The sequence below is a fragment of the Halopseudomonas maritima genome (assembly GCF_021545785.1).
GTDB classification, from domain to species: domain Bacteria; phylum Pseudomonadota; class Gammaproteobacteria; order Pseudomonadales; family Pseudomonadaceae; genus Halopseudomonas; species Halopseudomonas maritima.
Map to the genome: position 1 here is coordinate 1,545,216 of NZ_CP079801.1, position 461,373 is coordinate 2,006,588.

Annotated in this window: 416 protein-coding genes, 6 tRNA genes, 3 rRNA genes and 1 pseudogene (2 of these 426 running past the window's edge); 202 read left to right on the plus strand and 224 right to left on the minus strand. The window is 62.4% G+C overall.

What is annotated here, in order from left to right; genetic code table 11:
* The 20 genes from fusA to HV822_RS07160 all read right to left on the minus strand — a co-directional run.
* Positions 1-469, minus strand: partial view of an elongation factor G gene (fusA, locus tag HV822_RS07065; protein WP_238873024.1) — the 5' end (the start) only. It extends 1,634 nt beyond the left edge of the window; the window shows 469 of its 2,103 coding nt (coding positions 1-469); it begins with the start codon at positions 467-469; its stop codon lies beyond the left edge, outside the window.
* A gap of 18 nt (positions 470-487) precedes the next feature.
* Positions 488-961, minus strand: a complete 474-nt coding sequence (gene rpsG, locus HV822_RS07070; protein ID WP_096006473.1) for a 30S ribosomal protein S7 — start codon at positions 959-961, stop codon at positions 488-490.
* Positions 962-1,058: 97 nt separating this feature from the next.
* Complete coding sequence (rpsL, locus tag HV822_RS07075) at positions 1,059-1,430, minus strand: 30S ribosomal protein S12 (protein ID WP_080048726.1); 372 nt, start codon at positions 1,428-1,430, stop codon at positions 1,059-1,061.
* A gap of 144 nt (positions 1,431-1,574) precedes the next feature.
* Positions 1,575-5,774, minus strand: a complete 4,200-nt coding sequence (gene rpoC, locus HV822_RS07080; protein ID WP_238873026.1) for a DNA-directed RNA polymerase subunit beta' — start codon at positions 5,772-5,774, stop codon at positions 1,575-1,577.
* Positions 5,775-5,838: 64 nt separating this feature from the next.
* Positions 5,839-9,909, minus strand: a complete 4,071-nt coding sequence (gene rpoB, locus HV822_RS07085; RefSeq protein WP_238873028.1) for a DNA-directed RNA polymerase subunit beta — start codon at positions 9,907-9,909, stop codon at positions 5,839-5,841.
* 216 nt (positions 9,910-10,125) lie between these two features.
* Entirely contained in the window at positions 10,126-10,497 is a 372-nt protein-coding gene (gene rplL, locus HV822_RS07090; RefSeq protein ID WP_238873030.1) for a 50S ribosomal protein L7/L12, read from the minus strand.
* A gap of 76 nt (positions 10,498-10,573) precedes the next feature.
* Positions 10,574-11,074 (minus strand): 50S ribosomal protein L10, encoded by a 501-nt coding sequence (rplJ, locus tag HV822_RS07095; RefSeq protein ID WP_238873031.1) that lies wholly within the window; start codon positions 11,072-11,074, stop codon positions 10,574-10,576.
* Between the two features lie 212 nt (positions 11,075-11,286).
* Positions 11,287-11,982: a 50S ribosomal protein L1 gene (gene rplA, locus HV822_RS07100; protein WP_083729006.1), complete on the minus strand. Its 696-nt coding sequence runs from the start codon at positions 11,980-11,982 to the stop codon at positions 11,287-11,289.
* Positions 11,982-12,413 carry a 50S ribosomal protein L11 gene (gene rplK / locus HV822_RS07105; RefSeq protein ID WP_238873033.1) on the minus strand — a complete coding sequence of 144 codons (432 nt, stop codon included), beginning with the start codon at positions 12,411-12,413 and terminating at the stop codon, positions 11,982-11,984. Before rplK ends, rplA begins: the two co-directional genes overlap by 1 nt.
* 115 nt (positions 12,414-12,528) lie before the next feature.
* Entirely contained in the window at positions 12,529-13,062 is a 534-nt protein-coding gene (gene nusG / locus HV822_RS07110; RefSeq protein WP_238873034.1) for a transcription termination/antitermination protein NusG, read from the minus strand.
* A gap of 9 nt (positions 13,063-13,071) precedes the next feature.
* A complete protein-coding gene (secE, locus tag HV822_RS07115; RefSeq protein ID WP_096006480.1) occupies positions 13,072-13,440 on the minus strand; it encodes a preprotein translocase subunit SecE in 369 nt (122 codons plus the stop codon).
* Between the two features lie 38 nt (positions 13,441-13,478).
* Positions 13,479-13,554 (minus strand) — tRNA-Trp (locus HV822_RS07120).
* A 54-nt stretch (positions 13,555-13,608) separates the two neighbouring features.
* Positions 13,609-14,802 carry an elongation factor Tu gene (tuf, locus tag HV822_RS07125; protein ID WP_238873023.1) on the minus strand — a complete coding sequence of 398 codons (1,194 nt, stop codon included), beginning with the start codon at positions 14,800-14,802 and terminating at the stop codon, positions 13,609-13,611.
* An 85-nt stretch (positions 14,803-14,887) separates the two neighbouring features.
* A tRNA-Thr gene (locus tag HV822_RS07130) sits at positions 14,888-14,963 on the minus strand.
* A 24-nt stretch (positions 14,964-14,987) separates the two neighbouring features.
* Positions 14,988-15,061: transfer RNA gene (locus tag HV822_RS07135), tRNA-Gly, on the minus strand.
* Positions 15,062-15,085: 24 nt separating this feature from the next.
* Positions 15,086-15,170 (minus strand) — tRNA-Tyr (locus HV822_RS07140).
* A 134-nt stretch (positions 15,171-15,304) separates the two neighbouring features.
* Positions 15,305-15,988, minus strand: a complete 684-nt coding sequence (locus HV822_RS07145; protein ID WP_238873036.1) for an SPOR domain-containing protein — start codon at positions 15,986-15,988, stop codon at positions 15,305-15,307.
* Positions 15,988-16,737 (minus strand): type III pantothenate kinase, encoded by a 750-nt coding sequence (locus tag HV822_RS07150; RefSeq protein WP_238873038.1) that lies wholly within the window; start codon positions 16,735-16,737, stop codon positions 15,988-15,990. Before HV822_RS07150 ends, HV822_RS07145 begins: the two co-directional genes overlap by 1 nt.
* Positions 16,727-17,698: a bifunctional biotin--[acetyl-CoA-carboxylase] ligase/biotin operon repressor BirA gene (birA, locus tag HV822_RS07155; protein WP_238873040.1), complete on the minus strand. Its 972-nt coding sequence runs from the start codon at positions 17,696-17,698 to the stop codon at positions 16,727-16,729. The genes HV822_RS07150 and birA overlap by 11 nt, the downstream gene beginning before the upstream one ends.
* Before the next feature lie 57 nt (positions 17,699-17,755).
* Positions 17,756-17,929 (minus strand): DUF1127 domain-containing protein, encoded by a 174-nt coding sequence (locus HV822_RS07160; RefSeq protein ID WP_238873041.1) that lies wholly within the window; start codon positions 17,927-17,929, stop codon positions 17,756-17,758.
* A gap of 103 nt (positions 17,930-18,032) precedes the next feature.
* Between HV822_RS07160 and HV822_RS07165 the strand changes: the two genes are divergently transcribed.
* Positions 18,033-18,887, plus strand: a complete 855-nt coding sequence (locus tag HV822_RS07165; protein ID WP_238873043.1) for a LysR substrate-binding domain-containing protein — start codon at positions 18,033-18,035, stop codon at positions 18,885-18,887.
* A 12-nt stretch (positions 18,888-18,899) separates the two neighbouring features.
* Here the strand turns inward: HV822_RS07165 and HV822_RS07170 are convergent, their stop codons facing one another.
* The 12 genes from HV822_RS07170 to rpmE form a co-directional block, all read right to left on the minus strand.
* The gene (locus HV822_RS07170; protein ID WP_238873045.1) at positions 18,900-19,994 is read right to left on the minus strand and encodes a sulfate/molybdate ABC transporter ATP-binding protein; all 1,095 of its coding nucleotides are present in this window, start codon (positions 19,992-19,994) and stop codon (positions 18,900-18,902) included.
* Positions 19,991-20,857 carry a sulfate/thiosulfate ABC transporter permease CysW gene (gene cysW, locus HV822_RS07175; RefSeq protein ID WP_238873047.1) on the minus strand — a complete coding sequence of 289 codons (867 nt, stop codon included), beginning with the start codon at positions 20,855-20,857 and terminating at the stop codon, positions 19,991-19,993. The genes HV822_RS07170 and cysW overlap by 4 nt, the downstream gene beginning before the upstream one ends.
* Positions 20,858-20,866: 9 nt before the next feature.
* Positions 20,867-21,733, minus strand: a complete 867-nt coding sequence (gene cysT, locus HV822_RS07180) for a sulfate/thiosulfate ABC transporter permease CysT (RefSeq protein ID WP_238873049.1) — start codon at positions 21,731-21,733, stop codon at positions 20,867-20,869.
* Between the two features lie 10 nt (positions 21,734-21,743).
* Positions 21,744-22,763 carry a thiosulfate ABC transporter substrate-binding protein CysP gene (gene cysP / locus HV822_RS07185; protein WP_238873051.1) on the minus strand — a complete coding sequence of 340 codons (1,020 nt, stop codon included), beginning with the start codon at positions 22,761-22,763 and terminating at the stop codon, positions 21,744-21,746.
* Positions 22,764-22,995: 232 nt separating this feature from the next.
* Positions 22,996-23,111, minus strand: a 5S ribosomal RNA gene (gene rrf, locus HV822_RS07190).
* Between the two features lie 137 nt (positions 23,112-23,248).
* A 23S ribosomal RNA gene (locus HV822_RS07195) occupies positions 23,249-26,137 on the minus strand.
* Positions 26,138-26,414: 277 nt separating this feature from the next.
* Positions 26,415-26,490 (minus strand) — tRNA-Ala (locus HV822_RS07200).
* A gap of 24 nt (positions 26,491-26,514) precedes the next feature.
* Positions 26,515-26,591, minus strand: a tRNA-Ile gene (locus HV822_RS07205).
* A 66-nt stretch (positions 26,592-26,657) separates the two neighbouring features.
* Positions 26,658-28,196 (minus strand): 16S ribosomal RNA (locus tag HV822_RS07210).
* The 16S, 23S and 5S rRNA genes sit together here with 2 tRNA genes alongside, the layout of an rRNA operon.
* A 907-nt stretch (positions 28,197-29,103) precedes the next feature.
* Complete coding sequence (locus tag HV822_RS07215; protein WP_238873052.1) at positions 29,104-30,366, minus strand: malic enzyme-like NAD(P)-binding protein; 1,263 nt, start codon at positions 30,364-30,366, stop codon at positions 29,104-29,106.
* Positions 30,367-30,496: 130 nt separating this feature from the next.
* Positions 30,497-31,324, minus strand: a complete 828-nt coding sequence (locus HV822_RS07220; RefSeq protein ID WP_238873054.1) for a thermonuclease family protein — start codon at positions 31,322-31,324, stop codon at positions 30,497-30,499.
* Between the two features lie 18 nt (positions 31,325-31,342).
* Complete coding sequence (gene rpmE, locus HV822_RS07225; protein ID WP_083724859.1) at positions 31,343-31,555, minus strand: 50S ribosomal protein L31; 213 nt, start codon at positions 31,553-31,555, stop codon at positions 31,343-31,345.
* A 220-nt stretch (positions 31,556-31,775) separates the two neighbouring features.
* Between rpmE and HV822_RS07230 the strand changes: the two genes are divergently transcribed.
* The 11 genes from HV822_RS07230 to HV822_RS07280 all read left to right on the plus strand — a co-directional run bounded on the left by HV822_RS07230 (position 31,776) and on the right by HV822_RS07280 (position 46,089).
* Positions 31,776-33,992 carry a primosomal protein N' gene (locus HV822_RS07230; protein WP_238873056.1) on the plus strand — a complete coding sequence of 739 codons (2,217 nt, stop codon included), beginning with the start codon at positions 31,776-31,778 and terminating at the stop codon, positions 33,990-33,992.
* 457 nt (positions 33,993-34,449) lie between these two features.
* Positions 34,450-36,195, plus strand: a complete 1,746-nt coding sequence (gene argS / locus HV822_RS07235) for an arginine--tRNA ligase (RefSeq protein WP_238873058.1) — start codon at positions 34,450-34,452, stop codon at positions 36,193-36,195.
* A gap of 4 nt (positions 36,196-36,199) precedes the next feature.
* Positions 36,200-36,763 carry an SPOR domain-containing protein gene (locus tag HV822_RS07240; RefSeq protein ID WP_238873060.1) on the plus strand — a complete coding sequence of 188 codons (564 nt, stop codon included), beginning with the start codon at positions 36,200-36,202 and terminating at the stop codon, positions 36,761-36,763.
* 129 nt (positions 36,764-36,892) lie between these two features.
* A complete protein-coding gene (gene hslV, locus HV822_RS07245; protein WP_083724867.1) occupies positions 36,893-37,423 on the plus strand; it encodes an ATP-dependent protease subunit HslV in 531 nt (176 codons plus the stop codon).
* A gap of 17 nt (positions 37,424-37,440) precedes the next feature.
* The gene (gene hslU / locus HV822_RS07250) at positions 37,441-38,781 is read left to right on the plus strand and encodes an ATP-dependent protease ATPase subunit HslU (protein WP_238873062.1); all 1,341 of its coding nucleotides are present in this window, start codon (positions 37,441-37,443) and stop codon (positions 38,779-38,781) included.
* Positions 38,782-38,921: 140 nt separating this feature from the next.
* Entirely contained in the window at positions 38,922-40,508 is a 1,587-nt protein-coding gene (locus HV822_RS07255) for an arylsulfatase (RefSeq protein ID WP_238873064.1), read from the plus strand.
* A gap of 79 nt (positions 40,509-40,587) precedes the next feature.
* Positions 40,588-40,968, plus strand: a complete 381-nt coding sequence (locus HV822_RS07260) for a gamma-butyrobetaine hydroxylase-like domain-containing protein (protein WP_238873066.1) — start codon at positions 40,588-40,590, stop codon at positions 40,966-40,968.
* Positions 40,969-41,151: 183 nt separating this feature from the next.
* Positions 41,152-42,834: a class II poly(R)-hydroxyalkanoic acid synthase gene (gene phaC / locus HV822_RS07265; RefSeq protein ID WP_238873068.1), complete on the plus strand. Its 1,683-nt coding sequence runs from the start codon at positions 41,152-41,154 to the stop codon at positions 42,832-42,834.
* 24 nt (positions 42,835-42,858) lie between these two features.
* Positions 42,859-43,719, plus strand: coding sequence for a poly(3-hydroxyalkanoate) depolymerase (gene phaZ / locus HV822_RS07270; RefSeq protein ID WP_238873069.1), 861 nt, complete (start codon positions 42,859-42,861; stop codon positions 43,717-43,719).
* Between the two features lie 121 nt (positions 43,720-43,840).
* Complete coding sequence (locus HV822_RS07275) at positions 43,841-45,466, plus strand: PHA/PHB synthase family protein (protein ID WP_238873071.1); 1,626 nt, start codon at positions 43,841-43,843, stop codon at positions 45,464-45,466.
* An 8-nt stretch (positions 45,467-45,474) separates the two neighbouring features.
* Complete coding sequence (locus HV822_RS07280) at positions 45,475-46,089, plus strand: TetR/AcrR family transcriptional regulator (RefSeq protein ID WP_238873072.1); 615 nt, start codon at positions 45,475-45,477, stop codon at positions 46,087-46,089.
* Positions 46,090-46,177: 88 nt separating this feature from the next.
* Here the strand turns inward: HV822_RS07280 and HV822_RS07285 are convergent, their stop codons facing one another.
* The 3 genes from HV822_RS07285 to HV822_RS07295 form a co-directional block, all read right to left on the minus strand.
* Positions 46,178-46,939: a phasin family protein gene (locus HV822_RS07285; protein WP_238873074.1), complete on the minus strand. Its 762-nt coding sequence runs from the start codon at positions 46,937-46,939 to the stop codon at positions 46,178-46,180.
* A 20-nt stretch (positions 46,940-46,959) separates the two neighbouring features.
* The gene (locus tag HV822_RS07290; protein WP_238873076.1) at positions 46,960-47,370 is read right to left on the minus strand and encodes a phasin family protein; all 411 of its coding nucleotides are present in this window, start codon (positions 47,368-47,370) and stop codon (positions 46,960-46,962) included.
* A gap of 138 nt (positions 47,371-47,508) precedes the next feature.
* Positions 47,509-47,784: a polyhydroxyalkanoic acid system family protein gene (locus HV822_RS07295; RefSeq protein WP_238873077.1), complete on the minus strand. Its 276-nt coding sequence runs from the start codon at positions 47,782-47,784 to the stop codon at positions 47,509-47,511.
* A gap of 159 nt (positions 47,785-47,943) precedes the next feature.
* On the opposite strand from HV822_RS07295, the gene ubiE reads away from it, so the two are divergent.
* The 11 genes from ubiE to HV822_RS07350 are packed head-to-tail and all read left to right on the plus strand — an operon-like array spanning position 47,944 to position 56,457.
* The gene (gene ubiE, locus HV822_RS07300) at positions 47,944-48,705 is read left to right on the plus strand and encodes a bifunctional demethylmenaquinone methyltransferase/2-methoxy-6-polyprenyl-1,4-benzoquinol methylase UbiE (RefSeq protein ID WP_238873079.1); all 762 of its coding nucleotides are present in this window, start codon (positions 47,944-47,946) and stop codon (positions 48,703-48,705) included.
* Complete coding sequence (locus tag HV822_RS07305) at positions 48,705-49,328, plus strand: ubiquinone biosynthesis accessory factor UbiJ (RefSeq protein ID WP_238873081.1); 624 nt, start codon at positions 48,705-48,707, stop codon at positions 49,326-49,328. Before ubiE ends, HV822_RS07305 begins: the two co-directional genes overlap by 1 nt.
* Positions 49,325-50,923 carry a ubiquinone biosynthesis regulatory protein kinase UbiB gene (ubiB, locus tag HV822_RS07310; RefSeq protein WP_238873082.1) on the plus strand — a complete coding sequence of 533 codons (1,599 nt, stop codon included), beginning with the start codon at positions 49,325-49,327 and terminating at the stop codon, positions 50,921-50,923. The genes HV822_RS07305 and ubiB overlap by 4 nt, the downstream gene beginning before the upstream one ends.
* 54 nt (positions 50,924-50,977) lie before the next feature.
* The gene (gene hisI, locus HV822_RS07315) at positions 50,978-51,394 is read left to right on the plus strand and encodes a phosphoribosyl-AMP cyclohydrolase (protein WP_096005768.1); all 417 of its coding nucleotides are present in this window, start codon (positions 50,978-50,980) and stop codon (positions 51,392-51,394) included.
* The gene (locus HV822_RS07320; protein WP_238873084.1) at positions 51,387-51,716 is read left to right on the plus strand and encodes a phosphoribosyl-ATP diphosphatase; all 330 of its coding nucleotides are present in this window, start codon (positions 51,387-51,389) and stop codon (positions 51,714-51,716) included. The genes hisI and HV822_RS07320 overlap by 8 nt, the downstream gene beginning before the upstream one ends.
* A 27-nt stretch (positions 51,717-51,743) precedes the next feature.
* On the plus strand, positions 51,744-51,974 hold the full coding sequence (gene tatA, locus HV822_RS07325; RefSeq protein WP_083724898.1) for a Sec-independent protein translocase subunit TatA: 231 nt from the start codon (positions 51,744-51,746) through the stop codon (positions 51,972-51,974).
* 18 nt (positions 51,975-51,992) lie between these two features.
* Entirely contained in the window at positions 51,993-52,370 is a 378-nt protein-coding gene (tatB, locus tag HV822_RS07330) for a Sec-independent protein translocase protein TatB (RefSeq protein ID WP_238873086.1), read from the plus strand.
* The gene (gene tatC, locus HV822_RS07335) at positions 52,357-53,133 is read left to right on the plus strand and encodes a twin-arginine translocase subunit TatC (RefSeq protein WP_396265149.1); all 777 of its coding nucleotides are present in this window, start codon (positions 52,357-52,359) and stop codon (positions 53,131-53,133) included. The genes tatB and tatC overlap by 14 nt, the downstream gene beginning before the upstream one ends.
* On the plus strand, positions 53,130-53,837 hold the full coding sequence (locus tag HV822_RS07340) for a 16S rRNA (uracil(1498)-N(3))-methyltransferase (RefSeq protein ID WP_238873089.1): 708 nt from the start codon (positions 53,130-53,132) through the stop codon (positions 53,835-53,837). Before tatC ends, HV822_RS07340 begins: the two co-directional genes overlap by 4 nt.
* A 54-nt stretch (positions 53,838-53,891) precedes the next feature.
* Positions 53,892-54,479, plus strand: a complete 588-nt coding sequence (locus tag HV822_RS07345) for a DUF502 domain-containing protein (protein WP_238873091.1) — start codon at positions 53,892-53,894, stop codon at positions 54,477-54,479.
* A gap of 31 nt (positions 54,480-54,510) precedes the next feature.
* Complete coding sequence (locus HV822_RS07350; RefSeq protein WP_238873093.1) at positions 54,511-56,457, plus strand: alkaline phosphatase D family protein; 1,947 nt, start codon at positions 54,511-54,513, stop codon at positions 56,455-56,457.
* A gap of 58 nt (positions 56,458-56,515) precedes the next feature.
* Here HV822_RS07350 and HV822_RS07355 read toward each other — a convergent pair whose 3' ends face one another.
* A complete protein-coding gene (locus HV822_RS07355) occupies positions 56,516-57,529 on the minus strand; it encodes an AraC family transcriptional regulator (protein ID WP_238873094.1) in 1,014 nt (337 codons plus the stop codon).
* Positions 57,530-57,621: 92 nt separating this feature from the next.
* Between HV822_RS07355 and HV822_RS07360 the strand changes: the two genes are divergently transcribed.
* Both HV822_RS07360 and HV822_RS07365 read left to right on the plus strand, forming a co-directional pair.
* The gene (locus HV822_RS07360) at positions 57,622-59,325 is read left to right on the plus strand and encodes an alkyl sulfatase dimerization domain-containing protein (protein WP_238873096.1); all 1,704 of its coding nucleotides are present in this window, start codon (positions 57,622-57,624) and stop codon (positions 59,323-59,325) included.
* A 246-nt stretch (positions 59,326-59,571) separates the two neighbouring features.
* Complete coding sequence (locus HV822_RS07365) at positions 59,572-59,769, plus strand: hypothetical protein (RefSeq protein ID WP_238873097.1); 198 nt, start codon at positions 59,572-59,574, stop codon at positions 59,767-59,769.
* A 507-nt stretch (positions 59,770-60,276) separates the two neighbouring features.
* Here the strand turns inward: HV822_RS07365 and HV822_RS07370 are convergent.
* The 3 genes from HV822_RS07370 to HV822_RS07380 form a co-directional block, all read right to left on the minus strand.
* Positions 60,277-63,420, minus strand: a complete 3,144-nt coding sequence (locus tag HV822_RS07370) for a CusA/CzcA family heavy metal efflux RND transporter (protein ID WP_238873099.1) — start codon at positions 63,418-63,420, stop codon at positions 60,277-60,279.
* Positions 63,421-63,445: 25 nt separating this feature from the next.
* Complete coding sequence (locus tag HV822_RS07375) at positions 63,446-64,747, minus strand: efflux RND transporter periplasmic adaptor subunit (RefSeq protein ID WP_238873101.1); 1,302 nt, start codon at positions 64,745-64,747, stop codon at positions 63,446-63,448.
* Between the two features lie 79 nt (positions 64,748-64,826).
* The gene (locus HV822_RS07380) at positions 64,827-66,035 is read right to left on the minus strand and encodes a TolC family protein (protein WP_238873103.1); all 1,209 of its coding nucleotides are present in this window, start codon (positions 66,033-66,035) and stop codon (positions 64,827-64,829) included.
* Between the two features lie 280 nt (positions 66,036-66,315).
* Between HV822_RS07380 and HV822_RS07385 the strand changes: the two genes are divergently transcribed.
* The 5 genes from HV822_RS07385 to HV822_RS07405 all read left to right on the plus strand — a co-directional run bounded on the left by HV822_RS07385 (position 66,316) and on the right by HV822_RS07405 (position 70,562).
* A complete protein-coding gene (locus HV822_RS07385; protein WP_238873104.1) occupies positions 66,316-66,990 on the plus strand; it encodes a heavy metal response regulator transcription factor in 675 nt (224 codons plus the stop codon).
* Positions 66,987-68,396, plus strand: a complete 1,410-nt coding sequence (locus HV822_RS07390; RefSeq protein ID WP_238873106.1) for a heavy metal sensor histidine kinase — start codon at positions 66,987-66,989, stop codon at positions 68,394-68,396. Before HV822_RS07385 ends, HV822_RS07390 begins: the two co-directional genes overlap by 4 nt.
* Before the next feature lie 156 nt (positions 68,397-68,552).
* Complete coding sequence (locus HV822_RS07395) at positions 68,553-69,266, plus strand: hypothetical protein (RefSeq protein WP_238873107.1); 714 nt, start codon at positions 68,553-68,555, stop codon at positions 69,264-69,266.
* 141 nt (positions 69,267-69,407) lie between these two features.
* The gene (locus tag HV822_RS07400; protein WP_238873109.1) at positions 69,408-70,262 is read left to right on the plus strand and encodes an SDR family NAD(P)-dependent oxidoreductase; all 855 of its coding nucleotides are present in this window, start codon (positions 69,408-69,410) and stop codon (positions 70,260-70,262) included.
* Between the two features lie 90 nt (positions 70,263-70,352).
* Positions 70,353-70,562 carry a YgdI/YgdR family lipoprotein gene (locus HV822_RS07405; RefSeq protein WP_238873111.1) on the plus strand — a complete coding sequence of 70 codons (210 nt, stop codon included), beginning with the start codon at positions 70,353-70,355 and terminating at the stop codon, positions 70,560-70,562.
* Positions 70,563-70,605: 43 nt separating this feature from the next.
* On the opposite strand, the gene HV822_RS07410 is transcribed toward HV822_RS07405, so the two are convergent.
* The 6 genes from HV822_RS07410 to HV822_RS07435 all read right to left on the minus strand — a co-directional run bounded on the left by HV822_RS07410 (position 70,606) and on the right by HV822_RS07435 (position 77,815).
* A complete protein-coding gene (locus HV822_RS07410) occupies positions 70,606-71,022 on the minus strand; it encodes a hypothetical protein (RefSeq protein WP_238873113.1) in 417 nt (138 codons plus the stop codon).
* A 28-nt stretch (positions 71,023-71,050) separates the two neighbouring features.
* A complete protein-coding gene (locus HV822_RS07415; RefSeq protein WP_238873114.1) occupies positions 71,051-72,547 on the minus strand; it encodes a PepSY domain-containing protein in 1,497 nt (498 codons plus the stop codon).
* A 43-nt stretch (positions 72,548-72,590) separates the two neighbouring features.
* Entirely contained in the window at positions 72,591-74,765 is a 2,175-nt protein-coding gene (locus HV822_RS07420) for a TonB-dependent receptor (protein WP_238873116.1), read from the minus strand.
* 87 nt (positions 74,766-74,852) lie between these two features.
* Positions 74,853-75,224, minus strand: coding sequence for a DUF2946 family protein (locus HV822_RS07425; protein WP_238873118.1), 372 nt, complete (start codon positions 75,222-75,224; stop codon positions 74,853-74,855).
* A 102-nt stretch (positions 75,225-75,326) separates the two neighbouring features.
* Positions 75,327-75,482 carry a hypothetical protein gene (locus tag HV822_RS07430; protein WP_238873120.1) on the minus strand — a complete coding sequence of 52 codons (156 nt, stop codon included), beginning with the start codon at positions 75,480-75,482 and terminating at the stop codon, positions 75,327-75,329.
* A 164-nt stretch (positions 75,483-75,646) separates the two neighbouring features.
* On the minus strand, positions 75,647-77,815 hold the full coding sequence (locus tag HV822_RS07435; protein ID WP_238873122.1) for a heavy metal translocating P-type ATPase: 2,169 nt from the start codon (positions 77,813-77,815) through the stop codon (positions 75,647-75,649).
* A gap of 75 nt (positions 77,816-77,890) precedes the next feature.
* Between HV822_RS07435 and cadR the strand changes: the two genes are divergently transcribed.
* Positions 77,891-78,331, plus strand: a complete 441-nt coding sequence (gene cadR, locus HV822_RS07440) for a Cd(II)/Pb(II)-responsive transcriptional regulator (RefSeq protein ID WP_238873124.1) — start codon at positions 77,891-77,893, stop codon at positions 78,329-78,331.
* Here cadR and HV822_RS07445 read toward each other — a convergent pair whose 3' ends face one another.
* Positions 78,332-79,024, minus strand: a complete 693-nt coding sequence (locus HV822_RS07445) for a tellurite resistance TerB family protein (protein WP_238873125.1) — start codon at positions 79,022-79,024, stop codon at positions 78,332-78,334. It abuts the gene before it with no gap.
* A 204-nt stretch (positions 79,025-79,228) separates the two neighbouring features.
* On the opposite strand from HV822_RS07445, the gene HV822_RS07450 reads away from it, so the two are divergent.
* The 3 genes from HV822_RS07450 to HV822_RS07460 all read left to right on the plus strand — a co-directional run bounded on the left by HV822_RS07450 (position 79,229) and on the right by HV822_RS07460 (position 82,363).
* On the plus strand, positions 79,229-79,900 hold the full coding sequence (locus HV822_RS07450; protein ID WP_238873127.1) for an NAD(P)H-binding protein: 672 nt from the start codon (positions 79,229-79,231) through the stop codon (positions 79,898-79,900).
* Between the two features lie 169 nt (positions 79,901-80,069).
* Complete coding sequence (locus HV822_RS07455; RefSeq protein ID WP_238873129.1) at positions 80,070-81,674, plus strand: response regulator; 1,605 nt, start codon at positions 80,070-80,072, stop codon at positions 81,672-81,674.
* Positions 81,671-82,363, plus strand: coding sequence for a sensor histidine kinase (locus HV822_RS07460; protein ID WP_238873131.1), 693 nt, complete (start codon positions 81,671-81,673; stop codon positions 82,361-82,363). Before HV822_RS07455 ends, HV822_RS07460 begins: the two co-directional genes overlap by 4 nt.
* Positions 82,364-82,374: 11 nt before the next feature.
* On the opposite strand, the gene HV822_RS07465 is transcribed toward HV822_RS07460, so the two are convergent.
* Positions 82,375-83,538: an NnrS family protein gene (locus HV822_RS07465; RefSeq protein ID WP_238873133.1), complete on the minus strand. Its 1,164-nt coding sequence runs from the start codon at positions 83,536-83,538 to the stop codon at positions 82,375-82,377.
* 13 nt (positions 83,539-83,551) lie between these two features.
* On the minus strand, positions 83,552-84,235 hold the full coding sequence (gene ytfE, locus HV822_RS07470) for an iron-sulfur cluster repair protein YtfE (protein WP_238873135.1): 684 nt from the start codon (positions 84,233-84,235) through the stop codon (positions 83,552-83,554).
* A 152-nt stretch (positions 84,236-84,387) separates the two neighbouring features.
* Here ytfE and norR (HV822_RS07475) point away from each other — a divergent pair, with 152 nt between their 5' ends.
* The 4 genes from norR (HV822_RS07475) to HV822_RS07490 all read left to right on the plus strand — a co-directional run bounded on the left by norR (HV822_RS07475) (position 84,388) and on the right by HV822_RS07490 (position 89,178).
* Entirely contained in the window at positions 84,388-85,923 is a 1,536-nt protein-coding gene (gene norR, locus HV822_RS07475; protein ID WP_238873137.1) for a nitric oxide reductase transcriptional regulator NorR, read from the plus strand.
* Positions 85,924-85,964: 41 nt separating this feature from the next.
* Positions 85,965-86,702 carry a Crp/Fnr family transcriptional regulator gene (locus HV822_RS07480; protein ID WP_238873138.1) on the plus strand — a complete coding sequence of 246 codons (738 nt, stop codon included), beginning with the start codon at positions 85,965-85,967 and terminating at the stop codon, positions 86,700-86,702.
* The gene (locus HV822_RS07485) at positions 86,702-87,070 is read left to right on the plus strand and encodes a YbaN family protein (RefSeq protein ID WP_096005274.1); all 369 of its coding nucleotides are present in this window, start codon (positions 86,702-86,704) and stop codon (positions 87,068-87,070) included. The genes HV822_RS07480 and HV822_RS07485 overlap by 1 nt, the downstream gene beginning before the upstream one ends.
* 62 nt (positions 87,071-87,132) lie before the next feature.
* Positions 87,133-89,178: a TonB-dependent receptor gene (locus HV822_RS07490; RefSeq protein WP_238873140.1), complete on the plus strand. Its 2,046-nt coding sequence runs from the start codon at positions 87,133-87,135 to the stop codon at positions 89,176-89,178.
* A gap of 39 nt (positions 89,179-89,217) precedes the next feature.
* Here the strand turns inward: HV822_RS07490 and HV822_RS07495 are convergent, their stop codons facing one another.
* The 10 genes from HV822_RS07495 to HV822_RS07540 form a co-directional block, all read right to left on the minus strand.
* A complete protein-coding gene (locus HV822_RS07495) occupies positions 89,218-89,451 on the minus strand; it encodes a cytochrome C oxidase subunit IV family protein (protein ID WP_096005272.1) in 234 nt (77 codons plus the stop codon).
* Between the two features lie 9 nt (positions 89,452-89,460).
* Positions 89,461-90,054 (minus strand): cytochrome c oxidase subunit 3, encoded by a 594-nt coding sequence (locus HV822_RS07500; RefSeq protein ID WP_238873142.1) that lies wholly within the window; start codon positions 90,052-90,054, stop codon positions 89,461-89,463.
* Positions 90,051-91,889: a nitric oxide reductase activation protein NorD gene (locus tag HV822_RS07505; protein WP_238873144.1), complete on the minus strand. Its 1,839-nt coding sequence runs from the start codon at positions 91,887-91,889 to the stop codon at positions 90,051-90,053. The genes HV822_RS07500 and HV822_RS07505 overlap by 4 nt, the downstream gene beginning before the upstream one ends.
* 4 nt (positions 91,890-91,893) lie before the next feature.
* Positions 91,894-93,297, minus strand: a complete 1,404-nt coding sequence (locus HV822_RS07510) for a cbb3-type cytochrome c oxidase subunit I (protein ID WP_238873145.1) — start codon at positions 93,295-93,297, stop codon at positions 91,894-91,896.
* 39 nt (positions 93,298-93,336) lie between these two features.
* Positions 93,337-93,783, minus strand: coding sequence for a c-type cytochrome (locus HV822_RS07515; RefSeq protein ID WP_238873147.1), 447 nt, complete (start codon positions 93,781-93,783; stop codon positions 93,337-93,339).
* Between the two features lie 61 nt (positions 93,784-93,844).
* Positions 93,845-94,666, minus strand: coding sequence for a CbbQ/NirQ/NorQ/GpvN family protein (locus tag HV822_RS07520; protein ID WP_238873149.1), 822 nt, complete (start codon positions 94,664-94,666; stop codon positions 93,845-93,847).
* Positions 94,667-94,814: 148 nt separating this feature from the next.
* Positions 94,815-98,204, minus strand: a complete 3,390-nt coding sequence (gene amt, locus HV822_RS07525) for an ammonium transporter (protein WP_238873151.1) — start codon at positions 98,202-98,204, stop codon at positions 94,815-94,817.
* Positions 98,205-98,468: 264 nt separating this feature from the next.
* Positions 98,469-99,491 carry an NADP-dependent oxidoreductase gene (locus HV822_RS07530; protein ID WP_238873153.1) on the minus strand — a complete coding sequence of 341 codons (1,023 nt, stop codon included), beginning with the start codon at positions 99,489-99,491 and terminating at the stop codon, positions 98,469-98,471.
* 144 nt (positions 99,492-99,635) lie between these two features.
* Positions 99,636-100,709, minus strand: a complete 1,074-nt coding sequence (locus tag HV822_RS07535) for a GGDEF domain-containing protein (protein WP_238873155.1) — start codon at positions 100,707-100,709, stop codon at positions 99,636-99,638.
* 80 nt (positions 100,710-100,789) lie between these two features.
* The gene (locus tag HV822_RS07540; RefSeq protein WP_238873157.1) at positions 100,790-101,332 is read right to left on the minus strand and encodes a gamma carbonic anhydrase family protein; all 543 of its coding nucleotides are present in this window, start codon (positions 101,330-101,332) and stop codon (positions 100,790-100,792) included.
* 128 nt (positions 101,333-101,460) lie between these two features.
* Between HV822_RS07540 and prlC the strand changes: the two genes are divergently transcribed.
* Positions 101,461-103,503, plus strand: a complete 2,043-nt coding sequence (gene prlC, locus HV822_RS07545) for an oligopeptidase A (RefSeq protein ID WP_238873159.1) — start codon at positions 101,461-101,463, stop codon at positions 103,501-103,503.
* A complete protein-coding gene (locus HV822_RS07550; RefSeq protein WP_238873161.1) occupies positions 103,500-103,763 on the plus strand; it encodes a YheV family putative zinc ribbon protein in 264 nt (87 codons plus the stop codon). The genes prlC and HV822_RS07550 overlap by 4 nt, the downstream gene beginning before the upstream one ends.
* Before the next feature lie 21 nt (positions 103,764-103,784).
* Here HV822_RS07550 and HV822_RS07555 read toward each other — a convergent pair whose 3' ends face one another.
* Positions 103,785-104,429 (minus strand): hypothetical protein, encoded by a 645-nt coding sequence (locus HV822_RS07555; protein ID WP_238873163.1) that lies wholly within the window; start codon positions 104,427-104,429, stop codon positions 103,785-103,787.
* 372 nt (positions 104,430-104,801) lie between these two features.
* Here HV822_RS07555 and coxB point away from each other — a divergent pair, with 372 nt between their 5' ends.
* From coxB to HV822_RS07575, 4 genes are read left to right on the plus strand one after another with little or no spacing between them, the layout of a single operon-like run.
* Positions 104,802-105,926: a cytochrome c oxidase subunit II gene (gene coxB, locus HV822_RS07560; RefSeq protein WP_238873164.1), complete on the plus strand. Its 1,125-nt coding sequence runs from the start codon at positions 104,802-104,804 to the stop codon at positions 105,924-105,926.
* A 10-nt stretch (positions 105,927-105,936) separates the two neighbouring features.
* Positions 105,937-107,520, plus strand: coding sequence for a cytochrome c oxidase subunit I (ctaD, locus tag HV822_RS07565; protein ID WP_238873166.1), 1,584 nt, complete (start codon positions 105,937-105,939; stop codon positions 107,518-107,520).
* A 15-nt stretch (positions 107,521-107,535) separates the two neighbouring features.
* The gene (locus HV822_RS07570) at positions 107,536-108,102 is read left to right on the plus strand and encodes a cytochrome c oxidase assembly protein (RefSeq protein ID WP_238873168.1); all 567 of its coding nucleotides are present in this window, start codon (positions 107,536-107,538) and stop codon (positions 108,100-108,102) included.
* Between the two features lie 29 nt (positions 108,103-108,131).
* Entirely contained in the window at positions 108,132-109,019 is an 888-nt protein-coding gene (locus tag HV822_RS07575) for a cytochrome c oxidase subunit 3 (RefSeq protein ID WP_238873170.1), read from the plus strand.
* A 24-nt stretch (positions 109,020-109,043) separates the two neighbouring features.
* Here the strand turns inward: HV822_RS07575 and HV822_RS07580 are convergent, their stop codons facing one another.
* The gene (locus tag HV822_RS07580) at positions 109,044-109,256 is read right to left on the minus strand and encodes a twin transmembrane helix small protein (RefSeq protein WP_238873171.1); all 213 of its coding nucleotides are present in this window, start codon (positions 109,254-109,256) and stop codon (positions 109,044-109,046) included.
* Positions 109,257-109,308: 52 nt separating this feature from the next.
* Here HV822_RS07580 and HV822_RS07585 point away from each other — a divergent pair, with 52 nt between their 5' ends.
* From HV822_RS07585 to HV822_RS07605, 5 genes are read left to right on the plus strand one after another with little or no spacing between them, the layout of a single operon-like run.
* Positions 109,309-110,034, plus strand: a complete 726-nt coding sequence (locus HV822_RS07585; RefSeq protein ID WP_238873173.1) for an SURF1 family protein — start codon at positions 109,309-109,311, stop codon at positions 110,032-110,034.
* A gap of 27 nt (positions 110,035-110,061) precedes the next feature.
* Positions 110,062-110,661 (plus strand): hypothetical protein, encoded by a 600-nt coding sequence (locus HV822_RS07590; protein ID WP_238873175.1) that lies wholly within the window; start codon positions 110,062-110,064, stop codon positions 110,659-110,661.
* Between the two features lie 3 nt (positions 110,662-110,664).
* On the plus strand, positions 110,665-111,750 hold the full coding sequence (locus HV822_RS07595) for a COX15/CtaA family protein (protein ID WP_238873177.1): 1,086 nt from the start codon (positions 110,665-110,667) through the stop codon (positions 111,748-111,750).
* Positions 111,751-111,773: 23 nt separating this feature from the next.
* Positions 111,774-112,679, plus strand: coding sequence for a heme o synthase (cyoE, locus tag HV822_RS07600; protein ID WP_238873179.1), 906 nt, complete (start codon positions 111,774-111,776; stop codon positions 112,677-112,679).
* Positions 112,670-113,305, plus strand: coding sequence for an SCO family protein (locus HV822_RS07605; RefSeq protein WP_238873181.1), 636 nt, complete (start codon positions 112,670-112,672; stop codon positions 113,303-113,305). Before cyoE ends, HV822_RS07605 begins: the two co-directional genes overlap by 10 nt.
* Here the strand turns inward: HV822_RS07605 and znuB are convergent, their stop codons facing one another.
* Genes znuB through HV822_RS07620 form a run of 3 tightly spaced genes read right to left on the minus strand, consistent with a single transcriptional unit; the run spans position 113,306 to position 115,345 of the window.
* Positions 113,306-114,091: a zinc ABC transporter permease subunit ZnuB gene (gene znuB / locus HV822_RS07610; RefSeq protein ID WP_238873183.1), complete on the minus strand. Its 786-nt coding sequence runs from the start codon at positions 114,089-114,091 to the stop codon at positions 113,306-113,308.
* A complete protein-coding gene (gene znuC / locus HV822_RS07615; RefSeq protein ID WP_238873185.1) occupies positions 114,084-114,854 on the minus strand; it encodes a zinc ABC transporter ATP-binding protein ZnuC in 771 nt (256 codons plus the stop codon). Before znuC ends, znuB begins: the two co-directional genes overlap by 8 nt.
* Positions 114,851-115,345, minus strand: a complete 495-nt coding sequence (locus HV822_RS07620) for a Fur family transcriptional regulator (RefSeq protein WP_238873186.1) — start codon at positions 115,343-115,345, stop codon at positions 114,851-114,853. Before HV822_RS07620 ends, znuC begins: the two co-directional genes overlap by 4 nt.
* A gap of 104 nt (positions 115,346-115,449) precedes the next feature.
* Here HV822_RS07620 and HV822_RS07625 point away from each other — a divergent pair, with 104 nt between their 5' ends.
* Entirely contained in the window at positions 115,450-116,355 is a 906-nt protein-coding gene (locus tag HV822_RS07625; RefSeq protein WP_238873187.1) for a zinc ABC transporter substrate-binding protein, read from the plus strand.
* A gap of 36 nt (positions 116,356-116,391) precedes the next feature.
* On the opposite strand, the gene HV822_RS07630 is transcribed toward HV822_RS07625, so the two are convergent.
* Entirely contained in the window at positions 116,392-116,907 is a 516-nt protein-coding gene (locus tag HV822_RS07630; RefSeq protein ID WP_238873190.1) for a metal-dependent hydrolase, read from the minus strand.
* A gap of 93 nt (positions 116,908-117,000) precedes the next feature.
* Positions 117,001-117,537, minus strand: coding sequence for a zf-TFIIB domain-containing protein (locus tag HV822_RS07635; protein ID WP_238873192.1), 537 nt, complete (start codon positions 117,535-117,537; stop codon positions 117,001-117,003).
* 324 nt (positions 117,538-117,861) lie between these two features.
* Between HV822_RS07635 and HV822_RS07640 the strand changes: the two genes are divergently transcribed.
* On the plus strand, positions 117,862-119,307 hold the full coding sequence (locus tag HV822_RS07640) for an NCS1 family nucleobase:cation symporter-1 (protein WP_238873193.1): 1,446 nt from the start codon (positions 117,862-117,864) through the stop codon (positions 119,305-119,307).
* A gap of 185 nt (positions 119,308-119,492) precedes the next feature.
* On the opposite strand, the gene HV822_RS07645 is transcribed toward HV822_RS07640, so the two are convergent.
* The 3 genes from HV822_RS07645 to HV822_RS07655 form a co-directional block, all read right to left on the minus strand.
* A complete protein-coding gene (locus tag HV822_RS07645; protein WP_238873195.1) occupies positions 119,493-120,284 on the minus strand; it encodes a peptidoglycan-binding protein in 792 nt (263 codons plus the stop codon).
* An 87-nt stretch (positions 120,285-120,371) separates the two neighbouring features.
* On the minus strand, positions 120,372-121,325 hold the full coding sequence (locus HV822_RS07650; RefSeq protein ID WP_238873197.1) for a homoserine kinase: 954 nt from the start codon (positions 121,323-121,325) through the stop codon (positions 120,372-120,374).
* Between the two features lie 8 nt (positions 121,326-121,333).
* Positions 121,334-121,558 (minus strand): DUF2782 domain-containing protein, encoded by a 225-nt coding sequence (locus HV822_RS07655; RefSeq protein WP_238873563.1) that lies wholly within the window; start codon positions 121,556-121,558, stop codon positions 121,334-121,336.
* Positions 121,559-121,690: 132 nt separating this feature from the next.
* On the opposite strand from HV822_RS07655, the gene polA reads away from it, so the two are divergent.
* Positions 121,691-124,435 carry a DNA polymerase I gene (gene polA, locus HV822_RS07660; protein WP_238873199.1) on the plus strand — a complete coding sequence of 915 codons (2,745 nt, stop codon included), beginning with the start codon at positions 121,691-121,693 and terminating at the stop codon, positions 124,433-124,435.
* A gap of 499 nt (positions 124,436-124,934) precedes the next feature.
* Here the strand turns inward: polA and yihA are convergent, their stop codons facing one another.
* Complete coding sequence (gene yihA, locus HV822_RS07665; RefSeq protein WP_238873200.1) at positions 124,935-125,582, minus strand: ribosome biogenesis GTP-binding protein YihA/YsxC; 648 nt, start codon at positions 125,580-125,582, stop codon at positions 124,935-124,937.
* A gap of 306 nt (positions 125,583-125,888) precedes the next feature.
* Between yihA and HV822_RS07670 the strand changes: the two genes are divergently transcribed.
* The 7 genes from HV822_RS07670 to HV822_RS07700 all read left to right on the plus strand — a co-directional run bounded on the left by HV822_RS07670 (position 125,889) and on the right by HV822_RS07700 (position 133,643).
* Entirely contained in the window at positions 125,889-126,497 is a 609-nt protein-coding gene (locus HV822_RS07670) for a c-type cytochrome (protein ID WP_238873202.1), read from the plus strand.
* Between the two features lie 137 nt (positions 126,498-126,634).
* Positions 126,635-127,273 carry a thiol:disulfide interchange protein DsbA/DsbL gene (locus HV822_RS07675; protein WP_238873204.1) on the plus strand — a complete coding sequence of 213 codons (639 nt, stop codon included), beginning with the start codon at positions 126,635-126,637 and terminating at the stop codon, positions 127,271-127,273.
* Positions 127,274-127,276: 3 nt separating this feature from the next.
* A complete protein-coding gene (locus HV822_RS07680; RefSeq protein ID WP_238873206.1) occupies positions 127,277-128,164 on the plus strand; it encodes an endonuclease/exonuclease/phosphatase family protein in 888 nt (295 codons plus the stop codon).
* A 114-nt stretch (positions 128,165-128,278) separates the two neighbouring features.
* Entirely contained in the window at positions 128,279-129,958 is a 1,680-nt protein-coding gene (locus HV822_RS07685; RefSeq protein WP_238873208.1) for a sensor domain-containing diguanylate cyclase, read from the plus strand.
* 2 nt (positions 129,959-129,960) lie between these two features.
* Positions 129,961-130,842 (plus strand): N-acetylmuramoyl-L-alanine amidase, encoded by an 882-nt coding sequence (locus tag HV822_RS07690; RefSeq protein ID WP_275419428.1) that lies wholly within the window; start codon positions 129,961-129,963, stop codon positions 130,840-130,842.
* 6 nt (positions 130,843-130,848) lie between these two features.
* Positions 130,849-132,078: a nucleoside recognition domain-containing protein gene (locus tag HV822_RS07695; RefSeq protein WP_238873210.1), complete on the plus strand. Its 1,230-nt coding sequence runs from the start codon at positions 130,849-130,851 to the stop codon at positions 132,076-132,078.
* A 236-nt stretch (positions 132,079-132,314) separates the two neighbouring features.
* On the plus strand, positions 132,315-133,643 hold the full coding sequence (locus tag HV822_RS07700; RefSeq protein WP_238873212.1) for a ribonuclease J: 1,329 nt from the start codon (positions 132,315-132,317) through the stop codon (positions 133,641-133,643).
* 188 nt (positions 133,644-133,831) lie between these two features.
* Here HV822_RS07700 and HV822_RS07705 read toward each other — a convergent pair whose 3' ends face one another.
* Positions 133,832-135,136, minus strand: coding sequence for an NAD(P)/FAD-dependent oxidoreductase (locus tag HV822_RS07705; protein ID WP_238873213.1), 1,305 nt, complete (start codon positions 135,134-135,136; stop codon positions 133,832-133,834).
* Between the two features lie 99 nt (positions 135,137-135,235).
* Positions 135,236-135,730: an Lrp/AsnC ligand binding domain-containing protein gene (locus HV822_RS07710; protein ID WP_083725688.1), complete on the minus strand. Its 495-nt coding sequence runs from the start codon at positions 135,728-135,730 to the stop codon at positions 135,236-135,238.
* Between the two features lie 142 nt (positions 135,731-135,872).
* On the opposite strand from HV822_RS07710, the gene HV822_RS07715 reads away from it, so the two are divergent.
* The 4 genes from HV822_RS07715 (at position 135,873) to HV822_RS07730 (ending at position 139,343) form a co-directional block, all read left to right on the plus strand.
* Positions 135,873-137,174 carry a D-amino acid dehydrogenase gene (locus HV822_RS07715; RefSeq protein ID WP_238873215.1) on the plus strand — a complete coding sequence of 434 codons (1,302 nt, stop codon included), beginning with the start codon at positions 135,873-135,875 and terminating at the stop codon, positions 137,172-137,174.
* A complete protein-coding gene (locus HV822_RS07720; protein WP_238873217.1) occupies positions 137,149-137,508 on the plus strand; it encodes a RidA family protein in 360 nt (119 codons plus the stop codon). The genes HV822_RS07715 and HV822_RS07720 overlap by 26 nt, the downstream gene beginning before the upstream one ends.
* Before the next feature lie 111 nt (positions 137,509-137,619).
* On the plus strand, positions 137,620-138,690 hold the full coding sequence (alr, locus tag HV822_RS07725; protein ID WP_238873218.1) for an alanine racemase: 1,071 nt from the start codon (positions 137,620-137,622) through the stop codon (positions 138,688-138,690).
* A gap of 104 nt (positions 138,691-138,794) precedes the next feature.
* Entirely contained in the window at positions 138,795-139,343 is a 549-nt protein-coding gene (locus HV822_RS07730; RefSeq protein WP_238873219.1) for a cupin domain-containing protein, read from the plus strand.
* Between the two features lie 114 nt (positions 139,344-139,457).
* Here HV822_RS07730 and HV822_RS07735 read toward each other — a convergent pair whose 3' ends face one another.
* From HV822_RS07735 to HV822_RS07745, 3 genes are all read right to left on the minus strand, one after another.
* Positions 139,458-140,858 (minus strand): efflux transporter outer membrane subunit, encoded by a 1,401-nt coding sequence (locus HV822_RS07735; RefSeq protein WP_238873220.1) that lies wholly within the window; start codon positions 140,856-140,858, stop codon positions 139,458-139,460.
* Positions 140,851-144,024 carry an efflux RND transporter permease subunit gene (locus HV822_RS07740; protein ID WP_238873221.1) on the minus strand — a complete coding sequence of 1,058 codons (3,174 nt, stop codon included), beginning with the start codon at positions 144,022-144,024 and terminating at the stop codon, positions 140,851-140,853. Before HV822_RS07740 ends, HV822_RS07735 begins: the two co-directional genes overlap by 8 nt.
* Positions 144,025-144,098: 74 nt before the next feature.
* A complete protein-coding gene (locus HV822_RS07745; protein ID WP_238873223.1) occupies positions 144,099-145,268 on the minus strand; it encodes an efflux RND transporter periplasmic adaptor subunit in 1,170 nt (389 codons plus the stop codon).
* Positions 145,269-145,645: 377 nt separating this feature from the next.
* Between HV822_RS07745 and HV822_RS07750 the strand changes: the two genes are divergently transcribed.
* The 3 genes from HV822_RS07750 to HV822_RS07760 all read left to right on the plus strand — a co-directional run bounded on the left by HV822_RS07750 (position 145,646) and on the right by HV822_RS07760 (position 151,265).
* A complete protein-coding gene (locus HV822_RS07750; protein ID WP_238873225.1) occupies positions 145,646-146,602 on the plus strand; it encodes an AraC family transcriptional regulator in 957 nt (318 codons plus the stop codon).
* A gap of 102 nt (positions 146,603-146,704) precedes the next feature.
* Positions 146,705-149,329: a LuxR C-terminal-related transcriptional regulator gene (locus HV822_RS07755; RefSeq protein ID WP_238873227.1), complete on the plus strand. Its 2,625-nt coding sequence runs from the start codon at positions 146,705-146,707 to the stop codon at positions 149,327-149,329.
* Between the two features lie 133 nt (positions 149,330-149,462).
* Entirely contained in the window at positions 149,463-151,265 is a 1,803-nt protein-coding gene (locus HV822_RS07760; protein WP_238873229.1) for an acyl-CoA dehydrogenase, read from the plus strand.
* 92 nt (positions 151,266-151,357) lie between these two features.
* Here HV822_RS07760 and HV822_RS07765 read toward each other — a convergent pair whose 3' ends face one another.
* Entirely contained in the window at positions 151,358-151,915 is a 558-nt protein-coding gene (locus HV822_RS07765) for a DUF4136 domain-containing protein (RefSeq protein ID WP_238873232.1), read from the minus strand.
* Positions 151,916-152,235: 320 nt separating this feature from the next.
* Here HV822_RS07765 and HV822_RS07770 point away from each other — a divergent pair, with 320 nt between their 5' ends.
* The 4 genes from HV822_RS07770 (at position 152,236) to HV822_RS07785 (ending at position 154,535) form a co-directional block, all read left to right on the plus strand.
* Entirely contained in the window at positions 152,236-153,066 is an 831-nt protein-coding gene (locus HV822_RS07770) for a BON domain-containing protein (RefSeq protein ID WP_238873234.1), read from the plus strand.
* 106 nt (positions 153,067-153,172) lie between these two features.
* Positions 153,173-153,604 (plus strand): ferritin-like domain-containing protein, encoded by a 432-nt coding sequence (locus HV822_RS07775; RefSeq protein ID WP_238873236.1) that lies wholly within the window; start codon positions 153,173-153,175, stop codon positions 153,602-153,604.
* Between the two features lie 96 nt (positions 153,605-153,700).
* Positions 153,701-153,865 (plus strand): DUF1328 domain-containing protein, encoded by a 165-nt coding sequence (locus tag HV822_RS07780; RefSeq protein WP_083728890.1) that lies wholly within the window; start codon positions 153,701-153,703, stop codon positions 153,863-153,865.
* A 292-nt stretch (positions 153,866-154,157) separates the two neighbouring features.
* The gene (locus HV822_RS07785; RefSeq protein ID WP_238873237.1) at positions 154,158-154,535 is read left to right on the plus strand and encodes a carboxymuconolactone decarboxylase family protein; all 378 of its coding nucleotides are present in this window, start codon (positions 154,158-154,160) and stop codon (positions 154,533-154,535) included.
* A 4-nt stretch (positions 154,536-154,539) separates the two neighbouring features.
* Here the strand turns inward: HV822_RS07785 and hmpA are convergent, their stop codons facing one another.
* Positions 154,540-155,718 carry an NO-inducible flavohemoprotein gene (hmpA, locus tag HV822_RS07790; protein ID WP_238873239.1) on the minus strand — a complete coding sequence of 393 codons (1,179 nt, stop codon included), beginning with the start codon at positions 155,716-155,718 and terminating at the stop codon, positions 154,540-154,542.
* A gap of 142 nt (positions 155,719-155,860) precedes the next feature.
* Here hmpA and norR (HV822_RS07795) point away from each other — a divergent pair, with 142 nt between their 5' ends.
* The gene (norR, locus tag HV822_RS07795; RefSeq protein ID WP_238873241.1) at positions 155,861-157,423 is read left to right on the plus strand and encodes a nitric oxide reductase transcriptional regulator NorR; all 1,563 of its coding nucleotides are present in this window, start codon (positions 155,861-155,863) and stop codon (positions 157,421-157,423) included.
* Here norR (HV822_RS07795) and HV822_RS07800 read toward each other — a convergent pair.
* Positions 157,396-157,764: a glutaredoxin family protein gene (locus HV822_RS07800; RefSeq protein WP_238873243.1), complete on the minus strand. Its 369-nt coding sequence runs from the start codon at positions 157,762-157,764 to the stop codon at positions 157,396-157,398. The two genes, norR (HV822_RS07795) and HV822_RS07800, sit on opposite strands and share 28 nt — an antisense overlap.
* Positions 157,765-157,859: 95 nt before the next feature.
* On the opposite strand from HV822_RS07800, the gene HV822_RS07805 reads away from it, so the two are divergent.
* The 5 genes from HV822_RS07805 (at position 157,860) to HV822_RS07830 (ending at position 161,875) form a co-directional block, all read left to right on the plus strand.
* Complete coding sequence (locus tag HV822_RS07805; RefSeq protein ID WP_238873245.1) at positions 157,860-158,084, plus strand: DUF3820 family protein; 225 nt, start codon at positions 157,860-157,862, stop codon at positions 158,082-158,084.
* Positions 158,085-158,266: 182 nt separating this feature from the next.
* Complete coding sequence (locus HV822_RS18165; protein WP_275419420.1) at positions 158,267-159,568, plus strand: methyl-accepting chemotaxis protein; 1,302 nt, start codon at positions 158,267-158,269, stop codon at positions 159,566-159,568.
* A gap of 73 nt (positions 159,569-159,641) precedes the next feature.
* Positions 159,642-160,241: an NAD(P)H:quinone oxidoreductase gene (wrbA, locus tag HV822_RS07820; protein WP_238873247.1), complete on the plus strand. Its 600-nt coding sequence runs from the start codon at positions 159,642-159,644 to the stop codon at positions 160,239-160,241.
* A gap of 144 nt (positions 160,242-160,385) precedes the next feature.
* The gene (wrbA, locus tag HV822_RS07825) at positions 160,386-160,985 is read left to right on the plus strand and encodes an NAD(P)H:quinone oxidoreductase (RefSeq protein WP_238873249.1); all 600 of its coding nucleotides are present in this window, start codon (positions 160,386-160,388) and stop codon (positions 160,983-160,985) included.
* Between the two features lie 125 nt (positions 160,986-161,110).
* Entirely contained in the window at positions 161,111-161,875 is a 765-nt protein-coding gene (locus HV822_RS07830) for an SDR family NAD(P)-dependent oxidoreductase (RefSeq protein WP_238873565.1), read from the plus strand.
* A gap of 17 nt (positions 161,876-161,892) precedes the next feature.
* Here the strand turns inward: HV822_RS07830 and HV822_RS07835 are convergent, their stop codons facing one another.
* The 5 genes from HV822_RS07835 to HV822_RS07855 form a co-directional block, all read right to left on the minus strand.
* Positions 161,893-162,456, minus strand: coding sequence for a TetR/AcrR family transcriptional regulator (locus HV822_RS07835; protein WP_238873251.1), 564 nt, complete (start codon positions 162,454-162,456; stop codon positions 161,893-161,895).
* 28 nt (positions 162,457-162,484) lie between these two features.
* Entirely contained in the window at positions 162,485-165,568 is a 3,084-nt protein-coding gene (locus tag HV822_RS07840; RefSeq protein ID WP_238873253.1) for an efflux RND transporter permease subunit, read from the minus strand.
* A gap of 1 nt (position 165,569) precedes the next feature.
* Positions 165,570-166,676, minus strand: coding sequence for an efflux RND transporter periplasmic adaptor subunit (locus HV822_RS07845; RefSeq protein ID WP_238873255.1), 1,107 nt, complete (start codon positions 166,674-166,676; stop codon positions 165,570-165,572).
* Between the two features lie 45 nt (positions 166,677-166,721).
* Positions 166,722-167,864 carry a thiolase family protein gene (locus HV822_RS07850; RefSeq protein ID WP_238873257.1) on the minus strand — a complete coding sequence of 381 codons (1,143 nt, stop codon included), beginning with the start codon at positions 167,862-167,864 and terminating at the stop codon, positions 166,722-166,724.
* A 220-nt stretch (positions 167,865-168,084) separates the two neighbouring features.
* On the minus strand, positions 168,085-168,693 hold the full coding sequence (locus HV822_RS07855) for a TetR/AcrR family transcriptional regulator (RefSeq protein ID WP_238873259.1): 609 nt from the start codon (positions 168,691-168,693) through the stop codon (positions 168,085-168,087).
* A 125-nt stretch (positions 168,694-168,818) separates the two neighbouring features.
* Here HV822_RS07855 and HV822_RS07860 point away from each other — a divergent pair, with 125 nt between their 5' ends.
* The 7 genes from HV822_RS07860 (at position 168,819) to HV822_RS07890 (ending at position 174,127) form a co-directional block, all read left to right on the plus strand.
* Entirely contained in the window at positions 168,819-169,376 is a 558-nt protein-coding gene (locus HV822_RS07860; RefSeq protein ID WP_238873261.1) for a carboxymuconolactone decarboxylase family protein, read from the plus strand.
* A gap of 290 nt (positions 169,377-169,666) precedes the next feature.
* Positions 169,667-170,260 (plus strand): TetR/AcrR family transcriptional regulator, encoded by a 594-nt coding sequence (locus HV822_RS07865; protein ID WP_238873262.1) that lies wholly within the window; start codon positions 169,667-169,669, stop codon positions 170,258-170,260.
* Positions 170,250-171,152: an alpha/beta hydrolase family protein gene (locus tag HV822_RS07870; protein ID WP_238873264.1), complete on the plus strand. Its 903-nt coding sequence runs from the start codon at positions 170,250-170,252 to the stop codon at positions 171,150-171,152. Before HV822_RS07865 ends, HV822_RS07870 begins: the two co-directional genes overlap by 11 nt.
* Positions 171,149-171,580, plus strand: a complete 432-nt coding sequence (locus HV822_RS07875) for a PaaI family thioesterase (RefSeq protein ID WP_238873266.1) — start codon at positions 171,149-171,151, stop codon at positions 171,578-171,580. Before HV822_RS07870 ends, HV822_RS07875 begins: the two co-directional genes overlap by 4 nt.
* 170 nt (positions 171,581-171,750) lie before the next feature.
* Positions 171,751-172,494 carry a 5-oxoprolinase subunit PxpA gene (locus HV822_RS07880; protein WP_238873267.1) on the plus strand — a complete coding sequence of 248 codons (744 nt, stop codon included), beginning with the start codon at positions 171,751-171,753 and terminating at the stop codon, positions 172,492-172,494.
* Positions 172,491-173,189, plus strand: coding sequence for a 5-oxoprolinase subunit PxpB (gene pxpB / locus HV822_RS07885; RefSeq protein WP_238873269.1), 699 nt, complete (start codon positions 172,491-172,493; stop codon positions 173,187-173,189). Before HV822_RS07880 ends, pxpB begins: the two co-directional genes overlap by 4 nt.
* On the plus strand, positions 173,186-174,127 hold the full coding sequence (locus tag HV822_RS07890; protein WP_238873271.1) for a 5-oxoprolinase subunit C family protein: 942 nt from the start codon (positions 173,186-173,188) through the stop codon (positions 174,125-174,127). Before pxpB ends, HV822_RS07890 begins: the two co-directional genes overlap by 4 nt.
* Positions 174,128-174,192: 65 nt before the next feature.
* Here HV822_RS07890 and HV822_RS07895 read toward each other — a convergent pair whose 3' ends face one another.
* On the minus strand, positions 174,193-174,417 hold the full coding sequence (locus tag HV822_RS07895; RefSeq protein ID WP_238873272.1) for a DUF2798 domain-containing protein: 225 nt from the start codon (positions 174,415-174,417) through the stop codon (positions 174,193-174,195).
* Position 174,418: 1 nt separating this feature from the next.
* Entirely contained in the window at positions 174,419-174,910 is a 492-nt protein-coding gene (locus HV822_RS07900) for a DUF2938 domain-containing protein (protein ID WP_238873274.1), read from the minus strand.
* Positions 174,911-174,992: 82 nt separating this feature from the next.
* On the opposite strand from HV822_RS07900, the gene HV822_RS07905 reads away from it, so the two are divergent.
* From HV822_RS07905 to HV822_RS07920, 4 genes are all read left to right on the plus strand, one after another.
* A complete protein-coding gene (locus HV822_RS07905; RefSeq protein ID WP_238873276.1) occupies positions 174,993-175,427 on the plus strand; it encodes a helix-turn-helix domain-containing protein in 435 nt (144 codons plus the stop codon).
* A gap of 892 nt (positions 175,428-176,319) precedes the next feature.
* On the plus strand, positions 176,320-177,522 hold the full coding sequence (locus HV822_RS07910) for a hypothetical protein (protein ID WP_238873278.1): 1,203 nt from the start codon (positions 176,320-176,322) through the stop codon (positions 177,520-177,522).
* Positions 177,519-177,962 carry a three component ABC system middle component gene (locus HV822_RS07915; RefSeq protein ID WP_238873280.1) on the plus strand — a complete coding sequence of 148 codons (444 nt, stop codon included), beginning with the start codon at positions 177,519-177,521 and terminating at the stop codon, positions 177,960-177,962. The genes HV822_RS07910 and HV822_RS07915 overlap by 4 nt, the downstream gene beginning before the upstream one ends.
* Complete coding sequence (locus tag HV822_RS07920; RefSeq protein WP_238873282.1) at positions 177,959-179,779, plus strand: DUF3732 domain-containing protein; 1,821 nt, start codon at positions 177,959-177,961, stop codon at positions 179,777-179,779. Before HV822_RS07915 ends, HV822_RS07920 begins: the two co-directional genes overlap by 4 nt.
* A 49-nt stretch (positions 179,780-179,828) precedes the next feature.
* Here HV822_RS07920 and HV822_RS07925 read toward each other — a convergent pair whose 3' ends face one another.
* Positions 179,829-180,869: an IS481 family transposase gene (locus HV822_RS07925; protein WP_238870298.1), complete on the minus strand. Its 1,041-nt coding sequence runs from the start codon at positions 180,867-180,869 to the stop codon at positions 179,829-179,831.
* A gap of 551 nt (positions 180,870-181,420) precedes the next feature.
* Here HV822_RS07925 and HV822_RS07930 point away from each other — a divergent pair.
* Positions 181,421-182,368: an IS481 family transposase gene (locus tag HV822_RS07930; RefSeq protein ID WP_238870637.1), complete on the plus strand. Its 948-nt coding sequence runs from the start codon at positions 181,421-181,423 to the stop codon at positions 182,366-182,368.
* A gap of 193 nt (positions 182,369-182,561) precedes the next feature.
* Here HV822_RS07930 and HV822_RS07935 read toward each other — a convergent pair whose 3' ends face one another.
* Complete coding sequence (locus HV822_RS07935; RefSeq protein ID WP_238873284.1) at positions 182,562-183,446, minus strand: pirin family protein; 885 nt, start codon at positions 183,444-183,446, stop codon at positions 182,562-182,564.
* 180 nt (positions 183,447-183,626) lie between these two features.
* On the opposite strand from HV822_RS07935, the gene surE reads away from it, so the two are divergent.
* The 3 genes from surE to HV822_RS07950 all read left to right on the plus strand — a co-directional run bounded on the left by surE (position 183,627) and on the right by HV822_RS07950 (position 186,051).
* Entirely contained in the window at positions 183,627-184,595 is a 969-nt protein-coding gene (gene surE / locus HV822_RS07940) for a 5'/3'-nucleotidase SurE (protein ID WP_238873285.1), read from the plus strand.
* An 11-nt stretch (positions 184,596-184,606) separates the two neighbouring features.
* Positions 184,607-185,347 (plus strand): hypothetical protein, encoded by a 741-nt coding sequence (locus HV822_RS07945; protein ID WP_238873286.1) that lies wholly within the window; start codon positions 184,607-184,609, stop codon positions 185,345-185,347.
* 86 nt (positions 185,348-185,433) lie between these two features.
* Positions 185,434-186,051, plus strand: a complete 618-nt coding sequence (locus HV822_RS07950; protein ID WP_238873287.1) for a QsdR family transcriptional regulator — start codon at positions 185,434-185,436, stop codon at positions 186,049-186,051.
* Here the strand turns inward: HV822_RS07950 and HV822_RS07955 are convergent.
* Both HV822_RS07955 and HV822_RS07960 read right to left on the minus strand, forming a co-directional pair.
* The gene (locus HV822_RS07955; RefSeq protein ID WP_238873288.1) at positions 186,048-189,116 is read right to left on the minus strand and encodes an efflux RND transporter permease subunit; all 3,069 of its coding nucleotides are present in this window, start codon (positions 189,114-189,116) and stop codon (positions 186,048-186,050) included. The two genes, HV822_RS07950 and HV822_RS07955, sit on opposite strands and share 4 nt — an antisense overlap.
* The gene (locus tag HV822_RS07960; protein WP_238873290.1) at positions 189,116-190,222 is read right to left on the minus strand and encodes an efflux RND transporter periplasmic adaptor subunit; all 1,107 of its coding nucleotides are present in this window, start codon (positions 190,220-190,222) and stop codon (positions 189,116-189,118) included. The genes HV822_RS07955 and HV822_RS07960 overlap by 1 nt, the downstream gene beginning before the upstream one ends.
* A 173-nt stretch (positions 190,223-190,395) precedes the next feature.
* Between HV822_RS07960 and HV822_RS07965 the strand changes: the two genes are divergently transcribed.
* Together HV822_RS07965 and HV822_RS07970 are read left to right on the plus strand one after the other, a co-directional pair.
* On the plus strand, positions 190,396-190,695 hold the full coding sequence (locus tag HV822_RS07965) for a hypothetical protein (RefSeq protein WP_238873292.1): 300 nt from the start codon (positions 190,396-190,398) through the stop codon (positions 190,693-190,695).
* Positions 190,696-190,713: 18 nt separating this feature from the next.
* A complete protein-coding gene (locus HV822_RS07970; RefSeq protein WP_238873293.1) occupies positions 190,714-191,784 on the plus strand; it encodes a BMP family ABC transporter substrate-binding protein in 1,071 nt (356 codons plus the stop codon).
* Between the two features lie 98 nt (positions 191,785-191,882).
* On the opposite strand, the gene HV822_RS07975 is transcribed toward HV822_RS07970, so the two are convergent.
* The 5 genes from HV822_RS07975 to HV822_RS07995 form a co-directional block, all read right to left on the minus strand.
* The gene (locus HV822_RS07975; RefSeq protein ID WP_238873295.1) at positions 191,883-192,638 is read right to left on the minus strand and encodes a sulfite exporter TauE/SafE family protein; all 756 of its coding nucleotides are present in this window, start codon (positions 192,636-192,638) and stop codon (positions 191,883-191,885) included.
* A gap of 14 nt (positions 192,639-192,652) precedes the next feature.
* Positions 192,653-193,438 carry an SDR family oxidoreductase gene (locus HV822_RS07980; RefSeq protein ID WP_238873297.1) on the minus strand — a complete coding sequence of 262 codons (786 nt, stop codon included), beginning with the start codon at positions 193,436-193,438 and terminating at the stop codon, positions 192,653-192,655.
* Positions 193,439-193,619: 181 nt separating this feature from the next.
* A complete protein-coding gene (locus HV822_RS07985; RefSeq protein ID WP_238873299.1) occupies positions 193,620-194,555 on the minus strand; it encodes an SDR family oxidoreductase in 936 nt (311 codons plus the stop codon).
* A gap of 2 nt (positions 194,556-194,557) precedes the next feature.
* A complete protein-coding gene (locus HV822_RS07990; RefSeq protein WP_238873301.1) occupies positions 194,558-195,505 on the minus strand; it encodes a bile acid:sodium symporter family protein in 948 nt (315 codons plus the stop codon).
* A complete protein-coding gene (locus HV822_RS07995; RefSeq protein ID WP_238873303.1) occupies positions 195,502-196,836 on the minus strand; it encodes a flavin-containing monooxygenase in 1,335 nt (444 codons plus the stop codon). The genes HV822_RS07990 and HV822_RS07995 overlap by 4 nt, the downstream gene beginning before the upstream one ends.
* A gap of 149 nt (positions 196,837-196,985) precedes the next feature.
* On the opposite strand from HV822_RS07995, the gene HV822_RS08000 reads away from it, so the two are divergent.
* Positions 196,986-197,972 (plus strand): AraC family transcriptional regulator, encoded by a 987-nt coding sequence (locus HV822_RS08000; RefSeq protein WP_238873305.1) that lies wholly within the window; start codon positions 196,986-196,988, stop codon positions 197,970-197,972.
* Here HV822_RS08000 and HV822_RS08005 read toward each other — a convergent pair.
* The 3 genes from HV822_RS08005 to HV822_RS08015 all read right to left on the minus strand — a co-directional run bounded on the left by HV822_RS08005 (position 197,960) and on the right by HV822_RS08015 (position 204,342).
* Positions 197,960-200,884, minus strand: a complete 2,925-nt coding sequence (locus HV822_RS08005) for a bifunctional diguanylate cyclase/phosphodiesterase (RefSeq protein WP_238873307.1) — start codon at positions 200,882-200,884, stop codon at positions 197,960-197,962. The genes HV822_RS08000 and HV822_RS08005 overlap by 13 nt on opposite strands.
* 199 nt (positions 200,885-201,083) lie before the next feature.
* Entirely contained in the window at positions 201,084-202,610 is a 1,527-nt protein-coding gene (locus HV822_RS08010) for a WS/DGAT/MGAT family O-acyltransferase (RefSeq protein ID WP_238873309.1), read from the minus strand.
* A gap of 64 nt (positions 202,611-202,674) precedes the next feature.
* Positions 202,675-204,342, minus strand: a complete 1,668-nt coding sequence (locus HV822_RS08015; protein ID WP_238873311.1) for a long-chain-fatty-acid--CoA ligase — start codon at positions 204,340-204,342, stop codon at positions 202,675-202,677.
* Positions 204,343-204,845: 503 nt separating this feature from the next.
* Here HV822_RS08015 and HV822_RS08020 point away from each other — a divergent pair.
* The 3 genes from HV822_RS08020 (at position 204,846) to HV822_RS08030 (ending at position 208,557) form a co-directional block, all read left to right on the plus strand.
* A complete protein-coding gene (locus HV822_RS08020; protein WP_238873313.1) occupies positions 204,846-205,601 on the plus strand; it encodes an esterase/lipase family protein in 756 nt (251 codons plus the stop codon).
* Between the two features lie 152 nt (positions 205,602-205,753).
* Positions 205,754-206,794, plus strand: a complete 1,041-nt coding sequence (locus HV822_RS08025) for an AraC family transcriptional regulator (protein WP_238873315.1) — start codon at positions 205,754-205,756, stop codon at positions 206,792-206,794.
* A gap of 206 nt (positions 206,795-207,000) precedes the next feature.
* Complete coding sequence (locus HV822_RS08030) at positions 207,001-208,557, plus strand: arylsulfatase (protein WP_238873317.1); 1,557 nt, start codon at positions 207,001-207,003, stop codon at positions 208,555-208,557.
* A 53-nt stretch (positions 208,558-208,610) separates the two neighbouring features.
* Here the strand turns inward: HV822_RS08030 and HV822_RS08035 are convergent, their stop codons facing one another.
* From HV822_RS08035 to wrbA (HV822_RS08105), 15 genes are all read right to left on the minus strand, one after another.
* On the minus strand, positions 208,611-209,786 hold the full coding sequence (locus tag HV822_RS08035) for a hypothetical protein (protein ID WP_238873318.1): 1,176 nt from the start codon (positions 209,784-209,786) through the stop codon (positions 208,611-208,613).
* Positions 209,783-211,234 carry a VWA domain-containing protein gene (locus HV822_RS08040; RefSeq protein ID WP_238873320.1) on the minus strand — a complete coding sequence of 484 codons (1,452 nt, stop codon included), beginning with the start codon at positions 211,232-211,234 and terminating at the stop codon, positions 209,783-209,785. The genes HV822_RS08035 and HV822_RS08040 overlap by 4 nt, the downstream gene beginning before the upstream one ends.
* A complete protein-coding gene (locus tag HV822_RS08045) occupies positions 211,231-212,196 on the minus strand; it encodes a VWA domain-containing protein (RefSeq protein WP_238873322.1) in 966 nt (321 codons plus the stop codon). The genes HV822_RS08040 and HV822_RS08045 overlap by 4 nt, the downstream gene beginning before the upstream one ends.
* The gene (locus tag HV822_RS08050; RefSeq protein ID WP_238873323.1) at positions 212,183-212,653 is read right to left on the minus strand and encodes a DUF4381 domain-containing protein; all 471 of its coding nucleotides are present in this window, start codon (positions 212,651-212,653) and stop codon (positions 212,183-212,185) included. Before HV822_RS08050 ends, HV822_RS08045 begins: the two co-directional genes overlap by 14 nt.
* Positions 212,646-213,569, minus strand: coding sequence for a DUF58 domain-containing protein (locus HV822_RS08055; RefSeq protein ID WP_238873325.1), 924 nt, complete (start codon positions 213,567-213,569; stop codon positions 212,646-212,648). The genes HV822_RS08050 and HV822_RS08055 overlap by 8 nt, the downstream gene beginning before the upstream one ends.
* Positions 213,570-213,571: 2 nt before the next feature.
* Positions 213,572-214,537: an AAA family ATPase gene (locus HV822_RS08060; RefSeq protein ID WP_238873326.1), complete on the minus strand. Its 966-nt coding sequence runs from the start codon at positions 214,535-214,537 to the stop codon at positions 213,572-213,574.
* Between the two features lie 373 nt (positions 214,538-214,910).
* Positions 214,911-215,393: a nucleoside deaminase gene (locus tag HV822_RS08065; protein WP_238873328.1), complete on the minus strand. Its 483-nt coding sequence runs from the start codon at positions 215,391-215,393 to the stop codon at positions 214,911-214,913.
* A 56-nt stretch (positions 215,394-215,449) separates the two neighbouring features.
* On the minus strand, positions 215,450-216,244 hold the full coding sequence (locus HV822_RS08070) for an ABC transporter permease (protein ID WP_238873330.1): 795 nt from the start codon (positions 216,242-216,244) through the stop codon (positions 215,450-215,452).
* Positions 216,225-217,010: an ABC transporter ATP-binding protein gene (locus HV822_RS08075; RefSeq protein ID WP_238873332.1), complete on the minus strand. Its 786-nt coding sequence runs from the start codon at positions 217,008-217,010 to the stop codon at positions 216,225-216,227. The genes HV822_RS08070 and HV822_RS08075 overlap by 20 nt, the downstream gene beginning before the upstream one ends.
* 2 nt (positions 217,011-217,012) lie before the next feature.
* A complete protein-coding gene (locus HV822_RS08080) occupies positions 217,013-218,008 on the minus strand; it encodes an ABC transporter substrate-binding protein (protein WP_238873334.1) in 996 nt (331 codons plus the stop codon).
* Positions 218,009-218,235: 227 nt separating this feature from the next.
* Positions 218,236-219,207 (minus strand): DMT family transporter, encoded by a 972-nt coding sequence (locus HV822_RS08085; protein WP_238873335.1) that lies wholly within the window; start codon positions 219,205-219,207, stop codon positions 218,236-218,238.
* Between the two features lies 1 nt (position 219,208).
* Entirely contained in the window at positions 219,209-220,012 is an 804-nt protein-coding gene (locus tag HV822_RS08090) for an ABC transporter permease (protein WP_238873337.1), read from the minus strand.
* Positions 220,009-220,887: an ABC transporter ATP-binding protein gene (locus tag HV822_RS08095; RefSeq protein ID WP_238873338.1), complete on the minus strand. Its 879-nt coding sequence runs from the start codon at positions 220,885-220,887 to the stop codon at positions 220,009-220,011. Before HV822_RS08095 ends, HV822_RS08090 begins: the two co-directional genes overlap by 4 nt.
* A gap of 48 nt (positions 220,888-220,935) precedes the next feature.
* A complete protein-coding gene (locus tag HV822_RS08100) occupies positions 220,936-221,946 on the minus strand; it encodes an ABC transporter substrate-binding protein (RefSeq protein ID WP_238873340.1) in 1,011 nt (336 codons plus the stop codon).
* A gap of 183 nt (positions 221,947-222,129) precedes the next feature.
* Positions 222,130-222,783 carry an NAD(P)H:quinone oxidoreductase gene (wrbA, locus tag HV822_RS08105; RefSeq protein ID WP_238873342.1) on the minus strand — a complete coding sequence of 218 codons (654 nt, stop codon included), beginning with the start codon at positions 222,781-222,783 and terminating at the stop codon, positions 222,130-222,132.
* Between the two features lie 107 nt (positions 222,784-222,890).
* Between wrbA (HV822_RS08105) and HV822_RS08110 the strand changes: the two genes are divergently transcribed.
* Together HV822_RS08110 and HV822_RS08115 are read left to right on the plus strand one after the other, a co-directional pair.
* Positions 222,891-223,859 (plus strand): isopenicillin N synthase family dioxygenase, encoded by a 969-nt coding sequence (locus tag HV822_RS08110; RefSeq protein ID WP_238873344.1) that lies wholly within the window; start codon positions 222,891-222,893, stop codon positions 223,857-223,859.
* Positions 223,852-224,619, plus strand: a complete 768-nt coding sequence (locus HV822_RS08115) for an alpha/beta fold hydrolase (RefSeq protein WP_238873346.1) — start codon at positions 223,852-223,854, stop codon at positions 224,617-224,619. Before HV822_RS08110 ends, HV822_RS08115 begins: the two co-directional genes overlap by 8 nt.
* A gap of 33 nt (positions 224,620-224,652) precedes the next feature.
* On the opposite strand, the gene HV822_RS08120 is transcribed toward HV822_RS08115, so the two are convergent.
* Genes HV822_RS08120 through HV822_RS08135 form a run of 4 tightly spaced genes read right to left on the minus strand, consistent with a single transcriptional unit; the run spans position 224,653 to position 227,544 of the window.
* Positions 224,653-226,377: a SulP family inorganic anion transporter gene (locus tag HV822_RS08120; RefSeq protein ID WP_238873347.1), complete on the minus strand. Its 1,725-nt coding sequence runs from the start codon at positions 226,375-226,377 to the stop codon at positions 224,653-224,655.
* The gene (locus tag HV822_RS08125) at positions 226,374-226,793 is read right to left on the minus strand and encodes a DUF6691 family protein (RefSeq protein WP_238873348.1); all 420 of its coding nucleotides are present in this window, start codon (positions 226,791-226,793) and stop codon (positions 226,374-226,376) included. Before HV822_RS08125 ends, HV822_RS08120 begins: the two co-directional genes overlap by 4 nt.
* Before the next feature lie 3 nt (positions 226,794-226,796).
* Entirely contained in the window at positions 226,797-227,228 is a 432-nt protein-coding gene (locus HV822_RS08130) for a YeeE/YedE family protein (protein WP_238873350.1), read from the minus strand.
* Positions 227,218-227,544 (minus strand): ArsR/SmtB family transcription factor, encoded by a 327-nt coding sequence (locus HV822_RS08135; RefSeq protein WP_238873352.1) that lies wholly within the window; start codon positions 227,542-227,544, stop codon positions 227,218-227,220. Before HV822_RS08135 ends, HV822_RS08130 begins: the two co-directional genes overlap by 11 nt.
* 241 nt (positions 227,545-227,785) lie before the next feature.
* On the opposite strand from HV822_RS08135, the gene HV822_RS08140 reads away from it, so the two are divergent.
* The 6 genes from HV822_RS08140 to HV822_RS08165 all read left to right on the plus strand — a co-directional run bounded on the left by HV822_RS08140 (position 227,786) and on the right by HV822_RS08165 (position 237,841).
* Complete coding sequence (locus HV822_RS08140; protein WP_238873354.1) at positions 227,786-228,559, plus strand: SDR family NAD(P)-dependent oxidoreductase; 774 nt, start codon at positions 227,786-227,788, stop codon at positions 228,557-228,559.
* Between the two features lie 97 nt (positions 228,560-228,656).
* A complete protein-coding gene (locus HV822_RS08145) occupies positions 228,657-233,018 on the plus strand; it encodes a PAS domain-containing protein (protein WP_238873356.1) in 4,362 nt (1,453 codons plus the stop codon).
* Positions 233,019-233,036: 18 nt separating this feature from the next.
* Positions 233,037-234,647: an ATP-binding protein gene (locus HV822_RS08150; protein ID WP_238873357.1), complete on the plus strand. Its 1,611-nt coding sequence runs from the start codon at positions 233,037-233,039 to the stop codon at positions 234,645-234,647.
* A gap of 59 nt (positions 234,648-234,706) precedes the next feature.
* The gene (locus HV822_RS08155) at positions 234,707-235,093 is read left to right on the plus strand and encodes a response regulator (protein WP_238873359.1); all 387 of its coding nucleotides are present in this window, start codon (positions 234,707-234,709) and stop codon (positions 235,091-235,093) included.
* Positions 235,086-236,720, plus strand: coding sequence for a diguanylate cyclase (locus HV822_RS08160; protein WP_238873361.1), 1,635 nt, complete (start codon positions 235,086-235,088; stop codon positions 236,718-236,720). Before HV822_RS08155 ends, HV822_RS08160 begins: the two co-directional genes overlap by 8 nt.
* Positions 236,717-237,841, plus strand: coding sequence for a response regulator (locus HV822_RS08165; protein ID WP_238873363.1), 1,125 nt, complete (start codon positions 236,717-236,719; stop codon positions 237,839-237,841). The genes HV822_RS08160 and HV822_RS08165 overlap by 4 nt, the downstream gene beginning before the upstream one ends.
* Here the strand turns inward: HV822_RS08165 and HV822_RS08170 are convergent.
* The 3 genes from HV822_RS08170 to HV822_RS08180 all read right to left on the minus strand — a co-directional run bounded on the left by HV822_RS08170 (position 237,830) and on the right by HV822_RS08180 (position 240,354).
* The gene (locus tag HV822_RS08170; protein WP_238873365.1) at positions 237,830-238,876 is read right to left on the minus strand and encodes an NAD(P)H-dependent flavin oxidoreductase; all 1,047 of its coding nucleotides are present in this window, start codon (positions 238,874-238,876) and stop codon (positions 237,830-237,832) included. The two genes, HV822_RS08165 and HV822_RS08170, sit on opposite strands and share 12 nt — an antisense overlap.
* A gap of 85 nt (positions 238,877-238,961) precedes the next feature.
* Positions 238,962-239,714: an amidohydrolase family protein gene (locus HV822_RS08175; RefSeq protein ID WP_238873367.1), complete on the minus strand. Its 753-nt coding sequence runs from the start codon at positions 239,712-239,714 to the stop codon at positions 238,962-238,964.
* Between the two features lie 43 nt (positions 239,715-239,757).
* Positions 239,758-240,354, minus strand: a complete 597-nt coding sequence (locus HV822_RS08180; protein ID WP_238873368.1) for a TetR/AcrR family transcriptional regulator — start codon at positions 240,352-240,354, stop codon at positions 239,758-239,760.
* Positions 240,355-240,507: 153 nt separating this feature from the next.
* Between HV822_RS08180 and dkgB the strand changes: the two genes are divergently transcribed.
* Positions 240,508-241,329: a 2,5-didehydrogluconate reductase DkgB gene (dkgB, locus tag HV822_RS08185; RefSeq protein ID WP_238873369.1), complete on the plus strand. Its 822-nt coding sequence runs from the start codon at positions 240,508-240,510 to the stop codon at positions 241,327-241,329.
* Positions 241,330-241,353: 24 nt separating this feature from the next.
* On the opposite strand, the gene HV822_RS08190 is transcribed toward dkgB, so the two are convergent.
* The 15 genes from HV822_RS08190 to HV822_RS08260 all read right to left on the minus strand — a co-directional run bounded on the left by HV822_RS08190 (position 241,354) and on the right by HV822_RS08260 (position 258,720).
* Positions 241,354-243,309 (minus strand): acetoacetate--CoA ligase, encoded by a 1,956-nt coding sequence (locus HV822_RS08190; RefSeq protein ID WP_238873370.1) that lies wholly within the window; start codon positions 243,307-243,309, stop codon positions 241,354-241,356.
* Entirely contained in the window at positions 243,306-244,214 is a 909-nt protein-coding gene (locus HV822_RS08195) for a hydroxymethylglutaryl-CoA lyase (protein ID WP_238873371.1), read from the minus strand. The genes HV822_RS08190 and HV822_RS08195 overlap by 4 nt, the downstream gene beginning before the upstream one ends.
* Entirely contained in the window at positions 244,211-246,148 is a 1,938-nt protein-coding gene (locus HV822_RS08200; RefSeq protein WP_238873372.1) for an acetyl-CoA carboxylase biotin carboxylase subunit, read from the minus strand. Before HV822_RS08200 ends, HV822_RS08195 begins: the two co-directional genes overlap by 4 nt.
* Complete coding sequence (locus tag HV822_RS08205; RefSeq protein WP_238873373.1) at positions 246,141-246,941, minus strand: gamma-carboxygeranoyl-CoA hydratase; 801 nt, start codon at positions 246,939-246,941, stop codon at positions 246,141-246,143. Before HV822_RS08205 ends, HV822_RS08200 begins: the two co-directional genes overlap by 8 nt.
* Before the next feature lie 278 nt (positions 246,942-247,219).
* Positions 247,220-248,827, minus strand: coding sequence for a carboxyl transferase domain-containing protein (locus HV822_RS08210; RefSeq protein WP_238873375.1), 1,608 nt, complete (start codon positions 248,825-248,827; stop codon positions 247,220-247,222).
* 180 nt (positions 248,828-249,007) lie between these two features.
* A complete protein-coding gene (locus HV822_RS08215) occupies positions 249,008-250,171 on the minus strand; it encodes an isovaleryl-CoA dehydrogenase (protein ID WP_238873377.1) in 1,164 nt (387 codons plus the stop codon).
* Between the two features lie 69 nt (positions 250,172-250,240).
* A complete protein-coding gene (locus HV822_RS08220; RefSeq protein ID WP_238873378.1) occupies positions 250,241-250,681 on the minus strand; it encodes an acetyltransferase in 441 nt (146 codons plus the stop codon).
* Positions 250,682-250,712: 31 nt separating this feature from the next.
* Complete coding sequence (locus tag HV822_RS08225) at positions 250,713-251,090, minus strand: MerR family transcriptional regulator (protein ID WP_233048600.1); 378 nt, start codon at positions 251,088-251,090, stop codon at positions 250,713-250,715.
* Between the two features lie 434 nt (positions 251,091-251,524).
* Positions 251,525-252,448, minus strand: coding sequence for a hypothetical protein (locus HV822_RS08230; RefSeq protein WP_238873380.1), 924 nt, complete (start codon positions 252,446-252,448; stop codon positions 251,525-251,527).
* 49 nt (positions 252,449-252,497) lie between these two features.
* Positions 252,498-252,851, minus strand: coding sequence for a hypothetical protein (locus HV822_RS08235; protein WP_238873381.1), 354 nt, complete (start codon positions 252,849-252,851; stop codon positions 252,498-252,500).
* Between the two features lie 89 nt (positions 252,852-252,940).
* The gene (locus HV822_RS08240) at positions 252,941-253,423 is read right to left on the minus strand and encodes a hypothetical protein (RefSeq protein ID WP_238873383.1); all 483 of its coding nucleotides are present in this window, start codon (positions 253,421-253,423) and stop codon (positions 252,941-252,943) included.
* 72 nt (positions 253,424-253,495) lie between these two features.
* Positions 253,496-254,794, minus strand: a complete 1,299-nt coding sequence (locus HV822_RS08245; RefSeq protein WP_238873384.1) for a hypothetical protein — start codon at positions 254,792-254,794, stop codon at positions 253,496-253,498.
* A 1,073-nt stretch (positions 254,795-255,867) separates the two neighbouring features.
* Complete coding sequence (locus HV822_RS08250) at positions 255,868-256,725, minus strand: DMT family transporter (protein WP_238873385.1); 858 nt, start codon at positions 256,723-256,725, stop codon at positions 255,868-255,870.
* Between the two features lie 81 nt (positions 256,726-256,806).
* Positions 256,807-256,956 (minus strand): hypothetical protein, encoded by a 150-nt coding sequence (locus tag HV822_RS08255; RefSeq protein WP_160003172.1) that lies wholly within the window; start codon positions 256,954-256,956, stop codon positions 256,807-256,809.
* A 411-nt stretch (positions 256,957-257,367) separates the two neighbouring features.
* Complete coding sequence (locus HV822_RS08260; RefSeq protein ID WP_238873386.1) at positions 257,368-258,720, minus strand: amidohydrolase family protein; 1,353 nt, start codon at positions 258,718-258,720, stop codon at positions 257,368-257,370.
* Positions 258,721-259,825: 1,105 nt separating this feature from the next.
* Between HV822_RS08260 and HV822_RS08265 the strand changes: the two genes are divergently transcribed.
* Complete coding sequence (locus HV822_RS08265; protein ID WP_238873387.1) at positions 259,826-260,839, plus strand: isopenicillin N synthase family dioxygenase; 1,014 nt, start codon at positions 259,826-259,828, stop codon at positions 260,837-260,839.
* A 43-nt stretch (positions 260,840-260,882) separates the two neighbouring features.
* Here HV822_RS08265 and HV822_RS08270 read toward each other — a convergent pair whose 3' ends face one another.
* The 9 genes from HV822_RS08270 to xdhA all read right to left on the minus strand — a co-directional run bounded on the left by HV822_RS08270 (position 260,883) and on the right by xdhA (position 270,416).
* Complete coding sequence (locus HV822_RS08270) at positions 260,883-261,521, minus strand: HD domain-containing protein (protein ID WP_238873388.1); 639 nt, start codon at positions 261,519-261,521, stop codon at positions 260,883-260,885.
* 24 nt (positions 261,522-261,545) lie between these two features.
* Positions 261,546-262,193, minus strand: a complete 648-nt coding sequence (locus HV822_RS08275; protein WP_238873389.1) for a glycine-rich domain-containing protein — start codon at positions 262,191-262,193, stop codon at positions 261,546-261,548.
* A 117-nt stretch (positions 262,194-262,310) separates the two neighbouring features.
* Positions 262,311-263,546: a urate hydroxylase PuuD gene (locus HV822_RS08280; protein WP_238873390.1), complete on the minus strand. Its 1,236-nt coding sequence runs from the start codon at positions 263,544-263,546 to the stop codon at positions 262,311-262,313.
* Positions 263,527-264,888 carry a guanine deaminase gene (guaD, locus tag HV822_RS08285; protein ID WP_238873391.1) on the minus strand — a complete coding sequence of 454 codons (1,362 nt, stop codon included), beginning with the start codon at positions 264,886-264,888 and terminating at the stop codon, positions 263,527-263,529. Before guaD ends, HV822_RS08280 begins: the two co-directional genes overlap by 20 nt.
* A 1-nt stretch (position 264,889) precedes the next feature.
* A complete protein-coding gene (gene uraH, locus HV822_RS08290) occupies positions 264,890-265,231 on the minus strand; it encodes a hydroxyisourate hydrolase (protein WP_238873392.1) in 342 nt (113 codons plus the stop codon).
* On the minus strand, positions 265,228-265,728 hold the full coding sequence (uraD, locus tag HV822_RS08295) for a 2-oxo-4-hydroxy-4-carboxy-5-ureidoimidazoline decarboxylase (protein ID WP_238873393.1): 501 nt from the start codon (positions 265,726-265,728) through the stop codon (positions 265,228-265,230). Before uraD ends, uraH begins: the two co-directional genes overlap by 4 nt.
* The gene (gene xdhC / locus HV822_RS08300) at positions 265,725-266,603 is read right to left on the minus strand and encodes a xanthine dehydrogenase accessory protein XdhC (protein ID WP_238873394.1); all 879 of its coding nucleotides are present in this window, start codon (positions 266,601-266,603) and stop codon (positions 265,725-265,727) included. The genes uraD and xdhC overlap by 4 nt, the downstream gene beginning before the upstream one ends.
* Entirely contained in the window at positions 266,603-268,957 is a 2,355-nt protein-coding gene (gene xdhB / locus HV822_RS08305) for a xanthine dehydrogenase molybdopterin binding subunit (RefSeq protein ID WP_238873395.1), read from the minus strand. Before xdhB ends, xdhC begins: the two co-directional genes overlap by 1 nt.
* Positions 268,950-270,416 carry a xanthine dehydrogenase small subunit gene (xdhA, locus tag HV822_RS08310; RefSeq protein ID WP_396265111.1) on the minus strand — a complete coding sequence of 489 codons (1,467 nt, stop codon included), beginning with the start codon at positions 270,414-270,416 and terminating at the stop codon, positions 268,950-268,952. The genes xdhB and xdhA overlap by 8 nt, the downstream gene beginning before the upstream one ends.
* 260 nt (positions 270,417-270,676) lie before the next feature.
* Between xdhA and HV822_RS08315 the strand changes: the two genes are divergently transcribed.
* From HV822_RS08315 to HV822_RS08365, 11 genes are all read left to right on the plus strand, one after another.
* Positions 270,677-272,221 carry an ABC transporter ATP-binding protein gene (locus tag HV822_RS08315; RefSeq protein ID WP_238873396.1) on the plus strand — a complete coding sequence of 515 codons (1,545 nt, stop codon included), beginning with the start codon at positions 270,677-270,679 and terminating at the stop codon, positions 272,219-272,221.
* Positions 272,208-273,290 carry an ABC transporter permease gene (locus tag HV822_RS08320; protein ID WP_238873397.1) on the plus strand — a complete coding sequence of 361 codons (1,083 nt, stop codon included), beginning with the start codon at positions 272,208-272,210 and terminating at the stop codon, positions 273,288-273,290. Before HV822_RS08315 ends, HV822_RS08320 begins: the two co-directional genes overlap by 14 nt.
* A gap of 1 nt (position 273,291) precedes the next feature.
* Positions 273,292-274,218: an ABC transporter permease gene (locus tag HV822_RS08325; RefSeq protein WP_238873398.1), complete on the plus strand. Its 927-nt coding sequence runs from the start codon at positions 273,292-273,294 to the stop codon at positions 274,216-274,218.
* A gap of 57 nt (positions 274,219-274,275) precedes the next feature.
* Positions 274,276-275,031 (plus strand): hypothetical protein, encoded by a 756-nt coding sequence (locus HV822_RS08330; RefSeq protein WP_238873399.1) that lies wholly within the window; start codon positions 274,276-274,278, stop codon positions 275,029-275,031.
* 58 nt (positions 275,032-275,089) lie between these two features.
* Positions 275,090-275,764, plus strand: a complete 675-nt coding sequence (locus tag HV822_RS08335; RefSeq protein WP_238873400.1) for a TetR/AcrR family transcriptional regulator — start codon at positions 275,090-275,092, stop codon at positions 275,762-275,764.
* A gap of 195 nt (positions 275,765-275,959) precedes the next feature.
* Complete coding sequence (locus HV822_RS08340; protein WP_238873401.1) at positions 275,960-277,306, plus strand: amidohydrolase family protein; 1,347 nt, start codon at positions 275,960-275,962, stop codon at positions 277,304-277,306.
* Between the two features lie 32 nt (positions 277,307-277,338).
* Positions 277,339-278,286 carry an isopenicillin N synthase family dioxygenase gene (locus tag HV822_RS08345; RefSeq protein WP_238873402.1) on the plus strand — a complete coding sequence of 316 codons (948 nt, stop codon included), beginning with the start codon at positions 277,339-277,341 and terminating at the stop codon, positions 278,284-278,286.
* A gap of 98 nt (positions 278,287-278,384) precedes the next feature.
* Complete coding sequence (locus HV822_RS08350; protein WP_238873403.1) at positions 278,385-278,591, plus strand: ParD-like family protein; 207 nt, start codon at positions 278,385-278,387, stop codon at positions 278,589-278,591.
* Positions 278,584-279,363 carry a type I methionyl aminopeptidase gene (gene map, locus HV822_RS08355; RefSeq protein WP_238873404.1) on the plus strand — a complete coding sequence of 260 codons (780 nt, stop codon included), beginning with the start codon at positions 278,584-278,586 and terminating at the stop codon, positions 279,361-279,363. The genes HV822_RS08350 and map overlap by 8 nt, the downstream gene beginning before the upstream one ends.
* Positions 279,364-279,526: 163 nt before the next feature.
* The gene (locus HV822_RS08360; protein ID WP_238873405.1) at positions 279,527-280,309 is read left to right on the plus strand and encodes an SDR family oxidoreductase; all 783 of its coding nucleotides are present in this window, start codon (positions 279,527-279,529) and stop codon (positions 280,307-280,309) included.
* An 88-nt stretch (positions 280,310-280,397) separates the two neighbouring features.
* Positions 280,398-281,069 (plus strand): cytochrome b/b6 domain-containing protein, encoded by a 672-nt coding sequence (locus tag HV822_RS08365; RefSeq protein ID WP_238873406.1) that lies wholly within the window; start codon positions 280,398-280,400, stop codon positions 281,067-281,069.
* Between the two features lie 22 nt (positions 281,070-281,091).
* Here HV822_RS08365 and HV822_RS08370 read toward each other — a convergent pair whose 3' ends face one another.
* Both HV822_RS08370 and HV822_RS08375 read right to left on the minus strand, forming a co-directional pair.
* Positions 281,092-282,081 (minus strand): ABC transporter substrate-binding protein, encoded by a 990-nt coding sequence (locus tag HV822_RS08370; RefSeq protein ID WP_238873407.1) that lies wholly within the window; start codon positions 282,079-282,081, stop codon positions 281,092-281,094.
* A gap of 25 nt (positions 282,082-282,106) precedes the next feature.
* Positions 282,107-283,030, minus strand: coding sequence for an isopenicillin N synthase family dioxygenase (locus HV822_RS08375; protein ID WP_238873408.1), 924 nt, complete (start codon positions 283,028-283,030; stop codon positions 282,107-282,109).
* A gap of 339 nt (positions 283,031-283,369) precedes the next feature.
* Here HV822_RS08375 and HV822_RS08380 point away from each other — a divergent pair, with 339 nt between their 5' ends.
* Positions 283,370-284,737: an 8-oxoguanine deaminase gene (locus HV822_RS08380; protein ID WP_238873409.1), complete on the plus strand. Its 1,368-nt coding sequence runs from the start codon at positions 283,370-283,372 to the stop codon at positions 284,735-284,737.
* A 173-nt stretch (positions 284,738-284,910) separates the two neighbouring features.
* Here the strand turns inward: HV822_RS08380 and HV822_RS08385 are convergent, their stop codons facing one another.
* On the minus strand, positions 284,911-285,240 hold the full coding sequence (locus tag HV822_RS08385; protein ID WP_238873410.1) for a winged helix-turn-helix transcriptional regulator: 330 nt from the start codon (positions 285,238-285,240) through the stop codon (positions 284,911-284,913).
* A gap of 127 nt (positions 285,241-285,367) precedes the next feature.
* Here HV822_RS08385 and HV822_RS08390 point away from each other — a divergent pair, with 127 nt between their 5' ends.
* Complete coding sequence (locus HV822_RS08390; protein WP_238873411.1) at positions 285,368-285,604, plus strand: thioredoxin family protein; 237 nt, start codon at positions 285,368-285,370, stop codon at positions 285,602-285,604.
* Positions 285,605-285,795: 191 nt separating this feature from the next.
* Here HV822_RS08390 and HV822_RS08395 read toward each other — a convergent pair whose 3' ends face one another.
* The 5 genes from HV822_RS08395 to HV822_RS08415 form a co-directional block, all read right to left on the minus strand.
* Entirely contained in the window at positions 285,796-286,149 is a 354-nt protein-coding gene (locus tag HV822_RS08395) for a DUF1428 domain-containing protein (protein WP_238873412.1), read from the minus strand.
* A 43-nt stretch (positions 286,150-286,192) separates the two neighbouring features.
* Positions 286,193-286,432 (minus strand): ATP-binding protein, encoded by a 240-nt coding sequence (locus HV822_RS08400; protein WP_238873413.1) that lies wholly within the window; start codon positions 286,430-286,432, stop codon positions 286,193-286,195.
* 85 nt (positions 286,433-286,517) lie between these two features.
* Positions 286,518-287,507 (minus strand): DUF4365 domain-containing protein, encoded by a 990-nt coding sequence (locus HV822_RS08405; RefSeq protein ID WP_238873414.1) that lies wholly within the window; start codon positions 287,505-287,507, stop codon positions 286,518-286,520.
* A gap of 435 nt (positions 287,508-287,942) precedes the next feature.
* Positions 287,943-288,320, minus strand: coding sequence for a DUF6864 domain-containing function (locus tag HV822_RS08410; RefSeq protein ID WP_238873415.1), 378 nt, complete (start codon positions 288,318-288,320; stop codon positions 287,943-287,945).
* A 698-nt stretch (positions 288,321-289,018) separates the two neighbouring features.
* Positions 289,019-290,029 carry a zinc-binding alcohol dehydrogenase family protein gene (locus tag HV822_RS08415; protein WP_238873416.1) on the minus strand — a complete coding sequence of 337 codons (1,011 nt, stop codon included), beginning with the start codon at positions 290,027-290,029 and terminating at the stop codon, positions 289,019-289,021.
* 98 nt (positions 290,030-290,127) lie between these two features.
* Here HV822_RS08415 and HV822_RS08420 point away from each other — a divergent pair, with 98 nt between their 5' ends.
* Positions 290,128-291,024 (plus strand): LysR family transcriptional regulator, encoded by an 897-nt coding sequence (locus HV822_RS08420; RefSeq protein WP_238873417.1) that lies wholly within the window; start codon positions 290,128-290,130, stop codon positions 291,022-291,024.
* A 109-nt stretch (positions 291,025-291,133) separates the two neighbouring features.
* Here the strand turns inward: HV822_RS08420 and HV822_RS08425 are convergent, their stop codons facing one another.
* On the minus strand, positions 291,134-292,174 hold the full coding sequence (locus tag HV822_RS08425) for an aminopeptidase (protein WP_238873418.1): 1,041 nt from the start codon (positions 292,172-292,174) through the stop codon (positions 291,134-291,136).
* Positions 292,171-293,067, minus strand: coding sequence for a LysR family transcriptional regulator (locus tag HV822_RS08430; protein WP_238873419.1), 897 nt, complete (start codon positions 293,065-293,067; stop codon positions 292,171-292,173). Before HV822_RS08430 ends, HV822_RS08425 begins: the two co-directional genes overlap by 4 nt.
* A gap of 97 nt (positions 293,068-293,164) precedes the next feature.
* Here HV822_RS08430 and trpB point away from each other — a divergent pair, with 97 nt between their 5' ends.
* Together trpB and trpA are read left to right on the plus strand one after the other, a co-directional pair.
* Positions 293,165-294,364, plus strand: a complete 1,200-nt coding sequence (gene trpB / locus HV822_RS08435; RefSeq protein WP_238873420.1) for a tryptophan synthase subunit beta — start codon at positions 293,165-293,167, stop codon at positions 294,362-294,364.
* Positions 294,365-294,515: 151 nt separating this feature from the next.
* A complete protein-coding gene (gene trpA / locus HV822_RS08440) occupies positions 294,516-295,307 on the plus strand; it encodes a tryptophan synthase subunit alpha (RefSeq protein ID WP_238873421.1) in 792 nt (263 codons plus the stop codon).
* Here the strand turns inward: trpA and aroE are convergent.
* From aroE to HV822_RS08465, 5 genes are all read right to left on the minus strand, one after another.
* Positions 295,298-296,110, minus strand: a complete 813-nt coding sequence (gene aroE, locus HV822_RS08445) for a shikimate dehydrogenase (protein ID WP_238873422.1) — start codon at positions 296,108-296,110, stop codon at positions 295,298-295,300. The two genes, trpA and aroE, sit on opposite strands and share 10 nt — an antisense overlap.
* A complete protein-coding gene (gene hemF, locus HV822_RS08450; protein WP_238873567.1) occupies positions 296,110-296,991 on the minus strand; it encodes an oxygen-dependent coproporphyrinogen oxidase in 882 nt (293 codons plus the stop codon). The genes aroE and hemF overlap by 1 nt, the downstream gene beginning before the upstream one ends.
* A gap of 78 nt (positions 296,992-297,069) precedes the next feature.
* The gene (locus tag HV822_RS08455) at positions 297,070-297,627 is read right to left on the minus strand and encodes an L-threonylcarbamoyladenylate synthase (RefSeq protein WP_238873423.1); all 558 of its coding nucleotides are present in this window, start codon (positions 297,625-297,627) and stop codon (positions 297,070-297,072) included.
* A 54-nt stretch (positions 297,628-297,681) separates the two neighbouring features.
* Positions 297,682-298,794: a DNA-processing protein DprA gene (gene dprA / locus HV822_RS08460; RefSeq protein ID WP_238873424.1), complete on the minus strand. Its 1,113-nt coding sequence runs from the start codon at positions 298,792-298,794 to the stop codon at positions 297,682-297,684.
* Positions 298,795-298,874: 80 nt separating this feature from the next.
* Entirely contained in the window at positions 298,875-299,900 is a 1,026-nt protein-coding gene (locus HV822_RS08465) for a LysM peptidoglycan-binding domain-containing protein (RefSeq protein ID WP_238873425.1), read from the minus strand.
* 140 nt (positions 299,901-300,040) lie between these two features.
* Here HV822_RS08465 and def point away from each other — a divergent pair, with 140 nt between their 5' ends.
* The 5 genes from def to HV822_RS08490 are packed head-to-tail and all read left to right on the plus strand — an operon-like array spanning position 300,041 to position 305,721.
* Positions 300,041-300,553, plus strand: a complete 513-nt coding sequence (gene def, locus HV822_RS08470) for a peptide deformylase (protein WP_238873426.1) — start codon at positions 300,041-300,043, stop codon at positions 300,551-300,553.
* A 53-nt stretch (positions 300,554-300,606) separates the two neighbouring features.
* Positions 300,607-301,560 (plus strand): methionyl-tRNA formyltransferase, encoded by a 954-nt coding sequence (gene fmt, locus HV822_RS08475; RefSeq protein WP_238873427.1) that lies wholly within the window; start codon positions 300,607-300,609, stop codon positions 301,558-301,560.
* Positions 301,557-302,891, plus strand: a complete 1,335-nt coding sequence (gene rsmB, locus HV822_RS08480) for a 16S rRNA (cytosine(967)-C(5))-methyltransferase RsmB (protein WP_238873428.1) — start codon at positions 301,557-301,559, stop codon at positions 302,889-302,891. Before fmt ends, rsmB begins: the two co-directional genes overlap by 4 nt.
* Complete coding sequence (trkA, locus tag HV822_RS08485; RefSeq protein WP_238873429.1) at positions 302,888-304,261, plus strand: Trk system potassium transporter TrkA; 1,374 nt, start codon at positions 302,888-302,890, stop codon at positions 304,259-304,261. Before rsmB ends, trkA begins: the two co-directional genes overlap by 4 nt.
* 11 nt (positions 304,262-304,272) lie before the next feature.
* On the plus strand, positions 304,273-305,721 hold the full coding sequence (locus HV822_RS08490) for a TrkH family potassium uptake protein (protein WP_238873430.1): 1,449 nt from the start codon (positions 304,273-304,275) through the stop codon (positions 305,719-305,721).
* A gap of 25 nt (positions 305,722-305,746) precedes the next feature.
* Here HV822_RS08490 and HV822_RS08495 read toward each other — a convergent pair whose 3' ends face one another.
* From HV822_RS08495 to HV822_RS08505, 3 genes are all read right to left on the minus strand, one after another.
* Positions 305,747-306,016: a PilZ domain-containing protein gene (locus HV822_RS08495; RefSeq protein ID WP_238873431.1), complete on the minus strand. Its 270-nt coding sequence runs from the start codon at positions 306,014-306,016 to the stop codon at positions 305,747-305,749.
* Between the two features lie 225 nt (positions 306,017-306,241).
* Positions 306,242-307,129 (minus strand): lysophospholipid acyltransferase, encoded by an 888-nt coding sequence (locus HV822_RS08500; protein WP_238873432.1) that lies wholly within the window; start codon positions 307,127-307,129, stop codon positions 306,242-306,244.
* A 68-nt stretch (positions 307,130-307,197) separates the two neighbouring features.
* Complete coding sequence (locus HV822_RS08505) at positions 307,198-307,776, minus strand: DNA-3-methyladenine glycosylase I (RefSeq protein WP_238873433.1); 579 nt, start codon at positions 307,774-307,776, stop codon at positions 307,198-307,200.
* Positions 307,777-307,841: 65 nt separating this feature from the next.
* On the opposite strand from HV822_RS08505, the gene HV822_RS08510 reads away from it, so the two are divergent.
* The 7 genes from HV822_RS08510 to HV822_RS08540 all read left to right on the plus strand — a co-directional run bounded on the left by HV822_RS08510 (position 307,842) and on the right by HV822_RS08540 (position 315,208).
* A complete protein-coding gene (locus HV822_RS08510) occupies positions 307,842-308,183 on the plus strand; it encodes an FKBP-type peptidyl-prolyl cis-trans isomerase (RefSeq protein WP_238873434.1) in 342 nt (113 codons plus the stop codon).
* A 177-nt stretch (positions 308,184-308,360) separates the two neighbouring features.
* Positions 308,361-309,404: a threonine ammonia-lyase, biosynthetic gene (gene ilvA / locus HV822_RS08515; RefSeq protein ID WP_238873435.1), complete on the plus strand. Its 1,044-nt coding sequence runs from the start codon at positions 308,361-308,363 to the stop codon at positions 309,402-309,404.
* A gap of 136 nt (positions 309,405-309,540) precedes the next feature.
* On the plus strand, positions 309,541-310,488 hold the full coding sequence (gene glyQ / locus HV822_RS08520; protein ID WP_238873436.1) for a glycine--tRNA ligase subunit alpha: 948 nt from the start codon (positions 309,541-309,543) through the stop codon (positions 310,486-310,488).
* Positions 310,488-312,542: a glycine--tRNA ligase subunit beta gene (gene glyS, locus HV822_RS08525; RefSeq protein ID WP_238873437.1), complete on the plus strand. Its 2,055-nt coding sequence runs from the start codon at positions 310,488-310,490 to the stop codon at positions 312,540-312,542. Before glyQ ends, glyS begins: the two co-directional genes overlap by 1 nt.
* A gap of 149 nt (positions 312,543-312,691) precedes the next feature.
* Entirely contained in the window at positions 312,692-313,225 is a 534-nt protein-coding gene (gene gmhB, locus HV822_RS08530; protein WP_238873438.1) for a D-glycero-beta-D-manno-heptose 1,7-bisphosphate 7-phosphatase, read from the plus strand.
* A 3-nt stretch (positions 313,226-313,228) separates the two neighbouring features.
* Positions 313,229-313,963 carry a lysophospholipid acyltransferase family protein gene (locus HV822_RS08535; protein ID WP_238873439.1) on the plus strand — a complete coding sequence of 245 codons (735 nt, stop codon included), beginning with the start codon at positions 313,229-313,231 and terminating at the stop codon, positions 313,961-313,963.
* Between the two features lie 60 nt (positions 313,964-314,023).
* On the plus strand, positions 314,024-315,208 hold the full coding sequence (locus HV822_RS08540) for a PilT/PilU family type 4a pilus ATPase (RefSeq protein WP_238873440.1): 1,185 nt from the start codon (positions 314,024-314,026) through the stop codon (positions 315,206-315,208).
* Between the two features lie 146 nt (positions 315,209-315,354).
* On the opposite strand, the gene gyrB is transcribed toward HV822_RS08540, so the two are convergent.
* Genes gyrB through dnaA form a run of 4 tightly spaced genes read right to left on the minus strand, consistent with a single transcriptional unit; the run spans position 315,355 to position 321,548 of the window.
* A complete protein-coding gene (gyrB, locus tag HV822_RS08545; RefSeq protein ID WP_238873441.1) occupies positions 315,355-317,769 on the minus strand; it encodes a DNA topoisomerase (ATP-hydrolyzing) subunit B in 2,415 nt (804 codons plus the stop codon).
* An 18-nt stretch (positions 317,770-317,787) separates the two neighbouring features.
* Entirely contained in the window at positions 317,788-318,882 is a 1,095-nt protein-coding gene (gene recF, locus HV822_RS08550; protein ID WP_238873442.1) for a DNA replication/repair protein RecF, read from the minus strand.
* A 6-nt stretch (positions 318,883-318,888) separates the two neighbouring features.
* Complete coding sequence (dnaN, locus tag HV822_RS08555; protein ID WP_238873443.1) at positions 318,889-319,992, minus strand: DNA polymerase III subunit beta; 1,104 nt, start codon at positions 319,990-319,992, stop codon at positions 318,889-318,891.
* Between the two features lie 47 nt (positions 319,993-320,039).
* Positions 320,040-321,548: a chromosomal replication initiator protein DnaA gene (dnaA, locus tag HV822_RS08560; RefSeq protein WP_396265124.1), complete on the minus strand. Its 1,509-nt coding sequence runs from the start codon at positions 321,546-321,548 to the stop codon at positions 320,040-320,042.
* Between the two features lie 670 nt (positions 321,549-322,218).
* On the opposite strand from dnaA, the gene rpmH reads away from it, so the two are divergent.
* From rpmH to mnmE, 5 genes are all read left to right on the plus strand, one after another.
* Positions 322,219-322,353, plus strand: coding sequence for a 50S ribosomal protein L34 (rpmH, locus tag HV822_RS08565; protein ID WP_083728495.1), 135 nt, complete (start codon positions 322,219-322,221; stop codon positions 322,351-322,353).
* Positions 322,354-322,364: 11 nt separating this feature from the next.
* Positions 322,365-322,763: a ribonuclease P protein component gene (gene rnpA, locus HV822_RS08570; protein ID WP_396265150.1), complete on the plus strand. Its 399-nt coding sequence runs from the start codon at positions 322,365-322,367 to the stop codon at positions 322,761-322,763.
* Positions 322,756-323,007 carry a membrane protein insertion efficiency factor YidD gene (gene yidD / locus HV822_RS08575; RefSeq protein ID WP_238873446.1) on the plus strand — a complete coding sequence of 84 codons (252 nt, stop codon included), beginning with the start codon at positions 322,756-322,758 and terminating at the stop codon, positions 323,005-323,007. The genes rnpA and yidD overlap by 8 nt, the downstream gene beginning before the upstream one ends.
* Positions 323,004-324,692 carry a membrane protein insertase YidC gene (gene yidC / locus HV822_RS08580; RefSeq protein WP_238873447.1) on the plus strand — a complete coding sequence of 563 codons (1,689 nt, stop codon included), beginning with the start codon at positions 323,004-323,006 and terminating at the stop codon, positions 324,690-324,692. Before yidD ends, yidC begins: the two co-directional genes overlap by 4 nt.
* A 71-nt stretch (positions 324,693-324,763) precedes the next feature.
* Complete coding sequence (mnmE, locus tag HV822_RS08585) at positions 324,764-326,134, plus strand: tRNA uridine-5-carboxymethylaminomethyl(34) synthesis GTPase MnmE (RefSeq protein WP_238873448.1); 1,371 nt, start codon at positions 324,764-324,766, stop codon at positions 326,132-326,134.
* Here the strand turns inward: mnmE and HV822_RS08590 are convergent, their stop codons facing one another.
* From HV822_RS08590 to codB, 4 genes are all read right to left on the minus strand, one after another.
* Positions 326,135-327,469 carry an MFS transporter gene (locus HV822_RS08590; RefSeq protein ID WP_238873449.1) on the minus strand — a complete coding sequence of 445 codons (1,335 nt, stop codon included), beginning with the start codon at positions 327,467-327,469 and terminating at the stop codon, positions 326,135-326,137.
* An 85-nt stretch (positions 327,470-327,554) separates the two neighbouring features.
* Complete coding sequence (gene codA, locus HV822_RS08595) at positions 327,555-328,811, minus strand: cytosine deaminase (protein WP_238873450.1); 1,257 nt, start codon at positions 328,809-328,811, stop codon at positions 327,555-327,557.
* Positions 328,808-329,551 carry a PucR family transcriptional regulator gene (locus HV822_RS08600; protein ID WP_238873451.1) on the minus strand — a complete coding sequence of 248 codons (744 nt, stop codon included), beginning with the start codon at positions 329,549-329,551 and terminating at the stop codon, positions 328,808-328,810. Before HV822_RS08600 ends, codA begins: the two co-directional genes overlap by 4 nt.
* On the minus strand, positions 329,548-330,831 hold the full coding sequence (codB, locus tag HV822_RS08605) for a cytosine permease (protein WP_238873452.1): 1,284 nt from the start codon (positions 330,829-330,831) through the stop codon (positions 329,548-329,550). Before codB ends, HV822_RS08600 begins: the two co-directional genes overlap by 4 nt.
* 605 nt (positions 330,832-331,436) lie before the next feature.
* Here codB and mnmG point away from each other — a divergent pair.
* The 17 genes from mnmG (at position 331,437) to HV822_RS08690 (ending at position 347,460) form a co-directional block, all read left to right on the plus strand.
* Entirely contained in the window at positions 331,437-333,335 is a 1,899-nt protein-coding gene (gene mnmG / locus HV822_RS08610; RefSeq protein WP_238873453.1) for a tRNA uridine-5-carboxymethylaminomethyl(34) synthesis enzyme MnmG, read from the plus strand.
* Positions 333,336-333,340: 5 nt separating this feature from the next.
* Positions 333,341-333,976, plus strand: a complete 636-nt coding sequence (gene rsmG, locus HV822_RS08615) for a 16S rRNA (guanine(527)-N(7))-methyltransferase RsmG (RefSeq protein WP_396265129.1) — start codon at positions 333,341-333,343, stop codon at positions 333,974-333,976.
* A 17-nt stretch (positions 333,977-333,993) separates the two neighbouring features.
* The gene (locus HV822_RS08620) at positions 333,994-334,797 is read left to right on the plus strand and encodes a ParA family protein (protein ID WP_238873455.1); all 804 of its coding nucleotides are present in this window, start codon (positions 333,994-333,996) and stop codon (positions 334,795-334,797) included.
* 17 nt (positions 334,798-334,814) lie between these two features.
* Positions 334,815-335,675 carry a ParB/RepB/Spo0J family partition protein gene (locus tag HV822_RS08625; protein ID WP_238873456.1) on the plus strand — a complete coding sequence of 287 codons (861 nt, stop codon included), beginning with the start codon at positions 334,815-334,817 and terminating at the stop codon, positions 335,673-335,675.
* A 353-nt stretch (positions 335,676-336,028) separates the two neighbouring features.
* Positions 336,029-336,427: a F0F1 ATP synthase subunit I gene (locus HV822_RS08630; RefSeq protein ID WP_238873457.1), complete on the plus strand. Its 399-nt coding sequence runs from the start codon at positions 336,029-336,031 to the stop codon at positions 336,425-336,427.
* 17 nt (positions 336,428-336,444) lie between these two features.
* Complete coding sequence (gene atpB, locus HV822_RS08635) at positions 336,445-337,320, plus strand: F0F1 ATP synthase subunit A (RefSeq protein WP_238873458.1); 876 nt, start codon at positions 336,445-336,447, stop codon at positions 337,318-337,320.
* 70 nt (positions 337,321-337,390) lie between these two features.
* Positions 337,391-337,645: a F0F1 ATP synthase subunit C gene (gene atpE / locus HV822_RS08640; RefSeq protein ID WP_083728481.1), complete on the plus strand. Its 255-nt coding sequence runs from the start codon at positions 337,391-337,393 to the stop codon at positions 337,643-337,645.
* A 63-nt stretch (positions 337,646-337,708) separates the two neighbouring features.
* Positions 337,709-338,179, plus strand: a complete 471-nt coding sequence (locus HV822_RS08645) for a F0F1 ATP synthase subunit B (RefSeq protein ID WP_083728480.1) — start codon at positions 337,709-337,711, stop codon at positions 338,177-338,179.
* An 11-nt stretch (positions 338,180-338,190) separates the two neighbouring features.
* The gene (locus HV822_RS08650) at positions 338,191-338,727 is read left to right on the plus strand and encodes a F0F1 ATP synthase subunit delta (protein ID WP_083728479.1); all 537 of its coding nucleotides are present in this window, start codon (positions 338,191-338,193) and stop codon (positions 338,725-338,727) included.
* 29 nt (positions 338,728-338,756) lie between these two features.
* Positions 338,757-340,301 (plus strand): F0F1 ATP synthase subunit alpha, encoded by a 1,545-nt coding sequence (gene atpA / locus HV822_RS08655; protein WP_083728478.1) that lies wholly within the window; start codon positions 338,757-338,759, stop codon positions 340,299-340,301.
* A 76-nt stretch (positions 340,302-340,377) separates the two neighbouring features.
* Positions 340,378-341,241 carry a F0F1 ATP synthase subunit gamma gene (atpG, locus tag HV822_RS08660; RefSeq protein WP_083728477.1) on the plus strand — a complete coding sequence of 288 codons (864 nt, stop codon included), beginning with the start codon at positions 340,378-340,380 and terminating at the stop codon, positions 341,239-341,241.
* Between the two features lie 50 nt (positions 341,242-341,291).
* The gene (gene atpD, locus HV822_RS08665) at positions 341,292-342,668 is read left to right on the plus strand and encodes a F0F1 ATP synthase subunit beta (protein WP_238873459.1); all 1,377 of its coding nucleotides are present in this window, start codon (positions 341,292-341,294) and stop codon (positions 342,666-342,668) included.
* Positions 342,669-342,710: 42 nt separating this feature from the next.
* Entirely contained in the window at positions 342,711-343,154 is a 444-nt protein-coding gene (locus tag HV822_RS08670) for a F0F1 ATP synthase subunit epsilon (RefSeq protein ID WP_238873460.1), read from the plus strand.
* 277 nt (positions 343,155-343,431) lie between these two features.
* Positions 343,432-344,793, plus strand: a complete 1,362-nt coding sequence (gene glmU / locus HV822_RS08675; protein ID WP_238873461.1) for a bifunctional UDP-N-acetylglucosamine diphosphorylase/glucosamine-1-phosphate N-acetyltransferase GlmU — start codon at positions 343,432-343,434, stop codon at positions 344,791-344,793.
* Between the two features lie 115 nt (positions 344,794-344,908).
* Entirely contained in the window at positions 344,909-346,093 is a 1,185-nt protein-coding gene (cfaB, locus tag HV822_RS08680) for a C17 cyclopropane fatty acid synthase CfaB (RefSeq protein ID WP_238873462.1), read from the plus strand.
* An 81-nt stretch (positions 346,094-346,174) separates the two neighbouring features.
* Positions 346,175-347,017, plus strand: a complete 843-nt coding sequence (locus HV822_RS08685; RefSeq protein WP_238873463.1) for a flagellar brake protein — start codon at positions 346,175-346,177, stop codon at positions 347,015-347,017.
* Complete coding sequence (locus tag HV822_RS08690) at positions 347,014-347,460, plus strand: DUF192 domain-containing protein (protein ID WP_238873464.1); 447 nt, start codon at positions 347,014-347,016, stop codon at positions 347,458-347,460. The genes HV822_RS08685 and HV822_RS08690 overlap by 4 nt, the downstream gene beginning before the upstream one ends.
* Positions 347,461-347,463: 3 nt before the next feature.
* On the opposite strand, the gene HV822_RS08695 is transcribed toward HV822_RS08690, so the two are convergent.
* From HV822_RS08695 to HV822_RS08740, 10 genes are all read right to left on the minus strand, one after another.
* Positions 347,464-347,817, minus strand: a complete 354-nt coding sequence (locus tag HV822_RS08695) for an NADH:ubiquinone oxidoreductase (RefSeq protein ID WP_238873465.1) — start codon at positions 347,815-347,817, stop codon at positions 347,464-347,466.
* Positions 347,818-347,841: 24 nt separating this feature from the next.
* Positions 347,842-348,798 (minus strand): CobW family GTP-binding protein, encoded by a 957-nt coding sequence (locus HV822_RS08700; protein WP_238873466.1) that lies wholly within the window; start codon positions 348,796-348,798, stop codon positions 347,842-347,844.
* A 58-nt stretch (positions 348,799-348,856) separates the two neighbouring features.
* Positions 348,857-349,234, minus strand: coding sequence for a DUF3301 domain-containing protein (locus HV822_RS08705; RefSeq protein WP_238873467.1), 378 nt, complete (start codon positions 349,232-349,234; stop codon positions 348,857-348,859).
* 27 nt (positions 349,235-349,261) lie between these two features.
* Positions 349,262-350,467 (minus strand): GGDEF domain-containing protein, encoded by a 1,206-nt coding sequence (locus HV822_RS08710; RefSeq protein WP_238873468.1) that lies wholly within the window; start codon positions 350,465-350,467, stop codon positions 349,262-349,264.
* A gap of 73 nt (positions 350,468-350,540) precedes the next feature.
* Positions 350,541-351,233 carry a tRNA (N6-threonylcarbamoyladenosine(37)-N6)-methyltransferase TrmO gene (gene tsaA, locus HV822_RS08715; RefSeq protein WP_238873469.1) on the minus strand — a complete coding sequence of 231 codons (693 nt, stop codon included), beginning with the start codon at positions 351,231-351,233 and terminating at the stop codon, positions 350,541-350,543.
* Between the two features lies 1 nt (position 351,234).
* Complete coding sequence (locus HV822_RS08720) at positions 351,235-352,167, minus strand: alpha/beta fold hydrolase (protein ID WP_238873470.1); 933 nt, start codon at positions 352,165-352,167, stop codon at positions 351,235-351,237.
* 102 nt (positions 352,168-352,269) lie between these two features.
* Entirely contained in the window at positions 352,270-352,800 is a 531-nt protein-coding gene (locus tag HV822_RS08725; RefSeq protein WP_238873471.1) for a DUF3299 domain-containing protein, read from the minus strand.
* A gap of 98 nt (positions 352,801-352,898) precedes the next feature.
* Positions 352,899-353,888 (minus strand): HD-GYP domain-containing protein, encoded by a 990-nt coding sequence (locus HV822_RS08730; RefSeq protein ID WP_238873472.1) that lies wholly within the window; start codon positions 353,886-353,888, stop codon positions 352,899-352,901.
* 5 nt (positions 353,889-353,893) lie between these two features.
* A complete protein-coding gene (locus HV822_RS08735) occupies positions 353,894-357,553 on the minus strand; it encodes a PAS domain S-box protein (protein WP_238873473.1) in 3,660 nt (1,219 codons plus the stop codon).
* Positions 357,554-357,669: 116 nt separating this feature from the next.
* Positions 357,670-358,323 carry a TetR/AcrR family transcriptional regulator gene (locus tag HV822_RS08740; RefSeq protein ID WP_238873474.1) on the minus strand — a complete coding sequence of 218 codons (654 nt, stop codon included), beginning with the start codon at positions 358,321-358,323 and terminating at the stop codon, positions 357,670-357,672.
* A 159-nt stretch (positions 358,324-358,482) separates the two neighbouring features.
* On the opposite strand from HV822_RS08740, the gene HV822_RS08745 reads away from it, so the two are divergent.
* From HV822_RS08745 to HV822_RS08755, 3 genes are all read left to right on the plus strand, one after another.
* A complete protein-coding gene (locus HV822_RS08745; protein ID WP_238873475.1) occupies positions 358,483-359,703 on the plus strand; it encodes an acyl-CoA dehydrogenase family protein in 1,221 nt (406 codons plus the stop codon).
* Positions 359,704-359,802: 99 nt separating this feature from the next.
* On the plus strand, positions 359,803-360,771 hold the full coding sequence (locus HV822_RS08750; RefSeq protein ID WP_238873476.1) for an alpha/beta hydrolase: 969 nt from the start codon (positions 359,803-359,805) through the stop codon (positions 360,769-360,771).
* An 88-nt stretch (positions 360,772-360,859) separates the two neighbouring features.
* A complete protein-coding gene (locus HV822_RS08755) occupies positions 360,860-361,261 on the plus strand; it encodes a hypothetical protein (RefSeq protein WP_238873477.1) in 402 nt (133 codons plus the stop codon).
* 75 nt (positions 361,262-361,336) lie between these two features.
* On the opposite strand, the gene HV822_RS08760 is transcribed toward HV822_RS08755, so the two are convergent.
* The 5 genes from HV822_RS08760 to HV822_RS08780 all read right to left on the minus strand — a co-directional run bounded on the left by HV822_RS08760 (position 361,337) and on the right by HV822_RS08780 (position 367,253).
* Complete coding sequence (locus HV822_RS08760; protein ID WP_238873478.1) at positions 361,337-362,419, minus strand: 5-(carboxyamino)imidazole ribonucleotide synthase; 1,083 nt, start codon at positions 362,417-362,419, stop codon at positions 361,337-361,339.
* 10 nt (positions 362,420-362,429) lie between these two features.
* Positions 362,430-362,921 carry a 5-(carboxyamino)imidazole ribonucleotide mutase gene (purE, locus tag HV822_RS08765; RefSeq protein WP_238873568.1) on the minus strand — a complete coding sequence of 164 codons (492 nt, stop codon included), beginning with the start codon at positions 362,919-362,921 and terminating at the stop codon, positions 362,430-362,432.
* Between the two features lie 165 nt (positions 362,922-363,086).
* Positions 363,087-363,794 (minus strand): carbonic anhydrase, encoded by a 708-nt coding sequence (locus HV822_RS08770; protein WP_238873479.1) that lies wholly within the window; start codon positions 363,792-363,794, stop codon positions 363,087-363,089.
* Between the two features lie 126 nt (positions 363,795-363,920).
* Positions 363,921-365,732, minus strand: coding sequence for a sodium-extruding oxaloacetate decarboxylase subunit alpha (gene oadA / locus HV822_RS08775; RefSeq protein WP_238873480.1), 1,812 nt, complete (start codon positions 365,730-365,732; stop codon positions 363,921-363,923).
* Between the two features lie 105 nt (positions 365,733-365,837).
* Positions 365,838-367,253 (minus strand): acetyl-CoA carboxylase biotin carboxylase subunit, encoded by a 1,416-nt coding sequence (locus tag HV822_RS08780; protein WP_238873481.1) that lies wholly within the window; start codon positions 367,251-367,253, stop codon positions 365,838-365,840.
* 218 nt (positions 367,254-367,471) lie between these two features.
* Between HV822_RS08780 and HV822_RS08785 the strand changes: the two genes are divergently transcribed.
* Positions 367,472-368,410: a LysR family transcriptional regulator gene (locus tag HV822_RS08785; protein ID WP_275419426.1), complete on the plus strand. Its 939-nt coding sequence runs from the start codon at positions 367,472-367,474 to the stop codon at positions 368,408-368,410.
* On the opposite strand, the gene HV822_RS08790 is transcribed toward HV822_RS08785, so the two are convergent.
* On the minus strand, positions 368,404-368,607 hold the full coding sequence (locus HV822_RS08790; protein ID WP_238873482.1) for a PA3496 family putative envelope integrity protein: 204 nt from the start codon (positions 368,605-368,607) through the stop codon (positions 368,404-368,406). The two genes, HV822_RS08785 and HV822_RS08790, sit on opposite strands and share 7 nt — an antisense overlap.
* A gap of 89 nt (positions 368,608-368,696) precedes the next feature.
* On the opposite strand from HV822_RS08790, the gene HV822_RS08795 reads away from it, so the two are divergent.
* From HV822_RS08795 to HV822_RS08805, 3 genes are all read left to right on the plus strand, one after another.
* Positions 368,697-369,803 carry a sugar diacid recognition domain-containing protein gene (locus tag HV822_RS08795; RefSeq protein ID WP_238873483.1) on the plus strand — a complete coding sequence of 369 codons (1,107 nt, stop codon included), beginning with the start codon at positions 368,697-368,699 and terminating at the stop codon, positions 369,801-369,803.
* A gap of 1,006 nt (positions 369,804-370,809) precedes the next feature.
* Positions 370,810-372,168, plus strand: coding sequence for a GntP family permease (locus HV822_RS08800; RefSeq protein ID WP_238873484.1), 1,359 nt, complete (start codon positions 370,810-370,812; stop codon positions 372,166-372,168).
* Positions 372,168-373,319 carry a glycerate kinase gene (locus tag HV822_RS08805; protein WP_238873485.1) on the plus strand — a complete coding sequence of 384 codons (1,152 nt, stop codon included), beginning with the start codon at positions 372,168-372,170 and terminating at the stop codon, positions 373,317-373,319. Before HV822_RS08800 ends, HV822_RS08805 begins: the two co-directional genes overlap by 1 nt.
* Positions 373,320-373,353: 34 nt before the next feature.
* Here the strand turns inward: HV822_RS08805 and HV822_RS08810 are convergent, their stop codons facing one another.
* Positions 373,354-374,586, minus strand: coding sequence for an NADH:flavin oxidoreductase/NADH oxidase family protein (locus HV822_RS08810; protein WP_238873486.1), 1,233 nt, complete (start codon positions 374,584-374,586; stop codon positions 373,354-373,356).
* A 208-nt stretch (positions 374,587-374,794) separates the two neighbouring features.
* On the opposite strand from HV822_RS08810, the gene HV822_RS08815 reads away from it, so the two are divergent.
* Positions 374,795-376,990 carry a TonB-dependent siderophore receptor gene (locus HV822_RS08815; protein ID WP_238873487.1) on the plus strand — a complete coding sequence of 732 codons (2,196 nt, stop codon included), beginning with the start codon at positions 374,795-374,797 and terminating at the stop codon, positions 376,988-376,990.
* 39 nt (positions 376,991-377,029) lie between these two features.
* Here the strand turns inward: HV822_RS08815 and HV822_RS08820 are convergent, their stop codons facing one another.
* Genes HV822_RS08820 through HV822_RS08835 form a run of 4 tightly spaced genes read right to left on the minus strand, consistent with a single transcriptional unit; the run spans position 377,030 to position 383,655 of the window.
* Positions 377,030-377,332, minus strand: a complete 303-nt coding sequence (locus tag HV822_RS08820) for a DUF2149 domain-containing protein (protein ID WP_238873488.1) — start codon at positions 377,330-377,332, stop codon at positions 377,030-377,032.
* On the minus strand, positions 377,332-377,835 hold the full coding sequence (locus HV822_RS08825) for a MotA/TolQ/ExbB proton channel family protein (RefSeq protein WP_238873489.1): 504 nt from the start codon (positions 377,833-377,835) through the stop codon (positions 377,332-377,334). The genes HV822_RS08820 and HV822_RS08825 overlap by 1 nt, the downstream gene beginning before the upstream one ends.
* A complete protein-coding gene (gene cobN, locus HV822_RS08830; protein ID WP_238873490.1) occupies positions 377,813-381,715 on the minus strand; it encodes a cobaltochelatase subunit CobN in 3,903 nt (1,300 codons plus the stop codon). The genes HV822_RS08825 and cobN overlap by 23 nt, the downstream gene beginning before the upstream one ends.
* A complete protein-coding gene (locus HV822_RS08835) occupies positions 381,715-383,655 on the minus strand; it encodes a TonB-dependent receptor domain-containing protein (protein ID WP_238873491.1) in 1,941 nt (646 codons plus the stop codon). The genes cobN and HV822_RS08835 overlap by 1 nt, the downstream gene beginning before the upstream one ends.
* A gap of 186 nt (positions 383,656-383,841) precedes the next feature.
* Here HV822_RS08835 and HV822_RS08840 point away from each other — a divergent pair, with 186 nt between their 5' ends.
* Positions 383,842-384,552 carry a DUF1294 domain-containing protein gene (locus HV822_RS08840; RefSeq protein ID WP_238873492.1) on the plus strand — a complete coding sequence of 237 codons (711 nt, stop codon included), beginning with the start codon at positions 383,842-383,844 and terminating at the stop codon, positions 384,550-384,552.
* A gap of 17 nt (positions 384,553-384,569) precedes the next feature.
* Here HV822_RS08840 and HV822_RS08845 read toward each other — a convergent pair whose 3' ends face one another.
* Together HV822_RS08845 and HV822_RS08850 are read right to left on the minus strand one after the other, a co-directional pair.
* A complete protein-coding gene (locus HV822_RS08845) occupies positions 384,570-386,780 on the minus strand; it encodes a TonB-dependent receptor domain-containing protein (protein ID WP_238873493.1) in 2,211 nt (736 codons plus the stop codon).
* Between the two features lie 193 nt (positions 386,781-386,973).
* Complete coding sequence (locus tag HV822_RS08850; protein WP_238873494.1) at positions 386,974-388,563, minus strand: ABC-F family ATPase; 1,590 nt, start codon at positions 388,561-388,563, stop codon at positions 386,974-386,976.
* A 144-nt stretch (positions 388,564-388,707) separates the two neighbouring features.
* On the opposite strand from HV822_RS08850, the gene HV822_RS08855 reads away from it, so the two are divergent.
* The 7 genes and pseudogenes from HV822_RS08855 (at position 388,708) to HV822_RS08885 (ending at position 397,725) form a co-directional block, all read left to right on the plus strand.
* On the plus strand, positions 388,708-389,424 hold the full coding sequence (locus tag HV822_RS08855; RefSeq protein WP_238873570.1) for a response regulator transcription factor: 717 nt from the start codon (positions 388,708-388,710) through the stop codon (positions 389,422-389,424).
* Entirely contained in the window at positions 389,424-390,755 is a 1,332-nt protein-coding gene (locus tag HV822_RS08860) for a HAMP domain-containing sensor histidine kinase (protein WP_238873495.1), read from the plus strand. The genes HV822_RS08855 and HV822_RS08860 overlap by 1 nt, the downstream gene beginning before the upstream one ends.
* 131 nt (positions 390,756-390,886) lie before the next feature.
* Positions 390,887-392,953 carry a TonB-dependent receptor domain-containing protein gene (locus HV822_RS08865; RefSeq protein WP_238873496.1) on the plus strand — a complete coding sequence of 689 codons (2,067 nt, stop codon included), beginning with the start codon at positions 390,887-390,889 and terminating at the stop codon, positions 392,951-392,953.
* Between the two features lie 95 nt (positions 392,954-393,048).
* Entirely contained in the window at positions 393,049-393,348 is a 300-nt protein-coding gene (locus HV822_RS08870; protein WP_238873497.1) for an iron transporter, read from the plus strand.
* Positions 393,348-394,970: pseudogene (locus HV822_RS08875) on the plus strand (PepSY-associated TM helix domain-containing protein); the annotation flags it as partial. The gene HV822_RS08870 and the pseudogene HV822_RS08875, both read left to right, overlap by 1 nt.
* Before the next feature lie 118 nt (positions 394,971-395,088).
* The gene (locus tag HV822_RS08880; protein WP_318035918.1) at positions 395,089-395,355 is read left to right on the plus strand and encodes a DUF3325 family protein; all 267 of its coding nucleotides are present in this window, start codon (positions 395,089-395,091) and stop codon (positions 395,353-395,355) included.
* Positions 395,356-395,580: 225 nt separating this feature from the next.
* Positions 395,581-397,725 (plus strand): TonB-dependent receptor, encoded by a 2,145-nt coding sequence (locus HV822_RS08885; protein WP_238873498.1) that lies wholly within the window; start codon positions 395,581-395,583, stop codon positions 397,723-397,725.
* 19 nt (positions 397,726-397,744) lie between these two features.
* On the opposite strand, the gene HV822_RS08890 is transcribed toward HV822_RS08885, so the two are convergent.
* Together HV822_RS08890 and HV822_RS08895 are read right to left on the minus strand one after the other, a co-directional pair.
* The gene (locus HV822_RS08890; protein ID WP_238873499.1) at positions 397,745-398,365 is read right to left on the minus strand and encodes a flavin reductase family protein; all 621 of its coding nucleotides are present in this window, start codon (positions 398,363-398,365) and stop codon (positions 397,745-397,747) included.
* A 75-nt stretch (positions 398,366-398,440) separates the two neighbouring features.
* Complete coding sequence (locus tag HV822_RS08895; RefSeq protein WP_238873500.1) at positions 398,441-399,529, minus strand: NADH:flavin oxidoreductase/NADH oxidase; 1,089 nt, start codon at positions 399,527-399,529, stop codon at positions 398,441-398,443.
* Positions 399,530-399,621: 92 nt separating this feature from the next.
* Here HV822_RS08895 and HV822_RS08900 point away from each other — a divergent pair, with 92 nt between their 5' ends.
* Positions 399,622-399,924 carry an ArsR/SmtB family transcription factor gene (locus tag HV822_RS08900; RefSeq protein ID WP_238873501.1) on the plus strand — a complete coding sequence of 101 codons (303 nt, stop codon included), beginning with the start codon at positions 399,622-399,624 and terminating at the stop codon, positions 399,922-399,924.
* Here HV822_RS08900 and modC read toward each other — a convergent pair whose 3' ends face one another.
* The 3 genes from modC to modA are packed head-to-tail and all read right to left on the minus strand — an operon-like array spanning position 399,925 to position 402,445.
* Entirely contained in the window at positions 399,925-401,001 is a 1,077-nt protein-coding gene (gene modC / locus HV822_RS08905) for a molybdenum ABC transporter ATP-binding protein (protein WP_238873502.1), read from the minus strand.
* A complete protein-coding gene (modB, locus tag HV822_RS08910; protein WP_238873503.1) occupies positions 400,998-401,693 on the minus strand; it encodes a molybdate ABC transporter permease subunit in 696 nt (231 codons plus the stop codon). Before modB ends, modC begins: the two co-directional genes overlap by 4 nt.
* 2 nt (positions 401,694-401,695) lie before the next feature.
* Entirely contained in the window at positions 401,696-402,445 is a 750-nt protein-coding gene (gene modA, locus HV822_RS08915) for a molybdate ABC transporter substrate-binding protein (protein WP_238873504.1), read from the minus strand.
* A gap of 87 nt (positions 402,446-402,532) precedes the next feature.
* Between modA and HV822_RS08920 the strand changes: the two genes are divergently transcribed.
* Positions 402,533-403,294, plus strand: coding sequence for a TOBE domain-containing protein (locus tag HV822_RS08920; RefSeq protein ID WP_238873505.1), 762 nt, complete (start codon positions 402,533-402,535; stop codon positions 403,292-403,294).
* A 43-nt stretch (positions 403,295-403,337) separates the two neighbouring features.
* On the opposite strand, the gene HV822_RS08925 is transcribed toward HV822_RS08920, so the two are convergent.
* On the minus strand, positions 403,338-404,492 hold the full coding sequence (locus HV822_RS08925; RefSeq protein ID WP_238873506.1) for a benzoate/H(+) symporter BenE family transporter: 1,155 nt from the start codon (positions 404,490-404,492) through the stop codon (positions 403,338-403,340).
* 123 nt (positions 404,493-404,615) lie between these two features.
* On the opposite strand from HV822_RS08925, the gene HV822_RS08930 reads away from it, so the two are divergent.
* Entirely contained in the window at positions 404,616-405,197 is a 582-nt protein-coding gene (locus HV822_RS08930; RefSeq protein ID WP_238873507.1) for a helix-turn-helix domain-containing protein, read from the plus strand.
* On the opposite strand, the gene HV822_RS08935 is transcribed toward HV822_RS08930, so the two are convergent.
* Positions 405,185-405,463: a peptidylprolyl isomerase gene (locus HV822_RS08935; RefSeq protein ID WP_083723822.1), complete on the minus strand. Its 279-nt coding sequence runs from the start codon at positions 405,461-405,463 to the stop codon at positions 405,185-405,187. The two genes, HV822_RS08930 and HV822_RS08935, sit on opposite strands and share 13 nt — an antisense overlap.
* Positions 405,464-405,468: 5 nt before the next feature.
* Positions 405,469-406,338 carry a transcriptional regulator HexR gene (hexR, locus tag HV822_RS08940; RefSeq protein WP_238873508.1) on the minus strand — a complete coding sequence of 290 codons (870 nt, stop codon included), beginning with the start codon at positions 406,336-406,338 and terminating at the stop codon, positions 405,469-405,471.
* Positions 406,339-406,493: 155 nt separating this feature from the next.
* Between hexR and zwf the strand changes: the two genes are divergently transcribed.
* Positions 406,494-407,933, plus strand: a complete 1,440-nt coding sequence (gene zwf, locus HV822_RS08945; RefSeq protein WP_238873572.1) for a glucose-6-phosphate dehydrogenase — start codon at positions 406,494-406,496, stop codon at positions 407,931-407,933.
* Here the strand turns inward: zwf and HV822_RS08950 are convergent, their stop codons facing one another.
* The gene (locus HV822_RS08950; RefSeq protein WP_238873509.1) at positions 407,934-410,792 is read right to left on the minus strand and encodes a putative bifunctional diguanylate cyclase/phosphodiesterase; all 2,859 of its coding nucleotides are present in this window, start codon (positions 410,790-410,792) and stop codon (positions 407,934-407,936) included.
* A gap of 456 nt (positions 410,793-411,248) precedes the next feature.
* Between HV822_RS08950 and uvrD the strand changes: the two genes are divergently transcribed.
* The 5 genes from uvrD (at position 411,249) to HV822_RS08975 (ending at position 416,841) form a co-directional block, all read left to right on the plus strand.
* Entirely contained in the window at positions 411,249-413,423 is a 2,175-nt protein-coding gene (gene uvrD / locus HV822_RS08955) for a DNA helicase II (protein ID WP_238873510.1), read from the plus strand.
* 159 nt (positions 413,424-413,582) lie between these two features.
* Positions 413,583-414,683, plus strand: a complete 1,101-nt coding sequence (locus HV822_RS08960; RefSeq protein WP_238873511.1) for a TRAP transporter substrate-binding protein — start codon at positions 413,583-413,585, stop codon at positions 414,681-414,683.
* 152 nt (positions 414,684-414,835) lie between these two features.
* Positions 414,836-415,366, plus strand: a complete 531-nt coding sequence (locus tag HV822_RS08965) for a cytochrome b (protein ID WP_238873512.1) — start codon at positions 414,836-414,838, stop codon at positions 415,364-415,366.
* Positions 415,367-415,645: 279 nt separating this feature from the next.
* Positions 415,646-416,359 carry a lipopolysaccharide kinase InaA family protein gene (locus HV822_RS08970; RefSeq protein ID WP_238873513.1) on the plus strand — a complete coding sequence of 238 codons (714 nt, stop codon included), beginning with the start codon at positions 415,646-415,648 and terminating at the stop codon, positions 416,357-416,359.
* Positions 416,360-416,373: 14 nt separating this feature from the next.
* The gene (locus HV822_RS08975; RefSeq protein WP_238873514.1) at positions 416,374-416,841 is read left to right on the plus strand and encodes a GNAT family N-acetyltransferase; all 468 of its coding nucleotides are present in this window, start codon (positions 416,374-416,376) and stop codon (positions 416,839-416,841) included.
* Positions 416,842-416,891: 50 nt separating this feature from the next.
* On the opposite strand, the gene HV822_RS08980 is transcribed toward HV822_RS08975, so the two are convergent.
* A complete protein-coding gene (locus tag HV822_RS08980) occupies positions 416,892-418,559 on the minus strand; it encodes a 2-isopropylmalate synthase (protein WP_238873515.1) in 1,668 nt (555 codons plus the stop codon).
* A gap of 275 nt (positions 418,560-418,834) precedes the next feature.
* On the opposite strand from HV822_RS08980, the gene HV822_RS08985 reads away from it, so the two are divergent.
* The 7 genes from HV822_RS08985 to HV822_RS09015 all read left to right on the plus strand — a co-directional run bounded on the left by HV822_RS08985 (position 418,835) and on the right by HV822_RS09015 (position 424,643).
* The gene (locus HV822_RS08985; RefSeq protein WP_238873516.1) at positions 418,835-419,620 is read left to right on the plus strand and encodes an AraC family transcriptional regulator; all 786 of its coding nucleotides are present in this window, start codon (positions 418,835-418,837) and stop codon (positions 419,618-419,620) included.
* Between the two features lie 101 nt (positions 419,621-419,721).
* Positions 419,722-420,174 carry an RDD family protein gene (locus HV822_RS08990; RefSeq protein WP_238873517.1) on the plus strand — a complete coding sequence of 151 codons (453 nt, stop codon included), beginning with the start codon at positions 419,722-419,724 and terminating at the stop codon, positions 420,172-420,174.
* An 11-nt stretch (positions 420,175-420,185) separates the two neighbouring features.
* The gene (locus HV822_RS08995) at positions 420,186-420,596 is read left to right on the plus strand and encodes a thiol-disulfide oxidoreductase DCC family protein (protein ID WP_238873518.1); all 411 of its coding nucleotides are present in this window, start codon (positions 420,186-420,188) and stop codon (positions 420,594-420,596) included.
* A gap of 110 nt (positions 420,597-420,706) precedes the next feature.
* Positions 420,707-421,543 (plus strand): signal peptidase I, encoded by an 837-nt coding sequence (gene lepB, locus HV822_RS09000; protein ID WP_238873519.1) that lies wholly within the window; start codon positions 420,707-420,709, stop codon positions 421,541-421,543.
* A 353-nt stretch (positions 421,544-421,896) separates the two neighbouring features.
* Positions 421,897-422,574, plus strand: a complete 678-nt coding sequence (locus tag HV822_RS09005; RefSeq protein ID WP_238873520.1) for a response regulator transcription factor — start codon at positions 421,897-421,899, stop codon at positions 422,572-422,574.
* The gene (locus tag HV822_RS09010; RefSeq protein WP_238873521.1) at positions 422,571-423,833 is read left to right on the plus strand and encodes a sensor histidine kinase; all 1,263 of its coding nucleotides are present in this window, start codon (positions 422,571-422,573) and stop codon (positions 423,831-423,833) included. The genes HV822_RS09005 and HV822_RS09010 overlap by 4 nt, the downstream gene beginning before the upstream one ends.
* A 117-nt stretch (positions 423,834-423,950) precedes the next feature.
* Positions 423,951-424,643, plus strand: a complete 693-nt coding sequence (locus HV822_RS09015) for a class I SAM-dependent methyltransferase (RefSeq protein WP_238869623.1) — start codon at positions 423,951-423,953, stop codon at positions 424,641-424,643.
* A 15-nt stretch (positions 424,644-424,658) separates the two neighbouring features.
* Here HV822_RS09015 and HV822_RS09020 read toward each other — a convergent pair whose 3' ends face one another.
* The 3 genes from HV822_RS09020 to HV822_RS09030 are packed head-to-tail and all read right to left on the minus strand — an operon-like array spanning position 424,659 to position 427,027.
* Positions 424,659-426,035, minus strand: coding sequence for a TRAP transporter large permease (locus tag HV822_RS09020; RefSeq protein ID WP_238869624.1), 1,377 nt, complete (start codon positions 426,033-426,035; stop codon positions 424,659-424,661).
* Entirely contained in the window at positions 426,035-426,595 is a 561-nt protein-coding gene (locus HV822_RS09025; RefSeq protein WP_238869626.1) for a TRAP transporter small permease subunit, read from the minus strand. Before HV822_RS09025 ends, HV822_RS09020 begins: the two co-directional genes overlap by 1 nt.
* A gap of 39 nt (positions 426,596-426,634) precedes the next feature.
* Positions 426,635-427,027, minus strand: coding sequence for an acyl-CoA thioesterase (locus HV822_RS09030; RefSeq protein WP_083723866.1), 393 nt, complete (start codon positions 427,025-427,027; stop codon positions 426,635-426,637).
* Positions 427,028-427,261: 234 nt separating this feature from the next.
* Between HV822_RS09030 and HV822_RS09035 the strand changes: the two genes are divergently transcribed.
* The 6 genes from HV822_RS09035 to HV822_RS09060 all read left to right on the plus strand — a co-directional run bounded on the left by HV822_RS09035 (position 427,262) and on the right by HV822_RS09060 (position 435,376).
* Positions 427,262-428,230, plus strand: coding sequence for a PstS family phosphate ABC transporter substrate-binding protein (locus HV822_RS09035; protein ID WP_238869628.1), 969 nt, complete (start codon positions 427,262-427,264; stop codon positions 428,228-428,230).
* A gap of 114 nt (positions 428,231-428,344) precedes the next feature.
* Positions 428,345-430,621 (plus strand): ABC transporter permease subunit, encoded by a 2,277-nt coding sequence (locus HV822_RS09040; protein ID WP_238869629.1) that lies wholly within the window; start codon positions 428,345-428,347, stop codon positions 430,619-430,621.
* Positions 430,622-430,692: 71 nt separating this feature from the next.
* Positions 430,693-432,309, plus strand: a complete 1,617-nt coding sequence (gene pstA / locus HV822_RS09045) for a phosphate ABC transporter permease PstA (RefSeq protein WP_238873573.1) — start codon at positions 430,693-430,695, stop codon at positions 432,307-432,309.
* Positions 432,310-432,336: 27 nt separating this feature from the next.
* Positions 432,337-433,170, plus strand: a complete 834-nt coding sequence (pstB, locus tag HV822_RS09050; RefSeq protein ID WP_238869631.1) for a phosphate ABC transporter ATP-binding protein PstB — start codon at positions 432,337-432,339, stop codon at positions 433,168-433,170.
* Between the two features lie 17 nt (positions 433,171-433,187).
* The gene (gene phoU / locus HV822_RS09055) at positions 433,188-433,925 is read left to right on the plus strand and encodes a phosphate signaling complex protein PhoU (protein WP_238869633.1); all 738 of its coding nucleotides are present in this window, start codon (positions 433,188-433,190) and stop codon (positions 433,923-433,925) included.
* A gap of 119 nt (positions 433,926-434,044) precedes the next feature.
* Positions 434,045-435,376 (plus strand): IS4 family transposase, encoded by a 1,332-nt coding sequence (locus HV822_RS09060; protein WP_396264818.1) that lies wholly within the window; start codon positions 434,045-434,047, stop codon positions 435,374-435,376.
* 44 nt (positions 435,377-435,420) lie between these two features.
* Here the strand turns inward: HV822_RS09060 and HV822_RS09065 are convergent, their stop codons facing one another.
* Complete coding sequence (locus HV822_RS09065; protein WP_275419429.1) at positions 435,421-435,720, minus strand: c-type cytochrome; 300 nt, start codon at positions 435,718-435,720, stop codon at positions 435,421-435,423.
* 280 nt (positions 435,721-436,000) lie between these two features.
* Here HV822_RS09065 and HV822_RS09070 point away from each other — a divergent pair, with 280 nt between their 5' ends.
* Positions 436,001-437,155 (plus strand): iron-containing alcohol dehydrogenase, encoded by a 1,155-nt coding sequence (locus tag HV822_RS09070; protein WP_238869636.1) that lies wholly within the window; start codon positions 436,001-436,003, stop codon positions 437,153-437,155.
* A gap of 165 nt (positions 437,156-437,320) precedes the next feature.
* On the opposite strand, the gene HV822_RS09075 is transcribed toward HV822_RS09070, so the two are convergent.
* Genes HV822_RS09075 through HV822_RS09120 form a run of 10 tightly spaced genes read right to left on the minus strand, consistent with a single transcriptional unit; the run spans position 437,321 to position 446,024 of the window.
* Positions 437,321-437,980: a PASTA domain-containing protein gene (locus HV822_RS09075; RefSeq protein ID WP_238869638.1), complete on the minus strand. Its 660-nt coding sequence runs from the start codon at positions 437,978-437,980 to the stop codon at positions 437,321-437,323.
* Between the two features lie 12 nt (positions 437,981-437,992).
* Complete coding sequence (locus HV822_RS09080; RefSeq protein ID WP_238869640.1) at positions 437,993-439,342, minus strand: PASTA domain-containing protein; 1,350 nt, start codon at positions 439,340-439,342, stop codon at positions 437,993-437,995.
* Positions 439,343-439,352: 10 nt separating this feature from the next.
* The gene (locus tag HV822_RS09085; RefSeq protein ID WP_238869642.1) at positions 439,353-440,075 is read right to left on the minus strand and encodes a hypothetical protein; all 723 of its coding nucleotides are present in this window, start codon (positions 440,073-440,075) and stop codon (positions 439,353-439,355) included.
* A gap of 15 nt (positions 440,076-440,090) precedes the next feature.
* A complete protein-coding gene (locus HV822_RS09090) occupies positions 440,091-440,843 on the minus strand; it encodes a hypothetical protein (protein ID WP_238869643.1) in 753 nt (250 codons plus the stop codon).
* Positions 440,840-441,370, minus strand: coding sequence for a hypothetical protein (locus tag HV822_RS09095; protein ID WP_238869645.1), 531 nt, complete (start codon positions 441,368-441,370; stop codon positions 440,840-440,842). Before HV822_RS09095 ends, HV822_RS09090 begins: the two co-directional genes overlap by 4 nt.
* An 11-nt stretch (positions 441,371-441,381) precedes the next feature.
* Positions 441,382-442,089 (minus strand): hypothetical protein, encoded by a 708-nt coding sequence (locus tag HV822_RS09100; protein WP_238869647.1) that lies wholly within the window; start codon positions 442,087-442,089, stop codon positions 441,382-441,384.
* Positions 442,090-442,119: 30 nt separating this feature from the next.
* Positions 442,120-442,599, minus strand: a complete 480-nt coding sequence (locus tag HV822_RS09105) for a hypothetical protein (RefSeq protein ID WP_083723893.1) — start codon at positions 442,597-442,599, stop codon at positions 442,120-442,122.
* Between the two features lie 3 nt (positions 442,600-442,602).
* Positions 442,603-444,327 carry an OmpA family protein gene (locus HV822_RS09110; protein WP_238869649.1) on the minus strand — a complete coding sequence of 575 codons (1,725 nt, stop codon included), beginning with the start codon at positions 444,325-444,327 and terminating at the stop codon, positions 442,603-442,605.
* 16 nt (positions 444,328-444,343) lie between these two features.
* Positions 444,344-444,922, minus strand: a complete 579-nt coding sequence (locus tag HV822_RS09115; protein ID WP_238869651.1) for a hypothetical protein — start codon at positions 444,920-444,922, stop codon at positions 444,344-444,346.
* Positions 444,909-446,024, minus strand: a complete 1,116-nt coding sequence (locus HV822_RS09120) for a hypothetical protein (protein WP_238869653.1) — start codon at positions 446,022-446,024, stop codon at positions 444,909-444,911. The genes HV822_RS09115 and HV822_RS09120 overlap by 14 nt, the downstream gene beginning before the upstream one ends.
* A gap of 329 nt (positions 446,025-446,353) precedes the next feature.
* On the opposite strand from HV822_RS09120, the gene HV822_RS09125 reads away from it, so the two are divergent.
* Positions 446,354-447,286, plus strand: a complete 933-nt coding sequence (locus HV822_RS09125; protein WP_238869655.1) for a response regulator — start codon at positions 446,354-446,356, stop codon at positions 447,284-447,286.
* A 5-nt stretch (positions 447,287-447,291) separates the two neighbouring features.
* Here HV822_RS09125 and phoR read toward each other — a convergent pair whose 3' ends face one another.
* The 4 genes from phoR to HV822_RS09145 all read right to left on the minus strand — a co-directional run bounded on the left by phoR (position 447,292) and on the right by HV822_RS09145 (position 450,943).
* Complete coding sequence (phoR, locus tag HV822_RS09130) at positions 447,292-448,584, minus strand: phosphate regulon sensor histidine kinase PhoR (RefSeq protein ID WP_238869657.1); 1,293 nt, start codon at positions 448,582-448,584, stop codon at positions 447,292-447,294.
* A 120-nt stretch (positions 448,585-448,704) separates the two neighbouring features.
* On the minus strand, positions 448,705-449,394 hold the full coding sequence (gene phoB / locus HV822_RS09135; protein WP_238869659.1) for a phosphate regulon transcriptional regulator PhoB: 690 nt from the start codon (positions 449,392-449,394) through the stop codon (positions 448,705-448,707).
* Positions 449,395-449,502: 108 nt separating this feature from the next.
* Positions 449,503-450,393: a 4-hydroxybenzoate octaprenyltransferase gene (gene ubiA / locus HV822_RS09140; protein ID WP_238869661.1), complete on the minus strand. Its 891-nt coding sequence runs from the start codon at positions 450,391-450,393 to the stop codon at positions 449,503-449,505.
* 28 nt (positions 450,394-450,421) lie between these two features.
* Positions 450,422-450,943, minus strand: a complete 522-nt coding sequence (locus HV822_RS09145; RefSeq protein ID WP_238869663.1) for a chorismate--pyruvate lyase family protein — start codon at positions 450,941-450,943, stop codon at positions 450,422-450,424.
* 163 nt (positions 450,944-451,106) lie between these two features.
* Here HV822_RS09145 and rubA point away from each other — a divergent pair, with 163 nt between their 5' ends.
* From rubA to HV822_RS09160, 3 genes are all read left to right on the plus strand, one after another.
* Positions 451,107-451,274 carry a rubredoxin RubA gene (rubA, locus tag HV822_RS09150; RefSeq protein ID WP_083723909.1) on the plus strand — a complete coding sequence of 56 codons (168 nt, stop codon included), beginning with the start codon at positions 451,107-451,109 and terminating at the stop codon, positions 451,272-451,274.
* A gap of 32 nt (positions 451,275-451,306) precedes the next feature.
* Entirely contained in the window at positions 451,307-452,461 is a 1,155-nt protein-coding gene (locus tag HV822_RS09155; RefSeq protein ID WP_238869665.1) for an NAD(P)/FAD-dependent oxidoreductase, read from the plus strand.
* Positions 452,462-452,648: 187 nt separating this feature from the next.
* A complete protein-coding gene (locus HV822_RS09160) occupies positions 452,649-452,921 on the plus strand; it encodes an HU family DNA-binding protein (RefSeq protein ID WP_083723913.1) in 273 nt (90 codons plus the stop codon).
* Positions 452,922-453,030: 109 nt separating this feature from the next.
* Here HV822_RS09160 and HV822_RS09165 read toward each other — a convergent pair whose 3' ends face one another.
* The 3 genes from HV822_RS09165 to HV822_RS09175 all read right to left on the minus strand — a co-directional run bounded on the left by HV822_RS09165 (position 453,031) and on the right by HV822_RS09175 (position 457,514).
* Entirely contained in the window at positions 453,031-454,437 is a 1,407-nt protein-coding gene (locus tag HV822_RS09165) for an aminoacyl-tRNA deacylase and HDOD domain-containing protein (RefSeq protein ID WP_238869667.1), read from the minus strand.
* 90 nt (positions 454,438-454,527) lie between these two features.
* Positions 454,528-456,603 carry an ATP-dependent DNA helicase RecG gene (gene recG / locus HV822_RS09170; protein WP_238869669.1) on the minus strand — a complete coding sequence of 692 codons (2,076 nt, stop codon included), beginning with the start codon at positions 456,601-456,603 and terminating at the stop codon, positions 454,528-454,530.
* Positions 456,600-457,514 carry a hydrogen peroxide-inducible genes activator gene (locus tag HV822_RS09175; RefSeq protein ID WP_238869671.1) on the minus strand — a complete coding sequence of 305 codons (915 nt, stop codon included), beginning with the start codon at positions 457,512-457,514 and terminating at the stop codon, positions 456,600-456,602. The genes recG and HV822_RS09175 overlap by 4 nt, the downstream gene beginning before the upstream one ends.
* Before the next feature lie 215 nt (positions 457,515-457,729).
* Here HV822_RS09175 and HV822_RS09180 point away from each other — a divergent pair, with 215 nt between their 5' ends.
* Together HV822_RS09180 and HV822_RS18210 are read left to right on the plus strand one after the other, a co-directional pair.
* A complete protein-coding gene (locus HV822_RS09180) occupies positions 457,730-458,569 on the plus strand; it encodes an SDR family oxidoreductase (RefSeq protein WP_238869672.1) in 840 nt (279 codons plus the stop codon).
* A gap of 89 nt (positions 458,570-458,658) precedes the next feature.
* Positions 458,659-458,856 (plus strand): hypothetical protein, encoded by a 198-nt coding sequence (locus tag HV822_RS18210; RefSeq protein WP_396264822.1) that lies wholly within the window; start codon positions 458,659-458,661, stop codon positions 458,854-458,856.
* A gap of 73 nt (positions 458,857-458,929) precedes the next feature.
* Here the strand turns inward: HV822_RS18210 and HV822_RS09190 are convergent, their stop codons facing one another.
* Together HV822_RS09190 and spoT are read right to left on the minus strand one after the other, a co-directional pair.
* Complete coding sequence (locus HV822_RS09190; RefSeq protein ID WP_083723923.1) at positions 458,930-459,310, minus strand: RidA family protein; 381 nt, start codon at positions 459,308-459,310, stop codon at positions 458,930-458,932.
* Positions 459,311-459,327: 17 nt separating this feature from the next.
* Positions 459,328-461,373 carry the 3' portion of a bifunctional GTP diphosphokinase/guanosine-3',5'-bis pyrophosphate 3'-pyrophosphohydrolase gene (gene spoT / locus HV822_RS09195; protein ID WP_238869674.1) on the minus strand. Its footprint extends 99 nt past the window's final position, so only the last 2,046 of its 2,145 coding nucleotides appear in the window; its start codon lies off the right edge, out of view; it ends in the stop codon at positions 459,328-459,330.

Sequence of the window (461,373 nt, forward strand, 5' to 3'; positions counted from 1 at the left end):
GCTCGACCACGCGCAGGAAGTTGGCGCCCTGGCGATCCATCTTATTCACATAGACGATGCGCGGGACGCCATACTTGTTGGCCTGACGCCAAACGGTCTCGGATTGCGGCTCGACGCCCGACGTACCACAGAACACCACGACGGCACCATCAAGCACCCGCAGCGAACGCTCAACCTCAATAGTGAAGTCGACGTGGCCGGGGGTATCGATGATATTGACGCGATGCTTGTCGTACTGCTTCTCGGAACCCTGCCAGAAGGCGGTGGTAGCAGCAGAAGTAATGGTAATACCACGCTCCTGCTCCTGAGCCATCCAGTCCATGGTGGCAGCGCCATCATGGACTTCGCCCATCTTGTGGTTCACGCCTGTATAAAACAGGATCCGCTCCGTCGTCGTAGTCTTGCCCGCATCGACGTGCGCGCAAATACCAATATTACGGTACAGATTGATCGGGGTTGTACGAGCCACAATAGTCTCCTGAGCCGTTTAGAAGCGGTAGTGAGAGAACGCCTTGTTGGCTTCAGCCATACGGTGGACGTCTTCACGCTTCTTAACAGCGGCACCCTTGCCGTCAGCGGCATCAGCCAGCTCACCGGCCAGGCGCAGAGCCATGGACTTCTCGCCACGCTTACGGGCAGCATCAACCAGCCAGCGCATCGCCAGAGCGTTGCGACGGGAGGGACGCACTTCAACCGGAACCTGGTAGGTGGCACCACCTACACGGCGAGACTTAACTTCCACGAGCGGAGCGATCGCATCCAGAGCCTTTTCGAACAGCTCAACCGGATCTTCGGCCTTGGTGCGCTCTTTCAGCTTGTCCAGCGCGCCGTAAACAATGCGCTCAGCGGTGGACTTCTTGCCGCTTTCCATTACGTGGTTCATGAATTTCGCGAGAATCTGGCTACCGTATTTCGGTTCTGGCAGGATCTCACGTTTTGCCGCTACACGACGTCTTGGCATGATAAGCCCTCAAACGGTCTTCAGGTTAGCCCGGGACTGTAACGATCTGGTTACGCCCGACCTTACTCTTATCGACACAGGTAAATTGAATTCGGTATTACTTCGGACGCTTGGCGCCGTACTTGGAACGACCCTGCTTACGATCTTTAACACCGGAGGTGTCCAGAGAACCGCGAACAGTGTGGTAACGCACACCCGGCAAGTCTTTTACACGGCCGCCGCGAATCAGAACGACGCTGTGCTCTTGCAGGTTGTGGCCTTCACCACCGATGTAGGAAGAAACTTCGTAGCCGTTGGTCAGACGAACACGGCAGACTTTACGCAGAGCCGAGTTCGGCTTCTTCGGCGTAGTGGTATACACGCGAGTGCACACACCACGACGCTGCGGGCAGTTCTGCAGGGCCGGCACGTCGCTTTTTTCAGCAACGCGCTTGCGCGGCTTGCGAACCAGCTGGTTGATTGTTGCCATCTAGCAAACTCCACTGATGTCGGAATGACATACGTTAATAAAAAATGGCAGGACGAAGTGCCCCGCCAATTTTAGGGGTACGAGATCATATAGAGCCCGCACCCTGTCGTCAAGGCGCCCGGCCCTTGCGGGCCGGACCACCTATCAGCCTTCGCTTGAGTTCAGAGCATCAGACAGAGCCTGTTCAACTTCACTCGCGCTGACTTTGACCGGCTTGTCGGCTTGACGCTGACGCTTGCGCTCGGCGTGGTAAGCCAGACCAGTACCGGCCGGGATCAGACGACCGACGACCACGTTCTCCTTCAGACCACGCAACTGATCGCGCTTGCCGGTAACGGCAGCTTCGGTCAGCACGCGGGTGGTCTCCTGGAAGGAGGCCGCAGAAATGAAGGACTCGGTCGACAGCGACGCCTTGGTAATACCCAGCAGCACGCGATCGTACTTGGCCGGGAACTTGTCCTGGCCACCCAGCTCGGCGTTTTCTTCCAGCACCTGGGTCAGCTCTACCTGATCGCCCTTGATGAAGCTGGAGTCGCCGGACTCGGTGATCTCGACCTTGCGCAGCATCTGGCGAATGGTCACCTCGATGTGCTTGTCGTTGATCTTCACGCCCTGCAGACGGTAAACGTCCTGAATCTCGTTGACGATGTACTTGGCCAGCGCGCTGACACCCAGCAGACGCAGGATGTCGTGCGGGTTGCTCGGGCCGTCGGAGATAACTTCACCCTTGGTAACCTGTTCACCTTCGAACACGTTCAGGTGACGCCACTTCGGAATCAGCTCCTCGTACGGATCGCTACCATCGGTCGGGGTGATGACCAGACGACGCTTGCCCTTGGTTTCCTTACCGAAGGAGATGGTGCCGCTGATTTCCGCCAGAATGGACGGCTCTTTCGGGCGACGCGCTTCGAACAGGTCGGCAACGCGCGGCAGACCACCGGTGATGTCGCGGGTTTTCGAGGTTTCCTGCGGGATACGTGCAACAACGTCACCCACGTTCACCTTGGCGCCGTCGGACAGGTTGACCAGCGCGTTAGCGGGCAGGAAGTACTGGGCCGGTACGTCAGTACCCGGCAGCAGCAGCTCTTTGCCGTTCTCATCAACCAGCTTCACCGCCGGACGAATGTCCTTACCAGCCGCCGGACGATCCTTCGGATCCATGACCTCAATGTTAGTCAGACCGGTCAGTTCGTCAGCGGTGCGCTTGATGGTGATACCTTCGTCCATACCGAAGAAGGCAACGGTACCGGAAATTTCGGTCACAATCGGGTGGGTGTGCGGATCCCACTTGGCGACAACCGCGCCAGCGTCCACATTGTCACCTTCCTTGACGGAGATAACGGCACCGTAGGGTAGCTTGTAGCGCTCACGCTCACGACCGAACTCGTCGGCAATCGCCAGCTCACCGGAACGCGATACGGCAACCAGTGCACCGTCGGCACGCTCAACGTGCTTTAGGTTATGCAGGCGGATGGTGCCGCCGTTCTTGACCTGAACGCTGTCAGCGGCAGAAGTACGGCTCGCCGCACCACCAATGTGGAACGTACGCATGGTCAGCTGAGTACCGGGCTCACCAATCGACTGGGCTGCGATAACACCTACCGCCTCACCAATGTTGATCAGGTGACCGCGGGCCAGGTCACGACCGTAGCAGGTCGCACACACACCGTAGTGGGTGTCACAGGTAATCGGCGAGCGCACGATGACTTCATCGACGCTGTTCTTTTCCAGGAACTCGACCCACTTCTCGTCGATCAGGGTGCCGGCCGGAACGATGGTTTCCTCACCACCCGGCTTGAGTACGTCGCGGGCAACAACACGGCCCAGCACGCGCTCACCCAGCGGTTCAACGATGTCACCACCTTCAATGTGCGGCGACATCAGCAGGCCGTTGTCGGTACCGCAATCGGTTTCGGTGATCACCAGATCCTGCGCGACGTCAACCAGACGACGGGTCAGGTAACCGGAGTTGGCGGTCTTCAGTGCGGTATCAGCCAGACCCTTACGAGCACCGTGGGTCGAGATGAAGTACTGCAGTACGTTCAGACCTTCACGGAAGTTCGCGGTGATCGGCGTTTCGATGATGGAGCCGTCCGGCTTGGCCATCAGACCACGCATACCAGCCAGCTGACGAATCTGGGCAGCGGAACCCCGCGCACCGGAGTCAGCCATCATGTACATGGAGTTGAAGGACTCCTGATCAACCTCTTTGCCTTCGCGATCAAGTACGCGTGTGCTCTTGAGGTTGTCCATCATGGCCTTGGAGATTTCATCGTTGGCCTTGGACCACAAGTCGATGACCTTGTTGTACTTCTCGCCCTGGGTTACCAGACCGGAGGCGTACTGATCTTCGATTTCCTTCACTTCCTCGGTGGCTTCATCAATGATGCGTGCCTTCTCATCCGGGATGACGAAGTCGTTCACACCAATGGACGCACCAGAGATGGTGGAGTACGCGAAACCGGTGTACATCAGCTGGTCAGCGAAGATCACGGTTTCTTTCAGACCTACCACGCGGTAGCACTGGTTGATCAGCTTGGAGATCGCTTTCTTCTTCAGCGGCTGGTCGACCATTTCATAGGGCAGACCTTTGGGCAGCACCTGGAACAGCAGCGCACGGCCGACAGTGGTGTCGACGATACGGGTTTCGGTGGTCCAGCTGTCGTCCTTGTGCTTGACGGTTTCGGTGATACGCACCTTGACCATCGCGTGCAGCTCAACCTGACCGCTGCGGTACGCCATCTCGACTTCATTGACGTTGGAGAAGGCCATGCCTTCGCCGCGGGCGTTGATGCGAGTGCGGGTCATGTAGTACAGACCCAGTACCACGTCCTGGGACGGCACGATGATCGGCTCGCCAGACGCCGGCGACAGGATGTTGTTGGTGGACATCATCAGCGCACGCGCTTCCAGCTGGGCCTCAAGGGTCAGCGGAACGTGGACGGCCATTTGGTCACCGTCAAAGTCGGCGTTGTAAGCGGCACAGACCAGCGGGTGCAGCTGAATCGCCTTACCCTCAATCAGCACCGGCTCGAACGCCTGGATACCCAGACGGTGCAGGGTCGGCGCACGGTTCAGCAGTACCGGATGTTCGCGGATGACTTCAGCCAGGATGTCCCAAACCTCAGGCAGCTCGCGCTCAACCATCTTCTTGGCAGCCTTGATGGTGGTCGCCAGACCACGATGCTCCAGCTTGCCGAAGATGAAGGGCTTGAACAGCTCCAGTGCCATTTTCTTGGGCAGACCGCACTGGTGCAGACGCAGGGTCGGACCTACCACGATCACCGAACGACCGGAGTAGTCAACGCGCTTACCGAGCAGGTTCTGACGGAAGCGACCCTGCTTACCCTTGATCATGTCGGCCAGGGACTTCAGCGGGCGCTTGTTGGTGCCGGTGATGGCACGGCCACGGCGGCCGTTATCCAGCAGCGCGTCAACCGACTCCTGCAGCATACGCTTTTCGTTGCGCACGATGATGTCAGGCGCAGACAGGTCAAGCAGGCGCTTCAGACGGTTGTTACGGTTGATCACGCGGCGGTACAGATCGTTCAGATCGGAGGTCGCAAAGCGGCCGCCATCCAGCGGTACCAGCGGACGCAGGTCCGGCGGCAGGACGGGCAGCACGGTCATGACCATCCACTCCGGCTTGTTGCCGGAGCCGTCAAAGGCTTCCATCAGCTTCAGGCGCTTGGACAGCTTTTTGATCTTGGTTTCCGAGGTGGTCTGCGGGATTTCTTCGCGCAGCTTGCCAATCTCGTGAGACAGATCCATAGCAGTCAGCAGCTCGAAGACGGCCTCGGCACCCATACGGGCATCGAAGTCGTCGCCGAACTCTTCCAGTGCTTCAAAGTACTGCTCGTCGTTCAGCAGCTGGCCCTTTTCCAGGGTAGTCATGCCCGGCTCGATAACGACGTAGCTCTCGAAATAGAGCACGCGCTCGATATCACGCAGGGTCATGTCCAGCAGCAGGCCGATACGGGACGGCAGGGACTTCAGGAACCAGATGTGGGCAACCGGCGAAGCCAGTTCGATGTGGCCCATGCGCTCACGACGGACCTTGGCCAGTGCAACTTCAACGCCACACTTTTCACAGATCACACCGCGGTGCTTGAGGCGCTTGTACTTGCCGCACAGGCACTCGTAGTCCTTCACCGGGCCAAAGATCTTGGCACAGAACAGGCCGTCACGCTCCGGCTTGAAGGTACGGTAGTTGATGGTTTCCGGCTTTTTAACTTCGCCGTAGGACCAGGACCGGATCATCTCCGGGGATGCCAAGCCGATTCGAATGGAATCGAACTCTTCAATCTGTCCCTGGGACTTGAGCAGGTTCAATAAGTCTTTCAAGGCCTATACTCCTCGCAGTGTCTCAAGGGCGGCGCTCGCCGCCCGAGACGTGGGCAGTTGGTGTTTATTCGGATTCCAGTTCGATATCGATACCGAGCGAACGGATTTCCTTGACCAGTACGTTGAAGGACTCGGGCATGCCGGCCTCCATGCGGTGGTCTCCGTCCACGATGTTCTTGTACATCTTGGTACGGCCGTTCACGTCGTCCGACTTCACTGTCAGCATTTCCTGCAGGGTGTAGGCGGCGCCGTAAGCTTCCAGAGCCCAGACCTCCATCTCCCCGAAACGCTGACCACCAAACTGCGCCTTACCACCCAGCGGCTGCTGGGTAACCAGGCTGTAAGAACCGGTAGAACGCGCGTGCATCTTGTCGTCGACCAGGTGGTTCAGCTTGAGCATGTACATGTAGCCCACGGTCACCGGACGATCAAAGGTGTTACCGGTACGACCGTCGTACAGCTTCATCTGACCGCTATCGGGCAGATCAGCCAGACGCAGCATGTGCTTGATCTCGGTTTCCGCAGCACCATCAAATACCGCAGTTGCCATCGGCACACCGCCACGCAGGTTCTTGGCCAGCTCGATGATTTCAGCATCGCTCAGATCGTCCAGGCTTTCCTGACGACCGCCTACCTTGTTGTAGACCTCGTCCAGGAACTTGCGCAGTTCACCGATCTTGCGCTGCTCTTCCATCATGCGATTGATCTTCTCGCCCAGACCTTTGGCCGCGAGGCCCAGGTGGGTTTCAAGGATCTGACCGACGTTCATACGCGAGGGTACGCCCAGCGGGTTCAGCACGATATCAACCGGCGTGCCGTTCTCGTCGTGCGGCATGTCCTCAATCGGCATGATCACGGAGATAACACCCTTGTTACCGTGACGACCGGCCATCTTGTCACCCGGCTGGATGCGACGCTTGATTGCCAGGTAGACCTTGACGATCTTCAGTACGCCCGGTGCCAGGTCATCGCCCTGCTGCAGCTTGCGCTTCTTGTCTTCAAACTTCTCGTCGAGCAGCTTGCGGCGGTCAACCAGGTACGCCTGGGCGCGCTCCAGCTGTTCGTTCAGCGCGTCATCAGTCATACGCAGCTTGAACCACTGGCCACGCTCAATACCGGCCAGAATGTCGGCCGACAGCGCAGTGCCTTTCTTCAGGCCGGCACCACCTTCGACGGCCTGACCGTCCAGGGCAGAGGCCAGACGCTCAAAGGTCGCGGTTTCAACGATGCGGAACTCTTCCTGCAGATCCTTGCGGATCTCGTCGAGCTGCTCTTTCTCGATGGCCAGGGCGCGCGTGTCACGCTCTACACCGTCACGAGTGAAGACCTGCACGTCGATGACAGTACCCTTGGTGCCAGTGGGCACGCGCAGGGAAGTGTCTTTCACGTCGGAGGCTTTCTCACCAAAGATGGCACGCAGCAGCTTCTCTTCCGGCGTCAGCTGGGTTTCGCCCTTGGGCGTTACCTTACCAACCAGAATGTCGCCCGGGCCTACTTCGGCACCCACGTAGACGATACCGGCCTCATCCAGCTTGCCCAGCGCAGCCTCGCCCACGTTCGGGATGTCAGAGGTGATTTCCTCTGGCCCAAGCTTGGTGTCACGAGACACACAGGTCAGTTCCTGAATGTGAATAGTGGTGAAGCGATCTTCCTGAACAACACGCTCGGACACCAGGATGGAGTCCTCGAAGTTGTAGCCGTTCCAGGGCATGAACGCGACGCGCATGTTCTGACCCAGAGCCAGCTCACCCATGTCAACGGAAGAACCGTCAGCCAGAATGTCCTTGCGCGACACCACGTCACCTTTTTTCACCAGCGGGCGCTGGTTGATGCAGGTGTTCTGGTTGGAGCGGGTGTACTTGATCAGGGTGTAGATATCGACACCCGCTTCACCGGCTTCCACTTCGTCGTCGTTGACACGAACAACGATACGGCTGGCGTCGACGGAGTCGATCACGCCGCCACGGCGAGCAGTCACACACACACCGGAGTCGCGAGCTACGTTGCGCTCCATGCCGGTACCTACCAGCGGCTTCTCGGCACGCAGGGTCGGAACCGCCTGACGCTGCATGTTCGAGCCCATGAGTGCACGGTTAGCATCATCGTGCTCAAGGAACGGAATCAGCGAGGCCGCCACCGACACAACCTGACGCGGCGATACGTCCATCAGGGTGACGTCTTCCGGCGCCTTAACGGTGAATTCGTTCATGTGACGCACGGCCACCAGATCGTCCACCAGCTTGCCGCCTTCAACCTTGGCGCTAGCCTGGGCGATGACGTGATCAGCCTCTTCGATGGCCGACAGGAATACGATCTCGTCGGTCACCTCGGCGTCTTTAACACGGCGGTACGGGCTTTCCAGGAAGCCGTACTGGTTGGTACGCGCGTAGGTCGCCAGGGAGTTGATCAGACCGATGTTCGGACCTTCAGGGGTCTCGATCGGACATACGCGACCGTAGTGGGTCGGGTGTACGTCACGCACTTCGAAACCGGCACGCTCGCGGGTCAGACCGCCCGGGCCAAGGGCCGATACGCGGCGCTTGTGGGTAATCTCGGACAGCGGGTTGTTCTGGTCCATGAACTGGGACAGCTGGCTGGAACCGAAGAACTCCTTGACCGCAGCAGCCACCGGCTTGGCGTTGATCAGGTCCTGCGGCATCAGGCCTTCGCTTTCGGCCATGGACAGACGCTCTTTGACCGCACGCTCAACGCGCACCAGACCTACACGGAACTGGTTTTCGGCCATTTCGCCAACGGAACGGATACGACGGTTACCTAGGTGGTCGATATCGTCCACCACGCCCTTGCCGTTACGAATGTCGACCAGGGTCTTGAGTACTTCGACGATGTCTTCCTTGCTCAGCACGCCGGCGCCTTCGATCTCTTCGCGACCGATACGGCGGTTGAACTTCATGCGGCCAACGGCGGACAGGTCGTAACGCTCGCTGCTGAAGAACAGGTTGGCGAACAGGGTTTCGGCAGCGTCCTTGGTCGGCGGCTCGCCCGGGCGCATCATGCGGTAGATTTCTACCAGCGCTTCGAGCTGAGTGGTGGTGTTGTCGATACGCAGGGTATCGGACACGAACGGACCACAGTCGATCTCGTTGGTGTACAGGGTTTCCAGACGGGTGATCTGCGCCTTGGCCAGCTTGATGACCAGGTCGGCGGTGACTTCGGTGTTGCAGTCAACCAGGATCTCGCCAGTCGCCGGATGCACGATCGGCTTGGCGACGGTACGGCCAATCAGGTAGTCGAACGGCACTTCCAGGCTGGTGATGCCGGCCTTTTCCAGCTGGTTGATGTGGCGCGCAGTGATACGGCGGCCTTTCTCGACAATGACCTTGCCCTTGCCATCTTTGATGTCAAAGGTTGCGATCTCACCACGCAGGCGCTGCGGCACCAGCTCGAGCATCAGGCTTTCGCCCTGCACCTCGAATACGTTGGTGTCGTAGAACATGTCGAGGATTTCTTCGGTCTGGTAACCGAGGGCACGCAGCAGTACGCTGGCCGGCAGCTTGCGGCGACGGTCGATACGGACGAAGACACAATCCTTGGGGTCGAACTCGAAGTCCAGCCAGGAGCCGCGGTAAGGAATCACGCGAGCGGAGTACAGCAGCTTGCCGGAGCTGTGGGTCTTGCCACGGTCGTGGTCGAAGAACACACCCGGGCTGCGGTGCAGCTGGGAAACGATGACACGCTCGGTACCGTTGATGACGAAGGTACCGTTTTCGGTCATCAGGGGGATTTCCCCCATGTAGACTTCCTGCTCCTTGATGTCTTTGATCGCCTTGTTGGACGACTCACGATCAAAGATGATCAGGCGCACTTTTACACGCAGCGGCACGGCGAACGTCACGCCCCGCAGTACGCATTCCTTGACGTCGAAAGCCGGGTCGCCAAGGCGGTAACCGACGTATTCCAGAGCCGCATTACCCGAATAGCTGATAATGGGGAAAACAGATTTGAAGGCCGCGTGCAGACCGATATCACGGACAGCGCCCTGGGCAGATTCAGCCTGGAGGAATTCCCGGTAGGAATCCAGCTGAATGGCCAGAAGGTAAGGCACATCCATCACATGCGGCAGTTTGCCAAAGTCCTTGCGGATACGTTTTTTCTCAGTATATGAGTAAGCCATCAGCGTTCCCCAGCTTGGTCACCTGCTTGATTGGCCTTCCCGCGGCGCGGGAAAGCCTGAAAATGCGTGCAAGACACCAGTCTTGCTCACTCCCCGGGAGTGCTTCGCTGCATGCGCCAATCAGCGCGATACAACGGAAAAAGGCCGGTGGCACACAGGCCACCAGCCATCAATCTGACCGGTAAAATCAGATTGTCGACGCAAGGTCGGGCGAGCTTACTTGAGCTCGACCTTGGCGCCAGCTTCTTCCAGAGTCTTCTTGGCAGCTTCGGCCTCTTCCTTGGAAGCGCCTTCCTTGATGGTGCCCGGAGCGCCGTCAACCAGTGCCTTGGCTTCTTTCAGGCCCAGACCGGTCAGCTCGCGAACTGCCTTGATGACGTTAACTTTCTTGTCGCCAGCTTCGGTCAGAACGATGTCGAACTCGGTCTGCTCTTCAGCGGCAGCGGCGCCACCAGCAGCCGGGCCAGCAGCAACAGCAGCGGCAGCGGATACACCGAACTTCTCTTCCATAGCGGAGATCAGTTCGACAACCTGCATGACGGACATTTCGGATACGGCGTTGATGATATCTTCGTTGGTCAGAGCCATGACTCTAAATTCCTGTATTGGGGGACGGCCTGGGCCGTCAAAACATTAAAAGCGTAAAAAGCAAGCGAGGCGCCTATCAGGCGGCTTCGGCTTCCTTCTGATCGCGGACTGCAGCCAGAGTACGAACGAACTTGCTGGTAGCGCCTTGGATAACGCTCATCAGCTGTGCAATTGCTTCGTCGTAAGTCGGCAGGGAAGCCAGCTTGTCGATTTCAGTTGCTGCAAGGAAGTTGCCTTCGAACGCAGCTGCTTTGATCTCGAACTTGTCCTGACCCTTGGCAAATTCCTTGAACAGACGAGCAGCAGCGCCCGGGTGTTCGTTGGAAAACGCGATCAGAGTCGGACCCACAAAGGTTTCGTTCAGGCATTCGTAATCGGTGCCTTCGATCGCACGACGCAGCAGGGTGTTACGTACAACGCGTACGTAAACGCCAGCTTCGCGTGCATCCTTGCGGAGACCAGTCATAGCAGCAACGGTCACGCCGCGGGCATCAGCCACAACGGCAGACAGCGCACCTTTGGCAGCTTCGTTGACTTCAGCGACGATGGCTTTTTTGTCTTCGAGCTTGATTGCCACGGGTTTTACTCCTGGATTTACCATTGACCGCCCTTGCGAGCGGCAGTTTTGGTGTCTGATCCAGCCTGTACTGAATCGGGAGCACCATCTGCGTAGGCCTGAGGGATCTCTCCCGGGGTTTAAGGCTTGCGCCGCCTACGGTCTTGGATAGCCCCCACAGTGCAGGGACCCCAATAAGAAAGGCGCACCGCGCGAGCGATGCGCCTAATACATCAGATGTTCAGGGAAGCCTGATCGATCTGTACGCCCGGACCCATGGTCGTACTCAGGGTCACGCGCTTCAGGTAAACACCCTTCGAGGTGGACGGCTTGGCCTTTTTCAGGTCAGCCAGCAGCGCCTCAACGTTCTCCTTCAGCTTGGTGGCGTCAAAGCCAACCTTGCCGACGGAGCAATGGATGATGCCGTTCTTGTCGGTGCGGTAGCGAACCTGACCAGCCTTGGCATTTTTAACGGCAGTCGCAACGTCAGCGGCAACAGTACCGACCTTGGGGTTCGGCATCAGGCCACGCGGACCCAGCACCTGACCCAGCTGGCCAACAACGCGCATGGCGTCCGGGGAAGCGATAACAACGTCGTAGTTCAGATCGCCAGCCTTCATTTCGGCAGCCAGATCATCCATACCAACCTTGTCAGCACCCGCCGCCAGAGCAGCCTCAGCATTGGCGCCCTGAGTAAAGACAGCAACGCGGACAGTCTTGCCAGTACCGTTGGGCAGCAGAGTAGCGCCACGAACGACCTGATCAGACTTACGCGGGTCAACGCCCAGGTTCACAGCAACGTCAAAGGACTCAACGAACTTGACGTTGGACACTTCAGCCAGAACGGCTGCAGCTTCTTCGAAGGTGTAAGCCTTGTTAGCCTGTACCTTTTCGGCGATTGCCTTTTGACGCTTGGTCAGCTTAGCCATTACACACCCTCCACATTCAGGCCCATGCTGCGTGCAGAACCAGCGATGGTACGCACAGCAGCTTCCAGATCCGCAGCAGTCAGATCAGCCTCTTTGGCCTTGACGATCTCTTCCAGCTGGGCGCGGGTAACGGTACCCACTTTCTGGCTATTCGGACGCGGGGAGCCGCTCTTCAGGCCAGCGGCCTTCTTCAGCAGAACGGCAGCGGGCGTGCTCTTGGTTTCAAAGGTAAAGCTGCGGTCGCTGTATACAGTGATGATCACAGGAGTCGGCAGACCCGGCTCAACGCCTTGAGTCTTGGCGTTGAACGCCTTGCAGAATTCCATGATGTTGACACCGTGCTGACCCAGAGCCGGACCTACCGGCGGACTCGGGTTGGCCTGGCCGGCCTTGACTTGCAGCTTGATATAAGCCTGAATCTTCTTTGCCATTGTCTTTCTCCGAAGGGTAATAGCGCCTTGCGGCTTCCCGTTTAAAAACATTCCCCGACTGACAACAAAACCCCGCAATGCCTAAGCACTGCAGGGTTCAGGGAATCAGATGAGATCAGCCCTTTTCGACCTGGCCGAACTCGAGCTCCACCGGAGTGGGGCGACCAAAAATGAGAACCGCCACCTGAACTCGGCTTTTCTCATAGTTAACCTCTTCGACAACCCCGTTGAAGTCAGCAAAGGGACCATCGGTAACACGAACCACTTCACCCGGCTCGAACAGCGTTTTTGGCTTAGGCTTGTCGGTGCCATCGGCAACACGACGCAGAATAGCCTCTGCCTCACGATCAGTAATCGGCGCAGGCTTGTCAGCGGTACCGCCAATAAAGCCAAGCACGCGAGTAGTATCTTTCACCAAGTGCCAGGTACCCTCGTTCATCTCCATCTGAACCAGGACGTAGCCAGGAAAGAACTTGCGCTCGCTCTTGCGCTTTTGACCGTTGCGCATTTCCACCACTTCTTCAGTGGGGACCAGAATCTCGCCGAATTGGTCTTCCATTCCGGCCAGCTTGACACGCTCCTGCAGAGAGCGCATTACATGCTTTTCGAAGCCCGAATAGGCATGCACGACGTACCAACGCTTAGCCACGGAGCACCTTTAACCAATGAACTGAGAAACGATCCAGCCCAGCAGGCTATCCAGACCCCAGAGAATCAGGGCCATAACCAGAACCACAGCAACCACGATCATCGTGGTTTGTGCAGTTTCCTGCCGAGTAGGCCATACGACCTTGCGTATTTCGATACGCGCTTCTTTCAGCAGCGACCAGAACGCCTTGCCCTTGGAGGTCTGCAGCGCGACAAAGCCGGCAACCAGACCCAGAACAACTAGCGCGATCGCGCGATACAAAACAGGCTCGGCAGAGAAGTAGGAATCCCCGAACACACCAACGGAGACAATTAAAGCCACAACAACCCACTTAATGACATCGAAGCGGTTATCGTTAAGCTCTGCCTTAGCGCTCATGAATCTTAAAGTCCTGTTTTGGAAGCCAGATATAAATCTGGCAGGCCAGGAGGGAATCGAACCCCCAACCTGCGGTTTTGGAGACCGCCGCTCTGCCAATTGAGCTACTGGCCTGTAATCGCAGTCGAGCCGGCAATACTACCGGCCCGACAGTTCAAGATCAATCGATTATTCGATGATCTTGGCTACTACGCCGGCACCAACAGTACGACCGCCTTCGCGGATCGCAAAGCGCAGACCGTCTTCCATCGCAATCGGAGCGATCAGAGTGACGTCCAGCTTGACGTTGTCGCCCGGCATAACCATTTCCACGCCTTCCGGCAGTTCGCAGGAACCGGTTACGTCAGTAGTACGGAAGTAGAACTGCGGACGATAGCCCTTGAAGAACGGAGTGTGACGGCCGCCTTCGTCCTTGCCCAGCACGTACACTTCAGCTTCGAAGCGAGTGTGCGGGGTGATGGTGCCCGGCTTGGCCAGAACCTGACCACGCTCAACGTCTTCACGCTTGGTACCACGCAGCAGTACACCAACGTTCTCACCAGCACGGCCTTCGTCCAGCAGCTTGCGGAACATTTCAACGCCAGTACAGGTAGTCTTGGTGGTCGCCTTGATACCAACGATCTCGACTTCTTCACCCACCTTGACGATACCGCGCTCTACACGACCGGTTACTACAGTACCGCGACCGGAGATGGAGAATACGTCTTCGATCGGCATCAGGAACGGCTTGTCGATAGCACGCTCAGGCTCAGGGATGTAGGCATCCAGAGTTTCAACCAGCTTACGAACGGCAGTGGTGCCGATTTCGTTGTCGTCCTTGCCTTCCAGCGCCATCAGCGCGGAACCGATGATGATCGGAGTGTCATCGCCCGGGAAGTCGTAGGTGCTCAGCAGGTCGCGAACTTCCATCTCGACCAGCTCCAGCAGCTCTTCGTCATCAACCATGTCGGCCTTGTTCAGGAACACGACGATGTAAGGAACGCCAACCTGACGGGACAGCAGGATGTGCTCGCGGGTCTGCGGCATCGGGCCGTCAGCAGCGGAGCAAACCAGAATAGCGCCGTCCATCTGGGCCGCACCGGTGATCATGTTTTTCACATAGTCGGCGTGACCAGGGCAGTCAACGTGCGCGTAGTGACGAGTCGGAGAATCGTACTCTACGTGCGAGGTGTTGATGGTGATACCACGAGCCTTTTCTTCCGGCGCGTTGTCGATCTGGTCGAAAGCGCGGGCAGCACCGCCGTAAACTTCTGCGCATACACGGGTCAGTGCAGCAGTCAGAGTGGTTTTACCATGGTCAACGTGACCGATGGTGCCTACGTTCAGGTGCGGTTTGCTGCGTTCGAACTTCTCTTTAGCCATCGAGAGATCCCCTATTCGTGAGAGCAATGCGCGTGTCACGCGACCATTAAATAAAAGGCAGATATTTGCATATCTGCCTTGATACTGGAGCTCATGAGCGGATTTGAACCGCTGACCTCACCCTTACCAAGGGTGTGCTCTACCAACTGAGCTACATGAGCTTACACACCATTGCATGGTCAGACTGGAGCGGGTAGCGGGAATCGAACCCGCACCATCAGCTTGGAAGGCTGAGGTTCTACCATTGAACTATACCCGCCAAGTAGCCTGACTACGCGAAATCTGGTGGAGGGGGAAGGATTCGAACCTTCGAAGGCTAAGCCGTCAGATTTACAGTCTGATCCCTTTGACCGCTCGGGAACCCCTCCGTAAAAGAGGCGCCATTTTCATCACTTGGCGACCCTCTGTCAACACTTTTGTTAGCAAAAACACTTACTTGAAAAGGCTTTTGCCAACATCAACCTGGTCGTTGGACCGAGGTCGTCGTGAAGCGGGCGCAATTCTAGGGCAAGTTGCCTGACTTGGCAACGGGGGAACAGGCCTGATATTGATGTTGCAGCTGCGGAAAGTCGGCGCGCAGCCTGCCAAGCAGCGACTGATCCACCAGCCGCCGGGCAGCTGGCTGCACTTGAACCAGATACTGGCTGCGCAACTTATCGACCGACTCGACCCGCACGTCATTACCGTCGGCCAGCAACTGCGCCTGGCGCGCTTCGGCATAATCCAGTCGCGAGAAGACGCCCAGCGAGATGTTGCCCGCCAGCGGGCCGCGCGTAATAACAAAGCTATCGATGCCCTGCTCCTGCAGCAGCGACAAGCGCGCAAGCGCATCAACACTGCCACCCGAGACTGGCATCACAAGCCAGTAGTCGGTACTGCCGACCACCTCGTCTTCGACCAGCGCCGCCTGCACATCCAAAGCCAGCAGGCGCTGCAACAGCTGCTCAGCCTGACGACGCCCATCGAACACCCCCAGCTGAATACACAACGCAGCAGGCGCAGCCTCACTCACGGACGCCACCTCAGCGGGCGAAGCTGAAACAACGTCCTGGGGCGGCGATGATACGCTGTCGCTAACCGCAGGCTCGCCCGCCAGCAAGCTGTCGGGCCGCACGCCGCCAGACTGCAACTGCCACAGCGCGTACAGAATGTTAAGCAGCAGCAGAAACAGAAACAGCGAGCGCATCAATCAATCTCCATCGGACAGGCCAGCGCCAGGCCGTCAAACACCAAGTCATTGATGATATGACAGCTCTGCGGTAGCGCCTCGGCCATGCGCTCGGCGTCACCGCCAGTCAGGATGACCACCATCTCATCACCGAGGGCTTGCCGCGCCACCCGCAATTGCTCGCGCACAAACCCCACCAGCATCAGATCACAGCCAAACTCCACAGCCTCAGCCGTACTGTCGCCGGGACGCGGCGTTGCCAGATCACCACGCAAGGACTGCTCGTAACGAATCAGCCGGGTATGACGCTTCAGACTGCCACGCAGCAGTTTGCTGCCCGGCGCAATATACCCACCCAGGTGCTGGCCGCCGGCATTCACGAAGTCCACGGTGACCGCGGTGCCGAGATCGATAACCACGCAGGCACGACGACATAGATTGTAGCCAGCCACCAGAGCCAGCCAACGATCCATCCCCAACTTGCCGTACTCAGCGTAACCGTTACGCACGCCCGCCAGCTCCGGGGCGCTGCGCGCCAACACGGGGTGCAGCTTGAGCCAGCTGGTCAGCTGATCCAGCACCACCTGGTTTTCTTCTGCCGATCGCACAGATACCAGGCGGCAGCCATGGATCTCGCGCTCCTGTCCGCCGAGCAGGCGCTGAAGTTCGACCAGATCCGGCGCCATGTCCCGATCACGGACACGCCCCTCCCGGTCAAGCAGGCGCCACTTTATCAGGGTGTTTCCACAGTCCAGCTCAAGTAGCATTATTCAACCTCAGACTGACCTCACCACCACTGATCTCCTGCACACCTTGCTCCTGCTGCAACAGCAACGCGCCTCGGGTAGTCACACCTGCCGCCAACCCCAGCTGCTCGTGCGCTCCCGACACCACTCGCACCTGCTGACCCGCCCAGGCGTCGCGCTGCTGCCATGCATCACGGAAGGGTGCAAACCCTTCAGCCCGAAAGATCTCCATGGCCGGCGCCAGACGCTGCAAAAAGGCAGCCACCAACTGATTGCGGTCAAGGGTGGCCGACTGCCCGGTGCGATAGAGTGACGTCCAGGCCTGATCGACACTGTCGGCAGCATCCATCAGCACGTTGACGCCCACACCAATAACTACCAGCGCCTCGCCCGTCAGGTCACCACTGATTTCCAGCAGCACGCCGGCCAGCTTGGCACCGTTCAACAGCACGTCATTGGGCCACTTCAGCTGGCATCCCCGGTAGCCGACATCCTCCAGTGACTGCACCAGGCACAGACCCACCAGCAGGCTCAGCCCTTCCAGACCATGCGCGCCACCTGAGACCGGCTCAACAACCGACAGATAGATATTCTGGCCATAAGGACTGCTCCAGGGGCGACCGCGACGCCCGCGCCCCGCCATCTGCTGCTCGGCGAGGACCACCAAAGGGTGCGGCGCGCCCGGCAGCAGGCTGCGCTGGGCCTCGGCATTGGTCGAGTCGATCTGCTGATGCAGATGCCACTCCCAACGCGCAGACAGGGCCGACGGCAACTGCGCGCGAATCACCGCCGGGTCCAGCAGACAGGCACCCCGCGGCACCCGGTAGCCCTTACCACGCACCCGCTGCAGCGGGTAGCCCTGCTCCTCCAGCCGCTTGAGCGTTTTCCAGATCGCCGCGCGACTGACGCCCAGCGCCTCGCCCAGCGCTTCGCCGGAATGAAAACGCCCGTCTGCCAGCCGTGTGAGTATCGCGCCGAGCATCTATGCTGTTACCTTTTGAAATGAACGGCACATGATAACGCCGGGGCGCGCGAGCGGCTATCCTCGCGTGTTGCGACGCCACCAGGGCCTCGCCAGCTCCTCCAGCGCATCGGCCCGCGTTATCCCGATATCCTGCAATTGCGCCGCATCCATGCCCGCCAGTAGCTCAAGCTCGTAGCGCCGCCGACGCCAGGCACGCCACGTCCTCACCAACCACGCCAACCCATTCATCAGCAAATCTCCACCCATCAACAGACCATGGCCAAAGCATGGCGGGCGGATTAACATCAATCCAACGAATGTTTCTTATGCAACTCATCCGGAGAATTGATCATTGGCCCACTTCCCGACGATCGACAGCGAGCTGCTGCGCACCTTTACCGTGATTGCCGACCAGGGCGGCTTTACCCGCGCCGCTGATCAGCTCAACCGCACCCAGTCCGCCGTTAGTATGCAGATGAAGCGACTGGAAGAGGATGTCATCCAGCGCCCGCTATTTAGCCGCGAAGGCCGGCATGTTCAGCTGACCGCAGAGGGGGAAATGCTATTGGGGTACGCGCGGCGCATCCTGCGCTTGCAGGGCGAAGCCCTGAACAGCTTGCGCACACCAGACATGGTTGGCCTGGTGCGCATTGGCACGCCAGATGACTACGTTGCGCGCTTTCTGCCGGGCGTGCTGGCCCGCTTCGCCCACAGCTTTCCGCTGGTACAGGTGGAGATGCACTGCGAACCCTCGGCGCAACTGCTGCAACGGCACGACCTGGATTTGACCATTGTTACCCGCGAGCCGGGCAAGGAGATCGGCGAGCTGCTACGCCAGGAGCAGCTGGTGTGGGCCCAGGCGAGCGGCGCCGAACTGCAGCACCGGGAGCAGCTACCGCTGGCGATGTTCAATGGTGACTGCTTTTGTCGGCACTGGGCCTGCAACGCCCTCGAGGCGCAACAACGTAACTACCGCGTGGCCTATACCAGCCCGAGCCTGTCAGCCATCTTTGCCGTGGTGGGCGCCGGCCTTGCGATCACCGCCCAACCGCGCAGCCTGATCCCCGACAGCATGCAGGTGCTGGGGCCTGAGCACGGCTTGCCGGAAATGCCCCAGGCCAGCATCGTGCTGCTGCGCGATACGCGCCGCAGCTCGGCCGCCAGCGAGTCACTGGCGGCGCATGTCATAGAAGGCTTTCGCCACTAAGCCCAGCCGGCTTTACCCCCAATACAGGGTTTGCGGCTGCGCCTGGTCGGTGATGAAGAGGTGCCCGACATCGGGCACCGCAAAGCAGCGATCGCCGCGACGCGGTTGCCAGCTGTGATACTCGGCGTGGGTGATGCCGATTTCCCACAGCGTGTCGCACTGCCAGCCGCAGGGGCGCAGCTCCAGCCGCACCTCGGCACCAATCAAATTGATGGCCTCGACCTGCAACGGCAAATGGGCGTGATCCACCGCGCTCAGCTGCAGACGCACCTCATGTGGACGCAAGTACAGCTGCGCCTCACCCGCCGTGGCCGCCGCCTCGGGCAACCGCACCCAGGCATCGCCGCTGGCCAGCCGATCACCAGCCAACTCGCCGTGCAGCACGTTGACGTGTCCAAGAAAGTCGAACACAAAACGCGAATCCGGCTTGGCATACAGCGCCTCAGGCGTATCCACCTGCTCGATGCGCCCGGCACTCATAACCACCACCCGATCCGACAGCTCAAGCGCCTCTTCCTGGTCATGGGTGACAAACACACTGGTGAAGTTGAGCTCATCGTGCAGGCTGCGCAGCCAGCGACGCAGATCCTTGCGCACGCGCGCATCCAGTGCACCAAAGGGCTCATCCAGCAGCAGAACCTGAGGCTGCATGGCCAGCGCACGGGCCAGCGCGATTCGCTGCTTCTGGCCACCGGACAGCTGAGCCGGAAAGCGGTCGGCCAAGTGCGACAGCTGCACCATCTCCAGCAGGTTGCCGACTCGCTGGCGAATCTCGGCGGCCGAGGGGCGCTGCTTGCGCGGCAGCACATCAAGACCGAAGGCGATGTTCTGCGCCACGGTCATATGCCGGAACAGGGCGTAGTGCTGAAATACGAAGCCCACGCGGCGCTCACGCACATGGCGCCGGGTCACGTCCTCACCGTGGAACAGAATGCGACCGCCGTCGGCACTTTCAAGCCCGGCAATAATCCGCAGCAAGGTCGTCTTGCCCGAGCCAGATGGGCCCAGCAGACCGATCAACTCCCCGTCAGGGATATCCAGCTCGATGCCATGCAACGCCTGAAATGCGCCGAAGGACTTGTCGATGTGTTCTAGGGTAATGCTCATGTCGTTCGATCCGATTGAGTGCTTGCCGCCTGCATCTGACGGGCTTGCCGCCATTCCACTGCGCTCTTGATCAACAGGGTAAGCAGGGCAATGCCGGCCAGCAGCGACGCGCTGGCGAAAGCGCCAACCGCGTTGTAGTCCTGATACAGCAGCTCCACATGCAGCGGCAGGGTATTGGTCTGGCCACGGATGTTGCCCGAGACAACAGACACCGCACCAAACTCACCGACCGCACGGGCGTTGGTCAGCACCACCCCGTACAGCAGTGCCCACTGAATGTTCGGCAGCGTGATCTTACGAAACAGCTGCCAGCCGGAGGCGCCCAGCACAACACCGGCTTCCTCTTCTTCTCGCCCCTGTTGCTGCATGAGCGGAATCAGCTCACGGGCAACAAAGGGGCAGGTAACAAACACCGTCACCATGACGATGCCCGGCCAGGAGAACATCAACTGCACATCCCGATCCATCAACCAGCCACCCAGCCACCCATTGCTGCCGTACAACAAGAGATAAAGCAGGCCTGCCACCACAGGGGATACAGCAAAGGGAATGTCGATCAGGGTGATCAGCGCCTTGCGCCCGGGAAACTCGAAACGCGTCACCAGCCAAGCCAGAAACACGCCAAACACCAGGTTAATCGGCACCGTCAGCGCAGCGACAAACAGCGTCAGCCCGATAGCGTGCAGCGTGTACTCGTCAGTCAGGTTGTCCCAAAAGGTGGCGGCACCGGAGGAGAGCGCCTGACTGAAGATCATCACCAGCGGCACAACCAGCAGCAACGCTACCAGCAGCAATGCCAAACCGATCAACGACCATTTGATCCACGGCTGATCACCAATACGCAAGCGGCCTTGAGATTTCATGCAAACTCCTCAGCGGCCGTGCAGGCGGCGCAGGTAACGCGCCTGCCAGAGATTAATCGCCAGCAGCAAGACCAGCGACGCAATCAACACCACAGAAGCGATGGCACTGGCTGCGCCATAATCGAACTCCTGCAGGCGGATAAAGATCATCAGGCTGGTGATCTCGCTGACATAAGGCATGTTGCCGGCAATAAAGATCACCGCCCCAAACTCGCCCAGGCTCCGCGTGAACGACAGCGCGATACCGGTCATCAACGCCGGCCACAGGCTCGGGAACAAAATGCGGCGAAATACCGTGAGGTCGGACGCCCCCATACTGACGGCCGCCTCCTCGTCCTCTACTGGCAAGTCTTCCAATACCGGCTGCACAGTACGTACAACGAAGGGCAGACTGGTAAAGGACATAGCCACAACAATGCCCAGCGGGGTGAAGGCAACTTTGATACCCAGCTCAGTCAGCAACTGGCCATACCAGCCATTTTGGGCAAACAGCGCCGCCAGGGTGATGCCGGCAACCGCGGTGGGCAGGGCAAAGGGCAGGTCAATCAAGGCGTCAATCAGGCGTTTACCCGGAAACTCGTAGCGCACCAGCACCCAGGCCAACAGCAGTCCGGCGATACCGTTGAACAGCGAGGCGATTGCCGCGGCCCATAGTGTCACCTTATAGGAAGCAACCACGCGCTCGTCAGTAATGACGCCCCAGTATTGCTCCCAACTCATGCCTGCAGTCTGCACGATCAGACCGGTCACCGGCAGCAGCAGGATCAGACTGATAAACAGCAGCGATACACCCATACTCAACGCAAATCCCGGCAACACGCGTTTGCCGGGATTGCGTTGAAACGGCGACCAGCGGCCGCCTGACAACTCACTCATGCCGATCCTCTCAGCGACGCTGCAGCTGATCCAGCTTGCCGCCACTGCCGAAGTGTTCGCTCATAGCGGTTTTCCAGTCACCAGTGATGGCCTCAATCGGCAGCAACTCCAGCTCAGGGAAGCGATCGGCAAACTCGGCTTTGACCGCATCGTTATGTACCCGATAGTTGAACCCCGCGATCAGGCGTTGGGCGTCTTCGCTATACAGGTACTCCAGATAGGCCTTGGCCAGATCGGCTGTTTCGTTGCGCTCGACGCTGCGATCAATCCAGGTCACCGGAAACTCAGCCAGGAAGCTGACTTTGGGTACCACAACCTGATACTCGCCGTCGTACTGGGCCGCGATATTGTTGACCTCGGACTCAAAGGTCAGCAGTACGTCACCAATGCCACGCTCAACGAAGGTGGTGGTGGCACCACGCCCGCCGGTGTCAAACACCGCAACGTTGCCGAGGAACTCACGCAGGTAGTTGTCGATGGCTTCCTGGTCATCACCAAAGGTCTTCTGCGCATAGCCCAGCGCAGCCAGGTAGGTATAACGGCCGTTGCCCGAGGTTTTCGGGTTCGGCAGCACAGAACTCACGTCATCACGAACCAGGTCGTCCCAGTTCTGGATATTCTTCGGATTACCCTCACGCACCAGGAACGCCATAGTGGAGTAGTACGGAGAGCTGGCGTTAGGCAGACGCTCGCGCCAGTCGGCCGGGATCAGGTTGCCGCGCTCATGCAGAATGTCTACGTCGGTCACCTGGTTGTAGGTCACCACGTCCGCCCGCAACCCTTGAATGATCGCCTGGGCCTGCTTGGAGGAGCCACCGTGTGACTGGTTGATCTCAACGGTCTTGCCCGTTTCTTGCTGCCAGTGCTCGGCAAACAATTCGTTGTACGAGGCAAAGAGTTCACGGGCAATATCGTAGGAGGAATTCAACAGCTCCTGGTCTGCAGCTTGCGCCGGAACAACGCCAAGACTGCCGCTGACTGTCAGGGCCACAACCAGCTGTTTGATCAGTTTACGCGGGGATTGCAACATGTCTGTCTCCAACTGCACAGGGCCGCTAGGGCGAACACCTTTCTCAATGGGCGCCCAGATTACCGCCCACCATCAGTTAGAACAACAAGCAGGTTAGACGGATTTGCTTATTACTTCTAACGCTAAAGCATAAGCCCGCCAATATCGCCCGCAGCCAAACTGGTTCAGGATACTTTTTCGCGCACAAAGAAAAACACCCTGACCATTGCTGATCAGGGTGTTTGGTATAGGTGCTTGACGATGACCTACTCTCACATGGGGAAGCCCCACACTACCATCGGCGATGCATCGTTTCACTTCTGAGTTCGGGATGGGATCAGGTGGTTCCAATGCTCTATAGTCGTCAAGCAATTTGTTGCTGCCCGCAGTGCGTGCAGCGTAAAAAGCTTGGATGTGTGACAGAAGTTAAGGTATTTGCAATCTCGCAAGTTCGCGAAGTTGTTTGATTCTGTTGGCTCGATAACACCAGATTGCTTGGGTGTTATATGGTCAAGCCACACGGGCAATTAGTATTGGTTAGCTCAACGCCTCACAGCGCTTACACACCCAACCTATCAACGTCGTAGTCTTCGACGGCCCTTTAGGGGAGTCAAGCTCCCGGTGAGATCTCATCTTGAGGCAAGTTTCCCGCTTAGATGCTTTCAGCGGTTATCTTTTCCGAACGTAGCTACCCGGCAATGCGTCTGGCGACACAACCGGAACACCAGAGGTTCGTCCAACCCGGTCCTCTCGTACTAAGGTCAGCCCCTCTCAAATCTCAAACGTCCACGGCAGATAGGGACCGAACTGTCTCACGACGTTCTAAACCCAGCTCGCGTACCACTTTAAATGGCGAACAGCCATACCCTTGGGACCGGCTTCAGCCCCAGGATGTGATGAGCCGACATCGAGGTGCCAAACACCGCCGTCGATATGAACTCTTGGGCGGTATCAGCCTGTTATCCCCGGAGTACCTTTTATCCGTTGAGCGATGGCCCTTCCATACAGAACCACCGGATCACTAAGACCTACTTTCGTACCTGCTCGACGTGTTGGTCTCGCAGTCAAGCGCGCTTTTGCCTTTATACTCTACGCACGATTTCCGACCGTGCTGAGCGCACCTTCGTACTCCTCCGTTACTCTTTGGGAGGAGACCGCCCCAGTCAAACTACCCACCATACACTGTCCTCGATCCGGATAACGGACCAGAGTTAGAACCTCAAAGTTGCCAGGGTGGTATTTCAAGGTTGGCTCCACGCAGACTGGCGTCCACGCTTCAAAGCCTCCCACCTATCCTACACAAACAAATTCAAAGTCCAGTGCAAAGCTATAGTAAAGGTTCACGGGGTCTTTCCGTCTAGCCGCGGATACACTGCATCTTCACAGCGATTTCAATTTCACTGAGTCTCGGGTGGAGACAGCGCCGCCATCATTACGCCATTCGTGCAGGTCGGAACTTACCCGACAAGGAATTTCGCTACCTTAGGACCGTTATAGTTACGGCCGCCGTTTACCGGGGCTTCGATCAAGAGCTTCGCCGAAGCTAACCCCATCAATTAACCTTCCGGCACCGGGCAGGCGTCACACCCTATACGTCCACTTTCGTGTTTGCAGAGTGCTATGTTTTTAATAAACAGTTGCAGCGGCCTGGTATCTTCGACCGACATGGGCTTACGCAGTAAATGCTTCACCCTCATCGGCGCACCTTCTCCCGAAGTTACGGTGCCATTTTGCCTAGTTCCTTCACCCGAGTTCTCTCAAGCGCCTTGGTATTCTCTACCTGACCACCTGTGTCGGTTTGGGGTACGATTTCTAGTTACCTGAAGCTTAGAAGCTTTTCCTGGAAGCATGGCATCAACCACTTCGCGTTCAAAAGAACACTCGTCATCAGCTCTCGGCCTTAAGCGCCCGGATTTACCTAAGCACTCAGCCTACAACCTTAAACACGGACAACCAACGCCGTGCTGGCCTAGCCTTCTCCGTCCCTCCATCGCAGTAACTAGAAGTACGGGAATATTAACCCGTTTCCCATCGACTACGCCTTTCGGCCTCGCCTTAGGGGTCGACTCACCCTGCGTCGATTAACGTTGCGCAGGAACCCTTGGTCTTCCGGCGAGGGAGTTTTTCACTCCCTTTGTCGTTACTCATGTCAGCATTCGCACTTCTGATACCTCCAGCCAACTTCTCAATTGACCTTCACAGGCTTACAGAACGCTCCTCTACCGCTCATCATAAGATGAACCCGTAGCTTCGGTGTATGGTTTGAGCCCCGTTACATCTTCCGCGCAGGCCGACTCGACTAGTGAGCTATTACGCTTTCTTTAAAGGATGGCTGCTTCTAAGCCAACCTCCTAGCTGTCTAAGCCTTCCCACATCGTTTCCCACTTAACCATAACTTTGGGACCTTAGCTGACGGTCTGGGTTGTTTCCCTTTTCACGACGGACGTTAGCACCCGCCGTGTGTCTCCCGTGCTGACACTCACTGGTATTCGGAGTTTGCATCGGTTTGGTAAGTCGGGATGACCCCCTAGCCGAAACAGTGCTCTACCCCCAGTGGTGATACACGAGGCGCTACCTAAATAGCTTTCGAGGAGAACCAGCTATCTCCGAGCTTGATTAGCCTTTCACTCCTATCCACAAGTCATCCGCTAACTTTTCAACGGTAGTCGGTTCGGTCCTCCAGTGCCTGTTACGGCACCTTCAACCTGCCCATGGATAGATCGCCCGGTTTCGGGTCTATACCCAGCGACTAAACGCCCTATTAAGACTCGGTTTCCCTACGCCTCCCCTAGACGGTTAAGCTCGCCACTGAATATAAGTCGCTGACCCATTATACAAAAGGTACGCAGTCACAGAACAAGTCTGCTCCCACTGCTTGTACGCATACGGTTTCAGGTTCTATTTCACTCCCCTCACAGGGGTTCTTTTCGCCTTTCCCTCACGGTACTGGTTCACTATCGGTCAGTCAGGAGTATTTAGCCTTGGAGGATGGTCCCCCCATGTTCAGTCAACGTTTCACGTGCGCCGACCTACTCGATTTCACAGCTAAGAGCCTTTCGTATACGGGGCTATCACCCACTATGGCCGCACTTTCCAGAGCGTTCTACTAAACTCAAAACTGCTTAAGGGCTGGTCCCCGTTCGCTCGCCACTACTTGGGGAATCTCGGTTGATTTCTTTTCCTCAGGGTACTTAGATGTTTCAGTTCCCCTGGTTCGCCTCACACACCTATGTATTCAGTGTGTGATACCCAGCTTATGCTGGGTGGGTTTCCCCATTCAGAGATCTCCGGATCAAAGGTCATTTGCCACCTCCCCGAAGCTTATCGCAGGCTATCACGTCTTTCATCGCCTCTGACTGCCAAGGCATCCACCGTATGCGCTTATTCACTTGACCATATAACCCCAAACAATCTTACGTTAATTGCTTAACTCAGATTATTCAGTGATATCGGTTTAAAACAGAATTAACGACAATTCCGGAACTTGCACTTGAGATTACAAGTTTACCTTAGCCACATTGCATGCAGTGAAACATGCCATGTGTCTGTACTTCTATCACATATCCAAATTTTTAAAGAGCGTCTGGTTCAGAGACCAGATATCAACAATCAGTGCCTGATTGTTCATATATGAACTCTGAGTTCCATTCTTGGCGTTGTGCTGCGTCGACCTGGTGGAGCCAAGCGGGATCGAACCGCTGACCTCCTGCGTGCAAGGCAGGCGCTCTCCCAGCTGAGCTATGGCCCCGTTCAGACCTGACACCTCGACAATTGGTGGGTCTGGGCAGATTCGAACTGCCGACCTCACCCTTATCAGGGGTGCGCTCTAACCAACTGAGCTACAGACCCAATCGCCTTTCTCTATGAATCAAGTAATTCGTGTGAGTGCTTGAAGAAGCGCTGAGATCTGTCGATTAAGGAGGTGATCCAGCCGCAGGTTCCCCTACGGCTACCTTGTTACGACTTCACCCCAGTCATGAATCACACCGTGGTAACCGTCCTCCCGAAGGTTAGACTAGCTACTTCTGGTGCAACCCACTCCCATGGTGTGACGGGCGGTGTGTACAAGGCCCGGGAACGTATTCACCGTGGCATTCTGATCCACGATTACTAGCGATTCCGACTTCATGGAGTCGAGTTGCAGACTCCAATCCGGACTACGATCGGTTTTATGGGATTAGCTCCACCTCGCGGCTTGGCAACCCTCTGTACCGACCATTGTAGCACGTGTGTAGCCCTGGCCGTAAGGGCCATGATGACTTGACGTCATCCCCACCTTCCTCCGGTTTGTCACCGGCAGTCTCCTTAGAGTGCCCACCATAACGTGCTGGTAACTAAGGACAAGGGTTGCGCTCGTTACGGGACTTAACCCAACATCTCACGACACGAGCTGACGACAGCCATGCAGCACCTGTGTCAGAGTTCCCGAAGGCACCAATCCATCTCTGGAAAGTTCTCTGCATGTCAAGGCCAGGTAAGGTTCTTCGCGTTGCTTCGAATTAAACCACATGCTCCACCGCTTGTGCGGGCCCCCGTCAATTCATTTGAGTTTTAATCTTGCGACCGTACTCCCCAGGCGGTCAACTTAGTGCGTTAGCTGCGCCACTAAAATCTCAAGGATTCCAACGGCTAGTTGACATCGTTTACGGCGTGGACTACCAGGGTATCTAATCCTGTTTGCTCCCCACGCTTTCGCACCTCAGCGTCAGTATCAGTCCAGGTGGTCGCCTTCGCCACTGGTGTTCCTTCCTATATCTACGCATTTCACCGCTACACAGGAAATTCCACCACCCTCTACTGTACTCTAGCCAGACAGTTATGGATGCAGTTCCCAGGTTAAGCCCGGGGATTTCACACCCATCTTATCAAGCCGCCTACGCGCGCTTTACGCCCAGTAATTCCGATTAACGCTTGCACCCTCTGTATTACCGCGGCTGCTGGCACAGAGTTAGCCGGTGCTTATTCTGTTGGTAACGTCAAAGTTGCAGCGTATTAAGCTACAACCCTTCCTCCCAACTTAAAGTGCTTTACAATCCGAAGACCTTCTTCACACACGCGGCATGGCTGGATCAGGCTTTCGCCCATTGTCCAATATTCCCCACTGCTGCCTCCCGTAGGAGTCTGGACCGTGTCTCAGTTCCAGTGTGACTGATCATCCTCTCAGACCAGTTACGGATCGTTGCCTAGGTGAGCCATTACCTCACCTACAAGCTAATCCGACCTAGGCTCATCTGATAGCGTGAGGTCCGAAGATCCCCCACTTTCTCCCGTAGGACGTATGCGGTATTAGCGTTCCTTTCGAAACGTTGTCCCCCACTACCAGGCAGATTCCTAGGCTTTACTCACCCGTCCGCCGCTCTCAAGAAGAAGCAAGCTCCTTCTCTACCGCTCGACTTGCATGTGTTAGGCCTGCCGCCAGCGTTCAATCTGAGCCATGATCAAACTCTTCAGTTAAATACTGATTGGGTTTTGAGAAAACCCTAAACTTGGCTCAGCTTTTGCAAAAAACTCGTGAATTCACAGAGTAACTTGCTAGGCTGATAATCTTTCTGATCATCGAGCACATTCAGCAAGCACCCACACGAATTACTTGATTCAAATTGTTAAAGAGCGATTCGGTCAGCGTTTCCGCTCAACCAAGGCCGCGCATTTTACGCTAACCTTCTGTTCTGTCAAGCATTTTTTTGAAGTTTTTTAGAAGCTTCAAAACCTGCTTGAGCGACCTGAAACGCTGTTTCCGTTCCGGGTCAGGGAGGCGAATTCTACAGGATCAAACCCCGCTGTCAACACCTTCCAAACAACCTGATGAGAACTTCTCATCTCACTCGATTCGGACTCTTTCGAAGCGCCGTTCCGAGGTGGCGCATTCTACGCCGTCTCGCTGGGCTGTCAAGCTTTATTTTCAAGCTAACTTATTGATTAATAAGCGCTTTCGAATGAGCGTCCTGCCCTGCGAGAGCGCGAATTATAGAGACCTCAGCGGGCGCGTCAAGCCTTTATTTTCAATCCACCCCAAAAAGCCCATAAGAGCGGTGCAATCAGCACAGCCGATAGCGACTTATATACCCCTTGCCGAGCTGCCCACCCAGAATCCCGGCAGCAACCTTGCCCTAGACGATCACCAGCGCCCGGCCAACCACCGCCCGGGCAAATCTCAACACCGGCTCCGAGACAACGATACCGCTCTTGCGTAGCCGCCTGATCTCAATCGGGCCGACCGCCAGCAGCAGGGGCGTTCGGTCCGCCGCCAGCGCGCAATCAATCGCCAGGGGCTGCTACTGCCCGCCCACTGCAGACTTCGCTGAACTCAAGACAACAAAAAACCCGCCGAAGCGGGTTTTCTGGTTCAGCGCAGCGCCGTTCAGATGCAGTCTTCGACCGACTTGAGCGGGTAGTGCGCCGGGTACGGCAGGGTCGCCACACCAGAGTCGATGGCAGCCTGGGCTACGGCAGCCGGCACCTTCTCGATCAGGCGAACGTCCATCGGCTTGGGAATGATGTACTCACGACCAAACTCCAGCTTGATGCCGCCGTACGCCTGGGAGATGTACTCCGGCACCGGCTCCTTGGCCAGCTCGCGGATAGCGTGTACAGCTGCAATCTTCATTTCTTCATTGATGGCGGTTGCACGAACGTCCAGCGCGCCACGGAAGATGAAGGGGAAGCCCAGAACGTTGTTGACCTGGTTCGGGTAGTCGGAACGGCCGGTCGCCATGATCACGTCCGGACGGGACGCCTTGGCGGCTTCGGGCTTGATTTCCGGATCCGGGTTGGAGCAGGCGAACACGATCGGGTTTTCGGCCATCAGCTTCAGGTCAGCCGGCGGCAGCAGATCCGGACCAGACAGACCAACGAACACGTCAGCACCTTTCAGGGCGTCAGTCAGGGTGCGCTTGTCAGTCTCGGTGGCAAAGATCGCCTTGTATTCGTTCAGATCATCACGACCGGCGTGGATAACACCCTTGCGGTCGAGCATGTAGATGTTTTCAGCCTTGGCACCCATGCTGACCAGCAGCTTCATGCAGGCAATGGCGGCAGCGCCGGCACCCAAGCAGACGATCTTGGCGTCTTCGATGACCTTGTCGGCCAGCTCCAGCGCGTTGATCATGGCGGCAGCGGTCACAATCGCAGTACCGTGCTGGTCGTCGTGGAATACCGGAATGTCGCACTGCTCGATCAGCGCGCGCTCAATCTCAAAGCACTCGGGCGCCTTGATGTCTTCCAGGTTGATACCACCGAAGGTGCAGGAAATACGCTTGACGGTGTCGATGAAGGCTTGCGGGCTTTCGGACTCGACTTCGATGTCGAATACGTCGATGCCGGCAAAACGCTTGAACAGCACGCCTTTGCCTTCCATTACCGGCTTGCTTGCCAGCGGGCCCAGGTTACCCAGACCGAGGATGGCCGTGCCGTCGGAGATAACGGCAACCAGGTTGCCCTTACCGGTGTATTTGTAGGCGTTTTCCAGATCCTTGGCGATTTCACGCACCGGTTCTGCTACACCCGGGCTGTAAGCCAGCGCCAGGTCACGCGCGGTCGCGGTCGGCTTGGTCAGTTCAACGCTCAGCTTGCCGGGGCGCGGGTTGGCGTGATAGTCGAGTGCATCAGTTCTCAAATCAGACATGGTCAATAACTTCCGGTCAGGTTGCTCATGCGGACGACGGAGAGTACTTAAAAACACCCACCCCCGCAAGGTCATTCACGAGATCAATGTCAAGGACAAAAACTTACAACATTGTGCCATTCGGCCAACTTCAACGCCCCGCCACCGGCTGAATCTGCTGGGGGTGACGCAGGCTCAGCTGGTAACGACGATAGCCCGGCCGCAACCCGGATTGCGCGGCCCGATCCACCACCCAGCCCCGGACCTCGACCGTGCGACCGACCCAGCTGCTGTCGGGAACCGTTTCGAACTGGTGCAGATCATGCTGTCCCAGGCGTAGCGTCAACGGGCCTTCCATATCAATCCACAGGCTACTGCCACCGCGGCTGACCGCCGCGATGCGACCACGCAGCAGATGAAAGCCGGAGGCGTCCAGCTGACCCACCTCGGCAACCTGCGGATCCTGCCAGAGCCCGCGGCGCGCCGCCCGGGCTGCCTGTTCAGCCGCCTGGTGACACTCCGCGAGCGCGTCATTAGGCGGGATAACAACGGCATAACCCAGCCCCTGACTGAGCAGCCGCGCCTCGATACTGCGGCCTTGGGCATCAAACAGGTAACCGAGCGTACGTCCGTAGTGGTCGCGGTGGTCGGCGCCCAGTGCCAGCTGCAGCGGCTGCCGCTCGACCAGCCCCTGCAGCGCGCGCCGAGCCGCCTGCGCATAGGGCTCCGAAGGCGTACCGTCGCGACCAATCTCCGGCGTGTTGATACCGACCAGCCGCAGGCGTCGACCGTCGCTCAACCGCAAGGTGTCGCCGTCGGTGACACTGCGACTGCGCACCGGCTGCGCATCGGCGGGCATGCTGCAGGCGGCCGGCAGGGCAGCCTCCGGCTCGCCGCCAGCCGGACCACAACCAAGCAACGCGCAGGCAACAAAAAAGGCGCCCCACAGGGACGCCTTCTTGTGTTTCGCCAGAGCCATGAGGCCCAAAGAAACCGATTACTTGCTGCTGACTGCGCCGAAACGCGCCTTGAAGCGCTCGATACGTCCGCCGGTGTCCAGAACCTTCTGCTTACCGGTGTAGAACGGGTGGCAGGAGGAGCAAACGTCCAGGTGGATCGGGGCGCACAGGGTGGAACGGGTAGTGATTACCGCGCCGCAGCTGCAGGTCGCTTCGATAGTTTCGTAGTTCGGATGCACATCAGCTTTCATGGGAAAGTCCTCGGTTGGTTTGTGCCGCCACCGGATCAACCTGATCGGGCACCGCACTCAGTAGCTGTCCACCGGACCGTAGCTGGATGACGCAACAGGCGCAAACAGACTGACCGGAAAATAGGCCGGCGATAATAACAGAATCCGCCCATGACGCAAGCACCGCTGTTTTCCGCTCGTCGGTGTTACCATCGGCGCCACGCCCTCTGGAGTGTTTTGTGTGACCGGACCCATTCTGCAAGTAGCCCTGCCCTCTCCGCTGCGCCGGCTGTTCGACTACCGCGCGCCGCAGGGCGTGAGCGCCGGCGACCTGCATATTGGACAGCGGGTCCGGGTGCCGTTTGGCAAGCGCGCCATGGTCGGTTTGATTGCCGCTATCAGCGACCACTCCGAGGTGCCGGACAACCGTCTGAAGCCGGCCGAAGCCCTGCTCGACGCAACCCCTGTGCTGCCCGATAGCCTCTGGCGCCTGTGCCAGTGGACTGCGCGCTACTACCAGCACGGCCTCGGCGACACCCTGAGCGTGGCGCTGCCGGTGCTGCTGCGTCAGGGCGAGCCGGCACTCGCCCGCCAGGATCAACTCTGGCAACTGCTGCCCGGCGCCTACCCGGAGCACCCGGCCATCGCCCGCGCGCCGAAACAGAAGCAGGCGGTACAGGTGCTGGCACAGCACCCACACGGGTTGTCCCATGCCTTGATCAGTCAATGGGGCCTGAGCCGCGACACCCTGAGCACGCTGGAAAGCAAAGGCCTGGTGCAGCGTATTGAACAGTCCCCCCACCACATTGCCGAACCGCTGCCTTTATTAAGGGAGGCGCACCTCACCGCCAATGCCGAGCAGCGGGCAGCGCTGGATGCCATTTTGAATGCCGAGGGCTTTCACACCTGGCTGCTTGAGGGCGTAACCGGCAGCGGCAAGACCGAGGTTTACCTGCAAGCCATCGAGCGCTGCCTGCTGAGCGGGCACCAGGCTCTGGTACTGATCCCCGAGATTGGCCTGACACCCCAGACCCTCAACCGCTTCCAGCAGCGTTTCAGCGCGCCGGTAGTGATTTTGCACTCCGGTCTGAACGACCGCGAGCGGCTGGACGCCTGGATAGCCGCCCGCGATGGCGAGGCGGCGATCATCATCGGCACGCGCTCGGCCATTTTTACGCCGCTGGCGCGCCCCGGCCTGATCATCGTCGATGAAGAACACGACCTCTCCTATAAACAGCAGGATGGCCTGCGCTACAACGCACGCGATCTGGCGGTGTACCGCGGACATCTTGAGCAGGTACCGGTGATTCTGGGCTCGGCCACACCCTCGCTGGAGAGCCTGCACAATGTGCAGCAGGGCCGCTACCGGCACCTGCGCCTGACCATTCGCGCCGGCAACGCCAAGGCGCCCTCGTTTCAGTGCCTGGATATCCGCAGCCGGCCGCTGGAAGGCGGGCTGTCGCGCCCACTAACCGATCTGATTGGGCAACACCTCGGGCGCGGTAATCAGGTACTGGTATTTATCAACCGGCGCGGCTTTGCGCCCACCCTGATGTGCCACGACTGCGGCTGGATTGCCGAGTGCCGCCGCTGCGACGCGCGCATGACCGTGCACCAGTCACCGCCCCACCTGCACTGCCACCACTGCACCAGCCAGCGGCCGCTGGATCGCTGCTGTCCAAAATGCCAAAGCGAAGACCTGCGCCCACTCGGAGCAGGTACCGAGCGCACCGAAGAGTTTCTCAAAGAGCGCTTTGCCGATACCACGGTGCTGCGTATCGACCGCGAAAGCATGAGCCGCAAGCGCGCCATGCAGGAGATGATGGACGTTATCCATAGTGCCCAGCCGTGCATCCTGGTCGGCACACAGATGCTCGCCAAGGGCCATCACTTTCCCAACGTGACACTGGTGGCGATTCTGGATGCCGACGGCGGCCTGTTCTCCGCCGACTTTCGTGGCCCCGAGCGCATGGCGCAAATGATTACCCAGGTCGCCGGGCGCGCCGGGCGCGCCGAGAAGCCGGGACAAGTGATTATCCAAACGCATATGGCCGAGCACCCGCTGCTGATCGAGCTGACCGAGCGCGGCTACCCGGCCATTGCCGAGCGCGAACTGGCCGAACGCTCAATTGCCCAACTGCCCCCGTACCGCTTTATGGCGCTACTGCGCGCCGAGGCCAACCACGCGCGCGCCGCCGAAGACTTTCTGGAAGCTGCGCTGGAGCAGGCTGAGGTGCTGGTCGCGCAGCATCAGCTGGCAGATATCGACCTGCTCGGCCCCGTGCCCTCCCCGATGGAACGCCGCGCCGGCCGCCACCGCGCCCAACTATTGCTGCAAGCCGCCCAGCGCTCAGCACTCCATCAACTCGTGCACATGCTGCTGCCGGCGCTGGAGCAACACCCGCTGGCGCGCAAGGTGCGCTGGTCGATAGATATTGATCCGTTGGATATGTTTTAGCAGTGACGTGTGCCTCCCAGACTCTGACAGACCGAACGCAGAGCGTGGGAACGATCAGAGCTGTTGCACTGCGTGAAGACTGCACGGACCCACTCCCCGTTTACGCGGGCGAGTAGCGCAGGGCTGGCGGGAAATAGGACGGCAGCATGTCTGAGGAGCGTAGCGACGAGTTCTGCCGGCCCCCGTTAGCCCGAGCAACGCAGCGAACCCGAAGGGCCGCGTAGTCGGGTGCCCCGGGGGATCGCTAAGGGGGGCTGGGCAAGCAGCCCCCCTTGGCTCGCCGTAAAAGGCGAAAGGCTGACCGAGCAACGGCACGAAGGCGGCCCACCAGCGCAGCGCTAGATAAAGCCCGCGCAAACCACCACAACTCCCCCAACCGACCACAGGGTTTGGCAAGCCGCCCCATAAAACGGATAATGTCGGGTTTTCACTGGGCACCTGCCGGATACTCCTTTAAATGAAGAACCTGATCAGCCAACTGCTTGCCGACGCCGTAGACCGCCTCAAGGCCGACGGCGTATTGCCGACCGATATCGCGCCCTCTATTCAGGTCGAGAACGCGCGCGACAAGGCGCATGGCGACTTTGCCAGCAACCTGGCCATGATGCTGGCCAAGCCGGCCGGCATGAAGCCCCGCGATCTGGCTGAAAAGCTGATTGCCGCGCTGCCTGCCCACCAGGCGGTTGCCTCGGTCAACATCGCCGGCCCCGGCTTTATCAACTTTTTTCAGGATGCCGGCTGGCTGGCAACCCAGCTGGAGGCCGCGCTGGCCGATCCGCAGTTGAACGTGCGCGCCGACGTAGCCGCCCAGCGTGTAGTGGTCGACTACTCCTCGCCCAACCTCGCCAAGGAAATGCACGTAGGCCACCTGCGTTCTTCCATCATCGGCGACGCCGTGGCGCGGGTACTCGAAGCCCTCGGCCACACCGTAATTCGCCAAAACCACGTGGGCGACTGGGGCACCCAGTTCGGCATGCTGCTGGCCTATATGGAAGAGCACAGCGTCGACGCCGAAGCCGAGCTGGGCGATCTGGAGAACTTCTACCGCCAGGCCAAAAAACGCTTTGACGAGAGCGAAGACTTCGCCAATCGCGCACGTCAGCGCGTGGTTGACCTGCAGGCAGGCGAGCCGAGCTGTCTTGCTCTGTGGGAACGCTTCAACAGCATCTCGCTGGGCCACTGTCAGGCCGTCTACGACCGTCTGGGCGTCAGCCTGAGTCCGGCCGATGTGCGCGGCGAAAGCGCCTACAACGCCGACCTGCCCGGCATCGTTGCCGACCTGCACAACGCCGGCCTGCTGACCGAAAGCGAAGGCGCACAGTGTGTGTTCCTTGAGCAGTTCAAGAATGCCGAAGGCAACCCGCTGCCGGTCATCGTCCAGAAGGCTGGCGGCGGCTACCTGTACGCCACCACCGACCTGGCTGCCATGCGCTACCGCCATGCCCAGTTGCATGCCGACCGCGTGCTCTACTTTGTCGACCAGCGTCAGGCGTTGCACTTCCAGCAGGTGTTCGCGGTCGCCCGCAAGGCCGGTTTTGTCTCTGCTGACATGCAGCTGGAGCACATGGGCTTTGGCACCATGAACGGTGCCGACGGCAAGCCCTTCAAGACCCGTGACGGCGGCACCGTCAAGCTGGCCGATCTGCTGGACGAGGCCGAGCAGCGCGCCCTGCGCCTGGTCGAAGAGAAGAACCCGGAGCTGCCGGCCGACGAACTGCGCAGCATCGGTTCGGCCGTCGGTATCGGCGCGGTCAAGTACGCAGACCTCAGCAAGCACCGCAGCAGCGATTACAGCTTCAACTTTGACCTGATGCTGAGCTTCGAGGGCAACACCGCGCCCTACATGATGTACGCCTACACCCGCGTCGCCAGCGTATTCCGTAAGCTGGAACGCAGCATGACCCAGCTGGACGACCTGGCCCCGCTGGCGCTGGTCGAGCCGGCCGAGACCGAACTGGGCGCGCACCTGGCGCAGTTCAGCGCCACACTGAATTACGTTGCTCGCGAAGGCACCCCGCACGTACTCTGCACCTATCTGTACGAGCTGGCCGGTCGCTTCTCCAGTTTCTACGAGCAGTGCCCGATTCTGGCTGCCGACAGCGCGGCTCAACGCGATAGCCGTCTGCGTCTGGCAGCGCTGACCGGCCGCACCCTCAAGCAGGGCCTGAACCTGCTGGGCATCAACACATTGGAGCGTATGTAAGGGCATGGCAAAAGGACGCAAAGCCCCCCGTCGCGGCGCCAGCCGCGCCCAGGCAGCACCCAAGCGCAAAGGCATTCCCGGCTGGCTGTGGCTGGTCAGCGGCCTGATCATTGGGCTGTTTGTTGCCTTTTTGCTGCACCTGGAGCCGGGCCGCGACAGCGTCCGCCGCAGCCCCGAGCCGCCCAAGCCCGCGACTACACCAGCTCAGCCGCCAGCCGACCCAAAACCGCGCTACGACTTCTACACCCTGCTGCCCGAATCTGAAGTGGTGGTACCGCAGCAGGCCGAGCCGCAAGCACCGGCCGCCGCCAAGCCCGAAAGCAAACCGGCGACCAGCGTGAACTACTACCTGCAGGCCGGCTCCTTCCGTCAGCGCAGCGATGCCGACCAGGTGCGCGCACAGATTCTGCTGTTGGGCATGGATGTGAAGCTGGAGAACGCCACCATCAACGGCAACCAGTGGTACCGCGTGCAGGTTGGCCCCTTCGACAGTCGCGACAGCCTCAATCAGGCGCAGCGCACCCTCTCCGGCAACGGTTTCAACAACCTGCTGCCGCAGCAGCGCTGAGCACGCCCCGCACAGCGGGCGCTTGACGCCCGCCCTCCCCGCGCCTTGAATTTCTGATTCACGCCCCCAGATCAGAAACTCGGCAGCGATCCTGCCGCCTTTTTTCCCACAGCCAACCAGGAGTTGCGCGTGACTACAATCGTATCCGTACGCCGGCACGGCAAGGTCGTGATCGGTGGCGACGGCCAGGTTTCCCTCGGCAACACCGTGATGAAGGGCAACGCCCGCAAGGTACGCCGCCTCTACAAGGATCAGGTGATTGCCGGTTTCGCCGGCGGCACCGCCGACGCCTTTACCCTGTTTGAACGCTTTGAGGCCCAACTGGAAAAACACCAGGGCAACCTCGTGCGCGCCGCCGTCGAGCTGGCCAAGGACTGGCGCACCGACCGCGCCCTGCGCAAACTTGAAGCCCTGCTGGCGGTTGCCAATAAGGATGCCTCGCTGATCATCACCGGTAACGGTGACGTTATCGAACCCGAAGAGGGCCTGATCGCCATTGGTTCCGGCGGCCCTTACGCGCAATCCGCCGCGCGTGCCCTGCTGATGCACACCGAGCTGTCGGCTCGCGAGATCGTCGATACCAGCCTGAACATCGCTGGCGACATCTGCATCTACACCAATCGCAACCTGACCATTGAGGAGCTGGACGCCAATACCTGAGGCGTTCAGAGATACCCATGTCCATGACACCCCGCGAAATCGTGCACGAACTGGACCGCCACATTATCGGCCAGCAGGATGCCAAGCGCGCCGTCGCCATCGCTCTGCGCAACCGCTGGCGCCGCCAGCAGCTGCCCGAGGCACTGCGCAATGAAGTAACGCCCAAGAACATCTTGATGATCGGCCCGACCGGCGTCGGCAAGACCGAAATCGCCCGCCGCTTGGCCAAGCTGGCGCAGGCGCCCTTCATCAAGGTTGAAGCGACCAAGTTCACCGAAGTCGGCTATGTTGGCCGCGATGTCGAGTCCATCGTGCGCGATCTGGTAGACGCCGCCATCAAGCTGCTGCGTGAGCAGGAAATGACCAAGGTGCGCTACCGCGCCGAAGACGCCGCTGAGGAACGCATCCTCGACGCCCTGCTGCCCGGCGCCCGCCCGGCCACCGGCGACCAGCCCGAGCGCACCGACAGCAGCACCCGACAGCTGTTCCGCAAGCGCTTGCGCGAAGGCGAGCTGGACGACAAGGACATCGAGATTGAGGTGGCCGACGCCCCGGCCGGCATTGAAATCATGACCCCACCGGGCATGGAAGAGATGACCAGCCAGCTGCAGAACATGTTCTCCAATCTGGGCAAGGGCAAGAAGAAAACCCGCACGCTCAAGGTACGCGACGCGCTCAAGCTGGTACGTGACGAAGAGGCTGCCCGTCTGGTCAACGAAGACGATCTGAAAACCCGCGCCATCGCCGCGGTTGAGCAGAACGGTATCGTCTTCCTTGATGAGATCGACAAGGTCAGCAAGCGTGCAGACAGTGGCGGCGGTGCCGACGTATCCCGCGAGGGTGTACAGCGCGATCTGCTGCCGCTGATCGAAGGCTGCACGGTCAACACCAAGTTTGGCATGGTCAAGACCGACCACATCCTGTTCATCGCCTCCGGCGCCTTTCACCTGACCAAGCCCTCGGACCTGATCCCGGAGCTGCAGGGCCGTTTGCCGATTCGCGTTGAGCTGCAGTCGCTGACCCCGAGCGATTTCGAGCGCATCCTGACCGAGCCCGATGCGTCACTGAGCGAGCAGTACCGCGCCCTGATGGCGACCGAGGAGCTGAACATCGAGTTTGCCCCCGACGCCATCAGCCGCCTGGCCGAAATCGCCTGGCAAGTGAACGAGAAGACCGAAAACATCGGCGCCCGTCGCCTGCACACGGTGCTCGAACGCCTGCTGGAAGAAATCTCCTTCAGCGCCGGCGATCTGGCCGCCAAACACGAGACCCAGCCACTGGTAATCGACGCCGCCTACGTCAACAGCCACCTGGGTGAGCTGGCGGTCAACGAAGACCTGTCGCGCTACATCCTCTGACATGCCCTCATCGGATAGCGGCTGCTCAACACGCAGCCGTCTATCTCTGCTATTTCACTGCACTCCTGACAAACTTGGACTAGACTTTACCGGGCGCGGGATAGTATGGACCGGGTACCATCACTTGACGGGAGTTCGAGATGGAAGGATACGTAAGAACCAAGCGGCTGCTCGCAGCAGCGCTACTCATTTGCTCGAGCGGGGTACAGGCAGCTACCGAGCAACCCAACATTCTGGTCATCTGGGGCGATGACATCGGCTGGCAAAACGTCAGCGCCTATGGCATGGGCACCATGGGCTATACCACCCCCAATATCGACAGTATCGGCATGCAAGGTGTGCGCTTCACCGACCACTACGCACAACCTTCCTGTACCGCCGGACGCGCTGCGTTCATTACGGGCCAGTTTCCAATTCGTTCCGGCATGACCACGGTCGGCCAACCAGGCGACGAGCTTGGCTGGAGTGACAAGTCGCCCAGTCTCGCAGAGGTCCTGAAAGAAGAAGGTTACGCAACCGCCCTGTTTGGCAAAAGCCATATGGGCGACCGCAACAACCACCTGCCCACAGCCCACGGCTTCGACGAATTTTTCGGCATTCTCTACCACCTGAACGTGATGGAGGAAGAAGAACAGCGCGACTACCAGAACTTTGCCAACGCCTACCCTGGCGGCGCCGAGGAGTACCGCAAGAAGTTTGGCGCCCGTGGCGTGATTCATTCCTTCGCATCAGACCGTAACGACACCACCGAAGACCCGCGCTTCGGGGTCGTCGGCCGCCAGACGATCGAAGACACCGGACCGCTCACCCAAGAGCGCATGAAGGACTTCGACGGTGGCGAGGTGACGCCGCTAGCCATCGACTTCATGAAACGCGCCCAGGCGGACAACAAGCCCTTTTTTGTCTGGCTCAACTCCACCCGCATGCACGTATACACGCGTCTCAACGACGAGTGGCGCTATGCCGCCGAGAACTTCACCAGCGAGGCCGACCTGCATGGCTCGGGGATGCTGCAGCATGACCACGACATTGGCGTGGTACTGCAGTTCCTCAAGGATTCCGGGCTAGAAGACAACACCATCGTCTGGTACTCCACCGACAATGGGCCGGAACACAGCTCCTGGCCGCATGGGGCAACCACCCCATTCCACGGAGAGAAAATGACCACCTACGAGGGAGGGGTGCGCGTCATCTCGATGCTCAAGTGGCCAGGTGAGATTCAGCCGGGCGGCATTCTCAACGGCATTCAGGATCACCAGGACATGTTTACCAGCCTGGCAGCGGCCGCTGGCGTAGAGGACGTCGCGGCTCAAGTCATGCGCGACAAGAAGCAGTACATCGACGGCATCAACAACGTGCCGTACTGGACCGGAGAAGCTGACAGCTCCGCGCGCAACACCGAGATCTACTACTACGAGTCCAACCTCACGGCCGTTCGTATGGGCGCCTGGAAGTGGCATTTCTCGCTGAAAGAAGACTATTACGACAACGTGATCGGCCGCACCGTGCCCAAAGTCTTCAACCTGCGTATGGACCCGTTCGAAAGCTACGAGAGCGCAGACGCCTACGGCCACCTGCTGCAGAAGGTGTCCTGGCAAATGGCGCCGATGGGCGAACTGCTTTCTGCACATCTGAAAACCCTGGCCGACTACCCGCCGGTACAGGCCGCCAAGAGCTTCAACATGTCAGAGCTGGTGCCCGCGTTTCTGGAAAAAGGGCAGCAGTAACAGCCTGAGGGCGCCCGGGCACTTGCCCGGGCGTCGCCAGACTTGTAGCGTGTAGCGGCTTACCGCTCAGGACTCCGCTATGCCCGCACCAATCCCCACCACCATCAAACTGCATAAGGCATCTCGCTTACTGGAGCTGGGCTACGCCGACGGCAGCCACTACCAGTTGCCCGCCGAATACCTGCGCGTCTTGTCACCCTCGGCCGAGGTCCGTGGCCACGGCAAGCCGGTGTTGCAGACCGGCAAGCTGCACGTTGGGCTCAGTGGGGTTGAGACGGCGGGCCGATACGCCATCAAGCTGGTTTTCGACGACGGCCACGACAGCGGCCTGTACACCTGGGACTACCTGTACCAACTGGCAACCGAACAGACACAACGCTGGAACAGCTATCTGGAAAAGTTGCACCAAGCCGGTGCATCACGAGACCCGGACATCAGCGCCATTCGCTTCACACCCTGACGTTCTCGCCCCCTACACCGCTTTGCCATAAACATCTGATTTAGTACCAGCTGATTAAAAAGGCGTTAACAGCGCCGAACCTGCGTGCTAACTTGTCTCGAGAATGCGACACCCGGAAGCTGGTTTGAAACTTGCTGGAGTGCATTCAGAGCGGCTTCCCTGCCTCAGATTGGAGCGTTGAAAATGGGTAATAAATCCAATAACGAAGACTTGGGCCACAAGGCCAGCGAACACATTCTGGGTCCCAACCCGGTAGTTGGCGTGCCTGCGCGCGACCTCATCACCACTGCTCGCATGGTAATGCGCCAGACCATCAAGCAACCCGTTCACAGCATGCGCCATATCAGCCGTCTTGGCATGGCCGTCACCCAAGTCATGCTAGGCCGTTCCGAGCTGGGCCCAAGCGCTGACGACAAGCGCTTTGTCGACCCGACCTGGAGCCAAAACCCGCTCTACCGTCGCTACATGCAGACCTACCTGGCCTGGCGCAAAGAGCTCAACAGCTGGATCTCCAGCTCCGACTTGTCCCCTCAGGACGTCAGTCGCGCCCAATTTGTCATCGCGCTGATGACCGAAGCCATGTCGCCGACCAACACCGCCCTCAACCCGGCCGCCCTCAAGCGCTTCTTCGAGACGGGCGGCAAGAGCCTGATGGACGGTCTGACCCACCTGGCCAAAGACATTGCCCACAACGGCGGCATGCCCAGCCAGGTCAACATGAATGCCTTTGAAGTGGGCGGTAACCTGGCGACCACCAAGGGCTCGGTGATTTTCCGTAACGAAATACTGGAGCTGATCCAGTACAAGCCGCTGACCGAAGAAGTATTCGAGCGTCCGGTGCTGGTAGTACCGCCGCAGATCAACAAGTTCTATGTCTTCGACCTGTCGCCGGAGAAGAGCCTGGCCCGCTATCTGGTCAACAACAACATGCAGACCTTTGTGGTCAGCTGGCGCAACCCGACCAAGAGCCACCGCGAATGGGGCCTGAGCACCTACATCGAAGCACTCAAGGAAGCCATCGACGTGGTGCTGGAAGTGACCGGCAGCAAGGACCTGAGCATGCTCGGCGCCTGCTCCGGCGGCATCACCACCGTCTCGCTACTGGGCCACTATGCCGCGCTGAAAGAGAAGAAAGTACACTCCTTCACCCTGCTGGTCAGCGTGCTGGACACCGCGCTGAAAACCCAGGTTGCGCTGTTTGCCGACGAGCGCTCGATTGAGGCAGCGCGGCGCATGTCCTACCAGAGCGGTGTACTGGAAGGGCGCGACATGGCGCGCATCTTCGCCTGGATGCGGCCCAACGACCTGATCTGGAACTACTGGGTGAACAATTACCTGCTCGGCAACGAGCCGCCGGTATTCGACATTCTGTTCTGGAACAACGACACTACCCGCCTGCCGGCGGCCCTGCATGGGGAGTTTCTGGAGCTGTTCAAGAACAACCCGCTGACCCGCCCCGGCGCACTGGAAGTCTGCGGCACGCCGATCGACCTCAAGCAGGTCAAGACCGACTGCTTTATTATCGCCGGCCTGACCGACCACATTACCCCCTGGGATGCCTGCTACAGCTCGGCGCAGCTGCTCGGCGGCAAGTGCGAGTTTGTGTTGTCCTCCAGCGGCCACATTCAGAGCATTCTCAACCCGCCGGGCAATCCCAAAGCACGCTTCTTTACTGGCGGCGAGATGACCGGCGACGCCAAGCACTGGCTGGAAACCGCCACCAAGCAGTCCGACTCCTGGTGGCAGTACTGGCGCGACTGGCTGCATACCCGTGGCGGCAAGCGCAAGGCCGCGCCAGCCGTGCTGGGCAACGACAATCATCCGGCGCTCGAACCGGCGCCGGGCACCTACGTACACGAGCGCTGAACAGCGCCCAACTGAGAGCCGCCCATGCCGCAGCCTTATATCTTTCGCACCATCGAGCTGGACGGTCAGTATCTGCGTACAGCTGTCCGTCCGGGCAGCAGTACGCTACCGCCGCTGCTGGTCTTCAATGGCATCGGCGCCAACCTGGAGCTGGTGTTTCCCTTTGTCGAGGCACTGGATCCAGACTTGGAGGTCATTGCCTTCGACGTTCCCGGCGTGGGCGGCTCGTCTACGCCGGCCACGCCGTTCCGCTTTCCAGGGCTGGCCAAGCTGGCGGCACGCATGCTGGATTATCTGGACTACTCCCAGGTCAACGTGATCGGCGTGTCCTGGGGCGGTGCTCTGGCGCAGCAATTTGCCTACAGCCACCCTGAGCGCTGCAAGAAGCTGATTCTGGCAGCCACCTCCGCCGGCGCGGTGATGGTGCCTGGGCGGCCTTCGGTACTGCTGAAGATGGCCAGCCCGCGACGCTATATCCAGCCCTCGCACGGGGTGAACATCGCGCCGGACATCTACGGCGGCGCCTTCCGCCGTGACCCGCAGCTGGCCAAGAGGCACGCCGCCAAGGTGCGCTCCTCCGGCAAGCTCGGTTACTACTGGCAGCTGTTTGCCGGTCTGGGCTGGACCAGCGTGCACTGGCTGCACAAGATCCGTCAGCCAACGCTGATTCTGGCCGGCGATGATGACCCGATCATCCCGCTGATCAACATGAAGATGCTGGCCTGGCGTATTCCCAACTCCGAGCTGCACGTCATCGACGATGGCCACCTGTTTCTGGTGACCCGCGCACAAAGCGTGGCGCCGATGATCATGGCCTTCCTGTCGGAGGAAAAACAGCCGGCGGTTATCCGCCACGGGGCCGCCCTGAGGGCGCCCAGAGCATGACGCTCATACAGCTAACAGACCGAGCGAGACCTCGGCCACAGTGCCCGTGCGGCAGCCATTGCCGCTCGCCGCATTTGCGTTAGACTGCCAGCGACTTCCTCCCACGGATCAGGACAGCTGGATGCCCGACCACCCCCAAGGACGACTGCACACAACCGCTATCCGAGGGGATATATCCGCCACCTTGCTTGCTCTGCTACGCAGCCTGGCAACCCAACCCTGTCACCACGCCGACTACCTGCGCAGCACCCTTGAACACCTGCTACTCGCCGTGCAGAACAGGCTGGACCTGAGCCCGCTGGACGACGACCCACGCTTTGCTCACCCCGGCTGGCAACGGCCCGCCGGCCAGTTGCTGCTGCAACTCTGGCAGGCCTGGCAGCAGCCGCTGTCGGACTGGCTGCAGGGCCTGCAACTGGCCGACCATGAGCGCGCCCAATTGCACTGGCTGCTCGACCAGCTGGCCGCCGCCACTGCCCCCAGCAACAGCCTGCTCAACCCCGCGATTCTGGCCGAGGCCCGCGCCAGCAACGGGCACAGCCTGTGCCGCGGCGCGCATCACCTGTGGCAGGACCTGGCCAGCGGGCGCCCCTTCGCACAACCCAACCTCGACACCCAGTACCGTCTCGGCACAGATCTGGCCTGTACGCCCGGGCAGGTGATCGCACGGCACGCCGAGTTCGAGCTGATCTGCTACAGCCCTCGGCAACCGCAGGTGCATGAGCGTCCGCTGCTGCTGGTGCCGCCACCAATCAACCGCTTCTACCTGCTCGACCTCAACCCCGGCAACAGCCTGGTCGAGCACGCGCTGGAGCAAGGCCTGCAGGTCTACCTGATCAGTTGGCGCAACCCCAACCCCAGCCACTGCAACTGGGGGCTGGGGCGCTATGTCAGTGCCTGCCAGCGGGCCCTGAACGAGACTCGCCTGCACAGCGGCAGTACCCAGGCAACCCTGACCGGCATCTGCAGCGGGGGCCTGATCGCGGCACTGTTGTGCGCCTGGCAGCAAGCCGCCGGCTACGCGCAGCAGCTCAGTGCCCTGAGCCTGCTGGTTACCCCGCTCGACACCCGGCTGAACACCGATCTGCTGCGCCTGAACGGCCCGGCCGCGCGCCAACGCCTGCGCCGCCAGGCCTGGCAACAAGGTTATCTGGATGAACGCAGCAGTGGCGCCGCCTTTGGCTGGATGCGTCCGGACCAGCTGGTCTGGGCCCCCGCCATCACGCGCTACGGGCTTGGCCGCGAGCTGCCGTGCAGCCCGGTGGTGTACTGGGGGCACGATCACACTCGGCTGCCGGCGCAGCTGGTAGACGACCTACTGGATCTGTTTGACCGCGACCCGCTGGGCCAACCCGGCAGCCTGCAACTCAATAGCGAGGCGATCGACCTCACCAGCATCACCCTGCCAAGCTGGCACCTGGCCGCCCGGCGCGATCATATCGTGCCCTGGCACAACGCCTATCCCGGCATCCGAATGGGCGGCGCAAAGCACTTTACCCTGTGTCACAGCGGGCACATCCAAGGGTTGCTGTGCCCGCCGGGTCACCCCCGCGCCCACTATCACAGTGGCCCAGCCAACAGCAGCAACGCCGACAGCTGGCTGGCCTCGGCCGAGACGCAACAGGGCAGTTGGTGGCCCGCCTGGAGCAACTGGTTAAAAGACCACAGTGGTCCTCTGGTCAACGCCCCCGTCCAGGGCGATGGCGGTCTTGGCCCGGCACCGGGCCGCTACGTTCAACAGCATTAAGGAGCATGATGAAAACCCGCGACCGAATCCTGCTGTGCACCCTTGAGCTGTTCAACGAGCATGGCGAATCCAACGTCACCACGCTGGATATCGCCAATGAGCTGGAGATCAGCCCAGGCAACCTCTACTACCACTTCAAGGGCAAGGAGGTGCTGCTCGACGCGCTGGTCGATGACTTTCTACTCAGCACGCGCAGCCTGCTGCTGACCGACGACAGCCCGAACGACGTTGAACCGGAGGACCTCTGGTTGCTCCTGCACCTGCTGTTCGAGGCCATCGCCACGCACCGCTTTCTGTTCCAGGATCTGTCCAGCCTAATGAGCCGTTACCCAGCCCTGCGCCGGCAAATGCAACCCTGGGTCGCGGCCCTGCGTCTGCGCCTGGAGCAGGTACTGCACGCCCTGCATGCCAGCGGACACCTGCACGCCGACAGCGGCGAACGCAACCGCCTGCTGGATGCCCTATGTCAGACCTGCCTGTTCTGGCTGGACTACCAGCGCGTCTGCCACCCCGATGAGCTTGACCCGGCCAGCGGCGTGCAGCAGATGCTCGGCCTGCTGCAGCCTTGGCTGGATGCAGAAGGACAGGACTGGGTGCAGGCGCTGATTGCCCGGTACGGCTAGCAGGGCGTTTCCTGATGGCTCCCACGCGGAGCCGCAAAAAAACCCCGCGCTGCCGAAGCAGGGCGGGGTTCTGGTGCTGCGAGGTAACTCAGGACTCGGCAGGCTTGTCCGCCGCCGGCGCACTGGCCGGAGCCGGTGAGGAGGCGGTGGAGGTTGCTGCCGGCGCCTTCACAGCCGGTGTCGCCTTGGGCTTGGCCGGCGCTTTCGGCTTGGCGGCCGCACGCGGCTTGGCCGGAGCCTTGGGCTTGGCTGCAGCCGTGCTGGCCTTGGCCGCTGCCGGTTTACTGGCAGTAGTCTTGGCCGCAGGCTTAGCTGCCGGTTTGGCCGCAGCGCTGGCTGCCGGCTTGCGCGTAGCGCGCGGCTTGGCAGCCGGCTTGCTCGCCGCCGGGCTAGCCTTGGCCGCCGCCTTGGGTGCAGCGGTCTTGCCGCTGGCCAGGCCTTCAATCAGCTTGGTCAGCTCATCAACCTTGGCGTTCAACGCCTTAACTTCAGCCTGCGAGGGCACTCCAAGGCGGGAGACAGCACTGTTGAGACGCTTGTCGAACGCATCTTCCAGCTCGTTCCACTTGCCGGTCAGCTTGCCCTTGGCCTTGTCGGCTTCGGTCTTCGCTTTTTCCAGCGGGTTCTTACTGGACTTGGCCTTACCCTTGAGGGTTTCGACCTGCTTGTCGATCTCGGCCCTGGCTTTCTTCTCGGCCGCCTCACCATCTTTGATCAGGTTTTCGAAGAGCTTGACGCCCTCCTTCCCGACCTTGGCGTAGGCGCCCAGACCTGCCAGCCAGATCTGACGCGAATAGTTTTCGATATCAGCGACCCAACCCGGATCCTTGTCCTTCTTCTTACCCGCCATGGAGCAACTCCTCTGTGACCTTACTTGCTTTGCAGTGACTTGAGTGCAGCACTCAGATCATCCAGCTTAGCAGACAGCTGATCAATATCCTTCTTGCTCGGGATGCCCATGCGGCCCAAGGTAGAGGCAACGCGCTCGTCAAACACTTCTTCTACCTTGCTGAAGCGACCACCGGTCTTCTCGTGCACTTTTTCCTTGAAGGATTCGATGCGGCTGTTGGCAGCTTCGACCTGGCTGGCAACCAGCTCCTTGCCCTGCTTCTCGATTTCTTCACCTTCGTTGACCAGCGACTTGAAGTAGTCGGCGCCTTCCTTGCCAGCCTTGGCGTAGGCACCCAGGCCTGCCAGCCAGATCTGGTGGGCGTACTTCTTCACGTCACTGGCAAAGCCGGCAGCGTTGTCTTCGATTTTCTTTGCGGTGTTCTTGGCCATGTTGGTAACTCCAGTAATCAGTAAATTGAGGAACTGCAATGGACCGATTGGCGATCCTTGCAACCAAAGCTACGCGGCAAAATTAGAAAACACATACTAATCAGCAAAAAATATCGCAACGCGGCCTGCCCACCGACCTCAGGTCAGGTATTTGTCCAGCGCCTTCTGCACTTCGCTTTTCACCATGCCGGCCATGGGCGTGAGCATCATGCCCAGCTTGACCTGCACGCGCACATCCGACTCCGACACAATGATGCAGCCGTCAGCACCGCTGCGTTTGAAGTTCAATTGATCCCCTTCCCAACTGCATTTGGCGTCCAGCTTTTGTGCCAGCTTGTCGGCCAGCTGTTGGGCACGCTCTCTGGCCTGTTCCTTGCCAAGGCTGTGTTCACGGGTGATATCTACGGTCGCCATCGGCTCATCCTCACGGTGGTGTCAAAGCTCGCCAGCATGCCGCAAATGGGCCGGCGCGTCATCACCCTCGTCCCGCCGACGACTGCGGCATCACGGAAGCGCTTCTGTCGGCAAAAAATGGTTAGAATGGGGGCGAATTTGCCAGCGCAGAGCCAATCCATGAGCGATCAGCACGAGCACGAAAAAACCACCCACTTTGGCTACCAGACCGTCGCCGAGTCCGAAAAGGCCCAGCGCGTCGCCGAGGTCTTCCACTCGGTCGCCGCCAAGTACGACATCATGAACGACCTGATGTCCGGCGGCATCCACCGCCTCTGGAAGCGCTTCACCATCGAGCTGTCCGGCGTGCGCACCGGTAACCGGGTGCTCGATATCGCCGGCGGCACTGGCGACCTGACGCGCCGTTTTGCCAAGCGCGTGGGGCCGACGGGCGAAGTCGTACTGGCCGACATCAACGCCTCCATGCTCAAGGTTGGCCGTGACCGCCTGCTGGATCTGGGTGTGGCCGGCAACGTGCGTTTTGTCCAGGCCGATGCCGAGGCGCTGCCCTTCCCCGACAATTATTTCGACTGCATCACCATTGCCTTCGGCCTGCGTAACGTGACCCACAAGGACGCTGCCATCGCCTCGATGCTGCGTGTGCTCAAGCCAGGCGGCCGCCTGCTGGTGCTGGAGTTCTCCAAGCCCAAGAGCGAGCTGCTGTCCAAGGTCTACGACCAATACAGCTTCAAGTTCCTGCCGCTGATGGGCAAGCTGGTGGCCGACGACGCCGATAGCTACCGCTACCTGGCCGAGTCCATTCGCATGCACCCGGACCAGGAAACCCTCAAGGCCATGATGGAAGAAGTCGGCTTTGCCCGGGTGACTTACCACAACATGACCGGCGGCATCGTCGCCCTGCACCGGGGCGTAAAACCCTGATGCTGCCTGGCGCGCTGCTCCGCGCAGCCGAGCGCAGCATTGCTGCGGCGCTGGCTCGCGACCCGGTCACTGCCAGGCGCATCGGCGCGCTGGCCGGCAAGCGCATTCTGATCAACAGCCGTCAGCCTGACTGGCAGCTGTGGCTGGCGCCCGCACCCGGCAGCATTGGCCTGAATACCCGCAGCGACGCGCCAGCCGATGTTGAACTGCATGCCCCGGCCAGCCTGCTCGCTCGGCTGCTGGCCAGCAGCGACCGCAAGGCCGTGCTGCAGGAGCCAGAGGTGGAGCTACAGGGCGACAGCCAGGTGCTGATCGCGCTGCAGAATGCACTGGCCGACCTGCAGCTCGATGGCGAGGCCGAGCTGGCGCGCTGGCTCGGCCCGGTAGCCGGCCACGCCATCGGCAGTGCCCTGCGCCGCAGCCACCAGTGGGGCCGTGACAGCCGCGCCAGCTTGCGCCAGACGCTGGCGGAATACCTGACCGAAGAAAGCCGCCAACTGGTCGGCCAGGCTGAAGCCCGCGCCCGCGCCGAGCAACTGCATGACCTGCGCCTGCAGCTCGACCGCCTGGAAGCGCGCGTCGCCCTGCTCTCTCCCACCGACCCGGACTCGCCCGACGCATGAGACTGACCGCCTTGGTGCGCCTGCTGCGCATCCTGCATATCTTTACCCGCTACCGTCTGGACCAGATTCTGCTGGATCTGCCATTACCGGTACTGGGCCGTCTGTTGTTACAACTGGGCCCCTGGCGTCTGCGCCCGGCGCCGCGTGACCTGAGCCGCGGTGCGCGCCTGCGCAAGGCCTGCGAAGACCTCGGCCCGGTGTTTATCAAGTTTGGTCAGATTCTCTCCACCCGCCGTGACCTGATGCCCGACGACATCGCACAGGAACTGGCCCACCTGCAGGACAAGGTGCCGCCGTTCCCCGGCCCGCAGGCCCGCGCCCGCATCGAGGAGCAGCTCGGCGAGCGCATCGAGGATGTGTTCGCCAGCTTCAGTGACGAGCCACTGGCCTCCGCCTCGGTTGCTCAAGTGCACGCGGCACGCCTGAAGGACGGCAGCGAGGTGGTGGTCAAGGTGGTGCGCCCCGGCATCGGCGAGACCATCGACCAGGACATCCAGTGGCTGTTCGTCGCCGCCCGCCTGCTGGAGCGCGTCTCGACCGAGGGCCGGCGCCTGCGTCCGGTCGAGGTGGTCGAGGACTACGAAAGCACCATCTTCGACGAATTGGATCTGTACCGCGAAGCCGCCAACGCCTCCCAGCTGCGCCGCAACTTTGAAGGCTCGGAGCTGATCTACATTCCCAAGATCTACTGGGACTGGTGCCGTCACAAGGTATTGGTGATGGAGCGCATCGAGGGCATCCCGGTGACCGATCTGCCGGCGCTGGCCGACCAGCGTACCGACATGAAGAAGCTCGCCGAACGCGGCGTGGAAATCTTCTTTACCCAGGTGTTCCGTGACAGCTTCTTCCACGCCGACATGCACCCGGGCAACATCTTCATCTCGCGCAAGCACCCCTGGGAGCCGCAGTACATCGCCATCGACTTTGGCATCGTCGGCAGCCTGACGCCGGAAGACCAAAGCTACCTGGCACGCAACCTGATGGCCTTCTTCAAGCGCGACTACCGCCGCGTCGCCCAACTGCACATCGACTCGGGCTGGGTGCCGGCCGACACCCGCGTGAATGAATTTGAAGCGGCGATTCGCAGCGTCTGCGAGCCGATCTTCGAGCGCCCGCTGAAAGACATTTCCTTCGGCCAGCTGCTGCTGCGCCTGTTCCAGACCGCCCGCCGCTTCAATATGGAAGTCCAGCCGCAGCTGGTACTGCTGCAAAAGACCTTGCTGAACATCGAGGGGCTGGGCCGCCAGCTGTACCCGGATCTGGATCTGTGGAGCACCGGCCAGCCCTACCTGGAGCGCTGGATGCGCGAGCGCATGCTGCCGCAGAATCAGGTCAAGCACTGGCAGCAGCATCTGGAGCGCGTGCCCGCACTGATCGACAGCGCCCACCGCGCCCTCGACAACCTGGCCGACGCACCACTGCGCGAGCAGCCGCCGCAGCGCCCACGCTGGCCACTGCAACTGGCCGGTATCGCGCTGGTGATCTTCGGCGCCAGCGCGCTGGGCGGCGACGACCCGCAGCTCTGGCTGCACGCCGCGCCCACCCAGTGGGCGCTGATCGCCCTGGGCGGCTGGCTGATTCTGCGCCGCAGATAGTCAGCCGGGCGCATAACTGGCACACTTGCACCACTGAACGAATGACGACCCGCCATGACTGATTCAACCGCCGCCAACGACTGGCTCGACAGCATCCACTGGGATGCCGACGGCCTGGTTCCTGCCATCGCCCAGGATGTACACACCCAGCGCATTCTGATGATGGCCTGGATGAACCGCGAAGCCCTGCAACTGACCGTACAGGAAGGCCGCGGCATCTACTGGTCACGCTCGCGCCAGCGCCTGTGGCGCAAGGGCGAGGAGTCGGGCAACGTGCAACAGCTGCACGAGCTGCGGCTGGACTGCGACGCCGACGTCGTCATCCTGCAGGTCGAACAGATCGGTGGCATTGCCTGCCACACCGGCCGGCAAAGCTGTTTCTATCGGGTTCTGAAAGATGGCCAGTGGCAGACCGTCGACGCCGTCATCAAGGACCCCAAAGAGTTATACGAGCACCCAAAACATGTCTGACACCCTGAGCCAACTGGCCGCCGTGCTGGAGCAACGCAAGCAGGCGTCTGCCGACTCCTCCTACGTTGCCAGCCTGCACGCCAAGGGCCTGAACAAGATTCTCGAAAAGGTTGGTGAAGAGTGCACAGAGACACTGCTAGCCGCCAAGGACTGTCAGCACAGCGAGGACAAATCGGACCTGGTCTACGAGACCGCTGACCTGTGGTTCCACTCACTGGTCATGCTGAGCCATCTTGGCCTTGGCCCCGATGACATCCTGAACGAATTGGCACGCCGCTTCGACCTGTCCGGTCTTGAAGAAAAGGCGTCCCGCAGCAAATAAACTGGGCAATAGGCCCCGGAGGCAAAAATGGGTTTTGGTGGCATTAGTCTGTGGCAACTGCTGATCGTGCTGGTCATCGTGGTACTGCTGTTCGGCACCAAGCGGTTGAAGAACATCGGCGGCGATCTGGGCGGCGCAATCAAGGGCTTTCGCAAGGCAATGAACGACGAGGAAAAACCCTCGGTCGAGAACAAGCCCGGCGAGACGCTGGATGCCAAGGCCGAAGAGCACAAGCAGGACAGCCAGTCCAAGCCGTAATCTGCCAGGTTCCGCCCCATGTTCGACATCGGCTTTATGGAAATGCTGGTGGTGGCGATCATCGCCCTGCTGGTTCTTGGCCCGGAGCGTTTGCCCGGCGCCATCCGCACTGTCAGCCTGACCATTGGCCGCATCAAGCGCGGCTTCTCGGACGTGCGCTCGCAGGTTGAGCGCGAACTGGGTGCCGACGAGATCCGCCAGCAGCTGAACAACGAGCGCATCCTCGCCGAACTGGAAAAGCAGGGCCTGCACGCCGGCAGCCCGAGCAACCAGACCAGCGCCCGACCGGGCGGTAATCAGAGCGTCACACAGCCGACGCACACTGGCGCGACCGCAGAGCAACCCCGCGCCGAGTCCGCCAATGAGCAGCAAGACACCCGCCATGAGCAACCCTGATCTGCCGCCCGTCAAGAGCGGCGGCGACATGCCGCTGGTCGCGCACCTGACCGAGCTGCGCTCGCGCCTGCTGCGCATTGTGCTGATCTGGCTGGTGATCTTTGCCGGCCTGTTCTACTTTGCCAACGACATCTACGCCTTTATCTCCGAGCCGCTGCGCGCGCTGCTGCCCGAAGGCACCAGCATGATCGCCACCGATGTCGCCTCGCCGTTCCTGACCCCCTTCAAGCTGACGCTGATCAGCGCGCTGTTTATCGCCATGCCCTTTGTGCTGCATCAGGTCTGGGGTTTTATAGCACCCGGGCTGTACAAGCACGAGAAGCGTCTGGCGGTGCCGCTGCTGGCCTCTAGCATTCTGCTGTTCTACGGCGGCATGGCCTTTGCCTACTTTGTGGTCTTTCCGCTGGTGTTCGGCTTTTTCACCAGCGCGGCGCCGGATGGCGTGGCGGTGATGACCGATATCAACAGCTATCTGGATTTTGTCCTGACGCTGTTCATGGCCTTTGGCCTGTCCTTCGAGATCCCGGTGGCCACTGTCCTGCTGGTCGCCGTCGGCATTGTCGACGTAAAAAGCCTGAGCAAGGCGCGCCCCTACGTGGTGGTTGGCTGCTTTACCATCGGCATGGTGCTGACACCGCCGGATGTCATCTCCCAAACCCTGCTCGCGCTGCCCATGTGGCTGCTGTATGAAGTGGGCATCCTCTTCAGCCGTCTGGTACGGCCGCGCAGCCGCGAAGAATCGCAGGACAGCCCGCAGGCATGAACCTGCTGCTGCTAGAAGACAACGACTTCACCGACCCGCAGCACGTCCGCCTGACTGGCCGCCGCTTGGCGCATATGCAGGACATCCAGCAGGTCGGCAGCGGCGACACCCTGCGCGTTGGCCGCATCAACGGCCTGATGGGCCAGGGCCAGATACTGGAGCTGGGCCGCGACCACGCCCTGCTCGCCGTTGAGCTGAACGAGACACCGCCAGCCAAACTGCCGCTGACCCTGCTGCTGGCCATGCCCCGGCCGAAAATGTTCCGCCGCATCCTGCAGCACTGCGCCACCCTGGGCGTGCCCGAGATCATCCTGCTCAACAGCTACCGGGTGGAAAAGAGCTTCTGGCAGACACCCTTTCTACAGCCCGAGGTGATCCGCGAGAACCTGCTGCTCGGCCTGGAGCAGGCGCGCGACACCGTGCTGCCGACCCTGCGCATAGAAAAGCGCTTCAAACCCTTTGTCGAAGACCAGCTGCCGGCCATCATCAACCACCAACTGGCACTGGTTGCCCACCCCGGCGACTACCCCGCCTGCCCACGTGGTATCGAGCAGCCGCTGACCCTGGCCATCGGCCCGGAGGGTGGCTGGATTCCCTATGAGGTCGACAAATTGGTAGAGGCCGGCATGCAGCCGGTGCAGCTGGGCGAGCGCATCCTGCGCGTGGAAACCGCTGTCACTGCGCTGCTGGCCCGGTTGTTCTGACGTTCACGCACCCACAGTCTATGCTGTGCTCACGTATTGTCGACGGGGGCTCTCATGCGGGTAATCAAGACCACCTTGATCGGCGGCGCGGTATTTCTGGTGCCGGTGATCGTTATTCTCTTTGTGCTGGGCAAAGCGATCGCGGTGATGCGTCATGTCACCCGCCCCATCAGCGAGCTGCTGCCATTCGACAGCATAGCCGGCCTGGCCGTGGCCAACCTGCTGGCCCTGCTGGGCGTGGCGCTGGTCTGCTTTGGTGCCGGCATGCTGGCACGCGGCCCAAGGGCTCGTCGGTTGTACCAGCAGCTCGACGACGGCCTGCTGATGCTGCCAGGCTATGGCTTGATCAAATCCCTGTCCGACCAGTTCAAGGAGAAGCGGCCCGCCAACTCTCCGCTCAAGCCGGTACTGGTGCGCTTTGATGACTTTGAACAGCTGTGCTTTGAGGTCGAACGCCTAGCCGATGGCCGTGTGGTGACCTTTATACCGGGCTCGCCCGATCCCTGGTCCGGCAGCCTGGTGTATCTGGCACCTGAGCGTGTGCAGGGCTGCGAGCTGAGCGTCATGCAAGCCGTGAGTCACCTGCGTCGTGGTGGCCGTGGCGCGGACGCCTTGAACATCCCCCACGCATCGGTCAGCTGAACTGCGCAGCGCCTGGCCGGTCTGAGCAAACATGCATACCACCTCAGACCTTCCCGATCTGCTGGCCGGCCCGCTGGTCCGCCGCGTAGAGCCCGAGCGCATCCTACTTTGGCTGGTCGCCAGCCGCCCGCTGACATTAAGCGCAACCCTGCAGCCAAGCGACGCGGCAGCGCAGCAGCTCGAACCGGGTGACACGCGGATCATTCCCATTGGTCGGCACGCCTATGTTCACCTGCTGACCATCACCCCCGCCAGCCCGCTGCCACAGGATCAGATCATTCACTACGACCTGCGGTGGGACGGCGAGCAAGGCCGCGGGCTGCGCAGCGCCGCCGCGCACCTGTGCCATGGTGACGAGCTACCCTCGCTGATGATCGCCAGCGACAACCGCCGCCTGCTGCATGGCTCCTGCCGCAAGCCGCACTTTGCCGGCGAGGATGCGCTGGTGCGCACCGACAGCTGGCTCGCCGAACGCCGTGACCAGCCAGGGGAGCGCCCAGCCTGGCTGCTGATGACCGGTGACCAGGTTTACGTCGATGATGTCAGCGGCCCGCTGCTGGTCGCCATTCACCAGCTGGCTGCCCGTCTGGGACTGTCTGACGAGGCGCTCGAAGGCGCCACGGTGGCAGACAGCCGGGCCTTGTATCAGGCTGCCGAAACCTACTATCGGCGCGAGCAGCTGCTGCCTGATGTGCCCTCCAACATGGCGGTGCGCGACCGCTTCTTTGGCGGCGTACGCAAGCCGGTATTCACCTCGGCCAACGCCCACAACCACCTGATCAGCCTGGCCGAGATGCTGGCCATGTATCTGTTGGTGTGGTCACCGACGCCCTGGCGGCTGATCCAGCCAAACGAACCACCTAGCCTCAGCGACGAAGAGCGCCAACGCTATCAAGCCGAGCAGCAGCAAATCGCCGCCTTTGTTGACGGCCTGCCGCAGGTCGCCCGCCTGCTTGCCCATCAGCCTAGCCTGATGATCTTTGACGACCACGACGTCACCGACGACTGGAACCTCACCGCAGACTGGGAGCGCACCGCCTACGGCCACCCCTTCTCACGCCAGATCATCGGCAACGCGGTGCTGGCGTATCTGCTGTGCCAGGCCTGGGGCAACGACCCGGACGCCGTAGCAGAGCCGCTCGACGCCCTGGCTGATCTGCTCTCAGGTGCCGGTCAAAGCGGCAGCCTGGACGTCAGCCAGCAGGACGCCTGCATCGACACCGTGCTGCGCTTTCACGGCTGGGAGTACCAGATTGGCGGCACCCCCAGCCTGGTGGTGCTGGATACCCGCACCCGGCGCTGGCGCAGTGAGCGCAGCCCGTTCCGCCCGTCCGGTCTGATGGACTGGGAAGCGCTGACCGAGCTACAGCAGCGCCTGCTGGACCAGACCGCCGTGGTCATCGTTTCCCCCGCGCCGATGTTTGGCGTCAAGCTGATCGAAGGTATCCAGAAGCTGTTCTCCCTTGCCGGCCACCCGCTGGTCGTGGACGCCGAGAACTGGATGGCCCACCGCGGCGCCGCCAAGGTGCTGCTCAATATCTTTCGTCATGGCCGCACACCGGGTAACTACGTCATCCTCTCAGGTGACGTGCACTATTCCTTCGTCTACGACATCGCCATCCGTCACCGCGAACACGGCCCGCAGCTTTGGCAAATCACCAGCAGCGGTCTGAAAAACGCGTTCCCGCCGCGCCTGCTGGACTGGTTCGACCGCCTCAACCGCTGGCTCTACGCCCCGGCCTCCCCGCTCAACTGGCTGACCAAGCGCCGCCGCATGCGCGTCAGCCCCCGCGACCCCGATCGCGCCAGCGCCGGCGAGCGCCTGTGGAACGGCAGCGGCATCGGCCTGGTCGAGCTGGATGAGCAGGGCCGCCCAGAGAACGTGAAGCAATTGGACGCGCGCGGGTTTGATATCGGCTTTCCACCCCTGGAGGCAGAAGCGCTAATCCCCCAGCCAAGCAAACCCGATAGTGAGTGATGGAGCTGGGGCCAGCTCCGCTATCGGCGGCGACATCGTGCCGGGTGAAGCGCTCAGCTCAGCCGGTTGGCTGCTGCCGGTAGCTCTCAGGACTCACGCCGTACCAGCGCCGGAAGGCCTTGCCAAAGCTGTTGGCGTCAGCGAAGCCCAGTTGGTCAGCCACCTCCGCGCTGCGCAGACCTGCACGCAGCAGGTGCGCCGACCGCTCGGCCCGCCACAGGTCAGCCAGCTGGCGATAGCCGCTGCCCAGTGCCGCTAGACGACGACGCAGCGTGCGCTCGCTCAGGGCCAGCGCCGCCGCCAGTTCGGCCTGGGTTGGCAGTGTGTCGCCATAGGTACGCAGCAGGCCCAGGATGTCCTGAACCAGAGCCGGTACAGCGTCCAGCGCGGCCAGCTCACGCACGGCCAACTGTTCGTGCTCGCGCCAGAGCCTGGCATCGCCAAGCGCCAGCGGGGCAGCCAGGGCGGAGCGCTGATGCCAGACCACGTTCGCCGGCTGGGCAAAGCGCACTGTACAACCAAACACCTGTTGCCAATGCTGCGCCGAGCTCGGCGGCGCGCGCTTGAGATCCACCTGCTGCACCACCTGGCCGGCCAGCCGGCGCAGGTTGCTGACGTGGGCGGCGATGAAGGCGTCAATGGACGCGGGATGCAACACCACATCGTGCAATTCGCAAATCTGCACCCCCACCCGGTCCGGTTGATGAACCAGCCGCAGGGTCACCCCGGTGGTAATCAGCCGTTGAAAGCGCTCGGTGGCCTCCAGAATATGGCCAATGGTCGGCGCGGTCTGGATCAGCAGCCCCATGACCCGCATATGCATCGGCATGGCCGCACGGCCCACCCAAAGCCCCATCGCCGGGTCGGCACTGCGCTGGGTCGCCAGCGACCACAACCGCGTCATCAGCTCGGTTGGCACCCGACCACCGGGGTTGGCGCGCAGCGCCTCCAGATCAATGCCGGCGTCATGCAGCAGCGCGGCGCCATCAAAACCGCGACTGTCGAAGGTGTGCATCACCGCCAGCGGCCAGGCGGCCACCGTGCTCGCCCTGCTTGCCGGTTCACTGGCCATATTGAACCCGAGGATGGCCAGTGCCGACCTTGTTGAGGTCTCGCGCGCTCTTTAGCGTGAGCAGGCCATTCATAACAACAATAGAGAAAACCATGCGCTACCTGCTTATTCTATGCTTCGCCCTGCTCGCCGGCTGCGACCAGGACCCACCGGCCCAAAGCTCCATTCAACTGGCCCCCGAGGCTCTGGTCAAACAGAGCGATCTGTTCCGCAAGGGTGTGGAGCAGGTAACCGACGGCGTCTATGTCGCAATCGGCTACGGCTTGGCCAACTCGATCATGCTGGAAGGCGATGACGGCATCATAATCGTCGACACCATGGAGACGGAAGCAGAAGCCCGAGCGGTACTGGCCGAGTTCCGCAAGATCACCGACAAGCCGATCAAGACCATCATCTATACCCACAACCACACCGACCATGTGTTCGGCGCCAACGCTTTCGCCGAAAGCGCCGGCATTCCGGTCTACGCACACGACAGCACGGCGTACTACATCAACCGGGTAGTCAATCAGATCCGGCCAATCATCAGCACCCGCTCCATGCGCATGTTTGGCAATCATCTGCCACAAGGCGAACTGATCAATGACGGGATCGGTCCGCACCTGGGCGTCACCCCGGACAGCTCGCTGTTTGCTCTGCCGCCGACCCACACCTTCAGCGATCAGCTGTCGCTCAACATCGCGGGTATCGAGCTGGAGCTGGTGCACGCACCGGGGGAAACCGAGGACCAGATTTTTGTCTGGCTGCCGCAAAAGCAGACCGTGCTGACCGGCGACAACATTTATCAAGCCTTTCCCAACCTGTATACCATTCGTGGCACCTACTACCGCGACGTGAAGCAATGGGCAAACACCCTCGACCGCGTGCGCGCCCTGGGCGCCGAGCATCTGGTGCCCAGCCATACCCGCCCGGTACACGGCAAGGCGCAAATCGCCAGCCTGCTGACCGATTACAGCGACGCCATCAACTTCGTTCATGACCAAACCCTGCGCCATATGAACAAGGGCCTGACGCCGGACCAGATCGTCGAGGCAGTCACCCTGCCGCCGCACCTGGCCAGCAACCCCTGGTTGCAGGAGTTCTACGGCAAGGTGAGCTGGTCGACCCGTTCGGTGTTTGATGGCTATCTGGGCTGGTTCAGCGGCAACCCAAGCGAGCTGCAACCGGCGCCGCAACAGCAGCAGGCCGAGGACATGGCCGCCCTGGCCGGCGGCACCGACAACCTGCTCAACAAGGCCAAGGACGCCCTGGCGCAGGGCAACGCCCAGTGGGCACTGGTTCTGAGCGACCATCTGATGGTACTGCTGCCCGAGCACGAAGACGTCCGTGCGCTGCGTGCCAGCGCCCTGCGGACCCTGGCGGCCGCCGAGGCCAACCCCAACGCGCGCAACTACTACTTCACGGTTGCCCGCGAAGTGCAGGACGGGCTCAATCCGCGCTTCCGCTTGCACATGGACCCCGACTTTCTCGCCAGCCTGCCTATTGAGAACTTCCTGACCGCCATGCCGGCGCTGCTCAAGGCAGAAGAGACCTATGAGGTCGACAGCGCGCTGGGCTTTGACTTCCGCGACAGCAGCAAGCAGTTCACCCTGCGCATCCGACGCGGCGTCGCCAAGGTGAGCGACGGGCTGGACAGCGACGTCGTCGCCACCGTGCAAACCACCGAGGCCACCTGGAAAGCCATTGCAGCCGGCATCCAGAACCCGGCCACCGCACTGGCCGGTGAAGACCTGGACATCGACGGCAGCACCCTGTCTGCGCTGAAGATTCTGGGTTATTTTGAAAAGATCGACTGAGTGAGTCAGGCCCTGGCCGGCCAATGCTGGCCGGGGCCTGTCGCCGCAACCAGGCCGTCGATTAGGGCCGCTCCACAGCAGCGCGGCTGCGTCCGCTATCACACCCCGCAAGACAGCCTGGCCCGCGCCAGTCCACGCTGCAACATGACAGCATTGTCATGCGCGCATAACCCTCCTGTCAGTTGCCCAGACGTAGGATGAACCCGAGTCTGAACGAACTCATATTTTTTTGACAGGAGAGTGCTGATGAAACAGATGCTGATTGCTGCGGCTGTTGCCGCTGTTCTACTCCCGATGAACGCCATGGCTGAAGACGGTCTCGACCGCAGCCGCGCGGCGCACGAAAAGTTTCGTGCCCTGGTTGCCGAGCAAAAGGCCGACTCAGCCAAAACCGAGCGCGCTGAACTCCACGCCCAGCGCAATGAGGACACGTCCACTTTGTAAACCTGTGGTGCTCCCTTTGCCTCGGTTGCCCTGCCCTGTGCAGGGTTTTTTTTGCCTCGTCCCCGCATAACCCCCGCCGCTTCGCCGGCTTTCCCGTTCTGCCCCCGCACGACAACAGCCTTACCAGCCTCGCCTGCGCGCCACGCGCGCCGGTCCCCACGAAGCCCATGACTGGCCCTGCGCGTTCTGCTGCCGGGAGGTATTACCGATTACCGCACTGGGCAGTGGTCCAAATGATCCCGGACACGCCAACGCAAGGTGGCGCGGCAAGCAAGGCGGGCCATAGGCTCGGCCAGTCTTGTCACCCCAGCGCCAGGCCGTATGGCACTCGCCAGCAAGTCAGTCGGGTAGCGTGTAAGCAGCGGCAGAACCGGGAGAGATGAGCATCGGCTGGAGCCTGTGTGTACAGAGCGGCTCAGCAACCACCTGGCGGCGGGTCGGTGGCACCGCCAGGTAAACGGGTGCCAGACTGCGCTGTGCAGCCGGCACCCAGGGCGTGGCATACGCTTACTCGCGCACCTCTTCACGTCGATGCGCCCAGCGGTACAGCACAGGCAGCACCAGCAGGGTCAGCGTCGTGGAGGACAGAATCCCGCCAATCACCACTGTAGCCAGTGGGCGCTGCACCTCGGCACCGGTGCCCGTCGCCAGGGCCATGGGTACAAAGCCCAGCGAGGCCACCAGGGCGGTCATCAGTACCGGTCGCAGACGGGTCAACGCCCCCTCGATGATGGCCTGTTCGAGCCCCAGCCCTTCCTCACGCAGATTGCGAATGAACGACAGCATCACCAGACCATTGAGCACCGCCACCCCGGACAGGGCGATAAACCCAACCCCTGCGGAGATAGACAGCGGTATATCGCGCAACCACAGCGCTACCACACCCCCGGTCAGGGCAAAGGGGATACCGCTGAACACCAGCAACCCATCGCGCACGTTGTTGAACATCATAAACAGCAGGGTGAAGACCAGCAGCAGCGCGACCGGGACCACGATCTGCAACCGCTGCGCCGCCGATTGCAGCTGCTCAAACTGGCCACCCCAGGTGAGCCAGTAACCGGACGGCAGACGCACCTGCTGGTCCAGACGTGCGCTGGCATCGGCCACAAAGGAGCCGATATCCCGGCCACGCACGTTGGCGCTCACCACCACCAGGCGCTTACCGTTTTCACGGCTGACCTGATTGGGCCCCAACACCAGGTCAAGACTGGCCACCTCCGTCAGCGGAATAAAAGCCACGCGGTCATCCGAGGCACCGGCCGGCGCCGGCACCGGAATCAGCAACCGCGCCAGACCATCGATGTCGGTGCGCTGCTCGTCGCTGAGGCGTACCACCATGTCAAAACGCCGATCACCCTTATACAGCGTGCCGGCACGCTGCCCGCCCACGGCCACCGCAACGGTGTCCTGCACATCGCCGATATTCAGGCCATAACGGGCGGCCTTGTCACGGTCAATGTTGACTGTCAGTACCGGCAAGCCGGTGGTTTGCTCCACCTTCACCTCAGAGGCGCCGTCAACCTGCTCCAGCGCCTCGGCAATCTCGGCGGCCGTGGCATTCAGCACGTCCATGTCATCGCCAAACACCTTGACCGCCACGTCGCTGCGCACGCCGGAAATCAACTCATTGAAGCGTAGTTGGATGGGCTGCGACAGCTCGTAGTTGCTGCCAGGCACCGTTGCCGCTGTCGCCTGCAACCGCTCTATCAGCTCAGCGCGGGACAGCTCGGGGTTGGGCCACTGATCACGTGGCTTAAGCATGACATAGGCATCGGAAATGTTCGGCGGCATCGGGTCTGAGGCAATCTCGGCGGTACCGGTACGGCCAAATACTCGCTCCACTTCGGGCATGGCGCTGATGATCGCCTCTTCCAGACGCATCTGCATATCGACCGACTGGGTAAGGCTGGTACCGGGCACGCGCAGGGCCTGCAGGGCAAAGTCACCCTCACTCAGACTGGGAATAAACTCGCTGCCCATACGCGAGGCCAGGACACCACTGAACAACACCAGACAGGTCGCCGCCACCACCACCGGCACCCGGTGTCCCAGCACCCAGTGCAGAACCGGGTGGTAAGCGCGACGGGCGCCACGCATCAGGCGGTTTTCCTCTTCCTTGACCTGCCCGGTGACAAAGAGCGCAATCGCCGCAGGCACAAAGGTTACCGAGAGGATCATCGCCCCCAGCAGGGCCATCACCACGGTGAACGCCATGGGGTGGAACATCTTGCCTTCCACACCGGTCAGCGCAAAGATCGGCAGGTACACCACCATGATGATCAACTGCCCGTAGATCAGGGCTCGCCGCGCCTCGCGCGACGCCGCAAAGACTTCATGCAGGCGCTCGTTGCGGGTCAGCATGCGCCCATGTCGCTGCTGGGCATGGGCAAGCCGGCGAATGGCGTTTTCGACGATCACCACCGCACCATCGACAATGATGCCAAAGTCCAGCGCCCCCAGGCTCATCAGGTTGGCGCTAACGCGGTTGCTAAACATGCCGGTGAAGGTAAACAGCATGGACAGAGGTATCACCATGGCGGTGATCAGCGCCGCGCGGATATTGCCCAAAAACAGAAAGAGCACCGCCACCACCAGTAGCGCGCCCTCAATCAGGTTGGTGCGCACCGTGGCAATCGCCTTGTCCACCAGCGTCGTACGGTCATACACAGGGACTGCCACCACCCCCTCGGGGAGTGTGCGGTTGATCGCCTGCAGGCGGGTGGCCACTGCCTGGGACACCGCCCGGCTGTTCTCGCCAATCAACATGAAGACGGTGCCCAGCACCACCTCGCGCCCGTTCTCGGTCGCCGCCCCGGAGCGCAAGTCATGGCCCAGCTGCACCCGTGCGACCTGACTGACCCGTACCGGTGTGCCATCGTGGTTGGCCACCACGATATTGGCAATGTCATCCAGGTTGGCGACCTGACCCGGCGCCCGGATCAGCAGTTGCTCACCACTGCGTTCGATAAAGCCGGCACCCACGTTGGCGTTGTTACGCTCCAGCGCGGTGAGCAGGTCGCTGAGGGTCAAACGGTAGGCGGCCAGGCGCTTGAGATCCGGCGCAACCTGATAGACCTTGTCATAGCCGCCAATACTGTTGATTTCAGCGACGCCCGGCACGTTACGCAGCTGGGGTTTGACTACCCAGTCCTGAATCTCGCGCAAATCCGCTGGGGTGTAAGGGCTGCCATCCGGCTTGCGGGCTCCCTCCTCGGCCTCGACCGTCCACAGGAAGATCTCCCCCAACCCTGTAGAGATCGGCCCCATCGCCGTCTCCGTGCCGGGTGGCAACTGCTCGCGCACCGATTGCAGGCGCTCGTTGACCAGCTGGCGGGCAAAGTAGATGTCGGTGCCATCAGCAAAGATAACGGTCACCTGAGACAACCCCGAGCGCGACAGCGAGCGGGTCTGCTCCAGGTCAGGCAGGCCGGCCATCGCCGTTTCGATCGGGAAGGTAACCCGCTGCTCGGTCTCCAGCGGCGAAAACCCCGGCGCTGCGGTATTCACCTGAACCTGGACGTTGGTGATGTCCGGCACCGCATCAATCGGTAGCTTCTGATAGCTGGCTACACCCAGCCCGGCCATCGCCAGCACCGCCAGCATGACCAGCGCGCGCTGCTCGATGGCGAACTGAATAACACGCTCAAACATGACTCTTCCTCAGGGCTAGCTGCGCTTAATGTGAGTGTTCCGCCGAGCCTTTGCCCAGCTCTGACTTGAGGATGAAGCTGCCGTCTACGACCACCTCGGCACCCGCGTCCAGGCCCTCTACAATCTCCACACGGCCACGACCCTTAGCGCCCTGACGCACAGGCTGGGCAACAAAGCCGTCCGCGCGGCGCACAAATACACTGTCCTGGCCCTCCAGCGACTGAATCGCCCCCTCGGGCACGGTCACCGCGGCCTCGCGGCCGGCATGCAACACCTCAACATTGACAAAGAGCCCCGGACGCCACGCCCCATCCGGGTTTTCCAATGTGACGCGGGCCGTCGCCGTACGGGTCTGCTCGCCCAACAGGCTGCCCACGTAGGCCACCCTGCCCTGGACGCTCGTGTTCAGGTCAGGCGAGCGCACCGTGGCCATCTGGCCCACCAGTACCTGGCTCAAGTCACCCGGCGACACACTGAAGTTGGCCCACACCCGGCTCAGGTCGGACAGCACAAAAGCCACATCAGCGTCGGTGACGGTTTCGCCCACGACCAGGTGCTTTTCAACGATGACGCTGTCAAAGGGGGCGGTCAGCGTGTAGCGACTGCCGGTTTCAGACTCGTTGCTGCCAATCAGCGCGTTGAGCTTCTGGCGCGCATTGGTAACGGCAATGTCAGCCTCCTGCAGCGCCTGACGCGCAGCCAGAAAGTCCTGCTGCGCGGAAATGCCTTCCTGCCACAGCTTCTGCTCGCGCTCAAACACGGTGCGCGCCAACGCCAGGCGACGTTGACCGGCTGCCAACTCGCTGCGCTGTTCGGAGATTTGCTGACTGGACAGCACTGCCAGCACCTGACCACGGCTGACCTGGTCACCCAGGCTCACCAGCACCTGCTCCACCACCCCGGAACTGCGCGGCTGGACGTGCGCAGTGCGATCCTGATCAAAGCCGATTTCGCCCGGCAGGCGCAGCGTCCGGCCGACACTGGCGGCCGCGGCCGGCTGCAACACAATGCCTGCACGGGCAATCTGCTCCGGCGTCAGGCTGACTGCCGCCGGGCCATGACCCTGTTCCTCGTCATGCTCCCCTTCCGCGTGGCCCTCTTCGCCGCCCTCCTCGTGGTCGGCCTCTTCATCGTGCCCTTGCTCATCATCGTGTTCGGCTTCTTCCTCGTGGCCGTGCCCATCGTCTTCACCATGGGCACCCGGCCCCGCGTTCGCCGCTGCGCGGCCGTCAACCGCCTGGGTGCGCCCCTCGCCCAGCAGCACATAACTTCCGCCGGCCAGTACCAGCACCGACAGCATCACCAACCAACGTGTTTTACCTTTCATACAAACTCCCGCACAGGTAGATATGCGCAGCTGCCAGGCTGCGCAAAAGCAATCGCATGGACTCTGGCAATCGACCGGCTCACGGCAGGTCACCGAGCATCGCCGTTGCCTCGGCCCGGGCTTGTACGGCGGTGTCCAGCGCGTCCAGATAGCGGCTGCGGACATCAATCAGGGTGCGTTGCGCATCCAGTACATCCAGCAGGTCGAGCTTGCCCATCTCCAGACCGCGCGCAGCCTTGTCTACCGCTGACTCAGCGGCAGGAAGTATCTCGCGCTGATACAGCTGGGCCTCCTCATCGGCGGCCTGCCAGCTGCCCAACAACTGTTCCAGCGACGCCTCGGCTCGGCGCTGCTGTTCGCGCCGCAGGTCGCGCGCCTGCTCGGCCCGCTCGGCCGCCGCCAACATGCGTCCTTGCTGGCGATCAAACAGCGGCAACGGCAAGGAGAAGCCGACCACATTCACACGGTCGCGGGTCTCTTCGCTGTACTGGCTACCCAGGCTTACCGTCAGGTCAGGAATACGATCGGCCTTCACCACGCCCATGGCCGCCTCAGCGCGACTGACATCCTGCTCCGCAAGTTGGATTTGCAAGGAACTGGGCAGCCGCGCACGCAGACTCTCGGCCGGCGGTGGCGGCAACAGCGGCACGTCTTCCGGCACCGAGACACGGCGGCCCACCAGACTGGACAGGGCGATATCTGCGGCACGTTGCGCTTGCTCAGCCCGCCGCGCCAGCGCACGGGCACTGGCCAGCTCCACCTCAGCACGAGTCTGGGCGATCTGCGCCAGCTTGCCGGTGCTCACCTGGCGCTCTGCCGCCTGCGCTGTTCGGCGCGCCAGCGTCTCGGCCTGCTCTGCCAGCGATACCCGGCGCTGGGCGTGAGCCAGCGCGTAATAGGCTCGAATCACCTCAGCGCGCAGCTGGTTACGCTGTTGCGTGCTGGCCAGCTCGGCCATGCCAATCTCGCTGTCAGCCAGGTCAATACGTGCCGCACGCTTGCCACCCAGCTCGAGCGACTGGCTCAGCTGAATGGTGGTGGTGCTGGTGCGCTTGCGGGTGTCTTCCATCTCCCAGGAGAGTTCGGGATTGGGCAACAAGGCAGCCTGGCGACGCTCGCCTGCGGCGATGCCAGCATTTCGGTTGACGGCTTGCAGCGCCGGGTTTTGCTCAAGAGCCAGCGCCATGGCCTGCTCAAGGGTGAGGGATTCTGCGGCGCCAGCAACCGGGGCCAGAATGACAAGCAGCAGCGCGCTGGCACGCCGCCTCAGCTTAACAACAGCGGACATCAGTATACCTGCAGCGATCAGGACGCCCTGAACCACGGCGTCCAGAGAGTGAGCTTCAGCGCCCTGCACAGGGTACGGGCACCATCTGGCAGCGACTCTAGCCAGCCCCCCCTGTCGTCAGGGTGACTGCAAAATGACAAATATGTCAGCAAACGCACGGGCTCTTCGGCTTGTAATACCATGCCCTCACTCTCCTGTTGACCCTGTAGGGGCTTCAGGCTTGAAGATGTGCCAACACCTCCATCCACCCGGCGACACAACCGCCACTACGACGACTGCTATGCGTATATTGATCATTGAGGATGAACCGAAAACTGCGGCCTATCTCCATCAAGGGCTGAGTGAAAACGGCTATGTAGTCGATACCAGCGACAACGGCATCGATGGCCATCATCTGGCCACGCAACAGCACTACGACCTGATCATTCTGGATATAAACCTGCCCGGCCTCAGCGGCTGGGACGTGCTCAAGCGCCTGAAGCAAACACTGGACTGCCGGGTGCTGCTGCTGTCGGCCAAGAGCCGGCTCGACGACAAGGTCAGGGGGCTGGAAATGGGTGCCGACGACTATCTGGTCAAGCCATTCGAGTTTCCGGAGCTGCTGGCGCGGGTACGCACCCTGTTGCGCCGCACAGAGCAAAGGGCCGCAAACGACATCCTGCATGTCGCCGACCTGGAACTGGACCCGTCTCGCCATCGCGCCTACCGGGGCAAGCAACGCATCGATCTGACCAGCAAGGAGTTCTCCCTGCTGCACCTGCTGATGAGACGCGCAGGTGAGGTACAGTCGCGCACCCAGATCATCTCGCTGGTGTGGGACATGAACTTTGACTGCGATACCAACGTGGTCGATGTGTCTATTCGCCGCCTGCGCGCCAAAATCGACGACGCCTATGAACCCAAGCTGATTCACACCCTGCGCGGTGTCGGCTACGTGCTGGAGGTACGCGATTGAAACCTGCCACCTTGTCCGCCCGTCTGGGCCTGGGCTTCGCCGCCATGACCGGTGCGCTGGTGCTCGGCCTGGCAGCCCTGGCCTACTTCTCGCTAAGCCACCAGCTGACCGCACGCGCCCTGGACAAGCTCGATGGCAAGTTGCGCCAGATCGACCATCTTCTCAGCGAAAACAACGTCACCCTGTCTCAGCTCAAGAGCGATCCGCACAGCGTGCAGGACGTGCTGATCGGTCACGAAGAACTACACCTGACACTGCTGGATGCCAGCGAACCCGGCACGCCGCTGACAGGCAGCGACACCCTGCTCTCGCCCCCCATCTCCCCGCGCCAGGCAGGCAACAACCAGGTGCGCTATTGGCACTGGGAGAACGCCCAGGGGCAACGCATCCTCACCGGCTCACAACAAGTGCGCCTGCCCGATGGCAGCTCACTCTGGGTGCAACTGAGCTACGCCCGCGACAACGACACCCAGCTGCTCGCCGAGTACCTGCGCGCGATGTTGCTGGCCTTGCCACTACTGGTCATTGGCATCAGCGCCGGTGCCTGGTGGCTGGCCCAACGCGGCCTGGCGCCACTGCGCCAGTTCCGGGCAGTGACCGCACGCGTCTCGACCCAATACCTGTCGCACCGCATTCCGGCCGAGCGACTACCCCGCGAACTGGCCGAAGTCGCTGATAGCATCAACCATATGCTCGAGCGCCTGGATGAGGGGGTGGGGCAGCTCGCGCAGTTTTCCGACGACCTGGCGCACGAGCTGCGTACCCCTATCAGCAACCTGTTGGGCAAGGCCCAGGTGACGCTGACACGGGAGCGCAGCCAACCCGAGTACCGTGAAGTGCTGGAAAGCTGCGTTGAGGAGCTGGAGCGTCTGGGACGCATCGTGACCGACATGCTCTTCCTCGCCCAGGCTGAGGCTCAGACAGCACCGCCGCAAGCCACCGAGGTCAAACTGCAGCATGAGGCGCAGCGCGTGATGGCGCTGCTGCAGGTGCTCGCCGACGAGCGCGGGGTGAGCCTGCAGCTACTGGGTGCAGCCGAGGTGACAGGGAACCAGCTCATGATCCAGCGCGCCCTTTCGAACCTGCTGCACAACGCCATCAATCACTGCGCCGAGGGCAGCCAGATCACACTGACCGTGGAGTCAGCCCCCAACGAGAAACGCATCAGCGTCACCAACACCGGCCCTGGCATCCAGGCCGACCAGTTGCCGCATCTGTTCGACCGTTTCTACCGGGTAGACTACGGCCGCGCCCGCAGCGCCGGCGGCACAGGGCTGGGTCTGGCCATCGTGCGATCGATCATGCACCTGCACCACGGCGAGGTGGATGTCAGCAGTCAGCCACATGGCCCGACCACCTTCACCCTGCGCTTCCCCAATCCTCAGCGGCCGACGGAAACCCCCTGAATCAGGGTGCGCCACTGATGGCGTTTTGCTGTAAAGTCGCCACGCCCGTCAGAACAGACGCTGCCGAGCAGCTCTGCGTCAGCCATCAGCGCCGCAGAGCTGGCAGCGAACCGGGCGCTTCACAGTGAGCGTGACCCCCTTTCAGGAGCAATGGACATGAACAGCAAACGCATCCAAGCAGGCCTTATCGGTCTGATCGCCACCGGCCTGCTGGCCACCGGCCAAGCCCAGGCATTTGGCCTGGACACTCTCAAGTCGGTCGCTGGCGCGGCACTGAACACCGCGACCCAAGGCGATAGCAGCACCGATACCGCAGCGCTGGACCAGCAGCACAGCGACCTGATGCTGCGCTTCAATGCCAGCATGAACAACATGCTGATTGCCCAGGCCAAAACCCTGCAGGCCACCGGCAACACCGATGCAGCAACCCAGACGCTGAATGCTGCCCAGCAGTACGCCGTTGGCGGCGTCAGCGACTCCGACGCTATCTTGCGTGACACCCAGCTGACCAGCACCAACCAGCAACTGATTCAGAATGCCCTGAGCCAGGCCGCCGCCATGAGCGGTGAGAACCGCGCCGCCCTGATCGAGGCGATCCCGTACTACACTGCCGGCATCCAGGAGGGGAGCAAGCTGAGTGGCGCCTTCACCCAGTGGATCAACAACGCTCAAGGTGCCGCCGGCTCGCTGCTGTCCAACCCCATGGCCGCTGCGCAGTTGACCAGCAGCCTGGGCGACGCCACGACCATCGCCCGCAACCTGCCGGCGCTGCTGTCTGCCTGGTCTGGCACCTCGCGATCGTTCATGTCCTACGCCAGCGCCAACCAGCTGGATGTCAGCACCTTGCAAACCGCGCTGACCAGCAACTGAGCTGATTGCAGGCGCAGTGCCAGCCACTGGCCTGCGCCCTCGGCCAACTGTCACCCGCGTGACAGTCTCCGTGACAGGGCTGGGCATAAGGTGGGCCTCCCCGGGCCGCTGCCGCCCGCTCAACAACGGAGAACAACAATCATGAGCTTTGCTTCCCGCGTAGTCTGGATTACCGGCGCCTCGTCGGGCATCGGTGAGGCCCTGTCCCGAGCGCTGCTGGCCGACGGCGCCGCCGTCATTCTGTCCGGTCGCCGGGTCGAGGCGCTGCAGCAGCTCGCCGCGCTGGCACCTGAACGCACGTTGGTGCTGCCCTTCGAGACCACCGACTACGACCGCCTGCCGGCACTGGTGGAGCAAGCCTGGGCCTGGCAAGGCCGCATCGACCTGCTGATCAACAACGCCGGCATCAGCCAGCGCAGCCTGGCGCTGGACACCCGCTTCGACGTCTACCGCCAACTGATCGAGATCGACTATCTGGCCCCTGTGGCCCTGACCCAGCTGCTGTTGCCGCGTCTGGTGGAGCAGGGCAGCGGCCAGCTGGCGGTGGTCAGTTCGGTGGCCGGTAAGGTCGGCGCCCCCCTGCGCACCGGCTATTGCGGCGCCAAGCACGCCGTGGTCGGCTACTTCGAAGCGCTGCGAGCCGAAGTCGAGCAGGCCTACGGCATTGGCGTCAGCGTGATCCTGCCGGGCTCAGTGCGCACCGCCATCGCCAGCAACGCACTAGAGGGCAGCGGCACCGCGCGCGGGCGCTCGGACACCAATATCGACAATGGCATCGACCCGGATGACGCCGCTCGCACCATCCTTGACGGTCTGCAGCAGCGTCAACACGACATCATCGTCGCCCAAGGCATGGAGCTGGCCGCGCTGCAGATGCGTGCCGCTGATCCGGAACGCACCTTTGCCTTTACCGCCGCCGAGGGTGCCAAACTGGCGCAGCAACGCGACGAACTCGGCGCTGGCGCTTCCATCGACCCCAATGCTGTGAACCAGTAGGCGTGGCGGGTTGCAAAAAGCAGGTCTAAGGTGAATCAAGCAGCGCATCACGGGGTGTGATGCGCGCTGTATGCACAAGGAGTGTTATCCATGAAACACCTGCTATTGGCGTTGGTCTGTGCAACCGCTCTGGCTGGTTGCTCCAGTGAGTACATCATCAGTACCAACGATGGCCAGATGATCGCTACCGACAACAAACCCAAACTGGATCCGGATTCGGGCATGTACATCTTCAAGGATGCCGAAGGCCGCGAGCAGGCTATCCCCTCTTCCAGCGTCAAGCAGGTAATGGAACGCTGAGAGAGCTGCGCCCTGCAAAGCAGGGCGCAATGCCTGAATCCGCTCAGCGCGACTCCAGCGCACCCTGCACCTGCTGTCGATAAGCCTGCCACTCAAACCAGAACGGTCCCAGTCCGCGATAATCACGCTGCGGCCAGCCGCCAATGCGCCAGAGCACCCAGTCACCACACAGCTGCGTGTCGGCATACAACTGCGAGCAATCCACATCACCGCAGCGACAACCCAGCAGTATCAGCCGCGCCGCCTGACCTTGGGCGCTGCGTTGCCAACTGGTCAGCGAATACCAATCCACATCAGCGGCGAGCAGAAAGTCCTCAGCAAACGGATGGTAATCGCAGGCCAGCTCATAGTCGCGCACCCAGGCGGTCAAGGGCTGGTCGTCGACCAGCACCTGCAAGCGTCGGCCAGACGCCTCAGCGTCCTGTCCGCCGGCTTGCCAGCAGAGCGTTAAGCTGTTCACCGCCTCCCCCTTTTTGCCGACGTTAAGGCTAGCCAGTATAAACCCGCTGCCCCGCGGCACGGCCCGACCTCGCCAACCGCCCGCGCCGTCGGTCCCGCCTGCGCAAACGACGCCACCCCAGCACGGCACCGCTGATGCTGATCAGCAAGCCGCCCAGACTGAAGCCAACCATCCAGATATCCCACAACGGACGACGCTGCAGCAGCGGCAGCCAATCCCAACTGTGCAGCAATGCAAACAACACCCTCGAAACCCGCCGCGCCGGCGTGCTCTGGCTCAGCAACGCACCGGTGGCAGGGTCCACTTCCACCCAGCGGCCATCATCAAAGCGTGCCCGCAGCACCGGCAGCGGCTTGGGCAAATGCCCCAGCATGCTGTGTTCGGCTCGCGGGTAATAGTAGAAGTCGTACTCGCTCAGCCAGTCGAACTGCACCTGGCGGGCCGGGGCCATGGCCGCGATAGCACCATGCAACAGCTCAACGGGCAGCTGCGCCACCGGTTGGCCGTTGTGCGCATCAAGCACCCGCTGCTCGCCGTCGGCACTGCGCGCGGTGACCCAGTAGCGACCGGCCACCTGCCGCCACTGCAGCTCAACCGGTCGCCAGCCGTTGGCCTGAAACTGGCGCAACAGCGACTGGGTGCCCGTCTGCGGCGCCGCCGGTGCGCCACTGAAAGCCGCCACGTCCAGCGCTGCGCGCTGGCTGAAGATGCCCCAGGGGTTCATCGACATCAGCCCACTGAAAATCCAGCCCACCAGCAGCGCCCCGGCCACCAGCCCGGTCACATGGTGCCAACGCGCCCAGCCGCTGTACGGCGAGTGACTGCCATTGCGATAGGGCCGGCGACGCCAGCGCAACACACCCAGCACCATGCCCAGCAGCGCCATCAGGGTGGCGATCAGCGACAGCCAGATTACGGTATCGCTCCAGATCGGCTGCAGCGCATTGCCGCGCAGCGGATAGAGCCAGTGAATCCAGGTGCCGACCCAGTTCCACACCCGCTCGGTGCCGCTGGCATCGCGCACCACCGCGCCGGTCTGGCTGGAGACATAGATCAGCCGACGCTCTGCGTCGTGCAGGGCGATGCGATAGAGCGGTCGATGGGCATCCAGCCCGCGCGAATGCGTCCAGGCGTCCTCATCGATCAGCGCCTGCAGTTCAGCCGACGCCGCCGGCGCAAACTGCGCAGCAGCGGCCAGCGCCTGCCTTGCATCCACCGGGCCTAGAGGCTGCGCCGAGCGGGCATCCAGCACCACCGGCGCCTGGTCCGGGCGTGGCAGCAGATAGACCGGCTGGCCAGCGATGCTGCTCAGCGTCAGCCCATCGGGCCAGCTTGCCCCGGCTTGCAGGGGCGCTGCGCAACAATCGGTCAGCGGCAAGGCAGGCAGGTGCGCCAGGTGTTCACGCGGCGTCAGCTTGGGATAGCCAACGTAGAGCATCACCATGCCGGAGAAGAACCACATGGCCATGAACAGGCACACAGCGATCCCCAGCCAGCGATGCCACAGATACAGATAGCGTTTCATCAGGGTCTCCTGGCCGCCGACCGCAAGGCCGGCGGCGTTTGCGTCAGAAGCGCGTCTGCAAACTTAGCTCGACGCTGCGCGGCGCACCCAGATAGAGCATGCTGCTGCCGGCCTGACGGGCGTATATCTCGTCGGTCAGGTTGCGCCCGCGCAGGGTCAGCTCGGTCTCAGCGCTGAGCTGGTAGCGCACATGCGCCCCAAACAGCGTGTAGGACGGCACCCACCGGGTGTTGGCCGAGTCGGCATAAACCGAGGACACATAACGGGTATCCAGCCCCAGCTCCCAGTCGCTGCGCGGCGCCCAGCTCAGCCAGAGGTTGGCGACCCGTTTGGGTACGTTGCTCGGCCGATTGCCCGCGTAGGACACCGCGCTGCCGCCGACGTTGGCGTTGAACTCGTCGTACTCGGCATCGACCCAGGCCATGTTGCCCTCGGCGCGCACGCTGTCGGTGACCTGCAGCGCCGCTGCCAGCTCGATACCCCGGGCCGACTGCTTGCCGACCGGCAGGGTCTGACCGGGGTTGTTCGGGTCCGCGGTGGCGAGGTCTTCACGCTCCAACCGATACAGCGACACGGTGGCCGAGCCGCGACCGTTCAACAGGTCCAGCTTGCTGCCGATCTCCCATTGCTCGCCGGTGGTCAGGTCAAAGTCCTGCACCTGGCTGAAGCTGGCGGTGGTGAGAATGCCGGAGGGCGGGTCCGCCGCAGTGCTGTACTGCACGTAGACGTTGGCTACCGGCGTGAGCTGGTAGACCAGGCCCAGACGGCCAGTGGTCGGCTCGTAGTTCTGGCTGAAGAACGCCGGGTTGCTCGCTGAGGGCGCCTGGTGGTTGGTCACCTCCAGGTCAATCCAGTCGTGGCGCAGGGCGCTGATCAGCGCCAGCCGGTCGGTCAGCTCGGTGCGGTTTTCCAGATACAGCGCCCAGGTATCCAGCTCGTTGGTGCGCTGCGGATTATGGCCGGGCGTCATGCCGGGAATGTCGTAGAACTGGCCCGGAGCAAAGTTATCCGGGTCTACCACGTCAAACACCGCCGAGATTGAACGCGGGTAACGGGTCTGCACGTTGTGACTGTAATCCAGCCCCAGCGACCAGTCGCTGCGCCGGGACCAGAGCATGCCTTCATGCAGCAGATCGACACGGTTACCGTTGAGTTCCTGATCATGGCGTTGCAGCAAGGCGGCGGAGCGGCTGATCTGGCTGTTGTCGGCGGTATAGGTGTAACGCTCCAGATTGCGATAATCACGCTGGGTGTTGTAGTGGTAGAAGGTGTTGCGCAGCCGAGTGTGGTCGCTCAGCTGATACTCGGTGATCGAGCGTAGCCAGCGCACCCGCTGCTCGTAACGCCCGTCCTCGACGTTGTAGTTCTCGAAGCGGCGGCTATCGTCGATCTTCATCTCGCCACCCAATGGCTGCAGCGCTGGCGTGCCCCAGTAGGGGCTATCCACCTGCTCGTTCTGATATTCCAGCGCCAGCGTGTGCGACAGCCGTTCGTTGAAGTCAGTGCGCAGCGACAGCGCGCCGGTAAAGGCGCTGCGTTCTTCCCGGTCAGCCCAGCCGTTGCTGTCGGTCTGGCTGATATCCAGCCGCAGGGTGTTGCGCACCGGCCCCTCGCTCAGCACCTGATTGATGCCCAGTGCCAGCTCGCTGCTATCAAAGCTGCCATAGCGGATGCGCGCCTCGCGGAAGGACTCGGCAGGGTCCGGCAACTTGGTGATGTAGTTGATCGAACCGCCAACCCCGCCCGCGCCGTTGAGAAAGCTGGAGGCGCCACCAATGGCCTCAACCCGGTCAAAGATCCAGCTGTCGACCGGGCGCGCGGCAATGCTGTCGTACTGCACGGTGATGCCATTGAACATCTGCGTCACCTGCGAGCCGGTAAAGCCACGCCAGGAGACAAAGCCGGCCTGACCGGGCGGCGAGGCAGCAGTGACCCCGGGCACACCGGAAAGCATGTCCTGGGTATCCAGCGCATCACGCTGTTCAATCTGCTCACGGCCGACGACGCTGACCGAGGCAGGGGTGTCGCGCACGCTGAGCCCCAGACGCGAGCCTGACTCGGCGGGGGTATCCAATTGCAAGGCGTTATCCTGGCCTTGCTGACCGGTGATCAGCAGCGCAGGCAGTTCGGTAGTTCGCTCAGTGGTCTGCTCGGCGGCAGCCAGGGTAAAGGGCGCACACAGCAGCGCGCCAACGTACAACGGGTAAGTCGATTTCATGCAGGGCATTCCTGACAGGTACACGGGCTCGCGCGCGCTCAGCTTCTGCTGCGGACAGCGCGACACGAATGCAAAAGGGGGTACAGGTCAGAACGCCGGCGAGGCGCGGGGATTGGCTGAGGGCCAGAGATAACGAGGGTGGGGAAGATAACTGCCCAAAGGTGGGCGCAGACGCTGGGGGCGGCGCAGCAGGCCCAACCAGGCCAGGGCAAACAGCAGCCCCATGCCCAGCACCACGGCGCACACCGGGCACTTGACCGCCAGCATGCCAGCGCCGGAGGCGTCGCCGTCATTCAGGTTGATCATGCCGCTGCCCAAGGAGCAAAACACGATACCCGCGCCGCTCAGATCAAGCCCCAACATCTGTCCGTGCGCCAGACCACAGGTCGGCACATTCAGCAGCAGGCTGGCATAGAGCAGCCAGGCAGTAAGGGATCGGCGGGCGGGGCTCAGCGTCATGGCGGCAGTGTAGCAGCAGCACAGCCGGGCCGGCAGTGCTGCGACGAAAGATCGCAGCGACCTACTGAGACCAGGCAATAAACCAGGGCAGGGAGCGCGACGTCAGAAACGACTGAAGATATCGGCGAAGGGGGCGACCGGAATACCGGCGATGGTTTGCGCCGCCAACTCGGACTGGGCCGATGCCAGCAGGCTGGCAACACAGAGCCCCATGGCGACCACGCCGGGCAGCAGCCAGGCAGAATAGCGAGGATTCATGATGTGCTCCTTGCATGCCATTCAGTGCGGCACGCGTATCTTGTTTTTATTTGGAGAAGCGCTGACTCAGCTGACAGCCATGATCGGCATGGTCAACATCCACTGAGAACAGTCTGTTGCAGAAAACAGCCTTAGTCCAGTGAAAATTCAATTTCGTCTTCGGGTCAGCCTTCTCGCAGCACCCGTAGCCCGTTTGCCACCACCAGCAGGCTCACGCCCAAGTCCGCAAACACCGCCATCCACAGGGTTGCGGCCCCCATCAGGGTCAACCCCAGAAAAACCGCCTTGCAGCCGATTGCCAACCAGATGTTCTGCCGCAGCACCCGCACGGTCTGCCGTGACAGGCGGACAAATGCGGGCAACTTGCGCAAATCATCGTCCATCAGGGCGACATCGGCCGTTTCAATCGCGGTGTCAGTGCCCGCCGCCGCCATGGCAAAACCCATGTCCGCAGCCGCCAGCGCAGGGGTGTCGTTAATACCGTCACCGACCATCGCGACGCAGCGCCCGCGCGCGCGCTCGCCACGTACGGCCTCCAGCTTGTCCGCTGGCAACAGGTTGCCAAACGCCTGGTCAATGCCCACCTGGGTGGCCATGGCCTGCACAGTCGGCGCGTTGTCACCGCTTAGCATCAGCGTATCGATGCCCAGCGCGTGCAACTCTCGCACCGCATCGCGGCTACCGGCCTTGAGCGTATCGGCAACCGCAAACAGGGCGAGCACCTGGTCGTCGGTGCACAACAGCACCACGGATTTGCCCTCACGCTGCAGCAGTTGCACCTGCCAGCCCAAAGCGTCTTCGCGCAGGCCCAGTTGCGTCAGCAGCCGGCTGTTGCCCAGATGGTAGCGCTGCCCCGCAATCAAGCCGCTGACACCCTGCCCCGGCTGGGCTGCAAAGTCCGCCACCTCCAACCGAGGCAGCTCACAGGCGCTGGCCAGAGCGCGTGATACCGGATGCTCGGAGCGCGCCGCCAGGCTGGCGGCCAACTGCTGCACCTGCTCGGCCGAGTCCCCGGCCAGCAGTGCAAAGTCGGTCTGCTTGGGACGGCCCTCGGTCAGGGTCCCGGTCTTGTCCAGCGCGACCAGGTTCAGCTTGCCGCCCAACTCAAGATAAGCACCGCCCTTGATCAGCATACCGCGGCGAGCCCCGGCGGCCAGCGCACTGACGATGGTCACCGGGGTCGAGATAACCAGCGCACAAGGGCAAGCGACCACCAGCAGCACCAGCGCGCGATACACCCAATCCAGCCACTGGCCATCCAGCAACAGCGGCGGCAGCACGGCAACCAGCAGGGCCAGCAGACAGACCGCCGGGGTGTAACGGGCCGCAAAACGGTCAACCAGCCGCTGGGTCGGCGCGCGTTGGGCCTGGGCCTGCTCCACCGCCTCGATGATGCGTGCCAGGGTGGTGCCGCCGGCCAGCGCCGTGCTGCGGTAGACCAGGCTGCCGTACTGGTTGATGGTGCCGGCGTAGACTATCGCCCCCGGCTGCTTGTCGACCGGCAGGCTCTCACCGGTGATGGGCGCCTGGTCGACGCTGGAGCGCCCTTCCAGCACCTCGCCGTCCAGCGCGATGCGCTCGCCGGGGCCTATCCGTATCTGCGCCCCTAGCGGCACCTCGGCAACCGGCTGCAGCGCCCAGCTACCATCGGCCTGCCGCACATTGGCCTGCTCCGGCGCCAGCGCCAGCAAACCGCCAATCGCATCACGGGCGCGCGCCAACGACCGTGCCTCGATCAGCTCAGCCAGGCTGAACAGCACCATCACCATGGCCGCCTCGGGCCACTGCCCAATGAGCACCGCGCCGGTCACCGCGATGCTCATCAGCGCATTGATGTTCAGGCTGCGGTGGCGCACAGCGACCCAGCCCTTGCGGTAGGTGTCCAGCCCGCCCAGCGCAATGGCTGCCAGCGCCAGCAAGGCGCTGATCCAGCCGGGCTGGTCCAGCCAGTGACTGACCTCCGCGCCCAGCGCCAGCACGCCCGCGACGGCCAACGGCCACCAGGGTCGCGTGGGTGCAGCAGGCGCAGGTTCATCACCGAGCAGCTGCGGGGTAAAGCCCAGGCTGTCGATGGCCGCCAGGACAGCGTCCAAGCCTTGCGGCCAATGGCGGACAGTCATAACCCGCTGCAACAGGTTGAAGTGCAGCTCAAGCACCTCCGGCTGCCCTTCCAGCACCTCGCGCAGCAGACGCTCCTCGGTCGGGCAGTCCATCTGCACAATGCGGATACGGCTGAGCACGCTACCCTGTTGCGGCTGCAGCTTGGCGGTTGACGCTGCGCTGGCGCGAGCGCAGCAAGTGGATTCAACGTGACAGGATCGTTCGGCAGACATGGCAACACTCTCTGGGGTCTGTTGCCAAGTAGACTCCCTGTAGCCACTATAGAGTCAAGCAACCGGAGGACACAGATGAAAATCGGTGAGCTGGCCAACCGCACCGACTGTGCGGTGGAAACCATTCGTTACTATGAACGCGAGGGCCTGCTGCCTGAACCGAGACGCAGCGCAGGCAACTACCGACAGTACAGCGAGGTCCACCTGGAACGGCTGGTGTTTATCCGCAACTGTCGCGTGCTGGATATGACGCTACAGGAAATCCGTCAACTGCTGACCCTGCGCGAACAACCCGAAGCCACCTGTGGCGGCGTCAACGGGCTGATCGACGAGCACATCACGCATGTGGGCCAGCGCATTACCGCGCTGACCCAGTTGCAACAGCAGTTGATTGAATTACGCCGCCGCTGCCAGGCCCCGCACCCGGTCGATGCCTGCGGCATCATCCAGCAGCTGGGCACCAGTGGCAGCGTGCAGGCGCCGGAGGAGGACTCACACGTGGGTCATAGCCATTAGTTACGCCTGCTGCACCTGCTTGTCCAGCTCGGCCATCAGCTGCGGATCAAGCTTGAGCTGGCTGGACAGCTCCTGCAGATAGGCTTTCTCCATAAAGCTCTGCTCATCCACCACCAGCAGACTGGCCAGGTACATCTCGGCCGCCATCTCCGGGGTCTGCGCGGCGCGGGCCACCTCGGCCGGATCCAGCGGCTTGCGCAGCTCTGCATCAAACCATTGCAGGGTCTGCGGGTCGTTGGTCAGCTTGGCCACCTCGGCGTCGATCAGCTCACGCTCGCGGTCATCAATGTGGCCATCGGCCTTGGCTGCGCCAATCAGCGCCCGCAAAATGGCGTGACTGTGCGGCTCCTGTTGTGACGCCGGCAGCCGGTCGACCGTTTGCGGCTGGCCCTGCGGCGCATTGGCATTATTCTGCTGCCACTGCTGCCACGCCTTGAAGGCGACCACACCCAGCGCCGCCATGCCGCCGTATTTGGCCGCCTTACCGCCCATCTTGCGGGCCTTCTTGTTGCCCAGCAGCAGGCCCACGGCGCCCGCCGCCAAGGCGCCGCCTCCGGCGCCAGACAGCAGACTGCCAAGCTGGCTGGCACCGCCAGCACCCTGTGAGCCCTGGCGCGTGTTGGTGCTGCTGTTACCAGAGAGCGCGCCACTGGCAGACTTCAACAACTGATCAAGCAACCCTTGGGTATTCATTCAAGACTCCTTATTCAGACAGAATGCAGATCCAGCCACTCCTGCATAGTGCCTGCTTGGACCAGCATTTGCGGCGATCACTCCGTGGCAAGCTGTTGCGATATTTTTCAGTCGCTCGCCAAGGGCGCGCCAGAGCGCTTAACTGAGAGAAGAACGAGGTACCGCGAAACCCTGGGCCGACGCCCCCCGGATCGGAGTGACAACATGCACAACAGCGACACAGGCAAGACCCTGCTGGTACTCGGCGGCAGCGGATTGGTAGGCCTGGAAGTACTGCGCCAGGCGCTGGCCGATCCGCAGATCAGCCGGGTGGTTGCCCCCACACGCCGTCCGCTGCCGGCAGCGGTCAATCACTACGCCCACCTAGATAACCCCCAGATCGACTTTGACAGCCTGCCCGAAGACGCCGACTGGTGGCACTGCGACGCAGTCATCTGTGCGCTGGGCACTACCCGCAAGCGCGCCGGCTCGCGCGAGGCCTTTCGCGCGGTCGACCGGGGTTATGTCAGCAACTGCGCCCGACTGGCCCGCCGTGCCGGTACACGCACCTTTGTGCTCAACTCATCCCTTGGTGCCAGTCCACGTTCGGGCTCGTTTTACTTGCGCGTAAAGGGCGAGGTAGAGCAGGAGCTCGGCGCCATGGGCTTTCCCTCCCTCAGCCTGGTACGCCCGTCCCTGCTGGACGGCGACCGATCCGAAAACCGGCCTGGCGAACTGGTCGGCCTGCTGGTATCACGCGCCTTCAAGCCGGTCATGCCCAAGCGCTTGCAGGCAGTCAAGGCCAGCGACGTGGCCGCCACCCTGCTGCAGGCGGCGATCACGGCACTAACCGGCCGCCACGTGATCGAGTCCAACGCCATCGTTCGTCACCGCTGAAACAGGCCTGTGAACGGCGGTAAAACGCCGTTCTGCCGACCGCATCAATAATGGCCTTTTGATTTCACTGTATACTGTATTCGCTCCCGCCACCGTCTCGGCAGCGGGAACGGCCAGGCGTCCCAAACCGTCTAGAATGCACACAGATCCAGCGGAAAATAGAACAATCATGATCGTCTACAGCAACATGCGCTTTCTGGTAGTGGATGACTTCAGCGACTTCCGCTCATCGGTCAAGGGCATGCTCGGGCAGATGGCCGCCCAGCAGATCGACGTCGCCGCCAACGGCGAGGAAGCACTCAACCTCTGCCGCAAGACCCGGTACGACGTCATCCTGCACGACTACAACCTGGGCGAAGGCAAGAATGGCCAGCAGGTGCTCGAAGAGCTGCACCATGAAAAGCTGATCAGCCCCCACTGCATCTTCGTCATGGTCACGGCCGAGAGTAGCCAGGCGATGGTCATGGCCGCGCTGGAGTTTGAACCCGACGCCTATCTGACCAAGCCCTTCAACCGCGCCAGCCTGCAGCAGCGCCTGGATAAACTGGTCGAACGCAAACGCCTGCTTGCCCCGGTACTGGATGCCTTGGCCCGCGAAGACCAGGCCGCCGTGGTCAATGCCTGCAACGCCTTGCTGCAACGCGACCCGCGCCTGGCGCCGCTGTGTCAGCGCTACAAAGCCAACGCCCTGGCCGTGCTGCAACGCCACGACGAGCTTGAGCAGCTCCTGCAAGGCATTCTGTCCCAGCGCCCGCTGCCCTGGGCGCTGATGAAACTGGCCGACCACCTGTTGCAACGCGGCCAGCTGGACCAGGCCGAGGCGCTCTACGAGCAGAGTATCGAGCAGTTTCCGATGCTGCCGGCGGCCTTTGACGGACTGGCCCGGGTAAAGCTGGCACGCGGCGAGACCCTCAAGGCGCAGGTGTTTCTTGAGCAGGCGGTTAAGATCTCCCCCAACAACCCGCAACGACAGGCCGAGCTGGGCCGCGTCGCGCGCACCAACGAAGACCCGGAGCGCGCCGTGCGCGCCTACCGTCAGGCGGTAACCCTGGGCCGTCACTCGGCCTTTCGCAACCCTGAACACCACCTCAGTCTGGCCGACAGCCTCAAGGTGCAGGCCGGCGATACCGCGCCCAACCCGCGTGTTCAGCTGGAAATTCGCCAAACCCTGGAAGACCTGACCCGTAGCTGGAAGGACGATCAGGGACTGGGTGCCCGCGCCGACCTGCTGCAGGCTGATGTGCTGCGCCGCAGCGGCAAGCAGGCCGACGCCGAACAGCTGCTGCGCAATGCCGGCGACAAGCTGGCCAACCTGGAGACCTTTTTCAGCGCCGATACCGCCCTCGCCGTTGCCGAGCAACTGCGCGAACTGGGTCGCGGTGAGCAGGCCGATCAACTGCTGGGCACCTGTGCCGAGATGTACGGCGACGACCCGGCGGTGATGGCCGGCATTGCTGCCCAAACCAGCAACCCCAGCATTCTGCACGGCGGCGAGGAAGCCGCAGCGCGCAACCGAGAGGGCATGCGCAACTATCAGCAGCAACAGTATCCTGCAGCGCTTGAGGCGTTTCGCGACGCGCTGGCACGCCAGCCACGCAACATCAGTTATGCCCTCAACACCGCCCAGTCGCTGCTGCGTCTGCTGCTGTCCGCCCCGGACGACGCGCTGCTGACCGAATGCCGAGCCTGTCTGGCGCAAGTGCGCAGCCTGCCCACCAGCGACCCGCGGCACGCTCGCTACCGCAAGCTGTTGGAGAAGGTCGATTCGCTGTGAGCAACGACGACGAGCAACTCGACTTCTCGACGGTCATCGCCTCCACCGTGCATGACATGAAGAACTCCCTCGGCCTGCTGATGCAGTCCTACGGGCAGTTGCTCGCCCAGCTGCCACCAGCGGCGGCCGATGCGGACCAGCGCGGCGTGATTGAATACGAGTCCATGCGCCTGAACGGCATGCTGGTGCAAATGCTTGGGCTGTACAAACTGGAGGTCAATCAGCTGCCGCTGCGCCCCAGCTATCTGGAGCTGGACGACTTTCTGCAGGCCCAGCTGGCGCGCCACGACGATATCCTGCGCGCTCGCCGGATTCAGGGCAGCTTCGAGGTGGCCGAAGACGGATTGATGGGTTTTTTCGACAGCGAGCTGGTCGGCTCAGTGGTCGGCAATGTGATCAACAACGCCATCCGCTACACCCACTCGGCCATCCACCTGAGCGCACGCATGGACGGCGAGCAACTGCTGATCAGCATCAGCGACGACGGCGCTGGTTATCCGCAAGCCATGCTCGACAACCAGTCCGACTACGCCTTGGGCATTAACATGAGCACCGGCAGCACCGGCCTCGGGCTGTACTTTGGCGAACGCATTGCCCGCCTGCATCGGCGCAACGGCGTGGCCGGGCACATCGAACTGAGCAACCAGGGCGCACTGGGAGGCGGCGAGTTTCGTATCTGGCTGCCCTGACGCAGCGACACTCAGCCCGGCTTTCCGTCAACTCGCGGGCTCAGAAGCATCGGCCCGTAACAGCCGACAAACAGCAAAAACGCCAGTGCCCAGAGTGCCGCACTCAGCCAATAACCTGCCTGCGGTGACCAGGTGCTCAGCCAGACACGGGCCGGCACCGCCAGATTCAGCGCGGCAAACGCCACACTGATCAGCGCCGGAGGCTGCAGGGCGCGGCCGGTATGACCCAGGGTCACCCGGGCAATCATCGCCAGAATCATGCCGGCCACACCACCAATGACCAGAATGTGCACCGCCTGGCTAAACCCCACCTCCCAGCCAGCGTGCCAGCCCGCCATCGTCAGGCAAGCCAGCGCCATCCACAGATACGACAGCTGCAATGACCATAGCAGGGGCACGCGCCAGATGGCCGGTTTATACCAGCGCGCCAGGCGCAGCAAATGACCAGCAGCCAGGGCGGCAAACAGCAGCGCCTGAAACGGATGCGGCCTCAGGCCCACACCAGAGAGCACCAGCAGCGCTGCTGCAATGCTGCCCACCAGCAGGGCGTTGTCCAGCCAGGCCAGCGGCTCTGGCGCAGAGGTCAGCCCCAAGCCATTGCGAGTGAAGAACGGAATCACTCGCCCACCAATCAGCGTCATCAGGCTGGCGATCAGCCAGATAGCACCCAGCACGCCCTGCCGCTGCAGGCTGTGATCGCCTTGCAACAACCCCGCTAACGCCACCAGATTGCACAGGCTGAGCAGCAGCAAGACCAGCACAGTCGGGTAATTACGCCGCTGTTTGACCTTGACCAGACGGCGCCCAAGCGCCAGCGCCGCAACCGGCAGAAACGCCAGATCCAGCGGCAACAGCAGCCAGCCCGGGAGCCCCAGTAACCAGCCCATCCGGGCCGCCAGCCAAAGCGCTGCCAGCCCCGCCAGAGGCCAGCCGGACAGGCCGGCAATACCGGTCCAGTTCTGCACCGCCGTCAACAGAAACCCCACGACCACCGCTGCGGCAAAACCAAACACCATTTCATGCCGGTGCCAGGCCAGCCAGCCACCGGCCGGTTGCCATTCCAGTCCACCAAACCAGGCTGCCACCCACAGCGGAATTGCCAACACGGCAAACACGCCAGCGGCGAGAAAGAACGGTCGAAAGCCCAGGCGAAAGAGCGCCACCGGGTGGGACATGTATAACTCCTTGTCAGACGGGATTAGCCGGCCGGTTGGCGCCAGCAAACAAAATAGTGTTCTCGAGGTGGATATGCTGGTTCAGATCCAGCATCAACTGCTCCAGACCACGATACAGCGCCGTCCAGGTATTGCATGCGTTTGGCGGCAGCTGCAGGTCCTGCGTCAGACGTGCGATCTCGTCCAGCGCTTCACCGTGCTGCTCATGCTCAAAGCGCATGACCGCAATCGGCCCACCCGCCATTGCAGTTTGCCCCCGCCGCAACAGCGGAAACAGGATTTGTTCCTCCTTGAGCATATGACTTTCCAGCTCCTGCAGCAGCTCGCCCAACAGATCCGCCAAGCCGAGCGGGCAATGTTCATGTGTGCCATGCACCTGCTCAACCCGCCGCGCCAGCCGCATCAGCTCCGGCAACTGCTCCCGGTGGCGGGCGTGGTAACGCTGCAAAATATGTTCAATCAGCTCTGAGGCCGTCACCTCTCGCCAGTCTCGCCGGCCCGGACTGCCCTCGGCGTCCAGACGCTCCAGGACTGCAGCGAGGGGAGCTGGATCGAGCCCCTTGAGCTCACAGGCCGCCAAAAGGCTGCGCTGGCCATGGCAGCAGAAGTCCAGGCGGGCTTGATGAAACAGGGCGGTGGCACCCGGAACGTCCCGTGCCAACTCCCCCATGCTGCGCTGAAGGTAATCGCTGTGCATCACTGTCTCCTGCGTTGATGTGCTGTCCCCTCCTCCAAAGCAACCGCCATGCCATCACACAAATTATTGATATATAGCTAAAATTATTTTTTATGGTCAAAGAGACCCAGCCGGAGTACGGTTAATAAAACCAGTACAGGGTTCCATTGACCATGATTGCGCAAATGCTCCTGCCAGACCTGATCGCCAACCTCCCAGCGGCCGTGCGTCTGCAGCGCCTGGTGCACGTTCTGCGCGAGGCCTTCGCCTGCGGCGCTGTTGTGCTGCTGCAGCGAGAGGGCGAATGCCTGCGCCCACTGGCCGCCACCGGTCTGGTTCAGGAAGCCTTGGGCCGCCGTTTCGAGATTGCCCGCCACCCGCGCCTTGCGGCCCTGTTGTCCCGTCGCGAACCAACCTGGTTCGAGCCGGACAGCCCGCTGCCCGACCCCTATGACGGCCTGCTCGACGGCGCACCTGATGACCCGCTGCCGGTTCACGACTGCATGGGCGTAAGCCTCTACATGGAAGGCGAACTGTGGGGCGCATTGACGTTCGACGCCTTGCAGGCAGGAACCTTTGACGAACGGGCACGCCAGCGCCTGCAGCAGCTACTGCCCCTGATTGAAACCACCCTGCGCATCACCCGGCTGGAACAGGACAATCGCGCTCTGCGCCTGCATCGCGGCCAGGAGGTGCAAGCACAGCCAAGCCAGCAGAGCCACAACATCATTGGCGCCAGCCCAGCGATCAGTCGTTTGCTGGATGAGCTTCGCGTGGTTGCAGACTCGGATCTGCCGGTGCTGCTCAGCGGCGAAACCGGTGTAGGCAAGGAACTGTTCGCCCACTGGCTGCACCGCCATTCCGCTCGCGCCAACCAACCGCTGGTGCAGGTGAACTGCGCAGCGCTGCCGGAAACCCTGGCCGAGAGCGAGCTTTTTGGCCATGTACGCGGAGCCTTCTCCGGCGCCACCAGTGACCGCGGTGGCCGCTTCGACGCTGCCGACGGCGGAACCCTGTTCCTCGACGAGATCGGCGAGCTACCGCTGGGGCTGCAGGCCAAACTGCTGCGCGCGCTGCAAAATGGCGAGATCCAGCGCCTGGGCGCCGACCAGCCTCTGCGCGTCGATGTACGGATCATCGCCGCCAGCAATCGCAACCTGGCCGACTCAGTGGCCAAGGGCGATTTTCGCGCCGACCTGTACCATCGCCTGTCAGTCTACCCCGTCCCCATCCCACCCCTGCGCGAGCGTGGCAACGACGTGCTGCTGCTGGCCGGCCACTTTCTTGAACAGAATCGCACGCGGCTGGGGCTGCGCGGCTTGCATCTGACCGCCGATGCCGAGCAGGCGCTGCTAGGCTACCACTGGCCCGGCAACGTGCGAGAGCTTGAGCACGTCATCAGTCGCGCGGCCATCAAGGCACTGGGCCGCGAGGGCTCGCGCCAGGCACTGATTGGCCTGGACGCACCGCTGCTGGACATTCCCAGCGTGGCAGCACCCGCCGGTGCCGACCCGGCAGAGAGCGAGCAGCAGCAACAGGTCCAGCCCATGCGCCAAGCGGTCGAGGCCTTGCAGCGCCAGCAGATCCGTCTGGCTCTGCAACAGAGCGACCAGAACTGGAGCGCCGCCGCTCGCGCATTGGGGCTGGACGCCAGCAACCTGCACAAGCTAGCAGCCCGACTGGGCATCAAGGCTGGCAACGGCCACTGAACGACTGTGCATTCACACCTACCGACCACTGGAACGCAGCCATGCAACTGACTCCCGAGCAACGCCAACAGGTTCTGCGTCACCCCTTGCTGGGCCACTTCAGCGAGGACAATCAGCAGCGGCTGCTGAACGAGGCACACCTGCGCGAGTACCCCGCGCAAAGCCTGATCCTGCGTCAGGGCGATGAAGCGAAACGCTTCTTCATGGTTATGCGCGGCAAGGTAAAGCTGTTTCGCATTTCGGCCGACGGCAAGGAGAAGGTGGTCGAGATCATCAGCGCTGGCCAGACCTTTGCCGAAGCGGTGATGTTTATGCGCCATTCGGTCTATCCGGTATGCGTGGAAAGCCTGGAAAGCGTGCAGTTGCTCAGCCTGCCCAACCGCCTGATGCTGCAGTTGCTGGAGACCAACCCACAAACGTGCCTGCACTTGCTGGGCCATCTGAGCATTCGCCTGCACCAGCGACTCGACGAACTGGAAAACCTCACCCTGCAAAACGCCACCCAACGGCTGGCGCTGTACCTGGTCGGCCAGGTGCGCGACCAGCAAGGCGACAGCGCCGAACTGGACCTGGCTCTGCCCAAGGGTCTGATCGCTGCACGCCTGTCGATCAAGCCGGAAACCCTGTCCCGCGCGATCGGCACGCTGCGCGAGCAGGGGCTGATCCAGACGCGCGCCCGGCACATTCGTATTCCCAGCCTGAGCCGCCTGCTGGAGGCCTTTGCCCAGGAGCAGGCCAGCCCCCTGCGCGGCAACCTGATTGCCAGCAGCAGCGACTGATGGTTTGGCTATGGCGGGTTCTGGCTGCTACCTGCATCGGTCTGGGGGCCGTGGGCATCATCTTGCCCGGGTTGCCAACCACCCCGTTTCTGCTGGTCGCCGCCTGGGCTGGGGCCCGCGGCTGGCCAGCGCTGGAAGCGCGACTGTTGCAACACCCGCACTACGGGCCGTTGATACTCGACTGGCGCCAGCGCCGCGCAGTACCACGACGCGCCAAGTGGGCCGCCAGCGCATTGATGCTGCTCAGCGCAACGATGATCTGGCTGCTGCCGGCACCCCACTGGCTGCGCATCGGCCTGCCGCTGTTTCTGCTCGGCGTGGCAGCTTGGCTATGGACACGGGCTGAGCCGTCGCGCAAAGTTGACTAAAATCAAATAATAACGATTCTCAATATCGAACAATAAGTTACTTGTTCATGAGGATCGTACCAATGCCCAGAATTACGCCCCTGTTTCATCTCAGCCTGCTCGCCCTGGCAGTCAGTCCGGCGTTCGCCGGTGACGCCCTGGAACTGCCCGAAGTTACCGTCACCGCCAAGGGTTATCAGGCTAGCAAGCTGGAAACGGCAGGCGCCTCCGTGGTACTGGAACCGACTCAGCGCCTTCCCGGCGACAACGTCGGCGCGTTGATGCGCGGCCAGCCCGGCCTGGCGGTGCAAAGCGACGGCGCCTGGGGCCAGAACCCGGTGCTGCGCGGCCAGCGCCTGGAAAGCATCGTGTTGCAAGTGGACGGCAACCGCCTCAACTCTGCTCAGCCACAGGGCGCTATCGCCTCTTTGGCTGACCTCGGCCTGCTGGAGCGGGTGGAAGTCATCAAGGGGCCCAGCTCCGTACTGCACGGCAGTGGTGCTCTGGGTGGCGTGGTCAACATGCTGACCCCGGAGCCCACCTTCGATCACGCTGGCGAGCTCAACGGCCGGGTTGGCCTGGGCCTGTCCAGCGTTGACGAGGGCCTACAGGGCGCAGCCCTGCTCGAAACCGGCAACCAGCGCCATGGGCTGGTGCTGGGCGGTGCCGCCAAGCGCGTACACGACTACGAGGGCGCCGACGGCGAGGTGGACAATACCGGCTACGAGAGCCGCTCCATGCTGTTCAAGTACGCCTACTCACTGGGTGACTACGGCCGCCTGCACCTCAACCTGCAACAGCACAAAGACCAGGATGTCTGGTTTCCCGGTTCGACCAAGCCGGCGCCGGCTGCGGTGCTGGGCAATCTGACCATCCACTCGCCAAACACCGAGCGCACCCTGTACGCCGCCGGTTACGAAGGCGAGGTTGGCTCCGGCACCCTCAGCGTCGACCTCTACCAGCAGGAGGTGTATCGCGAGATTCGCGCCTACAGCAGCGGCCTGGATCGCAACCAGGTGTGGAACGACGTCACCTTCACCACCCGGGGCGTGCGCAGCACCTACCGTCTGCCCCTGGGTGAAGCGCACCTGCTCAGCGTTGGCGTGGACCAGTGGCGCATGACCGGCGACCCGGCCCGCTACCAGTTCGCCGGCCCGTCGCAGAACATTCAGCGCAACGACCCTTTCAGTGATGGCCAGATCGACTCGGCAGGCGTGTTTATCCAGGATGACATGCAGTTTGGCCGCCTCAACGTCCAGGCCGGCGCCCGCTGGGATCGGGTCAAGGGTGACGCCGACAGCAAGGGTAGCGGTGCATCACGTACCACCAAAGGGCTGAGCAACAGCGACTCCAACCTGTCCTGGTCCCTCGGTGCGATCTACAATCTGCAGCCGCTGCTCAACCCCTACCTCAGCCTTGGCCGCGCCTATCGCGCACCAGACATGCGCGAGCGCTTTGAAGACGCCACCCGTGGCGACGGCTATTTCCACCAGGGCAACCCGCAACTCAAACCCGAACAGGCAACCAGTCTGGAACTGGGTCTCAAGGGCGATGACGGCCGCAGCAGCTACCAACTCGCCGCGTACTATAGCCGCATCGATGACTACATCGCCGGCCGGGTAACCGGACAAACGAACGCTCAGGGTCTACCGATCAAGCGTACCGAGAACCTTGACAAGGTTATCATCCAGGGCACCGAAGGCCAGTTTGCCCATCCCGTTGGCGTCGTCACCCTGGACGGTAGCTTCACCTGGCTTGAGGGCGACAATCGCCAGGACGACGAGCCGCTGTATCGCATGCCGCCGCCAGAACTGACACTGGGTATCGGCCAGCCACGGGCGCTCGGTTTCAGCTGGCATTCGCAAGTACGTGCAGTCAAGAATCAGGACCGTGTAGCAACCCGCTTCTCCAATGGCACCGAGAACGACACTGCTGGCTTTGTTACCGTAGATGCGTCACTGGGGTGGGGCTTCAGCGCAATCGCTGGCATGCAGAACCTGGATCTCGGCCTGACGTTGCGTAACCTGCTGGATAAGGGTTATCACGAGCACCTGACCGAAGGCATCAGCGGCTGGGAGATCCAGTCCCCCGGACGCAATGTTGCGCTGACCCTGCGCGGCGAATTTTGACCTGCGTCGCCGCGCTGACCCGGCAGCGCGGCATCCCCCTCACAACAGCGCCAGGGCCGAGAGTACCAGCAACAGCCAGCCAGACACCGTCGCTCGCAACCAGAGCGGGCCGGTAGCCAGCCCCATAAAACGATCAATCAGCCAGTGGCCCTTGAGCAAGGTCAGCAGCACGACCGCAGCCATCAGCCAGTCTGGCTGACGCTGCGACAGCGCCACGCCCAACAGCGTCAGTGCCAGCAGCGCCAGCCAGAAGAATCGCAGGGACAGTCGCATGGGCCAACCTCAGGGCAACAGATAAAGCAGTGGGAACAACGCCAGCCAGACCAGATCAACCATGTGCCAGTAGCTGCCGGCCGAGTCGCCAGCCATTTTCTGGCGCGCCGCATCCGGGTAATAACCAGCACGGGTACGCACAGCCACCACCGCCAGAATGACCATGCCGAGCATCACATGCATGGCATGAAAGAAGGTGGTGAAGAAATAGAAAAAGTAGAACGTGTTGGTGCGCAGGTTGTACCCCTCGCCAATCAGCACGGCGTACTCGCCAAACTTGATCAGCAGGTAACCCAGCCCGCAGAGCAGCCCGAGCGCAAAACCGCGCACCAGCGCGCGCCGTGTGCCGCACTCCAGACCGCGCGCCACCAGATAGCTGGCCGTCAGCAGCAGCAGGGTATTGCTCACCCCGGCCAGCGGATGCAAGGTTGCCACGCCGGCGCTGAACTCCAGCGGCCAACGACTGCGTGCGTAGGCAAGGGCAATCAGCAGCAACGCAAAGACCAGCAGCTCTGCAAGAATGAAACACCACATCGCCAGATCGCCGGGCAACGCCCTGGGCTCTGTGCCTGGCACCTCGGCCAGGCCCTCGACGGCCCTCATCTCCCGGCGCCTCCGGTCAACAGCAGATACAGACGCGGCAACAATTCGGGCAGCTCGGCGGCACGCCGAATGACCCGATAATGCCCCTGCCCGAACAGGTACGGCAGATAGTCGGCGGCCTGCTGGTCAATGGTCACGCAGAAGGGCTGTACGCCCGCCTGACGCGCCTCCTGCAAGGCATGACGGGTATCTTCCATGCCGTAGCGCCCTTCGTAGATATCCAGATCATTCGGCTTGCCGTCGGTAAGCAGCAACAGCAGCCGCTGCTCGGCCGGGCGCTCCCGCAAAATGTCGGTAGCCTGCCGGATGGCCGCGCCCATGCGCGTGTAATACCCAGGCTTGAGCGCCTGAATGCGACCGTGAATGGCCTCGCCCCAGGCCTCATCAAAGTTCTTGATCAAGCTGAAACGCACATGGTTGCGCCGGCGCGAGGAGAAGCCGTACATGGCAAAGCTATCCTGCCCGGCGTGCAAGGCTTCGCCAAACAGATGGAGACTGTCACGAATCACATCAATTACCTGATAGCGGTCATCGGCCCAGGCCTCGGTCGACAGCGACAGGTCAGCCAGCATCAGACAGGCAAGGTCTCGCTGGCGACCAACCTGACTGCGCCACAACAGCGGCTGACTGTCCGCGTTGCCGCGCTGACGCTCGCAGGTATAGGCCAGGCAAGCCTGCAGGTCGAGCTGACTGCCCGCCGCCTGCCGGCCCAGCCAGGCGCGCTGCGGGCGCAGCCCCTCAAAGCGTCGCCGCAACCCGCTGGCCAGACTGGCCAAACGCGGCGGCAGTGGCGCCGCTACTGCGCCCCGCGGCAACAGCGGCACCACAGAACAGTGATCAGCCAACAGCTGGCGCTTGCGCCAGTCCCATTCGGGGTAACGACAGCCCTCACCCAAGGGCAGGTCGTCCTCCGCCGCACTCGGCAGATCCAGGTCCAGCTTGATGCGCGAAGCCGATGTGCTGCGGCTGCGAGCCAGACTGAGAAAGTCCAGATCCGCCGCCGTGGAGTCGGCGTCCGGGTCGTCACGGTCATCCTGACAGCGGTCAACCGGCACAAATTCAGACCAGCTGAACAGGCTTTCCAGACGAAAGATCATCAGGCCATTTTCACGACGGGGATCATCCACATAACGCGCCTGCTTGCGACCCTTGCCTTGCCGTATTTGCCCCCCCGCAGGCGGCGACTCCGCCGGCGCCTGCGCAGCAGGCGGCACGGTGCCAGCGCTGCCATCCGCGGCGTACAACCACAGCGGCACCGGCAAGGGGTCGCCAGGGGCAGGCGGCAACTGCGATTGACTACCCGGCTGCAGCAGCTCCGCCTGCATGCAGGCCTCCCGCTCGCGCTGGCTCCGCGGCAAGCTCGCCGGGTCACCACGCTCAACGATCAACGCCTGCGCCAACCGGGAATACAGCGCCCTCAGGCCGGGAAAGCGAGCCAGCGCCGCCAGTACCCGAGCCTGACTCGCCCGCCAGGCATCCTCGGCGGCTGGCAAGGGCTCGCTGGCCAGCACAGTCAACCACAAATACAGTTCGCGGTTCAGCCGGGCTTCGGCAAACACCTGTAACTGCGCTGGCAGATGCAGGCTGTCAGACTCGCGCCAGGCCAGGGCATGCCGCCGGCCAGTCCCGGCCAGCCGCTGCAATAGTGGGCGGCGCAGCATCAGACTGCGCTCGCTGCTGGCTTTGATGGTCAGACCGGCGTCGCCGCCGAGGGCGCGCAGGATCAGCGCCAGACGCGGCCCCTCGGCCTCCAGCGTGACGCGGGCGGCGGGATAGCCCCGACTGGCCAGGCGCGTGACCAGTCGGTGCCAGCGGATGCCAACGGCCTCTTCCATGCCGTCAGGCCCGGCTGTCGAGGGCGGGCACCTGCTCACGGGTGCGGCGCGCCAGCCAGAAGCTGGCCAGATACATCAGCAGCCCCAGACCAAACAGGACGCCGAACACCAAGCGCGCCCAGTAAACGCCCTCGATGGCTGCCTGGGTTGCCATGAAGGACAGCGCTTGATCGGCCTCCGGCAGACGTTGCAGCTTGACCTGTACGACCCCTGCAGCCGTCAGCAGGAAGGTGATCATCAACATGCTGATGCACATCGTCCAGCAAGACGCGATCTCCAAACGCTGGGCAACCGGGCTGTTGCACTCCTTGCCGTGCAGTAGCGGCCACGCATAGGAAATGATTGCCAGCACAATCATCACGTAGGCGCCAAAGAACGCCAGATGACCATGCGCAGCGGTCAGCTGCGACCCGTGGGTGTAATAGTTGACCGGCGCCAGGGTATGCAGAAAGCCCCACACACCGGCCCCCAGAAACGCCATGATGGTGCAGCCGGTAGCCCAGGTGATCGCGGCCTTGTTCGGATGCACACGGCGACGCTGACGCAGCATACTCAGGGCAAATACCACCATCATGAAGAAGGGCAAAGGCTCTACCGCCGAAAATATCGAGCCAATCCACAACCAGTAGGACGGCGCACCGATAAAGAAGTAGTGGTGCCCGGTGCCGAGAATGCCGCTGATCAGAGCCATGGCGATGATCAGGTACAGCCACTTTTCCACTACCTCACGGTCTACGCCGGTGGTCTTGATGAAAATGAAGGCCAAGATCGAACCCAGGATCAGCTCCCACACACCTTCAACCCAGAGGTGCACAACCCACCACCAGAAGTACTTGTCCAGTACCAGCGAAACCGGGTTGTAGAACGCAAACAGGAAGAACAGTGCCAGACCGATCAGACCGGTAATCAAGACCATGTTGATCACCGTCTTGCGGCCACGCAGGATGGTCATACCGACGTTGAAGATAAAACCCAGACAAACAATCACGATACCGATCTTGGTGATGGTCGGCTGCTCCAGAAACTCGCGCCCCATGGTGGGCAGCAGCTCATTGCCGGTCAGCTCGGCCAGCCGCGCATAGGGCACCAGCAGGTAGCCGAGAATGGTCAGCACTCCGGCGACAGCGAACAGCCAGAACAGCACCCAGGCCAGCTTTGGGCTGTACAACTCGGTCTGGCATTCCTCTGGAACCAGGTAATAGGTGGCGCCCATGAAACCGAACAGCAACCAGACAATCAGCAGGTTGGTGTGCACCATACGGGCAACGTTGAAGGGAATTTCCGGAAACAGGAAATCACCAATGATGTATTGAGTACCCAGCACCAGACCAAACACGATCTGGCCGAGAAACAGCAGCATGGCAAAGACGAAGTAGGGCTTGGCCACCGCCTGTGACGCGTATTTCATGTACGAACTCCTTGAATCAATGGGGGAACAGCGTCGGCCTTAGCCTTCCTTGTTCGGTGGCCAGTCGTTGGTGTCGATGCGGGAGGTCCAGATGAGAAACTGGGCCAGATCGTTGAGCTCTTCGTCAGACAGATTGAATTGCGGCATCTGCCGACGTCCGGGTGCGCCGGTCGGCATGGCTTTCATCCAGGCGTTGAAGTACAGCTTGAATACCTCTTCGTTTCCCATACCGCGGCGTTCAAAGACGTTTCCCAGTTCCGGGGCAAAATAGGCCCCTTCCCCCAGCAGCGAATGGCAGCCGATACAATTGTTTTCCTCCCACAGTGCCTTGCCATGCGCCACTGCCGGGGTTAACTGGTCACGGTTCTCACGCTCCGGTACCGCCGTCACGGTGTCGAAGGTGAGACCAACAAACAGCAGCATGAAAAACATGCCGCCTCCGTAGTAGATATTGCGGGCCATGCCCTTGGTAAAGCGCTCCGACATCGTTATCTCCTCAGGTAGTGTTGGCTGGCCGGCGTCCAGGAGCGGCGCAGGCACGTTGTTTTCAGGGGGTGATTGCCAGATGCAACGCCGCAATATCGTGCAGCGCCTGCAGTGCCACGGCGTCATCGGTCAACGCCTCGCAAATACCCACTCGACAGGCGTCCAAGGGCGCTAGCCCGGCCTGCATCAGACGAGCGGCATGGATCAGCAGGCGGGTCGAGGGGGCTTCTTCCAGGTCGTGCTCACCAAGCTGACGCAGCGCCTGCGCCAAGCGCACCAGTTGCTCTGCCTGCGGCTGGGCCAGGCCCGACTCTCGGCAGACAATGCGCGTTTCCAGCTCGGCGTGCGGATAATCAAAGGACAGCGCCACAAAACGCTGACGCGTGCTGGGCTTGAGGCCTTTGAGCAGGTTGCGATAACCAGGGTTATAGGACACCACCAACATGAAGCCGGGAGCGGCCTGCAATAGCTCACCGGTGGCATCAAGCGGTAGCAGACGCCGATCATCGGCCAGCGGGTGCACAACGACGGTAATATCCTTGCGCGCCTCAATGATCTCATCGAGGTAGCAGATGGCGCCCTCGCGCACGGCGCGGGTCAGCGGTCCATCTTGCCAGTAGGTGCCCTGGGCACCGATCAGGTGGCGACCGACCAGGTCGGCGCTGGTCAGGTCGTCGTGGCAGGCCACGGTGTAGAGCTTGCGGCCCAGGCGCTCGGCCATGTGCTGCACAAACCGGGTCTTGCCGCAGCCGGTCGGGCCTTTGATCAATAGCGGCAAACCAAACTGATCCGCGCGCTCAAACAGCTCGACTTCGTTGCCAGCGGCCTGATAGAAAACCACATCGTCCGGCGCAGAACGCAAGTGGGTTGTAACTGAGGGCATGACGCGCTCCTTTTGGCCTAGTAGACCAAAACAGAGCAGCCATCATGCCAACAAATAAGCCATTGAAAAACAAAGACTATTTTGCATTAATGGTACTTATCACCAAGCCCAGACAGGGTATTTAAAACCCTATAAAGGTTAAAAGAACCTAGCGCGGCATCATCCGCACCCCGTCCAGTTCGCTCAGCGGTTGCGGGTGACCAAGGTGAAAGCCCTGCGCGTAGTCCACACCCAGCTCACGCAGCTGCTGCAGAATGCTGTCGCTCTCGACAAACTCCGCCACGGTCTGCAGACCCATTTCGTGGCCAATGGTATTGATCGAGGCGACCATTGCGCGGGCGATCGGATCGCTGGCAATGTCCTTGACGAAGACGCCATCAATCTTCAGGTAATCCACCGGCAGTGACTTGAGGTAGGCAAAGGACGACAACCCCGAGCCAAAATCATCCAGGGCAAACTGGCAGCCGATGTCCTTGAGCCGGCGCATAAATTCGATTGCCTTGCCCAGATTGGCGATGGCGCTGGTTTCGGTAATCTCAAAGCAGATATGGCCAGGCGGCACCCGATGGCGCTCCAGCGTGTCCAGCACAAAGGCCAGAAAACTCTCTTCCCCCATGGAGGCCGCCGACAGGTTGATCGAGTAATTGCCCAGCGGCCCGCTGCGGCGGCGGTTGTAGTCGCCCAGCCAGGCGAGGAAGTTGCCGACCACCCAGCGGTCAATGGCGGATGCCAGGTCATAGCGCTCGGCCGCCGGCATAAAGGCACCAGGCGGAATCACCCGCTCATCCTCACCCAGCATGCGTACCAGCACCTCAAACCCGGGCTGGCGGTCCAGCTCGCTGATCGGGTAGATCGGCTGTACATACAGCCGCAACAGGTCGGCATCCAGCGCCTGACGCAAGCGGTTGACCCATTGCATTTCGCCGCGCCGCTCCTGCATCTGTGCATCATCGACCTGGTACAGATGAATGCGGTTGCGGCCGGCGTCCTTGGCCGCGTAACAGGCACTGTCAGCTGCGCTGAGCAGCACATCGAGACTGGCCAACTGCTCCTCGATCTGCACCAGGCCGATGCTCACGCCGACAGCAAAAGTCTTGCCCTGCCAACTGAAACGAAACTCCTCCACCAGCGCGCGCAAGCCCTCGACAACCGACAGGGCCTCGTCCAGCGTACAGCCACACAACAGCAGGCCAAACTCGTCGCCACCCAGGCGGGCCAGCACGTCCGAGCTGCGAATATGGCCCTGGAACAGCTTGGCCAACTGGCGCAGCAACTCGTCACCGGCTGCGTGTCCACAGGTATCGTTGACGACCTTGAACTGGTCCAGATCCATGTAGCAGAGCACCTGATCGCCACCGCTGGCCAGCTGACGCTGCAGAGCCAACCTCACCCGGCGTTCAAACTCCTTGCGATTGGCCAGGCCGGTCAGGGTATCGTGCGCGGCCTGGTGCGACAGCTCACGGGCCAGCCGCCGGTTGGCACTGACGTCGCGGAACGTCAGCACCGCACCGATAATGTGTCCGTCGGCATCACGAATCGGCGCTACCGCATCCTGTACCGTCACCTCGCTGCCGTCACGCCGTCGCAATTGCGACATGCTGCCGGGCTGCCGGCTGAGCGCCTGACGATAGCGCCGCAGCAAGGCACTGACCGGGTTGAGCAGGCTGTCGCCGGTGACCTCGTCGAACAGGCAGTAGATCTCATCCAGCGGGCGGTCGTGGGCTTCGCTCTCACACCAACCGGTCAACTGCTCGGCGACCGGGTTGAGGTAGCGCACACGGGCATCCGGCCCGGTGGTGATCACCCCGTCACCAATGGATGCCAGGGTCACCTGCGCCAGCATCTTCTCCTGAAACAATTGCTGCTCAATGCGCCGACGCTCGGTGATATCACGGATCAGACAGGTGTAGTGGTCATCCGCCAGCGCGCCCTGACTGACCGTCAGCTCGGCTACAAACTGATCGTGCTCGCTACGGCTGAACAGCACCTCCTGCTTGGTCTCGCTGCCGGTCTCGGGCAACGGCAGCCCGGTCCAATTGCGTTCGGCTACCAAGCGCGCCATGGGCTGTCCGATCAACAACCCGGCGGGCAGGCCGAACAGGCGCTCGGCGCCGGGGTTACAGGTAGCCAGTACGCCCTCGCGGTTGCAGGTCACCACGCCATCGCGAATGTCGCGGATGATGCTCTGGGTGACGCCCACCGCGCGCCGCAGGGCGTGAATCACCTGGTTGTACTGGGCGGCGATCTGGCCGACCTCGGTAAAAGGTTCGACCGGCACATCGCGCTCAAAGCGCCCCTCACGCTGGTGCGCCGCCATCGCTTCCAGTAGTTCGATCAGCTCGGTGCGTGCACCGTGCTCTGAGACATTCAGACCCGCCAGCTCATCCTCCGGCGTGACGCGCATCGGCCAGAAGCGGTTGATCACCCGCAGCAGCAACCAGGTCAGGCCAAAGGCCCAGACCCCAGCCACCAGCAAGCCTTCGAGCTGCACCACCAACTGCTGCAAACGACTCAGGCCCGTGCCCAGACGCAGCGGGTCAGCAAACAGCGCCACCGCCAACGTGCCCCAGACACCGCTGGCCAGGTGCACCGGTACCGCACCAACGGCGTCGTCTACCCGCAGGCGCGTTAGCAGCCGATCGGCCAGATACATCACCACCGCACCAATCAGGCCGATGAAGAACGCGGCGTGCGCATCCACCGCGTGGGCGCCGGCGGTTACCGCCACCATGCCGGCAATTAGGCCGTTCAGCGGATACACCGGATCAATCAGTCGCCAGCGCCACCAGGACATCAACATGCCACCCAAGGTACCGGCGATGGCTGCCAGCACGGTGTTGGCAATAATACCGGGCACCCGGCCATCAAAGCTCAGGGTACTGCCGCCGTTAAAGCCAAACCAGCCGAACATCAGCATCAATGCGCCAAGCATCGCCAGCGGCAGGTTGGAGCCTGGCAGGCTACGACCGTCACGGTCCTGCTCATAGCGGCCCTGGCGCGGCCCCAACAGCAGAATCACCGCCAGCGCCACCCAGCCGCCAACGCTGTGCACCACGGTCGAGCCGGCAAAGTCGACAAAGCCACGCGCCGCCAGCCAGCCGCTACCCTCGGCAAATACCCCGCCCCAGGCCCAGTGCCCAAACAGCGGATAAATTAAGCCGGCGATCAACAGGGTAACCAGCAGGTAGGCGCTGAAGCGCATGCGCTCGGCGGCTGCGCCAGACACGATGGTGGCGGCGGTAGTGCAGAACATCGCTTGAAACAGGAAGAAGGCCGCAGGCCAGGTGGCCGTGAACGAAGGCATCGCAAAGCCCTCGCCAAACCAGCCACTGGCGCTGGCACCAAACATCAGACCGAAACCGAACAACCAGTAGCAGAAGACCGCGACGCTGAGATCGGCCATATTCTTGACCGCCACGTTGATCGCATTCTTGCTGCGCGTGAGGCCCGACTCCAAACAGAGAAAGCCGATCTGCATGTTGAACACCAGACCGGCACACAGAACCAGCCACAGAACATCAATCATCGAGATGGGCATGGGTGCACCTGTTCTAATTGGAAACTGGCACTTTGATAGCGCAGCCAAATCGGTCGTGCACCGCACTGGTGCGCGGATTCAGAAGGGAGAGGCTATCCGGCTCAGGATAGTGCAGAGCAATGCAGGTTCTGTACCAAAATTCGTCGATTTGGCCAGAAACGTGTCGCCAGAAAGGCGTGAACGCATGCGCCAGGACGGCGCAGGAAAGGCGTGTAGACGCGCAACGCCCGGCGGAAGCGTCAGCCTCCGCCGGGGCCGGTGTCATCAGTCAGCGATGTGCACCAGTTGCTTGCCGAAGTTCTTGCCGTTCAGCATGCCTTTGAACGCCTCAACGGCGTTGTCCAGGCCTTCGGCCACGGTTTCGCTGTATTTCAGCTTGCCGGAGGCTACCTGCCCAGCCAGCAGCGCGGTGGTTTCCTGATGCTTGTCCTGCCACTCGGTGACCAGGAAGAAGCGATGCTCAGGCTTGGGATCCAGCGCACCAAAGATATGGAACGGGGTTTCAACCTTGCTCTGATCTTCCGCGTTGTAGGCCGATACGTAACCACAGATCGGCACGCGGGCACCCGGGTTGATCAGCTTGGCAACGGCCTTGGCAACAGCGCCACCCACGTTTTCGAAGTACACGTCGATACCGTTCGGGCAGGCGGCCGCCAGATCAGCGTCCAGGTTGCCCGCCTTGTAATCGATGCAGGCGTCAAAACCCAGCTCCTCGACCACGTAACGGCACTTCTCCGGGCCACCGGCGATGCCGACCACGCGGCAGCCTTCCTGCTTGGCAGTCTGGCCCACCACAGTACCAACCGGGCCGGAAGCGGCAGCGACCACAACGGTTTCGCCCGACTTGGGCTTGCCGACATACATCAGGCCGCAGTAACCGGTGCGGCCCGGCATGCCGGCCACGCCCAGGTATGTCTGCAGCGGCACGCCCTGATCCTTGATCTTGTAGACCATCTCGGCGTTACCCGGAATGATGCAGTACTCTTGCCAGCCGGAGTACACGGTGACCACATCACCGACCTGATAGTTGTCTGACTTGGACTCGACCACACGGCCAACGCTCTCACCGACAATCGGCGCACCGATTTCAATCGGGTCCATATAGCCCTTGCTGTCGTTCATGCGCGGGCGCATGTAAGGGTCCAGCGACAGCCACAGGGTCTTGATCAGGACTTCGCCGTCCTTCAGAGCACGAACCGGCTCTTCCTTCAAAACCAGATCGCCGTCCTGGATTTCACCCTGCGGGCGCTTGTTCAGCACAATCTTGCGGTTGGTATGGGCAGACATGAATGCCTCCTCGCTAACGATGAATGAGCGACCAGCCACTGGCCGCGAACTCCCGGATCATAAACCAGTGACGGGGCCTGTCAGCCTTTGGCCCCCTACTATTCATGCACTTGATTGAACGCCAATCCGCAGGCCGAAACGCTCTCAGCCAAGCTCGCTGAACTGCAGCGCACCACCTTCACTGATCACCCGGTTACGACCGTAGGCCTTGCCACGGTAAAGGCGCTGGTCGGCCCGGCGATAGAGGTCCGCGGCATCCAGCGCGTCGGTGGGCCAATGCGCCACGCCAAAGGTCGCCGTCAGCAACAGCTCCTGCTGGTCACCCCAGCGCAGCGGCGTCTGCTGCAGTTGGCTGCAGAACATGCGGGCCAATTGTTCGGCCGCCTGGGCATCGGTGCTGCGCAACAGCAGACCAAACTCCTCACCGCCGAGTCGGCCGATCACATCGGTCTTGCGCAGGCGCCGCTGCAGCACGGTACACAGATGACGCAAGGCACGATCACCCACCTCGTGGCCCCAGCCATCGTTAACCTGCTTGAAGTGATCGACATCCAGCAACACCAGGGCAAACCCGTCACCGCTGCGCTGGCCCTGCTCGATGCACTGCTCAAACAGCTGCTGAAACCGGCCCCGGTTATACACCCCGGTGAGTGCATCGGTTTCTGCCAGGCGCTCGAGGGTGTGCTGGGCATTGGCGCGGCGTACTTCGTAAAAATGCACAAACAACAGAATCATCAAACCGCAGATCACCGCGTTGCCGAGGTCGATCAGCCCGGGCGCCGACTGCAAATCGGCGTAGCGACTCCCATACAGCACCACCGCCAGCAGCATGAAAGGCAGCGACAGCAGCAGCCCGGCTTTGCGCCCCAACAGCAGATACGCCAGCATCGGCACCATGTAGATCCAGACGAAGGCCGTGGTAGACGCGTCTGGCATCAGCATGATGTAGATTTGAAAGCAGAAGGTGGGCAGCAGGTAGGCGTAGATCCAGGGGGTCAGCGAGCGAACTCGGCGAATACGCCAGGCAGACACGAGCAGCACCCCGCCCACGGTAATCTCCAGGCAGGCCAGCAAGCTGTTGTTGTTATCGAATTGCAGCGAGGCGAAGCCCCACAGCAGAACGCCGGTAGCTACAAAGATCAGCTGCAGCAACGAGCGGCGCGCCTGCTCGCCCAAGCCATTACCGGCCGCCTCGTCCATTGGGGACTTTCCGCTCACGTTGACCGCCCCTCCTTGCTCACGCCCGCTACCGGCGGAGTATAGCCCAGCGCAGGCCACCGCTCAGAACAGTCCGTCAGCTAGTCCGCGTAACTCTCCAGCAGGTGCTGATCCTTCAGGCGCACATAGTTGGCCGCCGAGTAGGTGAAAAACTCGCGCTCCTTCTCGGTCAGTACACGCACCTGCTTGGCCGGGCTGCCCATGTACAGATACCCGCTTGCCAGCGTTCGGTTGGCCGGCACCAGCGAGCCTGCGCCGATGATCACCTCGTCCTCGACCACCGCACCGTCCATGACGATACTGCCCATGCCCACCAGCACCCGATCACCGATGCTGCAGCCGTGCAGTAGCACCTTGTGGCCGATGGTGACGTCACTGCCGATGGTCAGCGGGTAGCCATCAGGGTTGAAGGGGCCGGCATGGGTAATATGCAGCACGCTGCCATCCTGCACGCTGGTACGGTCGCCGATGCGGATACGGTGCATGTCGCCGCGAATGATCGCACCCGGCCACACCGAGCAGTCGTCACCCAGCTGCACATCGCCCAGTACCACGGCTGAGGGATCAACAAATACCCGGTCGCCCAGCGCCGGCTGCCAGTCCCTGAATCCACGTACGTTCATCGCTTCACCCTTGAATTTTGCGGCTATCGCCGTCATTGAGAAGCTCTAACGAAGTCTCGATGCCAAGCGCGCCCGAGTTGATTACCATGGGCGCATTGTAAGTCATCGATCGAATCAGGATACCCGTCATGCCCAATCCGCTGCTGCAACCCTACGATCTGCCGCCCTTCGCCGACATTCGCGCCGAGCACGTCAAACCGGCCATCGAGCAGATTCTGGCCGACAACCGCGCACAGCTTGATGCGCTGCTGGCCAACCCGCCGGCACAGTGGACCTGGGCCAACCTGATCGAGCCGCAGGACGACATGGGCGAACGCCTCGGCCGTGCCTGGTCACCGGTCAGCCACCTCAACGCGGTAATGAACAGCCCCGAGCTGCGCGAAGCGTATGAGAGCTGCCTGCCGCTGCTAAGCCAGTACTACACCGAGATGGGGCAGAATCAGGCGCTGTTTGCGGCCTACCAGCAGCTCGCCGCCAGCGACGAGTTCACCACACTGGATAAGGCCCAGCAGACCATCCTTGAACACGCCCTGCGCGACTTCAAGCTGTCCGGTATTGCCCTGCCGCCCGAACAGCAAAAACGCTACGGCGAGCTGCAGATGCGCCTGTCCGAGCTGCAGAGCACCTTCTCCAATCAGGTGCTGGACGCGACCCAGGCCTGGACCAAGCACATCACCGATGCGGCCCAGCTGGACGGCCTGCCAGACTCCGCACTGGCGCAGGCCAAGCAGGCCGCCGAAGCCCGTGAGCTGGACGGCTGGTTGATCACGCTGGAATTCCCCAGCTACTTCCCGGTGATGACCTACGCCACCGACCGCGCCCTGCGTCAGGAGGTGTACACCGCCTTCTGCACCCGCGCTTCCGATCAAGGCCCCAATGCCGGGCAGTTCGACAACGGTCCGGTGATCGACGAGATTCTGGTATTGCGTCAGGAGCTGGCCGAACTGCTGGGCTTTACCAACTACGCCGAGCTGTCGCTGGCGACCAAGATGGCCGAGAGCACCGATCAGGTACTGGGCTTCCTGCGCGATCTGGGCGAGCGCAGCAAACCCTTCGCCCAGCACGATCTGGCCGCCCTGAAAGCCTTCGCCGCCGAACAGGGCTGCGACGACCTGCAGCCCTGGGACGTCGGCTTCTACAGCGAGCAACTGCGCCAGCAGCGCTACGCCATCTCGCAGGAAATGCTGCGCCCCTACTTCCCGGTCGATACCGTGATCAACGGCATGTTCGGCATCGTGCAAAAACTGTACGGCATCGAGCTGCGCGAGGTCGCCGAGTTCGAGCGCTGGCACAAGGACGCGCGCCTGTTTGAAGTCATTGAGCAGGGCGAAGTCATTGGCCGTTTCTTCCTCGATCTGTACGCCCGCGCCAACAAGCGCGGCGGCGCCTGGATGGATGGCTGCCGCGACCGCCGCCTGCTGCCCGACGGCGCCCTGCAGCGCCCGATTGCCTATCTGGTCTGCAACTTCACCCCGGCGGTCGGCGGCAAGCCGGCGCTGCTGACCCACGACGAGGTCACCACCCTGTTCCACGAATTTGGCCACGGTCTGCACCACCTGCTGACCCGGGTGAACTACGCCTCCGCCAGCGGTATCAATGGCGTCGCCTGGGATGCGGTCGAGCTGCCGAGCCAGTTCATGGAAAACTGGTGCTGGGAGCCGGACGGCCTGGCGCTGATTTCCAGCCATTATGAAACCGGCGAACCGCTACCGCAGGATCTGCTCGACAAGATGCTGGCCGCCAAGAACTTCCAGTCGGGCCTGGGCATGCTGCGCCAGATCGAGTTCTCGCTGTTCGACTTTGAGCTGCACGTACGCAAGCAGCCGGAACTGAGCGCACAGCAGGTGCTGGATCAGGTGCGCGAGGAAATTGCGGTGGTCAAGGTGCCGTCCTTCAATCGCTTCCAGAACGGCTTCAGCCATATCTTTGCCGGTGGCTACGCAGCGGGCTACTACAGCTACAAGTGGGCAGAAGTGCTGTCGGCCGATGCTTTCTCGCGCTTTGAGGAAGAAGGCGTGCTGAACGCCGATACCGGCCGCGCCTTCCGCGACAGCATCCTTGCCCGCGGCGGCAGTGAGGCGCCAATGGCGTTGTTCGTCGCCTTCCGTGGTCGTGAGCCGTCGATTGACCCGCTGCTGCGTCACAGCGGCCTGAGCGGGCAGGCAGCATGAGCGGCCCGGTAAAGCGCTTCATTGCCGGCGCGGTCTGCCCGGCGTGCAGCACCATGGATACCATCAAGATGTACGAGGTAGACGGCGTGCCGCACCGCGAGTGCGTGCAATGCGGCTATACCGACACACTGGATGCGCGTGGCAACTCGGTGCCCAAGGAACTGGGTACCCGGGTCAATGAGGTGCGCAAGGCGCCGAAAAAGCCGACCAGCCAGACAGTGCAGTTCTTCCCCAATCCGCGCCTGAAAAAGAAAGACTGAGACTCAGGCGGCGCCGTCTGATCAGATTGCGCCGCGCAGCTCGATATCCACACCCAGTTGCTGCGACATGCACGGCCACTGCGCCCACAGACGCTGCACACTGGCAGAGTCCAATTGCGCACGGTAGGCCTGAAACTCGGCTGACTGAAACAGGTCTTCGGGCAGCAGCCCGGCCACCGCTTCCTCGACCGCGGCATCCAGCCGATTGGCGAAGGGCTCGCCCAACAGGTGATGCACAATCAAATTGGCGCGCGTGGTGTCCATGGGAATCAAGGATTCACCACCGTGAGACACATAGCGGTCATTCACCTCTTCCACCAGCCGATGCGCCAGATAGGCTTCGTCCAGCAGGGTGACCAGTCCACGGTGCTCGGCCGGCAGATCTGGCGGCTGCAGGAAGAAGGCTTCAGCCACCTTCAGCACCGGTAGCATGCGCGGCTTTAGACTGGCCGACTCGGCCACCGCCGCGGCCGCTTCCAACACATCCGGAACCTGCTCGATATAGGCAGTAGCAAAGCGCTGCAGGTGACCAACCGGGTCCGCCTGCAAACGTATGGCAGGGTGCAGATCTGCGATACGGGTCTGCAGCCAGGCTTGCATCCCCTCCTGCGAATCACTCTGTGCCGTTGCTTCGGCAATACGGCGTTTCAGCCCAGCGATGTTCATACTCAGCTCCACAACGGCAACCGGAAGCTGCCCAAGAGCAGCATCACTTTGACATTAGTTTGAAAGCGGAAAACCTAGCAGAGCCGGTCGACATCGTCAAAGTGACTCACGCCGAGTCATCAGATCAAATTGCAATAAGAAGTCGAAAAGACACAGCGCATGACAACATTGCGCAGTCCGGCCCCCTGTCTATACTCCAAATGTCTGGTGGCCTGTGGGGGAAGTCCTGGACGCGGGGTCAAGGGTAACGCCACTGTGCGCTACCCCCTGCGGTTCGCAGCCTGTCAGGGTATCTGTGCGGCCTGTTAGCAGCCTGATACCCCCTCCGTTCCGTGCACCGGTAGCGATAAAAACAATAAAGGGGGACCGGGAATGTTGCGAGCAGCAATCACCTGGCCGGTTGGACTGTCCCTGTCTGTACTCGGCGCCCAAGCGAGTGCCGAGTGGGGCGTCAACATGCGCCGGGGCGTCACCGAAGTCAGTCAGTCCGTGTTCGATCTGCACATGACCATCTTCTGGATCTGTGTAGTCATCGGCGTTGTGGTGTTTGGCGTCATGTTCTGGTCGATGCTGATGCATCGCAAGTCCGAGGACAGCAAGCCCGCCACCTTCCACGAGCACCTGGGCGTGGAAATTCTATGGACCGTGGTCCCGCTGGCGATCCTTATCGTCATGGCGATTCCGGCCACCAAAACCCTGATCGACATCTATGACGCCGACGAGGCGGACATCGACATTCTGATCACCGGCTACCAGTGGCGCTGGCAATATCAGTACGTGGGCGAAGGCGTGACCTTTTTCAGCAGCATGTCGACCCCGCGTGATGAAATCGGCAACGTCAGCGACAAGAACCCCAACTACCTGCTTGAAGTGGACAACCCGCTGGTCATTCCGGTGGGCAAGAAAGTCCGCTTCTTGGTGACCGCTGCCGACGTAATCCACTCCTGGTGGGTACCGGATTTTGCGGTCAAGAAGGACGCTATCCCCGGCTTTATCAATGAGGCCTGGACCCGCGTGGAAGAGCCCGGCATCTACCGCGGCCAGTGCACCGAACTGTGCGGCAAGGACCACGGCTTCATGCCCGTGGTGGTCGAAGTGCTGCCGCAGGATGAGTACGACGCCTGGCTGGCCGAGCAGAAAGAGGCCGCCGCCAAGGAGGCCGAGCTGCGCGAGAAGGACTGGACGCTTGATGAGCTGGTTGAGCGCGGCGAGAAGGTCTACGCCTCCGCCTGCGCCTCCTGCCACCAGCCCAACGGCGAAGGTCTGCCGCCGATGTTCCCGGCGCTCAAGGGCAGCGCCATCGTCACCGAGGATATGGCCCAGCATCTGGATATCGTGCTCAACGGCGTACCGGGCACAGCCATGGCTGCGTTCGGCAAGCAATTGTCCGAAGTGGACGTTGCCGCGGTCATCACCTTCGAGCGCAACGCCTGGGGCAACGACACCGGCGAAATGCTTGCGCCCGTCGACGTGCTGAACGCTAAAGAAGCCCAATAGGAGACCTGTCATGAGTGCTGTGATCGATACCCATCACCACGACCATGCCCACGGTCCGGCCAAGGGCCTGATGCGCTGGGTGCTCACCACCAACCACAAGGACATCGGCTCGATGTACCTGTGGTTCAGCTTTGCCATGTTCCTGCTCGGCGGCTCGATGGCCATGGTCATCCGCGCCGAGCTGTTCCAGCCCGGCCTGCAACTGGTGCAGCCCGAGTTCTTCAACCAGATGACCACCACCCACGGCCTGATCATGGTGTTCGGGGCGGTCATGCCGGCCTTTGTCGGCCTGGCCAACTGGATGATTCCGCTGATGGTCGGCGCACCGGACATGGCCCTGCCGCGCATGAACAACTTCAGCTTCTGGCTGCTGCCAATGGCCTTCGGGCTGCTGGTGTCGACGCTGTTCATGGAAGGCGGCGGGCCCAACTTCGGCTGGACCTTCTACGCGCCGCTGTCGACCACCTACGCACCACCCAGCGTCACCTTCTTCATCTTTGCCATTCACCTGGCCGGCATCAGCTCGATCATGGGCGCGATCAACATCATCGCTACCATTCTCAACCTGCGCGCGCCGGGTATGACGCTGATGAAGATGCCGCTGTTCGTCTGGACCTGGCTGATCACAGCCTTCCTGCTGATTGCGGTCATGCCGGTACTGGCCGGGGTAGTGACCATGATGCTGATGGATATTCACTTCGGCACCAGCTTCTTCAACGCTGCCGGTGGCGGTGACCCGGTGATGTTCCAGCATATCTTCTGGTTCTTCGGTCACCCCGAGGTGTACATCATGATCCTGCCGGCCTTTGGCGCGGTCAGCCAGATCATCCCGACCTTCAGCCGCAAGCCGCTGTTTGGCTACACCTCCATGGTCTACGCCACCGCGGCCATCGCCTTCCTGTCGTTCATCGTCTGGGCGCACCACATGTTTACCGTCGGCATCCCGATCACCGGTGAGCTGTTCTTCATGTACGCCACCATGCTGATTGCCGTACCCACCGGGGTGAAGGTGTTCAACTGGGTCAGCACCATGTTTCGCGGTGCACTGACCTTCGAGGCGCCCATGCTGTTCGCCGTGGCCTTTGTGATTCTGTTCACCATCGGCGGCTTTTCCGGCCTAATGCTGGCGATTGCCCCGGCAGACTTCCAGTACCACGACACCTACTTTGTGGTCGCCCACTTCCACTACGTGCTGGTGCCCGGCGCCATCTTCGGCATCTTTGCCTCGGCCTACTACTGGCTGCCCAAGTGGACCGGCCACATGTATGACGAGACCCTGGCCAAGACCCACTTCTGGATGAGCTTCATCGGCATGAACCTGGCGTTCTTCCCGATGCACTTTGTCGGGCTGGCCGGGATGCCGCGGCGGATTCCAGACTACAACGTGATGTTCGCCAACTTCAACATGGTCTCCTCGGTCGGCGCCTTCATGTTCGGCGTTACCCAGCTGCTGTTCCTGTTCATCGTCATCAAGTGCATCCGGGGCGGCAAGAAGGCTGCGGCCAATCCCTGGGAGGGCGCGGAAGGGCTGGAATGGTCGGTGCCATCACCCGCGCCATACCACACCTTCTCGACACCCCCCGAGGTGAAGTGAGCGGAGGCCGCCGCGATGAGCGAGACACAGACCAATCGCCGCCTGGTCGGCAAACTGCTGCTGACGGTAGTAGGCATGTTTTGCTTCGGTTTCCTGATGGTGCCGCTGTATGACGTGATGTGCGAGGCGCTGGGCATCAACGGCAAAACCAGCGGCACTGCCTACCAGCAGGAAGTCGAGCATATCGACCGCAGCCGCACCCTGCGGGTGCAGTTTGTCGCCACTCTCGCCGAAGGCATGAGCTGGGACTTTGGCCCCGAAGCCGAACAGCTCAGCCTGCACCCGGGCGAAACCCGCGAGATGCTGTTTCTGGCGCATAACCCGACTGACCGGCCGATGGTGGCCCAGGCCATTCCCAGCGTGTCGCCGTCCATTGCGGCGGCCTACTTCCACAAGACCGAGTGTTTCTGCTTTACCCAGCAGGTGCTGCAGCCGGGGGAAAGCGTCGAGATGCCGGTGCGTTTCATTGTTGATCCGGCGGTGCCGGCACAGGTCAAGCACCTGACCCTGGCCTACACCCTGTTTGATGTATCGGAGCGAATGCCTGACAAGCTGGCCGCCGCCCAGGCGCAGGCCCACTGAGCACGATTGCCGTATAAGGAGAACAACAGATGGCCAATCATCAGACCTACTATGTGCCGGCCCAGAGCAAGTGGCCGATCATTGCCTCGATAGCCCTGCTACTGCTGGTGTTTGGCGGCGGTAGCATGATCAACGGCGACAGCGCCGGTGCTGGCAGCGGCCTGGGCCGCTGGCTGTTCTTTGCCGGCGCCCTGATGACCGCCTGGATGATGTTCGGCTGGTTCAGCAATGTGGTAAAGGAAAGCCACGAAGGCCTCTACAGCCCGCAAATGGATCGTTCCTTCCGCATGGGCATGGGCTGGTTCATCTTCTCGGAGGTGATGTTCTTCGCGGCCTTCTTCGGTGCGCTGTTTTACGTGCGCACCTTTGCCGGCCCCTGGCTGGGTGGCGAGGGCGACAAGGGCCTGGCCAACATGCTCTGGCCAGACTTCACCTATCAGTGGCCACTGATGGTCAACCCGGACCCCAAAACCTTCCCAGGGCCAAGCGAGGTCATCAGCGCCTGGCAACTGCCGCTGATCAACACCCTGCTGCTGATCTCCTCCAGCGTCACCGTCACCTTTGCCCATCACGCTCTGCGCAAGGACAAGCGCGGCGCCACCAAAGCCTGGCTGGGCCTGACTGTCGCGCTGGGTACTGTCTTTCTGGTGCTGCAGGCATTCGAGTATCAGCACGCCTACCACGACCTCGGGCTGACCCTGAATTCCGGCATCTACGGCGCCACCTTCTTTATGCTCACCGGTTTCCACGGCGCCCACGTGACCATGGGCACGCTGATTCTGGCGATCATGCTGATCCGCATCGCCAAGGGCCATTTCAGCTCCCAGCAGCACTTCGGCTTTGAAGCCGCCAGCTGGTACTGGCACTTCGTGGACGTGGTCTGGGTTGGGCTGTTTATCTTCGTCTACATATTCTGAGCTGCGGCCATGATGTGTGCCGAGTCACTGCAACCAGGGCGCGTGCCAGGCCAGCTGGCCCGCCCAGAAGCCCCAGGCAATCAGCGCCATCAGCAGCACTGTGAGGCCGATGCGCACACTCAACGCCGTTACCAGACGGCCGCGGCCGCCGGTGTCTTTCATCAAAAAGAACAAGCCGCTGAACAGGCTGATCAGTATCAGCGCCAGCAAGATCACGATGACCAGCTTGAGCCACATGGCCGCCCCCTGATTGTTGTTATGGTCGGCCTGAGTATAGCCGGAGCAGCCCATGCTGCTGTCTGAGACCGTGGAGCGGCGCCGTCGCTTTGCGCCCGGCTGGCTACTCTGGGTGTTTACCCTGAGTCTGCTGCCGCTGCTGCTGGGTCTCGGCACCTGGCAACTGCAACGCGCCGAGCAAAAGCAGCAGTTGCAAGCCGACATCGATGCCTTGGCGCAAGCACCGGCCAAAACCCTGACGCAACTCGGCACACAGACGCCTGCCGACTGGCAGCCACTCAGTCTGCAGGGTCGGCTCGACCCACAACATATCTGGTTACTGGACAACCGCACCCGCAACGGGCAGGCCGGCGTGGAGGTACTGCAGGCCTTTCAGTCAGACCGTGGGGACTGGCTGCTGCTCAATCGCGGCTGGCTACCCTGGCCGGACCGGCGCCAGCCGCCATCCGTCAGCACACCACCGGGCAGGCTGCAGCTGCAGGCAGAAAAGTTGCCGGCCAGCAGCGCCGGCTGGCGGCCGGGCAGGCGCGCCTGCGAGGCGGATCAGCCTGGCTGCGTGGTTGCTCAGCTGGATCTCGGCGCCCTGCGCGCGCAGTCAGCGTTGCCGCTGCTGGACTGGAGCGCCCGCCTGACCAATGCAGGCAGCGCCGCACTGACGCTGGACTGGCCGGCGCTACCCATGAGCGCCAGCCGCCATACCGGCTACGCAGTACAGTGGTTCAGCCTGGCGGCGGCACTGCTCGCCCTGTTTCTCTGGGCCGGTTTTCGGCCTCAATAGCACGTCGATCTCGGGGGAATAATAATGATGAGCCTGACCGAATCTGAACAACGCCCGTCGCGCCCAAGGGGCCAGCTCAAGTTGCTGGCCATCATCGCCGTCGTGGTGGGGCCTATTGCACTGGCAGCGCTGATGGCGCAGCTGAATCTCGGCATGCCGGAAGGTCACGCCAACAAGTCCGCGTTGGTGGAGCCCGCCATCCAGATCAGTGACTGGCAGCTCGCTGTGGAGCCGGTTGGCTACGGCGCGCCCTGGCGCCTGCTGGTCACCCATACCGGCACCTGCGAGCGCCAATGCATGGCGCTGGTTCACGAGGCGCGGCAGATCAACGTGGCGGTCGGACGCGAGGCCGGGCGCGTGACCCACGTGCTGGCGTCACCAGTGGCGCTGCGCGCCGACGAAGTGGCCGCGCTGGAGGCACAGTTTCCGCGGCTGGAGCGCACCACCTTCGACAGCAACGCTTACCTGAAAAGCCTGCAAACCCAGCCCGACAGCTGGTTAATCGGCCCACAGCTGTGGCTGGTCGACCCGCTAGGCCGCGTGGTGCTGCATCACAGTGCCAGCCAACCTGGCAAAGACCTGCTGGATGACCTCAAGCGTCTGCTGAAACTCTCCAAGGTGGGCTGAGCCATGCGCAAACCCGGCTACGCACTCGCTCTGGCAGCGCTGCTGCTGTGTTTTGTAGTGGTCATTCTTGGCGCCTACACCCGCCTGGTCCACGCCGGACTGGGTTGCCCGGACTGGCCCGGCTGCTATGGCTTTCTCAGCGTGCCGCAAAGTGAGCACGCCCTGCAGACGGCACAGATACGCTTCCCCGACGACCCGGTCGAAGCCTTCAAGGCCTGGGCCGAGATGATTCACCGCTACGCCGCAGGCACCCTCGGATTGCTGATTCTCGCGCTGGCAGTTATCGGCCTGCGTCAACGCCGCAACCCCGACTACCCCACCGGCCTCGGCCTCGGCCTGCTGACGCTGGTGGTGTGTCAGGCCCTGTTCGGCATGTGGACCGTGACGCTCAAGCTCTGGCCGCAGGTGGTGACGGCGCACCTGCTGGGCGGCTTCGCGACCCTGAGCCTGCTACTGCTACTGGTGCTGCGGTTGTCCGGGCGCCTGCCCGCCCTGACACCCTCCCGCGCACTGGCCCGTCTGCGCACCCTGGCCAAGGTGACGCTGGCGGTGGTGATTGTGCAGATCATGCTCGGCGGCTGGACCAGCACCAATTACGCGGCGGTAGCCTGCATCGACTTGCCCACCTGCCACGGTGAATGGTGGCCGGAGATGGACTTTCACACCGGCTTTAACCTGCTGCATCAGGAGATAGGGCCGAACTACCTCGGCGGCATGCTCGAGGGGCCTGGTCGCACCGCGATCCACGTCACCCACCGTCTGGGCGCACTGGTCACCACCTTGGTGGTACTACTGCTTGGCTGGCAGCTCTGGCGGGCGCGCCTGCGCGGCCTGGCGGCGCTGCTGAGTCTGGCGCTGGCCGCCCAGGTCAGTCTGGGCATCACCAACGTGCTGGCCGCCCTGCCGCTGGCCATTGCCGTCGCGCACAACGGCATGGCGGCCTTGTTGCTGCTGTGCACAGTGTCAGTCGCCTACCGATTGCGCGCGCCTGCGCCGGCACGGGTTCGACTGGCCGCCAAACCACGAGGCAAACTGGCAGGCCCGCTACTTGGCAACCATACTGCGAGAACAACAACACAGGTGCGCTAAACGCGCCGACAGGGGGACGGACCATGGCTAGCATTACCCATGCAGTAGCTGCGCAGGCCGGCTGGCGTGACTATCTGGAACTGACCAAACCCAAGGTGGTTGCGCTGATGATTATCACCTCGGCCATCGGCATGCTGCTGGCCAGTGACAGCGCGGTCCCGTGGAGCACCCTGCTGCTCGGCAACCTCGGCATCGCCCTGTGCGCAGGCTCAGCAGCGGCCATCAACCATGTGGTAGACCGACGCATCGACGTGCAGATGGCCCGCACCCAGCGGCGCCCCCTAGCCCAAGGCCGCGTCGAGCCGCTGAATGCCGTGCTCTTTGCCATGCTGCTGGGCAGTGCCGGGCTGGCCGTGCTGCTGTCCTGGACCAATACCCTGACTGCGGTGCTGACCCTGGGCTCGCTGCTGGGCTACGCCCTGGTCTATACCGCCTTCCTCAAGCGCGCCACGCCGCAGAATATTGTCATTGGCGGGCTGGCCGGTGCCGCGCCGCCGCTGCTGGGCTGGACGGCCGTAAGCGGGCAGATCGACGCCGGCGGCCTGCTGCTGGTGCTGATCATTTTCGCCTGGACGCCGCCGCACTTCTGGGCTCTGGCCATTCACCGCAAGGCCGAGTACGCCAAGGTCAATATCCCTATGCTGCCGGTCACCCACGGCGAGCACTACACCAAGCTGCATATTCTGCTGTATACCTTTATGCTCTTGGCAGTGAGCCTGCTGCCCTTTGTGATCCACATGAGCGGCCCGCTCTATCTGGTGGCCGCCGTGGTGCTGGGCCTGCGCTTTATCGACTGGGCCATTGCCCTGCTGCGCAACAGCCGCCCGCATGCGGCCATCAAGACCTTCAAATATTCCCTGTGGTACCTGCTGTGGCTGTTTGTGGCGCTGCTGCTGGACCACTACGTCGAGGTGGCTGAATGGCTTTAACTGGGGTACAGAAAACCGTTCTGGTATGTGTGGCAAGCATCGCGCTGGTGGTTGGCGCCGTGGTCAACAAGGTAACCCGTCCGGCACCGCTGGACCGCAACGCGCTGCAGCAAGCCGGGGTGTATCTGTTCGACAGCCCGCGCGCCTTGCCCGAGGTCAGCCTGCGCTCGGCTGCCGATCAACCCTGGGGGCTGCACGACCTGAACGGCCAGTGGGATTTGCTGTTCTTTGGCTACACCTTTTGCCCTGACATCTGCCCAACCACCCTGGCCGAGCTGCGCCAGCTGATGCAGAAGCTGCCCGAAGAAACCCAGAACCAGTTGCAGGTGACGCTGGTCAGCGTGGACCCCAACCGCGACACCCCTGAACAACTGGCCAGCTACCTGGAGTTCTTCAACGCGGGCTTCGCCGGCGCCACCGGCGCCAGCGACCAGCTCGCCAATCTGGCCAAGGCACTGTCGGTTGCCTATATCGAGCCCGATACCAGCATCGAAAACTATCTGGTCGACCACAGTGGCCAGGTGGTGATCGTCGACCCGCACGGGCGCTACGTGGGCTTTATCCGCCCGCCGCTCAATACCGATCAGCTGGCCCAGTGGCTGCCGCGCATCATGGCACAGGAGTAATCAGGCGCGGCGCGGAATCGCCAGCGCCAGCATGAACATCGCCGCCGCGCACACCACCACCGACGGACCGGCCGGCGTATCCAGCTCCCAGGACAACGCCAACCCGCCAAGCACGGCCAGCATACCCAGCACGCTGGCGCCCAGCGCCATCTGCTCGGGCGTGCGCGCATGACGCTGGGCCGCCGCGGGCGGGATAATCAGCAATGAAGTGATCAGCAGCACCCCCACCACCTTCATCGCCACAGCAATAACAATGGCAATCAGCAGCATCAGCGCCAGCCTGATCGCCGTGACCGGCAGCCCCTCAACCCGGGCCAGCTCTTCATGCACGGTGATCGACATCAGGCTGCGCCACAGCAAACTCATCAGTACCAGCACGATCAGCAGGCCACCCAGCATCCAGGCCAGTTCATTCGAGGTGATCGCCAGCAGGTCACCAAACAGGTACGCCATCAGATCGACGCGCATGTTTTCCGCCAGCGCCAGCACCACCAGGCCCAGCGACAACGTACTGTGCGCAAGGATCCCCAGCAGGGTGTCGCTGGCCAGCCACTCCTTGTGTTGCAGCGCCACCAGCAGCACCGCAATCAACACGCAGCCCACGGTTACCGCCACCGTCAGATTGATATCCAGCAACATGCCCAGGGCCACCCCAAGCAGCGCCGAGTGCGACAGGGTGTCGCCAAAATAGGCCATGCGGCGCCAGACCACAAAGGAGCCAAGCGGCCCGGCCACCAGGGCCAGCGCCAAACCGGCCAGCAGGGCGTAGAGAAGAAAGTCAGGCATGCTTGCAGTCGGGTCCGTGGCTGTGTTCGTGGGGTACTACCTCACCATGCAGGTCATGCCCGTGATCATGGTGGTGGTTGTATACGGCCAGGGCGCTGGCCTGTTCGCCGAACATGGCAACAAAGGCCGGATCGGTGCTGACCTGCTCCGGGTGCCCGGAACAGCAGACGTGGCGGTTGATACACACCACGGTGTTGGTGGTGGCCATCACCAGATGCAGGTCATGGGAGACCATCAGCACGCCGCAGCCGTAACGGTCGCGCAAGCGGGTAATCAGCTGATAGAGCTCGATCTGACCGTTCACATCGACGCCCTGCACCGGCTCATCCAGCACCAGCAAATCCGGCTCGCGCAGCAACGCGCGCGCCAGCAGAATGCGCTGCAGTTCGCCCCCCGACACCTGCTGCAAGGGGCGCTCCAGCAAGTGCTCGGCCCCCACTTCGAGCAGCGCCGCCTCAACCGCCGGCCGCCGCACCCCCGGCACCAGCAGCAGAAAGCGCAGCACGGTCAACGGCAGTGAGGGGTCAACCTGCAGTTTCTGCGGCATATAGCCGATGCGCAGCCGCGCACGCCGCCGAACCTCGCCGCTGCTTGCCTTGAGCAGCCCAAGTACCACCCGCACCAGGCTGGTCTTGCCTGCGCCATTGGGGCCAATCAGCGTGACAATCTCGCCAGGCTTGACGCTGAGATTGACGTTTTCCAGCACGTCGGTCTCGTTCAGCCGCAGGCTGACCTGCCGCAGTGACAGCAGTGCGTCGCTCATGCCGCCGCCTGGCACTGACCGCACAACCCGCTGACCTCGACCGTTTCACTGTGCACGGTAAAGCCGTTGGCGGTGGCGGCACCGGCAATCGCATCACTGATGCCCGACTCCTCCAGCTCAATCGCCAGGTGGCAGTTGAGGCAGATCAGAAAATGTCCGTGATGGCGATGCTCCGGGCTGGAGCAACCAATAAAGGCGTTGAGCGAGGCGATACGGTGCACCAGTCCCTGCTCTTGCAGAAAGTCCAGAGCGCGGTAAACCGTCGGCGGCGCCGCGCGGCGACCGTCTTCGCGGGACAGGGTCTCCAGAATATCGTAGGCACCCAGCGGCTTGTGGCTTTGCCAGACCAGCTCAAGCACACGCTTGCGCAGCGCCGTAAAGCGCACACCGTCGCGGGCGCACACCTGCTCGGCGGCGCTCAGCGCATGGCTGACACAGTGCGCGTGGTTGTGCGGTTTTTGCGGATCAGGAAGGGACGACGTCTCACTCATCGGGCTACCTCGCGGGCTACGCCCCGCCGGCCATTGCGGCGGGGTCTGTTCAGAGGTGAATGACCTGTTATCATATAACGCTTTTACACCTCGAGGAATTCCCCATGTTACTACGCTTGCTGCCGGCACTGGCCGCAGGTTTGTTGCTGTCCTGCTCCACGTTCGCCGACAGCCGGGTGCTGACCACCATCAAGCCGATACAATTGATCAGCAGCGCTTTGCTTGATGGCATCGATGAGCCCGCAGTTCTGCTGCCACCGGGCGCCTCGCCACACGCCTTCGCGCTGCGCCCGTCAGACCGCCGCGCCCTCGCCGAAGCCGAGCGCATCTACTGGGTCGGCCCCGGCCTGGAGCTGTTCCTTGAGGGCGTATTGCACGACAGTCCCAACGCGCGCGAACTGATGGACGTGCCCGGCCTGACGCTGCGCGAATACGCCGAAGCGCACAGCGAACACGGCCATGAACACCACGATCATGAGCACGACGCCGGCAACCTGGACGCACACATCTGGTTGTCACCGGACAACGCGCTGACCCTGGCGCGCTGGATGAAAGCGGATCTGGCACCGCTTTACCCGGAGCAGCAGAGCCGACTGGACGCCAACCTCGCCCGCTTTGAACAGCAGCTGGAGGCGCTCGACGCGGCCCTGCACAGGCGCTTTGCCCCGCTCAAGGACAAACCCTACTTCGTCTTCCATGATGGCTATGCCTATCTGGAGGAATACCTGGGCATCGAACACCGCGGTGTCTTCAGCCTCTCGCATGAAGTGCAGCCCGGCGCGCGTCACGTCAATGCCCTGCGCGAGCAGCTGCAGCGCGCAGGCCATGCCTGCGTCTTCAGCGAGCCTCAGTTTACCCCGCGACTGGTCCAGAGCCTGACCGCCGGCTTGCCGCTCGACAGCGCACAGCTCGACCCCCTGGGCGCCGCCACCCCGGCCAGCGCCGACGGCTACCTACAGATGCTGAGCAGCCTGACCGACAGCCTAGCGGGTTGCCTGGAAGGTATCTGAGCCAGTGAACAACCGGTGCTCCGTCGCGGGCACCGGTTAGCCTTCCTCGCCGCGCAACCAGCGCTTACGCACTCGCCAACGCCACAGCGCCCATCCGCAGATAGCCAGCTCGACCACAAAAACCCAATGCACGATGAAGTTCAGCCACCAGGGCGTATAACGCGCGGTCACCGTTACCAGCGCGTAGCGCTGATCGACAAAGGGCGCAAACCACCAGATATCACCGGCCAGACTGTCCAACAGCACGTGCAGCATGCCGCCCAGGCTGAACACCAGCAGTAACCAGGGCGCAGTCATACGTCGACACAGCGCCAACCAGCCCAGTGCGCCCGACAGCAGACACAACCAGAGCAGCGGCCAATGGGTTGCATAGCGGTGGTGGTGGACCATGCCGTGGTCAACGAAGTAGAAGTACAGCATGTCAAAATCCGGCGCGATGCCGCCCAGGCAGCCAGCTAGCAACAGCCAGATTGGGCGCACCGGTGCACGGCGCAGCGGCGCCAACAGGTAGCTAGAGAGAATAAAACCGGACGGCAGATGGGCAATCAGCATAGGCCTGCGTCTGTTCAGCAGTGAGGAGGGCAAGCCTGCTGGCAGCCCGGACTGCACTCAGACCACACCGGCACCCGGCGGTTCTATCTGCCCTCAATCCGAGGCAAGAAACTGCAGCAAGGTTGCGCGCTGCGCGTGACCTGCGAGCCACCCCTTGATCTCTGCAGCCCTGGCCGCATCGGCAGCGCCCACCTGCTGCTCCAGGCGCTCGCGCTTGAGCTGAGCCATCTTCTCGTCGCGCACCCGCCGCTGCCATTGCTCGGTGAACACCGCCGGCAGCTTGTGCGCCAGCTCCAGCGACTTCAGCAGGTGCCACTCCCCGCCGTCCAGCCACGCCTCGTCACAGCGGCCACACAGATCGATTCGACTGGACACCGCCCCGGACACCGAGAACTTGGTCATCAGGCCGCTGCACTTGGGGCAGGCCAGGGCCACCTTGGCGTCGGCATCCTCAACCACCTCGGAGGCAAGCTCGCCATCTGCCAGCGGCAGCTCGTTACGTTCTACCCAGTCGCGATAGTAAAGCAGCGACAGCAACGACCCTGCACACGCGGGGCAGCCCATAGCGGGCAAGCCATCCTCAACCTTGCTCGCTTGCAGGCGGGTATGTCGACATTTGGGACACTGCATGGGGTTACCTTTCAGTCCGTGAACCACGCGGCGGTTCGCCGCTTCCTCGAGGCAGCAGCTTAGCCCTTGAACTGCGCGCACAACAAGTCTTTGCGGCCGCAGCGAAGCACCTACTGACCCCACAGGACGACACCTTTAAGGTCCGCTTTTGTAGCGTTTTTTTCCACGCACTACATTTTTGAATACAAAAATAAGACTCTTTTGTACACAATGTGCATCCCCTCCTGCGCAGATAGTCATGGCGGACCGGTATCGGCAGCCCTGCAAAGGCGGAATAAAACATGCAAGCGACCGGTACCTACAACAAGACGCAAGGAAAGGCCCATGGCTAACGATAACTTTCAGATCAAGCACATCGACCCCACTCTGCACAATGAAGACCTTGCCCCGCTGCCACCGGGCAAGCGCCACTGGGGCTGGTTCGAGATATTCAACGTGTGGTCCAACGATATCCAGAGCCTGTTCGGCTACACGCTGGCGGCGACCCTGTTCATCTCCTACGGGTTAAGCGGCTGGGCGGTGCTGGCCGGGATTGTACTGGCCGGCTTTATTGTCATGGGCCTGGTGCAACTGACCGGCAAGCCAAGCGTGAAGTACGGCGTACCTTTCCCGGTCATGGCCCGCTCCAGCATGGGGGTACGTGGCGCAAACTTTCCGGCGGTGGTGCGTGGGATTGTCGCGATCTTCTGGTACGGCGTGCAGACCTACTTCGCCTCAACCGCGCTGGCACTGCTGCTCAACGCCCTGATCGAACCGGCCGCCGACGCGCCAACCCTGCTGGGCATCACCGCCATCGGCTGGCTCTCCTACTGTCTGGTCTGCGCCTTTCAGGTGCTGCTGTTCGTGCGCGGCATGGCGTGGATCACCCGTTTTCTGAACTGGGCCGGGCCACTGGTGTATGTGGTGATGATCGCGCTGATGCTGATCATCTGGTGCCAGGCCGGCCCCAGCCTGCTGACCGAGCTGGGCACTATCTTCAGTGGCAGCGGTGAGTACGAGGCCGGTCCGGTCGCCGCCTTCTTTGCAGTGGTTGGCACCATGGTGGCGTACTTCGCGGCGGTGGTGATCAATTACGGCGACTTTGCCCGCTTTGTCAAAAGCGAGAAGCAGATGACCGTCGGTAACTTCCTGGGGCTGCCGGTGAGCCTGGCGATTTTCTCGGTCATCGCGCTGGTGATCACCGCCGGCACCGTGGTGGTATTTGGCGAGACGCTGACCAACCCGACCGATATTGTCGCCCGCGTCGACAGCCTCACGCTGACCATTATCGCCGCACTGACCTTCTTTGCCGCCACAGTCGGCATCAACCTGGTAGCCAACTTTATTCCGCCGGCCTACGACATCGCCAACCTGGCGCCCGCACGCATCAGCGCCCGCACCGGCGGCTTTATCACCGCAGCCATTGCGTTCTTTATTGGTGCACTGTGGGTGGCCTTTATCAGCCAGGTGGGCATCGCTGCCTTCGTCGACACCCTGGGCGCCATTTTGGCACCGCTGTACGGCATCATCGTCGCGGACTACTACCTGGTGCGCAAACAGCAGCTGAACCTGCAGGATCTGTTCAGCGCCGAGCCGGGTAGCAGCTACTACTTCAACGGCGGCTGGAACCGCAAGGCAATGATCGCTTTTGCGGTGGCCTCTGTGTTCTCCGTTGCCTCGGTATGGGTGCCCGTGCTGAGCCAGTTGCATGGTTACGCCTGGCTGCTGGGCGCACTGCTGGGCGCCGTGCTGCACTATCTGCTGATGCGCAACACGCCCACAAAGCAGTAAGCCTGTTACCCCAGGTGCTGCAAGGCCGGGTCAATGGACTGACCGGCCTTGCGCAGCTGCACCTTGGTGCGCTGGCACGCCAGCATGCACAATTGCGCGTCATCTGCGCCCTTGAGATTGATCACGGACCAGAGCAGGGTTTTCAGCCCCCCGATGCGACCGAAGGCTGAAACGCAGCACAGGATCTAGCGACTACGCAGCGCAGCCCAGGTCTTCTGGCCGACAATGCCGTCGACCAGCAAACCGGCGGTCTGCTGAAACTGCATTACCGCCAGCTCGGTTGCCGGGCCAAAGTCACGATCGATTGACAGCGGATAGCCTCGGGCGGCCAGCAGTTCTTGCAGCTCCTGCACCGCATCACCAAAGGAGCCGCGCCGCAGGGCTACCGTGGCACCGCCTTGCGCCTGCGACACCCGCAAGCCCTCCAGCGCTGCCAGCGCGGTCTTGGCTTTCTGCAGATACTGGCGCCGATCTTCCAACCCGTTTAGTCCGCCGTTGACCAGTCGAGTAGCGCGAATCAGGTCATCACGGTCAGCCGCCTCGTTGATCTGGCGGGTGTGCCAGTACTCACAGGCGATTTTCAGCGATGTGAGTGGCTCGGCCGCCAGCTCTGGCTCGGCCTCCAGCGGCAGGCCCAGACGCTCGCTCATTTGCCGGTAGTTGGCTCGCCCGGTCAGCTGGATCAGCCCGCGCCCCTTGTAACGCCGGCCGTCGCCGCGCTCGGTGTTGCCCAGATCCCGCCGCCCTTCGTAGGCAGCACCGCTGGCAAACTCCTCGGTGGTACGAAACCCGGCACATTCGTGGGTCACCTGCGCCATGAAGTGCGCAATACGCAGACGACTGTCGATGCGGTAATGGGCGAGGGTGGGGGCGAAGGCGGCAGAGATATCACCGACGATGCGCCGCTGGGCATCAGCGCGAGCGCCGGAAAAGCGCGGGGAAACGGCGAGAATGAAGGCTCCGTCGACAGGAATCATGGGCAGCTCCGTGGATTGCTTTCATAGCAAACGGCACTGCCCAACGACGCCGCTGATCTGTTCTTTATTCAGCTTAGCCGCTATCGACTAGAGCGCCAGCGGCAGACCTACCGGCACCACCCGATGCTGCAGCAGCAGACGGGCAAAATGCTGCGGGTCCTTCACCAGCACGCCGGCCTGCCCGGCAAATTCCTCTGCCGCAATCTGCCGCGACAGCCAAAAACGCAGCGCCGCCAGCCGCAGCATGGCGGGCCAGCACTGGGCCTCAGCGGCAGTGAAAGGGCGCCGCGCTGCGTACCCTGCCAACAGCGCACGCGCACGGCGGGGCTGCAGCGCGCCGTCGTCACCCAGACACCAGTCGTTCACGGCAATCGCCACGTCGTACAGCATCCAGCCACTGGCCGCGTTGTAAAAGTCGATCACACCGCTCAGGTGGTGGCCGTCAAACAGCACGTTGTCACGGAACAGGTCAGCGTGCAGCACGGCGCGCGGCAGGCCCGGATCCTGCCGGCGCCAATGCACCAGCTGGGTCAGCAAGGTCTCCAGCACCTCGGCCAGTTCACCGCTGTGCTGCGAGAGCTGGCGACGCGCCTGATCCTGCATCCAGTCAACGCCACGTTCATCCGCCCGGGCCAACGCGTTGTCACGGGTAGCCAGGTGCAACTGCGCCAACCAGCCGCCAACCGCCTCGCAGTGACTGGCATCCGGCTGCTCGATGTGCCGCCCGGCCAGGCGCGGTTGCAACAACGCGGGGCGCTCCTTGAGCTGGTGGATGCAGTGGCCGCTGCGATCGGCAACCGCGTAGGGCACGGCCAGGCCAGCGCCCTGCAGGCAGGCCAGCAGCTCGACCAGAAACGGCAGAACCGCCGGGTCACCGCGCTCAACCAGGGTGAGAACAAAGTCGCCCTGCTCGCAACTGACAAAAAAATTGCTGTTCTCGCTGCCGCCTTCAATGCCCTGAAAGCCAATCAGGCGCCCCAGGTCAAAGCCGGCGACAAAGGTTTCCAGCTCGGCCTGCGCCAGCGGAGTAAATACCGACACGGCTCAACTCACCACTCAAAGATCTTCCAGGAAGGGATACGCAGCCCGTCAGGCTGGTCGGAGCGCACGTAGTTGCCGTCTTCATCCACGGCCACCAGATAGTAGGGCGCGCCGCTGCTGGGGATGACCTTGATGGCATAGAGGAAGCCGTTGACGCGGTACTCCTCAACCGTCCGATCACCTTCCTGACGGATGGTTACTTCCGGGTCACCCGGGACCGCGTCTTGCGCCATGACCGATGCACTGCCCAGCAACAGCGCGGCGGCCAATCCAAAGCCAACTTTGCGAATCATGGTAGTCTTGTCCTTTGCCTGAATGATGCTTTCATTCTAGCCCCATTGGCTCCCGAATTGTTGACCTGACGCATGACAGACACCACACCCCTGATCCTGGTGGACGGCTCGTCCTATCTTTACCGCGCCTTCCACGCCCTGCCCCCGCTGACCACCAGCAAAGGCCTGCCCACCGGCGCCGTCAAGGGCGTGCTGAACATGCTGAAAAGCCTGCTCAAGCAGTATCCCCAAAGCCCGATTGCCGTGGTATTTGACGCCAAGGGACCGACCTTCCGCGACGAGATGTTTGAGCAGTACAAGTCGCACCGCCCGCCCATGCCTGACGACCTGCGCGCCCAGATCGAGCCGCTGCACGCAGCCGTTCGCGCACTCGGCCTGCCACTACTGTGTGTCGACGGCGTTGAGGCCGACGACGTGATCGGCACCCTGGCGCGGCAGAGCGCCGACGCCGGCCGTGCCGTGGTGATCTCCACCGGCGACAAGGATATGGCGCAGCTGGTCGACGAGCACATCACCCTGGTCAACACCATGACCAACACCGTGATGGACATTCAGGGCGTGCGCGACAAGTTTGGTATCGGGCCGGAACTGATCATCGACTACCTGGCGCTGATGGGCGACAAGGTCGATAACATCCCGGGCGTCCCCGGTGTCGGTGAGAAAACCGCACTGGGCCTGCTGACCGGCGTGGGCGGCGGCCTGGACGTGATCTACAACAGCCTGGACAAGGTGCCGGAACTACCGATTCGCGGCGCCAAGAAGCTGCCCGAGAAGCTCGAAGAACACAAGGAGATGGCCTACCTGTCCTACCAGCTGGCCACCATCAAGCTGGATGTACCGCTGGAGGTGCAAGTCGACGCGCTGCAACCCAGCGCCGCCAACCGCGAAGCACTGATCGAGCTGTACCGCGAGATGGAGTTCAAAAGCTGGCTGGACGATCTGCTGCGCGAAGCCAAGGCCGAAGGCCAGGCCAGTGACAGCGGCGATGCCGCCGAACAAGCGCAAGAAAACCAGTACGAGATCATCACCGAGCAGGCCGACTTTGAACGCTGGCTCGGCAAGCTCGAGGCCGCCGAGCTGTTCGCCTTCGACACCGAAACCACCAGCATCGACGCCCAGCGCGCCGAACTGGTTGGCGTGTCGCTGGCGGTGCAGCCCCACGAGGCAGCCTACATTCCGGTTGCCCACAGCTATATGGGCGTACCCGAGCAACTCGATCGCGATAAGGTACTCGCCGCGCTCAAGCCCTATCTGGAAGACCCGGCCAAGGCCAAGGTCGCGCAGCACGCCAAGTACGACATCAACGTGCTGGCCCACTACGACATCCGCGTGCAGGGCGTGGCCTTTGACACCATGCTCGAATCCTACGTGCTGGACGCCACCGCCACCCGTCACGACATGGACAGCCTGTCGCTCAAGTATCTGGGCCAAGGCACCATCAAGTTCGAAGAGATCGCCGGCAAGGGCAGCAAGCAGCTGACCTTTGATCAGATTGCACTGGAGCAGGCCGGCCCCTACGCCGCCGAAGACGCCGACGTGACCCTGCGCCTGCACCAGACCCTGTGGGCCAAGCTGCAGCCACAGCCGTCGCTGGCGCGTGTGCTGCAGGAGATTGAAATGCCGCTGATGCCGGTGCTGGCACGCATCGAGCGCAACGGCGCACTGGTCGACGCCAAGCTACTGGGCCAGCAGAGCATTGAGCTGGGCGAAACGATGGTCGCGCTGGAACGCCAGGCATTCGAGCTGGCGGGCGAGGAGTTCAACCTCGGCTCACCCAAGCAGCTGGGCGCCATCCTGTATGAGAAGCAAGGCCTGCCGGTGCTGTCGAAAACCGCCAAGGGTCAGCCCTCCACCGCCGAGGCGGTGCTGGCCGAACTGGCAGAGCAGGGCTTTGAGCTGCCGCAGGTGATCATGCAGTACCGCAGCGTCAGCAAGCTCAAGAGCACCTACACCGACCGCCTGCCGGAGCAGATTAACCCGCGCACCGGGCGTATCCACACCTCCTACCATCAGGCCGTGGCCGCCACCGGGCGCCTGTCGTCCTCCGACCCAAACCTGCAGAACATCCCGATTCGCACCAGCGAGGGCCGACGCATCCGCCAGGCCTTTGTCGCGCCCAAGGGCTACAAGCTGCTGGCCGCCGACTACTCGCAGATCGAGCTACGCATCATGGCGCACCTGGCCCAGGACACCGGCCTGCTGGATGCCTTCAAACACGACCTGGACGTACACCGCGCCACCGCCGCCGAGGTGTTCGGCGTTACCCTCGACGAGGTGACCACCGATCAGCGCCGCAGTGCCAAGGCGATCAACTTCGGCCTGATCTACGGCATGAGCGCCTTCGGTCTGGCCAAGCAGATTGGCGTCGACCGCAAGCAGGCCCAGGCCTACATCGACCGCTACTTTGCCCGCTACCCGGGCGTGCTCAGCTACATGGAGCGCACCCGCGAGCAGGCCAGCGAGCAGGGCTATGTCGAAACCCTGTTCGGCCGCCGGCTGTACCTGCCGGAGATTCACGCCAAGAATCAGGCCATGCGCAAGGCCGCCGAGCGCACCGCCATCAACGCGCCGATGCAAGGCACCGCCGCCGACATCATCAAGCGCGCGATGATCAAGGTCGAGTCCTGGCTGAACGACAGCAGCCTGGATGCCCGCGTCATCATGCAGGTACACGACGAATTGGTTCTGGAAGTACGTGAAGACCAGATCGATGCCGTCACCCAGGGCCTCAAGGAGCACATGGCCCAGGCCGCCGAACTCGATGTACCGCTGGTAGTCGAGGTAGGGGTGGGGGATAACTGGGACGAGGCGCACTAGCGGCGGCCCTTTGGGCCGAGCTGCAAGCTGCAAGCTGCAAGCTGCAAGCTGCAAGCTGCAAGCTGCAAGCTGCAAGCTGCAAGCTGCAAGCTGCAAGCTGCAAGCTGCAAGCTGCAAGCTGCAAGCTTAATCAGGGTGCGCGCGATGGCGAGGCGGTCAAGTATTTTCTACTGGCTTTACCGCTACACATGGTCGCAAGAAATCCGCGCGGCTCGCCCCCGCACCGGCCCAGCTTGCGGCTTGCCGCTTGAAGCTTGCCGCTGAAAACAGCCGCGCCTAAGCGCGACTGTTTTCATAACCCTTCCGTCTAAATCTTTTTTTGAACTTATCCCGAACCCGCCCGGTCAGAGCTTATGAACGGCTTGAGAGCCATTCATGCTCCTTAGATGTGATTTAGTGTTGGCAGAAAAACCGGGCACTCCCTTTCCTAGCACAGCCCGGTTAGTTGAACCCCGAGCCTCCCTCCCCATAGAAGCTCGGGGTTTTTTTTGCCTGACATTCAGCTCTCACCCGCTTCCAGCTCATCTGGCTCAGTCGGGAACAACCACTGCGCCAGCCGTGCGTGGGCCTCATCAATGCCCATGCGCTTGGGCGAAGAGAACAGCTGCACACTGGCATTGGAGCGCAGCTCCTTGCGCATACGCGTCTGCACCTTGAGCAGTGCATTCTTGGCCGCGCCAAAGGCCATCTTGTCGGCCTTGCTGAGCAGCACGTGGGCCGGAATATCACTCTTGCGTGCCCATTCCAGCATCATGCAGTCAAAGTCCGACAGCGGATGACGCAGGTCCATCACCAGCACCAGCCCCACCAGGCTCTGGCGACCGGTCAGGTAGGCATCCAGATGTTGTTGCCAGTGCGCCTTCAGCTCCAGTGGCACCTTGGCGTAGCCGTAACCGGGCAGATCCACCAGGCGGCGCTCGTCATCCAGCCGGAAAAAATTGATCAGCTGGGTGCGCCCCGGTGTCTTCGAGGTACGCGCCAGTCGCGCGTGCGTCAGGGTGTTCAGGGCGCTCGACTTGCCCGCATTGGAGCGCCCGGCAAAGGCCACTTCGAGTCCAAGATCGGGCGGGCACTGGGATACCAGGCTGGCGCTCTTGATAAAGGTGGCCTGCTGACACAGGGAGACGAGGGGGGTGCTGGAAGACATGGAATTCCCGTTGGGGCCGGCCCTGCCGACCCAAGACTGATGACATTCACGTTTGAGGCCCGCTTAGTATATAATGCCGCGGTTATGGGAAGCACTGACCAATTGCCCCGGCCCGTGTCAGCCCCCTTAGACTCCTGCCAGCCAAGACTGCAGCTTCGGGTGCGGCATTTAAGCCATTGCGCCAGGGCCAGTGCGCCGCTAGCATGAGCACAAAATCAAGGCAGCCTGCGCTGGATAACGCGGTCAACAAGGCCGGACAGCAGGCAAGGCCAACACGTTTTCTTTTAGCCGTTATTGGATTAGCCGATGAATAAATTACTCGTTAGTCTGCTGCTGACCCTGGGTGTCGCCACGAGCGCGCATGCTCTGGAAGGCAACGCAGAAGCAGGTCAAGGCAAGATCGCTGTCTGTGGCGCCTGCCACGGCGCGGACGGCAATAGCCCGGCCCCCAACTTCCCGAAGCTGGCTGGTCAGGGCGAACAGTATCTGCTCAAGCAGCTGACTGACATCAAGGAAGGCCGCCGTACCGTTGTTGAAATGACCGGCATGCTGGCTGGACTGAACGAGCAGGACATGGCTGATATCGCCGCCTACTTCGCCTCCCAAAGCATGACCCTGGGCGCTGCCGACCCGGCCCTGGCCGCACGCGGCGAAGCCATCTTCCGCGGCGGCAACCTGGAAACGGGCCTGCCGGCCTGCACCGGCTGCCACTCCCCGACCGGCAAGGGTAACCCGCCCGCCTCCTATCCGCGCCTGGCCGGCCAGCATGCCACCTATACCGCCAAGCAGCTGACCGACTTCCGCGAGGGCAACCGCACCAACGACGGTGAAGCCGCGATCATGCAGACCGTGTCCAGCCGCCTGAGCAACAAGGATATCGAAGCGGTTTCCGCCTATATCCAGGGCCTGCGTTAAGCGTAAGGGCTTGTAACAAAAAAAGGGCGGCCATTGGCCGCCCTTTTTTGTGCTCGCAGGTTTGTGTCTGGTAATCGCGGAATCTTTGTTCTACTGTCGGGTCTCATATCTGTCATATCCCCGTTTTGGAGTCTTACATGCGTGCGTTGTTCAGCGTTGCCCTGATCTGGCTGCTCGGCAGCTTTGCCCTGGCCCAAGCCCAGCAGGCCCAATACCAGGCTGGAGTACACTACGTCGTGCTGCCGACGCCGGCCGCGACCGCCGACCCTGACAAAATCGAGGTAGCAGAGCTGTTCTGGTACGGCTGCCCGCACTGCTACACCCTGAACCCGCTCGTTACCGAGTGGAGCAAGACCCTTGCTGACGACGTCAACTTCCGCCCGGTGCCGGCGATGTTTGGCGGCAACTGGAACACCCATGGCCAGCTGTTCTACACCCTGGACAGCCTGGGCAAGCTGGAAGAAACCCACGACGCGGTATTCAACGCTATTCACAAGCAGGGCAACCGCCTGGAAAGTGAAGACGCCATGATCGACTTCCTGGAAGACTACGGCATCACCGAAGAGGAGTTCCGCAAGGCCTGGAGTTCTTTCGGCGTAAAAAGCCGCATCGACCAGGCCAGCCGCCTGGCCCGTTCGTACCGCGCCACCGGGGTGCCCTGCCTGATTATCAACGGCAAGTACCGCATCGAAGGTCAGATGGCCGGCAGCTACGAAAACATGATGAAGATTGCCGAATACCTGATCGAGCAGGAACGCCAGGCAGCACAGCGCTGATCCATGCTGTCGGTTGGCAACATCAACAGTCGCCGCACTACCCGGGGCCACATGGCGCCGGGTGAGCTGCGTACCAATGACCTGTGCGCCACCGACCGACAGCCACTACCCGATGTGCTGCGCCTGCTGAGTTTCAATATCCAGGTCGGTATCAATACCCAACGCTATCACCACTACCTGACCCGCAGCTGGCAGCACCTGCTACCGCACGCCGGGCGCCAGCGGCAGTTGGGGCGGGTAGCACAGCTGCTGGGCGAGTTTGACCTGGTCGCGCTGCAGGAGGTCGACGGCGGCAGCCTGCGTTCCGGCTTCGTCAACCAGGTTGAGCACCTCGCCCGCGAAAGCGGCTTTCCCTACTGGTACCAGCAACTCAACCGCAACCTCGGGCGCTTCGCTCAGCATTCCAATGGTTTACTCAGTCGCTTTGCCCCGGACCTGCTCGAAGATCACAAGCTGCCAGGCATACTGCCTGGACGCGGCGCCATCCTGACACAGTTCGGACAGGGCGAAGACTCGCTGCTGGTGGTCATGATGCATCTGGCGCTGAGTCCCAAAGGACGGGCAAACCAGTTGGCCTACGTACGCGAGCGCATTGCCGACCATCGCCATGTGGTGCTGATGGGTGACATGAACACCCACGCCGAAGACCTGCTAGAGTGTTCTCCGCTCAAAGGCGCCAACCTGCAGGCGCCCGACCTGCCTGGCACCTATCCCAGCTGGCGCCCGGCGCGCGTGCTGGACCATATTCTGATCAGCCCCAGCCTGGAAATCGCCCGGGTTGACGTACTACCGCAAGCCATTTCCGATCACCTGCCGGTGGCCATGCATATCAAGCTGCCGAGCAGCCTGTGTCAGGACCCGACGCCCTCCGACCTGTCCCCCTCATCCTAGGCCCGGGAAGCAGAGCAGCACCGCTTGATTGGCTGAGCTGCAACAAGCACTGCGCAGACTAGCCAGCCTGCCCGCATTCCCTATAATCTCTGGTAATTAACCCCCGGAGCCCCCATGTCGGATACCCAGTTAAGCGCCAACGGCTCGCACCACGATATCGAGCCTGACGAGCAGACCGAGCTGCTCAAGCGTGGCCTGGTTCGCGTCAGCATTGCCGCCGCCGGCATCGATCCCTTGCTGGATAAACGACTAAACGAGCTACGTCGCGCCTTGCGCGCAGAAGCCCCTGTTCACCTGCTGGGCGAGCTGCTACCGGACCTGGAACGCGCCGTGCTCGCCGCCGACCAGACCCGCCAGCAACGCGCCATCGAAACCATCAAGGCACTGCAGGAGCTGATTGAGCAGTTGCACGAATGCGACCCACCGAAAGAGGTGGCCCGCAGCCTGCGCGAGCTTGATCGTCAGCTCGATGAGCAGGCCGATCTGCCGCGCCTGCTACCGGCCTGGCTGGCCGAGCTGCAGCACCTGCAACGCCAAACGTTGCAGCAGGAACAGCCTGCCGCCGCTGGTGGCTTGTGGTCACGACTGCTGGGCCGCAAGGAGCGAGCCGGCCAAGCGGCCGCTGCCGACAAGCAAATCGATACTGCCGACGACACCCCGCTTGCCAGCGCCCCGGCGCCGGAACCCCCGGCCAGCGTTGAAGCGGTGCCCAGCGGCAATATCAGTGGCGAAGAGCAGCATTTTTCGCAGCTGGCCGCCCATATCGAATCGATTTTATTGCGCCTGCTGAGCGAGCTACAGGTGCTGGAACGCCAGCAGAACGCCCGTGACCAGCTACGCGACCAGGTCAGCAAAGGCCTTAACTGGTACGAGCTGACCGCCGTACTGGACTCGCTCTGCGAGCTGGTACTGGGCGCTCAGCAAAGCCGACAGGCGGATTTCGAGCGCTATCTGCAGCAGCTCAACCAGCGTCTTAGCCAGTTCCAGGGCAACCTGGAAGACGCCCAGAGCAGTTACAGCGGCTCGCTGGATGCCGAGCGCGAGCTGGCCGGCGCCATTCGTGGACAGGTGGAGCTGATCAACGACAACGTGCGCGCTGCCGACGACCTGAACACCCTGAAGGCCAACGTCGAAACCCGCCTCAACAGCCTGCTGGATAACATTGATGAAGCCCGCGCCCTGCGCGAGCAGCGCGACAACGAAGTCGCCGAGCGCCTGTCCACCATGGTCGAGCGCATCCAGGTGATGGAGCTGGAAGCGCAAACCTTCCGCCGACACCTGGAGGAACAGCGCCAGCAGGCGATGGTCGACACCCTCACCGGGCTCGCCAATCGCAGCGGCTTGCAACAGCGCATGGACGAGGAGTTTGAACGCTGGCAGCGCTACGGCGGCCGACTGCTGCTGGTGGTGCTGGATGTAGACAACTTCAAGTCGATCAATGACCGTTTCGGACACCTGGCCGGCGACAAGGTGCTGCGGCTGATTGCCCAGCAGCTGTCACGCCGCCTGCGCAAGACCGACTTTATCGGCCGCTTCGGTGGCGAAGAGTTTGTTATTTTGATGCCCGGCATTAGCCCCGAACAAGGCGTTGTGGCGCTGGAAGAGCTGCGCGAAGGCATCGCCGGCACACCCTTTCACTTCAAGAACGAGCCAGTGCCGGTCACCATCTCCATTGGCGCCACTGAGTTCCTGCCCAACGACTCCCTGGACAGCACCTTCGATCGCGCCGACAAGGCGATGTACCAGGCCAAGGAGCAGGGCCGCAACAGGGTGGTGCACGCGGCGAATCCATGAGTATGCTGATCCGATACCGCCTGGTTCTGGCCGCCCTGTCAGCCTTGCTGCTCGCCGGCTGTAGCACGTCTCCCAGCATCAACACCCGCTACCAGGCCAAAAGCCAGGACAGCCGCGTGCAGTACGTGGTACTGCATTACACCTCGTCCGGTTTCGAACGCTCACTCTTCACCCTGACCCAGCGCGATGTCAGCAGTCATTACCTGATCAGCGACGGTGAGCCGGTGATCTATCAGCTGGTGGATGAAAACCGCCGCGCCTGGCACGCCGGCGACAGCAGCTGGCAGGGCCGCACCTGGCTGAACGCCAACTCGATTGGCATCGAGCTGGTACAGCCCGGCTACACCGACACCGCAACCTGCCGCCAGTGGCACCCCTGGCAGCAGCCGCAGATCGACGCGTTAATCGATCTGCTCAAGGACATCCAGCAACGCCACCAGCTACCACCGGACGCCTTCATCGGCCACAGCGACGTCGCGCCACAGCGCAAGGTCGACCCCGGCCCGCTGTTTCCGTGGGCGCAACTGGAAGCGGCGGGCCTAGCCGCCCGCGCTGATCCGCAGCGCACCGACGTGATGCGCCACTGGCTGATGGGCCGCACACCCTCGGTGGCCTGGTTCCAGCAAGGACTGCAGCGCTGGGGCTACGCCGTACCGAGCCACGGCAGCCTGGATGAGGCCACCCGCAACGTGATCGCCGCTTTCCAGATGCGCTTTCGCCCAGCGCGCTTTGACGGGCTACCCGACAGCGAGACAGCCGCGCTGCTGGCCGCGCTGGTACCAGAGCAGGGCCGCGCACTGCTCAACGATCCCACGCCCCAGTGGTATCAGCCGGATCAGGCTCAGCTCAGCCCGCGCCTGCCACCCTGCACCGCCGCGGACTGATCAGGCATGCTGAACTGGATCTGGCTCGGCTTTTTCATCAGCGCTTTTGCTGCCGCACTCTGGCAATGGCTAGGGCTGGGCGACGCCGAGGTGTTCAGCCGTCTGGTCACCGCGCTGTTCGATATGGCACGGCTTAGTGTGGACATCATTCTGGTGCTGGTCGGCACCATGACCCTGTGGCTCGGCTTTCTCAACATTGCCGAGAAGGCGGGGCTGATCAATCAGTTGGCCCGCCTGCTCACACCGCTGTTTCGCCGCCTGATGCCGGAGGTGCCAGCAGGGCACCCGGCGCTGGGGCACATCACCATGAACTTCGCCGCCAATGTGCTTGGTCTGGACAACGCCGCCACACCCATCGGCATCAAGGCCATGCACTCGCTACAGAGCCTCAACCCGAGCAAGGACACCGCCAGCAACGCGCAGATCCTGTTCATGGTGCTCAACACCTCGTCGCTGACGTTGCTGCCGATCACCATCTTCATGTACCGCGCGCAGCAGGGCGCCAGCGACCCGACCGAAGTGTTCCTGCCGATCCTGCTGGCTACCAGTGCCTCCAGTCTGGTTGGCCTGCTGAGCGTCGCGCTGATTCAGCGCCTGCGGCTCTGGGACCCGGTGGTGCTGGCGTATCTGGCGGGCGGCGCCGTCGCCCTCGGGCTGTTGCTGACCACCCTGGCTGGCCTGTCGGCCGAGGCGCTGGCAGCCACTTCTACACTGGTCGGCAACCTCACTCTGTTCGGCATTGTCATCGCCTTTTTGCTGATCGCCGCGCTGCGCAAGGTGAACGTCTACGACAGCTTTATCGAAGGGGCCAAACAGGGCTTTGAGGTCACCATCTCGCTGCTGCCGTTTCTGGTCGCCATGCTGGTGGCCGTCGGCGTGCTGCGCGCCAGCGGCGTGCTGGATGCACTGCTCGACGGCATCCGCTGGCTGGTCGAAGGGCTGGGTTGGGACACCCGCTTTATCGACGCCCTGCCAACCGCCTTCATCAAACCCCTGTCGGGCAGCGGCTCGCGCGCCATGATGATCGAAACCATGAACACCTTTGGCGTCGACAGCTTCCCGGCCCAGCTGGCCGCCACCTTCCAGGGCAGCACCGAAACCACCTTCTACGTGCTTGCCGTCTACTTCGGCGCCATCGGCATCAGCCGCGTGCGCCACGCGCTCGGCTGCGCGCTGCTGGCTGATCTGGCCGGTATGCTCACCGCCATTGGCGTCTGCTATTGGTTTTTTGGATAACAGCGGCTGAAGGCTGAAGGCTGAAGGCTGAAGGCTGAAGGCTGAAGGCTGAAGGCTGAAGGCTGAAGGCTGAAGGCTGAAGGCAAATCAGTCTTGCTGGTTGGCCAGACCGCGTCAAGCACCCTATTATGAGCACAATCGTTGGTAGCCACTCGCTCTGCTTTAAGCCTCCAGCCTCCAGCCTCGAGCTTCCAGCCGCGCAGTACACCGCTTCACACCCAACATAAGGTTTCCCCATGCGCGCCCGCTTCGACCAACTCCACCGCCAGCCAGGCCCCTGGTTTGTGGCCTTGGGCGGCGCGGGTATGTTCGGCGCCAACTTCTATCTGTATGGTTCGGCCGGCGAGTGGATTGCGGTAGATTGCGGCTTTGCCCTGAACCCGACACCCAGCGGTCGCAACGCCGTCTCGGTGCCCAGTCTGGCCGCGCTGGAACGCTATGACATCACGCTGTCGGCGATTCTCATCACCCACGGTCACGAAGACCACATCGGCGCTATTCCACACCTCTGGCGCGCGCTGGAGTGCCCGATCTACGCCAGCCCCTTTGCCGCCAGGCTGATTCGCGCCAAGCTAGACCCGGGCCTGACCTGGCCGCGTTTGCAGGAGATTCGTCCGCTTGAGCCCATCGGCATCGGCGCGTTTCAGGCCGAATGGATTCCGGTCACCCACTCGATCCCCGAGTCCCATGCCATCGTGCTGGAGGTCGCCGGCAAACGCCTGTACCACAGCGGCGACTGGAAGCTGGACAACCATCCGGTGGTTGGCGAGCTGACCGCGCAGGCACGCCTGCAGCAGCTGGGACGTGACGGCATTGACGTTGTCGTTGGCGACTCGACCAACGCCCCGGTGTCCGGCGCCAGCCGGTCTGAGGCCACCGTGCAAAACGGTCTGCAGGATGCTATCCGGCCCTGTCGCCAGCGCGTTATCGTCACCTGTTTTGCCAGCAATCTGGCGCGCCTGCACAGCCTGGCGGATATCGCCTTCGACTGCGGGCGCTATGCTGCGCTGCTGGGCCGCAGCCTCACCCACATGCACAGCATCGGGCGCGCTCAGGGCTACCTCCGCGCGCGACCCGGCTATATCGGCCCATGGGAACTGGGCCATCTGCCGCGCGAGCAGCAGCTGTGGGTGTGCACCGGCAGTCAGGGCGAACCGGGCGCGGCGCTGGGCCGGTTGGCCGCTGGCAGCCATCCGCACCTGAGCCTGGAGCCGGGCGATACCGTCATCTTCTCCTCGCGCCTGATCCCCGGCAACGAGGCGGCGCTGGAGCGCATCAAGCAGGGTCTGAAAGAGCAGGGCGTCGAGCTGATCGACGACGACCTGCAGCCCCAGGTGCACGCCTCCGGCCATCCCCCGCAGGACGACCTGCGCCAGCTGTACGGCTGGCTCAAGGCCCGCTACCTGCTGCCGGTCCACGGCGAGCTTTATCACCAGCAGGCGCATATGGCGCTGGGCCGCGAACTGGGACTGGGCGGCCTGATCCCCGGCAACGGCGACCTGATCGACCTCAGCGCACAGCCGGCCAAGGTGGCAGAGCTGCCGTGGGGGCTGGTAGAGGTTTAGGCCAGCTGGAGGCTGGAGGCTGGAGGCTGGAGGCTGGAGGCTGGACAGGGTGCACGCCATTCAAAAACGTGCTCAAGCAACCTTGCCTGATAGCGGCCAAGATCCAGTCACTGCAACAGCTCAGGCTGCTTCTAACTTCCAGCCTTCAGCTTCAAGCCTTCAGCCGCCGGTGCCCCAGCGCCGGCCCGCTAAAACAGTTCCTTGGTCCGCTCCCACAGCATCCCCATCGCCAGCAGCGGCGCGCGCAAGCGCTGGCCGCCCGGGAAGGCCAGGTGCGGTACCTTGGCGAACACATCAAACCCGCTACTGGCCTGGGTGGCGATGGCTTCGGCGAGCAGGCGGGCTGCCAGGTGGGTGGCGTTGACGCCGTGGCCGGAGTAGGCCTGGGCGTAGAATACATTGGGCTGCTCATCGAGCCGGCCGATCTGCGGCAAGCGGTTGGCGCCGATGCCGATCATGCCGCCCCACTGGAACTCGACCTTCACATCGGCCAGCTGCGGGAACACCTTGAGCATCTTCGGCCGCATGTAGGCGGCAATGTCCGCCGGGTCACGGCCGGAGTAGTGACAGGCGCCGCCAAACAGCAGGCGATGGTCCGCCGAGAGGCGGTAGTAATCCAGCGCCACCCGCTGGTCACACAGCGCCATGTTCTGCGGAATCAGGCTGCGCGCGCGCTCCTCGCCCAGCGGCTCGGTGGCAATCACATAACTGCCGGCCGGAATCACCGTGCCGCCAAGCTTGGGGTTGAGCTGCCCCATATAGGCATTGCAGCCCAGCACCAGCTGCTTGGCCCGCACCCGGCCGGTGGCCGTGTGTACGGTCAGGGTGTCGCCATACTCAATGCGGCTGACGGGCGAATGTTCAAACAGCCGAGCGCCGAGCTGACGAGCAGCGGCGGCTTCGCCCAGCACCAGATTAAGCGGGTGCAGGTGGCCGGAACCCATATCGGTCATGCCGCCGATATACTGATCGGAGCCGACCACGCTGTGCAGCTGCTCGCGCTCGATCAGCGTCATCTCGTGGCGATAACCCAGTGATTGCAGCTCTTCACGATCAGCCAAAAAGCCTTCCATGTGCGCTGGCTTGTTGGCCAGATCGCAGTAGCCCATGGTCAGATCACAGTCGATATTGAAGCGCGCAATGCGCTCGGTGACGATCTCGACCGCCTCGATACCCATCAGCTTCAGGCTACGCACACCCTCGGCGCCAATCTGCTTTTCGAAACGGTCAACGTCATGGCCAACGCCGCGAATCAGTTGACCGCCATTACGGCCGCTGGCGCCCCAGCCGATCTGATGCGCTTCCAGCAGCACCACCGACAGCCCGCGCTCGGCCAGCTCCAGCGCCGTGTTAACGCCGGTAAAACCGCCGCCAACGATGCAGACATCCGCCTGCTCCTCCCCCTGCAGAACCGGCAGCCCGAGCTGCTGGTTGGCGGTGGCGGCGTAATAAGAAGGGGCGTGCTCGTGGGTATGGGTTGCGCTGCGCAGCATGGGATTATCCGTTTGCGATCATGGCGTTTGAAATCGTGAAACACCGTAAATAAAATTTGACGCCAGCATAACCAGATACCAGCGCCCCTACAATCCCACTCAGTCTGACTCCGGAATCGGCAGTGCCAGCGTCTCTTTCAGCTCTTCCATCACGATATAGCTTTTCGACTCCCGTACGCCGGGCAGGCGCAGCAGAATATCGCCCAGCAGCTTGCGGTAGGACGCCATCTCGGAAATCCGCGCCTTGATCAGATAATCGAAGTCGCCCGAGACCAGATGACATTCGAGCACGTGCGGCAGCTTGGTCGCAGCACGGCGAAAGTCATCAAAGATATCGGCCGACTTGGAATACAGGCTGATCTCGACAAACACCAGCAGGTTGGCCTGCAGCTTCTGCGGGTTGAGCCGCGCGCCGTAACCGAGGATGAACTTCTCCCGTTCCAGCCGCTTTACGCGCTCCATACAGGGCGTGGTAGACAGCCCCACACGCTCGCCCAGCTCCACATAGGACATCCGCCCCTCTTCCTGCAGCAATTGCAGGATATGGCGGTCGATGCGATCCAGCTCGCGACTGGAGGCCTTTCTGGTTTTCATGAAATACCCCTGAAAAACAACTTTTGAAAAGAACCTTACTCTGCAATACGCAAAATAAACGAAAAATCAGGCCAGATCACTTGCCATAGAATAGCGATATCACCCAACAACAAATTCATCAGCACATTTGCGGGAGCACAGCATGCAGGTTCTCATCCTCGGTAGTGGCGTCATCGGCGTTACCAGCGCCTGGTATCTGGCCCGCGCCGGCCATCAGGTCACCGTGGTTGATCGCCAGCCTGGCGCCGGCCTGGAAACCAGCTTCGGCAACGCCGGCATGATTTCCCCCGGCTACTCTGCCCCGTGGGCCGCGCCGGGCGTGCCGTTCAAGGCGGTCAAGTGGATGCTGGCCAAGCACCCGCCGCTGTCCATCCGCCCGACCAGCGACCCGCACCAGTACCGCTGGATGGTACAGATGCTCGCTAACTGCACTGCAGCGCGCTACGCGGTCAACAAGGAACGCATGATGCGCCTGGCCGAATACAGCCGCGACTGCCTGATGGATCTGCGCAGCGACAGCGGCGTCGATTACGAACACCGTGAGCAGGGCACTCTGCAAGTATTCCGCACCCAGAAACAGATGGATGCCGCCGCCAAGGACATCGCCGTGCTGGAACGCTGCGGCGTGCCTTACGAAGTCCTCGACCGTGACGGCTGCGTGCGCGCCGAACCCGGCCTGGCCGCCAGTGCCGGCAAGATCATCGGCGGCCTGCGCCTGCCCAACGACGAAACCGGTGATTGCCACCTGTTCACCACCCGCCTGGCGGCCAAGGCTGCCGAGCTGGGCGTCGAATTCCGCTACAACTGTGCCATTGCAGAACTGCTCAGCGATGGCGCGCAGATCAACGGCGTGCGCCTGGAAAGCGGCGAACTGCTGACCGCCGACCGCTACGTGCTGGCCCTTGGCAGCTTCTCACCGAAACTGGCCCGCCCGCTCGGCTTCGACCTGCCGATCTACCCGGTCAAGGGTTACTCGCTGACCCTCCCGGTGGCCAACGATGCGATGGCGCCGGTTTCCACCATCATGGATGAAACCTACAAGGTCGCCGTTACCCGCTTTGCCGACCGCATCCGCGTGGGCGGCATGGCCGAGCTGACCGGCTTTGACGACAGCCTGAAAGAGAAGCGCCGCGCCACACTGGAAATGGTCGTCTCCGACCTGTTCCCGCAGGGCGGCAAGGTGGCCGAAGCCACCTTCTGGACCGGCTTTCGCCCGATGACCCCGGACGGCACGCCGATCATCGGCGCCAGCAGCCTGCGCAACCTGTATTTCAACACCGGGCACGGCACCCTCGGCTGGACCATGTCCTGCGGCTCCAGCAAACTGCTGGCCGACCTGCTGTCCGGTGAAAAGCCCGCACTGAACGCCGGCGATTACAGCTTTGACCGTTACTCCAACCACAAGGAACACCAGCACCATGGCCATCCAGCGTCTGCACACTAACCACCGCATGAGTCAGATCGTGATTCACCAGAACACGGTCTATCTTGCCGGTCAGGTTGCCGCCGATGACGACCTCACCAAAGGCGCCGCCGAGCAGACCCGCAGCACCCTCGCAGAGATCGAGAAGCTGCTGGCCGAAGCCGGTACCGACAAGACCAGGATCCTGTCGGTGACCATCTACCTGAAAGACATCGACGCCGACTTTGAAGCCATGAACGGTGTTTGGGATCAGTGGCTGCCGGCTGGCACCGCACCGGCCCGCGCCACCGTTGAAGCCAAGCTGTGCGAGCCGGAGATTCTGGTCGAGATGTCGGTCGTCGCTGCACTGCCCTGAGGTTGCGGCAACACTTGTTCACCCTCTCAGTCACCGCTCCCACGCGTTCAGTGGTGTCTGATATTCTGGCGGGGCACGTTGCCCCGTCTTTTTTATTCAAGATGCCTTGTCATGCGCCCAGCCCACGCCCTGATCGACCTGTCTGCCCTGCGCCACAACTACCAACTGGCCAAATCCCTATCCGGTTGCCGCGCCTTTGCGGTGATCAAGGCCAATGCCTACGGGCACGGCGCCGTGCGCTGCGCCGAGGCCTTGCAGGGTAGCGCCGACGCCTTTGCCGTGGCCTGCATAGAGGAGGCACTGGAGCTGCGGGCCGCCGGCATCCGCCAGCCGATCCTGCTGCTGGAGGGCTGGTTCGAGGCCGAGGAGCTGCCACTGCTGGCCGAGCACGACCTCTGGGCCGTGCTGCACCATGAAGAGCAACTGCTGCAGCTGCAGGAGGCCACCCTTAGCCGCCCACTGCACATCTGGTTGAAACTCGACAGCGGCATGCACCGCGTCGGCTTCAGCCCCGATGAATACGCCAGCGTCTGGCAGCGTCTGGCCACCCTGCCGCAGGTGGCCAGCTTGAGCAAGATCACCCACTTCTCCCGCGCCGACGAGCCCGAAACCGGGCGGACCGAACAACAACTGGCCACCTTTGCCGCCGCCACCGCCGGCCTTGAGGGCGCAGCCAGTCTGTGCAACTCACCCGGCATCCTGGCCTGGCCGCAAGCCCATCACGACTGGCTGCGCCCTGGCATCATGCTGTATGGCGCCACGCCGTTTGAGTTCGCGCAGGAGAACGCCGCCAAGCTGCGCCCGGTGATGCAGCTGACCTCACGCATCATCGCCGTGCGCGAGCTGCCGGCCGGAGAGCCCATCGGCTACGGCTCGCGCTTTATCACCCCCCGGTCGACCCGGGTTGGCGTGGTTGCCATGGGTTACGCCGATGGCTACCCGCGCCACGCCAAAGACGGCACGCCAGTGCTGGTCGACGGCCAGCGCACGCGGCTGATTGGTCGAGTGTCGATGGACATGCTGACGGTTGACCTGACCGACCTGCCCGCCAGCGGCCTGGGTAGCGCAGTTACCCTCTGGGGCGACGGCCTGAACGCCAGCGAAGTCGCCCGCTGGGCCGACAGCATTCCCTATCAGCTGTTCTGCAACCTGAACCGCGTACCCCGTCACTATCGAGACTGATGGAACTGCACGGCCGTTGAAAATTCTGAACAGCCGTGCAATTATCCTCCCGGTGGAACGCCGTCCGTGCGTTCACTCCCATGATTTGCCGGAGGAAGCAGCCATTGGACGTTGGTGCCCGTCTCAAAACCATTCGTAAACTCAAGGGTTTGTCCCAGCGTGAACTGGCCAAGCGCGCCGGCGTCACCAACAGCACCATCTCCATGATCGAGAAGAACAGCGTCAGCCCCTCGGTCAGCTCCCTGAAAAAAGTGCTCTCCGGTATCCCCATGTCGCTGGTCGACTTTTTCTCGCTGGAGCTGGAGCAAGACAGCCAACGCAAGGTGATTTACCGCGCCGACGAGCTGCTCGACATCGGCAGCAATGAAGTGACCATGAAACTGGTTGGCAAGGGCCACCCAAACCGCGCCTTCGCCTTCCTCAACGAGACCTACCCGCCGGGTTCTGACACCGGCCCGGACATGCTCAACCACGAAGGCGAAGAAGCCGGCACCGTGGTCAGCGGCCAGCTGGAAGTGACCGTAGGCAGCGAGGTCTATGTGCTGGAGACCGGCGACAGCTACTACTTCGACAGCAACCAGCCGCATCGCTTCCGCAATCCGTTTGATGCGCCCTGCGTGCTGATCAGCGCGACCACACCGGCGAACTTCTAACCCCCCGCCGGTGGATCGTAGGGTGGAGAACGCCGCAGGCTTCTCCACCAAGCAACCTCGACAATCTCGCCCAGCGCCGTCTTCAAGGCCGCCCGGTCACGGCATGCCGTGACCCTATGCCTCGGGTTCCGGCGGGGCGCCGGCCAGTGAGCGGTAGACGCTGACCATGGCGGTTGCCGTATCGATACGGCTCTGCACCAGATCACTGCGCACACCGGTCAGCTGCTGCTCGGCATCCAGCACTTCGAAGTAGTCGATATAGCCCTGCTCGTAGCGCAGGCGCGCCTGGTCGACCGCCGCCTGCGCCGCTTCGCTGGAGGCCTGCAGCCAACGGCTGCGCTCTTGCGCGTGGCGGTAGCGCACCAGCCCGTTCTCGGTTTCTTCCAACGCCAGCAACACGGCCTGCTGGTATTGCGCCAGCCGCTCGGCACCGGTGGCATCGGCAGCGGCAATACGCGCACGCACGCCTTCCACATCAAGAAAAGTCCAGTCGATACCCAGCGTTACGCTGCGTGACTCGGCGCCCGCAGTGAACAGGTCACCGTCGCGGCCCACCACCGAGCCCAGCAGTGCGCCAAGGGTAAAACGCGGGAACAGATCGGCAGTCGCCACGCCGATACGCGCCGTCGCTGCGGCCAGATGCCGCTCTGCCGCCTGGATATCCGGACGGCGGCGCAGCACGTCAGCCGGCGTACCCACCGCAATACGCGCACTGATCGCCGGCAACGGCCGGGGCGCAGACAAGGGTTCATTCAACGCCGCCGGCGGCTGCCCGGTGAGCACCGCCAGCCGGTGCAGACTCAACTGCACCGCCGCCTGGCGCTGCGGCACCAGTGCGCGCAGGGCGTCCAGTTCGGCCTGCGCCCGCACCCGATCAAACTCGGTGGCGCTACCGGCGTCTACCCGGGCGCTGACGATATCCAGCGAGGCCTGCTGCAGCTCGACGTTCTCTTCGGCCACCGCCAGCAGTTGCTGCTGACCGCGCAGGGCGAAGTAACTGCTTGCCAGCTGCCCGGCAACCGCCACCTGCATGGCCGCCAGATCGGCGGCGCTCGCCTGCAGGTCCGCCTCACCGGCCTCAACCGCCCGTTGCAAACGACCGTAGAAATCCAGCTCCCAGCTGGCAACTGCGCCCAGATTGTACTGCTCCACCCGCTCACGCGCAGGATCGCTGCGTTGCACCTCGGCCAGATGCTGCTCGGCCGCTGAACCTGCCAGTGTCACGCTCGGCCAGCGGTCGCGACGCGCCCCGCGCAACAGGGCCTCGGCACCCTGATAACGTGCCAGCAGGGTACGCAGGTCCAGGTTATCGGCCAGCGCGTGGTCAATCAGGCTGGCCAGCTGAGGGTCCTCAAAACCCGACCAGAAGCGCACTTCGGCTGCCTGCTGGTCGGTTGCCAGCGCACGGGCCTGACTGTATCCGTCCAGCGGCACCGGCGCCGGCGCCTGGTAATCCGGGCCCACCGCGCAGGCCGTCAGCATCACACTCAGAGCCAAGGGTAATAGCTTATACATTGGCTGTTTCCTCCTGCTGCGCAGCGGGGCGTTCGACGGCCAGCGAGGTGCCAGCCAGCTTGCGCAGCGCGACATAGAACACCGGGGTCAGCAGCAACCCGAACAGGGTCACGCCCAGCATGCCGGTAAACACGGTAATGCCCATGGCGTTGCGCACTTCGCTGCCAGCGCCCGAGGCGAGTACCAGCGGCACCACACCGGCGATAAAGGCGACCGAGGTCATGATGATCGGGCGCAGGCGCAGGCGACTGGCTTCCAGCGCCGCCTTGACGGTCTCCACGCCGTCCATTTCCTGCTCGCGGGCAAACTCGACAATCAGAATGGCGTTCTTGCACGCCAGCCCCATCAGCACCACCAGACCCACCTGAACAAAGATGTTGGCGTCACCACCGGTCCACCAGACGCCGAGCATGGCGGCCAGCAGACACATGGGCACGATCAGGATCACCGCCAGCGGCATCACCCAGCTCTCATACAGCGCCGCCAGCACCAGGAACACCAGCAGCAAGGCAACCGGGAACACCACCAGCGCGGCGCTGCCCTGATTGACCTGCTGGAAGCTCAGATCGGTCCACTGGATATCCATGCCCGGTGGCAGCGACTTGGCCGCCACGGACTCAACCATGGCCAGGGTTTCGGTGGACGACAGCATCGACGGATCGGACTGACCGATCAGGTCCGCCGCCGGATAACCGTTGTAACGGATCACCGGGTCCGGGCCGAAGCTCGGCGTCAGGCTGACCATGGTGTTGAGCGGCACCATCTCGCCCGCGCCATTGCGCACGTACAGGCTGTCGATGTCACTTGGCTCGTCACGGAAGGGCGCATCAGCCTGCGCGCGCACCTGATAGGTCCGGCCAAACAGGTTGAAGTCGTTGATGTACTGCGCACCAAAGTACAGCTGCAGGGTGCCGAACAGTTCATCCAGCCGCACGCCCTGGGCCTTGGCCTGCAGACGGTCCACCTCGGCATCCAGTTGCGGCACATTGGCCTGATAGGAGGTGATCGGGAAACTCAGGCCCGGCGTCTGGCTCAGTTGCATCGCCAGCCCGTCGGTCGCCTGCTGCAGGGCGCCGTAGCCGTTGCCGCGGCGATCCTGAATGTACAGCGAATAACCCGATCCCGCGCCCAGACCAAATACCGGCGGCGGCATGAAGGAAATGGCAAAGCCTTCTTTCAACTGGCCCAGCTTGCCGTTAATCTCGGCGGCAATCTCATCAGCCGTACGCTCGCGGATGTCGAAGTCGTCGAACAGGATAAACACGGTACCGACGTTTGGCGTATTGGTGCCCTGCAGCGCGTTAAAGCCGACAAAAGCCGCCGCGTTGGCGACACCCTCGGTGTCCAGCGCCAGGTCGCTGACCTGACGCGCCAGCGCCTCGGTACGGTCCAGGGTCGCGCCTTCGGGCAGACGGATGCTGCCGATCAGATAGGTCTTGTCCTGCACCGGAATAAAGCCGCCCGGCACCTGACGGAACATCACCACGGTCACGCCCAGCAGCAGCAGATAGGCCACAAACACCATGCCGCGACGACCCAGACTGCGGCCGACCAGCCCTTCATAGCGTTCGGCGTTACGCTGGAAGAAGCGGTTGAACGGGCGGAACAGCCAACCGAAGCTGCGGTTGATCATGCGGGTCGGCAGATCCGGCGCAGCGCCGTGGGGCTTGAGCAGGGTGGCAGCCAGCGCCGGCGACAGGGTCAGCGAGTTGATCGCCGAGATCACCGTGGTAATCGCGATGGTGACCGCAAACTGGCGGTAGAACTGCCCGGTAATGCCATCCAGAAACGCCATCGGCACAAACACCGCGCAGAGCACCAGACTGATCGCCACAATCGGGCCACTGACCTCGCGCATCGCCTGGTGCGCCGCCGCCAGCGGGGCCAGACCCTGCTCGATATTGCGCTCGACGTTTTCCACCACCACGATGGCGTCGTCCACCACAATGCCGATCGCCAGCACCATGGCAAACAGCGTCAGGGTGTTGATCGAGAAGCCCAGCATCAGCAATACCGCGAAGCTGCCGACAATCGACACCGGCACCGCCAGCAGCGGAATCAGCGAGGCGCGCCAGGTCTGCAGGAACAGGATCACCACCAGCACCACCAGCGCGACCGCCTCCAGCAGGGTAGTGATCACCGAACTGATAGAGGTGCTGACAAACACCGTCGGGTCGTAGGCTACTTCCCAGCTCAGGCCGGCCGGGAAGTCTTCGGCCAGCTCGGCCATCTTGCCGCGCACCGCCGCAGACACATCCAGCGCGTTGGAGCCCGGCGACTGGAAGATCGGCAGCGCCACCGCCTGACGGCCGTTGAGCAGCGCGCGCAGCGAATCCTCCTGGGCCGCCAGCTCGATCCGCGCCACGTCACGCAGGCGGGTTATCTCGCCGTCTGCACCCGTCTTCAGAACGATGTCACCAAAGGCTTCGGTGCTGTCGAGCCGGCCCTTGGCGTTAATCGAAATCAGCAGATCCGAGCCCTGCGGCATCGGTGGCGCACCAAGCTGTCCGGCCGACACCTGCACGTTCTGCTCGCGCACGGCAGCATCGATATCGCTGGCGGTCACGCCCAGCGAGGCAGCGCGCTGAGGGTCCACCCACAGGCGCATGGCGTAGTCACCGGCGCCAAACAGACCCGCCTGACCAACACCGGGGATACGCGCCAGCTCGTCGCGAATATGCAGCACCGCGTAGTTGCGAATGTAGGTCGCATCCAGGCTGTCATCCGGCGAGATCAGATGCACCGCCATCATCAGGTTGGGCGACTGCTTCTGGGTAGTCACCCCCAGCTGTCGCACGTCCTCGGGCAGGCGCGGCAAGGCCTGAGACACCCGGTTCTGCACCTGCACCTGGGCCTGATCCGGGTCGGTGCCCAGGGCAAAGGTCACAGTCAGTGCCAGGCTGCCGTCACTGCCGGCCACCGACTTCATGTAGATCATGTCTTCCACACCGTTGATGGCTTCTTCCAGCGGCGTGGCGACGGTCTCCGAGATGGTTTTGGGGTTGGCGCCCGGGTAGCTCGCGCTGACCAGCACGCTGGGCGGCACAACCTCCGGGTACTCGCTGACCGGCAGCATCGGGATGCTGATCAGGCCAACCACAAAGATGATGATCGACAGCACCGAGGCAAAGATCGGTCGGTCGACAAAGAAACGTGAAATATTCACGGCAATAGGCTCCCTTGGCGTGCTCCAGAGAGCACGCCCCAGCAATATCGTAAAAAGGGGAAGTCAGCTCAGGATCAGAACGCGGTCTGCAGCGCGACCTCGGTACTGACCGGCTGGCTGCGGTCCATCGCCACCAGCTGGGGCGCGACTTCGATACCCGGATAGAGAATTTTCTGCAGGCCATTGACCACCACCCGGTCGCCCGCCTGCAGCCCGCCGCTGATCACCAGCAGGCCGTCCACCCGGCGGCCCGTCTCGACAAAGCGCCGAGTCGCACGATCCCGCTCATCGAGCACATAGACATAGCGACGATCCTGATCGGTCAGCACGGCTTTCTGGTCAATCAGGATTGCCTTGCTGGCCGCCGCCACCGGCATCTGCACCCGGGCAAACTGGCCGGGGCGGAACCGGCCCTGCGGATTGGCAATCACCGCCCGATACTGCAGGGTGCCGGTGCCCGGGTTGAACTGGTTGTCGACAAAGTCCAGCTCACCGCTGAACGGAAAGTCATCGCCGCTGCCCAGGCCCAGGCGCACCGGCACCGCTACCGCCTCAGCATGCGGGTTGGCCTCGACGGTTTGCTGATCGCTCTCGAAGTACACGTACAACGGGTCGACCGAGACCAGTGTCGCCAGCAGTGTGGCGTCGGCTGTCGCCAGGTTGCCCCTGGTAATCTCCGCACGGCCCATGCGGCCGGACACCGGCGCCTTGACCTCGGTATAGGCCAGATCCAGCTCGGCGTTATCCTGCGCGGCTGCAGCCGAGGCCAGCGCGGCCTGCGCCATGCTGTGCGCGGCGCTGCGCTGCTCCATCTCCTCGCGAGAAATAGCGCGACGCTCCCACAACTGCTCGGCGCGCCGCGCTTCACGTGCGGCCAGCGTCACCTGGCTGCGGGCCCGGGCCACATCGGCGCGGGCCATTTGCAACCGCGCCTGATAAGGACGCTGATCGATAACAAAAAGCACCTCGCCTTGCTGCACCAGCTCACCCTCCTCAAAGGCCACCTGATCGATGTAACCGCTGACTCGCGGACGCAGCGCCACGGTTTCCGGGGCCGCCAGGCGGCCGGTAAAGCTGTCCCAGAGTGTCACATCACGCGGCTGGGCCACGGCAACATCCACTTCCGGCGCTGGCATAGCCTGATGGGCGACCTGATCGCCGCTGGCCTCGCAGCCGGCCAGCAGCAGCAAAAGCATCGACGCGGCGCTGACCCGCGTAAAGGCATTCAAAGCAGGCGTGTTCATGATTCCATCGCTCCCTGTGAGTTGGGCAAGTTGGCAGGCAAAAAGGAGGGTCTGTCCCCGTACTCCGTTTGGCGCACTGGCAGGTGGAAGGGGATCAGGTATGGCGCAAAGAGTAAGCTCGGGGAGCGGATCGCAGGTAGCGGGGTTCTGCGCAAAAATTGCCTATTTCTACTTTCATAGAGAATTTGGCAATCCACTGGCCTGGCGCCAAAAAAGGCATGGCCGCGCCAGAAGCAGGACAAAGCGAACCTTACAGCACAAGGCTTTGCGCGATCCTGCAAGCTTATTGCCTGATCCTGCAATTGCCAATACGCTGTCATAAAGCGGTCTATTACGCTGCGTATACTGTCGCGAAACTCCAGAGGAGCACGTTTCAGATGAGCGATATAAACACCTGTCAGCCGCGGCTTGATCTGCCCATGTGCCGCCAATTGGCCGACCTGGCTGGTGAGCGTGCGCCGCTTGAAGGCATCAATGACACGGCCATTCCCGGCCTGCAGGTGTATCGAGCCGACCACCCCACCAGCTTCAACTCGGCCGTCTACGAGCCCGCGCTGTGCGTCATAGCCCAGGGCAGCAAAACCGTGCAACTCGGCGACAAGGAGATTATCTACGGCCCGTTGAGCTACATGATCTCGGCGGTCGAACTGCCGGTGGTGGGCTGCGTAGTGGACGCCACCCCAAGCCAGCCCTATCTGGCCGTCAAGCTGTCGCTCGACCAGCAGGAAGTGGCCGACCTGATTCTGGAGCTGGGCGACGCCCTGCCACCGCTGGATCAGCAGCGCGAATGCCCTGCCGCCTCCTGCGGCCTGTGCGTGGCGCCACTGGACAGCAATATTCTGCAAGCCATGACCCGGCTGGTCTCGCTGCTATCCTCCCCTACCGACTGCCGCATTCTGGCCCCTCTGGTGCGGCGCGAGCTGATTTATCGGGCATTGGTCGGCGAAATGGGCTGGCGCCTGCGCGACTTTGCCGCCACCGACACCCAGGCTCACCGCATTTCCAAGGTGATCGCAGTTCTCAAGGACCGTTTTGCCGAACCGCTGCGGGTACGCGAGCTGGCCGAAGACGTGAACATGAGCGAATCCAGCCTGTTCCACAGCTTCAAGCAGGTTACGCGCATGTCGCCGGTACAGTTTCAGAAGAAGTTGCGCCTGCACGAAGCCCGACGACTAATGCTGACCGAAGGACTGGAGGCCGCCACCGCCAGCTACCGCGTCGGCTACGAAAGCCCATCGCACTTTAGCCGCGAGTATCGCCGCATGTTCGGCGCGCCGCCGCGCGCCGACGTCAGCAAACTGCGCGGCGAGCAGGGAATGGCGACCGCGCTGTAACCAGAAGGCTGTTGGCGCCTGCCGACGGCGACTTTTTTCGGCCAGGCTAGGCCAACAGAGTGGGTATACTGCGCAGCAGATCCACCAGCCGCAGGCGTAGCGATGAGTCAGCACAGGCAGCACAGCGAGTACCGGGCCGCACCACCGCCCGAGCAGGCGCGCCTGCGCCCGCCGCCGCTGCCTGCGGAACCACTGGCGCGCATCGAGCTGCTCGACAGGCTCACGCAACACCTGGCCCGAGGGCGGCGCCTGGCGCTGCTTACCAGCCCGCCGGGCTACGGCAAAACCACGCTGATGCACACCTGTGCCCTGCAACTGCAGCAGGACTGGCTCTGGCTGCGCTGCAGCAGCGCCGACAACCAGCCAGGGCAACTGCACAGCCAGCTGACCGCGCTGCTGGACGTAGCACCAGCCGCTGACCCAGCCCACCTGGAAACGCTGCTGTTCAACCAGCTGGAAACACGCCAGGCACCACTGGTGCTGTTTCTGGACGACCTGCACCTGCTGCGCAGCACCCGGGCACGCCAGTTGATCAACCGCCTGCTGACACTGGCGACGCCGCGACTGCAGCTTGTTGCTGCCAGCCAGGGCCAGCCGCAACTTGCCATTACCCACCTGCACCGCGACCAACAGTTACTGGAGATCGATAGCGCAGAGCTGGCCCTGGACAGCCAACAGATCGCCGCACTGGCCCGCGCCCGGCACATCGAGCTGGACAATGACAGCCTCTATCAGCTGCGTACCAGCACCGAAGGCTGGATCAGCGGCGTACTGCTGGCCCTGTCTGCCCGCGCCCGGCAGGCAAACACCGACGACGACACTGCGCGTTACCTGAATGAGTCGGTGCTGGACAGCCTGACCCCGCGTCTGCGCCATTTTCTGCAGCAAACCGCGGTGGTCAGCGCCTTTAGCCCGGCGCTGGCAGCGCACTTGAGTGGCGATGCGCAGAGCGAGAGCACCCTGGCCCAGCTAGGCCGGGCCGGCCTGTTTATCGAGCACAACCCGGACCCGCTGCTACCGCTGCGCTACCACCCTGCGCTGCGCCACGCCTGCCAGCAGCAACTGCTGCAGCGCGCGCCGGACCGCCTGCGGCAGCTGCACCTGCGCGCTGCGGACTGGCTGCTGCAACACGGCTGCTACGGCGAAGCGGTCTATCAACTAGGCCGTGGCGGCGATTACAACCGCTTGCTGGCCGAAGTCGAGCAGCACAGCTTTGATCTGCTGCGCGAAGGCAAGGTGGACTCCATCGTCGACTTTCTGATGGACCTGCCCAACCGCGACACCGACCATCTAACGCTGGCCATCACCGAGGCCAGCACCGTGATCGCCACCAATGACATCGAGCGCGCCCGCCTGTGCCTGGCCCGCCTGCAACGCTTGATACGCGAGCTGCCGCCGCCAATTCCCCGACCCGAACGGGTGTTCCAGAGCATGGCCTTTGTACGCAGCCGACTGGCGGTACTGGCTGGCAACTACCGCCACGGGCTGCGCCTGACCGGCGACAGCCTGCGCCGCTGGCCACAGCAAACCGCCGCCAGCGCGGTGTTGCTGTACAACCGCGCCAGCTGCCTGCACGCATTGGGTGAACTGCACGCCGCCCGCCAGGTAGCGCAGGATGCACTGACCCGGCTCAGTCAGTTTGCCTTTCGCGGCTACACCCACAACCTGCAGCTGCTGCTGGCCCAGATTGACCTCAGCCAGGGCGACAGCGCCGGCGCCGCCCGCCGCCTGGGCGCCCTGACCGACCAAGCCGATAGCCGCTCGAACACCTTTTACGAGCTGTTTCTCAACATTGGGCAGGCGCAGGTTCTGCAGCAACAGGGCACCTTTGAGGCGGCACGACAGCAACTGGCCCAGGCCGAAGCAACCGCACTGGAAGTCAGTCACAGCGCCGCCTTACCCTGGGTACTGCACTACCAGGCCTGCCTGCACGACGCCTGGGATCAAAGCGCCACCGCCGCACGCCTGTGGGATGAAAGCCTGCGCCTGAGCCGGCAATTTCGCCTCTGCGGACTCTATCGGCTCGCCGCTGCCTGGCGCGTAAGGCTCGCCGTGCGGCAGCAGGACGAGGCCAGCATCCAGCACTGGCTAGGGGAGTGGCGCTGGTGCCAGCAGCAGGGCGAGGCCGGCGCCCACCGCGAAGAGCTGCTGGCCTATGCCTGGGTGCTGCAGCAACAGGGCCAGCACAACGAGGCCAGTCAGCGCGCCGCAGACCTGCTCAGCCAGGCCCAGCAACAGGGCAACCACTGGCTGGCCCTGCAATCACACCTGCTCAGCGCCCAGCTGGCACGCGACCTCGGCCAGCAAGACAAGCTGATCAACCATCTGGAAGCGGCGCTGCAGCTCAGCCTGCAACACGGCTTTGCACAATTGCTGCAACACGAAGGCCGCAACCTGAACGACGCGCTCAGGCCACTGCTGTCCGCCCGCTTTCGTCAACAGCAGGGGCTCGCCCCACTGCCCGCCGACAACCCGCTACTGCATCCGCTGCAGCAGCTGGTGACCGACCGCCAGACCCAGCAGCTGCTGATAGAACCGCTGACCCGCCGCGAACAACAGGTGCTGCAGCGCATCGCCCGGGGGCAGAACAACCAGCAGCTGGCCGAGGCACTCTCGGTCAGCACCAGCACCATCAAAACCCATATCAACAACCTGTTCCGCAAACTGGGCGCCAGCGAGCGGCAGCAAGCCATCCAGATTGCTCGCAGCCTCAAACTGCTGCCCTGAAGCCTCGCGAGCCAGATCAACGGCCCACCTTCTCCACCCATCTCCACCCAAAAAATCCACCCTTGGTTGGACGCGCCAGCCCTGGCACTTTGCTAAAAAGCACAACGTGTTTCACCCCGCCCACGAGGTCACCATGACTGACAAGCTGCTCAACGAACGCGAGCTGAACTTCCAGCTCTACGAAATGCTCGACACCGAAGCGCTGCTGGAGCGTCCGCGCTACGCCGAGCACGACCGTGCCGTCTTCGATGCCACGCTGGAAACCGCCCGCGGCATCGCTGCCGAGTTTCTCGCCCCGCACAACCAGAAGGGCGACGCCAACGAGCCGACCTTCGACGGCGAAAAGGTCACCCTGATTCCGGAAACCAAGGCTGCCTGGAACGCGCTGGCCGAAGCCGGTTTTCACGCTGCCCACCACGATATGGAAGACGGCGGCCTGCAGCTGCCCGAAGTCATCCTGCGCAGCTGCGTGGCCTACTTCAGCGCTGCCAACATCTCCACCTCCGGCTACTCCTTCCTGACCATCGGCTCTGCCAACCTGGTCAAGAGCTTTGCCAATGATGAGCTGCGCGAGCGCTTCCTGCCGCCGATGCTGGACGGCCGCTACAGCGGCACCATGGCGCTGACCGAACCGGGCCAGGGCTCTGCACTGGGCGATATTCGTACCACCGCCCGCCCGGCAGAAGACGGCAGCTACCGGGTGTTCGGCCAGAAGATGTTTATCTCCGGCGGCGACCACGAGCTGACCGACAACATCGTGCACATGGTGCTGGCGCGCATTGAAGGCGCACCGGCAGGTGTTAAGGGTATTTCCCTGTTCCTGGTACCCAAGGTGCTGGTCAACGAAGACGGCAGCCTGGGTGCGCGCAACGACGTTGCCCTGGCCGGTCTGCTGCACAAGATGGGCTACCGCAACACCACCTCCACCGTACTGAGCTTCGGTGAGAAAGACGGCGCGGTCGGCTATTTGGTCGGTGAGGCCAACAAGGGTCTGTCGTACATGTTCCAGATGATGAACGAGGCGCGCATTGGCGTTGCCCTCGGTGCCTCGGTGCTGGCCTATCAGAGCTACATCCACGCACTGGACTACGCCCGCGAGCGCCCGCAGGGCCGCCTGCCGGGCAGCAAAGACCCGCTGTCGGCGCAGGTACGCATCGTCGAGCACGCCGACGTGCGCCGCATGCTGCTACAGCAAAAGGTTTACGCCGAAGGCAGCCTGAGCCTGTGCCTGTACGCCAGCAGCCTGTTCGAAGACTCGCACACCGCGCCAACCGAGGCCGAGCGCGCGGACGCCGCCGAGCTGCTCGACCTGCTGATCCCGATGGTCAAGTCCTACCCGTCCAAGTACGGCGTGATCGCGTCCGATCTGGGCATCCAGATCCTCGGCGGCTCCGGCTATATCCGCGAATACCCGCTGGAGCAGTACTACCGCGACAACCGCCTGAACCCGATCCACGAAGGCACCGAGGGCATCCACGGCCTCGACCTGCTGGGCCGCAAGCTGGGCCAGCGCGGCGGCAAGGGCTATCGTCTGTTCCTCGACGCCGCACGCGCCAGCATCAATGAGGCCGCTGGCACCCAGCAGTGCGCCGGCCTGGCTGCCGCGCTGAACGACGCACTGGGCATTCTCGAGCAGCTCAGCCCGGAACTGCAGGCGCAGGTTGCTGCAGATGTGGACCTGGGGCTGGCCAACGCTACCGCGTATCTGGATCTGTTTGGCCGCGTTGTCGTGGGCTGGATCTGGCTGCGTCAGGCACTGGTGGCCGAACGCGCACTGGAGGCCGGCGCAGCTGACAGCGAAGCTGACTTCTATCAGGGCAAGCTGCACGCCGCGCGCTACTTCATGGACTGGGAGCTGGCCGGTCTGGCCAGCCAGGCACAGCTGCTGCGCGCCGGCAATCGCCTGACCTACGACATGCAGGACGCCTGGTTCTGACTTCAGGAGTGGCCGGCGGAGGGTTGTCGGCCTGATAGAAGGGAAAACGCGAATGGCGCCACGCATGCCATTCGCGTTTTTTATGCCCGGGCTCAGTAGGGCGGAAAGGCTTCCAGTACGCGGGTGGTCATGCGCCGGGCCTGCTCATCGCGCTTGGCCGGGGTCTGCGGCGAGGAGCTCAGGCGCTCGCTTTCGCTGCCGCGCCACAGCAGTCGACCACTGGCCGGATCCAGCAGGTCGATCTGCAGGGTGACTTCCTTGTACTCAGACGGGTAAGTCTGGATCGACGGGCCGCCCCAGAAACCACCACCCCAGCCCCAGTAACCGCCAAAGCTGGTGCTTACGTTTTCCTCGCGATTCTCCACCACGACATAGGCCTTGACCGACAGATCGGCGCTTTGCCCCTCCCGCACAGGGCGCAGGCCACGAGCGTCCAGCCCGTCGGTCACGGCCTGTTTAACTCGTTCAGCGGTCAGATCGCTGCTTAAACGCGGATCATCAGCGGGGGTAAAGGTGACCTTGGGCTCGGCCCATTGCCAGGTCTGGCTGGTGGAGAAGTCATAGCTGGTGTCGTAGTCCGGCTTGATGGTGGTCTGGCACGCCGCCAGGGCAAAAATACAAGGCAACAGAAGCAAATAATGAAAACGCATGTGATGTACTCCGATGATGATAATGCCGTTACGCCCGACGGCTCCCAGTGTAGCGCGGCAGCAGGCCAACTGCTTCCCGACCGCGCCCCGAATAGAGCCATTGGTCGCGCTTCCCTAAGACACCGAAAAAGCGTGCAAATTGCACGGCCAAATTTTGCGGGTCGTGCAATGCGCACAGGTCAAAAAGCCATCAAAAATACATAGATGATTGATTTACAAGGACTTAATAGAAAATAAAAAGCTGGCACGGGCTCTGCAATATTCCTGTCAACGGTCACCGATAGGCCGGATACGGACAACGCGAGACAGGAGAAACACCTATGAACAAGTTGAAAACCATTGCCATTGCAACCGCTACCGCCAGCGTACTGAGCATGAGCCCGCTGGCCGCGCACGCCGATGACGGTGACCTGACCGAGGCCCGCCAGGAAGGCTCTATCTGGACCGCCATCACCCTCAACCGTCACCTCAACCCCTTCAGCATTGATGTGGACGTCGAGAACGGTGTCGCCACGCTGACCGGTGACGTGGAAAGTGACGTCGACCGCGACCTGGCAGAACAGGTAGCCAAGGACATTGAAGGCATCCAGCGCGTCGACAACCAGCTGACCGTCAACCCGGACGCTGAGCGCAAGGAGAGCGCCGAAGGCAATACCCCGCTGTCAACCAGCTTCAGCAACGCCACCACTACGGCAACCATCAAGTCCAAACTGCTGTGGAACAGCAACACCGAAGGCCTGGACATTGATGTCACCACCAACAACGGCGTGGTTACCCTGAGCGGCACCGCCCAGAGCGACGCCGCCAAGGACCTGGCTGGCATGCTGGCCAAGGACACCGACGGCGTACACCGCGTGGACAACGAAATCCGCGTTAACGCCGATGCCACTGCCGCCGCCAAGGCACAGAACGCAGCCGACGACGCCGGTGAGGCCATCAGCGACGCCTGGATTACCAGCAAGATCAAATCCAGCTACCTGCTGAGCAGCAACCTGAGTGGCCTGGATATCTCGGTGGACACTAAAAACGGCGTCGTTACCCTGAGCGGCACCGTGATGTCCAGCGCAGAGAAGGATCTGGCTATCCAGACCGCTGAAAACATCAAGGGCGTGAAGGAAGTGACCGCAGAGAACCTGCGCACTGCCAGCTAAACACCAGGCCGGCCACACCTCGCCGGCCGCACCTCGCCGGCCACACCTTTCCGACGCTTGAAGCAGAACCGTTTTTTGTTAGGCAACCAACAGAAGGATACGGATCATGAGCACCAAGACTGACGAACTGAACGACCTGATTGAAGTCACCCGTGACGGCAAGCGCTTTTACGAGCACGCCCGTGACGAGGTTAAAGAACCCCAGCTCAAGGCCCTGTTCACCGACATGGCCCAGGCCAAAACCGACGTAATCACCGCCCTGCAGGGCAAGGTTGCTGCCAACGCCGACACCCCGGCCACCGGCGGCACCCTGACCGGCAAGCTGCGCGAAGTCTATGCCGACACCCGCGCCAAGCTGTCCAGCGACGAGGGCGCCACCTATATCGCCCAGCTGGAAGAGGCCGAGGACCGCATTCTGCACGCTTTTGAAGATGCCATGGATGCACAGGAACCCGACCTGCGCGCCGACGTGGCGCCGCTGCTGCCCAAGGTACGCGCCTGCCATGACCGCATGCGCGATCTGAAGAAAGCACAGTAAACAACACCCGGTCGCCGTCAGCCTTCCCGCTGGCGGCAACCAGAGAGATCAGGCCGGAGCGATCACGCCGCAGGCTTGCTGAAAAGGAGAAACACCATGCTTAGTTGGGCTATTACTTTCCTGATTATCGCCATCATCGCCGCGGTTCTGGGCTTCGGTGGCATCGCCGGCACCGCAACAGGGATCGCCAAAATCCTGTTCCTGGTCTTTCTGGTGCTGTTCATTGTCTCGTTCATCATCGGGCGCCGACCCAAGTTATAGCGGCCCACGCTGAATGACCCCGCACCCGCCATCATGGCGGGTGCTGTGGTATCCGCCCGGCAACTACACCGATAACAGGTGACAGCAACTCAGCCCCATGGCGCTGTCTGCCGGCGCCGACAGCATAGCCCCGCGCAAACATCTGCGGTGTTGGCGCGGGCCACACCGGCCCACCGCTCCAGCGCCACACCGAGCTATTGCCTACCAGCGGGGAAGTCATGGCAGCGCGAGCGTGCTACCCGACGGCGGGCGGCAGCCTGTTAAACTGCGCCCACTCACCAAGGAGCCCGCTATGAGCACGCAAAAACCCGAAGGCGTCCAGGTACGCCGTGAAGTCATGGGCGACGCCTTTGTCGACCGCGCCTTGAACAACGCCACCGAGTTCAGCCAGCCGCTGCAGGAGTTCGTCAACGAGCACGCCTGGGGCGGGGTGTGGAATCGTGAAGGGCTGGACCGCAAGACCCGCAGCCTGATCACGCTGGCCGCGCTGACTGCACTGAAGTGCCCGCAGGAGCTGAAAGGCCACGTGCGCGGCGCGCTGAACAACGGCTGCACGGTCGAGGAAATCCGCGAAGCGCTGCTGCACTGCGCGGTTTATGCCGGCGTACCGGCAGCCATCGATGCCTTCCGTGCGGCGCAGGAAGTCATCGACAGCTATCAGCAGGGTTAGGCCATCAGCCTTCGATGGACTCCAGCGGGCCGAAGAACTCGTAACGGATGTTGCCCGCCGCCACGCCCAGCGCCCGCAGACTGGCGTAACAGCTCTGCATGAAGGCCTTGGGGCCGAGCAGGTACACGTCAACCTCGCGCTCGGCGGGCAACAGCGCCGCCAGTCGCTGCTGATCGAACAAGCCCTGTGCCTTGTCCGCGTCTTCGGCCAGCGGCGCGCTGTAGACCACCTCGACCTGCAGCGCCGGGTAGTCCTGCTGCAGGGCGGTTACAGCACTCCCAAACGCCTGCTGCCGACTGTTCAGTGCACCATGCAAAAAGTGCACGGCGCGGCCGCGTTCCAACGCCGGACGCAGCATGCTCAGGGTCGGGGTGATACCCACGCCACCACTGAGTAGCACCAGCGGCCGCTCAGCGTCATTGAGCACGAAGCTACCAGCCGGCGCACTCAGCAGCAGCTCGTCACCAACCTGCACCTGGTCATGCAAGAAACCGGACACCTGACCGCCGGGCTCGCGCTTGACGCTGATGCGGTAGTAATCCAAGCCGGGGCGGCAGGACAGCGAATAATTGCGGCGCACGGTCTGGCCGTCGATCTCCAGCACCAGGCCGACATACTGACCCGGCTTGAAGGGGGCGAGCGCGCCGCCATCGGCCGGCTGCAGGTAGAACGACTCGATTACCTCGCTCTCGCGCTCGCGGCGCACCACGCGAAATGCCCGCTCACCACGCCAGCCACCTGAGCGCGCGGCGTTACCCGCGTATTCGGCCTCCTCGGCGGCAATCAGCAGCTCCGCCAGCTGACCGTAGGCTTCGCCCCAGGCGCCCAGCACCTCGTCGGTGGCGGCGGCACCCAGCACCTCGCGGATGGCCGCCAGCAGACACTCGCCAACAATCGGGTAGTGCTCCGGCTGAATACCCAGCGAAACGTGCTTCTGCACGATCAGCGACACCGCATCGCCCAGCGCCTCCAGCCGATCCAGATTAGCCGCGTAGGCCACCACCGCATTGGCCAGCGCCTGACGCTGGGTGCCTTTCGCCTGATGGCTCTGATTGAAGTACGCCTTGACGGCAGGGTAGCGTTCAAACATCAGCGGGTAGAAAACCCCGGTAATATCCGTTGCCCGGGCTTTGACTGCCGGCAGGGTAGCAGCAATGATGTCTTTACTGGCTGGAGATAGCATGATGAATCCTTATTGATGAGTATCCATCTCTCCATTGCAGTCTTCGTGCCAGAAAAATAGCATTTAAATTCAATACGTTATTTTCTATGTTGTGAAAATAACAACAAGCGGCGCGTGGTCATATCAACCACATGAAGTCATTATGACCAACACTGATATTCTGCTGACACTGAGCGCGGAGCTGTCCCGCGACACCCCGGCGCGCGCGCGCTTTGCGCGTCTGCTGCAGGGGCTGCGCCAGCTGATCCCCTGTGACGCAACCGCGCTGCTGCAGTTGCACGGCAACACCCTCATCCCACTGGCCGCGGACGGCCTCAGCCCCGACACCCTGGGGCGCCGCTTCGTGGTCGACGAGCACCCGCGCTTTGCACGCATCCTGCTCAGCCGCGAGCCAGTGCGCTTTGCCGCCGACTCACCGCTGCCCGACCCCTACGACGGCCTGATCAATGCGCCGCCCGAGCAACTGCATGTGCACGATTGCCTGGGCGTCGCCCTGTATCTGGATGAGGCACCCTGGGGTGTGTTGACCCTGGACGCCCTCGAGCCGGACAGCTTCGAGCGCATCGAGCCACAATTGTTACGCCGCTTTATCAGACTCACCGAGGCCAACATCAAGCTGGCGGACCTGCTGGCACGCCTGCAGCAACGCGCCGACCAGAACCGTCAGGTTGCGCAGGCGCTGAGCGACGAACTGGGACAACAGACACTGATCGGTCAAAGCAAGGCCATGCAGGCGCTGCAACTGGACATCGAGATGGTGGCGCACTCCGACCTGCCCGTGCTGATTACCGGCGAAACCGGCGTTGGCAAGGAGCTGGTTGCCCGCCAGTTGCACGCCGGCTCGATGCGCGCCGACGCGCCGCTGGTGTACGTCAACTGCGCCGCACTGCCGGAGAGCCTGGTAGAGAGCGAGCTGTTCGGCCATACCCGTGGCGCCTTTTCCGGCGCAGCACAGGCCCGCGCCGGACGCTTTGAGCTGGCCGATGGCGGCACCCTGTTTCTGGACGAGGTCGGTGAACTGCCCCTGCAGGTACAACCCAAGCTATTGCGCGCGCTACAAAATGGCGAGATTCAACGGGTCGGCAGCGACCATCAGCGCCAGGTTGATGTACGCATCATCGCAGCCACCAATCGTGACCTGCAGCAGGAGGTAGCGCGTGGCCAGTTTCGCGCGGATCTGTATCACCGCCTCAGCGTGTACCCGATCAAGGTGCCCAGTCTGCGCGAGCGCGGCCGCGACGTGCTATTACTCGCCGGTCACTTTCTTGAGCTGAATCGCCGCCGCCTCGGCCTGCGCGGCCTACGCCTGGAGCCCGCCACCCGCGACCTGTTACTGCGCTACGACTGGCCAGGCAACGTACGTGAACTAGAACACCTGATCAGCCGCGCGGCGCTCAAGGCGCAGGCCACGACAGAGCCGCGTCGCCTGTCGAGCATCGGCCCTGCTCAGCTGGATATCCACCTCGACGGCGAGGCACCCGCCGCCGCACCGGCACCCAGCATCCCGCTAGCGACGCCGGGCAGCACCCTGCGTGAGGCCACCGACGCCTTTCAGCGCCGGATGATTGAAGAGGCGCTGCTCCGTCACCACGGCAACCAGGCCGCTGTCGCCCGCGAGCTCGGGGTGGACCGAAGCAACTTCAGCCGCCTGCTGCAACGCCTGGGTATTGCCTCGGCTCACGCCGCAAAACGCTCCTCCAGGTAGGCGTTGATCGCGCTGGACTCATACAGCCAGCGAGTCTGGCCAGCCTCGTCAATGCGCAGGCAGGGTACCTGGATCTTGCCGCCTTCGGTTGCCAGCGTTTGCCGATGCTCGGCGTTGTTGGCCGCATCGCGCAGCTCGACCGGCAGGTTCAGGCGGCGCAGGGTGCGACGGGTCTTCACGCAGAACGGGCAGCCGCGAAACTGGTACAACGCCAGGTCGGCAGCGGCGCGATCAACCTCGGCCTGTGCCTCGGGTGTGCGCTGCATCGGCCGCGGGCGCGTGATAAAGCTGATAAAGATAACAAGCTGGCCGGCCAGCACCCGTAGCGCCTTGACGAACATGGCAATCCCCTGAGTTGAAATGTGCCGCGCAGGATACCCTGTCTCCCCTTGTCACCCAACATGACCTGACCAACGCAACGGGGCATAATCTCGCCATGAAGCCCGAAGACCTCCTCCTGCTGGTTACCCGCGAAATGCCGTACGGCAAGTACAAGGGTCGCCTGATTGCCGACCTGCCCGGTCACTATCTCAACTGGTTTGCCCGCGAAGGCTTTCCAAAAGGCGAGATAGGCCGCCTGCTGCAGCTGATGCAGGAGATCGACCACAACGGCCTGGCACCCCTGCTTGAGCCCCTGCGAACCCGCCCCCGCAGCACCTAGGGAAGCACCGATAATTCCACCGGGCGAGGGCATGAAGAATTGATTTGCGCCTCTATGGCATTCAATTGACGCCATAAATCTGTCTTTTCCGGTCAAAACGCGCTAACCACTGGACTTATTGGCCATGAGCCACTATTGATGGCTGGACAGGCCATTTGTGGTCGCATCAGGGAAGTGCTCTCATGTTTCGCAAACTGTTCGCCAAGGATACGGCGCGCCAGCAGACGCATTCTGCTCATCAACAGGCCTTTATAGACGCCATCCGGCACAACAACGCGGTCATCGAGTTTGCGCCAGATGGCACCATCATCGATGCCAATGACACCTTCTTACAGCTGGTTGGCTACCACCTGCATGAGATTCAGGGCCACCACCACGCCCTCTTCTGCCCGCCCGATTACGCCGCCAGCGAAGCTTACCGGCAGTTCTGGCAACAGTTGCGCGAGGGCCGCGCGCAGAGCGGCGAGTTTGCCCGTCTGGGCCAGGGCGGCCGGCGGGTCTGGTTGCAGGCCAACTACTTCCCGGTTATCCGTGAGGGTGTCACCGTGCGCGTGGTCAAGCTGGCCAGCGACGTTACCGCCAAGGCCAATCAGCGCCGCGAAACCCAGGCGGTGATCGAGGCGCTGGATCGCTCCCAGGCGGTCATCGAATTCACCCCCGCAGGAGACATCCTGCACGCCAACGACAACTTCCTGCAGGCCATGGGTTATCAACTGGAGCAGATCGTCGGCCAACACCACCGACTGTTCTGCGACCCTGACTTTTACAGCAAAAACCCGGACTTCTGGGATGAACTGGCGGCCGGGCGCTTTCGCTCCGGGCAGTTTCATCGTCTGCGCCGCGATGGCAGCGACATCTGGCTGGAAGCCACCTACAACCCGGTGTTTGACGCCAGCGGGCGCGTCGTCAAGGTGGTCAAGTTCGCCAGCGACATCAGCCAGCAGATCAATCAGACCAACTCCCTGCGCGACATTACCGGCGCCGTGCACGCTGCGGTGCACACCACCCTGCGTCACGCCGACGACGGCACCAGCGTACTCAGCAACGCGGTTGCTGCGGCCGAACGCATCAGCGGTGCGGTGGACAAGTCGGCGGGCTACGCAGCCGAGTTGGTGACCCAGTCCGGCCGCATCAGCGACATCGTCGGCACCATCAGCAGCATCGCCGAACAAACCAACCTGTTGGCCCTCAACGCCGCTATCGAGGCCGCCCGCGCCGGCGAGCAGGGCCGTGGCTTTGCGGTGGTTGCCGATGAGGTACGGCAACTGGCCAACCGGGCGCAGCGCTCCACCGTAGAGATTCGCGAGCTGGTCGAAACCAACCGCTCGCTGGCCAACCGCATGGGCGAGCAGATGCAGACTGCCAGCCACTGCGCAGGTGAGGGCGCGGACCTGGTGCAGCAGGCAGCCAGCGTGTTTGCCGCCGTGCGTGCCGACGCTAGCAGTCTGACCGAGCTGATCGAACCACGCGGCAACGCAGCCTGAAACGCCCGCACCATGGGCTATGCTGAACGCACGGGCGCACATCCGGCGCACCGGGCTGACAGAGGAGCCGCTCATGGCCAAGATGCTGGTGTTGTACCACTCGATGTACGGGCACATTGAAACCCTGGCGCAGGTTGTCGCCGAAGGTGCGCGACAGGTACCGGGGCTGCAGGTGACCATCAAGCGGGTACCGGAAACCATGCCTGAAGAGGCCTTCAAGGCCGCCGGCGGCAAAACCGATCAGGCTGCCGAGGTGGCCAGCCCCGGCGAGGTGGCCGAGTACGACGCCATCGTGCTGGGCACCCCGACACGCTTTGGCAACATGTCCGGGCAAATGCGCACCTTCCTCGATCAGACAGGCGGCCTGTGGGCCAAAGGCGCGCTGCACGGCAAGATCGCCAGCGTATTTACCTCCACCGGCACCGGCGGCGGGCAGGAAATGACCATTACCTCCACCTGGACCACACTGGCGCACCACGGCATGATTCTGCTGCCAATCGGCTACGGCACCAAGGAGCTGGCCGATATTGAGCACGGCAAGGGCGGCACGCCCTACGGCGCCTCCACCATCGCCGGTGGCGACGGCTCACGCCAGCCGGATGCACGCGAACGTGCCATTGCGCGCTACCAAGGCAAATACGTCGCCGGCATTACGCAAAAACTGTTTGGTTGAGCTACCTGCGGCAGCGGTCTGGGGTCAGGTCGCTGGGTGAAAAGGCACATTGAATTATGGTTATAATCTTATTAAGATTGCGACCATCATTTATTAGAGCAGCCGCTCAACGCCGCCTTTTCACCCACAGCAGGAGCAAAACCCATGGCCAGAATGCTGGTGCTTTACCATTCCATGTACGGACACATTGAAACCCTGGCGCAGGTGGTTGCCGAAGGCGCGCGCCAGGTCGCCGGCGTTGAGGTGACCATCAAGCGCGTACCGGAAACCATGCCGGATGACGCCTTCAAAGCCGCCGGCGGCAGAACCGATCAGGCCGCTGAGATCGCCAGCCCCGGCGAGCTGGCCGACTACGACGCCATCGTATTGGGCACGCCAACGCGCTTTGGCAACATGTCTGGCCAGATGCGCACCTTCCTCGACCAGACTGGCGGGCTGTGGGCCAAGGGTGCACTGCACGGCAAGGTCGCCAGCGTGTTTACCGCCACTGGCTCCGGCGGCGGCCAGGAAATGACCATCACGTCCACCTGGACCACCCTAGCTCACCACGGCATGATCCTGCTGCCGATTGGCTACGGCGCCAAGGAGCTGGCCGATACCGAGCACGGCAAGGGCGGCACGCCCTACGGCGCCTCTACCATCGCCGGCGGTGACGGCTCGCGCCAACCGGATGCGCGTGAACGGGTCATTGCCCGTTATCAAGGCAAGTATGTCGCCGAAGTGACGCAGCAGCTGTTTGGCTGACCGGGTTACAAGGTGCATAACGGTGTCGGCTGCGCCTGCAGGCGCAACGACCATCGCCCCTACCACCATGCTGCCGCGAGGCATGCCGGAGAGCGCTGGTGACCACCACAGACCCCCAAACTGCAATGATCACCGGCGCCTCCAGCGGCATTGGCGCCACCTACGCGCAGCGCCTGGCGGCGCGCGGCTACAACCTGCTGCTGATCGCCCGCAATGAAGCGCGCCTGCAGCAACTGGCCGCTGAACTCGCCGCCTGCCACGGCGTACAGGCGGATCTGCTGTGTGTCGACCTGGAGCAGCACAGCGGCATTGAGAAAGCGGCTGAGCGGCTGCGCAGCGACGCGCAAATCAGCCTGCTGGTCAACTGCGCCGGGGTCGCCCTCAACGGCGGCCTGGGCGAGGCGGATCTGGACAGCACCCACAGCCTGCTGCAACTCAACCTGCTGGCCCTGACCATGCTGTCCAGCGCCGCAGCGGTGCGGTTCAGCCTGGCCGGGCGCGGCGCCATCATCAATATCGGCGCGCTGGTTGCGCTGTCGCCGGAGCGCGGTAACGCTATCTATAGCGCCAGCAAAGCCTACGTGCTGAACCTCAGCCAAAGCCTGTGCAGCGAGCTGAGTGGCAGCGGGGTACAGGTGCAGGTAGTGCTGCCCGGTATCACCCGCACGGAACTGCTGGAACGCGCCGGCAGCTCACTGGCGCACATCCCGCCAAGCATGGTGATGGAAGTAGAAGACCTGGTGGACGCTGCCTTGCGCGGCTTTGATCAGGGCGAGCTGGTGACTATTCCTTCGCTGCAGGACAGCAGCGAGTGGCAGGCGCTGACCCAGGCCAGGCTGCAGCTGGCCCCCAACCTGTCACATAACCAGCCGGCAGCGCGCTACAGCTGAGGGCCACGGCCTGCCGTTCAGGCCGACTCGGTGAGCGCTTTCAACTGCTCGCGGGTGGTGCTCAGCAACTCGGTCGCCAGCGCTTCGTCCTTGACGCTACGCGACAGCAACAGTGAACCGACCATCGCCGAGAGCACCAGCATGGCCTGTGCGCGACTATCGTCACCGTGCAGCTTACTGGCGATGTTGTTCAGCCGGTCTTCCACCACCTCATCGGTAATCTCGCTCTGCTGACCACGCTGACCCAGCTCGGCGGACACCGTGGGTAGCGGACAGCCCACCCCCGGGTTGTGCCTGTGGCTGTCCGACAGGTAGGTGTCGATCAGCGCACCGAGCGGCACATCCGGGCCGGTGTGCATGGCGAGCGAGGTCTTCAACCCGTCTACCGCGTGGCGCAGAGCCTTTTCGACCAGTTCATCCTTGGATTTGAAATGCGCATAGAAGCCACCGTGGGTCAGGCCCAGCGCCTTCATCAAAGGCTGCAGGCCAGTGGCGCCCACCCCGTCGGCGCGAAAGCGACGGGCCGCCTCATCAAGGATCAGCTGATGGGTTTTGGCCTTGTGGTCTTCTGAATAGCGCATGACGCCTCCGGTTATTGAATGCCGACCGTCATCTTACGCCTATTGCCGGCTCGCTGGCACTACCCGCTGACGAACGCGACAGCACCAACATGCACAGCGCCGGCAGGAACAGCAGGGTCAGCAGGGTGCCCATCACCACACCGCCAATCAGCACGCAGGCCAGCGAGGCCCAGAACACCGAAAAGGTCAGCGGGATAAAGGCCAGTGCAGCCGCCAGCGCGGTAAGAATGACCGGCCGGGCGCGGCGCACCGTGGCCTCGATCACCGCTTCGCGCACGGCCATGCCGGCGCGCTGGTTCTGCTCTATTTGATCGGTAAAGATCAGCGTGTTGCGCATCAGAATGCCGCCAATGCCGATCAGCGCCAGAATCGCGTTAAAGCCGAACGGCTGGTTGAACAGCAGCATGGCCGGCACCGCGCCAATCAGCCCCAGCGGCGCGGTGGCAAACACCATGAACATCTGCCCGAACGAGCGCACCTGCAACATGATTACCACCAGCATCAGCAGAATCATGATCGGGAACAACGCCGACAACGCCTTGTTGGCAATCGCGCTCTCTTCCACCGGCCCGCCGATGGTAATGCTGTAGCCCGCCGGCAGCCCGGCGACGATGTCCTCCAGGTCGCGGTAGGCGGCCATGGCTGCATCCGGCGGCTGGGTACCGGCAACGATATCGGCGCGCACCTCAAAGGTTGGCTCGCGATCTCGGCGGCGCAGGACCGGGTCTTCCATCACCGGCTCAAAGTGCCCCACTTGGCGCAGGGCGATGGACTGGCCGGCGTCGTTGCTGAGGGTCAGATCCTCGATGGCGCCCAGATTCTGCCGCTGCGCATCCACCGCCCGCACCATAACGCTGACCGTGCGCGTGCCTTCGCGCACTTCGGTAATCGGGTTACCGGACAGCAGCGCATTGATCTGCGATTTGACCTGCGCCGGAGTAAAGCCGAGCAGCCGCAGGCGGTCCTGATCCAGCACCAGGCGGTAGCTGGCGGCGCGCTCGCCCCAGTCGATAAAGGTATCGCGGGTCAATGCGTTGGCGTCCACCCGCTCGCGCACCTGCTCGGCCAGCGCGCGCAGGGTGTCGAGGTCCGGGCCACTGACGCGGAACACCACCGGGAAGGGCACCGGCGGGCCAAACACCAACTGGGTAACGCGCACCCGTGCACCGGGAAAGGCGCCGTCGGCAATACGCTGACGCAGGCTGCTCATCAGCGCATCGCGGGTGTCGGCATCCGGGGTCTGCACAATCAGCTTGGCGAAGGCAGCGTCCGGCAGCTCGGGGTTGAGCGACAGGAAGAAACGTGGCGCGCCCCCCCCTACGTAGGAGTCCACCATCAGGGTTTGCGGCTCGGCCATGATCACCTGCTCGACCCGCCCCACCATCGCCTCGGTGTTCTTGAAGGCGGTGCCCGGCGGCATGTAGACCTCAACAATCACCTCAGAGCGATCGGAGTTGGGGAAGAACTGCTTGTTCACCACCTTCATGCCCATCACGCTGAGTACAAAGGCAACCAGCACCAGGGCGCTGACCAGCCAGCGCTGGCGCACGCAAAACTGCACCATGGCTCGCAGGCGCTGGTAATTGGGGCCGTCGTACAGCGCCTCGTGGCCGCCAGCCTTGCCCTCGATCTTCGGCAGCATCTTCACCCCCAGATAGGGCGTGAACACCACCGCCACCACCCAGGAGGCGATCAGCGCAAAACCGACAATCCAGAAGATGTTGCCGGCGTACTCCCCGGCGCCGGAGCGGGCAAAGCCAACCGGCAGAAAGCCGATGATGGTCACCAGGGTGCCGGTCAGCATCGGCGCCGCGGTAGATGACCAGGCGTAGGTCGCAGCCGCCAGCCGGTCCATGCCTTCCTCCAGCTTCACCACCATCATCTCGATGGCGATGATGGCGTCATCCACCAGCAGGCCTAACGACAGAATCAGCGCGCCCAGGGTAATGCGATCAAACTCGCGGCCGGTCATCATCATCACCACAAAGACGATGGCCAGGGTCAGCGGCACCGCCGCCACCACCACCAGCCCAACGCGAAAGCCCAGCGCCAGCAGGCTGACCAGCATCACCACACCCAGGGCCACGAAGAACTTGAGCATGAACTCGTCAACCGCGTTGCGAATCTTGCTGGCCTGGTCCGAAACCTTTTCAAAATGGATGCCCAGCGGCAGGCTGTCATGCACCCGCTGCTCCTCGGCCTGCAGCGAGGTGTCCAGATCCAGGCCGTTGAAGTGCGGCTCCATGATCACCCCGAGCATCAGCGCCGGCTTGCCCTGGTGGCGAATGCGGTAGCTGGCCGGGTCTTCATAGCCCTGACGCACTTCGGCCACGTCGGCGATGCGCAGCACCCGCCCGTTAGCGACCACCGGTACATTCTCGATCTGCTCAAGCGAACTGAAAGCGCCATCCACACGGATATACGCGCGCGGGCCGGCGGTTTCTACCGAGCCGGCCGGCGCTACCGCGTTTTGCCGCGCCAGCGCGGTAAAGATCTGCTCCGGGGTCAGCCCCAGGGTCGCCAGACGCTGGTAGGAAAATTCAACATAAATGCGCTGCGCCTGCTCACCCAGAATGTTGACCTTCTTCACCCCCGGCAGCTGCAGAAAGTTCTGCCGCAGCTGCTCGGCCAGCTGCACCAGTTGCCGGTGTGGCAACTGGCCGGCTTCCAGCGCGTAGAGCGCAAAGTAAACGTCGTTGTATTCGTCGTTGAAGAAGGGACCGGCTACGCCGGAGGGCAGTTTGCTGGCCTCATCACCCAGCTTCTTGCGGGTCTGGTAGAACAGCTCGGGGATCAGCTCGGGCGGCGCAGCATTGGAAAAGATCACCTTCATCGAGACAAAGCCCGGCTGTGCGGTGGTTTCCACCCGGTCGTAGTAATCCAGCTCCTGCAGCCGCTTCTCCAGCCGATCTGCCACCTGCTCCTGCATCTCGCGGGCGGTGGCACCAGGCCAGGCGGCGGTTACGGTCATCACCTTGACGGTGAAGGAGGGGTCTTCGGCGCGGCCCAGCTGCATAAACGCAAAGGTGCCCGAGAGCATGACCGCAATGATCAGAAACAGCGTCACGGCGGGGTTGCGCACCGCCAGCGCCGAGAGATTGAAGGTTGCCATCTCAGTGCTCCTGCGTGCCGGCGCTGCCACTCAGCTGGTCCGGCGGCAGCAGCCGCACAGCGTCCCCCTCGTGCAGCAGGTGCGCCCCCAGGGCAACCACCTGCTGGCCCGCCTGCACCCCGGACTTGAGCAGCGCACGCTCCTGCCCGAGCGCAGCCACCTCAACCGGGGCAAACTGCACGGCGCCCTGCTCGATGCGCCAGACACCCGTGCCCTGTCCGTTATCGAGCAGCGCACCAATCGGCACCTGCAGCAGCGTCTGCTGCTCATCACCCTGCAGGCGAATGCTGATGGTCGAGCCGATCACCAGCGGCAGCGGACTGTCGCCCAGCACGTAGCGCGCGCGATAGGTGCGGGTAACCGGGTCCGCCACCGCCGACAACTCGCGCAAGGTCGCGGCAAAGGGCTGCTCCGGGTGGCCGAACAGATAGGCCTGAGCCTGCCCCTGGGCCAGCGCCCGGCGTGTTTCCGGAATATTGATCACTGCCTCGCGGGCGCCATCATGCGCCAGCCGGGCGACCACCTGACCGGCCGCCACCACCTGCCCCTGGTCGGCCAGCACGTCAGTCACAATGCCATCGGCGTCGGCGGTCAGCGTGGAGTAGCCGCGGCGGTTTTCAACCTGTGCGGCATCGGCACGGGCCGACGCCAGATTGGCCTCGGCCACCCGCAGCTCGGTTACCAGCTGGTCATGGGCCTGACGAGAAATGGCGCCGTTGTCAGCCAGCTGCCGGTAGCGCTGCTCGTCGCTCCGCAGCTGCCGTACCGAGGCCTCACCCGAGCGCACCCGCTGGCGGGCAGCGCGCAGCGCCAGCTCGAAGTCGTCGACATCCAGCACCAGCAGCACATCACCGGCGGCGACCCTATCACCCGGGTCTACCCGCCGCTCGATCACCTCGCCGCCAACCCGAAAACCCAGCTCGCTTTGGATACGCGCGGCAATCACGCCAGTAAACAGGGCTTCGTTGGCGCCCACCTGCTGCACCTCGGCCGCCAGCACCAGCCGGCCCTCCGGCGACGTCGGCGCGGTAGCGACCGCCTCCTTGTCTCCGCACCCGGCCACACCCGCGACAAGCCCCACCAACAGCATGATTCTGGCAGCTGACATCCTTAACTCCACTCCGTTGTGCCGCCCTGGCAGGGCGCTTTTTTATCAATGTCCGATGGCTTCCAGCAGGGTGGCCACGCCCTGACCGCCGGCGATGCACTGGGTCGCGACCGCGTAGCGACCACCGGTGCGCTTGAGCAGCGCAGCGGCCTTGCCGGTAATGCGCGCGCCGGTGGCGCCCAGCGGGTGCCCCAACGCCAGTGCGCCGCCGTCCAGGTTGACCCGCTCCAGCGGCATGTCCAGCTCACGCAGACAAGCCAGCGACTGGCTGGAGAATGCCTCGTTGATTTCCATCAAGTCGACATCATTGATTGTCAGACCGCCGCGGGCAAGTACTTTGCGCGTTGCTTCCACCGGCCCCATGCCCATGATCTCCGGTGCGCAGCCGCCAACGGCAGTGGCCTTGATGCGCGCCAGCATCGGCAGATTGTGGCGCCGGGCAAAGTCTTCGGTGCACACCAGCACCGCCGCGCTGCCGTCGGTCAACGGCGACGAGGTGCCCGCCGTCACTACACCGCCAAAGGCCGGTTTCAGGCCCGCCAGCGCCTGCATATTGGTGCCGGGGCGGATGCAGCCGTCTTCGCTGACCAGACCATCGGGCGTGGTGATCGGCACAATCTCATCGGCCAGCAAGCCCGCCGCCCGTGCCTCGGCAGCCTTGGCGTGCGATAGCACCGCCAGCGCATCCTGATCCTCGCGGCTGACGCCATAGCGACGCGCCACTTCTTCTGCCGTGTGCCCCATGGCCATGTACACCTCGGGAAACGCCTGCAGCAGCGTCGGGTTGGGTGAGGGGGTAAAGCCGCCCATCGGCACGCGAGTCATCGACTCAACCCCGGCGGCGATATAAGCCTCACCGGCGCCCAGCAGCAGTTGGCCGGCAGCGAAGTGAATGGCCGTCATCGAAGAGCCGCAGAAGCGGTTCACGGTCACGCCACCCAGGGTTTCCGGAAAACCGGCACGAAAACTGGCGATACGGGCGACGTTGGTGCCTTGCTCACCCTCCGGGTAGGCACAGCCCATGATCACGTCTTCCAGCAGGGCGGGGTTGAGGTCAAGGCGCTCAACCAGCCCACGCAACACCTGGGCAGCGAGGTCATCCGGGCGCAGATTGATCAGCCCACCCTTGCGGGCAAACTGGAAAGGGGACCGCAGATAACCGGCGATTACGATGGAGGTCATGGTCATGCTCCTGTTGGTGAACGCATCCAGCTTTGAATGATGACCATAATTCAATTTAAGCACTTTAAATGTCAAGCATAATTTAAAGGCGTTACGCGACGGAAACACGGAGTAATTCCACACACCCTCTGCGAGCCCTCAAGCGTGCAGAGGCAGGGCGCGATATGCAGCCAACAGTGGTTCTACTGGCAAGCGGCGCAACGCAGCCAGAGGTATGCGGACCGAATCAGTGCTGCCCTTGCAGATAAGGGTCCAGCAGGGCAGCCATGTCGTCAGCCAGGGCGCTCAGGTGCGCCGGCGAGATGTCGCGCTGGGCAAAGCTGCGCAGACCGATGATCTGCCCCTGCAGCAGCCGCGCCAATCGGGCGGGGTCTGTTTCCGGGCGCAGTTCACCCGCCTCCCGCGCCTGGGCCAGGCACTGGGTCAGGCGCTGCTCCATCTGGTCCAGCACGCGGTTGACCTGCTCGCTCAGCGCCGGCTCCTCGGCATTTACCTCCAACAGCGTCTTGATCAGCATGCAGGCCCGCGGCGGCGTGCCAGGGCGCACCAGGCAGGGGCCAGCCAGGCTGCGCAGGTAATGCCGCAGCCCCTCAACCATGCCCTCGCGCTGGCTCAGGCACAGCGCCAGCTCCTCGGCCATTTGCGCGGCGTAACGATCCAGCACCTCACTGAACAACCCGCGCTTGCTGCCGAAGGTGGCGTAGAGGCTGCCAGGGCGCATGTCCAGCGCCTGCTCGATGTGCTTCATCGAGGTGGCGTGGTAGCCGCGCTCCCAGAACAGCTCAACAGCTTGATCCAGGGCGACCTGACGATCGTGACGGGCGGGACGAGGCATAGCGTGGTCCTGACGGGGTGATTGAGCAGACGTTCAATAATGACTTGAATGATCGCTCAAAAACAGTCAGGATGCCAATTGTTGAATGATCACTCAAAAAAACACTGCAATCTCCAGGAGGCTCCATGTCCCGTTTTACCCTGCACGACAAGAACAGCGCCCCCGAGGCGGCCCTGCCGCTGATCGAGAAGTCAGAGAAGGGCTTTGGCCGCCTGCCCGGCCTGCACGCTGTGATGGCCGAGGCTCCGGCTCTGCTTGATGGCTATCAGGTACTGCACGGCCTGTTTCAGCAAACCAGCTTCAACGCCGATGAGCTGACCGTGGTCTGGCAGACCATCAACGTCGAACACGCATGCCACTACTGCGTACCGGCCCACACCGGCATCGCCAAAATGATGAACGTATCGGACGAGATCATCGACGCGCTGCGCAACGAAACCCCGTTGCCAGACAGCAAGCTGGAAGCCCTGCGTACCTTCACTCTGGCTATGGTGCGCGAGCGCGGTAACGTCAGCGAGGCCGACCTGGACGCCTTCTTCGCCGCCGGCTACGGCCAGCGTCAGGTACTGGAAGTGATTCTGGGGCTGGCCCAGAAAGTGATGAGCAACTACACCAACCACGTTGCCCAAACCCCGGTAGACAGCGTGTTCGAGCAGTATCGCTGGGAGCGCGCCGAGGGCTGATGAGCCCACTGCGCTTGGCCTGAGGCAGCGCGGGGGCTGAACGGCGTTGGCGTCACGCCATTCAGCCCCGTTTACGCGGGCGAGTCGCGCAGCGTTATGGGGCGGAAGCGCCACCGCCAGCTGAGACGCGCCGCGTAGTCGGGAGCCCCCGGGGCTCAGCAAAGCCACAGGCAAACCCGCCACCCGCACCGCAGTAAATAGGATATCGGTAACGCCATTAACGGCGTCGATTAGCTCATCGCGCTATCCAAGGCTTTACTCCGTAGACCGATCGGTCTATAACTATCCCCATGAGCAAAGAAGATAGCCGTCACATTCTCGTCAAAACCATGCAAAGCGCCTTGCAGAGCAAGGGGCTGCATGGTGTTGGCCTGAGCGAGATTCTGAAGACCGCCGGGCTGCCGAAAGGCAGCCTGTATTACCACTTCCCTGGCGGCAAAGAAGAGCTGGCACTGGCGGCCATTGCCCAGGCCGAGGCTGAGATGACGGCGTTTTTGGAGCAGGTGTTTACCCGCTTTGATGACCCGCTGGACGCGCTCGCCGCCTGGATCGACAGCGCCCTGCAACGCATCGCCGCCAGCCGCTTCAAGCTTGGCTGCCCGCTGGCCGCCGCAGCACTTGATTGCTCACCCGACGACACTGACCTGCTGCTGGCCCTGAACCGCGCCTTTGACACCCTGCGCAACCAGCTCAGCGCGCACATCAGCCGCGCCGGCTTCGCCAGCGAAGCGGCCGCCGACCTCGCCGCCCTGGTGCTGACCAGCTACGAGGGCGGCCTGATGATGGCTCGCGCTGCCGGCAGCACCGACCCTATCGAACGCGCCTTCCGAGCGCTGCTCAGCCACGTTCGCCTGCAACAGAAGGAACTCACCCATGGCCACTGACCCACTCGCTCCGCGCGCCCTCAAGCTGACCGCCGCCGACGGCTATCCGCTGGCCGCCACCCTGTATCCGGCCAACCAGCCGGTCGGCCAGATCTTGGTCGGCAGCGCCACAGGAGTGCCGCAGGGTTTTTACCGCCGCTTTGCCGAGTACGCTGCCAGCCACGGCTACACCACCCTGACGCTGGACTATCGCGGCATCGGCGCCTCGGCCCCGGCCAGCCTCAAGGGCTTTGAGATGGATTATCTGGACTGGGCCGATAAAGACCTGGCCGCCGGCGTGGACTACCTCAGCCAGTCAGATCTGCCGCTGTATCTGGTGGGCCATTCCTTCGGTGGCCACGCCTTTGGCCTGCTGCCCAACCGCGACGCCATCACCGCCGTGCACACCTTCGGCACCGGCGCCGGCTGGCACGGCTGGATGCCCAAGGGCGAGAGCCGCAAGGTGCAGGTCATGTGGAATCTGGTGCTGCCGCTGATTGTGCGCATCAAGGGTTATCAGGCCTGGAACTGGCTAGGCATGGGTGAAGACCTGCCCAAAGGCGTCTACCGCGACTGGAAACACTGGTGCCGCTACCCGCGCTACTTCTTCGAAGACCCGAACATGGCCTGGCTGACCGACCACTTTGCCGCCGTGCGCACTCCCATCAAGGCGGCCGTTTCGCTGGATGATCTGTGGGCAGGCCCGGCCTCACGCGATGCCTTTATGAGCGCCTTTACCGGTGCCGATTATCAGGCGCAAGACATTGACCCCAAAGCCCTCGGCCTCAAGCCGCTGGGCCACATGGGTTACTTCCGCGCCTACGCCGAACCCCTCTGGCGCGATGCGCTGGACTGGTTCGCTCACTATCCGACCGCTGCCCAGGCAGCGTCACGCCACAAGGAAACAGCATGAACCCGAAAGACATGACCGGCCTGCAGATCATGCAGGCTGCCGCCGCCGGCCATATGCCGATTGCGCCGATTGCCAAAACCATTCCGATGCAGGTGAAGCTGGCCGAAGAGGGCCGCGTGGTATTTGAAGCCACCGCCGACGAAAGCCACACCAATCCGCTGGGCGGTGTGCACGGCGGCTTTGCTGCCACCGTGATGGACTCGGTCACCGGCTGCTCGGCCCACACTACCCTGGGCGCGGGCGAAGGCTACGGCACCATCGAGCTGAACGTGAAGATGTGCAAGCCGGTGCCGTTCAACAAAACCCTGATCGCCGAAGGCAAGGTCATCAACAAGACCCGCCGCCTGATCATCAGCGAAGGCTATCTGCGCGACGAGAACGGCTCGCTGTATGCCTACGCTACGGCGACCAATATGATTCTCAGCTAGGAGCCTCAAGCCTCAAGCCTCAAGCCTCAAGCCTCAAGCCTCAAGAATGGTGCTCACCGGCAAGGCCGAGTTCCGGCTCGGCCACGGCGAACCTTGTCCTCTGCGGTAAGAACCCCGAGAATCGGCGCAGTGCCCTTTGGCAGTAAAACCGGGCCGCAGAGGACAACCGCATGCATCACATCCAACTCAACTGCGACATGGGCGAAAGCTTCGGTGCCTGGACCATGGGCATGGACGAGGCCGTCATGCCGCACGTGCACAGCGCCAACATCGCCTGCGGCTTTCACGCCTCCGACCCGTCCACCATGCGCCGCACCGTCGCGCTGGCCATGCAGCACGGTGTGCGCATCGGCGCGCATCCGGCCTACCCGGATCTGGTCGGCTTTGGCCGCCGCTCGATGGCCTGCTCCGCGCAGGAAGTGGAAGACCTGCTGCTCTACCAGCTCGGCGCACTGGACGGCATCTGCCGCGCCGAAGGCGCCAGCCTCAGTTACGTCAAACCCCACGGCGCGCTCTACAACGACATGATGAAGCAGCCCGCACTGCTCAAAACGGTGCTGCGCGCCGTTGCCCGCTTCAACCCGCAGTTGCCGCTGATGCTGCTGGCCCGCCGCGACAACCGCGAAGCCGAGCAGCTGGCCGCCGAGCAAGGCATCGGCCTGCTGTTTGAAGCCTTTGCCGACCGTGGCTACGACCCCGACGGCTACCTGCTGCCACGCAACCAGCCGGGCGCCGTGCACCACGACCCGGAGCGCATCCTGGCCCAGGCGCTGAGCTTCGCCCGCAGCGAGCCGATCACCGCCAGCGACGGCAGCCAACTGACCCTGCGCGCCGACAGCCTGTGCGTACACGGCGACAACGCCGAATCGGTCGCCGTGGTCGCGCGTATCCGCGCCGCACTGGACGCGCTGTGAATCTACGCATCGAGAGCGCAGCCATCGACAGCCTGATGGTGCGCCTGTTCGATGAGATAGACGAAGCCAACATGCCCTGGCTGATCGCCGCCGCAGAACAACTGCGCCAAGCCTTCGGCGCGCAGTTGATTGATCTGGTGCCGTCGTACACCACCTTGCTGCTGCACTACGACCTGCACGCCCTGAGCGAAGCTGACGCCATAACGCTGATCCGCAGCAGCCTGCACAACCTGCAACCGCTGGCCGCCGACACCGGCACCCTGCACGCCATCCCGGTCTGGTATCACCAGAGCGTCGGCCCCGAGCTGCCCGCCATCGCCCAACGCGCCGGGCTCAGCCCGGAGCAGGTGATCGCGCAGCACTGCAGCCGTGACTACCCGGTGTTCACCCTCGGCTTTGCGCCCGGGTTTGCCTATATGGGGTTGGTGGATGAGGCGCTCGCCTCGGCCCGCCTCGGCACCCCGCGTCAGCGGGTGCCCAGGGGCAGCGTTGGCATCGCCGAACGGCAAACCGCCATCTACCCTCTGACCTCACCCGGCGGCTGGAACCTGATTGGTCGCTGCCCGCTGACCCTGTTCAGCGCCGAGCGCGGCAGCCTGCTGCAACCCGGCGACCGGGTGCGCTTTGTGTCTATCGACCACGCCGAATTTATCCGCCTGGGCGGCGACGACACGGCCATGGAGGCCAGCGCATGATCGAGCTGCTGGTTGAACACAGCCTCGGCTTTGCCCAACTGCAAGACGGCGGCCGCTTTGGCGTGCGCCATTTGGGCATCACCCAGGGCGGCGCGCTGGACTGGGTCGCCATGCAGCAGGCCAACTGGCTGCTCGGCAACGCCGCCGATGCCGCCGTGATCGAAATCCCCCTTGGCGGCCTGCAACTGCGCGCGCACGCCGAAGGCTGGCTGGCACTGAGCGGTGCCGATCTGGATGCAAAACGCGATGATCAGCCACTGGCACCCGGTCAGGCATTCCAGCTGCGCCACGGCCAGACGTTGCAGTTCAACCGCCCCAAACGCGGCGTGCGCGCCTACCTCGCCACCCCCGGCGGCTTTGCCGCAGACCCGGTGCTGGGCGCCATCGCTACCGTTATGCGCGAACAGCTCGGCGGCCTGCACGGCAATGGTCGCGGCCTGCACAACGGCGACCGCCTGCAGGGCAAGGCCAGCAACGCCGAACCCAGAACCCTGCCGGCAGATGCACTCTGGTATCCGGGCCATGAGGTCGTGCTCGACCTGATCCCCGGCGCGCAAATCGCCGGCTTTGCCGGTGCCAGCCTGTTCGCCGCCTTCAACCAGATCTGGACCCTCGACCAACGCGCCGACCGCATGGGCATGCGCCTCGCCGGCCCCGCCCTGCGCTACCAGGGCCAGGCGCTGATCTCCGAAGGCATCCCCCTCGGCGCCGTGCAGGTGCCGCCAGACGGCCAGCCGATCATCCTGATGAACGACCGCCAAACCATCGGCGGCTACCCGCGCCTCGGCGCGGTCACGCCGCTGTCGCTGGCGCGGCTGGCGCAGTGTGCGCCGGGGCAGAAGGTGAGGTTGCGGGTGGTGAGTCAGGAAAGCGCGAGACGAGAGATGCTGAACGTTATCAGCGCACTACAAACACAGGGCGCATCTTTCGGATCGTAGGGTGGACAAAAGCGCAGCGCTGTCCACCAAACGCCACCCGACGCAACGCTGAGGCGCACCACCACTCACACCGTCAACCACCCCACCAGCCGCCGCACCCAGGGCGCAACCAAGGTCACCGTCGGAAACGCCACCGGCCAGGTCAGCGCGCAGCTTCTGAGCCACGCCGCAATAAAGTGCTCATCAAAGCCCTGGGTGACCGCAATCACAAAGGCCGACACCAAGGTCACCATGATCGCCGACAGCAACGCGCCGAAAACAAGCGGAGCAAAACGCGCAGGAATAGCCATATCAGACTCCTTCAAGAAGATTGAGAACCAGCGCTGAGCCATACAGGCCCAGACCAAAAACGCTATGGGTGATCAGACTCTGCAAGCGGGCGGCATTGGGGCGCGGCGTACGACTCGCCGCAACACCGGCGCCCATACCGGGCTGCATCAGCAGAAAGGGCGCCGCCACCGTCACAACGCCCCACGCCAAGGCGGGCAATAGCGTTGGCTGACGAAGCCACTCGGCGCCGCACATCGCCACCAGCAGCAGCGCAAACACCACCCCGATCAGGTAATGCGCGCCCCAGCCAAGCAACGCCTCCGCCGGGATCGGCCGGGCAGCGGCAATGCGTTCATGCCGAAAGCGCCCATGCGCCATATGCCCCAACCAACGCCCCACCAACGCATAGTCCGCCGGCGGAATGCCCAGCAGCTGTTTGCGCACCAGCCCCCAGCCGTCCATCACCAGCGTTGCGCCTACGCCAACAGCAACCGCGCTCCACACATCATTCATTTTCTGCCTCCTGTGAGTTGCCCTGAACGGGCAGAAAATGCACGATGCCACTTAAAGTCGACTTTAAGTCAAGGACGCGAACATGGACATCAACGAGGTCTCGAAAGCATCCGGCCTGCCAGCCTCCACACTGCGGTATTACGAAGAAAAGGGGCTGATCAAATCGATTGGCAGGCGCGGCCTGCGCCGGGCATTCAACCCGCGCGTGGTGCAGCAGCTGGCACTGATTGCGCTGGGCCGCGCGGCGGGGTTTTCACTGGATGAGATTGCGCAGATGTTCTCGCCAGACGGCCGCCCCGAGATTGATCGCGAGCAGCTATCCAACCGCGCCGACGCGCTGGACCGCAAAATCCGTCAGCTCTCAAACCTGCGCGACGGCCTGCGCCACGCCGCCGCTTGTTCCGCGCCCAATCACCTGGAGTGCCCGAAGTTTTGTCGGTTGATGGATGCGGCGGCGATGGCTGCTAAAAGTAAGAAGACCCGTAAGAGCAAGGTGAGTCCGCCGGCGGCAGAGTGAGCGCAGCTCCAGCGTCATCCTCGGCAACTCAAGTCAGTCGGTACTCGCACCAACCGCACCATTGATCGTTCCCACGCTCCGCGAGGGAATGCATGCAAGGACGCTCCGCGTCCGACCCCTCAAGCACCATCTCGTTCGTAGGGCCACGGCATGCCGTGGCCGTGCTGCCTCCATCATCGCGACTTTGCTCGACATTTGCGGCGCCGTCCTGCTCGCCTTTCGCCTTCTCCGGCGAGCCAAGGGGGGCCGCTTGCCCGGCCCCCCTTAGCAATCCCCCCGGGCACCCGACTACGCGGCCCTTCGGGTTCGCTGCGTTGCTCGGGCTGACGGGGAGTCATAAAACTCGGCTCTTCGAGCCTCAGACATCCTATGACTCTCTTTCCCGCCAGCCCTGCGCTACTCGCCCGCGTAAACGGGACTGGGGTCCGTGCATTCGCGACGTTCCCAGCTGCCCAGCAATACCTTGGCAGGTGATCTAGCCTTTAGCCATATTCAGGGTTGGCAAACGCGGCGTCTAGTAGCACTATCGAATCACCGCACTACTCGCGGCCCCGTCAGGAGGCATGGATGCTACATAGACTCGACTCGTTTCACCTCGAATACCCGATAGCACCCTCACCCGCGCGCAAGCCTTCGTCGTCGTCCAGTGGGGCGTTACGCCTCACGCGATTTAACATTCCGCACTCACGCAAAAATACCTCTAATCTATTGACATATAAGGAAATATTAGGCCGCGGCGTGCAGCGCTACGCCACGTAAGAAAGTTAGCGCGATCTAATTATTCGCTGCGCTCACTCGGACGGCTAAAGCCCGAACCCTAACCAAACTATAAGGATCCTCTACAAGCACATCCCCGCCGTGCTGCCTTACAGAGAATGATATTGAGGTTTTTATGTCTAAGGGATTTTTTGAAAACGTTGCAGCCGACAAAAGCCAACTAGGGTTTGATTACCAAGATCTTGTTTGCCTAGAGTATCTAATCGATATGAAACCAGGTGAAACGGTTGGGCTGGAAATATTTGACGATGTGCATCATGAAAGGATTTGTGGAAGTAACTCCCTTATTCAAGTAAAGCACTCAATTAATGACAACAGCACTCTGACAAATAGAGACATTGATCTTTGGAAAACTCTTTATAACTGGAGCAAAGCATTAGACCAGCTCAGCTCAAGTGACATTGAATTTATATTTTTCACCAACAAGAAGAAGACAAGCCAGAGCGGCATCATTCAATTATTAGATACTGAAAAGCCGAACACCCCTGATTTAATTAAATTAATTTCCGAAACCAAGGAAGACATTGGTGCCAAGGAAAAAGAAAAGGATGCTGGCGCTGCAGCAAACCCTATAAAGAAATATATTGACTACATAGATAGCTTGGATTATGCGAAAAAATACAAACTACTAAGCAAAATAAAATTCATATTCTCACTCGAAGACATCTTTTCTCGACTGACCAAGAAGATAGAATTTTTCTCTATCAGTGAAGGTCAGTCTTTAGATGTTGTATACCAACTAATAGGTGCATTTAGAGAACAAAAATACAAACTGATAAGTGGCAAGAAAAAAATGTCAATAGATTACACCACATTTAGAAAAACATTCCAATTTGACCGCATAATACAGATATCGCAGGACAGAAAGATAGACTTTAGCCGGTATCATCAATTTAAAAATATAAACACCATCGATCCAAAAAACGGGATATTTGCAAAACAGCTTGCCGATATTGATATCCCACCAGAAGATATAACTGAATACGCAATTGAATATGCTGCAACCAATATGTTTATACAAAAACTGATTATTTCTGGCGATTTTAGTAAATCTGAAAACGAGTCCATTAATGAAGAGGTCTTTTATGGATGGAAATCTCTACATGAAAGGCTGTATGACCGAGATGGGATAGATACTAATAACGAGCATAATCGTGTCGCGCGAAATTGCTTTCGTGGTATTGGTGACATACCTGTAGCTGTTGCAAACTCATCATTATCTCGTGCGATGGTGACAGGAAAAGGCGAGGAGCTGTCCGATATATGTCGTATCGGATGGAGGAAAGACTGGAAAGATTTATATGGAAATAATAAATGATTGGAATTCTAAACAATGAAGCTCTGTGCTTGATTGCCATACAGTCTATCTTGGCATTAAAACCACGCCTCAACATTGCCAACTCCTACCTAATTGCCCCGCTTGTATTTGACAAAAAAATACTTGGACACCTCAAGCGAAAAACTACAGACATTCTATCTGCCCAAGAAATGGTCACAGAAAACAGCTCCCGCTTTATAGGATTTAATGAAAAGTTCAATGACTCATTAATAGTTAGCACAAACGCCATTGCGATGGGTTTGGAGCTCGGTTTATTTGATCTAAAGGGCGGAGAGCTAGTTTTGGCAACATCGGATTCTTTTTATACAGAGAATTTAGGTCATAAATTTGATGACTTTATCAGAGCCTCTGAGAATGTAGCCAAAATATTAGCCGAGCCCCCATCATCACTGTATGCCTTATTGAGGATAGAAGTATGACTGTGCAGATTAAAAACATATTGATTTGGCAGAAAAGTGGTGGCGTTCGAAACTTGGAGCTAAAACGTAACGCTGTAAATGTCATCACTGGTGAATCAGGGAAGGGCAAGTCCTCCGTTCTTCATATCATTGATTACTGTCTGCTATCGTCTAAAGCAGATGGTATATCAAAGGCAAACATTGATGACAAATCCAGCTGGTACGGACTACGACTTTATACAAGTCGGGGCCTAGTTACTATTGCTCGGGCTGCGCATCATGTCGGAGAGACGAGCACCGTTTACTTTTCTGATACTGGTGAAATTCCTGACACCCCCATACACAACATTAAGATCACGAGCTTAAAAAAGGCTTTAGATAAGGAGTTTGGCTTAGATAGTGACCTTAAGATCCCATATGGCGGTAAAACCATAAAAGCGGGCTCAAAAGTTTCTTTCAGACATTTCTTAAGCCACTGCTACCAAGATCAAAACACCATTGTCGCTCCAGACTATTTATATAACAAGCCAAATGATATAAAAGTTACTGAGAGAATTGAGCGTACGTTTAGGATGGCCTTAGGCATCGTTGACGCTAAAGGAGCGATTGTAAGTGAAAGGCTGGATAAGTTGAGATCAGATCGCCTAAGCATCGAGCGTCGCTCAGAGCTTATGGGGAAAAAACGACTAGAGTTCCAGGAGGATGTGGTTTCTCTTGAAGAAGAAGCAATCTCTTTGGGACTTATAGAAAAAGCCAGCGACGACATCCAGTCAGCTTTAGACGTTTTAGAAGAAATTGCTAACTCGCCTATAGAGCGGTTTAGCGATACAGGTGAGAAGGTTCAGGAGTTGGAATTAAGGGAGCTTGAACTTAATAGGAAGTTAAGAAAATTCAAGAGCTTCTACCAGGGCTATAGAGAATACCAGTCTATAATCAAGGAAAGTGACGATTCGATTCGTCCTGTATCATACCTAATCGATAGGTATAGAGAGATTCTACCAGGGACCAAAACCAACGAAATCTTACAGTCATTAGAAAACGAATTAAAATCAGCCAAACAGATCTGGAAGAAGCGCAACGATTCTTTGTTGCATGTCGATATTTCTGACCAGACTAAGACCTTAGAAGCAGAGCTGAAGGATCTTCGCATTAAAATACAAGAGCTCAAGGGTTTATCTGAGCGCCTGTCTTCCCCTAAGGAAATATATCGCTACCAAGGTAAGCTAGGAGTAAAAGTTGAGCTTTACTCGGATAAGGCTACCCCACTAGATTATTCCGAAAGGCTTTCTGAAATCGATGCCAAAATCTCTCATTTAGACGATATCACTCAAGACATTGATTCCAAACGAGAGTTTGTGATGGGAAAACTCAATGAGAAAATCAATGAGCATTTAAGCCGACTGAAGCTAAAAGGTTACGAAACAAGCCGGGCAATTTTTTTGGAACGTGAAAAAGCTATAAACCTGATTATCGACGAAGGGCGCTCAGTAGAGAAGATGGTTGATATAGGCAGCGCGTCTAACTACTTATATATTCATCTATCTTACTTCATGGCGTTGCATGAAGTGGCACGCGGTAACAATGTACCTTGGATGCCTCATTTTTTGGTTTTTGACCAAGTAAGCACACCTTATGCAGTTGAAAACTCTGATGATATAACCAGCCTTGACTTAGCCCTCAAAGAGTTAAATAGTTTTGTAGATAGCATGAAAGACAAAGGAGGCATACAGGTCATTCTCATGGAGCACATACCAGAGTCTCATTGGACAAACCTCAAGCTAGACAACTTCAAACTAGTAGATAAAGAACTAATTGATGGGTACGGGCTTATTAATTAGCTGTACAGATCAAGTATTCACCTGACACCGGCCCCGTTCCGGGGCTGAGTTAAACAGCGTCCTCCGTGGCCGGTTCTGGCTGCTCAACAATACCTTCGATGAACGCTTGGCTTGGCGTTCTCCCGTTCATCATCCGACCCTGGTGGGGCCGCTCGTAGTTGTAGTGGTGCAGGTACTTATCGAAGTCCTCCTGCATCTGTTCAACGCTCTCATACCACGTCGTACGCCCTGCCACGCGGAAGTGCTCATCCAGCAGCGTGCGGTGTAGTCGCTCCACAAATCCATTGCTCTGCGGACGTCGAACACGCGTGGTTCGGTGCTCGATCCCTTCGAGCTGAAGGAACAGTTCGAAGGGATGGTTATCCGGCCTGCCGCAGTATTCGCGGCCGTTATCCGACAGCACGGTTTCTACCCTCACGGCGTGCTGCTCGAAAAACGGCAGCACATCGTTATTCAAGACATGAACCGCAGTGACCGGCATCTTGCTCGTGTACAGCCTGCCAAAAGCAAAACGGCTGAAGCAGTCGATAACAGTTTGCAGATACACCTTGCCGACGCCTTTGAGCGTGCCGACAAAGAACGTGTCTATCGCAACCAGTTCGCCGGTGTGATGCACCTCAATCTGCCGCTCCCGGAACTCAGGGCTAAAGCGTTCCAGCAGGCGAATCTGCTCATCGCTGAGCTCCAGGGCACGATCCTTCTGCTCTCGTTCCAGTCGCAACAAACGGTCATGCTTGGACAGCAAGTCATGCCTGCTCCAGACGCCTCGAACGCCGCCTGAGCTAACTGTGATGCCGCGCAGGGCCAGTTCTTGTGATACCCGCAGTGGGCCATGGGTAGGGCGTTGTAAGCTGTAGTCCAGAATGGCTTGCTCAATCTCGGGCGACACCCGGTTAGGATGCGCACCTTTGCAGCCCGGCAGCTTATCCAGCAGGCCAGATGACCCGTAGGTCTGGTAATTCCTGCGGATCTCGTAGAACTGCTGGCGGCTGTATCCCATCACCTTGCAGGCCTTGCTGACGTTGCGTAGCTCTTGCGCCAAGTCCAGCAGGCTGAGCTTACGTCGTGCTATTTTCTCCTCGGTGGTCATGCGTGCTTCTCCAGGTTATGGACAGGTAGGGGTACCCGTTTCATAACCCGGTTCGAGGCCGTATGACCACCACCCCTGACAGTGGTCAACTGTCAGGTGAATACCGTATCAGCACAAATTAGCCATTGGCTAGAGTTGAATTTAGCCTTAACAAATTCATGTTGCCGGACTGGTTTTTCACTGCGCTACAAACCAGCCGCAAATGCGAGCGTTATACAAGATCTAAACTGCATTTTTAAATCATCTCAATCGTTGTTCTCGACCACAAGAACCGCGAAGCATCGACCCAGAGTAAGACCTCGACCCAGTGCACGGCCCCACCGGGTCCCCGTTTACGCGGGCGAGTAGCGCAGGGCTGGCGGGAAAAAGAGCCGTAGGATGTCTGAGGGGCGTAGCCCCGAGTTTTACGGCTCCCCGTCAGACCGAGCAACGCAGCGAACCCGAAGGGCCGCGTAGTCGGGGTGGCCTAGGTGTGATCTTTCAGTAGGTTGTTCATTCGGGACATACCCGGCAGATTGGAGGTGCGAAACAACAAGCCCCCGGAGTCCCGAATGAACAATCACAAAAATGCCCGATTAACTGTCCATGGTCGAGCCCTTTTGATCACTCGTATCCTTGAAGATGGTCTGCGCCCCTGCGAAGCTGCACAAGCGATGGGGGTCAGCCTGCGTACCGCTTACAAGTGGCTCGCGCGCTACAAAAACGAAGGCCACGACGGGCTGCACAATCGTTCTTCCCGACCTCGCTATTGCCCGCATGAAACGCCACCTGATCAGCAACAGCAGATCATTGAACAGCGCCGCGAGCGCCGAGTTTATAGGCATATCAGCGCCCAGGTAGGCGTGAGCGTCGCCACTATCGGCCGAGTTTTACGACGAGCTGGCCTGAACCGGCTGAGTGCGCTTGAGCCTGCGCGGCCGACCAATCGATATGAGCACGACAACCCTGGCGACCTGTTGCACTTGGATATCAAGAAGCTGGCACGCTTCCGGCGCCCCGGTCACCGTGTCACAGGTGAGTTCAAAGGGAAGTCGCACGGCGCAGGCTGGGAGTACATCCACATAGCCATTGACGACCATAGCCGTGTTGCGTGGGCAACGACTCATCCTGACGAGACGGCTGCCAGTGCATGGCGTGCGCTGACTAGCGCCATTCGCTACTACCGGTCACTCGGGATACGTATTCAGCGCTTGCTGACGGACAACGGTAGCTGCTATCGCTCCGCGCTGTTTGCACGCGCTTGCCGACGACTGGGGCTCAAGCATGGCCGCACGCAGCCCTATACGCCACGAACCAACGGCAAGGCCGAGCGCTGGATACAAACGGCATTACGGGAGTGGGCTTATGCTCGTTCTTACGACGACTCTGAGCAAAGAGCAGATCATCTAAATGCATGGCTACATCAGTACAACTGGCATCGCCCACACTCAGCTATCGGTGATCTGCCACCTATCAGCAGGCTGCCGAAGATGAACAACCTACTGGCTTTACACACCTAGGGGGTGCAGGGGGAAATGGCCATGCATTTCCCCCTGCTCGCCGTAAGGGCGAAACCGTGACGTGAAGAATCATTGCAGATAGGCAGCAGCGAGCACGCACGCCAGCACGGGCACGGCATGCCGTGCCCGCCCACGCAGGTGATTGCGGATACCCCGTGTGGGGGTGATCCATTGGGGCGACGTTCACGCGCGATTATGCACTCCGCCACGGCAACGCCGGTGCCGCCAACCGCTCCCCATCAAACCCCGCGACCTTGCCGAAACGCGCAGACTCCGCCTGCCACTCCCGCGTAGCTTCGATGATGTATTCGCGGCTGTAGCCGACAAAATTCCAGAACATCAACACCTTCTCGGCCGGTTCTCCGCCGATGAGGATCAGCCGGCTGCCGGGGGTTAGGGTCAGGTGCAGGGTGGTGGGGCTGGGGTCGAGGGCGGCTAGTTCGTTTTCGGCGAAGCGTTCGCCGTCCAGTTCCAGTTCGCCTTCCATCACCAGCAGGCCGTGTTCAAAGGCGGGGTTGAGGGTCAGTTCGCAGGTGCCGCCGTTGGGGCTGTGGATATCCAGGCCGAGCAGCGGGCTGTAGACCTCGACCGGGGAGCTGCGGCCGGCGAAGTCGCCGACCAGCAGGGTGAAGTCGATGCCGTTTTGCTGCCAAGTGGGCAGGCTTGGGTAGTGGGTGAAGGCGGGGGCGGCGTTGGCCATGTGTGGCGGCAGGGCGATCCACAGTTGGGCGGCGTGCAGGCGGTTGGTGGCGTCGGTGGAGTCTTCGGTGTGGCTGACGCCGCGGCCGGCGGTCATCAGGTTCACCTCGCCGGGGCGGATCACTTGCTGGTTACCGAGGCTGTCGCGGTGCAGCACCTCGCCTTCGATCATCCAGGTGAAGGTTTGCAGGCAGGTGTGCGGGTGCGCGCCTACGTGCATGCCGTCGCCCGTTTCAAAGCGGGCAGGGCCGGCGTGATCGAGAAAGCACCAGGCGCCAATCTGGCGGCGCTGGCGGGTAGGCAGCACCCGGTTGACCGGCAGGGTGCCGCCAATTTCGGCGCTGCGGGCGGTGATGCGCTGTGGGTTGGCTGTGGTCATCGCGGCGTTCTGCTCCCGAGCGTTTCTGCCAGCATAGGGGGCAACAGTGGCTCCAGCAAATGTACCGACATAACAACATTAAATAATAACGACACTTAATGCGTCGTTATTGACTATCGTTGCATTCAGACTATTATCGAGCTTCCCGTGACCCACAACAAAAACAAGGAAGGACACTGCATGCACACACGTTCGTTTCTCCCCTGCGCCATCAGCGCAGTCCTGGCCCTGGCGGCCGCTCCGGCCCTGGCGTTGGACATCATGCTGGTCAACGATGACGGCTGTAACTCAGACGGTATTCAGGCTCTGGCCAGCGTTCTGCAAGAACGCGGGCACACGGTCAGCATGTACGCCCCTTCGGGCGAGCAAAGCGGCCAAGGCTCGCGCCTGACCCTGCCCAAGGGCAGCTGCACCGTGCGCTTTGAGCTGTCTGATACCGACCTCAGCGGCGCTCCGGTTGGCGACAGCCGCTTTTATTGCATCAAGGCAACCGCCGTGCCGGCCAGTGACAGCTGTACCGCCGAGAGCCATTTGCCGCTGCCGTTTCTGGAGCTTGGTCAGACTGTCAGCGCCAGCCCCGGCGACAGTGCATTTATCGGCCTGACGGCCTTTGGCGAGCAAAAGCCCGATCTGGTGATCTCCGGCATCAATGCCGGCGACAACATCGGCTTGACGGCCAACTACTCCGGCACCGTCGCCGCCGCCATGACATCCCTGCGCAACGGCGTGCCCGCCATTGCCACCAGCCTGTCGGTGCGTTCAAGAGACTTTCAGCCTGCTGCCAATTTTGTGGCTGATCTGGTGGCCGAGCTGGAGCGCGTGGCTGATGGCGGCCCCTTGCTGCCAGCCAAGACCGGTTTGAACGTGAACATTCCCGCTGGTACGGCCAAGGGCGTGCTATTCACCCAGGTCGGCACCGACTCCACCATTGGGGTGGCGGATCAACTGCAAACTGACGGCACCTATATCCGTGCCTACGACCTCAAGCTGGCCCCAGAAGGTGTACCCGTGGAGCAGATTACCGATGAGGCCACTGCCCTGCGCGAAGGCTATATCAGCATCAGCACCATCGACGGTGACTATAACGCGACCAGCGCCCCTCAGGCCTTCACCCGCCTCAAGCTGGACAGCCTGGCAGAGCAGCCATGAAGGAGGCGCCAATGAAAGTACTGCAACTCGGCGTCGTGGCGCTCAGCTGTCTTAGCCTGTCCGCATGCCTTGGCAGCAGCAACAGCGATGACGCTCCGGCCGCCGAAACACCAAGCTTCTCGTCCAGCGGGGTCTATCAAGGGCTGCTGCTGACCGACGCGGGGGAGCCGCTGTGGGCAACCGCGCTGGTGACCGAGCAGGGCCCGGTTCTCGGTCTGGTGCGCACTGCGGACGATCAGTTGCTGGGGCTGTTTCAGGCTCAGCCCAGTGCCCAGGGGCCGGCGCAGGGTTCCTGGCTGGCGCAGGGCGAGTTGCCCGAGGATCTGTCTCTGGCGGTGCAAGACCTGAACGCCGACAGCTGGCAAGGCAGCTTCAGCACCCAGGCGCTGCAGGGCGACTGGCAACTGCAGCAATATACGTCCGCCCAGCCGTTGACGGCGGAAGGACGCTATACGCTGATGTTCGCTGACACGGCCAGCGTGCTGACGCTGGCCGCCGACCAGCGCTTTAGTCTGGAGAACCCGGACTGCCAGCTGCAGGGGCAATGGCAGCAGCACGCCACCGAGGGTACGCCGATCCTGAGTTTGCAAGTGGAACAGCAGCAGGGCTGTACGCTGCTGGGCGAGCTGCAACAGCTGCAGGCCTACACGCAGGATGACGCGCTGGTTGACCAGCCGTTGCTGCAGCTGCTGTGGCGCAGCGAACAACAGGCCGGTGCCAGCTACCTGTTCCGCTCGCAAAACCCGGAGTAGGGCACAATCGAGCGCGCTTTGCTCTGGGGGGGAACGCCCAGTTGCGGTATGGTGTGGCGGCCAGAATCGACGCGAGCCTGCCCACCATGAAAAAGCACACCCCCCTGAGCAAGGCGGTCCTGGGCGCAGCAACGCCCCGCCGCGTTACCCCGCTGGACGCCCTGAGCGCCGCCAGGGCTCAGTGGCTCAAGGGGCAACGCATCAATATCAACACGCTGGCCGAGACGCTGGGCGTCAACCGCGCAACATTGTTTCGCTGGGTGGGCAACCGCGACCAGCTGTACGCCGAGGTGATCTGGTCACTGGCCCTGCCTGGGTATGAACAGGCGGTCTCTCAGGCGCCGGGCACCGGCGCGGATTACGTCTGCAACCTGTTTACCGAAATTTTTGCCTTGTTTTCCTCAGCCACGCCGCTGCACACCTTTCTGCAGAACGACACCGAGTACGCGCTGCACATCCTGATCGGCAAAGACAGCCTGATCCAGCAGCGCACCACCGAGATCGTTCAGCAGGCGCTGGAGCAGCAAGTCGCCGGGGGGCACTTGCAACCAGCCATCGCCCTGCCGACCCTGGCTTATCTGCTGGTCAGGCTGGCCGAGAGCTTTTTGTACTGCGACGTGCTCAGCGGCCGCCAGCCGGACCGCGAGGCGGCTCTGCTGGCGGTGCGGCTACTGGTCTCCAACCCGGCCGCAGCTGGCGATTAAACCCGCCGCCCCTCGACCGGGATCTTGTAAAACAGGCTGTAGATTACCGGCAGCACCACCAGCGTGAGCACGGTGGCAAAGCCCAGACCAAACATGATCACCACGGCCATGCTCTGGAAGAAGGCGTCGGTCAGCAGCGGCGCCATGCCGAGGATGGTGGTCAGCGCGGCCATGGAGACCGGGCGCACCCGGCTGATGGCCGAGTCCACCAGCGCGCTGTAGGCCTCTTTGCCGGAGTCGATCTGTAGCCGAATCTCGTCCACCAGCACGATGCCGTTCTTCACCAGCATGCCGCTCAGGCTGAGGAAGCCCAGCAGCGCCATAAAGCCGAACGGGATGCCGGTGAGCAAGAAGCCCAGCGTTACGCCGATGATTGCCAGCGGTACAGTCAGCCAGATGATGGTGGCGCGTTTGAGCGAGTCAAACAGCAGCACGGTGATCAGGAACATGGCCAGGTAGCCAAGCGGCAGGCTGCCAAACACGGCGGCCTGGGCATCATGCGAGCTTTCGTACTCGCCGCCCCACTCCAGCTGGTAGCCACGCGGCAGGTCGATGGCTTCGATCTGCGGGCGGATGCGGGCAAACAGCTCGGCGGCGGTCTGGCCGCTGATGATGCTCGGGTCGGCCTGCACGGTCAGCGTGCGCTTGCGGTCTTCGCGCAGAATCAGCGGGTCTTCCCAGTCGGTGACAAAGCCGCTGACCACCTGGCTGATGGGGATGTAGGCATTGCGAACCGTGCTCCAGACCAGCAGGTCGTTCAGGGTGCTGGCGTCCAGCCGTTCGTTTTCCGGGGTGCGCGCCACGATCGGCAGCATGCGCGTGCCGTCGCGGTACAGGCCAACGTTAACGCCGCTGAAGTTCATCTTCAGCAGGGTATCCAGATCGCCCTTGTCCACGCCCAGCTCACGGGCCTGTGCCTCGGCAAACTGCGGGCGTACCAGCTTGGTGCGCTCACGCCAGTTGTGCAGCACGGCATCGGCCACCGGGTCGGCCTGGAGGATGGCAACCGCCTGCGCGCCCAGGGCACGCAGCACTTCTGGATCGGGGCCGGTAAAGCGCGCCTCGATCTTGCTGTCGCTGCCCGGCCCAAGCATCAGTTGCTTGAGCTTGACCTTGGCGGTGGGGTGCCGGGTTTTGAAGTACTCATCCAGCTCGGCAATCAGCGGCACAATCTGCTCGCGCTGCTCGGTACGTACCAGCAGCTGGGCGTAGTTGGCGTGGATGCGCTCCGGGAAGTAGGTGAGGATGAAACGCAGCGCGCCCTGGCCGATGGTGGTAGTCACCTCGGTAACGCCCTCCTGCGCCAGCACGTACTGATCCATCTCGGCCACCACCTGCTGGGTGTAGCGGATGTCGCTGCCCTTGGGCAGCCAGACGTCGACAAAGAACATCGGCGTGTTGGACGGCGGGAAGAACGCCTGGCGCACCTGACTGAAGCCCACCACCGAGGCCACCAGCAGCGCGCCCAGCATCGCCAGTGTCAGCACGCGGTGGTGCAGGGCGGAGGCCAGCAGCTTGCGGTACACCACAAACACGATGCCGCGGTACGGGTCTTCCGGCTCGCTCTGCTCGTCTGTTGCGGGCTGATCGCGGAAAAACAGGCTGGCAAAGAAGGGGGTCAGGGTGATCGCCGTGACCCAGCTGAGGGTCAGGGAAATCAGCAGCACCTGAAATAGCGACAGACAGAACTCGCCGGTGGAGTCATCCGACAGGCCAATGGGGGCAAAGGCGATGATGGCGATAGCGGTGGCGCCCAGCAGCGGCAGGTTGGTCTGGCGCACGATGTCGCCGGCTGACTGCAGCGTGCTCTGGCCGCGCTGGCGACCGACCAGAATGCCTTCGACGATGACAATGGCGTTGTCTACCAGCATCCCCAGCGCAATCACCAGCGCGCCCAGCGAGATACGCTGCAGCTCAATGCCGATCATCTGCATGAAGATAAAGCTGCCCAGCACCGTCAGCGCCAGCACCAGGCCAATCAGCAGGCCGCTGCGCAGGCCCATGAAGATCAGCAGCACAATAACGACGATGGCAACCGAGGCAAGGAAGTTCCAGACAAAGCCGCTCACCGAGGTCTCTACCTCGGCAGACTGGTTGTAGAACATGGTCACCTGCATGCCGGCCGGACGGTCCTGCTCCAGCTCGGCCAGCCGCGCGGCCACTGCGTTGCCCACGTCCACCACGTTGACGTGCGCGGCGTAGGACACGCCCAGCCCCAGCGCCGGATTACCCTGTGCGCGGTAGAGGCTGGTGGGGGTTTCGGTAAAGCCGCGGGTTACGTGCGCAACATCACCCAGGTAGACCTGCTTGGAGCTGCCGGGCGGGCTGATGATCAGCCGCTCCAGCTCGCTGACATCCTGAAACTCACCGGTGGGGTGCAGGCGAATAGACTCGCTGCCGACCAGCATGCGGCCGGCGTCCGATACCACGTTCTGGCTGCTCAGCAGGTCATAGATGGCCTGCGGCGCAATGCCCAGCGAGGTCATGCGCGCACGGGAGATTTCCAGATGCACTTCTTCCTGCGGCACACCCGCCAGGTTGACCTTGCCCACCCCCTCTACCAGCACCAGTTCGCGGCGCAGGTAGTCGGCATAATCACGCAGCTCACGGTAGTCGTAGCCGTCACCGCTGATCATGAAGAAGGTGCCGAACACGTCGCCAAAATCATCCATGATCTGCGGCTCGCTCACGCCCGGCGGCAGGTTGGGGCGCAGGTCGTTGATGCGGCGGCGCATCTCGTCCCAGATCTGCGGCAGCTGCTCGGCGCGATACTGGTCCTGTACTTCCACCATGATCTGCGACAGACCGGCGCTGCTGGTCGAGGTGACGGTGTCCACGTACGGCAGCTGCTGGATGGCGTTCTCCAGCGGGTAGGTCAGCTCCTCTTCCACCTGCTGCGGCGAGGCGCCTGGGTAGGGCGTGACCACCATGGCCATCTTCAGGGTAAAGGCCGGGTCTTCCAGCCGCCCAAGGTCGACAAAGGCAATGACCCCGCCAATGCCAAGCAGCAGTGCGACCAGCCAGCTGGTCACCCGTCGCTGGATAAAGTACGCAGCAATATTCATTACAGCCCCCGCTCGCGGATCCAGGGACGTACCGGCTGACCTTCGCTCAGCTCGTTGCCACCGGCGGCGACGATCTGCTCGCCGGCTTCCAGCCCGCTGAGTACCTCGATGCCGTCATTGGTCAGCTGGCCAACAATAACGCTGCGGGCGCTGACGCGCAGGCCACCATCCTGCTCGTTGATAACCCACACCTGTCGCGCATCGCTGCCCTGGCTGTCGGGGCTGAACACCGCTTCAACCGGCACCACCATCGGCACGCGGGTATTGCGGGTGATACGGGCAAAATCGATGATTACCGTGGCACTCATGCCCGGCAGCAGCACCATGCCTTCGGGAATCGGCATGCTCAGGGTCACGTCATAGGCCAGCGTGGAGGGGTCCGGCTGGCTGGCGTACTCCTTGTACACCGCGTCAATCAGCGTGTTTTGCAGGTTTTCCAGCCGCACCCGCGCGACCAGATCCTTGGGCTGCAGGTCACGGCGCAGGTTGCTGAACAGGTTTTCCGGCACCTGAAACACCACGTCAATGCTGTCGCCGCTATACAAGGTGGCAATCGGCTGATTGGGCTGCACTACCTGAAACTGCTCCACATGGGTACGCGCCACCACACCGTCAAAGGGCGCATTGATGCGGGTGTAGGCCAGCTCCTGACGGGCCAGGTTGAGCGCGGCTTCGGCGGAGTTGAACTGCGCCTTGCGCTGGTCGTACTCGGCCTGCGAGACCATCTGCCGTTCAACCAGTTGCTCCATGCGGGTCAGCTGGCTGCGGGTCAGGTCATAGCTGGCCTGACGGTCACTCAGCTTGAGGCGGTAGTCGGTGTCATCCAGCAAGGCGATCAGCTCGCCGCGCTTGACCTCCTGGCCTTCGTGCACCTTGAGCGATTGCAACTCACCGCCCAGACGGAACGACAGCTGCGCCTCCTCTGGCGCCTTCAGCCGCGCAGGAAACTCGCGAATACGCTCGGCACCGGGGTCGGTCAGGGTAAACAGCTTGACCGGACGGGGCTTGTCCGCCAGCGGTGCGGCCGGCTCGGAGCAGCCGGTAAGAAAAGCGGTGAAGGCAATGGCCGAGAGACCTGTGGCAATCCAGCGTGCAACGCAATCCATGGGTAACCTGCGAAGTAGTTGGCAAAAGGTAGGGAAAACAGCTGTCGGCATTATAGAGCTACAAAAATTTACATGCGGGAAAATCCTGACCAGATTTCGCCATATTGTCGCCTTTTTCCGCCATGCGACTCCGCACGCAGCATCCGTGCTGGCCGCCTGGCGTCACCCAATCTATGTTTTTATATATTGTATTGGCCTTAATCGTGCTGCCGTGGGGGCCGTGCTGTTTCGCCAGCGGTGAGGCGCTGCTGATCGACTCGGTGCATATCCAGCGCGGCCGCACCATTGTCGTGCAGGCCTCGCTGCGGGCTCAGCAGCTGATTGCCCCCCAACCTCCGCTAAAAACATCGCACTGGCAGCAAACGCGCCCGGAAGCTAAAATTTTTCGCAATTTCCTGAACAAATGGCCAGTTTTTTGCTGCAGGGAAAGATCGGCCCCGTCCAACGGACGTGGAACGGTCGCCAATAACTAGATCCCAGGAGAAGCATTCATGAGTTTCAAACGCACGCTTGCCCTTGCTGCAGCACTGACCCTGCCCCTGCAGGCAGTTGCTGCCGACGACCCGCTGAAGGTCGGTTTTGTCTACGTTGGCCCCATCGGGGACCACGGCTGGAGCTACCAGCACGACCAGGGCCGCAAGGAGCTGGAAGCCCACTTTGGTGACAAGGTGCAGACCACCTACGTGGAAAACGTCAACGAAGGCGCCGACGCCGAGCGCACCATCCGCCGTCTGGCCCAGGCCGGCAACGACGTGATCTTCACCACCTCTTTCGGCTTCATGAACGCCACCGAGCGCGTTGCCGCCGACTACCCGGACAAGACCTTCCTGCACGCCACCGGCTACAAGCAGGCCGAGAACCTGGGCACCTACCTGTCGGTGACCTACGAAGGTCGCTACGTCACCGGCACTGCGGCCGGTCTGGTCACCGAGAGCAACGTGCTGGGCTATATCGCCTCGTTCCCGATTCCGGAAGTGATCCGCGACATCAACGCCACCTATCTGGGCGCCAAGGCCGTCAACCCGGATATCGAGCTGAAAGTCGTGTGGGTCAACACCTGGTTTGACCCGGCCAAGGAAGCTGACGCCGCCAACACCCTGATGGATCAGGGCGCCGACGTGATCATCCAGCACACCGACAGCCCGGCGCCGCTGCTGGCAGCGCAAAAGCGTGGCGCCTGGGGTGTAGGTCAAGCGTCTGACATGAGCCACTTTGCCCCTGAAGCGCACCTGCTGTCAGTGGTCAACCACTGGGGTCCGTACTACATCAATACCGTTCAGGCGGTGATGGACGGCAACTGGGAGTCGACTGACTACTGGGGCGGCATCAGCGACGACGTTATCCAGATCAAGGAAATCAACGCCAAGCTGACCGACGAGCAGCGCGCCAAGGTTGAGGGCGTTATCGCGGCCATCAACAGCGGCGAGTTCCACCCCTTCACTGGCCCGATCAACGACCAGAGCGGCGCAGAGCGCGTGGCCGCAGGCGCCAGCATGACCCGCGAAGAGCTGGCCACCATGGACTGGTACGTCGAAGGCATGACCGCCACCATCCCCAAGTAACGACCAGCCGTAGACCTGCCCATCACAGGTCAGCGGCCCGCTACAAAAACGCCCCCGTCAGCAACGCTGGCGGGGGCGTTTTTTGTGGGCAGAGCCGATCAGAGCAGCGCTTTGCCCAGCAACAGCACCCCGGTCACCGCCAACAGGCTGTACACCACCTGACGAAAGCGCTGCTCGTTCAGGCGGTGATGCAGCACCTCGCCCAGCACCACACCAATCACCAGCAGCGGTAGGTAGCTGGCGATGCGTGGCAGGTTGGGTAGCAGGCTGCCGTCGAGCAGAAACAGCACCGTCATGCTGCTGTTGAGGGCAAACCAGACGCTGATCAGCGTGGCGCGCAGCTGGCTCTTGTCCAACCGGGTGCCGGCCAGCGCATACACCAGCAACGGGCCGCCGGAGGCAAACAGGCCGTGGGTCAGGCCGGCGCCCAAGGTCAGGCTGCGGCTCAGCCAGCTCGGGTGCGGCGGGCTGATATGGCCGCGCACCATGCGCAGCAGCTCGCGCCCGGCAAACCACAGCACCAGCAGGCCAAACAGCGCCTTGAGCAGCTCGCCGCTGAGCCACGGCCGCAGACCATAGCCCAGCAGCATACCGACCAGCATCAACGGCAGGATCAGCCGGAGCAACGTGGGCCAGTGAATGTGCTGTCGGTTGCGCCAGGCCAGGTAGCCGCTCATGCAGATGTTGAGCGGCACCAGTACCGGCAGCATGGCGGGAATGGGCAATAGCAGCGCACCGAGCGACAGGGCGATGACGATACTGCCGAAGCCGGTGATGGCTTCGATGGTGTAGGCCAGCAGGATAAACAGCCCCAGCCAGAGCCAGGGGTTGAGCAACAGGGTGTCGAGGGACATTGGGTCTTCTTGTGTTAGCCGAGTTCACCAGCAAAGCGCTTGCGCACCTGCCGCAGGTAGAGCGCCGGGGCAAAGCGCCAGAGCAGACTGCCAAAGCGCGAGACCGGCTCTGGCAGCAGCCAACGGTGCCGTTTTGTCAGCGCCTGGTCAATCAGGCCGACCATCCACTCCGGGGTGCGCATGCCGCCGACCATCGAGCGTGCATGGCTCGCCGGCTTGCCGTCCTTGCCAAGGGCGTTGTGCTCAATCGGGGTATCGAGAAAGCTGGGGTAGACCATCAGCACGTGAATGTTGTCGCGTTCCAGCTCCAGCCGCAGCACCTCGAAGAACTGGGTCAGCGCACCTTTGGCCGCGCAGTAGGCGGCGCGCCCCGGCACCGGCATCCAGCCCGCCATGGAGCCGATGCACAGAATCTCGCCCTGGCTGGCGCGCAGCAGCGGCAGCGCCGCCATGGTCAACTCCACCGGCCCCTGCCAGTCCACGGCCATGACCTTGCGAAACACCGCCGGGTCAGTCTGATGCGCCGGTGAGCGGTGGGTGATGCCAGCATTGTTGACCAACCGATCCAAACGGCCGAAATGCGCCAGCGTCGCCGCCAGCAAGCGTTGAATGTCGTCGGCGCTGGTGATATCGGCGGTGATCGCCAGCACCCGGTCGGGCGCGTTCAGCTCCTGCTCGCGCTGCTGAAGCAGTGCCTGGTTGACGTCGGCCAGCACCAGACTGTGGCCGGCGCTAAACCAGCGCTGAGCCATGGCCCAGCCAAGGCCCGAGGCGGCGCCGGTGATTAAAATAACCTTCATTTGAGCGTCCTGTGGGTTGTTCATTTTTGTGCCTGTAGGCAGGAGGCCTGAAGCTGGAGGCTGGAAGCTTGAAGCAGCCCGAGCCGTTTAAGAGATTGGAGTCTGGCGCAGCGTCGGATTGGCAAAACGGCCCGATCAGCGCTCGTACTACTTCCAGCTTCCAGCTTCAAACGTCCAGCCTTCAGCCTCTAGCCTTCAGCCCTCTCGCTTCTACAAAAAACTCAAACGTCTGCGCCGACGTCTTCTGCAACTGATAGCCAAACTCCTCCTTCAACCGCCGGTTGCTGAGTACCGGGCGGTAGCGCAGGAAGTTGATTTGCTCGGGGCCGGTGGGTTTGCCGAGCCATTTGGCGATTTGCAGCGCGCTTTTCAGCAGCCAGGGTGAAACGGTCAGCAGTGGCTTGTTCAGCCGCTGGGCGATCTCGGGCATGGTCAGCGCGCCGTCGCCGGCCATGTTGAAGATGCCCTGTTTGTCTTCGCGGATACCCATTTCCATCGCGGCCAGTACGTCTTGATCCCAGATGAAGACAAAGGGCGAGTCGCTGCCCTTGATCGCCAGCACCCGTTTGGACTCGAACAGGTTGGTGATCTGGTTGCGGGTCTCGACGCCGAGCACGGTGCCCGGACGGAAGATCAGCTGCGCCAGCGCCGGGTGCTCGCGGCGATAGCGCGCCAGCAGCTCCTCGATCTGGCGTTTGTGATCGGAGTAGGCAAACTCGCGGTTGCCGCGGATGGCGTCCTGCTCGTCGATCCAGGCCGGGTTGTCGGCGTAGTAGCCGTAGGCGGCGCCGGAGCTGGTCACGGTCAGCTGCTGCACGCCCGCCGCAACGCAGGCCTTGAGCACGTTGTGGGTGCCGTTGACGTCGATATCGAAGTCGCGCTGGCGGTCCTTGGAGGCCTGCAGAATGGACGCCAGGTGCACCACGTGGGTGATCTGCTCACGCTTGAGCAGCTCGGCCAGCCCGGCGTCACGGATGTCCATGACCTGCAGCGGAAAGTCGACATCGTCGCGGCTGCGGATGTCGGTACCAATGACGTAAAAATCCTTGGCCAGACGGTTGCCCAGCTGGTGGCCGATATAGCCGGCGGCGCCGGTGATCAGAATGCGTTTGCTCATGGTTACAGGCTCTGCGATACGCCGCGGCGAGCGGCTTGTTGTTGTGCGTGGCGGTCGGCCCGACGGCTCTGGCGCGCCCACAGCTGCGACAGGGTCAGCCCGGACACCAGATGCCAGACGCCCCAGAAAGCGGTAATCAGCATCATGCCGCCGGCGTCGGGGAAGAAGGTGAAGAGAATCACCAGCCCCAGACCGGAGTTTTGAATGCCCACCTCCATGGTCACCGCGCGGCGGTCGGCTACCGGCAGACGCAACAGCCGGGCCATGCCGTAACCCAGGCTCAGCGCCAGCAGGTTGTGGGCAACCACCAGCCAGAAGAAACTGTGGAAGCGCTCGATAAACAGGTCAAAGTTCTTGCTGAAGGCAATGGCGACAAAGCCGAGGAACACCAGTAGCGAGATCACCCGTAGCGGCTTTTCACTGCGGGTTACCAGCTTGGGCCAGCGCTTGCCGCTGAGCATGCCCAGCACCAACGGCAGCGCCAGCACCAGCAGCACGATGACCAGGATGCCGGTCGGGTCGAGACTGATCTGCGTCAGATACTCGCGGGTGTGCGGGTTGAGCCAGCCATACAGGGCGAAGTTGAACGGCGTCAGCACCGTGGCGGCAAGACTGGAAACCGCCGTCATGCTGACCGAAACGGCGACATTGCCGCGGCCCAGCCAGGTCATGACGTTGGAAAAACTGCCACCCGGGCAAGACGCGACCAGGATCATGCCCAGCGCCAGCTCGGGGTCGATATTCAGCAGCCAGGTGAACAGGCAAGTAGCCGCCGGCAGCAGCAGAAACTGCGCCAGCAGACCGGCCACCGGCGCCACCGGTGCCTTGATGATGCGTTTGAAGTCATCCAGCGTCAGGCTCAGCGCCACGCCAAACATCATGGCCGCCATGATCAGGTTGAGGGTGATCAGGCTGGCCGGATCAAACTGCATCGGCAGCGCGCCGCTCATGTTGCCGGCACCGTCTGCGGTGCGGCCTGGTCAAGGCCGGCTTCCAGCTCGGCGATGTGCTGGTGCAGCGCTTGCAGATAGGCGTCCTTGTTGACGTAGTAGGCCATGCGCGCCAGCTTGATGTAGTCGTAACCGCCATCGAGGTTGCTGCTCGCCTGCTGGCGTTTGGTCGCGGCAAAGCTGGCCGCCTGCGCACTGCCCTGGCGGTGCTGCTGGATATACAGCGCCGTCAGCCTGGCCTGCAGGTTGCGGCCTTCCCAGCCAAGGCCGGCCGCCTCGATCATGCCCATCATGAACAGGTTGTCGTACTCGGGGTGGAACACGTTCAGATACAGCTGCGGGGCATCCACACCCGTGGGCCAGTTCAGGTGCTCGCGCTGGATGAACGGGTAGTCCAGCTGGTATCCGGTGGCCAGCAGGATCAGGTCGTACTCGGCGCTCTGGCCGTCGACAAAATCGACCCGCGTTCCGTCCATGCCTCGAATGTCACGGCGCGCCTGGATGTCGCCGTGGCCCAGGTGGTGCAGGATCAGCGAGTTAACCACCGGGTGCGACTCGTACATGCGGTAGTCCGGGTCAGGGAGCCCGTAGTCCGACGGCTTGCCCATGATGAAGCGGATCAGCGCGGCATCCACCTTCTGCTTGAGCGGCCTTGGCAGCTTGAGCTTGCGGGCCGCGCCCAGGGTATCGGTGGGCTTGCCCTTGATGAATTTGGGCAGAAAGTAATAGCCACGACGCAGGCTCATGTCGACCGATTTGGCGTAGTGCACCGCGTCTACCGCGATGTCCGCGCCGGAGTTGCCGCAGCCGACCACCAACACCCGCTTTCCCTTGAATACCTCCGGGCTGCGGTACTCGGACGAATGCATGATCTGGCCATCAAAGCGGCCCGGCAGGCTCGGCCGGTTGGGCGTGTGCAAGGTGCCGTTAGCAATCAGCAGCCCGTCAAAGCGGCGGTTTTGCTGTTGCCCGTCGCGCTCGGTCACTATGGCCCAGCCCGCGTCCTCTTGCGTCACACTGAGCACCCGGGTATTGAACTCGTAGTGCTGGTACAGGCCGAACTGGCGCGCATAGTTCTGAAAATAGCGGCGCATTTCACTGTGATGCGGATAAGGCGCCACCGCGTCGTCCATCGGAAACTCGGCAAACTCGGTCATGCGCTTGGAGGAGATCAGGTGCGCGCTGTCGTACATGGTGCTGTGCGGGTTATCGATGTCCCACAGCCCACCGACGTCGCTGTGCAGCTCAAGGCCGATAAAGGGGATGTCCAGCTTCTGCAGGTTGCGTGCAGTGGCCAGGCCCATAGGGCCGGCGCCGATGACAGCGTACATGGGGTTACCTCGTCTTGTTCTTGTCATTGTTATGCGCCCGGCTCGTCATGCGTTACAGAAGCACGACGGCAAGGTTATGATCACGAGTCTAGCCAAACGCCCCCCGGCGGTATCGAACAAAACGGGACAGGAAACCGGCAATTCAAGCCATGTCGAGCGTCGATCACAGTGTTACTCCGCTCTATGCCCAGGCGCTGCTGCAGTCCGCGCAGCGTCTGGGTATTGCCCTGCCCGCCGAGCTGGTAACGCGGCTGCAGGGCAGCGAGCGGATTCCGCTGGCGCTGCAGGACGAGCTGTGGGACAGCTATTGTCGCCTCAGCGGTGACCCGCTGGCCGGCCTGCGGCTGGGGCTTGAGGTGCAGGTGGGCCACCTGGACAGCGCCGGCATGCTGCTGGTCACCTGCGACACCCTGGGCGAAGCCCTGGCAGAACAGGTGGAATACGCGCCGGTGATTGGCGGCGGCGGTGACTTTGAGCTGCTGCATCAGGGTGATGAGGTGGCGCTGGACTATCGCCCGCAGCTCAACGTGCGGCAGGCCGAGCGAGTGGAAGCAGTGCTCTCAGGCCAGCTGAATCTGACCCGCTGGGCCACCGGTGGCCAATTCCGCGCCAGCGGCGTCTGGCTGGCGCATCCTCCGCTGGCACCGCTGGCCGAGTACCAGGCGCTGATCGACTGCCCGTTGCATTTCGAGGCGGGCTGCAACCGCATCACCTTCAGCGCCGATCAGCTGGCGCTGCCACAGATTCAGGCCAACAGCGCGCTGCGCGATCATTTGCGTCAGCTGGCCGATCAGACCCTGGCCAGCCTCGGTCAGCACAGCCTGGCCGCCGAGGTGCAGGCGCAGGTGCGCAACCAGCCGCGCTGGGGCAAGGAGCGCATTGCCGAACAACTGAACCTCAGCGGTCGCCACCTCAATCGCAAACTGAGCGAGGAAGGACTGTCGTTCAAGATCCTGCGCGAAGCCGTGCTGCAGGATATGGCCTGTCAGGCGCTGCAGCAGGGTCGCCTGAGCGTGGCGCACATTGCCGAGCAGCTCGGCTTCTCTGACGAGAATGCCTTTAACCGCGCTTTTCGCCGCTGGCAGGGCGAAACCCCAGCGCGCCACCGGGCGCGCTATCGGGCTCAGACCATGTAGCGCTCGCTCAGCGCGTCGGGGGAGACTGGCTCGCAGATCAGGAAGCCCTGAAAGCGTGTGCACCCCTCGGCGACCAGAAAGTGCAATTGGTCAGCGGTTTCTACCCCTTCGGCAATGACGTCCAGGTTCAGGCTGCGGGCCAGTGACAGAATGGCCCGCGCCACGGACGCATCGCGCTCGTCGTGCATCACGTCCCGCACAAACGAGCGGTCTATCTTCAACTGGTTGATTGGCAGTTGTTTGAGATAGGACAACGAGGAAAAGCCGGTACCAAAGTCGTCCAGCGAGAAGCCAACGCCGGCGTTCTGCAGATGCCTCATCTTCTCGATGGTGTTCTCCAGGTCCGCATGCAGCAGGCTTTCGGTAAGCTCCAGCCGCAGGGCACCGGGCCGCAGGCGAAACCGGAAGAGCGTAGTCAGCACGTCGTGTACAAAGTGATCGCTGCTCATCTGCTCGGCGCTGACGTTGACGGCCATCACCCAGTCCGCGCGTTTGGGGTCTTTGGCCCACAGCGATGCCTGGGCACAGGCCCGGTTCAGCGCGTGAAAGCCCAGTTGCTCGATCAGGCCGCCGCGTTCGGCCAGCGGAACAAACTCGGCAGGCGCCAGGACACCCAGCTCGGGGTGGCGCCAACGCAGCAGGGCTTCGGCGCCACAGACCCGGCCGTGCGGGTCGGTAATGGGTTGGTAGACCAGAAACAGCTGATTGTCGTTGAGCCCCGCGCGCAGGTCATTGACCAGTCGCGTGTAGGAGTTGGCGGCCTCCTGCAACGCGGGTGCAAACACCTGACTTCGGTTGCGTCCTTGTGCCTTGGCGTCGTACAGCGCCAGGTCCGCTTGCTTGAGCAGTTCTTCAGGGTCGTAGTTGTCACTGCCATAGAAGGTCAGGCCGATGCTGGAGGTGACCACCACATTCTGATTGCTGATCAGGAAGCTGCCGGCGATCGCCTGGCAGATCCGGTTTGCCACCTGGGTGGCGATGCGTTCGGCCACCTCGATGCTGTCCCATTCAGTACCCAGCAGCACGGTAAACTCGTCGCCGCCCAGGCGCGCCACCGTATCGGAGGCGCTGACGCAGCGTAACAACACCGCAGACAGCTGGCGCAGCAGGGCGTCTCCCTGGGAGTGACCAAGGGTGTCGTTGATGGTCTTGAAGTGGTCGATGTCCAGCAGCATCAGCGCACCCCATCGGCGCTTGTCGCGCGCGCAAGCCACCGCCTGCAGCAGACGGTCGGTCAACAGCCGGCGATTGGGCAGCCCGGTCAGGTCGTCGTGCAGTGCCAGCCGCTGGGCTTCTGCTTCAGCTTGCTTGCGCTCGGTGATGTCACCCTGGATGGCAACGTAGCTGCGGGGGCTGCCGTCCTCACCGAGTTGCGGCACGATGGTGGTGTAGACCCAGTAGCGTTCGCCGTTTTTGCGCCGGTTACAGAGCTCACCCTGCCACACATGGCCGCGGGAGATGGTGTGCCACAGCGCGGAAAAGAAGGTGTTGTCGTGTACGCCCGCACTCAGCAGCCGGAAGCTGTTGCCGACCAACTCGGCCTGGCGGTACTGGGATATCTGGCAGAACTTTTCGTTTACCGAGGTAATGACGCCACGGCTGTCGGTATTGGCGACGATGGCATGGGCATCGAGTGAGACGCGCAATTCGCGCATTTCACTGGCTACGCTGTCCAGCTGGCTGCGCTTGAGCGCCAGCTCGGTGATGTCGAACGCCATCAGAATGAAGCCGCTCAGGCGCGCGCGCCGGCCGTGTCCGTTAACCGGCGAGATAACCACCTTGCGATGCCAGCTGCCCTGCGCGTTCTCCCCGTTCAGATACAGGTACTGGGCGCCGCTGCGCTGGCTGGCAACCTGCTGCGCGGCGCTGCTGATGCGCGCACGTACCTCGGGGCGCAGTGCCGCTTGCAGGGGCTGGCCAGGCCGCAGGCGCTCGCTGCACAGGGTGTCGTGCTCGGCATTGGCGTTACGGTAGCCGACGCTCAGGTCCGGGCGCAGAAAGATCACGCTGGCAGGAATCGATTCCAGAATTGAGCCCAGGCTGGCCGAGGTGGTGGCCAACTTTTCCTCCGAGGCGCGCAAGCGCTGACGGGGCGCATCGATGATGGCAAGAAACACCAGATAGCAAATGATGATATAGGCCAGAGCCTGCAGCATCTGGCCAAGCAGGAACAGGGTCGGGGCGGCGTTCTGGCTGCTGAGTCCAAGCAGGCTGCTGCCGACCCCGTGGGTGAGGCAAGCCAGACCGATCCAGCTGGTCCAGCGCTGATAGAAGCGCGCCGCGTGGGCGAACAGCAGCAGACCGGATACCAGGCCGGCGAACCCGCTGAGCATGTGAACGTAAGCTTGCAGGTTCAGTGGGAGCAGGATGCCCAGCGCGCCATTGAGGGCGCTCCAGCCCCAACCCAGAGCGAGACCCAGCGCCAGGAAGGCGCCGGCTTGCCAGAGCCAGGATGGCCCAGGGGTTGGGATGCGCAGCACCAGTATCAGTACGACCAGCAGTTCGATGCCGCGCGCCAGTAGCCAGGCGGCCAGCGGCAGGGACTGGTTGGCGCCCAGGTCCAGCGCCAGCAGGCCGGGCTGCAGCAAAGCGTGAATGATGTCGCAGGCGGCAATAAAGGTGAATCCGCCAATCAGCAGATTGGTGCTATAGCCGGGAGCGGTATTGTCCGATGTCCAGGCCGCAAACACGATCAGCAGGGCGACGAAGGGCGGAACGAGTTCCAGCAGCAGATTCAGCAGGATGCCCGTGGCTTCGTTGAGTGCGAAGGGACTCAGCTTCCCGGCCTGCCCGCTTAACACGATGCTCAGCAATAAACCGAGCAGTAGCATCAGGGTCACGCGGCTGGACGCCTGATAACGCAAGGGGTCAATGTCTATGGCAGGTTTGTCAGGAGGGGCGGAGGTATTCATGACGACGGCGGCGCCTATTGCAGGGTTAAGCGGGTTGGGTTAATCGGAGTGCGCGCGCTATGCCTGGCGGCAGGGGGGTTACGATTGTGTGCGAGGGCGCTGGGCGGTGCGCGCTCCGCTCGCAAGGCGTTGTCACCACCCGTGGCCAGGGCCGGGCGAGCGACGCGAGGCGACCCTTTGGCCACCTCGCGGCAGACACTCAGCTACTCGCGTCGAGCGTTCGGGTAGCCGCGACCTTCCGGGGACGCGCCTTGGGCTTGCGCGGTGCCTGCTTCGCCGCCGGGCTGGCAGGTTCGTCGGTCGCTTCACTCTGCTCGGGTTGCAGTTTTTCGATTTCCTCCAGTGCCTCTCGCAGATACCCGACCATCTCCTGAACCTCTGGCTGCGATACCACGCGGCGGCAGGCGGTCAGGCCGAACTCCAGGTTGCCGGCGTAGCTCTGCACGGTGATGTTCAGGGCGCAGCCGTGGTAGGGAATGGACACCGGGTAGAAGTTCGTGATGCGCAGGCCGGCGATGTACAACGCCTGCTGAGGCCCAGGCACGTTGGAGATCGCCACGTTGATGATCGGCGGCATTCGCCGGGCGGCGCGCGAACGGCCGTACATGGATGCCAGACTGGTCATCAGCCAGGGCGAGCCAAATACCGGAATGTCCAACCCCATCACCGGGCGCAGTTCGCGGACTACCGCCTTGGCTGCTTCTGAGGAGTCATGAATGGCCCGGAAGCGTTTGGCGAAATCCTGGGTATCGGTCGCCAGATCGACCCGCACCATGGACACCTGGTTGTTCATGCTCTTGTCATTCGGGTCGCGGATGCTGACCGGGACTCCGGCAATCAGAGAGTCTGCCGGCAGTTGATCGCGCGCCTGGAGGTAGCGCCTGAGCGCGTCGCTGCACATGGCCATGACGACAGTGTTGACGGTGCCCCCGACCTGCTTGCCGAGACGCTTGATATCCTCGAACGGCAGATGCATGGCCGCATAGGAACGCTGGTTGGTGACCGAATCGTTGAAGACCGAGCGCGGTGCCAGCCCCAGGCTCAACGAGCGCGCGCCCTTGAGTTTGCGCTGACTGAGCACGGTCTTGCCGGCCGAGCCGATGGCCTTGGTAGCGGTTGGCAGCAAGGTGGCGAGGGTGCGGTACTTGCGTGCCGAGTTGAGCACAGCGGCTTGCAGTAGCTCGGCCATGCCAAGCTGGTAACCGTTGTCGCGGCGCTGGCGCACGGGCGGCGAAATGACCCGGCCTTCGGGGGCAAGGTCGTAGAGCAGGCGCGCCAGCTCGGCACCGGCCTGACCATCAATGCGGCTGTGATGGGCCTTGGTATAGAACGCGATCTGCCCCGACTGCAGGCCTTCGATCACGTACATTTCCCACAGCGGGCGACTGCGGTCGAGCAGGCTCGAATGCAGCCGTGCCACCAGTTGTTCCAGTTGCTCATGCGAGCCGGGCTTGCGCAGCCGCAGGCTGCGGATGTGGTAGTCCAGGTCGATATCGTTGTCGGTGATCCAAACCGGTTCGGCCAGCTCGAAGGGCATGGGCGCCAGCTTGCGCGTAAGCACCGCCGAGAGGTGCATGCGCTCTGCGATCATGCGTTTGACCGCTTCGTAGTAGTCGTCGTCGTAATCAGTGGGTACGTCGAGTAGCATCAGGCTGCCAACGTGCATCGGGGTTTCCGGCGTTTCCATATGAAGGAAAGCGGCATCGGTATTGCTGAGGTGTTCCATAGACAGCCCTCTTGTTGCTTGGCGCTTTACAGCTGCGGGTGTGGGTAGAGCAACCAGTCTTAGTTCAACCGGGCTCCGAACTTTTTTGCTCCTGTTGTTGCAGGGTGATTTTTGAAAGTTTGCCAACCGGAGTTTTCGGTAGGTCGTCAAGTATGCTTAGCGCGCCAATGTTTTCATGTTTACCAACCCGGGTTTTCAGAAACGTTTGAAGTTCTGAAAGTGTGAGGGGTTTGGCGCCTGTTTTTAGTGAAATAAACGCTTTGGGCGTTTGTCCGCGATAGGCGTCGGTAATACCGATCACACACACTTCCCTGACATCGGGGTGTTCCTGAATCGCTTCTTCGATAATGCGCGGATAAACGTTGTAGCCTCCGCACAAGAGCATGTCTTTTGAGCGGTCGATAATGAACACAAAGCCGTCTTCGTCCATGTAGCCAACATCGCCAGTGCGAAAGTAGCCGTCGGGCAAGAAGGCCTCGCGAGTGGCCTCAGGATTGTTCCAGTAACCCTTCATCACATTGGGGCCGCGAATACACAACTCGCCAATCTCGCCGAAGGGAACAAAGCCCTTCTCGTCGAGAAAGCGAATGTCGATACCAGGCAGTGGCCGCCCGCACGAACCCGCCCGGCGCGGCCCATAGACGGGCGTAAAGGTGCCGGTCGGCGAGGTCTCGGTCATGCCCCAGCCTTCGGAGATGGCGCAGCCGGTGAGCTCCTGGAAGCGCTGGGCTACCTCCAGCGGCAGCGGCGCACCGCCGGAGCCGCAATACCTGAGCGAGCGCAGGCTGCGTTGCGCTATGTCCGGGTGCCCCGCCAGCGCGGTAAACATGGTGGGCACGCCGGAGAACACGGACACCTGCTCCTGCTCAATGGCGTCGAGCACCTCGGCAGGATCAAAGCGCTGCAAAAGACGCATGTGGGCGCGCAGCGCAATCGGCAACAACATGCTGGCGGTCAGCGCGTAAATATGAAATAGCGGCAGGGTCACCAGCACCCGCTCCCGCTGGTACTGCAGCACGGCAGGCTCACTGTGCACCAGCACGCTGAGCAGTTGAGTACAGGCTGAGACCAGATTCCGGTGTGTCAGTACTGCGCCCTTGGGCGTGCCGGTGGTGCCGCCGGTGTACTGGATGACCGCCGGGCTGTCAGCCCCCTCGGGCCAGGCCGGCTGGCGGTACTGTCCGTCATTGTGCAGCAGGGCATGCCAGCTCAGTTCCGGGCTGGGACGTGGATTCTGCTCGTCTGCCAGCTGGCCGTGACGATCTGACACCGCTCCTACCACCAGGTGCCGCACGCCACTGTTGTCCAGCGCGGTGCGTCCGCGCGCATAGAGCTGGGGGTCGTCCAGGGTAATCAGGATGTCGGTCTTGCTGTCATTCGCCTTATGGCAAATAACCCGTTCGGCATCCAGTGGCGAATAGTTGACCACGGTACCGCCGATTTTCAGGATGCCGAAAAAGGCAATCATGTAGTGCGGCGAATTCGACAGCAGCAGACCAATGTGGCTTCCGGGGCCCGCACCCAGTTGCTGCAAACCGCAGGCGGCGCGGTTGGCCAACTGCTCCAGTTCGCTATAGCTGACCTGCCAGTCGCCAAACGACAAGGCGCACTGTTGTCCTGCCTGCCGGGCTGCGGCTTCCAGCACGTGGTGGGTAAGGTGCACCTCGGCTGGCAGGTGGGTGGTGGCGCCGTTGAGGCAGGACGCTGGGCTGTTCTTATTAGTCGTATCCACTGTTTCCCGTCCTTGATATTGCGTTGGTTCAGCTGTCTGTGGCGTTTAGTCTTTCACGGGGTATTTGATTGTTGCGAGGTGCTAACAGACCCGCAGGAGGTGAATAGTGGACAGCAATACACTGTGCGGCAGTGCCAAATTTATGCTGTCTTATTTTTGACAGGCCGCTGTAGGCGTGGGTGAAACTGCAGTTGGAAAGTTAGTTTTAAGTTGCGCCAAGTTCCCAGCGTTAAGCCTTTGACGCTTTGCGGGCCACGCAGTGCAATCCGAATACAAAAAGCGGACGCTATTAAGGGCAATAGTGGCTGTCAGAATTGCGTGAAGATGACATATTCAGGTGAATATCGTCCTTAATACAGTGAATGCCGGACGTAATATGCCGCCAGCAATAGACAGCCAATTCCGTTTTGCCCTAAGTCTTTTAGCACGCCTGCTGCTCAGCGCTGGCTGCGATGGTGCGCGCAAGAGCGCGCATCGCTTATAACAAGAATAGGAGTACCGATATGGCGTCCGACCAGATCAAGGCACCGTCCCTGCTGCTACAGATGATGGAGCTGCGCGCGCCCTACGAACTAGCCGGCACCATGATGCTCTGGCCGTTGCTGCGCGCTGCGCCGCGGGGCGACGGCCATGCGGTGCTGGTACTGCCAGGCCTGTTAGCCCACGACCGCTCCACCGCCCTGTTACGCCGTTTTCTCAAGCAGCGCGGCTATGCACCGCACGGCTGGGAGCAAGGCAACAATCTGGGTCCGCGCGCCGGGGTGCTGGAAGGGCTGATCGGGCGCCTTGATGCGCTGCATGCCTCGTCCGGCGGCCGGGTCAGTGTGGTGGGCTGGAGCCTGGGTGGTATCTACGCTCGCATGCTCGCCAACGAGCGGCCCGAGGCGGTACGCAATGTCATCATGCTTGGCAGCCCGATCGGCGGTCAGCCACGCGCCAGCAACGCCTGGCGTCTGTATGAGCGGGTCAGTGGCCGGCGCGCCGATGATGTCAGTGACTGGGTCCGTGCCGAGCACAATGAGAGCGTTCCCTCCACCTCCATCTACACTGAAACAGACGGGGTTGTAGCCTGGCGCAACAGTCTGCAGGCAAGTGGTGAGATGGCGGAAAACATTCGGGTGCACGCCAGTCACCTGGGGCTTGGCGTGAATGCGGCCGTGCTCTATGCCGTGGCTGACCGTTTGGCTCAGCCGGAAGGCGGCTGGCAGCCGTTCGAGCCGCCCAGCCTGTTGCGCCACGCCTATCCCCAGGCCAATTGAGCGTCAGGGCTCGGCTTAACCGCCGAGCCCGTTGTCAGCCAACCCTCTACTAGAAGGAGTCGCATCGTTAATGAGGCGTGCTTGATCCCGCGTGGCGGCACCCGCAGTTCAGCAGTTCGATAGGTCCAGCCAGGCAGTAGGAGAATAAGAATATGGTGAATAGTTTGGTGGGCGACTTCGATGCGCGTGTTTATGGCCCGCAACGCATCGCCGCGGTGGTCGAGACCTTGGAGGATCAGCAGGTTGCAGCATCAATGGTGCTGGCAGGCAGCGGCTTGAGTCGCGAGCATCTGTACTGCGCCAGCACTAAAGTGTCCTACCGCCAGGTTGCGATTGTATTTGGCAACGCCTTGCGCCTGAGTCAGGACCCAGAGACAGCCTTGATTGCCGGCGCACGGATGCATCTCAGCTCCTATGGCATCTTCGGCTTTGGCCTGCTCAGTAGCCCTAACCATATCGATGAGATCGAGTTTTCCATTGCGTTCAGCAAGGTCATGGGGCCAGTCGCCGGGCCGATCAGCTACACCCGCAGCAAGACGCTGGTCACCTACGACTATGACGTCTACCTGTCGCCAGACCCCTTTGACCCCCTGTACCGTTTTTCACTGGAGTTTGCCCTGTCGGCGCATTTCACCCTGGCTGAAATTCTCTATCGGCATCCGGCGTTCAGTTTCTCAACGCTGCGACTGGTGCTGCCCGACTCCCCCTGCGCCGAGGCCTACCGGCGGCGCTTTGGCTGTGACGTTGTCTTTGGTGCGTCGCGCAACCAGCTGGAGATCGCCAGCGACTGGCTGTCGCAGCCGCAGCTGTCGCCGGACCGGGTGACTCACGACATCATGCGTCAGGAATGCACGCGCGCCATCGCAGCGGCCGCCACGGCCAACGGCCTGGCGTCACGCATCTACAAGCTACTGGTCAAGGAGCTGCCCTGGCGCTTCCCCAATATCGATGCCATGGCCGAAGAGCTGAAGATGCACCCCCGCACGCTGCGGCGCCGGTTGACCACCCAGGGCACCTCGTATCGTGAAATTCTGACGATGGTGCGCCGTCGTCTGGCCATCGCTTACCTGCGCGAAACCCAGATGAGCTCGGAAGAGATCGCCAGCCGGCTGGGTTACAGCGATGCCTCCAACTTCCGGCATGCGTTTATTCGCTGGACCGGCAAGTCACCACAGACCTACCGCAACCTGTAACGGGAGGCCACAGCGCTTGCCGGGCGTAAGAGGGCGTTGCCGTCTGGCGTGGCAGGGACTATTTTCAGAGAAGAACGGCTGTTTGGCATCAAGTGACAAGCGGCTGCGATCGATGCCTTGCACGATGGAGGTTATCCGCTTCGTTGCGGCGGCGTTGGTGCGCCGTTTTGCAACCGAGGGGTTTACAACAACAAGAGGATCGTTACATGAACCACCCGCGTTCCCACCTAAAACAGTGGGCCAGAGCTGCGCTCTGCGCAGTCACCCTCGGCGCCGCCCCTCTGGTGGCAGCCGCCGACAAGCCAAACATTCTGATCATCATGGGTGATGACATCGGCATCACCAACATCAGCAGCTACAGTCACGGTGTCATGGGTTACCAGACCCCGAACATCGACAGGCTGGCCAATGAAGGCATGATGTTTACCGACTACTACGGTGAGCAGAGCTGCACCGCCGGCCGTTCGGCCTTTATTACCGGCCAGCATCCGGTGCGCACCGGTCTGACCAAGGTGGGTGTGCCGGGCGCCCCGGTGGGCATCAAACCGGAAGACCCGACCCTGGCCGAGCTGCTCAAGCCGCTGGGTTATGCAACCGGTCAGTTCGGTAAGAACCACCTGGGTGACCGTAACGAGTATCTGCCGACCGAGCACGGCTTTGACGAGTTCTTCGGTAACCTCTACCACCTGAACGCCGAAGAAGGCCCGGAAGATCCGGACTGGACCACTGACCCCGCGATCGACAAGCTGGTGCGCCCGCGTGGTGTGATCCGCAGCAGTGCCGACGGCAAGGTGGAAGACCTGGGTCCGCTGACCCGCGAGCGCATGGAGACCATCGACCGCGAGTTCCTGCAGGCCTCGATGGATTTCATCGACCGCTCGGTGAAAGCCGACAAGCCGTTCTTTGTCTGGTTTAACTCCACCCGCATGCATTACTACACCCACATTGCCCCGGAAACCGAGGGTCTGTCGGGTCAAGGGTTCTACAACGACGGCATGGTCGAGCATGATGGTCAGGTTGGTGAGCTGCTCAAGCAGCTGGATGATCTGGGTATCGCCGACAACACCATCGTCCTCTACACCACCGACAACGGCGTGCACTACAACCAGTGGCCTGACGCCGGCATCACCCCGTTCCGTGGCGAGAAAAACACCAACTGGGAAGGCGGCTTCCGCGTTCCGGCGCTGGTACGCTGGCCGGGCCAGATCGCCGCTGACGTCGTGTCCAACGACGTCATGTCGCACCAGGACTGGGTACCTACCCTGATGGCCGCTGCCGGTGTGCCGGATGTGAAAGAAAAGCTGCTGACCGGCTACCGTGCGGGCAGCAAGCAGTACAAGGTGCATCTGGACGGCTTCAACTTCCTGCCCTACCTGCAGGGTGAAAGCGAGACGTCACCGCGTAGCCAGTTCTACTACTTCAGCGATGACGGCAAGTTCCTTGCCATCCGTGACGGTGACTGGAAAGTGGTGTTTCAGGAGCAGCGCGCCCACCGCTTCGACGTTTGGCGTGACCCCTTTGTTGAGCTGCGTATCCCCAAGGTATTTCACCTGCGTCGTGACCCCTTTGAGCGCGCGGATACCGACTCCAACAGCTATAACCTGTGGTGGGACAAGAAGGTGGGTATCGTAGCGCTGCCCGCGATGGTGCGTGTGCAGCAGTTCCTGAGTTCTTTCCAGGAGTTTCCGCCGCGTCAGCGTCCGGCCAGCTTCACCATCGACCAGATGATGGAAAAGTTCATGAGCATGCAGCCACAGCAGTAAGATTCGCGTCAGTGGTTATCAGCGCCCGGGCTTGTTGCCCGGGCGCTGTCGTTTCAAGGGTTCAATCGCCAATCGACAGCCGAGCTGCAGGTCGCCGGAGCCGGCCGCCGGGGCAGCGTCTGCAACGCCAGGCGCAGCGCGTCCGGCTGCCACTCGGCAGCCTCGCCGTAGCAGGCTGCCTGCAGGGCGCCTATAGGGCTGTGCAGGTGGCGCCGCAGCCATGCCTGCTGATCAGCGGGGAAACAGTCAAGCCAGCTTTGCAGCGCCTGCAGGGCGGCCCGCGGGGTGCCTGCGCGCAGGCACCGGTGCAAGCGCCGTCGGCGCCACCAGCGACGGCCGTGATCTGAGCACGCCAGCGCATTGCCGATCAGCAGCATTGGCGCCAGTAGCAGGGCCAGGTGCTGCCAGATGCTGACCGGGTGCCGTGCGACCGCCGCAAGGGGGGCAACCTGCAGACGCCGGGCAGGCAGACTGAGTTGCTGCAGCTGACCGTTGCGGGTGTCGCGCCACTGCAGGGTCAGTGCCGGAATCTCCAGCTCGCCGCTCTCCAGCAGCAGGTAACGCACCTCCTCTTCACGCGTGTAGCGCTGAATCACCCGTTCGCCCTGCTGGTCCAGCTGTGGCGGGCTGCGGTACAGCCGGGTGCCCGGCGGTGCACTGAGCGGCAGGGCCGGAGGAAGCAGGCTGCCCGCCTCGTCCAGCTCGATGCGCAGCCGCCGCAGCAACACGTCGCCGACCTGCAGGTCGGTACGCGCCGGGGTATAGCGCTCCGTCAGGCGCAGTTGCGGCGCCAGGGTGTCGCTGGGTGCGCTGCTGGCGGCACTGACGCTGAAACGCAGGGCTGGCACCGGCAGGGCAAGTTCGCGCGGCTGGCGCTGGCTATCGGCGTAGCGAACCCTAACCTCGCCGGCGTGCAACTGATAGTCGCCCGGCGGCAAGGGCGCAAAACGGTAGCTGCGCTGTATACCGGCCCAGCTCTGGCCATCGATCCGTGGACTGAGGTTGAGACTGGCACCGGGAGTGGCCTGGTTACCTGCGTCCAGTTGCAGGGTCGGAAATTGCGGCGCCGCCAGGAAGTAGCTGGGGACCAGCACTTGCAGCTCCAGCTCCAGCGCCTGGCCGCTGGACAGGCCGTTCTCGGCGTTGCTCTGCAGGCGCAGCAGCGGTTCGGCAGCGCTTGCCGGCAGCGCCAACGCCAACACCAGATAGAGGATGCGAGCTGGGCTCATGGCTGACCCTCCTGCGGCGTCAGTTGCATCAGCATGCGCCGCTTAAGGTAGCCGGCTGGGCTGCCCTGCAGGTTGTCCAGCCAGAGCTCGGTCTGTTGCTCACGGCTCTGCTGCTCGGTGACGCTGACGCCGCGCTTGCGTTCAAGATCGTTGCGGACATCGTCGGCGTCCATGTCGGCGTCCTTGGCGTGCTGCTGCTGCCGGCGTGCTACCAGCAGCAGCGCTCGCTGCAGGTTCTCCTGCGCTTGCTGCCAGTGTGGTCGCAGGGCCAGCGCCAGTTGGTAACGCTCGGCGGCCTCACTGTGGCGCTGCAGGCAGCTGAGCGCATTGCCCTGGTTGTAGTAATCCTCGGCGTCGGTGCCCTGCTCAAAGGCCGCCAGTGCCGCCTCGCAGTTGCTGGCCCGGTACAGCGCCGCGCCGCGCCAGCGCGGGTCGCTGAACAGGGTGGCGGCCTCTGCGTAGGCGCCCTGCCGGTACAGCTGCATGGCCTGTTGCGGCTCGCTGCGCCAGAGGCGCCAGAGTTCCAGTTCGGCAGCCTCGCTGTGGCCGGGTTGCAGCAGGGGCAACAGCAGCAGCGCCGGCGCGGCTCGCCGCAAGCGCAGGGCCAGCAGCAGTGCGGCCGGCCAGAGCAGCCACCAGCCGCGGTCATGCCAGCGGCTATCGGGGTCATCCTGGCGCGCCAGCCGCTGGCTGGCATCGAGCGCGCGCAGCAGCGCAGGCAGGTCGCTGTCATCGTTGCGCATGGCCACCACCGGGCTGTCGAGGCGGCTGGACAGCGCGTCGCTGTCACCGCCAGCGACCCACAACAGGCTGTGGCTGTTGGCGAGCGCGGCCTCGGCACCCTCCTCAACATCAGCGCTGATCAGCAGGCGCATGTAAGGCTGGCTGGACTCGGCCTGCAGTTGGTCCATGACCTGCAGCAGCGCCGGAGTGTCGCGGCCCAGGCGCGGCATCAGTTCAGTGGACAGACTGTCCAGATACAGGGTGAACAGCGTGGCGTCATCGGTCGGCGGCAGCAACAGGTGGGCGCTGCCGGCGTAGGCCAGCAGGGCGTGGCGGGCGCCGGGACGCTGGGCGAGCAGGTCGTGAATCTTCAGCTTGGCGCGCTCCAGTCGGGAGACGCCGCGTTCCTGCTGATCCATATCCGAACTCAGATTGAGAGCAATCAGCAGGGGCGCCTGGCGCTCGGCAAAGGGGGGCGCCTCACGATCCCAGCTGGGTCCGGCGGCGGCCAGCGTGGCCAGCAACAGAATGCAGAGCAGCATCACATTGCCGCCGCTGTTGCGGCCACCGGAGACCAGCAGGTGCGGCAGCAACTGCGGTGCAATCAACCGCTGCCAGCTGGCGCGGGCGCTGTTGCGACGCAACCACCAGCCCAGCAGCAGCAGCGGGGGCAGCAACAGCAGCCAGGCGGGCCGGAGAAAATGCAGTGGCAGCCAGTCGATCATGCAGGTCTCCGTTGCAGCCACGGCAGGGCGAGCAGCAGGCGCAGCAGCAACAATACGATCGCTGCGGCCAGCGGATAGTGGTACAGCGGCGTACGCGGTTGAAATGCGAGCCGCTGCTGCAACTGGGGTGTCAGCCGGTCAAGGGCGGCGAAGGCGGCGGCCAGTTCAGCCTGATTGCTGGCGTGCAGATAGCGGCCACCAGTGCTACTGGCGATCCGCTGTAGTTGCTCGGCATCCAGTCGCTGTTCGCCCTCGCCGTCGGGATCGCCAAAGCCGATGGTATGGATGATGATGCCCTGGTCTGCGGCCACTTGAGCGGCTTCGTCGGGCAGCTTACGGCTGGCGGTGTCGCTGCCATCGCTCAACAGGATCAGTACCCGCTCCTGATTCTGGCTCTGCTGGAACAGGCGGATCGCCAGACCGATGCTGTCGCCCAGCGCGGTACGTCGCCCAGCGACGCCGGGCTGCAACTCGGCCAGCAGCTGGCGCAGGGTCGCGTGGTCCTGGGTAAAGCTGGTCTGCGTGTAGGGCTCATCGCCGAACACCAGCAGGCCAAGACGGTCACTGGCGCGGCGTTGAACGAAGGCATCAAGCACCTGTTGAACAGCCCACAGGCGGCTGCGGTCGTCGCCAGCGTCGGTGTTGGCCATCGACATCGAAGTGTCCACCGCCAGCAGCAGATCACGCAGCGGTTGCGATTTGACCAGCGGCGGCTCCAACCGACTGGGCGCTGCCAGCGCGACCACCAGCAGACACCAGGCCAGGGCTTCCAGCAGCGTGGCCAGCCAGCCGGCGCTGCTGCCGGCGGCGTTGGCCGGCGTCAGCCCCAGCGGACCGGCCAGCTGATGAAAGAACGGCAGTCGCAGCGCATCCTGACGTTGCCGGGCACCGGGCAGCCAGCGCTGCAGCAGCCAGGGCAGCGGTAGCAACAGCAACAGCCAGGGCAGATCAAGGACATACATGATGCTGTATCCAATGGCGGCAGCGGGTGAACAGCAGGGCACGGCGCGATGCGTCCAGGCAGGCGCAGTGTGCTGCTGGCCAGTAGCCCAGCTCGACCAGCTCCGGCGGCAGCGGCGTGTCGATCTGCTGGTTCAACTGATGCAACCAGCGCTCGCCGTGCAGGCTGGCGACCTGCGCGCGTGGCCAGACCTGCAGTGCGGTGTGCCGCAGCAGACCAGGCAGCTGCTGCAGCTGCGCCGGATCCTGTTCGCAGGCCCGTTGCAACGCGTTCAAGCGCTGCACTGCCCGGCGCCGATAGGCATTGCGCTGGTAGCGGCGCCACTGGCGCAGCCCTTGCCAGAGCAGCGCCAGCGCCAGCAGCAGCAACAGCGCGCAGGCGGCGGGGGCGGGTGGCCAGGCGGAAATCGGGACTGGCAGCGCCAGGTCATGCAGCTCAGGAATCGGGATATCAGCCATGCCCACCCCCCAGCAGTGCGTGCAGTTGCTGCGCTGCCGGTTGCGCCGCCGACAGCGGCAACACGCCAATACCGATGCCCTGCGGCCACTCCAGGATTTGCTGCAGGCGCAGTTGGTGCAGGCGCTGCAAGGTCTGACGCTGGCTGCTGCTGTCGAGGTTCAGGCGCATCTGCAGGTCGCCGTCGCTGGCGACCAGCTCGCCACCGCTCGGCAACTCGATCAATAGCGGGTCCTGGGTCCAGCACAGCAGCAGGTCGTTGTGACGCTGCAGCGCCGAGAGCAGGTCATGGGTCTCGGCGTTCAGGCCATTGAAGTCACTGATCAGAATCAGCAGGTGATCCTTGCCGGCCAGGCGGCGGGCCCGTTCCAGCACGGCGTTGAGCATATGTGGGCCGTCGCCGGGGTGACGGGCATGCAGCTGCTGGTTGAGCTCGCACAGACGCCCGAGCAAGTGCATGAAGGCGCGATGGCCGCGTGCCGGGCGCAGCGCTTCGATACTGTCGTCGTTGAACAGCAGCGCGCCCACCCGGTCGTGCCGCTCCAGCGCCGCCCAGCCGAACAACGCGGCGGTGTGTGCGGCCAGCACCGACTTGGTGGTGTGGCGGCTGCCGAAGAACTGGTTCATGCGCTGGTCGATCAGCAGCAGTACCGGCTGATCGCGTTCCTCACTGTACAGCCGCAAAAACGGCCGTCCTAGGCGTGCGGTGACCTTCCAGTCAATCAGCCGGGCGTCGTCGCCGGGCCAGTAAGGGCGCAGCTCCTCGAACGACAGACCGCGCCCGCGCAGACGGGTTTCGTGGCGTCCGGCGAGCACACTGGCGGCCACCTGGCGGGCGTGCAGCGGCAGTCCCCGCGCTTGCTCGCGCAAGGCGCTGAGTTGCTCCAGATCGACGTAAGCGGCCGAGGACGGCTGCATGGTCAGGCGACTGCCACCAACTGCAGCAGCCGCTGCAGCAGCGCATCGGCGGTCAAGCCGCTGGCCTGCGCCCGGTAGGACAAGATCAGGCGGTGGCGTAGCACCGGCAGCAGCGCCTGCTGCACGTCCTCGGGCAGCACAAACTCGCTGCCGCGCAGCCAGGCGCGGGCGCGTGCCACGCGGTCCAGCGCAATGGCGCCGCGGGGGCTGGCGCCCACCTCGACCTGTTCGGCCAGGTCGGCGTCATAGCGTTCGGGCTGGCGGGTGGCACGTACCAGATCGACGATGTACTGCTCAATGGCAGGGCTGACATGAATCTGGTCAACCTCGTGCCGCGCCGCCAGCACGGTTGCCTGCGCCATCTTCGACAGTTCGACCGCGCTGTTGCGGTCGTGCTCGCCGCGCACCAGTTGCAGCATTGCCAGCTCGGATTGCTCATCCGGGTAGTCGACCGTCAGGTGCATCAGGAAGCGGTCAAGCTGGGCCTCGGGTAGCGGGTAGGTACCTTCCTGCTCGATCGGGTTCTGGGTGGCCATCACCAGAAACAGCTCGGGCAGCGGGTGACGCTGACCGGCGACCGTCACCTGGCGCTCCTCCATCGCTTCGAGCAAGGCGGACTGCACCTTGGCCGGTGCGCGGTTGATCTCGTCGGCGAGCACCAGGTTGGCGAACAGCGGCCCCGGGCGGAAGGTCAGATGCCCCTGCCCCAGCTCACCGAGGTATTGCTCGGCACCAGTAATGTCGGAGGGCAGCAGATCGGGGGTGAACTGCAGGCGCACGAAGTCGGCTTCCAGGGAGCGGCCGAGCTGCTTGATGGCGCGGGTCTTGGCCAGGCCCGGCAGACCTTCGACCAGCAGGTGACCGTCAGCCAGCAGCGCCAGCTGCAGCCCTTCGATCAACGCCTGTTGGCCGAGAATGCCATGAGCAAGTTGCACGCCGAGTTGTTGGAATTGTTGTCGGTTGTCCATCGCGGACTCCAAGGTGCATGTCTGGGACGATCCTAGAGCGCTGACAGCATTCTTGCATGGCTTTTCATGACAATCGACTGTCTGCAATACCCTGCCATAACCCAGGCGCCTGGCTCAGCCCCGACAGCAATGCCCCGCCTGAATGTTCTCGCCCCCCTTTGGCCGGCGCCTGCCACGTAAAAGTCGCCGGAAAAGATCGCCGAGGCACAGCAGCGACCGTTGCTCTGCATGACGATATCAGGGGCTTATGGGCCTCCTTCAGATGCGGGGGCGCGACTCTGGCAGGTACTCCGCTGTTGCCCGCTGCTGGCTATCTCCTGCTGACCGCATGGCACTGACCGCCTGCTCGGCGGGGCGCCTGCAGCCCCGGGAATCAGTCTTGCCAGAAATCCTCGTGCACACGAATGGATTCCTCTTCCAGCAGCGGGCCAATCACCTCAACCTGGCGTTGACCGGCCTCGAACACAGTGCGGCACGGCAGGTCCAGCGTCGGGTTTTCCGGGTGGTTGCCGGTCATCTCCTTCAAGCGCTTTTCGCTGGCGCCGTAGACCACCCGGCCAACCCCGGCCCAGTACACCGCACCGGCGCACATTGCGCAGGGCTCGGCGCTGGTGTACATGGTGCAGCCGGCCAGCACCTCGGGGCTGTAGTTGGTGTTGGCGCGGGTCATCAGCACCCGCTCGGCGTGGCCGGTCATGTCGTGATCGGGCAGAAAGGCGTTCAGCTGCTCCATCAGCACGTTGCCGTCGGCGTCGACCAGAATGGCCGCGAACGGGTGGATGCCCTGCTCGCCGGCATCGATGGCCAGACGGAAGCTCTCGCGCAGAAAATGAATGTCGCGTTCGGTATGGCTCACGGGTATGTCCTTGCTTGTATCTTGAAAAGCGGCAGCGCAGACACCGCCGGCTGTTATCACTTCTTCTTCGGCAGGCTCCAGGCGAAGAAGATCTGTTGCGTCCATTGCACCGACTTGAACAGCAGCAGGCTGACAATGGCGAGAAAGAACAGACCGGCGAAGGCCTGCGGAATCTTGAAAAACGAGGTCGAGAACTGAATGAAGTAGCCCAGCCCCTCTTCGGCGGCGACGAACTCGGCTACCACCGCGCCGATGATCGCCAGGGTGATCGCTACCTTGAGGCCGCTGAAGATATGCGGAATCGCGTAGGGAATGCGGATCTGCCAGGTTTCCCGGCGGGTCGGCGCATCCAGTGAACGGCTCAGTTCGATCAGCTCGGCTGGCGTCTCGTTGATCCCGGTGGCGGTGGAGACCACCAGCGGGAAGAAGGTCAGCAGGCAGGTGATCAGCACCCGCGAGGGGTCATCCGAGCCCATCATCACGATGATCAGCGGTGCCACCGCCACCACCGGGGTGGACTGCACCACCACCAGCATCGGGTACAGGGTGCGCGACAGGAACTCCGAGCGCATCATCGCAATCGCCAGCGGAATGCTGATCACGATCGACAGCGCAAAGCCCATCAGGGCGACGCGCAGGGTGGCCCACAGGTGCATCATCCAGCGGCTGAACTCGACATCGAAGAACGCCTTGCCGATTTCGCTTGGCGCCGGCAGCACGTAGGTCGGCAGCTCAAACACGCGGCAGACCAGCTCCCAGAGCACAATCAGGCCGACAAAGAACAGCCACGGCGACAGGTTCAGCAGCAGCAGCGCGCGACGCGCTGCGCCGTCAGTGGGCTTCTGGCTCATAGATGTGTTTCCTTATGCGGTCAGTCAGCTCACTGAAACGGGGTTGCTTGATGGTCTCCGCGCTGCGCGGGCGGGGCAGATCGACTTCGATCAGGTCCAGCACGCTGCCCGGGCGCTTGCTCATCACCAGCACGCGGTCGGCGAGCAACACGGCCTCGGAGATCGAGTGGGTGATAAACAGCACGGTTTTCGGATTTTCGTCCCAGATTTTCAGCAGATCGAAGCCGGTCTGCTCACGGGTCATGGCATCCAGCGCCGAGAACGGTTCGTCCATCAGCAGAATATCGGGGTTGAGCAGCAGGGCACGGACGATGCCGACCCGCTGCTGCATGCCGCCGGACAGCTCGTCCGGCATCTTCTCGGCAAAGGCCTCGAGACCGGCCATTGCCAGCAACTCGTTGGCGCGCTTCTCATCCTGCGGCGAGTAGCGGCCAAATTTATGCTTGAGCGGGAACAGCACATTCTTGCGAACAGTCAGCCACGGCAGCAGGGTCGGCTTTTGAAACACGATGCCAACGTCGTCACGGGGGCCGTTGACCTGCTTGCCGAATACGCTGACTGTGCCTTCGCTGGGAATCAGCAGGCCCGAGACCATCCGCAGCAAGGTGGACTTGCCGCAGCCGGAGGGGCCGACCACCGCCACAAACTCGTGGCGATGGATGTCGAGGTCGATGCCTTGCACCGCCATCGGACTGCCCGGCGTGGGATCGTAACGGTGCCCAACGCCGGTCATCCGCACGAAAGCGCGTTCGCTAGTGTGCTCCATGGTTACTCCGCTGCCGGCATGAAGTCGCGATTGACGATGCTTTCCGGGTCCAGCGAGTCCGCGCTCAGTGCATTGGCGCGGGCCACCCAGTCCCAGGTGCTGGCGATGCGCTCGGGTGTCATGGCTCCAAGGCCGTCCGCTTCGCTGATCTCGTTGAAGCTCAGCGGCATGGAGTCGCCGATCTGCGCGGTGGCAACCGCAGCGTCTACTTCCGGCACCATGGTGTGCAGGTCAGCCGCGGCCAGTTCCGGGTGCTCGTGGGTGAAGCGCAGCGACTTGTCAAAGGCGCGCATAAAGCGCTTGGCCACATCCGGACGCTCGCTGAGGAACTTGTCGGCGGCAACCACCGCAGAGCTGTACAGCGACAGGCCGGCGTCAGACCAGCGAATCACGTTGATGTCCTTGCCGGCGGCCGCGGCCTGCTGCTTGAACAGCGCGATGTTGGTGACCCAGGCGATGATCGCGTCGGTGTTGCCGGTGACCAGCATCGGGCCCAGCGCGCCCGGGTCGGATTTGGTCAGGCTGACCGAATCGGCGGGCATGCTGTTGGCTTCCAGCACCAGCGGCAGGAAGGCGTTGGAGGAGGTGAACGGGGAGGTCGCTACCTTCTTGCCGGCGATGTCGCTGAAGCTCTCGATGCCGGAGTCAGACAGCGAAAAGAACGCGTGCGGGCCCTGGTTGAAGATCATGTAGACGGCGCTGACCGGCACGCTGTCCTGCGCGCGGGCGGCCATCAAGGCGCCAATGTCGGCGCTGCCGATATCGGCCTGGCCGGTGGCGATCTTGGTGATGGCGTCGGTAGAACCGCGACCGCTGGCGACGCTGACGTCCAGCCCTTCGTCAGCGAAGAAGCCCTGCTGGATGCCGACGTAGACCGGCGCCTTGTCGCCACCGGGCAGCCAGTCCAGCTGATAGGTAACCTTGTCGGCCGCAGCGGCAAACCCGCTGGCGGACATGGCGATGACCATCGCCAATACGCCGGACGCTTTTTTCAACATGAGTGATTCTCCAGAGTGATGTGCTTGGCTTTTATCCTGACCAGTTGGGCAGGTTTTATTTCTCTTGAGCAAGTTGCGGGCCAGCTTTCTGCTGCCCGCAGGGCTGGCTGAAAGTGACGTATTTTCAGTGACTTGGCGCAGGTCGTCGGAGGGGCTGGCGGTGCGCTGGAGATTCCTGACCAGCGCGCCGCGCGTTTTTGGTGCGAGGTGAACCAGAGTCGTGCGTGCTATCCCCTGGCCGGCGTGGTCTTGGCGACGGCAGTACGGTTGCGCAGTGCCTGCCGCCGGTCCGCCAGCCCCACCACCAGAATGCCCAGCGCGATCAGCGCAAAACCGGTCAGGTCGCTGCCGGTCGGGACTTCATGCAGAAACCAGGCAGCCGACAGCATGCCCACCGCCGGCACCGAGGCCGAGCTGAGCGACAGGCTGACCGCCGGCAGTGAACGAATCGCGGCCACCTGCGCGGCGACGCAGATGCCGGAGGCAATCGCGCCGCTGAACACCAGCATCCAGATAAACTCGGGCTGCCAGTCGATCTGGCTTGGGCTTTCCACCAGCAGGGCCAGTGGTAGCAGCGCCAGCACCGACGTCAGCAGCTGCCAGGGGATCAGCGACAGCACGTCGCCCTGCCAGTGGTGTCGGCGCACGTGAATCAGCCCGGCGGTCCAGAGAAGGGTGCCCAGCATGATCAGCCCGCCGCCGATAAACACCTCATGGTTGCTCCAGTCGATACTCAGCGGGTTGAACACCGTCAGCAGCCCGGCCAGCCCGAGGCCCACGCCGATGGCGCGTGGCAGGGTAAAGCGTTCACCGAGAAACAGCGCCGCCGCCGGCACTACCCAGATTGGCGTGGTGTAGGCGAGGATTGCCGCCCGGCCCGCCGGCAGATACTGCACGCCAAGGGTGACCAGGGTGATGAAGGCCATGTTCTGCAGCACGCCGACCGACAGCAGTACCGGCAAGTCGGCGCGCCGTGGCAGGCGCAGCACGCCGAGTACGGCGGCGATGATAAACATCGCCAGCGTGCCCAGCGCCATGCGCATGCAGGTGAACAGCATTGGCGGGCTGTAGGTCAGCCCCAGCTTGAGAATCGGGAAGTTCAGCCCCCAGCCGAGGGCGTTGAAACACAGCAGCAGGTAGCCCAGGCCGAAGGCGTAGCTGTGACCGCCGGTTTGCCCGGCGGTCGTTGCGTTGGCCACCTCAGTGCTCCACTTCGAGGGCGCTTTCGTGCCAGTTGCGCAGGGCGCGGTCAGACAGCCAGACCATCAGCGCGAACAACGCGATACCGGTCAGGGTGATCAGCAGCAGTGCGGCGAACATGCGCGGAATCTGCAGGTTATAGCCCGACTGCAGAATCATGTACGCCAGGCCCGCCTTGGCCCCGCCGGTGCCGGCGACAAACTCGGCCACCACTGCGCCGATCAGCGCCAGCCCCGAGCTGATGCGCAGGCCACCGAAGAAGTACGGCAGCGCGCCCGGAATACGCAGGCGGGTCAGCTCCTGCCAGCGGCTGGTGCGGTACATGCGGAACATGCTGAGCAGGTTCGGATCGACACTGCGCAGACCCAGCGTGGTGTTGGAGATGATCGGGAAGATGGCGATGATCACCGCGCAGACGGTCAGCGCCCAGGTGGTGTCATCCACCCAGATGATGATCAGCGGCGCGATGGCGACCACCGGCGTTACCTGCATCAGCACCGCGTAGGGGAACAGGCTCATCTCGATCCACTTGCTCTGCACAAACAGCAAAGATGCTGCGACACCCAGCACCACCGCGATGACGAAGGCCAGAAAGGTCACCTTGAGGGTGATGTAGAGCGCGCCCAGCAGCGGCTGCCAGCCGTCGATCAGCGCTTTGAAGATCTCCACCGGCCCCGGCAGGATGTACTTGGGCATCTCCAGCGCCTGTACGGCGATCTCCCAGAACAGCAGAAACAGCACGCCCACAGCCAGCGGCGCGGCAACCTTGACGAAGTTTTCATTCTGGATCAGCGGCGCGCTCATGCCTTGACCTCCTGAGGCTGGCCCATGGCGCTGGCGCGCTCCAGTGCCTGCGAGACCTGACGGCAGTAGCCGGCAAACTCGGTAGAGACGCGGAAGTCGCTGTTGCGCGGGAAGGGTTGATCGATGCGGATGTCGTCGACGATGCGGCCCGGGCGGGCGGCCATCACCACCACGCGGCTGGACAGATAGACCGCCTCGTAGACGCTGTGGGTAACAAACACGATGGTCCAGCCGTTCTTCTGCCACAGCTTGAGCACGTCATCGTTGAGTTTGTTGCGGGTCATCTCGTCCAGCGCGCCGAAGGGTTCATCCATCAGCAACAGGTTGGGCTCGGTGACCATGGCGCGGGCAATCGAGGCGCGCATCTGCATGCCGCCGGACAGCTCACGCGGGAAGGCGTTGTCGAAGCCCTTGAGGCCGACCATCTCCAGCGCATCGTCAATCTTGCGCTCGGTCTCTGCCCCGCTCTGGTGTTCCAGATCGAGCGGCAGACGCACGTTCTTGCGCACCCGTGCCCAGGGCATCAGGGTCGCGTTCTGAAAAACGAAGGCCAGCTTGCGGCCCTTGTCGCCGACCACATCAATGCCCTGTTCCCAGAACTTGACGGTGCCGGTGGTCACGTCACCCAGCCCGGCCATGATGCGCAACAGGGTGCTCTTGCCACAGCCGGACGGCCCCAGCAGGCTGACGAATTCGCCCTGGCGGATGGTCAGATCGGCGCCCTTGAGCGCCACGGTGCCGTTGGCGTAGACCTTGTTGACGCCCTCGACCTGCAGCACCGGGCGCGGATTGCCGTGGCTGTCGGTTGAGCTATGCTCGGCGGCGCTGTCGTTGACCGGCGTGGCCTTGAGCGGCGTCACTTTGGCGCTTGTCATCGGTATCTCCCGTGGCGGCCCGCTGCGGGCCGCCGGTTGGTGGCTTAATCAGGGCAGAACGGGTTCGCTGGGCAGGTAATCCAGGCTGTAGACATCCTTGATATCCAGGCTGGCATCGACCAGACCGGCCTCCAGCATGAATTCGTGGATCTTCGCCCAGCGCGCGTCGGTCATCACGCCGATACCGCGGGTCGCCGCGTCGCCACCGGTGACCAGACCGTATTCCTGCATCTTGGCGATGCCGTAGGCGATCTGCTCGTCGGTCATTTCCGGGTTGGCTTGCTGGATCAGCGCGTTACCCGGCGCCGGGTCCTTGAAGTAGCTGGCCCAGCCTTCCATGCTCGCCTGCACGAAGCGGCGGACCAGATCGGGGTTTTCCTCGATCAGCCCGTCAGTGGTTTCGATAGTGGTGGCATAGGCCGGGTAGCCGTAGTCCGCCAGCAGGAACACGGACGGCTTAATGCCCGCCTTCTCCATGGCAAAGGGCTCGGACGACAGATACCCCTGCTGCACGATATTGGTATCGGCAAGGAAGGGCGCGACGCTGAAGGTGTAGGGGCGGATCATGTCGTCGGTGTAGCCGTACCTGGACTTCAGCCAGGGCCAGAAGGTGGTGTTGGCGAAGGCAGCGATGTAGACCGGCAAACCTTCTTCCTTGATCTGCTCCAGCGAGGTGATGTGCGGGTGCGCAATCAGCGCCTGCGGGTCACCCTGAAAGGCCGCCGCCACGGTCGTGACCGGCATGCCCTGCTCTACTGCCTTGACCGCGCCAACGGCGTAGCCCATGGAGAAGTCGCGCTTGCCGGAGACCAGCAGCTGCATGCCGTTGACCTGCGGGCCGCCCATTTCAATGGACACATCCAGGCCGTACTTTTCATACAGGCCGGTGGCCTTGGCCTGATAGAACCCACCGTGTTCGGCCTGGGCATACCAGTTGGTGCCAAATACGACCTCGTCCAGCTCGGCCGCCATCAGTGATGTGGACAAACCGCTGGCAAGCACCGCGCCGGCCATGCCGAGCAGTGCAGACGACTTCAGATTCTTGCGAGGGTGGCGCATGTGTTGCTCCTTGCTTGCAGTAGATAGCTGACCAGTTATTCAACATTTTTCCTGCAGCAAGCGCCGTGCCATGTGCCGTAAGTGCCGTTATTTCCATTTCCTGAACAGTTGGTCAGCAAAAATGTGCACCGGATTGCATCGCAGTGTCGGCGCGCTGCACTGCGACGGCTCAATTTTCGCGATTCAGTGGCTGCCCGCAGCCAGATCAACCGAGGCTGGTTCCGGAATGACCTGCCCAGCCAGGCGGGCGACGCGGGCACCGAGGGCGCGGGCGATTGCCTGCTCGCCGTCATCGACCCCCAGGGTGCCGTTGAAGCCGGTCACCGCTGAGGCGCCGTAGGGCGAACCGCCGCTACGGGTGTGCACCAGCGCCGGCACGCTGTGCGGCACCCCCGCGAGGATCATGCCGTGCTGCAGGAACGGCAGCAGCAGGTTGAGCAGCGTCATCTCGTTGCCCGAGTGCATGCCGCCGGTCGAGGTGAACGCCGCGCCCACCTTGCCGATCAGCGCGCCCTGACGCCACAGCGGGGCGACCTCGTCGATAAAGGCGCGCAGCGGTGTGCTCATCAAGCCGTAGCGGGTGGGTGAGCCCCAGATGATGCCGGTCGCCCACTCCAGGTCAGCCATGCTGGCCTGCGGCAGGCTGCGATACTCGGTCTGCGCGGCAATGAAATCAGCACGTTCGGTATCCACGCTGAACTCGGGCTCGGACAATGCCACCCGGCGCAAACGCACCTCGGCGCCCTCGCTGGCGGCCCCTTCGGCGATGGCTTTGGCCAGGGTCAGAGTGGTGCCGTAGCGGGAATCGACAACGACGGTGATGCGCGATGGGGTCATGAATGGGTGCTCCTGAGTAAGGGTAAACAAAATCGCTACATGAGCTGGCATGCAATATGAATACCTGACCAGATGGACAAGTGGATATTTCCTCTCAGGAGAACGGCATGACACAGCAGTACGGGGCACAGGCGGCCAACCTGCCGGTGATCGACATCAGCCCGATGCGGGGCGGCAGTGAGCAGAGCAAGGCGGCCATGGCAGCCACCTTGCGCGAGGCCTGCGAGCACAGCGGCTTCTTTTACGTCAGCGGCCACGGCATCGACAGCGCGCTGATCGAACAGGTATTCAATGCATCAAAGCAGTTCTTCGACCTGCCGATGGCCGACAAGCTGCTGGTCGACAAGGCGCAATCCAAGGCCAATCGCGGCTACGAGCCGCTACGCGGGCAGACGCTGGAAGCCGGCGCGCCACCGGACCTGAAAGAAGGCTTCTACATCGGTGAAGAAGTGGCCGCCGATGACGAGCGCGCGCTGACACGCTTTAACACCGGGCCAAACCAGTGGCCGCAAGGCGTGGCAGACTTTCGCCCGGCGATGGCGCGCTACTACGCCGCAATGGAGGCGCTGAGCGCGCGCATCATGGCGGCGCTGGCGTTGTCGCTGAGCCTGCCGGAAGACTTCTTCGCCGACTTCTGCGAGCACCCGCTGTGCACCCTGCGCCTGCTGCACTACCCGCCCCAGCCCGGCAACCCCGCGCCGGGCGAAAAGGGCTGCGGCGCGCACACCGACTTTGGCGGTATCACCGTGCTATTGCTCGACGACAAACCCGGTCTGCAGGTCTGGGACGCAGCCGGCGAGCGCTGGGTCGACGCCAACCCGATCCCCGGCACCTTCGTGGTGAATCTGGGCGACATGATTGCCCGCTGGACCAACGACCGCTACCGCTCGACCCTGCACCGGGTGGTCAACACCTCGGGTGCAGAGCGCTACTCGGTGCCCTTCTTCTACAGCGGCAACCCGGACCATAAAGTCCGCTGTCTGCCGGTCTGCCTGCAGCCCGGTGATGCGCCGCGTTACCCCGTTACCACCGTCGAAGCGCACCTGCAGGAGATGTACCGGAGGACCTATGCCTGAGCAGCAAAAACCCACCTTTGTACTGATTCACGGCGCCTGGGCGGGCAGTTGGGTGTGGGATGCCCTCAAGCCCGCACTCGAAGCCGCAGGCCACGCCGTGCTGGCGCTCGACATGCCCGGCAACCCGCAGCACCCGGCGGCGGATGAAGACATCAGCATGGCCGGCTGCATGGCGCATATCGCGGCGGCCTGTGCTGAATTTGATGGCCCGCTGCTGCTGGTCGGGCATTCCGGTGGCGGGGTGATTGTCACCCAGGCGGCCGAGATGCTCGCCGAGCGGGTGGTGGGTGTGGCCTATCTGGCGGGCATGATGTTGCCCTCGGGGCTGGGCTTTGCCGAGCTGAGCAACGCGCTGCTCGCCACCAACCCGGAAGCGGCGGGCATCTGGCCGCATCTGGTGTGGGCCGAGGATCGGCAGTCATCCAGCGTGCCGCCCGAGGCGGTGTGCGAGGTATTTCTGCAGGACCTGCCGCGCGACCAGGCCATGGCGGCTGCGCAGCGCTTCTGCAGCCAACCCGAAGGCACCCGCGCATTGGTCGCCGAATGGACCGCCGAGCGCTTTGGTCGCCTGCCACGTCTGTATGTGGAAGCCACAGAAGACCGCTCCGTGGTACTGGCCGCGCAGCGCAAGATGCAGGCGCTGGTGCCCGGCGCGCAGGTGCTCAGCCTGCCCTGTGGACATGTACCACAGGTGGTGCAGACCGCCGCTGTGGCCGATGCCCTGTTGGCGTTCGCGCGCGGTAAGCCACGCCCCGCGTAGCAGCACAGCAGGCTGCTCCGTTACCGCCAGGTCTCAGCGGGTTGCCGTCTTGCTCAGGGTATTGAAGGCAATGTCGGTGCTGGGGAATACCTTGCCCACCTGCTGGCCAAGCCAGTCGGTGTGCTGCAGCTGATCCATCACCGGGCCCTTGACCTCGGCCAGATGCAGGCGGATATCCCGCTCGCCCAGCCCCTCGGTCAGCTCGCTGAGCATGTCCAGCCCGGTGCTGTCGATATGGTTCACGGCGGAGAGAATCAACAGCACATCGCGGGTATCGGGATAGTCGGCCAGCGCCTGGTAGATCGCCTGCTCCACCGCCTTGGTATTGGCAAAGAAGATGTTCTCGTCGATCCGCAGGGCCAGCAGGTGCGGCTCAATCTCTACCAGATGCCGCTTGGTGTTACGGAAGTACTGGGTATCGGGCACCCGGCCGACCACCGCCACATGGGGGCGGCTGCCGCGCCAGAGCTGGGCAATGATCGAGCAGCAGATACCCAGCACAATGCCGGCTTCAATACCCAGCACCAGCACACCCATTGCCGTACCCAGCAGGGTTAGCCCCTCGGCCCGATCGTAACGCCAGGCCCGGCGCAGGCTGGGCAGGTCAACCAAGGGCACCACGGCGACCAAAATCACCGCCGCCAGCACCACCTGCGGCAACCAGGCCAGCAGCGGCGCCAGACTGATCAGAATCAGGCCGATCACAGCGGCGGCAAACACCCCCGCCAACGGGGTATTGGCGCCCGCTTCGATGTTCACGCTGGAGCGCGAAAAGCCGCCGCACACGGCAAAGCCGCCGCTCAACGCCGAGCCCAGGTTGGCCGCGCCGAGGCCCAACAGCTCGCGGTCCGGGTCGATACTCTGGCGCTTGCGCCGGGCCAGCGACTGGGCGATGGACACACTTTCGACAAAGCTCACCAGGCTGATCAGCAGCGCCGGCAACAGCAGCGCACGCAAACTCGACACCTCCGGCGTCTGCCAGACCAGCGCCGGCAGCCCGGCCGGAATAGCACCCACCACCGGCACACCCTGCGCCGTCAGATCAGCGCCCCAGGTCACCAGCACACCCAGCACAACCACCAGCAGCGGCGCCAGCTTGGCCAGTAGCGCCGCCACACCCTCGGGCAAGCCAAGACGCTGCAGCAACCCCGCCAGCGCATGGCGCGCAAACAGCAGCCAGCCCAGCGCCAGCAGCCCCATACCCAACACCAGGGTGTTGCTGCGCTGCCACTGGGTAAACAGCTCAGCCGGGCTGGCCGGCCAGTCCGCCAGACCAAACAGCTTGGGCAGTTGGCTGAGCACAATCAGAATCGCCGCGCCGCTGATAAAGCCGTTAATCACCGGGTGGCTGAGAAAGTTGGCCAGAAAGCCGAGGCGCAGCAGGCCGAAGGCAAACAGCATCACCCCCGACAGCAGCGCCAGCCAGATCGCCAGTTGCAGATAATCTGCCGACCCCGCCACCGCCAGCGGCGCCAGCAGCGTGGCGGTCATCAGCCCGGTGACGGCCACCGGGCCGACCGACATGGTCATGCTGCTGCCAAACAGCGCATACCCCAGCAGCGGCAGCAGACTGGCGTACAGGCCGATCTGCACCGGCAAGCCAGCCAGCATCGCGTAGGCCATGCTTTGCGGGATAATCATGATGCCCACCACTAGGCCAGCGGTCAGATCACCTGCCAGCCAGGCACGGCGGTACTGGCGCATCCAGCCAAACAGCGCATTGCTGCCCGGCGGCTGCAGACGCGGCGACTCGCTCACAGGCTCACCCGGCGGTCAAACTGCCCGAACAGCCACATGCCAAGCAACATGGCGGCAACAAACACCAGCGCCTGCGGAATCAGCGCCGAGGCCGCCACCAGCGCCGGCCCCGGGCAGAAGCCAGCCACCCCCCAACCAGCACCAAACAGCAGGCTGCCGATCACCAGGCGCCGATCAACCTGGCGGTTGCTCGGCAGCTGGGCCTGCTCGCCGCGCAAGGTGGTGCCGCGCCGCTGAACCCATTGCATGGGCACAAAGGCCACAGCAATCGCACCGACCATCACCAGCGCCAGCGATGGGTCCCAGGCGCCCGCCAGATCAAGAAAGCCCAGCACCTTGGCCGGGTTGGCCATGCCGGAAATCAACAGGCCAAGGCCAAACAGCAAGCCGCTGATCACTGCAAACACCCCTCGCATGGTTCAGACTCCCAACAGATGACGCAGGAAAAACACGATGGCAAAGCCCGCGCCCATGAAGCTCAGGGTAGCCACCAACGAGCGCAGCGACAGCCGCGACAAGCCGCACACCCCGTGACCACTGGTGCAACCGGAGCCAAGCCGCGAGCCAAACCCCACCAGCAGGCCCGCCACCACCAGCGCAACCGGCCCGGCATCAACCTGCACGCTGATTTCACCGGCCAGCGCCAGATATAACCAGGGCGCCAGCAGCAAGCCGAGTACAAAGAGTAACGCCTCACCGTTGCCCGTCTGCGCTGACAACAGGCGACCGACCAGCCCGCTGATGCCGGCGATGCGGCCATTGAACAGCATCAGCAAGGCCGCCGCCGCGCCGATCAGCGCGCCGCCCAGCAGCGCAGACAACGGCGTGAAGGCAACCCAGTCAATGCTCATCCGGGGTCTCCTCGGCACAGTACAGGCCGTACAGGGTATGCAGAATCGCCAGCGCCTCGCGGCTGGCCACCCGATAGTAGACCTGCTTGCCTTCACGGCGGGTGTCTACCAGCCCCTCGCGGCGGAGCACCGCCAGTTGCTGCGACAGGGTCGGCTGCACGATGCCCAGCAGCGCTTCCAGTTCGCCGACATTGCGCTCACCGTCCACCAGCTGGCAAAGCAGCAGCAGCCGGTCACGATTGGCCAGCGCCTTAAGCAGCTGATGGGCCTGATCAGCGGAACTGCGCAGACGCTGCAGGTCAGTGTGATTGTTCATGAAAGCACCAGGATCTTGTGCACGATTCCGTTGACCGACAATATATAAAAAAATAGATTGTTTGCAAGCCGCCGCGCAGCCAGCCCCCTCGAGCAGCGTCTGCACCTGCACACGACAGGATCAGTTGGCGCGCGTACCAGGGCTGATGGGCCATCATCAGGCAAACGCACGGCGCTGGCACCCGACGGGTGCTTTGGCCGATACTGCCGGCTCGCAACGACAACCACAGGAGACCTCGCCCATGACCACCTCGCGCTTTGACCTGACCGGCAAGACTGCCCTGATTACCGGCGCCTCCAGCGGCCTTGGTGCCCACTTTGCCCGCGTGCTGGCTGCTGCTGGTGCCCGTGTGGTCGTGGCGGCCCGCCGCGCCGAGCGCCTGTCTGCGCTGGTCGACGAACTCAAGCAGCAGGGTTATGAAGCGCTGGCCGTGACCATGGACGTGACCGACGCCGACAGCATCGACGCCGGTTTCAACGCCGCCGAGCAGGCCTTTGGCGTCTGCGACATCCTGGTCAACAACGCCGGTATCGGTGACCCGGTGCCCTTCCTCGACATGGACGAGGGCAACTGGCGCAGCATGCTCGACACCAACCTGGACGGCGCCTGGCGCGTTGCCCATCGCGGCTGCAAGGCCATGGCCGGCAGCGGCCAGGGCGGCAGCGTGATCAATATCGCCTCGATTCTCGGCCTGCGCGTGGGCAAGGCGCTGACCCACTACGCAGTGGCCAAGGCCGGCGTGGTACAGTTGACCAAGGCCATGGCCATGGAACTGGCCAAGAACCAGATCCGCGTCAACGCCATTGCACCCGGCTACTTCCGCACCGAAATGAACTCGGATTACTTCGACACAGAGCACGGCCAGAACTACGTGCGCAGCAAAGTGCCGATGGCACGCCTGGGCCAGCTGGAAGAGCTGGACGGCCCACTGCTGCTGCTTGCCAGCGAGGCTGGCTCGTTCATGACCGGCACCATCATCAATGTGGACGGCGGACACGTAAACAACAGCCTGTAACGCCCCTGAGCCAGTTGTCGCAACGCTGGCTTGCCGCCCGGCAAGCCGCTATCTTGAAGCGTAAACCCTCTGGCAGCGGACCCAGACGATCTCATCCATGACCACACCAGACCACGCAAGCAACGGACGCATCGCCCTGGCCCTCGGTATGCTGCTCGTGACCCTGTGCTTTCTCTACCTGGGGACCAGCGCCTGGCAACATCGGGAAGAGGAGTGGCGCAACCTGCAGTATCAGACGGTCGATGGCGACCTGCGCAGGCTGCAGCAACAGGAGGAGGCGTTGCGTCAGCAGGCGAAGATTGCGGTGTTTGGCCTCAGCGAGGACCCGGATCTACGCCGTTTGCTGCGGCGCGTTGCCTATCTGGTGGAGCACTATGGCCTGGATGATCCCGAGGTTGCACGCCTGCGAGCCCAGATCGCCAAAGACCTGTCCGGCTTTTGGCAGCTGCTGCAACAGGCCGGCGCCAAGGAGCTGCAAATCCATCTGGCGCCTGACAGCACCGCGCTGCTGCGCATGCAACGTCCGGAGCGCTGGGGCGACCGTGCTGACAGCAAGCACCCGTTGCTGCAGTACAGCCAGCAGCATGGTGAACGGGCGGATGGCCTGGCGCTCTACCCTGGCGGCACCAGCGAGAGCGCCGTTGCGCCGGTGTTTGCCAGCGACGCCAGCGGCAGCAGGGTGATCGCCACCCTGCAGGTCGGCTTTCCGACCTTCGCCCAGTACACCGGCCCGACCGACCAGGCACTGGCGCTGCTGGTACGTCCTTTCCACCTGGACGGCCATCAGCACGACAGCCCGCTGCACAAGATAGATACCGGCCGCTGGCTGCTGGCTGATAGCCCCGGGACCGTTGATCTCGAAATGCTCAACCAGGCAGCCCAGGTCACCCGCAGTATCGCCAACCCGCACTTGTTTAAGCACGGCGAACAACTCTGGCTGGCCAGCCTGCTGCCCCGAGCCGCCTACACGCTGAACGTCAACGAAGCAGAACACCCTGCCGCGCTGATGCTCTGGCGCGACATGACCGAGGCCTACACCGCCCACCGGCACGACTTGCTGCACCTGGCCGGCAACTGGTTGCTGGCCTGGTTTACCGCCATCACCCTGTTTACCCTGCTGCTGATCTACACACGCCGCGCCGCCAGCCGTCAGATGGCGCTGCACGCCGAGGCCATCAGCAATGAAAGCCAACGCCGCGAACGGGACCGCCGTCTGCTGGAGATCATCAGCCACGCGCAGTCAGCCTATATCCAACGCAACGAGATGGCCGCCAGCCTGCAACGCTTGCTGGAACAGATTCTTGGCCTGACCGGCTACGGCCGTGCAGACTTTTTGCAGGCCCTGCCGAACGACGACGGCCAACTGCAGCTGCACAGTCTCGCCAGCAGCACCAGCGATCCGGTGCCGGCAGCGCTACAGCCAACCCTCACTCAAGTACTGCGCGAATCCCATCCGCAGCAACGGCTGGCCAGCGAGGCCCAGGGCATGCCACGGGCGCTGGTGCTACCGCTGATTTTTGCCGGTCGCCAGTTCGGTGTGCTGGCGCTGTCCGGCGGCGAGCAGCCGCTGAACCCTGACCTGCGCGCCTTTCTCGCGCCGCTGCAAACCGCGCTCGGCCAATTGCTGGACGCCCTGCGCCAACGTCGGGAAAACGAAACCATGCAGCGTGGGCTGGAGCGCCAGCGCCAGGCCTTGCGGCAACTTAACAAGATCGCCGCAGACCCCGGCCAGAGCTACCAGCAGCGGATGGTGCGCTTGCTGGACCTGGGCTGTGACTACCTGCGGCTGGATCTCGGGCTGATCAGTCACATCGAGCAGGACAAGTACCGGGTCGAAGCCGCCAGCAGCAGTAGCGACGCCCCTACGGTCGGCACCGAGTTCGAGTTGGCCCAGACTTACTGCTCTCTGACCTACCAGGCGAACGACGCGCTGGTCATCGACAGCATGGAGCATTCACGCTTCAGCGGGCATCCCTGCTATCAATCGTTTGGCCTGGAGAGCTATATCGGTATCGTCCTGGTCGTCGACGGCCAGCGCTTTGGCACCCTCAACTTCTCCAGTGCCAACACCCGCGCGCAACCCTTCGACGAAGTGGACATGGACTTTATCCGGCTATGCGGGCGCTGGTGCAGCAACCTGCTTGAGCAAGCCGCGGGTGAACAGCAGCGCGAGGCCCTGCTGCAGCGCTTCCGGAAGCTCACCCAACACTTGCCGGGCATGGTGTATCAGTATCAGGTAGACAGCAGCAGTGGGCGCAGCTGGTTCCCCTACAGCAGCGAGGGCATTGGCGACATCTACGACATGACGCCCGACCAGGCGGCGCAGGACGCCCAGCCAGCCATCGACCTGATTCATCCGGACGATTGGCAACAGGTGGCGCAGGACATCCAGCGCTCCAGCGAACAGCTCAGCGACTGGCGCTCCGAATTCCGCGTGCGTCACCCGCGCCTGGGTGAAATCTGGGTTGCCGGCTACGCCAGCCCTGAGCGCCTGGATAACGGCGACCTGATGTGGCACGGTTTTATCGCTGATGTCAGCGCTCGCAGGCACATCCAGCAACGGCTCGACGAGGAGCTCGCACGGCTGGCGCGCATCATCCAGGCCACCGGCGTTGGCAGCTGGGAGTGGGATATCGGTAGCCGCCAAATGGAGGCCAGCCCGCGCTGGTTCCAGATGCTCGGCTATCAACCCGAAGACCTGAGCCCGCTGACGATCGATGCATGGACCGATCTGCTGCACCCCGATGACGTCGCCGACGCCCTTGAACAACTGCACACCCACCTGCGCGGCCACTCCGACTACCTGCGCTACCTGTCCCGTGCCCGGCACCGTGAAGGTCACTGGATATGGATTCAGAGCCAGGGCCAGGTAACTGCCCGTGATCCACAGGGCCGGGCGCTGACCCTTAGCGGCATCCACGCCGATGTCAGTGCCGAGATGCGTGCCAACGAAAAAGTGCGCGAAGCCCGCAGCTATCTCAGTGCGGTCATCAACGCGTCTACCGAAGTCGCGATTATCGCTGCCGACCCGCAAGGCCAGATCAGTCTGTTCAACAGCGGCGCAGAACGGCTGCTTGGCTACCACAGCGACGAGGTCGTCGGTAAGCATTCCCCTCTGCACTTTCACCTGCCCGAGGAGCTCGCGGAGCGCAGTGCCCAGCTCAGTGCCCAGCTCGGTTATCCGGTGGAAGGGCTGGAGGTCTTTCTGCACGAGCCGCGCGGCGGCGAACCCCAAGTCAACGCCTGGACCTACCAGCGCAAGGATGGCAGCCGTCGCCAGGTCAAGCTGACCATTACCCGCATCGCCGACAGCCAAGATCACTTGATCGGCTTTCTCGGCATGGCGACCGACATCACCGAGCTGATCCAGACCACACGGGCCCTGCAGAACAGCGAGTCACGCTACCGCAGCATGGTCAGCAACCTGCCCGGCGCGGTCTATCGCTGCCCCGCCGTCGAGGACCGGCGCATGACCTACATGAGCCACGGTATTGAGCGCATCAGCGGCTATCCGGCCAGCGACTTTATCGACAACCACCAACGCAGCTATGCCAGCATCATCCTGCCCGAAGACCTGCCCATCACCCTGCAGCACCTTGAGCTGGCAGAGGATGACCCCAGCTTCGAGATCACCTATCGCCTGGTACACGCCAATGGCCATCTGGTGCAGGTGCGTGAAAAGGGCCGTGGCGAGTTTGACAGCAGTGGTCAACTGCAGAGTTTTGACGGCTTTATCTGGGATGTGACCGAGCAGGCGCGCGTAGAGCAAATGAAAAGCCAGTTCGTCTCCACTGTCAGCCACGAGCTGCGTACCCCGCTGACCGCCATCAACGGCTCGCTCAAGCTGATGCACGGCGGCGCGCTGGGCGAGGTGCCCGAGCGCATGCGCTCGCTGCTGGACATTGCGGTGCAGAACAGCGACACCCTGATAGGGCTGATCAACGACCTGCTGGACATGGACAAGCTGGCCGCAGGCAAACTGGCCGTACAGCTGACGCCACAACCTTTGCAGCCCTTGCTGGAGCAGGCATTGCAGCGCAACCAGACTTACGCCGCGCAGTACCGGATCGAGCAGCACCTGGGCCAGGTTGACGACGTGATTGTGAACGTAGACGCCCAACGCCTTGGGCAGATTCTCAGCAACTACCTGTCCAACGCCGCCAAGTTCTCCCATTCCGGTGGTCGCGTTACGCTGAGTGCCCAGGCCGCCGAGGGGTGGGTGCGGATCAGCGTCCAGGACCAGGGCATCGGCATTCCCGAACAGGAGCAGGCGCGCATCTTTGAAAAGTTCTTCCAGGTCGACAGTTCCAATACCCGGCAACGCGCCGGCTCCGGGCTGGGGTTGGCCATTAGCCGCGAACTCGCCCAACGCATGCACGGCGACGTTGGGTTTGATTCCAAGCCGGAACAGGGTTCATGCTTCTGGCTACAGCTGCCGCTGGCTGACGAGCTAGGCTAGGCAAGCGGAGGGGGCAGAGTGAAGCAAGAACACGACACAGCAGACAATCGCGAAGCGCGCCGGCTAGAAGCGCTGGCCCGCCTGCAGATTCTCGACACCCCCAGCGAGCAAGCCTTTGATGACCTGACCGAGCTGGCCGCACGCTGGCTGCAAACCCCTATCGCCCTGGTGTCGCTAGTCGACGATCAGCGCCAATGGTTCAAGAGTCGCGTCGGTCTGGAACCCGACCAAACCCCGCGCGAAATGGCGTTCTGCGTACACGCCATTCAAGCCCGTGACCTGCTGGTGGTCCGCGACGCCACCCGCGATAGCCGCTTTCGCGACAACCCGCTGGTCACCGGAGACCCCAACATCCGTTTTTACGCCGGCGTGCCGATCGCCAGTCCGGAGGGTGAGCTGATAGGCACCCTGTGCGTAATCGACCAGGTGCCGCGTCAGCTCTCAGCCGAACAACAAGACACCCTGCGCCGGCTGGCGCGCATGGCCGAATTCCAGCTACGCCTGCGCGCAAACCTGCTCGAGAGCGAGCAGCGCACCGCCGAGCTGGAGCACCAGCAGGTGCTCAACCATCGTCTGCTCGACTCTCTCAAGGCCGGCGTGGTGGCATGCGATGACAGCGGGCAGCTAACGCTGTTCAACCGCACCGCCAGACACTGGCACGGCACCGACGTCATGCACCTACCGCCCAGTGAGTGGGGCCGCTACTACGACCTTTATCAGGCCGACGGCCGCACGCCGTTAGCCAGCGATGCCGTCCCGCTACTGCGCGCCTGGCGCGGCGAACCCGTGGACAACGTGGAGATCAGTATCGCCGCCGCAGGCCAGCCGCTGCGCTATGTGCTGTGCAGCAGTTGCCGGTTGTATCCAGAGCGCAGCGGTCCCGGCGCCGCCATCTTGATCATGCACGACATTACCGAGATTCGTCGCGCCAGCAACCTGAAAAGCCAGTTTCTGGCAACCGTCAGCCACGAGTTGCGCACCCCGTTGACGGCTATCAGTGGCGCCATCGGCCTGCTGCGCAGCAGCGCCGGTGACGTGCCGGCAGACACCAGCAGGCGCCTGCTGAGCATCGCCCACGACAACAGCCAGCGTCTGAGCGAACTGGTGAACGACCTGCTGGATATGGAAAAACTCGAGGCCGGCCAGCTCGATCTGCGCCTCACCACCCAGCGGCTGCGCCCTATCGTGGAGCAGGCGCTGGAAATCAACCAGCCCTATGCCGCGCGCTATCAGGTCAGCTGGGCACTGGAGCCCGGTCCGCTTGATCCGCTGGTGCACGTGGATGAGCGCCGCTTGCATCAGGTACTGGGCAACTACCTGTCCAATGCCGCCAAGTTCTCTCATCCCGGTGACCTGATCCAGGTCCGTATTGTTATCGAGGGCAGCGAGGCAGAGGTACAGGTCGTCGACCAGGGCATTGGCATTGCAGAAGATCAGCAGCGGCTGCTATTTCGCAAATTTACCCAACTCGACAGCAGTAACGTACGCCAGCATGGCGGAACCGGTCTGGGACTGGCAATCTGCAAGGAGCTGATCGAGCGCATGCAGGGACAGGTCGGGGTGCGCTCACAAAGTGGAGCCGGCGCCTGTTTCTGGTTCCGCCTGCCACTGTTTCAGGCGGCACTGTAGAGCTGTTGCGTGAACCTGCGCGGCAAATAACCATCAATAGCTAACTGATAGGCAAGGCGATGACCGGACTAGAACGCATCATGCACATTGAAGACGACCCATCGATTCAGGAAGTCGCGCGAGTCGCGCTGGAAGTCGTTGGCGGCTTCAACGTACACAGCTGCGCGTCCGGCGCTGAAGGGGTTGATGACGCCGAGAGCTTCGCCCCGCAGCTGGTACTGCTGGATGTCATGATGCCGGGCATGGATGGCCCGCAAACCCTCGAAAAGCTTCGCCAGCTGCCGTGCATGGAGGGTGTGCCCGTGATCTTCATGACCGCCAAGGCGCAGCTCCAGGAAGTTGACGCCTACCGCGCTCTCGGCGCCGCCGGCGTTATCGTAAAACCCTTCGACCCTATGACCCTGCCCGACCAAATTCGTCAGATCTGGGAGCAGCAGAATGACTGATATCAACTCGCTGGGCCCGCAGCTGGCCGCACTGGAAATTCGCTTCCGACAACGATTGGACGAGGAGCTTGCCACCTTGGCCCAGTTGGCCGAGCGCTTCAACGAAGGCCCGGAGACGCTGCGCGAGCTGCGCGACCGGCTGCACAAGCTGGCCGGCTCCGCGGGTACCTTTGGCTATGCCGCGCTGGGCGCCCGTTGCCGCACACTGGAGGAGCAGGCCCAGAGCGAACTGGACAACAGCACCGCCAACCCGGAAGTGCTCGCCGCCCTGGCCTCCGCCACCAGTCAGTTACATACCCTGTTGCAGCGCAGCGACGCGCAGAGTACATCGCCACAACCACTGGACCCGCTCAGCAGCCTCGACAACGAACACCGACATATCGGCCTGCTGATCGAGGACCGCACTCTAGGCAAACAGATGGGGCAGACGCTAGACAGCTTCGGCTACCAGGTCAGCCTGTTCCGCACCGCCGACGAGGTGCGCACCAGCGGACAGCTGGATGCACTGATCATCGACACCAGCCCGCCCGGCAGCCGCCTGCTGCAGGAGCCCGTGTTCCAGCAGCCACCCGGCCAGTTACCACCGCTGCTGATCATCAGCTCGCAAGATACCTTTAGCAGCCGCCTGCAGGCGGTGCGCGCCGGTGCCATTGGCTTTTTCACCAAGCCGGTGGACCTGCCCCTGCTGGAGCGCCGGCTCGAACGCGGCTTCAGCAACCAGCAGGGCGGCCCTTTCCGGGTATTGATCGTCGATGACGACGCCGAGCTGATCGACCGCTATCAGCTGGTGCTGAGCAACGCCGGCATGCTGGTGGACAGCGTCGCTGATCCCAATAACCTGCTGGAGAAAATGCACAGCTTCATTCCCGAAGTGGTGCTGATGGATCTCAACATGCCCGAGTACAGCGGCCCCGAGCTGGCCCAGGTGATTCGCCTGGACGACGACTGGCTGCGGGTGCCCATTGTCTACCTGTCGGCCGAGACCAACGCCGACCGGCAGATGTCCGCACTGCTCAAGGCCGGTGACGACTTCATCACCAAACCGATCAGCGACAGCGCCCTGCTGACCACCGTTTATGCACGCGCCCAGCGTGCCCGCATGGTCAGCGACGCGCTGGCCCGCGACAGCCTGACCGGCCTGCTCAAGCACGCCGATATCAAGGAGCAACTGGAAGTCGAGGTCGAACGGGCCAGACGCTGCAAGACACCGGTCAGCGTGGTGATGATTGATATTGACCACTTCAAGAACGTCAACGATAACTACGGGCACGCCTGTGGCGACAACGTGATCCGCGCACTCTCCAACATGCTGCGCCAGCGCCTGCGCAAGATTGACCGTCTGGGCCGCTACGGTGGCGAGGAGTTTGTCGCCGTGCTGCCCGGCTGCAGCAGCGAAGACGCCTACCAACTGCTGGAAAACATCCGCGTCGCCTTCAATGCCCTGCAGTTCTCTGCCGACGGGCAGCAGTTCAATTGCAGCTTTAGCGCCGGCATCAGCGCCTGCGAAGCCGACAGCTGGGCCGACGAGGAACTGCTGGAACGCGCCGACCGCGCGCTCTACCGCGCCAAACAGGACGGTCGCAACCGCTTGTGTCTCGATGCCGCCGATAGCGGAGACGCTAGTTGAACGCGCTGATTGTCGAAGATGACCCCTGGATCGCCGAGCTGCTGCGCCTGATACTCATCGACCTGGACGCCAACTTCCAGATTGAGCACCTGAGCAGCGCGGTCGCCGCGCAGAATCACCTGCGTGGCAACAGCATCGACCTGCTGATCGCCGATCTGAACCTGCCCGACGGTAACGGGCTGGAGGTTGTGCGCACCGCTGCACGCCGCGCGCCAAGCAGCCTGCGTCTGCTGACAACTACCGATATCAGCCGCCAGGTGGTACTCGACGCGCGCGACGCCGGCATTACCGATTTCTTTGCCAAACCCTTCAAGGTCGACGCCCTGCGCGGCCGCCTGGCACAGCTGCTGCAACGTAGCCAGGCCAACGTCAGTGCCAGCGCCAACCTCGGCGACTTGCCCAGCTTTCTGCGCGCCCGCCTGGAGCAGCCCCTGCGGCTGGCGTGGAGTTCGCCCGCGCAGCAACAGCTCGCCGCCAGCAGTGCCAAAGAGCTCGACTTCGAGCGCTTCAGAGCTCTGGCTGAGGCCGAGCCGATGCTCACGTTGACCGCCCTGAACCGCGCCAACCGCCAGCTGGAGCGCGGGCGCGCAACCTGTCTCTGCCTGCAGACGGTCTGGGAGCGCCTGGGCCCGGCCGGTTGCCGCGAGCTGGTGGCGCGCATGGCACAAGCCCGGATTGCACTGGAGCACCCGCTGCTGCAACAGCGGGTCAGCGAGTTTGCCAGCCAGCAGCAGGCTCTGAGCGACGCGCTCGGACGCCAAAGCGTCGAGCAGACCATTCCTGTCGGTCCGCTGCGGGCGGCCATCAGCTGCAGCCGGCTGGGCGAGCTGGCGGTGATCAGCGCTGTTCAGCACTTTCTCAACTACGGTCAGCAGATCGATGAGAGCAGCCTGGATACGCTGATCAATCAGTACGCGGCAGACTTCGGCAACTGCATCAAAACCCAGCAACAGCTGCCCTTTTTGCTGCGCGAACTCACCGGCTCACTGTTCAAGCTGCCCCGAACCGGCCTGCGCAAAGACCGCATTCTGCTGCGCATTGCCGCCCTGGAAACCGGGTTTACGCCCGCAGATCCGGACCAACTGCGCCAGCTGCGCCGCCTGATCGGCCTACCTACCTGAGCAGGCGGACGACAGCTTGCGGGTCAGCTGCTCGGCACCAACCGCCTCACAGCCACGGGTGTTCTGCCCGGCCCACAGCGGCGAGAAGTCGCTGCTGCCAGCCTTTTCTGCCGCCCCACGCAGCGGCGCGATGGCCGTGCCGGCCAGCGGGAAGGGCGGCGGCAACTCACTCAGCGGCCCCAACTCGCGCATCACCCGATTGACGATGCCGCGCGCCGCGCCGCCGGAGAACAGATTGGTCAACGCCGTGTGCTGCGCCGCCTCGCTCTGCAGCGCAGCGCGGTGCAGCGCCGTGGTGGTCGCTTCAAAGCAAAGCAGGTAGGCGGTGCCAATCTGCACGCCGGCAGCGCCCAGCTGTAGGGCCGCCCGTACGCCGTCGGCGTCGGCGATGCCACCAGCAGCAATCACCGGGATATCCAGGGCGCCGACCAGCTGCGGCAGCAGCGCAAAGGTACCCATCTGCAGACTCAGATCGGTCGACAAAAAGTGTCCCCGGTGCCCGCCGGCTTCCAGCCCCTGCGCAATCACGGCGTCCGCGCCGTGGGCCTGCAGCCAGCGCCCTTCGGCCACGGTTGTGGCGCTGGACAGCACCTTACCGCCCCAGCCCTTGATGCGCTCTATCATCGCAGGCTCAGGCAGGCCGAAGTGAAAGCTCACCACCGGCGGGCGGTAGGCGCTGATCAGCTCCAGCGTGTCCGCGTCGAACGGCCGACGCCCCGCCCCCGGCTTGATCGTCTCGATATCCAGCCCCAGTTCGGCATAGTAGGGTGCCAGCGCGCTACGCCACTGCTGCTCGCGCTGCGCGTCCGGCGGTGGCGTCTGGTGGGCAAAGAAGTTCAGATTCCAGGGGCCGGCGGCCTCACGCTGAAGCGTCTGCAGCTCAGCCTCTAACGCCTCGGCGCTCAGCATCGCGCAGGGCAGCGAACCCAGTCCGCCAGCGCGGCATACCGCCAACGCCAGCGCGCTATTTTGCACACCGGCCATGGGTGCCTGAATCAACGGCAAGGTGCTGCCCAGCAGATCGGTCAATGTCATCCAACGTCTCCCATGCGTATTGGCTGTGCAGGGATACTAGACCGCCACAGGGCGCAAAACCAAGGCGCGTTCCTGTCGCGCCGGTTCAGAGTCCGAATACCCGCTGGGCATTGCCCGCCAGAAACAGCCCCTGCGCCTGGTCGTCCAGCCCTAGGTTCTCAAGGCCTTCCAGCGCCTTGGCAGGTGGGATCATCGGGTAGTTGGTGCCAAAAAGCACCTTGCTGCGGCCGTGCGCGCGCATGAACTCGATCAGCTGCGCTGGGTAGCGCCGCACCGTGTAGGCAGAGGTGTCGATAAACAGGTTTTCATGCTTGGTGGCCACCGCGATAGCTTCATCGGTCCAGGGATAGCCAATGTGGCCGGCAACAATTTTCAGCTCCGGAAAATCGAGCGCTACCTGATCCAGATAGATCGGCCGGCCAACCTCCGATGGCATCAATGGCCCCGTATGACCGATCTGCGTGCAGAACGGAATGCCCAGTTCACAGCAGGCCACATAGACCGGATAGAAGCGACGGTCCGTCGGCGGCGCCTCCCACAACCAGGGCAACACGCGGATCGCCTTGAAGCCCAACTCCTGCACGCAGCGGCGCACCTCGCGCACCGCCTCCATCGGCCGGCTGATATCCACCGAACCAACGCCAATCAACCGCTCTGGCGCCTGGGCTACAAACTCGGCTACCTCATCGTTGGAAATCATCACGTTACGCGGCGCGTACCAAGCGCTGATCAGGGCCTGGTCAACCTGTCCGGCCTGCATTGCATCCAGGGTGGCAGACAAGGGGATCGCCTCCTCGGGGATGCTCCGGCGGGTCCAGCGGCGCAGGGACTCGAACATCGGGTCCTGCGAGTGACGCAGGGTGGGGTGTTACGCCCAGGCATCAATGATCATCAGCGTTCTCCTCGATAGACGGCAGCAGGGCCCGACACGCGCAGGCAATCAGCTCCGCTGCATAGGTATGCGGCGGCTGGGCAGTACGCCCGGACAGCCAACCACGACAAAATATTTGCGCCGGCCCGATCAACTGGCTGAACAACACTGGCGCCGGCAGCGCTAGCAGTGTGCCCGCGCTGCTATGCCGCGCTTGCCAGGCGGCCAGGGCATCAGCCAGCGCGGCATTTTCCTGGGCCTGCCGATCGCGAATAGCCTCAAGCCACTCGCCACGCAACTGGTTGAACAGAAAAGACGCTTGTAGCCGCTCGTTTACTACCCAGTCCAGATGCGCGCTGATCAGCGCCGCTATACCGGCCCGCGCCGAATCCGCCCCGCCCAGCGCCTGCAACAGCGCAGCGTGGTAATCGGCAATGGCATTCAGATACAGCTCACCGGCTAGCGCTTCCTTGGACGCAAAACAGTGAAAGAAACTACCGTTCGATACCCCCGCCTGCTGGCGAATCGCGGCCACGGTGGCCTGCTCATAGCCCCGCTCGACGATGATCTCTAGACCCGCCACCAACAACTGATCACGCGCGCTCATGTGTCTTCCTTTCACCAACTAGAGCAACACTCTAGATCATTACTCCAGCCCAGGTAAAGCACTGATAAGGAGGTGCCCGCGCTTCCCCAAGGAACATGACCACGCCAGCAGGGGTCACACCACTATCCCTTCAACGCGCAACCGGAGACTCGCATGCACACGACAAACGACGACACGCCAATCCCCGCGATGGGCCTGGGCACCTTCCGTCTCAAGGGTGAAGACGCCTACAACGCGGTGCGCACAGCTCTCAAGCTCGGTTATCGCCATATCGATACCGCGCAGATCTACGGCAACGAGCAGGATGTGGGCCGCGCCATCGCCGACAGCGGGGTGCCGCGCGAGGAGCTGTTTGTCACCACCAAGATCTGGACCGATCACTTTGCCGAGGGCAAGCTGATCCCCAGTCTGCGCGAGAGTCTGGACAAGCTGCAGCTGGAGCAAGTAGACCTGACCCTGATTCACTGGCCTTCGCCCGGTGGCGACGTGCCGATGCAGGTGTATCTGGGGCAACTGATGGACGCGCGCGAGCAGGGCCTGACGCGGCTGACCGGGGTGTCCAACTTCACCATCGACTTGCTCAACGAGGCCTTTGAACTGGTCGGGCCGGACAATATCGCGACCAATCAGGTGGAGATTCACCCCTTCCTGCAGAACCGCAAACTGGTGGAATTTGCCCGTGAAGAGAACCTGCACCTGACCGCCTACATGCCGCTGGCGGTCGGCAAGGTCATGCAGGATGAGACCTTGGACCGCATCGCCGAAGAGCACGGCGCTACGCCGCCGCAGGTCGCCATGGCCTGGCTGATGCAGCAGGGCATCGCGGTGATCCCCTCATCCACCAAGCGTCTGCATCTGGAGAGCAACCTGGCAGCCGACCGCGTGCGCCTGAGCGCCGACGACCTCAACTTTATCGAGCGGCTGGACGCCGGCGGGCGTATCGCCAACCCCGACTTTGCGCCGGAGTGGGATTAAGGAAGCACTGATCAAAATACCCCGCTAATCCGCCAACGCCGGCAGATCGCGAAACAACGCCAACGCCTCTGGATTGGCCAGGGCGTCGGTGTTTTTCACCGGCAAGCCGTGCACCACGTTGCGCACCGCCAGTTCAACGATCTTGCCGCTGCGGGTGCGCGGAATATCGCTGACCGCGACGATCTTCGCCGGCACGTGGCGCGGGGTGGTGTTGGCGCGGATGACCTGCCGAATCTCGGCTTCCAGTGCCGCATCCAGCGTCACACCGTCGCGCAGGCGCACGAACAGCACCACCCGCACATCACCCTGCCACTGCTGGCCGATGGCGAGCGACTCCAGCACCGCTTCGACCTTTTCCACCTGCCGGTAGATTTCCGCGGTGCCGATGCGCACCCCGCCGGGGTTGAGCACCGCGTCCGAGCGGCCGTGGATGATCAGCCCGCCGTGCGGCGTCTCTTCGGCGTAATCGCCGTGCGCCCAGACGCCGGGGAAGCGTTCGAAGTAGGCGGCGTTGAAGCGGCTTCCGTCTTCGTCCTTCCAGAAGCCCAAGGGCATGGACGGGAAAGGTGTGCTACAGACCAGTTCGCCCTTGCCTTCGCTGAGCCGCTGGCCGTCGTCATCCCACACCTCGACCGCCATGCCGAGCCCCTTGCACTGCAGCTCGCCACGCCAGACCGGCGCAGTCGGATTGCCGAGGGCAAAGCAGGAGACGATGTCGGTGCCGCCGGAGATCGACGACAGGCACAGGTCCGGTTTGAAGCAGCGGTAGACGTAATCGAAGCCTTCGTGCGCCAGCGGTGAGCCGGTCGACAGCACCGCCTTCAGGCGGCTCAGCTGGTGGCTGCGATTCGGCTCGACCCCGGCCTTTTCCAGCGCGGCCAGATACTTGGCGCTGGTGCCGAAGATACTAATCTCTTCTTCATCAATCAGGTCGATCAGCCGCTCGGCAGAGGGCTCAAACGGTGAGCCATCGTAGAGCACCAGCGTTGCACCCAGCGCCAGCCCGGAGACCAGCCAGTTCCACATCATCCAGCCGCAGGTGGTGAAGTAGAACAGCACGTCTTCGCTGCCCAGGTCGGTGTGCAGGCCGTGTTCCTTGAGGTGCTGCAGCAGGGTGCCACCGGCACCGTGGACGATGCACTTGGGCACCCCGGTGGTGCCGCTGGAATACAGGATATAGAGCGGCTGGGCAAAGGGCAGGGCGGTAAACGCCGGACTGCCCGCCGGCTGGCTGACGTGGTCCCAGTGAACAGTGGATACCAGCGACGCAAACTCGGCCAGACAGGGCTGCACGCCGCCGTAAGGCACCATGATCAGCTGCTGCAGGCCGCTCAATTGCGGCAAAATTTCCGCCAGTTTGCTGCTCATGTCCAGTTGCTTGCCGGCATAGCGATAGCCGCTGCAGGCGATCAACACCCGCGGTTCGATCTGGCCGAAGCGGTCGACCACGCCCTGCACGCCAAAGTCCGGCGAGCAGGAGGACCAGACCGCACCAATGCTCGCCGCCGCAAGCATGCCGACCACGGTTTGCCAGGTATTGGGCATCAGCGCCGCAACGCGATCACCCGGCTGCACACCGAGCGCCAGCAGATGCTGCTGCAGCCCGGCCACCCGCGCGGCCAGCTCGGCGTAGCTGAGCTGTTCACGCTGGCCGTCTTCGCTGATCGCAATCAGCGCCAGATGATCGTCGCGGCGGCGCAGCAGGTGGGCGGCAAAATTCAGCTCGGCGCCGGCAAACCACTGCGCGCCGGGCATGGCATCCGGGTTATCCAGCACCCGCTTGGGCGGCGTGCTGAAGTCCACCGCAAAGAAGTCGGCCACCGCCTGCCAGAAGTCCGCAACCGCGCTGACGCTCCACGCATGCAGCGCGGCGTAATCGCCTAGCGCCAGCGCGTGGCGTTGATTGATAAAGCGCCGGAAGGCATCCATCCGGCTGGCCGCAACCCGCTCCGGGCTCGGCCGCCACAAGGGTTCGCTCATGCCTGCTCCCGCGCCAGCAAGGCCCGCGCCACGCGTGAGCCGTTGGTTTTACCCAGCACGTTGCAGATGTGCTGCCCGGCCTGCACCAGCGCGGCCATGTCCACACCCGTCTCGATGCCCAGCCCGTTGAGCAGGTAGAGCACGTCTTCGCTGGCGACATTGCCGGTTGCCCCCTTGGCATACGGGCAACCGCCGAGCCCGGCGACCGAGCTGTCGAATACCGCCACGCCTTCCAGCAGGCTGGCGTGAATGTTCGCCAGCGCCTGCCCGTAGGTATCGTGGAAGTGCCCGGCCAGCAGGCTGCGGTCGATATCACGACCAACCACCTCGATCAGCCGCCGGGTATCGCCCGCAGTACCAACGCCGATGGTATCGCCAAGCGAGACCTCGTAGCAGCCGCTGTCGAGCAGCTCACGGGCAATCGCCGCCACCTGCTCCGGCGCCACGTCACCATCAATCGGGCAGCCAAGCACGCAGGAGATATAGCCACGCACCCGCACGCCATGCTCCTTGGCCGCCGCCATGATCGGCTCAAAGCGCTGCAGGCTCTCGGCAATCGAGCAGTTGATGTTCTTCTGGGAAAACCCCTCGCTGGCGGCCGCAAACACCGCCACTTCCTTCACGCCGGCTTCCAGCGCGCCGTCAAAGCCCTTGAGGTTCGGCGCCAGCGCCGCGTAGGTCACGCCGGGCTTTTGCTGAATTGCGGCAAACACCTCGGCAGAGCCGGCCATTTGCGGCACCCACTTGGGCGAAACGAAGCTGCCGACTTCGATATAGCTCAGCCCGGCAGTGCTCAGGTCATCGACCAGACGCACCTTGTCGGCGACGCTGATCGGTTGTTTCTCGTTTTGCAGGCCATCACGCGGGCCGACTTCGACCAGGCGCACCTGTTGCGGCATGCTCATGCCGTTGCCTCCTCAGCAAGCGGTTGCAGCGCCACCAGCACCCGGCCTTCGTCAACCAGATCACCCTCGGCGCAGTGAACGGCCGTGACCTCACCAGCCTCGGCAGCGCGGATACTGTGCTCCATTTTCATCGCCTCGACCACCACCAGCAGCTCGCCGGCGGCCACCTGCTGGCCCGGTTCAACCAGCACCCGCACCACGCTGCCGTTCATCGGCGCGCTCAAACCGCCGTGGCCGTGTTGCCGGGCTTCCACCTCGCTGATCGGGTTAACCTGCGTGACTCGCTGCAGCTGCCCGTTCCATTCGACAAACAGCCACTGCCCACGGCGTTGCACGCCATAACGGCGGCCATCCACCAACAGCTGATCGCCCTGCAGGCTGACGCCCGCAGCGGGCAGGGCACGCGCCTCGGCCTCGCCACAGCGCAGATGCAGGCGCTGCTCGCCGGCCAGCCCCAGGCGCAGGCCGGAAGCAGTAGTCCAGGGGCTGTGCGGGTCATCAGCGCGCGTGGCAGCGGGCTGGGTCAGCAGCCAGGCGCGGGCGGCCAGCGCCCAGAAGGCGTCGGGCAGCGGGGCCGGGGCAGGCAGCAGCGCGTCGGTATGACGGGCGATAAAGCCGGTATCCAGCTCGGCAGCAGCAAAGGCCGGATGCGCCAGCACCCGGCGCAGGAACGCGAGGTTACTGTGCACCCCGCCCAGCTGCTGCTCGGCCAGCATCGCCAGCAGACGGCGGCGGGCGGTTTCCCGGTCTTCGCCCCAGGCAATCAGCTTGCTCAGCATCGGATCGTAAAACGGCGAGACGCGGTCACCCTCGACCACCCCGCTGTCGACCCGCCGACCCGCGCCCGCAGCCGGCTCGCGGTACAGCGTCAACTCGCCGCTGGCGGGCATAAAGTCCTGCTCCGGGTCTTCGGCATACAGCCGCACTTCAATCGCGTGGCCGCGCAGCACGATCTGCTCTTGTGTGAGCGGCAGCGGCTGGCCTTGAGCGACACGCAGCTGCCAGGCCACCAGATCCTGCCCGGTGATCAGCTCGGTCACCGGATGCTCGACCTGCAGGCGGGTGTTCATCTCCATAAAAAAGAACTCGCCGCGGGCGTCGAGCAGAAACTCCACGGTGCCGGCGCCCACGTAGCCAATGGCGCGCGCGGCGGTTACCGCGGCCTCGCCCATGGCCCGGCGCAGCTCGGGCGACAGGCCCGGTGCCGGCGCTTCTTCCACCACCTTCTGGTGACGGCGCTGGATCGAGCAGTCGCGCTCGGCCAGATACACCGCGTTGCCGTGCTGGTCGGCAAACACCTGAATCTCGACGTGGCGCGGCTGCAGCACGTATTTCTCCACCAGCATACGCGCATCGCCAAAGGCCGCCTGTGCTTCACGCTGGGCAGAGGACAGCGCCTCGCTCAGCTCCGCTTCCGTTTCGACCACCTTCATGCCCTTGCCGCCGCCGCCAGCCGCGGCCTTGAGCAGCACCGGGTAGCCAATCTTCGCGGCCTCAAGGCGGAAGGTCTCCAGCGCCTGATCGGCGCCGTGATAACCCGGCACCAGCGGCACCCCGGCGGCGTCCATCAACGCCTTGGCCGCCGACTTGCTGCCCATGGCATCAATCGCGCTGGCCGGCGGGCCGACAAAGATCAGCCCGGCGGCAGCCACCGCGCGGGCAAAGTCGGCATTCTCGGAGAGAAAGCCGTAACCCGGGTGAATGGCATTGGCGCCGGCGGCCTTGGCCGCGGCGATGATCGCCTCGACCTTGAGGTAACTGTCACTCGGCCGCGCGCCGCCGAGGTTGACCGCCTGATCGGCGCTGCGCACATGCAAGGCGTCGCGGTCGGTATCACTGTGCACCGCCACGGTAGCGATACCCAGCTCGCGCGCGGTGCGCATGATGCGGCAGGCAATTTCGCCGCGGTTGGCAATCAGCAGGGACTCAATCATGGTTCGCGCACCAGTCGGGTTGGCGTTTTTCCAGGAAGGCCGACAGGCCCTCCTGACCTTCGGGGCTGATCCGCACCCGGGCAATCGCCGCCTCGGTGTAGCGGCGCAGCGGGGTACTCATTTCACCCAGCCCGACTTCCTGCAACAGCGCCTTGGTTGCGCTCATCGCCAGCGGGCCGTTCTGCAGCAGGTTACCGATCCACTGCGCCAGCGCCGTATCCAGCTCAGCCGCCGGATAACACTCGGCCAGCAGCCCCAGCTCGCGGGCGCGCAGGCCGTCAAAGCGCTCGGCGGTCAGTGCGTAGCGGCGGGTAGCGCGGGCACCGATGGCCTGGGTGACATAGGGGCTGATCACCGCCGGCAGCAGACCGATGCGCACCTCCGACAGACTGAACAGCGCGTCCTCCGCGCCAATCGCCATGTCGCAGCAACTGATCAGCCCCAGCGCGCCACCAAAGGCCGCGCCCTGCACCACCGCCAGCGTCGGCACCTTGAGCTGCGCCAATGAGGCCATCAACTGCGCCAACTCGCGGGCGTCGTCCAGATTGGCGTTGTAATCCAGCGCCGCGCAGTCGCGCATCCAGGCCAGATCCGCCCCGGCCGAAAAGTGCTTGCCACGCCCCCGCAGCAGCATAAAGCGCACCGCCGGGTTAGCCGCCACCGCATCCAGCGCGTCCAGCAACTCGCGGATCATCTGGGCGTTGAAGGCGTTATTCTTTTCCGGCCGGTTTAGCCATAGGGTGGCTACGCCTTTTTCGGTGAATTCGAGTTCTAGGGTCTGGTAGTTGTTCATTTTGTTCTTCTCGATTAGAGCCTGGTTTCACACGGCGGCTTGTTTCTGTGCGGCGGCCGGGCTGGAGGCTGAAGGCTAGAGGCTGGAAGTATCGGGGGCGAGGTAAGTGGCTGGTTTTCGCGGCTTGGTTTTGCGTCGCTGATTCTTGCACTCAACCTTTCACTCACACAGAGATAAGTCTTCCAGCCTCTAGCCTTCAGCCTCCAGCCCGGCGCAGTCCGGCGCAGTCCGGCCCGGCCCGGCCCAAAGGGCCGTCCGGCGGCGCGCTCCGCGCGCCGCTACATCCGAAACACCCCAAACCGCGTCGCCTCAATCGGTGCGTTGAGGGCCGCCGATATCGCCAACCCCAGCACATCCCTCGTCTGCGCCGGGTCGATCACGCCGTCATCCCACAGGCGGGCGCTGGCGTAGTAGGGGTGGCCCTGGCGTTCGTACTGATCGAGGATCGGGCGGCGCAGGGCCTCGGCCTGCTCGGCGCTGAACTGCTCGCCGCTGCGCTCGGCCTGCTCCTGCTTGACCTGTACCAGCACGCCCGCGGCCTGTTCGGCGCCCATCACCGAGATGCGCGCATTCGGCCACATCCACAAAAAACGCGGATCGTAGGCGCGGCCGCACATGCCGTAGTTACCGGCGCCAAAACTGCCGCCGATGATCACCGTGAACTTGGGCACCCTCGCGCAGGCCACCGCGGTCACCAGCTTGGCGCCGTGCTTGGCGATGCCGCCTTCTTCGTACTTCTTGCCGACCATAAAGCCGGTGATGTTCTGCAGGAACAGCAGCGGAACGCCGCGCTGGCAGGCCAGTTCGATAAAGTGCGCGCCCTTCTGCGCGGCCTCGGAAAACAGGATGCCGTTGTTGGCCAGAATCGCCACCGGATAGCCGTGCAAATGCGCAAAACCGCAGACCAGCGTGGTGCCGAACAGCGCCTTGAACTCATCGAGCGCGCTGTCGTCGACCAGCCGCGCAATCACCTCGCGCACGTCGAACGGCTGCTTGCTGTCGGCCGGAATCACCCCGTACAACTCTTCCACCGGGTAGCGCGGCGGCAGCACCGCGCGGCTGTTCAGCCCACCCTGCTTGCGCCAGTTCAGATTGGCGATACAGCGGCGGGCCAGAGCCAGGGCGTGTTCGTCATTCTCGGCGTAATGGTCGGCCACACCCGAGGTGCGGCAGTGCACATCCGCGCCGCCCAGCGCCTCGGCGCTGACCACCTCGCCAGTCGCCGCCTTCACCAGCGGCGGCCCGGCGAGGAAGATAGTCGCCTGCTCACGCACCATGATGGTCTCATCGGCCATCGCCGGCACATAGGCGCCACCGGCAGTGCACGAGCCCATCACCACAGCAATCTGCGGAATGCCCGCCGCGCTCATATTGGCCTGATTGAAGAAGATCCGCCCGAAGTGCTCACGGTCCGGGAATACCTCGTCCTGCCGTGGCAGGTTGGCGCCGCCCGAATCGACCAGATAGACGCAGGGCAGGCGGTTCTCGCGGGCGATGGTCTGCGCCCGCAGGTGCTTCTTCACGCTCAGCGGATAGTAGGAACCGCCCTTCACCGTGGCGTCATTGGCGATGATCATGCACTCAACGCCCTCGATCCGGCCGATACCGGCGATCACCCCGGCGGCCGGCACCGACTCGCCATAGACCTCATGGGCGGCCAGCTGGCCAATTTCCAGAAACGCCGAACCCGGATCGAGCAGCGCATCCACGCGCTGACGCGGCAACAACTTACCCCGCGCCAGATGCCGCGCATTCGCCGCCTCACCACCGCCTTGCGCAATGCCTGCCAGCAGGCTTTGCAGCTCGCTGACCAGGGAGCGCATGGCGTCGGTGTTGGCCTGAAACTCGGTGGAGGTCGGGGTGATTTGGGTTTGTAGGATGCTCATTGCACCGCTCCCCGGCTGAAAGCTGAAGGCTGGAGGCTGGAAGGGCAGGTCCGCAGGCGTAACGAGCGTTGCAGGTTAGACGTGTCCACAGCAACGATTGGGTTGCGCAACCAGGCGCCGGCCTCTAACCCCCACGCCGTGGCTGGACTTCCAGCCTCCAGCCTCCAGCTTCCAGCTGCTTCAACGCGTCTCATTAAAAAGCTCCCGTCCAATCAACATCCGCCGAATCTCGCTGGTGCCGGCGCCAATCTCGTACAGCTTGGCGTCGCGCAGCAGGCGGCCGGTGGGGTAGTCGTTGATGTAGCCGTTGCCGCCGAGAATCTGAATCGCATCCAGCGCCATCTGCGTTGCACGCTCGGCGGTGTAGAGAATCACCCCGGCGGCGTCCTTGCGGGTGGTCTCGCCGCGGTCGCAGGCCTGTGCCACTGTGTAGAGATAGGCGCGGCTGGCGTTCAGCTGGGTATACATGTCGGCGACCTTGCCTTGGATCAGCTGGAACTCACCGATGCTCTGGCCGAACTGCTGACGGTCGTGGATATAGGGCACCACCACGTCCATGCAGCTCTGCATGATCCCGGTCGGGCCGCCGGAGAGCACCACGCGCTCATAATCCAGGCCGCTCATCAGCACCTTCACGCCGCCGTTGTACTGGCCGAGGATGTTCTCCACCGGCACCTCGACGTTGTCGAACACCAACTCGCAGGTATTCGAGCCGCGCATGCCCAGCTTGTCCAGCTTGGGGCTGCGGGAGAAACCGGCCCAATCGCGCTCGACGATAAAGGCGGTGATGCCGTGGGGGCCTTTCTCCGGCTCGGTCTTGGCGTAAATGACGTAAACGTGCGCGTCCGGGCCGTTAGTGATCCACATCTTGCTGCCATTGAGCACGAAGTGGTCACCCTTGTGCTCCGCCCGCAGCTTCATGCTGACCACATCGGAACCGGCGTTCGGCTCACTCATCGCCAGCGCCCCGATGTGCTCGCCGCTGATCAGCTTGGGCAGGTATTTCGCCTTCTGCTCCGGCGTGCCGTTGCGGTTGATCTGGTTCACGCACAGGTTGGAATGCGCCCCGTAGGACAGCCCCACCGACGCCGACCCGCGGCTGATCTCCTCCATCGCCACCACATGGGCCAGATACCCCAGCCCAGAGCCGCCGTACTCCTCAGGCACGGTAATGCCCAGCAGCCCCATGTCACCAAAACGCCGCCACATCTCCAGCGGAAACTGGTTCTCCCGGTCGATCTCCGCCGCCCGCGGCGCCAGCTCGGCATCAACCAGATTGCGGGTCTGCTCGCGCAGCATGTCGATGGTCTCGCCCAGACCGAAGTTCAGCGATGGGTAATGCATGGGTTCACCTGTGTTTATTGTTGTTGGTGCGTCAGTGTTGTCTTTCAGGGCAGGCCACGCCCGCGATGGTCAGCGCCCAGGCAGCTCCATATGCAGCAGCGGATAGGGCTTGCCCTGCCCATCGACCGGTGAGCGGCTGACCACCGCAAAGCCAAGGTGCTGATAAAAGCCCACCGCCTGCGCGTTCTGCTCGTTCACATCCACCTTGGTGGCACCCTGATGTTCAATGGCATACGCGGTCAAACGCGCGCCCACGCCTTGCCCACGGGCCTCGGGGGCAATAAACAGCATCTCGATATTGCCGTCGCTGACGCCGCAAAAGCCCAGCAACTCGCCATCGCTGCCCTTGGCGGCACGCAGATCCACAGCAGCAAAATACTGCTCCAGAATCAGCGGCTTCAGCTCCAGCAGGTCAGCCTCGGCCAGAAAGTCATGGGTAGCGCGCACCGACGCCTCCCAGATGGTCAGGAGCTGCGGATACTGCGATTGATCGACGGTTTCTATATGCATGATTCACTCAAAAAGGGGGGTACGGTTGGCGTTAATTCGTTTGCTCCAGCGCCGTTCGACAGCGCTCCTCCGCGGTATCCAGCTCAATCTGCATCTGCTCGATATCCAGCAACTGCTGCGCCAGCTGCGCACGGCGCTGGGTAATCTTGTCCAGGAAGGTTTCCAGCTGCTTGCGATTGCCGTGGCCGGGGTCATACAGCTCAATCAGCTCGCGACACTCCGCCAGCGAAAAGCCGATGCGCTTGCCACGCAAAATCAGCTTGAGAATCACCTTATCCCGAGGACTGTAAACCCGCTCCTGCCCGCGACGCTCGGGGCAGAGCATGTTCTGCTCCTCATAAAAACGAATCGCCCGCGTGGTGATATCCAGCTCACGGGCAAGGTCGGAAATGCTGTAGGTCTGGGTCATGGAGCGGCAGCTTGGGTTGCTTTACGTTAACGTAAAGGTAAGCTGGTGGGCGCTGGTGCGTCAAGCTGCAAGCTGCAAGCTGCAAGCTGCAAGCTGCAAGCTGCAAGCTGCAAGCTGCAAGTGATCAGCTTTATCTGCGGGCGAGAGAGTCAATATCTGGATTGCAACGAATACTGCCCCACTCACATCTACAAATAGAGGAGGACGAGACAGCCGCGATGTCGGACGCGGCGCTCAAGGGAAAGGTGACAAAAGGCTCAGTGCCAATCACCGAGTATGCAGTTTTTCGTGACCACCGAACGGGGCCGACATCAAGTAAGTTTGGAAACTGCGTAACGCCTTTGTAACCGGACCGGATTGCGGAGCGGCTTTTGTGTTATAAGCGCAGCGAACACAAAAACCGCGGAGCAATTTGGTTCCGGTTGACAAACTTGTTACGTGTTGAGCAGATAATTGTACTGCGCTGGCAGCAACGCGAACTCGCCCCACGCGAGATCTTCGATACAAAGGCCGATACCATTCTCCGCAATTTTTCCATACATTATAACGATGCGGCCAGTAGTCTGATCATTGATTCCTTTCCTCTGCGATATCTCTTCGTTAGCCTTCAAGTAGAAATCGTGAACCTCGCGGTTGCAATCTAATTCCGTCATCCTGATATTGTGGGGCTTAGGATTCTTGGCAGTACAGAAAGAACGTTTTACCCAGCCATAATATAGACGATCGCTCTCATCTTCTTCAGTCACATCTTTTACGTGATGCAGAAGGTCGATTAGACGAACTGCATTCCTACGGCCGGGAAGATGATAGTACTTGTAAAGGTTTTCGTCGAAGTTGCGGCATATGCCGGCTACCGTTGATATCTTACTTGGCAGTATGAAAGACTCGCCCTTATGCCTTCCAATGGGCACCTCCGAAGCTGGCCCGTTTTCATCTTCTACAGGAGTCTCATCATATGCCCCGGCCGGATCTTCGGGTCTCTCGGGCTTCTCCTGCAAAAATCCCGAAATGATGACGAGGTTCTCGTCGTCAATAGCTTTCTGAGCCTCTTCATAGGTATCGTACCGCTTACCCTCTGCTCTCTTAGTCCTAAGGTCGCATTTAACCTCTCGATATTTCCTTACGTGCGCAAAATATGCGTCTCGGCCGTTGGAAAAATGGTCCTTCTCTTTCGGTACTCGAATCAAGTTTGTGAAGCAAGCTGGACAGAAAATATTACCTTCCATATCTGCTGTGTAGTCGGATGGGATGACCTTGTCAGCTTGCGCTTTGAGCAGCGCCTGACTGCCCTCTTCGTACGACCAGCCATCCAGTTTATAAGCAAACTTGATTCGCTGGTTTGGCTCGTCATTTGCCATAACTTATCCCTCAAGACTTTCCACGTAACGCCCAAAGCAACGGCGCGCGTTAGCGCGTCCAGCCCGCAGGGCGTTGTTGCCTTTGTTTGTTATGTGTTTTGCGCCACAAAGTACCTAGCAAACTAAATACAATAGCGATAACGCAGGTCGTAAATAGCGGAATTATTTGAAATACTGCAATCATTGGCCCGACTGCCCCCCAGCTAGCAAATGAAACTAGGACAAAGAGAATTAAGCCAAATAGAAGACCAAGACAATACTCTATTGTGGGCACAACTTTTAAAAACATAATTATTGCTGTGGGCAAACCTGCAACTAGCGAAACCCAGTAGATACCAATAGGAAGTAGAGAAGGAATAAACCCCGCTATAAATATAATCAGGCCTCCCAGTATTATTCCCATCTTTTACTCCAGTAACACATAACGTAGAGCTTTGCGAAAACTTTTGTAACCGCGAAGCAGTGGAAAATTTTTCTGGCAACAGCGACTTTTTATGAGTTGACCTTAATAGCCTCAAAGATCTTGATGTACATGGGCTTATTTTCACCGTAGTCCTTACGATCCGTTACCACTGTGATGCTGACGAAAGCCGCTCCAACTTCGACCGCTGCTACCACGTAGTAGGTTGGGGCAGACTCGCCCAGCCATACGCCTTCATACTCGCGTAACACCCCTGACTCAATTGAACGGACCGCAGTTTGGGGAGTATAGAAATCCTGTACGGAACTGAATCTGTATTCGGCGAACTCCTCCAAGCTTCCACCATTCTTGCTGTACGCGGTGGCCGTAATAGAAACACTGCCATCGGGGCTAGAAATTGAAAGGTAGTCAGAGTTGGCATTTTGCTGCCAGTCTGCAGGCGCCTGCACCTCAAATACGTCACCAGCAGACGAATAGTACTTCATCTCTACTTCAGCACCTGCCACAGATGAGGCTCCTACCAACCCCAAAATAAAAGCTTTGAATGTTTTCATGCTGATTTACTCATAACGCCAGGCTCTGGGCTGCATGGAGCGCAGCGTAATGCAGTCCCTAGCAGCCGTTTGTTAGGCATGTTCCTCTCCCATACCAAGTCCTCTTAGTATCTCCCAAACTGGAAGAAATACACGTAATGCCTTGTACGAAAATCTTGGCAAGTCGTCGCAGCAATAGATTTCATCCCATTTAACTTCAAAAATATAATCGAGATACCTAGAATAAACCTGTCTTAGTAAACCGGTCTGATATATATCCAAATTATGAGTAAAAACAGAGTTAATCATGCTTGTTTTAACTCCATACCAATCTGGAAGTGAAATCTCAGAGCGTACGCCTAAGCCATCAGTACTGCGAAAGCATTTATCAAACTCTTCTTTTACTATTCGGATTGCTAGTCCATGAAAATTGGACTCCATAGACTCAAGCCAATACTCTCTTTCTGATTCGTCTATCTGATCATAAATTGCCTGTATCTCAGAGACTCTCCCTTCTTTTGTGTCACCATAAACTTCATCATCAAGCGAAGAGCTTCTAAAAGAAGCAAAAGGGTTTAGAACAACAGCATATATCACATTGGGATTTGGAAATTGTTGCCCAATTTCTCCCCATTGCTGCGTGGCATAGACAATCGAGTGCAGCCCCTCAGCTTCCAGTCTATGAGAAATGGAGTTCGATATTGTATTTAATGCAGCCTTGCTCCAATCTGGTATCTTTTGGTCGTTATTTTTATCAGTATCTATCCAGCCTTCAATCTCTGGAAACTCTACTGCAACGGTATACATCGACCTGTCATCTAGTAGATTATTCTCAAACCACTGGTAATAAGACTCATCTGGATAATAGATGGTCAGTCTTATTTCTCCATTATCATCAGAGGGAATGAGCGCGGCTGAAGATTTGTTGTTTCCAAGTATTTCTTGCACAAATGCATCTCGAACTGTTCGCGTCGCCATAGGAGCTATTAAAATGCTATTTATCGCTCTCTCTGTTAATCCTGGGTAAATAGAACAAAAATGATTTGCGTATGCCAAAAGCTCTGTATATGCCTGTCTCTCGGTCTGTTTCGACTTCTTAAGCTCAATTATCGTTAAACCGATACATTCGGAATTACCAAACAAGTCAATACGTGTGGTTGAATCACCAGATTTTTCTAATCGAAGCTCTCTTGCAGAGAGAGTTAATGACTCAAGGCCATCAACCACCTCATTTATCTTTCTCTCGACAATTTGCTGAAAAAGAATACTTATTGGAGGGAATCCTTCACCATTCCACTCAATTGGATCACGTCGGCCATGAATCAAATCAGACAATGAGTCTTTATGATTATCAAATAAGTAGTCCCTGAAATCATTCTCGCTTAGCTGCATTTCTATATCCGTACTAGTTCGATGTTACTTTGCCTAACGCAAAGCTCAGCCGAGCGCTTTAGCGCATCGGCTGTAGCGTATTGTTAGGAGTGGTTATTTTCGCCAATGTCCCATTACCCACTCCCATTGACGATGATTATAGTCCCAGCGCCAGTGCGCTCTTACCCACTCGGTTTTGCCAATGGGCTTAGGAGTCTTAATGTTCTGGGGTCTGTCCGGTGGCTTTGGCGGTCTTGGTGGCCGTGGCGGTTTAATTCTTCGCATAACGTATCTCCTTTCTACGGGTGTAGTCGGGACAACGACTGCAGACCTCCATTGTTCCCCATTAAAAGCACATTAGCCGAGCTGGCTAAATATGTAGATCTCCTAACAGTGATTAGATCGCACTAACTTTAATACGCGGCATAACGCCGGATGAGGCGATCTAATATTTTCTTATATTTCAATGGATTAGCGGCCATCGCGCACGAGTGCTGAACGTTAAACCGCACGAGGCTTAACGCTCCACTGATCGACGGCAGTGGCTTGCACGCAGGTGAGGGTGCTGTCGGGTATTCGAGATGAAGTGTGTCGAGTCTATGTAGCATCCATGCCTCCTGACGGGGCCGCGAGAAGTGCGGTGATTTGATAGTGCTACTACACGCGTCGTTTGCCAACCCTGAATTAGGCTAAAGATTAGGTGAAGTAGCGCGGCCTTGGCGCGCAAATACGGACGTGGCGAATGCACGGACCCAAGTCCCGTTTACGCGGGCGAGTAGCGCAGATTTATCGGGAAAAAGAAGCGTAGGGTGTCTGAGGAGCGAAGCGACGAGTTTTCGCGTGGCCGGCGAGGCTTCCCCGATAAATCGAGCAACGCAGCGAACCCGAAGGGCCGCGTAGTCGGGTGCCCGGGGGGATCGCCAAGGGGGGCCGGGCAAGCGGCCCCCTTTGGCTCGCCGGGAAGGCGAAAGGCGGGTTATCAGACAGCGCCGAAGTGACCGGCATGACCGCCAAACCCCATAGATCCTCGCCTTCGCGAGGGTGGCGTGATGATAGGGTCCACGATTCAGGGCTATCCGAGCGCAGGTTTCGGGTTAAGCCCGTTGCCGAAACACCAACACCAACCCCAGCACAATCGCCCCCATCCCCAACAAACTCAACGCCGCCATGCGGTTGCCGAGGAACAGGAAATCCAGCAACGCCGTACAACCGGGCATCAGGTAGAACAGACTGGTCACGTTGACCAAGTTGCCCATCCGAATCAGCCGGTACAGCAGCAAGGTCGCTCCGACCGAGATCAGCACACCCATGTACAGCAGCGGCACGACAAAGCCGACGGTCCATTCCACCTCAAACGGCTGAAAGGGTACGACCACCGCGCACATCAGCAGGCCGATGGCGTATTGCAGCGGCAGCACGTCCATGGGTGATTGCTGAATACCCTTCTGGAAGATCGAACCCAGGGTGATGCACAGCAGCGCTGCCAACGACAGGCCGATGCCCAGCAGCGAGAAACGCGCCGCCAGCAGGCTGTCGAGCACCACCAGCGTCAGGCCGCCGAGCGCCAGCAGCAAACCCAATACCCGCAACAGGTTGGCGCGGCGTTCAACCAGCATCAGGGTGAGGATTGGCTGCACGCCCAGTACCGTCGCCAGCACCCCGGGCGTGAGCCCGGCGTCCAGCGAGAGCAGGTAGAAGATGGTGTAGCCGCCGGTCAGCAGTACCCCGACCAGGGCTACCTGCTTGCGGGTACCGCGCGCTGGCAACCAGCGCCGCCGGGTGAGCGCCAGCAGCCCGAGGGCGGCGCAGGCCAGTACAAAGCGCAGCAGCAGAAATGCAAAGGCCGAGGCGTGTTCCAGCCCCCATTTGGAGAAGATCGCGCCCGCGCTCCACAGCAATACGAACAGCGCAGTCGGGCCGATGGCGGCCCAGTTCAAACGTTGAATAACCATATGTCACCTGTCAGGACACAGGTTCGCCCCACGGCAATACGCCAGTCAGGGAGAACAGAAATCAGAAAAGGGGTAGCGAGATCAGTGCGCCGGTGGCGGTGAAGCCACTGCAGCCACGATGGCTACGCCGGGAGGGGTGACCGGCAGGCAGGCCACGGCAGCCTGCACACGCGCAACCACACCGGCAAGCGCGGGGCGGTTTACAACAGCGGTGGTCTGGGCAGTGGACATGCGGTCACTCTGGACAGGTAAAAACGAAAACGTCGTCGTTTGACGACTCAAGGAGACTAGCACTGGCTTGATGCCTGGGCAAGCTGCAGGGCTGGGCCGCACTTGCGCTGAAGGCGTCCGGCGGGGTGGTTTGGTGCGCCTGGATCCCCCGCCTGCGCGGGGGATGACGGTAAGAGGGCGCGGGAGGATGACGGCATGGAGGGCTGGGCAATCAGCCCCCTCGGCTCGCCGTGAAAGGCGAAAGGCGAGCTAGAACGCGGCGTAGTGAGCGACCCAACGGTGCACTGATGGAGGCGACACGGCCACGGCACGCTGTGGCCCTACGAAAGCCGAGACGCCGAAAGGCATGAACACAGACCTTGATGAAGCACGGCGACCCGCTGGCCGAGTTGGAACCCGGCCGTCCCGGAATCAACTACGAATCAGCTGCGCTACCGACTCCTGCACCCGCGCCGTCAGCTCGGCCTCATCCAAGCCGCAGATGTCGCCGTTGTTCACTGCCGGGCGGCCCTGGATAAAGCTGTACTTCACGCTGGCCGGCTCACCGCACATCAAGGGTGCGATGAGGGGGCTGTGCACGCCGGCAAAGCGGGGCTGGTTGATGTCGAACAGCACCAGGTCGGCGGCCATGCCCACGGTGATCTCGCCCACATCGTGCAGGCCCAGCAGCTTGGCGCCGTTGCGGCTACCCCAGCCGAGCACCTGTTCCAGCGTGGTGGCGTCCGGGCCGTGCACAGCGCGGTGGATCAGCCAGGCGAGGTTCAGCTCCTGCAGCATGGAGCCGGACTCGGCAGAGGCGGAGCCGTCCACACCCAGGGTGATCGCCATACCTGCCTGCTCCATCTTGATGGCCGGGGCAATGCCGCTGCCCAGACGGCAGTTGGATGTGGGGCAGTGCGCGATGCCGGTGCCGGTAGTGGCGAGGCGGTCGATGATGTAGTCGTCGCAATGCACCAGATGGGCAAACCACACATCGTCGCCCAGCCAGCCGCACTCACCGGCGTAATCCACCGCGCGTTTGCCGTACTTTTTCAGCGAGGCAACTTCATCAAAGTCCACTTCCAGCAGGTGCGAGTGCATGCCCAGCGTGAACTCGCGGGCGTAGGCGGCCTGTTCGCGCAGGCCGTCCGGGTCGCTGGAGTGAATCAGGCTGGTTGGCGCTACTACCAGCTTGCGCATGGCGTCGCCGCCGTCCTGGTGATAGCGCACGCGGCTGGCGTCCAGCCGCGCGATGATCTGCTCGATGCTTTCCGGGGAGATGCCGTGCTCAATCATGCCGTGATGGCTGCCCACCGAGGTGGCACTGCCGCGGCACAGCACCAGACGCATGCCCAGCTCGTCGGCGGCGCGCCAGACGGCATCTTCCAGTTCAGGGCTGGTGGTGGCGTGATAGAGGTAATGATGATCTGCGCAGGTGGTGCCACCAGAGCGCAGCAGCTCGTACAAGCCCAGCCGCGCAGCGTGGTACATCAGCTCCGGCGTGACCTTGGGCCAGTAACGGTAGGGCACCGAGCCCAGCCAATCGTTGAGGTTCTGGTTCAGGCCTTCTGGCACGCCCTTCATGATGGATTGGGCCAGGTGATGGTGGGTGTTCACCAAGCCGGGCCAGACCACGCAGCCGCGCGCGTCGATCAGGGTTTCACCTGCGGCCAGCGCCAGATCGCAACCCAGCTCGGTAATCTTGCCATCGCTGATGCGGATATCCGTCGCGTTAGCGGCGGTGGGGGAAAAAACAGCTTGTGCGTTCTTGATCAGGTAAGTCACGGAGGTACTGCTCCTCTGTTGCTGCCAAAGAGCAATGTCCCGGAGTGAGGGAATCACTGATCAATTCCGCATGCCCCTGACCGCTTCTACTCTGTCGCCTGGTATTGAAATGACCGCAGCGTGCGGCCCTAGGGAAGCACTGATTAATTCCACACGCGCTCTGCGAGAGCTCAAGCGGGCAGATGCAAGGCGCGATGTGCAGCCAATAGTGGTTCTATTGGCAAGCAGCGCAACGCAGCAGATGCATGCTTGAGCGCTCGCCCTACGGGGCGTACAGGCTGGGCTGCACTCTGCGTTGTGATTTCTCGACAGGTCCAGACATGCCTTCGAAACCACGCCTTGATTGCAGCCCAGCCGAATGCGGCCCAGCCTGAACGCCAGAGGGCATGCGGAATTAATCAGTGCTTCCCTGGAGTAACAAGTGCAATTTTTTGACCAACCTTTCAGCCGCGCTACAGCCGCCGTTTCATCGGGTATCCGCCGTAAAAAGCGGGCGCAGGGTGAGCAAAACCAGTGCAAGTGGTCAGCTTTTGCGCGATCACGGTGCAATCTAAGCGCTCAAAACCAAACTGTCGATTTGCGAAAGGCCACGCCAGCCGGCGCGTTCGTCGGATTTGCCCGAGTTGGCGCAATTACTGCTTGAGTATTTGTGCCTGAGGCTTAGGGAAGCGCTGATCAATTCCACACGCCCTCTGCGAGTGCTCAAGCATGTAGCTGCAAGGCGTGCTGTGCAGCCAATAGTGGTTCTATTGGCAAGCAGCGCAACACAGCAGATGCATGCTTGAGCGCTCGCCCTACGGGGCGTACAGGCTGGACCGCACTCTGCGTTGTAATTTCTCGACAGGTCCCGACATGCCTTCGAAACCACGCCTTGATTGCGGCCCAACCTGAATGCCAGAGGGCATGCGGAATTAATCGGTGCTTCCCTTATCCTCGGCAACGTGAGTAGAAGCTGTCAGGGGGCAACACCCCAGGTCATTGCTCAGTTAGCGGACAATGCGCATAGCGCGGTGACGCGGACTGACAGGCCACAGCCTCCTTCCACCTCCCGCCCGCGTCATTCTCCGCCCCATTTGCTCCCAACGGGACTACTCGGAGATTCACCATGACAACCGCAACAACCCCTGAATACGGCCTGAAAGAACTGCAGCTGGAAACCACCTTCGGCGGCATGGGCAAGGAAACTGCCCGCGATATTCCGCTGATCGACCTGACCGATTTCGAAGCCCGCCGCAGCGAGATCACCGAGCAGTTGTGGAACGCCGCCACCGAGGTTGGCTTCTTTCAGCTGGTCAATCACGGTCTGGACGTGAAGCTGGTGCAGCGCGCCTTCGACCTGTCTGAAGCCTTCTTCGCCCTGCCAAACGAAGAGAAAGCGCGCTTTGCGCTGAAAAAGGGCCTGAACAGCGGTTGGGAGTTTATGTCGCAGGTGCGCCCGTCCACCCGCACGGCCGATCAGAAAGAATCCTTCCAGATCACCCTGCCGCACATGGATGACCTGTGGCCCAACCAAACCGTGGTGCCGGAATTCCACCGCATCCTGCTGGACTTTGAATACCGCGCCTGGCAGCTGGGCATGCAGGTGCTGTCCTGCTTTGCCGAGCGCCTCGGGTTTGCACGCGACTTTTTCACCAAGGCGCATGACCGCCGCCAGCCTGACTATCAAAGCACCCTGCGCCTGCTGCATTACCTGGCCATGCCGGAAGATGATCAGGACGAAAGCCTGTGGCGCGCCGGTGCACACACCGACTTTGACTGCCTGACCATGGTGTTCCAGAAGGAGGGTCAGGGCGGCCTGCAGGTCAGCCCGGGCAAAGACGCCGAAGGCGCCGGTGACAACCGCGAGTGGAGCAGCGTGATTCCGCGTGACGACATCATCACCTGCAACATCGGTGACATGCTGATGCGCTGGAGCGACGACCAGCTCAAGTCCACCCTGCACCGCGTACGCATGCCGAGGCCCGGCGAGTACCGCGGCCCGCGCTACAGCATGGCGTTCTTCTGCCAGGCCAATAAAGACGTGATGATCGAGAGCCCCGCCGGCAAGTACCCGCCGATTTCAGCAGCCGATTATCTGCTGCAACGCATTCAGGCCAACTTTGCGGAAGCCAAGAAGTAACCCGCAGCGCTAGACACCCGGCCAGCGCGCCGGGTGTGTTGTCTCAGGCGCCACCTTCAAGGTCGGTAATGGCTCTGCTCAGGTTGGCTCGGGCCTGTTGCTCCATCTGCGGCCCAAAGCAGCCGGAGGTGTAAATACTCGGCCGCTGCAGAAAACCACGCAGCACCTCGACGCGCTTGCGACGATACAGCGGCAACGGCACCAACCGATACTCCTGCCGAACCGCCTGCTCGAAAATGTCGTACACCGCCGGCGGCGTACCCAGTATCGACAGATCAATATCCACCAGCACCGCTTCATCACTGGTCTGCGCGGGCGCGTTGTGCTCGGTTGCCATGATCAAACGATGAACCCGAGCCACCGCCTGCTCATCCACTCCCTGCTCAGTCAGGAACGCTGCCGCCCAGTCTGCGCTGTCCTGCTCGTTGCTGCTGGAGAACGGCTGGTAGATTGCATCGTGAAACCAGAGGGCGATTTCGACCTCTCTGGGGCGCTGTACGCTGGCAAAGCAGTCATCCAGATGCCGCAGGCACGCCGCCACATGCTCTGCGGTGTGATAGTGCCGCCCCTTTTGCGCATAGGCTTGCATCAGAGCAGTGCAGGTGTCCTGGTTTGGGCCGAGGCTCCAGGCTGCCATCAGCTGTGCCCAACGCTCTGCGTTCATGGCCGATTGCTGCGCCATCATGTCTCCTTGGCTGTTCGCCAGTCAGTCCCCGCCACCGCCACAGCCGCCACAGCCGTCGGAGGAATCACCGCCGCAGCCGCCGCTGCAACCCGAGCCGCAACCAATGTGGCCGGCACAATAGTCATCACCCGGCGTCCGCCTGCAGTCAAGCGCGTAGCGAAAGCCATCGGGGATGTTCAGTTCGGCGTCGATGGCAAACAACAGCGGTAGCCGGTGCGCAGCACGCGGCATGATGCCCTCGCGCTTGCACGACAAGCGCCAGGCCGTCTTGATACCGGTCTGGGCGCTGGTTGGAGAGCGCATGGCTTCGGCCGGGGTGTGATGCAGAAAGCGGCCCAACGCCTTGCTGCAGAAATACTCGTACTTGCGGGTAAAGAGGATGAACTCGTGCCAGGCCACATCCACCGCCTGCGACGGCATCGACACCATACGCCGCCCCGCCGTGTTGCACAGGTGGAAGTACTCGCGCAGCCCCTGCATGACTCGCGTTACCTCAGCGTCGCTCAGATGCGGATAGGTTTTACCGACTTTCGCCGCAATCGACTCAGGGAAACGATAGGTGTCGATCAATCGTTCGCGACGGGCACGACGAGCCTTGCCATAGGCTCTGTACAGCGCAAACAGCGCAATCGCCGCCAATACCAGGAGAATGAGATTATCAACACGCATGCAATGGTCCGTCCTTGTCCACAAAGTGAACGCAGCATAACCGATGCACGCGGCCTGTACTTGCTCTGACTATGCGTAGGCGGAGCAGGCCAACGCCCGCTCCGCCTTGCATCTCACTCAGCGATTCTCCTGCAGCCAGCGTCCCAGCAGGCTGCGTTCTTCATCGCTCATGCCGCTCATGTTGCCCAGCGGCATGTAGTGCGTCGCTACCGCCGCCTGATAGACCTTGTCACCGTGCTGCTTGAGGTGCTCCAGGCTGTCCAGAATGATGCCGGCAGGCGGTGCCTGGAAGGCCGGGCTGGTTGGCCTGGCGGCGTGGCAGGCCTGGCAGTGGGTAGCCAGCAGCTGGCTGATCTCGGCACCTGTTACCGGACTCGCTGCCGCGCTGTCACCATCGGTTTGCGCGGTGCCGGGGCTGTGGGTTGCCACGGTAGAGGGTGCACTTGGCGCCATGGCCCAGATCAGGGCGACAGTCGCCAGTGCGCTGACAACCAGAATCGAGGGTTTGAACTGGCCCTGGTTACGCAGGTTGAAGAAGTGCCGCGCGTAGGCGGTGATAGCGCCAATGGCCGCCAGCGCCAGCCAGCCGTGGGCATGGGCGTAGAACATCGGGTAGTGGTTGCTGATCATGATGAACAGCACCGGCAGCGTGAGGTAGTTGTTGTGGCGCGAGCGCAGCATGGCGCGCTGGGCCAGCATCACCACCTCTTCACCCGGCTTCTCGCCACGGGCCACCGCATTCACCAATGCACGCTGGGCCGGCACGATACCGAGGAACACGTTACCCACCATGATGGTGCCAATGACCGCACCGACGTGAATGTACGCGCCACGACCGGCAAATACCTGATACAGGCCAAAGGCAACCGCGACCAGAATCAGATACAGCACCGCGCCAAAGGCCATGCCGTTACGCGCCAGCGGGCTGCGAATCAGCGCCTCATACACGGCGACGACCGCGACCAGGGTGCCCACGCCAATGGCGACGGCGCCAGCGCCACTGAGCGCCACCTTGCTCGGGTCGATCAGGTAGCCGGGGTTGCCCATGTAATACACCACGGCCAGCAGCGCCAGGCCGCTGAGCAGGGTGCTGTAGGCTTCCCACTTGAACCAGTGCAGGTCGGTCGGCATCTGCTCGGGGCCAACTTCGTACTTGGCCACCTCATAGAAGCCACCGCCGTGGATCGCCCAAAGGTCGCCCTTGATGCCCTTTTGCTTCTTCCACGCTGGCGGCTCGCGCAGGTTGTTGTCCAGCCAGACGAAGTAGAACGAGGCGCCGATCCAGGCCACCCCGGCAATCACGTGAAACCAGCGGATGATCAGGCTAAGCCACTCAGACAGGTAGACCAGCATGGGCTGCTCCTTGTACGGCGTCGCGGTCGTAACGGCATTGGCCGGCGATGTAGGTGCGACGAATGCTGCGGTCGTCGCCGAGGATCATCAGGTCGAACAGGATGCCCGACAGATCGCGCTCGGCGCTGTGCTTGAGTTGCTGAATCGGGCTGGCGGCGCGGTCGAGGATCAAAAAGTCCGCCATCTTGCCGGGTGCCAGGTTGCCGGTCTCAGCCTCCTGATGCAGCACCTTGGCGTTGCCGAGGGTCGCCATGTAGAACGCCTGGAAAGGGTTCAGGCTCTGGCCGCGTAGCTGGCAGACCTTGTAGGCCTCGGCCATGGTGACCAGCATCGACAGGCTGGTGCCGCCGCCCACATCCGACGCCAGACCGACCTCAACATCCGCCGTCCGGGCGCTGGCCAGATCGAACAGGCCGCTGCCGAGGAAGGTGTTGGAGGTCGGGCAGAAGGCGATGCGGGTGCCGGTTTCGGCCAGCCGGGCGCGGTCGGCGTCGTCGATATGAATGCCGTGCGCCAGCACACTGCGCGGGCCAAGCAGGCCGAAGTGGTCGTAGACATCGAGATAACTTGAGCGCTCCGGGAACAGCTCGGCAATCCAGGCGATCTCGGCCTTGTTCTCGGCCCAGTGGGTCTGCATCAACAGGCCGTCGGCCTCGGTCATCAGCTTGCCGGCGTAGGTCAGCTGCTCTGGGGTCGAGGTGGCGGCAAAACGCGGGGTGACGGCGTAGCGCTGGCGCCCGGTGCCGTGCCAGCGGGCGATCAGCTCGCGGCTTTCTTCATAGCTCGCCTCGGCGGTGTCGCGCACGCCGTCCGGGGCGTTGCAGTCCATCATCACCCGGCCGGTGGTGATCGCCATGTTGTAGTCGTGCGCAGCGCTGAACAGCGCCTCACTGGCAACCTGGTGCGAGGTGCTGAACACCAGCGCCGAGGTGGTGCCGTGCGCCAACAGCAAGTCGAGGAAGACCTTGGACTGCTTGGCCGACCAGTCGGCATCGGCAAAGCGTGATTCGCTCGGGAAGGTGTAGGTTTCCAGCCACTCCAGCAGCTGGGTGCCGTAACTCGCCATCACCGCCAATTGCGGCATATGTACGTGGGTGTCGATCATGCCGGGCATGATCAGGCCTTCCGGTGAATGCTCAACCGGCGTGCCCGCCGGCAGGGTCGGCAACAGCTCGGCGGCGTCACCAACCGCCTGCACCCGGCCATCGGCAACCACCAGCAAGCCGTCGGTGAAGTAGCTGTAACTGGCCGGATCGGGCGTGCCCAGCCCCGGTTCGGATAAAAAGTGCAGCAATGGGCCGCGGAAGGCCGACAGGCCGACGGCATCAGAGTTGGTCGTCATCCTAGCTCCCCCGGTAGGTTGAGTAGCCCCACTGGTTCAACAGCAGCGGCACATGGTAATGGGCCTGCACGTCGTCCAGGCGGAAGGCGATGGTGACGGCCGGATAAAAGCAGCGCAGCCCCTGCGCGGCGTAATAGCCGTCGGTGTCGAAGGTCAGGCGATACACACCGGCGACCGCTTCGCTGCCGAAGCCGTTCAGCACGCGGCCATCGGCGTCGGTCTCGGCACTGGCCAGGGTGACCCAGCTGTCGCCCTGTTGCTGCTCAAGGACAATGCGTACACCGGCAGCGGGTTTGCCGCTGCCGAGATCGAGAATATGGGTAGTAATCGGGCTCTTGCTCATAGCAGCTTGTCCAGACGAATGTGAGTGATCTTGGCTTGTTCTTCGGCGGCGATGCGCAGTTCCTGCTCGCGGCTGTTGGGCAGCCGCTGCTCCAGCAGCTCGAGCATGTCTTCGGCGCTCTTGCCGGTGGCGCAGACAATAAAGATAAAGCCGAACTTGTCGAAGTAGGCGTCGTTGCCGTCTTTCAGGCGCCGCAGTATCTCATCAGGCGCCACGCGCGCGCCGGCCTGCTCGCCGCTGGCCAGCGCTTCGGTACTGGCGTACTTGGCTTTCAGGCTCTTGATGTCACCGATCTTGGGGTGCGCCTCAAAGGCCACTAGCCAGTCAGCTTCGTGCAGGTTGGGCCAGAGCGCGCGGGCGGTGCCGTGCAGCGCCTCGGCGCTTTGATAGGGGCGGGCGGCGACCATCGGGCGCGCCCAGGCATCGGCAGCGCAGCAGTCACGAAAGACCGCCAGCGCCTGGTCTTCAGGCAGGGTGTTCAGGTGTTCCAGAGTCATTTTGTCTCCACCGGCTGTTGCGGTGTCTCAAGGGTGTTGTCCTGTTTCATCAAGTCACGCAGCTGCGGCCAGCTCACGCCGCGTCGCCGTTCGCGCGGCGCCGCTGGCCTACCGAGGGCCAGTAGCTCGGCGCTGATCGATACCGCGACCTCCATCGGCCGCTTGCCGGGTACATCACTGCGCCCAACCGGGCAGCGAATGCGGGCGATCTGCTCGTCGCTGTAGCCCCGGTGATTGAGTCGCTGACGAAAGCGATCGGCCTTGGTCTGCGAGCCAATCAGGCCCACCGAGGCAGCGTCATCGGCGTCCAGCAGGGCGCGGCACAGATCGTAATCAAGCTGATGGTTGTGGGTCAGAATCAGCACATGGCGGCCACGGCACAGGGCCGGAGCGTCGCCCACCGGGTCATCGCTGTGCAGCGTGCGGATGTTGGCCGCCAGATCGCTCGGAAACACCTCGGCGCGCGAGTCGACCAGCGTCACCTGCCAGGGCAACTGCCCCATGATGGTCATCAGCGCCTGGGCCACATGGCCGGCACCAAAGACCACCAGCTGTGCATCGCTGCCGGGCTGGCCTTCGAGCAGCACAGACACACTGCCGCCGCAGCACTGACCCAGCGAGGCGCCCAGCGGAAAGTGCTCCAGCACCGTCTCGAAGCGACCGGCCGCCAGCTGCTCACGGGCGCGGGCGGTGACCAGATATTCCAGATGGCCGCCGCCAATGGTGTCCCAGGTGTGTTCACCTGTGATGACCATCTTGCTCGACGGCTCACGCGGCACCGAGCCGGCCACCCCGACCACCGTGACCAGCACATAGGGCTCGCCGCGCTGTTCGCAGTCGGCGACCGCCTCAAACCAGCGCAGTTGCTTGTTCATTACACGGCCTCCTGCTCGGCCAACGCCCACTGGCGGGCAGCGGTCACCGCCGCGAGCATGCGCTCGGGGGTGGCCGGGGTATCCAGCGGCGGGCTGTAGCGGTAATCGGTCAGGCTGGCTACCGCGTCACGCAGGGCACTCCAGACCGCAATGCCGAGCATCAGTGGCGGCTCGCCCACGGCCTTGGAACGGAACACCGTGGCTTCCCTGTTCGGGCTATTGGCCAGCAGAGCGACGCGCAAGTCCGGCGGCGTATCCGACACTGCCGGAATCTTGTAGGTGGCAGGCCCGGTGGTCAGCAGGCGACCCTGATCGCTGTAGACCAGCTCCTCGGTGGTCAGCCAGCCCATGCCCTGCACAAAGCCGCCCTCGATCTGGCCGATGTCGATCTCCGGGTTCAGCGACTGCCCGGCGTCGTGCAGGATATCCGTGCGCAGTACGCGGTATTCGCCGGTCAGGGTATCCAGCACCACCTCGGAGCAGGCCGCGCCGTTGGCGTAATACAGGAACGGGTGGCCCTGCCCCTTGGCGTGGTCGTAGTAGATATTGGGCGTGGCGTAAAAGCCTGAGGAGGACAGGGCGATGCGGTTCATGTAGGCCTTCTGGATAAAGTCGGCCCAGTCCAGACGAATGTCGCCCGCCACCAGCTGGTTGTTCTCAAAACGCACCGCGCTCTGCTCACAGCCATACTCGGCGGCAGCAAAGGCAATCAGCCTGGCCTTGATCTTCTCGCAGGCATCCAGCGCCGCCATGCCGTTCAGGTCCGAGCCGGAGGAGGCGGCGGTTGGCGAGGTGTTGGGCACCTTGTCGGTACGGGTCGCGGTGACTTTCACCTTGTCCACGTCGATCTGGAAGGCCGCAGCCACCACCTGCGCAATCTTGATGTACAGGCCCTGACCCATCTCGGTGCCGCCGTGGTTCACCTGCAGGCTGCCGTCGGTGTAGATCAGCACCAGCGCGCCAGCCTGGTTGAGGTGCTTGGCGGTGAAGGAAATACCAAACTTCACCGGCGTCAGCGCCAACCCGCGCTTGAGTACCGGGCTCTGCTGGTTGAAGGTACTGATCTCGGCGCGCCGCGCCTGATAGTCAGAGCTGGTTTCCAGCTGGCTGATCAGCTCGGGCAGCACATGATGGGTAATGGTCTGGCCGTAATGGGTGGTGTCGCGGCCTTCGCGGTAGAGGTTGCGCTTGCGCACCTCCAGCGGGTCCAGCTGCAGGTGGCGGGCAATGTCGTCCACCGCCTGCTCGATCACCATCATGCCCTGCGGGCCGCCAAAGCCGCGGAAGGCCGTGTTGGACACCGTGTGGGTCTTGCAGCAATGGCCGGTGACCCGCGCCTGATCCAGATAGTAGGCGTTGTCGGAGTGGAACATGGCCCGCTCGACAATGGCATTGGACAGGTCCGGCGAATAGCCGCAGCGCCCAGCCACCATGATCTCGGCGCCCTGAATCACACCCTGCTCGTCAAAGCCGATGTCGTAGGTGTTGAGAAAGTCGTGGCGCTTGCCGGTCTGCACCATGTCATCGGGGCGCGACAGGCGGTACTTCACCGGTCGCCCGGTGGCGTTGGCCAGCAGCGCAGCCACGCAGGCCACCGGCGCGGCCTGGGTTTCCTTGCCGCCAAAGCCGCCACCCATGCGCCGCACCTCGGTAGTCACCGCATGAATAGGTACACCCAGCACCTCGGCCACCAGCTTCTGGACCTCGGAGGGGTGCTGGCTGGAGGTATGCACAAACATGCCGCCGTCTTCCTGCGGCAACGCCACACAGGCCTGACCTTCCAGGTAGAAGTGCTCCTGTCCGCCGACATTGATTTCGCCCTTGAGGCGATGCGGCGCGCCGGCCAGTGCCGCGTCCGGGTCACCACGCTGCTGGGTGTGGCTGGGGCGGACAAAAAACTGCTTTTCCAGCGCCTCGCGGGTGTCCAGCACCGCGTGCAGGGGTTCGTACTCGACCTTGGCCAGCTTGGCCGCCTTGCGCGCCGCCGTATGGCTGGTGGCCGCCACAGCAAACAGCGGCTGGCCGATATGCTCGACCAGCTCGCCAGCCAGTACCGGGTCGCCCGGGAAGACCGGGCCGATGTCGGTGTGGCCCGGCACGTCATCCACGGTCAGCACCGCGACCACGCCGGGGTAGGCGCGCACGGCGGACAGGTCCATGCTCAGCACGCGCGCGTGGGCCTGCTCACTGTGGCCCACCGCCGCGTGCAGAATGCCTTCAGGCTCGGGCAGGTCATCGATGTAGCGGGCGGTGCCGGTCACGTGCAGCCAGGCGCTGTCGTGCAGCGTGCTCTGACCAGCCACACCCAACGGCTGGCCGCTCTGGCGGGAAATGTCGCGGGGCAGTTTACGCATAGTCGGTCACCGTCAATGCAGAGGTGCCGGCAGCGCCAGCACGGAATTCATGGAGGGCACGCAGCAGCAGGTTGCCGGCCACCGTAGTGCGGTAGCTGGCCGAGGCGCGCACATCAGACAGCGGGCTAAAGTCCGCTGCCAGCGCCGTCTGCGCGGCGGCCACGGCGGTTTCATCAAAGCGCGCACCGCGCAGCGCCGCTTCGGCGCCGGTGGCGCGCTTGGGGATGCCGGCCATGCCGCCAAAGGCCAGGCGGCAATCGCTGACGGTGTCGCCGTCAAACTGCAGCCAGAACGCACCCAGCACCGCCGAGATGTCGTCATCCAGTCGCTTGGAGATCTTGTAGATAAACAGCCGCTGGTTATCTTGCGGACGCGGCACCTGCACGGCGCGAATAAATTCGCCCGGCGCCAGCCGAGTTTTCTTGTAGTCGACAAAGAAGTCTTCCAGCGCCAGCCAACGCTCGCCATCGGCGCCGTCGAGCTGAATCTGTGCACCCAGGGCAATCAGCGGCGGCGGCATGTCACCAATGGGCGAAGCGTTACCGATATTCCCGCCCAGGGTGCCACGGTTACGCACCTGCAGTGAGCCAAGGCGCTCCAGCATGCCGGCAAAGGCTGGCCAGTCGGCACACAGAGTGGGGCCAAATTCGCGGTAAGTGGCAGCCGACCCGATGGTCAGGTTTTGCTCATCACTGTTCAGTGCATGCAGCTCGGCAATCTGCTCGACCGAAATCAGCTGCGGCAGCGTCTTCAACTGCTGGGTGATTTCCAGTGCCAGATCAGTGCTGCCAGCCACCAGTCGGGCCGCCGGATTGGCCGCCAGCAGACGGCGCAACTCACTCAGCTCAACCGGTGCGTCAAAGCGCTTGCCCTCGTCATCTTGCAGGCTGGCGGCCCGGGCGCGGGTGTCAGTAAAGGCCTGCGCCGGCGCCGGCTCAAACAGCGCGGCACCATCCCAGTGCTGCACCGCGTCCACCAGGGTGCGGCGGCCGGCTTCGAGAATCGGCCGATAACCGGTACAGCGGCACAGGTTGCCGGCTAGCGCCTCCATCAGCTGGTGCTCACTGGCGTTGCCTTCAGTGCCCACAACCTGCTGGTGCAAGCCCACCATAGACATGATGAAGCCCGGGGTGCAAAAGCCGCACTGCGAGCCGCTGCACTCGACCATGGCCTGCTGCACCGGGTGGGCGTTGTCAGCCGACAGGGCGTCCACGGTAATCAGGTGCTTGCCATGCATCGAGCCGATCAGGCTGATGCAACTGTTGATTGCCGTATAATGCGCGCCCGCGTCGTCGGCAGGGCTACCCAGCAGTACGGTACAGGCTCCGCAGTCACCGGACGCGCATCCCTCCTTGGTGCCACTAAGCCGCTTTTTGGTGCGCAGCCAGTCAAGGATGCTCATGTTTGGGTCAGCACGGTCAAGTTTTTCCGGCTGGCCATTTAGATAGAACTCAATCACGGTCGTCTCCGCTCTATGCACGGTTTGGCCCATTCAGGCGGGTTCAGGCGTGGCGCCACAGCAGCGGCGCACACAGAGGCTACGGGTAGATTTGCAAAAACTTGACCAACTAGTCTGAAAAAATTGATTTTCGGGTTTTTTAGAGTTTTGGCAAGCAAATTGCTCTGACAGAAAATGTTGATTGATTGGTCAGTTATTAATAGGGCGTCGCCCGGCCTGTCATCTATAAGCGCCGGTACAACACCCATAGAGGAAACTGAATGGCAACCGCACAACGCCTGAAGCTGGAAAACATCGTCAAGGAGTACCCTGGATGCCGGGCGAATGACGGTGTGCAGCTCACAGTCAACGCAGGCGAAATCCATGCCTTGCTCGGCGAAAATGGCGCCGGCAAGAGCACCCTGATGAAAGTTATCTACGGCGTCATCCAGCCCGACGCCGGCAGCATTACCTGGAACGGCCACCCGCTGACCCTGCAGGGCCCGGCCCACGCCCGTGAACTGGGCATCGGCATGGTGTTCCAGCATTTTTCACTGTTTGAAACCCTGACAGTAGCCGAGAACATCGCGCTTAGCCTGCCCGCTGATCAGGCCCGTGACCGCCGCAAGCTCGAAGCGCGCATCCGCGAGGTGTCTGAACACTACGGCATGGCGCTGGACCCGCGCCGCTACGTCAACAGCCTGTCGATTGGTGAGCGCCAGCGGGTGGAGATTGTGCGCTGCCTGATTCAGGACAGCTCGCTGCTGATCCTCGACGAGCCCACCTCGGTACTGACCCCGCAGGAGGTCGAAACCCTGTTCCGCACCCTGCGCCAGCTCTCGCAGGAAGGCTGCAGCATTCTGTTCATCAGCCACAAGCTGCAGGAAGTTCGTGACCTTTGCCACCGCGCCACGGTGCTGCGCCAGGGCCGCGTGACCGGCGAGTGCAATCCGGGCGAGGTAAGCACCGACGACATCGCGCGCATGATGGTCGGCAACGAAACGCCGCTGTCGACGCAGGTAGAACCGCGCGAGCCGGGCGAGGTGCTGCTGGATGTGCGTGAACTGAATTACCGCACCAGCGACCCCTTTGGCACCAGCCTGCAAGCACTGAGCATGAGCCTGCGCGCCGGCGAGATCGTCGGCATTGCCGGCGTAGCCGGCAACGGGCAGGACGAGCTGCTGCGCGCGTTGTCGGGCGAGGCGCTGGTCAGCAACGACAGCATCAAGCTCGGCGGCAGGGCCATCGGTCAGGCCAAACCGGGGGTACGTCGCCGCCTGGGCGTGGCAGTGGTGCCGGAAGAGCGCCTGGGTCGTGGCGCCGTGCCGTCCATGTCGCTGGTCGACAACAGCCTGCTGACCGCCTACGGCGAAGGCATGGTGAACAAGGGCTGGGTGGCGCTGAACAAGGTCCGCGACTACGCCAGCCGTATCGTCGATGCCTTTGGTGTACGCACCGCCAGCATCGACAGCCACGCTACCAGCCTGTCCGGCGGCAACCTGCAGAAATTCATCATCGGCCGTGAGGCCATGCAGCAACCCAAGCTGCTGGTCGCCTCGCACCCGACCTGGGGCGTTGACGTCGGCTCGGCAGTGGCCATCCACGAGGCACTGGTGCGGCTGCGTGACGAGGGCGCTGCGGTACTGCTGATCTCCGAGGATCTGGACGAACTGTTCCAGCTCTGTGGCCGCATGGGCGCGATCTGCGCCGGCCGGCTGTCGCCGCTGGTCAACACCAGTGACCTGACCATTGAACAACTCGGCCAGTGGATGGCCGGTGATTTCCCCAGCGCTGCACCTTCGGAGGTTTCCCATGCTGTCGCTTGAGCGTCGCGCCGTCGACTCCCGCGCCATGCAGTGGGCTTCCCCGCTGCTGGCGCTGATCCTCACCATCATTACCGGTATGGGCATCTTTCTGGCCCTGGGCAAGGACCCGGTCGAAGGTCTGACCTTCTTCTTCCTGACTCCGTTGAGCGATAAACACGGCTGGGCCGAGCTGGGCCTGAAAATGGCGCCGCTGCTGCTGTGCGCCGCCGGCCTGACCATCTGCTACCGCGCCAAGCTGTGGAACATCGGCGCTGAGGGCCACTTCCTGATGGGCGCCCTGTGGGCCAGCGCAGCTGCCCTGCAGTTCAGCGACCAGAGCGGCCCCTGGGTGCTGCCGCTGGTGCTGATCGCTGGCATGGTTGCCGGGGCCGCCTGGGCCCTGCTGGCCGGGGTGTTGAAGACGCAGTTCCACTGCAACGAAATTCTCACCACCATCATGCTCAACTACATCGCCCTGAACCTGCTGCTGTACGCGGTTCACGGCCCGCTGAAAGACCCGTACGGCTTCGGCTTTCCGCAGTCCGAGATGTTTGCCGCCGCAGCCCTGCTGCCCAAGCTGATCCCGGACACCCGCCTGCATATCGGCCTGCTGTTCGGCCTGCTGGCAGCGGTGGCGGTGGGCGTGCTGTTCGCCCGCACCTTTATCGGCTTTCAGCTCAAGGTACTCGGTCAGGACGAGCGCGCTGCGGCCTTCGCCGGCTTCCCGGCCAAGCGTCTGACCCTGCTGGCGTTCATTCTCGCCGGTGGTCTGGCCGGTCTGGCCGGTGCCAGTGAGGTGACCGGTCCGCTCGGTCAACTGGTGCCGCAGGTGTCGCCCGGTTACGGCTACACCGCGATCATCGTGGTCTTCCTCGGTCGCATGCAGGCGGTCGGCATTGTGCTGGCGGCGGCGCTGCTGGCGCTGACCTTTATGGGCGGCGAGATGCTGCAGATTGCCATGGCGCTGCCCAAGGCCATCACCGGGCTGTTCCAGGGGCTGCTGCTGTTCTACCTGCTGACCTGTGACGCCTTTATTCACTACCGCATTCGCATTCGTCGGGCCCCCAAGGCCGTAGCAGGGGAGGCCTGAAATGGACGCCGTACTGATTACCAACGTACTCGCCGCGACCGTGGTCGCCGGCACCCCGCTGTTGCTGGTCGCCCTGGGTGAACTGGTGTGCGAACGCTCCGGCGTTCTCAACCTCGGTCAGGAAGGCATGATGCTGATGGGCGCGGTGATCGGCTTTATCGCCGCCACCGCCACCGGCAGCCTGGCGATGGGCGTACTCGCTGCCATGCTGGGCGGCGTACTGATGGCCATGCTATTCGCGCTGATGGCCATCACCCTGGCGGCCAACCAGTATGCCGCCGGCCTGGCGCTGACCATCTTCGGCATCGGCCTGAGCTCCTTCGTGGGCAGCGGCTTTGTCGGCCAGTCGATCGACGGCTTCGACAAGATCGCCATTCCGCTGCTGTCGGATATCCCGGTCATCGGCCAGGTGCTGTTCAACCAGGACCTGCTGGTCTACGCATCCTTGCTGATCTTTGTACTGGTGTTCTGCTTTCTCAAGTACAGTCGCGGCGGCCTGATTCTGCGCGCCGTCGGCGAGTCACCGGAAGCGGCCAATGCCAACGGCCTGCGGGTACTGCCGGTGCGCTACATGGCGGTGGCCTTTGGCGGCGCCATGGCTGGCCTGGCGGGCGCCTACCTGTCGCTGGCCTACACCCCCATGTGGACCGAGAACATGACTGCCGGGCGCGGCTGGATCGCCCTGGCCCTGGTGGTATTCGCCACCTGGAAACCCGAGCGCGTGCTGCTCGGCGCCTACCTGTTTGGCGCCGCCAGCATCTTGCACCTGGTGCTGCAGGGACTCGGCTGGAACAGCTCGACCGAGCTGCTGGCCATGCTGCCCTATGTCGTCACCATCATTGTCCTGGTGCTGTTGTCGTGGAACCCCGCGCGGACCCGCCTCAACACACCCCTATCAATCGGCCAACCCTATAGGCCGAGCAAATAACTTGAGCACCCACTATGCCAATCAAAACTAAATCACTTATTCCAGGAAGCATCGAATATGAGCACACTGCAAAAAACCCTGATCGCCGCGTGCGTCGCAGGCGCCTTTGTCCCGGCTGCACAGGCTGAGAAGTATTTCTCCGACTCCAGCATTTCGATTCTGTACAGCGACGACTATCAGGCCTTTGGCAAGACCAAGACCACGCAAACATTCTTCACCTTCGAGAACGCGACCGGCCATGACTGGGGCAGCACCTTCTTCTTCGTTGACCGCAACCAGGGTCACGGCAAGGACAAGGACACTGACGATCTGTATGGTGAATTCGCGCCTAACCTGAGCCTGAGCTGGCTGACCGGCAGCAAGCTGGGCGGCGACGGCCTGATCAAGGACTTTACCCTGTCCGGTCAGTACGAGTTTGGCGGCGGCACCAACGTGAACAACTACATGGTCGGTCCGGGCATCGACTGGAACATCCCGGGCTTCCAGTACGTCGGCACCCGCTTCTATCGCGTATGGAACAGCGAAACCGATGACGACTATCAGGCCACTGTCGTCTGGGGCATGCCGATGGAATTCGGCAAGACACGCATCCTGTTCGACGGTTACATTGACTGGTCCACCGCCGAAGACGACCACAAGTCCGACTTCCACTTCAACCCGCAGCTGAAGCTGGATCTGGGTAACTACCGTGGCAGCCCGGGCGTACTCTACGCAGGTATCGAGTACTCCTACTGGAACAACAAGTACGGTCTGAATGATGATGTGATGGACACCGAAAGCGCCGTCAGCGCCCTGGTGAAATTCCACTTCTGACAACACCCCGTGGGGCCAGCCAGCCTGGCCCCGCACTGGAACAAGGCGACGGATGACCATGACCAGCAAGAGCAAGCCACGGAGTTACAAACCCGGACGCATTCGCGAGCGCAACCACGAGATCATTCTGGCCGCAGCGGAACAGGAATTTGCCTTGCACGGCTATCGCGGTGCCACCATCCAGAACATTGCCGAACGGGCTGAACTGCCCAAATCGAACGTGCTGTACTACTTCAGCAACAAGAAGAAGATCTACGCAGCCATGTTCGACGATATTCTCTCGCGCTGGAACGCCGTGTTCTCCAGCGTGACCGTCGACGACGACCCCGCCGAGGCATTGGCCAGCTTCATTCGCGCCAAGGTCGAGATGTCCCGTCTGTACCCGCTGGCCTCCCGGCTGTTTGCCATGGAGATCATGCAGGGTGCGCCCTTCTTGATGACCCACCTGCGCACCAACATGCGCGAATGGGTACGCGGCCGCGCCGCCGTCATGCAGCAGTGGATCGACCAGGGCCGTATGGCACCGGTAGACCCGGTGCAGCTGATTTTCCTGATCTGGTCCTCAACCCAGCACTACGCCGACTTTCAGGTGCAGGTGCTGATGGTCGAGAACAAGGCCGAGTACGAACAGAAAGACTTTGACCACGCCGCCAACTTCCTCACCGAGGTGATCCTGCGTGGCTGTGGTCTGGCCGTACCCAAGACAACCACGCCGAGCATGGGCTCGGCCTAGTGAAATACCTGAACAGTCTCCGTCCGGTGGCGCTGAGCCTTGGTGCGGAGGATAATGCCAACCCGTTTTAATGTGTTCCGCTCGGACAGCCTCCGAGGAAGACATCAGCCACGCTGACCGCTTCCGTGCCCGCCGTGCCGTCACAGTGTCCTGAACCGACGCTGCGTCAGTTCAGTCAACTGCCAGGAGTAGCCAGTGAGCCAGTTCGCGCTGCACGATGCAGCCATCTTTACCGTTGACCCACACAACCGCGTCATCCCGCGCGGCACCCTGATCGTCGAGGACGGGCGCATCAGCGCCGTCGGCCCGAGCGACGAGGTGATCATCCCGCCCGGCATGCCGGTCATCGACGCCAGCGGCCACGCGCTGCTGCCCGGCCTGATCGACGCCCACTCCCATTCCAGCCTGATGCGCGGCGTGACCGAAAACATGCAGCTGATGGAATGGCTGCCCTGGTATCAGCTCGAACACCGCGCCCTGACCGAAGAGTACGCCTACCACTCGGCGCGCCTGTGCTATCTCGAAGCACTGAAGAGCGGCACCACCTGCGTGATGGACATGTACCGCTTTATGGCGCGCTGCGCCGATGCCGCCGGCGAGATCGGCCTGCGGGTGAATCTGGCGCCCTACGTGGCCGACGCGCCCGGCAAGGACTTCTTCGCTACCCGCGCCGAAAACCGCGCACTCATCCACAGCCACCACGGCAGCCAGAACGGTCGTATTCAGGTCTGGATGGGGCTGGAACACCTGTTCTACTGCACCCCCGATGCCTACCGCGAAGCGCTGGAGTGCCAGGCCGAATACGGCGTGGGCATTCACACCCACGCCAGCGAACAAAAGGAAGAAGACGACGCCGTCAAAGCCGAGTTTGGCCGCCGCTCCATCGCCCAGCTCGATCACTACGGCATCCTCGGTGAGCGCACCTTACTGGCCCACTGCGTCTGGCTGACCGACGACGAAATCAAGCGCGTGGCCGACACCGGCACCAGCATCGCCCACTGCCCGATCAGCAACGCCAAGCTCGCCAGCGGCGTGGCCCGCGTGCCGGACATGCTCGCCGCCGGTATCACCGTCGGCCTGGGTACTGACGGCCCGGTGTGCAACAACAGCCTCAGCCTGTTTGAGGAAATGAAATTCGCCTCGCTGATCCAGAAGGCCACGCGGCTGGACGCCACCGTGCTGCCGGCTGACCAGATCCTGCGCATGGCCACCATCAACGGTGCCCGCGCCCTAGGCTTGGGTGATCGTATCGGCTCACTGGAGGTCGGCAAGCAGGCCGACCTGCTGCTGCTCGATCTGGCGCAACCCAACCTGACGCCGACCGAGATCAATGCAGCGGGCGGCAATTTGCTGTGGAATCTGGTCTTCGCCGCCGACGCCCGCAACGTCGCCGCGGTCTGGGTTGATGGTCAGCAGCTGATCGACAACGGCCGCGCCACCCGAGTAAACGAACAACAGGTACTCAGCGAAGCTCAACAGCAAGGGCTGGCGCTGTTTCAGCAGTGCCGCGATATCGCGCACCTGCGTACTTCCATGGTTTAAACGACTGCAACCACGCAGTCAGGAGTCATCACATGCAATCACTGCCCCTTATCTCCGTCGCTGGCCTGAACAGCGAAGACCCGGCCGTCCGCGCCGAAACCGCCCGCCAACTGGGCGTTGCCTGCCGTGACATCGGCTTCTTCTACGCCGTTGATCACGGCATCCCGGAAGGCGTCATGGCCGGCGCATTCGCCAACGCCAAGCGGGTGTTCGAGCTGCCGCTGGAAACCAAGCAGGACATGTCGATCAAGAAGTCGCCGCACAACCGCGGCTATGTCGCCATGGCCGACGAAAAGCTCAACCCGCAAGCCGGCGCCGACATGAAGGAAGCCTTCAACATCGGCACCGACTTCCCGGCCGACCACCCGGACGTACTGGCCGGCAAGCCCTTCCGTGGGGTCAACTTCTGGCCGCCGCTCGACGGCTGGCGTGACGCCATGCTCGGTTACTTCGACGGCTGTCTGAATCTCGGCCGCCTGATCCACAAGGGCTTTGCCATCGACCTGGGCCTGCCGGAGAATTTCTTCGACGCGCACCTGGACAGCCCCATCGCCACCCTGCGCATGCTGCGCTATCCGGCCAGCGCCGGTCAGATCGACCGCGAAGACGGCGGCGCCGGTGCCCACACCGACTACGGCAACGTCACCCTGCTGGCCACCGACAAGGTTGCCGGCCTGCAAGTGCTGACCCGTCAGGGCCAATGGATCGACGCACCGCATGTAGAAGGCGCCTTTGTCTGCAACATCGGCGACTGTCTGATGCGCTGGAGCAACGACACCTACGTTTCCACCCCGCACCGCGTGCGCCCGCCGGAGCAGGAACGCTACTCCATCGCCTTCTTCCTGGAAGTAAACCCCGACTCCATCGTCGACCCGCGCGACGTCATCCCGGGCGAGGCCCCCAAGTACCAGCCAATTACCTGTGCCGAGTACCTGGCAGGCCGCCTGAACGCCACGTACGAGCACCGGGCAAAACCGTAAGAGCACGGCTGGGCACAAACTTGAGCTGCACTGCGGCGCGTTGCCCGGGCAATATGATGTATATATTATCCATATACATTTCATATAGAGGCGCCGTTATGGGGATCGTCAAGATCAACGATGAGCTGCACGAGGACGTGCGCAAGGCCAGCGCCGTGATGGTGCGCTCGATCAATGCGCAGGCCGAATACTGGATGAAGGTCGGCATGCTGGCCGAGGCCAACCCGACCCTGTCGTTTATCGACATCATGCGTGAACAGCTGCGGCACGCGGACGTAGACCCAAGGCAGGTTGCCAATGTCTGACGTGCGCCTGAAAACACCGCAGGAGCTGGCCTTGATGCGCCAGTCCGGCAAGCTGCTGGCCGAGGTCTTTGCCTACCTTGACCAGCACATCAGGGCCGGGCTGTCGACCATGCAGGTCAACGATCTGACCGAGCGCTACATTGTCGATCAGCTGGCAGCGCGCCCGGCCAGCAAGGGGCAGTACGGCTTCAAGTACGTGCTCAACAGCTCGGTCAACCATGTGGTCTGCCACGGGGTGCCGTCGGAAACGCAGATTCTCAAGGCGGGCGATATCGTCAATATCGACATCACCCTGGAAAAGGGCGGTTTCATCGCCGATTCAAGCAAGATGTATCTGATTGGCGAGGTGACGCCGGAGGCGCAACTGCTGGTCGACCGGACCTATGAGGCCATGTGGGAGGGCATCAGGGTGGTCAAGCCGGGCGCGACTCTGGGTGACGTTGGCTACGCCATCCAGCGCCACGCCGAGCGCAACGGTTACAGCGTGGTGCGCGAGTTCTGTGGGCATGGCATTGGCCGCGAGATGCACGAAGCGCCAGAGGTTCTGCACGTTGGCAGCCGGGGCAAGGGGTTGGTGCTGCGCGAAGGCATGACCTTTACCATCGAGCCGATGATCAATCAGGGCAAGGCCCGGGTTAAAACCAAGAAGGACGGCTGGACAGTGGTGACCTGTGACAAGCAGCTGTCGGCCCAGTGGGAGCACACCATTGCCGTGACCGCCGACGGGTATGAGGTACTTACCCTGCGAGCAGAGGAGCGCGAGACTCAGTAGCGGCCTTGAGGCAACCAGCGCGGGTTGTCATACCTTGGCGACAGCTCGCCCGCCCCATCACCCCACTGATTGCCCCTCAATCAATGCTGCTGCCGCTTGGCTCCCAAGGCCGTCTGCCGGTGCTAACGTCGAGGCATCCACAACACCAACAAGAGGACGGGACATGGCACAGGCAGCGGGACGGCAGTCGATTTTTATTACTGGCGCGGCATCAGGCATGGGGCGGGAAACGGCGCGGCTGTTTCATCAGAAGGGCTGGTTTGTTGGTGCCTTTGACCTGAACCTGACCGGACTGCAAGCGCTGCAGGCGGAGCTGGGCGCAGACAATTGCGTGATCCAGACGCTGGATGTCAGCGACAAGGCGCAGTTTGAGGCTGCCGTAGCAACCTTCGGCGCGGCAACCGACGGGCGTATGGATATCCTGTTCAACAACGCCGGCATTGTGATGCGCGGCTTCTTCGACGAACTGCCGTTTGAAGATCAGCTGAACATCATCAACGTCAACGTGATCGGCGTGCTCAACGGCACCCACTGCGCGCTGCCGCTGCTCAAGGCCACGCCCAACGCGCTGTGCTTCAACACCTCATCGTCCTCAGCCACTATGGGCATGCCGCTGATCGCGGTGTATTCGGCCAGCAAACACGCGGTAAAAGGCCTGACCGAGGCGCTGTCCAACGAGTTCCGCCGCTACGACATCCGCTGCGCTGACGCGCTGCCGGGGCTGATCAAGACGGGTATGCCGAGCGAAGAGCTGATGGCTGCCGCACCGGATAAAGGCCCGTTCCGCCTGATTGAAGCGGTCGAAATCGCCAAGGTGGTGTGGGCCAGCTACCACTCAGACCAACTGCACTGGTACATCCCCGAAGACCTGGCCGAGCTGGACAAGGCGGCCGGCAACAACCCGGAGCTGCTGCGCGATAAGCTGGGCCGGCATATGGAAGTCTGAGCGCGTATCGCCTCCTGTCAGAGGCTTGCGGGGGCTCTGGCCGGGGGTTAGCCTTGCAGGCCCTGTTGTCTGATCGAGAGCCTGTCTGATGAAAACCCTGGTCTGGGATCTGCCCCTGCGTCTGTTCCACTGGCTGCTGGCCCTGAGCGTCAGCGGCGCGCTGGTGACCATCAGCCTGGGCGATGGCTGGATGCTATGGCACGAGCGCTTTGGCCTGGCGGTGATCGGCCTGCTGGCGTTTCGGCTGGTCTGGGGTGTGGCGGGCAGCACCCACGCGCGCTTTGCCAGTTTCTTTCCAACGCCAGCGCGCATCAGAGCCTACCTGAACGGACAGTGGCAGCGGCCGGGGCATAATCCGCTGGGCGCCGCTTCGGTGTTTGCGCTGCTGGGGTTGCTGGCGTTTCAGGCCGTTACCGGGCTGTTCAGTGGTGACGACGTGGCGTTTTTCGGGCCGTTGAGCCAACTGGTGTCTTTTGACACCGGCAGCCTGCTGAGCGGCTGGCACCGCTCGACCGAAGAGCTGATCTACGCCCTATTGGCGCTGCATGTGCTGGCGATCATCGTCTACCGCGCGCGCGGCAAAAAGCTGCTGGAATCGATGTTTCACGGCCAGGCCGAGGTGCCCGCCAGCCAGGCTGAGCCGCTACGCGGCGGCGGCTGGCGGGCGCTGGTGATGGCCTTGCTGGTTGCCGGCGCGGCCATCTGGCTGGCCAGCGGCAGCTGGATTCCCGCCCCGACCCCGACCGTGCCGGGCTGGTAGCCCGGCCAGCCGCTACGGGCGTTTACTCTGCGCCGTACAGATCCTGGACGAAGCTCAGGTCAAAGGCCTTTTGCCAGTCCAGGTCAGCAGGCAGGGTGCCGGCCGCCACCATGTCGTCATAGAAGCCTTTCCAGCGTGCGCTGGTCATGATGCCGTATTGGCCAGCAGCCGCATCGCCCGACAGCAGAATGCCCTCTTCCTGCATCTTGGCGGTGCTGTAGGCCAGCAGCTCGTCGGCCATTTCCGGGTTGGCCTGCTTGATCAGCTCATTGGCCGGCGCCGGGTCGGCAAAGTAGGCGGCCCAGCCCTCAGCCGTTGCCTCGACCATGGCCTTCACCACGTCCGGATGCTTCTCCAGCATCTCGGCGGTGGTATCCAGCGTGGCGGAGTAGGCATTCCAGCCGTAGTCGGCCAGCAATAGACTCTTGGCTGCCACGTTTTCTTTAGCCAGGAAGTAACCGTCGTTGGTCACGTAACCTTGCTGAATGGCCTGCTTGTCGGCGATGAAGGGGCCAAAGCTGTAGTCGTAGGGGCGCAGCTGCTCATCGGCAAAGCCGTAGTGCGCCTTCATCCAGGGCCAGTAGGCGACGCGACCGGCAGTGGGGATGCGAATGCCCTTGCCTTTGAGGTCTTCCAGGCTGTCGTTGCCTGCGCCCTCGTGTACCACCAGCGACTGCGGGTCTTTCTGGAACCAGGCCGCCACGGTCACCAGCGGGATATCCTGCTTTACGGCATTCAGCGATTGCAGCGCGTAACCCATGCTGAAATCGGTTTTGCCACCCACCAACAGCTGCACGTTATTGACCTGCGGACCGCCCATCTCGATGGTCACATCCAGGCCGTGCTGTTCATAAATGCCGGCAGCCTTGGCGGCGTACAGCCCGCCGTGCTCGGCCTGTGCGTACCAGGTGGTGGTGACACTAACCGGCGTCAGCTCTGCGGCCTGGGCAGAGGCAGCGCTAAAGCCCAATGCCAGCGCCAGGCCGGTCAGTTTCAGAGAAGTGAATTGCATGGGTAAAACTCCTTGGGGGGTAAACTCAGTAAGTGGCCTTGAGGCGTTGCAGCAGGTGCTCGCCTGCGGAAATCGGAGGGTAGCGCGCGGGGTTATCGACGCTGGCGCAGGTGTCGATGCAGGCGATCTCGGCATCATGGTTTGGATACCCAAAGAAGGCGATGGCGTAGCGATCGCGCTGCTGCGCCTGCGGCGGCACATTGACCCGGTGCGGGGTAGAGCAGAACACATGGTTGGTCCAGCGCTGCATCAGGTCGCCGGTGTTGACCACCACGGTGCCCGGAATCGGCGTGGCGGCCAGCCACTCGCCTGCGCGGGTGCGCACCTCCAGCCCGCCGGCGTCGTCCTGAAACAGCAGGGTGATGCTGCCGTAGTCCGTGTGCGCACCGGCGCGGGTCTCGCCGCCCTGGGGCGCAAAGCCGGCCGGCAACGCCGGGTAGTGCAGCAGCCGCAGGGTATGGTGATGACGGTTGTGGGCTTTGACAAAAAAGTCGTCAGGCTGATCGAGCGCCACGGCAAAGGCCTCCAGCACCCGATCGGCGGTAGCGATACATTCGGCCAGAAAGCCTTCCATCTGTGGCCTGAAGGCGGGCAGGGCAGCGGGCCACAGGTTGCGCGGGCCATCCTTGCTGTCCGGCGCCAGGTTGAACGCTTCTTTCAAGTCGCCGGGCTTGCCGGGGTCCAGCCGTTCGCGGCGCACGCCAACGTAGCCACGGTTACTCTCGGCGTTTTGCCAGGCGATGGCCTGCTTGTCGTCGTCGGACAATGCAAAGAGCGCCTTGGAGGCCGCAAAGGCCTGTGCCAGCTGGTCCGCGGGCATGCAGCAGCCAGACAGGTAGAAAAAGCCCCAGTCGCTGCTGGCCTGACGCATCTGCCGCGCCACCTCGGCGCGGGCGGCCGCGTCGCCGTTGATGAAGGGCGAAAAGTCGATTACCGGTATTGAGTCCATTGTTATCAGTGTCTCCTGATGCGGGTACATGCACCGCCGCCAAGCGGCGGTGGGTTTATGCAACCTGCGGTTTAGTCCTCGAACCCGTGTTCAGGACGACACGACTCATAACCTGACCAAGTAAGCAGGAATTGAAAAGCAAGGGCTGTGCCAAAGGCTCTGGCACGCGCTTGAGTGCGCAATTGCGCGCCATCCTCGCCGGTGAATGCACTGATGCTGTGCTGAAATAGCGGCTATGGCACCCAATCTGCGCGGCATTGCAGCGGCCCCACAATTGCATGTCGCGCGCTGAGAGATTTTCTGTCCTGCTGGTCAACATAACGAATATCGAGGAATGTCATGTCACCCACCTTGCTGCTCAAGAACGCGCTGGTCATCGCCACCCTGGATGACCAACAACGCGAAATTGCCAACGGTTCCGTGTTTATTCGCGGCAACCGCGTGGAAGCGGTCGGCCCCGCCAGCGAGCTGCCAGACAGCGCCGACAGCGTCATCGACATGACCGGCCATGTGCTGATCCCGGGCCTGATCAACACCCACCACCACATGTTCCAGTCACTCACACGCGCCCTGCCCGCCGCCCAGGACGCCGAGTTGTTCGACTGGCTGACCGCGCTGTTCCCCGTCTGGCAGAACATCACCCCGGCGATGCAACGCGCCGCCACCCGCACCGCGATGGCCGAACTCATGCTCTCGGGCTGCACCACCGCCGCCGATCACGCCTACCTCTACGTCAACGGCACCCGGCTGGACGACAGCGTGCAGGCCGCGCAGGAAATGGGCATGCGCTTTCACGCCGTGCGTGGCGCCATGAGTCTGGGCCAAAGCCAGGGTGGGCTGCCGCCGGATGCCCTGGTGGAGCAAGATGAACAGGCCATCCTCAAGGAAATGCAGCGCGTGGTAGAAGCGCTGCACGACGCCACGCCCGATGGCATGATCAAGGTCGCCCTCGGCCCCTGTTCACCCTTTACCGTGACTACCGACCTGATGCGCGAAGGCGCCGCGCTGGCGCGCTCTTACGGTGTTGGCCTGCACACCCATACCGCCGAAAACGCCAAGGACCTTGCCTTCAGCAAGGAGCGCTACGGCATGACCCCGACCGAATACACCGAGTCGGTCGGCTGGGTAGGCCGCGACGTCTGGCACGCCCATTGTGTGCATCTGGATGACCCGGGCATCGCCCTGTTCGCCCGCACCGGCACCGGCGTCGCCCATTGTCCCTGCTCCAATATGCGCCTGGCGTCGGGCATCGCGCCGATCCGCAAGATGCGCGACGCCGGTGTGAAGGTCGGCCTGGGCGTGGACGGCAGCGCCTCCAACGACACCAACAACCTGCTCGATGAAGCCCGTCAGGCCATGCTCTCGGCCCGCGTGCGCGATGAAAACCCGACCGCCATGAGCGCCCGCGAAGCGCTCTACATCGCCACCCGCGGCGGCGCAGAAGTGCTCGGCCGCAGCGACGTGCTGGGCCGTATCCAGCCCGGTTACTGCGCCGACATCATCGCCTTCCGCACCGACGACATCGCCCTGGCCGGCGCCCTCATCGACCCCATCGCCGCCCTCGTCTTCTGCACCCCGCAACGCGTCGCCCACAGCATCATCAATGGCCGTCAGGTGATTGAAGACGGCGTGCTGCTGACGCGGGAGTTACCGTTGATTATTGAGGAGCACAATGCACTGGCAAGGGAGCTGGTACTGGGGAAATAAGTGCCGCGCAGTGGATCGCGCCAGCGCGGGGATGACCGGAGTGGCGAGCGGCGGCGGTGCTGATTGCGCCAATGCTCTACGTCGGGTTGGCATGGCGGCGGGCGATTCCTGACGGCCTTTCGCCCTGACGACGAGCTACTGTGCAGCGTATTACCAGCCAAGCACAGCGCGTGTTAGGCGTTTTTTATTTCCATATCTAACGCCTTAACCTGCTCAATAATGGAGATTAACTTTTTGCCGTTTTCTGTGAGAGAGTATTCTGTTCTTGGAGGCACTTCGGCATAAGCATGCTTTTGCAGCAAGCCATAGTCGGTTAATTTGCGCAGCCTCTCCGAAAGAACTTTTTTTGAAATGCCGTCTATATGGCGCTCCAGCTTTCCGGGGCGCGTAATGTTATCTGCGACCGCTTTCAAAACGGCTACCGACCATTTGCAACCGATAACTTCTTCAAGCTGACGGTAAGCCGATGGCGTTGTGCGCGACGTATTTTTTATATTCTTCATTTTCAAGATCTTACACCAATATGTTCCTAGGGAACCAAAAAGTGCCTGCTTTCGGGCTGCTGAAAAAGCACCTAGCATGATTGTGTAATAGCTGCACACACCAAAATCGATGCAGGAGAAAACGATTATGAAAGCGAAAGCAGTTTTTTACCATGCAGGCTGCCCCGTGTGCGTTGCTGCAGAACAACATGTAGCCAATGCACTGGATCCTTCAAGATATGATGTGGAAATTGTGCATCTCGGCGAAGCCAGGTCTCGCGTAGAAGAGGCTGAAGCGGCGGGTGTCAAATCCGTGCCAGCGCTGGTATTGGATGGCGCTGCCTTTCATATCAATTTTGGTGCTGACATCAGTGCGCTAAAATAGCCGGGGCGTAACCAAGGTGCTTAAACCTGGGCATTTTCCTTGCAGAGAATGCCCATTTTCATCGCCTGCCGCCAGCCGGTGGGTCATTGTTTATAACGTGGAGCGTTGGGGTAAAGAGCGTAGCCGCCCCAACGCGCAGCGGAAGACACAATGCCCTTTGATGGCCTGGTTATGTGGCTTATATATACCCGCTACACTTCTGAGATGATGTTGAACCCACCGTATATAATGCGCTTACCATCAAAGGGCATGGGGTTGGTTTCCGAGTTCATCCTTGGATCTTCCATAGATGACTGCCACCCCGCATCTCTTACGTCTTTGGATGGCCATACAATCCAAGAAAAGGCTACAACTTCGCCCTCTTTCTTTTGCACGGCAATAGGAAATGACGTTATTTCCCCATCAGGCACGTCATCTCCCCATGTATCTACAACCTGTAATGCACCGTTCTCCTTGAAAACCTGAGCCATAGTTTTGGCGTGCTCAATATACTTGTCTTTGTTTGCTTCAGGAACTGCAGCTACAAAACCATCAACATACGACATAGCAAAACCTCACTTGTTTTTCATATTAGAGGGTAGACGCCTACTACGTATAACGCCCTGGCTCTAGACGCGCCGTAGCGCCAGTGCAGGTGCGTCCGACACCAGCTAGATTTAAATATTCGACATAGTCATTTAGTGATGAAGTCTTATTTGGATAAAGTGACGCAAACCATTCATCTTCTGGAAGCAATACCGCATTGCTTTTCTGTGCGACCTCACTAGCTTCGGCAAACTTCCCTGCACCCATTTTTCCGCAAAAGAATGTTAGTGCTCCTTTGTTCATCGTTGCGATCTATTTTGATGCATGACGCCCGCATTTGCGGCTGGTTTGGAGCGCAGCGGAAAACCAGTCCGACAACATGCGCTTGTTAGGCATTCTTTAAGTACTCACTCTGAACTTTGTTTGTAAGTTCAATTCTCTGTATCTCGCTTGGGGTAAATAGGAGTTGCACAAAACCCTCTTGTGCTGCATGCAAGTTCCCAGTGTCTTCTATTTTCCCTTCCGACTTAAGTTTACCTTCTAAATCATGGATAAGCCGAACTAATTCTTTACCTCTAGAGGTCAGTGGCGCCATAAATGATGGCTGCATTTCGCGATCATACCAATCAATCATGCAATCCGAGAAATCAACATCAGCTATACGCTGGTGTACAATGAATTTTATATAATCAAACAGGAAGTTCTGCTCAGGGTCGCCCACCCCGATTCCGAAGGGTGAGTTTTTATTATGTAATTCAACTTCTGCCACGGTCATCGCTACATCCATACCAAAGTACAAAGAGCGACAGATATTAGTCAGGCCTGAGCAGAATAGATTTAAATAGGAGACAGGGAATGATGCGCTGCCACTTTTCGTCTTAATCAAATAGTCCAAAACTTCTTCGACTGACATAAAATCTTGATCTATCACCGCAAACCCCTCAAAGAGAGTTTGAGCGCTGGTAGCTTGTAGGACATTTGACTTGGGTATACTAATGCCCTTTGCATCTGATGGCTTGGCAACCCTTAAGGCCTGACGAGCATCTTGCCAGTAACTTAAATTGGTATCTGGATTGTGAATAATTATAAGTACAGGCAACGGGAATCTTTCCCAGTAAAATCGATGTTTCTTCTCTGGGTGGAAAACCCAATCTCCTTTGCTCTCTTTAAAGAATGATGGCCCTGACTTTATTTGAACAGCAATCATCCTTCCAGTTGCGAACCCTTCAGGACTAACATATTCAATCTGACCATCAATCCCAACGTCAGCCATTGGAGTTTCACGCCAAATCTGGCCAGTTTTTGCCATAGCTTCAGCTACAGCATTTACTCCTAACCTTTCTTGAGAATTAGTCTGATTATATTTGGGGAAGCTCATATTTTCCTTGATTGCCTAACACCCGCAACACCGGCCCATTGAAGCGCAAGCGGAAATGGGTCCGGTGCTTGCGATTGTTAGGATTTATTCTTTACTTTGTCGAGTAGCTCGTGCACCGACAGGCTTCTTCTCCTCCGAACGAGGGAACTAACGAGCCAAATTCCGGAAACCGCGAAACACAATAAGAAAAATGCCGTCCAGGTGTCTGCCGACAGTCCAAACGAGGCCTTGAAATTGGTGGTCAACAGCACAACAAGAATAGTGACTAGAATGCCTAGCGGCGCCTGCCATTCCCGCTCTCTTGCCAGACAATCAACATGTTCACGTAATATTATCTCTAGTTTCTCGGATGTAATCTCTATTACTTCTGCCGTCAAATTGCTGTGTACTTCATGAACCTCGACGTGCCTAATCCGGGAGGCGTAATAGGTATCTCTACTCATCGCTCGCCTCCTTTCGCAAAAACTGGATGTTCAACACGTAAACGTCACCAGATTTATTGGCGGAGGCCATGAGCAGAATCTCATCACCTTCTTCGCTCGAAGCAAATGGTATTGCCTTTTGGAGCGACGAACCCAAAGGTGAAATCCAGTTTTTGAAAGTAATTGTTGCGTAGTCGTCGTTTGGTTCTATCGAAAGCCCAGACTTGGGCCGTTTCTTTTCGTCTCCTTGGAGTTCTTCTTCGATAAAGCGAATCTCGACCTCTAGAGGAGATTCAGCATCCTCGGGTTTAATCTGGATGAAAGCCGACTCAGTCGCAGGTATCAGCAAAGTGTGAGACTGGATTAAAGACAGCCCGCCAATTCTAATCAAACTCGTTTTCCTCTAGTGAAGTTATTTTGTGTGCATAATCCTAACAGTAACTAGATCGCACTAACTTTAATACGCAGCATAGCGCCGAATGGCGCAGCTCCGTATCCCTTTGTATTTCAATGAGTTAACCGCCATTTCGTGCGAGCGCTGAACGTTAAGCCGCGCGAGGTTTAACGCTCCGTTGCCCCACGGCGAGGGTTTGCACGCAGGTGAGGGTGCTGCCGGATATCCGGGCTGAAGTGAGTCGAGTCTGTCTAGCATCCATGCCTCCCGATGGGGCCGCGAGAAGTGCGGTGCTTTGATAGTGCTACCACAAGGCGTATTTGCCAACCCTGTATCTAGGCTGAGTACCGCAGCCTGACGGCGGCGCCTTCATAACGTGGCGGATGCACAGCCCCCGTTTACCCGGGGGAGTCGCGCAAGGCTGGCGGGAATAAACGCAGCGACCCCCAAGGGCTGCGTAGTCGGGCGGCCGAGGGGGTCGCCAAAGCGGCCGCCCCTTGGCTCGCCTTAGAAGGCGAGTAATCAGGCCGTTCTACTGGGGGTACTAAACAGCAAAGCCGAACGCACAGCGTTCTGACAGGCGATCCCACGCAGAGCGTGGGATCAACCACTTAGGGCGCTGGGATCAGCAAGGGCGCGACCTGCTGCGCCCTTACAGCAGAGAAAATAGCCGGTGCGCTGCGGCGGAGCAGCTGTCAGAACCCCTCCAACACCAATTTGCCCCGCGCCTTGCCACTCTCCAGCAACGCATGGGCGCGCTTGAGGTTGGCCGCGTTGATCGCGCCGTAGTGCTCACCCAGGGTGCTGCGCAGGGTGCCGGCGTCGACCAGTTCGGCCACCCGCTGCAGCAACTTGCCCTGCTCTGCCATGTCGGCAGTTTCGAACAGGCTGCGGGTAAACATGAACTCCCAGTGGAAGGACGCGCACTTGCGCTTGAGCACGCTCATGTCGAGCGGGCCAAAGTCGTCGATCACGCCCAGGCGGCCTTGCGGGGCGATGCAGTCGCCGTATTGCGGGTAGTGCTGATCGGTGTGGGTCAGCGAGGCGATCAACTCCACGTCTTTGATACCCAGCGCCTGCAACTGCGGCAGCAGCGGCTGGCTGTGGTCGATGACATGATGCGCGCCCAGCCCCTTGACCCACTCAACGCTCTCGGCGCGGGCGGCAGTGCCAACCACAGTGAGCTTGGTCAGCTGGCGGGCGAGCTGGACCAGAATCGAGCCGACGCCACCGGCGGCGCCAACCACCAGCAGGGTCTGGCCCTCACCGCCGCCCTCATTCACAGCCAACCGATCAAACAGCAGCTCCCAGGCGGTGATCGCGGTCAGCGGCAGGGCGGCGGCTTCGGCAGCGGACAACGACAGCGGCGCGTGGGCGGCAATGCGGGCGTCGACCAGTTGATACTCGGCGTTGCTGCCGGGCCGCTCCAGCGCACCGGCGTAGTAGACCCGGTCGCCAGCCGCGAAGCCGGAAACGGCGCTGCCGCAGCTGACCACCTCACCGACCGCGTCCCAACCGATGACTTCCGGGGTATCGCCAGTAGCAGAGCGGCGCGAACGGATCTTGGTGTCGACCGGGTTAACCGACACAGCGGCGACCTTGACCAGCAGGTCCTGCGGGCCGGGGGCGGGCATGGGCAGTTGCAGGTCAATCAGGGCATCGGCGCGGTCCAGCGCGCCAGCTTCAAAGTATCCAATTGCTTTCATTCAGGTGCCTCCGGGGCTGTTAAGTCAGTTGCGTACAGCTTGACTTGCGCGGATACGAAGAAAAAGATGCGCAAAAGCAAATCACTTTATTCATTACGATGAAAATCCAACGACTCGATGACCTGGCGCTGTTCCTCACTACGGTAGACGCCGGCAGCTTTTCTGCCGCGGCGCGCCAGCTGGACGTGGCCCCGGCGGTCGCCAGTGCGGCGATCAAGCGGCTGGAAGCGCAGCTGGGCGTGCGGCTGTTCGAGCGCACCACTCGCCGCCTGCGCCTGAGCGAGGCGGGCGAGCGCTTTCTGCCCGATGCACGGCAGGCCTGGCAACACCTGCGAGATGCCGAACAGGCGCTGGACGCCGACGCCCACGCGCTGACCGGCACCCTGCGCCTGACCCTGCCATCCAACCTGGCGCGCAGCCATCTGCTCGACTGGCTGGAGGACTATTTGGCCGAGCGCCCGGCGGTGCGGCTGGAGATGCAGGTGAGTGATCGGGTGGCCGACCTGTACCAGCAGCCAATTGATCTGGCGGTGCGCTACGGCCAACCGGAAGACTCGCGCTTTATCGCCCTGCCGCTGGCCCCCGACAACCGCCGGGTGCTGGTCGCCTCACCGGATTATCTGGCCCGACACGGCAAACCCGGCTCGCTGAGCGAGCTGCAGCAGCACGCCTGCCTGCTCTATCGGTTGGGCGACGCGGTGCACGACCGTTGGCGCTTCGACCTGCCGGGCGAGCCACAGATCAAGGTGCGTGGTACGCGTATCAGCGACGATGGTGACGTGGTGCGGCTGTGGGCGCTGCGGGGGCTGGGCGTGGCGTACAAGTCTTATCTGGATGTATCCCGCGAGCTGGCCTCGGGCGAGCTGGTGCAACTATTGCCGGAGCTGCCAGGCGAGCTGGCGCCCGTGCACCTGTTGCTTATTCATCGCCAGCGCCTGAACCCGGCGCTGCGCGAACTGGCACAGGCGATGGCGCGCTTCTGTCAGCAGCTATGATGTGATCGCCACTCGGCCACGGCATGCCGTGGCCCCACGCAAGGAAGCTACCTGTTCCGCCGTAGGGACGCGACATGTCGCGTCCGCTGCCACCTGCGCAGACAGCATGCTACTCGCCGCACTGCTGCCCCAGCGCGGCGGTGCGCGCCTCCGGCTCCAACGCACCTAGCGCCTCAACCCGCTGGTGAAAGTCGGCCCAGCCGTTGCTGCGCTGATACAGACACGCAAAGGCCGGAACCCACTGGTCGTAAAGGCCAAACGGCAGCAGCCTCGCGTTGTTCAGGTCAGCGGCAAACCAGTGGTCGAAGCGCGGATCACCGTTCCACTGGCTATCGCGCAGGGTGGCGTAGTCGCTGCGCAGCTGGGTGAGAATCGCAGCCTTGTCGCGGCGCTTGGCAGCGTCTGGCTGGTCGCTCTGATACAGCATCTCCAGCTCGCTACGCGCCGCCAGTACCAGCTCAACAAACCCACGCTCGCGCTCGCGTCCGGCCGGATCCTGGGCTGCGCGCCCCGCACTCTCAAGCCATTCACGCTGCCCCTGCCGACCGACAAAGCTGGCGTAGGACTCGTTGAAGGCGGTGTCATTCCTCACATAAAACCGCTGGTGCGCCAGCTCGTGAAACAGCATCTCGGCCAGGTAGTCGTCGCTCCAGTGCAGCATGGAGCTGAACAGCGGGTCGTCGTACCAGCCGAGGGTGGAATAGGCCGGAATACCCGCGACGTAGACGTCTTTACCCCGCGCACGCCAATCGGCGGCGGCCTGCTCGGCGCGGGCCTGATCAAAATAGCCCTTGTAGGCGATGCAACCGAAGAAGGGGTAGCAGTGCTGCACCGGCGCCAATGACAGCTCGTCGGTGACAAACAGATTCCACAGCGGATAGGCGCCGGGCAGCGCGGCGTAGCGGGTATAGGTGGTGTTGTCCGGCAGGGCCAGCGCCGCCACCGCGTAACGGCGAATCTGACTGGCGGTGCGCAGGCGCTCGGCCAGTTGCGGGTCGGTCTGCGGGTCGGCAATCAGCGGCTCAATGGGCTCGGCGCGAGCCATCAGCGCGCGCTGGCCCTGCCAGCTCTGATACAGGTAGCCGACCGAGCTGCAGCCCGACAACCAAAGCAGACAGACACCGAGGCCAAGGGTGGCGAAGCCCTTCATGCATCGGCCTGCTGCAGGGCGTGGCCAAGCCAGTCGGCCAGTTGCTGCGCCGGGCCCTGCGGCTGGCGCTCCGGCACCCAGAGGCCGAGCTGATGGCGGGTTTCGACAAAGCCCCAGGGCGCGAGCAGGCGACCAGCGGCGATGTCGTCGGCGACCAGCAGCTGCGGCGCGATGGCCACGCCAAGGCCCGAGAGCGCCGCCTCCAGCAGGTAATACAGGTGCTCAAAGCCCTGACCGGTGCGCAGCTGGCTAGCGTCCAGCCCTTGCAGGTCAGCCCAGTCAGTCCAGGCTCCGGGGCGCGAACGGGTGTGCAGCAGCGCTTCCCCCAACAGCGCCTCGGCGGGTTGGTCGAGCAAGCGGGCGGCACCTGCGTAGCGCGGGCTGAGCACCGGGCCAATGCGCTCCTGGCGCAGCGGATACACCCGCATGTCGGCCGGCCACGGCGGCGCGGCGTAGAGCAGAGTGGCGCTGACGCCGGGGCGGCGCGGGTCCAGCTCACCTTCAGAGGCAGACAGGTGCAGGTTCAGCTCGGGCAGCTCGGCGTTCAGGCGGTCCAGCCGCGGGATAAACCAGCGCGCCAATAGGCTGCCGGGGCAAGCGAGCAGAAAGGGCGCTTGTAGCTGTTCCTGACGCAGCGCCACGCAGCTGTCACGCAAGCCGTCGAACGCCTCGCGGCAGGCGTCGCGCAGTTGGCGGCCGGCCGGGGTCAGGCTGATTCCGCGCCCGGCCTTGCTGAACAGCGCGACGCCCAGCTCGTCCTCAAGCTGACGAATCTGCCGACTGACCGCGCCGTGGGTAACGTGCAGCTCAGTCGCCGCCTGACTCACGCTTTCCAGCCGGGCTGCTGCTTCAAAGGCACGCAGGGCATTCAGTGAGGGAAGCTCTCTGGCCATGGGACTTGTCACTTTTTCTCACAGGTTGCGGCCATCTTATCGATTTTTTCCGCGCGCTGTCTGCCCTAACCTGCGTCCATCGTTCAGGAGGTATTCCATGTCCCATCGTAATTATCGCCGTGAGGCCGACGCGCTCGGGCAGTTCGGCCAGTTTGGCGGCCGCTTTGTGGCCGAGTCGCTGATGCCGCTGGTGCTGCAGCTTGAGCAGGCCTACAACGAGGCCCGCGCCGAGCCCACGTTTATCGCCGAGCTGGATCAGTTCAACGCCGAGTTTGTCGGCCGCCCCAGCCCGCTGTATTTCGCCGAGCGGCTGACCGAGCAGCACGGCGGCGCGAAGATCTTCTTCAAGCGCGAGGAGCTGAACCACACCGGCGCGCACAAGATCAACAACTGCATCGGTCAGGCCCTGCTGGCCCGCCGCATGGGCAAGCAGCGCATCATCGCCGAGACCGGCGCCGGCATGCACGGCGTGGCCACCGCCACCGTGTGTGCGCGCTTCGGCCTGCAGTGCGTGGTCTACATGGGCGCGACCGACATTCACCGCCAGCGCGACAACGTCGCCCGCATGCGCCTGCTGGGCGCCGAGATCGTGCCTGTCACCTCCGGCACCGGCACCCTGAAAGACGCCATGAACGAGGCGCTGCGCGACTGGGTAACCAACGTCGACAACACCTTCTACATGATCGGCACCGTGGCCGGCCCGCACCCCTACCCGACGCTGGTACGCGACTTTCAGGCGATCATCGGCCGTGAGGCGCATCAGCAGATGCTGGCACGCGAAGGCCGCCTGCCCGACAGTCTGGTCGCCTGTATCGGCGGCGGCTCCAACGCCATGGGCCTGTTCCACCCCTTCCTCGATTACCCCGAGGTGCAGATGGTCGGCGTAGAAGCGGCCGGTCACGGCATCGACACCGGCAAGCACGCCGCCAGCCTGAAGGGCGGCACGCCCGGCGTGCTGCACGGCAACCGCACCTACCTGCTGCAGGATACTGACGGCCAGATTGCCGACGCGCACTCGATTTCCGCCGGTCTGGATTATCCCGGCATTGGTCCCGAGCACGCCTGGCTGCACGAGCAGGGCCGCGTCGAATACGTCGCGGTAACCGACCAGCAGGCGCTGGATGCCTTCCACAACTGCTGCCGTACCGAAGGCATCATCCCGGCGTTGGAAACCTCGCACGCGCTGGCCGAAGTGGCCCGCCGCGCACCGACACTGCCAAAAGATCATCTGATGGTGGTCTGCCTGTCCGGCCGGGGTGACAAGGACATGCCGACCATTCTGGAGGCAGGCTTGTGAGAAACGTAATCGAGGCAGGACATGCAAGGCAAAAACAGGCGAAAAAGCGCAGTTTATGCCTGATAAATGAGCATTTTGAGCCTGTTTTTAACGCAGCAGGGACAACGCAGATAGTTTCCCGCAGCCTGCCGGGCTTGATGGAGGAAAAGTAATGAGCCGTCTCGAACAACGCTTTGCCGACTGCGCCCGCGACAACCGCGCCGCGCTGGTGACCTACATCTGCGCCGGTGACCCGGACTTCGACACCAGTCTGGAACTGCTGAAAGGGCTGCCCGCCGCCGGCGCCGACATCATCGAGCTGGGCATGCCGTTCAGTGACCCGACCGCCGATGGCCCGACCATTCAGGCTGCCGCCCTGCGTGCACTGCAAGGCGGGCAAAACCAGCAGCGCACGCTGGAGCTGGTGCGCGCCTTCCGCACGCAGGATCAGAGCACGCCGCTGGTGCTGATGGGCTACTACAACCCGATTCACCGCTACGGTGGCGAGGCGTTCATTCGTGACGCGGCAGCGGCCGGTGTCGATGCGCTGCTGGTGGTCGATTTGCCGCCGGAGCACGACAACGAACTGGGGCCGATGGCCCGCGATTACGGCGTGCAGATGATCCGCCTGGCGACACCCACCACCGACGCCCAGCGCCTGCCCAAGGTGCTGGATCGCGCCAGCGGCTTTCTCTACTACGTATCGCACAACGGCGTGACCGGCGTGGGTGCGGCAGACCACACCGCAGTGGCGCAGGCACTGCAAGGCATTCGGGCGCAAAGTGCGGTGCCGATCTGCGTCGGCTTCGGCGTACGCCGCGCCGAGCAGGCAGCGCCGCTGGCACAGGTCGCCGATGGGGTGGTGGTGGGGTCAGCGCTGATCGAGGCGCTACAGCAGGGTGGTGTGGCAGCGGCGCTCGGGCTGACTGCCGAGCTGGCCGCTGCCATGCCGCGTCAGGCCTGACGCAACGCGGCCAGTACCGGGGCGGTGTCCGGACGGACGCCGCGCCACAGGGTAAAGGCCTCGGCAGCCTGTTCCACCAGCATGCCGAGGCCATCGATGCAGCGCGCCGCACCGCGCTCGCGGGCCCAACGGTTGAACGGCGTTTCTTCGGCGCCGTACATCATGTCGTAGCACCAGGTGTGGCTAGGCTTGATCAGGCTGTCGGGAATCGGCGGCAGTTCACCGGCCAGGCTCGCCGACGTCGCGTTGATGATCAGATCAACCGGCTCCACCAGCCATTGCAGGCCGGCAGCGGCAATCGGCCCCTGATCGACAAACAGCGCCGCCAATTCTTCTGCCTTGCTGACCGTGCGGTTGATGACGCACAAGTGCTGCGGACCTGCCGCCAGCAGCGGCTGAATCACCCCGCGCGCCGCGCCGCCGGCACCAACCAGCAGCACACTCAAGCCCTTGAGCGACAAGCCAGCATTCACTTCGATATCGCGTACCAGCCCCTTGCCGTCGGTGTTGTCACCGAGCAGGCTGCCGTCCTCACGACGCAGGATGGTGTTGACCGCGCCGGCGCGCTCGGCCGCCGGGGTGTGTTCATCCACCAGCGCCCAGGCCTGCTCCTTGAACGGCACAGTCACGTTGACGCCACGGCCTTCGCGCAGAAAATCACGCACGCTGCCGATGAAGTTGTCGAGCGGCGCCAGCAGCTTGCCGTATTCCAGCTGCTGACCGGTCTGCTCGGCGAACATGGCGTGGATCAGCGGCGACTTGCTGTGCTCAATCGGGTTGCCGACAACGGCGTAACGGTCCATCAGGCGTCTCCTGCCAGCCAGTCACGCGGGGTGAGGTAGCGCTCGGTCAGCTCGGCTTCCGGGCTGCCCGGCTCGGGCTGCCAGTTGTAGCCCCAACGCACGGTCGGCGGCAGCGACATCAGGATCGACTCGGTGCGCCCGCCGGTCTGCAGACCGAACAGGGTGCCGCGGTCGTAGACCAGGTTGAACTCAACGTAGCGGCCACGGCGGAATTCCTGGAACTGCTTCTGCTCAGCCGTATAGACGCTGTTGCGGCGGCGTTCGAGAATCGGCAGATAGGCCTCAAGGTAGGCGTCGCCAATGGCGCGCAGGAAGGCAAAGCTGCGCTCGAAACCCCACTGGTTCAGGTCATCGAAGAACAGGCCACCGATGCCACGAGCCTCACCACGGTGCTTGAGGTAGAAGTACTCATCGCACCATTTTTTGTAGCGCGGGTACACGTCGTCACCGAAGGGCGCGCAGGCGTCGCGGGCCACCCGGTGCCAGTGCACGCAGTCTTGCTCATTGGCGTAGTAAGGCGTCAGGTCGAAGCCGCCGCCAAACCACCAGACCGGATCGGCGCCGTCTTTCTCGGCAATGAAGAAACGCACGTTGGCATGCGAGGTCGGCACGAAGGGGTTTTCCGGGTGCATCACCAGTGACACGCCCATGGCCTGGAAGTGACGGCCAGCCAGCTCGGGGCGGTGCGCGGTAGCGGACGGCGGCATGCCGTCGCCAAACACGTGGGAGAAGCCCACGCCGCCCTTTTCCAGCAAGGCGCCGTCGGTGATGATGCGCGAGCGGCCACCGCCGCCGCCGGGGCGCTCCCAGGCATCTTCGCTGAACTGCTCACGACCATCGGCCGCGGCCAGGGCCGCGCAGATGCGGTCCTGCAGATCCATCAAATAGGCTTTGACCTCGGCAACGTCCGCGGCAGTGGGCAGGTCCTGTTTCACGTGGGGTTTCTCCAGCGGGGCGGCTCAAACGCCGCGTATGACTTTTTCAGTGCGCAGGTCACGAATGATACTGGGATTACGCGCGCCACCCAACGCGCCTGGCACCACCGCATCCAGTTCACCGTGAAAATACTGCTCCACCCGCAACCGCGAGCGCGCCGAAGGGCGACCGGCCGGATTGGCCGAGGTCGACACCAGCGGCCCGGCCGCCGCGCACAGCTGCCGCACAATGGGGTGCGTGGTTACCCGCAGCGCCACGGTGTCGTGCACGCCGGTAATCCACTCAGGCAGGCGGCCCTGATGCGGCACCAGCCAGGTGTTGGGGCCAGGCCAGGAGAGACGCAGCTTGGCCAGTTGGGCGTCCGGCAGGTCCCAGAGCAGGAAGTCGAACTGTTCGATCTCGCCGGCAATCAGAATCAGCCCCTTGTGCACCGGACGCTGCTTGAGGTCGAGCAAGCGCTCTACCGCCGAGCCGTTCCACGGATTGCAGCCAAGCCCCCAAACGCCCTCGGTCGGATAGGCAACCACACCGCCTGCCTGCAGCAAGCGGTTCAGACGGGTAATGCGCCAGTTAGCCAGCATGTGAACTCCACCTCGATTGACTGCCTGCGACAGTAGCCGAGGCGGCGCGGCGGCTCAAGGCTGGCGACGACAATAGCCGGCCGGTGCAGCCAGCACCCGGCCGTCCAACTCCAGCTCGAGCAGTTGCTGCAGCACCTCGGACACGCCCAGCCCAGACTGCTGCGCCAGCCAGTCCGGACTGACCGGGTCAGTACCCAGCCAGCGCCAGAGCGGGGTATCCGGGGCGCTCTGTTCAGCCGGCTGAGACTCGTCCAGCACTGCCGTCAACGGTAGCCGCAGGGCGTCGAACACATCCTGCACCTGCTCGACCAGGCAGGCGCCCTCGCGCAGCAGGCGATGGCAGCCACGGGCCTGTACGTTGTGGATCGAGCCGGGCATGGCGAACACCTCGCGGTTGTGCTCCAGCGCCAGCCGTGCGGTAATCAGTGAGCCGCTGTTGAGGCTGGCCTCGACCACCAGCGTACCCAGGCTCAAGCCGCTGATGATGCGGTTACGACGCGGAAACTGCGACGGATGCGGGCCGGCGTCAGGCCACAACTCGGACACCAGCGCGCCGCCGTGCTCGACAATCGCCTCTGCCAGCTTCCGATGACGGCGTGGATAGCAGTTATCCAGCCCGGTGCCCCAGACCGCCACTGTCTGCCCGCCAGCCTCCAGCGCGCCCTGATGACAGGCACCGTCCACGCCCATCGCCATACCGCTGGTGACGGTCAGACCGCTGGCGGTGAAATCACGGGCAAAGCGGCGAGCCGTGTCGGCTCCGAGCGCGCTGGGATGACGGGTACCGACCATGGCGATCTGCGGATCATGCAGCGCCTGCACGCTGCCACGAACAAACAATACCGGCGGCGGATCACTGATCGCAGCCAGCAGCGGCGGATACGCGGGCTCATCGACAAATAGCAGCCGGCAGCCGTCCTGCTGCTGCCAGTCCAGCGCCCGCTGCAGGCGCTGGTGCAGCTCGGCGTCGCCGCGCTGCCAGCGGGTCAAGTCGGCAAGAATCGAGGGCGCAAGCTGCAAGGCAGCCAGCGTCTGGGGACGGGCCGTCAGGAGATCGGAGGGGGAGAGAGCGTGGGCGCGCAAGCGCTGGAAAAAGCGAGGGCCGGCGCCGTCGAGCAGCGTCAGCACCAACCAGGCCTGCCGCTCGGCGGACAGGTCGTGCGTCATGGGTCGTCCCTGATCAGAAGGAAACGACAGAGCTTAAACAACAAGGCCGCCCGAAGGCGGCCTTGTCACAGCGTTCTCACTCAGGGATTGCGGACCTGATCAAGAATTGCCATCTGGCGGCTGGCCTGCAGCACAATGCCGTAGCTCATCTTGTCGTAGGCGCGGAACACCATCAGCAGACCGGCACGCTCGGCAGGCAGCTGAACGCGCTCGTTCATCACCCGATCACGGACCACTTCACCGGTCTTGTAGATAGCCAGCACGTTGCCGACTGTCAGACCATCGCGCTCACCCTTGTCGATCAGCACCACATCGTACTGACCGATCTGGGTCACGCCGTTCGGCACATCCATGATCAGGCCGTTGATTTCCTGGCTGGGCTCGCTGGGGAAGAAGGTCGACGCCACGGCGCGCTCTTCAGACTCCAGCAGGCGGTCATCCACCAGCACTTCCTGACGGCTGCGGGTGACGTTCAGAGTGGCGATGTCACCTTCCACTGCGGCGACGTTACCGTTGCCGATTTCCTGCAGGTGGATGCCGAGGAACTCACTGGTCTCCGGGTTGATATAGGTTTTGCCGCGACGGTAGAACTCATAGGCCGGCACGTTGGCCGAGAAGTCGCCACGGGCATACACCTTGTTGCCAGCACCCAGCACCACGCTCTCCGCCTCGCCACCAATGACATACGGGGCGTTTTCGATTACCGAGGCGTCTTCAACAATGCGGCCAGCACGCAGGAAGGCGTTGATGGCATCCAGCGGAATGGTCGGAATGGCCTCGGCAATCGGCTTCACGCGGGCCTGCGGCGACAGCTTGATGGTGCCACCGTTACCGCGATTGACCATCAGACGAGGCTGACCATCGATGTAGACCAGAGAGATCACATCACCGGGGTAGATAAGATGGGGGTTGGATATCTGCGGGTTGGCGTGCCAGATTTCTGGCCACTTCCACGGCAGACGCAGAAAGCGCCCGGAAATGTCCCAGAGGGTGTCACCCTTGACCACCGTGTAAGTATCCGGATGATCGTCCCTGAAAACAGGCTCTTGCGCCTGCACCCATACGCTCGCCGCGAGCAACACGAGGCCGAGTAGTGTTTTCCTCATGACACGAATCCCTTTATTATAGAGGCCAGCATCCAGGCCTGGCGACGTGCTCCCACACGCTAGACCCGCTTTATTTCCAAGCTGCTCATCATCTTAGCAGCACAATTTAGATTTGTTCCAGACAAAGCGGTACAAACCCCATGGCGATATTGAACATACTGGAATTTCCCGACCCACGACTGCGTACCATCGCCAAGCCGGTGGCCACAGTGGATGCGCGAATCCAGCAGCTTGTCGACGACATGTTCGAGACCATGTACGACGCCCCCGGTATCGGGCTGGCGGCGACCCAGGTCAACGTGCACGAGCGTGTCGTGGTAATCGACATCTCCGAGGACAAGTCCGAACCACGGGTATTCATCAACCCCGAACTGGAGCCGCTCACCGAAGATCTGGAGCAGATGCAGGAAGGCTGTCTCTCGGTGCCAGGTTTCTATGAAAACGTCGAGCGTCCGGAGCGCGTACGCGTCAAGGCGCTGGACCGTGACGGCAACGCCTTTGACGAGGTCTACGACGGCCTGCTGGCAGTCTGCATCCAGCACGAGTGCGACCACCTCAACGGTAAGCTGTTCGTCGACTACCTGTCCAACCTCAAGCGTGACCGTATTCGCAAGAAACTGGAGAAAATCCATCGCAGCCAGGCTTCGGCCTGATCTGACCCGGCTATCAAGGCTTGCTTCGGCAAGCCTTTTCTTTACGGACCTCCATGAACGCATCCGACCTTCGCATCGTCTTTGCCGGCACACCCGAGTTTGCCGCCGCCCATCTGCAGGCGCTGATTGACGCCAAACTCAATATTGTGGCGGTGTACACCCAACCCGACCGACCCGCCGGCCGCGGCCAGAAGCTGGCCATGAGTGCAGTCAAACAACTGGCCCTGGCTCACGACTTGCCGGTGATGCAGCCCGAGCGCCTGCGCGCCATTGAGGACCAGCAGGCACTGGCCGACCTTAAGCCGGACCTGCTGGTGGTCGTCGCTTACGGCCTGATCCTGCCGCAGGCGGTGCTGGACATCCCGCGTCTGGGCTGCATCAACAGCCACGCCTCGTTGCTGCCGCGCTGGCGCGGCGCAGCGCCGATCCAGCGCGCCATCGAGGCCAGCGACAGCGAAACCGGCGTGACCGTGATGCAAATGGAAGCCGGGCTGGACACCGGCCCCATGCTGCTCAAGGTCAGCACGCCGATCAGCCGCGAGGACACTGGCGGCAGTCTGCATGACCGCCTGGCCGAGCTGGGCCCGCCGGCCGTGCTGCAAGCCATCGACGGTCTGGCTGCCGGCACCCTGCAAGGCGAGGTGCAGGACGATGCGCTGGCGACCTACGCCCACAAACTGAACAAGCAGGTGTCTGCCATCGACTGGCAGCGCCCGGCGCGCGAGCTGGACTGCCTGATCCGCGCCTTCAATCCCTGGCCACTGGCCCACGCTCAACTGGACGGCAAGCCGCTGAAGGTCTGGGCTGCCGTGCCTGCCGAAGGGCAGGGCACGCCCGGCCAGGTGCTGGCCTGTGAACGCGACGGCCTGCTGGTAGCCTGCGGTGAGGGCGCTCTGCGCCTGACCCGCCTGCAACTGCCCGGCGGCAAGCCGCTGGCCTTTGCCGACCTCTACAACGCCCGCCGCGAGCAGTTTGCGCCCGGCCTGCTGCTGGGCAACGGCCAGTGAATCCGCGCGCGGCGGCGGCCCGCGCCCTGGCTGCCGTGCTAGCTGGCAAGGCGTCCCTTGGCAGCAGCCTGCCAGCGCAACTAAAAAGCGTCGCCGCCCGCGATCAGGCGCTGGTGCAGGAGCTGGCCTTTGGCACCGCACGCTGGTACAACCGCCTCGAAGCACTGGCCCGCGAGCTGCTCAACAAGCCCATGAAGCCGGGCGATCAGGACCTGCACGCGCTGCTGCTGGTGGGCTTGTATCAACTGCTGTACCTGCGCGTGCCGGCGCATGCGGCGATTGGCGAAACGGTCAACGCCGCGGTCAGCCTCGACAAGGCCTGGGCCAAGGGCCTGCTCAATGCAGTATTGCGCCGCGTGCAACGCGACAGCGATGCCTTGCTGGCCGTAGTCGATCAGTCACCGTCTCAGCAATGCGCCCACCCCGGCTGGCTGTACAAGCGTCTGCAGCGGGCCTGGCCCGAGCAGCTTGGCGCCATCACCGGCGCCAATAACCTGCATCCGCCGATGACCCTGCGGGTCAATCAGCGTCGCCTGAGCCGTGATGCCTATCTGCAACAGCTGGCCGACGCGAACATTGATGCCAGCGCCTGCCCCTTCAGCCCGGTCGGCATACAGCTGGCCTCGCCCTGCGACGTGCAGCTGCTGCCCGGGTTTGCCGATGGACTGGTCAGCGTGCAGGATGAGGCCGCGCAGTTGGCGGCGCCGCTGCTCGATCTCAAACCCGGCCTGCGCGTGCTGGACGCCTGCTGCGCCCCCGGCGGCAAGACCTGCCAGATTCTGGAGCAGCAACCCGATCTGGCCGAGGTGGTCGGTCTGGATCTGGAGCCAGCACGGCTCAAGCGGGTAGAAGAGAACCTCAAGCGCCTGCAGCTCGGCGCCCGGCTAATCGCCGCCGATGGCCGTGATGTCGCGCAATGGTGGGACGGCACGCCCTTCCAGCGCATCCTACTGGACGCGCCCTGTTCCGCCACCGGCGTCATTCGCCGCCACCCGGATATCAAGCTGACCCGTAAAGCTGCCGATATCGCTGCGCTGGCGGCGCTGCAGGGCGAGCTACTGGATGCCCTATGGCCTACGCTGGAGGTAGGCGGGGTACTGGTGTACGCCACCTGCTCGGTGCTGCCGCAGGAAAATACCGAGGTGATCGAGGCCTTTCTTGCCCGCCAACCCGGCGCCCGGACGCTGGATATCAGCGGTGACTACGGTATTGTTCAGCCTTGCGGTCGCCAGTTGCTGCCGCAGGCAGAAGGGCACGACGGTTTCTACCTGGCCCGTCTGATCAAGCTCAGTGCCAGCCCGCAACAGAAGAACAGGGAGTCTGCGGCATGAAGATCATCATTCTCGGTGCCGGTCAGGTCGGCGGCAGCCTGGCAGCGCAGCTGGCCAGCGAAGCCAACGACATCACCGTGATCGATACCGACAACGTGCGCCTGCGCGAGCTGGGCGACCGTCTGGATATCCGCACCGTGCATGGCAAGGGCTCTTTCCCCACGGTGCTGCGCCAGGCCGGCGCCGATGATGCCGACATGCTGATCGCCGTCACCAGCAGCGACGAAACCAACATGATCGCCTGTCAGGTGGCCTACACCCTGTTCCGCACCCCGACCAAGATCGCCCGCGTGCGCGAGTCCGCCTACCTGACCCGTGGCGGGCTGTTCCACAACGAGGCGGTGCCGATCGACGTGCTGATCAGCCCCGAACAGGTAGTCACCAACTACGTCAAACGCCTGATCGAGAACCCCGGCGCGCTGCAAGTGCTGGACTTTGCCGAGGGCAAGGCGCAGCTGGTAGCGGTACGCGCCTACTACGGCGGCCCGCTGGTCGGTCAGGAGCTGCGCTTTCTGCGCCAGCACATGCCGGGCGTAGACACCCGGGTAGCCGCCATCTTCCGCAAGGACCGACCGATCATTCCCAAGGGCGATACCATCATCGAAGCCGATGACGAGGTGTTCTTCATCGCCGCCAGCCGCGATATCCGCGCAGTGATGAGCGAGCTGCGGCGCGTCGAAAAGACCCACAAGCGGGTGATCATCGCCGGCGGCGGCAACATCGGCGAGCGCCTGGCCGAGGCCATCGAGAGCCGCTACCAGGTGAAGATCATCGAGGCCAGCAAGGCCCGCGCCGACTACCTGTCCAAGAACCTCGACCGCTCGGTGGTGCTGCACGGCAGCGCCTCGGACCGCGAGCTGCTGATCGAGGAGAACATCGAGGAGATCGACATCTTCTGCGCCGTGACCAACGACGACGAGGCCAACATCATGTCCTCGATGCTGGCCAAGCGTCTGGGCGCGCGCAAGGTCATGACGCTGATCAACAACCCGGCCTACGTCGACCTGGTGCAGGGCGGCGAGATCGATATCGCGATTTCTCCGTCGCAGGCCACCATCGGCACCCTGCTGACCCACGTGCGCCGGGGCGACATCGTCAACGTCTACTCGCTACGCCGCGGCGCCGCCGAAGCCATCGAGGTGGTGGCCCACGGCGACGGCCGCTCGTCCAAGGTCGTCGGCAAGTCGGTTGGCCAGATCGATTTGCCACCGGGCACCACCATCGGCGCCATCGTGCGCGATGACGAGGTGCTGATTGCCCACGATTCCACCGTGATCGAGTCGGATGACCACGTCATCCTCTTCGTGATCGACAAAAAACATGTTCGCGATGTGGAGCGTCTGTTCCAGGTCGGACTGACCTTTCTCTAAGGCGCCACGATATGCAGTATCCGCAGATACAGCGCATCATCGGCATCCTGCTGATGCTCTTCTCCACCAGTATGCTGCCGGCGGCCGCCGTTGGCCTGTACTACCACGAGGAGGCGATGAACGCCTTCCTCAGCGCCTTTGTCATTACCATGATTGCCGGCGCCTGTATCTGGCTGCCGGTACGCGGACAGCGCAACGAGCTGCGCACCCGTGACGGCTACCTGATTACCGTACTGTTCTGGCTGGTTCTCGGCCTGTTCGGTGCCGTGCCGCTGTGGTTGCTGGATATGCCTGACCTGAGCGTGGCCGATGCGGTGTTCGAGTCCTTCTCGGGGCTGACCACCACCGGGGCCACCGTCATCACCGGGCTGGATACCCTGCCACGCGCGCTGCTGTATTACCGCCAGCAGCTGCAGTGGTTTGGCGGCATGGGGATCATCGTACTGGCGGTGGCCATTCTGCCGATGCTGGGCGTGGGCGGCATGCAGCTGTACCGCGCCGAGATGCCGGGCCCGCTGAAGGAAAACAAGCTGACCCCGCGCATCGCCGAAACCGCCAAGGTGCTCTGGTATATCTATGCCGGCCTGACCGTCGCCTGCGCCCTGGCCTACTGGGCCGCCGGCATGGACCTGTTCAACGCCATCGGCCACAGTTTCTCGACCGTCGCGATTGGCGGTTTCTCGACCCACGACGCCAGCATCGGCTACTACAACAGCCCGTTGATCGAGGCGATCTGCATTCTGTTCATGCTGATCTCGGGTATCAACTTTGCGTTGCACTTTCTCGCCTGGCGCTTCCGCTCGCTGAAAAACTACTGGCAGGACCCGGAGTGCCGCGCCTACGTGCTGGTGATTCTGGCGCTGTTCATCATCTGCTTTGTGGTGCTGGTGCAATACCAGCATCACGACGTCTGGACCTCGGTGCGCTACGCCGCCTTCGAGACCGTCTCCATCGCCACCACCACCGGCTTTGGCGTCACCGACTTTTCAACCTGGCCGACCCTGCTGCCCTACCTGCTGCTGTACGCCAGCTTTATTGGCGCCTGCGCTGGCTCCACCGGCGGCGGCATGAAGGTGATTCGCGTACTGCTGCTGTACAAGCAGGGCGAGCGGGAGATCAAGCGCTTGCTGCATCCGCGCGGGGTATTCCCGGTCAAGCTGGGCAACAGCCCGGTGCCAGACCGGGTGGTGGAAACCGTCTGGGGTTTCTGCGCGGTCTACGTATTTACCTTCGCGATGCTGTTTTTGATTCTGCTGGGGACCGGGCTGGACTTTGTCACCGCCTTCTCGGCGCTGACCGCCTGCATCAACAACCTGGGCCCGGGTCTGGGCGAGGTGGCCGTGCACTACGGCAATCTGGATGCGGGGGTTAAATGGGTGCTGAGCTTCGCCATGCTGCTCGGGCGTCTGGAGGTGTTTACCCTGCTGGTGCTGCTGTCGCCGATGTTCTGGCAGCGCTAGTCGCTACAAGCGCCCTGCGGGGCGCTCAGGCTTCGTCGAGAAACGCCAGACCCGCACCCTCGCCGGGAATCACCCGCTGCACCACCATGCGCAGGACAGGCGCCTCAAACGGCATGCCTTGTACCTGACCGGTAACCTCGTCACCGACCTGTAAGCTACCCAGGGTGGCATGCTCAACAAAAACGCCACCGTCGGACAGGTCACGGGTGTGCCCAATGACTTCGCCAAAACTCGGGTGCGCAATCTTGATCTGTGCCTTCATTGGCGTACGCGGATGCTGTCGTTGGTTGGCCAATCCGTTCCCCCCACCTTGTCTGTGCACTCAGAGCCCCAGTCTGAGCGCTTTCTTGCCGCCGGTCTGCGAACACTACCACAGCTCGGCGGCACAACTGGCTTCCTTAAGGAAGCGCTGATTAATTCCACACGCCCTCTGCGAGTGCTCAAGCGTGTAGCTGCAAGGCGCGATGTACAGCCAATAGTGGTTCTATTGGGAGGGCATGCGGAATTAATCAGTGCTTCCCTAATACCAGCGCTTCTCGCCCTCAGGCCGCTTCTTGAAGCGCTTCATGCTCCACATGTACTGGCTCGGCCAACGCCGCACGTAACTCTCGATCACCGAACTCATGCAGGCCACCGCCTGGTACTCATCCTGGCTATACAGCGCGTCGGGCGCCGCTTCCAGGATAACCTTGAAGCCGCTGTTGTCCGGCAGCCGCACGCAGTGAAAGAAAATGGCCTGCGCCTGCCCACCCTTGAGCAGGTTGGGCACAAACTTGCTGGTCAGTGCCCGGGTGGCAAAGAAGGGCACAAACAGGCCGCTCTTGAGCGCCGGCTCGGGGTCGGCAGGAATACCGACCGCGCCGCCACGACGTACTTCACGCATCACGCTGATAATACCTTCGCGGGTGGACGCAGCCACCTTGTTGCCCAGCTGGGTGCGCTGGCGCTGCAGCAGCTCGTCCACCGCTTTCTGCTTGGGCGGACGATAGAAGATAATCGGTTTGGCGCGCAGGCAATACCAGTGGTTCAGCACCTCCCAGTTACCCAGGTGACTGGTGATGCCGACCACACCCTTGCCGGCCTCAAGCGCCTTGGCCAGCAGCTCTTCGCCTTCCACTTCCTTGATCAGGCCAACGGTCTTTTGCGGTGACCACATCCAGGCGCAGGCGCTCTCGGCAAAGCTGCGGCCGGTATCGAGCAGGGTACGGCGCACCAGATCGTTCAGCTCGGCCTCGGTCAGCTCCGGCATGCAGTGACTGAGGTTGATCCGCACCACGTCACGTGAGCGGTTGGGCAGCTTCCACATCAACCAGCCAACCAGCGCACCCAAGCGCTGCGCCACACTGAACGGCAGCATGGAAAACAGCTTGAGAAATCCAATGATGATGGCGCCTTTCAACCGCTCCACGGCAATGCTCCGAACAATGAGTCAGCGGCCATTGTAAGCCGCTCGGACGAGCAGGGCGAGAAGCCGGATCAGCCGCCGGCCAGGGCAGGGTAACAGTGGCAGTCGGTGGTGTGATCCATCGCCATGCCGGTGGCCTGCATAAAGGCGTAGCAGATGGTCGGTCCGACAAAGGTGAAGTCGGCTTTCTGCAATGCCTTGCTCATCGCCTTGGCCTCTGCCGTCTGCGCCGGAATCTCGCCCAAGGTGGCGGCATGACGAATCAACGGCTGGCCGCCAACGAACTGCCACAACCACTCGACCGGGTCATGCTCGGCGCACAAACGCTGCCAGGCACGGGCGTTGCGTCGCGCGCCATACACCTTGAGCCGATTGCGAATGATGCCCGCATCCTGCAACAGTGCCTGCAGCTCCTCATCACTCTGGTTGGCCATAAAGTCGATATCAAAGCCCCGATACACCTGGCGGTAGTGCTCACGCTTGCGCAGCACGGTGATCCACGACAGGCCCGCCTGAAAGCCTTCCAGCAGCAGCATCTCGAACAGACTGTCGGCGTCGCGGCAGGGCACGCCCCACTCCTCGTCGTGATAGCGCTGATACAGGGGGTCATCACTGCACCATGCGCAGCGTATCGGGTCTGTCGCGGTCATGTCTTGCTCCAATTCGGCGGTTATACTCGCCAAAATCCATCTTGTATTCGCCCACGGAGAACCGCATGAGCGACCAGTTGCAAATAATCGACCTGAGCGTGGGCGAGGGCAAGGAGTGCGTCAAAGGCGCGCTGATCACCACCCACTACACCGGCACCCTGGAAGACGGCACGGTATTTGATTCTTCCCACCAGCGTGGTCGCCCATTCCAGTGCGTGATCGGCACCGGACGGGTCATCAAGGGTTGGGATCAGGGCCTGATGGGCATGCGCGTTGGCGGCCGCCGTCAGCTGTTGGTACCGGCAGCGCTGGCCTACGGCGAACGCAGCGTTGGCGAGCATATCAAGCCCGGCAGCAACCTGCGCTTCGAGATCGAATTGCTCGAAGTGCTGACCCGCGACGATTGACGCCCGTCCTGCCCACGCGCTAGATTCGACCACATGACCAACGCACGCCTGTTCACCGCCGCCATGATTATTACCGCCATTCCAGTAACGGCGGGCTAGCTTGCGTCCAGACCCCACCCGCCTCCGAGGCGGGTAATCAGCACTGTCTCCGAGGTTCCAACCGCATCAGGAGACAGCATGAACACCGCCACAGCCTCACCCACTTCCGACACCGACCTCAGCGAGGACGACGGCACGGCGCAGCTACGCGCACTGGTCGGCAGCATCCTCTCGGCCCCGGTCTACGACGTTGCGCTTGAGACCCCACTGCAATTTGCCCCGCGCCTGTCAGCCCACCTGAACAACCAGGTGCTGCTCAAGCGCGAAGACCTGCAGCCGGTGTTCTCGTTCAAGATCCGCGGTGCCTATACCCGGGTCGCACGCCTTACCCCCAGCGAACGCGCCCGCGGCGTGATCACCGCCTCGGCCGGCAACCACGCCCAGGGCCTGGCGCTGGCCGCCCAGCGACTCGGCGTACGCGCACTGATCGTCATGCCCACCACCACACCCCGGCTCAAGGTAGAGGGCGTCTGCGCCCGTGGCGCAACCGCGCTGCTGCACGGCGAGGGCTTTGCCGAGGCGCTGGCCCACGCGCTGCAACTGGCCGAGCAGCAGGGCTACACCTTTGTGCCGCCCTTTGACGACCCCGATGTGATCGCCGGCCAGGGCACGGTCGCCGTGGAACTGCTGCGCCAATACCAGAGCCCACTGAAGGCGGTGTTTGTACCGGTTGGCGGCGGCGGGCTGATTGCCGGCGTCGCGGCCTACATCAAATACCTGCGCCCCGAGGTACGGGTGATCGGTGTCGAGTCGCAGGAATCGGCCTGCCTGCAGGCCGCGCTGGCGGCCAATACGCGCGTGGTGTTGCCGCGTGTTGGACGTTTTGCCGATGGCGTGGCGGTCGCGCAGATCGGCGCGCTGAATTTCGAGTACTGCCGGCGCTATGTCGATGAAGTGGTCACGGTCAGCAACGATGAGATCTGCAGCGCTGTGCGTGCCATCTACGACGACACCCGCTCCATCACCGAACCCTCCGGTGCGCTGGCGGTGGCCGGGCTACGCCAGTATGTGCGCCGCGAGGGCATCCAGGGCGAGACCCTGATCGCCATCAACTCCGGCGCCAATATCGATTTCGACCGGCTTGGGCAGGTCATCGAGCGTTCGGCGGTGGCCCATCCATGAGCAGGCAAAGAGATTGGCCAGCCTCGCCGCTTTCAGCGGCGCAGACCAGTAAATCCGCCGCTTTCCTGTATGTCGCAGGCGTTCTGACTGTATACTTCGGCCTTTCTCAATTTCACAGCCCGACCTGGTGAAACACGTGACTCAGACCAATCCAGCCGTCCACACCTTTCAAGGACTGATCCTTGCCCTGCAAAGCTACTGGGCAGAGCGGGGTTGTGTGGTTTTGCAGCCCTACGACATGGAAATGGGTGCCGGCACCTTCCACACCGCTACCTTCCTGCGCGCCATCGGCCCGGAAACCTGGAACGCCGCCTACGTACAGCCCAGCCGCCGCCCGGCTGACGGCCGCTACGGCGAGAACCCGAACCGCCTGCAGCACTACTACCAGTTTCAGGTAGTACTGAAGCCGAACCCGGACAACATTCAGGAGCTGTACCTGGATTCGCTACGCCACATCGGTATCGACCCACTGGTGCACGATATCCGCTTTGTTGAAGACAACTGGGAATCGCCAACCCTGGGCGCCTGGGGTCTGGGCTGGGAAGTCTGGCTCAACGGCATGGAAGTCACCCAGTTCACCTACTTCCAGCAGGTCGGTGGCGTTGAGTGCTATCCGGTCACCGGTGAGATCACCTACGGTCTGGAGCGTCTGGCGATGTACCTGCAGGGCGTCGACTCGGTCTACGATCTGGTCTACTCCGACGGCCCGTTCGGCAAGGTCAGCTACGGCGACGTGTTCCACCAGAATGAAGTGGAGCAGTCGACCTACAACTTCGAGCACGCCAACGTCGACAAGCTGTTCGAACTGTTCGATTTCTACGAAGGTGAAGCCAACCGTCTGATCGAGCTGGAGCTGCCGCTGCCGGCCTACGAGATGGTCATCAAGGCATCGCACACCTTCAACCTGCTGGACGCCCGCCGTGCCATCTCGGTAACCGAGCGTCAGCGTTACATTCTCCGTGTTCGCACCCTGTCCCGCGCGATTGCCCAAAGCTACCTGCTGGCCCGCGCCCGCCTCGGCTTCCCGATGGCCACCCCCGAATTGCGTGACGAAGTACTGGCCAAGCTGAAGGAGGCCGAATAATGCAGGCGCAGGATTTTCTCGTTGAACTGGGCACCGAAGAGCTGCCTCCCAAGGCCCTGAAGAAGCTGGCTGAGGCCTTTCTGGCCGGGGTTGAAGGCGGCCTGAAGGACGCCGGCCTGGGTTACGCCACGGCCCGTTACTACGCCGCACCGCGCCGTCTGGCCGTGCTGGTCGAAGCGCTGGCCACCCAGCAGCCGGACCGCACCACCCAGCTTGATGGCCCGCCGCTGCAGGCGGCGTTCGACGCCGACGGCAATCCGACCAAGGCCGCCGAGGGCTTTGCCCGCAAGTGCGGCGTGAGCCTGGATGAGATCGACCAGAGCGGCCCCAAGCTGCGCTTTGTGCAGAACATTCCGGGCCAGCCGGCGACCGATCTGCTGCCCGGTATCGTCGACGCCGCACTGGCCGCGCTGCCGATTCCCAAGCGCATGCGCTGGGGTGCCCGTAAAACCGAATTCGTGCGTCCGACCCAGTGGCTGGTGATGCTGCTGGGCGAGCAGGTCGTGCCCTGCGAGATTCTCTCCCAGCAGGCCGGTAACCTGTCCCGTGGTCACCGCTTCCATCACCCGGATCAGGTCACCATCGCGAGTCCTGCGGCCTACGCCGAGACCCTGCGCAGTGCGCATGTGATTGCCGACTTCGCCGAACGCCGCGAGATCATCAAGACCCGCGTCGACGCGCTGGCGGCCGAGCAGCAGGGCACCGCCATTGTTCCGGCCGACCTGCTGGACGAAGTCACCGCGCTGGTCGAGTGGCCGGTGCCGCTGGTGTGCAGCTTTGAGGAGCGCTTCCTTGAGGTGCCGCAGGAAGCCCTGATCTCGACCATGCAGGACAACCAGAAGTACTTCTGCCTGCTGGACGCCAAGGGCAAACTGCTGCCGCGCTTTATCACCGTCTCCAACCTGGAGAGCAAGGACCCGACGCAGATCGTCGAGGGCAACGAGAAGGTAGTTCGCCCGCGCCTGACCGACGCCGAGTTCTTCTTCAAGCAGGACCAGAAGCAGCCGCTGGAAACCCGTAACGAGCGTCTGGCCAATGTGGTGTTCCAGGCTGATCTGGGCAGCGTGTTCGAGAAAGCCCAACGCGTCTCCAGCCTGGCCGGTGTGATTGCCGCGAAGATCGGCGGCGACGCCGAGCGCGCCGCCCGCGCCGGTATCCTGTCCAAGTGCGATCTGGCCACCGAGATGGTTGGCGAGTTCCCCGAGCTGCAAGGCATTGCCGGCTACTACTACGCCAAGCACGACGGCGAAGCCGAGGACGTGGCGCTGGCGCTGAACGAGCAGTACATGCCGCGCGGCGCCGGTGCCGAGCTGCCAAGCACCCTGACCGGTGCCGCCGTGGCGCTGGCCGACAAGCTCGACACCCTGGTCGGTATCTTCGGTATCGGCATGCTGCCCACCGGCTCCAAGGACCCGTACGCCCTGCGTCGCGCCGCCCTGGGTGTGCTGCGTATCCTGATCGAGAAGCAGCTGGAGCTGGATCTGAACACCGCGCTGCAGGCCGCCGTCGAGCAATACGGCAGCCGCGTAAAGGCCAACGGCCTGGTCGCCCAGGTGCAGGACTTTATCTTCGACCGCCTGCGCGCCCGCTACGAGGACGAAGGCATCGACGTGGCCGTGTACCAGTCGGTCCGTGCGGTCAGCCCGACCTCGCCGCTGGACTTTGATCAGCGCGTACAGGCCGTGCAGGCGTTCCGTCGTCTGCCCGAGGCCGACACGCTGGCCGCCGCCAACAAGCGGGTGTCCAACATCCTGTCCAAGGCCGAAGGTGTGGTCGCAACCGAGATCAACACCGCGCTGCTGCAGGAAAGCGCCGAGCAGGCTCTGGCCAGCGCCGTAGAGGCCGCAGAGCAGGCCGTAGCGCCGCTGGCAGACCAGCGCCAGTACCAACCCACGCTGGAGCGTCTGGCCGCCCTGCGCGAGCCGGTTGACGCCTTCTTCGAGCAGGTACTGGTCAACGCCGACGACCCGGCGGTCAAAGCCAACCGCTACGCGCTGCTGGCTCGCCTGCGCGGCCTGTTCCTCGGGGTGGCGGATATTTCGCTGCTGGGTTAATAACAGGCTCGAAGCTAGACGCTGAAGGCTGGAAGACAACACCATGTGCCGACTTCCAGCCTTCAGCCTCCAGCCACGGGCAGCGAAGACGGGCCAGCCACCGATGCCGCGCTGCTACTCGATTGGCCGGCTGACCATGGAAGCTTGACGTGAAGCTGATTATTCTCGACCGCGACGGGGTCATCAATTACGACTCCGACGCCTACATCAAGTCGCTGGAGGAATGGATTCCGCTGCCGGGTTCCATTGCTGCCATCGCGCGGCTGAGCAAGGCGGGCTGGACGGTCGCCGTGGCGACCAACCAGTCCGGCATTGGCCGCGGCTATTACAGCGAAGCCACCTTGCAGAGCATGCATGAGCGTCTCTGCCAGCTGGTGGCAGAGCAGGGCGGTCAGGTGGATCTGATCCGTTATTGCCCGCACGCGCCGGAGGCCGGCTGTGACTGCCGCAAGCCACTGCCGGGCCTGTTCATGCAGATAGCCGAGCATTTCAACCAGCCCCTGCAGGGCGTGCCCACCGTGGGCGACAGCCCGCGTGACCTCGAAGCCGGCTGCGCCGTCGGTTGTACTCCCTACCTGGTACGTACCGGTAAGGGCGCCCGCAGCGAACACAAGACGCTGCCCACCGGCACCCAGGTCTTTGACGACCTGGCCGCTGTTGTCGATCACCTTCTGGAATCCTGAGCCATGGCCCTGTTGATGTCCCTGCGCGTCGCCCTGTTTTACCTGCTGCTGTCGACCAGCGCCGCGATCTGGTGCGTCCTGATCATTCCGGTTGCGCTGTTTCTCAACGTCCGCTGGCGGGTCAAGGTGATCATCGAATGGTGGACACGCGTGGCCGTGTGGCTGACCAAGCACATTGTCGGCATCAACTACGAAGTCATTGGCCGGGAGAACATACCGGATCAGCCGGGCGTGATTCTGGCCAACCACCAGAGCACCTGGGAGACCTTTTTCCTGCCGCGGCTGTTTCGCCCGCAAACCCAGCTGATCAAGCGCGAGCTGCTGCTGGTGCCCTTTTTCGGCTGGGCCTTCGCGCTGGCCAAACCCATCGCCATCGACCGCAGCAAGGCCCGCGACTCGTTACAGCAACTGACCCGCACCGGCGGTGAGCGCCTGAAGGACGGCATGTGGATTCTGGTCTTCCCCGAAGGCACGCGCATTGCCCCCGGTGAGACGGTCAAATTCTCCCGTGGTGGCGCGGCACTGGCTTGCGCCAACAACGCTCCCATCATTCCGGTTGCGCACAATGCCGGCGAATACTGGCCGCGTCACGGCTGGGGCAAAAAGCCGGGCACCATCAAGGTCATGATCGGCCCGGCGATCTACCCGGCCGGCGCCGACCCGCGCTCTATCGTTGCCGCCAACAAGCAGGCCGAAAGCTGGATCAACGCGCAGTTGCAGAGCCTGCGCGACGCGTGAGCCCGCTCTGGTCCATAATGGGCGTTCGCCCCACAAAGACTGTCTGCTCGGTACCCTGATATGGATATTAACCGCTATCTCAAAGCCCTGGTCGAGAAGGAAGGATCAGACTTGTTTTTCAGCGTTGGCGCCCCCGTCACGCTAAAGCGCGAGGGCGATTTCTTCGCCTTCGGCAATCAGCCCCTGGCCTCCGGCGCGGTCAGGGAACTCGCCTGGCAAGTCATGAGCCACAAGCAGATCGAGGAATTTGAGCGCGAACAGGAGATGAACCTGGCCGTTGGGCTGCCCAATTGCGGCCGCTTTCGCATCAACGTGTACTATCAGCGCGGCGAAGTGGGTATGGTCGTGCGCCACATCAGTCACCAGATCCCGGCCTTTGCCGAGCTGGGCCTGCCGGTGCAGCTGGAAAAACTCGCGCTCAAGGATCGCGGTCTGATCCTGGTGGTGGGTGCCACCGGCTCCGGTAAGTCCACCACGCTGGCAGCCATGCTCGACTACCGCAACACTAACCGCGCCGGGCATATCGTCTGTATCGAAGACCCGATCGAGTTTCTGCACGAGCACAAGAAATCCATCGTCGATCAGCGTGAGGTTGGCCTGGATACCCAGAGCTTTGCCCACGCCCTGCGCAACGTGCTGCGCGAGTCGCCGGACGTCATCATGATCGGCGAAATCCGCGACAAGGCGACCATGCAGCACGCCCTGCATTACAGCGAAACCGGTCACCTGGTGGTCGCTACCCTGCATGCCACCAACAGCGTCCAGGCGATTGAACGCATCGTTAACCTGTTCCCGGAAGGGGAGCGCAAGCAGACCCTCGGCGACATCTCGATGAACCTGGCCGGTATCATTGCCCAGCGCCTGGTGCCCGGCGTTGAGCAAAAGCGGGTGGCCGCGGTCGAGGTGTTGCTACGTACGCCGTACATCCGCAACCTGATCGCCCGCGACGAGCTGCACGAGATCAAGGACTCCATGAACCGCGGCCAGGAGCCGGGCCTGCAAAGCTTCGATCAACACCTGTACGAGCTGGTGGGCAAGGGCAGTATCACCCTGGATATGGCGTTGCGCTACGCCGACTCGCCGACCGACCTGAAGCTCAAGGCCAAGTTCAGCGATACCCGCAGCGAGTCGCCATTGAACATGCCCCAGCAACCGGCCGCAGCGCCGCAACAGGAAACAGAGCTGTCCTTTAAATCCTCGGGCGGCGGCTTTTCTGAGTCCGACCTGACCGACGATTTTCGTTGAGAGATAGCCAGACAAACTATCTGGGGCAGTGTTAGTCCGGGTTAATAGCTACCCCCCATCACCTGTTGTGATGTCTCCCGCCAGCCAAACAAAAACCCCTTTAACCATACAGTTAAAGGGGTTTTTGTTGTCCACGCCTGGGCCGATCAAACGTCCAGGTTAGATACCGCCAGAGCGTTGCTTTCGATAAAGTCGCGACGCGGCTCAACCTGATCGCCCATCAGGGTGTTGAAGATCTGGTCGGCGGCGATAGCGTCTTCAATGTTCACGCGCAGCATACGGCGGCTTTCCGGGTCCATGGTGGTTTCCCACAGCTGCTCCGGGTTCATCTCGCCCAGCCCCTTGTAGCGCTGAATGTAATGACGACGCGCGGTCTCGTTCATCATCCACTCTAGCGCTTCCTTGAAGGTGGTTATCGGCTTCTTCTTCTCGCCACGTTGCATGTAGGCGCCGGGCTCCAGCAGGCTTTGCAGGGTTTCACCCAGCTCGGCCATGGAGCGGTAATCGTTGCTCGCAAACAGATCGCGGTTGAAGGTGATGTAGCTCGACATGCCGTGGGTGATGGACTCCACTTCCGGCAGCCACAGGTGGCGTTCGGTGTCCTCACGCAAACTGACGTTGTACTGCTGCCCGGAGCGTTCGGTCGCCGCTACACGGGTAGCCAGGCCCTTGATCCACTCATCCATAAAGGCCTTGTCGCCGAGATTCTCGACGGTCAGACGCGGCAGGTAAACAAAGTGTTCCATCAGCTCCTGCGGGTACAGGCGGGCCAGACGCTTGAGCGTACGCATCACCGCACGGAACTGCTGCACAATGCGCTCCAGCGCTTCACCGGTGATGCCCGGGGCATCTTCGTTGACGTACAGGTAGGAATCTTCCAGCGCGGACTGGGTGAGGTATTCCTCGAGCGCCTCGTCGTCTTTCAGATACTGCTCCTGCTTGCCCTTCTTGATCTTGTAGAGCGGCGGTTGCGCGATATACACGTAACCGTTTTCGATCAGCTCCGGCATCTGACGGAAGAAGAAGGTCAGCAGCAGGGTACGAATGTGCGAGCCGTCAACGTCAGCATCGGTCATGATGATGATGTTGTGGTAACGCAGCTTTTCGATATTGAATTCTTCGCGGCCGATACCGCAGCCCAGTGCGGTGATCAGTGTGCCCACCTCGGCGGAGGAGAGCATCTTGTCGAAGCGTGCCTTCTCGACGTTGAGGATCTTACCCTTGAGCGGCAGGATCGCCTGGGTACGACGATTACGGCCCTGTTTGGCAGAGCCGCCGGCGGAGTCACCCTCCACAATGTAGAGTTCGGAGAGGGCCGGGTCTTTCTCCTGGCAGTCTGCCAGTTTGCCGGGTAGACCGGCGATATCCAGCGCCCCTTTGCGGCGCGTCATCTCACGCGCCTTGCGCGCTGCTTCACGGGCACGGGCAGCGTCAATCATCTTGCCGACAACCGCTTTGGCCTCACCGGGCTTTTCCAGCAGGTAGTCGCCAAAGTACTTGTTCATTTCCTGCTCGACCGCGGTTTTCACTTCAGAGGAAACCAGCTTGTCTTTGGTCTGCGAAGAGAATTTGGGGTCCGGCACTTTGACCGAAATGATCGCGGTCAGACCTTCACGGGCGTCGTCACCGGAGGTGTTGACCTTGAGCTTTTTCAGCAGACCTTCCTGCTCGATGTAGCTGTTCAGGCTGCGGGTGAGGGCGCTACGGAAACCGGCGAGGTGGGTACCACCGTCGCGCTGGGGAATGTTGTTGGTGAAGCAGAGGATGCTTTCGTTGAAGCTGTCGTTCCACTGCATCGCCACTTCCACGCCGATGCCATCTTCACGTTGCAGGTTGAAGTGGAATACCGAGTTGATGCTGGTCTTGTTGTGGTTCAGGTAGTCAACAAAGGCGCGCAGACCACCTTCATAGCGGAACAGCTCGTGTTTGCCGGTACGCTCGTCCTTCAGGTTGATGCCCACACCCGAGTTGAGGAACGACAGTTCACGCAGGCGCTTGGCCAGGATGTCCCAACTGAAGGAGATGCTGCTGAAGGTCTCGGCAGAGGGCTTGAAGTGAATCTGGGTGCCGGTGCTGTCGGTATCGCCCACTTCGGCCAACGGGGCCTGTGGTACGCCGTGAACGTAGGTCTGTTCCCACACTTTGCCGTGACGGCGGATGGTCAGAATCAGCTTCTCGGAGAGCGCGTTTACTACCGACACACCCACCCCGTGCAAACCGCCGGACACCTTATAGCTGTTGTCGTCGAATTTGCCGCCAGCGTGCAACACGGTCATGATCACCTCGGCCGCCGATACGCCTTCTTCGTGCGCATCGACCGGGATGCCCCGTCCGTTGTCACGCACGCTGATCGACTCATCGGTGTGAATGGTGATGTCGATATCGCTGCAGTGGCCGGCGAGGGCCTCATCGATAGAGTTGTCGACGACTTCAAAGACCATGTGGTGGAGGCCAGTGCCGTCATCGGTGTCACCGATGTACATACCGGGACGCTTACGCACCGCATCAAGGCCCTTCAGAACCTTAATACTCGATGAATCATAGGCTTTGTTATCAGTCATCTTGAGTCACTCCAGACTTCATTCGGTCTGCACAATGTGCCCATGTTCCACGTGGAACATGGATAAAGGTGTATCCGGCTGCCAGCAATTGCTCAGCGAGTCGGCATCTACGCAGGTAATAAATACCTGACACTCCAGCGATTCGAGCAGGCCACAGAGCGCCTGCCGATGCGCCTGATCCAGCTCTGAGGGCAAGTCGTCCACCAGGAAGACACAGTCCTGCTGACGATCAAGCTGACGCAGCAGTCGGCCCTGGGCAATCTTCAGGGCGCATACCACCAGTTTCTGCTGGCCCCGAGAAAGCACCTCTGCGGCATTCAACCCCCGCAGCCGCAAGCGCAAATCACCCCGTTGAGGCCCTGCCTGGGTATGCCCGAGTGCGCAGTCGCGCTCGTACTGACTATCCAGTACCTCAGCCAATCCACGCTCCCTGTCCCAGCCTCGGAAGTAACTGAGGGTGAGGCCATCCAGTTCAACCAGCTCTCCCAACGTCTGTTCGAAGATAGGTTTGAGCTGCTGGAGATAGGCCTGCCGGAAGCCGTCTATCTGCTCGCCAGCGGCGACTATCTCGGCCTCCCAGGGGGCCAGGAGCGAACGTTCGATTCTACCACGTCGCAGCAACGAATTCCGTTGTTTGAGGCTCTTTTGCAGCCGCTGCCACGCTGACAGAAAACGATGTTCCACGTGGAACACGCCCCAATCGAGATACTGGCGACGCTGTTTTGGGGCGCCTTCCAGCAAACGAAAACTGTCAGGATTAATCAGTTGCAGCGGCAGCAACTCGGCAAGCTGGGCAGTACTACGTGCGCTTTGCCCGTTAATGCGTATCTCGTAATCGGCCTGCCGATTACGCGAAATGCCGAGTTTGGATGCGACGCCCTGAAGAGACTGCAGTTCGGCGAAGACCGTACAACTGTCCTGCTCGTACTGAATAACGGGCTGCAAGCGAGTGCTGCGAAAGGAGCGGGCGAGGCCAAGAATATGAATGGCTTCCAGCAAACTGGTTTTGCCACTGCCGTTGGCGCCGGAAACGAGATTGATGCGGGGGGAGGGAAGCAGGGTCACCGGGTGCAGATTACGCACCGCGGTGACCGCAAGACGAGTGAGGGGCATGCGCGATCAGAGGCGCATGGGCATGACGACATAGAGGCTTTCGTCGGACTCAGCTTCTTGAACCAGTGCGCTGCTGTTGGCATCGGACAGCACCATCTTCGCCTGCTCATGCCCCAGCACATTCATCACGTCGAGCAGATAGCTGACGTTAAACCCGATCTCCAGACCGGCGCCGTTGTAGTCGACCATCACTTCTTCTTCAGCCTCTTCCTGCTCCGGGTTATTGGCCTGAATCTTCAGCTGGCCAGACTCCAGGGTAAGGCGAATGCCGCGATACTTTTCGTTCGACAAAATAGCAGTGCGGCTAAATGCATCACGCAGGGTTTGACGGTCTGCAATCACAATCTTGTCGCCACCGCGCGGCAGAACACGCTCGTAATCCGGGAACTTGCCGTCGACCAGTTTGGAGGTGAAGGTAAAGTCCCCCGTGGTAGCGCGAATATGATGGCTGCCCAACACCACGTTAACGGTGTCGTCGGCTTCACCCAGCAGACGCGCCAGCTCAAGAATGCCCTTACGCGGCACGATGAGCTGATAACGTTCCTGGTAGTCGATGTTGGCATCAACGGTACACATCGCCATGCGGTGACCATCGGTGGCCACTGCTCGCAGCTGACCCTTGTTGATCTCCAGCAGCAGGCCGTTGAGGTAATAGCGCACATCTTGCTGAGCCATGGCAAAACTGGTGCGGTCGATCAGGCGACGCAGCTTATTCTGAGTGATGGCAAAGCTCATCGCACCCGGGCCATCTTCAACATTGGGGAAGTCGGCTGCCGGCAGCGTTGCCAGGGTAAAGCGGCTGCGGCCCGCCTTGATCAATGCCTTGCCTTCTTCCACCTTGAGGGTGATGGCGGTGTCATCCGGCAGTGATTTGCAGATGTCCATGAGCTTGCGCGCCGGCACGGTAATCTCACCAGCTTCGCTACCTTCTTCCAGGGGAATGCGACCAACCAGTTCGACTTCCAGATCGGTACCGGTGAGCGACAGGGTATTGCCGTCGACAACAAGCAGTACGTTGGACAGAACCGGAAGGGTCTGGCGGCGTTCCACAACACCCGCAACCAGTTGCAGGGGCTTCAACAGAGCTTCGCGCTGAATGGTGAATTGCATTGTCTTCCTTCGACCTCGTGCTGGTTGGCAGTGGTGTGGGCTGACGATCAGGTCGTCAGCGTCCTCAACAAATTCTTGTAGTCCTCGCGGATATCCGCGTCGGTTTCGCGCAGTTCAGCAATCTTGCGCGTGGCATGCAATACCGTGGTGTGATCGCGTCCACCAAAGGCGTCGCCGATTTCCGGCAAACTGTGGTTGGTCAGCTCCTTGGACAGGGCCATGGCAACCTGACGCGGTCTGGCGACTGAACGCGAACGACGCTTGGACAGCACGTCCGCAACCTTGATCTTGTAGTACTCGGCGACGGTACGCTGGATATTATCGATACTGACCAATTTGTCCTGCAAGGCCAGCAGGTCCTTCAGCGACTCGCGAATCAGCTCGATGGTGATATCGCGCCCCATAAAGTGGGCGCTGGCAATCACGCGCTTGAGAGCACCTTCCAGCTCACGCACGTTGGAGCGAATGCGCTGGGCAATAAAGAAGGCGGCATCGTGGGGCAGATCCACCCGCGACTGCTCGGCCTTCTTCATCAAAATGGCGACGCGAGTCTCCAGCTCCGGCGGCTCGACGGCCACGGTGAGGCCCCAACCAAAACGCGACTTGAGGCGTTCTTCCAGGCCGTCGATCTCTTTGGGATAACGGTCACTGGTAAGGATGACCTGCTGACCACCTTCGAGCAGCGCGTTGAAGGTATGGAAGAACTCCTCCTGGGAGCGCTCCTTCTTGGCAAAGAACTGAATGTCGTCAATCAACAGCGCATCGACCGAACGGTAGTAGCGCTTGAAATCGTTGATGGCATTCATCTGCAACGCCTTGACCATATCGGCCACAAAACGCTCGGAATGCAGATAGACAATCTTGGCCGCCGGGTTCTTCTTCAACAGGTGGTTACCCACCGCGTGCATAAGGTGGGTTTTACCCAGACCTACGCCACCATAAAGAAACAGCGGGTTATAACCGTGCTTCGGGTTATCGGCTACCTGCCAGGCCGCCGCGCGGGCCAGCTGGTTGGATTTGCCTTCTACAAAGTTCTCAAAGGTGAAGCTGCGATTGAGCAGGCTGGTGTGCTTGATCAGCGTAGGCGGCGGCTGACTGGTGTCGGGCTGGCTGTTGCCGGCGAACTCGGCGGTGGCATCTGAGCCGCCATGACCTGCAGCCGGCTGTGAGCTCACCACGACAGGCGTAACCGCCGGGGTTGCAGGAGCAGGCGCAGGCGTCGGATCAATCGGTCGCGGCGCCGGGGCTGGCGCGGCTTGGGTAGCAGGTGCTACCGCAGGTGCAGCACGACGACTGCCAATCAGCAGCGAGACCATCGGCGCCTGCCCCTGGGACAGGTCATCCAGCAGCTCCTGAATGCGGTTCAGGTATTTGTCGTTGACCCAGTCGAGTACAAAGCGGTTGGGCGCGTACAGACGGATCTCGGCCTGGTCGCCATCAACCTGCAGCGGGCGAATCCAGGTATTGAACTGTTGAGATGGAAGCTCATCACGCAAAAAATCGATGCATTGCTGCCAAAGTGCAACAGACACTGAATCCCCCGGGACCACTGACACCAGCGGCTTTTATTGAAGACAAATGCACATCGCGGCGGGGCGACGAACTACGGATAACAGAGCCGCCTATTCTATCCCTTCACCCTAGACTTATCCACACACCAGCCCCCTACCGGCAACAAAAAAGCCAACAGCCATCGGCTTGACGTTTACCGTCATTGCCCCTGTGAAAAAGCACAAATGCCTTGTAAACCGCGCCCTGTAGAACCTGTTAACAACTGCGCCTCAGGCTTGTTGGTAAACGGGGCTCGGATCGGTGGATAAACCAGCCTGTGGATATCCACCCCTCTTATCCACAGGGCGCACACAAGACCCGCCGGGTATCGTCCCCCGCTTATCCGCAGGGTTATCATTGCATCAACATACTGATATTTAGGGTTTTTAAGCGCTTATCCACAGATAAACGCCGCGCTATATACAGTCACTGTATTTATCTTTTAATCAAACTGATTTCATATTATCTATTCATCGCAGGGTGATAGGTCGACCACGGGCAGACAGAACATGTCTGCCGCAACGCCTTGAGAGCCACAGCAGGGATGCGGCAGTGTTCGGCAATTCGCGGTTTTTTGCCTGCGGAGGAAATTGACCTGCTCTGGCTTTTTCTCTAGAATTGCCGGTCCCTCGAAGGGGCACTTAGCTCTGATGTGACTTACTCAGGTATCTGAAGATGAAAAGAACGTTCCAACCCAGCGTACTGAAGCGCAAGCGCACCCACGGTTTCCGTGCTCGTATGGCTACCAAGAACGGCCGTGCTGTTCTGGCTCGCCGTCGTGCCAAAGGCCGCGCACGCCTGTCCGCCTAAGCACCGGTTTACTGGTGGATCTCGGATTCACACCTGAACACAGGCTATTGACGCCTGCTCAGTTCAAGCGCGTTTTCGATGGAGCCACCTGCAAAGCCTCAGGACCCAGTCTGCTGCTGTTGGCCAGAGAAAATACTCTGGGCCACGCACGGCTGGGTCTGGTCATTGCCAAGAAAAATGTTCGGCGCGCGGTAGACCGCAACAAGGTCAAGCGTATCGCCAGAGAATCGTTCAGACAGCATCGTGCTGAGCTGGGAGATCTGGACATTGTCGTGCTGGCCCGCAAGGGTCTGGGCGACCTGGACAATGCTGCACTGCATGCCCTGTATCAGGGCATGTGGCGCAGGCTTATAAAATCGGCTGCAAAAAACCGCTCACGTGACCCCGGACCCCCGTCATCCCATGCGTAGCATCGCGCTCGGACTGATCAAGGTTTACCGCTACGCCATCAGTCCCATGATGGCCAGTCACTGCCGTTTCTATCCCTCCTGTTCCTGCTACGCCCAGGAAGCCATCGAAGAGCATGGTTTTCTTAAGGGCAGCCTGCTCAGCGCACGCCGCCTTGGACGTTGTCACCCCTGGAACGCCGGTGGGTATGATCCGGTACCGCCAGCTTCTGCCAACCGACCGACCCGAATGGCCAACAAACCATGAACCTCCAACGTAATATCCTCATCGGTGCTCTACTGGTGATCACCTACCTGATGGTGGTGCAGTGGAATAAGGATTTTGTTCAGCAGGATCTTGCTCCGGCAGCCCAGACCCAGGTGGCGCCGCTCGACAGCAGTGATCTGCCAGGCGATGACAACGCCGCCGCTCATGACGGTGATGTACCGGCTGCCATCAATGGCGAGGGCGAAGCCCTGGCGCCGGCCCAGGTAACCACCCCGGAGGCAAAGGGTGGACTGGTCAAGGTTGAAACCGACACCCTGCAGGTGACCATCAACCCGGTGGGTGGTGACATTGTTTCGCTGGCCCTGCCGCAGTATCCGACCCGCAAGGATCGTCCGGATCTGCCGTTCCAGCTGCTGGAGCAATCGGGCAACCGCACCTATATCGCGCAAAGCGGCCTGACCGGCCAGCAAGGCCCGGACAAGTCCAGCGGCCGCGCCCGCTACAGTGTCGAGCAAAGCAGCTACCAGCTGGCCGACGGTCAGGAGCAACTGGTGGTTGACCTGACGACCAGCAACGACGGCGTCAACGTCACCAAGCGCTTCACCTTTACCCGTGGCAGCTACCTGGTCAGCGTCAGCTACCTGATCGACAACCAGAGCAGCCAGCCCTGGAGCGGCAGCCTGTTTGGTCAGATCAAGCGTGACGGCAGCGGCGACCCGTCCAGCTCCACCGCCACCGGCATGGCGACCTTCCTGGGTACCGCCTACTGGAGCGACGATGCGTCCTACACCAAGCTGAAGATGTCCGAGCTGGATGACACCCGTCTGGCTGAAAACGTCTCCGGCGGCTGGATTGCCTGGCTGCAGCACTACTTTGTCAGTGCCTGGATTCCGAGCCCCGAGGTCACGCATCACTACCGCACGCTGAAAGACCGTACCGGCAACTACATCGTTGGTTTCACCAGCCCGGCAGTCACCGTGGCGGCTGGCGAACAGCAGCAGATCAGCGCCGACTTCTACGCCGGCCCGAAGATTCAGGATGACCTCAAGGCCATCTCCCAGGGTCTGGAGCTGACGGTCGACTACGGCTTCCTGTGGTGGATTGCCCAGCCGCTGTTCTGGGTGCTGAGCCTGATCCACGGCTTTGTCGGCAACTGGGGCTGGAGCATCATTCTGCTGACCTGCCTGATCAAGCTGATTTTCTTCCCGCTGTCGGCGACCAGCTACCGCTCCATGGCCAACATGCGCCGTGTTGCTCCCAAGCTGCAGGCGCTGCGCGAGCAGTACGGCGATGACCGTCAGAAAATGTCCCAGGGCATGATGGAGCTGTACAAGAAAGAGAAGATCAACCCGCTGGGTGGCTGTTTGCCGATTCTGGTGCAGATGCCGGTGTTCATCGCGCTGTACTGGGTACTGATGGAAAGCGTCGAGATTCGTCAGGCCGAGTGGCTGGGCTGGATAACCGACCTGTCGCTGAAGGATCCGTACTTCATCCTGCCGATCATCATGGGCGCGACCATGTTCCTGCAGCAGCAGCTGAACCCAACGCCGCCGGACCCGATGCAGGCCAAGGTCATGAAGATGCTGCCGATCATCTTCACCTTCTTCTTCCTCTGGTTCCCGGCCGGTCTGGTGCTGTACTGGGTAGTCAACAACTGCCTGTCCATTGCACAACAGTGGTACATTACCCGGCAGATCGAAAAGGGCGCAGCCAGCAAGAGCTAAGCTCTGAGGCCGCCAGTCAAACGCCCCGTTCGCGGGGCGTTTTGCTATCCACAGAAAACACCGGAGCCGCCATGAGCACGCCCTATCACGCCGACACCATTGCCGCCCTCGCAACGGCCCCCGGGCAGGGCGGGGTAGGCATCATTCGGGTCTCCGGCCCGGCGGCGCGCTCCATCGCCCAGCAGATCGCCCGGCGCGAACCGCAACCGCGCTACGCCCATTACGGCCCGTTTTTCTCTGGCGAGCAGACCCTGGATGAAGGCATCACCCTGTTCTTTCCGGGGCCGCATTCCTTTACCGGCGAAGACGTGCTGGAGCTGCAGGGCCACGGCGGCCCGGTGGTGATGGACCTGCTGCTCAAGGCCTGCCTCGCCGCCGGCGCACGGCAGGCGCGCCCGGGTGAGTTCAGTGAGCGTGCCTTTCTCAACGACAAGCTGGACCTGGCCCAGGCCGAGGCGATTGCCGATCTGATCGAGGCCAGCTCCGAGCAGGCCGCGCGCAACGCCCTGAACTCCCTGCAAGGGGTGTTTTCACAGCGCGTGCGCGCCCTGACCGAGTCGCTGATTGCCCTGCGCATCTATGTTGAGGCGGCGATCGACTTCCCGGAGGAAGAGATCGACTTTCTCGCCGACGGCCACGTGCTGTCCCAGCTGCAGGCAGTGCAGGGCGAACTGACCCAGGTACAGCGCCAGGCCGGGCAGGGGGCGCTGCTGCGTGACGGCATGAACGTGGTAATTGCCGGGCGACCCAATGCGGGCAAGTCGAGTCTGCTCAACGCCCTGGCCGGGCGGGAAAGTGCCATTGTCACCGACATTGCCGGCACTACCCGGGATATCCTGCGCGAACATATCCACATCGATGGTATGCCGCTGCACATCATCGATACCGCGGGCCTGCGTGACACCGATGATCAGGTCGAGCAAATTGGTGTCCAGCGCGCCATGGCGGCTATCGGGGAGGCAGACCGCATTCTGCTGATGGTCGACGCCAGCCAACCCGAAGCCAAGAACCCCGAGCTGCTGTGGCCGGAGTTTCTTGAGCAACGCCCCGACCCGGCCAAGGTCACGCTGATCTATAACAAGGTCGACGTCACCGGTGAACCGGTTGCACAGGACACCGCAGCCGATGGCTCCGTGGTATTGCACCTGTCAGCCAGGCAGGGTGAAGGTATCGACCTGCTGCGCGAACACCTGAAGGCCTGCATGGGCTTTGAGCAAACCGGCGAAAGCCTGTTCAGCGCCCGCCGCCGCCACCTCGAAGCACTGGAAGAAGCCGCAGATTATCTGCAGCACGGTTTTGATCAACTGACCCTGATGGGCGCCGGCGAGCTGCTGGCTGAAGACCTGCGCATGGCTCAACAGGCGCTCGGCAAAATCACCGGTGAGTTCTCCGCCGATGACCTGCTGGGACGGATCTTCTCCAGCTTCTGCATCGGTAAATAGTCAGGGCAGCGCCTGACGCATCCGCCAACTGCTGACAGCCGCCGCCATCACCGCGAAGGCACTGGCAGTCAGCAGGGCGACATGGGTGCCGTCGTCCACAAACAGGTTGAACATCAAGGCGACCAGCGCCGCGCCACTGGTCTGGCCGATCAGCCTAGCGGTGCTGAGCATGCCACTGGCACCGCCGCTGCGATGAATCGGCGCGGCGGTGATGATGGTGTGGTTGTTGGGTGACTGAAATAACCCAAAGCCGGCGCCGCAGAGCATCATCCAGGCCAGTATCAAGGCAAATCCGGGGCTATCGGGCAGGCTGGCCAGCCCCCACAGCCCACCGGCAAACAGCAACATACCAATGCCCCCCAGCAACCCCGCGTGAAAACGCTCCAGCAGACGTCCGGCCAGCGGCGCGGTCAGCATGGTGGCCAGCGGCCAGGGCGTCATCAGCAGACCGGTCTGAATGGCGTTGAGGCCCAGTGCATGCTGGAAATAGAACGGGATGGAGACCATCGCCAGCATCTGCGCGGTAAAGGCGCTTATTGAGCTGCAGATAGACAGGGCAAAGATGGGAATACGCAGCAAATCCACCGGCAGCAACGGCATGCTGCGGCTCAGCTGACGACGCACAAACAACCAGCCCAGCGGCAGCCCGATCAGCACCGGCAACAGCAGCCACCAGCCGCCATGCCCCTGGGCAAAGCCGGTTACCGCCAGGAAGAAGCAGCCCAGCGTAAGGACGTTCAGAGCGGCACTGGGTAGATCAAAACGTTGGCTTGGCGCACCCTCGTTGGCAGGCAAAAAGCGCCAACCCATCAGCAGGGCCAGCACACCAACCGGGGCACTGACGGCAAACAGCCAAGGCCAACTGGCGAGTGACAAGATAGCCGCTGCAACACTGGGCCCGGCCGCAGCCGCCACCGACACAATCAGGGTATTCAACGCCACCCCGCGTCCGAGCCGTGCACTGGGGTAGATAAGTCGGGTCAGGGCACCGTTGACGCTCATCACCGCGGCTGCACCCAGGCCCTGCAGCATGCGCGCCAGAGTCAGCTGCAACAAGGAATCACTCAGCGCACAAAGCACCGACATGCTGGCAAAGACCGCCAGACCAATCAGATAAATACGTCGGTAGCTCCACAGATCGCCGAGCGAAGCCAGTGGCAGCAGGCTGACGGCAATGACCAACTGGTAGGCATTGACCACCCAAATGGAGCTGGCCGCACTGGCACCCAGATCAGCGCCGATGGTGGGTAGCGCGACGTTGGCAATCATGCCGTCGAGTACCGCCATGGTCACCCCCAGTGCAATCGCGATGATTGCACCGAGGCGCTGCGGCATGGGTAAACCGTCTTGGCAGGAAGGGGACACCGCTGGCCTCTGTGTGGCAGAACCGGCCGGTCACCTTAGCACAGCCGACGACCAATCAGCTCCAGCCAGCGACCTCATGCACCGGCGTATCCCGTCGCACCAGGCAGCGGCCATCGCGGACCGAGGCCAACACCGGCGACTGGTTCAACAGCACTTGGTAAGCAGTGCTACCGTTCAGCACCATGCAGCGCGCCGGGTTGCCGACGGCAATCTCGTAGGCCTTGAGATTAAGCGCAGCCGCGCCGTTGTCGGTCACGATTTCCAGCGCGGTCTCAATGCGTTCCATCCCCAGCATATGGCAGGCGTGCAGGCCAACATCCAGGGTACGCAGCAGGTTGCCGTTGCCCATCGGGTACCAGGGGTCGCGGATCGAGTCCTGGCCAAAACAGACCTTGAGGCCGGCATCCAGCAGCTCCGGCACCCGGGTTACGCCACGACGCTTGGGGTAGCCGTCAAAGCGGCCCTGCAGGTGCAGGTTCTCGGTTGGCAGCGCAACAAAGTTAAGGCCCGACTTGCACAGCAGACGGAACAGACGGCTGCAATAGGCATCCTCGTAGGAGTGCATGGCACAGGTGTGGCTGGCGGTCACCCGGCTGCCGTAGTCACGGCTCAAGGCTTCAGCGGCCAGCACCTCCAGAAAACGCGACTGCGGATCGTCGATCTCATCGCAATGCACATCCACCAGACAGTCGTGGCGCTCAGCCAGGTCCATCAACCATTTGACCGACTCCACGCCGTAGTCACGGGTGAACTCAAAGTGGGGGATGCCGCCGATCACATCGGCGCCAATAGCAACCGCCTCGGTCATCAGCTCCTTGCCGCCGGGGAAGGACAGAATGCCCTCCTGCGGAAAGGCGACAATCTGCAGATCGACAAACTCACGCACCCGTTCGCGCACCTCAACCATCGCACGCAGGGCGGTCAGCTGCGGGTCGGTCACGTCCACGTGGGTGCGCACGTACTGGATACCGTGCGCGGCAAACAGTTTGAGCGTTTGCTCGGCACGGCTCACCACATCATCGCGGCTCAACATGGCCTTGCGCTCGCCCCAGCATTCGATGCCCTCAAACAGGGTGCCGCTCTGATTCCAGCGCGGCTCACCGGCGGTCAGTGCGGCGTCCAGGTGAATGTGCGGCTCGACGAAGGGTGGCAGCAGCAGATTGCCGCCGGCATCCAGCTCATCCGCCGCCGCGTTTTGGCTGGCGGGTTGGGCCTCGATGGCAGTGAAGCGTCCGGCCGCCATAGCGACGCGATACAGACCGGGGCAACCGGCCAGGCGGGCATTGACGATGGCAGTGAGGGGCAGGGTCATGGGTGTTCTCCAGAATCAGGGCGTTGGCACAACAGGTGCGCCAGAATCAGGTTATTCAGATCGGCTGGTCTGCGCGGGTCCAGACCGGTAGCGCGAAACAGCTTGTTCAGCCGATAACGCACGGAATTACGGTGGCTACCGAGGCTCGCGGCAGCCGCACTGAGGTTGCCGCCGTGCTGTAGCCAGGCGGCGAGGGTGGGGCCAAGCTCGTGCAGCAATGCTTGATGCTCGGCAAACCAGGGCGCCATAAACGCCTCGCGCTCTGGCAGATCCCCGAGGCGCAGTTGCAGACGCTCGAGCAAGCTACTGACCTGCTGTTCAGCCGCACGCGCGGCCAGTTGTTCGCGGCTGATGATGGCGCGGCTGATCACTTCGGTCACCGTCACCATGGGCAGCGAGTAGGGCTGCTCCAGCAAGGGCAACTGCAATGCATCGGCGCGTTTCAGCAGCGCAGCCGGTAACTGACCTATATAGGCATCACCGGTCAGGATCACCAGACCGGCCACCCCGGTTGCGGCGCCCTCGTGCACCAGCTCAAACAGGTTATCCAGGCTGTGGTGTCGACCGATGCCGGTGATGAACACCAGCTCGCCGCCCTTGATCCAGGGCGTGAACGAGCGGTTTTCCGCCACATAGGGCCAGCGTACCTGACGCCCGGCGCCGGCGAGACCGGCGCGCAGACGAATGGCCCCCAGACCCGGCAGGTCCGGAATATCGGCCGTACACAGCAGCTCACTCATGCGCGGTTGGACAGCGCAACACGGCGTTCACGTACCGGGTTGATCAGCAGCGCCAATACCGCATACGCCAGCGCAGCGGTCAGCACACCCACCAGCGGGGCCACCCAGTTTGAGGTGTAGGCAACCAGCGAGCCGATGGCATAGGCACTCAGCCCCACCCAGTTGAAGGCCGGCAGGGCGGTGGTCGCCAGATCACCGTAGCGCCCGCGCCAGGTCACCAGATAGTTGGCCATGATTACGCCCCCCACCGGCGGGATAAAGGTGCCCAGCAGAATCAGGAAGGGGATCAGCCACTCGTACATGCCCAGTACCGCCAGCAGGGTGCCAATGGCAGCACCGACCAGGGTCACGGTGCGGCGACGCTCGGTGCGCAGCAGGTTGCAGCCGGCCACGGCAAAGTTGTAGACGGTGTTGTCCTGGGTGGTCCACAGGTTGAGGAACAGCATCAACACGCCCAGGGTAGCCAGACCCTGCGCCACCATGATGTCGACGATATCGGCCTGCTGGTACACCAGCGCACCAAAGGCGCCGACCAGGGTCATCAAACCATTACCGACGAAGAAGGCAGCCAAGGTTGCGATAACCGCAGCCTTGCCGGACCTGGCAAAGCGCGTCCAGTTAGTGGCCTGGGTGCCACCGCTGACAAAGGTGCCGAACACCAGAGTAATGGCCGCCGCCACGCTCATCTCGGCGCTCGGATCGATCGCAGCCAGCCCGGCCAGCCCTCCGGCATCGGAGCCGGCAATGCCCAGGCTGACGGCAATAAGGATGATCATCGCCGGTACTGCTACCCGGGACAGCAAGTCGAGCCCGCGATAGCCGATAAAGGCACTGATGCAAAAGCCGAAACCAAATAGCACCATCAACGGCAGGGCCAGACTGTCCGGCAGGCCGGTCATTTTCACCAGCAGCAACGCCATGGTAGCGGTGCCCCAGGCGTACCAGCCAATCTGGGTAAAGCCGAGAATAAAGTCGGACAGCTTGCTGCCCACATCGCCAAAGGCATAGCGGCTCATCAGCGCGGTATTCAGGCCCGAGCGGGCAGCGATAAAGCCCAGCCCCGCAGCGTAGGCACCCAGCAGCAGGTTACCAATCAGCAAAATCCACAGCAGGGTGGAAAACTCGAAGGCAGCTCCCACGCTACCACCGGCCCACATGGTGGCACTGAAAAAGGTAAAACCCAGCAGGACGAAACTCATTGACCACATGCTCTTGCGCGCATGGGGCGGCACCGGGCGCAGGGGGTAATCCTGATCGGCGCTGTCTTGTATTTCACTCATGGCATTGTCTCCGGTTGGCAGCGGTGCATCCACGACGGTGGATACCTGTCCCGGCTAGAGCAACCAGCGTGCCAGCAGGCCTGATAGCGCCCGTTGGGGCCTTTGGAGCGGAGCGTCGACTGTGCAAATTGCACAAACACACCAAAGTACTGCCCCATTGCAGGGCATATGCCAGCGAGAAAACGGGCTGCTACTGCTTCCGCAAGCACTTGCTGAACCCTGTGGAAAACTGCCCCCCAACCCGGTCGATAACCCGGAGGACAAGCCTGGGCATAACCCGCCTGTGGATAAACAGGCCTTTCATCCACAGGATGCACTACCTGCTACACACCCCTAACTGACCGTTTTTTCACAACCTTTCTTTTTTTGCAACACCATGAAAATAAAGGGGTTTACAGGGTTTTCCACAGAATAGGGCGGCCCTATTAACATTAACTTATTCAGTCTTTTTATATATTTTCATCTTTATTCTTTTTAACTCTTTGCCGGGAGAGAAAAGCCGGTTGTACAAAAAATGGTCAGCACGGCTGCAATTTTCTCCCCTTGGCCCTATAATCAGCCCCTTTTTTCTGCGCCGGGGGTACACCCGGCAAACGAGGTGACAGGTGGACTTTCCCAGCCGTTTTGACGTCATTGTGGTCGGTGGTGGCCATGCCGGTACCGAAGCTGCGCTTGCAGCCGCGCGTATGGGCGTGAAGACCCTGCTGCTCAGTCACAACGTCGAGACGCTGGGACAGATGAGCTGCAACCCCGCCATTGGCGGTATCGGCAAGAGCCACCTGGTGAAAGAGATCGACGCGCTGGGCGGCGCCATGGCGCTGGCGACCGACAAAGCCGGTATCCAGTTTCGCGTACTCAACAGCCGCAAGGGCCCGGCGGTACGGGCGACCCGTGCCCAGGCTGACCGTGTGCTGTACAAGGCCGCCATCCGTCACATGCTGGAGAACCAGCCCAATCTGTGGATTTTCCAGCAGGCCTGCGATGACCTGATTGTTGAGCAAGAGCAGGTGCGCGGTGTAGTTACCCAGATGGGCCTGCGTTTTCTCGCCGACAACGTGGTGCTGACCACCGGCACCTTCCTCGGCGGGCTGATTCATATCGGCCTGGACAACTACTCCGGCGGCCGCGCCGGTGATCCGCCGGCCATTGCCCTGGCAAAACGCTTACGTGAATTACCCCTGCGGGTTGATCGCCTGAAGACCGGCACGCCACCGCGTATCGACGGGCGCAGTGTTGATTTCAGCCAGATGACCGTGCAGCCAGGCGATACGCCGATTCCGGTGATGTCGTTCATGGGCAGCGCCGAGCTGCACCCCGAGCAGGTCAACTGCTTCATCACCCACACCAATGAACGTACCCACGACATCATCCGCGAAAACCTCGACCGCTCCCCCATGTATTCCGGGGTCATCGAGGGCATCGGGCCGCGCTACTGCCCCTCGATCGAAGACAAAATTCACCGCTTTGCCGACAAGCAGAGCCACCAGGTGTTTATCGAACCCGAGGGGCTGACCACCCACGAGCTGTATCCCAACGGTATCTCCACCTCGCTGCCGTTCGACGTGCAGCTGCAGATCGTGCAGTCAATCAAGGGCATGGAAAACGCACACATCCTGCGCCCGGGCTATGCCATCGAATACGATTACTTCAACCCGCAGGACCTGAAGTACTCGCTGGAAACCAAGGTGATCGACGGCCTGTTCTTTGCCGGTCAGATCAACGGCACCACCGGTTACGAAGAAGCCGGCGCCCAGGGTCTGCTGGCCGGCCTGAACGCCGCGCGCCGTGCGCAGGAGCTGGATGCCTGGTGTCCGCGCCGTGACGAAGCCTACATCGGGGTACTGGTCGACGACCTGATTACTATGGGCACCCGCGAGCCCTATCGCATGTTTACCTCGCGTGCCGAATACCGCCTGGTACTGCGTGAAGACAACGCCGATCTGCGCCTGACCGAGCAGGGCCGTGAGCTGGGGCTGGTCGACGACGCGCGCTGGGCGGCGTTCAACGCCAAGCGCGAAGCCATCGAGCAGGAAACCCAGCGCCTGCGCAGCACCTGGATACAACCCTCCAGTGCCCACGGCCAGGCCTACAGTGCCCAGTACGGCACGCCGCTGACCCACGAGTACAGCCTGCTCGACTTGCTGCGCCGGCCGGAAGTGGAATACAGCGCGCTGGTCGCCCTGACTGGCGGCAGCGATGTGCAGGCCGATGCAGCCGAACAGGTCGAGATCCAGGCCAAGTACGCCGGTTATATCGAACGCCAGCAGGAAGAGATCGATCGCCTGCGCCAACACGAGCAGACGCGTCTGCCGGAGGATCTGGACTACGCCAGCCTGAACGGTTTGTCCAACGAGATTCGCGGCAAGCTGGCTGATGTGCGACCGCAGACGCTGGGCCAGGCCTCGCGCATTCCGGGCGTGACGCCGGCGGCGGTCAGCCTGTTGCTGATTCACCTGAAAAAACGCAATGCCCTGGGCAGCGGCAGCCTGGCCAGGGAGGCGTGAGCGCGATGGGGCAACACGCAATCGAGCTGGCGCACGGCGCGCGCCAACTGGGCATCGACCTGACGGAAGACCAGCAGGGCCAATTGCTGGCTTACCTGACCTTGCTGAACAAGTGGAACAAGGCCTACAACCTCACCGCGGTGCGCAACCCGGACGAGATGGTCAGCCGTCACTTGCTCGACAGCCTGAGCATCCTGCCCTACATCGAAGGCGAGCGTTGGCTGGATGTCGGCAGCGGTGGCGGCATGCCCGGCGTGATGCTGGCGATCATGTTTCCCGCTCGCCGCTTCACCCTGCTCGACAGCAATGGCAAGAAGACCCGCTTTCTGACCCAGGTAAAAACCGAACTGGGGCTGAGCAATCTGGAGGTGGTCAACAGCCGGGTGGAGGCGTTCAACGTCGAGCAGCCGTTTGACGGCATTACCTCGCGGGCCTTTGCCTCCCTTGCTGATTTCACCCACCTGACCCGCCACCTGGGCAGCCCGGACACACGCTGGCTGGCCATGAAGGGCGTCTATCCGGAAGACGAGCTGGCCGCCATGCCGGTCGACTTCCAGCTCGAGAGCAGTGCACAATTGCAGGTTCCCGGTTGCGTCGGCAGCCGCCATCTGTTGATACTGCGACGGATGAATCAGGGCTGAGATCAAGGGGGTCATACGTGGGCAAGGTGCTGGCAATTGCCAACCAGAAAGGCGGTGTGGGAAAGACCACCACCACGATCAATCTCGCCGCCTCGCTGGCCGCAACCAAGCGCAAGGTGCTGCTGATCGATCTCGACCCCCAGGGCAACGCGACCATGGGCAGCGGCATCGACAAGGCCAACCTGGACAACTCGGTGTATGAGCTGCTGACCGGGCAGTGCGAGTTTGCCGATGCGGTCTGCCGCTCGGAGCACGGCGGCTACGATCTGCTGCCGGCCAACGGCGACCTGACTGCCGCCGAAGTCGAGCTGATCAACATCAAGATGAAAGAGAGCCGGCTGCGCTACGCGCTGGTCAATGCGCGCGAGCACTACGACTTCATCCTGATCGACTGCCCGCCGTCGCTGAACATGCTGACCGTCAACGGCCTGGTGGCCGCCGATGGGGTAATTATTCCGATGCAGTGCGAGTATTACGCGCTGGAAGGTCTGTCGGCACTGGTCAACACCATCAGCCGGATCAGCTCGGTGTTGAATCCGACTCTGCAGATCGAGGGCCTGCTGCGCACCATGTACGACCCGCGCAATAGCCTGACGCTGGATGTATCCGCCCAACTTAGCGCGCATTTTGGCGACAAGCTCTACCAGACTGTGATTCCGCGCAACGTACGGCTGGCCGAGGCGCCCAGCTTCGGCATGCCGGCACTGGCCTACGACAAGCAGTCGCGCGGCGCCGTTGCCTATCTGGCACTGGCCGGCGAAGTGGTACGCCGCAGCAAAAAGGCAGCCAAGGCGGCTGCCGTTACCGATTTGAACGATTGACGACAAGGACAACCAGCATGGCGGGCAAGAAGCGCGGCTTGGGACGGGGACTGGACGCACTGCTGAGTGCAGGCGCCGGCGCGGCCAGCGAGAACGACAGCCAGGATCAGATCCTCAAGGAACTGCCGGTAGATCTGGTCCAGCGCGGCAAGTATCAGCCCCGCCGGGACATGGACCCGCAGGCGCTGGAGGAACTCGCTGAGTCGATTCGTGCCCAGGGCGTGATGCAGCCCATCGTTGTGCGCCCGATCAGCGAAGGCCGTTACGAGATCATCGCCGGTGAGCGCCGCTGGCGCGCCAGCCAGCTGGCCGGCCTGGACAGTATTCCGGCAGTCATCCGCGAAGTGCCGGATGAAGCTGCCATCGCCATGGCGCTGATCGAGAACATCCAGCGCGAAGACCTCAACCCGATCGAGGAAGCCATCGCCCTGCAGCGGCTGCAGCAGGAGTTTGAACTGACCCAGCAGCAGGTGGCTGACGCCGTCGGCAAATCGCGGGTCAGCATCACCAATCTGCTGCGCCTGATGAGCCTGCCGGAAGACGTCAAGCTGATGCTTGAGCGCGGCGACCTGGAAATGGGCCATGCTCGTGCATTGCTCGGCCTGCCGGCCGAGCAGCAGACCACCGCAGCACGGCAGGTTGTCGCCAAAGGGCTGACCGTTCGTCAGACCGAAGCGCTGGTGCGCCAGTGGCTAAACCCCAGAAGGGATGCGACACAACAGCGCACCAACCCCGACGTGGAGCGTCTGCAACAGGACCTGGGCGAACGTCTGGGGGCCGATGTGAAGTTGCAGCATGGTGCCCGCGGTAAGGGCCGGCTGGTCATCAGCTACAGCTCGCTTGACGAGCTTGATGGCATTCTCGAGCACATCCGCTAAGCTCTTGCGAACGCGCAAGCGGCGTCACTGCTGGCCTGACAAGGCTTTGCCAATTATTACAAAAGATGACCGCCAGGCGGCCCATCCGGTGTTTTGACCACAACATGTAGTGCCTGATCCCAAGGCACAACCAAAGCAGCCGGGGATGCCACGCAGATCAGGCAGCATGCGCCCTCGCGCCATGTAGTGCCGCGCCTGTTTGGTTGCTACTGACAGGGCTAACACATATAATCACCGGCGCTTTAGGGGGCGGCCACACGAATCCCCGCGCCAGGTGCGCGCGCGTTGAGGTGGCCGGATAGCCCGGTAATTTGTGTCACGCATGCACCACCGGCAGGGGTGAACGAGTACAGATGACGACAATGAAGACCAATGCCATTCGTCGTCCCCCGCTGCTCAAGTGGTTCGCGTTTCAGGCTGTCGTTGTGATGTTGATGGGGGCGCTCTTCTGGATTAAAAGCCCCGTGGCGGCATACTCCGCCCTGGTGGGAGGGCTTATTTTCCTCTTGCCCAATGTGTATTTCGCGCTCAAGGCTTTCAGGTACACCGGGGCGCGCGCTGCAAAGCAGATAATGGATTCTTTTTACAAGGGTGAGGCCGGCAAGCTCATCCTTTGCGCTGTCCTCTTTGCGATAGCGTTCAAAAGTATTAAGCCGATTGATGTATCGGCACTGTTTCTTACATTTGCGATCATGCTGGTCACGAACTGGCTAACACCTGCGGTAATGGGTGGAAAAACGCAGCACAGCTAAAGGACCTGAGGAACGTTATGGCAGGCGCTACCGCATCAGATTACATTAAGCACCACCTTCAGAACCTGACCTACGGGAAACTCCCGGCCGGTTATGAGCGTACCGATGGTACTGTTCTGAGTCAGGACACCTGGACCATGGCTCACGGCGCTCAGGAAGCGTCCGACATGGGCTTCATGGCTATTCACGTAGACACCATCGGCTGGTCCCTGTTCCTCGGTGCGCTGTTCTTGTTCATCTTCCGCATGGCGGCCAAGAAAGCCACCTCCGGTGTGCCCGGCGGCCTGCAGAACTTCGTTGAAATGATGGTCGAGTTTGTCGATCAGAGCGTCAAGGAAACCTTCCACGGTCGCAACAAGGTGATCGCACCGCTGTCGCTGACCATCTTCTGCTGGGTCTTCCTGATGAACTTCATGGACTTGATCCCCGTCGACTTCCTGCCGCAGCTGTTCAGCATGGCCGGTGTCGAATACATGAAGGTCGTACCCACTACTGACGTCAACGCGACGCTGGGCATGTCCCTGTCGGTCTTCGCGCTGATCATCTTCTACAGCATCAAGGTCAAGGGCGTTGGCGGCTTCCTCGGTGAGCTGACCCTGCACCCCTTCTCCTCCAGCAACATTTTCCTGAAGGTCCTTCTGATCCCGGTCAACCTGCTGCTTGAAGGCGTCAGCCTGCTGGCCAAACCGGTCTCTCTCGCCCTGCGTCTGTTCGGTAACCTGTACGCCGGCGAGCTGATCTTCATCCTGATCGCTCTGCTGCCCTTCTGGGCTCAGTGGGCGCTGTCCGTGCCGTGGGCTATCTTCCACATTCTGATCATCACGCTGCAGGCATTCATCTTCATGATGCTGACCATCGTGTACCTCAGCATGGCGCACGAAGACAGTCACTGATCAGGCGATAACGATTTAGTTCTACCCGAAAACCCATAACTTGCAATTAACTGAAAACTGGGAGCTTTAAATGGAAACTGTAGTTGGAATGACCGCGATTGCCGTAGCACTGCTGATTGGCCTGGGCGCACTGGGCACTGCAATTGGCTTTGGTATCCTGGGTGGCAAATTCCTGGAAGGCGCAGCGCGTCAGCCTGAAATGATCCCCGCCCTGCAGGTGAAAATGTTCATCGTCGCCGGTCTGCTCGACGCCGTAACCATGATCGGTGTTGGTATCGCTCTGTTCTTCACCTTTGCCAACCCCTTCATTGCCCAAGTTGCTTAATGCAGTCGCCGGTAACGGCGACTCCAACTTGATGGTTTTGAATAACAGGCAAGAGGTGAAGACGTGAACATCAATTTGACGATACTCGGTCAAGCGATCGCGTTCTTCATCTTCGTGGTGTTCTGCATGAAGTACGTGTGGCCTCCGGTCATCGCTGCTCTGCAGGAGCGCCAGAAGAAGATCGCAGACGGCCTTGCAGCCTCTGATCGCGCCGCCAAGGACCTGGAACTGACACAAGAGAAGTCAGCCCAGGAACTGCGTCAGGCAAAAGAGCAGGCCGCAGCACTGATTGAGCAAGCTAACAAGCGTGCCAACCAGATTGTTGAAGGCTCCAAAGAAGACGCTCGTAAAGAAGGCGAGAAGATTCTGGCTCAGGCCCAGGCGGAAATCGAACAGCAGCGCATCAAGGCCAGAGACGCTCTGCGCGCCGAAATCGCTGCCATCGCAGTGGCTGGCGCCGAGAAGATTCTGGAAACTTCTGTCGACGCTGACAAGCACGGTGACATGCTGAACAAGCTGGTAGCCGAACTCTAAGCGAGGTCATCATGGCAGAACTGATTACGCTGGCCCGCCCCTACGCCAAAGCGGCATTTGAGCGGGCAAAAGCCCAACAGGCGCTGGCCGAATGGGCCGAGGTGCTGAACGCTGCTGGCCAGGTGGCCGCAGACGAGGCAACTCGCCAGCTGCTGACCGATCCGGGTCTGGCGGAACAGAAGAAAGCCGAGGTCATCCTCGAGTGCACCGGTCAATCGGTGTCCGAGGAGCAACGCAACTTTCTGATGATCCTCGCCGATAACCGCAGGCTTGCCCTGCTGCCCGAGATCGCGACGCTATTCAACAGCTTCCGAGCTGAACTTGAGCGCACCATCGACATCAACGTCAGTTCGGCTTTCGAGCTGACTGATGCACAGCAGCAGCAGCTTGCTCAGGCGCTGTCCAAAAAGCTCGATCGCAATGTGCGCATCGACGCGACGCTGGACAAGTCACTGATTGGTGGACTGGTTGTTCGCACCGGCGACCTGGTCATCGACGCCTCCGTGCGCGGAAAGCTGACCAAACTGGCCGAGTCGTTGGGCTCCTGATTTCAGCATAAGGTTTTGAGGATAAAGGCATGCAACAACTGAATCCATCAGAGATCAGTGACATCATCAAGAAGCGGATCGAGCAGCTCGATATCTCTTCTCAAGCACGCAACGAAGGTACGATTCTTTCCGTATCTGACGGTATCGTGCGGATTCACGGTCTCGCCGATGTAATGTACGGGGAAATGCTCGAGTTTCCCGAAGGCGTCTTTGGTATGGCACTCAACCTGGAGCAAGACTCCGTTGGTGCGGTAATCCTGGGCGACTACCTGGGTCTGGCCGAAGGCATGACCGTCAAGTGCACCGGTCGCATCCTGGAAGTGCCGGTTGGTCCGGAACTGCTGGGTCGCGTTGTTAACGCACTGGGCGCGCCGATCGACGGCAAGGGCGACATCAACGCCAACGCTACCGACGCGGTAGAAAAGGTTGCGCCGGGCGTGATCTGGCGTAAGTCGGTCGACCAGCCCATCCAGACTGGCTACAAGGCCGTCGACGCGATGGTTCCGGTAGGTCGTGGTCAGCGTGAGCTGATCATCGGTGACCGCCAGACTGGTAAGACCGCCATGGCCGTTGACGCCATCATCAACCAGAAAGGTTCCGGCGTTAAGTGTGTCTACGTCGCTGTTGGTCAGAAGCAATCGACCATCGCCAACGTGGTACGCAAGCTGGAAGAGCACGATGCCATGGGTCACACCGTGATCGTTGCCGCTTCTGCTTCTGACCCGGCTGCCCTGCAGTTCCTGGCGCCCTACGCCGGCTGCACCATGGGTGAATACTTCCGCGACCGCGGCGAAGACGCTCTGATCATCTATGATGACCTGTCCAAGCAAGCCGTTGCCTACCGTCAGATCTCCCTGCTGCTGCGCCGCCCGCCGGGCCGTGAAGCTTACCCGGGTGACGTGTTCTATCTCCACAGCCGTCTGCTGGAGCGCGCTTCCCGCGTTTCCGAAGAGTACGTCGAGAAGTTCACCAACGGTGCCGTAACTGGCAAGACTGGCTCGCTGACCGCTCTGCCGATCATCGAAACCCAGGCTGGCGACGTGTCCGCGTTCGTACCGACCAACGTGATTTCCATCACCGACGGTCAGATCTTCCTGGAGTCCAACCTGTTCAACTCGGGTGTCCGTCCGGCCGTTAACGCCGGTGTATCGGTATCCCGTGTAGGTGGTGCTGCGCAGACCAAGATCATCAAGAAGCTGTCCGGTGGTATCCGTACCGCACTGGCACAGTACCGTGAGCTGGCTGCATTCGCCCAGTTCGCCTCTGATCTGGACGAAGCCACCCGTAAGCAGCTGGAGCACGGTCAGCGTGTTACCGAGCTGATGAAACAGGACCAGTACGCGCCGATGTCCATCGCCGAGATGGGTGTCAGCCTGTTCGCAGCCGAGAAGGGCTTCCTGTCCGACGTCGAGCAGAACAAGGTCGGTGCTTTCGAGAAAGCCATGATTGCCTACTTCAAATCTGAGCACGCAGACCTGCTTGCCAAGATCAACGAAAAGGGCGATTACAACGACGATATCGAAGCAGGCATCAAAGCCGGCATCGAGAAGTTCAAGGCGACCCAGAGCTGGTAAGCCGACGGCGGGGCGCAGCGTGAGCTGAGCCCCGCTTCGCGCGATCCGGCCAAGGGCAAACCTGGAAAGGTGTGACATGGCAGGCGCAAAAGAGATTCGCGGCAAGATCGCGAGTATTAAAAGTACGCAGAAGATCACCAGCGCCATGGAAAAGGTGGCGGTCAGCAAGATGCGCAAGGCACAACAGCGCATGACGGCCAGCCGCCCGTACGCTGAGCGTATCCAGCAGGTGATCGGTCATTTGGCCAACGCCAACCCCGAGTACCGCCACGCGTTCATGCAAGAGCGTGAAGTCAAGCGTGTCGGTTACATCGTGGTGAGCACGGATCGCGGTCTGTGCGGCGGCCTGAACACTAACCTGTTCAAGGCTCTGGTCAACAGCATGAAAGAATGGCGTGACCGTAACGTCGAAACCGAACTCTGTGTTATCGGCAGCAAGGGCGCTTCCTTCTTCCGTAGCTACGGTGGCAACGTTGTCGCCGCGATCAGCAACCTGGGCGAAAAGCCTGCGTTGAACGACCTGATCGGTAGCGTCAAAGTGATGCTGGACGGCTACAACGAAGGACGCATCGACCGTCTGTACCTGGTCTCCAACGGCTTCGTCAATACCATGGTTCAGCAGCCCAAAGTGGAACAGATGATTCCGCTGGTGCCTTCCGAAGACGAAGGCGCACAGAAAGGCAGCTGGGACTATCTGTACGAGCCCGATGCCCGGGAACTGCTTGATGGACTGCTGGTGCGGTACATCGAGTCCCAGGTCTACCAGGCTGTGGTCGAAAACAATGCCTGTGAACAGGCAGCCCGGATGATCGCGATGAAGAACGCGACTGACAACGCCGGTGAGCTCATCAACAATCTGCAGCTCATCTACAACAAGGCTCGTCAGGCAGCGATCACGCAGGAAATTTCGGAAATCGTCGGCGGCGCCGCCGCGGTTTGAGGCGACCCGGTTTAACCGGAACGGTTTCAACCATTTAGAGGAACCAACAAATGAGTAGCGGACGTATCGTTCAAATCATCGGCGCTGTCATCGACGTGGAATTCCCGCGCGAAGACGTGCCGAAGGTATATGACGCGCTGCAGGTGACTGACAAGGGTCTGACCCTGGAAGTCCAGCAGCAACTGGGTGATGGCATCGTACGTACCATCGCCATGGGTACCACTGAAGGTGTCAAGCGCGGTCTGACCGTGTCCAACACCGGTGCAGCCATCTCCGTGCCGGTCGGGGTCAAGACCCTGGGCCGTATCATGGACGTGCTGGGTAACCCGATTGACGAAGCTGGCCCGATTGGCGAAGAAGAGCGCTGGGGTATCCACCGCGCCGCTCCGAGCTACGACGAGCAAGCTGGCTCCAACGAGCTGCTGGAAACCGGCATCAAGGTTATCGACCTGGTTTGCCCGTTTGCCAAGGGCGGTAAGGTTGGTCTGTTCGGTGGTGCCGGTGTAGGCAAGACCGTAAACATGATGGAGCTGATCCGTAACATCGCGATCGAGCACAGCGGTTACTCTGTATTCGCCGGTGTTGGTGAGCGTACTCGTGAAGGTAACGACTTCTATCACGAGATGAAGGACTCCAACGTACTGGACAAGGTAGCCCTGGTATACGGCCAGATGAACGAGCCGCCGGGTAACCGTCTGCGCGTTGCACTGACCGGCCTGACCATGGCCGAGAAGTTCCGTGACGAAGGTCGTGACGTTCTGCTGTTCATCGACAACATCTACCGTTACACCCTGGCCGGTACCGAAGTATCCGCACTGCTGGGTCGTATGCCGTCTGCGGTAGGTTACCAGCCGACTCTGGCTGAAGAGATGGGCGTTCTGCAGGAGCGTATTACCTCCACCAAGACCGGTTCCATCACCTCCATTCAGGCTGTATACGTTCCCGCGGACGACCTGACTGACCCGTCTCCGGCAACTACCTTCGCGCACCTTGATGCGACTGTAGTATTGTCCCGTGACATCGCGTCTTTGGGTATCTACCCGGCTGTAGACCCGCTGGATTCCACCTCTCGTCAGCTGGATCCGCTGGTTATCGGTCAAGAGCACTACGACGTAGCTCGTGGCGTTCAGTATGTTCTGCAGCGCTACAAGGAGCTGAAGGACATCATCGCGATTCTGGGTATGGACGAGCTGTCTGAAGAAGACAAGCAACTGGTAGCCCGTGCTCGTAAGATCCAGCGCTTCCTGTCCCAGCCGTTCTTCGTTGCTGAAGTATTTACCGGTGCACCCGGCAAGTACGTCCCGCTGAAAGAAACCATTCGTGCCTTCGGCGGCATCCTCAAGGGTGAGTTCGACCACCTGCCTGAGCAGGCCTTCTACATGGTTGGTACCATCGACGAAGCGATCGAGAAAGCGAAGAAACTGTAATGGGTGCGCCCCCGCAAGGGGGCGCTGAACCGAGGCGATACAATGGCTATGACAGTGCACTGCGATATCGTAAGCGCGGAAGAAGAGCTGTTCTCAGGTCTGGTTGAACGCGTCATTGCACACGGCAACCTAGGTGATCTGGGCATCATGCCCGGTCACGCGCCGCTGCTGACCGACCTCAAGCCGGGCCCGGTTCGGGTGATCAAGCAGGATGGCAGCGAAGAGGTGTTCTACATCTCTGGCGGCTTCCTGGAAGTTCAGCCGAAAGTGGTCAAGGTGCTCGCTGACACGGCTATCCGTGCTGGTGACATCGACGAGGCAGCCGCTCTGGAAGCAAAGAAAGCCGCAGAACTCGCCCTCAGCGAGAAAGGTGCAGAATTCGACTACGGTTCGGCTTCTGCCCGTCTTGCCGAGGCCGCGGCCCAATTGCGGACCGTGCAGGAACTGCGCAAGAAGTACGGCGGACCGGCGCTTAATAACCGGTAAGTCGAAAAAAGGCAGCTTAGGCTGCCTTTTTTATTGGCGCGCTAAAGCGCACCAGGCTTGAAGCTGAAAGCTATAGGCTGGAAGCCGTATTCCGCGGCAGGTTGCCGTTACCGCGCAAGTAGCAGCACTTTTATCTGCCCTCACACCCATGCAGGCTTTCCAGCCTCCAGCCTCCAGCCTCCAGCCTCCAGCCTCCAGCCTCCAGCCTCCAGCCTTTAGCCCGCGTGGCACGCTTTGCTAGAATGCGCGAACTTATATTTTCCTACAGGACGTTTCCATGAATCTGCACGTTGTCATCCTTGCTGCCGGTCAAGGCACCCGCATGCGCTCCAAGCTGCCCAAAGTCCTTCACCCGGTGGCCGGCAAGCCGATGCTGGGGCATGTGATTGACTGTGCTCGCAGCCTGTCGCCAACGCGGATTCATGTGGTGATCGGCCATGGCGCTGAGCTGGTGCGTGAACAGTTGGCTGCCGAGGATATCCACTGGGTTTTGCAAACCGAACAGCTGGGCACTGGTCACGCGGTGGCGCAGGCGTTGCCGGGCACTGAGGGGGCTGATCAGGTTCTGGTGTTGTATGGCGATGTGCCCTTGCTGCGCGTTGACACCCTGCAGCAGCTGAGCAACCAGGCAGGCGCCCAGGCGCTGGGCATGCTGACGGTGACCCTGGCTGATCCGACGGGCTATGGACGCATCCTGCGTAACGCCGCTGGCGAGGTGCAGGCGATTGTCGAGCAGAAGGATGCCAACGCCGAGCAACTGCGTATTCGTGAAGGCAACACCGGCATCATGGCCTTGCCGGGCAAGCATGCCGCCCGCTGGCTGGGCAGCCTGTCCAACCAGAATGCCCAGGGTGAATACTATTTGACCGATGTGGTGGCCATGGCGGTGTCTGAGCAGGTTCCGGTCGAGGTGGCGCACGCGGTAGACGAGTACGAGGTGCTGGGCGCTAACAACCGGGTGCAGCTGGCGGTTCTTGAGACCGAGTACCGTCGTCGTCAGGCCGAGCGCCTGATGACCGAGGGCGTCAGCCTGGCCGACCCGGCGCGCATTGATGTGCGTGGCGACGTCCGCGTGGGGCGCGATATCAGTATCGACGTTAACGTGGTACTGGAAGGGCATGTGGTGATCGAGGACGATGTGATCATCGAGTCCAACTGTGTGCTGCGTGATTGCCATATTGGCGCCGGCAGCCACATCAAGGCGTTCAGTCATATCGACGACGCCGAGCTGGCCGAAGGCTGCGACGTGGGGCCCTACGCGCGCCTGCGTCCCGGTACCCGGCTGCAGGCCGGTGCCAAGATCGGTAACTTTGTGGAAACCAAGAAGGTCGAGATCGGCGCGGGTTCCAAGGTCAATCATTTGTCCTATATCGGCGACGCGGTGGTGGGGCCTGATGTGAACATCGGCGCCGGAACCATTACCTGCAACTACGACGGTGTAAACAAGCATCGCACTACCATCGAGGCGGGCGCCTTTATCGGCACCAACACTGCCTTGGTGGCGCCGGTTACGGTGGGCGCGGGTGCTACCACCGCCGCTGGCTCGACCATCACCACTGACGTTCCGGCCGATAGCCTGGCGGTGAGCCGCGCACGTCAACGCAACATTCAAGGCTGGAAGCGGCCGGTCAAGAGCTAGTCGACTATCAGGCCGGGCGGCGCTTGGTCCGAACATCAGAGGCATGCGGGCGTCATCACCGTCTCCTTTACTGTCTATAGTAGGAGAAATGCCTTTTGTACGGAGGTGCTAGCACATGCTGTCACAGCTGGCCGGCGCTTTTGCCAACCTGGACTTGCCGTTGCGCGTCACCCTGCCCGACGGTGAATCGGTCGATCTGGGGCGCGCGCCCAGGGTAGTCCTGCATATTCGTGATCCGTCGCTGCTTGCCGCCCTGCAGTCGCCGAGTCTGGACACATTGGGCGAAGCCTATATTGAAGAGCGGCTGGATCTCGAGGGCTCGATGCACGATGCCATCGCCGTGGCTGACCGCCTGAGTCGGGCACTCGGTGGTGGGGCCGAGACACTGGCCGCGCCGCGTGAGCCGCACGATCGGCAGACCGATGCGGCCGCCGTCGCTTATCACTACGACTTGTCAAACAGCTTCTACGCGCTCTGGCTGGACCCCGAGATGGTCTATTCCTGTGGCTACTTCCGGCACGCGGAGGACTCTCTGGCGCGAGCGCAGGTTCAGAAACTGGATCATCTGTGTCGCAAGCTGCGACTGCACCGCGGCGACCGGCTGCTGGACGTGGGGTGTGGCTGGGGCGGCTTGGCGCGGCACGCGGCGCGCGAGTATGGGGCGCAAGTGCATGGCATTACCTTGAGCGAGCAACAGCTGCAGCTGGCGCGTCAGCGGGTAACTGCCCAGGGGCTGGCTGCCCGGGTGACGCTGGAGCTGCGCGACTACCGTGACCTGACGGGATCGGAAAACTACGACAAGATTGTCAGTGTCGGGATGTTTGAGCATGTCGGCCACGCCAACTTGGACAGCTATTTCGGCATGCTGGCGCAGCAGTTGCGCCCAGGCGGCCTGGTGCTCAACCATGGTATTACCGCGCGGCATCTGGATGGGCGCCCGGTGGGGCGCGGGGCTGGCCGCTTTATCGGGAGCCATGTGTTTCCCCATGGCGAGCTGCCGCACCTGGCGATGGCCATAGCCAGCATGAGCGAGCAGGGGCTGGAGGTTGTCGACGTGGAGGGGCTGCGACCGCATTACGCGCGAACCCTGGCACTGTGGAGCCGAAATCTGGATGAGCATCTGGAGCAGGCCAGGGCAATGGTCGGGGAGCGCAGTCTGCGCATCTGGCGACTCTATCTGGCAGGCTGCGCGTATGGCTTCACGCGTCATTGGATGAATATCCACCAGATACTCGCGGTCAAGCCACGGGACGATGGAAGCCATAACTTGCCGCTTACCCGCGCGGACCTCTACAGCTGAAGTCGCCATCCAGTCATAGCCGCCGCGGCCGGAGGCTGCTACATTTGATGGCGATTTGATTGCCCGGAACGGAGTGACTGTGTGTCGCTGATAGCACTGACAGAAGAAGACATCCCGATTGGCAAGCCCTTGCCCTGGAATATCGTCGATGGCGACGGCAAGGTACTGTTTGCTCAGTCCAAGGTGGTAGAGAACCGCTCGCTACTCAAGCAATTGCTCAAACTGGGCCTTTTCCGTAGCGCGCCGCAGGACCAGGGCGCCAGCGAAACGGCGGTGGTGTCGCGTTTGGAGCAGATTCAGCTGACGCCGGGTGACCTAGTCCAACTGCAGACCATGAACAACACCAACGCCGAGCGCTATCAGGTTCGCATGATCGGCTTTCACGCGCCGGTCAGCCTGTTGGTAACGGCGCCGACCGTGCAGGGCAAGCTGGTGTTTATCAAGGAGGGTCAGCAGTTCCTGGTGCGCGGTTTTGTCGGCAAGGATGCGGTGGCCTATAAGACGCGGGTACTCAAGTCCAACCTGTCGCCCTTTCCCTATCTGCACCTCGCTTATCCGGACAGTGTGCAATCCATGCGCATTCGCAGCTCGGCGCGGGTGTCAGTGCAACTGGTGACCGCAATCATTCGTCAGGACGGCTCCCAGGGCTCAGCGCGCATGACCGATATCAGTGTCGGTGGCGCACGTCTGGTATCGGCCAAGCCCTTTGCCAACAAGGAAGAAGAGCTGAAGCTGTCCTTCCGCATCAACCCCTCCGGGCTGGATGTCTACCTGACGCTGGACGCTCGCGTGCGCGCGGTTACGCCGGAGGAGGGGGCAGAGCCGCAGGTGGCCACTGGCGTGGAGTTTATCGACCTGAGTGAGCAAGACCGCCTGTACCTGACCAACATGGTCTATCAGAACCTGCTGAAAGATAACCTGTGAAAGCGCTTTTACCGATAGTTCTGGCGTTGCTGGCCAGCACCAGCGCGCAGGCCGACAGCCGTACTCTGATATTGGGTAGCGAAGCCTTTGAACTGACCTACGTAGCGGACCCTGATAGCCGCCGTCAGGGCCTGATGGGGGTCACAGAGCTGCCCTTTGGCAGCGGCATGCTGTTTGATTTTCCCGCAGGTACACGACCCGCAATCTGGATGCGCAATATGCAGATCAGTCTGGATCTGGTGTTTGTGGATAACCGTGGGCAGATTCGCCAGGTGTTCGCCGATGTACCGCCTTGTGCCGAGTTACCCTGTGCGCTCTATCAGGCCGACGCGCCGCTTCGCTGGGTGATCGAGCTGCCCGCCGGCAGTGTTGCCCGTCTGGGTTTGAGCGTGGGCGCCACGCTGGATGTGTCAGGACTGCCGGCCACGCCCCCAGCGTTATAACGCTCAGGGTGTTTGCCACTGCCCCTGGCTGATTCTCTCGCAGTAGGCTTGCAGCACCGGCGTATCGTCGGCGTCGCTGTAGTAGTGGATATCCTGTTGATAACTTACCCCTTCGGTGTGTGCACCGACGCAGATGCCGTAGGCGCCAGTTGGGCAGGCATCAAGCAGGGTAACGCTGAAACTGCGATCAGGTATCTGTGGCTGGCAGAACTGCTGTTCGAACAGCCGATCAGGGATGCTGCGATTGGTCTGACACAGACGGATGGGCAACTGGTCGTCGGTGGATTCGATCAGGCAGGCACCAGCCAGTACGGTTTGGCTGGACAGGCTGAGGGCAAGCAGGAGTAGGCGGGTCATGGTGGTGTCGGCAAAAATGTCACCTTACTGTCTGCAGCGGGCTGCCCGCAAGCCCTCTTCCAGCTGCTCACGCGCCGGCAGCTCGGCGCAGATCAACTCCAGCCGGCTGTCTTGCCGCCATTCGCTGTCTTGCCAGTGAATGCGGTCTTGCGGCAGCAGATTGCAGGTTTTCCAGCCTTGGTTGGTACGCAGTATGCCCTTGGCTCTCAGCCAGGGCGTAGCGCTGAGCCAGTGCTCCAGGCCTGCAAGCGAGAAGCACTGGTCGCTGGCAATACGCCATGCGAGGCTGTAGGGAGGCTGCGCTAGCTGAGCATGGCACTGCCATTGCGCTGGCTGTAGCGCGAGCTGGCCAATGGGCTGCTCGGTAGCTGCTGGTGGGTGAGTGGTTGCGGGCGGCGCGGCATGGCACGGAATGTCGCCCCAGTCTACCGTCGAATGCTCGCAGGCCAGCGCTTGCGGCCACTGATCGGCCAGTTGTTGCCTTGACTCGACGCTGAGCAAATCCGTTCGGTTGGCAATCAGCAGGCCGGCCAGGGGCAGGCTGCGCTGCTGACTGTCTGGCAGAGCCGCGCCACTGACGAGTTGAGCGGCATCCACCACCATCAGCAGGGGTTGCAGGTCCAGCACACCCTGCCAGGGCGGGTTGGCAAGTTGTGCCAGCAGCTCCGTCGGGTGACCCAGGCCAGAGCATTCGATCCACAGGCGGTCTGGACGGGCCTTGCGTAACAAACGGCCAAGGCCTACCTGGAAGGGTACGCCGTTCACGCAGCACAGGCAGCCGCCGGGTATTTCGGCCAGGCTGACGCCGGCCTCGGTACTCGATTGCAGCAAGGCCCTATCCAGGCCCAGCTGGCCGAACTCGTTGATCAGGATGGCCCAACGCTCGCCCGCAGGCCGCTGGGCCAGCAGGTGTTGCAGCAGGCTGGTCTTGCCGGCACCGAGTGGGCCGGCGATCAAGTGGGTAGGAATCTGGCTGAGCATGGCATTGAGGGTTCCACGTGGAACCTATCGATACAAGGAATAACTTGATCCCTTTATTTCAATAAATTCTATGAATGGTTGCGCCGGGCTCATTGTGATCCTGAGGCGGGTTGTCGCCACCGGGGAAGGGGTGCGGTGCTAGCTCGATCTTCAGTACTTGCAGGCCATGCAGGTCCAGGTGACCGTTATAACGGTGCTCACCGGTGACGGTGAACTCGAAACCATAGCGACGAATCAGTCCGGGCATACCCCGCCGGTTGCGGCCGATACGGATGGCGCTCAGCGCGACGCTGTCATCCAGCAATTGGACGTCGGCGCGCTCACAGTATTGACGCACCCGGGCCAGGGCCTGATCGCGCTGGCCGAGGCTGCGCCATAGCCACCAGCCGACGAAAGCGCTAAGCAGCAGTAGGGTCGCGTGGCTAAGGGTGAACACGGGGCAATCCTTGAGGGGCCGGGCGTTTCAGTATGCCACGGATGGGCTCGCCGACCACAGCCGGACCTGATTGCGACCCTGGTTTTTTGCCTCGTAGAGGGCCAGATCAGCCTGGCGCAGCAACTGATCGGCGCTGCCCTCAGCCGCCAGCTGACTGACACCGATACTGACTGCCAGAGGGTAGATGTGTTGTTGGTAGCGGAAGGGCTGACTGGCCAGCTGCTGGCGCATACGCTCCAGGATAGCGATGGCCTGGTCTGGCCTGGTTTCGGGCATCAGCAGCACAAATTCTTCGCCGCCGAAGCGGGCAAACAGGTCGCTGTGCCGAGCCTGCTGCTGACACAGGTTGGCGAAGTGCTGTAGCGCGTTGTCACCGGCCTGGTGGCCCAGCTGGTCGTTCAATTGCTTGAAATGGTCGAGGTCCAGCATGGCTAGGCACAGGGAGCGCTGGTAGCGCTGGCTGCGAGCGACTTCATCGGCTAGCTGGCGGTGGAAGGCGCGACGATTGAAGGCGCCGGTGAGCGGGTCGCGGATGGTCTGTTCCCGCAGCTGCTCGGCCAGGTGTTGGCTGCGCGCCAACACCCGCTGAGTGCTCATCAGGCAACAGCCGACAAAACCGAGCACCAGTGCCGGAATGGCAAAGTTGTAGGGCAGCAGATAGCTGAAGGACTCGTAGGGTTGTACATAGGGTTCGTCGTGCCACCAATCCTGGTAGCCGAGATAACCACGCAGCAGGGTTACCGAGCTGTAGATCAGCAGGCCGACTGCCACCAGCAGGCGCGCCGGACGGGTGGCGGGGTCGCGGCTTTCACGCAGGAGCAGCACAATGGCCTGGATCGGCAACAGGCCGGCGATACTGGAATACACGCCTATCAGCAGGTCAGAGCTGCCGTTGGCGATCCAGTACCAGGAGTTGAAGGCCACCATGGTGCCGGTGCTGATGGGCAGTATCCACCAGGGCAGGCGTTGGCCGAGAAAGCGAAAGACGCCCAGCAGAAACAGCGCCTCGCCAGCCAGCTGCAAGGCGTTGCCAAGCACGTTAAGGACCGGGTTGCGGGTGACCACAAAGACCAGAAACAGCGCGATACCGCCGATCAGACTCCAGCTGCCAGCCAGCCAAAAGCCGGGGCCGGGCTCGTTGGGTACGGTGCAGTACAGCGCTGTGGCACAGAGTGCGATGGCGCCCAGCAGGCAGATACCCAGCAGCATTGGTGAGAAGTACAGCTGCTCCATGGCGCGAACATCATCCTGTTGTGCGGATCGCCAAAGTATACCTCGCTGCTGACGCACTGCCACCCGCAGGCGTTCAGGCGCGGCTGACCCCCAGAACACAGATCTGGTTTGGCGCTGGATAATGCCAGCGCACGTTGACATCCCAAAAGCGCACGCCGTACTCGCGGCTCGCATCCGGCTGCTGGTAGGCCGGCTTAGGATCTTGCGCCAGGCACTGCTCGACAAGCGTGACCAGCGGCTGCTCCAGGCGCTGTTGTTCAGCCTGAGCCTGTTGCAGTGCCTCTGTCTGCCAGTGCACGGCAATCGGCGCCGGCGGTGTCGGAGCCAGCGGGTTGACGGCGCCTTCGACGGCGTCGGCGTAGGGCACGTAGGGCTTGATATCCAGCACCGGGGTACCATCAAGCAGGTCGACGCCGGATAGCTGTAGGCGTCCGTCGACAATGCCGTCCAGGCGCACTACGGACTGGCCTATGGGGTTGGGACGGTGGGTAGCACGGCTGGCGAATACGCCGATGCGCTGGTTGCCGCCCAGGCGCGGCGGCCGCACGCGCAGGTGTTTGCTGCCGTGCCCGGCCGCGTGAAACACGAACAGCAGCCACAGGTGGCTGACACCTTCCAGCCCTTCCAGCGCCTCAGGCTGGTCATAGGGCGGCAGCAGCTCCAGTGTGGCGGTAGCGGCGGGCGCGAGCAGGGGCTGGCGCGGGATGGCGAACTTTTCTGCGAAGCAGGAGTGGATGATGCCCACCGGCTCAAACTGCCAGCTCATATCAAGCCTCCGCCAGCGGTGGTATACAGTCCGGCCGGTCGAGGGTGATCAGGTGGCTGCAGTCGGCAATCTGGATGATCTGCAGGTTCTCGGCCTGCTCGGCGCTGTGCAGCATAGCGCTCGGGTGCAGGATGCGGTCCTTGGCGGGCACCAGAATGGCGCCTCGGCGCAGGTGTTGGTAAATATCCGTGCTGGTGTTCGCCATCCAGTCGGCCAGGTCCAGGGCGTTGGCGACAAAGGTGCTGCCGTGACGTGGGTTGAAGGGTAGCGCGCCGATCAGCTCGCGCTTACGCGGATCATCCAGTGGGCCGAACAGGTGGCGATTGCTGGGTGAGATTGGCTGCTGCTGCCAGGCAAACAGGAAGAAGGGCAGAAACCAGCGGGCGGCCTTGGGCGCCTCCCGATACGGTTTACCCTGGGGCAACACCGGCGCTTCCAGCACTACTTCGACGCGGCTGAACAGGTCTGGACGCTGGCGCGCTGCCTCCAGCACCACCGCGCCACCACGCGAATGGCCGTGCACCCGCACCTGCCGCCCGCTGGCAAGGTTTTCCAGCGCCTGGTTCAGTACCTCGGCGTCGTAGGCGATGGTACCTGGGCGTGCGCGCGGTGGGCTGATCCAGTCGGCCTTGAGGTAGCGCGCACGGTTGACCGGCACGTGGTAGTCGGCGCTGGTCAGCATGATCAACTGCAACGCGGGGTCTTGATAGTAAGCGGTGAAATACAGGAAGTTCTCGACAAAGCCCGGCATCACGATAACGCTGTGCTCCGCCTCCTCCGGGCCCTGACGGGCGATACAGGCTTGGCCGACCTGATAGAGCTCACCGCTGAAATCAACCGCCTGCATCTGTGGTGTTTCGCGGCGCAGTAACCAGCGGCGCAGACTGCTGGCGATAAGGATGATCAGGCCGATCAGGCCAATCAGAATATGCATGTGCAACTTACTCCCTGCCAACGGGCGGGTAACGGGTATGCCGACAGCATAGCGGATTCAATGCTGGCTTGGGGGCCACCCAGCTGGGCGATGTTGGGGCTTCTATTGCCCGTCGTAGAGCCACACGCGCTCGGCGGACAGGGCGTAGCTGGCCTCTGCCAGGTCATTGCTGGTGCGGGTGACATGCAGGGTGCCCTGGACCCAGAAGGGCTGGTAGATGTCGTCGATCGCGATGCCATCGGGATAGCTGACCAGAATGATCTGGTTGGGCGGCGGCGGCGGCACATGAATACAGGCGCCGGCATAGGGCACCAGGAAAAAACTCAGATAGCGACCCTGCGCATCGGTCTCCAGCGGCACTGGATAACCGCCGATGCGTATCGACTGGCCGTCGTAGGCGCTGACCACCCGGGTCGAATACATGACCTCGGGCAGGCTGTCGTCCTGCTGGCGCAGGCTCCGGGTAAAGTCGCCTTCGCTGTCCAGGCCGCTGCCGTGGTCGATCTCGGGCATGTCGAGCATGGCTTGGTAGTCTTCCGGCGGCAGCAGATCCAGCCAGTCGACGGTCGCAGGGGCGGCCCGAACGGCGAAGCTCAGGCCGAGAAGAACAAGCAGCAGCAGGCGGCGCAGCATGGGTGTATTCCGTTGGGTCTCGGGGCTGTCGGCGCCATGCCAACAGTCCCTGTCAGACAGATTCAGCCGGGCAGTGTTCCACAGTCGGGCTGGTCTGCCTACTCCGCCCAGCGCTCGCGGATGGCGACGATTTCATCCAGTCGATTGAGAAAGCAGGTTACCAGGTCCGGGTCGAAGTGCTTGCCGCTTTGTTCGCGGATCAGATTGACGGCATCATCGATGCTCCAGGCCGGCTTGTAAGGGCGCTGGCTGGTCAGCGCATCGAAGACGTCGGCGATAGCAACGATGCGCCCCTCAATCGGAATGTCGGTGCCTTTGAGCCCGGACGGGTAGCCGCTGCCGTCCCATTTTTCGTGGTGACTCAGGGCGATCCGGCGGGCCATCTGCAGCATGCTGGCTTCGTGCTCACCGATAAGTCGCGCGCCGATTTCAGGGTGCTGCTGCATCACTGCCCACTCCTCGGCATCCAGTTTGCCCGGCTTTTGCAAGATGGCGTCGGGAATGCCGATCTTGCCGACATCGTGCATGGGTGCGGCGTGCAGTAACTCTTCGGCTTCTTCGGCACTGAAACCTGCCTCCAATGCGATCACGCGCGAGAAGTGGCTCATGCGGATGATATGCAGGCCGGTCTCGTTGTCCTTGTATTCAGACGCCATGCCGAGTGCCTGGACGATATACAGACGTGTCTGGCGCAGGGTTTCGGCGCGCACCAGTGACAGGTGGGTGCGCACCCGCGCACGCACTATGGGCGCGCTGACCGGCTTGCTGATGTAGTCGACTGCGCCCAGCTCGAAGCCCAGGGCTTCGTCCTCGACGTTGGACAGGGCGGTGACAAAGATCACCGGAATGCTGTCTGTTAGCGGGTCGGCTTTCAGGCGCGTGCAAACCTCGTGTCCGGTCGTGCCCGGCATCATGACATCAAGCAGGATCAGTTGCGGCTGTTCGGCGGCAGCCAGCTGCAGGGCTCGCTCACCGTCCCGTGCGAACAGCAGACGGTAGTCATCCTGCAGGATGTGTTTGAGCACGTGCAGGTTGGCGGGCTCGTCATCCACCAGCAGCAATGTTTGGCGGCGGTCCTGAAAGGGCATGGCGGTTAACCTTGGGTTGGGGCAGTGCTGAGCTCGGCTTCCAGCAAAGCAATGGCGGTTGCAAATTCAAAATCGTCCAGCGCCTGCTCCAGCGCCTTGCGTTGTTCGGTGGGCAAGCTGCTGGTCAGGCGCTGCAACGCCTGCTCATTGACCTCGCCACGGAGCAGAACGGTGATCAGGTTCTCGATCAGGGCGTCGCGCTCTTGTGCGTCAATGGTTTCGGCGGCACTGGTAGTGGCGCTGTTGAGCGTGCTGGGCACGGGCGCCGCTTGCCGGGTCGCCAGGAAGCAGGCATGCAGTGCCTCGCGCAGTTCCGCGGTGTCGTTCTGCCCGGCAGCCAGTTTACTTTCCAGCGTGCTGGCCAGCTGTCGTAGTGCCTGCAGGGACAGGTTACCGGCACTGCCATTGAGTCGATGAGCCAGTTGACGGGCGTGTTCCAACGCCTGCTTGTCGAGTGCTTCATCAAGCTCGGCCAGTTGGCTTGGCAGTTCACCCAGAAAACGATAGATGGCCAGCTCCAGGGCGTTGCGATCGCCCCAGCGTCGTTCGCCACCGCTCCAGTCGATCAGTTGCGGCGGCTGGGCCGGGGCAGTCTTGTCTGCGTCGCCGTTGCTCATCTGCAGGCCCAGCACCCGTGCCATCTCCTGGCGTAAGGCAACACGGTCAACCGGTTTGCTGGCAAAGCCCTCCATGCCGGCCTCGCGGGCGGCCTGGCGGTCCTTGTCCAGTACGCTTGCGGTCAGCGCGATGATGGGCGTGGGTCGGCGTCCCAGGTTGGCCTCGTAGCGACGAATAATGCGTGACGCTTCCAGGCCGTCGACCTCGGGCATCTGCATGTCCATCAGAATCAGGTCGAAGGGCTCTTCGACCACCAGTTCAAAGGCGCGCAGGCCATTTTCTACGCTGCGTACCCGGTGGCCTTCGCTGTGCAGCATCAGCTCCATCAACTGCACGTTGTCGGCCACGTCATCGGCGACCAGAATGCGTAGCGGTGGCAGTTCGATGCGGTTGCCGGGCAACGCGGTCAGCGCCTTGGCGTCTGCACTGGCGGCGGTCAGCGGCAGCAATACCTGGAAAGTAGAGCCCTGATGGAGGGTACTTTCGACGCTGATCTGGCCGCCCATCAGCTCGACCAGCTGGCGTGCGATGGTGGTTCCCAGACCGGTGCCGCCGAAGCGCCGGCTCATGGACGCGTCGGCCTGGGCAAAGGGTTCAAATATCTGCTGCAGGCGCTCGTTGTCGATGCCGATGCCAGTATCGCTGATACGCAGCCGTACCTGACGCTGGTACTGATCCACGGTCAGCACCACGCGGCCGTGCTCGGTGAATTTCAGGGCGTTGCCCAGCAGGTTGGTCAGTACCTGGCGCACGCGCGTCGGGTCGCCGCTGAAGTGTTCCTGGGGCAGCTCGTAGCTGAATTCCAGCCGCAGTTCCTTGCGGTTGGCTTCCAGGCTGAAGATGTTGATCTGCTGCTGGCACAGCTCGCGTAGCGAGAAGTCCTGGCGCTCCAGACGCACCTGGCCCTTTTCTAGCTTGGCGGTATCGAGAATGTCGTTGAGCAGCCCTAGCAGCGAGCGGGCAGACTGGTTGACGGTGCGCGCGTACTTGCGTTGGCTGCAGGTCAGGTTGTCGTTCAGCAGGACTTCGCTGAAGCCGATGATGGCGTTCATCGGTGTGCGGATTTCATGGCTCATGTTGGCCAGGAAGGCGCCCTTGGATTCGGCGGCCAGCTCGGCGCGCTCCTTGGCTTCGAGCAGCGCGACTTCCATGCGTCGGCGCTCGCTCAAATCCGTGACCAGCACGATCACCTTGGCGGGGTTGCCCAGGCTGTCGATGATCGGGTTGCAGTAGATCTGTACATAGACGCTGCTGCCATCACTGTGCGGTAGCGTGTACTCGCCAGACAGGTGGTTGCCGCGCTGTACTTCGCTCCAAAGCTGCTCAGTAAAGCCGCCTTCGTCCAGCAACTGCTGAAAATACAGGTTCTCAAGCTGCTCGGCGGTGCGGCCGCTGAGGGCAACGAAATGCGGGTTGGCAAAGCGGATGCGGCCGTCCATGTCCAGATCGAGCATGCCCTGCGCCAGGCTGATGGCACGTACGATGCCCTCAAACTCGGCGTTGCGCAGCTTGTTCTCGGTGACGTCGATCATCACCCCGTCGATCCACTCGGGTTCACCCGCGCTGTTTAAGATGGCACTGGCGCTTTCGGAGATCCAGCGCAACTGCCCGTTGCGGTGCAGAATGCGGTACTCGAGGCTGTATTGCTCGCGACGCTCGATAGCGGCCATGACAACATCGTGGGTGTGAGCGCTGTCAGCCGGGTGGATCAGGTCGGCGAAGCTTTTTTCTCCACTGATGAAGATCTCCGCAGGCCAGCCGCATAGTTGTTCCACCGCATCGCTGATGAACAGCATGTGCCAGCCCTGACGCGGCAGACAGCGGAAAGAGGCGCCAGGAATATTGGTAATCAGCCCGCGGTACTGGGCCTCGCTCTGCTGCAGCGAGTCTTCCAGCTGGCGACGTTCAGTGATGTCGCTGACAAAGCCAACAAAACGTGTATTGCCGCGAATGTGCGCCTGCCCGATGGACACTCGCACTGGAAAGCGCTCGCCGTTGCGTCGGAGGCACCAGCTCTCGGTGCTGGTGCCTAACTGGTGAGGATGACGCCCGGCGGAGAACTCGTTGAGAAAAGTCCGCAGGCGCTCACGCGTGGAAAGCGGCAGCAGCATATCCAGGTTTTGACCAATCAAGTCGGCCTCTGGCCAGCCGAACATCCGCTCGGCGGCGTGGTTGACCTCCTGAATTCGGCCGTGCCGATCCCAGCTGATAATGCCGTCTACAGCGGTGTCGACGATGCCACGAATGTGCTCTTCGCTGGCTTGTATTTTTTGATACAGCTGGCTGAAGCGCACCGCACCGTTCACTGCGCCAACCAGAATACCCATCATCAGCGTGGCGAAGGCGATCAGCAGGCCCAGCTTGCGTTGCTGCTCAAACTGGGCGATGTAGCCGGTTTCCGGCGTGCCGATAATGCGTACTGCTGCCATCCCGGTGTAGTGCATGGTGGCAATCGCCAACCCCATGACCACCGCGGCCACCAGCAGTGTTTTGGCTGTGGGACGGCCCAGGCCGAAGCGCACCCAGAGGGCAAGAATGGCCAGCACCACGGCCACCACCACCGAGCCGGCAAACCACCAGGGGTCGAACAACAGTTGGGCGTCCATGCGCATGGCGGTCATACCGACATAGTGCATGGTGCCGATGCCGGCGCCGATCAGGGTGCCGCCGATCAGCAGTTCGCGGGCGCCCAGCAATCGGCGCGAGAGTAGCTGCAGGGCGATCAGTGAGGCGCCCATCGCGGGCAGCATGGACAGCAGGGTGATCGTGATGTCGTAGTGCACTTGCAGCGGCAGGGTGAAGGACAGCATGCCGATAAAGTGCATGGCCCAAATACCGCCACCGAGTGCGGCGGCACCACTGAGCACAGCGCCGCGGCGGGTGGCCGGAGTGACGGCGCGGCGCGCCAGGCCCGCTACCTGCAAGGCTAGCCACGACGCGGCAATGGCAACCAGCACCGACAGCAGCATCAAGCTGTGGTGGTGATGGCCATGCAACAGAGGGCCTTGGTGTATGTCGGCTTGATAAAACCAGGAATGGATTGGCACGCTTCGCTCCTGACTATGCCCAACGCCAGCCTGGCGTCAGCAGGTGCGCAGTCATCCCGCATCCGGCGCGTGACGGCACTATGAAATCATGGCGGGGTTGTCGCAAGCTGTCCAGCTTAGCTTCTCGTGCTGCCATTATCGGCTCCAGAGATGACAACTTGAGGCGTGTGCAGCAGTTGCTGCCATTGCTCGCGCAGCTGACGCAGTGATTGTTCGCCACCCAGCTGACCACGGAACAGCAGCACCCCGCCGAGCACTGCCGCGTATTGAATCAGCGCCATGCCGTGTGCCTGGCCAGCCGGTACCAGCGGCGCCAGCAGCTGCGCGGTCTGTTCCACCCGGGCAGCGTCAACCTTGGCCACGATATCGCGGGCGTAGAGGTCGCGCAGGGCAAAGTCGCGGATGGCAAACTCCACCTTCATGCGTTTGAACTCCACCGCCGGACCCTCAAACATCAGCAGCAACACCCGTTCTACTTCCTGCTGCGGGCTCAGCGCCGGGTCCAGCCCCGGTTGCCAGTAACGCAGGCCCTTCATGCGCTGGGCCTGCCACTGGTCGAGAAACAGCCGGATAAACTGCGGCAAATCCTCGAAATGCCAGTAAAAGCTGCCGCGGGTTACTTTCAGGCGCTTGGCCAGCGGCAGCACGCGCAGCTGGTCGAAACCGCCTTCAAGGATGGCGTCGGTAGCAGCGTTAAACCAGTCCTGGGGCGTTAATACCGCGCGGCCGGTGGGTCGGCCACGGCGGGCGGGCTTACTGGTGGCGGGCATCGGTGGCTCCGGTACATGGGCAGGGCAGCGATTATAAGTCAGGCGAAGGCCGCGTCATATCTATTTCCATACACAATTGACAATACATATGTGTATTGAGATTTTGGCAGCACGCAGGCGCCGCCTGCAAGCTCTTATTATCCCGCCCAGGAGACTGTCATGTATCACCAGACCGAGCGTTCGCTGGATCTGCAAAAACGTATTTCCGATTTTATGGATGCGCATGTCTTCCCCAACGAACAGCGCTACGAAGAAGAGGTTCGCGCCAATGAAAAGGCCGGTAATGCCTATGTCACCGTGCCGTTGATGGAAGAACTCAAGGCCAAGGCCCGCGCCGAAGGTCTGTGGAACCTCTTCCTGCCCGAAGCCGAGCACGGTCCGGGGCTGAGCAACATGGAATACGCGCCGCTGGCCGAACTGATGGGGCGCGTGCCCGGCATGTGGGCCTCCGAGGTGTTCAACTGCGGCGCGCCGGACACCGGCAACATGGAAGTGCTGGCTCGCTACGGCACCAAGGAGCAGCAAGAGCGTTGGCTGACGCCGCTGCTCAATGGCGACATTCGCTCTGCCTTTGCCATGACTGAGCCGCTGGTGGCGTCGTCTGATGCGACCAATGTGGAAACCCGCATTGAGCGTGACGGCGACGAGTACGTTATCAACGGTCGCAAGTGGTATATCTCTGGCGCCGCTAACGACCGCTGCAAGATCATGGTGGTGATGGGCAAGAGCGATCCTGACAATCCGAATCGCCACCAGCAGCAGTCGATGATTCTGGTGCCGATGGATACCCCCGGCGTGACCGTGTTGCGCGACATGGGCTGCTACGGCTACATGGACCCGCCGTACGGCCACCCGGAAATTGTCTTCGAGAACGTCCGCGTGCCGGCTAGCAACATGCTGCTGGGTGAGGGCCGTGGCTTCGAAATCGCCCAGGGTCGCCTTGGTCCGGGCCGTATCCACCACTGCATGCGGGTGATTGGTCAGGCCGAGCGGGCGCTGGCGCTGATGTGCGAGCGTCTGAGCAAGCGCGTTGCCTTCGGCAAGCCGCTGTCCGAGCAGGGCGTGTGGCGTGAGCGTATCGCCGAGTCGCGCATCATGATTGACCAGGCGCGCTTTCTGGTGATGAACGCCGCGTACCTGATGGATACCGTCGGCAATAAGGTGGCGGCCAAGCAGATCGCGATGATCAAGGTGGCCGCGCCGAACATGGCCTGTCAGGTGATCGACTGGGCAATTCAGGCGCACGGCGCCGGCGGGTTCTCCTCCGATTTTCCGCTGGCCCAGCTGTACGTCTATGCGCGTCACCTGCGCACCGCAGATGGTCCGGACGAGGTGCACCGCAACGCCATCGCCAAGGCCGAGCTCAAGCGCTTCGTGTAAAGCAGCGAACGGCCCCGCGTGTATCAAACGATGCGCGCGGGGCTGTTTCGTTTCAGTATGGGGCTGCACCGTACAACAACAAGAATGCAGGAGGTCTTGATGAGCCGAATTGAAAAGGCGCTTGCGGCGCTCGGGCTTGGTCTAGCGCTGGCCGCTCCAGTCGCTGCGACCGAGCAGATACGCGTCCATCCCGACCTGGCCTATGGGCAGGGACTGGTGGGCGGTGAGCAAGCGATTGAGCGTCCACTGTTGATGGACTGGTATCAGCCTGCAGCAGCGACCGATGCGCTGCGCCCGGCGGTGATACTCGCCTTTGGGGGCTCTTTCGTGCGTGGCAGCAAGGGTGATGAGCACTTTACCGAAAACGGCGCGCAGGACTCGTCCATAGCCGATTACTGTCGGGCTATCGCACGGCAGGGCTTCCATTGTTTCTCTATCGAGTATCGGCTGGCGGGCGAGCGCCCGGTACTGGCAACGCCTGTTGCTTCTCAAAGGCTGATGCCCGAAGCATTGGCAGTCACCCCGCAGACCACCGCCCGCATCGACATTGCCCGGCAGGCTATCGGCTTGCCGCCGATGGACAACACGATGCGCGCCGAGTTTTGGCAGGCACTGCTGAGTGCCAGCGAAGACATGGAGACGGCGGTAAATCACGTGCGCAGTGAGGCGGCGCACTATGGCGTGGACCCTGAACGGCTGGCGCTGGGTGGTTTCTCGGCTGGCGCCATCACCGCGATCAACGCCGCCTATGGCCGCCATGTACCGGTGAAGGCCGTCGTGTCGTTGTCTGGCAGCACCTGGGGCTACCTGTTGCCGGGTAATCTTCCTGCGCAGTCGCCGGCATTGCTGCAGCTGGTCGGCCAGGACGATCTGCCCGGTGTCATCCGTGGCAGCGCCGCAGTTGCGCGCGCCCTCGACAGCGCGGGCGCCAGTCGGCAGCAGGCCTGGGTGCCGGGTTTTGGCCACTTTTACCCGATGGGTGCGGTCAGTCTGGGGGATGATTTCAGCAAGTTGTCGGTTGAACAGCGGGTTGTGGCGTTTCTGCGCAAGCAACTGACGGCGGATTGATTGCCGATACCAATGATAGGGGATGCCGCGCGCGGGTCGATATGACAGGCTAAGGTCTGGATCAAAGACGAAAAGAGGACTCACCCCGATGACCCTGCGACTTGGCTCTGCACTGCTGGTGTGCGCTGTTACCCTGTCCGCTGAGGCGATGACCGACCAGCCGACATATGTATTGATGAGCGGCCTGTCTGATGGCTATTACGGCTATTCCAATCGCACGCCCGAGCGATCCCAGTTTATCGCCGTCAGCAGCGGCGTACCCACCCTGTACGTGCCGGCGGGCAGCAGCTGTTCATCCAACACGCTGTACTTCAGGCAGAGTGAGCGAGGTGATATCTGGGTGCATGAAGGCTCTCCCAACCGGATGGGAGCTCCCTTTAGCCAGAACAAGTCGTCGCTGCGTACCGATGCCGTGTTGGCGCGGCCGGATAAGGTGACCACCGAGAACCATCGCGCCTGCCAGGGTGCTGTTCAGCGAGGCAATGGGTAGGCAAGTGCTGTGGCAGAAAAAAAGGCGTAGCAACCGAATGCTACGCCTTTCTGCTTTAACTAGCCGGTGCCTGAGTTAGCTGGCGATGAGCGCCTCAACGTCGGCAATGCGTGTTTTCAGCGTTGCCATATCCGGGCAGCGCAGCGTGGCGTGACCAACCTTGCGGCCGGCCTTGAAGGCCTTGCCGTAGTGGTGCAGATGGCAGTGTTCGATGGCACTGACCGCCTCGACGGCCGGCACTTCACCGATAAAGTTCAGCATCGCGCTTTCACCGACCTTGGCGGTCGAGCCGAGCGGCAGGCCGGCGATGGCACGCAGGTGGTTTTCGAACTGGCTGCACTCGGCGCCTTCGATGGTCCAGTGCCCGGAGTTGTGCACGCGCGGGGCGATCTCGTTGGCTTTCAGGCCGCCGTCGACCTCGAAGAATTCGAAGGCCAGCACGCCGACGTAATCGAGCTTGTCGAGCACACGGCCAACGTAGTCTTCGGCCAGTGCCTGCAGTGGGTGTTCTGTGCTGGCGACCGACAGCTTGAGGATGCCGTTCTCGTGGGTGTTGTGGACCAGCGGGTAGAAGCGGGTTTCACCGTCGCGGGCGCGCACGGCGACCAGCGAGACTTCACCGCTAAAGGCTACAAAGCCTTCCAGAATGCAGGGCACGCTGCCCAGTTCCGCGAAGGCACCAACCACGTCTTCGGGGTGGCGCAGCACTTTCTGGCCCTTGCCGTCATAACCCAGGGTGCGGGTTTTCATCACTGCCGGCAGGCCGATGCGCTTGACCGCGGCATCGAGGTTGTCCTGTGACTGGATGTCGGCAAATTCCGGGGTCGGGATGCCAAGGTCCTGGAACATCGACTTCTCGAACCAGCGGTCACGGGCGATACGCAGCGATTGGGCGTTCGGGTAGACCGGCACGAACTGCGAGAGGAAGGCGACGGTTTCGGCGGGCACGCTTTCAAACTCGAAGGTCACCACGTCCACTTCATCGGCCAGCTGGCGCAGGTGATCGGTGTCGCTGTAATCGGCGCGGATGTGCTCACCGAGGGCCTGAGCGCAGGCATCCGGGGCCGGGTCGAGAAACGCGAACTGCTGGCCGAGCGGGGTGCCGGCCAACGCCAGCATGCGGCCCAGTTGTCCACCACCGATGACACCGATCTTCATATCCGATTCCTCAAGCCTGACGCGGGTCTGGGTTGTTCAGCACATTGTCGGTCTGCTGGCTGCGGAACGCCTGCAGCGCCTTGCCGAACTGCGGATGCTTGCCGCCAAGGATGCTGGCTGACAGCAGCGCGGCGTTGACGGCGCCGGCCTTGCCGATGGCCAGGGTGGCGACCGGCACGCCAGCCGGCATCTGCACGATAGACAGCAGCGAGTCGACACCGGAGAGCATGGAAGACTGCACCGGCACGCCGAGCACCGGCAGATGGGTCTTGGCTGCGCACATGCCCGGCAGGTGGGCTGCGCCGCCGGCGCCGGCGATGATCACTTCGATGCCGCGATCGGCCGCTTCTTCAGCGTATTGGAACAGCAGGTCGGGGGTGCGGTGGGCAGACACCACCTTCACTTCGTAGGGAATACCCAGCTGTTCAAGCATGTCGGCCGTATGGCTCAGGGTGGACCAGTCGGACTTGGAGCCCATGATCACGCCAACCAGTGCGGTCATCTGTAGTGCCTCGCTCATCAGGGCCGCCTCGGCGGCAGAAACCAACAAGCCACGGCAGCGAACTGGCGTGGCTTGCTTGGAGAGTGCAGGCTTATCGAGGGCCTGCCGCTAAACAGACGGCGCAGTATACCTGTAATTGTGTAAATACAGTAATGCGCCCGTCGGTTAGCCCGCGTTGCGGCCGGGGTAGCGCGCGCGCGGTGTGGCCACCGGTACGGGGCCGTCGCCAATCTGCCGGAACTCGTTGGTCTCGGCGTCGTAGGCGCGGATCTGGGCTGTCTCGATGTCGTAGACCCAGCCGTGGATGAATAGCTCGCCACGGGCCAGGCGCGATGCGACCGAGGGGTGGGTGGCCAGGTGCTGCAGCTGGGCGATGACGTTCTCTTCGGTCATCATCGCGAGCTTGTCGTCGCAGCAGTCGCAGTTGTCTTCAACCACAATCTTGGCGACCTCGGCATGGCGCAGCCAGGCCTTTACGGTCGGCAGCGAGTCGAGGGTTTCCGGGGCGAGTACCGCTTTCATCGCGCCGCAGTCGGAGTGGCCGCAGATGATGATGTGATGCACGTTCAGCGCCAGTACAGCGAACTCAATGGCGGTAGAAACGCCACCCATCATCTGGCCGTAGGGCGGCACCACGTTACCCACGTTGCGCGAGACGAACAGGTCGCCCGGCGAGCTTTGGGTGATCAGCTCCGGAGCGACGCGAGAGTCGGCACAGGTGATGAACATCGCGCGCGGAGTCTGTTCGTGGGCCAGCTTTTTGAACAGCTCCTGTTGCTCGGGGTAGACCTCGTTACGGAAACGGTTGAAGCCGTCGACGATTTGCTTGAGGGCTTCTTCGGCACTTTCATTGCGTCTGGAGTCGTTATTCATGTCGCAGTCTCAATCAAGGTTGAACTGTTCAGGAGACGCTTGGCGTCTCGCATACGACACCGGCGCCGATAGGCGCCGGTGCAGCTAAATGTCAGCGGGTGTTTCCATCCGCTGTACAGCACCGGCTCAGGCTTCGATCTCGATCAGGATCTCGCCCGGGTTCACACGGTCGCCCTTGGCGACGTTGACCGCCTTGACGGTGCCGGCGATGGCTGCCTGGATCTCGCTTTCCATCTTCATGGCTTCGCTGACCAGTACGGCCTGACCGGCCTTGACGCTGTCACCCACCTTGACCAGTACGTCGACCACGTTGCCCGGCATGCTGGTGGTGACGTGGCCCGGCTCGCTGGCCTGCTTGCGCTTGCTGCCACCTTCGCCGACGAAGGCGTTGAGCGGCTCGAACACCACTTCTTCCGGCATGCCGTCGAGGCTCAGGTAGAAGTGGCGTTTGCCGTCGCCCTTGACGCCGACACCGGTGATATCAACGCGGTAGGACTCACCGTGTACATCAATGATGAACTCGGTCGGGACGCCTTCGCTGGCCGCGGCTGGCGCGCCTTCACCGGGTGCCGGCAGCAGTTGCTCGGGTTTCAGGGTGCCGGCTTCGCGCTCTTCAAGGAACTTGCGACCGATATCCGGGAACATGGCGAAGGTCAGCACGTCTTCTTCCGACGTGGCCAGTGCGCCCACTTCACCGCGCAGACGGTCCATTTCCGGCTTGAGCAGGTCGGCCGGGCGCACGTCGATGACCTCTTCGCCACCGATGGCCTGACGGCGCAGTTTCTCGTTCACCGCGCCCGGCGCCTGACCGTAGCGGCCCTGCAGGTACAGCTTCACCTCGTTGGTGATGGTCTTGTAGCGCTCACCGGCCAGCACGTTGAATACCGCCTGGGTGCCGACGATCTGCGAGGTCGGGGTGACCAGCGGCGGGAAGCCGAGGTCTTCACGCACCCGCGGGATTTCCGCGAACACGTCCTGGATGCGATCCAGCGCGCCCTGTTCCTTCAGCTGGTTGGCCAGGTTGGACATCATGCCGCCCGGCACCTGGTTGACCTGCACGCGGGTGTCGACACCGGTGAAGTCGCTCTCGAACTGGTGGTACTTCTTGCGCACGGCGTGGAAGTACATGCCGATTTCCTGCAGCAGCTCCAGGTCCAGACCGGTGTCGTACGGGGTGCCTTTGAGCGCCGCAACCATCGACTCGGTGCCCGGGTGGCTGGTGCCCCAGGCCATGGAGGAGATTGCGGTGTCGATGTGGTCGGCGCCGTTCTCGATGGCCTTGAGCTGGCACATGGCGGCCAGACCGGCGGTGTCGTGCGAGTGGATAAACACCGGCAGATCGAGCTCGGCTTTCAGTGCCTTGACCAGCTCGCCGGTGGCGAACGGGGTCAGCAGACCGGCCATATCCTTGATGGCGATGGAGTCGATGCCCATCGCCGCCATGTCTTTGGCCTGTTTGACGAAGGTTGCCACCGTGTGCACCGGGCTGGTGGTGTAGGCGATGGTGCCCTGGGCGTGCTTGCCGGCGGCCTTGACGGCTTCAATGGCGACCTTGAGGTTGCGCACATCGTTCATGGCATCAAAGATGCGGAACACGTCGATACCGTTCTCGGCGGCCTTGGCAACAAAGGCGCGAACCACGTCGTCGCTGTAGTGACGGTAGCCGAGCAGGTTCTGACCGCGCAGCAGCATCTGCAGGCGAGTGTTCGGCAGCGCCTTGCGCAGGGCGCGCAGACGCTCCCACGGATCTTCTTTGAGGAAGCGGACGCAAGCGTCGAAGGTCGCGCCGCCCCAGACTTCCAGTGACCAGTAGCCGACCTGATCCAGCTTGTCGCAGATCGGCAGCATGTCTTCGGTACGCAGACGGGTCGCCAGCAGGGACTGGTGGGCGTCGCGCAGGATGGTGTCAGTTACGGTAATTTTGCGTGGACTGTTCATGTCTAGGTTCCTTCGCTGAAGGCTGTAGGCTCGAGGCTGGAAGGTCCGGATTCCCGGCGGCTGGTCTTCCAGCGTTCGGCCTTCAGCCTTAAGCGGCTTTAATCGTTAAAGTCCGGCGTGGGCGGCAATCGCGGCGGCGATGGCGAGCGCCAGCTCCTCGGGTTTGCGTTTGATCGAGTAGTTCAGCAGCTCGGGATGGGCTTCCACGAAGCTGGTGTTGAACACGCCGGAGCGGAACTCGGCATTACGCAGAATTTCCTGGTAGTACGGGGTCGTGGTCTTGACCCCCTGCAGGCGCATGTCATCCAACGCACGCAGGCCGCGGTCCATCGCCTCTTCCCAGGTCATCGCCCAGACAATCAGCTTCAGACACATGGAGTCGAAGTTCGGCGGAATGGTGTAGCCGGTGTAGATTGCGGTATCGACTCGCACGCCCGGGCCGCCCGGTGCGTAGTAGCGGGTGACCTTGCCGAAGGAGGGGAAGAAGTTGTTCTTCGGGTCCTCGGCGTTAATCCGGAACTGGATGGCAAAGCCCTGGTGCTGAACGTCTTCCTGCTTGATCGACAGCGGCAGGCCAGAGGCGATGCGGATCTGTTCGCGGACGATGTCGACGCCGGTGATCTGCTCGGTGATGGTGTGCTCGACCTGAACCCGGGTATTCATTTCCATGAAATACACTTCGTCGTCGGCCAGCAGAAACTCGACGGTACCGGCATTCTCGTAGCCAACGGCTTGCGCTGCCTTGACCGCCAGATCGCCGATGTAGGCGCGCTGTTCCGGGGTCAGCTGCGGGCTGGGCGCGATCTCGATCAGCTTCTGGTTGCGGCGCTGGATCGAGCAGTCGCGCTCGAACAGGTGCACGGTGTTGCCGAAGCTGTCGGCGAGAATCTGCGCTTCGATGTGCTTCGGATTGACGATGCACTTCTCGAGGAAGACTTCCGCGCTGCCGAACGCCTTGGTGGCCTCGGAGATGACGCGGGGGTAAGCCGATTCCAGCTCTTCACGGTTGTTGCAGCGACGGATACCGCGCCCACCACCACCGGAGGTTGCCTTGAGCATGACCGGGTAGCCGACGCGCTCTGCTTCGCGCAGGGCCTCAGCTAGATCCGCCAGGTTGCCTTCGGTGCCGGGGGTGACCGGCACGCCGGCAGCGATCATGCTGCGGCGGGCTTCGGTCTTGTCGCCCATGCGGGTAATGACCTCGGCCGCCGGGCCGATGAACTTGATCCCGCGCTCGGCGCAGATCTTTGCCAGTTCGGCATTCTCGGACAGAAAACCGTAGCCCGGGTGCAGGGCGTCACAGCCGGTTTCTACCGCCAGGTTAACCAGCTGGCGCGGATTGAGATAACCCGCCAGCGGGTCGCTGCCGACGTTGTAGGACTCGTCGGCGCGTTTGACGTGCAGGGCATAGCGGTCGGGATCGGTATAGACCGCAACCGAGGTGATGCCCATCTCCGCGCAAGCGCGGACGATGCGAACGGCAATCTCGCCCCGGTTGGCAATCAGAATTTTCTTGATCACGTACGCGTTCCTCGTGGTGGTGATCGAGTGGACTGGAAACAGCTTGCCTGCTGCACAGAGCCTCGGGCCCGCTGGCAACAGTTTGCAAAATGTGTCCCGGTTACCCTAAGCGGCCACCTCTATTCTGTGAAATGAATAATACTTGGCTTATGTATAAGTGATTGCTTATATATACTGCGCCCATGCAAAGCGAACCTGTTTCTCAAGGCTAGACCATCATGCGTAAATCCTTGCTGCGAATGACATTGCGCCAGTTGCAGGTGTTTTGTGCGGTCTGCGAGCAGCGCTCCTACAGCCGTGCCGCCGAGGCCATGGCGCTGACCCAGCCGGCGGTCAGCTTGCAGATTCGCCAACTGGAGGAGCAGGTTGGGTTGCCGCTGTTCGAGTATGTCGGGCGCAAGCTCTACCTGACCGAGGCGGCCGAGTCGCTGCTGGCGGCCAGTGGTGACATCTTCGAGCGGCTCGACAGCCTGGACATGAACCTGTCTACCTTGCAGGGCAGCCTGCGCGGTGAGCTGCGGCTGGCGGCGGTCAGCAGCGTGCAATACGTGCTGCCGCATGTGCTTGCGGCCTTTCGGGCGCGCTATCCGCAGGTAACCTTCCAGCTGGACGTGGCCAGTCGCGCGCAGATCATTCAGCGCCTGGCCGAGAACCGTGATGATCTGGTGATCATGGGGCTGGTGCCGGCAGACCGGGCGCTGGAGTTCTTTCCGTTCTTGAACAACCCGATTGTGGCGGTAGCCCGGCCGGACCACCCGTTGGCCGAGCAGCGGCAGATGCCACTGGCTAGACTGGAAGAGGAAATGGTGCTGCAACGCGAAGGCGGCTCGGGTATCCGCAAGGCCTGCGACGAGTTTTTGCAGCTCAAGCGCGTGCATCTGGCGCAGAGCATGCAACTGGGGTCGACCGAGGCGCTGGTGCAAGGTGCGATAGCCGGGCTGGGCGTAGCGCTGGTGCCGGCGCATGCCGCTGCTGCCTGGGTGACGCGTGGCGAGCTGGTGTGTCTGGATATCAGCGAGCTGCCGCTCAAGCGCAGCTGGTGTGCGGTGCACGCGCGCGGTAAGCGTTTGAGTCCGGTGGCCGATGCGTTTCTCGGCTTTCTGCGCGAGGAGCGGGCGTTGATTCGCCAGCTCGCCGAGCCGTTTGAACCTCAGTGAAGGCGCGCGCGCTGGTGGTCGGTTTGGCCGAGCAGCTCCGGAAAGTCGCAGAAGCTGGCCTGCAACGCCTGGCTTTCGCGGTAGTCTTCAATGGCGCGGCGGTAGGCCATGCGCTTTTTGTCTTCCTGTCGGCGGCGTTCGCGGCGCTCGCTGGCAGCGGAGTGAGTGTCACCTGCAAAATCCGGATTAAAGGCCATGTTGGCGTCTCCCGAGTCGTGGTTGGTGCGGCGTCACGGAGGCATCATGAGCCAGCGAGCATGACCGGGTGATGACACAGGAGTGAACTATGTTTGAACTGGACCGGCTGCTGGCCCAGGACATCGTTGATAGGGCCATGGCGATCCTGCCCTACAACATCAACGTGATGGATCGGCAGGGCGTGATCATCGGCAGCGGTGATGCTCAGCGCATCGATTCACTGCATGAAGGCGCCCAGCTGGTGCTGGCCAACCAGCGCGTAGTGGCGCTGGATGAGCAGGCAGCGGCCTGTTTGCAGGGGGTTAAACCGGGTATCAATCTGCCGCTGCTGCATGCCGGCCGACTGGTCGGTGTGCTGGGCATCACCGGCGACCCGGAACAGGTGCGGCCCTTTGCCGAGCTGCTGCGCATGACCGCCGAGATGTTGGTCGAGCAGCGTGTGCTGCAGGCCGAGCAGCACTGGCGCGGGCAGCAGCAGGAAGCCTGGTTGGTCAACCTGCTGGAGCGCGGCTACCCGTTGGCGAGCCTCGAGACCGACGCCGAGCGCCTGCGTATGCGCTGGAAGTGGCCGCTGCAGGGCTGTCTGCTGTGTCTGGCCAGCGAAACCGACCATGAGTTGGCCCAGGGCCAGCTGATCAGTCAGATGCGCCTGCGCCATCCGCATGACATCATCCTGCCGCTGGGCCTGCACGACGTGCTCTGGCTGCGCAGCGGCAAGGCCGAGACGGTACGGCGCAGCTGGCTGGAGCAGGCCGATCAGCGCGGCTGGCCGGTGGGCCGCCTGCTGCTGGCCGAAGCGGTCGAGTCGCTGGCGGATTTGCGGGAGGCCACCGAAGCGCTGATCAATCTGCGGGATTACGCTCAGGAGATGCGTCTGTCCGAGCGTCTGGTCGGGCTGGGGGATTACCGTCTGGCGGTGTTGCTGCATCAACAGCAGGGCAGCTGGACCGTACAGCGACTGCTGGCGCCGTTGCAGCCCCTGCGCCGGGCCGATGGCAGCGGGCAGCTGGTCGCTACTCTGCGCAGCTGGTTGCAGCACAATGGCCATACTCAGGCCTGCGCCGCGGCCCTGGAAGTCCATCGCAACACCTTGCGTTATCGGCTGGATCGGATTGCCGAGATTACCGGGCTGGATCTGGATCGGATGACGGATCGGATGTTGTTGAGTATTGGGTTGGCGTTGTTTCCGGAGTAGCTGAGAAGCCGGCGCCGTAGCTGATCGTTCCCACGCTCCAGCGTGGTAACGCATGTCAGGACGCTCCGCGTCCGGTTCGGTGTTGTCTTTAGTGTTCGACTTTCGCCTGGTAGCCCGCCTTTCGCCTTTCACGGCGAGCCAAGGGGGGCCGCTTGCCCGCCCCCCCCTTAGCGATCCCCCGGGCACCCGACTACACGGCCCTTCGGGTTCGCTGCGTTGCTCGGCCTGGCGGGGGCCGGCAGAACTCGTCGCTGCGCTCCTCAGACATGCTGCCGTCCTATTTCCCGCCAGCCCTGTGCTACTCGCCCGCGTAAACGGGGAGTTGGTCCGTGCATCCGTCATGTCTTGCTGAAATAGACCTGATCGCTCCTAGGCTCTTGCGTGGAAGTGCCTGTCAGGATGCTAGTGCTTTATGTCTGCTGATTCCTTCTGCGCCAGAGGCGGCTGCTAATACGTCTAATTATCGCGCTCAGGCAAACTGATAAAGACTTGGATGGTGGAGTGTGCACCGGGTTTCGTCCCGTTTACGCGGGCGAGTAGCGCAGATTTATCGGGAAAAAGAGCCACAGGATGTCTGAGGGGGCAGAGCCCCCGAGTTTTGTGGCTCCCCGATAAATCGAGCAACGCAGCGAACCCGAAGGGCCGCGTAGTCGGGTGCCCCGGGGGATCGCTAAGGGGGGCCGGGCAAGCGGCCCCCCTTGGCTCGCCGTAAAAGGCGAAAAGCTGATTTGGCCGTCGCACTCATGCTGTAGCCGGTTCGCTGCGACAGATGGTTTCCAAGTTTTCGCGCGGGTCCTCCGACTGGTCCTGTTCTCCGCCACAGTCCCCCAACCAGAGCGGATCTGCCCAACTTTAGGCTCACCGCCATTGGGCGGAAGAACAATAATGAACCGTTAATTCCCGTCTATTGTTGTGCGTGAGCATAAGGTTTTTGTCCCGCAGGCTGGGTGACAATGGCTGCTTTCTGGCTGCCCAATGCGGCAAACACAATAAAAAGGAGTTCAGCATGGGTCTGGTACTGATTCTGGTCGCGCTGATTGCGTTTATTGTTCTGGCGACTTCTCGTCTGAAGTTACACCCCTTTCTAGCCCTGTTAGCTGCCGCGCTGCTGGCTGGCTTCGCCTATCAGGTGCCGACCATGGAGATCGTCAAGACGATCACCGGCGGTTTTGGCGGCATTCTCGGTTACATCGGCATTGTCATCGTGCTGGGGACCATCATCGGTGTGATCCTTGAGCGCAGTGGCGCGGCGATCACCATGGCCGAGACCGTGATCAAGCTGCTCGGCGAGCGCTTTCCGACGCTAACTATGTCGATCATCGGCTATCTGGTGTCGATCCCGGTGTTCTGCGATTCGGGTTACGTGATCCTCAACTCGCTGAAAAATGCCCTAGCCGCACGTATGAAAATTTCCGTCATCGCCATGAGCGTGGCGCTGGCGACCGGTCTGTATGCCTCCCATACGTTCGTACCGCCGACCCCCGGCCCGATTGCGGCGGCCGGTAATCTGGGGCTGGAGAACAACCTCGGTCTGGTGATTCTGGTCGGTCTGGTGGTATCGCTGGTCACGGCCTTTGCCGGCATGTGGTGGGCCAATCGCTTTATCGGCAAGGACATCCCGCTGGAAGACAATGGCGCCCACGTGATGGATGCCGAGGACTACGCGCAGATTCGTGCCAAGTATGGCGTGCTGCCCAGCGCCACCAAGGCCTTTGCGCCGATCTTTCTGCCGATTGGCTTGATCTGCCTGGGCACGCTGGCCAATCTGCCGGCCAAGCCGGTGGGCGAGGGCTTTGTGTACACGCTGCTGGCCTTCCTCGGTCAGCCGGTGGTGGCGCTGGCGGTCGGCCTGGCACTGGCCTGCACGCTGCTGCGCTCGGACAACAAGCGTCAGGAGTTTCATGACCGCGTGGTTGAGGGCATTCAGGCGGCAGCACCGATTTTGCTGATTACCGGTGCCGGTGGTGCCTTTGGTGCGATGCTCAAGGTGACCCCGCTGGGTGATTATCTGGGCGCGACCCTGTCGGCGTTGGGCATCGGCCTGTTCATGCCCTTTGTGGTGTCTGCCGCGCTCAAGTCGGCGCAGGGCTCGACCACCGTGGCGCTGGTCACCACCTCGGCACTGGTCGCACCGCTGCTGCCGGAGCTGGGGCTGGACAGTGAAATGGGCCGCGTACTCTGCGTTATGGCCATTGGTGCTGGCGCGATGACCGTGTCCCACGCCAACGACAGCTTCTTCTGGGTGGTGACCCAGTTCAGCCGCATGAGTGTGGGCACCGCCTACCGTGCACAAACCCTCGGCACCCTGATGCAGGGTATCGCCGGGATCATTACCGTCTGGTTGCTGAGTCTGGTACTGCTGTGATGAAAGTTGTGATCGCCCCCGATTCCTTCAAGGAAAGCCTGAGTGCCCGCGCCGTTGCCCAAGCCATAGCAGCGGGCTGGGCGCGGGTTTATCCCGATGCCGAACTGCTGCTCTGCCCGATGGCCGACGGCGGTGAGGGCACGGTTGATGCGCTGTTGAGCGCCACCGGCGGTACGCTGCAGCAGACCCGCGTCAGCGGGCCTCTGGGCGATCCGGTTGAGGCGCATTGGGGGCTACTGCCGGACGCCCAGGCGATCATCGAGATGGCTGAAGCCAGTGGCCTGCACCGGGTTGAGGCGGCGCGTCGAGACGTGCTGGCAGCCAGTAGTTTTGGCACCGGTGAGCTGATTCGTGCGGCGCTGGATGCCGGTGTGCGGCGCATTGTGCTGGGCCTTGGCGGCAGCGCCACCAACGATGGCGGTGCCGGTTTGCTTGCTGCGCTGGGTGTGCGCTTTCTGGATGTGCAGGGCGCAGAACTGCCACCTGGTGGCGCGGCGTTGGCGCGCTTGCGACAGATTGATCTGACCGGTCTGGACACCCGGCTGGCCCAGGTCGAAGTGATGGTGGCCGCCGATGTGGATAACCCGCTGTGTGGCCCGCGCGGCGCCTCTGCGGTGTTCGGCCCACAAAAGGGCGCCAGTGCCGAGCAGGTGGCGCAGCTGGATGCGGCCCTGGGTCACTATGCTGACGTGATGGCGGCTACCCTCGGCGAAGACCTGCGTGACCAACCGGGCGTGGGCGCGGCGGGTGGCTTGGGGTTTGCCGCCAGGGCGGTGTTGCGTGCCGGCTTTCGGCCGGGGGTGGAGCTGGTGGCGGAGTTGTCCGGGCTGGCGCAGGCGGTGCAGGGCGCTGACCTGGTGATAACCGGCGAGGGCCGGTTGGATGGCCAGAGTCTGCACGGCAAAACCCCGGTTGGCGTCGCGCGTATCGCTCGCGCCGCCGGTGTGCCGGTGATTGCCCTGGCTGGCAGCCTGGGCGACGGCTATCAGCGGTTGTACGCGGAAGGGATCGGCGCCGCCTTCAGTCTGGCGCCGGGTCCGTTGAGTCTGGAGCAGGCCATGCAGCAGGCCGCCGACCAGCTCAGAGCCCGCGCCGCCGACCTGGCGCGGCTCTGGCAAATTGCCGGTACGGCGGCGCTGCGTTCGCAGTGAGCCGCCGCTAGTTCAGATCGCGGTCGCCGCGTGTTCAGCCCTGACGGCTGGCCATAAAGCGGCGATAGCGCCGAGTCAGGCGGGCGGTGCGCAGCTGCTCACGCAGCAGGGCCCAGCCCGGTGCGACCTGCGGGTTGCTCGGCTGGCCACGGCTCAGGCGGCGTAACTGAAATTTCACCATCGCCATGTTGGCCAGCGAGGCCAGTACCTTGTTGCTCCAGGTGACTGGCCGCAGGCTGGGTGCGGCGGCCTCGCCACGCTGCCAGCGGGCGGGTAGGGCAGGGTCGATCGCCAGCGCGGTAGCCATACCTACCAGCTGAGCGCCGCCTTCGAGCACCTGCTCAGCCACTGGCAGACGCCGAATACCGCCGGTCACCATGACCGGAACCCGGCTATCTGTTGCGATATCGCGGACAAATTCCAGGAAGTAGGCCTCTCGTTGCAGGGTTCTGCCGTCGCGCGACTGCCCCTGCATGGCCGGTGCCTCGTAGCTGCCGCCGGACAGCTCGATCAGGTCCACCGGCAGCAAGTTGAGCTGCTCGACCACCCAGCGGGCGTCGTTAACGTCGAAGCCGCCGCGCTGGAAGTCCGCTGAGTTGATCTTGACGCCCACGCCGAAGGATGGCCCGACCGCCTGGCGCACGGCGCTGACGATATCGAACAGCAGGCTGGCGCGATTGGCCAGCGAGCCGCCGCGCTGGTCATTGCGGCGATTGGTCAACGGCGAAAGGAACTGGCTGAGCAGGTAACCGTGGGCGGCATGGATCTGCACACCGTCAAACCCGGCCTGCTGAGCGCGCGTGGCACTGATCACGAAGCGCTGTATCAGCGCTTGAATATCGCTTTCGGTCAGCTCGCGCGGGGTGGCGAACAGGCGCGATGCACTACCCATGTCGAGCGCGACAGCCGAGGGAGCCACCACCGGCTGGCCCAGGTTGGCCTGCATCTGGCGGCCCGGATGATTCAGCTGCAGCCAGAACTGCGCGCCACCACTGCGACCGGCTGCCGCCCAGCGACGAAAGGGCGCCAGATCGGAGTGCGCATCGAGCACCACGCCACCGGGCCCGGTCATGGCGCGGGCGTCAACCATCACATTGCCGGACAGCAGCAGGCCGCTGCCACCCTGACCCCAGGCGCGGTACAGGGTAATCAGCTCTGCTGACGGCGCCTGGCTGGCGTCGGCCATGTTCTCTTCCATCGATGCTTTGGCAATACGGTTGCTCAGGTGGCTGCCGTTGGGCAGGGTGAGCGGGCTGAAGACAGGCATGCTGAACTCCTCAAACGGGTTGGTCAGCGCATGCTAAGTTTAAAGCTAACTTTAATGTCAATCCCGGAGGGCAGCAGCGAATCGCTGAGCTGGCAAGGTTGACCTCTGCTGCACGCCGCCTGCCTGCTCGCAATGGCACTTGTTGAGAGTTATTCGTATTTGCATTAGCATCCGTCGCCTCGTTCCCATGGAAATGGAGGTTCCCGACGTGTCCTGCTTATCCCTGCAAACCTCGCATCGTTTTCCCCGTCCGCTGCTGACAGTCAGCTTGAGCATTGCGGCCATGCACGCTACTGCGGTCTGGGCCCAGGAGTCGGCGGTCCCGGCAGAAGCGGAGCGCATCCAGCTCGAAGCGGTCACGGTCACCGCCGAATCGGCGGATGCGTCGCCGGTCACCGAAGGCACCGGCTCCTACACCACCGAGGCTACTCGCACCGCTACTCGTCTTACCCTGGCGCCACGCGAGACACCGCAGTCGGTCTCGGTGATCACCCGACAGGTGATGGACGATATGGCGCTGGAATCGATTACCGATGTGGTCAACATGACTACCGGGGTCTCCAGCAAGGCGTTCGACAGCTCGCGCAACGGCTTCTCCGCCCGGGGCTTTGATATCACCAACCTGATGGTCGACGGCGTGCCGACCACCTGGAGCGCCGGCTGGGCTGCGGGCGAGACGCAGATGGATACCCTGTTGTATGACCGCGTGGAAGTGGTGCGCGGCGCCACCGGGCTGGTCACCGGTGCAGGTAACCCGTCGGCCGCCATCAATATGGTGCGCAAGCGCGCTGACAGTGTGCAGCCGCACGGGTTTGTCAGCGGCCAGGTGGGTTCCTGGGATCGGTATCAGGGCACAGTGGACCTGTCCGGCGCCCTGCATGACAGCGGCAAGATTCGCGGCCGTGTGGTTGGCAGTTATCTGGAAGAGGATTCCTATATCGATCTGGCGGAGAACGAGAAGTCGGTGCTGTTGGGCGCCCTGGGTATCGACCTGACCGACAGCACGCTGCTGAATCTGGGCGCCAGTTACCAAGAGAACAGCCCGACCGCGTCCATGTGGGGTGGCTTGCCGACCTGGTTCAGCGATGGCACGCGCACCGACTGGAGCACCTCCAAGACCACCGCCCCGGAGTGGGCCGAGTGGGCCTCTACGCAGACCACCTACTACGCCAACCTGGAGCATACCTTTGACTCCGGTGTGCGCCTGTACGGGGCATACAGCCGAGCGACCAACGAGGCGGATCTGCGCCTGCTGTACCTGTCCGGCGCGCCGGACAAGGCCACGGGTCTGGGTATGAATGCCAGCCCCACCTGGTACGACGTCAGCCGCGAACAGGACACCCTCGACCTGTCCGCCACCATTCCGTTCTACGTTGGCGGCCAGGACCATGAGCTGGTTGTTGGCTCCATGTACAGCCAGCAGGAGCTGGTCACCAAACGTCGCGCTGCGCTGACCAGGCCGCCGGTGGGTAACTTCTACGAGTGGGACGGCTCCTATCCTGAGCCCCAATGGGGGCCGTCTGCGGTGTATACCACCCAGGACACCGACCAGCTGGGCGCCTACGCCGTGGCGCGCCTGCGGCTGGCCGATCCGCTGCAGCTGATTATTGGCAGCCGCATCAGCAACTGGGATACCAGCGGCATGAAGTGGAACGGGTCGACCTATAAATTCGAACACGAGCATGAGGTCACGCCCTATGCCGGCCTGATCTATGACATCAATGACCAGTACTCCACCTATGTGAGTTACTCCGAGATATTCAACCCGCAGGACTACCAGGACCGCAATGGCGATTATCTGGACCCGCTGGAAGGTCAGAATTATGAGGCCGGTATCAAGGCCGAGTACTTTGGCGGCCGCCTGAATGCTTCGCTGGCGGTATTCCGCATCGAGCAGGACAACCTGGCGCAAGCGGACATCGGCCAGGTGGTGCCGGGCGGTATCGCGCAGGCGTATTACGCGGCGCAGGGCACAACCAGCGACGGCTATGAGATCGAAGTGTCCGGTGCCCTGACCGAGAACTGGAACCTGCTGGTGGGCTGGGCGCAGTTCAGCGCCGAGGATGCCGAGGGGGAGAAGGTCAATACGCGTTACCCACGGCGCAGCGCAAACCTGTTCACCACCTACCGTATGGGGCGTCTGACCCTGGGCGGCGGGGTGAACTGGGAAGACGGCAACTACACCATCGCCACCAACCCGCTGGGCCAGCGCGAGAAGCTGGAGCAGAGCTCCTACGCACTGGTCAATGTCATGGCACGCTATGCGCTCAGCGATGAACTCAGTCTGCAGCTGAACGTGGATAACCTGCTGGACAAGACGTACTACAGCCAGATTGGCTTCTACCAGCAACATGCCTTTGGCGAGCCACGCAACGGCAAGCTCGAGCTACGCTACAGCTTCTGAGTGTGTGCAGCGGCGCCATATGGCGCCGCTGCGGTCTGCCTACTCCGGCACGTAGATCATGCGCCCGTCATCCAGCCGGTAGGTCACGCCGGCGCGGGCGCCCTGACCTTCACCCATCTCCCCGCTGGACTCGTAACGGGTCAGCTCCTGGCCGTCCTTGACGGTAATGCGCATGGTGTCCTCCCCCGGATTTTCCACCACCACTACCCGCTCCTCGGAGAAGGGGTTGAGCGGGTTCTGCGCGATCACCACCATCAGCACGCCGATGATGACCAGAAACAGGTCGATCAGGTTGACCACCGAGAGCATCGGATCGTCGTCATCTTCATCCAGAAAGCGCATCAGCTGACCTCTGCGCGGGTGCGCTGTTGTTCCAGCTGGCGCAGGTCTTCCAGCAGCCAGCGACGGCGCACGGTGAGCATGAAGTAACAGAGGCTGGCGGCCAGCAGGGCGAGGATCACGGCGGAAAAGGCGGCGACCATATTGCGGCCGACCGCCTGCGCATCGTTGTTGCCCAAGGCCAGCAGCGCCGGCCCCATGGGGATCATGGTGGCGATCAGCCCGAGCATGGGGGCGGTACGCGACACCACGCGCAACCATTCCAGCCGGCGCATGATCCATAGCTCCAGATCATCGCTGGCCACGGGCGAGCCATCGGCGGCGATGGCCTGTTGCCACAGCGCGGCCTGGTGACGGTTGCGGCTGCGTTGCCAGGCTTCGACGGCAAAGGCGCCGAGGGTGACCAGCGCATAGGCCAGTGCCAGGGCAATCAGCAGCATTATTGGTGCGAGAAAAAGGCGCGAAACGGCGTATAAAAGATGTTCAATGTCGGTGAAAAAGCTCATATCGGTCAGTCTTTTCAGGATTGTAGGAAGTGCCTTGGCGGCGCGCCTGCTGCAGCGCGCCGCCGCCGATCAACAGCAGCATCAGCGCCAGCGCCCAGTAGTGGGTGTAGTCCGGTTCGGGCTCTGCGCCAGCGGCTTCAAGCACCTGACCTTGCACCGGCTGGGTTGCTGCGGCCCCGCTCGCAGTAGTCGGCATTTCGGGCAGCGCTGCCGCCGGCTCGCTGCTGGCGGGTGCCTCAAAGCCGGCACCGCGCGCCAGCTCGGCAATAAAGGCGCTGGTCACCGGGTCCACGTCGAAGTCGTTCTGCAGCTGCTGCCAGCGCTCGGCCAATTGCGCACGGGTCTGTTCGGAGGCGTCCCAGTAGTCCTTGCGGATGGCCTCGGCCATGCGTTCAAGGATCTGCGCCTGGGCGGTCGGGTTGTGCTGCTCAAACCAGTCGCGGGTGCCCAGCTCGCGGCTGTCGTTGACGTAGGTATCGAACAGCGCCTGCCACTGGTCATCGCGCACGGTGGAGGGGTCCATGGCCTGCCAGCCGAACAGGTTGTTGGTGACCTTCAGCACCTCCAGCGTGCCGGCGTAGCCTTCGGCCTGCATACCCTCGATCCATTGCGGATTGAGGTAGCGCACGCGCAGTTCATCGGCGAGAAAACGGTCCAGGCCGGTGGTGCGGGCGTCGCTGCTGCGCAGGTCGGAGATCAGCAACTGGGGCGCTGCGCCATCCAGCTGGCGCACCGCCGCCGACAACCCGCCAAGAAACTCGAACGGGTGATCGGTAGACAGCACGCCATGCAGGTTGGAGGAGCGCGACATGATGGCTGCCTGGGTGCCGCGCAGTTGGCTTGCCAGCAGGTTGGTCGTGCCGCTGGCCTCGCCCCAGCGCTGGCTGCCAAAGGCGTAGCCGTTGCTGGCAAGAAACTGCTCGGCGAGCACCGCGTCGTCGTCCCATTCGGTCGAGGCCATGGCCAGGTCTGGCACGCCGGTGCCGTATTCGCCGGGGGCGTTGCCGAAGATGCGGTAGCCGGCGGCTTCAGCGGCCTGTTCGGCGCTCATGCCCTGGGCCTGCAGCTCGGCGGCGATGCGGCGGTTGTTGGCGGCAATCGGGTTGCCGGGCTCCTCCAGCTCGGCCAGTCGCGCGATGGCGTCATCCAGCAGGCGCATAAAGTGGTCAAACTGGTCACGGTAGACGCCGGTGACCTGCACCACTACGTCGCTGCGCGGTCGGCCCAGCTCGCTGGCCGGAATGATCTCCAGCGCGGTGACCCGGCCGCCGTCGTCCCAGAGCGGCCGCAGCCCCAGCGCGTGCAGCACCTGCGCCTCAGTCACACCGAGATGGCGAATGGCTTCCGAGGACCAGAGGCTGAAGGCCAGCTTCTCGGGCCAGGCGCCGTCGTGTTCGGCGCGGAAGGCGTCGATCAACTGCTGGTAGGCGGTGGCGCCGCTGTCCCAGGCGGCCCGGGCCGGAATTTTGTCGGCCTCGAAGGCATAGAGGTTGCGGCCGCTGCGCACATCCGGGTTGCGGATCGGGTCGCCCCCTGAGCCCGGCGCGACAAAGCGACCGGCTAGCGCGGCCAGCAGTGCCTCGTTTTCATCGGTGTCGCGCAGTTGCTGATCCAGCTGGCGCGCGCGGTCGGCAAAGGCGGCTACTTCGGGGGGCAGGTCAGCGCTCGCCTGCTCATCGAGCAGTTGCTCAGCGGCGCGGTAGGCCGGGGTTTTCGGAAGCGCGTCGTGCTCAACCGCAAACAGCTCCAGCTGATCGGTGCCCAGCGCGGTATAGAAGGGGGTGCCCAACTGCTGCATCAGGGTGACGGTGCGGTGGTCGGCGCTGGCCGGTTGACCGAAGGTATGCAGCCCCAACGGCATGGCAGTGCGTGCTAGCTCGTGCAGATGATCGTGCAGTGCCTGCAGAAAGCCGTCGAAATCAGCGGCGGTCTGCTCCTCGCTCCAGCCCAGATCCGCGTGCATCTTGGCCTCAATGGCGCCGCTGCGGATCTGCTCGCGCACGGTGTCCCGCACCTGACCCTCATCCAGCTGCTCGTGCTCGTGGATCAGGTGGTGCAGGTCGCGCATCTGGTCGTACAGCCCGGCGGGCGCAAAGGGGGGCGTCTGGTGGCTGACTATCACTGCGCGGCCGCGGCGCTTGGCCTGAATGGCTTCGCCGACGTTGTCCTGGATATAGGGGTAGACGATCGGCAAATCGCCAGCCGCCAGCCAGGGATAGTCATCGGCGGCCAGGCCCCGGTCCTTGCCCGGTAGCCACTCCTGCGTGCCGTGGGTGCCCAGATGGATCCGCGCATCGGTGCCGGCGTGGGTCTGCAGGTAGCGGTAGGCGGCCAGGTAGCGGTGGTCGGGCGTGCTGTCGCTGCTGTGATAGTTGCCGGGTTTGCCGCCACGCGGCATTTGCGGCATCAGCAGCAGGTGACCGAGCTGCCAGGCCGGCAGGACAAACGCCGGTTCGCCGTTCACCTCACGCACCGCCGGATGCTGCTCGGGCGGGCCTTGCGCGGCCAATGCCTGCTGGCGCCGGGCGGACAGGCTGCCCAGCCACACTTGGTAGTCGGCAACCGGATAGCTCACCGCCAGCCCCTCGGCCAGCAACTGCTCGGGCGTGACGCTGCCGTACAAGGCGCCGAGCAGGCGCTGGGCGTGATCGATAACCTGCTGCTCGCTGACCGGCTCACCCACCTGATACCCCTCGGCCCGCAGTGCCTGCTGTATCGAGACGATACTGCGCGGCACGTTCAGGTTTGAGGCGCCGAGGTTCTTTTCCCCGGCCGGGTAGTTCCAGAACAGCAGGGCCAGTTGCTTGTCGGCAGGAGGCGTGTGGCGCAGGACGACCAGCCGTTGCAGCTTGGCGATCAGTGCATCGGCCTGCGCGGGCAGCAGGTCGTCCACGCCGTCGGTGCTGGCCGAGAGCACCAACGGGTCACTCACGCCCCAGCCTTCCGGCCCGGCCAGAAACACCGCCGTGGTGCGCGTAGCGACACCGCTGACCGCGTCCGGCCAGTCCGCCGCTTCACCCTCACGAAAGCGCAGGGTCTGGATCACCGGCACGTCCAGGGCGAGAAAGTCGGCGCTGCGCGCTGAGCCGTTCTGCATATGGGTGAGGTTGACCAGCGCATCGATCGGCTGGCCGGCGAACAACGCGCTCAGGCCGCCCTCGGCGTTGCCGTCGAACCAGAACAGCACGGGCTGCAGGCCAGCGGCCTCGCTGCGGCTGACCAGCTCGTCCAGCTCGCGGGTCAGCATGTCGCGGATCATGCCCGAATGAATCAGAAAGGCGATTCGGCCCTTGGCAGCGGGCTGGCGTTGATCAGCCCAGGCGAGGTAGTCATCGAGCGTTTTGAATAGCTGCGGCGCGTGCGGGTGGTAGAAGCCGGTGGCCGGCAATGTCTCGGGTGGGGCGAGTAGCGCAGGGGGGAGCGCCGCGCCGCGCTGGTTGGCCGCCACTAGGGCAAAAAAGCGCGCAAAGTTGGCCTCGCCACCGGCGGCGTAGAGCGCCACCAGCGGGCCGGCCAGCCGTGGGGAAAGCTGCTCCCAGAGTGGCCGGCCACCGCCAATGGTCAGCGTTGGCTGCGTGATCTGGAGCTGGCCGATGGCCGCGCTGACCTGTGCCCGGTCGCTCGGCCGTGGCACATCCAGCACAACCAGCGTACTGGCGCCGACAGCCTGCTGCATGACACTGCCGTCTGCTTGCTCGACGTTCAGGTGGTGCAATTGCACCTGGTTGTCTGTGGCCAGGCGCTGCAGCAACTGAAACTTCTCGCTGGAGACAAAGTTGTTGTGCAGCACCAGCACGCTGGCGCTCTGCGCTTGCACTGCTGCGGCGAGTAGCCAGAGCAGGGCGCAGAGGCTGCTGCGCACAAGAGCATGCCAGCGCATCAGAAGCTGACCGTCAGGCCGGCGAAGTAGCGGCGGCCCGGATCAACACGGTCATAGTCGTCCGGGGCGTCGTTGGCCAGGCGCTCGTTGCCGATATTTTCGATGCCGGTGTGCAGGCTCAGATTGCGGGTCACTGCGTAGTCCAGATACCAGTTGACCAGGGTGTAGCCGGGGCTGTCTGGTTCGCGCGCCGAGCGGAACTGCGAGCTGTGGTACTCAGCTTGCAGACGGGTGCCAAGCGCCGGGGTCAGATCCCAGTTGACGCTGGCGTTGGCAAGGTGGCGGGAGCGGTCAGCAAGACGTTCCTTGGTGACTCGGTTTTCGGCGTCCAGATAGGTGTAGTTGGCGCTCAGGCTCAATGGGTCGAGCAGGGTGATGCGTCCACTCAGCTCAAGGCCCTGCAGGCGAGCTTCGGCGATGTTGTCGTACTCCAGGCAGACTCGGCCGGCCACATCGCAGGTAGGCAGGCGGATGGTTTCGATCAGGTTGTCGACATCGTTGCGGAACAGGGTGGCGGCGAGCATCCAGCGGCCCTTGTCCAGCTCGGCACCCAGCTCGAAGGACTGGTTGGTTTCCGGCTCCAGCTCGGGGTTGCCACGAATGATGCCGCGCCCGCCCATGGCGGCGCGGGATTCATATTCCGGCGACAGCTGCTTGAGAGAGGGCGCCTTGAAGCCATGGCCTATACCGGCGCGAAGGGTCAGGGCATCGCTGGGGTGGAACATCAGGTAGGCGCGCGGGCTGGTCTCCCAGCCAAAGTCCTGGTGGCGGTCAACGCGGGCACCGAGCACCAGCTCCCACTGCGCGTTGAGCCAGATTTCATCCTGGGCAAAGGCGGCGTAGTGGTCCTGCTCGGCCTGACCGTCGAGGGTAACGGTCGGATCTTCCAGTTCCTCGCGGCGGGTTTCTGCGCCCAGGGTGAGCAGGTGGTGCTCACCCAGCGGCAGGCCAATGCGGCCATCGAGTACGGTATCGGTGAAATAGTTGGGGCCGCTGGCGTTGCCGCCATCGCTGCGGTAGGCGCGGCGCTCCAGCTCGGATCGATACAGCCGCACCTGGCTGTCGCCCCAGTCCCAGTCGCCCTTGTGTGACAGCGCGTAGCGCCGGCGGTCGACGTCGTAGTGGGTCTGGTACAGCGGGCTGGCGCGAGAGCTGCGGTCGCCGTCCTGCTCTTCGTTGCCGGCATCGACAGACAGGTCGATGCGCTGGTTGTCCACGGGTGTCCAGCTCAGGCCGATGTGGCCGGTGCGCGCGTCCTGTTCATCCAGCTGGCTCAGGGCCGGGTTGGCGGCATTGCGCAGGGCGTCGCGCTGGCGGAATTCGCCCCACAGGTTGAGGCCCAGCTTGCCGTCGATGAGCGGGCCGCCAAGGTAGAAACCGGTCTTGCGCTCGTCGCCGTCCAGGCTGCTGTCGGTGAAGGTGGCGTTGCTGCTGATCGAGCCTTGCCACTCATCGGTGGCGGCGCGGGTGATGACGTTGACCACACCGCCAAGGGCTTCGGAGCCATACAGCGAGGACATCGGCCCGCGGACGATCTCGACCCGCTCGATGGCTTCGGTCGGCACCCAGCCCAGCTCGAAGTCGGAGTGGGCAATACCCGAGGCCGAGGCGTTGATGCGCTGGCCGTCTATCAGCATCAACGTGTGCTCGGAGTCCATGCCGCGAATGGACACGCCGCGGCGGCCCAGACCCAGGTCTGACAGGTCAACGCCGACGGTGTTGCGCAGCGCATCGGCCAGATCGTTCACCGGGCGGTTACGCAGCTCGCTGCCCGTGACCACGCTGACGCTGGCCGGCGCATCGGCGGTGCTGCGCTCGGTGGTGGTGGCGCTGATCACCATGGTCGGAAGGTTGGTTGTGGCGGGTGCTGCCCAGGCGTTGCTCCCCAGCAACGCGAGCGCGAGCAAGCCGCTGCGGGCGGCTTCGGTTCTGTGTTTCATGGTTGGTCCTTGTGATGGCTCTGCGACGGCCTGCGCGGCAGGCTGCAGGAAAGGGCGCTGGCTCGTTACTTAATAGTTATAACATAACAATTAAGTGTGCGTCAGGTGCGTTGGCAAATCGGTATGATGTCCACGCCGACAGGTGGACAGACGAATTGGCAGCAGACCCCAGAGGGAGAAGCAGGGATGGAACAGGGCGGCAAACTGATCAGCTGGAACGATGCCAAGGGCTTCGGTTTTATCCAGCCGGATGACGGCAGTGAGAGGGTTTTTGCCCATATCTCGGTGATGCGCGGCGATGCGCGGCCGGTGGCCGGCATGGCGGTGCGCTTTGTCGGCGCACGGGATGCTCAGGGGCGTCTGCGCGCCGAGCATATGCGGGGCGAGGGGTTGGCGCTGGATCGTCCGGCGATTCGCCGCAAGCCTCAGGCGGCCCGCAGCAATGGCGGCAAAGCAGACGTCAGCGCGACGCCAAGGCGGCGGGCAGCACGCTCGCGGCGCTTACAGCCGGTGCGTCGCGTCGGGCTCAAGTTGGGGGTGTTGACTCTGCTGTGCGCCCTGCCGTTGGCTGGCGGCTTGCAGCTGTGGCTGAAGCAGCATCTGCCCTGGCCGTTGCTGGCATACCTGCTGGTCAGCATCGTCAGTTTTATTCAATACGCGATGGACAAGCGCAGCGCCGAGACCGGCCGCTGGCGTACGCCGGAAAACACCCTGCACATCACCGAGCTGCTGGGTGGCTGGCCTGGTGCGCTGGTGGCCCAGCAGGTGTTTCGGCACAAGACCCGAAAGCTGTCCTTTCAGGTCGTGTTCTGGCTGATTGTCGGCCTGCACCAACTGGTCTGGCTGGACCGGTTGGTGCTCGGCGGCAGGCTGACGGGCGGGCTGTTGCCGTTCTGAGCCGCGCCCGCATGCCATCAGAAGGTCAGGTTGGCGGACACCCAGAGTCGACGGCCTTCTTCCAGTACGCCGGTGGTAGAACGACCACTGACGATGTAGTCGCTGCCGAAGGCGCTGCCATCCACCGCACCGGCATTGGTGTAGGTGGTGTAGGTTTGACCCTTGAGGAAGTCCTTGTCGAACAGGTTGTAGATGCTGGCGTTCAGGGTCAGGTTGTCGGTGGCCTGGAATGAGCCGCCCAGGTGGAACAGGGTGTACGCCTTGGTCTTCGCGCCCAGTGCGTCATACAGCGACTGGTTGCTGGAGTAGCTGCCGTTGCCGTTGGCCAGGTTGGCATAGCTGGACGAGAAGCGCGCACGCTCGCCGCGATACTCGCCGCGCAGCCACAGGTTCAGGCGGCTGGAGGTTTGCCAGTCGAGCTTGGCGTTGGCCAGATGTTCCGGCGTATTGGTCAGCGGCTGACCCTTGTCCGCACCACTTTTTTGTTCGCTGTCGGTGTAGGTGTAGTTACCGCTCAGCGTCCAGGCGGGAACGAATTCCCAGCTGGCTGCCAGCTCCAGGCCGCGGGTAACGGCTTCATCGATATTCACCAGCTGCGAGCAGGTACCACCGGCGTTGCCGGCGCAGAGCGGATCGGCCACCGGGTTGCCGCTGGCAATCTTGTCCTCGAACTCGTTGTGGAACACTGTGGCATTGGCACTGAGGCCGTTGTAACCGTTGTAGTACACGCCAAATTCGGTGCTGGTGGTGGTTTCCGGGTCCAGATCGGGGTTGCCGATGGTGATCACGGTGCCCTGACCGCTGATGCCGTTGACGCCGTCATGCAGTTCGTTCAGGTCGGGTGTGCGATAGCCGCGGCTGACGCCACCCTTGACGGTCCAGCTGTCGGCCGCATTCCAGACCAGATAGGCGCGGGGGCTGATATGGCCGCCGAAGGCATCGTGGTCGTCGTAGCGGGCACCCAGAGTCAGTGCCAGGTCGTCGCGTAGCATCCATTCGTCTTCGGCAAACAGCGCCCAGGTTTTCTGCTCGAAGTCCTCGGTCGCAATGCCATCGGTCATCTTGGCTTTCCACCATTGCGCACCCACGGTGGTCATGTGGTTATCGCCGACCGGCGCGACCAGCTTGGTATCAAATACCAGGTTGGTGGTTTCCAGCTCGCGGTCGTCGCCCGCCAGGCTGCCGGGAATGCCGGACGGGCCGCCGATCGGATCGCCCGGCAGGGTGCGACCGATGGTTTCGGTCTGGTTGCGCATAAGGCTGGAGTCGAGCGTACCGACACCCAGTCGCGCGGTATGGGTCAGGGCGATCTGCTCGCGCTCAAAGCGCAGTTCGTCGGCATAGCCGTTGGCGGAGGTGACCTGTGTGGTGCAGGCACGGTTCAGGCCATCCAGAGTGCCCAGCTGGCACTCGTCGTTGTTGTAGCGCTGGCGGCCACGCTCAACGTCCAGGCTAAAGTCGTGGTCGTCATGGGGCGTCAGGGTCAGACGAGCACCGAGGGTCTGGTTGCGGCCGTCGACCGGGGACGGACCGCGCTTGCTCACGTTGCTGCCGTCACCGAAGCTCAGGTCGGACTCCTGGCGATCAAACAGGCTGGCGCGCAGTTGCAGGCCAAGCAGGTCTTCGACCAGCGGGCCACTGGTGTACAGGCTGGCATTGCTGGTGGCGCCGTAGTCGCTGTTCTCCTGGAAGGTATGATCCAGTGTTACCGAGCCGGTCCACTCTTTTGCCACCTTGCGCGTAATGATGTTGACCACCCCGCCCATCGCGTCTGAGCCGTACAGGGTCGACATCGGGCCGCGAATGACCTCAATTCGCTCGATTGCGGAGAGCGGTGGCATGAAGCTGGTAGAGGTCTCGTTGAAGCCGTTGGGCGTGACGTTGCCAGCGGCGTTCTGACGGCGGCCGTCGATCAGGATCAGCGTGTATTCGCTGGGCATGCCGCGAATGCTGATGTTGAGGCCGCCGGTCTTGCCGGTGCCTTGACCGATATCGATGCCTTCTACGTCTCCCAGCGCATGCGCCAGGCTGTTGTAGCGCTTCTCCAGCAGATCCTGCTGACTGATCACACTGATGCTCGCCGGGGCGTCGGTGAGCTTCTGTTCAAAGCCGGAGGCGGTGATAACCAGGCTATCGAGGGTGACGGTGTCGTCTTCAGCGTGTGCGTGGCTGATCGCCGCCAGGGCGACAGCACTGGCCAGCAGGGTACGTTGGCGGAAAGGGGACATTACGTTGGCTCCAGCAAGAAATTTAGCAGATGATAATCAATTGCAAATCAAAGTGATTATGGCAACTGTGTTTCCGTCTGCGTAAATCGCTTGCGGAGCCTGTATTTCAACGGCTACAGCCGAATGTAAATTATGCAAAGACATCTGCCGGCACCCTGTTGCGAGGTGCCGGGCGGCGTCCTCGGCGCGGTGATCAGACCAGCACGCCCTGACTGCGCAGGTAGTCGTCGTAGCTGCCGGAGAAGTCGGTGACGCCGTCTTCGGACAGCTCGATGATGCGGGTAGCCAGTGAGCTGACGAATTCGCGGTCGTGGCTGACGAAGATCAGCGTGCCCGGGTAGTTCTCCAGTGCCAGGTTGAGCGCTTCGATCGATTCCATGTCCAGGTGGTTGGTCGGTTCGTCCATCAGCATGACGTTGGACTTGCCAAGGATCAGCTTGCCGAACAGCATGCGACCCTGTTCCCCACCGGAGATCACCTTGACCGATTTGCCGATCTCGTCGTTGGAGAACAGCATGCGGCCGAGGGTGCCGCGCACCAGCTGTTCGCCGCCCTGGGTCCACTGCGCCATCCACTCGAACAGGGTGCAGTCGTCCTTGAAGTCGTCGGCGTGGTCCTGTGCGAAATAGCCGATGTCGGCGCTTTCAGCCCACTTGACCTCACCGGCCATCGGCGGCATTTCACCGACCAGCGTGCGCAGCAAGGTGGTCTTGCCGATCCCGTTGGGGCCGATGATGGCGACCCGCTCGCCGGCTTCGATCTGCAGGTTCAGGCCCTTGAACAGGGTTTCGCCGTCAAAGCCCTGGCTGACGTTCTGCAGGGTTACCGCCTGGCGGTGCAACTTCTTGAACTGCTCGAAGCGGATGAAGGGGCTGACACGGCTGGAGGGCTTGACCTCTTCGAGCTGGATCTTGTCGATCTGCTTGGCGCGGCTGGTCGCCTGCTTGGCCTTGGAGGCGTTGGCCGAGAAGCGGCTGACAAAGGTCTGCAGCTCGGCAATCTGGGCTTTCTTCTTGGCGTTGTCCGACAGCAGACGCTCGCGCGCCTGGGTGGCGGCGGTCATGTACTCGTCGTAGTTGCCAGGGAACAGGCGCAGCTCGCCGTAATCCAGGTCGGCCATGTGGGTGCAGACCGCGTTCAGGAAGTGACGGTCGTGGGAAATGATGATCATGGTGCTCGTACGCGCCGTGAGGATGCTTTCCAGCCAGCGGATGGTGTTGATGTCCAAGTGGTTGGTGGGCTCGTCCAGCAGCAGCACGTCGGGATCGGAGAACAGCGCCTGGGCCAGCAGCACGCGCAGCTTCCAGCCGGGGGCGACCTCGCTCATCGGGCCAAAGTGCTGTTCCAGCGGAATGCCCAGACCGAGTAGCAGCTCGCCAGCGCGGGATTCGGCGGTGTAGCCGTCCATTTCGGCGAATTCGCCTTCCAGTTCGCCGACTTTCATCCCGTCTTCTTCGCTCATCTCCGGCAGCGAGTAGATGCGGTCACGCTCGGCCTTGACCTTCCACAGCTCCTCGTGACCCATGATCACGGTATCGATCACGCTGAAGGCTTCGTAGGCGAACTGGTTCTGCCGCAGCTTACCCAGGCGCAGGTTCTGTTCCAGCATCACCTGACCACCGGAGGGCTCCAGCTCGCCCCCCAAAATCTTCATGAAGGTGGATTTGCCGCAGCCGTTGGCGCCGATCAGGCCGTAGCGGTTGCCATTGCCGAATTTGACGGAGACGTTTTCAAACAGCGGCTTGGGACCAAACTGCATGGTGATGTTGGCGGTGGAGATCACGGACAATCCTGGAGTTAACAGCGAAGAAGTGGGCGCGCATTGTAGCGGCTTGGCGGCGCGGGTGACAGGCACCGGTGACCGGAGGCGTTTGCTGGGCGGTGGCAGATGCAGTATGTTTGCGGGCGTTTATGGTTCTCATTCTTGGTGTGGCCTGTGCAGGTATTTCAAGCGCGCATATTGGCGGTAGAAGATGACCCGGTGCTGGGTGAGCACCTGCAGCAGTCGCTCGGCAGCTACGGGCATGAGGTGGTGTTGGCCACAGACGGCCAGCAGGGTCTGGCGCAGGCCGGCAGCGGCGAGTTTGACCTGATTCTGCTGGATGTCATGCTGCCGGGGCTTGGCGGCATGGAGCTGCTGAGCAGGCTGCGGCGCATGGGCGGCACGCCGGTCCTGATGATGTCGGCCCTGGGGGATGAGGAAAGCCGGGTGACCGGCTTTGATCGCGGCGCCGACGACTATCTGCCCAAACCCTTCAGCAGCCGTGAGCTGGAGGTACGCGTCAACGCCATTTTGCGGCGTATCAGTTATGAGCGTGGTCAGGGTGAAACCCAGCCTGCGGTCGACGACGCCGAACTGCGCTTTGATGAAAAAGCCTCGCGGCTGCGCTATGGCGATATTTCCGTCACCTTTACGCCGACCGAGTATCGCTTGCTGGAAGTGCTCCATGCGCACCTCGGCGAGGTGCAGAGCAAAGCCTTTCTCTACCAGCAGGTGTTGCACCGCGGCTTTACTCGCCATGATCGGGTGCTGGACATGCACATCAGCAACCTGCGTCGCAAATTGGCCCAGGCCGGAGTAGACATCCTGCGCCTGGAGTCGGTCTGGGGGCATGGCTATCTGCTGAGCCGGGAGCAACCCTGATGCCGGGCTATCGTTCGCTCTACTGGCGCATGGTGCTGCTGGTTGCCGGTTTCTGTCTGTGCATGATTGCCGTTACCGACTATATGGCCCAGCGGGTGGATCAGTATCTGGCGCGCCTGCCTGAATCAACCCTGGGTGAGCTGCGTGGCTACGCGGCCGATGCTGCCAGCGCACTGGATCAGGGGGTGGACGCTCTGAACGCCTGGCGAGACGAGCACGCGGAGCTGTCACCGGAAATTCTGGTGGTGGTGGATAGCGCCCTGCAGGCGCTGCCGGGTCAGCCGCTAAGCGAGAAACAGCGCAACATGCTGACGTTTTTGCGCAGCTATACCTCGCCGATGAGCAGGCGTGGTGGCGGCCGTCAGGTGATTTACGTGCCCATGGCCGGGCGCGAAGAGTCGCTGGTGCTGCGCTTGCCCGAAGCCCTGACGCCCTGGACCATGCGTCCGCTGCTTAACGCCCTGGTGCTCTACCTTATGCCGGCGCTGCTTTCCCTGCTGTTCTGCGCCCTGCTGTACATGCTGCTGATCTCGCCGCTCGAGCGTTTGCGTCGTCAGGCCAACGCCATGCGAGCCAATCCGCTGGAAACCCTGTTGCCCGCCGAGCTGGCCGGGCGTCGTGATGAGATGGGTGAGCTGGGCCGTTCGCTGGACTACCTGACTCGCCGCCTGCGCGACTCCATCGGGCAACAGCGCCAGTTGCTGCGCGATGTCTCCCATGAGTTGCGCACCCCACTCAGCCGGCTGCGCGTGGCGGCTGAAAGCAACCTCAGCCACAGCGAGCTGCGCGAGCGACTGGAGCACGAGGTTGACCGCATGCAGGACTTGCTTGATGGCACCCTGGAAGTCGCCTGGCTGGATAGCCAGCCAGGTCAGCTGCCCTTGGAGGCGGTGGATCTGAATGCGCTCTGGGAGGTGCTGCGCGAGGATGCTCTGTTCGAGTCGGGCTGGTCGCCTGAGCGCATCAGCGCCGAGCTGCCTGCCGATTGCCGGGTGCAGGGCCACCTCAACGGGTTGAGTCAGGCGCTGGAGAACGTGCTACGCAATGCCATCCGGCATTCGCCGGACAACGGCCTGGTGCAGCTGCGGGCGCAGCGCGAAGGCGGTAACTGGCTGATCTGCCTGTCTGATCAGGGGCCCGGTGTCGACGAAGCTCATCTGGAGCAGATCTTCCGCCCCTTCTCGCGTCTCAACAGTGCCCGCCCGGGTGATGGTGGCTTTGGCCTTGGTCTGGCTATCGCCGAACGGCAAATTCGCCTGCAGGGCGGCGCAATCTGGGCGCTCAACGGCCTCCCCGGCCTGCAGATCTGGTTCCGTTTGCCAGCTGTATAGAATGTAAATGCGCTTTACTCTCAAATAGGAATAACTAGCATTTGTGCCGATTTCAGGGCATCAGCGTCGGCCTGACGGGAGCGGGCGATGGCTGATGTCGTCTGTCGTTATCTTGCTAGGGAGTTGAGAGTATGGGGATTTTCAAACGCCACCAGTTGGCTTGTGCAGTCGCGCTGGCGACCCTGGGCGTGGCTACTACGGCAGTCGCCGATGAGCTGGGCGCCGTTGATGACGTCGTGGCGCTGGACGAGATCACGGTGGTGACGGCAGCAGGCTACGAGCAGAACATCGCCGATGCACCGGCCAGTATTTCGGTCATCACCCGCGAACAGCTGGAGAAGCAATCCTATACCGACATCACCGACGCGGTGCGCAACATCCCCGGTATCTATGTCACCGGCGGCGGCAACATGCAGGACATCAGCATCCGTGGCATGAGCAGCAGCTACACCCTGTATCTGGTCGATGGCCGCCCGATTTCCGCCGGGCGCATGGTCAACACCAATGGCTCCGATGGCGGCAAGCAGATCGGCCTGCCACCGGTCTCCATGATCGAGCGTATTGAAGTGATTCGCGGCCCGATGTCCTCACTGTACGGGTCGGAGGCGATGGGCGGGGTGATCAACATCATTACCCGGCGCGGCGGTGATGAGTGGGCCGGCAGTCTCTCTACCGAGTACACCAGCGCGATGAATGACATCAGCAGCGATTCGCAGCAGGCCGATTTCTATCTGGGTGGTCCGCTGATTGATGGCCTGCTGGGGGCGCAGTTTACCGGCACCTACGTCGGTACCGACGAAAGCAGCTTCAGCGGTGGTGGCGACAGCGCGGCCAGCATGCCCGAGAGCACGCGCAAGCAGGGCGGCGTCGAGTTTTACCTGACGCCCAACGAGCAGAACCGCTTCACCCTGGGTTACACCGCCTCCGAGCTCAAGTACACCCATACCCCGGGCGAGAGCATTGCGGCCACCGCAACCGCCTCGACTACACGGTACGAGAAGGACGTGTATGCCATCGGCCACGATGGCAACTACGGCGACCTGATCGTCAACAGCTACCTGCAGCACGATATCTCCGACAAGCCGGGCACCGGCAGCACCAAGCAGGAGGAGGTCAGCCTGCTCAACAGCCAGGCGAGCTACTTCTGGGGCGATCATGTGATCACCTTTGGTGGTCAGTACAAGCAGGAAGAGTTTGTTGATGAAACCAACGGCATGCTGGTATCTGGCGTGCCGGGTGCGGTGAAGAGTGTAGACCGCTGGATCGCCGCGCTGTTTGCCGAGGTGGACTGGGCGCTGACTGATCAGCTGTCGGTGACCACCGGCCTGCGTTACAACGACGACGAGCTGTTTGGTGGTGAGTTGTCGCCGCGCCTGTATGGCGTGTACCGGTTGAATCCGGAGTGGACCATCAAGGGTGGCGTTTCCACCGGCTACCGCCAACCGACCCTGTCCGATGCCACCGAAGGCTTTGGCCGTGGCACTGGCGGCGGCGGCTCGCCCATTGCGCCGCTGCCGCGCGCGCTGATTATCGGTAACTCCGATCTGCAGCCCGAGACCAGCACCAACTACGAAGTCGGTTATGTCTACGACAATGCCGCCCTGGGGCTGAACACCAGCGCCATGCTGTTCCACACCCAGTACAAGGACAAGATTGCCGAGGATCGTTTCTGCACCAGCCCGGATACCGCCGACCGCAACGACCCGTCCACCTGGACCTGTGACTTCAACGGGCAGACCTACTGGTTCCTGAGCACCCGCCAGAACATTTCCGAGGCGATGATGCAGGGTGTTGAGCTGACCCTGGATTACCGCTTCCAGCCCAACTGGAACCTGTCGACCAGCTACACCTTCACCCAGTCGGAGCAGAAGTCGGGCGAGTTCAAGGGCGAGCCCCTGAACAAGCAGCCGCGCCATATGGTCAACGCCCTGCTGGAGTGGGATATCAACCCGCGCTTTAACGCTTGGGCGCAGGGTAACTACCGTGGCGAGACCTCTGACTACATGGGCCGCACCAGCATGTCTGACGGCACGCCGGGCTACGGGTTTGTCGATCTGGGCGTTGGTTTCCGTCTGACCGACAGCGTCACGGTCAAAGGCGGTCTGTACAATGTGGCCAACAAGGAAATCACCAATGACAGCTACGGTGTGGTGCTGGATGGCCGGCGAGCAAACTTTGGTTTGACGGTCGATTTCTGATTGCAGCAGACGACTCGTCGGGTCACAGACACAGGGCGCCTGTCGGTATCAACTGACGGGCGCCCTGTAGGTTAGGGAGCTATCGAGAGAACAACATGTCCAAGGTATCAAGCGCCACAGCGCCGGTCTGGCCGGCCACGCTTATGCGCATTCTGCTGGCGGTATTTGGCGGTTACGCCCTGACGTATTACGCCACCGCCGCGCTGGCGCGACTGCTGCCGTTTGAGCGTATCGATGCGGCCATCAGCGCGACCCTGTTGTCCTTCGCACTCTACACCTGCTACGTGCTGTGGGTATACGCGGTGCCCCTGCGTCGCGGCCTGCTGAGTCTGCTGGCGCTGGTGCCGCTGGCGTTGATCGGCTTTGGGCCGAACTGGTTTGCAGGGGCTGCCTGATGGCCAAGCAAGCGTCGTTGACGCAGTCCATGTCGGAGCTGCACACCTGGGCCGGGCTGGTGCTGGGCTGGGTGCTGTTTGCCATCTTTCTGACCGGCACCCTGGCGGTGTTCGACAAGGAGCTGAACTGGTGGATGCAGCCGGAGCTGCGTGTCACCGGCCAGAGTCAGGCCGAGGCGGTGCAGGTGGCCGAAGACTGGCTGCGCGCCAACCACGCCGGCGCCAGCGCCTGGAATATTGGTCTGCCGAGCGAGCGGGGGCCGGATCTCAGCGTCTCCGCCGGGGAGCAGCGACGCGGTGAGCGCACCTATCTGGATGCGTCCACTGGCGAGCTGGTCGAGCCGCGTGACACTGCGGGCGGCAGTTTCTTCTTCCGCTTCCACTACACCCTGCACATGGGGCGTGACCTGGGTGTCTGGATTGTGGGGCTGGCGGCCATGGCCATGCTGGTGGCGATCATCAGCGGCATCATCATCCACAAGAAGATCTTCAAGGACTTTTTCACCTTCCGCCCCGGTAAGGGCCAGCGCAGCTGGCTGGATGGCCACAACGCCAGCGCCGTGCTGCTGCTGCCGTTCCACCTGATGATTACCTATACCGGCCTGGTGATTTTCTTTCTGATCTATATGCCGGCGGCCAGCGATGCGCTCTACAACGGCGATCGCCAGGCGATGTTCCGCGACTTGCGTCCGGGTGCGGAGCAGCATCAACCGCAACAAGGGCAGCAGGCACGGGGTCAGGCTGAGCGCGGTGGGCAGGGCGAACGTGTGGAACAAGCCGTCCGTGGCGAGGCGCCTGCGCGAGGTGGGGGCCGCGCGCCGCGCACGGTTGAGGCGCCGCCGGCACAGATGCTGCCGTTGGCCAGCTTTATCGCGCTGGGCGAAGCGCACTACGGTGCGGGCATGCTGTCATCTGTCTCGGTCAGCAACCCCGATCGTGCCAGCGCTCAGGTGGAGGTGCGTCCGCTGCTGGGCAGCCGTATCGAGCTGACCAAGGGCGAGTCGATGGCCTTCAATGCGATTACCGGTGAGGTCACCCGCGTGTCTGACCCGAGCCGGCCGACGCTGCTGACGCAAAAGGTTATGGCCGGTCTGCATTTTGCCCAATTTGGTGGTTACCCGATGCGCTGGCTGTACTTTATCTGTGGCCTGATCAGCTGCGCGATGATTGCCAGCGGGCTGGTGCTCTACACCGTCAAACGCCGTCGCCAAGCCAGGGTAAGTGCGACCTGGCTGCGCCAGGCCGACTGGCTGAATACCGCCGTCGTGGCTGGTCTGATGGTCGCCTGCGTGGCCATGCTGTGGGCCAATCGGCTGCTGCCGGTGGAGCTGGCTGAACGCAGCGAGTGGGAGCAGCGGGTGTTCTTTGGTAGTTGGCTGTTGGCGCTGCTGCACGCCCGCGTGCGCACGCCTGCGCGAGCCTGGATTGAGCAGCTGGCGGCGGCGGGTCTCTTGCTGTTGACCCTGCCGTTGCTGGATCGGGCGCTGGCCGCGTCGGCGGCTGACGTGCTGCGTCTGTCAGTGGATGCTACGTCGGCGGCCTGCGGCGTTCTGCTGCTATGGGCCAGCTGGCGCGTGGCGCATCAGCCGGCTGCGGCAGAGCGCGCCGCGCCGCGCCGCGCAAGGCGCCCAAGCCCGCCAAACCCCGGCCCGAGCCGGCAGGAGCCCAGTCATGAGCGTGGTGCTGTTCTTTTTGGGGCTGATCCTGGCCTACGCCGGCATGCTGGGGCTGTGCCTGGCCATGGACCGCCACTGGAAGCAACTGGCCAGCGGCCTGCAACCCGGCTGGCAGCGTGTCTGCCGGCCGCTGGGCTGGCTGTTGCTGGCGCTGTCGCTGCTGGTAGCCTGGCAAATCTGGCCGCCGGCCATGGCGCCGGTCGGCTGGCTGGGCATGCTCTCGCTCGGCGGCATCAGTCTGTTATTCCTGCTGCCCTATCAGCCACGGCTGGCGCTTTGGTTGCCGCTGGCCAGCGCACCCTTGCTACTGGCGGCCGGCATGCTGGGTTAGGGCGTTGCGCGGCGCCTGACGCGGGTAAGCCTGTCGTCCTGCCGGCCACAGGAACGCAGGACGGCCCTTGACGGGGTATCGTGCAGGCCAGACAGAACATATAATGAGAATGCACTGCAATTTCATTCAAGTATGGCTGGTCGGCGCATGGTGCTAGGCAGGGCCAGCATGCCGAGGCTACTAATGCATTCTCTTCCTTTCAAACGCTCTGCATGTTCTCTCGCTTTGTCCTCGCTGTTTTACGCAGGTCTGGCGCAGGCGCAGCAAGGTGATGAGGCGGCTGCCGAGGTTGTTGCGCTGCCATCGCTGACCGTGACTACCAGCGCCGATGCGTCCGCCGAAGGGCTGCCGCCGGCCTATGCAGGCGGACAGGTGGCAGCTGGCTCACGGATTGGCATCCTGGGTAACCAGGACTACATGGAAACCCCGTTCACCGCCACCAGCTATACCCAAACCCTGATTCAGGACCAGCAGGCCGCCAGTATTGGCGAGGTGCTGCTGAACGACCCAGCCGTGCGCGTGGCACGCGGGTTTGGCAACTTCCAGCAGGTTTACATGGTACGCGGCCTGCCGATTTACTCTGACGACATCTCCTATAACGGCCTGTACGGCCTGCTGCCGCGTCAGTACATGGGCACCGAATTTGTCGAGCGGGTCGAGGTGCTGCGTGGCGCCAACGCCTTCCTCAACGGTGCTGCACCGGGCGGCAGTGGTCTGGGCGGGGCGATCAATATTGTGCCCAAGCGCGCTACCAACGAACCGCTAAACGAGGTGACCGCCGGTGTTCGCTCGGGCGGTCAGTACTACACCGCCGGCGATTTTGCCCGCCGGTTCGCCGATGATCGCATCGGTATGCGCCTGAATATGGCGCGCCGTGATGGCGATACGGCGGTTGATGGCGAGTCGAGCGAGTTGTCGCTGCTGGCGCTTGGGGCAGACTACCGGGGTGATCGTCTGCGTATTTCCGCTGATCTGGGCTACCAGAACCACGAGGTGGACGCTGGCCAGCCGAATATCACCATTGGCGCCGGCGTTCCTGTGCCCTCAGCGCCGGATGGCGATGAAAGCGTGGCGCAGAGCTGGACCTACTCCAACGCCGAGGACACCTTTGGCAGCCTGCGTGCTGAATACGATTTCAACGACTACGTAACCGGCTGGCTGGCCGGGGGTTTGCGTACCAGCGAGGAAGAGGGCAACTTCGCCAATCCGACGGTTATCAATACTGCGGGCGACACCAACGCCTACCGCTTCCACAACGTGCGCGAAGACGAGGTAGTCACCGGCGACATGGGGCTGCGGTTCAGCTTTGATACCGGCCCGGTCAGCCATCAGTTGACCACCTCGGCCTCGACCTACGAGATGAAGTCAGCGAATGCGTGGGGCGCGTCCAGCTTCGCTACCCGCGAGGTGCTGGGCAATATCAATAACCCGTTCGACAGCGCGCAGCCCGCCGCTACCGCGGCCGGCGCCGGTTCGCTCAGCGACCCGGAAGTCACCGAGCGCACCCGCACCCGCAGTTACGCCATCGCCGATACCCTCGGGTTTATGGATGACCGGCTGCTGGTCACCCTGGGCGCGCGGCAGCAGAACATCGCCACCTACAGCTACGCCTACGCCGATGGTTCGCGTACCGCCTCTTACGATGACGATGCGCTTACCCCAATCGCTGGTGTGGTCTATCGCGTCAGCCCTGAGGTGTCTGCCTACGCCAATTACATCGAAGGCCTGGTTAAGGGTGATGTTGCACCAAACACCTCTGGTGGCACCCCGGTTGCCAACGGTGGCGAAGCGCTGGAGCCCTACGTCACCCGTCAGGCTGAGCTGGGCGTTAAGTACGACGGTGGCCGTCTGGGCGGTAGCCTGGGTGTGTTCCAGAGTCGCAAGCCAGTGGCCGGCGTGGACGCCAGCAACACCTACGGCGTGGTCGGCAAACAGCGTTATCGCGGCGTTGAGTTCAATGCCTTCGGTCAGGCCACCAACGATCTGACGGTGCTCGGCGGCATTAGCCTGCTGGACACCGAGCTGGAGGGCAACGACGGGATTGGCGCACCCGAGGTGCAGGCCAATCTGGGGCTGGATTATCTGGTGCCGGGCGTGGACGGGCTGGCGCTGGATGGTCGGATCATCTACACCGGCGAGCAGTATATCGACGCTGCCAACACCCGTGAGATTCCGTCCTGGACGCGTTTTGACCTGGGTGCGCGCTACAGCTTCCTGATCAACGACGCACAGGACATGACGCTGCGCGCACGGGTCGAGAACGTTGCCAACCGTGACTACTGGGCCTCGGCCGGTGGTTATCCGGGCGCAGGTTACCTGACCGTAGGTGCGCCGCGCACTGTGGTGGTATCCGGCACCTTGTCGTTCTAACTGCGTGTTGCCGGCCTGCCTAGGCAGGCCGCGTCATGCGAAACAGGGCATTGGCCTCAATGCGGAAGTAATCCGCCGGCCCGCCGCCGCGCAGAATTGGCTGTGCGGCGGCGGTGTCGTAAACGCCGTCGACCAGCAGGCGACGGTCAATATGCACACCGACCACTTCTCCCAGTACCAGCCAGGTATTCACCGTCTCACCCGCTGCGCTGTGCAGCTGGATAATCTGCGTTTTGCGACATTCGAAGGCCACCGGGCTTTCGGCCACCCGGGGCACATCAATCAGCCGTGACGCCGCCGGCGTCAGGCCGGCCAGTGCAAACTCGTCTACCTCCGGTGCCACCGCCGCACAGCTCTGATTCATCGCCTCAGCCAGCGGCAGCGTTGCCAGATTCCAGACAAACTCCCCGGTCTGCTCAATGTTGCTCAGGCTGTCCTTGTGGCCAATGCTGGCGAACCCGATGATCGGCGGGGTGTAGTTGAAGGCGTTGAAGAAGCTGTAGGGCGCCAGGTTGAGGACGCCGCTCGCGCTGCGACTGGCAATCCAGCCGATCGGTCTGGGCCCGACAATGGCGTTGAACGGGTCATGGGCCAGCCCGTGGCCCTGTGCGGGTTGGTAGTAATAGCTGTCGTCCTGCATGGTGCCCCATCCCTTCTGCGTGACTGGTGCCTGCCATTGCAGCGCGCCAGGGCGGCGCGCGCAAGGGGGGCTGGATCAGTAGCGCTCAAGCCAATGGGCGTAGGGCGCGGGCATGACCCAGGACGGGCGCTCGACCTTGAGTTCGCGGGCGGCGTGATAGGCCCAGTGCGGATTGGCCAGATGCGCCTTGCCGACCATCACCAGATCCAGCTGACCGTCCTGCACCGCCTGCTCGGCGATGTGCGGCTCGCCAAAGCCCCAGGCGGAGGAGACTGGAACGCCGGCCTCATCACGCACGCGCTTGGCAATCGGGCCCATAAAGGCGGGCGCCCACGGGATCTTCGCGGTTGGCGTGTTGAAGCCCATGCTCACGCTCATCATGTCCATGCCGCCGGCCTTGAACTGGCGGGTCAAGTCGATGGCGTCGGTCATGGTCTGCTCGTCGTTGCCGTCAAACTCGATGACGCCAAAGCGAATGGTCAGCGGCAGGTGCTCCGGCCAGACTTCACGCACCGCAGCCAGGGTTTCGCGCAGAAAACGACCACGGTTGTCGGCATTACCGCCGTAGGCATCGGTGCGCTGGTTGGCGTGGGGCGAGAAGAAGCTCTGGGCCAGATAGCCGTGGGCAAAGTGCAGCTCCAGCCATTCAAAGCCAACGGCCAGCGCGCGGCGTGCGGCGGCAACAAAGTCCGCCTTGACCCGCTCGATGTCCTGCAGGGTCATGGCCTCCGGCACCTTCGGCAGATGCGCGCCAAAGGGAATGGCGGATGGCGCGATGGTCTGCCAGCCGTTGGTGGCCTCGTTGGGGATGTGGTCGTCACCTTCCCAGGGGCGGTTGGCGCTGGCCTTGCGGCCGGCGTGGGCAATCTGGATACCGGGCACCGCGCCGTGGGCCTTGATGCCGCGTACCACCGGGATGAATGCCTCAGCCTGGGCGTCATTCCACAAACCGGCGCAAGCGGGGGTAATGCGACCTTCCGGTGCCACAGCCGTGGCTTCGACAATCACCAGACCGGCGCCGCCGCGGGCCTGGCCGGTGTAGTTGGTCACGTGCCAGTCGTTGACCACGCCGTCGGTGGCCGAGTATTGGCACATGGGGGGCACGGCAATGCGGTTACGCAGGGTGATGTCTTTGAGGGAGAAGGGTTGAAACAGCGCTGACATGGATAACCTCCGGCAGCTGGGCGGGTTGATTCAATAGTTCGATAATATTGGAACTATGGATCACAAGTAAAGCCCTGTGTATGATCAGCGGCATGCGACCCTTCAAACACCCCCCCGCCAATGAGCTGTTGCTCGAACGTGTGCTCTACGCGCTGAGTGACCCGGTACGTCTGGAAATCGTGCGCCGGTTGGCCGAGGTAGGTGAGGCGAGCTGCGGCGAGCTGGACGGCGGTCGGCCGAAATCCAGCATGTCTCACCATTTCCGCGTGATGCGTGATGCCGGGCTGGTCTGCACCCAAAGCGTGGGCACTACCCACATGAACAGCCTGCGCCGCGCTGATCTGGACGCTCGCTTCCCCGGCCTGCTGGATGCCATTCTCAATCAGCCAGGTTGATCAGTTCAGGGCTACGCCCTTGATCTGCGCCCATAGCGGCTGACCAGGCTGCAGCCCCAGTTGCTCGACGGAGTAGCGCGTCACCCTTGCCAGCAGTGGGCTGCCCTGCAGGTCCAGCCGGATCAGCGCCTGGGCCGGCTGCTCGGCCGGTTCAATTGCCTCGATGCGTGCGGGCAGCAGGTTGAGCATGCTGCTTTGCTGCGGCTGCTGCAGCGACAGGCTGACATCCCGAGCTTGCACCGCCACCCGCACCGGCTGACCTATCGGCAGGGCTGGATGGGGGATACGCAGTTGCAGGGCGCTGCCATCGAGGGTCAAGGTCAGTAATTGATAGGTTTCGTCCCAGGCGCTGACGTGGCCTTGCAGCAGGCTACGCGCGTCGTCGCTGTAGGCCATCGGCAGGTCCAGGCGCGGTAGCAGTGCCTGCAACGGCCCGCTGGCACGTACCTGGCCCTGCGCCAGCAACAGCAGGTGATCGGCCAGGCGCGCTACCTCGTCTGCCGAGTGGCTGACATACAGAATGGGGATCGACAGCTCCCGGTGCAGGCGTTCCAGATACGGCAGGATGTCAGCTTTGCGCTGCGGGTCCAGAGCGGTCAGTGGCTCGTCCATCAGCAGGAGCTGCGGGTCGCTGAGCAACGCGCGGGCAATGCCGACGCGCTGGCGCTCGCCACCGGACAGTGCGGCGGTGTCGCGCTGCAGTAAGTGTTCAATCCCGAGCAAGCCGATGACCTGTTCCAACTGCTGGGCGCTGGCGGCTCTGCTGCTGCGCCGCCGGCCGTAGTCCAGGTTGCCCTGCACGTTCAGGTGAGCAAACAGGCTGGCTTCCTGAAACACATAGCCCAGGCGGCGTTGATGGGGGGGGAGCCAGAGCTCGCTGGCACTGTCCTGCCAGCGCGTGCCGTTGACCTCGATCAGCCCCTGGCTGGTGCGCTCCAAGCCGGCGATACAGCGCAGCAGTGTGGTCTTGCCGGCGCCGGAGGGGCCGATGATGGCGCTGACACCGCTGCCGGGCAGGGTCAGGTCCAGGTTCAGGGCGAAGTCGCCACGCTGTTGTTGCAGCTGCAGACGAATCATTGCCCGCTCCCCGGCATCACCCGCCAATGTCCGCGCCGATTGAGCAGCAGCAGGATCAGGAATGAGCAGACCAGCACGCCGCCGCTCAGCCAGTGAGCGCTGGCGTAATCCATCGCCTCAACGTGGTTGAAGATCTGCACCGACACCACCCGCGTTTGCTCGGCGATGTTGCCGCCAATCATCAGTACAACACCAAACTCGCCCAGCGTGTGGGCAAAACCCAGCACGCTGGCGGTGATGATGCCGGGGCGGGCCAGCGGCAGCGCCACGGTGAAGAAGCGGTCCAGCGGGCTGGCGCCCAGGGTGGCGGCGACCTCAAGCGGTCGTTTGCCGATGGCTTCGAAGGCGTTCTGAATGGGTTGCACGACAAAGGGCAGGGAGTAGCAGACCGAGCCGATTACCAGTCCGCTGAAGCTGAAGGCCAGGGTGCCCAGGCCGAGTTGCGCGGTCAGCGCGCCAATGGGGCCGTTCGGCCCCAATGCGACCAGCAGGTAAAAGCCCAGCACCGTTGGCGGCAACACCAATGGCAGCGCGATGACTGCGCTGATCGGCCCCTTCAGACGCGAGCGGGTGTGCGCCAGCCACCAGGCCAGCGGCGTGCCGAGCAGCAGAAGAACCAGTGTGGTCAGCGACGCCAGCTTGAGGGTCAGCCAGATAGCGGCCAGGTCGTTGCTGTCCAGCGGCAGACTCATGCTCAGTGTCCGTAGCCGTAACGGCTGATGATGGCGGCGGCGCGCTCGCCCTTGAGGTAGTCGAGCAGGGCTGTGGCGGCGGCGTTGTTGGCGCCTTTGCTCAGCAGCACGGCATCCTGATGAATCGGCTCGTACAAGGCTGTCGGCACCTGCCACGCGGAACCGCTGGTGATCTCGCCATCGCGCGCGACCTGCGAGAGTGCGACGAAGCCGAGCGCGGCGTTGCCGCTGGCGACAAACTGGTAGGTCTGGCCGATACTCTGGCCTTCAACCAGCTTGGGCGTTAGGGCGTCAGTCAGATTCAGCGCTTGCATAACCTGTGTGGCGGCGAGGCCATAGGGCGCGGTTTTGGGGTTGGCGATGGCCAGATGCTGGAAGTCTCCAGTGCGCAGCAGTTGCTCGCCGTCGCTGATCAGGCGCGCGTCAGCCGACCACAGCGCCAGCGCACCCGTGGCATAGGTAAAGCGCGAGCCGGCGACCGCCAGCCCGTCGCTTTCGACCCGGGCGGGCGTCGTGTCGTCGGCAGCCAGAAAGACCTCAAAGGGCGCGCCGTGGCTGATCTGGGCGTACAGCTGGCCGGTCGAGCCAAAGGCGGCAACTACGCGATGGCCGGTATCCTGCTCGAAGGCCTGGGCGATGTCCTGCATCGGGGCGGTGAAGTTGGCGGCCACCGCGACCTGCACGTCGTCGGCCAGCACCGAGGGGCTGAGGCCCAGGCAGGTAAGGGTGGCGAACAGCAGCGGCAGGCGCATGCAAGCTCCTTGGTGATGGGTTGGTGATCGTTTGACTATGATCGTTATATTATTCGTTATATAGCGCTTGGCAATGGGTAGTGTGCAATGAAGCTCGAAGGACAGTTCTGGTTTTCCCACCAAGGCCGGCCGCTGGCTGGGCAGGAGCGTATTGAGCTGCTGGCCTGCATCGCTGAAACCGGCTCAATCAGCAAGGCAGCCAAGGCGGCGGGCATGAGCTACAAGACCGCCTGGGATGCCGTCGAGGCAATGAACAGCAGCAGCGAGCAACCCTTGGTAGAGCGCGCCGCTGGCGGCCGAGGCGGCGGCGGCACTCGCCTGACCGGGGCGGGAGAGCAGTTGGTGACAGCCTTTCGGCGCTATCAGCAGGAGCATGCCGCCTTCCTCGCCAGGCTCGACGAGGACGCCAGTCTGGACCCTTATCTGCAGGTGATGAACCGCCTGCGGCTGCGCACCAGCGCGCGCAATCAGCTCTATGCGCGGGTCGCCGCGCTGCAACCTGACGGGCTGAACCAGAGGGTTCAACTAACCCTGGATGGAGGACAGAGCCTGACTGCGGTGATCACGCTAAACAGTAGTGAACGCCTGGGGTTGTGTGTAAATAGAGAGCTATTTGCACTGATCAAGGCGCCCTGGGTGCGGGTGGCTTCTGCCGCTGATCAGCCTAACGCACTGCGCGGCACGGTGACCGGGCGTGAGCAGGTGGAGGGTCAGTTGGCGCTGGAGGTTGCGCTGGATGGCGGTGCCCCTGTGGTTGCCACCCTGCCGGACAGCCCGGCTGTGCCGGGCATCGGTAAGCCGGTGACGCTATCCATCGACCCGGAGCAGATCATTCTCTGCGTAATTTGACCCGGGACGGCGGACCCAGGACGGCGGACCGGAGATGGTGCAGTTAGCGGCGTGGTAAGCGCAGCACCAGCAAGCCAAGTAGCAGGCCCCAGAAGGCGCTGCCGATACCCCACAGGGCGAGACCCGAGGCAGTCACCAGAAAGGTCAGGAAGGCCGCCTCCCGTTGTGCGTCGTCGTGCAGGGCGGTGGCCAGTGCATTGCCGATGGTGCCCAACAGCGCCAGCCCGGCAATGGCCATGACCAACGCCTGCGGGAAGGCAGCAAACAGACTGGCAACGGTGGCGCCGAACAGCCCCGTCAGCAGGTAAAAGAAGCCACCCCAGGCGCTGGCCCGAAAGCGCTGGTTTGGGTCCGGGTCCGCATCCTTGCCGGCGCAGATCGCGGCACTGATGGCCGCGAGGTTGAAGGTGTAGCCGCCGAAGGGTGCCAGCAACAGACCGGTGAGGCCGGTGGTGGTCATCAGCGGTGAGGCCGGCAGTTGATAGCCGTTGGCCCGCAGCACCGCCATGCCCGGCACGTTCTGCGAAGCCATGGTCACAATGAACAGCGGAATGCCGACGCCCAGCAGCGCCTGAATCGACAATGCTGGCGTGGTCCAGGTTGGTTGCGCCAGCGACCAGTTGAGGTGCTCCAGATGCAGCTGTCCGGCCAGCGCCGCGACCAGCACGCCAACCAGCAGGGTGACCGGAATCACGTAGCGTGGGAACACCAGCCTGCCAGCCAGATAGCAGGCCAGCATCAGCCCAACCAGCAAGGTTTGCTCCTGCAGCGCGCCGAACAGGTTGAGCCCGAATGGCAGCAGCACGCCGGCCAGCATGGCGCCGGCGAGCGACGCTGGTACCAGGCGCATGATGCGATCGAACCAGCCCAGCAGGCCGCAGAGGGTGATCAGCGCGGCGTTGAACAGAAACACGCCAATCGCCTCATTGAGGCTGAAGCCGGGCAAGCCGGTGGCCAGCAGCGCGCCACCCGGCGTACTCCAGGCGATCAGCACCGGAGCGCGAAAGCGCAGTGACAGGCCGATACTGGTGACCGCCATGCCGATGCCCAAGGCCCACAGCCAGGAGCTGATTTGCTGCGGTGATGCGCCAGCGGCCTCGGCGGCCTGAAAGATGATGACCGCCGAACTGGTGTACCCCACCAGCACGGCGATAAAGCCGGCGGCTATGTGCGACGGGTTAAACCAGGCTTTCAGCATATGGTATTCCTCACTCGGCGGGTCGTGCGTTATAGCGCACAAGTGGCCGATCCTAGCATCGTGCGCTATAACGCACAAAAGCAAATTGCTATGCTGTGCGACCTTTCGATGAGCGGACCTGTGATGCAGGAAATCAATCAGTATCTGGCGGCTACCCTCAGGCAGCTGCGTAGCGACCGCGGCTGGAGCCTGGACCGCGCCGCCGGCGAGTGCGGTGTCAGTAAGGCCATGCTTGGACAAATCGAACGCGGTGAGTCCAGTCCCACCGTGGCTACCCTGTGGAAGATCGCCGCCGGTTTTGATACCTCGTTGTCGACCTTTCTGGAGCCCTCGCCGGCCGAGCACGGCGGCATCACGGTGCGCAGTGCCGATGCGCTGCGTCAGCGACCTGCCGCCGATCAGATGCTGATTGCCCCCTTGTTTCCCTTTGATGCGCGCTACGGCTTCGAGCTGTTCGAGCTGACATTGTTGCCCGGTTACGAGCGCTTGTCAGAGCCGCATAGCCGCGGGGTGGTGGAGCATGTGGTGGTAGTGCGCGGTGAGATGGCGCTGCTGGTCCAGGGTGTCTGGCAGCGGCTGGGAGAGGGACAGGCGGTGCGCTTTGCCGCTGACCAGCCACACGGCTATCGCAACCTGGGGGCCGGGCCTGCGGTGTTTCACAACCTTATCTATTACCCGCCGGGCAGCGCCCGTCAGTCGCGGTAGAACACCTGCACCAGGTGATAGCCAAACTGGCTTTTTACCGGGCCGTGCACCACTTTAAGCGGCTTTTTGAAGATGATCTGGTCGATGGCGCGCACCATCTGACCGGGCCTTACCTCACCCAAGTCGCCGCCGCGTTTCTTTGACGGGCAGGTTGAGTACTTTTTTGCCAGCACGTCAAAGGCTTCGCCGGCGGCAATGCGCTTTTTCAGCGCCGCTGCTTCGGCTTCGGTCTTGACCAGAATGTGACGGGCCATGGCGACAGGCATAGGGTTTACTCGCTCAGTTCGCCGCGTTGGCTTTTGTTGGACAGGCGCAGGCCGCGCAGGCTGCGTTTGACGCTCTTCAGGTGGTTGACCAGCTCCGGGCCGCGGCGCATGGCCATGCCCATGGCCAGCACATCGATCACCACCAGATGGGCAATGCGCGAGGACAGCGGTGTGTAGATGTCGGTGTCTTCGGACACATCAATCGGGATATGCACCTGGCCCAGCTCGGCCAGCGGCGTGCGGCTGGGGCACAGGCTGATCAGCGTAGCGCCGGTTTCTACCACCAGGCTGGCGGAATGCAGCAGGTCCTTGGTACGCCCGGTTTGGGAGATGGCAACCGCGACATCCTCGGGGCCCAGCGTAACCGCCGACATGGCCTGCATGTGCGGGTCGGAGTAGGCTGCGGTGGACACCAGCAGACGGAAAAACTTGTGCTGGGCGTCGCTGGCCACCGCGCCGGAGGCACCAAAGCCGTAGAACTCCACGCGGCGAGCATGGGTCAGGGCGCTGATGGCCTGCTCGATGGCGGCGGCGTCAAGGCGCTCGCGCACTTCCATCAGGGTGCCCAGGGTGGTGTCGAAGATCTTGTGCGACAGGGCGTCTACGCTGTCATCTTCGCTGATCGAGAACTGTCCGAAGCTGGCACCGGCAGCCAGGCTCTGAGCCAGTTTGAGCTTGAGATCCTGAAATCCGCTGCAGCCAATCGCGCGGCAGAAGCGTACGATGGTGGGCTCGCTGACACCGACCTGCTGGGACAGGTCAGCCATTGATGAGTGCATCACCTGCGCCGCCTGTGCCAACACGAAGTCGGCGACCTTGAGCTCGGACTTTCTGAGCAGGTCGCGGCTGGCGGCGATGTGCTGGAGCATGTTCACAGTGGCATGATGTCGGCAGCAGGTGACGGCAGCAGCGCTGCCAAATCCATCCGGGGGCAAGTCCGGCGGGCGTATGGCTTGTAGTTATACTACAAAAAGCGTCGCCGTGTGGCAGGGGAGGAACAGAGGTGGCACAGACGGGCATCAGTTGTGACATGGTGGTATTCGGCGGTACTGGCGATCTGGCCATGCGCAAGCTGCTGCCAGCGCTCTATTACCTGCACCGCGATGGCCACCTGCATCCGCACACCCGCATCCTGGCACTGGCGCGTGCCGAGCATAGTCTGGAAAGCTACTGCAAGCTGGTCAAGCGGCACGTCAGCCAGCACGTTGCGCGTCGCGACTTTGATGCCGCGCAATGGGAGCGCTTTGCCGAACGACTGGATTACCTGTCGCTGGACGTCAGCCAGCGGGTCGCCTTTCCGCGCCTGACCAAGGTGCTGGAGCCCGGTAATGGGCGGGTTCGGGTGTTCTATCTGGCGACCATGCCGGCGCTGTTTGCTGCGACCGTGCAGCACCTGTCTTCGGTTGGGCTGGTCGACGAGCACGCTCGGGTGGTGCTGGAGAAGCCGTTGGGCGAAAGTCTGCAGACGGCTAACGAAATCAACGACCGCATCGGCAAGGTGTTCGCCGAGTCGCGGGTATTTCGCATCGATCACTACCTCGGCAAGGAGGCGGTGCAGAACCTGCTGGCGCTGCGCTTTGGCAACGCCCTGTTCGAGCCGTTGTGGCGCAATGCGCACATCGATCACGTGCAGATCAGCGTGCTGGAAAGCGTCGGCGTGGAGAACCGCGGTGATTACTACGACCGAGCCGGCGCCATGCGCGACATGGTGCAGAACCATCTGCTGCAGCTGCTTTGCCTGGTGGCGATGGAAGCGCCCGTGCACTTCGAGCCCGAGGCGGTGCGTAATGAAAAACTGAAGATTCTCGAAGCCCTGCGACCGATCACCGGTATGGATGTGCAGGATCAGACCGTGCGCGGTCAGTATGCGGCCGGGCAGTATGCCGGTGAGCGGCTGCCGGCCTACTACTTCGAGAAGAAGGTTGACCACGACAGCAATACCGAGACCTTTGTTGCGCTCAAGACCGAGGTCGACAACTGGCGCTGGGCCGGGGTGCCCTTTTATCTGCGCACTGGCAAGTGCATGGCGCAGCGCAAGTCGGAAATTGTCATTCAGTTCAAACCTGTTCCCCATCGCCTGTTCCCGCGTAGTGGCGACAACCCCGAGAACAACCGCCTGATCATCAGCCTGCAGCCGGATGAAGGTATCCGCCTGTCACTGATGGCCAAGTCACCGGGGCGTGGCATGGGCTTGCAGAACGTGGATCTGAACCTGGATTTTGCCGCCGCCTTCACGCGGCGGCGCTGGGATGCCTACGAGCGTTTGTTGCTGGATGTGATCGAGGGGGATGCCACCCTGTTCATGCGTCGGGATGAGATCGAGGCGGCCTGGCGCTGGGTGGATCCGATTATCGAGGGCTGGGGCAACGTCTATCGCTCGCCAAAGCCCTATCCTGCCGGCAGCTGGGGCCCGGATGCGGCCGACAGCCTGCTGGAGCGCCTGGGCCACACCTGGCTGGATCAGCGCTGATCAGCTGTCCTGATCGAGCAGTTGGCTGGTGTTCTGTTCCAGCAGCTGGGTAAAGGCTGCGGCCTCGATCGGTTTGCTGATGAGGTAGCCCTGGACTTCGTCGCAGCCATTGGCCTTGAGGAAGTTTAGCTGACCTTCATGCTCAACCCCCTCCGCTACCACCTTGAGCGACAGGCTGTGCGCCATGGCGATGATGGCCAGCACGATGGCGTTGTCGGCGTTGGCGTCGTCCAGCTCGGCGACAAAGGCGCGGTCAATCTTCAGGGTGTTGATCGGGAAGCGCTTGAGATAGGCCAGCGAGGAGTAGCCGGTGCCGAAGTCGTCGACCGACAGGCTGACGCCCAACGCCTGCAGCGCTGCGATATTGTTAGCCACCTGGTCGCTGTCCTCGGCCAGCATGCTCTCTGTGAGTTCCAGCTCCAGCAGTCTGGCCGGCAGGTTGTGGCGCTGCAGGGTGTGGCGTACGCGCTCGGCAAAGCCCTCCTGGCGTAGTTGCTGGACCGACAGGTTGACCGATACAGCCACTGACTGAGGCCCTTGGTGGCACCAGATTGCGGCCTGCTCGCAAGCGATATCCAGCACCTTTTGACCCAGCGCCACAATCAGTCCGGTCTCCTCGGCGATGGTGATGAAGTCGCCGGGCATGACCAGCCCTCTGTTCGGGTGCTGCCAGCGTACTAGGGCTTCGGCGCTGCCGATGCGGTCGCTGGACAGGTGCAGCTTGGGCTGGAAGTGCACCACCAGCTGACCCTCGTCAATCGCCTTGCGCAGCTGGTTTTCCAGTTGCAGGCGGTCAAGGCTGTAGGCACGCAGTTCACGGGTGTAAAACTGCAGCCGGTTGCCGCCCAGGTACTTGGCGTGTTGCATCGCCTGGTTGGCCTGGGTAAGCAGCAGCAGGCTGTCGCGGGCGGTGGAGGGGAAGATGCTGATGCCGATAGAGGCGGTGGTGACCAGCTCGTGCTCGGCAATCAACATGGGCTGGCGCAAGCTCTCGAGCAGCCGCCCTGCGAGGTCGGCCAGGCGCTGATTGTCATCCGCGCGCTCGACGATGACCACAAACTCGTCGGCCGACAGGCGGGCCAGCGTGTGCTGGCTGTCGACCCCGGCGCTGAGGCGGCGGGCAACCTCCTGCAGCAGGCCGTCGGCGACGGCGTGGCCCAGGGTAACGTTGATGTGCTTGAAGCGATCCAGGTCAATATGCAGCAGCGCGACGCTCTGGTTGTGCTGGCGGGCACTGGCAATGGCATCCTGCATCCGTTCGGTAAACAGGCTGCGGTTGGCCAGCTGGGTCAGCGGGTCGTAGTTGGTCAGGTACTGCAATTGCTCTTCGGTCTGACGGTGGGTGGTCAGGTCGGCAAAGAAGCCCACGTAGTGGGTCAGCTGGCCGCCAGCATTGCGCACTACCGCCAATTGCAGCCAGGTGGGGAAGGGCTCGCCATTGCGTCGGCGGGCCGTCAGTTCGCCCTGCCAGCGGTCCTGTGTCTTGAGCATGTGCTGCAGGTGCATAAATTGCTGGCGCAGGTCGTCGCTGCCGCTGATGTCGAGGATGTTGCGGCCGACAGCATCCTCCTGCGACCGCCCGGTTATGACGCTGTAGGCCTGATTGACTGCCAAGATGTCGAGCGTCGGGCTGAGGATGAAAATGCCCTCGGAGGTGGCCTCGAAGACGGTTGAGGCCAGCTGTGCCTGTTCATCGTGATGCTTGCGTGCGCTGATATCGCGGCGCGTGCCGATCATGCGCAGGACACGTCCGTCGCTGGCGCGCTCCACGGCCCGGCCGCTGTCTTCCACCCAGAGCCACTGGCCGCTGCTGTGACGCACGCGGTACTCCATGCGATAAGCCTGGGACTGGTTTTTCATATGCCGCACCAGGGTTCTGCGCACTGTGGTGACGTCGGCGGGGTGCACCAGCGGGCGCAGGTCCTGACGCATGCTGGGGACGTACTCGTCGGGCATGCCAAACAATGCATTGAGGCGCGAGTGGTAGACCTTGTCGGTGCTCAGGTCCCAGTCCCACAGGCCCAGTTGGCTGGCCTCCATGGCCAGGGTCAGTTGGGCTTCGCTGGCCTGCAGATCGAAGGTCGCTTTCTCCAGGGCAGCGGTACGCTGGCGTACGCGCTCTTCCAGGTCATCGTGGCTGTCGCGCAATGATTGCTCGGCCTGGCGGCGCTGGCTGATCTCGCGGGTCAGCTGCTGGTTCAGCTCCTCCGCGCGCTGATGCGCGTGACTGAGATTGCCCAGCAGGGCTTCGTTGCGCAGGTTGGCGATCAGCGCATTGCGCATGGTGCGGTGGATCAGCGCGGTGGCCAGCAAGGTAAAGCAGAACATCAGGCCGCCGGTTTGCGCCCAGACCAGGCTGCTGGGGGCGTCGTCCAACAGCAGGTAGACCACCGGCGGTAGCCAGGCGGGCAACATGAATGAGGCAAAGGCGGCGTAGCGCGGGGCGTAGAGCACACCCACGCAGATACTGACGCCACCAGCAATGCTGTACGTCAGGGCTTGCAGGGGAAAGTTGTCGAGTGGCGTGAGGCCGATATGCACCCAGCTCAGGCACAGGCCGGAGGCCAGGTTGCCCAAATGGAAGTACCGGCTCCAGCGGCGCTGCAGACGCGCCTGGGTGGGCGCCAACCAATACCGGCGCACCAGCGCCTGGCGCGTCAGCGCCAGCAGGCCGAGCAAGGCAAACCATAGCAGCAGGCTGTTGCGTGCGCCTTGGGCCCAGGCCAAGGGGGTGATCAGTGCCGCAGCGCCCAGCAGCAACCATTGCGGCAAACGTGACTGGGCATACAGCTGGTTCATCTGCTGCAGGCGCAACTCGTTGCGGGGTATGGGGCTGAAGGCCGGTGGATGGGCGCTCATGCTGCGGCGCTGCTCCGTTGTCCGTTGACGCTAATTGTTGTCATTGTTGTGTCTATTGGTTCGGCTCGGGTGCCTGATTAACCTTACACCAGAGGGCGTGTCCGGCACAGTCCCTGATGTGCAAAAAACACCTTGGCAAGCCTCTATCTCGGGAATTCGACGCATGCTGAGCGCGCTGGCAGGCGTGCGCGCAAGGCCTCCAGTGACCCGGCCGGTGCTGTGAGCGGGGCTGTCTTGAGCGCTGCAGCCGAAATTGCCCATTTGAATTCAGCAGCTAACCCGCCAGGGACGCACTGATTAATGCCGAACGTCCGGCAGGGCGAGCGCCCAAGTATGCATCTGGCTGCGTTGCGCTGCTTGCCAATAGACCCAACCGCATATCGCGCCTTGCATCTGCCCGCCTGAGCGTTCGCACAGGGCTTGTGGAATTGATCCGTGCTTCCCTAGAATGCCGCGATGGATATTTCCCACCTGCTTAATTCTCTCAACGAAGCCCAGCGCCAGGCGGTCAGCGCCTCGGTTGGTCAGCAACTGGTGCTGGCCGGGGCCGGCTCCGGTAAAACCCGCGTACTGGTACACCGTATCGCCTGGCTGGTGCAGGTCGAGCAGGCCTCGCCCTGGAGCATCCTGTCGGTCACCTTCACCAACAAGGCGGCCCATGAAATGCGTGGCCGCATCGAGCAGTTGCTCGGCATATCGCCGCAGGGCATGTGGGTTGGCACCTTCCACGGCCTGGCGCACCGTCTGTTGCGCGCGCACTGGCGCGAGGCCGGGCTGGTTGAGCAGTTTCAGATCCTCGACAGCGACGACCAGCAGCGGCTGGTCAAGCGGGTTATCCGTGAGCTGGGGCTGGACGACAACCAATGGGCGCCGCGGCAGGCCCAGTGGTGGATCAACTCGCAGAAGGATGAAGGCCTGCGTCCGCAGCACATCCAGCCAGCGGGTGACCTGTACATGACTACCATGGTGCGGATTTATGAGGCCTACGAGCAGGCCTGCAACCGCGCTGGTGCGGTCGATTTTGCCGAGTTGCTGCTGCGTTCGCTTGAGCTGTGGCGCGACAACCCGGCGCTGCGTGAACAGTACCGAGCGCGCTTCAAGCATATTCTGGTCGACGAGTTTCAGGACACCAACGCGGTGCAGTACGCCTGGCTGCGCCACCTGGCGGGCAACACGCCCAGCCTGATGGTGGTGGGCGACGATGATCAGTCCATCTACGGCTGGCGCGGCGCGCGCATCGAGAACATCCAGCAGTTCCAGACCGATTATCCGAATGCCGAGATGATCCGCCTGGAGCAGAACTACCGCTCTACCGCGACCATCCTCAAGGCGGCCAACGCGCTGATCGGCAACAACGCCGGACGCCTGGGCAAGGAGCTGTGGACCGACGGCAACGAAGGCGAGCCGATTGCTCTGTACGCCGGCTTCAACGAGCAGGACGAGGCGCGCTTTATTGTCGAGCGTATCGAGCAGGGTATTCGCGACGGCCTGAGCCGCAGCGAGATTGCCATTCTGTATCGCTCCAACGCCCAGTCGCGGGTGCTCGAAGAGGCGCTGCTGCGCAGTGGCATCCCCTACCGCATCTACGGCGGACAGCGCTTTTTCGAACGGGCAGAAATCAAGAACGCCATGGCCTATCTGCGCCTGATGGGCAGCCGCGGCGATGACGGTGCGCTGGAGCGCATCATCAACCTGCCCACCCGCGGTATTGGCGACAAGACCGTCGAGCTGCTGCGCCAGCAGGCGCGTGAGCAGGATGTCTCGATGTGGCAGGCGGCCTGCGACCTGCTCGACAACAAGGGCTTGCCGGGCCGCGCCGCCAATGCGGTGCAGGGCTTTATGGTGCTGATCGAGGAGATGGCGGAGCGCGCCGAGGGGGTGCCGCTCTACAGCCAGGTGCAGATCGCCATCGAACACAGCGGCCTGCTGCGCTTTCACGAGCAGGAGAAGGGCGACAAGGGCCAGGCCCGGGTAGAAAACCTGGAAGAACTGGTGTCTGCCGCGCGCGGCTTTGAAAACGACATGGCCGATGCCGAAGACGAAGGCGACGTACTGCTGGCCTTCCTCGCGCACGCCTCGCTGGAAGCCGGTGAAACCCAGGCCGACCGTTTTGAAGACAGCGTGCAGCTGATGACCCTGCACAGCGCCAAGGGTCTGGAGTTTCCACTGGTGTTCATGGCGGGCGTTGAAGAAGGGCTGTTCCCGCACAAGATGAGTCTGGAAGACCCGGGTCGTCTGGAGGAAGAGCGCCGTCTGGCTTACGTCGGCATCACCCGGGCAATGCAGCAACTGGTCATCACCTGGGCAGAAACCCGCCGCCTCTACGGCAGCGAAACCTTCAACAAGGTCTCGCGTTTTGTCCGCGAGGTGCCGGGCGAGCTGATTCAGGAAGTCCGGCTGGGCAGTCAGGTTACCCGCCCGTTTGGTCCGGCCAAGGGCGGCCTGTTTGCCAGCGAGGCCACCGAAAACACCGGCTTCGCCCTCGGCCAGCGCGTGGAGCACGCCCTGTTTGGCGAGGGTGTGGTACTCAACTACGAAGGCCAGGGTGCGCAGGCGCGCATTCAGGTCAACTTTGACGACGAAGGCAGCAAGTGGCTGATGGTGGCGTATGCCAAGCTGCAGGCGCTGTAGCGCCAGCAGCGGCTGGAAGCTGGAGGCTGAAAGCTGAAAGCAGTACGCCGCCGGCTTGACCGCCAGGGCCTGACCCAGCACATCATTGGCTTCTAGCTTCTAGCTTCTAGCTTCTAGCTTCTAGCTTCTAGCTTCCGACCTGACGAGAGACAAGAGCAAATGGATAGACGTAACTTACTGGCCGCCGCTGGCCTTGGTCTTGGGGCGGTGGCGTTGGCTGGGTGCAAGGACGACAGCGCGCCGGCGGGCGAGGCGAGCGGGGCGCCGGAGCAGCGCTTTCGCTGGAAAATGGTCACCTCCTGGCCGGAGAACTTCCCTGGTCTCGGTACTACCGCGCAGCGCTTTGCTGACACCGTAGCGCGTCTATCCAATGGTCGCTTGAGCATTCAGGTGTTTGCCGCCGGTGCACTGGTGCCGGCGCTGGAAGTCTTTGATGCGGTCTCCAGCGGTACCGCCGAGCTGGGCCACAGCGCGGCCTACTACTGGAAGGGCAAGAGCGCAGCAGCGCCGTTCTTTACCGCTGTCCCCTTTGGCATGAACGCGCAGGAAATGAACGCCTGGCTGTACGAAGGCGGTGGGCTGGAGTTGTGGCAGAAAGCCTATGAGCCGCTGGGTGTGGTGCCCTTGCCCTGCGGCAACACCGGTGTGCAGATGGCCGGTTGGTTCAACAAGGAAATCAACAGCCTGGATGATCTGCAAGGCCTGAAAATCCGCATGCCCGGTTTTGGCGGCGAGGTGCTGGCGCGCGCCGGTGCTACCACCGTCAACCTGCCCGGTAGCGATATCTTTACCTCGCTGCAGACCGGCGTGATCGATGCCAGCGACTGGGTCAGCCCCTATAACGATCTCGCCTTCGGCCTGTATCAGGCGGCCAAGTACTACTACTACCCCGGCTGGCAGGAGCCCTGCGCGGTGCTGGAGCTGACGATCAACAAGCAGAAGCTGGCCGAGCTGCCGGATGACCTGCGCGCCATCGTCATCGAGGCCGCCCGTTCAACCAACCAGGCCATGCTGGACGAATATGGCCGCCGCAATGCCGAGGCCCTGCACACGCTGGTCAATGAGCACGGCGTACAACTGCGTCGCCTGCCTGACTCGGTGCTCGACCGCCTGCGCGACATCAGCGGCGATGTGTTGGAAGAAACTGCTGCCATGGACCCGCTCAACCGTGAGGTCTGGGACTCGATGCAGGCCTTCCGCGAGCGCATTCAGGCGTGGCACGCGCTGGGCGAGAAGGCGATGTACGATTTGCGCAGTTGATGTAACTGCACATGTATGGACAGGCTTTTACAGTGCGCATCGCTTTAGACTAGGCGGGTGCCGATTGATCACGGATGCCTTAGCGAGCGAAACGTGTCGGCGCTTCCCTAGACCCCGATGAACGGGGCACGCCTGAATAGTAGGAGAAAAGCATGTCCGTAAAAGATAGCGCCGCGCGGTACGGCGTGGTGAGCCGTGTGCTGCATTGGGGGATGGCGCTGTTGCTGCTCTGGCAGTTTCTCAGCGCTGGCGCGCGCCTGTTGCTGGAAGATACCCCGATTGAGGCGTTTTTCTGGTCGACTCACAAGCCGCTTGGCTTTCTGTTGTTTGCGTTGATCTGGCTGCGTCTTGTTTGGGCGCTGGCGAACCGGCAGCGTCGGCCTGCGTCGGTTGGCCTGCCCGCCACCCTTGGGCACCTTGGGCTGTATGCCTTGCTGATTGCGGTGCCCGGTCTGGCACTGCTGCGTCAGTACGGCTCAGGCCGCGCGTTTGAGCCCTTTGGTCTGCCGCTGATGGCGGGCTTTGACGGCAAGACCGAGTGGATGATCAGTCTGGGCAACGCCTTGCACAGCTGGCTCGGCTGGACGCTGTTGGCGCTGATTGTCGGGCATGCGTTTATGGCGCTGCTGCATCGCCACAGCGCTGGCCACACCGATGTGCTGCCGCGTATGTGGAGCAAATAGGTCTGCCCGCCGTGCCCGCGCTGACGTCGGCTCCCTTCAGATAGGCCGACAACACTGCGGATCAGCCGCCAGTGAAGGGCGAGCCACGACTTAGGCAGTCGAGTGTCTGCCTGTGGCAATCGTCGTTTTCGCCGATGATCGCAGCTGAAGTATTTATTTTGACCATACCTGGCAATAGTGGGTAAGGTGATTGGTATTTCCAAAAAATCACCTGTCCCACTGGCGCAGTCCTTGCAGTTCGGCGTCAGACAGTGCGTGACGACAGCGAGGCATAACAAGATGCTAGACAAGACGCATCCCGGGTTCAGTGACTGGTGGGGCCGTCAGGGCGACTGGGTAGAACAGCCCAATGAGCGTCGCGAGGGCAACAGCGGCGTGCAGCGGCTGACCGATCAAGACTTAACCCTGTATCTCAAACGCCAGACCGGCCACCTCAGCCGCTCGGTGCGTTATCCCCTGGGGCGCCCCACTGTGGTGCGTGAAGCCTGGGCTTTGGAGGCTTATCGCGCCGCCGGCGTGCGAGTGCCGCAGATGCGCTTTGCGGGCGCGCGCAAGTACCAGGGCCAGTGGCAGGGGCTGCTGGTGACCGAAGAGCTGCGCGACTTCATCAGCCTTGATGACTGGTATGCCGGTGGTGCCAGAGCGCAGCATGGTGACGCCGTGCACCGCCACATGTTGCGTGAGCTGGCCAACTGCTTGAGCCTGGCGCATCACGCCGGACTGCAGCACGGCTGCCTGTACTCCAAACATATTTTCATCCGGGTACGCAGTCGGGGAGTGGAAATAGCGCTGCTCGACCTGGAAAAAAGTCGCCGCCGCTGGCGCCGCAGCGCTGCCGTGCGCCACGACCTGAAGCAGCTTTACCGACACCGTGGACCGATGCCCGAGGCGGACTGGTTCCAGTTGCTGGAGGATTATCGTCAGGTCGCTGAGATCGCGCCCAGCGAACGTCTGCTGGGCCGCAGAACGCCGGTCCGGCGGCGTCGGGCCTAGGCGATGCCCCAAGCGTGAGTGACCTGCGCATTGGCCTGGCCACCCCGAGCGACGCTGAGCGGGTGGGGCGGCTGTTTGATCTGTACCGTCAGTTCTACGAGCAAGCCGCCGATCTGCCCGGCGCAATTGCCTACCTGCACGCCCGCCTGCAGAACGGCGAGTCGGTGGTGCTTATGGCAGAGACCGCCGAGGGTGAGCTGGCGGGCTTCTGCCAGCTGTACCCGACCTTCTGTTCGGTGGATATGGCCCCTATTTGCGTACTGTACGATCTGTTTGTTGCCGCTGACTTCCGTCGTCAGGGCATTGCCGAACAGTTGCTGACGGGGGCCGGGCAGCAGGCCAAGGCCCGTGGCGCGGTGCGTATGGAGCTGGCGACGGCGCTCACCAATACCTCGGCACAACGGCTTTATGAGTCGACCGGTTGGGTTCGCGACGACGCCTTTTTTCATTACGCCAAAACACTGTCAGTGCCGGTGAGCTGACCTGCGCCAAGGCGGCACCCGGCTTGTGTCGGGTGCCGCCTTGTCTTTGCTCAATCTGCTGCGCCGGTGAACCGGGCGGCGGCACTCAGCACCGCCAACACCGAGGCCGTCGCCATATTCGGGTGCCGACCGACGCCAAAGCGCGAGCCGGGCACGCCGGGCATGACGGCTTCAACCATCGCGACTGCCGTAGCATCTGACCCTGCTCCCAGGCTGCGCTCTTCAAAGCTGTCGATACGCATCGGCAGCTCCAGGGCTGCGACGGTGGCGGCTATCGGGCCGTTGCCCGAGCCTTGGATGGTTCTGACGGCGCCGTTGCCGTCGGCCAGCTCCAGTGTGATGCCTTGACCGTCCGGGTGCTCGAACAGCCGGTGACTGCGGTAGATGAAGCTCGACTGCGCCTGCGTTGGTGCGAGATAGGTCTGTTCGAAAATCGCCCAGATCTGCTCGCTGCTCAGCTCCGTCTCACTGGCGTCGGCCAGCGCCTGAACGATGGCGCTGAACTCGATCTGCATGCGGCGTGGCAGGCTGATGCCGTTGTCGCGTTGCAACAGAAAGGCAATGCCGCCTTTGCCCGACTGGCTGTTGACGCGCACGATGCTGTCGTAGGTGCGGCCGATGTCCTGCGGATCAATCGGCAGGTACGGCACGCGCCACATCGCGCCGGCCTGTTGCGCAGCAAAACCCTTGGCGATGGCATCCTGGTGTGAACCGGAGAACGCGGTGAAGACCAGATCACCGACGTAGGGGTGGCGCGGATGAATCGGTAGCGCAGTGCACGCTTCGGCCACGCGCGCCACGGCGGCGATGTCGGAGAAATCCAGCCCGGGCGCGATGCCCTGGGTGTAGAGGTTCAGCGCCAGTGTCACCAGGTCGACATTGCCGCTGCGCTCCCCATTACCAAACAGACACCCCTCGACCCGTTGCGCACCTGCAAGGATGGCCTGTTCTGCGCAGGCTACGCCGGTGCCCCGGTCGTTGTGGGGGTGCACCGAGAGGGTGATGTGCTCGCGTCGCGCCAGGCGCGGGTCCATCCATTCGATCTGATCGGCAAACACGTTGGGGGTCGACACCTCCACGGTGGTCGGCAAGTTGATGATCATCCGGCGCTGCGGGCCGGCATCCCAGGTACGGATGGCGGCGTTGCAGACCGCCAGTGACACTTCCAGCTCAGCCATACAGAAGGTTTCCGGCGAGTATTGCAGCACCCACTCGGTTTCCGGGTGCGCGGCCGTCAGCCGTTTGAACAAGGCAACATGGTGCTCAACCATCTCGATGATCTGCGGCACGCTCATGCCAAAGACAAGTTCACGCCAGGCGGGCGCCACCGCGTTGTAGAGGTGCACGATGACCCGCCGGGCGCCTGCGACGGCGCGCACCGTTTCGCTGATCAGGTCTTCGCGCAGCTGGGTCATGACCATCGGGGTGACATCGGCGGGAATCTGCTGCTCGTCGATGAGCTGGCGCACGATGTCGAAATCTGTCCGCGAGGCGGCCGGAAAGCCGACCTCGATTTCCTTGAAGCCGATACGTACCAGTTCATGAAACAGGCGCAGTTTGCGCTCAGGGTTCATCGGTTCAAACAGCGCCTGGTTACCGTCACGCAGGTCGGTAGACAACCAGATTGGCGCATGGGTCATGGTGCGCGAGGGCCATTGACGGTCAGGCAGAGCGACGGGGGTGGCCGCGCGGTACTTCTGGGACGGATCAGGCAACATGGGAAACACTCCAGAGAAATCGTTTGCTCCTGACTCCCCTGGCTTGGCTGCAGCTGACGTCGGTCGGGGTCAGGGGGAGTCAGGATGGGTCGTGGCGCACATGAACGCGCGCCGACCCCGACCGAAAATCAGCGCTAGTAGCCGTTGCGAGAGACCGATTGCAGACATGCGTGAACAGACCCGGTAGTGAGAGGTGCGGTTGATGGTAGGCTTGCGGGGTGTGTCTATCTACATAAAAACAGACAAATTGTTTATCTATATGGACAGCGTGCGAGATGGGCTTTCTCTCTCCTGAACAGGGCGGTCATGCGTTGGACCCGAACCCGGACGGCCTGCCGGTATCTGGTGTGGCGGTTCATTATTCGGCCGGTCATGTGGTGCCTGAGCACCAGCATCGGCAGGGGCATCTGATCTACGCCGACCGTGGCCTGTTGCGGGTGGAAGCGCAAAGCGGGCAGTGGCTGGTGCCCCCCACGGCGGCCGTCTGGCTGCGCGCCGGGGTACCGCATCGGCTGGTGGTGCCCGTTGCGCTGCAGGCGCACGGTCTGTTTGTGCGCGAGGACGTATGTGCGCGCCTGCCGGCGGTCGATTGCGTGGTGCACGTTTCGGGCTTGCTGCGCGAGCTGATCATGGCACTGAGCCAAAGCGACGCCCCTGCTGGTGCCCGGCGCAGGGCGCTGCTCGGCGAGCTGCTGGTCGAGGAGCTGCACGCTCAACCAGTGCTGCCGCTGCATTTGCCGTGGCCGGCTGGCGGCGCACTGCAGCAGGTGTGTCAGGCACTGGTGGACGACCCGGCTGATAGCGCCACGGCTGCCGAGTGGGCGAGCAGACTGGCCATCGGCGACAAGACATTCCATCGGCGCTTTTTGCAGGCGACCGGCATGACCTTTGGCAGGTGGCGGCAGCAGCTGCGGTTGATGTCGTCGCTGACGCTGTTGCTGCAGGGGTTGCCGATCACTCAGGTTGCGCTCGCCAGCGGCTATGACAGCCATAGCGCCTACAGTACGGCCTTCCGTAAACAGTTCGGGCAACCGCCTTCGGCCTTCGTTGCGAACCGCTAGACGTTGCGCTGCAATGACCTGGTTTGCCTGGCAGCGGGCGCACACGCCGCAGGCCAAGCCTGATATGCTCGCGGGATTCTCATCTGCCCAAAGGACTGACCATGAGCGAGCCCCAATACGCCGGTTTCTGGCTGCGTTTCGGCGCAACCATTATTGATTCCGTGATCTTCGGTCTGGTGCTGATGGTGCCGCTGACGCTGATCTACGGCGAGCGTTACTGGATCGACGAAACCATGGTGCACGGCGCCTGGGATGTGTTGCTCAGCTACGTTGTGCCCTTTATCGCCACGCTCTGGTTCTGGCGCCGCTTTCTCGGTACGCCGGGCAAGATGCTGCTGCGTCTGCGGGTGGTTGATGCGCGTAGCGGCGAGCCCCTGCCGCTGGGCCAGTGTGTGCTGCGCTATATCGGCTATTTTGTGTCTGCCTTGCCGCTGTGTCTGGGCTTTCTCTGGGTGGCCTTTGATTCACGCAAGCAGGCTTGGCACGACAAGATCGGTGGCAGCGTGGTGATCGTCGAGCCCCGAGAGCCGGTGCGCTTCGAAGGCCGAGAGTAAGAGACGCAAGCATGAGCGTTGCCGAGACGCCGGTGATCCTGTTCGATGGGGTCTGCAAGCTCTGCAGCGCCTGGACCAATTTCATCATCAAGTACGACGCCGAGCACCGCTTCCGGCTTTGCAGTGTGCAGTCGGCGGCTGGTCAGCGGCTGCTGGCGCAACACGGCTATCCGACCGATATCTTTGAAACTATGCTGGTAAGCGATGGCAGGCGCTGTTTCGAGAAGAGCGCCGCGTTCTTCTTCGTCATGAATCGGCTTGGCTGGCCGTGGCGCGGCCTGCTGGTGTTTCGGCTGATTCCGCGCCCGCTGCGCGACTGGCTGTATGACCGCATTGCGCTGAACCGCTACCGGCTGTTTGGCCGTTACCAGCTGTGCCAGCTGCCGTCTGCCGATCACGCTGGGCGCTTTGTCGATGAGTAGGGATGAGCGCTGAGGCTGGGCCGCTGAATCGTCGCCAGCTGCAACCCTGAGGCGGTGTCGCGGTCCAATCGGGAGTTGGGCCACTGCGGCCCGTTTTCCAAGGAGTGGTTGTGTCGACAGTGTGGACTCCCCGAGTGTGGCTCAGCGTGGTGCTGGGCATCTTCCTGCAGCCCTTCGTGTTCCTGTACGTCAACCGGCCAGGCTTGTTCTGGCTCTACCTCGTCGCCAGCCTTGTTACCGCCGGGGTGGACTGGTTCTTCGGGCTCGCGCTGACCCTGGCGTTCAGCCTGATCTGCCCGTTGCATGCGGCCTTGATTGCGCGCCGCTATGACCCGGCACAAGCGCGTCGCTGGTACTGCCGTGCCTGGGTGCCGGTTGGCCTGTATCTGCTATTGATGACCAGTATTCTCGGTACCCGCCTGTACTTGTACGAACCCTATTCGGTGCCCTCGGCGTCAATGCATCCGACCCTGCTGGAAGGCGATCTGTTTATTGCGCAAAAGTGGGGGTTTGCCCACCGCAGCCTGTTTGGCCAGCGGCTGCCGGGCAGCGGCCTGGTGGATACCGCGCGCCTGCGCCGTGGCCAGGTGTATGTGTTTTATCCGCCGGACCAGCAGGTGTTGTACGTCAAACGCCTGATGGCGCTGCCGGGTGACGTGATCGCGCTCACGCCGGATGCGGTGGTGGTCAACGGTCAGATTCTGCCCCGCACGCTGTTGGTGGATGCAGCAGGTCGCCGTGTCTACCGCGAGAGTAACGGCGGGCAAAGCTATCGCATTCAGGAGCTGGATGACGCGCCGCCAGGCGAGGTGCGCACCTTCAAGGTGCCGCCCGACCACTATTTCTTTCTGGGCGACAACCGTGACAACTCCAACGACAGCCGTTACTTCGGCAGTGTGCCGGCCGAGCACATTGTCGGAGAGCTGGTTTGGCATTGGCGCGACTGACGCAGGCGTCAGCTCGCGTCCACGGCCACGCGCTGAACAGCCACTGGGTTGGCAGGGCGTCGCTGCGCTGGGGGACAGGTTGGGCGCGATGGAGTGCAAGTGCACCCCAACTCGTCCCAGAGCATTCATTCGACCACGACGGTAAATAGCATCAGGCCGGCGGGCTACCTGCAGTAGGCACAGATGTTAGCGCTGGCGGCACAGGCGCCTAGGCGTAGAGCAGGAAGCTGGCGTCGTATATGACGGTCCGTGGTTGAAATCGACCGTCGCAGTGTGGTGATCTTGCTGTCGGCGTAGCGTCAACGCGCTGTGAAAATGTCGTCAAGCTGCGTTGTTTTTCGGAGAGCTCCTGCATGCGTATTCTGGTCATCGAGGATAACCGCGACATCCTCGCCAATGTGATGGACTACCTGCAGCTCAAGGGCTACACGGTGGATTGTGCGCAGGACGGGGTGTCCGGACTGCACCTGGCGGTCAGCGATCATTACGACCTGATCGTGTTGGACATCATGCTGCCCGGCATAGATGGTTATCAGCTCTGTCAGCGGCTGCGTGACGACGCCGGACGCGATACCCCGATCATCATGCTGACCGCGCGCGATGCGCTGGATGACCGGCTCAAGGGGCTCAACGTTGGCGCTGACGATTACCTGCTCAAACCTTTCGCCTTGTCTGAGCTGGTGGCCCGTATCGAGGCCATTTTGCGTCGCAGCAGTGGCGGCGGGCGTCATCGGCTGCAGGTCGGTGACCTGAGCTATGATCTCGACACCCTGCAGGTCAGCCGCGCCGGCCAGGCGCTCAAGTTGAATCCGGTCGGTCTCAAATTGCTGGAAGTGCTGATGCGCAAGAGCCCCGCAGTGATCCGCCGCACTGTGCTGGAAGAGGCGCTGTGGGGTGATGAGCTGCCCGACAGTGACAGCCTGCGCAGCCACATTCACCAGTTGCGGCAAATCCTCGACAAGCCCTTCGAAACGCCGTTGATTCACACCGTTCATGGCGTTGGCTACAGCCTTGCGGAGCCCTTGTCGTGATTCGCAAGCAGCCGCTGCGGCGGCGCATCGTGATTGCCTTTACCCTGATGACGCTGGCGGTCAGCGGAGTGTTTTCCCTGGGTATCGTAGCGATCGTGCACTTTGTCGAAGAACACCTGGTATCGCAGGAGATGGGCGAGGAGCTTGATAGCGTCCTGCGGCAGGACCTGGCGCAGGGGCTGCCCCCTCGGCTGGACGCCAAGACCCGCTTGTATGCCTCGCACATGCCAGGCTATGAGATCCCGGCGCGCTTGCGCGATATGCAAGAGGGATTCAGCGAACTGGTTGATAACGATCATGCTTTGTACGTCTACGTGCGTCAGATCGATCTGCAGCGCTTTGTACTGGTGCAGGAGCAGGCTGAGTTTGAGGCGCGGGAAAATATTCTATTCGCTGTGGTGTTTGCCGGGTTTCTGCTCAGTGTGCTGCTCGGAGCGCTGCTTGGCTGGCTGATGGCGCATAAGATTATGGCGCCGATTACCCGCCTGGCGAGCCAGGTACAGCACCGCGACCAACTGTTGCCGCTGGCCCCACCGCTGGCTCCGGACTACGCCGATGACGAGGTCGGTCACCTGGCCGAAGCGTTCGATGCGACGCTCAGCCAGCTGCGCCGTTCGCTGGAACGTGAGCGCTTGTTTACCGGTGACGTCAGTCATGAGCTGCGCACTCCGTTGATGATCATTGCTACCTCGACCGAGCTGCTAGAGGCCAGCGATCTGGGTGAGCGGGAGCGCAGACAGGTGGATCGTATTGCCCGCGCTGCCGAGGAAATGAACGAGTTGGTGGGTACCTTCATGTTGCTGGCGCGCGCCAAGGGTCAGGCTGTGCGTTTGACCGGTGATTCCCGGTTGCTGGATATTGCGCGTGAACAGAGCGAGCGCTGGCAGCGCGGTTTTGCCGATAAGGGGCTCTCTTTCAAGCTGGTTGTCGAGGCAGAGGACGCGGGCAGTTACCACCCGGGGCTGCTGGCGACGGTGATCTCCAACCTGTTGCGCAATGCGCTGCACTATACCGAGCAGGGAGAGGTGCGTTTGGTGTTGCAGCAGGGCGGGTTCCGGGTTGAGGACGCCGGGCCTGGGGTGCCGTCAGAGCAGCAGAGTGAGATATTCGAGCCGTTCGTGCGTTGCGCCGAGGCACGTGGCGAGGGGCTAGGGCTTGGCCTGTCGCTGGTCAAGCGCATCTGTGCCCACCAGGGTTGGGCGGTGACCATGTGCTCGCCGGCCTCGGGCGGCAGCTGTTTTGAAGTCATCTTTGCTTGAGAACCGGTGGCGCGGGGGATTAATTGCCGTTTTCACGAAATTTTGACATCCCTTTGACGGGGCCTTGATCCTCTGCTGAATAGCCTGACAGCACCTACCACTGTCAGGGTCACCGTCATGTCCGAAGTCAAACCGATCCAGCTCGCGTTCTCCGACAAGTACGACCGCAATCATTCCCAGCAGTATCTCGACAAACATCAGGCCGGTCTCTCGCGCCGACTGTCCAACTGGCGCGACATGCAGCTCGCGCGCCGGGCGTTGAAAGATGCCGGTGAGCCGAATCTGGTGCTGGATCTGCCCTGTGGTGCCGGTCGCTTTTGGCCATTGCTGGCCGAAGCGCCAAATCGGGTGATTCTGGCGGCCGACAACTCGGCCGACATGATTCGCACGGCGGTTGCCGGGCAGTCGCCTGAAGTCGTGGCGCGGGTTAAGTCGTTTCAGACCTCAGCCTTTGATATTGAGTTAGCTGACAACGCCGTCGACAGCATCTTCTGCATGCGGTTGATCCACCATGTGGCTGACCATGAGCACCGACTGGCGCTGTTACGTGAGTGCGCGCGGGTCACCCGGGACACGCTGATCATTTCGCTGTGGGTTGATGGCAACTACAAGGCCTGGAAGCGCGCCCGACTGGAAGCACGCCGTGCGCAGAAAGGGCGGACCGGACAAAACCAGAATCGCTTTGTGGTTGCGCGTGATGTGATTGAAGCCGAGTTTCGTGAAGCCGGTTTCAGCGAAGTCAGCCATCACGACTTTCTGCCGGGCTACGCCATGTGGCGGGTGTACGTGCTGCGCAAGGCGAACCCGTGAGCGCTGTCATCCCGGCTACTTGGCCAGCAGGCTGGGTAGCCAGGTAATGAGCCCCGGCCAGCAGGCGGCAATCGCCAGCATCATGAGCTGAATCAGGATAAAGGGCAGCACGCCCCGATAGATTGCCGAGGTTGGAATCTCCGGCGGGGTGACGCTGCGCAGATAGAACAGCGACAGGCCGAAGGGCGGTGTGAGGAACGAGGTCTGCAGATTCAGCGCGATCATCACGCCCAGCCAGACCGGGTCCACGCCCATGCTCAGCAGCACCGGGCCGACGATCGGCACCACCACGAAGGTGATCTCGATAAAGTCGAGAATGAAGCCCAGCAGGAAGATCGCCAGCATCACCACCAGCATGGCGGTAAAGGCACCACCCGGCAGCGAGTGGAACAGCTCGTGAATCAGCTCGTCACCGCCAAAGCCGCGGAATACCAGCGAGAAGATGGACGCGCCCAGCAGGATCATGAACACCATGGCACTGATCTCGGCGGTCGCCTGGGCCACCTCGCGCAGCTTGCCGAGATTCAGCTGGCGCTTGAACAACGCCAACAGGCCGGCGCCCAGGGCGCCAACGGCGGCGGCCTCGGTAGGTGTGGCAACGCCTGCCAGAATCGACCCCAGCACCGCCATGATCAGTAGCAGCGGCGGCAGCAGGCTGCGCAGCAGCTGCGTGACCGACACCGCGCCACTGTCCTGCGGCGTGGGTGCCGGCAGCTTTTCCGGCTGACGCAGGGCAACGAACGCCAGATAGGCCAGGTACAGCAACACCAGCAGCAGCCCTGGCAGCAGTGCGCCGACAAACAGATCGCTAACGGTGACGGTCTTGGGCGAGAAGATACCCAGCTTCTGCTGGGCCTGCTGATAGGCGTTGGAGAGCACATCGCCCAGTAGTACCAGGATGATCGAGGGCGGAATGATCTGCCCCAGCGTGCCGGTGGCGGCCAGGGTGCCGGTTGCCAGCGCCGGATCATAGCCCCGGCGTAACATGGTCGGCAGGGCTAGCAGGCCGAGCGTGACCACGGTGGCGCCAACAATGCCGGTACTGGCTGCCAGGAGTGCGCCGACGATGCACACTGAGAAGGCCAGCCCGCCGCGCAGACTGCCGAACAACCGCGACATGGACTCCAGCAAGTCTTCGGCAATCTTCGACTTTTCCAGCATCACGCCCATGAACACGAACAGCGGTACGGCCAGCAGTGTCTGGTTGGTCATGGTGCCGTACAGGCGGCTGGGCAGGGCGCCGAGAAAGCTGGGCTCAAACAGGTTGAAGAGGATGCCGATACCGGCAAACAGCAGGGAAACCCCGCCCAGGGTAAAGGCCACCGGGAAGCCCGCCATCAGCGCCAGGCAGAGGCATACGAACAGGGCAATCGCCATGATTTCACCGCCCATTACAGGTGCTCCTCATGGCTTGTCGGCAAATGCGTGTTGCTAACGCCGCCCAGCACCGCCAGGGTCTTGAACACCTGTGCCAGTCCTTGCAGCAGCAAGCTGGCGACCAGCAATAGAATGAAGCTCTTGTGTATGTAGACCCAGGCAAGGCCGCCGGCATCGGCCGAGCGTTCCTGGCGTTGCCAGGACATGGCGACGTAGTCCCAGCAGTTCCACGCCAGAAACAGGCACATCGGCAATAGAAACAGCAGGCTGCCGAGCAGGTCGATCAGCGCCTTGCCGCGATTGCCCATGCGCCGGTAGAAAATGTCGACACGGACATGGGCGTCGCGCTGCAGCGCCCATGCGGCGGCGCCGAGAAACACCAGCGAGTGGGCGTAGAGGATGACTTCCTGGGTGGCGGTGGCACCAATGCTGAAGCCATAGCGCAGCAGCACCACGGCGCAGGTCAGCAGCACCATCAGTAGCGTTAGCCAGGCAACCGTGCGGCCGAGCAGGCGGGTGCCACGATCAATGTGCCCGGCAAGATAAAGCCCGGCGGAGAGCAAGCGTTGGGTCATGTAGCTGGTGTCCATCAGGGGTTGGGGATGCCAACCTGCTCAGGACGGAATCACCCGGGTACGACCGCGGTCATCAATGGCAACGAAGACAAAGGTGGCTTCGGTGACCTTGCGGCTCTCATCGTGGGCCAGATCTTCGCTCCAGACTTCGACCAGGATCTTGATCGAGCTGCGGCCAATGTCCAGCACCTCGCCGTGAAACGCCAGCTGTGCACCCACCGGCACCGGGACCATGAAGCCCATGCGGTCGATGGCGACCGTGGCGACGCGGCCACGGGCAATGCGTGCAGCAATGCTGGTACCAGCGGCGTCCATCTGTGCCACCAGCCAGCCCCCATAGATGTCGCCAAAGCTGTTGCAGTCGCGTGGCAGGGCGGTGATTTTGAGAGCCAGTTCGCCCTGTGGCACGGGATCGGTATCTAAATCGTGCATTGGTAGACTCGGTAATGGTCTATTGTATTTGTTGTGCCGTGCCTCGGCGCGAGCCCGTTACGCGGCAAGCCGCCTATGGTAAGGGATTGCCGCCTGCCTCTCAATCATTGTCTGGCAGCGTTCTGCTGCAGATTCTGCGCTTCACACAATTGTCATAATTCGTGAATAGAGTTGTCACAACCCGCTCTGATACTGAGTCGCGTGTTGCAAACACTACCTCAACAGGAGAATGACATGAAACTCAAGCGCTTGTTCGCTGCCGTGACCTTCGCTGCTACCGGCCTGGTTGCCGGCACCAGCTTTGCCGCCGTTGATCCGGCCCTGGAAGACTACCAGCGCGTTGGCGGTGTATCCGGCAACCTGTCCAGCGTTGGTTCCGACACTCTGGCCAACATGATGACCCTGTGGGCCGAAGAATTTAAGCGCCTGTACCCCAACGTCAACGTACAGATTCAGGCCGCTGGTTCCTCCACTGCGCCACCGGCACTGACCGAAGGTACCTCCAACCTGGCACCGATGAGCCGCATGATGAAGGACAGCGAAATCCAGGCCTTCGAAGAGCGCTATGGCTACAAGCCGACCGCTATTCCGGTTGCTATCGATGCCCTGGCTGTCTTCGCACACAAGGACAACCCGATCGAAGGCCTGACCATGGCTCAGGTTGACGGCATCTTCTCTGCTACCCGTCTGTGCGGTGGCGATGATCTGGACACCTGGGGCAAGCTGGGTCTGACCGGCGCCTGGGCTGATCGTGACATCCAGCTGTACGGTCGCAACTCGGTATCCGGCACCTACGGTTACTTCAAGGAAAACGCTCTGTGTAAGGGTGACTTCCGCAGCGGTGTAAACGAGCAGCCCGGTTCTGCTTCTGTTGTTCAGTCGGTCAGCCAGTCGCTGAACGCAGTGGGTTACTCCGGTCTGGGCTACAAGACCTCCAGCGTCCGCGCTGTTCCGCTGGCAGCTGAAGAAGGCCAGCCCTTCATCGAAGCCAACGAAGAGAACGCCATCGCCGGTACTTACCCGCTGTCGCGCTTCCTCTACGTATACGTGAACAAGGCGCCGAATGGCGAGCTGGCTCCGCTGGAGCGCGAGTTCGTCAAGCTGATGCTGTCCAAGCAGGGCCAGGAAGTGGTCTTCAAGGACGGTTACGTGCCGATGCCCAAGCGTGCTGTGGACAACGTCCATCAGGAACTGGGCTTCTAAGCAGCAGCTTTTCGGCATGGATGCCAGGAAAAGGGGGGTGTCGACGACACGCCCCTTTTTTGCCGTCACCTGGCTGTAACCAATCCGTCATATTGACCCTGTAGGGTGTGCGCCATGACTACTCAATCCCCACCCAAAACCTCTCGCGTGGACTTCAATACGCCAGCGATGCAACGCCACCGGGCGGCGCGTCATTTCAAGGATCACCTCACCCGCTGGTATGTTGCGGTGGGCGGTCTGGGCGTTATTGTGGCCGTTCTGTTGATCTTCCTTTACCTGCTGTATGAAGTGCTGCCGCTGTTCGGTGGTGCCGAAATCGACGAGCAGGAGCGCTACAGTGTGAGCTGGGTGCAGGCCAACGACCCGCCGTTGTTGCTGGCGATGGAAGAGCAAGGCGAGGTGGCGATCCGCGTGGCCCGCAGTGGTCAGGTGAGTTTCTTCAAGGCGCAGGACGGGCAACCGGTTCTGCAGCAGCAACTGCCGATTCCGGCTGGCGTGGAAGTGACCAGCTTCAGCGTCGAAACCCCCAATTCTCGTCGCTTTGTGGTGGGCCTGAGCAATGGCCAGGTGCTGATTGCCCAGCACAACTACAAGGTGACTTACCCCAATGATGTGCGTTTGATCACCCCGAGCCTGGCGTTCCCCTACGGCGATGAGCCGATCACTCTGGATGAGCAGGGTCGCGCGCTGACCCAGGTGGCCATGAGCGGTGACAGCAGTGGTCTGGTGCTGGCGGCCTCCGCAGGTCGTGAGTTGGTTGGCATCAACGTCAGCGTCACCCGCAACATGATGACCGGGGCAGAGACCCGCAACGAGCGCGCCCTGGATCTGGAGGCCTCGGCGGGCGAGGTGCGGCAGATTCTGATCGATCCGCTGCGTCAGTGGATGTATGTCGTTAACGGCGAACAGCACGTGGATGTGCTGGCGCTGCGCAAGGGCGGTGAACTGAACGGCCGCTACCGCCTGCTGGAAGGTAGCGGCAAGGCGGTCACCTCGGCCAATCTCATGCTCGGTGGCATCTCGCTGATTGTCGGCGACAGCAGCGGTGGTCTGGCCCAGTGGTTTATGGTGCGCGGCAATGGCAACCCGCAGCTGACCCGGGTGCGTGACTTTGACCAGCAAGAGGGCAACGCCATTGCGCTGATTCAGCCGGAAGAGCGCCGCAAGGTATTTCTCAGTCTGGATGCCGAGGGGCAGCTGGGCGTTTACAACTCGACCGCCCATAACAATCTGCTGGTCGAGCCCCTTGGTGGCGAGCAGGTACAGGCCTTTGCCATCGGCCCACGCGCCGACCACCTGCTGGTCGAACACGATAATGGCCAGCTGAGCTACTGGGATGTGCACAACGAACATCCTGAGGTGTCCTGGAGTTCACTGTGGGGCAAGGTCTGGTACGAGAGCTATCCCGAGCCCGACTACGTCTGGCAGTCCACCTCGGCTACCTCCGAGTTTGAACCCAAGCTGAGCCTGGCGCCGCTGACCTTCGGCACGCTGAAGGCCGCGTTCTACGCGATGCTGCTGGCGACCCCGATAGCCATCGCGGCGGCCGTTTACACCGCGTACTTCATGGCCCCGGCGATGCGCCGCAAGGTCAAGCCGGTGATCGAGCTGATGGAAGCGCTGCCGACCGTGATTCTGGGCTTTTTGGCCGGTCTCTGGCTGGCGCCGCTGCTGGAGGACAACCTGCCGGGCATCGTCTCGCTGCTGATTCTCACCCCCATCGTCTTTATTCTGTTTGCCTACCTGTGGAGCCTGGCGCCGCCCAAGCTGCGCCAGCGCGTCCCCGATGGCTGGGAGGCGGCGCTGCTGATCCCGCTGTTGATCGTGCTGGGCTGGTTCTGCTTCACCATGAGTGTGTACGTCGAAGCCTGGTTCTTCGGTGGTGATATGCGCGTGTTCCTGACCCGCGACCTGGGCATCAACTTCGACCAGCGCAACTCACTGGTGGTGGGCTTGGCGATGGGCTTTGCGGTGATTCCGACCATCTTCTCGATTGCCGAAGACGCCGTCTTCAGTGTGCCGCGTCACCTGACCCAGGGCTCGCTGGCGCTCGGCGCATCGCCCTGGCAGACCCTCAGCCGCGTGGTCATCCTGACCGCCAGCCCGGGCATCTTCTCGGCCGTCATGATTGGCATGGGCCGCGCCGTGGGTGAAACCATGATCGTGCTGATGGCCACCGGCAACACGCCGATCATGGACTGGAACATCTTTGAGGGTATGCGCACCCTGTCGGCCAACATCGCCGTCGAGATGCCGGAATCCGAGGTGGGCAGTACCCATTACCGACTGTTGTTCCTCGCTGCGTTGGTGCTGCTGAGCTTTACCTTCCTGATGAACACGGCCGCAGAACTGATCCGTCAGCGTCTGCGCAAGAAATACGCGTCACTCTGAGCAGGGGAATCAAGACAGTGAAACAAGGCAACTTCACAACCTGGTTCAAATCCGGCACCCCCTGGATCTGGATGAACGGTGGCGCGGTCGCAATTGCCGTGATCATGACGCTCGGCTTGCTGGCGATGATTGCAGTGCGCGGCCTGAGCCACTTCTGGCCTTCCGATGTCATTGAAGCCGAGTACACCATTCCCGGGCAGCCGAGCATCACGCTGATCGGTGAGGTGACCACTCGCGAGCAGGTGCCGACTGAGCGCCTGCAGGGCGCAGGCCTGCCGGTAGACCCGGAGCAGAGCGAGTTCATGGATCGCGAGCTGCTCAAGGTGGGCAACCGTGACCTGAACGGCGCAGACTTCCGCTGGATTGTCGCCGATTGGCTGGAAAACGAGCGTTTTCCTGAAGAGGTCGTGGTCGTTGAGCGCCGTGAGTGGGGCAACTTCTACGGCTACATTCAGCAGGTCAAACAGAACGGCGAGGTCATTGCCGAAGGAAATGAAGCCTGGACCGCGCTGCAGCCGGCCGTGGAACGCGCGCTGGAGATCTACAGCGACATCCACGCGCTGGAAACCGGCGCCATCGGCAAGATCAACGCCGAGCTGGAGCGCATTCGTCTGCGCGAGCGCGGTCTTGAGTTGGACAATGCCCTGACCCCGCAGGCTGAGGCCGAGCTGGCGGCCGAGCGCAAGATTCAGAACGACCTGTACGCCGAGCTGGAAGCGCAGCTGGTGGGCTTGTATCAGGAGTTCAACCGCGACAGCGTGCGGTTTCGCTCCATGGATGGCCGCGAGGTTGAGGTTAACCTGAGCAAGATCGTGCGGGTGTTCCAGCCCAACGCCATGGGGACCGTCGCCAAGATTGGTCACTACTTCAGCAAGCTGTGGGAGTTCGTCAGCGACGAGCCGCGTGAAGCCAACACCGAGGGTGGGGTGTTCCCGGCAATCTTCGGTACCGTGATGATGGTGCTGCTGATGTCGATCATCGTGACGCCGTTCGGCGTGCTGGCGGCGGTTTACCTGCGTGAATACGCCAAGCAGGGTGTGGTGACCCGCACCATCCGCATCGCCGTGAACAACCTCGCCGGCGTGCCTTCAATCGTCTACGGTGTGTTTGGTCTGGGCTTCTTTATCTACCTGCTGGGCGGCAACATCGATCAGCTGTTTTTCCCCGAAGCGCTGCCGGCGCCGACACTGGGTACCGGCGGTCTGTTGTGGGCCTCGTTGACCCTGGCGCTGCTGACCGTGCCGGTGGTGATTGTGGCGACCGAAGAGGGCCTGACCCGGATTCCGCGCTCGCTGCGTGAGGGCTCGCTGGCCCTCGGCGCGACCAAGTCGGAAACCCTGTGGAAGGTGATTCTGCCGATGTCCAGCCCGGCCATGATGACCGGCCTGATTCTCGCCGTGGCCCGCGCCGCCGGTGAGGTGGCCCCGCTGATGCTGGTGGGTGTGGTCAAGCTGGCACCGAGCCTGCCGGTCAACGGCAACTACCCCTATCTGCACCTGGACCAGAAGTTCATGCACCTGGGCTTCCACATCTATGACGTCGGCTTCCAGAGCCCCAACGTCGAAGCGGCCAGGCCGCTGGTGTACGCCACCGCGTTGTTGCTGGTGGGTGTCATCGCTGCGTTGAACTTTGCAGCGGTCTCCATCCGTAACCACCTGCGCGAAAAGTACAAGGCACTGGAAAACTGATAACCCTTTCTAGGCGGACGCACGACTATGTCTAATACGACCAAGACCCATGCAATGGATATGAGCGCCCTGGGCCGCTCCCAGCAGGAGCTGAACATGGACAAGGAGTCCATCGCGCTGGAGGTTCCTGGCCTCTCGCTGTTCTACGACACCAAGCAGGCGTTGCACGACGTCAGCATCAAGATTCCGCGCAACCGCGTGACCGCGTTTATCGGCCCCAGCGGCTGCGGCAAGTCGACCCTGCTGCGCTGCTTCAACCGGATGAACGATCTGGTCGACAGCTGCCGCGTGGACGGTCAGATTCTGCTCGACGGCAAGGACATCTACGGCAAGGACGTCAACGTGACCGAGCTGCGTCGCCGCGTTGGCATGGTGTTCCAGAAGCCCAACCCGTTCCCCAAGTCGATCTACGAGAACGTGGCCTACGGCCTGCGCATTCAGGGCGTGAACAACAAGCGCACGCTGGACGAAGTGGTCGAATGGGCGCTCAAGGGCGCGGCTCTGTGGGACGAGGTCAAAGACCGTCTGAACGAGTCGGCGCTGGGCATGTCCGGTGGTCAGCAGCAGCGTCTGTGTATCGCCCGCACCATCGCGGTGGAGCCGGAAGTACTGCTGCTCGACGAGCCGGCCTCGGCGCTGGACCCGATCTCCACGCTGAAGATCGAAGAGCTGATCAACGAACTGAAGTCCAAGTTCACCATCGTCATCGTTACCCACAACATGCAGCAGGCCGCCCGCGTGTCGGACTACACTGCCTTCATGTACATGGGTGAGCTGATCGAGTTTGGTGACACCAACACGCTGTTTACCAACCCGTCTAAGAAACAGACGGAAGACTACATCACCGGCCGTTACGGTTAACCCGGGAGCGCTGCGCCATGCCCTCAGATAAAGAATTGTTCAATCAGCACATTTCCCAGCAGTTCAACGATGAACTCGAGGAAATTCGCACCCAGTTGCTGGAGATGGGCGGTCTGGTCGAGAAACAGATCAATGACGCCATCGTTGCCCTGATCGAGGGCGATGCCAAGCTGGCGCAGCAAGTGCGTGACAAGGATGACGCCATCAACCAGATGGAGCTGGACATCGATCAGGAATGCCTGCGCATTCTCGCCCGTCGCCAGCCGGCGGCCAGTGATCTGCGCCTGGTGGTGAGCATCAGCAAGATCATCGTAGACCTGGAGCGCATCGGCGACGAGGCCTCGAAGATCGCCAAGCGGGCGCTCGATCTGGTCGAGGAAGGTCAGGCTCCGCGTGGCTACGTTGAGTGCCGCCATATCGGTCACCACGTGCGCCGTATGGTGCAGGAAGCGCTGGATGCCTTTGCCCGCATGGACACCGAGCAGGCCTTCTCGGTGGCCCGGGAAGACAAGGCGGTGGATCAGGAGTACAAGACCGCCATGCGCGAGATGGTCACCTTCATGATGGAAGACCCGCGCTCCATCGGCCGGGTGCTCAATATCCTCTGGGTACTGCGCTCACTGGAGCGCGTCGGCGACCATGCACGCAACGTTGCCGAACACGTCATCTACCTGGTCAAGGGGACCGACGTGCGTCACATTGGTCTCAAGCGCATGGAAGCCGAGGTCAAGAAAGATAGCGCCGCCGAGGAGTAAGGCGCGCATCAGGCAACAAAAAACCCGGCTTAGGCCGTAATGCTGTTCACTTAAGCATTTGAGTCCATGGCGGGGTTTCTAGAAAATCCGATATCAGTCCTCTGGTATCGGATTTTTTTATGCCCATTCAGCAGCAATTGCTCGACCTCGGCGAGCTCTTCAACTTCTCTGACCTCAGCACCTTCACTCAGAACATCCCTGTTGAATGGGTTGCGAGCGCGCTCAATTTATCGGCGCAAGCCACCATCAGGCGTCGGCGCCTACCCAGTGACCAAGTACTTTGGCTGGTGCTGGGTATGGCCCTGTTTCGCGACGAGCCAGTGCATGAGGTTGCTAGGCGACTGAACATTTGCGCCCAAGGTTTGGCCTCTGATCAGTTGCTGGCTCGAAGCGGCGTAACTGAAGCACGTAAGCGCTTGGGGGCAGATCCGGTTGAGCACCTGTTCCGCCAGACCGCCAAGCAATGGGGATGCGAGCGATACGAAGGCGATGACTGGAAAGGGTTGCAGGTATTCGCGGTGGATGGCGCACTGCTGCGAACCCCCGACTCGCCCGAGTTGAGGGAGCACTTTGGCTCTGGCAACACAGGTACTGAACGCCAAACGCCTTTTCCGATGCTACGGCTCGTTGCCTTGATGAACGTACGCTCACACGTGATCCTGGATGCCCAACTCAGCCCGTATCGCGGCAGCGAAATGCGCTTGGCCGAGACCTTCCTGAGTCAGATTCCGGACAACTCAGTCACATTGTTCGATAAAGGCTTCTGGGGCGCTGATCTGCTGCTAAGCGTGGTGGATGGAGGCAACAATCGGCATTGGCTGACGCCAGCCCGCAAGAACGTCGTGATGGAGGAAGTCGAGCGTTATAGCGAATACGATCGCCGTGTTCGGATGAAAGTCTCACCTCAGGCCCGCAAGCGGAACCCTAGTCTACCTACGCATTGGGAGGTACGAGAGGTCAGCTATAAAAGCCATGGGAACATCAGGTCACTGCTCACCTCGTTGCCAGTCGAGGGCTACAGCGCAAAGGCCGTCGCTGAGCTGTACTTGGAGCGCTGGGAGATTGAACTCGGCTTTCGCGACATCAAAAGCTCGATGCAGCAGAACGCGGTAACACTGCGAAGCAAGAAGGTTGAGCTGGTTTACCAGGAGGTCTGGGGGCTGTTGCTGGCATACAACATCATTCGGCGAGAGGCTAGTCAAGCGGCTGTGGCCTTTGGTCGAGCACCCTCGGACATACGCTTCAAACCGGCCTGTCAGTACATCGCCGTCCAGCTCATCGTCATGGCTGCAGCGAATCCGGTATCGGCAACAGGTAGAAGGCTATCGGAGCTGCGCGGCGGGGTCGGAGGGTTATTTTTGGATCACCGCCCAAGGCCAGCAAGACCAAGGACGGTGAAGATTTCCAAAACCCGCTACCCGGTAAATCGCAAGGCTGCTCCGCTTAAGTGAACAGCATTACGCCAAACGGCGGGTTTTTTGTTGGAGTTTTGTTATTACTGGCTGAGCACCCATTCGGCCAGAATACGGGCTTCCTCGTCGGTAACCTGGTTGGCAGGCATGGGGATCGGCCCCCAAATGCCGGAAACGCCGTTCTTGATGTGGCCAGCTACCGTTTCCACGGCGCCGTCTTGCCCAGCATACTTGGCTGCGACTTCCTTGTAGGAAGGGCCGACTACCTTGGTATCGATCTGGTGGCAGGCTACGCAGGCCTTGGTTTTGTACAAGGTCTCGCCGTCAGTGGCGAACAGGGAGCCAGAAGTGAGCAGCGCGACTGCGCTGAGGGCAGTGATCATAAAGTGTTTCATCGTTGTTCCTCATCGGCTATCAGTTGCAGGTGGCCCTGCTTGTATCGTTTTTTGGGCGTGCTGGTACTTATGCCAAGATGGACGCGTCGAGTCAGTTTGACAAGTGCCCATTTGTCGCAGAGTGTCAACACGAAAGTTGCAGATATGCGTACATTGCGGGACATAAATTCATTTTGTATCTTGTGTCTGCCCGCAACCGAGAGTTCATACAAGAATGCGGGCCGCAATGCGTCTGCACCTACAAAAACCTGAGAGATTCGGAGATACCATGGAGATCAAGTCCTACAGCATGAACTGGCACTATCCCACCGCCGTGCGCGTGGGGGCAGGTCGTATCAGTGAGTTGCCCAAAGCCTGCCGCCAGTTGGGTATGACGTCTCCGCTGCTGGTGACTGACCCGGGTCTGGCCGCGCTGCCGATGGTCGAAGCGTCACTGCAGCTGTGCCGTGACGCAGGCCTGCAGGCCGGCCTGTTCAGCGCGGTAAAGGGTAACCCCACCGGTGGCAACGTAGCAGACGGTGTTGCCGCACTGAAGGCCGGCCAGCACGACGGTGTGATTGCCTTCGGTGGTGGTTCTGCCATTGATGCGGCCAAGGCCATCGCACTGGTTGCCCATCAGGAGTGCACGCTGTGGGAAGCGGGTCCCGGCACGGTAGATGCCAGCAAGATGCTGCCGGTGGTAGCTGTGCCAACGACGGCGGGTACCGGCTCCGAAGTTGGCCAGGCGGTGGTGATCACTGACGATGAAAACCACGTCAAGCGCGTTATCTTCCACCAGAAGATGGTGCCTGCCATCGTGATTCTGGACCCCGAGCTGACCGTTGGCCTGCCAGCCAAGCTGACCGCTGCGACCGGTATGGACGCGCTGGCGCACAACGTTGAGGCCTTCTGTGCGCCGGTTTACCACCCAATGGCCGAGGGTATCGCGCTGGAGGGCATGCGCCTGGTCAAGGACTTCCTGCCGCGCGCCACCAGCCAGGGGGACGACATCGACGCCCGTCTGCAGATGCAGGTGGCCTCCAGCATGGGTGCGGTGGCCTTCCAGCGGGGGCTGGGCGGTATCCACGCGGTATCCCACAGTCTGGGCGCCGTCTACGACGCGCACCACGGTCTGCTGAACGCGATTGTCATGCCGTACATGCTGCAGGCCAACCGCCCGGTGATTGAAGAGGAAATGGCGCGCGCTGCTCGCTACCTTGACCTGCCCAAGCAGAACTTTGACGGCATGCTGGATTGGATTCTGGATCTGCGCGCCGAGCTGGGTATTCCGCATACCCTGGCGGACATCAACATCGATGACGCCCAGGCCGAGACCATCGGTGCCATGTCGGCCAAGGACGTTGCCGGCAAGACCAACCCCCAGCGGTATGACGCCGCGCAGTATCAGGCGATCTTCCTCAAGGCCTTGCGCGGCGAGCTGTAATGACCGTGCATTAAGTCGACCGGACGGGCATCGGCCCAGCCGTGAGGACCTGAAAACCCGCTCGTTCCCGAGCGGGTTTTTTATGCGCGTCCTCTAGGGTCTGTTGCCGTTTCGTTCGCAGGCGCAACCCCGGCAGGCGATGAGCGAAACGGCAACAGGCCCTAACTACAACTCGACCTGAATGAGCGCACCGGCCAGCACGATGTCACCAGCCTCCGGCTGTTGAGCACCGATCTTGCTGGTTGGCGCGGGGTCAGACACTGGGTTGCCCTGCTTGTCGACGACTTCCAGGCTGATGTCCAGCTGGGCGCATAGCTGCTCGGCCGCCGCCAGCTGCATGCCGGTCAGGTTGGGGGCGACGCGGATCTCGCTGGCCTGACCCGGTGCCGGGATGGGCACTATCTTGAACTGAATCTTGGCCGCGGCATTGGCCTGAAAACCGTAGCGGTTGGTCAGGTCGGCGTTGACCGGCGCGGCGTACACGCGGGCCGTCGGCAGGCTGGTGCGCAGATGGCTGGCCAGAGAAGCGGTTGTCAACCGTTTGGGCGCCGGGGTAGCCGCTGGTGTCTGCTGTCCGCTAAGGCTGAGGGCGACCTGAATCTCACCAGTGGTTTCCGGCAGGGCGTAGAAGGTGGGTTGATAGCCGATCTGCTGCAGCAGTTTGAGTTCGTCGCTGTCGGCGTGGCTGTAGATCTCCAGTATCTGCGCCAGCGAGCCACGATCCAGTGCTTGTTGGGCATCGGCGACGCCCTGGCCGACCGCGGCGATCAGTTCGCCAATGGGGGCTGCCATAACATCGCTGACCAGTTCCTTGATGGTGGGCATGGGGTCTGTCCTTTAGGGTTGGGTGAATACCACCAGTACGCGCTCGCCAGCTGCCACCTCGCTGCCTTTGGCGGGTAGCTGACGCACGGCCTGGCCGACCGCTTGTCCGCTGTCCCCGACGCTCTGGTAGGCGGCCTCCAGCTCTAGTCCGAGGTCGCGGGCCAGGCGCCGCGCGAGGGTTTCGGTCAGATCGCTGAAGTCCGGCACGGTAATGCCTGACGGGGCGTCATCGGCTGACTCCTCGCCATCCGGCAGATACTCCAGTGACACATCGGTGAACAGCCCGGCGCTGCCCTTGTTCTTCAGGTCGGAGAGGGTGGGCAGGGTCAGGCTGTTGCCGGTGACCAGAGTCTTGAGGTTGAGCGAGACGCGGCCCAGGCGGTAGGGCACGCCGTCCTTGCTGAGCTGGGTCTGTGCCTGCTGCAGTTGACGGGCAATGTTGCCGTACAGCTGATCGGCGTCGACCTGGGTATCAAGCTGCGTTTTCAGCTCTTCGCTTTCCTCGCGGGCGCGGGCGGCCTCCTCGGCGGCTTCGCGTGAGGCGCGGGTCAGGTCTTTGATGCGTTCGGAGGCCTGTGCAATCTCCAGGTTGCGCAAGTTGAGGGTGCGCTGCAGGTCGGTTTCTTTCAGCTCGAATTCGGTAGCCTGCCTGAGAATCTGCTCGTTGAGGTTCAGGCGGATCTGCTGGGTTGCCAGCTCAATCTGCTCGTTGCCGGTCGCAGCAGGCTTGTTCTTGAGCTGCTTCTCAAGGGTGCTGATTTTCAGCTGCGCCTGTTTCAGCTCGTTGGCGTGGCTTTGCTTCTCGCGCTCCAGGGTGTTGATCAGCAGCACTTTCTGATTCAGCTCAACCGATTGCGCTTCCAGTTGCTTGCTGAGTGCCGCCTGGGTCTTGAGCTGTGTGCTGGCCGGCTGGGCGCGGGTCAGTACCTGCGGGTTGATCCGCATGGCGGCCAGGTTGACGGTTAGCTGAGCAACGGCTCGCGGGGTGCCCGCCAGCAGGTAATCGTCCGTCTCGCTGAAAGGCGCGCTGCGCTCACGGCGCGCAACCGCCTGATCGCCCAGCCGTTCTATATCGCCAAAGGCAAGGTGCACGCGCTTGCCAGGCTCTATCCGTACCAGAGCGCCTTCGGCCAGCACTCTTGGGGTTGCCCTTGCCTTGACGGTTTCACACAGGCGCACGGCCGGTAGCTGGGGGCCATCGCCCAGGTTCAGGTTGATGGCAAAATTGCCTTTGGCATCCAGTCGCGCCCTGGCGACCCTGCGCCATTGCGCGCGGGCCAGCTCGAAGGTCTGTATCTCTACCTGACCGCTGGCGGCCTTGCCGTCGGGCTCGAAGAGAGTGCCGGTAATGCTCCATTGCATGGGTTGAATCCTATGGGGTCAGGATGAGCTGGGTCAGGGTGGGGCCGCTGCTGACCAGCAGCACCAGCTGAGTGTTGGCTGGCAGGCCGGCAGCCAGTGTCAGATCGCAGCTGGCGCTGCCCTGCTGGTCGGTCAGCAGCAGGCGTTGACTCAGTTGCAGGCCGCTGCGCAGTTTCTCGCTTGTCAGCCCGCTGGCGCCGGCGGCGGCACTGAGCGCCAGGCTGGCCTCGGTATCCAGGTTGAGTTCGACGGCGGCATCATTGATCAGTTGACCGGCGCTGTTGGACAGGGTGACCAGCAGCTGTTGCTGGCGCGGCTTGGCGGCTTCTTTCACCAGCGTGCGGGCGGCCAGGCGCAGCACCGGCAGGCCGTTGCTTGGCGGTACCGAGACCAGGCGACCGCTGAAGGTGCTGATCAGTTCGGTGCTGCCGCTCGCCTCGCTGGGGGCTTTCTTGAGGTCCGGCAGGGCCAGTCGCAGCTGCGGGATCGGGCGGACCTTGCGCAGAGCGCCGGGCAGCGCGGAGCTGTTGTTCTCCGGTTCGCTCAGTTGGGCTTGCACCGTGGCTTTGATATTGAAATCCAGATAGGGCAGGTGATAGCCGGGTTGCGGCCGGCCGAATGCATCGGTCGGCGGCAGGTCGTCCAGCACGGCCTGGGCATCGCGCAGGCCGCGCGCCAGCCCGAGCAGGATCTGCTCGACTGAGTTGGCGACGAATTTACTCGATTGGGTCATGGCATTGGCTCGTGGTCAGTCGGTACTCAGTTTCGGGCGTTGGCGGCGGCGCTCTTCGGCGCGGGCTTGCTGGCGTTCCTGCTGGCGCTGGGCCTGTCGCGCCTCGCGGCGCTCCTGCAGGCGGCGCTCGGCCAGTTGTTGCGCACGCGTCACCAGGTCATCCAGCGAGCCGGTGTCGATGCCGAGCAACCGTTGCTGGCGGCGTTGGTAGCGTGCGTCAAACTCGCTGAGCGACGCCACCGCCGCGGGTGCTTGAAAGGCGCCTTCCAGTCGGTCCTGCAACGGCCGCAGCAGCGGGGCGGCAAGGGCTTCTCGGGGGCGTTCGCGAGCTGCTTGGCGCGCCTGCTCGATCCGCTGGTCGAGCCGTTGCATCAGTGCTCGTTGCTGCTGCAATGCTTGACCGGCGCGATGGCCGGCCTGCTGTTGCTGCCGCTCGCGCTGCTGCTGCCAGCGTCGGGCGCTACCGGCGGCCTGACGCACCTGTGCCAGTGCCGATGGTGCAAGCTGCTGGTCACGCTGGCGCTCCCAGGCGCTGTGCTCGGCGCGCCGCTCGCTGGCGCTGGCGACCGGATATACGCGTTCGGCAGGGGCACTGTCATCGCCTTGTCCGCCAAGGCGGCGCATCTGCTGCTGCAGGGTGTCACGTTGCTCAAGCAGCCGCTGCAGGCCGGGCACCTGGCCTGCCAACTGGCGCAGGTCCGTATTGGCTGGAGTAGGCTCCGGGCGCTGTTTCTGCCGGGCCAGATCGCGCCAGGTCTTGCGGCTCATTCGTCTGCCTCGGCGTCGATCAGGGCGCGAATGCGCTCCTCCAGAACGGCTGGCGCCGGCACCGGCACCAGCTTGGTACGCATCACCGAGCTGCCTTCGGCAGAATACTGGTACTTGCTGGCGTAGCTGGCGCTGACCGAGCTGGCACTGATCGAGCCGGCGGCAAAGAACGGCAACGCCGCCCCCTTGGCACTGGATTTGACCTGGGTGCGCTTGTGCGTCGAACTGCGCTCACTGTTGATACTGATCGACAGCTTCAGCTCAATCACGGTGTCGACAAACTGGTAGAAACTGGGGGTGAACCCCAATTCCAGCAGGCTGTAGGACTTGCCGTTGCTGAACTCGACCTTGTAGGGCGCCTCGGGGCCGTCTTCCTCTTCGTCGCTGCCGGTGGGGAAGCCCGCCATCATGCGCGCGATGCGCAGGGACACCAGATCCAGCTCCAGTTGGGCTTCGGCAATCCCCACGCCGAGGTTGCGCACGATCAGCGGGAAGGGTGCGTTGAGCAGTTCTGATCCAACACTCATGGTGCGTCTCCTCAGTCGTCATCTTCCGGCGCGGGTGCCGGTTGCCGGCGGGCTTCGGCCTCTTCCATCATGGCGCGAATGCGCTCTTCCAGAATCGGCGGCGGCGGCACCGGCGACAGCTTGGTACGCAGCAGGCTGGAGCCTTCGGCGGAATAGGAATACTTGGAGGCGTAGCTGGCATCTACCTGGCTGGTCGAGACGCTGGAGCGGTTGCTGTCGCGGCCCCCGAAAACCTTGCCGAACAGGCCGCTGGCCTTCTTGCTGTTGCGGTTCTTGGTGGTTTTGTTGCTGGAGGTGCGGCTGCGTTCGCTGCTGCGGGTGATCTTGATGGCGATCTTTACTTCGATGATGGTGTCGACAAAGTTGTAGAACACCGGGGTAAAGCCCAGCTCCAGCATGGATAGGCGGGTGGGTACGCGAATCTGGCCGTTGTCGGTCTGGTGGTTCTTGGCGGCGGTGACGATTTCGTCGTAGCCCGGGTCCAGCGCGACCAGCGAATCAGCCTCGGAGGGCGTCATATACTCGTGACCGAAGAAGATACGGCTGTCGTCGAAGGCGATATTGCCCTCGTCGTCGTATACGGTGCGCAGGCCGCCCATCATCTCGGCGACTTCGATCGAGCTTTCGTCCAGCTTGACCTGTGCCTCGGCAATGGCGAAGGCCATCTGGCGAATCATGTCGCCCATCGGCACGTTCAACAGCTCTCGTCCAATACTCATGGTGTTGCTCCTTGTGGGGATATCGACGGATCAGTTGTCGGCTCCGGGCAGCCCGTCGTCGTACAGGCGCCGCAGGACTTCATTGAAGGCTTCGGGGGCAGGCAGTGACACCAGGCGAGCGGCAATCGAGCTGGACCCTTCGGCGGACACGGAAAACTTGCGTGCGTAGGAGACATCGACGCTGGCGGCGACCATGACGACGCCATAGTTGACCTTGGCGGTGACCCCGGCCGATACCGAGGTTTCGGTGGTTTCAGACATGCTGAACGACAGTTTGGCCTCCACCGTGGCCTCGGTGAAGGCGTAGAAGCTGGGGGTAAAGCCCAGGGTCAGCAGGTTGTAGGTCTGGCCGCCCAGCTCGACCGGCGTTTCGGCCATGGCCTGGGCAACCTTGACCGAGTTGTTGTCCAGCGCGGCCTGGGCCTGGGCAATCGACAGGCCCAGGCGCTCGATGATCTGCGGTAGCGGTGCGCTGACCAGCGAGCGGGTGACGGTGGTGGTCTCGCTCATGGCCTAGCTCCCCAGATAGCTGCGAATGGTGTCGAGAAATTCCGGCGGCGCGGGAATCGACACCAGTCGGGCGGAGATCGACGAGTTGCCGGTGACATCCAGCTCGAACTGCTTGGCGTGGCGCACGTCCAGCGTGGCGCCAAAGGCGACTGTGCTGTTGCCGGTGCGGCGGGTGGTCTCGCGTTCGCTGCTGCTGTTGGCAAACTGCTCGCTGATGGTGATGCTTTCGCTGCTGGTTATGCGCAGGTCGCGGCTGGAGACGCTGATCAGGTGCAGCTGGACCGGGTCGCTCTTGCGCGCCAGGTTGCAGACTGCACCACCGGCGGAGGCGCTGATCTGGCTGCCTGCGTCGGCATTGATGCTGTTGGCCAGGTTCTTTGCAAAAGCTGGCGGACTGTCGGCGGCGTGGCCGTCTACGGCGCTGCCCGACAGCGTCCAACTGCGGCCTTCGGCGCTCACCTGCTTGCCGTTAACGCCGCTCATGTCATTGGCATCAAAGGTGTGAATCCAGCCGTTGCTGGCAGGCTCTGAGTGATCCCGGCGGTCGGGCTCGACGCCACTGATTACCTGACCATCGGCACCTTCAATCACCAGCAGGTCGATAGCCAGCAGAATCTGTACCCGGCGGTGGGCCTGATCATGGGGGACGCCTTCGGCGCCGCCAGGGTTGGCGGCGGCTTCGCCTTCGCCGACCGCCGAGGTGATCTGCGCCCGGTCCACCCCGTTGGCAATCAGTTGACGTTTGACCTCGTCCACCCGGCGCTGCGACAGCTGAAGGTTGTAGCCGGGGCTGGCCGGTGCGTCCGCGTGGCCGACCAGGCGGAAGGGGATGCCGGCGCGGGCCAGCATCTGCGCGGTCTCCTGCAGGGCGTCGCGCTGATCGGCGCGGATATGGTTGCGGTCGATATCAAACAGCACTTCATGAATCGCCTCGCCCGGCGCCCAGTGGGTGACCTCAAAGCCTGCATCCTCGAAGGCGGTTTTTACCTTGCGTGCGTAGTTGGTCACGCTGTTGGAGCGAGAGACGCTGAGGCTGGTGTCGGGGTTGGCGACAAAGGTGGTATCGCTGTTGCTGGCAATGCGAATCACGCCGCCAGCGTAGCCAAAGGCGCGGAAGGCCACGGCATTGGGTGAGACGATGACCTGCTGCGGGCTGGCATCGGTGGTCGGGTTGATCGGGGTTTCGCTGCGCTCGAAGGCTACGGCGCTGATGTCGGCGTTGCCGGCCAGGCCATCGACCAGGCTGGCCAGGCGGCTCTCCAGGTCGGCGCCGCTGAGCGCCACGCGATTGTCGTTGATGCGCACCTCGCCGGCCGACTGCGCGGTGATTTGCAGGCTGGCTTCGCGGTTGCGGGTTTCGCTGCGACTGCCACTGCTGCTGCTCGATGAGCTGCTGTCGCTGTCGTCGTTGCTGGTTTCGGCGTTGTTATAGGCGCCGTTGATGCCGAAATCGACGCCGGTAGACTCTTCCACCCGCAGGTGCAGGTTCATCGAGCAACTGATATCGGCGTGTTGGTAATGGTAAAAGGCGGGGCTGAAGCCCATCTCGATCAGCGTCTTGCCGCCAAGCCCGGGTATCGGCTGGATAAAGGCGTCCAGCTGCTCGATGGAGTTGGTATCCAGCGCCTGTTGGGCGCGGGCGATGCCGAGTCCGAGGCTGGAGATAAAGTCGGCGACGCTGGCGTCGGCCAGCACCTGCCCGGGGCGAAGACCGTTGTAGTCACTCATGCCTGGCTCCTGTTAATCAAACAAGTGAGGCCGCATGGGCGCTGCGCAGGCGCTCGGGCGGCAGGGGGATGGCCCGTTTGGGCTCGACCAGCCCCTTGCGGACGATGAAGTAGTCGTGGCGTTGCTGGGCGTCGCGTAACTGCCGCTCACCGATACTCAGGCCGCGTGCGGCCCAGCCGACCAGGGCTCGGGCCAACGGCAGCTGCGGTGGCTGCACCAGGGTGATGGCCTGCTGCAGGCTGTCCAGTGCGTCAGCAAGCTGGCCCTGGCGCAGCTGGATGCAGCCACGGCGCTGCAGGTTCTCGGCGCGGTCACGGGCGACCAGTGGCAGCGGTGAGTTCAACCGCGCGTAGTGCGCTTCGGCCTCGTTGCAGTAGCGCAATACGCTGTCCAGCTCGCCGCTCAGCTCCAGGCTTTCCATCACGCATTGGGTGTAGTGGCGGAAGAACACCTCCGGCGCACGGCTGCTGACCGCCATGCGCAGGGCTTCCTGATAGTGTTGCAGGGCATCGGCATGGCGCCCGGCCAAGGCCAGCACCTTGCCCTGTTCAGCGATGCCCAGATGCAGCTGGTGGGCCTTGTCAGTGCTGTTCATGATTCAGTTCCTGCCATTCGCTGGGGATGTCGAGCTGCTCGAAGCCGTGCTGCAACCAGCGCGGCAGCAGCTCGCCGTGCAGTACCGGGGATTGCCACGGCAGGCGTGGCACCGCGCTGTCTGGTGGCAGTAGACCGCTTTGCTGCAGCAGGCCTAGCGCGGGTGCGAGCTGGCTGCCAGCCGGCACCCGCAGGCGGCAGCGACGCAGGCTGGCGACCTGCGGGCGCACCGGCATGCCGGCGGCTTGCCAGCGCTGCAGGCGGTCTTGCAGGGCGCTTTGGGCGACACCTTCCTCGACCACCACCGGCAGGTTCTCCAGCACACAGTCGATCAGCTCTGCCGGCAGGCCGGCGAGTTCGGGCAGTCGGTCGATCTGGCTGCGCGCATCGACGGCGTGCAGTGACAGGTCGTAGCGCAGAAAAGCGGTATCGAGCAGGCGCAGCCCGCCACCGGCCTGATGGCGGCGCCAGAGTTGCTGGGCGCTGGTGTGATCCAGCGTGCCCTGCGGCTGCCCCGTGTGCGGGTCTGGGGCAAGGCCGAGCTGGCGCAGGTCATGCAGCAGGCTGTCGAGCGAGGGGCCGGGGTCGCGTTCGATCAACAGCTGGTAGCGCGCCTGATCGCGTCGTGAGCAGACCAGCTCTGCGGCGAGTCCCTCAAGCTGTTGTTCCAGCGCGGCGCAGGTGGCGGCGCTGACGTCACCAATGATGACGCCGGGCGGGCTGCTCAGCAGGCCCAGCACCGCGGCCGGGAGGCAGCCGAGAAAGCCTGCAAGCCGCTCGCAGCAGGCTGGCAGGTCGGCCACGTCGGTGACGTACAGGGCAATGTCGAAGGTGGCTGCCGCGGCGGGGCGGGGCACGTTGTTGGGTTCGACCCGCACCGTCAGGCCTGCCTGCTGCAGGATGTTCGCCAGCCCGTTGGCCTGGGCCTGAGGCAGAGACTCAAGCAGGACTGATGGCGCCTTGTACAGTGCATTGGCGACCTGATTGGCCGGCAGCCCCAGCTGGGTGGCCAGCAAGCCGGCGAGGGCAGGTCGGGCAGAGCCGATGGATTCGACAACCACCCGCTGTGACGGCGCAGCCGCCGCCGAACCTGGAGTTGGCATGGCGTTGCTCCGTCAGCGTGGTGGCGCGGCAGGCAGCCGCAGCAACGGCGGGTTGGCCGCAACGAAACAAGGCAAGGGTTGGAGTATGTCTGGAGGCCGGCGCTCGGCCGCGCTCCACTGGATGAAATTCGCCAAAACCCACACCTCCGTGTCGGGTATCGACGACTGCGACACCGCAATGGTGTCCGACGATTCAGGATGAAAGTAACTGCTTGGGTTTTACGTTAGCTCAGGTCATTACACTGTCAATGGTGGCCATTTGCATGTCGGTTGTCGCCAAGCGGGCTCTCTGGGGTAAAGTACGCCTAATAAGTGAGGATAACGCCCTAATGTCGAATGTATCGGTCCTGATTGTGGATGACGCCCCGTTCATCCGTGATCTGGTCAAAAAGGCCCTGCGCAGCCACTTTCCCGGTTTGCAGATCGAGGAAGCCGTTAACGGGCGCAAGGCGCAGCAGATGCTGTCACGCACGGGGTTTGATTTGATCCTGTGTGATTGGGAAATGCCCGAAATGAGTGGCCTGGAGTTGCTGCAGTGGTTTCGCGCCCAGCCGGACCAGGGCTCGACTCCCTTTGTCATGGTGACCAGCCGGGGTGACAAGGAGAACGTGGTCGAGGCGATTCAGGCCGGTGTCAGCGATTACATCGGTAAGCCGTTCAGCAACGAGCAACTGGTCGCCAAGGTCAAAAAGGCACTGCATCGGGCCGGCAAGCTGGCGCAGCTGCAGGCGCCGCGCCCGCGTGCCAGCGCGGGTTCGGCGATAGGCTCGGTGGCCAGCTTGACCGGCGGCCGCCAAGTCAGCTCGCCTGCTGCTCCTGCTCCTGCTCCTGCTCCTGCTACTGCTCCTGCGCCAGCCGGCACCCCGCGTGCGACGCCGCCGACGCCGCCGACGCCGCCACCGGCTGACCAGGTCAGCGGTCAGCGTGTTCGGGGCCAGGCCCAGCTGCGTCTGGCTGGCGAACAGTTCGCCTGTGCGATCAAGCACTTGAGTCTGCGCGATGCGCTGGTGGTGGTGCGCCGCGGCGAGCGTTTGCCGCAGGTATTTGAAAGCGGTGTGCTGGATCTGGAGCAGGACGCCGACCGATCGGTAGCGCGCATCAACGGCTACGTGCACGCCGTGGCGGCGCTGGAGGCCAAGGTCGACTGCGACTGGGTCAAGGTGACGCTGAAGTTCGTCGATCAGGACCCGGAAAAGCTGGATTATCTGTCCCGCCTGATTGCGTCGGGCACGGCCCAGGCACACTATTCACCAAGCGCCTGAGTCGCTCAGACGCTGCGCTCGGGCGGGAAGTGGCAGCTGAAGTTGCTGCCCTTGCCAACGTCACTCTTGATCTCCAGTTTGCCCTGATGGCGTAACAGCACATGCTTGACGATGGCCAGGCCCAGACCGGTGCCGCCGGTGGTGCTGTTGCGGCTGGTATCCACCCGGTAGAAGCGCTCGGTCAGGCGCATCAGGTGCTGCGGGGCAATCCCTTCGCCATTGTCGATTACGCTCAGGTGCTGGCCCTGGGCGTCGCTGTGCCAGCGCAGGGTTATTTCGCCACCATCGGGGGTGTACTTCACCGCGTTGAAGGCAAGATTGGAGAAGGCGCTGCGCAGTTCTCCTTCAATCCCGTGCAGGCGGGTGTTGCCGTCAATGTGCAGACTGATGTGGTGGCCTCGTTCGCCGGACAGGGCTTCGGCGTCCTTGCGGATATGCTCCAGTAGCGGGCGCACATCGACCAGTTCGTCTTCGCTCGGGTTGTCTGAGGTTTCCAGGCGCGCCAGCAGCAACAGGTCGTTGAGCAGGGCCTGCATACGGCTGGCCTGCTGCTGCATCTGCTGCAGCGGTCGTTTCCAGCGCGGATTGAGGTCGTCGTCCAGGTCGAGCATGGTCTCCAGGTAGCCCACCACGACGGTCAGGGGGGTGCGCAGCTCATGGGAGACGTTGGCGACAAAGTCCTTACGCATCTGTTCCAGGTTGTGCAGTCGCGTGACGTCGCGCACCACCATCAGACGGTCACCCGGCCCGTAACGGGTAATGGCGTATTGCAACTGCAGATTGATGTCGCTGGGGGAGTGGATCTCCAGGGGTTCACGGAAGTCGCCGCGCTCGAAGTACTCGATAAAACGCGGGTCGCGGATCAGGTTGGCGACGTGCTGGCCGCTGTCGTCCGGGCTGCGCAGGCCGATCAGCCGTTCGGCAGCGTGGTTCCACCATTCCAGGTGGCCATCGCGGTCAACCATGACCACCGCCTCGCGCAGGGCGGCGGTGGAGGCCTGGATGCGGTCGATCACCGCCTGCAGGCGGGCGCGCATGCGGCCATCGCGGCGCTGCATGTGGTAGATGCTGTCGAAAATCTCGCCCCAGATGCCGCGCGCCTCGGGTGGCGGATCGTTGGGGTGGCTGCTCAACCAGTGGTAAAAGCGCGACATCTGGCGCAGGGTCCAGGCCAGATAGCAGCCTAAGCCCACCACCAACACCCAGGCGGGCTGCCCGACTATCCAGCCGACCAGCAGGCAGACCAGCACCAGTAGCAGCAATTGACTGAGCACGCGGCTGAAACTATGTCTGGTCACTGAATACGCTCATCTAGGGTCTGTTGATATGTCGTTTTGATTGGCGACGTTACAGGCAGCAGCAGGCGGGTGAGCGAAACGCCAACAGGCCAGACCCTAGCCACTTCCCTGAGCGGTGCCTCAGGCCTTGGTCGAAAACCGATAGCCGGTTCCGCGGACGGTTTGTACCAGATGCTCGTACTTGCTGCCCAGTGCCTTGCGCAGGCGACGGATGTGAACGTCTACGGTGCGTTCCTCGACGTAGACATTGCCACCCCATACCTGATCAAGCAACTGGCCGCGAGTGTAGGCGCGTTCCTGATGGGTCATGAAAAACTGCAGCAGGCGGTACTCGGTGGGGCCCATTTCGGCGGCCGATTCGTCGATCGTGACGCGGTGGCTGACCGGGTCGAGCATCAGCCCGGCAACCTCGATCGGTGCTTCGCTGTCGACCGGGCCGGCGCGGCGCAGCACCGCCTTCAGGCGGGCGACCAATTCGCGCGGCGAGAAGGGCTTGGTGATGTAGTCGTCGGCGCCGACTTCCAGGCCCTGGATCTTGTTGTCTTCCTCGCCCTTGGCGGTGAGCATGATGATCGGAATGTCGGCGGTCAGCTCGTCGCGCTTCAGGCGGCGGGCCAGCTCGATACCGGTAGTACCCGGCAACATCCAGTCGAGGAGAATCAGATCGGGTTTACGGTCGACGATGCAGGCGTGTGCCTGCTGGGTATTTTCGGCTTCAAGGCAGGTGTAGCCGGCCATTTCCAGCGCCACGGCGATCATCTCGCGAATGGGCGCCTCATCATCGACGATCAGAATGCTTTTACCTGACATGGTTTTCCGTCTCGTTGCAGATATGAGTCATGCGCCGATTAGATAACACTTTTGTTTCAGTTGTATTACGTGGCAAGGGCGGCTCTGTTGCAGCACGGCGTAGTGGCATCAACGCAATGCATAGTCCAGGGCCAGGCCGATAAACACCAACATGCCGGCCCAGTGATTGGAGAGAAATGCCTGCAGGCAGGCGAGATGCTCACGCTCGCGCATCAGCCAGTGCTGCCAGGCAAAGCCCAGGGTCATGCCGAGCAGGCCCAGGTAGTAATACAGGCCCAGGCCAAAGCGCGCGCCGACCAGCAGCAGGCAGACCAGGGTCAGCCCCTGCAGCAGGCCGATGATCAGCCGGTCGGCGTCGCCAAACAGGATGGCGGTGGACTTGATGCCGATGCGCAGGTCGTCCTCGCGGTCGCACATGGCGTACTCGGTGTCGTAGGCCACGGTCCACAGCAGGTTGGCGATGAATAGCAGCCACAGGGGTATCGGCAGCGTGCCGGCCTGGGCGGCAAAGGCCATCGGAATCGCCCAGGAGAAGGCGGCGCCGAGCACCACCTGGGGATAAAAGGTGAAGCGTTTGCAGAAGGGGTACAGCGCCGCAAGGCCCACGCCGACAAAGGCCAGCTGAATGGTCAGGGCATTGGTCAGCAGCACCAGCAGCCCACTCAGGCCAACCAGCACGGCGAAGGTGACCAGCGCCTGCTTGGCGCTAATGCGCCCGGTTGCCAGCGGACGCTCGCGGGTGCGCTCGACGTGGCCGTCAAAGTCGCGGTCGGCGTAGTCGTTGATGACGCAGCCGGCGGCGCGCATGAGGATTACGCCGAGTACAAAGATGATCAGGGTGTCGAGGTTCGGCACCCCCTCGGCTGCCAGCCACAACGCCCACAGGGTTGGCCAGAGCAGCAGATAGGTGCCGATCGGGCGGTCCAGGCGCATCAGCTCGATGTAGTCCCGGGCCCGTGGGTGCAGGTTTACCAGAGGTTTGATCAGCAGACCGAGCAAGGCAGTTCTCCAGTCAGTAGCGGGGGGCTCAGGTGCCGGCGACCGGCCAGCCCTGCAAGAATACTTCACACACCAGCAGCTGCAATGCACCGTCAGAGAAGTGTGAGCGACGGGCCCACAAGCCCTGTGCACGCCAGGCCTCGGGTAACCAGGTCGCCGGGTAGCGGCTGATCTCGATGGGGCCGCGGCGGATCTGCGGATTACGAAACAGCAGGTGGCCCAGGCTGGTGGTGCCGAGGTTGTCGAGGGCGACTTGTGCATTGCCCAGCGCGCTGGGTGGTGCCACCGAGCGGGCAAAAACGCGGGGTGCACCAGCGGTGTGCAACAGCACCTCTCTGGCCCACACACTGGCGCCGGTCTCCAGGCCCAGCGTCTGCGCCTCGTCGACCCGTGCGGGCTGCGGGGTCTGGCTTAGCAGCTCGACGCGAAAGTCCCGGTTGCCGGCCTCGGTCAGCCGTTGGGTCAGTGAGCCTTCGTGGCAGAGCCAGTCCAGCAGCGGCTCGGGTGGCGGCGCGGGGTGTTGGTTGGCGGGGTACCAGTCAGGCAGCATTCGGTGATCGCAGGGTCCGGAGTGGGGTGTAGGCTGGCGCCAAGGGTATCACGATTGCGCTCTGCGTCGGGCGCTGCTGCGTCGAGTGGGGAGCGCTGGCCTTGGACTTGCAGGGCGAGTACGGTAGCGTGCCAACAACAGCTCAATACCGTGAGAAGCAAGTATGAAGAAGTGGCAGTGTATCGTGTGTGGTTATATCTATGACGAAGCAGAAGGCTGGCCGGATGACGGCATTGCGCCCGGCACCCGCTGGGAAGATGTGCCAGCGGATTGGATGTGCCCCGATTGCGGGGTAGGCAAGGAAGACTTTGAAATGATCGAGATCGGCTGAGCAGCGCTCGCCGTCCTGCAGGAGACCCTTACGTGACAGAGAATGCACCGCTGGTGATTGTCGGCACCGGTCTGGCCGGTTACAACCTGGCCAAGGAGTTTCGCAAGCTCGACAGCGCTCGTCCGCTGTTGCTGGTCAGCGCCGACGATGGCCGCTTCTACTCCAAGCCGCTGTTGTCCACCGGCTTTGCCAAAGGCAAGGAGGCCGATGAGCTGGCCATGCAGGACGCTGCTGCAATGGCGGCCCAGCTTGATGCCGAGGTGCTAGCCGAAGTGACTGTGAGCGCGATCGATCCTGCCGCACGCACCCTGACCCTGGACGGCCGCGAGCAGCCCTACAGCGATCTGGTGCTGGCCCTCGGCGCTGAGGTGCGCAGCTTGCCGTGGCGTGAGCAGCTCGGGGAGCGCCTGCTGTCGATCAATGATCTGGCCGATTACGGCCGCTTTCGTGCGGCTCTGGTCGGCCGCAAGAAGGTGCTGATCATCGGCGCTGGTCTGATCGGTTGTGAGTTCGCCAATGATCTGAGCCTGGGTGGCTTTGAGGTAACCGTAGTGGCCACCGACCCCTGGTTGATGCCGCAGCTGCTGCCCGAGCCGGTGGCGGCGGCGGTACAGCGCCGGCTGGAAGCGCTGGGTGTGACCTTTCATCTGGGCTGCGGCATTCGCGAGCTGGCGGCCAGCGATGGTGGCCTGCAGGCGCTGCTGGATGACGGCACTGAAGTGCGGGCTGACCAGGGCCTGTCGGCCATCGGTCTGACGCCGCGCACGGACCTGGCAGCCGCCGCCGGCCTGTCGGTTGGCCGAGGCGTGCTGGTAGACGCCCAGCTGCGCACTAGCGATCCGCACATCTATGCGCTGGGCGATTGCGCTGAAGTGGCGGGGCTGAACCTGATGTACGTAATGCCGCTGATGACCTCGGCCCGGGCGCTGGCCAAGACCCTCAGCGGCGCACCGGCAACGGTCGGCTACCCGGCAATGCCGATCATGGTCAAGACCCCGGCCTGTCCGCTGGTGGTGGCGCCGCCCTTGAAGGCGGCGGCCGGTGACTGGCAGATCAGTGGCGATGGTGAGGATGTGCGCGCGGTCTTTGTCGACCCGCAGGGCCAACTGCAGGGCTTTGCCCTGAGCGGGGCGGCGGTGTCGGAAAAGGCGCTGCTGACCCGTGAGTTGCCGGCCTGGCTGTCCTGACGGGCCATTTGTCGGGAAATTGCGTGATGCGCCGCCGCTGGGACGCTCGGACGGCTGGCGCAATCGCCTCAGTCGTGCCATGCTGACCGGGCTTCGGCAGAGCCGGCAGCACTCAAGCAGGTGCTCTGGCAAGCCCGCTGCGAGGATGCGGCGGTCACAACAAAAACAACAGACAATGAGGCTTCATATGCGTAAACCAGATCTCGCGGCGGCGATCGCCGACAAGGCCGACCTGAGCAAGGATCAGGCGAACCGGGTACTTAACGCCGTGCTGGATGAAATCACCAAGGCTCTGAGTGAAAAAGACTCCGTCACGCTGGTTGGTTTCGGCACCTTCCTGCAGCGCCACCGTGGCGCCCGTACCGGCAAAAATCCTCAGACTGGCGCACCGGTCAAAATCAAGGCCAGCAATACCGTTTCCTTCAAACCCGGCAAAAGCCTGCGCGACGCCGTCAACTGATTCTGCTGCGTCACAGGGGCTCTGCCGAGCCCCTGTTTCCTCCCGCCGTCTTGCCTGGCCGTTCGATGGCCGCCAGCAGGCGAGGGCGCGACACGTCAATCGCCCCCACTTATTTCTGCGGCTGGTAGTGATTGACCAGCGCGCGCAGTGCATCCCGTGCATCCAGTACCTTGTCGACCACTGCGTCGGCCTGTTCGCGACTCAGGCCCAGCCGTTTTAGCAGCGCGTCAGGGACCGGCAGGCGCGGGCCGCAGCCGATGTTGTGCTGGTTGAGCAGCGCCAGGGCCAGATAGATCAGGTTGGCGTAGACGTGGTCCGGCCCCTGGTACAGCGGGTTGTGTTGCTGGCGCAGGGCGGTGCAGACCTCGTCGGGCATATCCCAGTAGTGCATCAGCCAGCTGCCGATCTGGTCGCGGCTAACACCGATCAGGTGCTGCTCAATCATGTGCGGCGGCACATGCGGGTTGGCTTCGATATGCCGGCAGATCAGCTTGAAATAGGGCGGGAAGATATAGGCCAGCACCAGATAGCCGAAGTTGTGCAACAGGCCGCCGAGGTAGTTCAGGCCCAGTTCCGGCCGCAGGTCACGCGGCATTGCCTTGGCCAGACCCTCAATCACGGCGGCGCTGTAGATCGCCTGCTCCCAGTAGGGTGTGCTGCGCTCGGGGGCATCGCTGGGCAGGCGGAAGGTTTTGCCCAGTGCCAGGCCGACGGCCAGGTTGATCACCAGGTCAAAGCCCAACACCCGGCCGATGGCATCTTCCACCGAGCGAATCTTGCCGGGTGCTGCGTAGTAGGGTGACGCCGCCCAGCTGACCACCTGAGCAGCCAGGCTGGGGTCGGTCTCAACCACATCGGCGAGGTCGGCGATGTCCGCGTCCGGGTTGACCCGCAGCTTCATGATCTTTTGCGCTGACTCGGGCAGCGGCGGAATCTCGATGGTTTCTTCCAGCCGCTGCTTCATGCGCAGCGCAGTGAAGTTCTGTACCGCGTCGCTAAAGTCGCGGTTGTCTTGTTCGGCACCGCTGGAAGTGGTCGGCAGGCCGGCCAGGGGGACGGCAAAGTGCGCCAGGCTGGCCTTGGCCAACAGGGTGCGGGCGTCGGCCTGGCTGATTACCAAACTCCAGCCGATCAGGCCGCTGTCCAGGATGATCTCAGGCTGTTCCAGCAGGCTTTGCTCGCAGACGCACGGGGAGTTGAACAGAATCGGCAGGCCGGGCAGTTGATTCAGCTGGTGCTTGCTGAGGATGCGTTGCAGCTGCTGGTCGCGCACGGGTTCCAGCTGTCGACCCAGCAGGGTGCCGAGGGTCTTGAGATCGAGCAGATGGTCCTTGGGGATCATCGCCAGCACGGTGCCCACGGCGTCGCACAGCAGGCTGGCCTGGACTTGCTGGCTGGCCGCCCAAGCGTCGCTGGTGGGGCGTAGCTGGTAGGCGATGCCCTGTTGCTGGAGCAGTTTTTCGATCAGGTCGGGCAGGGTTGCGGCATGGTGTTCGGGGGCCATTTGGCTATTCATGAGCTCTTCCTTGCGCTGCTGACAGTCGGGCTGCTGCAGCGTTGCAGTCTTGCGTGTGAACTGGGCCTGACAGCCTGAGCATAGCGGTTGTCATACCTGGGCAAAATGCTGGCCCTGGGCTATCCAGCGGTCGAGTAGTGGTTGTACGTGATCGGGATACCGTTGCGCCAGCGTCTGCGCTGCTTGCTGCACCTCGGGCAGCAGGTCGGCATCGAGCACCAGATCGGCGACGCGAAACTGCACCACGCCGGTCTGGCGGGTGCCCAGCACCTCCCCGGGACCACGCAGGGCGAGGTCCTTTTCGGCGATCACAAAGCCGTCGGTGCTCTCGCGCATGATGCCCAGGCGCTCGCGTCCAAGGGCGGACAGTGGTGCCTGATACAGCAGCACGCAATGGCTGGCGGTGCTGCCACGGCCGACTCGGCCGCGCAGCTGGTGCAGCTGGGCCAAGCCCAGGCGCTCGGGGTTCTCGATGATCATCAGGCTGGCGTTGGGAACATCGACACCGACCTCGATGACGGTGGTGGCGACCAGCAGGTGCAGGTCGCCGGCCTTGAAGGAGGCCATGATCTCGGCTTTCTCTGCCGGCTTCATGCGGCCGTGGATCAGCCCGATGGATAGCCCCGGCAGCGCCTCGCAGAGCGACTCCCAGGTGGCCTCGGCGGCCTGCGCCTGCAGCTGTTCGGACTCCTCGATCAAGGTGCAAACCCAATAGGCCTGGCGCCCTTCGGCACAGCCGGCGCGTACCCGCTCGATCACCTCGGCGCGGCGGCTGTCGGCGATCAAGACGGTGTTGACCGGGGTACGCCCCGGCGGCAGCTCATCCAGCACCGAGGTATCCAGGTCAGCATAGGCACTCATCGCCAGGGTACGGGGAATCGGCGTGGCGGTCATGATCAGCTGGTGCGGTGACACGCCGCCGGCGGCGCCCTTGTCGCGCAGCGCCAGGCGCTGCTGCACGCCAAAGCGGTGTTGTTCGTCGATGATGGCCAGCCCCAGGTTGCGAAACTGCACGTCATCCTGGAACAGCGCGTGGGTGCCGACAATCATGGCGGCCTCGCCAGAGGCGATCAGTTGCAGTTGGTTGGCGCGCGCCTTGCCCTTGAGCTTGCCGGCCACCCAGGCCACCGACAGGCCCAGGGCGCTGAACCAGCGCTGGAAGTTGGTGAAGTGCTGCTCGGCCAGAATTTCAGTTGGTGCCATCAACGCCACCTGCCAGCCGGCTTCAATGGCCTGCAGCGCAGCCAGCGCCGCGACCACCGTCTTGCCAGCCCCTACGTCGCCCTGCACCAAGCGCAGCATCGGCCGCGGCTGGGCCAGGTCCAGCAGGATCTCGTCAGCCACGCGACGCTGGGCGCCGGTCAGGGCAAACCCCAGTTGCTTGATGAAACCGTCGGCCAGTTCTCCGGCGGCACGCATGGTCGGCGCCTTGTGCGCGCGCATCTGGGCGCGCAGACGCAGCATCGCCAGCTGGTGTGCCATCAGCTCTTCAAAGGCCAGTCGGTGCTGGGCCCAGTGGCGGCCGTCCTGCAGGGCCTCCAGATCGATATCCGGTGGCGGGCGGTGCAGTAACTGCACCGCCTCGCGCAGCGGCGGCAGTTGGTACTGCTCTGCCAGTTGACCCGGTAGCCACTCGGTCAGATGGTTACCCTGGTCGAGCCATTGCAAGGCCGCATCGGTCAGGCTGCGCAGCCGCTGTTGCGACAACCCTTCGGTTGCCGGGTAGATGGGGGTCAGGGTGTCGCTGACCGGCAGGGCCTGGGCGTTGTCCAGGTTGTGCAGCTCCGGGTGGTAGATCTCCAGCCCGGAGGCGCCGGGGCGGACTTCGCCGTAGCAGCGCCAGTGGCTGCCGCGGCTCAGGCTGGCTTTCAGGCCCGCAGAGAAGTAGTAGAAACGCAGGCTGAGGGTGCCGCTGCCGTCCTGCAGGCGGCACAGCAGGCTGCGTCGTCGCCCCATCACCACCTCGGCGGCCAGCACCGTGCCCTCAACCACTGCGTCCAGGCCCGGGCGCAGGGCGCCGATCGGGGTGACCCGGGTGCGATCCTGATAGCGCAGGGGCAGGTGAAACAGCAGGTCCTGCACCGAGCTGAGGCCCAGCCGGTCAAGCTTCTCTGCCAGTGCCGGACCGATGCCCTTGAGCACCGTCAGCGAGGTGTGCTCTGTCACTTGGGCGGCTGACCTACCGAGCACAGGCGAATTGAGTCGCTCAGCAGCTCGATGGCCTTGGGCCGCGGGAAGCTGGCACGCCAGGCAATGGCCACGGTGCGATACGGCGCGGGCGCTTTGAACGGCTTGGTGATCAGCAGATCCGAGCTGTAATAGCGATCGTCGGCGGCAGACATGGGCAGTACGGTCATGCCAATGCCGGATGCAACCATGTGGCGTATGGTTTCCAGTGAGCTGGATTCCACGGTGGTGTGCTTGTGCTGCTCGTCGCTCTTGCGCAGGGTTGGGCAAGCCTCAAGCACCTGGTCGCGGAAGCAGTGGCCTTCACCCAGCAGCAGCAGTTTGCTGTCGTCCAGCTCGTCGAGGGTCACGCTGTCGCGCTGCGCCCAGGCGTGGCTGGCAGGCAGCAGCAGGCTGAAGGGCTCGTCGTACAGTGGCTTGGTCAGTACGTCCGGCTCCTGGAAGGGCAGCGCGATGATGATGGCATCCAGCTCGCCGTTGCGCAGCTTGTCACGCAGTACGTGCGTGAAGTTCTCTTCGATGTACAGCGGCATCTCCGGTGCCACCTTGTGCAGCTGTGGCACCAGGTGCGGAAACAGGTACGGCCCGATGGTGTAAATGGCACCGACCTTGAGTGGTGCCGCCAGCTGGTTCTTGCCGGCTGTGGCCAGCTCACGGATGGCACTGGCTTCTTCCAGCACCTTTTGCGCCTGGGCCACGATGCGCTCACCAATCGGCGTGACGCGCACGGCGCTCTTGCTGCGCTCGAAGATCATCACGCCCAGCTCTTCCTCCAGCTTTTTGACCCCCACGCTGAGGGTTGGCTGAGAGACGTGGCAGCGCTCGGCCGCGTGGCCAAAATGCTGCTCCTGGGCAAGGGTGACGATGTAGCGAAGTTCGGTCAGGGTCATCGGCGGAAAGTCTGCGTAGGCGGGTAAACAGGCTGCCACGTGTGGGCGAATGAAACGTCAACAGACCCTAGCATAGCCGGTTGTTTAATAGAGTAAAACAATCGTACAGCACGCCGTGCGGGGCGAATGTTGATGGCGCTCTCATCGCGCTGCGCCAGCGGGCTGCCAGCCTGTTACAGTGGGCGCCAAGAGTAACCAGAGGAGGCGCAAGCGCCATGCCGAGTGTGATGATTGCCGGGTGCGGCGATGTGGGGAGCGAGTTGGCGCGGCGTCTGCTGGCCGAAGGGTGGCAGGTGTACGGATTGCGTCGCGATACCACCGGCTTGCCGGCTGGCGTGCTGCCGGTGGCGGGCGACCTGTGTGTGCCCGAGCGGCCGGCCGATTGGCCGGCGCAGCTGGACTACCTGGTCTACTGCCCGGCTGCGGGCAAGCGCGACGCTGACCTGTATCAGCGTTTGTATGTTCAGGGCCTGGAACATGCGCTGAGCTGGCTGGGCGAGCGTAAGCGTCCGTTACGTCATCTGCTGCAGGTGTCCAGCTCCGGCGTGTATGCCCAGCAGGCGGGGGAATGGGTGACCGAGAACAGCCCTGCGCTAGCCGGCAGCGATACGGGGCGCGCCCTGCTGGCGGCGGAAGATGTAGCCCTGCGCAGTGGTCATCCGGCCTCGGTGGTGCGGCTGGCGGGCATCTACGGGCCGGGCCGCAACCGTTTGATTGAGCAGGCCAGGGCGGGCATGAACGTGCCGGCTGAGCCGCCGCAGTACACTAACCGCATCCACCGTGACGATGCCGCCGGGCTCATGGTGCACCTGCTGCTGCAGGCTGAGCAGCGCGAACTGCTGGCGCCCTGCTATCTGGGCGTGGATGACGAGCCGGCGCCGTTGCACGAGGTGGTCGGCTGGTTGCAAGGGCAGCTTGGCGTCAGCGCCCAAGCTGATGGCCCCGGCAGCACCCGGGTGGGCAGCAAACGCTGCAGCAACGCGCTGGCACGTGACTCCGGCTGGACGCCGCAGTATCCGAGCTACCGTGAAGGTTATGCCGCGTTGCTGGAATAGCGGGTAAAAAGTTAAGGGGAATTATCTGCCCGGCGTGTGGGTCGCAAACTGAGTAGCACAAACCTGCAACGGCACACGAGCAGGCGCAGATGAGAAAATCAGCATCCGCTCGTTGGCAAGGTTCGCTGAAGGAAGGCAAGGACACCATTTCTGCCGAGAGTGGCGCCCTCAAGGCTTCGCTCGACTGGCCAAGCCAGTCACAAGCTCATAGAAAAACCCGCGCGGTGTTTAATCGCGCGGGTTTTTCTATGAGCGGCTGGCGGCCCGGAAACCGTAAAAACAGTTGACGGTGTCGCCGCCGAACAGACACTGATCAAGCTTGCAGCTTGCAGCTTGCAGCTTGCAGCTTGCAGCTGGGCTTCAGCCCACCACCATAATCCCGTCCATTTCGACCGGCACGCCCTTGGGCAGGGCGGCGACGCCGATGGCGGCGCGGGCGGGGTAGGGCTTTTCGAAGTAGCGTTCCATGATCTCGTTGACGGTGGCGAAGTTGCCCAGGTCGGTCAGGAAGATGTTCAGCTTGACGATGTCCTGCAGCTTGCCGCCGGCCGCTTCGGCCACCGCGCTGAGGTTGTCGAAGACGCGGCAGACTTGAGCTTCAAAGCCCTCAACCACCTCCATGGTGGCCGGGTCCAGCGGAATCTGGCCTGACAGGTAGACGGTGTTGCCCACCTTGATGGCCTGGGAGTACGGGCCGATGGCCGATGGGGCCTGTTCGCTGGTGATAACTTGCTTGTTCATGGATGCTCCGACGGCAATCAGTTCTTGAGACGGGTGATACGCATCACGCCCTTGAGGTTGCGGATGCGTTTGATCAATTGTGAGAGGTGCAGGCGGTCGCGCACGCGCACGACCAGTTGTACCACGCTGACGCGGCCGTCACGCTCATCGACGCTGATCTTGTCGATGCTGGCGTCGGCCACGGTAATGCCGGTGGCGAGCTGAGCGATGATGCCGCGCTGGTGTTCCAGTTCGACGCGCAGCTCGACGGTAAACTCGCCGCTCACATCCTTGTCCCAGGTCAGATGCAGGGTCTTCTCGGTGTTGTGGCGGCTGTCGGCCAGATTGCGGCAGTTTTCCTGGTGGATGACCATGCCCTTGCCGGACGACAGGTAGCCGACAATCGGGTCACCCGGAATCGGGTTACAGCAGCGGGCAAAGCTGACCACCAGCCCTTCGGTGCCGCGGATGGCCAGCGGCTTCTCGCCGCTTTCCTCGGCGCTGGCTGGCTGGTCGATCTTCTGCGGTTCGTCATCGGCGGCGCCGTCGCTGGCCAGCAAGCGGCGGGCCACCACATAGGCCATGCGGTTGCCCAGGCCGATATCGGCCAGCAGGTCTTCCATCAGCTCCATGCCACAGTCGTTCAGAACAGACTGCACGCGCGCCTCGGGGATGGCGCCCAGCTGGGTGTCGAAGCTGGCCAGCACCTTGTCCAGCAGACGCTCACCCAGAGCGATGGACTCGGAGTGGCGCTGGTGCTTGAGGAAGTGGCGGATATTGCTGCGCGCCTTGCCGGTGATGACAAAGCTGAGCCAGGCCGGGTTGGGGCGCGCGCCCGGCGCGGTGATGATCTCGACCGTTTCGCCGCTTTCCAGCGGCTCAGACAGCGGCGCCAGGCGTCGATTGACGCGGCAGGCGATGCAGCTGTTGCCGATGTCGGTGTGTACGGCGTAGGCGAAGTCGACCGGTGTGGAGCCCTTGGGTAGCTCCATGATGCGGCCTTTTGGGGTGAAAATGTAGACTTCGTCTGGGAACAGGTCGATCTTGACGTTTTCGATAAACTCCAGCGAGTTGCCGGCGTTCTGTTGCAGCTCCAGTACGCTCTTCAACCACTGGCGGGTGCGCGCGTGGTTGCCGTTGATGACCTCTTCCTTGGACTTGTAGACCCAGTGCGCGGCAATGCCGTTGTTGGCCAGCTCTTCCATTTCCTCGGTGCGGATCTGAATTTCGATCGGCACCCCGTGCATGCCAAACAGCGTGGTGTGCAGGGACTGGTAGCCGTTGGCCTTGGGAATGGCGATGTAGTCCTTGAAGCGGCCCGGGAAGGGTTTGTACAGGCTGTGCACGGCGCCCAGCACGCGATAGCAGGTATCGGGCTTGTCGACGATGATGCGGAAGGCGTAGACGTCCATGATCTCGTTGAACGACTTCTTCTTGCCGCGCATCTTCTGGTAGATGCCGTACAGGTGCTTCTCGCGGCCCATCACTTTGCCCTGCAGCCCTTCGCGCTCCAGGCAGGCCTGCAGCGATTCGAGAATGCGGTTGAGCAGCTCCTTGCGGTTGCCGCGGGCATTGCGCACGGCGCGATCGATCAGGTTCGAGCGCATCGGGTGCATGGCTTTAAAGCCGAGGTCTTCGAACTCGGTGCTAAGGCTGTGCATGCCCAGACGGTTGGCGATGGGCGCGTAGATCTCCAGGGTTTCCTTGGCGATGCGGCGGCGCTTTTCCGGCGCCAGCGCGCCCAGGGTGCGCATGTTGTGCAGACGGTCGGCCAGCTTGACCAGGATCACGCGGATGTCGCGGGCCATGGCCAGCGCCATCTTCTGGAAGTTCTCGGCCTGCGCCTCGGCCTTGGTTTCGAAGGTCATCTGGGTCAGCTTGCTGACCCCGTCTACCAACTCGGCAACGGTGTCGCCAAATTGCTCGACCAGCGCATCCTTGGGGATGCCGGTGTCTTCGATCACGTCGTGCAGCATGGCGGCCATCAGGCTCTGATGGTCCATGTGCATGTCGGCAAGGATGTGGGCTACGGCGAGCGGGTGGGTGACGTAGGGTTCACCGCTGCGACGGGTCTGGCCGTCGTG

Coding starts and splice junctions, on each gene's coding strand:
- rpsG (WP_096006473.1), bottom strand. CDS start 961: ATGCCAAGACGTCGTGTAGCGGCAAAACGTGAGATCCTGCCAGAACCG.
- rpsL (WP_080048726.1), bottom strand. CDS start 1,430: ATGGCAACAATCAACCAGCTGGTTCGCAAGCCGCGCAAGCGCGTTGCT.
- rpoB (WP_238873028.1), bottom strand. CDS start 9,909: ATGGCTTACTCATATACTGAGAAAAAACGTATCCGCAAGGACTTTGGC.
- rplL (WP_238873030.1), bottom strand. CDS start 10,497: ATGGCTCTGACCAACGAAGATATCATCAACGCCGTATCCGAAATGTCC.
- rplA (WP_083729006.1), bottom strand. CDS start 11,982: ATGGCTAAGCTGACCAAGCGTCAAAAGGCAATCGCCGAAAAGGTACAG.
- rplK (WP_238873033.1), bottom strand. CDS start 12,413: ATGGCAAAGAAGATTCAGGCTTATATCAAGCTGCAAGTCAAGGCCGGC.
- secE (WP_096006480.1), bottom strand. CDS start 13,440: ATGAGCGCTAAGGCAGAGCTTAACGATAACCGCTTCGATGTCATTAAG.
- tuf (WP_238873023.1), bottom strand. CDS start 14,802: ATGGCTAAAGAGAAGTTCGAACGCAGCAAACCGCACCTGAACGTAGGC.
- HV822_RS07145 (WP_238873036.1), bottom strand. CDS start 15,988: ATGCGCTCGCTGTTTCTGTTTCTGCTGCTGCTTAACATTCTGTACGCG.
- HV822_RS07150 (WP_238873038.1), bottom strand. CDS start 16,737: ATGCTACTTGAGCTGGACTGTGGAAACACCCTGATAAAGTGGCGCCTG.
- birA (WP_238873040.1), bottom strand. CDS start 17,698: ATGCTCGGCGCGATACTCACACGGCTGGCAGACGGGCGTTTTCATTCC.
- HV822_RS07160 (WP_238873041.1), bottom strand. CDS start 17,929: ATGAATGGGTTGGCGTGGTTGGTGAGGACGTGGCGTGCCTGGCGTCGG.
- HV822_RS07170 (WP_238873045.1), bottom strand. CDS start 19,994: ATGAGCATTACCCTAGAACACATCGACAAGTCCTTCGGCGCATTTCAG.
- cysW (WP_238873047.1), bottom strand. CDS start 20,857: ATGAAATCTCAAGGCCGCTTGCGTATTGGTGATCAGCCGTGGATCAAA.
- cysT (WP_238873049.1), bottom strand. CDS start 21,733: ATGAGTGAGTTGTCAGGCGGCCGCTGGTCGCCGTTTCAACGCAATCCC.
- cysP (WP_238873051.1), bottom strand. CDS start 22,763: ATGTTGCAATCCCCGCGTAAACTGATCAAACAGCTGGTTGTGGCCCTG.
- HV822_RS07215 (WP_238873052.1), bottom strand. CDS start 30,366: ATGTCTGATTTGAGAACTGATGCACTCGACTATCACGCCAACCCGCGC.
- HV822_RS07220 (WP_238873054.1), bottom strand. CDS start 31,324: ATGGCTCTGGCGAAACACAAGAAGGCGTCCCTGTGGGGCGCCTTTTTT.
- rpmE (WP_083724859.1), bottom strand. CDS start 31,555: ATGAAAGCTGATGTGCATCCGAACTACGAAACTATCGAAGCGACCTGC.
- argS (WP_238873058.1), top strand. CDS start 34,450: ATGAAGAACCTGATCAGCCAACTGCTTGCCGACGCCGTAGACCGCCTC.
- HV822_RS07240 (WP_238873060.1), top strand. CDS start 36,200: ATGGCAAAAGGACGCAAAGCCCCCCGTCGCGGCGCCAGCCGCGCCCAG.
- hslU (WP_238873062.1), top strand. CDS start 37,441: ATGTCCATGACACCCCGCGAAATCGTGCACGAACTGGACCGCCACATT.
- HV822_RS07255 (WP_238873064.1), top strand. CDS start 38,922: ATGGAAGGATACGTAAGAACCAAGCGGCTGCTCGCAGCAGCGCTACTC.
- HV822_RS07260 (WP_238873066.1), top strand. CDS start 40,588: ATGCCCGCACCAATCCCCACCACCATCAAACTGCATAAGGCATCTCGC.
- phaC (WP_238873068.1), top strand. CDS start 41,152: ATGGGTAATAAATCCAATAACGAAGACTTGGGCCACAAGGCCAGCGAA.
- phaZ (WP_238873069.1), top strand. CDS start 42,859: ATGCCGCAGCCTTATATCTTTCGCACCATCGAGCTGGACGGTCAGTAT.
- HV822_RS07275 (WP_238873071.1), top strand. CDS start 43,841: ATGCCCGACCACCCCCAAGGACGACTGCACACAACCGCTATCCGAGGG.
- HV822_RS07280 (WP_238873072.1), top strand. CDS start 45,475: ATGAAAACCCGCGACCGAATCCTGCTGTGCACCCTTGAGCTGTTCAAC.
- HV822_RS07285 (WP_238873074.1), bottom strand. CDS start 46,939: ATGGCGGGTAAGAAGAAGGACAAGGATCCGGGTTGGGTCGCTGATATC.
- HV822_RS07290 (WP_238873076.1), bottom strand. CDS start 47,370: ATGGCCAAGAACACCGCAAAGAAAATCGAAGACAACGCTGCCGGCTTT.
- HV822_RS07295 (WP_238873077.1), bottom strand. CDS start 47,784: ATGGCGACCGTAGATATCACCCGTGAACACAGCCTTGGCAAGGAACAG.
- ubiE (WP_238873079.1), top strand. CDS start 47,944: ATGAGCGATCAGCACGAGCACGAAAAAACCACCCACTTTGGCTACCAG.
- HV822_RS07305 (WP_238873081.1), top strand. CDS start 48,705: ATGCTGCCTGGCGCGCTGCTCCGCGCAGCCGAGCGCAGCATTGCTGCG.
- ubiB (WP_238873082.1), top strand. CDS start 49,325: ATGAGACTGACCGCCTTGGTGCGCCTGCTGCGCATCCTGCATATCTTT.
- hisI (WP_096005768.1), top strand. CDS start 50,978: ATGACTGATTCAACCGCCGCCAACGACTGGCTCGACAGCATCCACTGG.
- HV822_RS07320 (WP_238873084.1), top strand. CDS start 51,387: ATGTCTGACACCCTGAGCCAACTGGCCGCCGTGCTGGAGCAACGCAAG.
- tatA (WP_083724898.1), top strand. CDS start 51,744: ATGGGTTTTGGTGGCATTAGTCTGTGGCAACTGCTGATCGTGCTGGTC.
- tatB (WP_238873086.1), top strand. CDS start 51,993: ATGTTCGACATCGGCTTTATGGAAATGCTGGTGGTGGCGATCATCGCC.
- tatC (WP_396265149.1), top strand. CDS start 52,357: ATGAGCAACCCTGATCTGCCGCCCGTCAAGAGCGGCGGCGACATGCCG.
- HV822_RS07340 (WP_238873089.1), top strand. CDS start 53,130: ATGAACCTGCTGCTGCTAGAAGACAACGACTTCACCGACCCGCAGCAC.
- HV822_RS07345 (WP_238873091.1), top strand. CDS start 53,892: ATGCGGGTAATCAAGACCACCTTGATCGGCGGCGCGGTATTTCTGGTG.
- HV822_RS07350 (WP_238873093.1), top strand. CDS start 54,511: ATGCATACCACCTCAGACCTTCCCGATCTGCTGGCCGGCCCGCTGGTC.
- HV822_RS07355 (WP_238873094.1), bottom strand. CDS start 57,529: ATGGCCAGTGAACCGGCAAGCAGGGCGAGCACGGTGGCCGCCTGGCCG.
- HV822_RS07360 (WP_238873096.1), top strand. CDS start 57,622: ATGCGCTACCTGCTTATTCTATGCTTCGCCCTGCTCGCCGGCTGCGAC.
- HV822_RS07365 (WP_238873097.1), top strand. CDS start 59,572: ATGAAACAGATGCTGATTGCTGCGGCTGTTGCCGCTGTTCTACTCCCG.
- HV822_RS07370 (WP_238873099.1), bottom strand. CDS start 63,420: ATGTTTGAGCGTGTTATTCAGTTCGCCATCGAGCAGCGCGCGCTGGTC.
- HV822_RS07375 (WP_238873101.1), bottom strand. CDS start 64,747: ATGAAAGGTAAAACACGTTGGTTGGTGATGCTGTCGGTGCTGGTACTG.
- HV822_RS07380 (WP_238873103.1), bottom strand. CDS start 66,035: ATGTCCGCTGTTGTTAAGCTGAGGCGGCGTGCCAGCGCGCTGCTGCTT.
- HV822_RS07385 (WP_238873104.1), top strand. CDS start 66,316: ATGCGTATATTGATCATTGAGGATGAACCGAAAACTGCGGCCTATCTC.
- HV822_RS07395 (WP_238873107.1), top strand. CDS start 68,553: ATGAACAGCAAACGCATCCAAGCAGGCCTTATCGGTCTGATCGCCACC.
- HV822_RS07400 (WP_238873109.1), top strand. CDS start 69,408: ATGAGCTTTGCTTCCCGCGTAGTCTGGATTACCGGCGCCTCGTCGGGC.
- HV822_RS07405 (WP_238873111.1), top strand. CDS start 70,353: ATGAAACACCTGCTATTGGCGTTGGTCTGTGCAACCGCTCTGGCTGGT.
- HV822_RS07415 (WP_238873114.1), bottom strand. CDS start 72,547: ATGAAACGCTATCTGTATCTGTGGCATCGCTGGCTGGGGATCGCTGTG.
- HV822_RS07420 (WP_238873116.1), bottom strand. CDS start 74,765: ATGAAATCGACTTACCCGTTGTACGTTGGCGCGCTGCTGTGTGCGCCC.
- HV822_RS07425 (WP_238873118.1), bottom strand. CDS start 75,224: ATGACGCTGAGCCCCGCCCGCCGATCCCTTACTGCCTGGCTGCTCTAT.
- HV822_RS07430 (WP_238873120.1), bottom strand. CDS start 75,482: ATGAATCCTCGCTATTCTGCCTGGCTGCTGCCCGGCGTGGTCGCCATG.
- HV822_RS07435 (WP_238873122.1), bottom strand. CDS start 77,815: ATGTCTGCCGAACGATCCTGTCACGTTGAATCCACTTGCTGCGCTCGC.
- cadR (WP_238873124.1), top strand. CDS start 77,891: ATGAAAATCGGTGAGCTGGCCAACCGCACCGACTGTGCGGTGGAAACC.
- HV822_RS07445 (WP_238873125.1), bottom strand. CDS start 79,024: ATGAATACCCAAGGGTTGCTTGATCAGTTGTTGAAGTCTGCCAGTGGC.
- HV822_RS07450 (WP_238873127.1), top strand. CDS start 79,229: ATGCACAACAGCGACACAGGCAAGACCCTGCTGGTACTCGGCGGCAGC.
- HV822_RS07455 (WP_238873129.1), top strand. CDS start 80,070: ATGATCGTCTACAGCAACATGCGCTTTCTGGTAGTGGATGACTTCAGC.
- HV822_RS07465 (WP_238873133.1), bottom strand. CDS start 83,538: ATGTCCCACCCGGTGGCGCTCTTTCGCCTGGGCTTTCGACCGTTCTTT.
- ytfE (WP_238873135.1), bottom strand. CDS start 84,235: ATGCACAGCGATTACCTTCAGCGCAGCATGGGGGAGTTGGCACGGGAC.
- norR (WP_238873137.1), top strand. CDS start 84,388: ATGATTGCGCAAATGCTCCTGCCAGACCTGATCGCCAACCTCCCAGCG.
- HV822_RS07480 (WP_238873138.1), top strand. CDS start 85,965: ATGCAACTGACTCCCGAGCAACGCCAACAGGTTCTGCGTCACCCCTTG.
- HV822_RS07485 (WP_096005274.1), top strand. CDS start 86,702: ATGGTTTGGCTATGGCGGGTTCTGGCTGCTACCTGCATCGGTCTGGGG.
- HV822_RS07490 (WP_238873140.1), top strand. CDS start 87,133: ATGCCCAGAATTACGCCCCTGTTTCATCTCAGCCTGCTCGCCCTGGCA.
- HV822_RS07495 (WP_096005272.1), bottom strand. CDS start 89,451: ATGCGACTGTCCCTGCGATTCTTCTGGCTGGCGCTGCTGGCACTGACG.
- HV822_RS07500 (WP_238873142.1), bottom strand. CDS start 90,054: ATGAGGGCCGTCGAGGGCCTGGCCGAGGTGCCAGGCACAGAGCCCAGG.
- HV822_RS07505 (WP_238873144.1), bottom strand. CDS start 91,889: ATGGAAGAGGCCGTTGGCATCCGCTGGCACCGACTGGTCACGCGCCTG.
- HV822_RS07510 (WP_238873145.1), bottom strand. CDS start 93,297: ATGAAATACGCGTCACAGGCGGTGGCCAAGCCCTACTTCGTCTTTGCC.
- HV822_RS07515 (WP_238873147.1), bottom strand. CDS start 93,783: ATGTCGGAGCGCTTTACCAAGGGCATGGCCCGCAATATCTACTACGGA.
- HV822_RS07520 (WP_238873149.1), bottom strand. CDS start 94,666: ATGCCCTCAGTTACAACCCACTTGCGTTCTGCGCCGGACGATGTGGTT.
- amt (WP_238873151.1), bottom strand. CDS start 98,204: ATGCCCATCTCGATGATTGATGTTCTGTGGCTGGTTCTGTGTGCCGGT.
- HV822_RS07530 (WP_238873153.1), bottom strand. CDS start 99,491: ATGTCTGCCCATACCAACCGCAAGATTGTGCTGAACAAGCGCCCGCAG.
- HV822_RS07540 (WP_238873157.1), bottom strand. CDS start 101,332: ATGAACGTACGTGGATTCAGGGACTGGCAGCCGGCGCTGGGCGACCGG.
- prlC (WP_238873159.1), top strand. CDS start 101,461: ATGCCCAATCCGCTGCTGCAACCCTACGATCTGCCGCCCTTCGCCGAC.
- HV822_RS07550 (WP_238873161.1), top strand. CDS start 103,500: ATGAGCGGCCCGGTAAAGCGCTTCATTGCCGGCGCGGTCTGCCCGGCG.
- HV822_RS07555 (WP_238873163.1), bottom strand. CDS start 104,429: ATGAACATCGCTGGGCTGAAACGCCGTATTGCCGAAGCAACGGCACAG.
- coxB (WP_238873164.1), top strand. CDS start 104,802: ATGTTGCGAGCAGCAATCACCTGGCCGGTTGGACTGTCCCTGTCTGTA.
- ctaD (WP_238873166.1), top strand. CDS start 105,937: ATGAGTGCTGTGATCGATACCCATCACCACGACCATGCCCACGGTCCG.
- HV822_RS07570 (WP_238873168.1), top strand. CDS start 107,536: ATGAGCGAGACACAGACCAATCGCCGCCTGGTCGGCAAACTGCTGCTG.
- HV822_RS07575 (WP_238873170.1), top strand. CDS start 108,132: ATGGCCAATCATCAGACCTACTATGTGCCGGCCCAGAGCAAGTGGCCG.
- HV822_RS07580 (WP_238873171.1), bottom strand. CDS start 109,256: ATGTGGCTCAAGCTGGTCATCGTGATCTTGCTGGCGCTGATACTGATC.
- HV822_RS07585 (WP_238873173.1), top strand. CDS start 109,309: ATGCTGCTGTCTGAGACCGTGGAGCGGCGCCGTCGCTTTGCGCCCGGC.
- HV822_RS07590 (WP_238873175.1), top strand. CDS start 110,062: ATGAGCCTGACCGAATCTGAACAACGCCCGTCGCGCCCAAGGGGCCAG.
- HV822_RS07595 (WP_238873177.1), top strand. CDS start 110,665: ATGCGCAAACCCGGCTACGCACTCGCTCTGGCAGCGCTGCTGCTGTGT.
- cyoE (WP_238873179.1), top strand. CDS start 111,774: ATGGCTAGCATTACCCATGCAGTAGCTGCGCAGGCCGGCTGGCGTGAC.
- HV822_RS07605 (WP_238873181.1), top strand. CDS start 112,670: ATGGCTTTAACTGGGGTACAGAAAACCGTTCTGGTATGTGTGGCAAGC.
- znuB (WP_238873183.1), bottom strand. CDS start 114,091: ATGCCTGACTTTCTTCTCTACGCCCTGCTGGCCGGTTTGGCGCTGGCC.
- znuC (WP_238873185.1), bottom strand. CDS start 114,854: ATGAGCGACGCACTGCTGTCACTGCGGCAGGTCAGCCTGCGGCTGAAC.
- HV822_RS07620 (WP_238873186.1), bottom strand. CDS start 115,345: ATGAGTGAGACGTCGTCCCTTCCTGATCCGCAAAAACCGCACAACCAC.
- HV822_RS07625 (WP_238873187.1), top strand. CDS start 115,450: ATGTTACTACGCTTGCTGCCGGCACTGGCCGCAGGTTTGTTGCTGTCC.
- HV822_RS07630 (WP_238873190.1), bottom strand. CDS start 116,907: ATGCTGATTGCCCATCTGCCGTCCGGTTTTATTCTCTCTAGCTACCTG.
- HV822_RS07635 (WP_238873192.1), bottom strand. CDS start 117,537: ATGCAGTGTCCCAAATGTCGACATACCCGCCTGCAAGCGAGCAAGGTT.
- HV822_RS07640 (WP_238873193.1), top strand. CDS start 117,862: ATGGCTAACGATAACTTTCAGATCAAGCACATCGACCCCACTCTGCAC.
- HV822_RS07645 (WP_238873195.1), bottom strand. CDS start 120,284: ATGATTCCTGTCGACGGAGCCTTCATTCTCGCCGTTTCCCCGCGCTTT.
- HV822_RS07655 (WP_238873563.1), bottom strand. CDS start 121,558: ATGGCGCAAGACGCGGTCCCGGGTGACCCGGAAGTAACCATCCGTCAG.
- polA (WP_238873199.1), top strand. CDS start 121,691: ATGACAGACACCACACCCCTGATCCTGGTGGACGGCTCGTCCTATCTT.
- yihA (WP_238873200.1), bottom strand. CDS start 125,582: ATGTCTTCCAGCACCCCCCTCGTCTCCCTGTGTCAGCAGGCCACCTTT.
- HV822_RS07670 (WP_238873202.1), top strand. CDS start 125,889: ATGAATAAATTACTCGTTAGTCTGCTGCTGACCCTGGGTGTCGCCACG.
- HV822_RS07675 (WP_238873204.1), top strand. CDS start 126,635: ATGCGTGCGTTGTTCAGCGTTGCCCTGATCTGGCTGCTCGGCAGCTTT.
- HV822_RS07680 (WP_238873206.1), top strand. CDS start 127,277: ATGCTGTCGGTTGGCAACATCAACAGTCGCCGCACTACCCGGGGCCAC.
- HV822_RS07685 (WP_238873208.1), top strand. CDS start 128,279: ATGTCGGATACCCAGTTAAGCGCCAACGGCTCGCACCACGATATCGAG.
- HV822_RS07690 (WP_275419428.1), top strand. CDS start 129,961: ATGCTGATCCGATACCGCCTGGTTCTGGCCGCCCTGTCAGCCTTGCTG.
- HV822_RS07695 (WP_238873210.1), top strand. CDS start 130,849: ATGCTGAACTGGATCTGGCTCGGCTTTTTCATCAGCGCTTTTGCTGCC.
- HV822_RS07700 (WP_238873212.1), top strand. CDS start 132,315: ATGCGCGCCCGCTTCGACCAACTCCACCGCCAGCCAGGCCCCTGGTTT.
- HV822_RS07705 (WP_238873213.1), bottom strand. CDS start 135,136: ATGCTGCGCAGCGCAACCCATACCCACGAGCACGCCCCTTCTTATTAC.
- HV822_RS07710 (WP_083725688.1), bottom strand. CDS start 135,730: ATGAAAACCAGAAAGGCCTCCAGTCGCGAGCTGGATCGCATCGACCGC.
- HV822_RS07715 (WP_238873215.1), top strand. CDS start 135,873: ATGCAGGTTCTCATCCTCGGTAGTGGCGTCATCGGCGTTACCAGCGCC.
- HV822_RS07720 (WP_238873217.1), top strand. CDS start 137,149: ATGGCCATCCAGCGTCTGCACACTAACCACCGCATGAGTCAGATCGTG.
- alr (WP_238873218.1), top strand. CDS start 137,620: ATGCGCCCAGCCCACGCCCTGATCGACCTGTCTGCCCTGCGCCACAAC.
- HV822_RS07735 (WP_238873220.1), bottom strand. CDS start 140,858: ATGTATAAGCTATTACCCTTGGCTCTGAGTGTGATGCTGACGGCCTGC.
- HV822_RS07745 (WP_238873223.1), bottom strand. CDS start 145,268: ATGAACACGCCTGCTTTGAATGCCTTTACGCGGGTCAGCGCCGCGTCG.
- HV822_RS07750 (WP_238873225.1), top strand. CDS start 145,646: ATGAGCGATATAAACACCTGTCAGCCGCGGCTTGATCTGCCCATGTGC.
- HV822_RS07755 (WP_238873227.1), top strand. CDS start 146,705: ATGAGTCAGCACAGGCAGCACAGCGAGTACCGGGCCGCACCACCGCCC.
- HV822_RS07760 (WP_238873229.1), top strand. CDS start 149,463: ATGACTGACAAGCTGCTCAACGAACGCGAGCTGAACTTCCAGCTCTAC.
- HV822_RS07765 (WP_238873232.1), bottom strand. CDS start 151,915: ATGCGTTTTCATTATTTGCTTCTGTTGCCTTGTATTTTTGCCCTGGCG.
- HV822_RS07770 (WP_238873234.1), top strand. CDS start 152,236: ATGAACAAGTTGAAAACCATTGCCATTGCAACCGCTACCGCCAGCGTA.
- HV822_RS07775 (WP_238873236.1), top strand. CDS start 153,173: ATGAGCACCAAGACTGACGAACTGAACGACCTGATTGAAGTCACCCGT.
- HV822_RS07780 (WP_083728890.1), top strand. CDS start 153,701: ATGCTTAGTTGGGCTATTACTTTCCTGATTATCGCCATCATCGCCGCG.
- HV822_RS07785 (WP_238873237.1), top strand. CDS start 154,158: ATGAGCACGCAAAAACCCGAAGGCGTCCAGGTACGCCGTGAAGTCATG.
- hmpA (WP_238873239.1), bottom strand. CDS start 155,718: ATGCTATCTCCAGCCAGTAAAGACATCATTGCTGCTACCCTGCCGGCA.
- norR (WP_238873241.1), top strand. CDS start 155,861: ATGACCAACACTGATATTCTGCTGACACTGAGCGCGGAGCTGTCCCGC.
- HV822_RS07800 (WP_238873243.1), bottom strand. CDS start 157,764: ATGTTCGTCAAGGCGCTACGGGTGCTGGCCGGCCAGCTTGTTATCTTT.
- HV822_RS07805 (WP_238873245.1), top strand. CDS start 157,860: ATGAAGCCCGAAGACCTCCTCCTGCTGGTTACCCGCGAAATGCCGTAC.
- HV822_RS18165 (WP_275419420.1), top strand. CDS start 158,267: ATGTTTCGCAAACTGTTCGCCAAGGATACGGCGCGCCAGCAGACGCAT.
- wrbA (WP_238873247.1), top strand. CDS start 159,642: ATGGCCAAGATGCTGGTGTTGTACCACTCGATGTACGGGCACATTGAA.
- wrbA (WP_238873249.1), top strand. CDS start 160,386: ATGGCCAGAATGCTGGTGCTTTACCATTCCATGTACGGACACATTGAA.
- HV822_RS07830 (WP_238873565.1), top strand. CDS start 161,111: ATGATCACCGGCGCCTCCAGCGGCATTGGCGCCACCTACGCGCAGCGC.
- HV822_RS07835 (WP_238873251.1), bottom strand. CDS start 162,456: ATGCGCTATTCAGAAGACCACAAGGCCAAAACCCATCAGCTGATCCTT.
- HV822_RS07840 (WP_238873253.1), bottom strand. CDS start 165,568: ATGGCAACCTTCAATCTCTCGGCGCTGGCGGTGCGCAACCCCGCCGTG.
- HV822_RS07845 (WP_238873255.1), bottom strand. CDS start 166,676: ATGTCAGCTGCCAGAATCATGCTGTTGGTGGGGCTTGTCGCGGGTGTG.
- HV822_RS07850 (WP_238873257.1), bottom strand. CDS start 167,864: ATGACCATGACCTCCATCGTAATCGCCGGTTATCTGCGGTCCCCTTTC.
- HV822_RS07855 (WP_238873259.1), bottom strand. CDS start 168,693: ATGCCTCGTCCCGCCCGTCACGATCGTCAGGTCGCCCTGGATCAAGCT.
- HV822_RS07860 (WP_238873261.1), top strand. CDS start 168,819: ATGTCCCGTTTTACCCTGCACGACAAGAACAGCGCCCCCGAGGCGGCC.
- HV822_RS07865 (WP_238873262.1), top strand. CDS start 169,667: ATGAGCAAAGAAGATAGCCGTCACATTCTCGTCAAAACCATGCAAAGC.
- HV822_RS07870 (WP_238873264.1), top strand. CDS start 170,250: ATGGCCACTGACCCACTCGCTCCGCGCGCCCTCAAGCTGACCGCCGCC.
- HV822_RS07875 (WP_238873266.1), top strand. CDS start 171,149: ATGAACCCGAAAGACATGACCGGCCTGCAGATCATGCAGGCTGCCGCC.
- HV822_RS07880 (WP_238873267.1), top strand. CDS start 171,751: ATGCATCACATCCAACTCAACTGCGACATGGGCGAAAGCTTCGGTGCC.
- HV822_RS07890 (WP_238873271.1), top strand. CDS start 173,186: ATGATCGAGCTGCTGGTTGAACACAGCCTCGGCTTTGCCCAACTGCAA.
- HV822_RS07895 (WP_238873272.1), bottom strand. CDS start 174,417: ATGGCTATTCCTGCGCGTTTTGCTCCGCTTGTTTTCGGCGCGTTGCTG.
- HV822_RS07900 (WP_238873274.1), bottom strand. CDS start 174,910: ATGAATGATGTGTGGAGCGCGGTTGCTGTTGGCGTAGGCGCAACGCTG.
- HV822_RS07905 (WP_238873276.1), top strand. CDS start 174,993: ATGGACATCAACGAGGTCTCGAAAGCATCCGGCCTGCCAGCCTCCACA.
- HV822_RS07910 (WP_238873278.1), top strand. CDS start 176,320: ATGTCTAAGGGATTTTTTGAAAACGTTGCAGCCGACAAAAGCCAACTA.
- HV822_RS07915 (WP_238873280.1), top strand. CDS start 177,519: ATGATTGGAATTCTAAACAATGAAGCTCTGTGCTTGATTGCCATACAG.
- HV822_RS07920 (WP_238873282.1), top strand. CDS start 177,959: ATGACTGTGCAGATTAAAAACATATTGATTTGGCAGAAAAGTGGTGGC.
- HV822_RS07925 (WP_238870298.1), bottom strand. CDS start 180,869: ATGACCACCGAGGAGAAAATAGCACGACGTAAGCTCAGCCTGCTGGAC.
- HV822_RS07930 (WP_238870637.1), top strand. CDS start 181,421: ATGAACAATCACAAAAATGCCCGATTAACTGTCCATGGTCGAGCCCTT.
- HV822_RS07935 (WP_238873284.1), bottom strand. CDS start 183,446: ATGACCACAGCCAACCCACAGCGCATCACCGCCCGCAGCGCCGAAATT.
- surE (WP_238873285.1), top strand. CDS start 183,627: ATGCACACACGTTCGTTTCTCCCCTGCGCCATCAGCGCAGTCCTGGCC.
- HV822_RS07945 (WP_238873286.1), top strand. CDS start 184,607: ATGAAAGTACTGCAACTCGGCGTCGTGGCGCTCAGCTGTCTTAGCCTG.
- HV822_RS07950 (WP_238873287.1), top strand. CDS start 185,434: ATGAAAAAGCACACCCCCCTGAGCAAGGCGGTCCTGGGCGCAGCAACG.
- HV822_RS07955 (WP_238873288.1), bottom strand. CDS start 189,116: ATGAATATTGCTGCGTACTTTATCCAGCGACGGGTGACCAGCTGGCTG.
- HV822_RS07960 (WP_238873290.1), bottom strand. CDS start 190,222: ATGGATTGCGTTGCACGCTGGATTGCCACAGGTCTCTCGGCCATTGCC.
- HV822_RS07965 (WP_238873292.1), top strand. CDS start 190,396: ATGTTTTTATATATTGTATTGGCCTTAATCGTGCTGCCGTGGGGGCCG.
- HV822_RS07970 (WP_238873293.1), top strand. CDS start 190,714: ATGAGTTTCAAACGCACGCTTGCCCTTGCTGCAGCACTGACCCTGCCC.
- HV822_RS07975 (WP_238873295.1), bottom strand. CDS start 192,638: ATGTCCCTCGACACCCTGTTGCTCAACCCCTGGCTCTGGCTGGGGCTG.
- HV822_RS07980 (WP_238873297.1), bottom strand. CDS start 193,438: ATGAAGGTTATTTTAATCACCGGCGCCGCCTCGGGCCTTGGCTGGGCC.
- HV822_RS07985 (WP_238873299.1), bottom strand. CDS start 194,555: ATGAGCAAACGCATTCTGATCACCGGCGCCGCCGGCTATATCGGCCAC.
- HV822_RS07990 (WP_238873301.1), bottom strand. CDS start 195,505: ATGAGCGGCGCGCTGCCGATGCAGTTTGATCCGGCCAGCCTGATCACC.
- HV822_RS07995 (WP_238873303.1), bottom strand. CDS start 196,836: ATGTACGCTGTCATCGGCGCCGGCCCTATGGGCCTGGCCACTGCACGC.
- HV822_RS08000 (WP_238873305.1), top strand. CDS start 196,986: ATGTCGAGCGTCGATCACAGTGTTACTCCGCTCTATGCCCAGGCGCTG.
- HV822_RS08005 (WP_238873307.1), bottom strand. CDS start 200,884: ATGAATACCTCCGCCCCTCCTGACAAACCTGCCATAGACATTGACCCC.
- HV822_RS08010 (WP_238873309.1), bottom strand. CDS start 202,610: ATGGAACACCTCAGCAATACCGATGCCGCTTTCCTTCATATGGAAACG.
- HV822_RS08020 (WP_238873313.1), top strand. CDS start 204,846: ATGGCGTCCGACCAGATCAAGGCACCGTCCCTGCTGCTACAGATGATG.
- HV822_RS08025 (WP_238873315.1), top strand. CDS start 205,754: ATGGTGAATAGTTTGGTGGGCGACTTCGATGCGCGTGTTTATGGCCCG.
- HV822_RS08030 (WP_238873317.1), top strand. CDS start 207,001: ATGAACCACCCGCGTTCCCACCTAAAACAGTGGGCCAGAGCTGCGCTC.
- HV822_RS08035 (WP_238873318.1), bottom strand. CDS start 209,786: ATGAGCCCAGCTCGCATCCTCTATCTGGTGTTGGCGTTGGCGCTGCCG.
- HV822_RS08040 (WP_238873320.1), bottom strand. CDS start 211,234: ATGATCGACTGGCTGCCACTGCATTTTCTCCGGCCCGCCTGGCTGCTG.
- HV822_RS08045 (WP_238873322.1), bottom strand. CDS start 212,196: ATGTATGTCCTTGATCTGCCCTGGCTGTTGCTGTTGCTACCGCTGCCC.
- HV822_RS08050 (WP_238873323.1), bottom strand. CDS start 212,653: ATGGCTGATATCCCGATTCCTGAGCTGCATGACCTGGCGCTGCCAGTC.
- HV822_RS08055 (WP_238873325.1), bottom strand. CDS start 213,569: ATGCAGCCGTCCTCGGCCGCTTACGTCGATCTGGAGCAACTCAGCGCC.
- HV822_RS08060 (WP_238873326.1), bottom strand. CDS start 214,537: ATGGACAACCGACAACAATTCCAACAACTCGGCGTGCAACTTGCTCAT.
- HV822_RS08070 (WP_238873330.1), bottom strand. CDS start 216,244: ATGAGCCAGAAGCCCACTGACGGCGCAGCGCGTCGCGCGCTGCTGCTG.
- HV822_RS08075 (WP_238873332.1), bottom strand. CDS start 217,010: ATGGAGCACACTAGCGAACGCGCTTTCGTGCGGATGACCGGCGTTGGG.
- HV822_RS08080 (WP_238873334.1), bottom strand. CDS start 218,008: ATGTTGAAAAAAGCGTCCGGCGTATTGGCGATGGTCATCGCCATGTCC.
- HV822_RS08090 (WP_238873337.1), bottom strand. CDS start 220,012: ATGAGCGCGCCGCTGATCCAGAATGAAAACTTCGTCAAGGTTGCCGCG.
- HV822_RS08095 (WP_238873338.1), bottom strand. CDS start 220,887: ATGACAAGCGCCAAAGTGACGCCGCTCAAGGCCACGCCGGTCAACGAC.
- HV822_RS08100 (WP_238873340.1), bottom strand. CDS start 221,946: ATGCGCCACCCTCGCAAGAATCTGAAGTCGTCTGCACTGCTCGGCATG.
- wrbA (WP_238873342.1), bottom strand. CDS start 222,783: ATGACCCCATCGCGCATCACCGTCGTTGTCGATTCCCGCTACGGCACC.
- HV822_RS08110 (WP_238873344.1), top strand. CDS start 222,891: ATGACACAGCAGTACGGGGCACAGGCGGCCAACCTGCCGGTGATCGAC.
- HV822_RS08115 (WP_238873346.1), top strand. CDS start 223,852: ATGCCTGAGCAGCAAAAACCCACCTTTGTACTGATTCACGGCGCCTGG.
- HV822_RS08125 (WP_238873348.1), bottom strand. CDS start 226,793: ATGCGAGGGGTGTTTGCAGTGATCAGCGGCTTGCTGTTTGGCCTTGGC.
- HV822_RS08130 (WP_238873350.1), bottom strand. CDS start 227,228: ATGAGCATTGACTGGGTTGCCTTCACGCCGTTGTCTGCGCTGCTGGGC.
- HV822_RS08135 (WP_238873352.1), bottom strand. CDS start 227,544: ATGAACAATCACACTGACCTGCAGCGTCTGCGCAGTTCCGCTGATCAG.
- HV822_RS08140 (WP_238873354.1), top strand. CDS start 227,786: ATGACCACCTCGCGCTTTGACCTGACCGGCAAGACTGCCCTGATTACC.
- HV822_RS08145 (WP_238873356.1), top strand. CDS start 228,657: ATGACCACACCAGACCACGCAAGCAACGGACGCATCGCCCTGGCCCTC.
- HV822_RS08155 (WP_238873359.1), top strand. CDS start 234,707: ATGACCGGACTAGAACGCATCATGCACATTGAAGACGACCCATCGATT.
- HV822_RS08160 (WP_238873361.1), top strand. CDS start 235,086: ATGACTGATATCAACTCGCTGGGCCCGCAGCTGGCCGCACTGGAAATT.
- HV822_RS08170 (WP_238873365.1), bottom strand. CDS start 238,876: ATGACATTGACCGATCTGCTGGGCAGCACCTTGCCGTTGATTCAGGCA.
- HV822_RS08175 (WP_238873367.1), bottom strand. CDS start 239,714: ATGTTCGAGTCCCTGCGCCGCTGGACCCGCCGGAGCATCCCCGAGGAG.
- HV822_RS08180 (WP_238873368.1), bottom strand. CDS start 240,354: ATGAGCGCGCGTGATCAGTTGTTGGTGGCGGGTCTAGAGATCATCGTC.
- dkgB (WP_238873369.1), top strand. CDS start 240,508: ATGCACACGACAAACGACGACACGCCAATCCCCGCGATGGGCCTGGGC.
- HV822_RS08190 (WP_238873370.1), bottom strand. CDS start 243,309: ATGAGCGAACCCTTGTGGCGGCCGAGCCCGGAGCGGGTTGCGGCCAGC.
- HV822_RS08195 (WP_238873371.1), bottom strand. CDS start 244,214: ATGAGCATGCCGCAACAGGTGCGCCTGGTCGAAGTCGGCCCGCGTGAT.
- HV822_RS08200 (WP_238873372.1), bottom strand. CDS start 246,148: ATGATTGAGTCCCTGCTGATTGCCAACCGCGGCGAAATTGCCTGCCGC.
- HV822_RS08205 (WP_238873373.1), bottom strand. CDS start 246,941: ATGAACAACTACCAGACCCTAGAACTCGAATTCACCGAAAAAGGCGTA.
- HV822_RS08210 (WP_238873375.1), bottom strand. CDS start 248,827: ATGAGCATCCTACAAACCCAAATCACCCCGACCTCCACCGAGTTTCAG.
- HV822_RS08215 (WP_238873377.1), bottom strand. CDS start 250,171: ATGCATTACCCATCGCTGAACTTCGGTCTGGGCGAGACCATCGACATG.
- HV822_RS08220 (WP_238873378.1), bottom strand. CDS start 250,681: ATGCATATAGAAACCGTCGATCAATCGCAGTATCCGCAGCTCCTGACC.
- HV822_RS08225 (WP_233048600.1), bottom strand. CDS start 251,090: ATGACCCAGACCTACAGCATTTCCGACCTTGCCCGTGAGCTGGATATC.
- HV822_RS08230 (WP_238873380.1), bottom strand. CDS start 252,448: ATGGCAAATGACGAGCCAAACCAGCGAATCAAGTTTGCTTATAAACTG.
- HV822_RS08235 (WP_238873381.1), bottom strand. CDS start 252,851: ATGGGAATAATACTGGGAGGCCTGATTATATTTATAGCGGGGTTTATT.
- HV822_RS08240 (WP_238873383.1), bottom strand. CDS start 253,423: ATGAAAACATTCAAAGCTTTTATTTTGGGGTTGGTAGGAGCCTCATCT.
- HV822_RS08245 (WP_238873384.1), bottom strand. CDS start 254,794: ATGCAGCTAAGCGAGAATGATTTCAGGGACTACTTATTTGATAATCAT.
- HV822_RS08250 (WP_238873385.1), bottom strand. CDS start 256,725: ATGGTTATTCAACGTTTGAACTGGGCCGCCATCGGCCCGACTGCGCTG.
- HV822_RS08255 (WP_160003172.1), bottom strand. CDS start 256,956: ATGTCCACTGCCCAGACCACCGCTGTTGTAAACCGCCCCGCGCTTGCC.
- HV822_RS08265 (WP_238873387.1), top strand. CDS start 259,826: ATGACAACCGCAACAACCCCTGAATACGGCCTGAAAGAACTGCAGCTG.
- HV822_RS08270 (WP_238873388.1), bottom strand. CDS start 261,521: ATGGCGCAGCAATCGGCCATGAACGCAGAGCGTTGGGCACAGCTGATG.
- HV822_RS08275 (WP_238873389.1), bottom strand. CDS start 262,193: ATGCGTGTTGATAATCTCATTCTCCTGGTATTGGCGGCGATTGCGCTG.
- HV822_RS08280 (WP_238873390.1), bottom strand. CDS start 263,546: ATGCTGGTCTACCTGTCTGAGTGGCTTAGCCTGATCATCCGCTGGTTT.
- guaD (WP_238873391.1), bottom strand. CDS start 264,888: ATGACGACCAACTCTGATGCCGTCGGCCTGTCGGCCTTCCGCGGCCCA.
- uraH (WP_238873392.1), bottom strand. CDS start 265,231: ATGAGCAAGAGCCCGATTACTACCCATATTCTCGATCTCGGCAGCGGC.
- uraD (WP_238873393.1), bottom strand. CDS start 265,728: ATGACTCTGGAACACCTGAACACCCTGCCTGAAGACCAGGCGCTGGCG.
- xdhC (WP_238873394.1), bottom strand. CDS start 266,603: ATGAACAAGCAACTGCGCTGGTTTGAGGCGGTCGCCGACTGCGAACAG.
- xdhB (WP_238873395.1), bottom strand. CDS start 268,957: ATGCGTAAACTGCCCCGCGACATTTCCCGCCAGAGCGGCCAGCCGTTG.
- HV822_RS08315 (WP_238873396.1), top strand. CDS start 270,677: ATGGCAACCGCACAACGCCTGAAGCTGGAAAACATCGTCAAGGAGTAC.
- HV822_RS08320 (WP_238873397.1), top strand. CDS start 272,208: ATGCTGTCGCTTGAGCGTCGCGCCGTCGACTCCCGCGCCATGCAGTGG.
- HV822_RS08325 (WP_238873398.1), top strand. CDS start 273,292: ATGGACGCCGTACTGATTACCAACGTACTCGCCGCGACCGTGGTCGCC.
- HV822_RS08330 (WP_238873399.1), top strand. CDS start 274,276: ATGAGCACACTGCAAAAAACCCTGATCGCCGCGTGCGTCGCAGGCGCC.
- HV822_RS08335 (WP_238873400.1), top strand. CDS start 275,090: ATGACCAGCAAGAGCAAGCCACGGAGTTACAAACCCGGACGCATTCGC.
- HV822_RS08345 (WP_238873402.1), top strand. CDS start 277,339: ATGCAATCACTGCCCCTTATCTCCGTCGCTGGCCTGAACAGCGAAGAC.
- HV822_RS08350 (WP_238873403.1), top strand. CDS start 278,385: ATGGGGATCGTCAAGATCAACGATGAGCTGCACGAGGACGTGCGCAAG.
- map (WP_238873404.1), top strand. CDS start 278,584: ATGTCTGACGTGCGCCTGAAAACACCGCAGGAGCTGGCCTTGATGCGC.
- HV822_RS08360 (WP_238873405.1), top strand. CDS start 279,527: ATGGCACAGGCAGCGGGACGGCAGTCGATTTTTATTACTGGCGCGGCA.
- HV822_RS08365 (WP_238873406.1), top strand. CDS start 280,398: ATGAAAACCCTGGTCTGGGATCTGCCCCTGCGTCTGTTCCACTGGCTG.
- HV822_RS08370 (WP_238873407.1), bottom strand. CDS start 282,081: ATGCAATTCACTTCTCTGAAACTGACCGGCCTGGCGCTGGCATTGGGC.
- HV822_RS08375 (WP_238873408.1), bottom strand. CDS start 283,030: ATGGACTCAATACCGGTAATCGACTTTTCGCCCTTCATCAACGGCGAC.
- HV822_RS08380 (WP_238873409.1), top strand. CDS start 283,370: ATGTCACCCACCTTGCTGCTCAAGAACGCGCTGGTCATCGCCACCCTG.
- HV822_RS08385 (WP_238873410.1), bottom strand. CDS start 285,240: ATGAAGAATATAAAAAATACGTCGCGCACAACGCCATCGGCTTACCGT.
- HV822_RS08390 (WP_238873411.1), top strand. CDS start 285,368: ATGAAAGCGAAAGCAGTTTTTTACCATGCAGGCTGCCCCGTGTGCGTT.
- HV822_RS08395 (WP_238873412.1), bottom strand. CDS start 286,149: ATGTCGTATGTTGATGGTTTTGTAGCTGCAGTTCCTGAAGCAAACAAA.
- HV822_RS08400 (WP_238873413.1), bottom strand. CDS start 286,432: ATGAACAAAGGAGCACTAACATTCTTTTGCGGAAAAATGGGTGCAGGG.
- HV822_RS08405 (WP_238873414.1), bottom strand. CDS start 287,507: ATGAGCTTCCCCAAATATAATCAGACTAATTCTCAAGAAAGGTTAGGA.
- HV822_RS08415 (WP_238873416.1), bottom strand. CDS start 290,029: ATGAAAGCAATTGGATACTTTGAAGCTGGCGCGCTGGACCGCGCCGAT.
- HV822_RS08420 (WP_238873417.1), top strand. CDS start 290,128: ATGAAAATCCAACGACTCGATGACCTGGCGCTGTTCCTCACTACGGTA.
- HV822_RS08425 (WP_238873418.1), bottom strand. CDS start 292,174: ATGAAGGGCTTCGCCACCCTTGGCCTCGGTGTCTGTCTGCTTTGGTTG.
- HV822_RS08430 (WP_238873419.1), bottom strand. CDS start 293,067: ATGGCCAGAGAGCTTCCCTCACTGAATGCCCTGCGTGCCTTTGAAGCA.
- trpB (WP_238873420.1), top strand. CDS start 293,165: ATGTCCCATCGTAATTATCGCCGTGAGGCCGACGCGCTCGGGCAGTTC.
- trpA (WP_238873421.1), top strand. CDS start 294,516: ATGAGCCGTCTCGAACAACGCTTTGCCGACTGCGCCCGCGACAACCGC.
- aroE (WP_238873422.1), bottom strand. CDS start 296,110: ATGGACCGTTACGCCGTTGTCGGCAACCCGATTGAGCACAGCAAGTCG.
- hemF (WP_238873567.1), bottom strand. CDS start 296,991: ATGGATCTGCAGGACCGCATCTGCGCGGCCCTGGCCGCGGCCGATGGT.
- HV822_RS08455 (WP_238873423.1), bottom strand. CDS start 297,627: ATGCTGGCTAACTGGCGCATTACCCGTCTGAACCGCTTGCTGCAGGCA.
- dprA (WP_238873424.1), bottom strand. CDS start 298,794: ATGACGCACGACCTGTCCGCCGAGCGGCAGGCCTGGTTGGTGCTGACG.
- HV822_RS08465 (WP_238873425.1), bottom strand. CDS start 299,900: ATGAGGAAAACACTACTCGGCCTCGTGTTGCTCGCGGCGAGCGTATGG.
- def (WP_238873426.1), top strand. CDS start 300,041: ATGGCGATATTGAACATACTGGAATTTCCCGACCCACGACTGCGTACC.
- fmt (WP_238873427.1), top strand. CDS start 300,607: ATGAACGCATCCGACCTTCGCATCGTCTTTGCCGGCACACCCGAGTTT.
- trkA (WP_238873429.1), top strand. CDS start 302,888: ATGAAGATCATCATTCTCGGTGCCGGTCAGGTCGGCGGCAGCCTGGCA.
- HV822_RS08490 (WP_238873430.1), top strand. CDS start 304,273: ATGCAGTATCCGCAGATACAGCGCATCATCGGCATCCTGCTGATGCTC.
- HV822_RS08505 (WP_238873433.1), bottom strand. CDS start 307,776: ATGACCGCGACAGACCCGATACGCTGCGCATGGTGCAGTGATGACCCC.
- HV822_RS08510 (WP_238873434.1), top strand. CDS start 307,842: ATGAGCGACCAGTTGCAAATAATCGACCTGAGCGTGGGCGAGGGCAAG.
- ilvA (WP_238873435.1), top strand. CDS start 308,361: ATGAACACCGCCACAGCCTCACCCACTTCCGACACCGACCTCAGCGAG.
- glyS (WP_238873437.1), top strand. CDS start 310,488: ATGCAGGCGCAGGATTTTCTCGTTGAACTGGGCACCGAAGAGCTGCCT.
- HV822_RS08535 (WP_238873439.1), top strand. CDS start 313,229: ATGGCCCTGTTGATGTCCCTGCGCGTCGCCCTGTTTTACCTGCTGCTG.
- HV822_RS08540 (WP_238873440.1), top strand. CDS start 314,024: ATGGATATTAACCGCTATCTCAAAGCCCTGGTCGAGAAGGAAGGATCA.
- gyrB (WP_238873441.1), bottom strand. CDS start 317,769: ATGACTGATAACAAAGCCTATGATTCATCGAGTATTAAGGTTCTGAAG.
- recF (WP_238873442.1), bottom strand. CDS start 318,882: ATGCCCCTCACTCGTCTTGCGGTCACCGCGGTGCGTAATCTGCACCCG.
- dnaN (WP_238873443.1), bottom strand. CDS start 319,992: ATGCAATTCACCATTCAGCGCGAAGCTCTGTTGAAGCCCCTGCAACTG.
- rpmH (WP_083728495.1), top strand. CDS start 322,219: ATGAAAAGAACGTTCCAACCCAGCGTACTGAAGCGCAAGCGCACCCAC.
- yidD (WP_238873446.1), top strand. CDS start 322,756: ATGCGTAGCATCGCGCTCGGACTGATCAAGGTTTACCGCTACGCCATC.
- yidC (WP_238873447.1), top strand. CDS start 323,004: ATGAACCTCCAACGTAATATCCTCATCGGTGCTCTACTGGTGATCACC.
- mnmE (WP_238873448.1), top strand. CDS start 324,764: ATGAGCACGCCCTATCACGCCGACACCATTGCCGCCCTCGCAACGGCC.
- HV822_RS08590 (WP_238873449.1), bottom strand. CDS start 327,469: ATGCCGCAGCGCCTCGGTGCAATCATCGCGATTGCACTGGGGGTGACC.
- codA (WP_238873450.1), bottom strand. CDS start 328,811: ATGACCCTGCCCCTCACTGCCATCGTCAATGCCCGCCTGGCCGGTTGC.
- HV822_RS08600 (WP_238873451.1), bottom strand. CDS start 329,551: ATGAGTGAGCTGCTGTGTACGGCCGATATTCCGGACCTGCCGGGTCTG.
- codB (WP_238873452.1), bottom strand. CDS start 330,831: ATGAGTGAAATACAAGACAGCGCCGATCAGGATTACCCCCTGCGCCCG.
- rsmG (WP_396265129.1), top strand. CDS start 333,341: ATGGGGCAACACGCAATCGAGCTGGCGCACGGCGCGCGCCAACTGGGC.
- HV822_RS08625 (WP_238873456.1), top strand. CDS start 334,815: ATGGCGGGCAAGAAGCGCGGCTTGGGACGGGGACTGGACGCACTGCTG.
- HV822_RS08630 (WP_238873457.1), top strand. CDS start 336,029: ATGACGACAATGAAGACCAATGCCATTCGTCGTCCCCCGCTGCTCAAG.
- atpB (WP_238873458.1), top strand. CDS start 336,445: ATGGCAGGCGCTACCGCATCAGATTACATTAAGCACCACCTTCAGAAC.
- atpE (WP_083728481.1), top strand. CDS start 337,391: ATGGAAACTGTAGTTGGAATGACCGCGATTGCCGTAGCACTGCTGATT.
- HV822_RS08650 (WP_083728479.1), top strand. CDS start 338,191: ATGGCAGAACTGATTACGCTGGCCCGCCCCTACGCCAAAGCGGCATTT.
- atpA (WP_083728478.1), top strand. CDS start 338,757: ATGCAACAACTGAATCCATCAGAGATCAGTGACATCATCAAGAAGCGG.
- atpG (WP_083728477.1), top strand. CDS start 340,378: ATGGCAGGCGCAAAAGAGATTCGCGGCAAGATCGCGAGTATTAAAAGT.
- atpD (WP_238873459.1), top strand. CDS start 341,292: ATGAGTAGCGGACGTATCGTTCAAATCATCGGCGCTGTCATCGACGTG.
- HV822_RS08670 (WP_238873460.1), top strand. CDS start 342,711: ATGGCTATGACAGTGCACTGCGATATCGTAAGCGCGGAAGAAGAGCTG.
- glmU (WP_238873461.1), top strand. CDS start 343,432: ATGAATCTGCACGTTGTCATCCTTGCTGCCGGTCAAGGCACCCGCATG.
- cfaB (WP_238873462.1), top strand. CDS start 344,909: ATGCTGTCACAGCTGGCCGGCGCTTTTGCCAACCTGGACTTGCCGTTG.
- HV822_RS08695 (WP_238873465.1), bottom strand. CDS start 347,817: ATGACCCGCCTACTCCTGCTTGCCCTCAGCCTGTCCAGCCAAACCGTA.
- HV822_RS08700 (WP_238873466.1), bottom strand. CDS start 348,798: ATGCTCAGCCAGATTCCTACCCACTTGATCGCCGGCCCACTCGGTGCC.
- HV822_RS08710 (WP_238873468.1), bottom strand. CDS start 350,467: ATGGAGCAGCTGTACTTCTCACCAATGCTGCTGGGTATCTGCCTGCTG.
- tsaA (WP_238873469.1), bottom strand. CDS start 351,233: ATGAGCTGGCAGTTTGAGCCGGTGGGCATCATCCACTCCTGCTTCGCA.
- HV822_RS08720 (WP_238873470.1), bottom strand. CDS start 352,167: ATGCATATTCTGATTGGCCTGATCGGCCTGATCATCCTTATCGCCAGC.
- HV822_RS08725 (WP_238873471.1), bottom strand. CDS start 352,800: ATGCTGCGCCGCCTGCTGCTGCTTGTTCTTCTCGGCCTGAGCTTCGCC.
- HV822_RS08730 (WP_238873472.1), bottom strand. CDS start 353,888: ATGCCCTTTCAGGACCGCCGCCAAACATTGCTGCTGGTGGATGACGAG.
- HV822_RS08740 (WP_238873474.1), bottom strand. CDS start 358,323: ATGCCCGCCACCAGTAAGCCCGCCCGCCGTGGCCGACCCACCGGCCGC.
- HV822_RS08745 (WP_238873475.1), top strand. CDS start 358,483: ATGTATCACCAGACCGAGCGTTCGCTGGATCTGCAAAAACGTATTTCC.
- HV822_RS08750 (WP_238873476.1), top strand. CDS start 359,803: ATGAGCCGAATTGAAAAGGCGCTTGCGGCGCTCGGGCTTGGTCTAGCG.
- HV822_RS08755 (WP_238873477.1), top strand. CDS start 360,860: ATGACCCTGCGACTTGGCTCTGCACTGCTGGTGTGCGCTGTTACCCTG.
- HV822_RS08760 (WP_238873478.1), bottom strand. CDS start 362,419: ATGAAGATCGGTGTCATCGGTGGTGGACAACTGGGCCGCATGCTGGCG.
- purE (WP_238873568.1), bottom strand. CDS start 362,921: ATGACCGCACTGGTTGGCGTGATCATGGGCTCCAAGTCCGACTGGTCC.
- HV822_RS08770 (WP_238873479.1), bottom strand. CDS start 363,794: ATGAATAACGACTCCAGACGCAATGAAAGTGCCGAAGAAGCCCTCAAG.
- oadA (WP_238873480.1), bottom strand. CDS start 365,732: ATGAACAGTCCACGCAAAATTACCGTAACTGACACCATCCTGCGCGAC.
- HV822_RS08785 (WP_275419426.1), top strand. CDS start 367,472: ATGCGTAAATCCTTGCTGCGAATGACATTGCGCCAGTTGCAGGTGTTT.
- HV822_RS08790 (WP_238873482.1), bottom strand. CDS start 368,607: ATGGCCTTTAATCCGGATTTTGCAGGTGACACTCACTCCGCTGCCAGC.
- HV822_RS08795 (WP_238873483.1), top strand. CDS start 368,697: ATGTTTGAACTGGACCGGCTGCTGGCCCAGGACATCGTTGATAGGGCC.
- HV822_RS08800 (WP_238873484.1), top strand. CDS start 370,810: ATGGGTCTGGTACTGATTCTGGTCGCGCTGATTGCGTTTATTGTTCTG.
- HV822_RS08805 (WP_238873485.1), top strand. CDS start 372,168: ATGAAAGTTGTGATCGCCCCCGATTCCTTCAAGGAAAGCCTGAGTGCC.
- HV822_RS08810 (WP_238873486.1), bottom strand. CDS start 374,586: ATGCCTGTCTTCAGCCCGCTCACCCTGCCCAACGGCAGCCACCTGAGC.
- HV822_RS08820 (WP_238873488.1), bottom strand. CDS start 377,332: ATGCGCTTTCTGGATGAAGATGACGACGATCCGATGCTCTCGGTGGTC.
- HV822_RS08825 (WP_238873489.1), bottom strand. CDS start 377,835: ATGAGCTTTTTCACCGACATTGAACATCTTTTATACGCCGTTTCGCGC.
- cobN (WP_238873490.1), bottom strand. CDS start 381,715: ATGCGCTGGCATGCTCTTGTGCGCAGCAGCCTCTGCGCCCTGCTCTGG.
- HV822_RS08835 (WP_238873491.1), bottom strand. CDS start 383,655: ATGAAACACAGAACCGAAGCCGCCCGCAGCGGCTTGCTCGCGCTCGCG.
- HV822_RS08840 (WP_238873492.1), top strand. CDS start 383,842: ATGGAACAGGGCGGCAAACTGATCAGCTGGAACGATGCCAAGGGCTTC.
- HV822_RS08845 (WP_238873493.1), bottom strand. CDS start 386,780: ATGTCCCCTTTCCGCCAACGTACCCTGCTGGCCAGTGCTGTCGCCCTG.
- HV822_RS08860 (WP_238873495.1), top strand. CDS start 389,424: ATGCCGGGCTATCGTTCGCTCTACTGGCGCATGGTGCTGCTGGTTGCC.
- HV822_RS08865 (WP_238873496.1), top strand. CDS start 390,887: ATGGGGATTTTCAAACGCCACCAGTTGGCTTGTGCAGTCGCGCTGGCG.
- HV822_RS08870 (WP_238873497.1), top strand. CDS start 393,049: ATGTCCAAGGTATCAAGCGCCACAGCGCCGGTCTGGCCGGCCACGCTT.
- HV822_RS08880 (WP_318035918.1), top strand. CDS start 395,089: ATGGACCGCCACTGGAAGCAACTGGCCAGCGGCCTGCAACCCGGCTGG.
- HV822_RS08890 (WP_238873499.1), bottom strand. CDS start 398,365: ATGCAGGACGACAGCTATTACTACCAACCCGCACAGGGCCACGGGCTG.
- HV822_RS08895 (WP_238873500.1), bottom strand. CDS start 399,529: ATGTCAGCGCTGTTTCAACCCTTCTCCCTCAAAGACATCACCCTGCGT.
- HV822_RS08900 (WP_238873501.1), top strand. CDS start 399,622: ATGCGACCCTTCAAACACCCCCCCGCCAATGAGCTGTTGCTCGAACGT.
- modC (WP_238873502.1), bottom strand. CDS start 401,001: ATGATTCGTCTGCAGCTGCAACAACAGCGTGGCGACTTCGCCCTGAAC.
- modB (WP_238873503.1), bottom strand. CDS start 401,693: ATGAGTCTGCCGCTGGACAGCAACGACCTGGCCGCTATCTGGCTGACC.
- modA (WP_238873504.1), bottom strand. CDS start 402,445: ATGCGCCTGCCGCTGCTGTTCGCCACCCTTACCTGCCTGGGCCTCAGC.
- HV822_RS08920 (WP_238873505.1), top strand. CDS start 402,533: ATGAAGCTCGAAGGACAGTTCTGGTTTTCCCACCAAGGCCGGCCGCTG.
- HV822_RS08925 (WP_238873506.1), bottom strand. CDS start 404,492: ATGCTGAAAGCCTGGTTTAACCCGTCGCACATAGCCGCCGGCTTTATC.
- HV822_RS08930 (WP_238873507.1), top strand. CDS start 404,616: ATGCAGGAAATCAATCAGTATCTGGCGGCTACCCTCAGGCAGCTGCGT.
- HV822_RS08935 (WP_083723822.1), bottom strand. CDS start 405,463: ATGCCTGTCGCCATGGCCCGTCACATTCTGGTCAAGACCGAAGCCGAA.
- zwf (WP_238873572.1), top strand. CDS start 406,494: ATGGTGGTATTCGGCGGTACTGGCGATCTGGCCATGCGCAAGCTGCTG.
- HV822_RS08950 (WP_238873509.1), bottom strand. CDS start 410,792: ATGAGCGCCCATCCACCGGCCTTCAGCCCCATACCCCGCAACGAGTTG.
- uvrD (WP_238873510.1), top strand. CDS start 411,249: ATGGATATTTCCCACCTGCTTAATTCTCTCAACGAAGCCCAGCGCCAG.
- HV822_RS08960 (WP_238873511.1), top strand. CDS start 413,583: ATGGATAGACGTAACTTACTGGCCGCCGCTGGCCTTGGTCTTGGGGCG.
- HV822_RS08965 (WP_238873512.1), top strand. CDS start 414,836: ATGTCCGTAAAAGATAGCGCCGCGCGGTACGGCGTGGTGAGCCGTGTG.
- HV822_RS08970 (WP_238873513.1), top strand. CDS start 415,646: ATGCTAGACAAGACGCATCCCGGGTTCAGTGACTGGTGGGGCCGTCAG.
- HV822_RS08980 (WP_238873515.1), bottom strand. CDS start 418,559: ATGTTGCCTGATCCGTCCCAGAAGTACCGCGCGGCCACCCCCGTCGCT.
- HV822_RS08985 (WP_238873516.1), top strand. CDS start 418,835: ATGGGCTTTCTCTCTCCTGAACAGGGCGGTCATGCGTTGGACCCGAAC.
- HV822_RS08990 (WP_238873517.1), top strand. CDS start 419,722: ATGAGCGAGCCCCAATACGCCGGTTTCTGGCTGCGTTTCGGCGCAACC.
- HV822_RS08995 (WP_238873518.1), top strand. CDS start 420,186: ATGAGCGTTGCCGAGACGCCGGTGATCCTGTTCGATGGGGTCTGCAAG.
- HV822_RS09005 (WP_238873520.1), top strand. CDS start 421,897: ATGCGTATTCTGGTCATCGAGGATAACCGCGACATCCTCGCCAATGTG.
- HV822_RS09015 (WP_238869623.1), top strand. CDS start 423,951: ATGTCCGAAGTCAAACCGATCCAGCTCGCGTTCTCCGACAAGTACGAC.
- HV822_RS09020 (WP_238869624.1), bottom strand. CDS start 426,035: ATGGGCGGTGAAATCATGGCGATTGCCCTGTTCGTATGCCTCTGCCTG.
- HV822_RS09025 (WP_238869626.1), bottom strand. CDS start 426,595: ATGACCCAACGCTTGCTCTCCGCCGGGCTTTATCTTGCCGGGCACATT.
- HV822_RS09030 (WP_083723866.1), bottom strand. CDS start 427,027: ATGCACGATTTAGATACCGATCCCGTGCCACAGGGCGAACTGGCTCTC.
- HV822_RS09035 (WP_238869628.1), top strand. CDS start 427,262: ATGAAACTCAAGCGCTTGTTCGCTGCCGTGACCTTCGCTGCTACCGGC.
- HV822_RS09040 (WP_238869629.1), top strand. CDS start 428,345: ATGACTACTCAATCCCCACCCAAAACCTCTCGCGTGGACTTCAATACG.
- pstA (WP_238873573.1), top strand. CDS start 430,693: ATGAACGGTGGCGCGGTCGCAATTGCCGTGATCATGACGCTCGGCTTG.
- pstB (WP_238869631.1), top strand. CDS start 432,337: ATGTCTAATACGACCAAGACCCATGCAATGGATATGAGCGCCCTGGGC.
- phoU (WP_238869633.1), top strand. CDS start 433,188: ATGCCCTCAGATAAAGAATTGTTCAATCAGCACATTTCCCAGCAGTTC.
- HV822_RS09060 (WP_396264818.1), top strand. CDS start 434,045: ATGCCCATTCAGCAGCAATTGCTCGACCTCGGCGAGCTCTTCAACTTC.
- HV822_RS09065 (WP_275419429.1), bottom strand. CDS start 435,720: ATGATCACTGCCCTCAGCGCAGTCGCGCTGCTCACTTCTGGCTCCCTG.
- HV822_RS09070 (WP_238869636.1), top strand. CDS start 436,001: ATGGAGATCAAGTCCTACAGCATGAACTGGCACTATCCCACCGCCGTG.
- HV822_RS09075 (WP_238869638.1), bottom strand. CDS start 437,980: ATGCCCACCATCAAGGAACTGGTCAGCGATGTTATGGCAGCCCCCATT.
- HV822_RS09080 (WP_238869640.1), bottom strand. CDS start 439,342: ATGCAATGGAGCATTACCGGCACTCTCTTCGAGCCCGACGGCAAGGCC.
- HV822_RS09085 (WP_238869642.1), bottom strand. CDS start 440,075: ATGACCCAATCGAGTAAATTCGTCGCCAACTCAGTCGAGCAGATCCTG.
- HV822_RS09090 (WP_238869643.1), bottom strand. CDS start 440,843: ATGAGCCGCAAGACCTGGCGCGATCTGGCCCGGCAGAAACAGCGCCCG.
- HV822_RS09095 (WP_238869645.1), bottom strand. CDS start 441,370: ATGAGTGTTGGATCAGAACTGCTCAACGCACCCTTCCCGCTGATCGTG.
- HV822_RS09100 (WP_238869647.1), bottom strand. CDS start 442,089: ATGAGTATTGGACGAGAGCTGTTGAACGTGCCGATGGGCGACATGATT.
- HV822_RS09105 (WP_083723893.1), bottom strand. CDS start 442,599: ATGAGCGAGACCACCACCGTCACCCGCTCGCTGGTCAGCGCACCGCTA.
- HV822_RS09110 (WP_238869649.1), bottom strand. CDS start 444,327: ATGAGTGACTACAACGGTCTTCGCCCCGGGCAGGTGCTGGCCGACGCC.
- HV822_RS09115 (WP_238869651.1), bottom strand. CDS start 444,922: ATGAACAGCACTGACAAGGCCCACCAGCTGCATCTGGGCATCGCTGAA.
- HV822_RS09120 (WP_238869653.1), bottom strand. CDS start 446,024: ATGCCAACTCCAGGTTCGGCGGCGGCTGCGCCGTCACAGCGGGTGGTT.
- HV822_RS09125 (WP_238869655.1), top strand. CDS start 446,354: ATGTCGAATGTATCGGTCCTGATTGTGGATGACGCCCCGTTCATCCGT.
- phoB (WP_238869659.1), bottom strand. CDS start 449,394: ATGTCAGGTAAAAGCATTCTGATCGTCGATGATGAGGCGCCCATTCGC.
- HV822_RS09145 (WP_238869663.1), bottom strand. CDS start 450,943: ATGCTGCCTGACTGGTACCCCGCCAACCAACACCCCGCGCCGCCACCC.
- rubA (WP_083723909.1), top strand. CDS start 451,107: ATGAAGAAGTGGCAGTGTATCGTGTGTGGTTATATCTATGACGAAGCA.
- HV822_RS09160 (WP_083723913.1), top strand. CDS start 452,649: ATGCGTAAACCAGATCTCGCGGCGGCGATCGCCGACAAGGCCGACCTG.
- HV822_RS09165 (WP_238869667.1), bottom strand. CDS start 454,437: ATGAATAGCCAAATGGCCCCCGAACACCATGCCGCAACCCTGCCCGAC.
- HV822_RS09175 (WP_238869671.1), bottom strand. CDS start 457,514: ATGACCCTGACCGAACTTCGCTACATCGTCACCCTTGCCCAGGAGCAG.
- HV822_RS09180 (WP_238869672.1), top strand. CDS start 457,730: ATGCCGAGTGTGATGATTGCCGGGTGCGGCGATGTGGGGAGCGAGTTG.
- HV822_RS18210 (WP_396264822.1), top strand. CDS start 458,659: ATGAGAAAATCAGCATCCGCTCGTTGGCAAGGTTCGCTGAAGGAAGGC.
- HV822_RS09190 (WP_083723923.1), bottom strand. CDS start 459,310: ATGAACAAGCAAGTTATCACCAGCGAACAGGCCCCATCGGCCATCGGC.